This is a genomic window from Roseobacter cerffii, assembly GCF_054226325.1.
On the sequence record NZ_CM135757.1, the window covers coordinates 2527343 to 2975112 of the forward strand.

Below are 447770 nucleotides of genomic sequence, written 5' to 3' on the forward strand. Positions count from 1 at the left end.
TAGCGGACCGCATTGGAGATCAGATTGTCCAGCGCGCGACGCATCGCCAACCCGTTGAGCTGCACCGTGCCTTCGCCGTCCCCCTCGGACGGCATCAAGGTGACATCGCGCCCGGCCCGTCGCGCTTCTTCAACGATGCCAGCCACGAAGGAGTGCGGTTCAATCGCCTCCGGTTCCCCCTCGCCCGCGCCTTTTACGAAGTTCAGGAACGCGTCGAGCATGCTTTGCATGTCGTCCACATCCTGCTCCAGCGCGGTCCGTTCGTCCTCATCGAGCATCGACAGGCTGAGCCGCATCCGCGTAAGCGGTGTGCGCAGATCATGGCTGACGCCCGAGAGCATAAGGGTACGCTGCTCGATCTGCCGCTCAATCCGGTTGCGCATGTCCAGGAACGCATTGCCCGCGGCCCGCACTTCCAAGGCGCCTGCGGGGCTGTAGGGTTCATGGCGACCCCGCCCAAAGGCCTCCGCCGCGCTCGCCAGCCGCTTGATCGGCCGCAGTTGATTGCGCAGGTAGAGGATGGCGATCACGGTGACAAGGCCGCCGAAGAAGATCATGTTCACGAAGAGCTGGTGCGGGTTTGAGGCCGATATCCGGCGCCGATCAAAGCCAATCATGACCGGACCGAACCGGCTCTCGGCATAGACGTTGACCCGCCGGTTCTCCGTCAGATCGACCGACGTTACCCGCTGCACCAGCGCAGGCAACATACCCACGATGACCCGGCCCGAGAAATCCATGAAGCCGCGCTGATCCGTGAGCGGAACATCATCCGCCGCGACCGTCTCTACCGTCACGGCCAGTTGCGACAGCGTCGCCTCAACATGATCACCGATGGCTGCACGCTCTGGCGCATCATCAATCACATCGAGCACCAGTCGCAATTCTCTTGCGACAGTCGTCGTCATCTGCTGCGTTACATCCTCGAAATGGCGGGTCAGAAACAGAACAGTCACCACCAGTTGCAGCACGACGACCGGCAGAAGCAGGATCAAAACCGCCCGCGCATAAAGGCTCCGCGGCATATAATGTTTGAGCCAGACGAATGACATGGGCTAGACCCTAGCGGCGCCCCTGCCCTTTAGAAAGAGCGAATGGCCATGCTGTCATTGGAAGACTTCGACCCGCCCGTGGGCCTCGCCCAACGGCTCGAACCGGGCCTGCGCCGCATCCTCGCGCCGAACCCCTCGCCGATGACCTATCGCGGCACGAATACCTATCTTCTGGGCAAGACCGAGGTCGCGGTCATTGACCCGGGGCCAGCAGACGAAGATCATCTGGCGGCCATTCTGAACGCGCTGGAGCCGGGCCAAACGATCACTCATATCGTTGTCAGCCATGCGCATCTCGACCACTCACCGCTCGCCACCGCGTTGCAAGACGCCTGTGGCGCGCCGATCTACGGGTTTGGCCCCGCCGAGAAGGGCCGTTCAGCGGTCATGCAGCGGTTGGCCGAGGGCGGCATGGTCGGCGGTGGCGAGGGGATTGATCGTGCTTTTGCCCCGGATCATGAGTTGGCCGATGGAGACGTGATCGACGGCGCGGGCTGGCGGCTGCGCGCGTTACACACGCCCGGTCACATCGGCAATCACCTGTGCTTCGGGTGGCAGGACGTCTGTTTCACAGCCGATCACGTGATGGGCTGGGCAAGTTCTCTGGTATCCCCGCCCGATGGCGATCTCACGGATTTCATGATGTCGTGCCGGCGCCTGCAGCGACACGCATGGCGGCGGTTCTATCCGGGGCACGGCGATATCGTGGAGGATCCGCAGGCGCGTCTCGATTGGCTCATCTCGCACCGACTGGCGCGCGAAGCCGCGATCCTCGAGGCCCTGGCCGCAGGACCCTCCGATGCCCACCAGTTGGCGCAACGGATCTATGGGGACACACCGGCCGGTCTGATCGCGGCGGCGACGCGCAACGTTCTGGCGCACCTCATTGATCTGGTTGGGAAAAACCGGATCGCACCCAAGGCGCCATTGCGCGCGGATACGCGGTTTCACCTGTTGTAGCGGGCGGAGTTTCAAAAATTGCAGAATCCCGCAAAACCCTCTGGACGGCTGAAAGTGCCGCTGCTATATCGCCAAAACCGTTCCGGCGTAGCTCAGCGGTAGAGCAGTTGACTGTTAATCAATTGGTCGTAGGTTCGATCCCTACCGCCGGAGCCAAAGAATTCAAGGGCTTAGCATGTCATTGCTAAGCCCTTTTTATATCAGGCGCCCAACAGCTGCCCCACATCAAACAACAGGCCGACCAATCATTCCTGATCAGGCGAATTTCACCTTGTAACTCCGATGATTGCGCGGCTATACCCGTCGGCGGAGACGTGGCCGAGTGGTCGAAGGCGCTCCCCTGCTAAGGGAGTAGGCGGGAAACCGTCTCGAGGGTTCGAATCCCTTCGTCTCCGCCACCTTTTTCTCGATAAACTGGCGAATTATCATTTAAGATCAGCAGCATAGAGGTATCGCCTCTAAACTGGTGGTTGACAATTGCCCACTTTTTTGTCCACATTTTTGCTACATCGTCCGCCGAAAAGGTGTAGCCATGGCACTCAAGAAGATCGGGAAGACCTACCACCTGCGGAGACGGGTTCCGAAGCGGTTCGCGTCCATTGAGCCGCGTGAGTTGGTTTCTCAGAGCCTTCACACCGACTCCGAGCAACTGGCCAAGCTCAAGGCCGAGGCCGCCTGGGCGGAGCTTATCGAGGCCTGGGAGTCGCGCCTTGCCGGGGACACAGATGATGCGGAACGCCGTTTCGAGGCCGCGCGTGAACTGGCTGAGCGTCGGGGTTTTCGCTTCCTGCCCGCCGCCAAAGTCGGGGCACTTCCTGTCGCCGAGCTTCTGGAGCGGGTCGAGGCCGTCCCCGAACACAAAGGCGAACCCAACCCGATGGAAGCGGCGGCACTCTTGGGGGGCGTCTCCGAACCACCGATCACGGTCACTCGTGCGCTCGATCTCTATTGGGGACTGGCCAAGGACAAGACCCTGGGCAAGAGCGAAGACCAGCTTCGCCGATGGAAGAACCCCAGGATCAAGGCCGTGAAGAATTTCGTGGACGTGGTTGGCGACAGGCCACTTCCCCAGATCACGGGCGACGACATGCTGGCCTTCCGGGACTGGTGGATTGATCGCATCGCCGATGAAGACCTGACGCCCAACAGTGCCAACAAGGATTTGATCCACCTGGGCGACGTGCTCAAGACGGTCAATCGGATGAAGCGGCTCGGGCTGGTCTTGCCTCTTTCTGACCTGTCCTTGAAAGAGGGCGAGGCCAAGAAACGCCCGCCGTTCTCGGCGACGTGGATTCGCGATCACCTGTTGAAGCCTGGGGCGCTGGACGGATTGAACGATGAGGCCCGAGCGATCATGTTGGCCATGGTCAACACGGGGTGTAGGCCCTCGGAAATTGCCGCCCTGACACCCGAGACGATCCACTTGACTGACAACGTACCCCACATCTCGATTGAGCCCGTAGGACGGCAACTCAAGAGCCGTCGCGCGCGCCGCCGGATCGTTCTGACGGGCGTGAGCCTTGAAGCTATGCGCGGCTTTCCGAACGGTTTCCCGCGATACCGCGACAAGGCGGGCTTGTCCGGGGCGGTGAACAAGTACCTTCGGGAAAACGGGCTCTTGGAGTCGGACAAGCATTCTCTCTACTCATTGCGGCACGCTTTTGAAGACCGCTTGCTTGCGGCCAAGGTGGATGAACGGGTTCGGCGGGACTTGATGGGCCACCGTCTAACCCGTGAAGAGTATGGTGACGGGGCCACGCTGGACTATCAGCGTGAGATTCTTGCTCCGCTGGCCTTCTGAGCGACTGCCCGAGCTCGCGCCACAATGTCTTCCGCCGCCTCGGCTTCGGCGATCTCGGATTCAAGGCGCTGGAAGATCGGCGCATAGACCGGATCGGCCACCACCAAACGTGCAACCTTGTCCCGCGCCCTATGGAGGCGCAGGAGGTTGGACGTGATGGTGGCCGGGGCGTTCATTGGGTCAGAAGGTGCCGTTCAGGCGAACGCGGACGGCGCTGGACGGATTGCCAGCGGCCATGATCGCCACACCGACCTTGGTGTTGCCGGACGCCGTGGTCGTCACCAAGCCGTCGCTGGAACGCCAGTAGACGGCGGCTCCGACGGCGATATCATCGGTCGCGACCTTGGGCATTTCGAAGACGCCTTCGGTCACCAGCACCAGCGGGTCGCCGATCTCGGCGTCACCAGAGGCAATGCCAAACAAGGTTCCGACCCGCACGCCGTCACCAGAGGTCGCGGCGGCTTCTGCGGTCACGGTGATATTCTCACCAGTTTGCACGTAGTTCTTCATGTCAGGTTCCTTTCGAAGTTCTGAAACGGAGGGTTGTCGGAATGGCCCGTCCCGTCGCCTGGGCGATCTCGCGGTCGAGGGCCACCAATGCAGCGGCCATCTGGGCGTCGGACTTGTATTCAACTTCCTCGCCGTTCTGGTCACGGAAGCGCCGCACGCCCTGGACGCGGGCGTCCAGGAGCGCGTCACGCGCCGCGACAAGCTGGTCGACCGTCAGGGCCATGGCTTACGCCCCCGGCACCTGGTGGGCCGCCCGCCAGTCGAGCCAACCCGCGCCGAAATCGAGGAATGCCCGGAACTTCATTCCAAGCGTGTCCCAGGCTTCCGTGCGCTGGATTTGGACACCCTGGGCGCTGGACAGGTAGGCGTATTGCATTGCCGCCAGGCGGGCGGTGTCGGCGAACACATACCAAGTGTTGGACGGAAGCCGGGGCTCGACCAGGAGCGTGAGCTTGCCGCCGAACGGGTTCACATCATCGCTCTTGTTTGGCTGGATGCTGGCGAGAACCTGTTCGGCCTCGGTCTCCAGGTTGGCGGGCACTAGGACATAGCGCGGGGTCGCGCTGATGATGGTGGCACCGTCCAGACCAGTACGAGTCCGCATCGCCTGCCGTGCCGAGGTCAAGGCGGTGATCGTCGGCATGGCCGATGCACCGACATTTTCCCGGCTGGCGTCGAAGACCGGCGTGCCGTCAGACAGGTTTGGATTGCTGACGATCAGGTCGACCAGGATGTCCGCTTCGGTCTGGGCAGCGGCTTCGCCAAGGGCAGCGGTCGTGTCGCCGAGCATCCCCAGGTCATCGTCAATCAGGAGATTCCGGGACACGGTGACGCCACGGGCGAAGGTCTTGAGGCGCATGGTTTCGCCGTTCTCGGCCCGCGATGTGTGGGTGATCTCGCCATTCTCGGCGATCTCTTCCAGCCGCCCCATTTCGCCTAGGCGGATCGCCGTGGACTCCTTGAAGTTCGGCAACGTGCGCTGACGGCAGAGGGTCTTAAGCGGCGACTCGGCGGCCCGGTAGCTGTCCAATGCGACCTTGCCCATGGCGTTCGACACCAGGAGCGGGAAGTCGGACGTGGTGTGGGCGGCGGCGCGGGTGAACACGTCATCGGCGCTCATGCCACGGGTCGACACACCGGCCCGCTGGAGGCTTTCCGTTGCGATGTCCCGCAGGGACAAGTTCAGGTATTGCCGGGCATCCTCGGGACACTCGCCGCCCGCCATGCGTGTCGCCAGGGCGTCCGATTGACGGCGGGTGATGACCGCAGGGTCATCGTTCTGCGCCGCGTGCGTGCGAATGATCGGGGCCGAGCGGCGGCGCTCCTGCACCGCGTCATAGACCTCGGCCTTGGCACGGGTCAGGTCCGCGCCAGCGTCGATCAGATCGTCGGCGATCTCGGGGCCAAGCCCCGCTTCGCGCACCAGCGTGCGAATGTCGCTCCGCCGGGTTTGCTCCGCCGCTTCCGGCGAAACCGTTTCGATAGTGTCTTCGGGCATGTCGTTTCCTTTCTGCCGGAGTCGTGCCGAGGGATCGGCGGGGTTAGAGGTCAAGGTGACCTCGGTGATGTGCCAACGGGTTGGCGTCTTAACGCGCCCCTCTGGCCCGGATTTCTCGGTCCATCCGGCCACGCGGTATCCAATGGAAACCCCGGTGACAGTTCCGTCCGCGATCCGCTGCACCACGGGTGCGGCATCTTCGGCGGAGGTCATCTCCAGAAGAGCGAGAACCGAGTCCCCTTCCAAAGAGATGGACCGAACCCGTCCCACCTGGTCTCGAACGGACGCGGTTCGATGTGAGTCCAGGACGGGCAAACCGTCGACGGCGGACTGGTCCAGAGTGTCAGCCGTCAGAACTTCGAAGAATGGCCCCCGCGCATCCCGTCGCTGCACGGGTGTGGGGGTTGCGATGACTGCCGAAACCGTTCGAGTCTCGGGGTCGTATGAATTGGGGCGCGTGCTGGCCGCGCGGCTCATATCAAGCGGCATTGTCGTCTCCTGTTGTCGTAAAGGTCAGGCCAAGGGCGCGTTCACGTTCACCGTCCGCTGCGATCTCGGCGTCGAGTCGATCCACGTTCCAGCCAAGAGAGGCGACGGCCTGACGGCGGCTGGTGAGCCCCATGGCCAGGAGTTCACGCACGGCCTGAGCATCCTTGGCGGGGTCGACCTGCATAGGGCGCGGGGCCAGCCATTCGACACGCAAGGCGGGTGCCAGGTCGGCAAGCTCCAGGCGTCCGGCCAGATATTCGTCGGTGACGACGCGGCGGAATACCGGGTCCAGGAATTGCGGGACCAGGGTGTGATAGACGAACTGTTCGACCTTGGCCCGGAACGGCAGGAGGCCCGCGCGAAGGCTCGAATAGTTCGCCCCGGTCAGATCGCCATCAACCAGGTGTTGGGGCACGCCCAGGCCAGCGGCAATCTGGCCGAGGGTGAGCTTGGCGAAGGAAATCCCGTCCTTGGCTTGCTCGGGGGTGTTGAACTTTACGTCTAGGCCGCCGGGAAGAACCCGCATGGTGCCGGGCTCCAGGCTGATGTCGCCGAGCGCGTCGGCATCGGAGAACCCGTCGCCCGCGCCGCCCAGGTTGTTCACGTCGGTGACAAACCCGGTGTGCATCGCGGCCACCTTGGCACCGACCAGGAGCGCGTCTTGAAGCTGGTCAAATTCATTGACCGTCAGGAGGATGCTCGCCAGTTGCGACACGCCCCGGACCTGCCCAGGCCCGAGCGGGCGGAAGATGTGCAAAACGGTTTCGGCAGGAACCCGGATCGCCTCGGGCGCGGTCGGGAATAGATCGGTCGGGCGTGCGGGCCGGATATGGTAGGCCACGCGCTCGCCCAGGGCGTTGAACTCGATACCAGCGACGATGTAGCCGCCGCCCGAAAGCTCGGTCGTCATCGACTCGTCAACAAACTCGGCGGGAAGCTGGCGCAGCACGGCCCGCCCGGCGCGGTCTTCGATGAGGAAGAACGCTTCACCGTCGACTATCTCGGCTTGCACCGCAGCCGCCATGAGGCCCCGCAGATCGGTGCGACCCTCGGCGTCAATCCGCGCTGCCGCGTCTAGGAAGGCGGAGTCGATCTCGGCTCGGATCGTCAGATCAGGGTGCGCCGAAGTTGCTTCGATTCCGGCCCCCACAGCCTCGGCCACAATCGCGTTCACCCCGTTCCGAATATAGCCGTTGTTCGCATAGGCGTGCCGGGCTCGGGCTCGGATGGTCGGACCCGCCGCCAACGTCTCGGGGCCGTGACTGGCATAGTTGGCACGCGCACCGAACCGTCGCCCGCTTTGGGCGTCGAAGGACCGCATTTGAGCGGGCGGTTCGGCAGTCCGCCGAAACCATTTCGGGAGGAACGCGAACGCCATCTTAGCCTTCCCGCAGCAGGTCTAAGACAGGCTTCACAAGATCGGTGACAGGCCAGACTAGAAACTGTGTCGACCCTTCGGCGTAGTCCTGGGTCCTCACTTCCGGGCCGCCGATCACAGCCGTTACGTGCGACCATGGCTTGGTTACAAGATCAATTCTCGCAAAGACCGGACGATCAGACTTTATGTCCGGCAAGAATGCCCTGAGCTTTTTGCCGAGTTCTGCATTCAGATGCTCGATAGTGTTCCAGTTTGTGCCGTTCAGACTTGCTGTAATGCTCACGACAGCCGCTACAACATCGGCCTCTGCGAACGTCATTGTCTTTCCTTGTGAACGGGGCTGGCTACTCGAAATCAATCCTTTGTCTCGAAGCATTCGAGCGCGGTCATAGATGCGCTGGCGCTCGTCGTCAGTGTCTCGATCTCCGCGCGTTTTCCATACTGCGTCGGCGACTTGGCGAAGGGTGACTTCCATGTGTGCCTCCTGTGTTGCTCACAAGGGCGTACAACCTGCGAAGTGGATTCGCAAGTTAATTCTTGCGAAGATACTTCGCAGGTGTTAGTTGGTACGAGCGACCTGATCGTCGCTTTTCCTCAGTCTCGGGGCGGGGTTGTAGTCATGGCTCCGCCCCAACCTTTTTGGAGGTGCCAGTGAAAGAAGATTTTGGACTGTCGAAGATGGATCGTCTCAAAGCAGAGGCGGAAACGATCTTCTGCAATGCGTATCCAAGAGGCTACCCGCTTGGCAAAATCAGGCGACTGATAATCAGAAGGTTCGAAAAGGCTGGTGTGCTACCACCCTCTGACGTGCTTGCCTACGCAGTTCCTGGACTCAGCGACAGGATGGTTTCGGATTGGGATTCAAGCCTTGATACCACGGCCCCTTGGGTAAAAACGCTACAAACCTAGCTGGATCGGTCTTTCCACGCCGTCGAGCAGCACCATTTTTATGTCTCGACACCTTTTAGATGAGCGAGTTTTCGCCTATATGTAGTGGCATGAATGCGCATCAAAGGAATTTATAGTGTCTCGCTGGTCTGAAGTTTTTGAGAAACACCCGATCCATCAGCTTTTGAACCAGGCGGCAGAGTACCTTGAAACTGAAGTTGAGGATACGGACGCGGCTTTCGAAGACGAGCGGCGAAGACTGGTAAGTGTCGTTGAGAATCTGCGGACGATCATTGCCGGTTTGAATCCTGAGTTTTACCCGCAGCAATGGCTGGACCAAATCCATCAGCATCTGGCTCACCAGCATTTCAACAACCAACTTCAAGCGTATTCTTCATCGCCGCAGATGAACCACTTGACGGTCGCCAATGACCACATAACCCAATACGCTCCGCAAATATTCAACCTTGCATCAATGTCTCGGCAAATGGAGGCTCAAGACGCGATCACAAAGGCACAGAAAGCCTTTGGTTCGTTTACCGAATCCATGGAGACAACCGCGAATGAGACAGATGAGCGGTTCAACAACCACGAAGCCGAATTACAGCGGATAAGCGAAAAGGCTGAGTCTTTAGAGGCCGAGCTAGCCACCTTGGACACATCTGTGGCCGAGAAGCTCTCTGAATGGCAGAGCGAATTTACGGACAAACAGACAACTCGGGCTGAAGAATATTCAGAAAACCAAATTGCGCGAGAGACCAAGTTCGAAGAATTGCTGACCGAATGGAACGCGAAGATCGACAATCAACAAGCGGACATTGAAAAGACGCAAAAGGACAAATTGCAAGCGACGCTAGATCACTTTCAAGAAACGGGCCGCGCAGTCCTGGCAGACGTGTCGCAAAAGCATGAAGAGGTCAAAGAGATTCACAAACTTGTTGGTCGCGATAGTGTTGCAGGTGGTTATCAAACGAGTGCTGGTGACGAGAAAAAACAAGCTAACTTTTGGCGTTTTGTATCTCTTGCGTGCATTGCGGGAACAGCAATTTGGTTGCTCATCAAGTACAACAGCGGCTTTACGCCTGGGCCAGATGGTGGTGTGAATTGGCCGGATGTCATTACTGCGTCGTCCCTTACGGCGATTTTGATCTATGCCGCAAGCTACACGTCCCGCCAATCTCGAATGCATCGTGACAATGAGAAGCTGCTACGATCCTACGCGCTTGAGACAAAAGCGTTAGACCCTTTTATTGCAAGTTTAGAAAAGAAAGAGCAGCAAGCAATCAAGGCCGAATTGGTCAGAAGAATGTTTGGTCAGCAAAACGCGGTGGCCGAGCGGAAAAACGTCAAGTTGGACGATACAACTGTAAAGACGCTAGTGGACAGTGTAACGGATACCGTTTCAGAGGCAGCCAATAAACTGGTGAATAAGGGTTAGTTGCTGAGCCAGGCCGAGTGGAAAACTGTTCGGCGGGACTTCGGTCCGTTTACTCGGGACAGATCATCCGCACGTCGATCCAGATCAACGCCGACAAGCTGGCGGGCTGCAAAGGCATAGACCAAGGTGTCGAGGGCTTCATTCCGCCGTCCGCTGATGATTTCCCATCGCCGCACCGGGTGCCCCCGGCTGAATTTCGTCACCAGCCGCTCGGCCCGTATCTGGTCGAAGTAATCGCCGCGTAGCGTCTCGGAAAACAGGATCGTTTCACCATGGGCAAGGCGCTGGTGAAGCTGTTGCTTGATACCGTCGATACCGACCAGCCCGAGCCGGAGCTTGCGGCTTGTGGAGAACGCCAAGGACGGGCGAGAGAACCCGGCCACACCCTTGCCCGCCAGCACGCGCCGGGCCGCCCGAGGACGGCAGAACGCATAGACATGATCGGCCCAATTCCCGGAGTCGATGACTGCCGCGTCGACCGTCAGGAGCCCCCCGGGTGGGTGATGGAATTGACGGCGCAAGAGGTCGTCTACCTCGGCCCAGGTTTCGTTTTCGGTTGGTGCGCCCCAGACGGTCTCATGGCCGAGCACGCGCATATCGCCGTCCCGTGTCCAGGCGACGAAAGTCGCTTCGATGCGATCCGCCTGCACGTCGCCCCCCACGGTGACCACCAGGCTGTCAGAGGGCACGGAGTCGAGTGAGAACGGGCGCTGGAGCGCGCCAAGGTCGGTGGCGTCCAGGTCGTCGCCCTCACCGCGCCACGGCTCGCCCAGGACGGTATTCAACCACGGTTTGAGAGTCGTCGGGCTCCGCTTGGCCTGCACAAACTCGGCGGCCAGGCGCGGCCATGAGGCGTTCGGCAGGGTCGAGGTCAAGGACGTGAGCTTGTATCCCCGGTGCCCCTCCACCTGGGGCGCGGTGGCCGTCCAGCGGCCCTCTGCGACCATGGGCGGCTTCTGGTGATCCTCCACCACAGACCCGCACGACGGGCACACCCAATGCGCCGTCTCGGGCTTGTCGGCGTCCCACCGGATGTCCGCCCAGACAATCTCATGGAAATCGCCGCACCCCGGACATGGCACTTCGAAGACCCGCTTGTCGGATTGCTCATACGCCCGCAGAATCCGGCTGGTCTCGGCGTCGACAGGAGTCGAGGCCAACACGATCCGCCGATTGCCGAAGGTCATCGTGCGGCGGATCGCCAGTTCGACGGGATCGCCCTCCACCCCGGCGCTGAGTTCGTAGGCGTCGATTTCGTCGGCGAAGAGCACCCGTGCCGTTCGGGCGCGAAGGTTTCGGGGCGCGCGGGCCGAGACGATGGATAGCGACCCGCCTGCGAAATGCCGGTGCAGGAGCACGTCGCGGCCCGACGCATCCGTCGTCAAGGCGGCCCGGAGCGACGGCGACTCGTTGAAGGTCGGTTCCACCACGCTCACCATAAGGTGCCGCGCGTCCGCCTCTGCCGGAACGGTGCAGAGAACTGGCGACGGGTCGTTATGGACGAAATGCCCGAGCGCGCCGACCATGAGTTGGGTCGCGCCGACGCGGGCCGATTTCAGGATGGTGACGCGCTCGACCGTATCGTCGCCGATGGAGTCGGCGATCTCGATTTGCGGCTTCCACAGGCGCATCCGCCCAGGCTGCGCGGCCAGGCTGGAGGGCAGGAAGATGCTGGACTCGATCCACTCGGAAAGACGCAGCTTCGCGGGCGGGCGGAACGCTTCCAGCGCCTCGCAGCGCAGATCGGCGAAACGGGGGTCAACGGTCATCGGCGATCATCTCCATGGCGTCTCGGATTTCGGCGTCGAGGGCTTGTGTCGCCTTGCGGTCGAGCCCCAGGCGCGCGGTCACGCGGCTCGGGATCGCCAGGACGGCGGCGCGCAGGTCGACCACTACGGCCCGCCATTCATGCGCGACCTGCCGGGCGTCCAGGAGTTCGCCCCGTGTCTTCGCGTTGGCGATCTCGACTTTCTCGGCGTTGGCCTTGGCGAGTCGGAGCTTCTGTTCGGCCAGGTCCGGGTTGCTGGTCAGGCGGCCTTTCTGCCCGGCCCGCAGATGCTCGACATAAGCGAGGATCGCGGCTTGCAGGTCGAACCGTCCGTCATGTCTCGGGATCACGCCTTCGCGGGCCAGGGCGTGGATGCGCGCGGGCGAAAGGTTCAGCCATTGGGATAGATCGGCGGCGCTCACGGTTTCGGAGTTCTCCGGCGCTGGCCAATCGAAGCCCAGGAGGTCTTCATCGTCTGCCATGGGCTGGCCCCTTTCTGGAGTTTCTGGAAATTCCAGAGTTGAATTGTCGATTCCAAAAATTCTGGAGTGAGCGAAATGTCGGGGCTCCGCGCCCCCCGCAACACGCCAACTCCAGGAAGGACCCGAGCCCGCCATCCCCGGCTCCAGCGGTTCTAGGGATTTCCAGAAACTCCAGAGATGCAGAGCGGGGCAGCGGCGAGACCAGACGGCGAGACCACCCTAAAGGGTGTGGTCTCGGTCGGTCTCGGCCTCCGCAGCCATGCCGTGGTGAGACAATCGCGACCAGTCTCGCCTTGGTCTCGGTCGGTCTCGGTCTCATTGCTCCGCCCCTTCATCTTCAAGGTCTTCGAAATCGTCGTCAGAAATTGCCCCAGAGACGACTAGGCCCACTTGATCGGTGCCCACTTCCAGCACGCGCTTCTGCGCTAAGGACTTGAGCGCCCTGTTGAACGTGTCCTTCCGGTAGGCCACCTTCTCCGCAGATGAGACCGCCGCATCCGAAAGACACATCTCGCGAAGGGCCGATCTCTCGACATGCTCCGCACCGCTGGCCAGTTCTGCGAAGTTGGCCATGACCGCGTTTTCGGTCGGTGAGAGTCGAACCATTCGGGTCAGGGCGTCGGACGAAATCTCTTCGGCGAATGCCGACGTGATCGGGTCGCCGTCATCGTCATGGCCGAACTGGTGGACGCCAATGGTGAACGCGATGTCGAGGTCAATCGAACCGTTTCGGTTCTTGGTCAGGTGCCCCCGCACAATCCCGTTCTGGTCCTTGGCTTTGAGATGCAACGCCATGTCCAGCGCCCCGTTGAAGAGGCTATGACCGCGCGGCGTGTTCCCCTCAGCTTTGGTGCCGTGATGGACCAGAATGACCGCCGCGCCCCACTTGGTGAGCGCCCGAGCGACGGCCACAACGCGCCCCATGCCCTCGGCGCTGTTTTCGTCCATCCCAGGGAAGGCCATGGCCAGCGTGTCGATGACGATCAGACTCGGGCGCTGGTCCTTCACGGCCCGGCGCAGCGCCTTGAGGTCGGGCGAGTCTTTGCGGAAGAGGTCGGACACGCCACCAACCAGCTTGAAGCCGTCCGCCTCGCCATGCTCGGCCAGGAGCGCGCGGACGCGCCCCCGCATCCCGGCTTCATCCTCGGCGGCCACGTAGAACACGGGCGCAGCCTTGGTCCGCATCCCGAAGGTCTCGCGCCCCTGGGCGACGGCATAGGCGATGTTCGGGGCGATCAGGCTCTTGCCCGCCCCAGGATCGCCGAAGATGCACCCGATTTGGCCGGGGCCGATCAGCCCCTTGACCACATACCCGCGCCGCGCCTCATCCTCACATTCGCCGGGTGACATGAAGGTGAGCCCGCCGGTCTTGGTCTTGGCCGAGGGCTCAGGGATCGGCTGGCCGAGAATGAAGGCCGCCCATTGGTCCGGGTCTTTGAAATCCTCTTCGGTGCGCAGGTCTTCGAAATCGTCGTCGGTGACAGGCGGGTCCGGGGGATACCTTGGACTCAAGCGTCCGCTCTTTCGCCCGCTCTTGATCGTCGCCACGCAGGCTTCCTTACCGTCTTCCCGCAGGAGGCCGTTCGCGGCGCACGCCGCCAGGAGCCGATAGCCGATCTCCTGAGCGCCCAGGAGCCCCACGGCTTCGATACCGCCCAGGCGATGCGCCGCGCGGTTCAGGTCATGGTTGCGCCCGCCAGGCTCGGCGGCGGCCAGTTCGGCACAAACGTCGTCAAGCTCCTGACGCGCCCAGGCGAGGTCATTGTCGGTCGCATCGGGTGCCTGGGGGCTCGGGGCAAGCTCGGGCTCACGGCGCACCTGCCGAAGCGTCTCCGGCCATCCCGGCAGGCCGAGCAAGTCGTCGGCCAGGTGCGTGTCGAGGGCTTGGAAGATACCCGAGCCGTTGACCGCGCCGAGGGCGTGGACGTAGCCGCCATCGCCCCGCACGTCGAGGCCGGGGGCGATCTCCGACGCCGAGTTCCTGAGCCCCTTCGGGTGCTGGAAATAGATGTGCTCGCCCCCGCTCGGGGTCTGCACCCGCACATGGCTGAGGGCGTCCGGGTCGAGGCCGATCTTGCGAAGCTCGGCATAGCCGTCCTTCCCGTTCTTGCGGTCGATGTCCAAGACGCTCACGCCGCTCTTGGAGCCCGTCGGCATCGCGGGCATGGCGTCCGGCCACTTGCTCCACCAGCGCCGCACCTGGGCGTGATCGTCGGTTGCGGCGGTCTTCCATTTCACCAGGGGCCTGCGCTCCTGAGACACCGGAAAAACGGGGTATCCGGCCTCGGCCAGCTTGAGCGCGGCGGCCATGTTCGGGTTGTTTTTCGGGGGTTTAAGGGCTACAATTTCGGCCATATCGGCAATCCTTTCGGTTCATCGGTGTTCTGGGGGAGCGTCGTGTTTGCTGTCGCACGAAACACAGCTTGCCGCCGTTCCGATTGCACTCGGAGCGGCGGCTTTCATTTCAGGGATTCGAACTGTTATGATTCGACTGGACGCAGGAATCCTTGTCCACATTGTTGTCCACAATTTTGACAACGCAGATTCATAAGTGTCTGATATTGATATATTATTTAGATCGTCGTGAGCGCAGGAGCGGACTTCGTCTCCGCCATCTTCCATTTTGGCTAAAACCCTGAAAAAACCTAAATAGTTCAGATGCTTGCGGCGTTCGAACGCCCTCTTTTTTTGAGAGAAGATCAAACCGTATAAATGACGAGACACAAGACTACACGTTTGGTGATGATGCCGCCCAAGTCCTTGTTTTTCCAAAGCTCGTGGGTATTGACCAAGAACTTACAAGCGAGTTCGAACGACTCCTCAAAAAATGGGTACTTTTGACTGCTGCTTTGTTCGACCAGGTCCTGAGTGAGCAGCCTCTGTCGCTCCAGCTCGCCGATCTTGTCCTCAAGCGGTCAGTCTGCGCGTTGATCCTTCATCAAGCTTGCCTCGATCATGTCTATGATCTGAGGTTTAAGTCGTTCTGTCCGATCGGCTGCTCGATTGCGATGAACCGAAAGCGACAAGCATGAATTTCCGGGACTGTGCTTTATCAGTCTCGGATGTAAGTCACGCGACAGGTCGGCGCCGTTCCATCGTCGCAGCTGTGCTCGAACCTCATCTTTCAAAACCTCGTTCGTCCTTCTAGGCTCACGGAAGGCTTTGGGGGATAGCAATGGCGGACACAACGGACTTTGAAAAGATGGAGCGCGAGGGTTGGGGCAATCCTAACATCGCGAAAGGCTATGCGGATGGCTTCGCGATTGCCACTCATCTTGTGGCCAAGGGACTGGCAGATGCGGTATCTGCGGGAAGGGGCATGAACGTTCTCGATCTGTGTACAGGGCACGGCGTCGTTGCAGCGGAACTCGTGAAACGTGGATCAACCGTGACCGGGCTCGATTTTTCCGATGCAATGATCGCGCTTGCCCGAGCAGCTGTCCCTCAGGCTCAGTTTGTGCGTGGCGATGCGACGGCGATGTCCTTCGCGGACGAGGCCTTCGATGCTGTGACCATCGGTTTCGGCGTGCCGCATTTTCCAGACCCGGCCCTTGGTTTGATCGAAGTCGCACGCGTGCTGAGGCCCGGTGGACGGCTGGCATTTTCAATCTGGCACGGCAAGGGGTCTGACGGCGCGTTCGGATGGTTGTTTGATACCGTCGGGCGATTGGGTGACCCAACAGTTAGCTTACCAGACGGGCCGGACGCGCATCTTCTCGCCGATAATAAGATCGCGAAGGAAGTTACGGAAGCTGCGGGCTTTGTGGATGTAGAGGTCTTGGAGGTAAAATCTCAGCTCGAAGTTCAAAGGCCAGACGAGCTATTTGATGCATTTGACCGAGGCGCAGTCCGCGCCGCCTCCTTGCTCGGCGGGCAACCGACAGCTGCTCGGGACGCCATCCGAGCCGATCTCGCAGCGCGGACACGCACCGAAGGCCGGCAAGGTACAACTGGCTATCGTGTGGCTGCTCCATCCGTTATTGTTTCCGCTACTCGTGCTCAGGAATAATGACGATGATGTTGTGCCCCGGACATCGAAGGAACGCGGTGTCGAATGGTGAGAGGAGAGTTCGGCGGTTTCGATTGTCACTCATGTTCTGAAGCTGAATCACTGACCACTTCATTGACTGACATGATCCAATCGGGCCCAGTCATATCGCACTCTAAGGATGCGACCGCCCGCGCGAGGCACCCAGCTCAAATTCCGCCCAGGGCATTGGCGCAAGACAGATACGAAGGCAGATACAAAAGACACTGATCACATGATCTTCTCTGCTGGATTGCTGAAGGCGCCCAAGCTTGCGCTCGCCTTCTTCGATCCGGCCTTGCTCAACAACACGACAAAACCCTGCCGATAGCAGCTTTGTGAAGCTTTGCATCTTGCCAGTTTGAGGTCAAAGGACACTATGATGGTCGACTAAAAAAAGAGATGCGACACTGGTGACAATCAGACAGAAACTCTCCCGCCGCAGCGTTTTGGGCGGGCTCATGCTAAGCTCCGCGCTGACACCCAGTGTGCTGATCGGACAGACTGCAGCACAGGCTCAGACGCCGTTTTCCTTCGACGGGCTGAAACGTGACATGAAGGCGCAGGCTGCCATTCCGGACACGCCGCCCAAACCGCTTGGCAGTTTTCTGGGAGCGCTGAGCTACGACGACTATCGCAACATCTACTTCCGTCCGGAAGCTGCCACCTGGGCCGAGACCAATACTCGTTTTCGTCTGGAGGCCTTCCATCCCGGCTGGTTGTTCCAGGAACCGGTCAGACTCTACGAGATCATTGATGGCAAAGCCCGCCCGCTGACCTTCAGCACTAGAGATTTCGAGTATCGCAATGAAGTCGGTGAGAAGGTCCCCGAGAATGTCTCGCTCCCGGGTGTGGCGGGCCTCAAGATCAACACACCTTTGAACACCGTCGAAACCTATGACGAACTGATTACCTTTCTCGGAGCCAGCTATTTCCGGGCGCTCGGCGCCGGCAACAGTTATGGGCTCTCGGCACGTGGATTGGCATTGAACACATGGCAAAGCGGGCCTGAGGAGTTTCCGCGGTTCACGGCCTTCTGGATTCAGCAGCCAGCCACCGAAGACAGCGCAATTGAAGTCTATGCCGCGATGGACAGCGCCTCCTTGACAGGCGCGTACCGCTTTGTGATCGCCCCCGGCGCGGATACGGTCATCGATGTCGAGGCCGAACTCTATTTTCGCGAAACCGTCGCGCACTTGGGTCTCGCGCCGCTGACCTCAATGTTCTACTTCGCGGAGCATTCCGAACGGCGCTTCGATGATTTTCGCCCGCAGGTGCACGACAGCGATTTGCTTCGCATGGTGCGGGCCTCGGGCGATGTGCTGGTGCGCCCCCTCAACAATCCGCCGCGCGTCTCGAACTCATTTTTCGCGGATGACGAGATCATCGAGTTCGGTCTGGTTCAGCGGGACCGAGACTACGAAGCCTATCAAGATGCCGGTGCGCAGTATCACAACCGACCTTCAGTGATGGTCGACCGCGTGGGCGACTGGGGTCCGGGCAAGCTCCGTCTCATCGAGATTCCGGCGGATTTGGAGATTGACGACAACATCGTCCTTCTATGGGTCCCCGATGCTGCCCCGCAAGCGGGCGAGACACGCAACTACCGCTACCGCATGCATTGGGGGGCGCTGCCGGCGGATGGCGGCGGCGAGCTGGCGTATGTGCAAAGCACCCGCACTGGTGTTGGAGGGGCATCCGGCGTTCCCGTGGACAATCCCAATCTGCGGAAATTCGTTGTTGATTTCGAGGGCGGCGCTCTGGGTGGCCTTGACCCGGAGGCCAAGGTATTTCCGGTGGTGACCGCCTCTTCGGGTGAGATATCCAATACGGTTCTGCACAAGATCGAGGCCGCAGAAAATCGATGGCGGCTCTTCTTCGACATTGACGGGCAAGAGGCTGATTTGATCGAACTGATGGCGCATGTTGCTGACAATGAGCGCAAACTTTCGGAGATTTGGCTTTTCCAGTGGATGCGGCCGCCGTCAGCGTCTTCGGCGAATTGATCCGCTGATCATTTTTCGAAGAGACGAAACCACGCGATCAATTCGCATGCGCCGCACCATTTGTTTTCCATCTCATTATCCCAAAAAATGACCCCTTTTGGGTGGCGTTGTGCAGGATCTTGCCCCCGACAATCAGGTCGGGCCAATCAGGTCGTGCCGACCAAGTCGCGCAGCCAGATGCCAAGCTGTGCTGCAGAGCGGACGGCCTCGGGATGATCATGGCGGATAACGCTGTTCGGCATCCCTGCATGAGTGGCATCGGCTGGGTCCTGCACGATTGTCTGACCTCCCAAGTCGTGAATGACCTGCGCACCGCGCATCCCGTCTTTCAGCATCCCTGACAGGACAACCGCGATCCCGTGTTCTCCATATTCCGCCGCGAGTGTCATGAACATGGCATCTATGGATGGCCGAAATCCGGATTCTTGAACCACTTCCGAGAGCTGGATACGGCCGTTTCGAAACAACGCGTGCCGTGCGCCGGGCACGACGTAGATCCATCCCGGCTCAAGCAGATCACCATCTGTAATCTTCTTGATCTTAAGGGAACTATATCCGCTCAGGATTTCTGTTAGCTGTGAAGATGGTTCGCTGTGCACTCCGATCACGATCGGCGCCGCAAAGCCCTTTGGCAACTCGGCGATGAGTTCTCGGATGGCAGTGAGACCCCCGGCTGAAGCACCGATCGCGACGACGTATCTCTCTCGATCCTGATGCCTGTCCTGCACTTTCACTTCTCTCATTGGGTCACCGTCGATCACGCACGGCTTGCCGCAATGGCAGATGTGCTCGCAGGCACAGTACCTTGGCGGTTGCTCTTAGTCTGCATCAGATGCGCAAGACATCTGAGATTGTTTTATCGTCGTGAGTCTCCGTCTGCTCGGCGTCCCCTTTCAAACTACAATGCCAAGGCAGGAGCCGGGAAGCGTTTTGCTGTGGTTGCCAAGGAAGTCAGAAGTCTTGCAAGTCGCGTTGGCGGTGCTGCAACACAAATAGATGAGTTGATCAGCGAAGGTCAAAACGCTCTTCAGAGAATGAAGGATGACCGTTAAATCATTGATAGACTGACGGCACGTCGGTTGCTGCCTACGCTCTACCGCAGATAAATGGCGCAGGCGATGTGTCCCTTATTGCACCAACAGTTGGACGCCTCCTTGGCGGCATGTGTCGTGCGTCCAAAGCGACGTGGTCTCCGATTAGCAGCGATCTTCGGTTAAAACCTTCAATGCTCTGACGGGCCGCACCACCCTGGCTGGTGAGGGCAACTGGTTTGTGATACCGTAGATTTCGGCTCAACTTATCAAAGGCTTAACCGCAGGCTCGGCGACGAGAGGTGGGCCTCACCACGTCCAAGTCTACCGATGGTACAGTGATGCAGAAAACCAAAGGCAAGCGACAACACATCATGGAGATCGCCCGCACTGGGATCCTCGATAAGGGGTTCGACGCGACGTCCATCGAAGAGATCGTCGCGGCAGCGGACATCACGAAAAGCGGATTCTACTATCATTTCCCGGACAAGAACGCCCTCGCCCGCGCTTTGCTTGAGGACTACATCACTGACACGGATGACCTTCTGGACCGCCTCTTTGGACGCGCGGCGGACCTCAGCGAAGATCCGTTAGAGCGTGTCCTGATCGGTCTGCAATTGTTCGCGGAAGCTTACGACTCAATGGAACACGGCCACCCCGGATGTCTGATCGCGGCTGCTGCCTACCAGGACCGGCTTTTCGACGCCTCCGTCCGCAACCTGTACCGGGACGCTATGCTCCGCTGGCGGGCCAAGTTTCGCGCCTACCTGGAAGAGGTCGCGAAGGTATACCCACCCAAAGTGCAGGTCGATTTTGACGAGCTTGGGGATCTGCTTTGCACAACCGCACAGGGCGGGATCGTTTTGAGCAGGGCTATCGACAATTGGAAGATAGCGCCGGCGCAAATCAGACTGTTGCGGACACATCTTCGATTGATGTTCTCTGATGTACCGGGTGCGCGCTGAAAAAGGGGGCATGGAAACTGCGCGGCAAAGAACGCCGTCATAGGTGGCAGCGAACGCTAATAGTGGCTCTTGCAAAGGCCGCACCGTTCGCAGGATGAAAGCTAGTCATCCCCAATATTCGAGCAGGCAGCAAATGGCAGACATGCGGTCTGCAAACAGGGAACGCTTTCCAGCGACGCTGAAGCAAAACAGCGCTTCGCCAACAATGACTAGGACTAGCTCTCAGCCAATCCCATAAGCCCCTCGAGAAGGCGTTTCATCTCACGGTCATTCAGGGGCTTGTTCGCAAAGAGAGCCTCTGGGAATTTATCCATGATTGGAATGTCCTTGCTGTAGGCGGTGAGAAAGGCAAAGGGCACCTTTAGCCGCGTCAACTCCTCCGCAATCGGCTCGCTGGTGGCCCCCGATCCCAGATTGACGTCCAGAATTGCGGCCTTCGGCGTTTCGCCGAGCAATACTTCAAGCGCGCTATCTACACTTTTGCAAGGGCCCAAGGTCTCAAAGCCTTCTCCGGCGACAGACATGCAGATGTCCATTGCCAGAAGTAGCTGGTCTTCGACCACGAGTATCGCTGAACGTTCCTGTTTCATCACACTGTCAATTCAAGACCAGCCGATAGACGGCGCCGCCAGCTTCCCCCCGGTAGGTGGATCTGCCATTCAACTCGTGTGGCCAGATGCTGCACAATAGCATGCTGCCGAAGCCTGTGGCCGGGAGATCCCCAATGTCCGTATTCAGGCCGCCCGTCTCTCGCCATTCAAACTGCTTTGACGCTCCGTTCTCTCGCCCTGAGAGCTCAACCGACCCATCGGGGCTGCCGAGCGCACCATATTTGATCGAGTTGGTCGCAAGTTCATAAATCGCCATCGATGATGTCAGGACATACTGTTCTGGGATTAATATATCGTGCTCCCAGTTTGCTTTGACCTGATGCGTTTCACCGATGACGCTGTCCAAAACGCTTTCGCACACATGCGACAACCAAACGTCCTGCCAATCGTTGGATCGAAGCAGCTCTTGTGCTTGTGACAGCGCATGAACCCGACCTGTGATAGCGTTGGAATAGTCTTCCACAGACGAATGATGCGTCTTTGAGCGTTGGACCACCGAGCCAACGATCGCGAGCGTGTTCTTCAAGCGGTGTTGAAGCTCACGCAGCAGAACGTCATTGCGAAGCTGTGCGGTCTTGCGTGTTGTGATGTCTTCGACGGTTCCGACCAGCCGGATCGCCTCGCCGTTCTCAAAGAGGGTCCGCGCTTTCGCTCTGATCCAGGTCTCTGGCTGATCCGCGCGCTCAACCAGGCGATACTCGATATCCATCTCGCCAGGGCCGTTTGGATCAAGCGCCTTTTCGGTTGCGCGGTTGTGATAGTCGCGGTCCTCTGGATGAACTTTTGAGATGACGTAATCGTAGTCAATCACATCTCCAGGTCTCGCGCCCCAGAGTTCACGAACCCTGTCGTCCCAGAACGCTCTTGCGGTTTTAGGCTCGAACTCAAAGACACCAAAATTGGCTGCTTCCAGTGCGGCAGCATTCCGTCGATGCTGATCGTCTTTGATCTCGAGGTAGTCTGATGTCATGGCTCACCGCTCGGAAAACGACAGTTGGAGTTTAGCATACCGAGTTGGCATAGATATTGACTATTTGCGCTGTCTGTTAACTTTGTGCGCCTGGAATCTGGGAAGCGCGGCCTGGCGCTGGAGGGCTGCGGACTTATGGTCATGTGGGCTGTCACGGTCAGACCAAGGCCAGTCTGGACGGCGTAGCGATCCAAGGATTTCACCACGGCCGCGCTGTGCTGTTTCGATGATGCCCTCAAAGGGCAAGGAATGACTGCGGCCGCGACCAGGCTGTCCAGGCCGACCGCTGCTCCGTGCCACTGACTGTATACTCAGGACCATCATCGCTTTGGCTATGCGCCGAATGATTGGTTCGAAGGGCTACGCCGTCGCATCCCGACCCATCGGCGAACGGCACCAAAGAGCTGTCCACGCCCAGATATCGCGTTGCGCCAAGCTCGGCTGTGAGTTCGAACCCAGCACTGCTGCGTCATGAATGACCGCTACCGCTCGCTCGCTGAATGGGAACGCGGAACAACCGCCTTACGATAGAGATGCCACGTGGCGTGACCCAGAATTGGCAGGACGAAGATCAATCCGATGAATAAAGTGAGCACCCCAAACCCCAGAAGGCCGACAACAATTGCGCCCCACGCCGCAACTGTTCGCGGGTTGCGTTTGGCAACATTCAGAGATGTCACGACAGCGACCGGTAGACCGACACGCCGATCGATCAGCATAGGAAAGGACACACAGCTGATCGCGAGCACAACCGCCGCAAAGACAAAGCCAATAGCACTGCCAATCGTGATCATCAGCCAGCCCGGCACCGTCGTTAGCGCTTCTTGCAGGAAGATGGACGCAGACGCCGGAGCCTCAGGGCCCAGGGTCAGGGCGTAAACGAAATGGGCGAAGATGATCCAAACCAGAAAGATTGTGGCGAGCAGTCCGCTCAACACGAGGATGGGCAGGATTGATGGCGACCCAATCACGCAGAAGCCGTCCCACCAACTGGTCTTGACGCCCAGTTCCCGGCGTCGGCTCATCTCGTAGAGCCCAATGGCAGCCACAGGACCCAAAAGTGCAAAACCTGATATCAGCGGGAAGATCAGATATAGGTTCTGATTGTTCAGGGCGAACCAAACCATAAAAAGACCGATCACGGGGTAGATGAAGACAATGGAAAATACGTCGGTTCGCAGCGCTAGAAAGTCGGCTTTGCCTTCGCTCAACGCCTCTTTGAGATGTGACACGTCGATTTCTCGGAGCTCGACCTGACCGTCATCGGCGCCGCCGAGTTCCTGCACACCTGAACTGACGCCTTGTGCGCCCCCGCCGAATGCCTGGGCCATCCAAGATAGCGGGTTGCCGATTGTCCGAACCATGAGCTTCCTCCTTGGCTTGCGCCCGAACATGGAGATGGATTTCAGTGGTCTTTGACGTGTCCCGTACTGGCATTATAGCACAAAAATCGTGGATTGTCGCGGAGCAGCAAGCTGAGCTGGAGCTCAGGTGCAGTTCACCGGCTTGGCGCGCGTATTGGGCATTGATACCCTAGGCAGATGAAGAATATGGCGCCGCTCCTTGGTTTGATCGAGAAGACCTGCTTTCAGGTTGCCGCTCACGGCCTCTCGCGCCTCCGGCGCCGGGAGATGGCCGCCGAGCTGCGTCGGCTGCAGCAGTTACCAAGAAGTCGCAGCTACCTGGAAGTCGGTGGATTCATGACCGCTCTCTTCATGCTTTCGATCATTGCCGCAGGATTTGGCTGGATCACGTTTGGCGCCTTCCTTCTCATCGCAATTGTCGTTTTCCGGTAGCCTGCGTCAGCCTGCCGCATAGCTGACGCAATGCGTTGCAAATCCAAAGAATTTCAGGCGTATACCAATGTATGCCATTGAATTATAATAATAATTTTAATCCAAATCATGCAACCGAGCGTAAGCCGAATATCAGCAAACATGGAGAACTCGATGGGAACTTTGATGACTGTCCTCGCATTTGGCACCGTTGGTTTCGTTGCGGTGTTTGCATACATGAATGCCCGAGCAACGGAGCGTCTGAAAGACGATCCGGCGCACAAACCGTCCACTCTGTGCTCTAAAAGCGGCCATTGGCAAACCGCCCGCCCATAGCCGCGAGATGGTCACCGATGGTTCCTTCGTTTCCGGACGTGACCGGTCGTGAGGGTGCGGCAAGCGCCCTCACGACCACTTGACCCGGTCGGACAGCTACCGGTGTCGCGACATAAATCGGAAACGCGATAGAAATTAGGTGGGCGAGCGAGACGCTAGGCTGCACGGCCTGCAGGCAAGGCTGCGTATCGTCGCTGAAGACGCCCGACTCGTGGTTGAATAAATTTCGCAGAGAGAGATTGCGAGAGAAGAGACACCTCCCAATGGCATTTCACCAGGTCGGTTCGAGACCAGCTCGATCATCCAGATGACCAGAATTGGCAATGTCAAAAGCCGCAAGTTTCGCGAGAAGTGCGTTCAAGCACAAGTGCAGCGTATCGAGGTCGGCAAAGGGTCGTCCTTACGAAACCGCTAGCTTGGGTCCAAGCGGATGATGCCATGCTCCGGACTCCAAAACTATCGAGTGACCGCAACGCCGAAGAACGCAATCCGCTGCTACGACTTTGGCCCCAACTGCTCTCCAGCCAGTAGCCAGCGGTCAGCTCTACGGACCAATACCGCTGTACCACGTCCCGAGCCCGAAGCTTGACGTCCTTCAACGACGCCAGTCCAATGAAACTCAAAATTGTAAGCGGCTGCGTCCGCCGTTTCGGCTAGCCAGTGAACGTTTTCAATCCGGTACTCTTCACCCTTTATCGTACTGAAGTTGTGTTGATATGCCGCCCTGATCGCGTCTTTCCCCGCATGAAGTGATCCATTTGAAAAGATCACTATCGCGTCGTCACTGATAAGCGGCGCAACGGAGGTCCAATCTTGGGTTCCGAGGGCCGTTTCGTACTCTTTGACGAAGTCTTTCGCAGACATTGAGACTTCCAACACTGGGATGCTGACAAGTAGACGTGGCCATTTAACATCGCGGCAACCAAACTCTACCGCTCAACCGTAGTTCGTGAAAGTCTGCGTTACCAACCCCGGGGCTGCGCGTCGTTCTCGCGGATGCAGCGGTTGGCGGGTGAGGTGACGCTGCGCCGCGTCCGAGCCGGGTGCAATGACCGGCAACTTAGGATGTTGGTCTCTTGCCGTCGGATTTGATCTGTTTCGAATTAGGGCCAATCCGTTTTCAGACCTCTACAACCAGTTTGACGACAGTTTGGCTGACTGGAACTGTTCTAAGGATGCTTCTGGGCGCTCGCGCGCTATCTCCACGATAATCCGAAGATGAGGTATCTAGAGATGGCAAGAAAAACGCGTTCGTTTGCAGTGGTTGGTCTGGGCACGTTCGGAAGCACTGTCGCTCGAGAGCTGGCGCGGTTCGACAATGATGTGATCGGCATCGATATCGATGAGAAGCTGGTATCGGCGCATGCGCAGGACCTCACCCAGGCGCTGATACTGGACGCACGGGAGGATGGGGCACTGCGTGAAGCGGGGCTGGACTCAGTGGATGTCGCGCTCGTTGCTATCGGCGCTGATATCGAAGCGAGCATCTTAACGGCCATCAACCTGAAGACCGTTGGCGTCGAGACGATTTGGGCCAAGGCGATATCAAAGAACCATCATCGGATCCTGGCCCGGCTCGGTGTCGACAGAGTCATTCACCCGGAGAAGGAGATAGGGCAACACATCGCGCAAGTTTTGCACAACCCTCTGGTTCGGGACTACGTGAGTCTCGGCAACGGCCAACATGTCGTCAACTTCCGGGTGCCGGAGAGCCTCCAGGGCAAGGCGCTGACCGAACTGCCGCATGGCAACAAGTACAACCTACGCTGCATTGGGGTCATGCGCGGCTCGAAGTTCATGGGGCATGACGGCACGGATTGCGATCTGGAGGCAGATGATCTTCTGTTGCTGCTCGGAGCACGGCAGGGTCTTCGGCAATTCGCGGACAGCCTCTGATGGCGGGCCGGTCTCCCGGCTTCTACCTGTCGCTGAACAGGCGGCGGGTGAGTCCACCGGCTGTCCTCGCGGTCATTTATGCGACGTTCATTTTCGTTGGCGCCATCGTGTTGTGGCTACCGGTGAGCAATTCGGGGACGGTCACGTTCAGCGATGCCCTGTTTACCGCGGCCTCTGCCGTCACAGTGACGGGCCTTGTCGTTGTCGATACCGGCTCCGATTTTACCCTGATCGGCCAAGTCGTGATCGCACTGTTGATCCAGGTTGGTGGCCTGGGCCTGATGACTTTTGCGGCGCTCTTGCTGACGATGTTGGGATTGACCATCGGCATGCCGCAGCGCCTGGCACTTCGGGAGGAGTTGGGGCAAACGGGCCTCGGCGAACTCGGCGCCCTCGTCCGCGTGGTCATTCTCGTGGCGTTTTCGGCGCAGGCCATTGGCACGTCTGCCCTCATGTTGGTTTTCGTTCCCGAGTTCGGCTGGGCGGCGGGGTTCTGGCAGTCGCTCTTTCACGCGATATCGGCGTTCAACAACGCCGGTTTTTCCCTGTTTTCAGACAGTTTGAGCCGATATGTCGCCGACCCGATCGTCAACATCACCATCACAGCTCTCTTTATACTCAGTGGCTTGGGCTTCGTGGTGCTGGCTGACATCAACAAGCGGCGCCGATGGTCCAAGCTGAGCTTGCATAGTAAGCTGATGTTGTCTGGCACGGCTTTTCTGATCCTGTTCGCATGGGCACTGTTTGCAATCCTCGAATGGGCAAATCCGGCGACCCTCGGAGGGCTGGACAGCACGGGCGCCCGGCTCTGGGCCAGCTGGTTTCAGGCCGTCACACCGCGCACTGCCGGGTTCAACACGCTCGACTATGCGGAGATGTCCGACAGCACGACGATCATGACGCTTGCCTTGATGCTCGTGGGCGGAGGGCCGTCCTCAACAGCGGGCGGCATCAAGGTGACCACAGTCATTGTTCTTGCGCTTGCGACCCTCGCCTTTTTCAGACGTCAGGAGCGGTTGCATATCTTCGGGCGCAGCCTTGGCATCTCGGAGGTGATGAAGGTTCTTGCACTGACCGCTTTGTCCATCTTTCTGGTGCTGACGGGCCTGTTTCTGGTGTCGCTGACTTTTGAAGGCAGTTTCATCGATCTGGTGTTCGAAGTCTGCTCGGCGTTTGGCACGGTCGGTTTGTCGCGTGGCGCCACTGGGCAGCTGGATGATTTCGGGCGCCTGGTCATTATCGGAATAATGTTTGTCGGGCGATTGGGTCCGCTGACGATGGCATTCCTGCTTGCGACCCAGACGGCGCCAAAGCTTCGCTATCCGGAAGGCAAGGTATTCTTGGGCTGAACTGGAAGGCTGCCCGCGCACTTTCGCCCGTTAAAGGCTTACAAATGCTGTGGTTTTTTGCACCAATCTTGAGGCGTGCCACCGGCAGGCGTGCGTGGCCACCGACATCAGAGGACTGCTTTTGTCTCGCACTAGGGTGAATGCAATGCCGCTTTGAGGCGCGTCAGCCGTCTGCGCCCAAAACGGCGGCAGCGCCCTTCGAGGAGATCGCCAGCCCGCACCGACGTCGAGTTTGGTCACCTCCTCTCGACATCGCGCATGCGGGGAGCATGAACGTGGGTGCGAATGAGGAAGGCCGCTGCGGCGCCGGCGAGGGCACCAAAAAGGTGTGCTTCCCACGAAACACCCGGTTGCCCAGGGAGCACGCCCCAGATGATGGAGCCATAGAGCAAGCCAACCAAAACCGCCGCTACCAGCGTCACCGGTGACCGATCCACAAGGCCGCGTGCAACCAGAAACCCGAACCACCCGAAAATCAGGCCGGATGCGCCGATGTGGATTGCGGGGCTTCCGAGCAGCCAGACAAGTGCGCCGCTCAAGCCGACAATGACCCCGTTCACGGCGAGCAGCGCGCGGGTCGCCGTCGCGGCCAGCAGAGACCCCATAAGAAGCAACGGCGGCGTATTCGACATCAGATGCGGAAAGCTACCATGCAGGATCGGCATGCCGAGAATGCCGTCGAGTCCGGCGATCTCTCGTGGGATAAGACCAAAGGCAATGTTCAGGCGATAGCCCATCACCCAATTGAAAGCTTGTATTACCCAAAGCACGCCAACGAATACCGCAAGAGCGGACAGCCGGATCAACAGAACGCGCATGTACTTTGGACCAATCACCCGCGAGAGGGTAAGCCCGCGTTGGGCACGATCAAGAGATTTCTGGTCAGATGTGTCAGCCGCGACGGCGAAGGGAACAGAGTTCACATCGGTCTGCCCCTGCCTCCTCTGGATGTTAAATGCGCTGCGAACAGCGCAAATGTGAATCATGGTCGGGACATTTCGTGGCATGTCGATGGAACGCTTCGTCTCGCGAGCGTCCATTCTCCAAACCTTCACGGAGCCTCATGCGGCGATACGTCCGAGGTCGGTGATCAGCTGACAAAACTGGATGCCGTGAGCAGAATGATGTCTGCTTTAGACAATCAGGATCAACTCGCCTTTCGGATAACGATGTCCGAACCCACTTTGACATATTTGAACGCAACCGCGAATGGAACGACACTCGCGTAGAGGATCATGGCCAGCCATATCGGACCTTGAGGCTGCCCGGTCGCATCAAGGATCGCTCCCGCTGCGGGGGGCGTGGCAAGCATGATAGCGTAGTAGATCGTGAAAAAGACGCCCATTCCGAAGGCCCGGACCTCTGGTCGCAGGGCGAGGCCGGCCAGCGCCATGATAACACCCGCGGGCGCCATCCCAACCAGTCCGAAGAGTAGGCTCGCCGCAAGCCCTGCGCCCGGGTAACTCAGCAACCAAAGGGCAATCACTGCGCCCGTCATGCACAGCGTCAGAACAAGATTGCGACAACCAAACCGGTCGACAATCTTACCACAAAGCGCACCTGAGACGATCATCAGCCAACTCCCGACACTTATGACTGTCGCTGTGGCAGTTGCTGACTGTCCCAGGTCCTCCAAAACCTTTGGGCCGAACGACAAATACGTCACATAAGCCGCGTTGAAGGCGCCCCAGGCCCCTGCGGCACAGAACACCAAAAGCCATTCTTGCCGGGTCAGATACACCGCGTCGCTTGACTTTACAGAAAGCGGAGTGTTGGGACTACGGTAGAAGAAAAAAACACCAGCCGCTGCGAGAAGACAATAGACCGATGCGACCTGAAACGGCACCCGCCAGCCATGGATGTCGGCCAGCCAAGCATGCCCCACTTGCCCCATCGCGATGCCGAAGGGCCAAGACATGACGAGGATGCTCATAGCGGTCGCGATCTCGCGCCCTTCGAACCAGTCGGCCACCATCTTGGTGAAATAGAGATTGATGATGAGAAACCCGATACCTGCGATCACACGTCCAATGCCGATACTGGTGCTGCCGCCTGCAAGCGCAGAGACAAGCCCGCCGACGGCCAAGGCTAAAAGCCCCAGAAAAGCCATATCGCGATCAGAAATCAATCGCCCGACGTAGCCTGCGGGAAGCGCCAGGATTAGCCCCGGCGCCATGAAAAGCCCTATCAGCAGGCCAATACTCGCGTAGTCCAGCCCAAAGGCGACGATCAGACTGTCGCCCACGGAGGCCAGCGTCTGAAACTTAAAGCCCATCCCGACCCGGGCACAAAACAGCAAGGCCAGGATCCGCCAGCGCATTACGCCCAACCAAGCCCCCGCAGCGCCTGCACATCGTTCCAAATCTTGGTCATATGGACGATCTTGTCGCCGTCGAATTGCATGACATAGGCGTATTCGGACACCACGGCCTTGCCGGTCGGCGCGATCGGCCCGCCCGGTCCTGTCTGGGTGCCATGGAATTCGGCGGTTGCCACAGCGGTGCCACGAGCCTCATCCATCGCAAACGAAGTGAGCGCGTAATGCCCGTCAGGCACTGGGGTCAGCAAGCCCTTCATCCACTCGCAATAGTCTGCGAGCGTCTTGATCTCAGCGAGCGTGTCAGCTTGGCATGCGAAGCTTGCGCCGTCCGTGCACCAGGTTCGGCAGACCTCCCATCCCTTGCCGGTTTCGCAGGCGTCAAAGAAGGTTTGTGCGATTTCGAATTGTGTCACGGCGCTATCCTTTGTGCATGTGCTCGTTCAAGGCTTACGCGATCTGCCTTGCGCCGCATATCGGGCAGATGCGGTAATTTCTGAGATGGCTCTGCAGTACTCGCCTACAGCATCTGCGGGATTGTTCGGTTGTCGGCTTTTGATAACGTCGGAAGTGCACGACGGATGGATCCTTGCAGATGATCGACGAGACCGACCTGAGCCCAAGAGAGCGGCAGATTGCCGAGCGCTACGCCGCTGGATGCAGCTACCAGGAGATCGCGGCCGACTTGCATATCGCGCCATCCACCGTGCGGACGCATCTGGCCACGATCTATCGCAAGCTTGAAGTGTCATCCAAGGTCGAGCTGGCCAGCCGCCTCAATGGTGCCGCCACCCGGCGCAGCGAGGTGGACCACGCCGCCATTATCTCCGAACTCGCGCTAAGCCTAGAAGAGGCGTTGAGCCGCGAAAAAGCGTTGAACGAAGTCTTGCGGATCATTGGCGCGTCTCAGGGAGATCTGCACTTGGTCATGCCAGCGATCCTGCACTACGCTCTGGATCTCTGCGATGCAGAGTTTGGCATACTGTTTGAATACCGAGACAAACAGAGGTTCCGAGCGAGTTTTACGCTCGGTATCCCGGCTGCCTTTCAGGGCTGGCTGGATGACAGTGGCACGTTCGGCGTGAGTCATCAGACCGGGCTTGGCAGGATGATCGCGCAACGCGCCGCGATAAACATCATGGATGTGAAATCAGAGGCGCTCTACCGCACGGACGACCCGTTGCGCTTCGCCACGGCGGACTTAGGTGGCGCCCGATCCTTTGTCGCGATCCCGATGCTGGCCGCGGACCGGCTTGTCGGCGCCTTCACGATCTATCGGCAGTCGGTGCGCCCGTTCTCGGAAGATGCGCTCAGGTCAGCACAGATGTTTGCCGCGCAAAGCGTGATCGCCTTGGAAAACGCTCGTCTCATCGGCAACAGCGAACGCCAATAGTGGCCTTTGCGATGGATGCACCAACCGCGCGACCGACCCTGATCCACGTTCCGATTTCGCGCTTGTTGCGCATGCACGTCATGCCAGCTGCGGATACAGCATCCGGCACGTCAGGCAGAGGGCCAGTTTGGGATCCCCTCGTCTATACCCCGTGAGTACTGCCGTCTTTCTCCCACCAATCAATAAAACTCTCTCCCAGACCGATGTCTCAAGATCAAAGCTCCAGCAGCTTGATCAAGAACGAATAAAAACAAGCGAAGGTGATATAGATCAATGAACTGACGCCAATGAGCGACAAGGCTTTGTGACCAAACAGGTTGGCCGGGGGTGCTCGCAACACCCCCGACCGGCCACAAGAAGACCCCATTGGTGTAAGGACATTTCACATGGCGCCTATCATTCTGCGCGCGCTGCGTTTTCTGATCAACTTCGCCGTTGTGGCCGGCGGATTTGCGCTCTCCTTTTGGTTTCTGTCGAAGATGCCACCGGTGTTCGAATGGCTTGAAAGCTGGTTCTAAACGGGCCCCGCCGCGTCACATGGGTGCGTTGCCCCGCGCGGGTTTCCGCAAAAGTCGATCCACGGCACCTCGGCGGTTGCGGTGTCTTGGCTGCGGTCAACCAAGCGGAACCGTCAAGTGCCTGCTGACATCAGCCAGCCGACCCAACTGGTCCGACACCAGGGGCGAGCGCATAGCTCATGATGTCTGCGTCGCCGCCAAAGTCGACGGTTCGGTGTCGGCGCTTGACCCCGGTGGGTATTGATCCGATACGACGCCAGCAGGCACGACCACCCCAAGGTCCAGTGCTGACTTGAGCGCCTCGCCCAAGACCAGCCAATTCGGTTGAGTTGCACTCACAGGCTCGGGCCGAATTAGAATGGATACCAAAGGACGCCAATTGATGGACGAAATCGCATTTGTTCGTTTGTCGGAAATCGAGCCCGCTGAGATTGCGGCGCATATGTCGGATCCAAGGGTCGCGGAGCACATGCCGCTTCTGACATCCAAGTGGGACGCCAAGGCCGCGGCAGAGTTTATCGCCAAAAAGGAAGCGTGTTGGGCATGCGACGGCCTCGGGCACTGGGCGTTTTTGTTGGGCGACCGATATGTGGGCTGGGGTGGCTTTCAGAAAGAAGAGGATGAATGGGATTTCGGCCTGGTGCTAAAGCCCGAGTATTTTGGCCTTGGAGCGCGCATTTCGAGAAAGGCGATTGGTTTTGCCATGGGCGATGAACGCATTCCCTTCATAACGTTTCTATTGCCGCCATCTCGAAAGCACCTGGGCGCACTCGGACGGCTTGGCGCGCGGCAAGTCGGTGGGATCGAGTACAACGGTGTGAAGTTTCTCAAATTCCGCCTTGAAACTCGATGACCGCGACGTCTGCAAACCTTCAGTTCGCGCCGCCTGACATTTTGCGCTTGCGGCCAACGTCGGCAACTACTGACGTTGAGCGCCCCGCCTAGCGTGCTGCCAGCTCGCTGCGCAGCGCTTTCCGCAGCAGCGGTGCGGTTTCATGTACCCATGGTGGTTCATTGTTTCGAACAATCAGCCAGAACTTTGCGCCTTCCTTCCAAAAAGTGGCGTCGATCAATCCGGCTTCCTTCTTGTCTCTCTTGAAGTGCCAATGAACGGAGTTGGGGTACTTTACGCGCGAATAGCTTCCGATATGCGAAATGTACAATCCCGTCGCCATTGCGGCGCGCTCTACAACTCCCAGCATTTTTTCCTTCGTCATCTCATCGTCAATGCTGATCTCAAGATGATAAGACTTTCGTTGTTTCACCATGCTCTAGCCTTTCACAGAGTTTACGCGCAGCCGATTAGATGCGGGTGGGTTAAGAGTTTTAAATTGAGTGAGGGCGGATGATCATACACGGCACAAAAACGATGGTTAGGGTAGACCAGCTAGACGGCAAGACGTCAGACCTGCTGCGCAATTTTTATGGCCGCGAACTCCGGTACCCCTTCATACCGCCCAGTTGTGAAGCAAGCCACCGTAAGGGAATCGGGTCTGTCCGGGAAGTGGTAGACCGCGTGGACACTGAACGGCCCTCCTTCCGAGTGCCCGATCGCTCGTCCGGCTTCGCCCACGTCGCCGGACATCAGGCCAGCCCCGCTGTTTTTCGCTTCTGCAAAGAGGCGCGCAAGCCGGCGTTGCCCAAGGTCGCTCGCAACGTGGAGAAGATCTGCCGTATAGCCCGCGCCTTGCTCGGCCAGGTCGACCGCGAAGATCTCTGCGTCAGATATTCCGGTTACCAGAAGCGGCGTGTCTCGCCCTTCTGCATCTTTGAAGAGTGCAAGTGTAACCCCTTGGTTCATCGGCAGTATCGTTGGGACAATGGGTTCAGATTCGGCTGAAATCGGATTGATGCGGTCCGGGTCTTCCCCAGTCAAGAGGATAAAAGCCACAAGGACCAAGCCAACCAAAAATCGGTGTGTAGTAAATGGGTTTCATATCGTTTCTCCCAACGTGTCAGAATGGATCGGGTGAGGTTTGTCGCCGTAATTCAGAAGCGAAAGAGGACGCCGGTCGAGATCTCGGTCTGGGAGTCGTCGAAAGAAATCGGGCTGTTTTTCGCATCGCTCAGCAGTTGGGAATGCTCGACACCGAGGAACAGCGCGGTGCGGGGTATGAGCTCGTAAGACGCCTGCAATTCGATCCCTACGCGCTCGAAGCCGGAAACTGCGTCATAAGCGAAAAGGACGAGCTGACTGCTTCCTGAGCGCTAACGCCGTAGAACGCATCGGCGTACGACCCGTCGGACCAAACCACGAAGGGCATCAAGCCAAGCTGCAATCGGTCTCCGAGTTGCCGGCTGAAGGCCGCGCCAACGATCGCACGGGCGCCCTCATGTCCGTCGCTGCTGATCCCCCGATTAAGTTCGATTTCAATCGCAGCAGTGCCGAGCTCAAACTCCAAGCGCGCAGATATCAACGCGCCCGCTTCAACATCCCACAAATCGGTCAAGCGCGCGTCGTCCTCTGCCAGCCTCACATCAAAATCGTAGCCAATGGCAATGCTGACCGACACATCCCGCGGACCGGCATTTCTTATCGCGTAGAAGCCGAGCCCGCGCTCGTTCAGAAAGTAACGATCACGCCATGTCAGGCTGATGATCGGAATGAGATCTGTGGTGGTGTTGTCGGACCCCGCAAACTCCGGACTGGAGCTTACGCCGATCCCAATGACGCCTGACAGGTCCCGCCCGGCTTCATTTGCAAGAATCTGCTGCCCGTAGAGCGCTGCGAAGAGGAGCGCGCTGTGGAACAGCGGCGACGTCTTGTAGTGTCCCGGCATAGGAACGTCTTCTTCTCAATGTTTGATTTACGTGGTGTCTCGTCGATGTGGCTGACACGTCGACAAAGAGCTGGCAGCGAATGGCTTTGAAAAGCGCGTGTTCTTGAAGTGCGGGCAGAAATCTGCAAGCGGTACGTGACCAGTCGCAAACGGTCTTTTTCGACCGCTCGCGAATTCGCCATTCAGTGGATCCGTGCCGCTTGCTACGACGAGCGCGTCAACCAAAGACCGGAAAACACAGATGCGATGAAGGACTTCAGTGAAAAACACACATTGGACGGCGGCCGAGCTCGGCAATCCGGATGACGATGCTTGGGTCCGGCAACATATCCTGGCTGCAGCTTGCCAAGTACTGCATCGCTTTTTCGGCGGCCGGCGGGTTGGTGATCACAAGCCTCGATCCAGTTGTGACGGCGCACTACTCGATTGGGCTAGCCGTTGTGCATTGGTTCAGCCACCTGTTCGTCGCCGCGTGTGTGCTCGCGGGCCTGACCGCAGCGGGCGTTCTTCTGAGCGCCAAGATGCCGCTTCCGGTCATTTTGGCCGTCTGCCTTCTGCCCCTATTCCTGGCGCTGTTCTCTCTTTTCACCGACGCCTTGCTGGACGGAGACCCAACGATGGAACTCAAAACTCAGAGCTTTAGACGCCTCTATCTTGCGGAGCTTGTGGCCGTCGCATCACCGTCACTCGGACTGTCGGCTCTCGTCGCGATATTTGCGTATCGTGCGGCGGATATCACGCAAAGATACCGAACACTCTTGAGGTCGCGGCATCTCCCGGAACCCACGCTTCACAGCGTGTGACCAGCCGCGCCGCTGCGGTTGGGAGATGATCTCATTCATGCGGAGGCGCAGGACCATTATGTGACCGTTACAACAGTTGCAGGGCAAGCGACGCTCAAACTCTCATTTTCCGATTGCATGCATGAAGGCATTCAAGAGTTTTCACGGCACGCAGTGCCACCGCTCGCACTGGGTTCGGTTCAAAACATGTCCAAACGATTAAACCTACAGGCAGCGCTTACGTCTGCGCGCTTGAAGACGGCACGGCGATCCCTGTCAGCAGACGTCGCTTTTGGGATTTGAAAAGAAGCCTCTAGAGCCGCCTCAGCAGAGATAGGATCTTATCTCAGTGAATGGCCGCTAACCCTGGGATCAGCGCAACTTCGTTGCAAAGGCGGCGCCCCATCCTAGCATCTTCAGCTTCTCTCGGCAGCTTGATCAATGGGCGTTGGCTCAAACTACTACAGCCGGAAAGGAAAAAACGATCACCTGAGAGGTGATCAAATCAAGACATCTGATCGCAATGTTGATTTGGATCGCAGGGATGAAAGAGGTGCCTCTTGGACTGAGGCAAGCAGATCGCGCCGTTTCATATCCATGACTGAAGGATAACAACGGCAGCGATGGTCCCGACCTGCCTTCTCGGCACTACACTGTCCCTTCAGGGAGGATGGTTTGGTATAGAACTTATGGACCAAAAAGCCTCATAGAAGCCCCGAATACTTTAACTCATTTGACCGCTGTGAATGATTTCTAATCCTTTGATAAAGAGAGTAAAAAGCGCCACGTTGGGTTTTTCTTTTGAATCCCTTCGTCTACACCATCCTCAACCGGTGTCCTTTTCGGCCAGTTTTCACGACGCAAGCCATCTGCGCCCAGCACACACTGACAGAATGAGGTGACATATCGGTAAGATCACCAAAACGTCCTAAAAATGCCTGAATTCTCGTTGATTTACCATCCTATGGCGCGGTGGGCGAGCGAGGAGGATTGGAATGACGGAACGTGGAGCGGTCGCACAAGTAACCGTGAACCCGCCTCGAGCTGATGCCAGACGGCTTGTTTCGCTCATAGTCCCGGTCTTCAACGAACAAGAGGCGATCGTTGCCTTTCTTGACCGCATCAGACTTGTTTTCAATGACCTGGAGACCGACTACGACCATGAAGTCGTCTTCGTAAATGACGGATCACGCGATGCGACCGAGTTCGTCATCCGCAGCCGTATGCTGGACAACCCGCATCTGCACCTCATCAACCTGTCACGCAACTTTGGTAAGGAAGCCGCCCTGTCCGCAGGGCTCGACCATGCGCGCGGAGATGTGTGCATTCCCATCGACGTCGATCTGCAGGATCCGCCCGAACTCATTCCCGAAATGCTCGATTTGTGGGCCCGTGGCGCCAAGATCGTGAATGCGCGTCGCACCGACCGCGCCAGCGACACTTGGGCCAAGCGCAAGACGGCGCAGGTGTTCTATCGGGTGTTCAATGTGCTGGCTGAGCAGAGCATTCCGCAGGATGTCGGGGATTTTCGCGTGCTCGACCGTCAGGTGGTCGATGTGTTGCGCGGAATGAACGAGCGCGTCCGCTTCAACAAGGCGCTGTTCAGCTGGGTCGGCTTTGAAACGAAGGAAGTCACCTTCGAACGGCCCGAGCGCTGTTCGGGTGGCAGTGCCTGGAGCTATTGGCGGCTGTGGAACTTCGCTCTTGATGGCATTTTCACCTCCTCGACGGTTCCACTGCGCATCTGGAGCTATACCGGCGGCGCGTTGGCCTTGCTGTCCTTCGTGTACGCAGCCGTGATCTTCTTTCGCACGCTTGTGGTCGGCATCGAGGTGCCCGGTTATGCCTCGACCTTGATCCTGATCCTGCTGTTTGGCGGCCTCAACCTCTTCGCGATCGGGATCGTTGGCGAATACATTTCGCGCATTTACTCGGAAGTGCGTGAACGGCCGCTCTACGTCCTGCGGTCGGTGCATTCAGCGGGAGGCCAGGGCTGATGGACCGCGCAGTTTTTGACAGGATGGCCGCACAGGAAGAGGTGCATTGGTGGTTTGCAGCACGCCGGACAATCATCCGCACAGTGATTGACCGGATGATCGACTTGCCGGACGCTCCGCGCATCCTCGAAGCGGGATGTGGCACCGGTGGCAATCTTGGTATGCTGGCAGACTTCGGCACCGTCCGCGCGTTCGAGCTGGACGAGGCGGCGCGCTCCACCGCCATCGCGAAAAGCGGTGTTGCGGTGGCTGCGGGCGCCCTTCCCGGCCCGATCCCTTTCGAGGCAGAAGCATTTGACCTTATCGGTCTCTTCGATGTTCTGGAACACATCGAAGATGATGAGGCGGCTCTATCGGCACTCGCAGGCAAGCTGTCGCCCGGGGGTCATCTCCTGATAACCGTGCCGGCGTTTCCCTGGCTTTGGTCCGCTCATGACACACGCCATCATCACTTCCGCCGCTATACCAAGCGCAGCCTTGGGGACGTGGCCGCAAAGGCTGGTCTGAAGCTGCGTGAGAGCTTCTACTTCAATTCGACCTTGTTCCCCGTGGCCATCGCCACGCGCGCCCTCAAGAGTGCTGTCAAAAGTGACGCCGCGGATGATACGCTGCCGCGCCCATTCGTGAACGGAGCCCTGCGGGCTGTTTTCGCGGCCGAGCGGCATCTCGTCGGTCGGCTCGCCGTTCCTTTCGGGCTCTCGCTCTGCGCCGTCCTGTCCGCTGACGAGAGATGACGCTCGTCACCCAACTCGCGCGGTTTGCAAGCGTCGGGCTGATTGCGACACTTCTGCATATCGGCGTTGCCATGATCTGTGCGACACTGCTGGCGTTCGCGCCGCATACCGCGAACGGCGCCGGGTTCTGCGCAGCGGTTGCGTTTTCCTATGTCGGGCATGGTCGCTTCGCATTCGAAGCGGACCTGCAGCACAGCTTCCATGCGCCGCGTTTTCTCACCACGGCACTGATCGGCTTTGCGCTGTCGAGCGGGATCACGGAAGTGACCGTGATCTGGCTGGGCTTGCCCTTCGCCGTGGGCATGGCCGTGGTCGCAGTGGCCGTGCCCGCGACGACATATCTCTTGTGCCGCCTCTGGGTCTTCAGACCTGGTTAAGACGGCGGACCGTAGAGCGCAAGGGTCTCACTGCTGATCGTTCGCGGCAAGGCGGGGCACTCCGGCGGCACGTCCTCTGGCCCCAGCGCACGCAGATAATACTCAGCCCCGGCGATCTCCAAGGTCTCGCGCATCATGTCACAGGTCGCGCGCGCGCGTTGATCAGCGTCCCAAAGGCTCACGGCTTGCCAGCCTGTTGCAGAGCGATGTTCGGGCGCGGGGCTGGCGACCATATCGATGCGCTGTCGTGTCAGGGCCGCTTGGTCCGGTTGGGCCACGGAAAACAGTTTGAAATCTACATAGACGCTGCGCTGCGCATAATGCCTGAACGAGAACAGGGCGACCGGGATCACGAAGAGCGCGTCACTCGGGGTCTCTGCCCTGATCCGCTCAAGAACGTCCCGCGTGGCCGCCGGGATTGGCGGAGCTGCGGGCCGGGGCGGGAACACCAGCACCATCGCCAGAACCGCAAGCGCGGCGCGCGCGCCCTGCCCCCAGGCAAACCGGTCCAGCGCGAAGAACACAGCCCCCAACGCGAGCAAAACCAGGCCTTCCACCGTTCCGTTCACAAGAAGAATTGCGGCGAGCACCAGCCCAACGGACAGAGCGGACGAGCTGTCCCCGACCCTCCAAGCTCCCGCAAGGGCGAGCAGCGGACCCAAGACGAACAGCAAAGATGAGGAGCGGTTGGCATCTAGGATGAAAAACGGTGCCCACTCCGCAATGCCCCCCTTGTAGACGACCAACGTCACCAGATGCAGGAGGGTGAAGGCCCCAATGGTCCCGGCGGCAAGGAGCGCGAGCTTTGGGTCGGACCGGCGCAGCAGCATCGCACCGATCCAGCCCGCTGCCAGGTACAGCGTCGTAACCCCGATCGACGACCATGCGGGATCGTAGTGATGCGGCGCGCGAAACCGGTAGGCGTCGGTGATGAGATCAAGCTCGGACCCGCCGCTCGCGGCCGATGGCAACTGCCCGAGAACCAGAACCGCCGCAGGAACGGCAACAAGGCCGGAGACCAGCGCCATACGCAGGGTGTCGCGCGGGGTTACCAGCAAGACGCCCAAGCCCACGATCACCGCGCCGTGCAGTGCGGTCATGGGTTGGGCATAGGCCGCCAGGCCGAGCAGAATGCCAGCAATGACATATCGTTGCGCCAGTGCGCCCGCGACCGCCCCGAGGATCAAGGTAAGGGCGACATTGTGATGATGGAAAAACGGCGAGATCAGCCCGCCGTAGTCGCCGCGCCCCAGGCCATCCAACTGCACGACAACGCCGACGGCGAGAACCAGCGGCAAGGCAAAGCTCGGCACACCGAGGAGCGAAAGCACACAAAGCAGGGCTGCTGAGACAGCAATCGCCAGCAGCCAGATCGTGACCCGGAAGACGGGTTCCACCCCTTGCCCGTTCTGCCCCAATGCAAACAGCCAGTCATAGACGCGCGCGTGATTTGCAAAGAGCCGCAATTGCTCATCGCGTGGGAAGAGGTCCGGGTTGGCCCGGAACTCTGCCAGCGGTGCATAGGCAAAATCATCCCCCTGCGGAAAGGGTGAATAGCCGACGAGGCCTTGGGCGATCAGGCCCAGCGACACGGCGACAAGACATGCAGAGACGAAGGTTTTCAGCGACGGCATGTCCCCTTCTGACGCCGCGCTTGCGACTTGCCAAGCCTGCGGTCTTGCAAGCGTCCGGCAGTTGAGGCCTTGCCGCCACAGAACGCCCACGGCAACGGGGGCATGTCGCGCCTAATCTGCCTGCGCATGATACGTCCGACTGGATCGCAGGCCAAAGGTCACGCCCAGAAGAACCGCCGCAAGGCTCACCGCAAATCCAACCCACTCACTCCAATGATACGGGAGCATCAAGGTCACGGCCCGCCCTTGAAAACCGCCCTCCGGCGCCATCAAGTCAATTGTGCCGAAGGTGCCGTTAGGGCTCAGCGCCACGGGCTGCCCTCCATCCATCTCCGCCTGCCAGAACGCCCAATACTGGACAGGCACGGAGATGCGCTCGACCTCCTGATGCGGACGAACCGTGACCTGCCGGTGCGACACATGCACTTCAGCCACGGGAGCGATGGCCTCGGAGAGCTCAACCGCCGCCGCCCGCGTGAAATCAAAAATCGCGCGCCGATCACGCAGGCCCTCGTCATCGAAGCCTCTGCCTGCACGGATCGCGGCGACCAGCTCGGGGCTGAGGTACTCTGGCGCGCCAGCCTGGGGCCGGTCGGTGTCGTATGGCGTGATGATCCAGACACGCGACGCCTCGCCGACTTTCAACACGGGCACGATCGCAAGCAGAGCGCAGAGGAGCAAAACGGCCCGCCAGCGCTGCGAGACCGCGGATTTGAACAAAACAGCGACCGCAATTGCAGCCGAGAAATCGACAAAGACCATCAACCGCCAGGGAAACTGCACTCTTTCGATAATCCAGGTCGTCCAGACAAACGCTGAGGCTTCCAGGTTCAGAACCGTCACGAACAGTGCCGGAACAACGATCCAGATCAGGAGGCCGCCCCGGGCGCGGAAGACCGAGGCAAGGAGCACCGGCAGCACAGCCAGAAAGGACCACAAGATCGTGCGGGCAAACTCCGGGTCGGGCTGATCGAAATCCCATCCGTACAACCAGCGTTCCGCAAGATAGTGATCGGTGTAGAGAAGATCGCTCGCCACATGCTCCAACAGAACCAGTGCGGGCAACCAGTAGAAACAGCTTAACAGCGCCCCGAGCCCACCCCAGCCAATCACAGCCATGACGGGACGCAACACCGCCTTGGCGTTTCGCGCGTTGTGCCAGGCCATCACAGCAGCCACAACCAAGACGACATGGGCCGTCAGCAGGGCCGTCGGCAAGTGGCACAGGATGACCCCCGCGACACCTGCGGCAAACACCCAGGCATGGCGCTGGCCGAGGCGGATGGCATCAAGGCCAAACGCGATCAGAGGGATAAAGGCATAGGCCGCGAATTCTCCGATCGCCTGCCGCACGAACCAGTCGAGCAGGAGGTGGTAGGGCAGAACGGCATAGGCCACCGCACCCGCCAATGCACAGGCAGGCTCGCAGTAGCGACGGGCGAAGATGTAGAAGGTCACACCGCTTAGCACCCAGAACAGCGCGACACCCAGAACGATTTCGGTGCCAACGCTGCAGTTTGGGCACATCGGCGCGATGGACGCGGCTGTGACCCAGAACGGAATGGGGGCATAGAAGAAGAAGTCATATCCGCCCAGACCGGACCAGAGCCCAGGCAGGTGCCGGGGCAACAGCGTGTCGTTGCCAAAAACGGCTAGGTACTGGGTCGTCCACGGGTGGTTGAATCCTGAGCTGTGACCAACCGAAAACCCGGCTCCGACGAACAGGACAACCGCGCTGAGAACAAAGAGAAAAACCGAAAGTCTTTTCAGCAAAACATAACCGATCCGCATGGGCTGGGTGCACATCCCTGTTTTGCGGTATCGCCTCGCGCATCCGCGGGTCAAGGGCCTTGGGCCGCCAGGCGCGCGTTGGCGGGGCAGTGTGCTCGAGAGGACAACCGGTTTCGGCAGTTTGGCAAGAAAACTTGGACAGCGAACTGCGTACGTTCGCGTGCTCCGATCGTCACAGCGAAGCCGCCGTCCTTGCCCAAGTGGATGCGCCAGATCTATCGCGTCATGGTTTGACGCAGGTCAACGTCCGCGTCCCGTTCGTCGCCTATCCTGCATAAAACCTTGAATAGGAGCCACATATGCGATTTTTGCTCGCCGCCACACTCTGCCTTGCACACCCGCTGGCCGCACAGGATGCGGCTGAGGGAGAGCGGCTGTTTCGCCTGCATTGCGCGGCATGTCACGGGGCCGAAGCCGAAGGGAACGGGCCCATGGCGCCCGTGCTGCTCATCCAGCCCTCGGACCTGACCACGCTCACAGACCGTTACGACAATGCCTTTCCCACCTACCGGGTGGTCAAACGGATCGACGGGCGCGACCCCTTGGTCAGCCATGGCAGCGATATGCCCGTCTATGGTTGGTTCTTCGAAGGCACCGGCGTGGCGGTTGCAACCGAAAGTGGCCAACCTGTTATGACCAGCCAACCGGTCGCGGATTTGGTGGCATGGCTGAAGACCATTCAGGACTGACCCGCGCTATGACGTCTCGCGCGGGTCCAGAATGCGCGCGATGACACCGCTCTTGGTCACCTGTCCCACCAATGCACCCTCGTCCTCGACGCCGATCGGACCATCGGCGTCGAGCAGTTTGCGCATCACGGTTTCGACGTCCGTGTCGGCCTGCACCCGCTCTGCCGGGGCCTGCGACGCAGGTTCCATCACGTCGCTTGCCGACAGCACGCCAAGCGGGTTCATATGGGCGACGAAATCCGCGACGTAGTCATTGATCGGGTTGGAGAAAATCTCCTGCGGCGTGCCGCATTGCACGATGCGACCGCCCTCCATGATGGCGATCCTGTCGCCGAGCTTGAAGGCCTCGTCGAGGTCATGGCTCACGAAGATGATCGTGCGTTTGAGATCGCGCTGCAGGTCGATCAATTCGTCCTGCAGTCGAGTGCGGATCAGCGGGTCGAGCGCTGAGAAGGGCTCGTCCATCAGCAGGATCGGCGCCTCGGTCACAAAGGCGCGGGCAAGGCCCACGCGTTGCTGCATGCCACCGGAAAGCTCGCCCACCTTGCGGTCCGCCCAGTCCGACAGCCCCACCAGCTCAAGCTGCCGGTCCGCACGGGCCATGCGCTCTTTCTTTGAGACATCCGCCAGTTCGAGCCCCAAGGCCACGTTCTCGCGCACCGTCCGCCAAGGCAGCAGTCCAAACTGCTGAAACACCATCGAGACACACTCGCGGCGCACACGCCGGAGGTCGGTCGGCGCGCTGTGGGTCACATCACAGGACCAGTCGCCGTCATGCACCCGCACGGCGCCCCGCACCACCGGGTTCAACCCGTTCACAGCGCGCAGAAGCGTGGATTTGCCCGAGCCCGAGAGCCCCATCAGCACCAGGATTTCCCCGGCGGCCACATCCAGCGAGCAATTGTGTACGCCAAGCACCTGCTCGGTCGCCTGTTGCACCTCGGCGCGAGACTTGCCCGCGTCCATCTCGGGCAGCGCCTTCTCGGGCGACTCCCCGAACACAATCGACACGTTGTCGAACTCGACGGCATTGCTCATTTGCGATCCACCCGCAGCATTCGGTCAAGCATGATGGCAACAACCACGATAATGAACCCGCTCTCAAACCCAAGCGCGGTGTTGACCTGATTGAGCGCACGCACAACCGGAACGCCCAAGCCGTCCGCACCCACGAGCGCGGCGATCACCACCATCGACAGCGACAACATGATCGTCTGGTTCAGACCGGCCATGATCTGCGGCAGCGCGAAGGGCAGCTCCACCTTCCAGAGCTTCTGCATCGGCGTCGCCCCAAAGGCATCCGCCGCTTCCAGCAGCGGCTTGGGCGTCGTGCTGATGCCCAGATGGGTCAGGCGAATGGGCGCGGGCACCACAAAGATCACCGTGGCGATCAGCCCCGGCACCATACCGATGCCAAAAAAGACAATCGCGGGAATGAGATAGACGAATGTCGGCAGCGTCTGCATCAGGTCCAGCACCGGGCGCATCGCCTGGTAGAGCCGTGGCCGGTGCGCCGCCGCGATCCCGATCGGCACACCGATGGCCATGCAGACCACGCAAGCCGAGAGCACCAGCGTGATGCTCTCGGTCATCTCTTCCCAGTAGTCCTGGTTGAGAATGAAGAGAAAGCCGAGCAGAACAAAAAGGCAAACCTTCCAGCTCCGCTGCAAGATCCATGTGATCGCCACAAAGGCCGCGATGATCACAAAAGGATGCGGTGTCTGCAGCACCCAGAGGATCGCATCAATCATCCATTCCATCAGAACCGCAAGCCCGTCGAAGAACCACTCGCCATTGGTCTGAAGCCAGTCAAAGAACGCCGCTGCACTTTGGCCAACAGGTATTTTCGTTTCAGTCAGCCAGTCCAGCAAGACGCGCGCCCTCCGCTCCGGAATGAAAAACCCCCGCGACCTGTGTGGTGCGGGGGATCAGATGTCAGAGGCCAAGCGCCGCGTTGACTGCGGCGACGCTATCGCCCCCGTCGAGCGTCGTCACACCGTCGAGCCAGGCCACGAAGGCATCCGGGTTGGCTGTCAGCCAGGCGGTCGCCGCGTCGGACGGCTCGGTGCCGTCGTTCAGGATCGCGCCCATGATCTCGTTTTCCATGGCCAGCGTGAACTTCAGGTTGGTCAGCAGCTTGCCAACATTCGGGCATTCGTCGACATAGCCCGCGCGCGTGTTGGTATAGACCGTCGCACCGCCCAGATCGGGACCAAAGAAGTCGTCCCCGCCGGTCAGATACCCCATATCGAAGTTCGCATTCATCGGGTGCGGCTCCCAGCCGAGGAAGACGATGGGTTCGTCCTTCTTCGACAGACGCTCCACCTGCGCCAGCATGCCTTGTTCGGAGCTTTCCTTGACTTCGAACTCGCTCAAGCCGAAGGCGTCTGCATCGATCATCGATTGGATCAGGCGATTGCCATCGTTGCCGGGCTCAATGCCATAGATCTGATTGTCGAGCGCATCTGCATGTGCCGCGATGTCGGAAAAGTCTTTGATTCCAAGCTCAAGCGCGGCTTTGTTCACAGCCAGCGTGTACTTCGCACCCTCAAGGTTTTCGCGCACGGTGTCCACGGTGCCCGCCTCGCGATACGACGCGATATCGCCTTCCATGGTGGGCATCCAGTTGCCGAGAAACACATCGACATCACCCTGCGCCATCGAGGTGTAGGTCACCGGAACCGACAGGACCTTGATATCCGTTTCATAACCGAGCGCGTCCAGGATGACGGTGGTTGCCGCTGTCGTCGCGGTGATATCGGTCCAGCCCACGTCGGAGAAGGTCACCTGCGAACAGTCCGCCGCAGCCACTCCGGCCATCGAGATAAACGCCAGCGCGCTGGCAGTTGTTCTGAATTTCATGTCGCGTCTCCCATCTGATTTTTGCTTATACATGCGCAGGTTGGATGAGAGCGTCAAGGCGAAAGGATCGCCGGCGGCTCGCGTGCGAACCGCTGCGCGCGCCTGCCCGGATGCGACTATGCCTCGTCCGGCGCCTCGCGGAAGACACCGATGATCTTGCTGACCTTGCCAGCCCGATCCTTCCGCGCCAGCCCGAAGGTTTCGACCGCAACCGTCTCGCCCTGCTTATTGATCAAGCGGTATCTGGAGTGGAAGTCGCCCCCCTTCTCCGCCACCTTCTTGATCTCGGCTGTCACCTTGTCACGATCGTCGGGATGATAGTACGCAATCGCCTTTTCTAGGCTTGGCGCCGCTTTGGAAGCGTCCTCGCCGTGAATGCGATAGACCTCGGATGACCAGTAGAGATCATCGTTTTCCAGATCGAGCGACCAGTGCCCCACCTTGGCCAGGTTTTGCAGCAACTCAAGCTGCGCCAGCGAGTCCTCGGCCGCATCCCGCGCTTCAACCACCTCGGTGATATCCGTACCGACCGAGTAGATCGTGGGCGTACCGACCGATGGGTCGTCAAACACGAAGTTCTCCGTGCTCATCCAATAGGTCTTGCCATCCTCATCGGAGACCACCGCGCTGACGTCTCTGATCCGGCCCGATTTGCTCGTCATCAGCTTGTCGTCCCGCTTCCGTGCTGCTTCGGCTGTCTTCTTGTTGACGAACTTCGCGTAATTCTGCCCTTCGGCTTTCTGCCGCGTGGTGCCGAGTGCGCTGGCCGAGCGTTCGCTGATCCGCAGGATCGTGCCATCCGCAGATTTGTTCAGCATGAAGATCTCGGCATTGTCGAGGATCAGGTCCAGCTCCTGCGCCATGCCCGGGAACTCGGAGACCACCATGGTCGAGCCCTTCATCTGACCGCGCATGTCAAAGAAGGGCGAGCAGGTCAGCTTGTAACGCGCCCCATTGGAGTTGAACTCGCGGGAAATCGCTTCGCCCAGCTTGAGCGTCTCGTTGCAGATCGGCGCCAGCGACGGGCAATTCTCTGGCAGCACACATTGGCTGATATGCGGGTTCGAGACGGGCCGCGACAGGCCGAACATCTCTGCCGCCGCATTGGTGGCCTGCGAGATCTGCAGCGCCGTATCGAGCACCATGATGGCCAGCGGCGCGGTCTCCAGCACCGACATCAACTCCCCCGTGCGCCCGCTCAGCTCCGCCGCAGTGACCTGCAGCTCTTCGTTGACGGTGATCAGTTCTTCGTTGGTGGATTGCAGCTCTTCGTTCGAGGTCTCCAGCTCTTCGTTCGTGGCCTGCAATTCCTCGTTGGTGGATTGCAACTCCTCGTTCAGGGACTGCAATTCCTCGTTGGAAGTTTCCAGCTCTTCGATGGTTTGCTGCAACGCCTCTCGCGTGGTCGCAACCTCGTCTTCCAGCAACCGGATACGGTCGCTCTCAAAGCCCTCACCGTCGAGTTTGGGATTGGTGGATTTCCCTTTCGAGCGGTCGACCTGCACTTCGCTGAAGACCACCAGCGCCGCGCGCTCGTTGATATCCCGCGCGATGATCGGATAGACATCGAGCCGGATTTCCGCATCATCGTCCTCGGCAAGCAGATGCCGCACGCCCGACCGATGCTCGCCATTCTTCAGCGCCAGCGTCACGAGGCTGCGCGCCTCTTCGCGGAACGGACGGCGCAGCAGGTCGATGTGCATCTTGAGATTGCTCGACTCGTTCATTTCGATAAACGGGCTGACATTCCCGTAGACCCGCACGATGGAGTACTCCTCGGTCACCAGAACCGAGTTTTTCCCCAATGCCAGTGCCAGCGCTTCGAACATTTGCCGGTCGGTCGAATAGCCCGGCGCGGGCGTCTTGGCCGCCGCTGGCATGATCTTGCGCGATTGCGGCAGCGTGCGCGTGTTTGAGAATGGCGTGTGCTCGGACCGGCGGATCGACCTGCGGCGGTAGATATGCGCCGACTGGCTGTCCTGGATGAAAAGCTCATCCGAGCCCGCAACCGTCTCGGCTGTACCGAGGAACATCAGCGAGGTTTCCGTCAGCGCATAGTGGAAGCGCGACATCACCTTGTGTTGCAGCGTGTTTCCAAAATAGATCAGGAGGTTACGGCAGCACAGCAGATCGACCTTCTGGAACGGCGGGTCCTGGCAGACGTTGTGATCGGAAAACAGGATCGCCGAGCGCAGGGAGTCGATGACCCGGATACCATCGTTCTGTTGCAGGAAGTACTGATCCGCGAGGTCCTTCGGAATATCGTTCAGCGCCGCCATCCCGTAGATGCCCTTGCGCGCGACCTCCAAGGCCTCCTTGTCGATGTCGGTGGCAAAGATCTGGACGTGATCCTTCAGCTGGACCTTCGCGCCGCCCAACGCCTCGCAGAGCAGGATGGCGATCGAATAGGCTTCCTCGCCCGTGGCACACCCGGCAATCCAGACCCGGAAGGGCGCGTTGGTCTTTTTCTTCAGCAGGCCCGGCAACAGCTCCTTGAGCGCTTCGAACTCGCTCTTGTCCCGGAAGAACCGCGTGACCGAGATCAGCAGGTCCTTGAAGAGCGCGTCCACCGCATTGGGATTGACCCGGCAGAATTGCGTGTATTCCTCATGGCTCTCGATCCCGAGCGCAATCATGCGCCGTTCGATCCGGCGGTTGATCGTCGTCTGCTTGTATTCGCGGAAATCCACGCGGGTGCGCGCCAGCAGGATCTGCAGAAGATCCGACGCGGGGCTCTTTTCGGAGGCCTCCTGGCGGAAGGCGTCAAAATCCCGCGGGCTGGTGAGAATTTTTTGCAGATGCGTGCCAATCTCGAAGGGGCGCAGCACCAAGTCGACACAGCCCGTCTGCATGGCCGCCATCGGCATCCCGTCGTATTTCGCACTTTCGGTGTCCTGCGCGATGGTGATGCCGCCGGCCTCGCGGATCGCTTGCACGCCGTAAGCACCATCCGTCCCGGTGCCCGACAAGATGATGGCCATGGATTTCTCGCCATGCCCATCGGCGAGGCTCAGCAGGAACCGGTCAACCGAGGGTTTGGGTGAGGCGACCTCGTGGCTCGGGTCGACGAGATTCAGCTTGCCGTCCTCATAGACCACATCGGTCTTCGGCGGGGTGACGTAAATGACATTGGGTTCGGGCACCGAGCCGTGGATCACGTCCCGCACCACCAGGCTCGTTTGCCGTGCCACGAGTTCGGTCATCAGGCTTTTGTGGTGCGGCGACATGTGCTGCACCACGACATAGGCCACCTGCAAATCCGTTGGCAGCGTCGCGACGAGTTCGCGGATCGCTTCCAGCCCCCCGGCTGAGGACCCGATGCCAATGATTGTCAGTTCGTCCGTATCTGCACCGTCCAAGTCCGCACTCCCCACCACGCGTCGAGGGCCCCCATCGGCATTGCGCCGTGCGGCAAAACAGTGCGCTTCGGCAACCCTTAGTTGCAATGTATTAAGTATGATGTGATAGATTCAACCGAAAGATTTCTTTGCGCCGAATATTTCTCTATCCGTGACGCAACAGGCACCGTACGGTGCATTTACCCTTAGCTACGCCTTTTGCTGCACGCTGCACATATTAATTGCAATTTGTGGATAGATGACATGACAGATCCAGCAAAAATCGTTCCGTTGCCATCGGATTTGTCCGACCGCGTCTTGACGTTCAATCTCGTGGTGCAAGAAGACCAGAGCATCGTTATTCGGTCCTCCGAAATGCTCGGTCAGGGCTTCCGCAACCGTATCTCGTTCCAGGGATCCGGCGACATCGACAAGGTGCTGGCGCCGAAGCTCGCGCATGCCCTGCACAAGTGCATCGCGACCATCCCCGACGGCACACAAGTGCTGTCATTGCCGGATTTTCTTGTGGAGTTACCGGGCATTGTGCTGTCCGGCGCGCATATCCTCATCATGGAAGTGAAGGACGGCGTGCGCAACACGATCTTCCGGTTCAAGGAGTTCATGGGCGCGCTCAACAACGCCTTTCAGTCGAACATCGGCCTGCAGGAGCCTTATGCCAATCACGCCGAGCGGCTGGCCACCAACGTGCTTGCGGACATCTGCCTGCCGCTGCTGAACATGTGTCACGATCTGGAGTATGCGCAGATCGACGCAAAGGACCGCCTGCCCCACGGCTTCTCCGAACGCGCACGCGAGTTCGAATTCCAGACGGAACTGCTCAAGCGGTTCATCTTCAATGCGGGCATCGGTCATGCGCAAGCAACGCAAATGCACCTCAGTCGCGGTCCGGAGATGGACCGACTCAGCCTGCCCGAGGCCTAGCGCGCGTCCGGCTCCCGCTCCAACCTGGGGTAGTGGCCGGATGCCAGACGCGCTTTGCTCCCCGCAAAACCCTTAAGTTTCAGTAGAAATGCCACGTTGTGGCCATGCCGATGCCCCCTGCCCGGCAGGAAGCTCTGACAGCCTCTGATCATCACGCGGCGCTTGCCGCATCCCGCGACAAGGACCGATCAGATGAGCAAAGACGCACCCAAACCGACGCCCAAGACCCCGGATCAGGGTCAGAAGGAAACCGCACCACCGCCTCCGCCAATCACGGATTACGCCAGTCTGTGATGCGATTTGCGGGGTGACAAGGAGAGGCAAGAGCCCCTAGTCTCGGGCCATGTCGTCACCCGTGTCGTCCATTCGAAATCTCGGCCCAGCCTATGAGAGCGCCTGCGCCCGGGCGGGTATCACCTCTGCCGAGGATCTGCGGCAACTCGGGGCCGATGCGGCCTATGGGAAAATGCTGCAAACAGGCCTGAAGCCGCATTTCATCGGCTACTACGTGCTTGTGATGGCCCTGCAGAACCGCCCGTGGAACGACTGCAAGGGCGACGAGAAGAAGGCGCTGCGCAAGCGCTTTGACGCGATCAAGGCCAGCTCTTTCGATGCAGACCGCGATGCCTTCGAGCAGATGATGGATCAGATCGGGGTGCGGCCCGCATCCTGAACGAAAAAAGGGCCCTCCGAATGGAAGGCCCTTGATGTTTATGTATGAGGTCCGGACCTCAGCCAACCAATTCCATACCAGAGAAGAAATAGGCGATCTCGACCGCCGCAGTTTCCGGCGCGTCCGAGCCGTGCACGGAATTCTCGCCCACGCTCTCTGCGAACTCGGCGCGAATCGTGCCCGGGGCGGCATCGGCCGGGTTGGTGGCGCCCATCACTTCGCGGTTCTTGGCAATGGCACCTTCCCCTTCCAGCACCTGCACGACCACCGGGGCGGAGGCCATGAAGTCGCACAGCTCGTCATAGAACGGCCGCTCCGCATGCACCGCATAGAACACACCGGCCTGCGCCTTGGTCATGTGAATGCGCTTCTGCGCGACAATCCGCAGGCCTGCCTCTTCAAACTTGGCGTTGATCTTGCCGGTCAGGTTGCGCCGCGTGGCATCGGGTTTGATGATCGAGAATGTCCGCTCAAGGGCCATAGGAGTCTCCACTTGTCATTTCGCGCCGGGCCCCTGCCCGTCCGCCTTAAATTTCGCGGCCCACCTAACACGCACAATCGGCCATGAAAAGCGGCGATTGACGCACGCCGCGCGATGCGGCACACCCCGCCCATGCTACGGATTTCCAACATCAGCTATTCGGTCGAAGGGCGCCCCCTGTTCGAGGAGACGAGCGCCGTGATCCCCGATGGTCACAAGGTGGGCCTCGTGGGCCGCAATGGCGCTGGCAAGACCACGCTGTTCAAGATCATCCGGGGCGAGTTGGCGCTCGATGGTGGTGATTTCTCGCTGCCCAGCCGCGCCAAGATCGGCGGTGTGGCGCAAGAGGTCCCCTCCTCGTCCACGTCGCTGCTCGACACCGTGCTCGAAGCCGATACCGAACGTGCCGCCCTGCTGGCCGAGGCCGAGACGGCGACAGATGCCACCCGGATCGCCGAGGTGCAAACCCGGCTCGCGGATATCGACGCCTGGTCCGCCGAGGCGCGTGCGGCAAGCATTCTCAAGGGCCTCGGCTTCGATGACGCCGAGCAGCATATGCCCTGCTCGGATTTCTCGGGCGGCTGGCGGATGCGTGTGGCGCTTGCGGCGGTGCTGTTCGCCCAGCCAGACCTCCTGCTGCTCGACGAGCCGACGAACTATCTCGACCTCGAAGGCGCGCTCTGGCTCGAGGCTTATCTGGCCAAGTATCCGCATACGGTCATCATCATCAGCCACGACCGCGGGCTGCTCAACCGGGCCGTCGGCGCGATCCTGCATCTCGAAGACCGCAAGCTCACGCTCTACCAGGGCCCCTATGATCAATTCGCCCGCCAACGCGCCGAACAGCGCGCCGTCCAGGCCGCCATGGCCAAGAAACAGCAGGCCCGGCGCGACCACATGCAGGCCTTTGTCGAACGCTTCAAGGCCAAGGCGTCCAAGGCCAAGCAGGCGCAATCGCGCCTGAAGATGATCGAGAAGATGGACATGATCGCCAGCCCCGAACAGGCGGCAAAGCGCGTCTTCACCTTCCCGGAACCCGAAGAGCTCTCGCCCCCGATCATCTCCATCGAAGGCGGTGCCGTAGGCTATACGGATACCCCCGTGCTCAGCCGGCTGAACCTGCGCATCGACCAGGACGACCGCATCGCCCTGCTGGGCAAGAACGGCCAGGGCAAATCGACCCTGTCCAAACTGCTCTCCGGTCGTCTTGACCTCATGGGCGGCAAATCGGTGCAGTCCAACAAGCTGCGCATCGGCTTTTTCGCCCAGCACCAGGTGGAAGAGCTGCATGTGGACGAAACCCCGCTGCAGCACATGATCTCGGCGCGCCCCGGTGTTCTGCACTCCAAACTGCGGGCGCAGCTGGCGGGCTTTGGCCTCGGCGCGGACCAGGCGGAAACCGAAGTGGGCCGCCTCTCCGGTGGGCAAAAGGCGCGGCTATCGCTGCTGCTCGCCACGCTGGATGCGCCCCACCTGCTAATTCTCGACGAACCGACGAACCACCTCGACATTGAGAGCCGTGAGGCGCTGGTGGAAGCGCTCACCGCCTATTCCGGCGCGGTGATCCTCGTGAGCCACGACATGCACCTGCTCTCCATGGTGGCCGACCGGCTCTGGCTCGTGTCAAACGGCACCGTGAAGCCTTATGAGGACGATCTCGAAGCCTATCGCAAGATGCTGCTCACGGTCGACAAACCGAGCGGCAAGTCTGTCAAGAAACCCGCCGAGGCCAAACCAAAACGCGCCAGCCGTGACGAAATCCTTGCCCTCAGGTCCGAAACCCGCAAGTCCGAAGCCCGGGTCGAGAAGCTCAACGAGATGCGCGACAAGCTGGCCAAGAAACTCGCCGACCCTGCGCTCTATGAAGATGCCAAATCCGGCGAGCTCGAGGTCTGGAACCGCAAATACGCCGAGGTGATGGAGGCGCTGGAACGGGCCGAGACGCTTTGGATGAGCGCCCTGGAAAAGCTCGAAAAGGCGCAGGCCGCGTGACATTTGCGTCGACGGGCTTCAAACCCGCCTGCCACCCCTGATCATGGACACCGCCTTTTTCATAACCGCCTTCGTGACGATGTTCGTGGTGATCGACCCCATTGGCCTCGCCCCGCTCTTCGTCGCCCTGACCCAAGGCATGACCGATGCCGCCCGCCGCCGCATCGCCTGGCGCGCGACGCTGATCGGCATCCTGATCCTGCTCGCCTTCGCCGCCTTCGGCGAGGCGCTTCTCGCCTTCATCGGCATCTCCATGCCCGCCTTCCGCGTCGCTGGCGGCATCCTTTTGTTCCTCACAGCGCTCGACATGCTCTTTGAACGCCGCACCAAGCGCCGCGAGGACAAGCAGGAGGAAGAGCGCGAAGACCCCTCTGTCTTCCCGCTGGCCATTCCGCTGATCGCCGGTCCCGGGGCCATCGCCTCGGTGATCCTGCTGATGGGTCAACGCCCGGGGATCGAGGGCGCGCTGCACGTGCTGGGCGCCACCGGCATCGTCATGCTGATCGTGATGGCCTTCTTCCTCGCCAGCGGGCTGATCGAGCGTGCGCTCGGCAAGACCGGCGTCACGGTTGTCACGCGGCTGCTCGGCATGCTGCTCGCCGCGCTCTCGGTCCAATTCGTGCTCGACGGGCTCAGCGCCTTTGGCTTTGGCCCCGGCATGGGGTGATTTCTGCGCCAGCCCGCATATATCTGTAAGACGCAGACGAAAGGCATGGCACATGGACAGTTTCGACACCGGCAGACTGATCTACCTGATCGTTCTGGGCCTGATGGTCTGCACCTGGTTCTTTGCCCAGAACCGCCTCTCCACCAACAAGGTGCTGCAACAGGGGGCCGTCTGGGGGTTGATCTTCCTCGGCGTGATCGCCGCCTACGGGCTCTGGGATGACATCAGCCAGACCGTCCGCCCGCAACAGGCCGTCTTCGCCGATCAGGGCAAGGTTGTCGTGCCGCGCAGCCCGGATGGGCACTACTACATCTCGGCCGAGGTCAACGGCGCGCCCACGCAATTCGTTCTGGATACCGGCGCCACGATGCTGGTCCTGACCCGCGAGGATGCGATGGCCGCCGGGCTCGACCCAGACACGCTCAGCTTCACGGGTCGCGCCATGACAGCGAACGGCGAGGTCCGCACCGCGCCCGTGCGCCTCGACACGCTGACCCTAGGCCCCGCGACCGATACCGATATTCCCGCCGTGGTGAATAGTGGAGAGATGTCGCAAAGCCTGATGGGCATGACCTACCTGCAGCGCTGGGGCAGGATCGAGATCGCAGGCGGTGAACTAACGCTCACCCGCTGATCGCCGGCAGGTTCGGTGGGCTTTAGGCCACCGCCCCGCTCTCCGCCTTCTTCTCCCAGCGGCCGCTCTCTTCCGACCAATACTGCGCAGCAACGCCAGCCTCGGTCAGCGTCTTCCACTGCCCCCGCGCCACCTGCAACGCCTCCGGATCGTTGCCATCAAACAGCACGCAGACCCGCTCCATCTGTTCCACATCATCCGCCACCACCTCGGCGCCATCGACGGTCATCAGGCAGGCGGCGCCATTTGGCGCTTCCTGCGCCGTCGTCAAAAGGATCGGCTGCAGCGCATCGTGATCACCTCCGGCCAGCCCGTGCGGAAGGAAGCCCTCTTCCGGCCCCAGCCAGAGTTTTTCATCCAGCCAGCCCATACGCCCGAGGTCCGCGCCGCGCACCACCACCCGCATCCCCGCGCCCTGCGCCTTGCCCAACAGCATCGACAGGGTCTGCTCGAGCGGGCGACGGGTCAGGTGATAAAAGAGCGCAGCCCCCACCGCGTCAGCCCTTCTCCATCATGTCCGCGACCAACCGGTCGAGCGCGCGCACGCCCCAGCCTGTCGCGCCCTTCGGCGCCAGCTTGGTCGCCGATTTCAACGAGGCCACGCCCGCAATATCCAGGTGAATCCAAGGCGTGTCCTCTTTCACGAAGCGCTGCAGGAATTGCGCCGCGGTGATCGACCCCGCAGGCCGCCCGCCAATGTTCTTCATATCTGCGATGGGCGATTTCAGCATATCGTCATAGGCCTGCCCCAGCGGCATCCGCCAGGCGCCCTCGGCCTCCGCCTCCGCCGCTTTCAGGAAGGCATTGCACAGCGCATCGTCGTTCGAAAACACGCCCGCATTCTCATGCCCAAGCCCGATGATGATCGCCCCGGTCAGTGTCGCCAGATCGATCATGCCCGCAGGCTCGAACCGCTCCTGCGCGTACCACATCACATCACAGAGCACCAAGCGGCCCTCCGCATCGGTGTTCAGGATCTCGACCGTGTCGCCCTTCATCGATTTGACCACATCGCCGGGCCGGATCGCCGTCCCCGAGGGCATGTTTTCGACGAGCCCAACCAGCCCCACCACATTGGCCTTCGCCTTGCGCAGCGCCAGCCCGCGCATCACGCCTGCCACGGTGCCGGCACCCCCCATGTCCATGGTCATGTCTTCCATGCCCGCCGCCGGCTTCAGGCTGATCCCGCCGGTGTCAAAGACCACGCCCTTGCCGATCAGGGCCAGCGGGGCGGCACCCTCCTCACCACCGTTCCATTGCATCACCACGACCTTGGATGGGCTGGCCGAGCCCTGGCCCACCGCCAGCAGCGTGCGCATGCCCAGCTCTTCCAGCTGGTCCTCGTCCAGCACCTCTACCTTCAGGCCAAGGTCCGCCATCGCCTCCAGCCGGTTGGCGAACTCCGTCGTGGTCAGCACGTTGGCGGGCTCGTTCACCAGATCGCGGGTCATGAAGGCGCCATCGGCGACGGCCAACAAAGGCTCTGCTGCCGCCTCGACCCCGGCAGGATCATTCGCCATCACCGCGATAACGCCCTCCGCGGCCTCGCCGGAGGTCTTGTGATCGCGGAACTGATAGTCGCGCAGCACCGCGCCTTGCACCACGTAGGCCGCCCGCTTGGCCGAGCCGACCGCCAGCAGCAAATCCGCCTTGCCGCGCTTCTGCCCGAGCAGCGCGCCCGCATGCCGCGCGGCGACCTCCGACGCGCCCCGGCTCAGACAGATCACATCGACCGCCTCCGCCGCCATCCCCGCGGGATAGGCCAGCGTCAGGCTGTCGCCTTCCTTGAACCCCGCCTCGACACGCGCCTCCAAGGCGCGTTTCAGCGCCCCCTTGCTCAGCCGGTTCACCCGCCGCCCCGCCACATCGAGCCGACCGGAGGCATCGACGATCAACCCGACCCGCCCTGCGTGATCGGCCAGAAGGTCTATGTCGGTTTCGCGGAAGCTGACGGCGGTGAGCGTGGTCATGAGATGGCCTTTCTGATTGGGGTGCCCTCACGACCTAGCGCGCTCATCCGCCAAAGACCAGATAGCAGTTTTCCAGCCTCGCTCTTTGGTCTATCGTCGCTCACAACAGAGCAGACGAAAACAAGGGGGACACGGGTGAGCAAGATCGACAGATATATGCTGTCGCAATTGCTGATCCTGTTTGGATTTTTCTCACTCGTGCTTGTGGCCGTCTTCTGGATCAACCAGGCTGTGGTGCTGTTTGACAGGCTGATCGGCGATGGTCAGTCGGCACTCGTGTTTCTGGAGTTCACGGCGCTTGGCCTGCCCAAGCTGGTCACCACAATCCTGCCGATTGCCGCCTTCGCCGCCACCGTCTACGTGACCAACCGGATGAACAACGAAAGCGAGCTCACCGTGCTGCAGGCGACAGGCTCGGGCCCCTACCGCCTGGCGCGGCCGGTGCTCGTCTTCGGGATGATCGTCTTCCTGATGGCCTCGGCGCTGCATCACATCCTGCTGCCCATGGCGCTGCAGCAGTTGAGCGAGCGCGAGACGGAGATCTCGCAGAACGCCACCTCACGCCTGCTGACCGAAGGCACGTTCCTGCATCCGTCGAAATCGGTCACCTTCTATGCCCGCGAAATCTCCGAGGACGGGGTGCTGCGTGACGTGTTCCTATCAGATCGGCGCAAGCCTGAGGAAGGTGTGATCTACACCGCCGCCGAGGCCTATCTGCTGCGCAATCAGAACATCACGACCCTGATCATGCTCGACGGCATGGCGCAGCGGCTCAGCACCGAGACCAATCGCCTCTCGACCGCCAAGTTTCGCGACTTCTCTTTCGATATCAGTGCCCTGGTCCGCAATGACACCTCGCAGGCCCTGCGCGCGCGCAACATGACCACGCCGATGCTGATGACCCCATGGGAGCCACTTGCGAGGGAAACCCGGCAGCGCGTCGGTGACATCGCCGAGGAGTTCCACGCCCGCTTTGCCGAGCCGCTGTTCTGTGTCGTGGCCGCGATGATCGGCTTCACCACGCTGCTTGTGGGTGGCTATTCGCGCTTCGGGGTCTGGCGCGAGGTCTTCGTGGCCTTTGGTCTCTTGCTGATGATCGACGGGATCGGCTCGACACTGCAAAACCCCGTCCGTGACGAGGCGCGGCTCTGGCCATTGCTCTACCTGCCAACGGTCTGCGGGGCACTCCTGTCGCTGGGCATGATCTGGTATGTTGCGCGCCCGCGATGGCTGCGCCGCAAACCCTCCGCTGCGCGTGACGAGGCGGTGACATGATCCTGCATCTCTACTTCGCCCGCCGCTTCGCGATGAGCTTCCTGATCCTGACGCTTGTGCTGTTCTCGCTGGTCGCCCTGGTTGATCTGGTCGATCAGGCCAGCGACTTTGGTGATCTGGGCGTGAGCTTCGGGCGCATCGTCGGGCTCACGCTGCTGAAGGCGCCGGAGACAGTGAACGAGATCCTGCCGCTGATCATGATCCTCGCGACGATTGTGCTCTTTGTCGGGCTCGCGCGGTCCTCCGAGCTGGTCGCGACCCGGGCGGCGGGGCGCTCGGCCCTGCGGGCTCTGATCGCCCCTGTGGTGGTTGCGCTGATCATCGGGGGTCTGGCCGTGACGATGCTCAACCCGATCGTCGCGGGGACCTCGCAACGCTACAGCGAGCTTTCGGAAAGCTACCGCACCGGCGGGGCATCGACCCTCTCGATCTCCGGCGAGGGGCTCTGGCTCCGGCAAGGCGGCGAGGACGGGCAGACCGTGATCCGGGCCTGGCGGTCGAACTCCGATGCCTCCGTGCTCTATGACGTGACCTTCCTCTCCTACGCGCCGGGCGGCGGCCCCGTCCGCCGGATCGCCGCGCAAAGCGCCGCTCTTGAGAATGGCGGCTGGTCGCTCACCGGCGTCAAGCTCTGGCCGCTCCAGGTCGGCACCAACTCGGAGGCCAATTCCGAAACGCACGACGAATACTTCATTCCCACCACGCTCACCCTCGAACGCATCCGCGAAAGCTTTGGCCGCCCCAGCTCCATCTCCATCTGGGCGCTGCCCGAGTTCATAGCACAGCTCGATCAGGCGGGCTTTTCCTCGCGCCAGCACCGCGTCTGGTTCCAGTCCGAGCTCGCCCGCCCGCTGTTTCTGATGTCCATGGTTCTTGTTGCGAGCGCCTTTACCATGCGGCATACCCGGTTCGGGGGCACCGGCATCGCGGTGCTGGCGGCGGTACTTCTGGGGTTCGGTTTGTATTTCATTCGCAGCTTTGCGCAGATCCTGGGCGAAAACGGCCAGATCCCCATCTATCTCGCGGCCTGGGCGCCGCCCGTTGCGGCGGTGCTGCTGGCCTTGGGCCTGCTGTTGCATGCTGAGGATGGCTAGTCCGGTGGTCCGTGTCCTGCTCGCCTTCCTGCTGGCTCTCGCCCCGACGCTTCTCACAGCGCAGGAGGATCCGTCGCAGCCAGCGGTGCTGATCGCTGACGAGCTTTTCATCGTGAATGACCGCGAACTTGTGGCCCGCGGCAATGTCGAGGCCTTCCAGGGCACCACCCGCGTCACGGCGTCCGAAATCCGCTATGATCGCGGCACCGGACAGTTGCTCATCACCGGCCCGATCACGATGGAAGATGGCGCGGGCATCACCGTGCTTGCCTCCGCCGCCGAGCTCGACGGGACCCTGCGCACAGGCCTGCTGCGCGGCGCACGGATGGTGCTGAACCAACAGCTGCAACTGGCCGCGGTGCAGATCCAGCGGGTCAACGAACGCTACAGCCAGCTCTACAAGACCGCCGTGACCTCTTGCCAGGTCTGCGAAGACGGCAGCCCGCCACTCTGGCAGATCCGCGCCAAACGGGTCGTGCACGACAAACAAGAGCGGCAACTCTACTTCGACGGCGCGCAATTCCTGATCCGCAACGTGCCCGTCTTCTACTTGCCGCAGCTTCGGTTGCCGGACCCCACGGTGGAGCGCGCCACCGGCTTTCTGTTCCCAAGCCTCGAGCAGAACACGGAATTCGGCATCGGGATCAAGGTCCCCTACTTCATCAACATCGCCCCGGACCGCGACCTGACCCTGACGCCCTATATCGCCACCGGCACGCGCACGTTGGAGTTCCGGTACCGCCAGGCCTTCCGCAAGGGCCGCATCGAGTTCAACGGCGCGATCTCGCGCGATGATGAGCGCCCGTCCGAGACGCGCGGCTACCTCTTCGCCGACGGGCAGTTCGATCTGCGCAACGATTTCAAACTGGACTTCGACATCGAGGTCACGACCGACGACTCCTATCTCACGCAATACGACTTCTCCGGCAAGGACCGGCTCGACAGCGCGATCACCATCAGCCGGGCGCGGCGTGACGAGTATATCTCCGGCGGTCTGATCGCCTTCAAATCGCTGCGCGACGAGGATGTGAACTCGGAACTGCCCACGCTGGTGGCCGATGGCATCTATGAGGCCCGGTACTTCCCGCATCAGATCGGGGGCGAGCTGCGGTTCGCGCTGAACGCCCACAGCCACTATCGCTATTCCGATGACGACATCGTCGGCCGCGATGTGTCCCGCGCCAGCGCCGAGGCGGACTGGCTGCGCAGCTGGACCCTCCCGGCGGGGCTCCGGGCGGATGTGACCCTCGGGCTGACCACCGACCTCTTCAACGTCACGCAAGACAGCTCCGTGCCCCAGACGCAGTCCCAGATCAGCCCCCGGGGTGCCATTGCCCTGCGTTATCCGATGGCGCGCAGCGATGGCGATGGCGTCACGCAATTTCTCGAACCGATTTTCCAGGTGGGCTGGGTCGGCGGCGACCAGATCGACGTGCCCAACGAGGAAAGCACGCGGGTCGAGTTTGACGGCGGCAACCTGACATCCCTCTCGCGCTTCCCCGAGCCCGACCGGCGCGAGCGCGGGCGCACCATTGCGCTCGGCGTCAACTGGGCCCGGTTCGATCCCGATGGCTTCGACACCTCGCTGACCTTCGGCCAGGTGCTGCGGCAGGACGCCGATGAGGCCTTCACCGAGACATCCGGGCTGACCGGCACGTCCTCCGATTATCTGGTCGCAGGCCAGATCAAATCCCAAGGTGGCCTGATCCTGACTGCCCGAACGCTCTTCGATGAGGATTTCGACTTTTCCAAGGCCGAGATCCGCGGCGATTTTTCCGGCCAGCGCACGACGCTGGGCGGCAGCTATCTGTGGCTACAAAGTGACCCCGGCGAAGACCGCGACGAGAGCATCGCCGAGATCGCGCTCGACGGCTCCTATCGGGTCGACAAGTATTGGACGGCAAATGCCGACTGGCGCTATGATATCTCGATCAGCCGGGCCTCGACCGCAGGTGTCGGGTTCACCTACGAGAATGAATGCGTCTCGGTGGGCTTCTCCATCGACCGGCGCTATGCCACCTCCTCAAGCCTTGAACCCTCAACCAGTTTGGGCTTAACCATCGGTCTACGGGGCTTTTCGGCACGAAAAGGAACAGAGACCTACACAAGAACATGCGGGTAGATCAAACCATGACGGCAGTGAGCAGACTGAGCACCATTATCGCCCTCGCAACGGGCATCGCGCTGGCAACGCCCCTCGCGGCGCAGGGGCTTTTCGACCCGGCGGTTTATGTCAACGACGATGTGGTCACCGAATACGAGATCGAACAGCGCGCGGCCTTCCTGCGGCTGCTGAATTCGCCGGGCAGTGGCCGTGACGACGTGATCGACACGCTGATCAACGAGCGCCTTCAGGCCCAGGCCGTCGAGGCGGCGGGCTTCGAGCTTACGCCCGAGGCGCTGGACGCGGGCATGGAAGAATTCGCCGCGCGCGCCAACCTGACCTCGGAACAGTTCATCCAAGCCCTGGGTGACGGTGGCGTAGCCGAGGAAACCTTTCAGGACTTCGTCGAGGTCGGCGTCGCCTGGCGCGATCTGATCGGCGCCCGCTTTGGCGCCCGCGTCCAGATCAGCGAGACCGAGATCGACCGCGCGCTTGGCGCCACCGGCGGCACCACTGGCATCCGCGTGCTGGTCTCCGAGATCATCATCCCCGCGCCGCCCGAGCAGAAGGAGCAGGTGGACGAGATCGCGCTCGAAATCGCCGGCAGCCAGTCCACCGACGAGTTCTCCAACTACGCGCGCGAGTTTTCCGCCACCGCCTCGCGCGAGGCGGGCGGGCGCCTGCCGTGGCAGGATCTGAACAACCTGCCCCCGGTTCTGCGGCCCATCCTGCTGTCCCTCGCCCCCGGCGAAGTGACCGACCCGCTGCCCATTCCCAATGCCGTCGCACTCTTCCAGCTGCGCGACATCCAGGAAACCGGCGCACCGTCGCAGAGCTTTGCCGCTATCGAATACGCGGCCTACTACATCCCAGGCGGGCGGTCGCCTGCCGGTCTGGCCGCCGCCGCAAAGGTGCGCGCGCAGGTGGACGTCTGTGACGATCTCTACGGCATCGCCCAAGGCCAGCCCGAGGAGGTGCTGGAGCGCGGCAGCAAACCCCCGGGAGAGATCCCGCAAGACATCGCATTGGAGCTCAGCAAGCTTGACCCCGGCGAGGTGTCCACCGCCCTGACCCGCGCCAATGGCGAGACGCTTGTCTTCCTGATGCTCTGTGGCCGCACCTCCGAGGTGAACGAGGATGTGGCGCGCGAAGACGTGGCCCGGTCGCTGCGCTCGGCCCGGCTCAACGCCTATGCCGACAGCCTGCTCGACCAGCTGCGCGCGGACGCCCGTATCGTCACCCCATGACCACCGCCACCGCACCTGTGGTGATCAGTTGCGGAGAGCCAGCGGGAATAGGGCCAGAGATCGCCGCACGTGCCTGGGCGGCGCTGCGCGGGACCGTCCCTCTGGCATGGATGGGCGACGCCCGGCATCTGCCTGCCGAGACACCGCACCGGGTCATCGAGACACCGGCGATGGCGGCGGAGGTGAGCCCCGACGCCCTGCCCGTCCTGCAGCATGACTTCCCGGCCCCCGCCACGCCCGGCCAGCCCGACCCCGCCAATGCGCAAGGTGTGATCGACGTGATCGCCGCCTGCGTCGCGCTGGTCGACGCGGGCAAGACCAGCGCGCTCTGCACCGCCCCCATCCACAAGCAGGCGCTGATCGAAGGCGCGGGCTTTGTCTATCCGGGCCACACCGAATACCTCGCGTCCCTTGCCGGGGGCGCCTCCCGCGCTGTGATGATGCTGGCTTCGGATCAGCTGCGCGTGGTGCCCGCGACGATCCACATCGCGCTGGAAGACGTGCCCCGGGCCCTGACGCCCGCGCTTCTGCGCGAGACCATCGAAATCACCCACGCCGACCTGCGCGGCCGCTTTGGCGTGGCCGCGCCCCGGCTGGCGATTGCCGGGCTGAACCCGCACGCGGGCGAAGGCGGCACCATGGGGCGGCAGGAGCTCGACTGGATCAATGCGCTGCTCGACGAGATGCGCGATGGGGGCTTCGACCTGCGCGGCCCCCTGCCGGCCGACACGATGTTTCACGCCGCCGCGCGCGACCGCTATGACGCGGCCATTGCCATGTATCACGACCAGGCGCTGATCCCGATCAAGACGCTGGATTTCGACCGCGGTGTGAACGTGACCCTCGGCCTGCCTTTCATCCGCACCTCACCGGATCATGGCACAGCCTTCGACATCGCAGGCACGGGTACGGCGAACCCCACAAGCATGATCGAGGCGATCAAACTGGCTGCGCGGATGGCGGGCCGGTGACACCTCCGACGCGCATATTCGGGGAGCACTGAAGATGAGCGCCATCGACAGCCTGCCGCCCCTGCGCGAGGTCATCCGCACCCATGATCTGCAAGCGCGCAAATCCATGGGGCAGAACTTCCTGCTCGATCTGAACCTCACCGCCAAGATTGCACGCCAGGCAGGCGACCTGACCGGCTGCGACGTACTGGAAATCGGCCCCGGCCCTGGCGGGCTGACGCGCGGGCTGCTGGTAGAAGGCGCCCGCCACGTACTCGCCATCGAGAAAGACAGCCGGTGCGGGCCCGCACTGGCCGAGATAGCCGCCGCCTATCCGGGGCGCCTCACGGTGCTGGAAGGCGACGCGCTCCAGATCGACCCGCTGCAGCATCTCACACCCCCCATCCGGGTCGCCGCGAACCTGCCCTACAACGTCGGCACCGAGCTGCTGGTGCGCTGGCTCACGCCCAAAGACTGGCCGCCCTTCTGGCAAAGCCTCACGCTGATGTTCCAGCGCGAGGTGGCCGAGCGGATCGTCGCACAGCCGGGTAGCAAGGCCTACGGCCGCCTCGCGATCCTCGCGCAATGGCGCGCCGAGGCCCGGATTGTGCTGCAGTTGCCGCCCGAGGCCTTCACCCCGCCGCCCAAGGTCTCCAGCAGCGTCGTGCACCTCACTGCCCTGCCCGAACCGCGGTTTCCAGCCGATGCGGATGTGCTGAGCCGCGTCGTCGCCGCCGCCTTTAACCAGCGCCGCAAGATGCTGCGCGCCGCTTTGAAAGGCGTAGCCCCAGACATTGAGGACCGGCTCATCGCCGCCGGGCTCAAACCCACCGACCGGGCCGAGCAGATCTCATTGGAAGGGTTTTGTGCGCTGGCCCGTACCGTCGCGCAGACATGAAAAACCCCGCCGCAGCGGGGTCATCGACACTCTATTCCGCCGCCTTCGGCGCATCGTCTCCGCTGGGCGGGTCTGCCTCGGCGCTCTTCTCAGGCTTGGGCCGGGGCTTGCGGCGCGGCGCGCGCTTGGGTTTGGGCTGGCTTTCCGGCGTCTCCACCAGCGTGCTCTCGTCGTCGCTGGCGGCCACATCCGGCTGCGGCTGCGAGCCCTGATCGACGGGGGCCTGACTGGCCTCGCGCTCCTGACGCTCGGCGCGCTCACGGTCCCGCTCGGCCTGGCGTTCGCGGTTCTGCCGCTCCTGCTCTTCCCGGCGCGCCTCGATCTCGCGCTGTGCCTCGGACAGCAGCCGCGTGTAATGCTCCGCGTGCTGCTGGAAGTTCTCCGCGGCCACGCGGTCATTGCTCAGCTGCGCATCGCGCGCCAGCTGGTTGTATTTCTCGATGATCTGCTGCGGCGTCCCCCGCACCTTGCCCTCGGGGCCCGAGCTGTCAAACACACGGTTGACGACGTTCCCGCCCTGATTGCCTTGTGACCGGTTACGGTTGCCCTTCGAGCGGGACCGGGATCTCGATGATTTCATGAAGCTCGCTCAGCCTTCGTGCTGTGGATCGTATGCAGGATACGCGTTTTGACGGTATGGTATCCGGGGTATCACTATGTTGGGCTTAACGCCGCGCGGGACCACCTAGCCGAGGCATCCACCGCTGCAACATCTTTGAATAAGCATGCGGCCCGCGTTGCCGCAAGGGGTAACAGCGACTTTTACACAGATTTGTCGATTTTTCCTGCGTTTTCAGACCATATCACCCGGGTTTTGCGGCAGAAACCACACGGTCCCGCCCCCCAAGATCGGGGAGAATCGCCACCTCGCCCCAGCCCTGTGCGCGGAAGATCGCGGTGACCGCAGGTCCTTGCTGCCAGCCGATCTCAACCAGGACGCGACCCTGCGCGCTGAGATACCCCTGTGATTGTGCCGCGATGACCCGATAGGCGGACAAGCCGTCCTGCTCATCGGTCAGCGCAAGCCGCGGTTCGTGGTCGCGCAATTCCGGCTGGACATCGCGCATTTCCTCCGCCGCGAGATACGGCGGGTTGGCCACGATCAGGTCATAGCGCCCCTCGACAGCCTCGAACCAATCCGATTGCAGGATGCGGGTGCGGTCGGCCACCTCGTGGCGCGCGGCGTTCGCACTGGCGTGCAGGCAGGCCGCCTCCGAGACATCGACGCCAATGCCCTGGGCCAGCGGCCGTTCGGCCAGCAAGGTGACAAGGATGCACCCCGACCCCGTGCCCAGGTCCAAGACGCGCTCAAAGGGTTCGGACAGCGCCGCCTCGATCAGCGCTTCGGTTTCCGGGCGCGGGTCGAGCACATCGCGGCTGATCTCGAAGGACCGGCCGTAGAACTCGCGCGCGCCAATGAGCTGCGAAACCGGCACGCGGACGGCGCGCAAGGCCACCAGATTGTCGTAGCGCTCGGCAATGTCCGGGGCGATGTCTTCGGGGGCGATCAGCGTGACACGCGCCGCATCGACCTTGGCCGCATGGGCCAGCAGCACCCGCGCATCCCGCGCGGGGTCCGGCACACCGGCGGCGCGCAGCCGCGCCATCGCCGCCACCATGGCCTCAGCCGCCGTCATGTGCCCATCTCCGCCATCAGCCGCGCCTGAGCATCGGCAGTCAGCGCATCGACAATCTCGTCCAAGTCCCCCTGCATCACCGCATCAAGCCGATAGAGCGTCAGGTTGATCCGGTGATCCGTCATGCGGCCTTGCGGAAAGTTGTAGGTCCGGATGCGCTCGGACCGGTCGCCCGAGCCCACCTGCGCCGCCCGGTCCGCCGAGCGTTCGCCATCAACGCGCGCACGCTCCATGTCATAAAGCCGTGCGCGCAACACCTGCATCGCGATCTCGCGGTTGCGGTGCTGCGATTTCTCCGAACTCGTCACCACGAGGCCCGTCGGCAAATGGGTGATCCGCACCGCGGAATCGGTCGTGTTCACATGCTGCCCGCCCGCACCGGACGAGCGCATCGTATCGATCCGCAGGTCATTGGCATCAATCTGAATGTCCACATCCTCGGCCTCCGGCAGCACCGCCACCGTCGCCGCCGAGGTATGGATGCGCCCGCCGCTCTCGGTGCTGGGCACCCGCTGCACGCGGTGCACACCGCTTTCGAACTTCAGCCGCGCAAAGACGTCCTGGCCCTTCACATGAGCCACCATCTCCTTCACACCGCCCAGCTCTGTCTCCTGCAGCTCGATGATGTCAAACGCCCAGCCCTTGCCTTCCGCATAGCGCTGGTACATGCGCATGAGATCCCCGGCGAAAAGTGCGGCCTCGTCGCCGCCCGTCCCGGGCCGAATCTCCAGCATCGCGGGCTTGGCATCGGCCTTGTCGCGCGGCAGCAGCGCCAGTTGCAGCGCCGCCTCCGCCTCGGGCAAAGCCTGCCGCAGCCGGGGCAATTCCTCCTCGGCCAGCGCCGCCATATCCGGGTCACCCAGCATCTCCTGCGCCTCATCCAGATCGCTCAGCAAGCGCTGGTACGCGGTGATCTGCTCCACCACAGGCCGCAGGTCGGAATACTCCTTGGCCAGCGCCGCAATATCGGCTGCCGCGTCCCCGGTCGCCATCGCCGCCTCGAGAAACTCGAAACGTGCTGTAATTTGTTGCAATTGCTCTACCGGGATCATCCTGCGTCTGTCCGACATTGAAAGGCTTTGGTCAAGGCCCACAGCCATGCTAAGGTTTCGCGATGAAACGATTAAGCCTGCTTCTGATCTGGGCTGCGCTGCCCGGGATTGCCGACGTCACCAGCCCCAGTGGCAAGACGGTGGATTGCTACTGCACCGACAAATCCGGCGACCGGATCGAGCTGGGGCAAACCATCTGCCTCCAGGTCGACGGTCGCATGTTCATGGCACAATGCCAGATGTCGCTCAACGTGCCGATGTGGCGCGAGGTGAGCCAGGGCTGCCTGTCCTCATCCCTGGACAGCGGCGATCACCCGCTCCAGTCGTTTGCGGTTGACGCCCAGATCTGACGCCCCGAACCGCAGCCGCGCAAACATCCTGATCTGACCGTCGCGCAGCTCGACCGTGGTCAGATCCGGAAAGCCGAACACCGCCGAGCGCGTCACATAGGTGATCCGCCCCTCACCCACCGATCCGGCCAAAAGCTCGGTCCGCGGCAGGCCGCGCATCACCTCGTCCAGGGCCTGCAAGGCCCCCTCTTCGGCCGGGATCACCCGCACCGCACCGCCTGCCAGATCCTGATCCGTCGCCTGCTCCACCGGCTGATGCCAGCGCGCCGGATCGACAGGCGCCAGCCGCACATAGGCCATCGCCACCACGATGACCCCGATCAGACCCCAAAGCACCATCCGCTTCACCCTTCCGAAAATACTCCCGCCGGAGGCACCCACCCTCTCACCGCGTCTTGACGCCAGGCAGAACGCACAACAGCTCAAACAGGATATTCGCCCCCACCAGCGCCGTGTTGCCGGTGGTGTCATAGGGGGGCGACACCTCGACCAGATCGCAGCCCACGATATTCAGCCCCTTCAGCGCGCGAATGAGCTCCATCGCCTGCGGCGTGGTCAGCCCACCAATCTCCGGCGTGCCGGTGCCGGGCGCAAAGGCCGGATCCAGACTGTCGATATCGAAACTCACATAGGTGGCCTGATCAGGCCCGATATCCCGCCGCACCTCACCGCCCAAGGTCGACAAGCTCCGGTGCCACAGCTCCTGCGCCGGGAACTGCTGGAACCCCCAACCCTGTGCCTCGCTGAAATCCTCCGCCGTGTACCCGGTGCCCCGCAAACCAATCTGATAGGTCTTTTCGGGCAGGATCAGCCCCTCTTCATAGGCGCGCCGGAACACCGTGCCATGGGTCTCCTTCTCGCCAAACATCTCGTCATTCACATCCGAATGCGCGTCCACATGCACCAGCGCCACGGGCCCGAACCGTTTGTGCATCGCCCGCAGGATCGGCAGCGTGATCGAATGATCGCCGCCAATCGCCATCGGCATCGCATCATAGTTCAGGATCGCCTCATAGCTCTCCTGAATGATCCGCAGACTGTCGGCCAGCGAAAAGGTGTTGATCGCCAGATCCCCGATATCCGCCACCTGCAGGCTGTCGAAGGGGGCGGCCCCCGTGCCCATGTGATACGGCCGGATCATCGCGCTCTGGCTGCGCACCTCCTTCGGTCCAAACCGCGTGCCCGACCGCCACGAGGTGCCGATGTCCATCGGAATGCCCAGCATCGCCACATCCAACCCCTTGAGATCGTTCACAAAAGGAAGCCGCATGAAGCTGCCCGGCCCGGAAAACCGCGCCAGGTCATTGCCGCTGATCGGTTGGTTCTTCTGTCTGCTCATTGCCTTAACTTTCTTCGCGTATCCGCCAGCCCAGCAGGCTGAGGATCTCTGTCGCCACATGCGCCCCCGCGATGGCCGTGGCCCCCGTGGTATCAAACGGGGGCGAGACCTCGACCACATCGCCGCCGCGGATGTTGATCCCCGCCAGCCCCCGCAGCATCGCCGCCGCCTGTGCGCTCGTCAGCCCGCCCCAGACCGGCGTGCCCGTGCCCGGCGCATAAGCCGGATCAAGCGCATCAATGTCGAAACTCAGATAAGCAGGCCGATCGCCAAGGATGGCCTTCACCCGCTCGACCACCGCCGCCGGTCCGATCTCATGCACTGCCGCGGCGTCAACGATATTGACCCCAAGCGTCTCCGCATTGGTGGTGCGTATCCCCACCTGCACGCTGGTCGCCGGATCCACGATCCCCGATTTGACTGCCTTGTAGAACATCGTGCCGTGATCCACCCGGGCCATGTCATCGTCCGCCCAGGTGTCCGTATGCGCATCGAACTGCACGAGACTCATCGGGCCGTATTTCTCCGCGTAGGCCTTCAGGATCGGAAAGCTGATGTAATGATCCCCCCCGAGCACCACGCTCGCCGCCCCCGCCTCCAGAATGCCGCGAATATGCGCGGTCAGCGCGTCCGGGAAGGCCGGGATATTGGCATAGTCAAAGGCCAGATCACCGTAATCGACGATCACCCGCTCGGACAAAACATCGAAAGGCCAGCCATAAGGCGGGTCTGGCGCCTGCAGGGTCGAGGCCTCGCGGATCGCCCGCGGCCCCAGCCGCGTGCCGGGCCGGTTTGTCACAGCCTGGTCGAAGGGCACGCCGGTCACCGCAATATCGACACCCGTCAAGTCCTTGGTATAGCGCCGCCGCAGAAACGAGACCGCGCCACCAAAGGTCAGCTCAAAGCTCGGCCCCCGCGGGTCCTCACGCGTGAAGGCGTGATCCATCTGCGTCTTGGCATCTTCCAGCGCCATGGCTCAGGCGCTCACCGGCTGCGCCCGCTCGACCAGCCGCGCAAAGAAGGACGCGCCAATCGGGGCGATCTCGTCGTTGAAATTGTACTTGGGGTGATGCACGCCCGCCGTATCGCCCTGCCCCAGCATCAGATAGGCGCCAGGCCGCGCCTCCAGCATATAGGAGAAATCCTCGGCGCCCATGACCGGGTCAACATCCGGGTTCACCCCCGCTTCGCCTGCCACCTCATCGGCCACCTCTGCCGCAAAACTCGCCTGCTCGGCGTGGTTCACCGTCGGCGGATAGCCGAACTCGATCTCCAGCTCCGCCGCCACACCAAAGCTTGCGCCATGGCCATCCACGATCTCCTGCATCCGCTTGACCACCAGCGCTTGCACCTCCTTGCTGAAGGTCCGGATGGTCCCGTTGAGGTACGCCGTCTCCGGGATCACGTTGTCGGTGGTGCCGGTGTGGATCTGCGTGACCGAAATCACCAGTTGGTCGAGCGGATGGCGATTGCGGCTCACGATGGTCTGCAGCGCCTGCACCAGCGAACAGGCCGCCACCACAGGGTCCACCGTGTCATGCGGCCGGGCTGCGTGCCCGCCCGTACCGGTGATGCGAATGTGAAACGTATCCGCCGCTGCCATGATCGGCCCGCTGCGCGTGTTGAAACTGCCGAAATCCCGCCCGGGCGCGTTGTGGATCGCATAGACCTCGCCGATATCGAAGCGTTCCATGATGCCCTCCTGCACCATGACCTCGCCACCGCCGCCAAACTCTTCGGCCGGCTGGAAGATCAGCGCCACGCGCCCCGCAAAGTTCCGCGTCTCCGTCAGGTACTTCGCGGCCCCCAGCAGCATCGCCGTATGCCCGTCGTGCCCGCAGGCGTGCATCTTGCCCTCATGGGTCGAGGCATACTCGACGCCGGTCTCCTCGGTGATCGGCAGCCCGTCCATATCCGCGCGCAACCCAATGGTCGGCCCCTCGCCGCGCCCCTCGATGATCGCGACTATGCCCGTCTTGGCGATCCCTTCATGCAGCGCATCCACCCCGAACTCGCGCAGCCGCTCGGCCACGAACTGGGCCGTCTTATGGCACTCCAGCCCCAGCTCCGGGATCGTGTGCAGATGCTGGCGCCACGCGGCCATATCGGCACTCATGTCGGCAATCCGGTTTACCACGGGCATGGGGTGGACTCCTTGGGTGATTGTTTGTCAGGTGCATGTGACACGACAGAGAGGCGGGCTGCAATGGGGGACGATCTGATCCATGACCGGGAGGCGGGGATTGAGCGCTTGCTGCACATCATGCGGCGCCTGCGCGACCCTGACACGGGCTGCCCCTGGGACGTCGAACAGACCTTTGAGACCATCGCCCCCTACACCATCGAGGAAGCCTATGAGGTCGCCGACGCGATCCAGCGCGCCGACTGGCCCGAGCTCGAGGGCGAGCTGGGCGATCTGCTCCTCCAGACCGTCTATCACACCGCGATGGGCGAAGAAGCCGGGCATTTCACCTTCCAGTCGGTAGTGCAGGCGATCTCCGACAAGATGGTCGCGCGCCACCCGCATGTCTTCGGAAATGAATCCCGCGAGAAATCCGCCGATCAGCAGACCGCCGACTGGGAAGCCATCAAAGCCAAGGAACGTGCAGGCAAGGCCCAGAAAGGCGCGCTCGACGGCGTCGCCATCGGCCTGCCCGCGCTCCTACGCGCGCTCAAGCTGCAAAAGCGCGCCGCCCGCGTGGGCTTTGATTGGCCCTCCACAACCCAAGTGCTCGACAAGCTGCGCGAAGAGGCCGCCGAGCTGGTCGAAGCGCAGGACACCCTAAGCCCCGACGCCATCGAGGATGAATTCGGCGACCTGCTCTTCGTCATGGCCAATCTCGGGCGGCACCTCGGTGTCGACCCCGAAGCCGCCTTGCGGCGCACCAACGCCAAGTTCACACGCAGATTTGAAGAGGTCGAAGCGCGGCTCGCCACAGCTGGCAAAACCCCGTCCGACAGCACGCTTGAGGAGATGGACGCGCTCTGGGACGCCGTCAAAGCCGAAGAACACGCCAGACGCAGAGGCTGAGCGCCCCCGCGCTCACCTAATCTGACCATCTGGACAAATTCCGCCCGGATTGCGAGGGTCGCGCCGGTACGATTCTGGAGCCTCCATGTCCCCCCGCAAAATCATCATCGACACCGACCCCGGTCAGGACGACGCGGTTGCCATTCTGCTGGCCCTCGCCAGCCCGGCTGACATCGAGGTTCTGGGCATCACCTGCGTCGCAGGCAATGTGCCGCTCGCGCTCACGTCGAAAAACGCCCGCATCGTCTGCGAGCTTGCGGGCCATCCGGAGGTGAAGGTCTACGCCGGCTGCGACCGTCCCTTGGGCCGCGAGCTCGTGACGGCCGAGCACGTGCATGGCGAAACCGGCCTCAACGGCCCTTTGCTGCCCGACCCCACGATGCCGCTGCAGGATCAACACGCGGTCGACTATCTCATCGAGACGCTAACCCCTGCCGCCCCGAACTCCATCACCCTCTGCCCGCTCGGCCCGCTCACCAATATCGCCACCGCCTTGCAGCGCGCGCCCGAGATCGCCGAAGCCGTGCAGGAGATCGTGCTCATGGGCGGCGCTTACTTCGAGGTGGGCAACATCACGCCCACCGCAGAGTTCAACATCTACGTCGACCCGCAAGCCGCTGATATCGTGTTTAAATCCGGAATTCCGATTGTGGTGATGCCGCTCGATGTGACGCATAAAGCGCTGGTCACGGCCCCGCGCAACGAGGCTTTCCGCAAAATCGGCAACGCCGCGGGCACCGCCGTGGCCCAGATGACCGATTTCTTCGAACGCTTCGACAAGGAGAAATACGGCTCCGAAGGCGCCCCGCTGCACGACCCCTGCGTCACCGCCTACCTGATCAATCCGGACCTCTTCCAAGGCCGCCACATCAACGTCGAGATCGAAACCCAGTCCGAGCTCACCCTGGGCATGACCGTCGCCGACTGGTGGGGTGTGACCGACCGCGCGCCCAATGCGCTCTTCATCCAGGACATCGACGCCGACGGCTTCTTCGCGCTTCTGACCGAGCGGCTGGCCCGGTTATGAGCGCCGCGCTCACCCTGGCACAGCCGGAGCACGCCGACCGGCTGGATGCGCTTGTCGCAGCCTTCCACACCGAACACGGCATCACGCTATCAGAAGACGCCCGCCGCGCCGGGCTCATGCCGTTGCTCGAAGGCTCACCGCATGGTGCCGCCTATCTCATCGGCCCACCCCGCGCGCCCATCGGCTATGTGGTCATCACCTTCGGCTGGTCGGTGGAGTTCGGTGGCCTCGACGGCTTCATTGACGAAATCTACATCCGCCCCGGCGTGCGCGGGCGCGGCATCGCTTCGGAAACCCTACAAAGCCTGCCCCGCGCGCTGGCAGGCGCGGGCCTCAAGGCATTGCATCTGGAAGTGGACCGCACCTCCGAAACGACCCAGAAGCTCTACGCCCGCGCGGGCTTCACCGCGCGGCCCGACTACATGCTCATGACCCGCCGGTTCTAGAACGCGTCGCGCTCACTCTGACGGGGAACAAGTTGCGGTGAGGCCGAACGCAAGACGCAGCGACCGTGACTCCGCATCGGCGCGACGTGCACCCAGCCACTGGCGCGCCGGAGCCCGCGCGCCTATGTAGGATCCATGAGCTTCACCGCCCCCTTCGAGAACACCTACGCCAGCCTGCCGCCCGGCTTCTACACAAGGCTGAACCCCACCCCGGTGAAGGCGCCACAGCTCTTTGCCTATAACGCCGATCTGGCGAAGCTGCTGCGCCTGCCGGAAGCGCCCGAGGCGGATCTCGCCGCCATTTTTTCCGGCCAGACCGTGCCCGACGGCGCCGCCCCGCTCGCCCAGCTCTACGCGGGCCACCAGTTCGGCAGCTTCAATCCCCAGCTTGGGGACGGCCGCGCGATCCTTCTGGGCGAGACCGTGGGCACCGACGGCATCCGCCGCGACATCCAGCTCAAGGGCTCCGGCCCCACGCCCTATTCCCGCATGGGCGACGGGCGCGCCTGGCTCGGGCCCGTCCTGCGCGAATACGTCATCTCCGAGGCCATGCACGCTCTCGGCATCCCCACCACCCGCGCGCTCGCCGCCGTGCTCACCGGCGAGGATGTCTACCGCGAAACCGCCCTGCCCGGTGCGGTCCTCACCCGCGTCGCGCAAAGCCATCTGCGCGTCGGCACCTTCCAGGTTTTCGCCCATCGCGGCCAGAAAGCCGAGCTCAAACAGCTCACGGACTACGCCATCGCCCGTCACTATCCCGATGCCGACGGCCCCATGGGCCTCTTGCGTGCGGTCTGCGCCAAACAGGCCGAACTTGTCGCCGCCTGGATGTCGGTGGGCTTCATCCACGGCGTGATGAACACGGACAATTGCACGATCTCGGGCGAAACCATCGACTATGGCCCCTGCGCCTTCATCGACGACTACCATGCCAACACGGTCTTCAGCTCCATCGACCAGATGGGCCGCTATGCCTATTCGAACCAACCCCGCATCATCGTCTGGAACATGGCGCAATTCGCCACGGCTCTGCTGCAACAGGCCGACGACCCCGCCACACTCGTCGACGAGGCCACCGAGATCGTGCACGCGATGCCCACCCAGATCGAAGCCGCCTGGCTCCGCCGTTTCGGAGCGAAACTGGGCCTCGCAAACCCAGAAAAGGACGACACCGCGCTCATCGAAGACCTGCTGAAACTCATGCAGGATCAGGGCGCCGATTTCACCAACACCTTCGACGCGCTGGCCCGGGGAGACGCCCGCGACCAGTTCACCGACCGCACCGCCTTCGACAACTGGGCCACGCGCTGGCAAACCCGCATCGCGGACGAAGATGACCCACAAAGCACGATGCAGGCCGCCTCCCCCCGGATCATCCCCCGCAACCACCGCATTGAAGAGATGATCCAAGCCGCCGTCGCGGGCGACACCGCCCCCTTCACCCGGCTGATGCAGGCGCTCGCGCACCCTTTCGCAAGCGATGACACTGACCTCATGCGCCCGCCCACGACAGCCCAACGCGTCCCCGCCACCTTCTGCGGCACCTGACGCGCCCGCGCGGCCCTTCACCCGTCCCAGACTACTCAAACCCGATGCAAACCGCGCATCACCAGCCTCGGCGCTCCCTAGCCCGGGCTCCCCGGGTCACCTCGCCGGGGCTCCGCCCGTTCAGGGCTCAAAAGGTCCACTGGACCTTTCGGCGTCTGCGATGCACCGCCCTTCACCCTTCCAGAAATACTCAAAACCCTAACCCGCCACCCTAGGTCGCCGGTTGATCAGGTAAATCCCCGCCGCCACCAGCACCAGCGCCACCCAGACCTTCGCGCTCACGTCCTCGCTCAAGAGCAGCCAACCCAGGATCACCGCGAAGACCGGCGACAGAAAGCTGAACGAGGCCACGGAGGACGCCGGGTAAATCGACATCAGCCAGAACCACGCGAGAAACCCAAGGCTCGCCACGGCAATGATCTGGAACAGCATCCCGGCGATGTGGATCGGCTGCAGATCGCGGATGAGATCGCCAAAGCCAAGCGACGCGAGCAGCAACAGCGGCGCCGAGACCAGCACCTGGAACATCAGCTGCTGCGCAGGCGGCACAGCACTGAGCGGCGTGACCTTCACACAGAGCGCAATGCCCGCCCAGCACATCGCCGAGGTCAGCGCCAGCAGATCGCCGGTCAGGCTCGCGGTCGTGTCACTGCGGTCCAGCAGCGCCAGCGCCACACCCCCCATCGCCAGCACCAGGCCGATCCCCCGCACGCCCGTCAACCGGTCCGAGGGGATGAGAAAGTGACTCGCGATCGCCAGCCACACCGGCATCGAATAGAAAACCACCGAGGCCCGGCTCACGGTCGTGAAATCCAGCGCGGTAAAGAGGCAGGTAAACTCCAGCGCAAAGAGACAGCCCGACAGCACGCCAGCAGGCATCGCCGCGCGCGGCACCTGCAGGCTGATCGCCCGCAGCCGCATCCAGAGCAGCAATACGATCACCGCCCCGGCGGAGCGCAGTCCGGCGGCAAAGACCGGGTTGAACCCGCCATTGGTGACCTTGATCACCACCTGATTGAACGCCAGATGCAGCGCAAATGCGATCAGCGCCGCCGCCCCAAGGGCATCCATGTGAGACTTCCGCTCCATGGCGCCACAAAGGGCGTCGGGCCGGAGAATGTCAATTCCCCGGCCCGCACACTCAGACACTTACATCGTGACGCTATTCAGGCGACGTGTTGACCGCCCCCCGACGGTTTCGCCGCGCCACCCTGAGCACCACCCGGTTTGCCGCCGCGCCGCCGCCGACGGCGGTTGCCCCCAGGCTTGGCCCCTTGCGACTGTGCTCCGGCGGGCTTGCCGCCGCCCTGGCCGCGTCCGCGCCCCCGACCACGCCCGCGGCCCTTCGGCTTGGCGTCCGACGGCAGATCCATCGCCTCCCAGGGACGGCCCGAGCCCACGGGAATTGCAATCCCCATGGTCTTCTGGATCGCCTTCAACTCGCCCATCTCATCCGGGGCGCAAAAGGCAATGGCCGCGCCATCCTTGCCCGCCCGCGCAGTCCGCCCGATCCGGTGCACGTAGTTGTCCGGTACATTCGGCAGATCGTAGTTATAGACATGCTTCACATCCGGAATATCGAGGCCCCGCGCCGCCACATCCGTGGCCACCAGCACCTTGATCTCACCGGACTTGAAGGCGGCAATCGCCCGATCCCGCTGGCCTTGCGATTTGTTGCCGTGAATGGACCCGGCGGCGTATCCCGCCTTCACCAGCGTCTTCATCAACTTCTCAGACCCGTGCTTCGTCCGCCCAAAGACCAGCGCGCGCTCATCGCGATGCTTGTCCAGCATCTCGATGAGCAGCCCCGCCTTCTCGGATTTGGCGATGAAATGCACCTCCTGCGTGACCTTATCAGCGGCCTTGCCCGGCGGTGAAACCTCCACCCGGATCGGCCGGTTCAAATAGCTCTGCGCCAGCTCGTTCATCTGCTTCGGCATCGTCGCCGAGAACAGCATCGTCTGCCGCTCGCTCGGCAGCACCGCCGCAATCTTGCGCAGATCATGGATGAACCCCATGTCCAGCATCTGATCCGCCTCGTCGAGCACCAGAAACACCGTCTCGTCGAGCCGCACCGCGCGCCGGTCCATCAGGTCGAGCAGGCGCCCCGGTGTCGCCACCAACAGGTCCACCCCGCGCTCCAGCCGCTTGATCTGATTGTTGATGGACTGCCCGCCCACCACCATCGCCACGCGCACATTCGTCTTCTCGGCAAAGCCGCGCAGGTTCACGCTGATCTGTGTGGCCAGCTCCCGCGTCGGCGCCAGCACCAGCCCGCGCACGGACCGGGGCGCAGGCCGCCCCTGCAGCTCCAGCATCTGCGCCACCAGCGGCACACCAAAGGCCGCCGTCTTGCCGGTGCCGGTCTGCGCCAGCCCCATCACATCCCGCCCGTTCAGCGCATGCGGGATCGCCTGCGTCTGAATCGGGGTCGGGTCCGTCAGACCCATCTCCTTGAGCCGCGCCACCAGCTTCGGCGGCAGGCCCATCATATCAAAATCGCTCATTCATCTCTTTCTGGCGCACCGCGCGCGGCACGCAATATCTCTGTGGCAGCCAGCCCCTCGGGCCCTGCCGCGTGGCACGCCAACCGGATCGCAGGCCCCGCCTCATGCAGGCGCCCGTCCGTGGCGTTTGCACCCACGCGTGATTTTGGGAACATCAGCGGGCCGTTCGAATGGAGCGCATCTGGCGGGATATCCCCGCAGCGCTCAGGCCTGCTCACGCGGCAGACGGCTTCGCTGGGATGCACATGAGGGCTGGCGCGCCCTAAGTCAACCGCAAAGCACGAAAAAGGTCACTGGAAGCACGGCGAAATTGCCGCTACACCTGTCGCCCAATCGACCGAAGGACCGAGATGAGCACCACCATCATTGAGCGCTGCGAGGCCAAGGGCCTGCGCATGACCGGCCAGCGCCGCGTGATCGCCCGAGCGCTCGAAGAAAGCGCCGATCACCCCGATGTGGAAGAGCTCTACGCCCGCGCCGCGGCCATCGACGCCGGCATCTCGCTCGCCACCGTCTATCGCACCGTAAAGCTCTTCGAGGAGGCCGGGATCCTCGACAAGCTCGAATTCGGCGACGGCCGCGCGCGCTATGAAGACGCCGAGCGCGACCACCACGACCACCTGATCGACATCACCTCGGGCGAGGTCATCGAATTCGTCGACGCCGAGATCGAGGAGTTGCAAGACCGCATCGCCCGCAAACTCGGCTACGAGCTCCGCGGTCACCGACTCGAGCTCTACGGCGTGCCGCTGAAAAAGCGGTGAGGGCAGGCGCCCTCTTTGTCACGCCGATGTGCTACAAGATCCTAGGCTACGAAGCGGAACGTAACGTCCGCTTTGCGCAGAAAGCGGACTTTGCAAAATTCAGCAAACTCATGCAGGGACGGCCCATTGCCGCCATTCGTCGGACGAAGGGTGATGCTGAGTCATAGCCTGTTAAACCAGATACTAGCTGCGGATGCTAGCTCGCGTCGAATGCAACTCCGCTGATCGCTCAATATCGTGGTGCCGCCAATAACAAAGCGAAGCTGGGCGAACTGCACATCGGTTCGATCAACACTAAATCGAGACACATAGCGTGATTGCAGCTCACACCCTGCTATGGACTATTCCATTTCCACCCATCTGCTTGTACCACTCTCTCTACCGACGCATGTCCGACCCAGGACTTCTTCATGCTCGGTAAATCGAGGGATCGAAATGACCGAGGCGAATAGTTACAATGGACGACGGATCAATTCGAATGCCTTTTTCGAACCTATCTACGATCCAGAGCTCGCAAAAAACCTGTCGCCTGAAGACTTTGGGGTAGGAAGCTGGGATTTCTCTCAGCAGAAGGGCCCCTGCAAGTTCGTTTTTAAGGGTGACGACCTAAAAAAGGATTATGAAAAGATTGATGGAATTATTTTCTTAGAATGCGATATTTTGGGAGTTCAAGGAAAAGCGATTACATTCAAGAAGTGCATTTTTACGAAGTGTGACTTTCGAGGCGAGTTTAGAAATGTGAAATTTTCAAATTGTACTTTCGATACTTCTTCCCTTTCGCTTGTCAAATTCCATAACTGTCAGTTCAGGGACTGTACATTTGTCAATATAGGTGCGTCGGGAAATGAAACTCAGTTCGTTCTGTCAGATATAACAAACCCAGGCGATTTCCTCAAAGCAGTGTCAACAAATCTGCTTCATCTCCCTTCGGGAAAGACAAAAGAGTACCAGTTACTTCGATTGGAGCAAACCAAGGCAACACTTGCTCGTGTAGTTTTGAGCAATCAGTCAACTGAAGGGTCCGACTTGTCTTATTATGACGCAGTCAAAGCCTCTACTCTTTACGGAACTCGTTCCCGCGGAGTTGCTGCAAAGTTGAAACTACCTCGATTTGACGATCAGGAAGCGCGAGAGAAGCGTAAAAAGCCTGTTGAGTTGTTGGCGTGCGCAGCTTCGCTATGCACTCAGGTAAGCACATCATGTGAGTATTGGATCCTCCAAACAGCGGGTTTAGCAAACGCTTGGGGCAGAAGTATTTTTCGAGTGATTTCAATTGGTATTTTCCTAGTATTTCTTGCTGGTTGGTTGCGCAGCTATTTTCTTTGTCATACTTTTATGGATAGCATTGTTGATGCTTCTGAAGTGTTTCTACTATTTGGCTACACGAAACACAGCATGCCGCAAGACGTGCTGCGTAAAGATTTGCTGAATCTGGGCACCGCCTTTCTGGGCCTGTGTTGGTTCGCAGTCGCTGCCGCAACCATCGTAAACCGAGTAACAAAGGTTCGTGGGTGAAATGAGCGCATGTGTCCTTTTGTTTGGCAGTATGGCTCGTGGAGACAGCAGTGAGACGTCAGATGTGGACTTGCTGGTCTCGGAGGACACGGGGAGCATAAGAAGCGAGCGCACTGGGCGTGTCGAAGTTCAATACACCCCAAAGAAATATCTGATGGAAATGTCAGCGCAAGGCGATCTTTTTGCTATTCACCTTGCCTATGAAGCAAAAGTCGTTGCAGACCCTGATGGCTTCTTCGATAGTTTCAAAGAGTCTTTGAGGATAAAATCCTCCTACATTGAGGAGCGCGAAGCTGCATCTGCTCTGGCTGCCTACCTGCTAAAGCGCAAGCTATCGAGACCTCAAATTCCAATAAGAAATAAAAGAATTGCTTGGTGTGTGCGAACAATACTGATTTCACTACTCTTAGAGGAAGGAGAGATTGTATTTTCACCAATACGGCTACAAGAGCTATATCATGACAAGCGAATTAATATTCTGCTCGACGCAAGAAGAACGAAAATTAGAACTTCTGGCTATAAAACAGCCTTGCGATGGTTTCTTGAGGAGTATGGTGAAGCTGACTTCGCGCGAAAAGGACTGAGAGAACTTCGCAAAGATTTCAAACAACAAGATAACAAAGTGGCCAAATCAACGATCCGCTCACTTTCACGATCTATTGCAAACCCGCCGTATCATCCTAGTTTTGCAAAAATGCTGAGAGATTGATGCATTACATTTGAAAGTTACGAAGGATCTGCTCAGACTACACGCTATTTTGACCGAAAGAACCAACTAAACCTCAACTTGGGCCAACAGTATTTTCGCATCTCCAGCTATCGTGAATTCTTCCGGACTACGCCCTCAACAACGTCAGGTATTGCGGCGAAATGATCAAGCCGAGCAAACGGAGCGAATGTCAAAAATCCCGCCGGGGGCGTTAGAGTTGGCACAAAAATCACTGAAATCCAATGTCTGCTTCGGGCTGAACGCACACATTAACCCATCCTTCACAAACCACACCGCACGCTCTGTTACTGCGGCAAGAACCGACGTACGCACCGACGTGATACCGACGCAACACCGACGTGATACCGACATCCGATTTGCCATGATCGCCTGCCGTTAAGGGCCATCCGCGCGCCGAGCCCGAATTCGAGCAATCTCCGTTGCGCGCCCGCTGCGTTAACCTTTGCCGCGCCCCCGCCGATTGACCTCATCACCGCTTTCTGAGAGGAGGCTCTCACGCCCCCTTGAAGGACACCCCATGGACAACTTACGCGGCGCGGCCTTGATGGTGCTGGCCATGCTCGCCTTCGCCATCGAAGACATGCTGATCAAATTCATGGCGGCTGCCCTGCCCGTCGGCCAGATCATCGGGATGATAGGGTTCGGCAGCGCGGTACTGGCGGGCGCGCTGCTCGTCGCCCAAGGCCAGCCGCTCTTCTCGCGCTCCATGCTCACCCCCGCCATCGCCATCCGCTCCCTGGGCGAGCTTGTGGGCACGCTTGGCTTTGTCACCGCCATCGCGCTCATCCCGCTCTCGACGGCCTCCGCGATCCTGCAAGCCACGCCGCTCTTCGTGACCCTGGGGGCGGCGCTTTTCCTCAAAGAAACAGTGGGTTGGCGGCGCTGGATGGCGATCCTCGTGGGCTTCGCCGGGGTTCTGCTGATCATCCGCCCCGGCATGGAGGGCTTCAACTGGCTCTCGCTTTTTGCCCTGCAAGGGGTGGTCGGGCTCGGTCTGCGCGACCTCGCCACGCGACGCGTCCCGCGCGAGACCTCGACCCTGCAGCTCAGCTTCCTCGCCTTCCTTGTCCTGATCCCGGCCGCCGCGATCCTGATGGCCATCAACGGCACCGCCCTGGTGGCGCTCTCACCCGCCAACTGGACCTATCTGGCCCTGTCCCTGGTGATCGGCATCGTGGCCTACTACGGCATCGTCGCCGCCATGCGCATCGGCGAGGTCAGCTTCGTCACCCCCTTCCGCTATTCCCGCATCCTCTTCGCCCTGATCATCGGCACGGTCGTCTTTGCCGAGCGCCCCGATACGTTAACCCTGCTCGGCGCCACAATTGTCGTCGCCTCGGGCCTCTACACCCTGTGGCGCGAGCGGAATGTTGGCGCTAACAAGACCTGAGGGTTTCCATCACGGCCCGCGCCCGTTAAGACGCTGGCAACCATATTTTACAGGAGCCGGACATGAGCACCATCATCGACATTCATGCGCGCGAAATTCTCGACAGCCGGGGCAACCCGACCGTGGAAGTGGACGTGATCCTCGAAGATGGCACCATGGGTCGAGCGGCTGTGCCCTCTGGTGCCTCAACCGGCGCCTACGAGGCCGTTGAGCGGCGCGATGGTGACAAGAGCCGCTACATGGGCAAGGGCGTCCTGGAGGCCTGCGCGGCAGTGAATGGTGAGATTGCCGAGGCGCTGGTGGGCATCGATGCGACCGAGCAGGTCGAGATCGACACCGCGATGATCGAGCTTGACGGGACCGAGAACAAATCCCGCCTTGGCGCCAACGCCATCCTCGGCGTGTCGCTCGCAACCGCGAAGGCCGCCGCCGATTTCTGCACCCAGCCGCTCTATCGCTATGTGGGCGGCACCTCGGCCCGGGTTCTGCCGGTGCCGATGATGAACATCATCAACGGGGGGGAACACGCCGACAACCCCATCGACATCCAGGAATTCATGATCATGCCGGTGGCCGCGGACAATATCCGCGATGCCGTGCGGATGGGAGCCGAGGTCTTCCACACGCTGAAGAAAGAGCTGTCCGCAGCGGGTCTGTCGACGGGCATTGGTGATGAAGGCGGCTTTGCGCCCAACATTAACTCCACCCGTGACGCGCTTGATTTCATTCTGAAATCGATCGAGAAAGCTGGATACAAGCCGGGTGGCGATATCTATCTCGCCATGGATTGCGCCGCGACCGAATACTACAAGGACGGCAAATACGAACTCGCGGGCGAAGGCAAATCCTTGAGTTCGGATGAGAACGTCGCCTACCTCGAAGCGCTGGTCAGCGACTACCCGATCATCTCCATCGAAGACGGCATGTCCGAAGACGACTGGGACGGCTGGAAAGCCCTCACCGACGCTCTGGGCGACAAGGTCCAACTCGTGGGCGACGATCTCTTTGTGACCAACCCATCCCGCCTCTCCATGGGGATCGAGCGGGGCTCGGCCAACTCCATGCTGGTCAAGGTGAACCAGATCGGTAGCCTGACAGAGACGCTGAAAGCGGTCGACATGGCGCATCGCGCGGGCTTCACCAACGTGATGTCGCACCGCTCAGGCGAGACCGAGGATGCGACCATCGCCGACCTCGCTGTGGCCACCAACTGCGGACAGATAAAGACTGGCTCGCTCGCCCGGTCCGATCGGCTTGCCAAGTACAACCAGCTCATCCGGATCGAGGAAGCACTTGGCGAGACCGCAGAGTACGCCGGGCGCGCCATCCTGCGGTGACAGGCACACTGAGCGTCCGCGCGGCCACCAGCGCGGCGGACCTCGACGCAGTGCGCAGCCTCTGCTGGGAATATCGCGACTACCTCGTGAATTTCGACCCAAAGCACCGCCCGATGATGGAAACCTTCTATCCAGAGGACGCGTATGTCGCGCTGATGCAAGACCTGCCTCAGAAGCATGCGCGCCCGCGTGGTGTGATCCTGCTGGCTGAACTCGACGGCAGGCCGGTCGGGTGCGGCATGACCCACCCGCTGAATGACCAGGATGCCGAGATCAAACGGGTCTTTATCCGGGCCGAAGCGCGCGGCACGGGCGCGGGCCGGGCCCTGTCGCAGGCGCTCATCGATCAGGCGCGGGCCGATGGCTATGCCCGGGTCCTGCTGGACACATCTGCCGACTTCAAGGGTGCGCAACGCCTTTACGAACGGCTTGGGTTTCAGGCGCGCGGGCCCTATGCACCCTTGCCGCCGGGAACTGCGGACAAGCTGGTTTTCTACGAACTCACACTGTGAACCGCTGCGGCCGATAGGGCGCCAGCAAGGCAGCCTGCGCGTTGGTGAGCCCCGTCTGCATGACCTCTGCCGCCGCGAGCTCGGCAACAAGCGGTGCAAGTGTCGCCCCGGAATGCATGGTGCTGACATAGAGCCCGTCTGGTCCGCAGGCGCCAATCACAGGCAGGCCGTCTTGCGGCATCGGGCGCGCGGCGAGGGTCACCTCATGCCACCGCAACGACCGATTGAGCAGCGCCGACACCCGCGCCATCGTAGCCTCCGCGCGCTGATCCGGGCGGGTCGTGATCTCTGTGCTCGCATCACTCTGATGGCCCGCGACCGTTGGCGCCAGCAGCACGCCGTCCGGCATTTGCCGCAGCTCCTGCCCAGGACCGACGAGAATATGGTTCAGAAGCGGCTCGATCGGCTCGGAGCGGAGGATCAGTGCGGGCCGGTGCACCATGGGCAGGGGGATATCCAGCGTCTGCAGCAGAGCCTCGGTCGCCACGCCGGCGGCGAGCACCACCTGGTCCGCAGGAAAGGTGCCAAGGGGCGTCTCAACGCCGCTCACCCGGCCCGAATGCGTCAGGAAACCGGTGACCTGCAGGCCAGTGACGCGCCGCGCCCCGCGAGCCGCCGCGGCGCGTAACGCTTCAGATGCCAGCTGACCCAGATCCACCGCACCTTCCTCGTCGAAGAGCAGCGCGCGGTCTGGCGGGGTCACGGCGGGCTCCAGCTCGGCAAACTCCGCCCGGCTGACCTCGCGCACCGCATATCCAAGCCGGCTCAACGCGTCCCGCTGCGCATCGAAGGCAGCGCCCTCTTCTTCCCAGCAGAGGCAGCCGGACCAGAGCGTGGCCTCCGATCCCAGATCGGCCTGCAGCCGGTGATGGGCCGCCTGCGCAGAACGGCGCAGGCGAAAGTGATCCTCGTCGAGATAAAAGCTCGCGTTGATCCATCCGAAGGAGGCACCCGAGGCCGCACTGGCTGGTTGCCGAGCTTCGATAACGGTCACATCGGCTCCAGCCTCGGCGAGGCGATACGCCGTCAGCGCGCCGATGATCCCAGCCCCGATCACAATGACTTCCATGCAATTGATCCTTGGCCCCACTGTTTCGCCAGACTAGCCTGCCGACATGACAGCACAAGAGATCATCGAACGCCTCGGCCTGACGCCGCATCCCGAGGGCGGCCATTATCGCCAGACCTGGGTGGCCGAAAACGCGGGGCGCCCGAGCGGGACCTGCATCTATTTTCTGTTGGCCGCGGGCGAGCGCAGCCATTGGCACCGCGTGGATGCCACCGAAATCTGGCTCTATCACGCAGGCGCCCCGCTTGTGCTGTCGATCAGCGAGACCGACGCGGGGCCTGCGAGCGAGCATCTGCTGAGCCCGGATCTTGCCGAAGGAGCGCCGCAGATCATCGTCCCCCAGGACCACTGGCAGGCGGCGCGCAGCACGGGCGATTACACGCTGGTGAGCTGCACCGTTTCGCCCGGCTTCCAATTCGACGGGTTTACCCTGGCAGACCCGGGGTTCGACATACCGACGCGCTAGAGCTTCGGACCGTACAAGACTGTTTTCGTTGGAATGTTATCGGGCTAGACGGCGATATCCGTCGCCTGTGGCCAACTCACCGTGCCGCCGCCCACGGCGGCGCGCACTCCCGTGGTGCCCGGACAACTGGTGGGCAAACCGCGCGCGACGCGCACTGCCAGATAGGCAAAGGCCTGCGCTTCAAGCATATCACCATCGAGGCCAACCTCTTCGACGGGCATCACCGGGCAATCGAGTGAAACGGCCAGCATTTTCATCAGGACGGGGTTATGACGCCCGCCGCCCGTGACCAGCACGCGCGCGGGCGGTGTGGGGCAATGCTGCATGCCTTCGGCCACGCCAGCGGCGCACATCGCTGTCAGCGTCGCGGTGGCGTCTGCGTCGCTCAACTCGCCCACAAGCCCGATCATCTCTGAAAAATCGTTTCGGTCGAGCGACTTGGGCGGGATGCGGGTGAAATACGGCTCCGCCAGGAACAGCTCGAGCGCGCCCTGCTCAACCGTGCCCTGCCGCGCGATCTTGCCGCCCTCGTCGAAGGGCAAACCCACGCGTTTCTGCAGCAGGTCGTTGACGGGGGCGTTGGCCGGGCCGGTGTCGAATGCAAGAAGCGCACCCGGCGTCTCGGGCCGGTCAAAGGACGGATCCACATACGTCAGATTGCCAACACCGCCGAGATTCAGAAAGGCCAGCGGCGCCTCGGCGCCGATGTGATGCGCGCAGGCAAAGTGGAAGAAGGGTGCCAGCGGCGCGCCTTCGCCGCCCAGTTCCACATCGGCAGAGCGGAAGTCCCAGACCACAGGCAGGTCAAGCGCCTCGGCCAGCCACGCTCCATCGCCCACCTGCAGGGTGCCGCGTGTACGCGGCGCGTGGGCCAGTGTCTGACCATGAAATCCGACGAGATCGATCTCCTCGAAGGCTTCGAGCAGCGCGAGATGCGCCTGCTCGACCACGTCGGTGGCCGCCTCCACCGCCTCGCCGGACCAGTGCCCAAGGGCCCCCCGCAGCACCCTTTGTTCCGCGTCGGTGTAGCGTCGGTATCGCGTCGGTCCGAAGTCTGTGATCCGGTGGCCGTCCGTCACGACGACAGCGGCGTCCACGCCATCAAGTGAGGTGCCGCTCATCGCACCCAGGGCGGTCAGATCGCCCGTTTTCCGAATGGCCCTTTTCAAAGCCTTTTCCTTTGTCTGCTCACCGCCTATAGAGTGTGCGGAATTTCAGCCGAGAGCAAGCACGATGACCTACCACCCGAAGTCCGATTTCGTGACCGTGATGATGGAACGCGGGTTCCTCGCGGATTGCACCGACTATCAGGGGCTGGACGCGGCAATGCTGAGTGGTGGGCAGCCCGGCTATATCGGGTTTGACGCAACGGCGAAGTCGCTGCACGTGGGCTCGCTCATCCAGATCATGATGCTGCGCTGGCTGCAAAAGACCGGCGGCAAGCCCATCACGCTGATGGGCGGTGGCACCACCAAGGTCGGCGATCCGTCGTTTCGCGCCGATGAGCGCCCGTTGCTGAGCGCGGACGCAATTGACGACAACCTCGCCGGGATCAAACGGGTCTTTTCCGCCTACCTGACCTATGGCAACGGGCCGTCGGATGCGATGATGATCAACAACGCCGAATGGCTGGACGATCTGAACTACCTCGACTTCCTGCGTGACATCGGGCGGCATTTCTCGATCAACCGGATGCTGTCCTTCGAGAGCGTGAAGTCGCGGCTCGATCGCGAGCAATCGCTGTCGTTTCTCGAGTTCAACTACATGATCCTGCAGGCCTATGACTTCATGGAGCTGCACCGCCGCTATGGCTGTATCCTGCAGATGGGCGGCTCGGACCAGTGGGGCAATATCGTCAACGGCATCGACCTCACGCGCAGGGTGATTGATGGCGAGGTTTATGGTCTGACGTCTCCGCTCCTGACCACCTCGGATGGCCGCAAGATGGGCAAGTCGCAGGGCGGCGCGGTCTGGCTCAATGGCGATATGCTGTCGCCTTACGAGTTCTGGCAGTTCTGGCGCAATTCGACAGATGCTGATGTTGGCCGCTTCCTCAAGCTTTACACGGAGCTGCCGGTTGAGGAATGCGACCGGCTCGGCGCCCTGGAAGGCTCAGAGATCAACGAGGCCAAGATCCGGCTGGCGAATGAGGTGACGACCCTGCTGCATGGCGCGGAAGCCGCGGTGGCGGCGGAAGCCACAGCGCGCGAGGTCTTCGAGAAAGGTGGCGTGGGGGACGATCTGCCAACGCTCACGCTAAGCGCGGATGATCTGGGCGATGGCATATCCATCGTGCAACTCATCGTGCGCTCGGGTCTCGCGGGCTCCGGCAAGGAAGCCAAGCGTCTGATTGCCGAGAACGGCGCGCGGTTGGATGACGAGCCGCTCACCAACGCCGGTCTGATGATCGACGCAGGCGCGCTCTCAAGCCCGATCAAGCTGAGCGCGGGCAAGAAGCGCCACGCGCTGGTGCAGCTGGCCTAGAACCAGAGCCGGTCGATCAGGGTCAGGATCGCGAAGACGGGGATCGACATCCCCACGGCGATCAGAGTTGCGGCTGTCTTGGTGAGACGCGGAGCGGGGGCAGCAATGCTCTTTGCAGATTTTTTCATGGCCCCATTAACCCCGACTTAGGTTTCGGATGGGTTAACTGTGTCCATGTTTGATGCCGCCCCTGCCGACACCCCTGCCCCCCTCCAGCAGAGCCCGCAGTTTGCACGGGCGCTGGACACCGTGGGCACGCCGCATCTGCAGATGCCCGACGGCACGCTGGTCCTGCGGCGGCGGTTCGGGCCGCTTCCGGTGAGCATGATCATCCGGCCTGCGGTCACGAGTGCCGCGGGCCTCGGTGCACTGGCCCGCGCAGTGCCCATGACAGGCCCGCGCATCCTGTCACCCGACTGCGCCCTGCCCTTGCAGGAGATCGGTGCGCTGCCGCTGATCAGCCCGGCCACCATCGCAACCCTTGATCTGACGCCAGACCGCGATGCGCTCATGACAGGGATGCATCAAAAGTGGCGCAACCGGCTGCGCCACGGACAGGCGCAGAAATTGCGGATCACGCGGCAGAACATGCCGGATGATCCGGGCCACTGGGTGTTGCAGGCCGACCTCGTGCAGCAGGCGGCGCGCGGCTATCGCAGCTGGCCCATCGCGCTGACCTTTGCCTTCGCCCGGGCCAACCCTGGCCAGGCCAAGCTCTTCACCGCTCACTGGGGCAAGGAGCCCGTTGCGGCGATGCTGATCCTGCGCCATGGCACCGCCGCCACCTATCACATCGGGCATACGCGAGCCTCGGGGCGGTTGATGTCCGCCAGCAATGTGTTGCTGTGGTCGGTGATGCTCTGGGCGAAGGCGAAGGGTGTGCAGCGGCTAGAGCTGGGCACCATCGACACCGAAGACGCGCGCGGTCTTGCGCGGTTTAAACTCGGCACCGGTGCCAAGCCGCAGACCCTGGGTGGGACCTGGCTCTGGTGGCCGCCGCTTACATCCCTCGCCAGCCCCATCGCGCGGATCGACCGCCGATTGATGGGTCTCGGCTAGACAGCGCTGCGGACCCGTGGTTATCTGAACAAGCGTTCAGATCAGGGAGGGCGCGATGATCCTGAAAGAGGCAGCCGCCATTGTCACCGGCGGCGCATCCGGGTTGGGTGAAGCCACGGCCCGCCATTTCGCCGCGGAAGGCGCCGCCGTGACCCTGCTGGATCGGGACGCCACGCGGGGCGCGCAGGTCGCCGCCGAGATCGGGGGCCACTTCGCGCAAACAGATGTCACCGACGAAGCCTCGGTTCAGGCCGCAATCGCTCAAGCCAAGACCCACATGGGGCGGATCACCGTGGCGGTGAACTGTGCGGGCATTGCGGATGCGGCCAAGACGGTGGGACGTGAGGGCGCGCATCCGCTGCCGCTGTTCCAGCGCACCGTCGACATCAATCTGGTCGGCAGCTTCAACGTGGCGCGGCTCGCCGCGGAGGCGATGCAGGAGAATGCGCCCGACGCCGATAGCGCGCGCGGAGTGATCATCAACACCGCCTCCATCGCTGCCTTTGACGGGCAGAAGGGACAGACCGCCTATGCCGCCTCGAAAGGTGGGGTCGTGGGGCTTGGCCTGCCGATGGCGCGGGATCTGGCCAGCCTCGGCATCCGGGTGATGACCATCGCGCCGGGCATCTTCATGACACCGATGCTCGCAGGCCTCGGCGAGGAGGTGCAGGCGGGGCTGGCCGCGGACGTGCCCTGCCCGCAACGGCTGGGCGATCCGGCGGAATTCGCACGGCTCGCGGGGTTCATCGTCAGTTGCGGCTATCTGAATGGCGAAGTGATCCGCATCGACGGCGCGCTGCGGATGCGCTAGGCCGAGGCTTTCTCTTCCAGCGTCAGCCATTCCTCCTCGGCTGCACCGAGTTTCTGCTGTCGTTCGACGAGGGCCGCACTGGCCTTTTCGAACTTCACCGGCTGCTCGGTGAAGAGCGCGGGATCGCTCAACAGCTCTTCGAGCTTGCCAATCTCCGCCTCCAACCGTTCGATCTCACCCGGAAGAGCCGCGAGGCGATGCTTCTCGGTAAAGCTGAGCCCGGTTTTGGGCGCTGCTTTCGGCTTCTCCATTGACGGCGCGGATTTGGGCTTCGAGGCACTTGGCGAGACATCATCCTGCTTGCGCTGGCGCAGGTAGTCGCTCCAGCCGCCTGCATAGACGGTCGCCCGCCCGTCACCCTCCATCGCGATGGTCGTCGCGGCCACACGGTCGAGGAAGTCCCGGTCGTGACTGACCAGCAGCACGGTGCCGTCGTAAGTCCCCAGGAGCTCCTGCATGAGGTCGAGCGTCTCGACATCGAGATCGTTCGTCGGCTCGTCGAGCACCAGCAGGTTGCTCGGCCGGGCCATGATCCGCGCCAGCAGCAGCCGCGCCTTCTCGCCGCCAGACAGGGAGCGGACCGGTGCACGGGCCTGTGCCTCGTCAAAAAGGAATTCCTTGAGATAGCCCACCACATGTTTGGGCGCGCCACGCACCATGACCTGATCGGCCTTGCCCGAGACGCGCATCTCGGGATCGCCGGTGAGACTGTCCCAGAGGCTCATATCGGGATCGAGCTGCGCGCGCGCCTGATCGAAGAGCGCCAGTTCCAGGTTGGTGCCGAGTTTGACCGTGCCGGTATCGGGCGCCTCCTGACCGATCAGCATGTTGAGCAAGGTGGTCTTGCCGACGCCATTGGGTCCGACCAGCGCAATCCGGTCGCCGCGCTGCACGGTCAGGGAAAAGGGCCGCAGGATGGTCTTGTCGCCGAAGGATTTGGAGATGCCGTCAGCCTCGATCACCTTGCGGCCGGATTTGGGCCCGGCGTCCAGTGCCATCGCCGCCGTGCCCTGTCGCTTGATCTGGGCGGCGCGTTCCGCGCGCAAATCCTGTAGCGCGCGCACCCGACCCTGGTTGCGCTTGCGCCGGGCGGAAATCCCTTCGACGGCCCATCGCGCCTCGGCCTTGATCTTGCGGTTGAGCTTGTGGCGCTGCATGTCCTCCTCGTCCCAGACCGTGTCGCGCCATTCCTCGAAGGCCTCGAACCCCTTCTCCTGCTGCCGCACCACGCCGCGGTCGACCCAGAGGGTCGCCCGGGTGAGCGCCCGCAGGAAGGCGCGGTCGTGGCTGATGATCACATAGCCTTTGCGGCTTTGCTTCAGCTCGTCCTCGAGCCAGGCAATCGCCTCGATATCCAGATGGTTCGTGGGTTCGTCGAGCAGCATGAGATCCGGGCTGCCCGCCATCAAACGCGCCAGCGCCGCACGCCGCCGCTCGCCACCGCTGGCTGTCTCGACGGGTCGCGCGGGATCGAACTTCAGCCCTTCGCCAGCGCGCTCGACCAGATACATCTCGGAGGGGTCCAGCCCATGCGCGGCGAAGTCGCCCAGGGTCTCGAAGCCAGACAAGTCTGGGTCCTGCTCCATGTAGCCGACGGAGACGCCCGGCCCCGGGATCACCTCGCCTCGGTCCGGCTCGACCAGCCCGGCAATCACCTTCATCAGCGTCGATTTGCCCGACCCGTTGCGCCCCACAAGCGCCACCCGATCCCCGGGCTGGATCACGAGGCTGAGGTCGTCAAACACAGGATCACCGCCGAAGGTCAGCGAGATCTCGTTCAGTTGCAGGAGCGGAACACGGGCCATGCGCGCCAGCTAAGCCGCGTGGCCCCCGAGGTCAACGCAGGAGGTGCCGTCTCGTCGAAAAATCGGTTGTCAGGCCAATGCGCGCAGCAGACGCTTGCGGGCCGCGGGGATCGCACCGATCTCGACCCCTGTAAACACATGCAGCGTGTTCATCTGCCGATCCACCACCGCGTGGTCACTGACCCAGCCGCCCATCATCAGATAGGTGCGCAAAAGCGGCGGCATATGCGCCATCGCCTTTTTCAGATCAGGCTTGCGCCGCAACCGGGCGGCAAAGCGGAACACATCCGGCGCCTTCACCCGCGGCAGCCAACGCTTTGGCGCCAGATGCCGCGCCTTGAGCATGGCAAAGGCGTCGAGATACTCTTTCGTCTCCGTCCCTGCAAAGGACGAGCAGCCGAAGAGCAGCTGAACATCGTGATCATCCACGTAGGCGGTCATCGCGGCCCAGGCGACGCGCAGGATGTCCGGGTTGCGCAAGTCGGGGTCGATGCAGAAGCGCCCCATCTCGACCATACGGCCCTCGAAGGTCTCGAGCGCCGAGAGCTCGTAGTATTGCGCGGCATAGCTGGCCGAGAGCTCGGCCCCGGTGAGTTCCTGCATGCGGAACGTGCAGACCAGCGCGCCGGTCGCGTCGTCCTCGATCAGAATATGGGCGCAACGCTCGTCAAAGGCATCTGCGTCGCGGGAAACCGGCAAGCCGAAGCACCGGGCCCGCAGCCTCTGGGCGTCTTCGATATCCTGTGGAGAGGCCGCGGTGCGCGCGGTGTAGTGGCCCTTGTGCAAAGAGATCATCGCGGCCTCCGGCGCAACCTTCATCCTGGCGCCGCTTCTAGCACGGCTTTTTTGACGGTCGCGTGACACCCTAGTTGTCGATATCCGCGCCTCCGGGCGTGATCCGACCGATGTTGCCCAGAAGCTGGCGCAGGAAGGTGGTGTCGCGCACGCCCGAGCTGGTGACACGGCGGGTCAATGGCACCACCTGGCCGCGCTCGAGCCCGAAGGTTTCGAGGTTGGTCACAACGCCCGCATCGTCAAAGCTGATCGCCAGAACGCGCCGCTCGACCACCTCCGGCTCGAGCATCGCGACGGTGCGGATGCGGCTGCGGACAAAATACATCGCGTCATCGCCGATGACCGACCCCGATGCGGCAGAGCCCAGCGTTTCTTCAACGCTGTCGCGGGTGTCGATGCCAACCACGATCTGGTCGAGGTCTTCAGGCGGCGGAAAATAGCCGTGGTCCCGGTAGATGCCGCCACAGGCGGTCAGGCCAATGCACGCCGCCAGCAGAACCGCTTGACGCATGCTGCGCGGCATCCTTCCCATCACCGCAATTCCGATACCCATTCCACCTGCCCTCTTGCCCTTATGCACCGCGGCTTTTATCTCGCTTACACCATGCACCGCACATGGTTCAAGAAACGAAAGTGCCCGATGGCCCAGCAACCTTCCCCCTCGCCCGACGCGCTGCGCGTCGCGGAATTGAACCAGAACAGCCCGACACCCTTTGCGCTGCGGCCCGATGCAGAGGCGTCGCGCGCGCTGGCAGCAGAGCTGGATTTGCTGGGGCTGCGCAAGCTGTCCTTTAGCGGTGAGGTCGTGGCGCAAGGAGGTGTGGACTGGAAGCTGAGCGGCCAATTGGGCGCCACTGTCGTGCAACCCTGCAGCGTGACGCTCGAGCCCGTGACCACCCGCATCGAAACGCCGGTGCAGCGTCTGTATCTCGCCGACTACGAAGAGGTCACCGCCCCCGAGGTAGAAATGCCCGAGGACGACACCACCGAGGCCCTGGGCCGTTGGATCGAGCCCCACGCGGTGATGGTGGAGGCTTTGGTCCTCGCCCTGCCGCTCTATCCGCGCAGCGACGGGGCGGATTTGGGGGAGCAGGTCTTCACAGAGCCCGGTGTAACACCCATGCGCGATGAAGATGCGAAGCCCTTCGCAGGACTTGCCAATCTGAAGGCGCAGATGACGAAGCCGTCGAAAGACTGAACGCCCGTGCTCCATGCCACCCTCAGCGGGCCGGAGGGCGCCCCGGTTGTCGCCTTCCTGCACGCCGTGGGGATCAGCAGCTGGATGTGGCGAGAGGTCGTCGCGAAACTGCCCGACCATCGCGCTCTGTTGATCGATCTGCCGGGTCATGGCCAAAGCCGCGATGTACCTTGGCGGTCTTTGGAAGAGACTGCCGATGAGGTGGCAGCCACTATCACGGCACAGGCGGACGGTGAGGAGGTTCACCTCGTGGCTTTGTCGCTCGGCTCTTACGTCGGCCTGCACCTTTGCCTGCGCCATCCGGAGCTGTGCCAGTCCGCACTGTTGAGCGGGATGCACCCCGGAGGGATGCCCAGGCGTGGCCTGATGAAGTTGATGTCCGCAATGATAGCGCCCCTAGCACCGCGCCCTTTCTTTGCCCGGCGCACGGCCCGGATGATGGGCGCAGGAACGGATGTGGAGGGCTTCGTCACGGCAGCGGGGCAAACACGCGCCTCGGCGTTCCGACGCGCGACAAATGACGTTGTGGACTTCGAGTGCCCACCTGAGCCCGCGGCGTCGCCAACGCGCCTCGCCTTCGTCGCCGGGGGACGCGAGCACGCGCTGATCCGCGACGGTCTTGCGCGGTTTCAGTCGCGCTTCAAAGGCAGCGTGTCGGCCATCGCGCCGGGCCTCGGGCACGGCTGGGCCGGAGAGGACCCGCAGCTCTTTGCGGACTTCATCACAGCGCATATCGCGGGTCGGTTGCCGAAGCTGGCCAACAGCGGCCAAAATCAGTGAAAAAACCGCTTGCACCGCGCCGCAATCACAGTATTTTGCGCCGCTCACCCAAATAGGGTTGGACAAGTGCGGGGCATGCGCCTAAACGCACGTCACACCCGCTAGATGGGACAGGAATAGAAACCCGGCCCCGCGCCCATCGCGCGCCCGGCCCCGAACGACAAAAGGCCCAAGACAATGGCTGTTCAACAGAACAAAGTCTCCAAATCGCGCCGCAACAATCGTCGCGCGCATGATTCTCTGGTTGCCGCAAACCCGAACGAATGCACCAACTGCGGTGAGCTGAAGCGCCCGCATCACGTCTGTGCCGCCTGTGGCCATTATGACGACAAGGAAGTCGTGGCACTCACAGAAGAGATTGATCTGGAAGACGACGCGGCCTAAACCTGTCCCCTAAACAATAAGGGCAGAAGGTTTGGGGGCAGTCGCACCATGACGGCGCAGACCGATCAGGCATCCGCAAAGGCACGACGCATCACCATTTCCGTAGATGCGATGGGTGGGGACGAAGGCCCCGCCGCCGTGATCGCGGGCTGTGACAGGTCAGCGCGCAAGAACCCCGAAATCCAATTCATCCTGCATGGGCCGGAAGCTGAGCTTTCCGGCCTTGTGGCCCGGAAGCGAGCGCTGAAAGGCCGTGTCGAAATCCGCGACGCCAGCGGTGTCGTGTCGATGGACGACAAACCCAGCCAGATCGTGCGCAACGGCAAAGAGACCTCCATGTGGTCCGCCATCGAAGCCGTGCGCGAGGGCACGGCGACGGTCGCGGTCTCCTGCGGCAACACCGGGGCGCTGATGGCGCTGTCGATGATCCGCCTGCGCAAGCTGCCCGGCGTGAACCGCCCCGCGATTGCCGTGCTTTATCCGTCGTCGAACCCGCAGGGCTTCAACGTGATGCTGGATGTGGGCGCCGATGTGAAGGCCGATGCGGATGACCTGCTGCGCTATGCGTTGATGGGCATGTCCTATGCGCGCAACGGGCTCGACCTGCCCCGCCCGCGCGTCGGCCTGCTGAATGTGGGCACCGAAGAGCACAAGGGCCGGACCGAGTTGAAAGAAGCCTACGAGTTGATTCGCGATCAACGTGATCTTGCAGGCTTCGAATTCGTGGGCTTCGTGGAAGGCGGCGACATTTCGGGCGACATCTGTGATGTGATCGTGACCGATGGGTTTACCGGCAACGTCGCAATCAAGACCGGCGAAGGCACCGCGAGCCTGATCGGCGACCGGCTGCGCGAGGCCTTCAAGTTCTCGCCCCTGTCGCGGCTGGCCTCGGTGCTCGCCTACACATCGCTGCGGCGGCTGAAGAAGAAGATCGATCCGCGCCGCGTGAACGGTGGCGTGTTCCTCGGGCTGAACGGCACGGTGGTAAAATCGCACGGCGCGGCGGATGCCACCGGTGTTTCTGCGGCCATCAAGCTTGCGGCACAGCTCGCCGATATTAAATTCACGGACAAGCTCGCAGCCCGGGTGGCCGGCCTGCCCGCAGAGGAGAGTGCATCATGACCCTGCGGTCCGTTGTCAAAGGTGTGGGCCACTATCTGCCCGAGCGGATCGTGCCGAATTCCGACTTCGAGGCCACGCTCGATACCAATGACGAGTGGATCCGTGCCCGCTCGGGCATCGAGCGCCGGCATTTTGCAGCCGAGGGTGAGACCACCTCCGCAATGGCAACCACCGCAGCGCGCGCGGCCCTGAAAGACGCAGGCCTCACGCCCTCGGACATCGACGCGATTGTCGTGGCCACCTCGACGGCCGATCTGACCTTCCCCTCCGCCGCCACAATGGTCCAGGCGGAACTGGGCATGGAGGGCGGCTTTGCCTTCGACGTGCAGGCGGTTTGCGCAGGCTTCATCTATGCCCTCAGCAACGCCAACGCGATGATCCTTTCTGGCCAGGCCAAACGCGTGATGGTCATCGGCGCCGAAACCTTCAGCCGCATCATGGACTGGACCGACCGTTCCACCTGCGTGCTCTTTGGCGATGGCGCGGGAGCGCTGGTGCTGGAGGCCCAGGAGGGTGCGGGCACGCCGGAGGACCGCGGCATCCTGTCGACCGATCTCAACTCGGACGGGCGGCATAAGGACCTGCTCTATGTCGACGGCGGTGTGTCGACCGGCACCACCGGGTATCTGCGCATGCAGGGCAACCAGGTCTTCCGCCACGCGGTGGAGAAGCTGGCTTCGACCGCGACCAAGGCGATGGAACGTGCGGATGTCACGCCACAGGATGTGGACTGGATCGTGCCGCATCAGGCCAATATCCGCATCATCCAGGGCACCGCCAAGAAGCTGGGCCTGCCGATGGAGAAGGTTGTCGTGACCGTACAGGACCACGGCAACACCTCGGCGGCATCGATTCCCCTCGCCCTGTCCGTGGGCCGCGACCGCGGCCAGATCCAGGACGGCGACCTGATCGTGACCGAAGCCATTGGCGGCGGGCTGGCCTGGGGCGCCGTGGTGCTGCGGTGGTAGCGCGGAAATTTCTGCTCAAACGCCACCTGCCAAGCCATTGATATTGACTCTGAAAATCCCCCTCCCCTATGGTTGCTGAAAACCACAGGGGGACACCAATGGCCGAAAAGACTTTGACTCGTATGGATTTAAGCGAGGCCGTGTTCCGCGAAGTGGGCCTGTCCCGCAATGAGAGCGCGCAGCTGGTTGAATCCGTCCTCGAACACTTGTCCGACGCGCTGGTGCGCGGGGAGCAGGTCAAGATTTCATCGTTTGGCACCTTCTCCGTCCGGGACAAATCAGCCCGCATTGGACGCAACCCGAAGACCGGGGAAGAGGTGCCGATCAACCCGCGCCGGGTGCTGACATTCCGCCCCTCGCACCTCATGAAAGACCGCGTGGCCGACGGGAACAAGTCCTGATCTGATGGCCAAATCCCCAGACGCTTTTCGCACGATCTCGGAGGTCGCCGACTGGTTAGGCGTGCAAGCACATGTGCTGCGCTTCTGGGAGAGTAAATTCAGTCAGGTCAAACCGATCAAACGCGCTGGTGGGCGGCGGTACTATCGCCCTGCTGACATGCTTTTATTGGGCGGTATCAAGAAGTTACTGCATGATGATGGGCTGACTATCAAGGGTGTCCAGAAGCTCTTGCGCGAGCACGGGATCAACCACGTGGCGGATCAGTCGCAGCCGCTGGATGACCTCACCATGGCGGTGATCGAGAGCGACGTGGCCAAGGAGGAAGCCGCCGCAGACGCGCCCGCAGAGCCGCCGGTGCCAGACGATACGCCTGCGCAGGGTGAAGTGGCGGATGCGCCTGCCGAGGCCGAGGCACCGGAGACGCCTCAGGAGATCGAGGCGCCGACACCTGAGGAGGAACCTGTCCCGGAAGTCGAACCGGTTGAGGTGGAGGCCGCGCCGGAAGCGGCGGAGACATCTGAGCCCGAGCTCGATCTTGAGTTGGCAGACCCTGATCCGGCGCCCACCGAGGATAGCCCTGCCCCTGAGATTGATGAGCCTGCATCGGAGGTGACGGAGGACGCATCTGCTGAAGATGCGCCCCCCGCCGATCTCGAAGACACGGGTCCAGAACCGGTTGACGTAGACGCCGCCTCTGAGATCGATGATCAGGCGGCGCCTGAGGACGACCAGATCGCAGAGGATGAGGTTGCTCCCGCGCCAATGCTTCACCCTGACGAAGACGTGCCGGAGCCCACAGAGGCCGCGCCGCCGCAAGTCGCGGGTGCGGCAGAGCCGCCTGTCGATGAAGATGTCGCGGAGATCGTGCAAGACGAGGCGCCCGACCCGGTCGATGCAGCTGCACCCGATGAAGAAGACATGCCCACCGCTGAGGCGTCCGAACCAGAGGACAGCGCGGAGGCCGAACCGACGAGCGCATTGCCAAGCTTCATCCGCCGACCTCTGGTGGAACCCGCCGCGCCAGAGCCCGAAGAGGAAGACACCGCGCAGGACGCGGCAGATGCTTCAGGTGACGCAGCCGAGATGGCCGACCTCAGACCGGCGGAGCCGTCACCGGATGCAAAACCGCGGGTGATCGACATCGGGCCTCTGCCCGACGAAGCGGATATGCCCGCCGCGCCCGCCGCGCTTTCCGCCTTGATCGGGACCAGGTCGCTCGGCGCCGAGCAACAGGACGCGGCCAAGCCTCTCTTGGCGCAGTTGGTGCGTTTGCGGGCCAGCATGGCCAACCCGCGCAAAGACGCTCCCAAAGACTGACAGATGCCAATTCGCTCTTGCCTCGGCCTCCAGATCGGGTATGAAGCCCCTCATGTCGGGCTATGGCGCAGCCTGGTAGCGCGTCCGTCTGGGGGACGGAAGGTCGCAGGTTCGAGTCCTGCTAGCCCGACCATCCGACATATGACAAGTGCCCGTGCCCCGGCGCGGGCCTTTGCATTTCAGGGAGCCATCTGATGAGCGGCGTGCTGCCCAATCAACTGATCAGCCAGATGATCGCGGACAGCCAGATCGCCGCCACGCGTGAGATCAGCGCCGCACAGATCCAACCCGCCAGTTTGGATCTACGTTTGGGAACAACAGCTTACCGGGTGCGCGCGTCCTTCCTCGCCGGTCAGGGGGAGCGTGTGCTCGACCGGCTCGAAGAGTTCGAGATGCACCGGGTGGACCTCACCGATGGCGCTGTCTTGGAGAAGGGCTGTGTCTATGTGGTGCCCTTGATGGAGTCACTTGCCCTGCCCGACAGCGTGCAGGCGGTGGCGAATGCCAAGAGCTCCACCGGTCGGCTCGATCTGCTCACGCGGACGATCACCGACGGCGGCACCGAGTTCGACCGCGTCGCGCCCGGCTATTGCGGGCCGCTTTATGCGGAGATCTGCCCGCGGTCGTTTTCCGTGCTGGTGCGTCCGGGGATGCGGCTGAACCAGATCCGGTTCGGGGATGGCGAGGCCGTGCTGGATGATGCCGCCCTGCGCGCCCTGCACGCAGAGACCCCGCTGGTTGATGGCGAGGCCGTGATCGACGACGGGTTGGGCTTCTCTGTCGATCTGCGCCTGCCCGACACGACGCTGGTCGGCTACCGCGCCAAGCCGCATACCGGCGTGATCGATCTGGATCTCATCGACCACTACGACCCGCGCGCCTATTGGGAAGAGGTGCACAGCGACAACGGGCAGATCATCCTGGACCCCGGCGCCTTCTACATTCTCGTCAGCCGCGAGGCGGTCACTATCCCGCCTGAGTATGCCGCCGAAATGGCGCCGTTTCTGGCGATGGTCGGCGAGTTTCGCGTGCACTACGCCGGGTTTTTCGACCCAGGCTTTGGCCATGACGCTGCAGGCGGCGCGGGCTCACGCGGTGTGCTGGAAGTGCGCTGCCACGAGGCACCTTTCGTGCTAGAGCATGGGCAGGTCGTCGGCCGTCTGATCTACGAGCGCATGGCCGAGGTGCCGACGCAGCTCTATGGTGCTGGTATCGCGTCAAACTACCAGGGTCAGGGCCTGAAGCTGTCGAAACACTTCCGGGCGGCGTAGGCGCGCTTACATCCGGGTCGTGCGGCGCATCATCTTGGCCGCCTGTTTGATCTGTTGTTTGCTCTGCGGCGACTGCTCCGGTGTCTCGGCGCCACCTTTGGCCTTGTTCATCGACGCGGCCTTCTTGAAGCCCGCATCAATCCCCTTGTTGACCAGCCGCCGGGTGATCTGGCGCAGGATCATGCTGATTAATCTGTCCATCTCGCTGCCTCTTCGCGCGTTGCCTAATGCTCAATATAGCGCAGATTGCGGCTTTTTTCAGGAGGATCGCACTTTAGTCCTCGAAAAGCTCGCTTTGCCCTTCGGTGCTTTCCTCTTCCGGCTCCTCCTCGGGGCCTGGCAATCCGGCGCCCGGCGGGGGGCGGTTTTCCAGCAGACCCGCCGCGCGCAGCTCCTTCAGACCCGGCAAATCGCGCGCGTTTTCCAGCCCAAAATGATCGAGGAACCCTTGCGTGACCACGAAGGTCACAGGCCGCCCCGGCGTCATCTTGCGACGCCCAAAGCGGATCCATTCCATTTCCAGCAGTTGATCAACGGTCCCGCGGCTGACCGACACGCCCCGGATTTCCTCGATTTCGGCGCGGGTGACCGGTTGGTGATAAGCGATGATCGCCAAGGTCTCGATCGCCGCGCGGCTGAGTTTGCGCGTCTCGACTGTCTCGCGCTGCATCAGGAACCCAAGGTCCGGCGCTGTGCGCATCGCCCAAGCATCGCCGATCTTGCAGAGGTTGACCCCACGCCCCTCGTAGCGTTTGCGCAAATGCACAAGGGCTTCCGCCGGGTCGGAGCCATGCGGCATCCGCGCGGCAAGCTCGCGCAGGGTGATCGGCTCGGCGGTGGCAAAGAGGATGGCCTCGACCATACGCTCCTGTTCGCCCATGGGCGGGGCCTCGAACAGGCTCTCCTCCGGTTCGGGCGCTTGGTCGTCACTCACGAAGGCGTGTCCTTTTTTCGCAGCTGGATCGGCGCGAAGGTCTCTGATTGCCGGATCTCCAGATGGCCCTCTTTAACAAGCTCGAGCGAGGCCGCAAAGGTCGCCGCGGTGGCCGAGCGGCGGCGCACCGGGTCGATCTCCCAGCCTTCGGGCAAATAGCTCGAGATATCCGTCCAATCACCCGCAAAACCGATGAGCCCGCGCATTCGGTCGAGCGCCTGTTCCATGGTGAACACCGCGTCGCGGTCCATGACGAAGGGGCGGAAGTCGTCGCGGGTGCGGATACGGGCATAGCCCTGCATCAGGTCGAGCAGCGTCGCGGTGTATTCGATCTTGCGCGTGCGAGTGACCTCATGGGTCTGACCGCGGGCGAAGAAGTCACGGCCCAGCCGGTCACGTCCCATGAGCCGTGCTGCGGCGTCGCGCATCGCCTGCAGGCGTTCGAGCTGGAAGGCGAGATGCGCGGCCAGTTCCTCGCCGGACGGCCCCTCTTCGGTTGGGTCGGGTGGGAGCAGCAGACGGGATTTGAGGAAAGCCAGCCAGGCGGCCATGACCAGGTAGTCAGCGGCCAGTTCCAGCCGCAGCGCCTTGGCGCGTTCGACAAAGGCGAGGTATTGCTGCGCCAGCGCCAGCACCGAGATCTTGCGCAGATCGACCTTCTGGGTCCGGCTGAGCGTCAGCAAGAGATCAAGCGGGCCTTCGAACCCATCGACATCGACAATCAGCGCCTCGGCGGCCAGCCGCTCGGTCACCGATATCGTGTCTTCCTCAAAGGGTGTTTCAGCCATGCCTCACAACGATCTCACGCCCCGCTTACCAGCGTCTCAAGCTGCGCGCGCGCGGCGTCAATGTCAATATCGTCGGGCGGTTTGCGGAAGCTCAACGCCCGCTCTGCGCGGACCTGCGCAGCCTCGCTCATCTCGCCTGCGGCCTCGGCCACGCGTCTACGCTCATCCAGCGGTGCGTTGCAGTGCAAGACCACGTCGCACCCCGCTGCGAGCGCGCCGGTGGTGATCTCTTCGATGGTGCCGCTGAGCGCTTTCATGCTGGCGTCGTCGGTCATGATCAGATTGTCGAAGCCGATATCCTCGCGAATGACCTGCATGACCTTCGGCGAGAGGGTCGCGGGCCGCGTGTCATAGGCGTCATAGACCAGATGGGCCGTCATCCCCATGGGCAGGTCCGCCAGCGCTTTGAAGGGAGCAAAGTCCTCGGCCATCAGGGTGGCTGCATCTGCATCGACCTGTGGCAGGTCGAAATGGCTGTCGAGCGTGGCGCGGCCATGCCCCGGGATGTGTTTGAGCACCGGCAGCACGCCTCCTGCGAGGAGCCCGGATGCCGTGGCGCGGCCAAGACGCGCCACCGCATCCGGGCTGGTCCCATAGCAGCGGTTGCGCAGGAAGTCATGCGTTGCAGGCCCCGCCAGATCGACCATCGGCGCGCAATTGCTGTCGATCCCCAAATCCCGGAGTTCTGCCGCGATCAGGCGGTAGCGCAGGTACATCGCCTGCTCAGCCTGATCTCCTGCCGCAGCCACAAAGTCCAGTGGCGGCGTCCATTCGGTCCAGGTCGGACCGCGCAGGCGTTGCACCCGCCCGCCCTCCTGGTCAATGGTGATCGGCGCCTCGCGCCCAACGGCATCCCGCATCTGGTCGCAGAGGCGGCGCACCTGATCCGGCGTGTCGATGTTGCGGGCAAAGAGGATGAAGCCAAAGGGGTTCGCCTCCTTGAAAAACGCAACCTCATCGGCCGTCAGCGCCAGCCCCTCGGCGTCGAGGATGGTGGCGCCAAATCGGCTCACTTCGCGGCCACCGGGATGCAATCCACCCCTTCGGCCTTGAAGGCCGAGCAGAAACGCCGCGCATCGGCGATATCAACAAACCCCATGGCCCGGAGGCGATAGAAGGTCCGCCCACCGGATTCCGCGCGCTGCACGACACGCGACTTATTCTGCATGTACTCGCCGAACCGGCCCTCGAGACGTGCCCATTCGCTGCGCGCCACGTCAGCACTGTCAAAAGCGCCGAGCTGCGCCAACCGCGTGCCGGAGGGGATCCCTGCGGCATCGACCTCGGCTGTAGGTGTTTCAGAGACAAAGGCCGCAGGCTGGAGCCGGGCGGCGGTTTGAGGCCGCAGTTGCGGGCGCTTGACCGTTTTGGCGACCGGCGACGCAACCTCGTCTTCCGTTTGCACAGGCGCGGTCTCGGATGCCGTGGTCTCCTCGTCATCAAGGGCGCCAAGCGGCGTCACCCCGGCGGTGAGCTCTGCTACGACCGCATCAATGGCGCCGGCCTGCAGGTTCTCGGCCACAGTGTTCTCCACCCGGGCAGGAATGCGTTTGGCACCCCCGATGCTCTCCGCTGCGGGCGCCAGCGGTGCGGGTTGCTCCACCGGCGCGACGGTCTCTGCCGTGATCGGCTGGTCTTCTTCGGCCAGATCGGTGTCGCGCGGCGCGAGGATCACCTGATCGACAGGGCCCGCTGCACTGCCGTCAGCAGCAACCGCGTTCACCGAAAGCCCCTGGTGGCGTGCAAGCTGGCCGCCGGGGTCATCGGGTCGCACCCGCATCTCGCCCTCTGCCGCCCGGACGACTGGGATACCGGAAACATCCCGCACCATCAGCTTGTAGCCCCACACACCAATCCCCGCGATCAGCGCAAGGGAGACCACCGCGCCTGCTACATTCGTCATCATGACCAGTGAGTTGGGTGTGGGCTCGTCCGCTTGTCTGGGCGCAGGCTCACGCCCGTACGCCCCCATGCCATGGGAGAATTCGATATCCGCCATCATCGCCTCGCTGCCGACAGGATGCGTGCCCCGCCGGTCTCTCGTTCGATTTGCCTGCTCTGGCGGAGGCCGCGATTTGCTACCGCATTTCCTGCGCCGGTGTGACGCCAAGAATACCAAGACCCGCTGCAATTACAACGCTCGTGGCCCGCGCGAGGGCGATTTTCGCCGCTGTGACTTTTGGGTCATCCTGCACGAAACGCAAGGACGGGACATCGTTGCCCTTGTTCCACAACGCATGAAAGGTGCCGGCGAGCTCGTAGAGGTAGAACGCCACCCGGTGCGGTTCGTTGCTGCGCGCCGCGGTCTCCACCAGCCGCGGCCATTCGGCGAGCTTGGCGGCGAGACCCAACTCGGCCTCGTGATCCAGCAGGCTGAGATCAGCCGCCTGCAAGGTGGCGTCATCGACGGGCGCGCCAGCTTCGGTCGCCTTGCGCAGCACCGAAGCCACCCGCGCATGAGCGTATTGCACGTAGAACACAGGGTTTTCGCGGCTCTGCTCCATCACCTTGTCGAAATCGAAGTCGAGCATCGCGTCGTTCTTGCGGGTGAGCATCACAAAACGGGTCACATCGGGCCCAACCTGGTCGACCACATCGCGCAGGGTCACGAACGTCCCCGCCCGTTTGGACATCTTGAAGGGCTCGCCGTTCTTGAAGAGCTTCACGAGCTGGCAAAGCTTGATATCGAGCGGCACATCGCCGTCGCTGAGCGCCGAAACCGCCGCCTTCATCCGCTTCACATAGCCGCCGTGGTCCGCGCCAAAGACGTCGATCAGCGCGTCATACCCCCGGCTCACCTTGTCGTAGTGATATGCGATATCGGGCGCGAAATAGGTCCAGGACCCGTCGGATTTCTTGACGGGGCGGTCCACATCGTCACCGTGTTCGGTGGATTTGAACAGCGTCTGTTCACGCGGCTCCCAATCCTCGGGCTTCTTGCCTTTCGGTGGCTCGAGAACGCCTTCGTAGATCAGGCCCTTGCCCCGCAGATCGTCGATGGCGGCCTCGATCCGGCCCGTGCCATAAAGCGATTTCTCGGAGTAGAAGACATCCATCTCGACCCCAAGCGCTTTGAGGTCGGCGCGAATGAGGTTCATCATCGCCTCGGTCGCGAACTCCCGCACCTCGGCCAACCAGAATTGCTCGCCCGTGTCGAGATAAGCGTCACCAACCTTCTCCTTGAGCGCTTGCCCGACGGCGATCAGATAGTCGCCGGGATAGGTGCCATCCGGGAAGGCGACATCCTGCCCGTGCGCCTCAAGGTACCGCAGGTACACCGACCGGGCGAGCACATCGACCTGTGCGCCGCCATCATTGATGTAATACTCGCGGGTCACGTCATACCCTGCGAACTCGAGCAGCGCGGCCAGCGCATCGCCGAACACAGCGCCGCGCGTATGGCCCACATGCAGCGGACCGGTGGGGTTGGCCGAGACATATTCGACGTTGATCCGCTTGCCCTGCCCCAGCGTTCCGCGTCCGAAACCGGTGCCATCCGCAAGAATGCCGCCGATGATGTTTTGCCAGACGGCAGGCGCCAGCCGCAGGTTCAGAAAGCCCGGCCCCGCGACATCGGCGCTGACGATCCGGTCATCCGTGATCAACCGCTGCGCCAGAGCCTCGGCGATGTCCCGCGGTTTCTGGCCTGCCGGTTTGGCCAGCACCATCGCTGCGTTGGTCGCCATATCCCCATGCGCTGCATCCCGCGGCGGCTCGACCGTGACGTTGGTGACAGAGAGCCCCTCGGGCAGCTGCCCGCCCGCGACCATGGCCTGCAAACAGTCCAGTACAAGCGCGCGGATATCGGCAAAAAGGTTCATCGGGTCGGGTCCTTCGGCAGAGATTGGCGCGGTGTATCATGCCCAAGCGGCGGGTCAACAGCATGTGCTACGTGGCTTCAGCCCGCGCCGACCAGCCGCTCGTGCTCCTGCAGGGCAAAGCGGTCGGTCATACCCGCGATGTAATCGGACACGATCCGGGCCAGCCCCACCTCGCCGTCGACCTCTTCCACATCCTTGCGCCATTGCTTAGGCAGTTGATCGGGGTGCGCCATGAAGTACGGAAAGAGGTCGTCGACCACCTGCGTGACCTGTGCGCGCATCTCCACGACGCTGGGGGCGCGATACATGCGATCAAAGAGGAAAGCGCGGATCACCTTGAGATCGGCAAAGACCGGATCGGAGAAGCGGATGATGGCCTGGCCAGCGGCGCGGATGTCATCGACCGACTGCGGCTGGATTTGATCAAGACGCGCCTGCGCAAAGCCAATGACATCCTCAACCAGCACACCAAAAAACCGACGCAGCGCCTCGTGCCGCCGCCGATAGTAGTTCAGTCCGGGATAGAGCTCGTCCACCGCGCCAAAGCAGCCGTCCAAGATCGGCAACTCGGCCAGCTCATCGGTCGAGAAGAGTTCTGCCCGCAGCCCGTCGTGCAGATCATGGTGGTTGTAGGCGACATCGTCGGAAATGGCCGCAACCTGCGCCTCTGCACTGGCAAATGTGTGCAGCTCCAGATCCAACTGATCGGTGCAGGCCTGCAGTGCCCAAGGGATCTCGCCCGTCACGGGGCCATTGTGCTTCGCCAGCCCTTCCAGCGTCTCCCACGTCAAGTTTAACCCGTCGAAATCCGCATAGTGCCGCTCCAGATGGGTCACGATACGGATCGCCTGGGCGTTGTGATCGAACCCGCCATAGGGTTCCATCAGTGCTGAGAGTGCATCCTCACCCGTATGACCAAAGGGCGTGTGGCCCAGGTCATGCGCAAGCGCCACCGCCTCGGTCAACTCCGCATTCAGCCCCAAGGCACCCGAGATCGTACGTGCCACCTGCGCCACCTCGATCGAATGCGTGAGCCGGGTGCGGTAGTAATCGCCCTCATGCTCGATGAAGACCTGCGTCTTGTGTTTGAGCCTGCGAAAGGCGCTGGCATGGATGATGCGGTCCCGGTCTCGCTGGAAGCATGACCGGAAGGTGCTTTCCTCCTCCTGCACGCGCCGTCCCCTGGCTTGCGCGGGATCAGAGGCGTAAATCGCCATCATGGCTGGTCCTTGTCGCCTGTCCTGAGAGTTTCTATATTGCAGGCGAGTGCTTAATGAAACCGCTTGCCGGAGCCCGCAAATGCAACTCCCACCCAAAGTCACGCCCCGTGCTTTTGACAGATTGGCCGAGATTGGTGCCGCCACCGATGGTAAGGCCCTGCGCGTGGCGGTCGAGGGCGGCGGCTGCTCGGGGTTTCAGTATGAGATCGCCCTGGACGAACCCCGCGATGATGACCTCGTGCTCGAAGGCGCGGGTCAGAAAGTGGTGGTCGATTCGATCTCTTTGCCGTTTCTCGGAGGGGCGACCATCGATTTCTCCGAAGAGTTGATCGGCGCGCGTTTCATCATCGACAACCCCAATGCGTCCAGTTCTTGCGGTTGCGGAACGTCATTCTCGATGTAAATCAACGTCACGCTGCAGTACTCTGTTTTTAATCAGATATCCGCGCGTGAAAATCCTTCGAAAAACGCACCGAACCGGTCCGAAGACTGCTCGGCACCGCTGAGAATGTCCTCGCCATCGACGCCAATCGCGTCCGACATTGCCTGACGCATTTGGCTCCAGTCGCTGCTGCGCGCCGGTCCCAGATGGAACATGCACTCCGACATCGCGCGCAGCGGACTTTTCCGCGCAGTGTGGCGGGTGATGTGCAGACCTGAGGCCCGCGGCATGCCCGGAAAGCTCGGCCGATCGGCAAAGAGTGCCCACCAGCTGGTCACCAGATATTCATGGTAAGCGTCGGAATGGCCCGCACCCTTGTCACTCAGCGTGAAGCCGCACATTTGACCGGCGATCCAATCTTCCCAGATCCGGCTTGGCCGCTGGCCGGCAAATCGCATGGCCACACAGGTTTCCGCCAGCAAATCGACATCCTGATCGAGATAGGCGAGCAAACCCGCGAACTCGAGACTGACAATTGCGGCCTCATCGACCTGCGGGTCTTTCACCCCGTAATCGGAGAGGTAAAAAATGATATGGGTGAGTTCATAGGCCGCCTTTTTGTTCGGCAGCGCAAAGGTGTCCGAACGGTTGATGAACCTGCGCAACCGGGCGCGAAGTTGGATGTCTTCGATCCTGGCCCCGCGGCGGTTCAGCAGTCGCTGCGCTTCGGCACGCTGCAAATCGGAGAGCTCTGCCTGCTCCAGGCCAGCCTTGGCAACCCAATGGCACAACGCCGTTCCTTTGGTTTTGCCGATACCGAGGTCTTCCAGATCAAGGCAGATCGAGAGCAGAAAGCGATAGTATTGCGGGAAAAACCGCAGGCGCTCCTCGAGCCCGTCATAAATCCGGCGATAGGGCTCCAGCGCATTGTCTGACAGCATCGCACCGCTGCTGGCCAGCACATTCAGAACTTCGGCGTTCTCTTTCAGCCAGAACACATCGTCGGGTTTGCGCCGGTTGCAGGCGAAGTTTCCGATCAACAGCGCCTGGCGGTCGGCCAGAGACGGTCTGCGCGGCAAGCCCAAAGAGACGACGTTAGACATGGGGGTTCTTCCTTTGTCCTAAGGGTCTGCCGCGCATTGCGTCTGGCCCGGACCGCGCGGGGTGAGCGCGGCACCAGGCCAAATCGCGTGAGTTACATGGAGGTCGTGAAAAGACCGGTTGCATCGCCCGAGAACGCGTCGCGGCCAGCCACCATGCTGGTGGTGAACTGGCCCGTCTCGGCACCTGAGAGCGTGTCGGCTTCGGGGGTCATCGAGGTGGTAAACAACCCGGTTGCCTCGCCGCTCATCATGTCGGTTCCCGCCGGTCCCATGCTTGTGGTGAACAGATCTGTCCCCTTCCCGCAGTGCAGGTCTGTGTCACTCTCAAACGTGTCTTCAAAGGCAGGTGTCTTCAGTAAAGCGTTCGTCTTCATCGCATATCCCTTTCAAATGAAGTTTTCGCCCGGCAACGCTTGCCCGTTTAAGGCGAGTTTCCAAGATTTTTTCGCGTTAAGAATGTGTTAACACTTGGTTATCCACACGAAAGTCCCGGCCTAGGCGTCGGCAGACGCTTGAAAGTTGCTGCGGACAAATTGGTTAATTTTTTTTTATCCACAGTGGATAACTCTGGGGATATTAATGCATTAGGCCGCGTATGGATTAACCGTTAACGAGAATCACTCACCCTGTGGTTGCCGAACTTGGCCCGCGGCCCTTGCCCTTGCTCGTGGGCTGGGTGATAGCTGGGCTGTAGCGGCGAGGAGCGCATTGAATGAAAATCGCGACGTTCAACATCAACGGTATCAAGGCGCGTATTGCAGCGCTGCCCGACTGGCTGGATGAGGCACAACCGGATGTGGTGCTGTTGCAGGAGATCAAGTCGGTTGATGAGGCGTTTCCGACCGAGCTCTTTGAAGAGCGCGGCTACAACGTCGAAACGCATGGGCAGAAGAGCTTCAACGGCGTGGCGATCCTGTCAAAATTGCCGCTGGAGGATGTGACCCGCGGCCTGCCGGGCGATGATGCTGACGAGCAGGCGCGCTACATCGAAGCCACCGTCGTCGGAGACCACCATGCCTTGCGGATTTGCGGGCTCTACCTGCCCAACGGCAACCCGGCCCCGGGGCCCAAGTACGACTACAAGCTGGCCTGGATGGAGCGGTTGCAGGCCCGGGCGGAGACCTTACTCGCTGAAGAAACACCATTTTTGATGGCTGGCGACTATAACATCATCCCGCAAGCGGAGGATGCCGCAACTCCGGACAGTTGGCGCGAGGATGCCCTCTTCCGGCTGGAGAGCCGCACGGCCTTTCGCCAGTTGATCAACCTCGGCCTCACGGACGCCTTCCGCGCGCGCACCCAAGGCCCGGGGCACTACAGTTTCTGGGACTACCAGGCCGGTGCATGGAACCGCAACCTGGGCATTCGCATCGACCATCTGCTGCTCTGCCCGCAGGCGGCTGACATGCTGCAGGACTGCGCCATCGACAAGGATGTGCGCGGGCGCGACAAACCCTCGGATCACGTGCCGGTCTGGGTCGATCTCGCGGCATAGCGGACCATCCCCGTCAAGCGCAAAACAGGCCTCCCTGCCGAGCAGCTTGCGAAGCCACAGCCCCGCTCTGATCGGTAAAACCCAACGTCGGTATCACGTCGGTGTAACGTCGGTATTCTGTCGGTGCAGAGGTCGGTTTCTCACGAACCAGGGGCCAGTCGCCCCATATCTTAACAAAAGATGACACAACCGTACGTTGCTTCGAATGGTTAACGGGCCGCCCGCAAGACGGCCCGTTTCTTCAGAGCGCATTAACCACGATTGCGGTGACCGCACCGCCTGCAGCGGCGTGTCCGCCACCGGGCCGGCGGGCATCTGCGCGCCGGGCCGGTGGTGGCCTCAGCCGCACATGAGCGACTTGGGGTCTTTGATGTGGCCGCGATGCTTTTCGACGTAGGCTGCGATGCCCGCCATGCAGGACGGCTGCCCGCCGAAGCCACCCCACGGCTTGAAATGCGGGATGTGCAGATAGGTGGTGGAATCGCGCTTCAGTAGATTGGCAAAGACCGAGGCCACAATCGTGCCGCCGACACCGGTGAGCTTGCCGCCCCCATGCTCCTTTGCCTCCTGCAGCGCATAGAACCACAGCGGCGTCTTGGTGATGCCCTTGGCCTTGAGCGCATCCGGCACATGCACGTGCTTGTCGATACCGAGCCGCGCCGCCGCCTGCTGGCCGCTGGCGAGCTGATAGGTATAGCGGTCGCGGACCATGTTGCGCAGCGCAAGGTTGCGGGACTGCTCGACCGTCATCGTGTGCTCGATCTCGGCCAGCTCGATGGTGCTGTTCACGAAGGGCAGCTCGAAGAGCGGCGAGCCGAGGCCCGGGCCCACGGGCCGCGCCTTTTGCACCGCATTGCCACCGGACATCTCGAAGAAGAGATCCATGTCCATATTGGCATCCGTCGGACGCGGGCCGAAACCCACGGTGGCGAATAGCCCCTTGGCCGCCTGACTGTCCTGCAGCTTGTATTCGTGCTGCGTGGTGGCGTGGCCAAAGCGGTAGCAGGCCCCGGTGAACTCCACTGGCATGACCGGTGCATCCCAGCCGAAGAGATGGTGCTGCAGCGCGTGATCGAGGCAGGCCTGATCGACGAAGGCGGGCAGCAGTTCGTTCCAGACGATCCATTGGTAATGCAGCCGGATGAAGCGCCGCACCTCCTCGAAGTTCGCAAGCTTCGGCGCCACATGATCGTGCCACACATGCTTGGGGATGCCGTCATGGGCGCAGGCCTTGATGTCCTTGGCCTCGTCCCCCTCTTCGACACGCTTGCTCATCAGGATATTGTGCAGCTCGATGAAAATCCCCTGCACCTGCGCGACGATCACGTTCTCATCGTTGCGCGGATCGCCGATCAGCGCCTTGCCCGCGCAGGTCCGCGCAAGGTCCAGCGGGTTGTCATGGCGCCCGAACATCAGCATATGGTCCTGCTCGCCCGCGCCGTAGAGATGCGGCGAGGCCTCGGGGCCCGCGCCATAGACACAGTCGAGGTCAAGGCTCGGCGTGCGCACGTTCGGGATGGTCGAGGGATCAATCCGCGTGCCAAGCGCCGAGGTCGCATCGAGCGTGACGTCGTGATCGACGAACTGGCCGAGGAAGGTCATACCCGCATCGGCATGGCCGTTCTCGTTGTGGGTGGCCCGCATCGTCTCGGAGAGATCGTGCAACGCTTGGATCACCTCGGCATGGGTGATGTTCTGGATCTGCACCGGATTGGGCGGCATGAGGCGCCCCAGCGTTTGGGCGAAGGGTTTCGACGGGCCCCCACCTTGCAGACAGATTTTGTTGAGTTGGTCGAGCCGAGACAGCCCATGATGCCTACCTGACACAATACATCTCCTTGAAATAGATATATAAAATAACTTCAAAAACAAAAAATGCGCCGCGCGAAAAATACGCAACACCTGGGATCGATAGCATAGGCTTATGGATTTTTCAACGCTGGCGGGAAGCGCCGGGGGACGAGCGCCGGCTCAGGCCTCGAGTTCGGCGTCCCAATAGAGGAAATCCATCCAGCTTTCATGCAGGTGGTTGGGCGGGAATTTCCGGCCCATATTGCGCAGCTCTTCCGCGCCGGGCTGGCGCGGCGGTTTGCGCAGGGACAGCCCCGTGCGGTGCAGCGGTTTGGAGCCCTTCTTCAGGTTGCAGGGCGAACAGGCCGCCACCACATTCTGCCAGCTGGTGACCCCGCCGCTGGCGCGCGGCACCACGTGATCGAAGGTCAACTCGCCGCGCGCACCGCAGTACTGGCAGCGGAATTCATCCCTCAGAAATAAATTAAAGCGCGTGAAGGCCACGCGCTTTTGAGGTTTCACATAGTCTTTCAGGACAACGACCGAAGGGATCCTGATCTCGGTACTGGGGCTTCGGACGATGTCGTCATATTCAGCGACGATGTCCACCCTGTCGAGCCAGGCCGCCTTGACCGCCTCCTGCCAGGGCCAGAGCGACAGAGGGTAGTAGCTGAGCGGCCGGTAGTCCGCGTTCAGCACCAAGGCGGGCCTGTGCCTCAAACTCGCGGGATTGCGCGTGAAGTCCGTTCTGAAATCGCCGTCCATGGTCGGGCACACCCCTTGCCGATTTGCCTCTGCCTGTCGCGCCTGCCGCGCCACCAGCGCGCGAGTCTTTTTATGACTATATATCGTGGCCATAAGCTGACAAGCCCCAGTATGACCACAAGATGTCGCAGAACCGTTAAGATGATTCCGTAACGTCTCGATGACAGTTATCCACAAGGCGCCTGGCCCGGTGTGCCGGGCCAGCGCTGTGGTTCAGCCCTGGGGGATCACGTCGGTTGCGCGAAGGTGGTCCATGATCAACTCAAAGATGTGATCGTGTTGTGCCATGCGCTCGTCATGGGCTTTGACGCAGACGATTTCGTCACCCGGCGCCTCGCGTTTGAGCACGTCATAGCCCTCATCGGTGCAGATGCCCATGTAGTCGAAATGGCCCGCGTCCACGACTTCGATATGGGTGACCCGATCGGCGGGGAGCGCGGCGGCAAGCGCACGGGATTCGACGTCCTGGTCCAGCATGTCGCCGCGGCCTGCGCCGAGCACCAGCACGGGCATGTCGATTTCGGCGAGGCTGTCGGGCGCGAAGGTCTGCGCGCCGCCGAGGTCCATGGGGATCACGGTGCGGATGCGCGGATCGGAGCGGTCACTTTGCAGTGCTGCGTGATCGGCGGGGTCGGCGCCCACCTTCCACATGTCGATGACCTCGCAGTCGGTGCGCGTCGGTGCTTTGGCACAGCCCGCAGCGTAATGCGCCACGTCATGGCGCGCGCCCGCCGCCGCCATCACGGTGTAGCCGCCCAGCGAGTGACCCGCGGCGGCGACGCGGGTGGGGTCGATGTGATCGGCAAACCGCGGGTCGGTCAGCGCTTCATCGAGCGCGATGCTGAGGTCGGTGGCGCGCAGCCAGAGTTGGCGCGCGTGGTCGGGGTCGCGGTCAAAGCTGGTGGTGCCCGGGTGGTTGGGCTGGATCACGATGACGCCTTCGGCGGCGAGCCGTTTGGCGAGCCACGCCTGGTTCATGGTGTTGCCGTACATCCCGTGGCTGATCAGCACGACTGGGAAGAGCCCCGGCGCGATCCTGGCGTCGAGATGGCCCGAGACGTCGCGCCAGACGGCGCTGCCGCGCAGCAGATCCTCGGGTCCCTCCGCGTGGGAGGGGTACCAGACGCGGCCTTGCATCTTGCGGTCCATATCGGGGTATGCGGCTTTGAATTCGGCCACGGCGGGCGCAAAGTCCGCGGCCTCACCGGGCAGGGCAAATCCGATGGCGACCATGGCGGAGAGGCAAAGTTGGCGAAGGTTGGTGTTCATGTCTGACCTCGTAGGTTGGGTGTTTGCGATGATCCTGACTTGAGCAAAGAGCCGGTTTCGGGCAATGGCTTGGCTGTCCTGAAACGGCATTCAGGACAGAGGACACGCAATCGAGGACAGCATTCGGCATGATCTCCGTGCCCCTGCCCCTGTTTCTGACCGGTCTGTCGGCGATCTTCGGCGCGCTGGTGCTGACCCGCGCCTGGCTGCCAGGCCCGGCGAAGACCTTCTTTGCCCTGCTCGCGGGCCTGATCATGATCGAGACGCTGCTTGTCGCGCTGCGCTTTGCCTATCAGGTCGAGAGCGTGCTGGGGATCCAACGGCTGCTGCCCTTCTGGATCGGACCGCTGCTCTATCTTGGCTATGCGGCACTGTCCGAGCGCGTCGCCCGATTGCAGCCCACGATCCTGCTGCACCTGGGGGCCGCGACGGTGCTCACAGCGATCGTGGCCGCGCTGCCGCCGATCCGGGTGGCGCTCGATTTCATGATCGGGCTCAGCTATGCGCTCTACGCGCTCTTGCTGCTGCGGCTCTGGCGCGGCGGGCCGGACCGGCTGTCGCAACTGGGCCTTGCGCATCTGGGCTTCATGCGGCGGATGATGCTGGTGGGCGCCGGCCTTCTGGGCCTCACCTTGGTCATGGACACGCTGATCGCGGTGGATTTTGCGCGCAATGAAGGTGCGAACGTGGGGCGGTTGTTGTCGCTGGCGAGCCTGCTGCTCATCGCGATGCTGGCGGGCGCCGCGATCTTCAGCCTGCGCGGGCGCTCCAGCGCCCTGCCCGCAGGCGCGCCGCGCAACGAGGACGCAGAGTTGAGCAGCAAAGCCGAGGCGTTTTTGCGCGACAGCCGTCTCTTCGTCGATCCGCAGCTGTCGCTGACCCGGCTGGCCCGGCGGCTCGGCGTGACCGACCGGGCGTTGTCGGAGGCGATCAACCGCAGCAGCGGCAAGAACGTCTCGCAGTTCATCAATGATTTCCGTGTGGCCGAGGCCGCGCGGCTGCTGCAGGAGACCAGTGATGCGGTGGGCGCGGTGGGCGAGGCTGCGGGATTTCTGACCCGGTCGAACTTCTATACCGAATTCAACCGGGTCATGGGGCAAAGCCCAGGCGCCTATCGCAAAAGCACGACGACTTAGCGCAGGTGCACATCAACCTTTGTGGGGTAAACCCAGATGTCGTCCGGGCGGTCGTCGCGGCCCAGCGGGATGGTCACCGTGATCACCGGGGCGCCGGGTAACGCCCCCCGACCGGAGCGACGTTGGCGCAGCTCTGAAGACACGTTCACAACCGCCAGCTCGGCCTGGCCGCGGAGGTCGCCCTTGCGACAGGTCACGGTGGCCGGCGGCGAGGCACGGCGATAGTCGGGCAGCTCCAGAACATCGAAGCTCTTGAACTGCAATGCAAAGGCCTCGTTTTCGATGCGGCAATCGGCGTCGAAAACACTCTTGTTGTTCAGCCACACACCCACCTGTGCTGCGCGCGCGCCCCGGAACCGTGGCCGGGTCTCGGCGGGTCGGCCCGCATAGACGTCGAGCCCTTTGGCCCCGGCGAGCTTGGGCTGAACCGGGATGGGCGGACCGGACCCGCCCCAAGGGGCTGTGCAGGCCGTGAGGGTTACGGCGAGGGTTGCGATCAGGCTGATGAACCGGATGTGTGAGGGGATGATGGTCATGACAAGGTCTCCTTTTACTGGGGATGGGGTGGCGCAGGCGGGCGCCCAAGCGCATGCAGGTGCTGGACGTGCGAGACGACCAGACCTGCGAAACTGGTGATGTTGTGGGTCAGGCCATGCTGCGCGGCGGTCTCCGAAACAATCGCGCTGAGCGCTGCGTTGTGGCAGTGGGCCACTTGCGGAAAGAGGTGATGCGCGGTGTGCGCGTTTGAGCCGCCCGAGAGCAGCGCGGCGGTCCGGCTTTTCGGGGCCCAGTCAAGGCAGGTGCGCAGCTGATGCTCGGCCCAGTCATGCGGGATCTGGCCTGCGTCGGGCGAGACGAACTCCGCCTCCTCGCTCAGATGCGAGCCTGCGACGATCACGATAAAGAGCATCGAGGCCACGCCGGTATAGAGCAGATATCCAAGCGCCAGCGCCCAGAGCGGGGGCTGCAGCAGAAGCCACGGCAGGCCAAGGGTCAGGGCGGCGTGCACCGCCTTCACCAGCAGGAACTCGGCGGTGGCGCCTCGGTTGGCAAAGAGCTCGGGCGCCATGCGGCGGGCCATCGCACGGTTCGTCCAGTCTTCGATCCACGCCAGATGCGCCATGACGAGCATGTAGAGGATCGGGGCATAGAGCGCCTGCACCCGGTGCCAGATGCGCCATTCGCCATAAGGAGCGAGCCGGATCAGCAGCGAGCCCTCTCCATCGATGTCGGTGCCCTCCACGTTCGGGAACATGTGGTGCAGGCGGATATGCCGCCAGCGCCAAAGCGCGCCCGAGACGCCGAAGAGGCCGAACCCGAGGGTGAGCACCAGCCGGTTGACCCACCCGTGCCGGGAGAGCGAGCCATGCGCGGCATCATGGCAGAGCGTGGCCAGCACAAAGAAGGCAAAGAGCCCGCAGATGGCGGCATGCAGGAAGGCGATGGGGCCGTCTGAGGTCAGCAAGAGTGCCGTCGCGGTGACAAGCGCACCGGTCCAGATGACAGCCATCGCCCATTGCGCAGGCGAGGCATAGCGCCCGCGGGGCTGGCGGCGCAGGTGATCGAGGCCTTTCTGTCGGACCTCGCGGGCGAAGGCACGGGGGGCGGCAAATCGCGGCATGATGGGGTCTCCAGGTTTCGCTGCGTGAACTATGTTCATGAACATTGTTCATATTTGACATTCGCGATTCTGTGAACCATGTTCATGCGATGCAGGAGAAAGACGCTACGTCACGCCGGGATCGCAACCTGGCCGAGATCCGCCGCAAGGGCGGCGAAGTGGCCGAACGGTTGCTGGTGAAGGACGGCTATGAAGCGCTGACAGCGCGCGGGCTGGCGCAGGCGACGGGGTGTTCCGTGGGCGCGCTCTACAATGCCTTTGGGCATATCGACGGAGTGGTGCGCGAGGTGAACATGCGCTCGGCGCTGCGATTGCAGACAGCGCTGCGGGCAAGGCTTGAAGACGCGCCGCCGGAGCTCGAGGCGCAGCTGGTTGCCATGGCGGAGGCTTATTTCGACTTTGCGCTGGCCGAGCCGCAGCGCTGGCGCGCGCTCTTCGAATACCCGGTGCAGACCCCGGATGACGGGCGGCTCTTTGCGGTGCAGGACGAGCTTTTGGCGATGTTACGCGGGGTCGCGGGTGTCGCCGACAGCACAGGCCCCGAGGCGGTGCGGCTGACCCTGCTCTGGGCCTCGGTGCACGGGCTGACGAGTTTGGCGAGCAAGGGCACGATCAGCGGGTTGGAGACGCGTGCGGCGCGGCGTCATCTGGCGGTGCTGGTGCGGGCCGGTCTCGCCGCGGAGATTGCGGGCTGAGCCCCCCGCCCCGGCCTGTCGGGTGGCATGACAGGGTCGCTCTGCGGGATCAGGCGGCGCCGTAGGTTTCTTCGGAGACCTCGGGCACCAGCCGGCCCGGCAAGGTCACCGCGATCACAGCACCGGGGCCGCCCGAGCGGTTCATGGCCTTTACCGAGCCACCGCGCGCGTGGATGAGGCGGCGGACGCCGAGCAGTCCGAACCCGCTGTCCACGCGCAGCTCGCCGGTTTCGAAAAACAGAAGTGCGGGATCGCTGAGGCCGGGACCGTCGTCCGAAATCGTGATCTCGAAGAAGCCATCCTCGAGATCGTTCAGATGGATCTCGAGCGTCAGCTTGTCCGCCACGCTTGCCTCGGCATCAAAGCACCTGAGCGCGTTGTCGATGAGGTTGCGCAGGATGATCTGCGTGGCGGCGCGATCGCCTTCGACCCGGTCCGCGTCGAGCTGGACCACGCAGCGCCCCAGGGGGTCGAGCACCGCGAGAACATCCCAAACGAGCTGGGCAAAGTCGAATTGCACGGTTTCGCGGGCCAGCGAGCAGGCCTGTGCATGAGACAGCACGTCGCTGATCAGCGTGCTGGCCTTCTGCCCAATGTCTTCGAGCAGGTCGATCAGCTCGAGCTTGCCGTCGCCCAGGTCCTGGAACCCGTCCCGCAGCATTTCCGCGATATAGGTCACGTTGCGCATGGGCGCGCGCAGATCGTGGGCGGCCAGTTCGATGTAGTCCTGCATCTCGTTCGTGCGGGTGGCCAGCTCGGCTCTCACCTGATGCGGGACCTGCCCGCCCGACACATCGACGGAGGAACCCACGAGGCGGAGCACGGCGCCGCCCTCATCGCAGACGGGCCGCAAGGTGGTGCGCACCAGCCGTTCGGACCCCAGCACCGGCAGCCGGGTCTCGTAGGCGACCGGGATGCCGGATCGGATCGTTTCGACATGATGGGCGAAGACGGTTTCACCGAGCCGCCCGGCATAGACTTCGGCTGCCGTGCGCCCGAGGATTTCGGTGACCGGGCGACCCAGCACCTTGCAGGCATAGGCATTGAACGCGACATAGCGTGGCATGCCCGCGGGATCCGGTTCGAGAACGAAGACCGGGTGCTCTATAAGGTCCAGCAGGTCTGCGTCGAGCGTCTGCATCTCAGTCTCCCTCCTTCTGTATCGGAGAGGAGATTTAACGAAGGGTTAAGGTGACCGGGACTTCCGCCCCGCCCTAGAGCCCGAGCTTGTCGCGCATGAAGGCCAGCGCCACGGAGAGCCCATCGGGCGCGATGCCATGGCCGGTGCCCTTCATGATATGCGCATAGACGTCCTGCCACCCCGCTTCCTGCAGCGCCTCCGCCGCTTGTGGCAGCGATTGCGGCGGCACCACGTCGTCGGCATCGCCGTGCACCAGCAGCACCGGCGGGCGCACGACCACCTCGTCGGCGAGGGTCTCGGGGCTGAGCAAGCGCCCGGAGAAGGCGACGATGCCCGCGACCGCGTCCTCGCGGCGCGGGGCCACGTGCAGCGCCATCATGGTACCTTGGGAAAAGCCGAAGAGCACGACCTGTTCGGGCAGCACGTCTTCGTCGACCATGAGCGCGTCAAGAAAGGCGTTGAGGTCATCGACCGCCTGCATCATGGAGCGTTCGGATTCCTCTTCGGAGGAGCCGTCGATCCAGGGGATCGGGAACCACTGGAAGCCCATGGGTGACCCGGCGCTGGCCTCGGGCGCATCGGGGGCCACAAAGAGCGTATCCGGCAGGTGCTCGGCCAGCGGGTCGGCGAGGCCCAGCAGGTCGGCGCCGTTTGCACCGTAGCCATGCAGGAAAACGACGATGGAGCGCGTGTCGCCCGAGACCGGCGCGCGGCGGCCAGCGTTGAGTACCCGTGTCATGTGATGCCGTCCCTCTGTTTTATGTGCCTGTAGTAGGTAAAGAAAAGCCGTGCCGCAACCGCGCGCCAGGGCGACCAGTCTTCCGCCATCGCGCGCAGGGCGCGCTCGGTCGGGCGCTCGGGCAGGTCATAGATCGCCCGTGCGGCCTCCTGCAGGGCCAGATCGCCGGGCGCGAAGACATCGGCGCGGCCCAGGGAGAACATCGCGTAGATCTCGGCGGTCCAGACGCCGATGCCGGTGACCGACGTGAGGGTCTTGACCACCTCGGCATCGGGTGCGGCGCGCAAGGCGTCGTAGTCGATCCCGGCGTCGGCGAGCGCATGGGCATAGCGCGCCTTCTGGCGGCTGAGGCCGAGCGCGCGCAACTCCTCCTGGCTGTGGCGCAGGACGGTCTGCGGCGTGATCACGCCCGCTGTCTCGAGGTTGGACCAGAGCGCGCGGGCAGAGGCCACGCTGACCTGCTGGCTCACGATGGCGCTGAGCAATTCGGCAAAGCCATCGGGCTTGCGGCGCAGCGGCAGCGGGCCACAGGCGTCAAGCGCCGTGGCGAGCCGCGGGTCGCGGGCGGCAAGCCAGGCCGCCCCTTCGGCCACATCCGCATCGGTCGCCACAATCCGCCCGACGCTCATGCATTGGCCTCCCAGGCCAGCGCTTCGGTCACCGTTTCGACAACGGCGGATGCAGGCGGCGGCGCGGGGCGTTCGATCATGGCCACGGGGAGCCCGAGGCGCCGGGCAGCCAGCAGCTTGGACATGCTCGCACTGCCGCCAACGTTGCGGCAGATCAGGCGCGATATTCGCAGTTCGCGAAACAGCATCTCCTCGTCCCCCTGCGAGAAAGGCGGTGTGCCCTCGACATAGGTCACGAAGTCGAAGGGCGGCGGGTCCGCCTGCGGCTGGGTCTGGCGCAGGAACAGCACCGTGCCCCGGAAGTGCTTGAACTCCCCCAGGGTCGCGCGCCCCGTGTTGCTGAAGACCCGCGCACCGGGCGGCACGTCTTCAGCCGCGCGCTTGACGGTGCGGTAGCTGTTCCAGGTGTCGAGCCGCGACGCGCGCCAGGGCGGGCGCAGCACCCGCAGATACCGCAGGTCGTGCGCGTTGCAGGTGATCGCCACCATGCGGGACAGATCCGCGTCAAAGGCGTGGCTCGCATCGATCACCGACACCACATTCTGCTCGGCCATCCAGGCGCTCAACGCCATCTGGTGCGGGAAGCCGCCAACCCGCGTGGGCACCGGCAAAGGGTCGAAGGTGCGCTCGGGTTCCGGCAGGCTGGCGATCACCTCGCGCCCCCGCTCCCGCAGCCGGGCCACAATCCCATGCGCCTCGCGTGCGCCTGCCATCACGAGAATTGTGCCACCGCTTACCATGTCGCGACTTTAGGCCACAACGCGGGCGTGGCAAGAGGGCTTGCTCCCGCCGCGCAGGCGGACTACGCAAGGCGCATGTCCACCCCCGACGACAGCCGCGCCAAGCGTAACGTGATGGTGCTCGTGATGGCGCAGGCCTTCCTGGGCAGCCAGATCACGATGATCTTTGTCATCGGCGGGCTGGCCGGCCAGCAAATGGCCGTGAATGCCTGCCTTGCCACCTTGCCGATCTCGATGATCGTCTTTGGCTCGATGACCACCGCGCCTTGGCTCTCGACGCTGATGCAGCGGTTCGGGCGGCGCGCGGGGTTCATCGTCGGTGCGGCGGGCGGTCTCGTCGGGTCGGCGATCTGTGCTTATGCGCTGACGCTGTCGAACTTCTGGATCTTTCTTATCGGCAGCTACCTGACTGGTATCTACATGTCATCGCAGGGGTTTTTCCGCTTTGCCGCCGCCGATACGGCGTCGGACAGCTTCCGGCCCAAGGCGATTTCCTATGTGATGGCGGGCGGGCTCTTGTCGGCCATCATCGGCCCGCAGCTGGTGGGGTACCTCACCAGCACCAATCCCGATGCCACGGTCATGCGGTTCTTCCCGGTCTATATGGCCGCGATGGCGCTGAACGTGCTGGGCATGCTGCTCTTTGCCTTTCTCGACATTCCGAAGCCGCCGAAACCCACAGCCGAGTCCCCGCGCGGGCGGTCGGTGGCCGAATTGCTCAAGACCCCGCGGATCGCTGTGGCCGTGATTTGCGCGATGGTCTCCTACGCGCTGATGAACCTGGTCATGACCTCGACGCCGCTGGCGGTGGTGGGCTGCGGGTTTGCGGTGGCGGATGCGTCGAATGTGGTGACCGGTCATGTGCTGGCTATGTTTGCGCCGTCGTTCTTCACCGGCCATCTGATCGTGCGGTTTGGCGTCGAGCGGATCATGGGGCTTGGGCTTCTCATCCTGGGCGCAGCAGGCGCGGTGGCGCTGTCGGGCGTGGAGCTTGGGCATTTCTTCGTAGCGCTCATCCTCTTGGGTCTGGGTTGGAACTTTGGCTTCATCGGCGCCACCACGATGCTGGCGGGCGCGCATGAACCGCATGAGCGCGGGCGGATGCAGGGCGTGAACGACCTGCTGGTCTTTGGCGGTGTGACTTTGGCTTCGCTGGCTTCAGGCGGGTTGATGAACTGCTCGGGCGGATCGGCGGAAGAGGGCTGGGCGGCGGTGAATATCGCGATGATCCCCTTCCTGGTGCTCGCCGGATGCGCGTTGATCTGGCTGGTGATGCGGCCAAAGCCGCAGACGGCCTGAGCGCTCCCCGTTTTAGATGCGCCTCGTGAGGCGGGCCCGGATGAGCGAGAGGCTGCGCGCGAGCTGTGGCGCGACCAGATCGCCGCGCGCTACCCGTTGCGGTTTCCGTGCAATAGCTGTCAGAACGCGTCGCGCGCGCCAGCCGCTGAGCAGGGCCAGACGGGATGCCGGGCCGAGGGCGCGCTGCGCCTTGAGGTCGGCCAGCGCGCTTTTGGCAAGCTGCGCCAGCGTGTCAGGGCGCCCGTCATACATCGGGCGCTTGCCGCGCGCCTCGAGCTCCGGCAGGGCGCACATCCAGTTTGCGAGGGCGACGGCGCGGGTTGTGGTTCGGACGGCGGTTTCTTCATCGGCGCCAGCACCAAGGGCCTGCGCCGCGGTCCAGAGCAGCGTGCCGGTGGTCGCGTCGAGGTAGCGCCACATCTCAGCCTCATCCTCGAACGGGTCCGAGCCGATATCCCAGCGGCGCGCGTCGACCAGACCATCGAGCGCGCGGGCCTGATCGGGGGTGAGGATGTCGGCGAGCGGTGTGACCACCTCGTGACGGCGGACCGGGCGGCCTTCGGCGATCTCCTCCAGCGCGTCGCGCCACCATTGCAGGCGCATTTCGGCAATCATCGGTTCCTTGGTGACCCAGGGCGCGCGCGAGACCTCGACGTTGAAGGCGTAGAGCGGGAAGAGGATGCGACGGGCGGCGACGGGGCTCGCCATGGTGGCGGCAAAGCGGTCGGCGTCGCCCTGCTGCACGAGCGCCGCGCAGGCGGTCAGATCGGCGTCAAAGCCCATGCGGGCGGACCACGCTGAGGAGGTAGCCAAAGCTCTCCTTGTGCGCGCGCCAGACGTCCGCTTCGGTGCGGGCTTCGGCGAGCACCTGCTGCAGATCCGGCGTGGCGCCCGGGGAGAGGGTCGCGATGCGCTGGTCAATGGGACCGTAGTAGTTCTCCCAGGCGGCGGCGGAGAGTTGCCGGGTGCCGAGGGTGCGGTAGCCGGCGGCGCGCACCTGCGCATCGATACCGGCTGCGTCGGTCATCGCCGGATATTCAACCGCCCAGAGGTCAGCGGCGGCCCGGGGGCGCGCGTCGGTGAACCAGCAAGGTTCGGAGAAGGCGACGGCCCCGCCCGGTGCGAGGGCATCGCGCCAGATTCTCAGCCCCTCGGTGATGCCGAGAAAGTAGAGCGCGCCCGCGCACCAGATGAGGTCAAACGGTCCGGTGATCTGGGCCATGTCGCCGGTGGAAAGGGTCACGCCGGGGTCAGCCCCATGCCGCGCGCGCGCCTGGTCGATGAAATGCGGGTATTTATCGAGCGCCGTCACATGGCCCTGCGGCGCGGCGGCGCGCAGGGCAGCGATGTCCGCGCCAGGACCGCAGGCGGCATCACAGATGCGGGCGGTCTCAGGCGTTCCGGCGAGGTCGGCGGCCCAGGCCACATCGCCGGGTTCGCCCGGCCCCTCACGGGGCAGATCGCGGTGCAGGGTGAAGAACGCGTCCCACTCGGCCTGCGTCATGAGGCATCTTTCGTATCGCGCAGGATCTTCCAACGTATCGCGTCAAGCAGCGCCTCGAAGGAGGCGTCGACTATGTTGGGCGAGACGCCCACGGTCGACCAACGCCGCCCCTGCCCGTCTTCGCTGTCGATAATGACCCGGGTCACGGCCTCGGTGCCGCCCTGGGTGATGCGCACCTTGAAGTCCACGAGGCGCATGTCGTCTATGATCGCCTGATAGGGCCCGAGATCCTTGGCGAGCGCCTTGGCGAGCGCGTTCACCGGGCCACGGTCGGAGCCGCTTTCGTCCATCGATTCGGAGACCGAGAGTTTCTTTTGGCCGTCGATTTTCACCACGACCACCGCCTCCGACAGGCTGATCATCTTGTCATATTTGTTCTTCCGCCGCTCTACCGTCACGCGGTAGCGCTTGACCTCGAAAAACTCTGGCATCTGACCCAGCGTGTCGCGCGCGAGCAGCTCGAAACTGGCCTGCGCGGTGTCGTAGGAATAGCCTTCCGCCTCGCGCGCCTTGATCCGGTCGAGGATCAGGCCAAGGGCGGGGTCGCCTTTCTGGACCGTGATTCCCGCGTCACCAAGGCGTTTGCGCAGGTTGGACTGCCCGGCCTGGTTCGACATCGGGATGATGCGGGCATTACCCACGTCGCCCGGGTCGATGTGTTCGTATGTGGTCGGGTCCTTCAGGATCGCGGAGGCATGCAGCCCCGCCTTATGCGCAAAGGCCGAGGAACCCACGAAAGCCGCCTGCCGGAACGGGACGCGGTTGAGGATTTCGTCGAGCATGCGGCTGGTGCGGGTCAGGCCTTTGAGCGCCTCGCGCGTCACCCCGATCTCGAAACGGCTGGCGTAGGGCTCTTTCAAGAGCAGGATCGGGATGAGGGCGGTGAGGTTGGCGTTGCCGCAGCGCTCGCCAAGGCCATTGAGCGTGCCCTGGATTTGCCGGGCGCCCGCACCGACGGCGGCGAGCGTGCAGGCCACCGCGTTTTCGGTGTCATTGTGGGTGTGGATGCCCAAGCGGTCGCCGGAAATGCCCGCGGCGATGACCTCGGACGTGATGCGGTGGACGTCGGCGGGCAGCGTGCCGCCATTGGTGTCGCACAGCACGACCCAGCGGGCGCCGGCTTCAAGGGCGGCTTTGACAGCCTCGAGCGCATAGTCCGGGTTGGCGCGATAGCCGTCGAAGAAGTGTTCCGCGTCGAAGAGGGCTTCGCGGCCCTGGGACTTCAGATGTGCGATGGAGCGGGCGATGTTCTCGGTGTTCTCAGCCTCGGAGATGCCCAAGGCGGCGCGCACGTGGAAGTCGTGGGTCTTGCCGACAAGGCAGACCGCTTGCGTGCCTGCGTTCAGGACAGCGGCAAGGACGTCATCGTTCTCGGCGGACATGCCCGCGCGTTTGGTCATGCCGAAGGCGGTCATGGTCGCGCGGGTCTTGGGGGCGGTCTCGAAAAACGCGCTGTCGGTGGGGTTGGCGCCCGGCCAGCCGCCTTCGATGTAGTCAACGCCAAGCGCATCGAGCGCTTCGGCGATGGCGCGCTTTTCTTCGGTGGAGAACTGCACCCCTTGCGTCTGCTGACCGTCGCGCAGGGTGGTGTCGTAGAGAGTGAGACGCTCGCGGGTCATGTTGGTCTTCCCGAGCGGCGGCCTGAAGCCCGCCGAATCTGTCGGCTGGCAGGTGCGGTGGGCCTTGGGCCACCGTTGCGTGGGTGGTGATGAGCGGGCGGTCGAAGCAGCGGAAACAGGAGTCCGGGCTGCAAGCCCGGACAGCGCCCGACCCTCCCCACGGGAGGGCGCTTCACGCCCCCCCAGGCTCGGGCGCTGTCCGGGGCTTTGAGCAAGGCGGTCATTTCAGGGCTTCCAATTTCGAGGGGTCGAAGCTTGGGCCGAGCTCCCGTTCGATACCATCCTTGGTAATCATCACATTGACGCCAGCACCGATAAGACCTGCCTTGATATGATCCGCGGTGGCATAGTCCTTCCGGAACCGCGCCTCTGCCATTCGAGCAATAAGATCGTCCAGCAATCCCTGAGTTTGAAATGCTCGCCCGATAGATTGTCGAACAGCAGTTACATGCTCCGGCACAATCCCCAATAACCCAAGTGTTGCCTTCAGTCGCCCTGCGCCGAACCCGTCTTCTACTTGCGCCACATGCGCGTGTAGCATCGACAAGGCTAGGGGCGTGTTCAGATCATCGCCCAGCGCCTCGATAACGTCCGAATGCGGTCGTTGGCCGGACTCTGCACCGTCCAGGGTCTTCGCCCACTTCCGCAGGGTCTTCTCCGCCTCATCGCGCTTCTTCTCCGTCCAGTCCATCGGCTTGCGATAGTGCGTGCTGAGCATCACGAAGCGGATCACCTCGCCTGGCACGCCTTGGTCCAGCAAATCGCGCACGGTGAAAAAATTGCCCAGGGACTTGGACATCTTCTTGCCCTCGACCTGCAGCATCTCGTTGTGCATCCAGACGTTTGCGAAACCGTGGCCCGCGCATGTCGACTGCGCGATCTCGTTCTCGTGGTGGGGGAACTGCAGGTCGATGCCGCCGCCGTGGATGTCGAACTGCGCCCCAAGCAGGTCATGCGCCATGGCGGAGCACTCGATGTGCCAGCCGGGGCGGCCACGACCCCAGGGGCTGTCCCAGCCCGGAAGGTCCTCCGAGGACGGTTTCCAGAGCACAAAGTCCATTGGGTTGCGCTTGTAGGGCGCGACCTCGACGCGCGCGCCGGCGATCATGTCATCGACGGACCGGCCCGAGAGCGCGCCGTACTCCGCGTAGCTGTCGACAGCGAAGAGCACATGGCCCTCGGCCTCATAGGCGTGGCCTTTCGCGATGAGGTCTTCGATCATTGCCACCATCTGGCTGATGTATTGCGTCGCGCGCGGCATCGCGGTGGGCTCCAGCGCGCCGACGGCAGCCATGTCGTCGAGAAACCATTGGGTTGTCTCGGCGGTGATGTCCCCGATGGGGCGGTCGGACTCAGCAGCGCGGGCGTTGATCTTGTCGTCCACATCCGTGAAGTTGCGCACGTAGGTCACATGCCCGGCGCCATAGACATGCCGCAACAGACGAAAGAGCACATCGAAGACGATCACGGGCCGCGCGTTGCCCAAGTGCGCGCGGTCATAGACCGTCGGCCCGCAGACATACATGCGCACATTCTCGGGATCGATCGGGGCAAATGCCTCCTTCGAGCGGGTCTTCGTGTTGTAGAGCGTGAGTGTCGTCATGACAGGCGTCCTTGCGCGGAGGTGACGCGGGCTTAGCAATCTCGGAAAGGGTTGGAAATGACCTAAAACTGCCCGCGAGGTGCGTTCAGCAAATAATACAGCAGATGGCGATGCTTTTGGTCATGCCGCTTCCTAGCCCGAGCGGCGCGGCGCGGTCAAGGCTGATTGACGAATCGTGTGGGCTCTGCGCCCCTGCCCGGCAAGGCAAAGGGAGATAGCGATGCAGCGATCACAGCGGATCATGGGACTGACGGGGGGCGGCTCGGACGGGTGGGACGTGTTTCTCAAGGCGCGCCGGATGATCGCCGAGGGGATCGCCGTGACCGAGCTGACCATCGGCGAACATGATATCCGCACCGCCGCCCCGATCCTGCAGGAGATGCACCGCGCGGCGATGGGGGGCCATACGGGCTATGCCGCGGTCCCCGGCACCGCCTCCTTGCGCGACACGGTGGCGGCGCGGGTACAGGCGCGGACGGGCGTGCCCACGACGCGTGACAACGTGGTGATCACACCGGGCGGTCAAGCGGGGCTGTTCGCGGCACATATGGCGGCCGGTGATCCGGGCGACACCGCGCTCTATATCGACCCCTACTATGCCACCTATCCCGGCACGCTGCGCGGCGCAGGCGCCGTGCCGCAGGCGATCCGGACGCGGGCGGAGGACGCCTTCCAGCCGCGGCCTGAGGCTATTCGCGCCCATGCCGAGGGCGCGGCCTCGCTGCTGATCAACACGCCGAACAACCCCACGGGCGTTGTCTATTCGGAGGCGACGTTGGGGGCGATTGCCGAGATTTGCCGCGAGGAGAACCTCTGGCTGATCTCGGATGAGGTCTATGACACGCAGGTCTGGGAGGGGCAGCACATCAGCCCGCGCGCCCTGCCCGGCATGGCCGAGCGCACGCTGGTCGTCGGCTCGATGTCAAAATCGCATGCGATGACAGGTTCGCGCTGTGGCTGGATCGTGGGGCCGGAGGCGGTGATTGCCGATCTGATCACCCTCGCCACCCACACCACCTATGGCGTGCCCGGCTACATTCAGGACGCGAGCGTGTTTGCATTGAAGCAGGGTGCAGCCTTCGAGGCGGAAATCGCAGCCCCCTTCCGGCGGCGGCGCGAGATCGCGCGCGCGGTGCTGGCGCGGCAGAACACAGTGGGGCTGATCCCGGCGCAGGGCGCGATGTACCTGATGCTCGACGTGCGGGCGACAGGGATGACGGGCGAGGCCTTCGCCTATGACCTGCTGGAGGCGCATCACATCGCGGTCATGCCGGGCGAGAGCTTTGGCGCCTCGGCGGCGGGGCATATCCGCGTGGCGATGACGATCGAGGATGGGGCGTTTGAGCGCGCGCTGGAAACCTTATGCACCCACGCCGACCGGCGCGCCGCATAAGGAAAGGCCCGACACCATAACAGGTGCCGGGCCTCGATCCGGGGGGAGGAGAAGGCAGTTAGAACTGCCAGGATGCCCGGATGGTGAAGGTGTCGGCTTCGGCATCCACGCCAGCCGCGCCACCAATGTCGCTGAAGTCATGCATCAGGTATTCACCCGAAACGATGAACTGTTCTGTCGCCTTGTAGGAAACACCGAGGCCATAGAACTCGCCTGTGTCGCTGCCCACGGAGGTGTCCAGATCAGCCCAGCCTGCGGTTGCATAGAGCAAGGTGCGACCGAAGTCATAGCCGCCGCGCAGTTTCGCGCGCCAGACCGAGTCTGTGGACGCGCCGTTGGACAGGTCGACACTGGCGTCATCGTAGTCAAGCTCGCCACCGACAACCCAGGTGCCGAAGTCATAGTTGTAACCGGCGTGCAGACCGTAGGTGGTGTCATCCCCACCCACACCGGCGAGACCGTTCTCGCCATCCACATCCAGGTTACCGACCTGCGCACCAGCGTAGAAGCCGGTCCAGTTTCCACCGGTGAAGACGGGCGGCGGGGGCGGTGCGGTGGTCACCGGTTCGACCACCGGCTCCTCCAGTGAACCCGCAAGCACGGGCGCCGTCATAAGGGTCGTCGCGGCAATCGCGGCTGCTGCACTCAAAACTTTCTTCATTGTCATGTCCTTATTCTGGGATCCCGGACGGCATTGCGCGCCGTCCTTGCGGGGATAACTGTGAATGAAGTCATTTGGTTCAATGCCCTTGCGATCAATCAAAAGTGAAGTGGCGGAAAGGGGCTCAAACCCCGTCTGCGCGGGCGGTTTTGTCGGCGGGTCTTTGCTGCGTTCCTCGGCCGACCTTGAAAGTGCGGAAAACGACACGGGGTCGCAAACGCGCTTGACCGGTTTGGACAAGAGGCGGCAGGCTGAACCGAGGAGGAGACAACCGCCCATGCAGGACGATCTGAGCAAGATCAAACTGGTCGTACGCACCATCGGTGCCGAGCGCGGGCGTGCGGCGCGGGGCCGTCCGGAGGCGGGATAAGCCCAATCCTTCCCTTTTCTTTTCAGGACGACCCTATGACACAACGCACCCAAACCCGCAGCGGCGGCCGCTCGGCCCGTCGCGCGGCGCGCGCCGCACCGCTGGCCGCGCACCTGCGCCCGATCCGCCCCGGCATGTCGGGCGGGACATACAAGCCGCTGAGCCCTATCGATATGGACAAGATCCATGGTGCCGCCCTCGATGCGCTGGAAGAGATCGGGCTGGCCGATGCGCCGCCCTCCGGCATCGCCTATCTGACCGGCGCGGGCGCGCTCTTGGGCGAGGATGGCCGCATCCGCTTTCCCCGCGCGCTGGTCGAAGACACAATCGCCCGCGCCAATCGCACGGTGACGCTGATGGGGCGCGACCCTGCGCATGATCTGGAGCTCTCGGGTCACCGGGTGCATTACGGCACCGCAGGTGCGGCGGTGCATCTGGTCGAGGTGGATGGCAGCACCTATCGCGAATGCGGGGTGCAGGACCTGCACGATGCCGCGCGGATTGCCGATACGCTCGACAATATCCACTTCGTCCAGCGCCCGATGGTCTGCCGCGACATCACCGACAACCTCGAGATGGATGTGAACTCTATCTACGCCTGCACGTCGGGCACCACCAAGCACATCGGCACATCCTTCACGGAACCGGCCTTCGTGCAGCATGGGCTTGAACTTTTGCACATGATTGCAGGGGGAGAGGACGCCTGGCGCGCGCGGCCCTTTGTGAGCAACACCAATTGCTTCGTCGTGCCGCCCATGAAGTTCGCCACGGAATCCTGCGAGGTCATGGAGGCCTGTATCAAGGGCGGGATGCCGGTGCTGCTGCTCTCGGCGGGCATGGCGGGGGCCACGGCGCCCTCGACCGTCGCCGGGGCCATCGTGCAGGCGGTGGCGGAATGCCTGGCGGGGCTCGTCTATGTGAACGCGGTGCAGCCGGGGCATCCGGCGGTCTTCGGCACCTGGCCCTTTGGCCTCGATCTGCGTACCGGCGCGATGACCGGGGGGTCGGGGGAGCAGGCGCTGCTCACTGCAGGCTGTGCGCAGATGCATAAGTATTACGACCTGCCGGGCGGTGCTGCGGCCGGGATTGCCGATGCCAAGCTGCCCGACATGCAGGCCGGGTGGGAGCAGATGTGCTCGAACGTGATGGCGGGGCTCGCGGGGCTCAACATGGTCTATGAGGCGGCGGGGATGCATGCTTCGCTGCTGGGGTTCTGTCACGAGTCGCTGATCCTTGGCGACGATCTGATCGGCCAGGCCATGCGGTGCGTGCGCGGGATCGAGGTCAATGACGAGACGCTGGCGGTTGATCAGATCCGCGAGGTCTGTCTGGGCGGCTCAGGTCACTACTTGGGCACCGAGCAGACGCTGGGCCGGATGCAGCAGGACCACGTCTATCCCACGTTTGGCGACCGGACCTCGCCGAAGGAGTGGGATGAGCTTGGCAAACCCGACCTGGTGGCCAAGGCAACCGCGCGCAAGCACGAGATTTTGGGACAGCGCGCCGCAGCGCGGTTTGACCCGGGCCTTGATGCGCAAATCCGGGCGCGGTTCAACATCCACCTGCCCGCCTGAAACGGACCTGGTGAAACAGAGGATGCCCGGCTCTTGGGGGAGAAACCGGGCATCCGCGACCTGAGCGCCTGTGACTAAAATATAATCCGGCTCTGCTCAGGCCGGTTGGCTCTTAGGCCGGCATCAGGCCTGCTTCTTGTGCGGCCTGCACTTCGGCTTCATCCAGCGCGCCATCCGCGTTCAGGTCCATCGTGCTGAAGGACTCGGCGGAGATGTCAGGGTATGCTGCCTGAACCTCATCAATTGTCAGAACGCCATCGCCATTTGCATCCGCTGCCAGTTGAGCGAAGGCCGCGGAAGCGGACATCAGGGCAATGGCTGCGACTGTGGTTTTGGTGATCAGTTTCATTCTGGGTACTCCCATTAAGGTTTGAACGTAAGTGTCCAAGGCGCTGCTCTGCGCCTCACTTGGGTAGATGCAGGAAACCGGCCTTCCGTCCGTGCCGCGCCGCGGCATCGCCGGATCGCGCCATTCCCCGCCGATTGGGCCATGGGGCGGTGGCGGCGGCTCGCCGAAAAAGGGCCGAAACGGACCATCGGCAAAAAGCCCCCGTCTGGTGCCCCGGAACAGAGCTGCCATGTTGGGGTTGGTCCCACTCAAAGGAGCCTTGAGATGTACCCGATGCACGAGACCGAGACCCCCTATGATCTGGACGCGCTGCTGCCGCGCCTTGCCGGGCGCGCACGGCGGCTGAGCGACAGCCAGAGTGACGCGGACGATCTGGCGCAGGAGACCGCGCTGAAGCTCTGGGCGGCGCTGCGCAAGGGCGCGGAGGTCGAGGACATCGACCGCTACGCGATGACCATCCTGCGCAACCTCGCCCGGCAGCGCTGGCGATCGGACAAACCGACCGATCCGCTGGAAGAGGAAAGCGCCGCGGTGCCGCCTACCGCACCCGCGCGCATGGCCTGTGCCGATCTGGCCGCCGCGGTCGAAAAACTGCCCGAAGCACAGGCCGATCTGATCCATATGATCGCGGCGGGCGAGACCAGCCCGGCGGTGCTGGCAGAGCGCACCGGCTTGCCTTTGGGCACCGTCATGTCACGGCTGGCGCGGGCGCGCTCGAAACTGCGCGCGGAGATGGGCATTACCCAGAAGGCGCCCGTGTCTGATCTCTTCTGATCAGACAAATACGTCAGCCGCAGCGCCCGGGGGACGCCGCGGCCTGTTTCTTACCTAAAACGAAGCGTTTACGCCGCTTGCTTGCGCTTGCGCCGCAGGACCATCATGCCGCCAAAACCAGCGAGCAGGAGCGGCGCCGACGCGGGCAGCGGCACGGCCGCCGGATTCGACGTGTCGACCTCGGTCAGCTTCGCGCTGACAGAGGCCGTGCCGTCCCAGATCCCGTTGATCGCCAGGAGCACACCGTCCTCGGTCGGTGCCAGCACATTGTTTCCGCCGAACGGGAAGGCGGATGTGCCCCCATCCTCGGTGAACTCAACGCTTGCAATGCCTTCGCCGAAATCAAGACCGACCAGCGCGATGAACATGTTGTTGTCATCAAAATCGCCGAAATCGATGGCGCTTCCGCGCCAAGAGAAATCGATGCTGTCTTCCGAGATATCAACGTCGATGAACCGTTGCGTACCACCTTCGACCTGACCGAAGTTGATGGAGAACTCCACGCCAGCTCCGACAGTGCCGGACCCGCTGGTCGGCTCTACAAAGAACGCGCCGCCTGCCAGAAAGTCGAAATCATCTCCGATCAAAGTTGCCGCTGAACTAATGCTTGGCACAGTGAATGCGAGCCCCAACGCGAGGGCTCCCGTTTTAAAAAAAGTCATCTTAACCCACCTTCCTAAATATGGCGAAATCTTGCTGACAGGCGGGCCAAATGTCAAGTTGCTCGGTCGCAGAAACTCCCTGAAAATAGGCCAGATTCATGATTTTCATAAATATTTTCCAAAACCGATACGCGCGCTCAACTCCGGCGGGAAAATGCCGATTGCAGCCACGGTGCCGGGTTGATCCGGCCGGGTCGCGCGGGGATGCCGGAGCGTTGCGGTCCATCGTGGGCGCAGCGTAGTACTGGTCGGACGGGGCAAGAAAAAACGGAGAGCCGAGGCCCTCCGTTGAGTTTCGCCGTTCAGGCTCAATATGTTAACCGCTCGGTATTTTTCTGCCTGCGGCCTGAACGTCGTCGGGGGCGAGCGCACCCGCCCCGTGTCCGGTGAGACATCTTTCGATGTCTCACCGAGCGGGAGAGAGTGGGTTTTCGAAGAAAACCTGCGGACTCCCGCCCGGCTGGTATCAGAGAGGCCAAGGTCCCACCCTGCCCCGCTCTAATTCAGTGGGAAACCGCGAGGTTTCCTGCGTCACCGGACAGAGCTGAAAACGACTTCGTTTTCTGCGGAGTCCAGGTCCGCTTGTCCCAAGAGCGACCGCATCGCTGCCCGCTCCCGGTGTTCGTCGGGGTGCGGCCTGCCCATAGGGCAGAACCGCGACCCCTACACGTCCCCCAGGGACGCGTTTTCTGCAATCAGACCATCGGCCCGATAAACTGGTGGGCAAGGTTATGCGGTATTACCACCACCCTAATTCCCTGCCCGATTTTGCAGCTTCCATGGTCGCAGCAGTCAAACTAACCGCAGCGGTAGTGGATTTCAGGAACTTCGTAACAAAGCTCTTTTTCGATTGAGAATTGGACGGTCCTAGCTCCGAATTTGGAATGCTTTCCGGTAGGGCCGGTCCAAAACGGGATCTGCTGACGATCACTCGACCAGAACCAGAGTCCTCCATACCGACATCGCAGCCAGAGAAGTCTGAGCAGGTCACAGTCATTTGGCCGCCACCGGTTTTCTTTATACCAATCACCATGCTCAATTTCCTCAGCTACACCCGGACGTGGCGCCGCATGTATTACATTTCATACAAGTACCATTTCGTACTAAAGTGTAGTTGCCGCATTCGCCGCAGGCTTCGCCCTCGTAGCCCTGCATCTTGGCCTTGGTGCGCGCGTCCATCTCGACCGCGCCGGTGCTGACCGCCGTGGTGGCCATGGCAACCGCCACGCTGCCTTCCGCCACCGGGGCGAGCCCGTCGAAGGCAACCGGCTCATCCGCGAAGCCCTGCTGGCCACCCTGCAGCACCACCAGCTCTTGCGGCAGGCGCTTGCGCAGGTACCCGGTGGAGCTGATTTGTTTCAGCACTTCCAAGGACTTGGTGGCTGCTGTCTCGGAAAGCTCGGTGACGTTGCTGACACCTTCCTCCTCGCCCCGACCCAGATCGTCGAAGGTGTGACCTTCGGGAGCGACATGCGCCAGATCGGTGCGGTCAAGGTAGCTGACCGCCAGTTCCCGGAACACATAGTCGAGGATCGAGGTCGCGTTCTTGATGGTCTCGTTGCCCTGCACCATGCCCGCGGGCTCGAATTTGGTGAAGGTGAAGGCGTCGACGAACTCCTCGAGCGGCACGCCGTACTGCAGACCGACCGAGACCGCGATGGCGAAGTTGTTCATCATCGCCCGGAAGCCCGCGCCTTCCTTGTGCATGTCGATGAAGATCTCGCCCAGGTTGCCATCTTCATATTCGCCGGTGCGCAGGTAGACCTTGTGGCCCCCAACGATGGCTTTCTGAGTGTAACCTTTCCGACGTTGTGGCATCTTCTCGCGGTGCGATTTGATGATCTCCTTGACCACGACCTTCTCGACGATCTTCTCGGCGAGCACGGTGGCTTTTTCCTGCGGCGAGCCGCTTTCGAGCACCTCCTGCGCGTCGTCGTCATCCTCGACCAGCGCCGCCGCCAGCGGTTGCGAAAGCTTGGAGCCGTCGCGGTAGAGCGCATTGGCCTTGACCCCGAGGCGGTGCGACAGCTCGTAGGCGGCCTGGCAATCCTCGATGGTGGCGTCATTCGGCATGTTGATCGTCTTGGAGATCGCACCCGAAATGAAGCTCTGCGCCGCGGCCATCATGGTGATATGGCTGTTCACGGAGAGGAAGCGCTTGCCCTTCTTGCCGCAAGGGTTAGCGCAATCGAAGATCGGCAAATGCTCCTCCTTGAGGAAGGGCGCGCCTTCCAGCGTCATGGTCCCGCAGACGTGGTCGTTGGCGGCGTCGATATCCGCTTTCGAGAAGCCCAGGTGTTTGAGCAGATCGAAGGTCGGGTCGTTCAGCTTTTCGGCAGGGATGCCAAGCACTTGGGTGCAGAACTCTTCGCCCAGCGTCCATTGGTTGAAGACGAAGCGGATATCAAAAGCCGAGGCCAGCGCCGCATCCACCTTGGCCAGCTCATTGGCGCCAAAGCCGTGGCCCGCGAGCGAGGTGTGGTTGATGCCCGGCGCGTTACCGATGGTGCCATGACCAACCGCGTAAGAGACGATCTCCTCGATCTGTGCCGAGCCATAGCCGAGCTTTTCGAGGGCGGCCGGCACCGACTGGTTGATGATCTTGAAGTAACCGCCGCCAGCGAGCTTCTTGAACTTCACCAGGGCAAAGTCCGGCTCGATCCCCGTGGTATCGCAATCCATGACCAGGCCGATGGTGCCGGTGGGTGCGATCACAGAGACCTGCGCGTTGCGGTAGCCGTGTTTTTCGCCGAGCTCCAGCGCTTGGTCCCAGGCACCGCGGGCCACTTCGATCAGCCGGTCATCGGGGCAGTTCTTGTAATCGAGCGGCACGGGCGTGACCGAGAGGTCTTCGTAACCGCCCACCTTGCCGTTTGCCGCATTGCGATGGTTGCGGATGACCCGCAGCATGTGCGGCGCGTTCTTGGCATAGCCCGGGAAGGGCCCAAGCTCGCCCGCCATTTCGGCGGAGGTCGCATAGCTCACCCCGGTCATGATGGCGGTCAGTGCCCCGCAGAGGCTGCGGCCCTCGTCGCTGTCATAGGAGTAGCCCATGTTCATCAGCAGACCGCCGATGTTCGCATAGCCCAGACCCAGTGTCCGGAAGTCATAGGAGCGTTGCGCGATCTGTTTCGAGGGGAACTGCGCCATCATGACCGAGATTTCCAGCGTCACGGTCCAGAGACGCGTGGCGTGCATGTAATCCTCGACCTCGAAGACGCCGTCCTTGAGGAAGGTCAGCAGGTTCATTGACGCGAGGTTGCAGGCGGTGTCGTCGAGGAACATGTACTCCGAGCACGGGTTGGAGCCGCGGATCGCGCCGTCTTCAGGGCAGGTGTGCCAGTCGTTCACTGTGTCATGGTACTGGATGCCAGGATCGGCACAGGCCCAGGCGGCGTGGCCGATCTGCTCCCAAAGCGCGCGCGCCTTCACGGTCTTGCTGACCTCGCCGTTGACGCGGTTGATCAACTCCCAATCGGCGTCCTTTTCGACGGCGGTCAGGAAGGCATTGGTCACGCGGATGGAGTTGTTGGAGTTCTGCCCAGAGACGGAGTTATAGGCCTCAGAATCCCAGTCGGTGTCGTATGTCGGGAACTCGATCGAGGTGTGGCCCTGCTTGGCATAGTCCAGCACACGCTTGACGTAAGTCTCTGGGATCGAAACCTTTTTCGCCGCCCGGATCGCCTGCTTCAGCGCATCGTTCTTGGCGGGGTCATAGGCGTCTGCCTCGGCGCCGTCCCAGGATTTGATCGCCTCGAAGAGACCGTTGAGCTTCTGCTCGTGCATCTTGGAGCCGGCGACGATGCTCGCCACTTTCTGCTCTTCGATCACTTTCCAGTTGATGAAGTCTTCGATGTCCGGGTGATCCGCATCGACAATCACCATCTTCGCTGCCCGACGGGTTGTGCCACCGGATTTGATGGCACCCGCTGCGCGATCACCGATTTTCAGGAAGCCCATGAGTCCGGAAGAGCGGCCACCACCCGACAGGCTCTCGCCCTCGCCGCGCAGGCTGGAGAAGTTGGTCCCCGTGCCGGAGCCGTATTTGAAGAGGCGCGCCTCGCGGACCCAGAGATCCATGATGCCGCCGTCATTCACCAGATCGTCCTCGACCGACTGGATGAAACAGGCGTGCGGCTGCGGGTGCTCGTAAGAGCTTTTGGACTTGGTCAGCTTGCTGGTCTTGTAGTCCACATAGTGGTGGCCTTGCGCCGGGCCGTCGATGCCATAGGCCCAGTGCAAACCGGTGTTGAACCATTGCGGGCTGTTGGGAGCTGCGCGCTGCGATGCCAGCATGTGGCGCATCTCGTCAAAGTAAGCGCGCGCATCACCTTCGGACGTGAAGTAGCCACCCTTCCAACCCCAATAGGCCCAGGCGCCTGCGAGACGATCGAAGACCTGCTTCGACGAGGTTTCGCCGCCCATCTCGGCCCCCTCGGCGGGCACGGAGCGCCAAAGAAACTCGGGCACGCCCTTCTCTTTCACCTTGCGGGTCTTGGAGGGCACGCCGGCCTTACGGAAATACTTCTGCGCGATCACATCGCTGGCGACCTGGCTCCACGAACCGGGCACTTCGACCTCGTCGAGCCGGAACACGATGGTGCCGTCCGGATTGCGAATTTCGGAGGAGGTGGTCACGAAATCGAGCTCTGCGTATGCGTCCTGCCCGGCCTTTGTGAATTTCCGTTCGATTTTCATTTTATCGCTGCCTCATATCCAGCATGTTTATCTTCAGATCAGCACTGTCATTGCAGCACCGCTCCAGCCCTTTTGCCGCGGACCAGGGTCACGCTGTCCTTGCGCAGCGCCGCATTGCGTGCCCACGCTGCTTTTGGATCAGATCGAAATATGTCGTCTGTAGCCCCTGTCCCGTCGATCCGCCCTGCGTGTTGACCACTACATGTTGTGGCGTCATCTTCGGCCTCCACAACCTGACGTATCTTGCCCTAGTGGGTCAACGAAATTTTTAGGATTTTTTTGAAGTTTCCCGGCTTGACGCAAAAGCCGTTTTGGTCAGCGCACACAAACGCGTGATTCAACAGATTAACAGCCGGTTAATATCCCCAAACAGGGCCTTTCCGCTGTCTGGCCGAACCTTTACATTTTTCCAAATGGTTTGGCTGGCTTAGCCCGCGCCGCTGATGCATTGGGTGAGTTTATCCACAGATCGCCGCCGTTAACGGTTCAACTCACGCGATAATCGGGACTTGAGGCGCGGTGCGCGCGCAGTACTCACGAAATGTTACATTTTTGTGTCGCTGCCGAATATTTTCGGTTTTCGCCCTCCCCAGATATGGTGAGGCATCCGAGCGAACGCACAGATGACCACCAGATATAGTGTCCGGCTGCATCGCCCCGTTTTGTTGGATTTCGGAGCAGAGAGCGCCCGCGATTCTGGTTTGCAACTGTACGAGGGACGCGGAACACTAGCCTCATGCCGATGGATGCGCCACCTGTGACGCCAGACGACCCCGACCCGTTGCACACCGAGATGCGCAACTGGGACCGTAAGTCAGCCAGCGCCATCACCGCCATTTATCAGGCGCATCATGATACGGACGGTTTTGCTTCAAGACTGATGACAGCCGCCGGTGACGCGGAGATGGAAAGCGCTGCGACGTGGCTGATCAAGCATCATTGCGAGCAGGGTGAGGCCGCCTTCTCCGAAGACCAGCGCGCCCGGCTTTACATCCTGCTGCCCCGTTTCACCTATTGGGAGGCGCAGTTGCATGTCTTGCAGATGGTGGATGACCTGCCGATCCCGGCAGCGGCAGCGGATGACATGGTCGCATACCTCCACGGCGCGGCGATCTCTTCGAAAACACTGATCCGCGCCTGGGCGCTCTATGCTGCGGCCCAGCTTGCGCACCAGCATCCGGCCTATGCGGCGCAGGTGCACGCAATGCTCAAGGCGGCGGCGAAAGGCCAGCCCAAAGGCGCCGTGGCCGTCAGACTGCGCAAGGCACAAGAGCTTCTGGGCCAGCCAACCAACCAATGAGCTTTGGAAGTGGTCGGAGCGAGAGGATTCGAACCTCCGACCCCCTGTACCCAAAACAGGTGCGCTACCAGGCTGCGCCACGCTCCGACGACGCACTCTTTAGACGGGGTCTGCCGCTTTGAAAACCCCTAACAGGGCCATTGCGCCGCATCGGGTGAAAATGTCGGATGGCGCACGAGGGTGCCCACGTCGATGCCCATGGCCTTGGCGAGACCGCCATTGATCTCGAGCACATGGGTCAGCGGGTCGGGCCCGCCGGGGATCGGGGTTTCATCGAGCGGCTGGGCGGAATGATGCACGGTTTTCACCACGCCGGTCTGATCGATGAAGATCAGGTCGAGCGGGATCAGCGTGTTGCGCATCCAGAAGGACAACCGCTGTGGCTGATCATAGACAAAGAGCATGCCCGCCGAGGATGGCAGGTGCTCGCGGTGCATGAGCCCCTGCGCGCGTTCGGCATTGTCATCGGCGATCTCGACCGCGAAGCGGGCCTCGCCCCAATCGCCTTTCAGATAGACCGCATCGTCGCGGCAGGTCTCGGCGACGACCGCCTGGGCCAGGATGACGAGACAGGCCGCAACCCGCAGGATCATGAGGCGGGCGTATCCAGTGCCGCTTCCCAGGCGAAGACTTCGGCCGCCATGTGACCGCGCTTGCCTTCGATCACCCGCAGGGCCAGCGCCTCTCCGGGGGCCAGATCCGACAGGCCGGACCGGCGCAGCACTTCCATGTGCAGAAAGATGTCTTCGCGGCGTCCAAAGACATTGGCAAAGCCAAACCCCTTGCCCTTGTCGAACCATTTCACGCGTGCGGGCTCGAGCGGGGCGGAGGCCACAACCGCGGGATCGAGCGCCGCGATATCCGAGAGACCCACCGACTCACCGGCCTGCGGCGGCATCAGTGCCAGCACCTGTGTCGCCTGGACGCCACGCTCGGTTTTCTGCACCTGCAGCTCGACGCGCGCGCCATCGGCGACCGAGCTCTGGCCGAAGTTCCGCAAGACATTCACATGCAAGAGAATATCGGGACCACCCGCGTCCGAGACCACGAAGCCAAACCCTTTTACCGGATCAAACCACTTAACCAGACCCGTCACCGGGGAAGATATGTCTTCGCTATCGCTCACTCGTCTTCTTTCAGTCGTCGTACGGCCTTCTAGCACAGTCTTGCGCGAATTAACTTTCTTGTTTCAAGTTGAAACAAGAAAGACGGGTCGAATTTTATCGCCTAACGCCGAAATGCGCCCCGCACAAGCATCACGCCGTCGTGATTTTCACGGACATTCTAGCTGAGGTTGAATTGCCACCCGTAAATGCCTGAAATAGAAAGGCACCTCTGATCTATGCACAGATTCCTGTGCTCTGACAAACAGTGAATTTATTGAGACTGCGCTTTTTTCAGATCAGGGGTTCAGGCGTGTGACGGACCAGTCGGCCTCGGGCGAGGCCCGGCGCCAGACGAAGCGATCGTGAAGACGGAACTCCCCGTCGGCCCAGAATTCGATCTCGACCGGCGTGATCCGGAAGCCGCCCCAGAACGGTGGCCGCGGCGGGTTCGGCCCCTTGGTTGCGGTCACCTTGGCAACCTCAGCCATCAGCGCCGCGCGGCTCGACAACGGCTGTGACTGCTTGGAGGCCCAGGCGCCGAGGCGGCTCTTGAGCGAGCGCGTGGCAAAGTAGGCGTCGGCCTGCGGGCCGTCTTCCTTCTCGACGATCCCGCGCACGCGGATCTGGCGGCGCAGGCTTTTCCAGTGCATGACGAAAGCGGCTTTGCCGGCGCTCTCCAGCTCGCCCGCCTTGGCGCTTTCGTAGTTGGTGTAGAAGACAAAGGCGCCCGCCTCGATCTCCTTCAGCAGCACCATGCGCGCGTTAGGAAGACCATCGGCATCGACGGTGCTGAGCGCGATCGCGTTGGGATCGTTGGGCTCACTCGCCTCCGCTTCGTCCAGCCAGCGCTGCGCGATCTGGAACGGGTCGTCGCCTTCAAACTTTCCGCTTCTGCTGTCCATCGTGTCCTCTTTCGGCGTCCGCTGCAGCAAGTGGGCGAATGCGCGGAAAGGTCAAGAGGCATCCTGCCGCATCATGAAGCTGCCTTGATGGTCCCCGCGCAATCGCCTAAAGGTCGGAGACGACCATACGACAACCGAGGGACTTCCATGGGAAACGATCTTCTGGCGGGAAAGCGCGGCCTTATCATGGGGCTCGCGAACGACAAATCCATCGCCTGGGGGATCGCGAAGACCTGTGCGGAGGCGGGCGCGGAGCTGGCGTTTTCCTACCAGGGCGAGGCGCTGAAAAAGCGGGTCGACCCGCTGGCGGCCCAGCTGGGCAGCGACATCGTGCTGCCCTGCGACGTGGGCGATGAGGCCTCGATTGATGCGCTCTTTGAGGCGCTGAAAGAGCGCTGGGGTCGTCTGGATTTCATCGTGCACGCCATTGGGTTTTCGGACAAGAACGAGCTGCGTGGCCGCTATGTGGACACCAGCCGTGCGAACTTCGCGCTGTCGATGGATATCTCGGTCTATTCCTTTACCGCTGTGGTGCAGCGAGCCGAGAAGCTGATGACCGAGGGCGGCTCCTGCCTCACGCTGACATACTATGGCGCTGAAAAGGTGATGCCGCATTATAATGTGATGGGTGTGGCCAAGGCTGCGCTGGAGGCCTCGGTGCAGTATCTGGCGGAAGACCTCGGCAAGGACGGCATTCGCGTGAACGCGATCAGCGCCGGGCCAATCAAGACGCTCGCCGCCAGCGGTATTGGCGACTTCCGCTACATCATGAAGTGGAACGAATACAACTCGCCGCTGCGCCGCAATGTGACCACCGAAGATGTGGGCAAGGCCGCACTGTTCCTGCTCAGCGATCTGGGCTCGGGCACCACCGGCGAGAACCTGCATGTGGACGCGGGCTATCACGTGGTGGGCATGAAGGCGGTGGACGCACCGGATATGGCCAAGGAATGACGCTCGCCGCCCTCGCAGGTCTGGTGGTTTTGCAGCTCATGCTCGCGATGAGCCCCGGCCCGGCAGCGATACTCACCATCCGCACGGCAGCTGGCGAAGGGCTGCGCCCGGCCCTGCTGCTGAACCTCGGGCTCACATGTGGTGTGCTGCTTTGGGCAATGGCCGCGCTGGCCGGGTTGTCGCTGGTCTTCGAACTCATGCCATGGGTGCAGACCGGGCTGCGCATCGTCGGCGGGCTCTTTCTGATCTGGATCGGGATCTCGCTCTGGCGCCATGCGTCCGAGCCCCTGCCAGAGGCACAGGCAGGGGCGCCGCGCAGCGGGTGGCAGGCCTTTTGGCTCGGTCTGTGGTGCAATCTGGCCAACCCCAAGGCGCTCGCCTATTTCGCCGCTGTCTTCACCGGGATCATTCCGCAGGGCATGACGTGGCAGGACGCGGTCCTGATCCTCACGGTGATCTTTGTGGTTGAGACGGGCTGGTACGCATGCCTTGCAACCGTCTTTTCCCGGAGCAGACCGCGCCGGATCTACGCCCAGATCAAGACACGGGCCGAGCGCTGCTTTGGCGCCGTACTTGGCCTTTTCGGAGCACGTATCGCAGCGGGGTAGCTTATGACCATCGACTCTCTCATCGCCTTCAACCTCGTGCTGCTTGCGGCGCTGGCCAGTCCGGGAGCCGCCCTGCTCTACGCCATCAAGACCACCGTCGCCGCGGGCCGCGCGGCGGGCCTCGCAACGGGCGTTGGCCTCGGGTTCATGGCGGCCTGCTGGACGCTGGCGGCCCTGCTCGGTCTGGAAGGGCTCTTTCGCCTCTTTCCCTGGACCTACACCATCCTGAAGGTGGGCGGTGCGCTTTATCTCATCTGGATCGCGATCCAGACCTGGCGCCACGCGCGCGACCCTGTGGGCGAGACCGAACGCCCCACAGGCCGCGCCTTCCTCTCCGGCCTCCTCATCAACGCGGGCAATCCCAAGTCGATGCTCTTTGCAGCGGCGGTGATTGTCGTGGTCTTCCCGCAGGGCCTGGCGGCGCGGGACATCGCGGTGATCGTGGTCAATCACTTCGTGCTGGAGGTTCTGTTCTACGGGCTGATCGCGCTGTTCCTGTCGAGCCCGCCAGCGCGGCGCGGCTACATGAGCGCCAAACCCATACTCGACCGTATTGCTGCCACGCTGCTCGGCGCGTTGGGGATACGGCTGCTGACTGAAAGGTAAGACGATGAACAAAGACCCAAGCCGCCTGCCCCATGAGAAGGGCTTTCACGTCAGCTGGGACCAGATGCACCGCGACAGCCGCGCGCTGGCCTGGCGGCTGGATGGCCAAGGTCCCGATGACGGCGGGTGGCGCGCCGTTGTGGCCATCACCCGGGGCGGCATGGCGCCTGCGATGATCGTCGCCCGCGAGCTGGACATTCGCACCGTCGATACGATCAGCGTCAAGTCGTATCATTCAGGCGGCGGCAAGGCAGACCAACGCCGCGACGCGGAGGTGCTGAAAGCGCCAAACAAGGAGATGATGGGGGATGGCACCGGCATTCTGATCATCGACGACCTGGTCGACAGCGGCAAAACGCTGGAATTGGTGCGCAGCCTTTATCCCAAGGCCCATTTCGCGACAGTCTATGCCAAACCGTCGGGGGAGCCGCAGGTCGACACCTTCATCACCGGTGTCAGCCAGGACACGTGGATTTTCTTCCCCTGGGACATGGCGCTGCAATATGTGGAGCCCTATCGCGGCACCGATTGATCCCCAGCCCCCTAGGGCTGACCCGGCGGTCCCCCCGCCACCCCTCGACAGGACCCAACCGATGAGCATGACGCGCACCGCCGCCACCTTTGCCCCCCCCGTGATGGAGGCCCGCCGCTGGTTGGACGGGGTCACCTTTCCCGCCGACCGCCCGCTGATCAACGTGAGCCAGGCCGCCCCGGTTGACCCGCCCCCCGATGCCCTGCGCCAGGCCATGGCCGATGTGGCGCTCAACCGGGATGACGCGCACCTTTACGGGCCGGTGCTGGGGCTTTCGGAGCTGCGGGACGGGCTCGCGGCAGAGACCATGCGGATCTATGGGGGCGAGGTTACGGGCGATCAGGTCGCGATCACCTCGGGCTGCAACCAGGCCTTCGCCGCGGCCATCGCGACGCTCTGCACGGAAGGCGATGAGGTCATCCTGCCGACGCCCTGGTACTTCAATCACAAGATGTGGCTGGATATGTCCGGCGTGCGCAGCGTGCCGCTGAGGACCGACGACGCGCTGCTGCCTGACCCCGACGCCGCCGAGGCCCTGATCACGCCCCGCACCCGGGCGATTGCGCTGGTCTCGCCGAACAACCCGGCGGGTGTTGAATATCCTGCTGCGCTGATCCGTGCGTTTTTTGAGCTGGCACAGCGGCGTGGCATTGCGCTGATCCTCGATGAGACCTACCGCGACTTTCACGCGCAGGACGGCGCGCCGCACGATCTCTTTCAGGACCCAAGCTGGCCCGAGACCCTGATCCACCTTTATTCTTTCTCCAAAGCCTATCGCCTGACGGGCCACCGGGTGGGTGCGATGGCCACGGGCACTGCGCGGCTGGCCGAGGTGGAGAAGTTCCTCGACACGGTCGCGATTTGCCCCGGCCAGATCGGCCAGCACGCGGCCCTCTGGGGCATGCAGAACCTGCGCCAGTGGCTAGCGGGCGAGCGCGACGAAATCCTCGCGCGTCGGGCTGCGATTGCCGACGGATTTGCCCCGCTCGAGACCCGAGGATGGCGGCTGCTCGGTCTCGGCGCCTATTTCGCCTATATGCAGCATCCTTTCGAGATGGCTTCCGACGATCTGGCCCGCCATCTGGTGCGCGCGCAAAGCATCCTCTGCCTGCCCGGCACCATGTTCTGCCCCGAGGAGGACACCACCGGCGCAGGCCAGTTGCGCATCGCCTTTGCCAATCTCGACCGGGCCGGGATCGGCGTGCTGTTCGACCGGCTTCAGGCGCTGGACAACAGCCTGTGAGGCCCCTTGCCCCTGGGGCTTGCTGCGCATAGACAGAACGGCAAAACGTGAGGCGCGACAGCGCAAGGGAGTGACATGGCCAAAGGCTCTTCAAGCATCTCGAAAACCGCCGTCTGGATTCTGCTCGGCCTGCTGATCCTGGCTTTGGGCGGCTTTGGGGCGACGAACCTGAGCGGCAACATTCGCACCATCGGCACGGTTGGCGATATGCCGGTGTCGGTCGACAATTACGCGCGCCAGCTGCAACAGGAGATCCAAGCCGTACAGCAGCAGACGGGCCAGGTGCTGCCCTTTGCGCAAGCCCAGGCCATCGGGCTCGACCGGGCGGTGTTGCAGCGCCTCGTTTCTCAGCGGGCGCTCGATCACGAGGCGGCCCAAATCGGGCTGTCGATCGGCGATGCCAACCTGCGCGACCGCATTCTGGAAATCTCCGCCTTCCGCGGGGTCGATGGCAGCTTCGACCGCGAAGGCTATCGCTTTGCGCTCGAGCAGAACGGCATTACAGAAGCGCAGTTCGAAACGCAGCTGCGCGAGGAGGTGTCGCGCACCCTCATGCAGGGTGCGATCCTCAGCGGCGTGGTCATGCCCGATGCCTATGCGGAGACGCTGGTGAGCTATGTCGCCGAGCGGCGCAGCTTTACGTGGGCGCGGCTGGCCGAAGCCGATCTGGCCGAGCCCATTGCCACGCCCGATGAGGCCACGCTGCAAGCGCATTATGACGCCAATATCGCCGAGTTTACCCTGCCCGAGACCAAGCAGATCACCTATGCGCTGCTCAGCCCCGACGCGATGATCGATCAGGTTGAGATTTCCGAAGACGATCTGCGCGAGGCCTACACCCTGCGGGATGCCGAATTCAATCAGCCGGAACGACGTCTGGTTGAGCGCCTGGCCTATCTCGATGACGCCAGCGCCACGGCGGCGGCTGCGCGGCTGGCCGAGGGTGAGGATTTTGAAACGCTGGTGACCGAACGCGGCCTCGATCTGGCGGATATCGATTTGGGCGACGTGACCGAGGCCAATCTTGGCGCGGCGGGCGAAGAGGTCTTTGCAGCCTCTGTCGGTGATGTGGTGGGCCCGCTGCCAAGCTCGCTTGGCCCCGCGCTCTTTCGGGTGAACGCGGTTCTGCCCGAACAATTCGTTTCCTTCGAGGAGGCGCAGGCGATCCTGCGCCCGGAGGTTGCCGCCGACCGCGCCCGCCGCCTTGTGGAAGCGCAGGCCGAGAGCCTTGATGATCTATTGGCCGGTGGTGCCACGCTGGAAGAGCTGGCCAATGATACTGATATGGTGCTGTCGCAGATCGACTGGAGCAGCGAGACCGCAGAGGGCACAGCCGCCTACGAGGCGTTCCGGCGCGCCGCCCAGGCTGTGACCACCGAGGACTTCCCTGAGATTGCCCAGCTGGAAGACGGCGGGCTCTTCGCGCTACGCCTTGATGCGACCCTGCCGCCGCGCCCTGCGCCCTTCGAGGACGTGCGCGAGGACGTGCTGGAGCACTGGCGCGCGGCCGAAGTCGAGACGCAGCTGACCGCACAGCTCGAGCCGCAACTGCCGCAGCTGTCCGAGGGCACTGCCTTTGCCGAGCTGGGTATGGATGCCGTGCGAGAGGATGACCTCCTGCGCAGTGATTTCGTTGGCGGCACACCGGCGGGCTTCATGGCCGAGGTCTTCGACATGGAGGTCGGCGACGTTTCGGTGCAGCCGGATGAAGGCGCCATCGTTGTGGTGCGGCTCGACGCCATCGAAGGTCCGCAGGATGATGACGAAACCACAGCGCTGCGCGCGCAACTGAGCGGTCAGGCCAACCAGGCGCTGTCACAGGACATCTTCGAGATCTACGGCGCCGATGTGACGCTGCGGGCCAATCCGCAGATCAACCCGCAGGCGCTGCAGGCCGTGCATGTGAACTTCCCCTGACCATGGCGCTGACCCCCGAGTTCGACCGCTTCGAGGCGGCCTATGCCGAGGGCCGCAACCAGATCGTCTATACACGGCTGGCTGCCGACCTCGACACACCCGTCTCGCTGATGCTCAAGCTCACGGGCGCGCAGAAGGACGCCTTTGTGCTGGAATCCGTCACGGGCGGCGAGGTACGCGGGCGCTATTCGATCATCGGTATGAAGCCCGACCTGATCTGGCGCTGCAATGGCACCACAAGCGAGATCAACCGTTCTGCCCGCTATGATGCCGATGCCTTCACACCGCAGGAGGGCAACCCGCTCGATACGCTGCGCAGCCTGCTGGCCGAGAGCCGGATCGACCTGCCCGATGATCTGCCCCAGGCCGCCGCCGGGCTCTTTGGCTATCTCGGTTATGACATGGTGCGATTGGTCGAGCACCTGCCTGACATCAACCCCGACCCGCTGGGCCTGCCCGATGCGGTGATGCTGCGCCCGTCCGTGGTGGCGGTGCTCGACGGGGTGAAGGGTGAAGTCACCGTGGTCTCCCCTGCCTGGGTCAGCGACGGGCAATCCGCGCGGGCCGCTTACGCGCAGGCGGCGGAGCGGGTGATGGATGCGGTGCGCGATCTGGAGCGCGCGATGCCGATGGCCACGCGCGATCTGGGGGATGCGGAGCCGCCCGGGGACCCGGTCAGCAACTTCACCCACGAGGGTTACAAGCAGGCGGTCGAGACGGCCAAGGAGTATATTCGCAAGGGCGACATCTTCCAGGTGGTGCCCGCGCAGCGGTGGGCGCAGAGTTTCCAGCAGGACCCGTTCGCGCTCTATCGCTCCCTGCGGCGCACCAACCCCTCGCCCTTCATGTTCTATTTCAATTTCGGCGGCTTTCAGGTGGTGGGCGCCAGCCCCGAAATCCTTGTGCGCGTCTTCGGAAATGAGGTCACGATCCGCCCCATCGCGGGCACGCGGCCCCGGGGTGCCACGCCCGAAGAAGACCGCGCGCTCGAGGTTGACCTGCTGGCGGATCAGAAGGAGCTGGCCGAGCATCTGATGCTGCTCGATCTCGGCCGCAATGACGTGGGCCGCGTGGCCAAGATCGGCACCGTGCGCCCGACCGAGGAATTCATCGTCGAGCGCTACTCTCACGTGATGCACATCGTGTCGAACGTGGTGGGCGAGCTGCACGACGACAAGGACGCGCTCGACGCGTTTTTTGCGGGCATGCCAGCAGGCACGGTTTCGGGCGCGCCCAAGGTGCGCGCGATGGAGATCATCGACGAGCTGGAGCCGGAAAAGCGCGGTGTCTATGGCGGCGGTGTGGGGTACTTCAGCGCGGGTGGTGACATGGACATGTGTATCGCCCTGCGCACCGCCGTGGTGCAAGATCAGACGCTCTACATCCAGGCGGGCGGCGGCGTCGTCTACGACAGCGACCCGGAACTGGAGTATCAGGAGACGGTGCACAAATCCAACGCGATCCGGCGCGCGGCAGCGGATGCGGCGCGCTTCTCGGGGCAAGGCAACAGCTGAGAGAATGCCGCGCCAGCCCTTTGATATTGCGGGACAAAGCATCAAGCCGGGCAGCGTCGAAACCGTCCACCTGCCCGTCTCTACCCTGCCCGATCACACACCGGTCACGCTCTCGGTCCAGGTGCATCACGGCAAACGCGAGGGGCCGGTGATGTTTGTCTCGGCCGCGGTGCATGGCGACGAGGTGATCGGCGTGGAGATCGTGCGGCGGCTCCTGCGCGCGCCGCAGCTGAAAACCCTGCGCGGCACGTTGCTCGTGGTGCCCGTGGTCAACAGCTTCGGCTTTCTCAACCGCTCGCGCTATTTGCCGGACCGGCGGGATCTGAACCGCTGCTTCCCCGGGCATCGCTCGGGCTCGCTGGGCGCGCGGCTGGCGCATATCTTTCTCAACGATGTGGTGCTGCGCTGCGATGTGGGGATCGACCTGCACTCCGCCGCGATCCACCGCACCAACCTGCCGCAGATCCGGGTCTCACCAGGTGACCGGGCCACCCGCGATATGGCGATGAGCTTCGGCGCGCCGGTGGTGCTGACCTCGCCGCTGCGCGAAGGCTCGCTGCGCGCCGAGGCGGCGGAGCGTGGCACGCCGGTGCTGCTCTACGAGGCGGGCGAAGGGTTGCGCTTTGACGAGATGGCGGTGCGCGCGGGCGTCGCGGGCATCCTGCGCGTCATGCGCAACCTGTCGATGCTGGCTGCCAAGGGCATCGCCCCCGCCAAGGCCACGCCGCATATCTGCGAAAGCTCCACCTGGCTGCGCGCGCCCGCGGGCGGGCTGTTGCGCACCTTCCGCGCCGAGGGCGAGATGGTGCAGGACGGCGATGTGCTGGCGACCGTGTCCGATCCTTTCGGGGGCACCGAGACCGATCTGCAGGCACCCGCTGCGGGGATCCTCATTGGCCGCGCGATCCTGCCCGTTGTGAACGAGGGCGACGCGATCTTTCACCTTGCCGCCCTCAGCCCGCGTGCGGCGGAAGACACCGTCGAAGACCTTGCCAGCCAGCTCGAACGCGATCCGCTGTTCGACGAAGACGAGATCATCTGACGCGCCGGATTGCCTCGGTTTGTCGATAAATTCGATGAAATTGCTGCATAGAAACATGGGCCGGTGTCGCGGTTTTTCCTTGGCTCTTGACAGTATCGAAACCGCGATCTGACAGGGTTCTCGCGCGTGCAGGGTGCACGGCCCCGCTTCCGCGTCGTGTCGATCGGCCCCTGCGAGAGAGACAACCGCGGGGACCGCATTGTTCGGGATCATCAGGAAACTCAAGCGTCGCGTGATCCGCCTCGTCTGCATTACGCGGCCGCAATCCCTGTGGAAACGCTATGCGCTCGGCCTCGCCATCGTCTGCATGACGATTTCGGCGGCGCACTACTTTTCGATCGTCGCCATCGATGGCGCCGATGCGGAAGCGGACGCAAGCCAGATCAGCACCCGGCAGGTGATGCTGAGCCAGCGCATCCTGTTCCTGATGCGCGAGAGTGAGCGCAGCTCTTCTTCGGAAATCGACGCGCGGTTGGTCTCCGCGATCCGGCTCTTTGAAGTGTCCCACGAGTGGCTGGTGAGCCGCACGGATCTGTCCCCCGACCTGCAGCATCTTTACTTTGACGACGAGGAGTTCCCGCTGGACTACTTCTCGCGCCGTTTCGTCGAGACCGCGCGTTACACCATCGAGGCCACCGGGCAGGTGAAGGCCAACATGCAGAACCAGCTCGTCACGCTGGGGCAGCGGGACCTTCTGATCGCGCTCAGCACCGCCGCGCGGCTGCACGAGGTCCGCGCCGATGCGCAGAACCGCTGGCTGCACCGTCTAGAAACCCTCGCGCTGACCGCCGCCGTCATGGTTCTGATGATGGAGGCGCTGTTCATTTTCCTGCCGGCGCAGGTCTCGGTCACGCGGACGATCAAACGCCTGGAGCGGCGCAGCAAACAGCTCGCGTCCTCCTACGACGCGCTGCGGCAGCGCAACACCGACCTGCTTGCCGCGCGCAACAATCTCGCCCATGCCGCCAACCATGACGCGCTCACGGGGCTGCTGAACCGCCGCGCGCTTTATGACTATCTCTCGGGCCTTGAGGATGGGTCGGGCGCCGAGGTCTCGGTGAGCGTGATGAAGCTCGATCTCGACCGCTTCAAGGCGATCAATGACAGTCTCGGGCATAAGGCGGGTGACGATGTGCTGGTCGAGGTCGCGCGGTTGCTGCTGACACATGCGCGCGCCGATGACCTGGTGGCCCGGATCGGTGGAGATGAATTCGTGATCGTGGTGAAGTCACCAAGATCGGTCGAGGATCTCGAACAGCTCGGCCATCGCCTTGTCGAGGCCATCAGCCAGCCGATGATGATCGAGGAGACGACCTGCGAGATCGGCACGAGCGTGGGCTTCACCATGGCGACCTCGGCCAACGCCACGCCCGACCAATTGCTGATCGAGGCAGACCTCGCGCTCTACAAGGCCAAGCGCAACGGGCGCGGCCAGGTCTTTGCCTATTCGGGCGATCTGCGGGCGGAGTTCGAGAAGCGCCGTGTCCTCTTTGCGCAGATCGACACGGCGCTGACGGAAGATCAGTTCGAGCCGCATTTCCAGCCACAGGTCTGCGCCAACAGCGACACGCTCTACGGCTGCGAAGTGCTCGCACGCTGGCGCCACCCCGAGCGCGGCATCATCCCGCCCGCGACCTTCATCGCGGCGGCGGAAGAGGCCGGTCTGATCCGTCAGATCGACCTGATGATGGTCGAAAAGGGCCTCGACGCGCTCGAGGAGCTGCGCAGCCGCGGCTATGTGATCCCGTCAATTTCCGTGAATGCCTCACCGGCCACGCTGCGCGATCCGAACCTGCCTGACCGATTGCTGCAGGAAGTGCTAGCCCGCGGCATGTCGCCCGGCGATCTAACCGTTGAAATCCTCGAAAACACCCTCATTCAGAGCGAAGACGATCACGCGATCCGAAGTGTGGAGCAGCTGACAAAAGCGGGCTTCTCGGTGGTGCTGGATGATTTCGGCACCGGCTATGCATCGATGTCGAATCTCTCGCGACTGCAGATCGATGGCATCAAGCTCGACCGCTCGCTGGTCGCGCCGATGCCGAATGACCGCGCCGAGAGCATTGTCGCGGCCCTGGTCGCCCTGTCGCGCAGCCTCGACATGCGCATTGTCGCAGAAGGCGTCGAAACGCGCGCGCAGATCGATCGCGTGAAGGCGCTCGGCTGTGACGTCATTCAGGGATTTCTCATCGGTCATCCGATGGATGCGGATGGCTTCGCGCGCTGGTACGATGGTTTTGTCTCTCCAGAAGAACGCCGCGCTTAGGGCTGGGTGGTCAGCGTGGCAGAGACCGGGACAAGTGCCACGCGCTCTGCCCGATCCTGCAGCCCCCAGACAAGCAGCGCCGAGATCGTGTCTTCACGCAAGCGCCCCAGCATCACGACGGTGCCATCGCGCCCGGCGCGAAAGGCCGCCTGATCCAGAAACCGCCGGATCACACTGGGCGACTGGCCCTCGTTGTCGAAATCGCGGAACACCACGGCCGAAGGCACGCCCGAGCGCGCGGCAAGCTTCTGCACCGTGTTCAGCCCCTTGTTCTGGGTCACAAATCCATGGCCTGTATCGGCGAGGATATCTGCCACCTGCAACGCCGCATCCCGCGAGCCTTGCAGCCCCTCGCCGACGCCTTCCAGAACGCCGACCGCTTCCGGCACAGCCTCGAGCGCCACGGAGAGCGAGGTTTCCGCATCCTGCGCGCGCGCGCCCGGCGGCAGATCCACGATGGCGAGCACCTCGAACCCTTCGGCGCGATAGGCCGCCATCCGCTCTGCCGCATCCGGCAACCCGCTGTCGACCGCGAAACTGATCGGGTAGGGAAAGCTGCGCAGCGCGGGCAGGCCAATTGTCCCGCGCGACAGATCCACACCCTGATCCATCAGCACAATCGCCATCATCGGCTTGCCCTCCGGGTTCTCGGCAGGCACGGCGAACAGGTCCACCGGGCGGTCTGAGAGCGGCGCAGCCTCCTCCGGTGCTTCAGCCTCTGGTGTCTCTTGTGGCACAAGGGCGGCGGGCGTCTCGTCACGCAGGCTGGGCAAGCGGTTGATCTGCACATCCGGTGCGAGATTCCCGACCGTTCCCACGGGCGCGCCAACCCCGGCCAGCACGTCCTCGGTGGCAAGCTCCGGCACCTCCGCTGTCTCTTCGGGCAGGGTCTCGGGCAGCGGTTGGGCCACCTCGGGCTCAGGCGCGCGGGCGGTGTCGGCGGGTTCTGTTCCCGGACCACCTTGGGCAATCTGGGGCGCCACGGCATCGTCGGCAGGCGCCGGTGTCTCCACATTCGCCGGGGCCTCGGGCTCTGGCGTGGGGTCAGGCTCGGGCTCCACCACCGGTTCTGTCTCAAAGGCCTGGGTTTCGGTTGGAACATCGGGCAATGGCGGTTGTTCGGGGTCCTGCGAGATCGAGCCTTCCGGCGCTTCGGTCGCAGGCACAGTCGGTGCAGGTTGCGCAAGCGCAGCACTGTCGTCTTCGGGCAGCGGGGCATCGGGCTGTTGCGGGTCTTCCGTCAGCGCCAGCTTTTCCTCGGCCGGTTGCTCGGTCAGCGGGGCCGCCGGTTCGGTCGAGACGGCCACGCCCGGCTCGACAACCGGCGCCTTCAACCCCAGCGCTTGCGGACGCGCGATGGCGGGCGTCTCCTGCGCGCCGCCGGCGACGCCGCTGCTATCGACCCCTGCCCCCGGATCGGTGAGCCCGGACGCCTCGCCGGTCTGCGGTTGGGCTGCGGATTGCAGCGTATCATCGCCCACCGCGGCCAGCGTATCGGGCTGCGGCGCGGGTGCCTTGGGCGCTTCCTGGCCGGTCACCGGGACCCGGTCACCACGCGGCTTGGTGGCATCGGTGACCGCGGGCTGAGGCGCCGTTTCAGTCGCCGGGGCGGAGGCTTTGACATCCGGCGCTTGCGGCGCCTCGGCCACGACAGACAGCACCGCAACGGCGCCAAGGCTCACGGCGCCGCCCCATAGTGCTCCCCTCAGAAATCCTCGTGCCACGCTCTGCTCACCTCTTGTCATCTCACACCGCGCTCCGCTGCTGCGTCGGAGGTTCGGCTGTCGCACCCTGATCGGCCTGCCGTGAGCTTGCGCCCCTTGACGCACGCTCGCAAGCCTGAACATGTAGCCTCACCTATACCGCGCTAGGGGCCTCGGTCTCCAGCCCTGAATTCAAAGTTTTGGACATGCTACTGCTCATCGACAACTACGACAGTTTTACCTACAACCTGCTGCACTATGTCGGCAGCCTCGGTATGGACGTGGTTGTGCACCGCAACGATGCGCTGAACGTGCAGGAAGCGATGGCGCTGAAGCCCGCAGGCATCCTGCTGTCGCCCGGCCCCGGCACGCCCGATCAGGCAGGAATTTGCCTCAGCCTGACCCATGCAGCGGCGGAAACCGGCACACCGCTGATGGGCGTGTGCCTCGGGCACCAGACCATAGGGCAGGTGTTCGGCGGGGCCGTCGTGCAGGCGCAGGACATCGTGCATGGCAAGCTCGGCCAGATTTCGCATGGCCAAAAGGGTGTATTTGCGGGCCTTCCGACGCCCTTCGCAGCCACCCGATACCACTCCCTCGTGGTCGACCGCGACAGCCTGTCAGACGATCTGGAGGTCACCGCCGAGCTTGAGGATGGCACCATCATGGGGCTGCAGCACCGCGAGTTGCCGATCCACGGCGTGCAGTTTCATCCCGAGTCCATCCGGTCTGAACACGGGCACGCGCTGCTGCAGAACTTCCTCGACGAGATGAAGGTCTCGGCATGAGTGACGCGCTGAAGCCGCTGATCGGAGCGGCTGCCGAGGGTCCGCTGAGCAAGGCACAGGCCGAGACCGCCTTCGGCATCCTCTTCGAAGGCGAAGCCACGCCGAGCCAGATTGGCGGGTTGCTCATGGCGCTGCGCACGCGGGGTGAAACGGTCGATGAATATGCCGCCGCCGCCGCCGTCATGCGCGCCAAGTGCAATGCGGTGCGCGCGCCCGAAGGGGCGATGGACATCGTCGGCACCGGCGGCGACGGCAAGGGCACGCTGAACATCTCGACCGCCACCGCCTTTGTGGTGGCGGGCGCGGGCGTGGTGGTGGCCAAGCACGGCAACCGCAACCTCAGCTCGAAATCCGGTGCGGCGGATGCGCTGACCCAGATGGGCCTCAATGTGATGGTCGGGCCCAAGGTGGTCGAACAGGCGCTGGCGGAGGCGGGCATCGGCTTCATGATGGCGCCCATGCATCATCCGGCGATTGCCCATGTGATGCCCACGCGGGCCGAGCTTGGCACCCGCACGATCTTCAATATCCTCGGGCCGCTCACCAACCCCGCAGGGGTCAAACGCCAGCTCACGGGCGCATTTTCGCGTGAACTCATCCGCCCCATGGCCGAGACGCTGGGCGCGCTGGGGTCCGAGAAGGCCTGGCTGGTGCATGGCTCGGACGGAACCGATGAGCTGACGATCACCGGCACCTCCTGGGTCAGCGCGCTTGGCCCCGATGGCAGCGTGACGGACATCGAGGTGCACCCCGAAGACGCGGGCCTGCCCGTGCATCCCTTCGAGGCCATCGTCGGGGGCACGCCAGAAGAGAACGCAGAGGATTTCAAGGCCTTGCTGGATGGCGCGCCCTCAGCCTATCGCGACGCAGTGCTGCTCAACGCCGCAGCGGCGCTTGTGGTCGCCGATGCGGTGACCGATCTGAAAGAGGGCGTCGCCCGGGCGGCAGAGGCCATCGACAGCGGCGCTGCCCGCGCCAAGATCGAGGCGGTTGCCAAAATCACCCAAGCGGCGTGACCTCTCTCGGTGCCTGGGCGCAGCTGCCGTTTTTCGAGACCGACTGGCCTGCCCTGCAAGCCAAGCTCGCCGCCGATCCGCGCGAAATCCTGCCGCCTGCGCATCAGATTTTCCGGGCACTGAAACACGTCCAGCCAGACGAAGCCAAGGTCGTCATCCTCGGACAGGACCCCTACCCCACGCCCGGCCATGCGCATGGCCTCGCGTTCTCCGCAGACGCCGACGTGCGCCCGCTGCCCCGGTCGCTGGCCAACATCTACAAGGAACTGCAGGCCGACATCGGCGCGGCGCCCGTGACCGCCGATCTGGGGTTCTGGGCGGATCAGGGCGTGCTTTTGCTCAACACGGTGCTGACGGTGCCCGCCGGCGACGCCAAGGGCCACGACCGCCTCGGCTGGCAGGTGCTCACGCAACAAGTACTCGACCACCTCGCAGATCAGCCGCGCGCCTATCTTCTTTGGGGCGCCCACGCACAGAAGACCGCTGCTAACGTCGATCCCGCGACCAATCTCAAGATCGAGACGGCGCACCCATCGCCGCTCTCGGCCCGGCGCGGCTTTTTCGGCTCCCGCCCCTTCAGCCGCACCAATGCATGGTTGCAGGCCCGCGGCGCCCGCGCCATAAATTGGGCCAACCCGCCGGAGACCCCATGACCGATACCATTCTCGACAAGATCAAGGCCTACAAGCTGGAAGAGATCGCCGCCGACAAGGCCGCCAAACCGCTGGCCGATGTCGAGGCCGAGGCCCGCGATGCGCCTGCTGTCCGCCCCTTTGCCGAGGCGTTGCATCACGCTAGCATCCAAGGCTACGGGCTGATTGCCGAGATCAAGAAGGCGAGCCCCTCCAAGGGGCTCATACGCGCGGACTTCGACCCCGCCACGCTGGCGCAAGCCTATGCGGAAGGCGGCGCCACCTGCTTGTCGGTTCTGACAGACACGCCCAGCTTCCAGGGCGCCAAGGACTATCTCGGCGAAGCCCGGCGAGCCTGTGATTTGCCGGTGCTGCGCAAGGACTTCATGTATGACACCTATCAGGTGGCCGAAGCGCGCGCGATGGGCGCCGATTGCATCCTGATCATCATGGCCTCGGTCAGTGACGAGCAGGCGCAGGACCTCGAAGAGGCCGCGATGGCATGGGGTATGGACGCGCTGCTCGAAGTGCATGACGCCGAAGAACTGGCGCGCGCCAGCCATCTCAAGAGCCGCCTCATGGGCATCAACAATCGCAACCTCAAAACCTTTGAGACCACGCTCGACACCACCCGCGAGCTGTCGCGCGACGTGCCTGAAGACCGGCTGATCGTCGCGGAATCGGGGCTCAGCACACCGGAGGATCTCGCCGACATGGCCCGTTATGGCGCGCGCATCTTCCTGATCGGCGAAAGCCTGATGCGGCAGGAGGATGTGGAGGGCGCCACGCGCAAGCTGCTCGCCAATCCGATGACCGCCGGGGGCATGTGAGATGTCCGGCAAGCTCACGCATTTCGACGCCAAGGGCGATGCGCATATGGTCGATGTGGGCGCCAAGGCGGTCACCGACCGGATCGCGGTGGCCCGCTGCCAGATCGCGATGCAGCCCGAGACCTTCGAGATCATCTCGAAAGGCCACGCCAAGAAGGGCGATGTGCTCGGTGTCGCGCGGCTTGCCGGGATCATGGCTGCGAAACGCACCTCTGACCTGATCCCGCTCTGTCACCCCTTGCCGATCACCAAGGTGGCGGTGGACTTTGAGGCAGACGCCAAGCTGCCCGGCTATCACATCGAAGCCACCGTGAAGACGACCGGCCAGACGGGCGTCGAGATGGAGGCGCTCACGGCCGCTTCGGTGACCGCGCTCACGGTCTATGACATGACAAAGGCCGTCGACAAATCCATGCAGATCACTGATTTGCGCGTGGTTCTGAAGGACGGCGGCAAGTCCGGCAGGTTCGAGGCGTCATGATCTCGGTCGCCGAGGCGCTGGAGCATCTTTTTGCGCTGGTCACGCCGCTCGAGACGGAAACCGTGCCGCTGCGCGCCGCAGCAGGCCGGGTTCTGGCCCGCGATGTGACCGCCACGCGCACGCAACCGCCCTTTGATGCCTCCTCCATGGATGGCTATGCGCTCCGCCGCACCGAGGTGGAACCCGACGCGATGTTCAAACTCGTGGGCGAAGCGGCGGCAGGTCACGCGTTTACCGGCTCGGTCGGCCCGGGCCAATGCGTGCGCATCTTCACCGGCGCGCCGGTCCCCGACGCGCTCGATTTCGTGGTGATCCAGGAAGACGTCACGCGGCGCGGCGATCTGATCACGCTGAACCGCGACATGGACGGCAAGGACAATATCCGCCCCGCTGGCGGTGATTTCAAAGCGGGCGACGTCATGCGCGCGCCCCGCCGGTTGGGTCCGACCGATATCGCCCTGCTTGCCGCAATGAACATTGCCGAGGTGCCGGTGACCCGCCGCCCCGTTGTGGCCGTCATGGCCACCGGGGATGAGTTGGTGATGCCGGGCGAAACTCCCGGACCCGATCAGATCATTGCCTCGAACACCTTTGGCCTCGCCGCGATGCTCGAAGCCGAGGGCGCCGAGGTCCGCATGATCCCCATCGCGCGCGACACCGAAGCCTCGTTGACAACGGCCTTTGGCCTGGCAGCCGGGGCCGATCTCATCCTGACCATCGGCGGCGCCTCGGTGGGGGATCATGATCTGGTGGCCCCCGTGGCGGCTGAGCTTGGGATGGAGCAATCCTTCTATAAGGTCGCCATGCGCCCCGGCAAACCCCTGATGGCGGGGCGGCTTGGTGCCGCGGCGATGATCGGCCTGCCCGGCAATCCGGTCTCGGCCATGGTCTGTGGCACGATCTTCGTTGTGCCTGTTGTACGCGCGCTGCTGGGCCTGGGCGCGGCACCCGCACAGCCCAAGCAGGCGACGCTCGCGGCGCCCTTGCCGCCCAACGGCCCGCGCGAGCACTATATGCGCGCCGTTCTGGCCGACGATGGCCTGCGCGCCTTCGACAGCCAGGACAGCTCGCTGCTCAGCGTCCTGTCGCGGGCCAACGCGCTGCTGGTCCGCCCGCCGCACGACCCCGCGCAGGAGGTCGGTGCCGAGGTGAACTACCTGCCGCTCTGAAACCGTTGACACAAAACGGGAACATCACTAGAACAAAGGCAAATTCAGGCGTCGGAGGACCAAAAGATGCTCACCAAGAAGCAGTTGGATTTGCTCGAGTTCATTCACAAGCGCATGCAGCGGGACGGCGTGCCGCCCAGTTTCGACGAAATGAAAGAGGCGCTGGACCTGCGGTCGAAATCCGGTATTCACCGCCTGATCACGGCATTGGAAGAGCGCGGCTTCATCCGCCGCCTCGCCCATCGGGCCCGCGCGATTGAGATCGTGAAGCTGCCCGAGAGCCTCGGTGGCGAGCCAACGGGCGGCTTTTCCCCGCGCGTGATCGAAGGCGACAAGCCCGACGCGCCGATGCCCGCCAATGCGCAGCCGATCAGCACTGCCTTCGCAACCGAACTGCCCGTCATGGGCCGGATCGCCGCCGGTGTCCCGATCGAGGCGATCAACCAGAAATCCCACAGTGTCGCGGTGCCGGGGCAGATGCTCTCGGGCTCGGGCGAGCACTATGCCTTGGAGGTCCGCGGCGACTCGATGATCGACGCTGGCATCAATGACGGCGATGTGGTCGTGATCCGCGAGACCAGCGTGGCCGACAATGGCGACATCGTCGTGGCGCTGGTGGAAGACCATGAGGCGACGTTGAAACGCTATATTCGCAAGGGCAGTGCGATTGCGCTGGAAGCGGCCAACCCCGCCTATGAAACGCGGATTTTCAACGAAGACCAGGTCAAGGTGCAGGGCAAGCTGGTCGGGCTGATCCGTACCTACTGACGCTGCGCGCGGCGGTACCACGGCGTCCACAGCCGGTCGCCCGTCCGGTCGCGGGTCGAGACCAGATGCACAGCCCCTTTGCGCTCGTGGATCGCCACCGCCCCCATGCTCTCCAGCCGGTCGGGATCGAGCAGAATGCATTCGGCGACAACCGGCGGCAGCGGCTGGTTCGCCACGATGATCTGCCCCGCACGACAGCCGTCAAAGGAGGACACCGCCTTCTTGCCAGCCAGATGCGTGAGCTGCACACCCCCCGGCAGAACCGCGCTGCGGGTCTCTGGCCACCGCGCCGCCGCGGTGGGCTGATCCGTCGCCTCGCCGTCGTTCTCGAGCCAGTTCCGTGCGATGAACCCCGCCCCGCGCTCCTTGCTGAGCGCGCGGCCTTCGGCGGTCATGACCCCCACAAGCGTGCCGTTCTCCGCGATGAGCCCTACGGGCCGGTCCGCCGTGACCCATAGCCAGAAGGCGGCAAGAACGGGCAAGACCCCGACGAGCCGCGTACGCCCCTGCCAGAGGCAGAGCCACAGAAACCCCAGCGCGATCATGGGCAGCACGGCGATGCCCGGCCCATGCACGAATGATCGCGCGCCATCGAGCCCGGCCACAAAGCTGCCTACCTCGAGGATCCAGCGCAGGCCGACGCCCATAATCCAGAGCCCAATCCAGTCGAGCCCCAGCGGCGCCAGGATCAGCGCAAGCACCGCCGCGGGGATCACCACGGTGCCCATCATCGGCACCGAGGTCAGGTTGGCGATCAGCCCATAATGCGAAATTGCGTTGAAATGGGCGGCGCCAATCGGCGCGGTGGCGAGCCCTGCGATACCCGAGGAGATCAAAACCGCCACAACTGGCTTGGCCCATTTCGGCCCCATGCCGATCCGGTGATCACGCATGTATCCGAAGACGGCGACCAGCGCGGTTGTGGCCGCAAAGGACATCTGGAACCCCGGCCCCAGCAGCGCTTCGGGCCGCAGCAGCAGCACGATGACCGCCGCAATCGCTACGGCGCGCAGCGAGATCGCCCGGCGGTTCAGCATCACGGCCGAGAGCGCCACAGCCACCATGATGAAGGCGCGTTCCGTCGCCACATTGCCGCCCGACAGAGCAAGATAGCCCGCCGCGACGACCAGCGCGCCGCCCGCGGCCAGCTTGCGCCCCGGCACGCGCAGCGCCAGCGGCGGGATCAGCGCGATGATCACGCGCAAGAGCGCAAAGACAAACCCGGTCAGCAGGCCCATATGCAGCCCCGAGATGGCCAGAAGATGCGCCAGATTGCTGGCGCGCAGATCGTCCAGTGCCTCCTGGCTGATCGCCGAGCGCGCGCCCGTGGTCACGGCCACCGCAAAGCCGCCCACATCGCCGGGCAGGATCTCGAGCATCCGCGCGCCGATGGCCATGCGGATCCGGAACACAGCCAGCTCCCACTGATCCTCCGCGGCCGGTGCAATGGCCAGCATCGGGACCCGGGAATAGCCCACACCGCCCAACTGCCCAAACCAGGCGTGGCGCTGGAAGTCGAAGCCTCCAGGTTCAACCGGCCCACCAGGCGGCGAGATATGCGCCGTGGTCATCACCCGCAGCCCCGGCGCGGGTGCCACCCCGAGGCTCTGATCACCATGCAGCGAAATGCGCACCCGCTCGGGCGTCCGATGCGGCGGCACGCGGTCGAGCACCACCTGATCAAGCGTCACGCGCAGCGCGTCCGAGCTGCTGCGATCAAGGTTCACCACGCGGCCCTCGACAGGCCCGTAGTAGCGCCAGCTCATCACCGGGCTCGCCACGTCGTGGGCACGGTGCGCTGCCAGAAGGAAGCCAGAGGCGACAATGACCACACCGATGATCAGCGGGCGAAACGCCTCCCCCAGCCAGCGCACACAGAATAGCAGACCGATGGCGCCCCCCGCCACGGCCCAGAGCTGTGTCATCGACGGTTCGAACCGCAAAAGGAAATAGAGACCGATGCCCACTGCCATGCACACCGGCACCCATTCAAAGAGCGACCCGCGCTGCTCCAACAGAATGGAGCGCATGCGTCTCACCTGGCACCTCCTTGCCCCCGTTCCCCGCACTGGATAGACAGGCCCTCTAGGTCTAGGCCTCTCATGGTTACGGAAAGGTAAACGCACCCATGTCTGCTCCCGTCGTCACCCGTTTTGCCCCCTCGCCCACGGGCTTTCTGCATATCGGCGGGGCACGTACAGCGCTCTTCAACTGGCTCTACGCGCGGGGGCGCGGCGGCAAGTTTCTCCTCCGCATCGAGGACACGGACCGCGCGCGCTCGACGCCGGAGGCAACGGAGGCGATCCTGCATGGCATGGCCTGGCTGGGCCTCGACCATGACGGCGAGATCGTGAGCCAGTTCGAAAACGCCCCGCGGCACGCCGCCGTCGCGCAGCAGCTTTTGGCCGCGGGCAAGGCGTATAAATGCTTTGCTACACAGGAAGAAATCACCGCTTTCCGGGAAGAGGCGCGCGCCGCGGGCCAAAGCACGCTCTACCGCTCGCCCTGGCGCGATGCGGACCCGAGCACCCACCCCGATGCGCCCTACGTGATCCGCATCAAGGCGCCGCAATCGGGCGAAACGGTCATCCGCGACCAGGTGCAGGGCGATGTGACCATCCGCAACGACCAGCTCGATGACATGGTTCTGTTACGTTCCGATGGCACGCCCGTCTACATGCTGGCGGTTGTTGTCGATGACCACGATATGGGCGTGACCCATGTGATCCGGGGGGACGACCACCTCAACAACGCCGCGCGTCAGATGATGATTTACGAGGCGATGGGCTGGGAGGTGCCGGTCTGGGCGCATATCCCGCTGATCCACGGACCCGATGGCAAGAAGCTCAGCAAACGGCACGGGGCGCTTGGCGCGCAGGAATACCAGGTGATGGGCTATCCGGCAGCCGGCATGCGCAACTACCTCGCGCGGCTGGGTTGGAGCCACGGGGATGACGAATTCTTTACCGATGCGCAGGCGCGGGAGTGGTTTGATCTCAGCGGCATCGGCAAGAGCCCGGCGCGGTTCGATCTCAAGAAGCTGGAGAATCTCTCCGGCCGGCATATCGCGCAGTCAAATGATGCCGCGCTGCAGCAGGAAATCACCGAATATCTGGCGGCCGCAGGGAGTCCAGCGCTGACAGAGGCGCAACAAACACGGCTCGCTGCCGCGATGCCTCATGTCAAAGAGCGCGCGAAGACCCTGCCGGAACTTATTGAAAAGGCTCACTTTGCGTTAACCTCCCGCCCGATACAGCCGGATGAGAAGGCGGCGAAAGCGCTCGATTCGGTATCCCGTGGTATACTGGGAGAATTGACGCCGCAGCTGCAAACTGATAGCTGGAGCAGAGAACATCTGGAGGGCCTCCTGAACGGTTTCGCGGAAAGCAAGGAGACCAAGTTCGGGAAACTGGCTGGCCCGCTGCGGGCTGCGCTCGCTGGGCGGGCGGTCACACCTTCGGTATTCGACATGATGCTGGTTCTGGGCCAAGACGAAACCCTCGCCCGATTGACAGATGCAGCTGAGGACGCGGGGTGATCCCACGCGCAAACCATCGGTCTGACGCGCCTTGCGTCAAGCGCCGGACGGCGGGTGCGCCCGCAAGCAAGACAGGAAGGACCTCTGATGGCTGAAAGCACAAAATCCGCAACGCTGAGCATTGACGGGAACGAATACGAGTTGCCGATCTTCTCCCCTACCGCGGGGCCGGACGTGGTCGACATCCGCAAACTCTATGGGCAGGCCGGGGTCTTCACCTATGATCCAGGCTTCACCTCGACCGCGAGCTGCGACAGCACCATCACCTTCATCGATGGCGACAAGGGCGAGCTGCTGCATCGGGGCTATCCCATCGATCAGCTGGCGAGCATGTCGCATTACCTCGAGGTCTGCTACCTGCTGCTTTACGGCGAGCTGCCCTCCGCCGCGCAGCTCGAGAAATTCGAGCTGAACATCACCCATCACACCATGCTGCATGAGCAGATGGTCAACTTCTTCCGCGGGTTCCGGCGGGATGCGCACCCGATGGCGATCATGGTCGGTGTCGTGGGGGCGATGTCGGCCTTCTATCACGACAGCACTGACATCACCGACGAGCGCCAGCGCGAGATCGCGAGCCATCGGCTGATCGCCAAGATGCCCACTATCGCCGCCTGGGCCTATAAATACTCTATCGGCCAGCCCTTCGTGTATCCACGGAATGACCTCGACTATGCGTCGAACTTCCTGCGCATGTGTTTCTCGGTCCCGGCGGAGGAATATGAGGTCAACCCGATCCTCTCCCGCGCGATGGATCGCATTTTCACGCTGCATGCGGACCACGAGCAAAACGCTTCCACCTCGACGGTGCGGCTCGCCTCGTCCTCCGGGGCAAACCCCTTCGCCTGTATTGCCGCGGGCATCGCCTGCCTCTGGGGCCCCGCACATGGCGGCGCCAACCAGGCCTGTCTGGAGATGCTCAAGGAAATCGGCACTGTTGACCGCATCCCCGAGTTCATCGCGCGCGCCAAGGACAAGAACGACAGCTACCGCCTGATGGGCTTCGGCCATCGTGTCTACAAGAACTTCGACCCGCGCGCGACGGTGATGAAACAATCCGCCGACGAGGTGCTCGACCTTCTGGGTGTCGAGGACAACCCGCTGTTGCAGGTCGCGATGGAGCTGGAGAAACAGGCGCTGGAAGATCCGTACTTCGCGGAAAAGAAACTGTTCCCGAATGTGGATTTCTACTCGGGCATCATCCTCGAGGCGATGGGCTTCCCCACCTCGATGTTCACGCCGATCTTCGCGCTCAGCCGCACGGTGGGCTGGATTTCGCAGTGGAAAGAGATGATCGCCGATCCGCAGAACAAGATCGGTCGCCCGCGCCAGCTCTACCTCGGCGATACGGCGCGCGACTATGTGGACATCGAAAACCGCTGAGCCCACGGCAGCGCTGCGCCTTCCGGGGCGCAGCTCCAGGTGCGAATCGCCGCCCCTATGCCGCGCAGGTTATCTGCGCATGACCCTGAAAGGGCTGAGATTTACCGCGGTACTGTCGCCAATCGACCCGGCGAAATGTGTTCGAAATGTGTCATTGTTTCGCGCCCTTGCATAATGCGGCGCATTTCTTGACCGCGTTCCCCACCACACCTTAGCTAAGGACCACGGTGCAGGTCGCCGGGCCGCACTCCGGCCTGGACCTGCATGGTTTTGACCAGATCAGCCGGGGATGGGCACAGATGCGCTGTGCCGACCGCGCCGGATCACCAGACGCAAGGGGCGCGGATGCCACGTCAGATGAGCGGTTCTTTGGACAACGGCGCCACGCTGGCCGCGCGCCTGCCCGTGACCCCGATGGCCTGCACCGGCCCCGAAGGCGCGCTGATCCCCGATGTCTGCGAGGACGAGGACACCATCGCCGTCGTCTATGACCGGGGCGATGCCCCGCCCAAGATCACCGTGACCGATATCTCCAGTGTTGTGCAGACCGTGCATGCGGATGGGGTGGCCGTGGCCATCGTGGCCTGCGCCGACGGCCCGCAGCTCACCGAGAACGACGTGCTGCTGGTCGAGCGCTGCGTCCCTGCGCGCCGTTGAGGCTCAGCGGCCCTCGAACTGCGCGGGCCGCTTCTCGGTGAAGGCCAGCACGCCTTCCTTGAAATCGCGCGACTTGCCACACTGCCCTTGCTGCTTGGCCTCCAGCGTCAGCTGCTCTTCCATCGAATTGTCCCAGCTGCCCCGGATCACCTTCTTGATCGCCCCATAGGCCGCCGTCGGGCCTTGCGCGAGATGTGCCGCCCGCGCCTGCCACTGCGCCTCGAAATCCGCATCCGGCACCGCTTCCCAGATCATGCCCCAGTCATCCGCCTGCCGCGCGGTGATCTTGTCGGCAAAGAGTGCCGCCCCCATCGCCTTGGCCGTGCCCATGGTGCGTGGCAGCACATAGGTGCCCCCCGCATCCGGAATGAGCCCAATGCGCGCAAAGGCCTGCAGGAAATAGGCGCTCTCTGCTGCGATCACCACATCCGCGGCCAGCGCTAGGTTGGCCCCCGCCCCCGCCGCCGGGCCATTCACCGCCGCAATTGTCGGCACCGGGCATTCGACGATGGCATGCAGCATCGGCTGGTACTCATCGCGCAGCGTGCGCTCCAGATCGAGGTTCGCGGCACTGACCCGGTCGCCAAGGTCCTGACCAGAGCAGAACGCCTTGCCCGCCCCGGTGATCACCACAACGCGCGCCGTCTTGCCCGCCTCCGAGACCGCATAGGCGATCTCGGCGCGCATCTGCGTGCTGAGCGCATTCATCTTCTCGGGCCGGTTCAGGGTGATGGTGGCCACGCCGTCATGTAGCGTGAACGTGAGCGTGTGATATTCCATGAGGCGTCCTTTTCCGCGAGGCTGACCCCGTCATATCAAACTGACCGGTTCAGAAAAGGGAAACTCGGCGTCAGTCTTTCAGGATTTCGTTGAGCCGCGCCTGTTCGGCATCTGACAGCGCTGCTTCCTGCGGGGCTGTCGAGCGCGACCGACCGCGCAGATAGCCATAGCCCAGCCCCATGGCCAGCAGAAGCATCGCAGGCCCCGCCGCCCAGAGCAGCCAGGTGGACCCACTGGCACGCGGCGACATCAGCACGAATTCACCATAGCGCGCGACGAAGAAGTCCATCACCGCCTCGTCGCTGGCCCCGCCTGCCACCAGCTCGCGCACGGTGCGGCGGGCATCCTGAGCCCAGTTGGCATTCGAGGAGGCCACGGATTCCGACTGGCACACCACGCAGCGCAAATCGTGATCGAGCGCCCGCGCCCGCGCCTCCAGTTCCGGATCATCCAGCATCTCGGACGGGTCCAGCGCCCAGAGCGGGCTGGCCAGAAACAGCAGGGCAAGCGCCAGCCGTCTCATTCCGCCGGCACCGCCTGGTGCGGCGTCTTGCGCGCCCCGGCTGCCACGCGGAAGCGCCGATCCGACAGGCTCAAAAACCCGCCGAGCGCCATCAGCCCCGAGCCGATCCAGATCCAGTTGGTGAAGGGCTTGATGTAGGTCCGCACGGCCCAACCCCCGTTGGCCTGCCGATCACCGATGACCACATAGACGTCGCGGGCCAGGTCATAGTCGATGGCGGCTTCGGTCGTCGGCATCTGCGCCACCGGATAGACACGTTTTTCGGGCCGCAGCTGCGCGATCTCGCGCCCGTTCTGCGCCAGGGTGATGTAACCCATGGTCGAGATGAAATTCGGGCCTTCCTTGTTCGCCACATCGTCGAGCGTGATGGTATAGCCCCCGACCTCATAGGGCTCGCCGAATTGCGCAACACGGATGTCCTCCTGCTGCCAGGCCATCAGACCGCAGACGCCCATGATCGTGACACCCAGCCCCGCATGCGCGACCATCTTGCCCCAATCCGCGCGTGGCAGGCGCATCAGCCGCCCCAATCGCCCGGACCCGCGGCCTGTGCGCTGCGCAAAATCGACCAGCGTGCCCATGATGACCCAGGCCGCGAGGAAGAGACCAATCGGCCCCAGCAGGCTGCGCCCGGTCTGCATCGCATAGGCCAGCCCGCCAATGGCGACGGCCAGCACGAAGACATAGCGCAGCGGGCGCATCGCCCGGACCAGCCGCGCCCGTTTCCAAGGCATCGCCGAGCCGATGGGCAGGATCAGCCCCAGCACCAGCATGAAGGGGGAGAACGCCATGTTGAAGAAGGGCGGGCCAACGCTGAGACGGCGGTCAAAGAACATCTCGGCGACCAGCGGCCACATGGTGCCCACGAAAACCACAAAGCAGCTCACCGCCAACAGCAGGTTGTTGGCGACCAGCGCGCTTTCGCGGCTCACCAGACCAAAGACGCCCTTGGCCTCCATCGCACTCGCGCGGAGGGCAAAGAGTATGAGCGCGCCGCCCATGAAGAAGCCCATGATCATGAGGATAAAGACCCCGCGTTCGGGATCGTTTGCAAAAGCATGAACCGAGGTCAGCAAGCCGGAGCGCACGATGAACGTTCCGATCAGGGAGAAGCCGAAGGCGAGGATGGCGAGCAGGATCGTCCAGCTTTTCAGCGCCTCGCGCTTCTCCACCACAATGGCCGAGTGCAGCAGCGCTGCGGCCAGCAACCACGGCATGAAAGACGCGTTCTCCACCGGGTCCCAGAACCAGAAACCGCCCCAACCGAGCTCATAGTAGGCCCACCAGGACCCAAGTGCGATGCCGATGGTCAGGAAGACCCAGGCCGCCAGTGTCCACGGGCGCACCCACCGCCCCCAGGCCGCATCCACGCGCCCTTCGATCAGCGCGGCCACGGCGAAACTGAACGCCATGCTCAGCCCCACATACCCGAGATAGAGAAACGGCGGATGGAAGGCGAGGCCCGGGTCCTGCAGCAGCGGGTTCAGATCCTGCCCGTCAAACGGCGGCACCGCGAGGCGCAGAAACGGGTTCGACGTGAACAGAATGAAGGCGAAGAAGGCCACCCCGATGGCCGCCTGCACCGCCAACACCCGCGCCCGCAGCGTCGGCGGCAGGTTGCCCCCAAACCACGCGGCCATGGCCCCGAAGAGCGTCACGATCAGCACCCAGAGCAGCATCGAGCCTTCGTGGTTCCCCCAGGTCCCGCTGATTTTGTAGATCATCGGTTTGGCGGAATGGCTGTTCAGCGTGACCAGCCGCAGGCTGAAATCCGAGATGATGAACGCGTACATCAGCGCCGCGAAAGAGAACGCCGTCAGCAGGAATTGCGCCGAGGCCGCAGGCTCCGCAACGGCCATCCACGCAGGCCAGCGTTTGTGCGCCCCGATCAGCGGAACGACGGTCTGAACAATCGCCACGAGAAAGGCGAGGATGAGCGCGAAATGTCCGAATTCTGTGATCATACACCGCAGTATAAGCGGCGCTTCCGGCGCGTCCAATGACAAACGCGCCAGTCAGCGGTTCACTTTGTCGCGGCTTTCTGCGCCTTCCACTCCTGCAGCGCGCTGTTGTCGTCCGGCACTACCGACAGGGTGGACAATTGCGCGTCGTGGCCAGCGTCTGCGAGACCGGGCGTCGTGGCTCGCAACGCGCCCAATGTCGCGATGTTATCGACCACCTTCGGCGCAAAGGACATGGTGCGCGCCAGCGACTTCTGGAATTGCTGGCTTTTGACCTGGTGCCGCGCGCCGAAGTAGAACGACACGATCACGCCCAGTAGCCACCACAGCGGTTCGGGCACCAGCGCAATGCCTTGCATGCGCGCCGCAAACCAAACCGGATCGATCATCGCGGCGAGAAACAGGCCCAGCGTCCCCAGCGCCAGCGCCGGGCGCGGCAGCCGGTTCACGCCGTCCATCACGCGGTCGAACCAGCCCTGACGGGCGACCTCGAACTCCTGCGCAAACTGCGCCATGGCCCCGAGCCGCAGGTTCTGCGCCCGCTCTGCGCCCTCCTCCGTGTTCTCGCGAAACACTTCAGCTGTTTGAGCGATCACATTGCGATCATTGCCAAAAATGATGTTGAGAATACCTGATATCAGACCCATGCTGCGACCCTCTGCTGAAACTGCTCACGTGACAGGTGAAAGCGCGGCGAGATGAACTCCTCCGCGCGTTTGATCCAGCCGCCCTTGCCGCCCGCGCGGGTGCGCGCGTATTTGCGGCTCGCCTTGCGCCGGTCGGCAATGCGGAAATAATAGTTGCGCCGCGCGATCCCGTAGGCATCTGCCAGGAAGTCCGGCGCCTCGAGATAGGCCGCCTGCGCAGCACCTATGGTCTGAGGCCCCAAGACACCATCGACCACCACACGGTGCCCCATCTCGCGCAGCAGCCGCTGCAGGATCTTCACCGCATTGCCGCCCGCGTTCACATACATGTCGAAAACCGTCGCGTGCAGCACCTGAGGCAACAACGCGATCAGCGGCTTTTCGAAGTAATGTTTCTCAAAGATTTCAATGGCATGCTCCTTTGTCAGAGCCCGCACATCCGAAATCGTCACCGTGCCATCCCGGTCGAGGTCGATCCCCAGCGCGCGCATGGTGTGAATGGTGACCCCGTATTTTGTGGCTCCACCGGGATCGTCCGGGTCGTTCACGAACCCACCCTCCCGGGCCACGATCTCCGTGGCAATCTCTCTGACTGTCTGCATACCTGTCCCCTTTTCCGGCCGTGGCGGCGGAAAAATGGACAAAGAATGGTTAATTCAGCCTGAGGGGAGCGTACGCTGTCAGCTGTCGGTGGGTTTGTAGACGCCCTGCTCTTTCAAAGCATCGACCACCTCAGCAGGCATGTAGGTTTCATCATGTTTCGCAAGGATTTCATGTGCTTCGAAGACGCCGTTAATGTAACGTCCCGTGCCCACCATGCCTTGGTTTTCCTCGAAAAGATCGGGCAGCACGCCGGTATAGGTCACCGGCACAACGGCGCCGCCATCGGTCACACTGAACCGAATGGTCTCGCCCTGCCCGCGTATAATGGAACCTTCCTCCACCAGTCCGCCGATGCGAAACACCTCTGTCGGCTCAGGCGGCTCGGCCAGAATCTGGCTCGGCGCGCGGAAGAAATTGATCCCGTCGCGCATCGCATAGCCGATCAGCGCCGTGGACAGCACCAGAGCCACCGCCGCCACGGCGATGACTTGAATCCGGCGCTGCTTCTTCAGGCTTTTCATGCGGCCTCATGGGAAAAGCGGGGCCAACATCAGCCCCGTCGTCTCCTCAATATTTAACATCAGGTTGGCGTTTTGCAAAGCTTGGCCGCTGCTACCTTTTGTCAGGTTGTCGAGCGCCCCGATCACAATCGCGCGGCCCGGCAGGCGGTCCGCCACTACCCCGATGTGACAGAAGTTAGAGCCCCGCACATGCCGCGTGCTCGGCGCCTCGCCAAGGGGCAGCACCTCGATGAAAGGCTCACCCGCATAGGCCGCAACCAGCGCGGCGTGCACGGCCTCCGCCTCGCCCTTCACATAACCCGTCGCCAGGATGCCGCGGTTGGCCGGGATCAGGTGCGGGGTGAACTGAACCTTCACCTCCCGCCCTGCCAAGGCACTGAATTCCTGATCGAATTCGCCCAGATGCCGATGCGTGCCCCCCACCGCATAAGCGTGATACCCTTCGGAGAGCTCCGCATGCAGCAGGTTTTCCTTGAGGCTCCGCCCCGCGCCCGAGACGGCGCATTTCAGATCGAGAATGATCTCATCAAGGTCAATCACCCCCGCCTCAATCAACGGGCGCAGCATGAATTGCCCCGTCGCCGCATTACAGCCCGTCCCGGCGACCAGCCGCGCCTGCGCAATCTCGGCACGATAGAACTCGGTCAGCCCATAGACCGCCTCTTTCTGCTGCTCCACAGCGGCATGTGGGTTGCCATACCACTGCGCATAGGCCTCCGGATCGCGCAGCCGGAAATCGGCGCTCAGGTCCACGATCTTCAGATCCCCCGGCAGGCGCGCGATCACCTCCTGGCTGGTCTTATGCGGCAAGGCGCAGAAACACAGATCGATGTTTGCAAAGTCGATCTCATCAATTTGCAGAAGCGTCGGCAGCTGCAAATGGCGCAGATGCGGAAACACCTGCGCGATGGTCTGCCCCGCCTTTGAGTTGGCCCCAAGGGCGGTGATGGTCATATCGGGATGGCCGGCGATCAGCCGGATCAGCTCGGCCCCGGTATAGCCGGAGGCGCCGAGAATGGCGATGGAATAGGTCATGGGTCGTTCCGTCTTGGAAAGAAGTTGAATGCTCAGGCAGATTGAAAGGTGATCTGTCGTCGCAAAAACTGGGTGGCGCGGTCGCTCACCCGCCGCGGATCGCCCGTGGTCAGAAACCCGCGCTCACCGGTGCCGCGCATATCCGGGTGCCGCTCGAGATAGTCGGCAAGGCTGTCGGCGACCAGCGCGGCCTGGCTGAACACCCGCACATCCTCGCCCAAGGCCCCCTGAAAGCTCGCCTGCATCAGCGGGTAATGGGTGCACCCGAGGATCGCCGCATCCGGTTCCGGCATCTTGCGCTGCAGCGCCTCCACATGGCTGCGCACCAGCGCTTCGGCCAGGATCATATCGCCATCCTCGATGGCGTCGACAACGCCGCCACAGGCCTGCGCCTCCACATCGACGCCAATCGCCCGAAACGCCAGCTCCCGCTGAAACGCACGGCTCGCGACCGTCGCGGGCGTCGCAAAGAGCGCCACATGCTTCACATCCACCTCGCGTGGTGGCGAGTTGTCGCCCCACTGCCGCTCGGTCAGCGCCTCGATCAGCGGCACAAACACCCCCAGCACCCGCTTGTCCGCCGGCACCCAGCTCTCCTGCATCCGCCGCAGCGCTGCTGCCGAGGCCGTATTGCATGCGAGAATCACCAGATTACAGCCCGCATCAAAGAGCCGCGTCACCGCCGTACAGGTCAGATCAAAGATGTCATCCGCCGTGCGCACCCCGTAAGGCGCATGCGCACTGTCGGCGAGATAGACAAACGGCACCTCCGGCAACCGCTCTTCCGCAGCCTGCAGGACGGTCAAACCGCCCAATCCGCTATCGAAAATGCCTACCGCCACGTCCAGGTGCCTCTTTCGGGCACCTGCTCAGGATCGGTGCCGCTCCTCGAATTCATACCCCAGATCAAACCGCTTCTCGGGGTCCGTTGACAGCTCATACGTTGCTTTTCGGAGGAAATCCATCATCGCTTTGCTGTCTTTCGCCAGCGGGTCGAGCACGTCGCGCCCGATCGGCTGGCCCACGGCGATGCGCACCGGCGTATCGACGCGTTTCTTGAACTCCTTGATCAGCAGCCCCATACGCAGTGTGGAGTGCATGTGGCTCGCGATCTGGAACAGGCGGCTGGTGTGGCCGTCGAAGTAGAGCGGCAGGACGCTCGCCCGCGATTTCGCAATCATCCGCGCGGTGAAGCTGCGCCAGCCGGGATCCATCGGGCGCGAAAACGGCCGCGCCGCCGTGCTCACCGTGCCTCCTGGGAAGATGCCAACCGCGCCACCGTCGCTCAGGTACTGCAGCGCCGTCTTGCGCGTCGCGATGTTCAGCGCCAGCGCCTCCTTGGTCTCGTCAAAGCTGATCGGCAGGATAAAGCGGTTCAGATCCTCTGCCTTGCGGAACACCGAATTCGCCATGATGCGGAAATCGCCCCGCGTCTGACCGAGGATATGCCCCATCATCAGCCCATCCAGGATGCCGTAGGGGTGGTTGGCGATCATGATCAGCGGCCCCTCTTTCGGGACATGCCCCAGCGTGCCATTGACCACATCCAGCGAGAGCCCATAGCGCTCGACCATCACGTCGAAAAACCCGCGACCCGCTGCCACCTCGTCCTCGTAGCCCCGCGCGCGCTTGATCAGCCGCAGACGACCGGTGCTGTTTTCCATCACCCGGATCAGGGCGCGCCCGCCCTTCGACTGGGCTGAATAGGAATAGCTGATATCCCGCGTGATACTGGCGCGTCCCATCCCGGGGGTGTCCTCTTGCCGCTCGGCGCAACTTTAGCTTTGGCGACATAATATGCCCAGAGATTATGTCAGTTGTGTAAAGCTACTCGGCGGCTTGTGCGGTTTCGGTACCACCGGCCCGGATGATCGCCAGCAATTCCTCGCGCCGTTTGGCCGCCTTCGCCTCGTTCCGCTGCTTGACCGGACCGAAGCCCCGGATATCCAGTGGCAGCGCCGCGAGCGCCACAACTGCGGGGCGCGTCCGGTCATCGAGCCGCCCCAGCGCCTCTTTCATATCGCGCTCGTACTGCTTGATCAGCGCCCGCTCCATCCGGCGCTCCGCCGTATAGCCGAAAGGGTCAAGCGGCGTGCCGCGCAGCACCTTCAGCCGGGTGAGGATCCGCAGCGGCCGCTCGAGCCAGGCGCCAAAGGTCCGCTTCACCGGTCGCCCGTCCGGCCCCGTCTTCGACAGCATCGGCGGCGCGAGGTGAAAGCTCATCTTGAAGTCGCCATCGAACTCCTCCGCAGCCTTTTCCCGGCTGCTCAGAAGCAGCCGTGCCACTTCATATTCATCCTTGTAGGACAAGAGTTTATGATATCCTTTTAAAGTGGCTTCGCGTACTTCCTTGTCGGTGATCTGCTCCAGGAATCTGCGGTACCTCTTGGCCAGCCGCCCGCTTTGATAGGCCGTCAGATGCTCCACGCGGAAGGCAATCTGCTCGTCCATCGTCTTCGGCAGCTGGATCACCTTGGGCTGCGTCACCCTCGCGGCGTCCTCCGGGTGCAACACCGCCCACCGCCCGATGTCGAAGGCGCGCAGGTTCCGTTCCACCGCCGCGCCGTTCAGCGTGATCGCCTCGGAAATCGCCTCATGCGACAAAGGCACCAATCCCCGCTGCCAAGCCGCGCCGAAGATCATCATGTTGGAAAAGATGGAATCGCCCAGGGTTGCCTTGGCGAGATCAGAGGCATCGAACAGATCCACCTTGTCTTGCAGCCGCGCCTCCAGCGCCAGCGCCAGCCGTTCGCTTGGCAGCTGAAATTCGGTATCCCGGGTGAAATCACCCGTGATGATCTCGTGACTGTTCACCACGGCGCCGGTGCGTCCGGCGCGCGTCAGCCCGAGCGTTTTGGCCCCGGCTGAGACCACCAGATCGCCGCCGATCAGCGCATCCGCCTCACCGGTTGCCACACGGATCGCACTGATATCGCTGGGGTTTTCAGCCAAACGGCAGTGGATGTGCACCGCACCGCCCTTTTGCGCCAGCCCCGCCATCTCCATCATGCCCGCGCCCTTGCCGTCGATATGCGCCGCCTGCGCCATCACCGCGCCGATGGTCACGACCCCGGTGCCGCCGACCCCGGTGATCACCACATTCCAAGTGCCCTTGATCGTCGGTAATTCCGGGTCCGGCAGGTCCGGCAACGACAGTTCGGTCGTGGCCTCTTTGCGCACCGTGGCACCCTCCAACGTCACAAACGACGGGCAGAAGCCCTTCAAACAGCTGAAATCCTTGTTGCAGGAAGATTGATCAATCGCGCGCTTGCGTCCCAGCTCCGTCTCTTTCGGTACAATCGACACACAGTTCGATTGCACGCCGCAGTCGCCGCAGCCTTCACAGACATCCGTATTGATGAACACCCGCTTGTCTGGATCGGGAAACAGCCCGCGCTTGCGCCGTCGCCGCTTCTCCGCCGCGCAGGTCTGGATATAGACAATCGCCGAGACACCAGACAGTTTTGCAAACTTCTCTTGAACAGTTTGCAAATCCGCCCGCTCATGCAGCTCCGCACCGGAAAACGCCTTCAGATCAACGTCTTCCTTCTCGTCATAGACCACGGCGATATGCGGCACGCCCATCGCCTGCAATTCTTTCACGATCCGCGGCGCATCGAGATCACCCTCGTTCTGCTGCCCGCCGGTCATCGCGACGGCATCATTGTAAAGGATTTTGTAGGTGATGTTCGTCCCGGCGTTTAGCGCCGCCCGGATCGCCTGAACGCCCGAGTGGTTGTATGTCCCATCGCCCAGGTTCTGGAACACGTGATCACGGGTCGAAAACGGCGCCTCGCCGATCCAGTTGGCTCCCTCGCCGCCCATATGGGTGAAGCCGGTGGTCTCGCGGTCCATCCACTGCACCATGTAATGACAGCCGATCCCGGCATAGGCCCGCGCGCCCTCCGGCAGCTTGGTCGAGGAGTTGTGCGGGCAGCCAGAACAGAAGTACGGCAGCCGCGCCGCGATGTCCTCGGCATTGTCATTGAGCCGCGCCTCATCGAGCAGCGCAAGCCCCGCCCGCACCCCATCCGTCTCGCGCCCTTCTTCGATCAGGATGCCGCCCAGCTTCTCTGCAATCATGATCGGGTCGAGCGCACCGCGCGTCGGGAACAGCTCCTCGCCATGCATGGAGCCCGCGCCACCGCCCTTGTGCCAGCCGTAAACACGCCGCCCGCGCCGATCGTCAAAGATCGCCTCTTTGATCTGCACCTCGATCAGCTTGCGCTTTTCTTCCACCACCACGATCAGGTCGAGCCCCTCGGCCCAGTCGTGAAAGCCCTTCATATCCAGCGGGAAGGTCTGCCCCACCTTATAGGTGGTGATCCCCAGCCGCTCCGCCTCGCCCGCATCGATGTTCAGCAGGGTCAGCGCATGTTCGAGGTCCAGCCAGTTCTTACCCGCCGCCACGAACCCGATCTTAGCGCCCGGTTTGCCCCAGATGCGCTTGTCCATCTTGTTCGCATGGGAAAACGCCTCAGCCGCGAAGCGTTTGTGGTCGATCATCCGCGCTTCCTGCGCATGCGGTGTGTCGATCAGGCGGATGTTCAGCCCACCTTCGGGCATCTCGAACTCCGGCACCACAAATCCGGCGCCCTCCAGATCGGCATCAACCACCGAGGTCGCCTCCACCGTGTCCTTCATCGTCTTCAAACCGACCCAAAGCCCGGAAAACCGCGACAAAGCAAAGCCATAGAGCCCGTAGTCTAGGATTTCCTGCACCCCCGCCGGGCTCACAACCGGCATATAGGCATCGACCATTGCCCATTCGGATTGGTGCAGCACGGTCGAACTTTCGCCCGTGTGGTCATCGCCCATGGCCATCAGCACGCCGCCATTGGCCGACGAGCCTGCCATATTCGCGTGCCGCATCACATCGCCGGACCGGTCCACGCCCGGCCCCTTGCCGTACCAGAGCCCAAAGACGCCATCGAACCTGCCTTCACCGCGCAACTCCGCCTGCTGGCTGCCCCAGAGCGCGGTTGCCGCCAAATCTTCGTTCAGCCCCGCCTGAAAGGTGATGTCCTGCTCCCGGAGCTGTTTCTCCGCGCGCTGCATCTGCATGTCCACCGCACCCAGCGGCGAGCCACGATACCCCGTGACCAAGCCCGCAGTGTTCAGCCCCGCCGCCCGGTCCCGCGCCTTCTGCATCAGCATCAGCCGCACCAGCGCCTGCGTGCCGTTCAGCAGCACAGGGCTTTTCTCCAGATCGTACCGGTCGTTCAGCGAAATCTTCTGAGTGCTCATTGGTCGCCTCCCCAGCTTCCTAGATTTGCACAGATTTGGCTCAATAATAGGTCACAACAGCTGACCTGCATAGGGTATTTTTGCCTTTTCGGCGCTATCGGTGCCGCCTTGCCTGTATTTCGAAACAATATGTCGCTAGGGAAGGCGCGAAGGTTGGTACAAGGTGTTTCATGGATTGGGATAAGCTTCGAATATTTCACGCGGTGGCCGATGCCGGCTCGCTCACCCATGCCGGTGACAAACTCAATTTGTCACAATCTGCCGTGAGCCGACAGGTGCGCGGGCTGGAAGAGATGCTGAACACCACACTCTTCCACCGCCACGCACGCGGGCTCATTCTGACCGAACAGGGCGAGCTGCTGTTTGACGCAACCTCTGCCATGTCAAAGCGGCTCGACACCGCCTCCGCCCGCATCCGCGACAGCGAGGAGGAGGTGTTCGGCGAGCTGCGCGTGACCACCACCACCGGTTTCGGCACACTCTGGCTCGCCCCGCGCCTGCCCAAGCTTTACGAGCAATACCCCGACCTCAAGGTCGACCTGATGCTTGAAGAGCGCGTGCTCGACCTGCCCATGCGCGAGGCCGATGTGGCCATCCGCATGAAGGAGCCGAGCCAGGCCGACCTCATCCGAAAGAAGCTGATGATGATCCGCATGTGCCTCTTTGCGACACCGGATTACCTCGCGGAATACGGCACACCCAATGAGATCGAAGAGATCGAGAGCCACCGCCTGATCTGTCAGAACACCAACAGCGATCAGGTCGGCGCGGGCCGCAACCTGGTTCAGCACCTGATGACCTATGACATCCGCTCAACGCTCACGGTGAACAACTACTTCGGCGTACTACAGGGCGTGCTGAACAACCTCGGCATCGGCGTGCTGCCCGACTACGTGACGGAGGACTTTCCCGACCTCGTGCGCGTCATCCCGGATGTCGAGTCGGCCGATGTGCCCGTGTTCCTCGCTTACCCAGAAGAGCTGCGCCACTCTCAGCGGGTTGCTGCCTTCAAGGACTTCGTGCAGGACGAGATCATCGCCTACCGCAAACAACTGAGAGAAAAGCAGAAAATTTGACCAAACGGTCAGCCATGCAAAAACCGCATATCAGACATGCTGAAACAATTCTGAATCAGCCTTGATCGTGTGCAGACTGCCTCTTATTTGAACTCCTGAAGGAGCGGATGCTCTGCATCTGCCTTCATACCTCCCTGTTGGACTTGGCCGAGCTTCGTGCTCGGCCTTTTTTTTCGTAAGCGCGCGGGCGCATCCGGCCTGCATGGCCTTTGCCCTTTTCCCCGCCCCGCCCTTCCTCTAAAGACACCGGCAATATCTGCCACGGGGGGCGTTTTGCGCGATGACTGAACCTGCCATCACACCGGATCTGATCGCAAGCCACGGGCTCAGCCCCGATGAATACCAGCGCATTCTCGAGATTGTGGGCCGCGAGCCGAGTTTCACCGAGCTCGGCATCTTTTCGGCCATGTGGAACGAGCATTGCTCCTACAAATCCTCCAAGAAATGGCTGCGTACCCTGCCGACGGAGGGCCCCCAGGTCATCTGCGGCCCGGGTGAGAACGCGGGCGTGGTCGACATCGGCGACGGCCAGGCCGTGGTCTTCAAGATGGAGAGCCACAACCACCCCAGCTATATCGAGCCCTACCAGGGTGCCGCGACCGGCGTGGGTGGCATCCTGCGCGACGTCTTCACCATGGGCGCGCGCCCGATCGCGGCGATGAACAGCCTGAGCTTTGGCGAACCCACGCACCCCAAAACGCGCCAGCTTGTGAACGGCGTGGTCGAGGGTATTGGCGGCTACGGCAACGCCTTCGGCGTGCCCACCGTGGGCGGCGAGGTGCGCTTTGACCCCGCCTACAATGGCAACTGCCTGGTGAACGCCTTCGCCGCAGGTCTCGCCGACGCCGACAAGATCTTCTATTCCGCTGCCTCCGGGGTCGGCATGCCGGTGGTCTATCTCGGCGCCAAGACAGGCCGCGACGGCGTCGGCGGCGCCACCATGGCCTCCGCCGAATTCGATGACAGCATCGAGGAAAAGCGCCCCACCGTGCAGGTCGGTGACCCCTTCACCGAAAAGCGCCTGATGGAAGCAACGCTGGAGCTGATGGCCACGGGCGCTGTCATTTCGATCCAGGACATGGGCGCCGCGGGCCTCACCTGCTCCGCTGTCGAGATGGGCGACAAGGGCGGCCTCGGCGTCCGCCTTGATCTCGAAAACGTACCGGTCCGCGAAGAGGCCATGACCGCCTATGAGATGATGCTGTCTGAGAGCCAGGAACGCATGCTCATGGTGCTGCGTCCCGAGTTGGAAGCCGAAGCCAAGGCCGTCTTCGACAAATGGGACCTCGACTTCGCCATCGTGGGGGAGACCATCGCCGAAGACCGCTTCCTCATCATGCTGAACGGTGCGGTCAAGGCCGACCTGCCCCTCTCCAAGCTCGCCTCCACCGCCCCCGAATATGACCGTCCGTGGGAGGAAACTCCTCCCGCCACGCCACTCGCCGACGTGCCCCAGGTCGACCCCATCGCGGGCCTGAAATCCCTGCTCGCCAGCCCCAACTACGCCGCCAAGCACTGGGTCTACGAGCAATACGACACGATGGTCATGGCCGACACGGTCCGCACCCCGGGCCTTGGCGCAGGCATCATCCGCGTGCATGGCACCGAGAAGGCGCTCGCCTTCACCTCAGACGTGACCCCACGATACGTGCAGGCCAACCCGGTCGAGGGCGGCAAACAGGCGGTGGCCGAGGCCTACCGCAACCTCACAGCTGTGGGCGCCACACCGCTCGCCACCACCGACAACATGAACTTCGGCAACCCCGAAAAGCCGCGCATCATGGGCCAGTTCGTCGGCGCCATCAAAGGCATCGGCGAGGCCGTCGCCGCGCTCGACATGCCCATCGTCTCGGGCAATGTCTCGCTCTACAACGAAACCGACGGCGCTGCGATCCTACCCACGCCCACGATCGGCGCCGTCGGCCTGATCACCCACACCGACGATGTCATCGGCTCTGACATCCGCGCCGGTCACGTCGCTCTGCTGCTCGGCGAAACCACGGGCCACCTCGGCCAATCCGCCCTGCTCGCCGAGCATCTCGGTCGCCACGACGGCGACGCCCCACCGGTCGATCTCGCACAGGAAAAGGCCCACGGCGACTTCATCCGCACCCACCGCGCGCAGATCGCCGCCTGCACCGACCTCTCAGATGGCGGCCTTGCACTGGCCGCTTTCGAACTGGCCGAGGCCGCAGATCTCGGCATCACCCTCATCACCGATGACACCGCCCAGCTCTTCGGCGAAGATCAGGCCCGCTACCTGATCGTCGCCACGCCAGAGCAGGCCGCAGAGCTCACGACAGCCGCCACCAAGGCGGGCGTCCCTCTCACCCAGGTCGGCAGTTTCGGTGGCGACAGCATCACCTTCGGCGACCAGAGCGCCCCACTCACAGACCTCACCGCCCTCTACCGCCAGAGCTTCGCCAAAGCCGTCGCCTGAACTCTGGTCCGGAGCCGCCCTCGCATGGGGCTGGTCGGACGGGGGCAAGGCGGGGCGGTCAAGTGGAATTGCGGAGGCTCCGCGCAGCGGAAACCGCCATTCCAATTGACCGGCACGACGCGCCCGTCAGGCAAGGACCAAATGCGCGGACGGCTCCGGACCTTCTGGGACGGTGAGCCCGAAGCACCAAACAATAAAAGGAATGCGCGCGCCAGCGCGCTCCGCTTCACAACCCTAGCTCGACAGCGCCCGCATCAACCGCGCCTTCTCACCCACATCATCGGGGCGCGACAGCGACGCCGCCAGATCCTCCAGCGAGGCAATCGAATGCCCAGCGCGAAAGCTGTCCACATGCGGCAACATCGCCGCGATCCCCCGCGCTTTCGGCGCGAATCCCTCCCAGCGCAACAAGGGGTTCAACCAGATCAACCGCCGGGACGACAGATGTAACCGCTCCATCTGCCGCTCCAAAGCCTCCGGGTCATCCCGATCCAACCCATCCGTGATCAACAGCACCACCGCGCCCTGCCCCATCACCCGCCGCGACCAGTCGCGGTTGAAGGCGGTCAGACAATCGCCGATCCGCGTGCCGCCTTCCCAGTCCTGCGCCTCGGCCCCCGCCGCCGCCAGCGCTGCATCCACATCGCGCTGCCGGAGATGCCGGGTGATATTCGTGAGCCGCGTCCCAAAGGTAAAGGCATGCACCTTCGCCCATCCCGCCCCCTTGGCGTTGGCTACCGCGTGGAGAAAGTGCAGAACGACACGGCTGTACTGGCTCATCGAGCCCGAGATATCGCAGAGCACGACGAGGTTCGGCCAGCGCGGGCGCGGCGCACGGCGGGCGATCCGATAAAGCTCTCCACCTTGCCGCATCGCCCCGCGCAACGTGCGGGCCGCATCCACCCGGCGCCCCAGCGGATCGGCTTGCGCCCGCCGCGACAGGATCGGCGGCACCGGCAGGTTCAGCTTCGCGAGCATCCGCTTCGCCGCCGCCATCTCTGTCGTGCTCATCTGTTCAAAATCGAGGCTCCGCAAACGCTCTTCAGACGACATGGTCAGGCTCGCGTCGATCTCGATCTCCGTCTCGCCCGTGTCCTCATCCGACCCATCGCCAAAATCCGGCGCCTCCGCCCCGTCGAGCAGCGCCTCCGCCGCCCGCTTCTCGGCGGACTGCGCGCGCCGGTCCTCCTGCACCCCGCGCACCGCCGGGATCATGTAGGACATCATATGCTCCAGATACCGCGGATCGCGCCAGTAGAGCCGGAAGATCTGCGCAAACACCGTCCGGTGCTCGGGCCGATTCACAAAACATGCGTGCAGGGTCCAGTAGAAATCCCGCTTTTCGGTGAACCCCGCCGCCTCCACCGCCCGGATCGCATCAATCACCCGCCCCGGACCAATGGGCAGCCCCGCCCGCCGCAGTGCCCTCGCAAAATGGGTGATGTTACCTGCCAATTTCGGGTTCTCGGGCAGCTCGAGGGCAGGGTACTCAGGCATGCCCACGCATCCCGCTCACGCTACCTCCAGCGTCGCCTTGACCTGGTCGAGAATGCGTTTGGCCTCGGAACCTTGCAGCTTCTGGATGTCGTCCTGATACTTCAGAATCGCGCCCAGCGTATCGGCGATCACTTCGGGGCTGAGGTTGATTACATCCAGCGCCAGCAGGCACTTCGCCCAATCGATGGTTTCGGCCACGCCCGGCTTCTTGAACAGATCCTCCGTGCGCAGTTGCTGCACGAAGGCCACCACCTCGCGGCTCAACGCCTCCGCCGCCTTTGGCGCACGGGCCGCGAGGATCTCCATCTCGCGGTCGAAATCCGGATAATCCACCCAGTGATAGAGACACCGCCGCTTCAACGCGTCATGCACCTCGCGGGTGCGGTTTGACGTGAGGATCACCACGGGCGGTTCGGGTGCCGCAATCGTGCCCAGTTCCGGGATCGTCACCTGAAAATCGCTCAAGGCCTCCAACAAAAAAGCCTCAAACGGCTCATCCGTCCGGTCGAGCTCATCGATGAGCAGCACCGGCGCACCATTCTCATCCGGCCGCATCGCCTCCAGCAGAGGCCGCTCGATCAGATACTCATCACTGAAGAGTTCCGCCTGCAGCGCCCCGCGCTCGGCCCCGCCCGCCGCCTCGGCTGTGCGGATGGCCACCATCTGCGCCGGGAAATTCCACTCATAAACCGCCGTCGCCGCATCTAGACCTTCATAGCACTGCAACCGGATCAGGCGCCGCCCAAGTCCGGCTGCCAACGCCTTGGCGATCTCCGTCTTGCCGACCCCCGCCTCGCCTTCGAGGAACAAGGGCCGGCCCAGCCGCAGTGCCAGAAACACCACCGTCCCCAGCGCCCGGTCACAAACATAGCCCTCTGCCGCCAGCATCTCCTGCACGGCATCAATCGTCTCAACTCCGGCCATGTGTCCTCCTCTTTGGCTAAGATACCTGCATTCAAACCCCGGCGGGTCAAGCGCTGATGGGGGGCCTTTTGGTCTACGTTGACGGCCTGCGCCACACCTGCCATGGTCACCGACACGCCGCCGCACGAGGACCGGGTCCCCCATGAGTTCCCCGCCTGCCCGCCCCGCCCATGGCTGAGGCCGCCCCCACCATCACCGCCGTTCTGACCGTGCGCAACGAGGCCGCCTTCCTGCTGGAATGGCTGGCGCACCACCGCGCCGCGGGCATCACCGAATTTGTCGTCTGCTCGAATGCGTGCGACGATGGCACCGACGCGATGCTCGACCATCTGGCCGGGATAGGCTGGCTCGCGCATCTGCGCAATGACGGGCCTTACGGCAACCGCGGCATCCAGTTCACCGCGCTGAAGCTGGCCGACAAACACCCGCTTGTGACAGATGCCGACTGGCTCCTGCCGCTCGACATCGACGAGTTCGTCAATGTGAAGACGGGCGACAACACCCTGCCCGCGCTGATCACCGCGCTGCCCGAGGCCACGGCGATCACGCTCACCTGGCGGCTTTTCGGCAATGCCGGGCAGACGCACTATGCGGATACCCCGGTGACCGAGCGCTTCACAAGCTGCGCGCCCGAGGTGATCTTCTGGCCCTGGCGCGCAGTGATGTTCAAGACGCTCCACCGCAACGATGGCACCTACGGAAAGCTCGGCGTGCATCGTCCGAAAGCGCCCAACCGCGACCGGCTAGACAGCGCCCAATGGCGGGATGGCGAGGGCCGTCCCCTCGACGGACCCTTCAAGACACGGCGGGTGTTCTCCGACTACGGCCAGCCCAACTACGGCCTCGTGCAACTCAACCACTACCCCTTGGGCGACATGGAAAGCTTCGTGCTGAAATCCGACCGGGGCCGCGCCGTGCACGCGGATGTGCCGCTCGCGCTCGACTACTGGGTCGAGCGCAATTTCAACACCGATGAAGACACCTCGATCCAGGCGCTCAAACCCCGGCGCGACGCGATCTTGGCGGAGCTGATGGCCGACCCGACGCTCGCCCGGCTGCACACGGATGCCGTGGCCTGGCGCAAGGCCCGGTTCGACAACCTGATGCAGCAGGAGCCGTTTCGCGCCCTTTACGCCCGGCTGCTCATGGCTCCGCCGTCACGGCCCATTTCCCGAGAAGCGGCCCAAGAGCTCACCAGCCACGCCCTGCGGGATCGCGGAAACGTTAACAATTAGGGAAAATTTCCCTCTTTGTTTCCCAAAAATTGCCTCAAATGCCGCTTAGTTTGCAAGGGTAGGTCCTGCGGATTATGACCGCTAGGTGGGGGAGGACGCGCGCCATGCCGGACGCAGCAGTAGAATTCGAACAATCGCTGGGGCGTCTGCCCCGGCAGGAATGGATGTCGGAAGTGACCGATCTGGTCGAAAACCACGGATCCATGACCCGGCTGGGGCGCCGCCACAGCGCCACGTATGTGGAGAGTGGCGCCACGCTTCTGGTGTCCTTCGAAAGCCACCAGGGCATTCAGGCACTCTCACCCCACGGCCACCCGCTGGGCTGGGACATGGTGCGGCGCTTCGGCTGGTCGCATCTGGGCATCATCAGCGACGGCGACACCTGGTTCCGCGACGCCGCCGTTTTTGCGCATTTCGACGCGCTCGTCGATGACGGCTTCTTCGACGCCTTCGATACGGTGCTCTTTTACGGCGCAGGCCCCTGCGGCTATGCGGCGGCGGCCTTCTCGGTGGCGGCACCCGGCGCAAAGGTGCTCGCGATCCAGCCCCAGGCCACGCTCGATCCGCAGGTCACCGCATGGGACAAGCGCTTTGTCGAGATGCGCCGCACCAGCTTCACCGACCGTTACGGCTATGCGCCCGACATGCTCGATGCGGCGGAGGAGGCCTTCATCGTCTTCGATCCCAACCAGATGGAAGACGCGATGCACGCCGCCCTCTTCACCCGCCCCAATGTCACGATGCTGCGCGCGCGCCACATGGGCAGCACTCTGCAGACCGACTTCCTGCAGATGAAAGTGCTGAGCAAGCTGATCTCTGCCGTCGCCCGCGACAGCCTCACAGCCCCCCAGTTTGCCACGCTCATGCGCGCCCGCCGCGACCACATGCCTTACCTGCGCCGCCTGCTCAGCCGGCTCGATTATGACGAGCGCCCCGCGCTTATCGAACGGCTGTGCCGCGCGGTGGTGCAGCGGCACAAGGCGCCGCGCTTTGCCCGCCGGTTGGAGCAGTTCACCAAAGCCGCGGACGGCTGATACTGGCCCTGCCTGACAAGCTGTGCTAGCGCAGGGCCATGAGCCAGACGCTGACCCTCCGCCGCCCCGACGATTGGCACCTGCACCTGCGCGATGGCGCGATGCTGCGCGCCGTGCTGCCTGAAACGACCCGCCATTTCGCCCGCGCGATCATCATGCCAAACCTCGTGCCGCCCGTGGTGACCGCCGCCGATGCTGCCGCCTACCGCGACCGTATTCTCGCCGCCCTGCCGGAGGGCGCGGCGTTCACGCCGCTGATGACGCTTTACCTCACCGAAGACACCGATCCCGAGGATGTGGCCGCCGCGCACGCCAGCGGCCTCGTGCACGCGGTCAAGCTCTACCCGGCCGGCGCCACCACGAATTCTGCCAGCGGTGTCAAAGACTTCGACAAAGTCCGCCCGGTGCTGGAACGTATGGCCGAGATCGGCCTGCCGCTCTGCGTGCACGGGGAAGTCACCGATGCCGATATCGACATCTTCGACCGCGAGGCCGTTTTCATCGACCGCGTGCTCGATCCCATTCGCCGCAAAACGCCGGGCCTGCGCGTGGTCATGGAGCACATCACCACCTCCAACGCGGTTGACTACACCCGCGCGCAGGACGACACCCTCGGCGCCACGATCACCACGCATCACCTGGTGATCAACCGCAACCACATCCTCGCCGGTGGCATCAAACCGCATTACTACTGCCTGCCCGTCGCCAAACGCGAAGAGCATCGCCTCGCCCTGCGCGCCGCCGCCACCTCTGGCGCGCCGCGCTTCTTCCTCGGCACGGACAGCGCCCCGCATACGGATGCGAACAAGCTCCTCCCCTGCGGCTGCGCGGGCTGCTTCACGGCGTCCAACACGATGTCGATCCTCGCCCAGGTCTTCGAAGAGGACGGCGCCCTGCAAGACCTCGAAGCCTTCACCTCCCTGAACGGCCCCGCCTTCTACGGCCTGCCACCCAACGAGGACACCCTCACCCTCACCAAGACCGGCGCCACCTACCCCGACCACATCGCCACCGACGACGGCCCCGTCACCGTCTTCGATCCGGGCTTCGCCCTCGACTGGGCGGTGACCTGAGCTTTACCCTTCGACAAATACTCCCGCCGGAGGCATCCGCCCTCCGCCACAAAGGACCGCACGATGATCCCCAGCAGCTACCCCGACCCCACCGAGATCGCCCGCCTCACCGCGCGCATGCTGCTGGAAATCAAGGCGGTGCATTTCAACGCAGACACGCCCTTCACCCTCGCCTCCGGTCTGCCCAGCCCCACCTACATCGATTGCCGCAAGCTCATCAGCCACCCGCGCATCCGGTCGACACTGATGGATTTCCTCACTGTCACCGTGATGCGCAACGCAGGCTTCGAGGCCTTCGACAACATCGCCGGTGGCGAGACGGCAGGCATCCCCTTCGCCGCCATGGTGGCCGAACGCATGAGCCTGCCCATGACCTACGTGCGCAAGAAGCCCAAAGGCTATGGCAAGGGCGCTCGCATCGAAGGCGACATGTCAGAAGGCCAGCGCGTGCTACTGGTGGAAGACCTCACCACCGACGGCGGCTCCAAGCTCAGCTTCGTCGATGCGATTCGCGACACCGGGGCCACCTGCGGGCACACCGCCGTGATCTTCTACTACGGGATTTTCCCCGAAACCGAAAAGACCCTTGGCGATCATGGGGTTGCCCTGCACAGCCTTTGCACCTGGTGGGACGTGCTGGCTGAGGCCCGTGTCGAAGGCGCTTTCGACGCGGCCACGCTGACAGAGGTGCAAGCCTTCCTCAACGATCCCCGCGCCTGGCAGGCTGCCCGAAAAAGCGACTGAGCCGCCACTGCACCTTGTATTTCGCGTGCAATGCACCACCAGATCGGGTATGTTTCTCAGATAAAAACATATCCACACGTTATACCGTCTTATCCTGATTGCATGTCACAGCAGCGCACAGGTAAGACCGGTGGCGGGACAAGGTGGGCGCAGGCATGAACGAAATCACGGCATTCAATCCAACCGGCGTGGACGTGCAGGCGCCCGAAACGATGCCGCATTCCATCGAGGCTGAACAGCAGCTTCTGGGCGCCATCCTGACCAACAACGACATCTATGATCGCGTTGCGTCTATCATCAATTCGAAACATTTTTATGACCCGGTGCACGCGCGCATCTTCGACATCGCCGCCGCGCGCATTGCGAAGAACAACCTCGCCTCGCCGGTCACGCTCAAGGCCTTCATGGAGGATGACGAGGGGCTGAAGGAGCTCGGCGGCCCCGCCTACCTCGTCCGCCTCGCCGGGGCCGCGATCTCCGCCTTTGCGGTGCGCGACTACGCGCAGATGCTCTATGATCTCTCGGTGCGCCGCGACCTCATTCAACTGGGCCGCGAAATCTCCGACAAGGCCGCCAAGGTCGACGTGGCCTCCGAGCCGAAAGAGCAGATTGTCGAGGCGGAACAGGCGCTATACAATCTGGCGGAGCAAGGCCAGACCGAAGGCGGATTTCAAAGCTTTCTCAAGGCGGTAACGGACGCTGTTAATGTTGCAAACGCCGCCTATCAGCGCGAAGGCGGGCTTGCCGGTGTCTCGACCGGGCTCGTCGATATGGACAAGAAGCTCGGCGGGCTGCACCGCTCTGATCTCTTGATCCTCGCGGGCCGCCCCTCCATGGGCAAGACCTCGCTCGCCACCAACATCGCCTTCAACATAGCCAAATCCTACAAGAAGGGCGTGCGCCACGATGGCACCGAAGGCGCCGTCCAAGGTGGTGTCGTGGGCTTCTTTTCTCTCGAGATGAGTGCCGAGCAGCTCGCCGCGCGGATCCTGTCAGAGGCAGCAGAAGTGCCCAGCGAACAGATCCGTCGCGGCGATATGACCGAAGGCGAATTCCGCCGCTTTGTCGAGGCCGCCAAGGCGCTCGAAGCCTGCCCGCTCTACATCGACGACACGCCGTCGATCCCCATCGCCCAGCTCGCTGCCCGGGCGCGCCGCCTCAAGCGGACCCATGGGCTCGATCTGCTGATCATCGACTATATCCAGCTGGCGCGCGGCACCTCCGATAATCGGGTGCAGGAGATCGGCGAAATTTCCATGGGGTTGAAAGCCATCGCCAAGGAGCTCGACATCCCCGTCATCGGCCTCTCACAGCTCTCCCGCCAGGTTGAGAACCGCGAGGACAAACGCCCGCAACTCAGCGACTTGCGCGAATCCGGCTCTATCGAGCAGGACGCGGACGTGGTGATGTTCGTGTTCCGCGAGGAATATTACAAAGAACGGGAAAAACCCGGCGATCACGACCTCGAAGCCATGGCCAAATGGCAGGAGGAAATGGAGCGCCTGCACGGCCGCGCCGAGGTCATCATCGGCAAGCAGCGCCACGGCCCCATCGGCACGGTCGACCTCAGCTTCGAAGGCCGCTTCACCCGCTTCGGTAACCTCGTGCAGCCCTGGCAGCAAGGCGGCGAGCGCGACTTCTGAGCGCGAAAAAACCCACCGCCAGATGCAGCGGTGGGTTTAGAAATCCTCAAGCCCGTTTAGCTGACCGGCGGCCACCCCAGCGCACGTGACAGGGGCAAGTCTCCCCCGCGAATGACCGAATTCTTCCGCTCTTTCCGCGAGATCAGCGGCATCGGCCAGAAGCTCTTTGACATATGTTTGCCGCCCGCGATCACCGATTTCTTGCGCGGCTTGTCCGACAACAGCGGCATCGGCCAGATCCCGCGCGACATGAACTTGCCGCCCTTCATCACCGAATTGCTCGGCTTGCGCGCCCGCAGCATCGGCCAGCCGAGCCCCGCCGTGACCGGCCCGCCCTCATAACCCGTACGGTCCATCCGCACGGTCAGGAAATGCGGGTGCTCGGTCAGGATGCTCGGCGCTTTCTGTGGCCCATCCGGCTCGAACCGGTCCTCCACCACATCGCCCGCGTCCAGCGGCTCGTGTTTCGCCAGCAGCTCGCGCATCTTCGTCGCCGCCATCAGCGGCTTGTAGGTTGCGCGGACAACAAAGACCGCGTTCCCCTTCTTGATATGCTTCAGGTACGTGTCGAGCGCGCTGTCATCGACGCCCGCAGACTGCATCTTTCCGGTCAGCTCCGCGTCATCGGCACTGCCTTTCGCGATCACCGACATATCGCGGCTGGGCACCCCCATGAACACCGCGCGCTCTTTCACATAGCGGGCCGTGTCTGCATCCTCGAACAAGCGTGTGATAATATTCGTCATGTCACCTCCACCGGACGTCCGTCTGCCTCAGACGGGTTGTTGACAAGACGCCTGCGCGCGCTGCGTCTCAGGATCGGCCAGGCCACCATGATGGCCAGCGCCAGAAACAGGATTTCGATCAGGAACACTGAATTATAGGGCGTCTGCGGCGCATTTCCAGCGGGCGTCAGCCCGACCACCAGGTCGCGCACGATCCCCGCCGCGGCGATGCCCAGCCCTGCCGCCGTCGCCTGCACCGCGCCCCAGGCGCCCAGGGACAGCCCGACGCGGTCGCTTGGGGCAGCGCGGATCGTCGCGGTCAGTGTCGCATGGCCGAAGAGCCCCGCGCCCAGGCCCGTCGCAAAGACACCCAGCAGGAACACCGGCACCCCGGCCCCGAAAGACGACAGGATGATCGCGGCAAAGCCCGGCAGGCCAATCATGGCACCGAGCACCGAATATCTCGCAGGCGCCCCGCCGCGGCCCAGCCCGCGCGCAGCCAGTGCAAAGCCCACCAGTGTCCCCCCGGCCAGCAGCGCCGTCAGCTTCGTGGTGCTCGCCACCGACAGGCCCAGCACTTGGCCACCGTAGGGCTCCATCAGCACATCGGCCATGCCGAACCCGAAGGTCCCCAGCCCGATGACCACCAGAAGCCGCAGCATATCAGGCCGCTGCATCAGCGTGGCCCAGGCATCGCTAAACCGCACGCGCGGTGCGGCTTTCATCGCCTGCGCGCGCCCGCGGTCGCGTGCCTCCTGCTGCCACAGGGCCGCGAGGTTCAGCGCCACGGTCACCACCGCAGCGCCCTGGATCACCTGGATCAGCCGCCCGGGCGAATACTCCTCCAGCAGCGCGCCGAAGACCAGCGCGCTCACCACCATGCCGAACAGCAGCATCACACACATCAGCCCCACGACCTTGGGCTGATCTTCCTCAGCCACCAGATCGGTCGCCAGCGCCAGCCCCACGGTCTGCACCATATGCACGCCCGCGCCCACCAGCAGGAAGGACAGCCCGGCCGAGCTGTAGCCAATCCAGCGCGGCGCATCCACCGCCTCGGCATAGCCGGACAGGACGAGCAGCGCGAAGGGCATGATGGCAAAGCCGCCAAACTGATAAAGCGTGCCTTTCCAGATGTACGGCGCCCGCCGCAGCCCCAGGGCCGAGACATGCACATCCGATTTGAACCCGATGAGCGTGCGCAGCGGCGCGAAGATCAGCGGCAAGGCCAGCATCACCGCAACCAGCGTTGCAGGCACCGCCAGTTCCACGATCATCACACGATTGAGCGTGCCGACGATCAGCACCAGCGCCATGCCCACGGTGACCTGGAACAGCGACAGCCGCAGCAACCGGCGCAGCGGCACCGCTTCGGTCGCCACATCCGCAAACGGCAGATACCGGGGCCCCAGGGCCGCCAGCCTGCGCATCGCAAAGGCACGATAGTCAAACATATCTCAGGTCCACCCCACGCAGCCCACCGGCTGCCCAAAGCTCACGAGGGCAAAAAAGTCGGGCCCGCTGCATGATGCCAGCGGGCCCGAAACGCTATTGCCTGAGGACCGTATGGTCCCCGCTGCTCGAGGCAGCATGCACCTCGGGCGGTTGCAGGATCGCCTTCACCGGCGTGCCGTCCGACAGGATGATGGTCACCTCCTGCGTGCCGTCCGCCGCAGGCGCGGCATAGGACACTTTCGCGGTGTCGCCCTCCTGCAGCATCGTCGCAGAGGCGGTCTCACCGCCCGACCCAAGCTCATTGCCGGACAGGAAGTCCGCAACCCAGGTTGTGTTGCTCAGCACGGCCACATGCACAGCGAACGATCCGATCGCAACTGCGCTGAGGAACAGCGGAACACCCACGGTCGGCTTCACGACCAGCCACATCTTTGCATTGTTCATGACGTCTCTCCCTTATCCGAGCCAGGGGGTCGCCACCGCGACCAGGATATGGGCCAGCAGAGCAATCAGGCCAAACACCCGTGTTCCATCGATAAGATAGCTGTGTACCTCCTCGGCCTCCTCAAGGGTCAGCCCCGTTGGCCAAACCTTGTCGTCACCATCTGCCATGATTGGTCCTCCGTTTTGACATTGCAGAAGCGGATCGGGGTCAGGACGACCCGATCAATCTTCAAAACGCGCACCGTATCCTAAACTGTGTCACAAGACATAGACATTAACAAGTGTAAATTCTGCTTGACAGTCGATCGCCCACTCGACGCCGCAAGCTGCACCTGCCGACCCAATCGCATCGTCGCGCGCGGAGGCGAAGGGGCATGCATCATTTGACAGATCACAAGCGCGCCGCTTACGCTGAGGTCATATTTGATCTCGGGGGAGACTTTTAATGACTGTATTGAAATGCGCGCGCGCAAGCCTTTGCGCCGCGGGGTTTGCCGTATTGGCCGGGCAAGCGATAGCTGCCACCTTCAGCTACACGGGCAATCCCTTTGGGCCACAGGGTGGCCTCGACAACCCCGCCATCCCGGACGCCTATCAAACAACCGACCGGATCACCGGGTCCTTTTCCATTGCTGGCAGCCTGGCGGACAACCTGGCATTCAGCGATATCTCCGGATTGCTCACAAGCTGGTCTTTCAACGATGGCATCCATACGTTGAACCAGTCCAACGCCATTGCCCGCAATTTCTTCATCGCCACCACCGATGGCGCGATCACCGACTGGTCGATCGAGGTCACCAACATCGATTACCCCAGCACACCGCTGTCAGAGGATGAGACGTTCATTCGCCTGATCACCCGGACGCTCACCACAGGCGCCCAATCCAACGAATTCGACCAGGGCTTCGAATTGCTCTGCCCGTCCACCACCTGCATCGATTTCTTCGGCCCGGACGAGCGCCAGTCGGGATCGATCAGGGATCCCGGCACATGGACCGTGGTGGATCCGGGCGATCCCTCCGTGGTGCCCACACCCGCGGCCGGCCTGCTGCTGCTTTCCGGTTTCGGCCTGCTGGGATGGATGCGCCGGACCCGCTCATAAATCACGCATTGCGCGCGGGGCCACAGCAGCCCTGCGCAAGGGCCGGCGTGTCGGGCGCTCATCAGCAATTGTGATTGGACAGCCCCGCTGTTCTCTGGCGCAATGGGCTCATGCGCTACGTGCTTGCTCTTCTGCTGATGCTGCCCACCCTGCTCCGCGCCGAGGAGCTCGAAGTCGATGTCGAGCTCTTCCTCGCCGTCGATGTCTCGCGCTCCATGTCTCCGGCCGAGCTCGAGATTCAACGCCGCGGCTATGCCGAGGCGATCACCAGCCCGCAGGTGCTCGACGCCATCGCGCATGGGCTCTTGGGCCGCATCGCCGTCACCTATGTGGAATGGGCGGGCGAATACTCCCAACGCGTGATCGTCCCCTGGACGCTGCTGGCCACGCCTGACGAGGCGAAGGCCATTGCCCACAAGATCACCGCGCGGTTCGATGCAGGCCTGCGGCGCACCTCGATCTCGGGCGCGCTGCTCTACGCGGCGGACGACTTCAAAGACAACGGTTTTCACGGGCTGCGCCGGGTGATCGACGTCTCGGGCGACGGGCCGAACAACCAGGGTCGCCCGGTGGAGCGCGCCCGCGATGCCGCCCTCGAGGCGGGCTTCATCATCAACGGGCTGCCGCTGATGACCACCGATGCGCTCAGCGAGATTTGGGGCATTCCCGACCTCGACATCTACTACCAGCACTGCGTGATCGGCGGCCCCGGCGCCTTCGTGATCCCGGTGCTCGACTGGGACCAGTTCGCCAATGCGGTCAAACGCAAGCTGGTGCTCGAAATCGCCGGGACCACCCCGCAGATCCAGCGCGTGCAATACACACCGCCCACCGACTATGACTGTCTCATCGGCGAAAAGATGTGGGAGCAGAACCGCGCCTACTTCGACATCCCCTGAGCGGCGCGCAAGCCGCTGCCCAGCGCCCGATTTCCACTTGACCCTCCGCTGATCCCTGTCAAAACGCAAAGATGGCAACCGCGATCCTTTCCATCGACATGTCCGCGCTGGTCGAGAACTGGCGCAGCCTCAGTGCCATGGCACACTCCGAGGCCGCCGCCGTTGTCAAAGCCGATGCCTACGGGCTGGGCCTGCAGCCCGTGGCCTGCGCGCTCTCCCGCGCCGGGGCGCGCAGCTTCTTTGTCGCCATGGCCGAAGAAGGCGCCGCGCTGCGCGAGATCCTCGGCAAAGGCCCGCAGATCAACGTCTTTTCCGGCCACATGCAGGGCGACACCGCGCTCATCCGCGACGCCCAGCTGACGCCGATGCTGAACTCCATCGACCAGATGCTGCTGCATGTGGAGGCGCTGCCCGGCCACCCTTTCGGCATCCAGCTCGACACCGGCATGAACCGCCTCGGCATGGAAGACGCCGAATGGAGCGCCCTGCGCGACGTGGCGCTCAGCCAGAACCCCACCCTGGTCATGTCACATCTCGCCTGCGCGGATGACGCCGATCATGCGATGAACAGCCGCCAGCTGCAGGTCTTCCGCGACATGACGGACGGCATCGACGCGCCGCGCTCGCTGGCCGCCACCGGGGGCCTCCTGCTCGGGCCCGACTATCACTTCGACATGGTCCGCCCCGGCATCGGCCTCTACGGTGGCATGCCCTATGTGGACGCCCGCCCGGTGGTCGAACTGCACATCCCGGTGATCCAGATCCGCGATGTGGCGGTGGGCGAAACCGTGGGCTACGGCAACTCTTGGGTCGCGCGCGGCCCCTCGCGCATCGCCACCATCTCCGCAGGCTATGCCGATGGCCTCCTGCGCGGCATGGGGCCGAACGCACATCTGCACACCGGCTCCTCCGCCGTGCCGGTCGTGGGCCGCATCTCGATGGACATGATCGGCGTCGATGTCACCGGCCTCGCGGAAGAGCCCGAAACGCTCGAGCTCATTGGCGCGCATCAATCCGTCGATACGGTTGCAGGCTTTGCTGACACCATCGGCTATGAAATCCTGACCTCGCTCGGGGCGCGCTACAAGCGGATCTACGTCTGATGAGACCTCTCGCCCTCCTTGGCCGCGCCGTGATGGCCGCACTCGCCGTGATCGGCCGCATCGCGATCTTTGCCGTTGACGCGGTCAGCCACATCCTGCGCCCGCCGTTTTATGGCCGCGAATTCCTCTCGGCCCTGATGAACATCGGTTGGCTCTCGCTGCCCGTCGTCGGCCTCACCGCCGTGTTCACCGGGGGCGCGCTGGCTCTGCAGATCTACGCGGGCGGCTCGCGCTTCAACGCCGAGGCCGTGGTCCCGCAGATCGTCGCCGTCGGCATGGTGCGCGAGTTGGGGCCCGTGCTCGTCGGCCTGATGATCGCCGCCCGCGTCACCTCGTCGATTGCGGCTGAGATCGCGACCATGAAGGTGACCGAGCAGATCGACGCGCTGGTCACCCTCTCCACGCATCCAATGAAATACCTTACCGTGCCGCGCGTGCTCGCCGCCGTGCTGGTGGTGCCGCTGCTCGTGGGCGTCGGTGACATCATCGGCATCTTCGGCGGCTACGCGGTCGCCACCGGCACGCTGGGCTTCAACCCCGCCGCCTACATCCGCAACACGGTGAACTTCCTCGAACCGCTCGACGTGATCTCGTCCCTGACCAAGGGTGCGGTCTTCGGCTTCGCCGCCGCGCTCATGGGTTGCTATCACGGCATGAACTCCGGTCGTGGCGCCATGGGCGTGGGCCGCGCGACCAAGACGGCCGTGGAAGGTGCCGCGATCCTGATCCTCGCCGCCAATTTCGTGCTCACAGGAGTGTTCTTCACCCTATGATCGAGATGACCGACATCCGCAAATCCTTCGGGTCGAACCACGTGTTAAGGGGCCTCAACCTCTCGATCCCGAAGAGCACCTCGATGGTGATCATCGGCGGCTCGGGCACCGGCAAATCCATCGCGCTCAAATGCATCCTCGGGCTCATCGAACAGGACAGCGGCACCATCACCGTCGATGGCAAAGACGCACGCAAAGGCGACCGCGACGCCTTCCTCGCCCGTTTCGGGATGCTCTTCCAGGGCGGCGCGCTCTTTGACAGCCTGCCGGTCTGGCAGAACGTCGCCTTCCGCCTGTTGCGCGGCTCGCTAAAACGCCCGCATGACGAGGCGCGCGAGATCGCCATCGAAAAGCTCCGCCGCGTCGGCCTAAAACCCGACGTGGCTGACCGTTTCCCGGCAGAGCTCTCGGGCGGCATGCAAAAACGCGTGGGCCTCGCCCGCGCCATCGCCGCCGAGCCCGAGATCATCTTCTTCGACGAGCCCACCACCGGGCTCGACCCGATCATGTCGGGCGTGATCAACGAGCTCATCCGCGAGATCGTGGTGGAGATGGGCGCCACCGCCATGACCATCACCCACGACATGACGAGCGTCCGCGCCATCGCCGACAACATCGCCATGCTGCACGAGGGTGTCATCCAATGGACCGGTCCCGTCAGCGAGATGGACCAGAGCGGCAACCCCTACCTGGAACAATTCATCCAAGGCAAGGCCGAGGGCCCCATCGAGGCCGTGCGCTAACCCCACCACCCCTTCGGCCACCCCGGCTATACGAAAGGGTGGCCCTTTATGCCTTTTCACCAAAGCGGCTGATCGGCGCTCTGGATACAAAGTGCCACGCAATGTTGGACAAAAGGTATCCCGGTTATGATTTACAACGCTTTTCTGACGTCATCCGCAGCGGTCGCCTGCGCGCTTGCCTGCTGGGCCACAACGCCCGCCACAGCCGCCCCGCTGCATCCCACGGGGCTGACGGTCACCACGCCCGCGGGCAGCAACGACACCACCGACCCCTACCGCGACGACGTGATGCTGCGCAGCCTCACCTTCGGCGGCATCGACATGATGTCCTCCTCGCAGATCGCCGCAATCTCCCAGTTTACGGTGCTCTCGGGCCGCTCCCGCATCAATGCCGAATGGGGCGATCTCGATGACACCAGCGATGGCGATGGCACCCCCTTCGACAAGGCCGGTCACAGCGGCGCCGATCAGGAGACCACCGATCCCACGATCCAGGACGCCACGCTGCGCAACGCCTTCAACTCGCTCAGCCTCAGCGAGATGAGCGATGGCGAAGGCGGCGGCGATTTCTCCTTCCGGACCCTCTTTTCGCGCAGCATCGTGGACAATCAGGTCGGGGCCGATGACATCCCCGAACTGGTGATCTTCGAACGCGGCATGAATGACGCCTTCGACATCCGCCTCATCCTCGGCGGCAGCTTCGAGGCGCCCGAGACCTCGCAATGGCTCGAGACCAGCAGCCGTCTCTTCGCCGACACCGGCATCATGGTTGACACCAAGGAGATCGGCCGCGCGCAAAGCATCGGCATCGGCGGCTTCGATCTCGACGCATTCGGTCTCGATCTGGGCCAACGTGTCTACGGGATGGAGCTGCGCACCCGGGGTGGGTCCGGCCCGGATCTCAACGGCTTCTTCCTGACCGCGGCAGATGCGTCGAGCTTCGGCGACCCGCTGACACCGGTGCCCCTGCCCGCGGGTCTGTGGCTGCTGGGCTCGGCCCTGGCCGGATGCATTGGGGCCCGCAGCCTCTGCGGGAAGCGGCCTGCAACCGCCTGACAGGCCGCCCAAGGGCCGTCTCAAGGCGCTGCACGACGCCAATTCAGAAACGATCCAGGCCCCGGCTGTCACACCGTTGACAGCCGGGAAACAGTCTTCGCACCCAGGTGGTAGAATTTACTAAGAACTGGTTTCTCCTAAAATTTTCAGCGGTTTTATGGTATGTTATGTGCATCCACCTCGTCGGCCTCGCGCCGCACGGGGGGACTTTGTGTTAACGATGATACGGAAGAGGTGATCCATGCAGCCGATGCAACCGACCCTCCTCGCTCTGCGCACGGTCCTGCAAAGCGCGGCCTTGATGCTGATCTGCCTTGCAACAGCAACCGCCACCGGGCTGAGCGCGCTGGCCGCCCTCGGCCTCGTGCCCTGGCTTGACCTGCCGCTGATGATTGATGGCGCGGCGGTGCCGAACGGCGGGCTCTACCTGCAGCTGGGGCTGACCGCGCTGCTGCTCTGCCTCTGCGTCTTTCTGCCCACGAACCGGCGTGTGATGCGGCTCGAGAGCGCACACCACGATTTCTCCATCCGCATGGAAGATGTCGCCCGCGCCTATGCCGCCGCCCACGCCAGCGACCGCGCCGGGGTGTTTCAGGCGCCGTCGGAATTCGACGCGGTGAAGGAGCGCATGATGCACCTGCGCAGCCACCCTGACCTCGGCGGGCTCGAGCCCGACATCCTCGAAGTCGCCGCCCAGATGAGCCGGATCAGCGAAGACCTGGCACAGGCCTATTCCGACGACCGGATGGAGCGCGCCTATGGCTTTTTGCGCCAGCGCCAGCAGGAAATCGACAGCTTTCAGGAGCGGCTCGACCACGCCAAGGCGCTGCACGAGGACATCCGCCGCTGGGCCAACCGGCTGGAGGGCGATGAGGACATGGCCCGCGCCCAGCTCAACCGCCTGGTGGCCGATCTCGACGAGCTGCTGCCCGAGCTTGATCTCGCGCAGGGCGGCACCTCGGACGGCGATGCGACCTCCGAGCGGATCGTCCGCCTGACAAACCTCGCCGCCGAATAGCATCCACAGGGGACCGTGTCCCGCCCACGCGTCGGCGCGGCAAGATCATCCTGTCACCAGAGACCGCGCCAGACCTCCGGCGCGGTCTCATCCCATTGGCGGGCCCAGCCGCCCGCGTTACGGCGCGGCGGTCCGGCCCCTAGTACTCATCTTCGTCATCATCCTCAAAGAGCACGGTCACCGTCCCGCCCGGCTCGTCATCGTCGTCGTCATCGTCATCGTCATCGTCATAGAAGTCGAACTCGTCTTCGTCTTCATGGTCTGAGTGGTCCTCGTCGTCCTCTTCCTCATCTTCATAATCGTCGCCGCCGCCATCCGATGGCTCATAATTCGGATCGAAGATGATCTTGCCCTGCGCCGGATCATAGATCAGCCCTTCCGAGGTCCCGAAAATCGCCTCGGCGATATTCTCTGTCACCACCTGCGACCAGAAGGGATCATTCTCGATGTCCTCCATGCCATAGAGGTATTCCGCCAGCTCCCAGGCCGCGTCCCAGGCCTTTTCATCGCCTTCGCGCAGCCCCTCCTTGAAGTCCTGCTCCATCTCCGCAGCGGTGGGTATCTCGTCCGGATCCTCGCCATAGGTGTCATCGAACCAGTCGCCCAGCGCCTCGTTCGCCTCTTCCAGCTGTTCGAGCCGTTCGTCGCTCATCGGCGCGGGCGGCTCGTTGGTCTCGGCCTCCTCTGCGGCCTCGGGGGCGTAGCCGGTCGGCTGCACCTCCGCGGGATCATCTGGACTGGCGGTGTCTGGAAAGGTGGTGTCGGCAATTTCGAGCGGCATCAAAACATAGTCTTCAAATTCAAACATCTCGTATCCTCTCTACTGAAAATACGAAAAGGAGCGCGCGCGCGCAGGTATCAGTCAAGCGGCGCGCACGGCGCGGCGCGGGGTCGGATGTTTCTTGCCAGCCTGCGGGCATGTCAGCGGCGGTCTCGCGCCCATCACACCAAAAGAATGCGCAAGCCGGTCTGCGGCGGCCGGGCGGTCAGCTCACCGCCTCGCGGTCTCCCGCTGTCGTAGGGCTCGAGATCACCAGAAAGCGGACGGTCTCGCCGCCCTCGTTGCGCGCCTGATGCGGCACCCCCGGCGGCACCTCCAACGCCTGTTCCGCGCGCAGCTGATGCACCGCGCCATCGTAGGCCATCTCGAGCACACCGGAGAGCACAAAGAACAGCTGCCGCGCGCGGGCGTGCCGGTGCCGCTGCTCCCGCGTGCCCGGCGGCATTTCCTCCAGCTTGACCGACAGGTCCTGCCCCTCGGCCAGCGGCCAGGCGAGACAGCCGTCGCCCCAGGGCACCGCCGCCACGCGCTCGCGATCCACAACCGTCATAATCTCTCCTTACCGCGCCGCACGCCCTCTTTACCCCGGCCCGGCACCGACGTCGCACCGACGCGATACCGACAAAATACCGACGTGATACCGACGTTGCCGAATGAGCAATTTCAACGCGTTAACCCTGATTCGCCTAAAGATGACCGTACGCTGCCGCCGGGCCTGCGCAACACCCCGGAAAAGAGCTTGAGCGCGCCCTCCCGCTGCGCCACAACGGGGCATGGCCAAATCCCCTTCCTTTTCCTGCTCCGCCTGCGGCAATGTCACCACCAAATGGGCCGGGCGCTGCGAGGCCTGTGGCGAGTGGAACACGATCTCCGAAGACGCCGGGATCTCGAAGGGCCCAGCCAAGTCCCTCGGTGCCAAACGCGGGTCCTCCATCGTGCTGACCGACCTCGCCACCGAGGAGGCGCCCCCACCCCGCACCACCTCCGGCATCGCTGAGCTCGACCGCGTGTTGGGCGGCGGTCTCGTGCCAGCCTCAGCCACGCTGGTGGGCGGCGACCCGGGCATCGGCAAATCCACGATCCTGCTTCAGGCCGCCGCCGCCTTCGCGCGCAACGGTTTGAAAACAATCTATGTTTCTGGCGAGGAAGCCTCAGCGCAGGTGCGCATGCGCGCCCAGCGCCTCGGGCTCGCGGATGCGCCGGTAAAGCTCGCCGCCGAGACCAACCTGCGCGATATCCTGACGACGCTGGAGGCGGAAAAACCCCAGCTTGCCATCATCGACTCGATCCAGACCATGTGGGCCGACAATGTGGAAAGCGCCCCCGGCTCCGTCAGCCAGGTGCGCGCCGCCGCTCATGAGCTCACCAGCTTCGCCAAGCGCAAGGGGATCAGCGTGGTGCTCGTGGGCCATGTCACGAAAGAGGGTCAGATCGCGGGCCCACGCGTGGTCGAGCATATGGTCGACACCGTGCTCTACTTCGAAGGCGAGCGCGGGCACCAGTTCCGTATCCTGCGCGCTGTGAAAAACCGTTTCGGCCCGGCTGATGAGATCGGCGTTTTTGAAATGACTGGCAAAGGCTTGGCCGAGGTTCTTAATCCATCTGCCTTGTTTCTGAGCGAGCGCGGTGAACCCTCGCCCGGCTCCGTCGTTTTCGCCGGTGTCGAAGGCACAAGGCCGGTGCTGGTCGAGTTCCAGGCCCTCGTCGCCCCGTCCCCCCATGCCCAGGCCCGCCGCACCGTGGTGGGTTGGGACGGCGGACGCCTTGCGATGATCCTTGCCGTGCTGGAGGCACGCTGCGGCATCCCCTTTGCTGGGCTCGACGTCTACCTCAATGTCGCAGGCGGCATGAAGGTCACCGAGCCCGCCGCCGACCTCGCCGTGGCAGCGGCCCTGCTCTCCGCGCGGGAAGACGCCGCCCTACCCGCCGATACGGTGGTTTTCGGCGAAATCAGCCTCTCCGGGGCCCTGCGCCCCGCGTCACAGACCGAAAACAGGTTGAAAGAAGCGCAAAAACTTGGTTTCACCGCTGCCATCGCTCCACGGGGCGGCAAGACAATCGGCGCAAGCGGCCTGAGCCTGACCACCATGGGCGATCTGACCAGCTTCGTCGGCGAGGTATTCGGCGCAGGCTGAGCGCATAAAAACAAGGGCGTTGAGAGACTATGGAAGGCTTTACCATCATTGACGGCGTGGTTGCGCTCGTCATCATCGTCTCGGCGCTGCTGGCCTACGGGCGCGGGCTTGTGCGCGAGGTCATGGCCATCGTCGGCTGGATCGCCGCCGCCGTTCTGGGCTTTCTCTTCGCCCCGCAGGTCGAACCGCTGGTGCGCGAAATCCCGGTGGTGGGCGAGTTCATCGCCGACAGCTGCGAGCTCTCGGTCATCGGCGCCTTTGCCCTCGTCTTCGCTGTCGCCCTGATCGTCGTCTCGCTCTTCACCCCGCTCTTCGCCTCGGTGGTGCAACGCTCCGCCCTCGGCGGCATCGACCAGGGCTTTGGCTTTGTCTTCGGCGTGGCCCGCGGCGTGTTGCTCGTGGCCATCGCCTTTTTCGTCTATGAAACCATCGTGACCGGAGAGACCTACACCGTGGTCGACGAAAGCCGCTCTGCCGTGGTCTTCAGCCAGGTCTCCGACCGCATCCAGAACTCCGAGCCCGAACAGGCGCTCGGCTGGATCACAGAGCAATACGAGACACTCGTCGGCAGCTGTGGCGCCTGATTTTGCGCCCACGACCCGGGCAGTTCCCGTCACACGTGTTGCAAGCGTGGTGCGCGCGCGACAATTGCGCCGCGCATCATGATAGTTTCGTGACAGCCCGGGCCTGACCGCCTACATACTGGTGCCGACTCGAACCGGATTCGGAGCTGCCCCGTTGTCGAAGATCATGCCCCCCGCACATCCTTTTGACACCTCCTGTCTCGATGACGGTGAGGATGGCGACAAACTCAAGGAAGAATGCGGTGTTTTTGGCGTGATCGGCGTCAGCGATGCGTCGAACTTCGTGGCTCTTGGTCTGCACGCGCTGCAGCATCGCGGCCAGGAAGCGGGCGGCATCGTCAGCCACGATCCGGAGCAAGGCTTCCAGTCCGCCCGACGCTTTGGCTACGTGCGCGATAACTTCACCTCGCAGAAGGTGATGGAAACCCTGCCGGGTCCGCTGGCCATCGGCCACGTGCGCTATTCCACAACCGGGTCGAAAGGCCAGACGGCGATCCGCGACGTGCAGCCTTTCTTTGGTGAGTTTGCCATGGGCGGCGCGGCCATCGCACACAACGGCAACATCACCAACGCCAATGCGCTGCGGCGCGAGTTGATCGAGCGCGGCTCGATCTTCCAGTCCTCCTCGGACAGCGAATGCATCATCCACCTGATGGCCCGCTCGCTGCAGCGCACCATCCCCGAACGCATGGAAGACGCGTTGCGCCGGGTCGAAGGTGCCTTTTCTGTCGTCGCCATGACGCGTACCAAACTGATCGGTGTGCGCGACCCGCTGGGCGTGCGCCCGCTGGTGCTGGGCCGCGTCGGCGACGGCTGGGCGCTCAGCTCCGAGACCTGCGCGCTCGACATCATCGGCGGCGAATTCATCCGCGAGATCGAGCCGGGCGAGATGGTGGTGATCACCAAGGATGGCGTCGACAGCCAGTTCCCCTTCCGCCCGCAAAAACCCCGCTTCTGCATCTTCGAGCATGTCTACTTCAGCCGCCCCGACAGCATCCTTGGCGGCCGCTCAGTCTATGAGACGCGCGAGGCGATTGGCCGCGAACTGGCCAAGGAAGCGCCGGTCGAGGCCGATCTGGTCTGCCCGGTACCCGACAGCGGCACCCCCGCCGCCATCGGCTATTCGCTGGCCTCCGGCATCCCCTACGCGATGGGCATCATCCGCAACCAGTACATGGGCCGCACTTTTATCGAGCCGACCGAGCAGATCCGCAACATGGGTGTGCGGCTGAAGCTCAACGTGAACCGCGCCCTGATCGAAGGCAAACGGGTGATCCTCGTCGATGACAGCGTGGTGCGCGGCACCACCAGCCGCAAGATCAAGGAAATGATCCTCGACGCGGGCGCCAAAGAGGTCCATTTTCGCATCGCCTCCCCGCCCACCGCCTGGCCTTGCTTTTACGGGGTCGATACGCCGCAGCGCGAAAAACTGCTGGCCGCCACAATGTCCGAAGAGGAAATGCGCGATCATCTGCAAGTGGACAGCCTCAAGTTCATTTCACTCGACGGCCTCTACCGCGCCGTGGGCGAGGCCGACGGGCGCAACGCGGTCCAGCCGCAGTATTGCGACGCTTGCTTCTCGGGTGAATACCCGGTGGAGCCCGCCGACCAAATCGAAAGCGGCTTCGAGATGAAGGCGGCGGAGTAACATCTCTTGCCCGGATTTGTCAGCAGCATGGACCAGACTGTGACCATGCCACCGCTGCCCGACCAAATCGCCACCAGCATGTCGCATTGGCCGCAGCCGGCGCAGGCGCGTTTCGCGACCCTGCGCCAGATCGTGCACAGCGTGGCCAACCGCGCAGAGATTGGCGCGCTCACCGAAACACTGAAGTGGGGGCAACCCTCCTGGCTGCCCGCCGGGCCCCGCATTGGCTCAACGCTCCGCTGTGACTGGCATGACACCGAACCGGACCGCCTGAGCCTCTATGTGCACTGCCAGACCACGCTGGCCGAAACGATGCGCAACCTTTACCCCGACGCTTTCACTTACGAGGCCAACCGCGCGCTGCACATGTACCTCCGCCAACCCCTCCCGCACGACGCCCTCGACCACTGCGCCTTTCTGACGCTCACCTATCACCGCAAGACCGCTTGACGCCGCGCCCAATCGCGCCCATCACGCGGCCATGACACAGACAGCCCTGATCACCGGCGCCTCCCGCGGCCTTGGCGCTGCATTGGCCGAAGCCCTCGCCCCCAGCCACCACATCATCGCCGTGGCCAAGACCACCGGCGCACTGGAAGAGCTCGACGACCGGATCAAGGCGAAAGGCGGCAGCGCCACGCTGGCGCCGATGGACATCACCAAGCCAGACGCCATGGCGACGCTCTGCCGGGGCATCTTCGACCGCTGGGGCCATCTCGATCTCTGGCTGCACACGGCGATCCACGCTGCGCTCCTCGCGCCCGCCGATCACATCGACAGCAAGGAGTTCGCGAAATCTGTCGCCGCCAACGTGACCGCCACCGGCACGCTCATCACCTATGTCGCCCCGCTGCTGGGCCAGAACGGGCAAGCCGTATTCTTTGACGATCCCGCCGCGGGTCAGAAATTCTTCGGCAGCTACGGCGCCACAAAGGCCGCCCAAATCGCGCTGGCGAAAAGCTGGCAGGCCGAGACCATCAATACGGGGCCAAAGGTGCATATCGTGACGCCCGCCCCCATGCCCACAGCGACCCGCGGCCGGTTCTATCCCGGCGAGGATCGCGCAGCACTCGCAGACCCCCACGCCGAGGCGGCGACCATTCTCGCACAACTTGCGGCTTCACCCTTCTAAAAGTACTCCCGCCGGAGGCTCCCACCTTGCCGCTTGCGCAACCCTCGCCTATCAAGGCGCAAAGGGACGGTTTCATGCGCATTCTCATCACCAATGACGACGGCATCAACGCACCCGGGCTTGAGATTCTGCAGGCGATTGCAGCCGATATCGCAGGCCCCACAGGCGAGGTCTGGACCGTGGCCCCCGCCTTTGAGCAATCGGGCGTCGGGCATTGCATCAGCTACACCCACCCGATGATGATCAGCGAGTTTGGCCCCCGCCGTTTCGCCACCGAAGGCTCGCCGGCCGATTGCGTGCTGGCTGGCCTGCATGACGTGATGAAAGACGCGCTGCCCGATCTGGTGCTGTCGGGTGTGAACCGGGGCAACAACTCGGCCGAGAACACGCTCTATTCCGGCACCATCGGCGGCGCGATGGAAGCCGCACTTCAAGGGCTGCCGGCCATCGCGCTGTCGCAATACTACGGCCCAGCCAACGCCCGCGCCGACAACCCCTTTGACGCCGCGGCCCAGCATGGGGCGGAGGTCGTGCGCCGCATCCTCGCAAAGACGCCGGAGGAAAACGGCGGCTACCGCCTGTTTTACAACGTGAATTTCCCGCCCGTGCTCGCAGCGGACGTGAAAGGCATTCGCCTCTCCACCCAAGGCATGCGCCCCGGGACGGGCTTTTCAACCGAGCCACACACTTCGCCCTCAGGCCGCCGTTTCCTCTGGATCAGGGGTGGCAACCAGCAGATCGCAACCGCGCCAGGCTCGGACGCCGCCGACAACCTCGAAGGCTACGTCTCGGTCACGCCGATGCGCGCGGATCTCACCGCGCATGACATGATGGACCATCTCGCAGGCATCGCCACATGAATGACGACGCGGAACGCAAGATGCAGTTCCTCTACGCGCTCCGCTCCAAGGGGGTCACGGACGCGCGCGTGCTCTCGGCGATGGAGGTGATTGATCGCGGCCCCTTCATCCGCGGCATCTTCTCGGCCCGCGCCTATGAGGACATGCCGCTGCCCATCGCCTGCGGCCAGACCATCAGCCAACCCTCGGTCGTCGGGCTGATGACCCAGGCGCTGCACATCAGCCCCCGCGACAAGGTGCTCGAGGTCGGGACCGGCTCGGGCTACCAGGCCGCGATCCTCAGCAAGCTCGCCCGCCGGGTCTATACCATCGACCGGCACAGCCGCCTCGTGCGCGAGGCGCGCGAGCTCTTTGACGAGCTGGGCCTCACCAACATCACCGCCATCACCGGCGACGGCAGCTTCGGCTACCCCGACCAGGCGCCCTTCGACCGCATCATCGTGACCGCCGCCGCCGAGGACCCGCCCGGCACGCTGATGGAGCAGTTGAAGGTCGGCGGCATCATGGTTGTCCCGGTCGGCCAGTCCGATGCGGTGCAGCACCTGATCGTCGTGCGCAAGCAGGCCGACGGCGTCGAATACGAGGAATTGCGGCAGGTCCGCTTCGTTCCGCTGCTGGAAGGCTTGGGAAAGGACACATAAGCTGCTATAACTGTCCTATAAAGTGTTGGACCAAACCAATGCATGGCAGTGGCCCGATTGAGGACAAGCAGATGACCCCGATGTTTTCGCGCCCCCGCGCGCGCCTTTCGCTGATGACCGCAACCTCCCTTCTGGTTCTCGCGGGATGTGCTGATCCGCTCGATTTCGACCTGCGCGGCGGGCTCGGCCAGTTCAGCACCGCGAGCGCAGCCACCGGTGTCGTGACCGCCGAGCGCCCCAGCCCCGATGACCGCGGCGTGATCTCTTATCCCAACTACCAGGTGGCCGTGGCCGAGCGGGGCGATACGATCCAAAGCGTTGCCACGCGGCTGGGCGTCAGCGCCCCGGAGCTGGCCCGGTTCAACGGCATCGAAGCGGACGTGCCGCTGCGCCAGGGTGAGGTGATCGCCCTGCCCAAACGGGTCGCCGAGCCCTCCACGGCCACGGCAGGTGCCGCATCCGGTGGCGTCGATATCGGCACGCTTGCGGGCGACGCGATCAACCGCGCGCCCGAGAGCCAGGGCGTGCAGACCGCCGCCCTGCCCCCGGCCACCACCGCCGCAGCGCCTGCCCCGCAGACCAGCGAAGAGCCCACGCGCCACAAGGTCGAGCGTGGCGAGACGGCCTATACCATCGCGCGGCTTTACAATGTGCCGGTCAAATCTCTGGCCGAGTGGAACGGGCTCGGCCCCGACTTCGCGATCCGCGAGGGCCAGTTCCTGCTGATCCCAGTGGCCAAGCAGGCCGCCCCAGCTCCGGCGGAAACCGTGACCCGCCCCGGTGCAGGCTCGCCCACCCCGACACCGCCAAGCGCCGAGAAACCCCTGCCCGAGACCGACCCGGCTCCGACGGTCGAAGCCCCGCCGCCTGTCGATGTGGGCAAGCAGACGCAAACGGCCTCCGACGCGCGCATGGTCTTCCCGGTCAGCGGCTCGATCATCCGCGAATACGCCAAGGGCAAGAACGAGGGCATCAACATCAAGGCCGAGGCGGGCGCGCCTGTGAAGGCCGCCGATGCGGGCACCGTCGCCGCGATCACCAAGAGCGCCGACGGTATCCCGATCATCGTCGTGCGGCATGACCCTGAACTGCTCACCGTCTACGCCAATGTAACAGATGTGGCGGTCGAGAAAGGCACCAAGGTCACGCGCGGCCAGACCATGGCCAAGCTGCGCAGCGGCGACGATGCCTATGTGCATTTTGAGGTGCGCAAGGGCTTCGACAGCGTCGACCCGATGCCCTATCTGCAGTAGCCGCCTGATCAGACCAAACAGCCTAAAACTGTCAAAGCGCTGAAATGACCCAGGAATAGCCCGGCGCCCGCCACAATCCGGCGGGTGCGGCCCTGTTGATGACGCACTGTGCTGGCACCCTTCCGCCGGTTTACGATGATCGGAGGCCGCGATGACCTATCACCGCGCAAGACCCCGCCGCACTGTCAGCGCCTGTTTCGAGTTGGGTGCACCCGGCGCCGCCTGCAAGCGGCTGAACATGACACTGCGCCCGCGCGGCCTCGTTGGTCAGGCGAGCAAGGTCATCCGGCTGATGCAACCGGTGAACCACCCAGCGTCACGCCCTTTCGGCCTGCCAGATCGTTGAAATATTGCCATGCGACGCGGCCTGAGCGTGACCCACGCGTGGCCTGCCACTCAATCGCCTCGGCCCGCAGATCGTCCTCACCGATCTTGACACCATAGGCGTCACAATAGCCCCGGATCATCGCCAGGTACTGGTCCTGATCGCAGGGGTGGAAGCCCAGCCACAGCCCGAACCTGTCAGACAGCGACACTTTCTCCTCCACCGCCTCCGACGGGTTGATCGCACTGCCACGCTCGTTCTCGATCATGTCCCGCGGCATCAGGTGGCGCCGGTTCGAGGTGGCATAGAGCACCACGTTCTCCGGGCGCCCTTCGATCCCGCCGTCGAGCACCGCCTTCAGGCTCTTGTAATGCGCATCGTCGTGACCGAAGGACAAATCATCGCAGAACAGGATGAACCGATAAGGCGCGCCGCGCAGCAGGTTCAGCAACCGCCCGACGGACGGCAAGTCCTCGCGTTGCAGCTCAACGATCCGCAACGCATCGTATTCAGCCTGAACTTCGCCGTGGATCGCCTTGACAAGGCTCGATTTTCCCATGCCTCGCGCACCCCAAAGCAGCGCGTTGTTCGCGGGCAGGCCGCGCGCGAATTGTTCGGTGTTCGCCAGCAGCGTATCGCGCGCACGGTCCACCCCGATCAGCAGCCCAAGGTCGACCCGCGCCACGTCCTGCACCGGTTCCAACCGGTCGGGATCCACATGCCAGACAAAAGCGGGGGCGACCGAGAAATCGGGCGCGTCCAGCGGGGCGGGAGCCATCCGCTCCAGCGCCGCCGCGATGCGGTCCATCGGGTCGTCGATCACTTCGTCTGTTCCTCCGCGAGGTCTTCCGCCTCTTCATCGTCCTCGAACCAAACGCCTTCCTTGCGCAGCCGCGCTTCGCGCTTCTTCTCGACCCGTTTCACCAGGAAGATCGAAACCTCATAGAGCCCATAGACCACGACGAAGAGAATGACCTGTGTGATCACATCGGGCGGCGTGACCAGCGCGGCCAGCACGAGAATGGCGACGACCGCATATTTGCGCACGTTGCCCAGGCCCTCGGAGCTGACCAGCCCGGCTTTGCCCATCAGCGTCAGCAACACAGGCAGCTGAAAGCACATGCCAAAGGCGACAATGAACTTGATGGTGAGGTTCAGATACTCCTGCGCCGAGCCCTGGAAAACCACGCTCAACCCCGGCGAGGTTGCCGGGTCGCCGACCACCGCCTCTCCACCTTCGCCGAACTGCTGGAAGCCGAGGAAGAAGTCATAGGCCAGCGGCGTGACCACATAGAAGGCAAAGGACGCGCCCAGCAGGAACATGACCGGCGACGCAATGAGGAAAGGCAGAAACGCCCCTTTCTCATTCTTGTAGAGCCCAGGCGCCACGAACCGCCACATCTGATGCGCGATCACCGGGAAGGCGAGGATGAAGCCGCCCAGCAGAGAGACCTTGATCGCCACGAAGAAGCCTTCCTGCGGGCTGATGAAGATCAGGTCACAATCCTGCCCGCGCTCGGACAGCACGGTGCAAAGCGGATCGGTGAGGAAGTTGAAAATCGGTGTGGCGACGGTGAAGCAGATGATCATGCCCACCAGAAACGCCAGAACAGAGCGGATGAGCCGCGTGCGCAGCTCGGCCAGATGCTCGATCAGTGGTGCCGCGCTGTCGTCAATGTCGTCGGATGCGCTCATGTCTCACTCTTGGCTGGCGGCTCAGCATCGCGCACAGCTTCCAACTCGGCCGCCTTCGCCTGCGCTTCCTCCGCCTCTTTCATCTTGCGATCCGCAGCGGCCCGTGCAGTGGCCGCCTGGATCTTCTTGGCATTTTCGGCGCGTTCCGCCGCCAACTTGCCGGTCTCGCTGTCCGGATCGAACTTGCCGAGATCGGAGGCGGCGCTCTTCACACCGTCCATCGCCGAATTGATCGGGTTGGTCGCCGCTTTCAGCCCTTTGGCCACGTCCTTCACGCCCGCCTCATCGGCGGCATCGTTCATCGCGCGGCTGAACTCGCGCGCCATGCCCTTGGCCTTGCCCACGAACTGCCCCAGCGAACGGAACAGCACCGGCAAGTCCTTCGGGCCCACAACAATCAGCGCGACGATGCCGATGACCAGCATCTCCGTCCAGCCAATATCGAACATGCGCTAGACCTTGTCTTTTTCGGCCTCGGGGGTGACGTCCTTGGCCTCTTCGGACTTGGCGATCTCGTCCTGGCCTTCACTGATGCCCTTCTTGAAGGAGGTGATGCCCTTGCCCACTTCGCCCATCAGGCTGGAAATCTTGCCGCGCCCAAAGAGCACCAGCACCACAACGGCGATCAGCAAAAGGCCCGGAAGCCCAATATTGTTCAACATGATAAATCTCCCGTAAGGTCTCGCCCCGCAAAGCGGGTCTGTCTGCCTCAGCAATACGCGCGCGAACCGCTCTGCAGAAGCCTGAAAGCCGTCGGACACTGCGGGCAAAGGTCGAAAAGTGTAGAAAATTATCGCTCGCCAATCTCAACTGACAGGTTTATGTCAGTTGGTGACCCCTAAGACGGGCGTGTCAAACCAAACATGAAGGACATGCGTATGACCGCCCCAACCGTTGCCGAAATCGTCACCTTCCGCCTCAAGGAAGGCCGCGACCCGGCAGAGTTCGCCCGCGCCGCCGAGGCAATGACCCCGTTTCTGCGCAGCACCGGCGCCATGATCTCGCGCACGCTCAGCGCAGATGCAGACGGGCTCTGGACCGAGTTCATCACCTGGACATCGGAAGCGGCCGCAAAATCGGCGGCTGAGGCGATGTTCGCCCGCTCCGAAGCCGGGCCTTTCATGGAGATGATCGACCAGAGCGACATGTCGATGCGCCATGCGGCGATCTCGCTCTACCTGCCACCGGAGGATCATGCGCCGCACTGATCGCCTTTTCGACATCATCCAGATCCTGCGCGACGGCAAGCTGCACCGCGCGCAGGACATCGCCGCACGGCTGGAGGTTTCCACCCGCACGATCTATCGCGACATGGACACGCTGGTGGCCTCGGGCGTGCCGGTCGAGGGCGAGCGCGGTGTCGGCTATATGATCACTGAAGCGATCAGCTTGCCGCCCTTGAACCTCACCGTGGCGGAACTGGAGGCGCTGAACCTTGGTATGGCCATCGTCGCCGAAGCCGCCGATCCGGACCTCAAGGCCGCAGCGCTCAGCCTCGCCGACAAGGTCGATGCAGTGCTGCCCACGCAGACCATTGCCGACGCCGACCAGTGGAAATTCGCGGTCTACCCCTTCGCCGATGCGGCGCGCGGGTTTGCACATATGCCCACCCTGCGCGCCGCGATCCGCGCCAAGCAAAAGCTCCGCCTCACCTACACCTCGAAGGACGCGCGCGTGACCACCCGGGTGATCCGCCCGCTGCATATGGAATACTGGGGCCGGATCTGGACGCTCACCTCTTGGTGCGAGCTGCGCGAGGATTTCCGGGTGTTCCGGGTCGATCTGATCCAGACCGCCGAGGCGCTCCCCGAGCTCTTTGTGGACGAGCCCGGAAAGACCTTGGCGGACTACGTGCCCTGACCGAACCGAGGCTTTGCACGCGGCGGTCTGGTTCTGACGCCTAGCAGCCCGCGGCGTTGTTGCCTGCGAGACCACCCGCAACGGCACCACCAGCGGTCAGGATGTCTCTGCCGGACCCGCCGCCCAGTTGATTGCCAAGCGCAGCCCCCGCCAAGGCACCTGCAATGCCGGCGCCGGCACAGCCGACCTGCCTTTGTTCATGCGGCGTCGTCGCGCAGGCTTGCAGAAATGTCATGAGGCCGAGAACGGCTACAATACCCAGTTTGTTCATTAGATTTGTCCTTTTTCAGCTCGGATCGCACCGCCAGAAGCGGTCGACCCTTAACCGAATAACGGATCAGGACCGGCAATATTCCAGCATCACCGCGGAAAATTTACCGCCCGTGTATCTAAGGCTTGAGCCGCCAGCCGGTCTGGGGAGGCAGGAAGGCCTCGACACTGGCCTGTGCGATGACAATCGGATCATCGGTATCGGTGCCGACGTTCAGCCCGCCCTTGACCACCCGCACTTCGGCGCGCCCGCGCGGCAGCGTTTCAACAAGTGCTGCCACATCCACGGCCTCGGGCTCCTGCACACCGACCGTCACCTGTACCCGCATCTGGTCATGTGACAGCCCGACGGCGCCAAAAATCGGCAGCGAGGAGTGCCGGAACGCATCCTCGATCGCGCGTTTTGCCGCCTTGGTGTAGTCCTGCCCGTGCAGGTCATTGCCCATGCCCATCTCGATGATCAACCGCTGCTCAGCCACCTGTCCGCTCCATGTCGAACCCCACGGTCAGCGCCACATTCGCCATGATCGTCGGGTTGCCCTCCCCCTCGGGGCGCGCGATATCGAGCCCGCCGTGATGCACCGTGACCTGCGCATCACCATAGGGAAAGACCTTGAGCACCTCCGCCACATCCACCTGATCCGGCTGCTGCACCCCGATGTCCACCCGGATCTGCATGTCGGTCTTCTCAAAGCCAAAGAGTTCGGCCAGGTTGATCGAATTGTGCCACAGCGCGTCTTTCACGCCCCGCACGGCGGCTTGGGTGTAGTCGCCCCGCCGCAGGGATGTACCCATCCCGAATTCCACCAGCAATCGCGTCATCGCAGACCCTCCTGAAGCGTCAAAAGATAAAGCACTTGTCCCGCCGGATCGTCAGCCACATGACCGTGCCCGGCTTCGGCAGAAACACATTCGGCACCGTCGCGCGCAAGACCGAGCCGTCGTAGTCCATGCCAAACTCCACGAGGCTCTCATTGCCCATGAACCGCGCGCGCTGCACCACGCCGCGCGCCGCCGTGCCATCGGTGGCCGTGGGTTTCGGGCCCCGCCCGGCCCTGTCGAAATCGATGCGCACATGCTGCGGGCGGAAGACGATGTCCACATCCGTCCCATCGGGCACACCGGGTGCGAGGAACTGGCCAAAGGGCGTCTCGGCCAGCGCGCCCTGCACCCGCGCCTTCAGCACATTGGTGTCCGAGAAAAACGCCACGGCCGCCCGGTCCACCGGCCGTGTGTAGACATTGTAGGGCGCGCCGTGCTGCACGATGCGCCCGTCCCGCATCAGGGCAATCTCATCCGCCATGCGCATCGCCTCTTCCGGCTCATGCGTGACCAGCAAGACGGCGGTGTTCTCCTCCTTGAGGATGTTCAGCGTCTCGTCGCGGATGCCATCGCGCAGCCGGTTGTCGAGGCCAGAAAAGGGCTCGTCCATCAGCATGATCTTCGGCTTCGGCGCCAAGGCCCGGGCGAGCGCCACCCGCTGCTGCTCACCGCCCGACAGCTGATGGGGAAAGCCGTCAATGAAGCGCATGAGATCCACCCGGGTCAGCAATTCCTCGACCCGCGCGCGCTTCTCGGCCTTGGTCGCCCCCTTCAGGCCAAAGGCCACGTTGTCGGCCACGCTCAGATGTGGGAAGAGCGCAAAGTCCTGAAACATCAGGCCAATCTCGCGCCGCTCGGGCGGCAGGCGGAAGATCGTGTCGCAGACCAGATGCCCGTCCACATAGATTTCGCCGCTGTCCTGCATCTCGACGCCCGCGATCATCCGCAGCGTGGTGGACTTCCCGCAGCCCGACGGGCCCAGCAGGCAGGTCACCTGCCCCGGCTGGATCGCAAAGCTCACATCATCCACCACCGCGCGCCCGTCAAAGGCGCGCCGCAGGTTCCTGATTTCAAGCCGGGGGGGAGGCGTGGTCACGGGTCGGCCCAAATCCGATCAAATTCATCGGATAAGGAGCTATCAGCCCTTCCGCGCCCCTGCAAGCACTGCCGCCATGCCCACGGCGAGAACGCAGATGCAGATCACCAGCAGCTGTTCATACTTGTGCCCCTCGGGCAGGAGCGCGGCCACGCTCGGCCAGTTCCGCGCGAAATAGGCAAATGCCCCCAGCATCGCAGCCCCGTAGGCCACCAGATACGACCAGATCGGCACAGCTCGCATTCTGATCAGCCCGACCAGCAGCACAGGCGCGAGGAACATCGAAGCCGTCCCGCTGACCGCAACCGCGTCGAAGAGCGTCGCATTGCCCCAGAGCGTCAGCGCCGCACCTGCGACCATCACCGCCACCATGACGCCGCGCCCGCCCGCGAGGCTGCGCGCGGCCAGTCCCAGCTCTTCCACGCCAAGCCGGGCCGAAGACGCCAGCGCTGAATCCAGCGTGCTCAGCGCCGAGACCAGAAGCGACACGATCAGCAGCATGAAGACCCATGGCGGGAACATCCCCGCCCAGGTGCCGATCAACTCGCCTTCATAGGGCGCGCCGATCAGGCTCGCCTGGATGCCGAAGAACCCGAAGGCGATGATGCAGAGAGTGGAAATCCAGAAGGCATGCAGGAAGGAGCGGCGCGTGGTCTCTTCATCGGCGAGAAAGCCGCGGTCCATCATCACCGGGTCATGCGCGGGGTAGGAAAAGACCTGCAATGCCGCGACGGCCAGAAGGATCCAGCCGTTGTACGCGCCCGAGACACCGGGGGCCGTCAGCACCGCGCCGAGCGAAAACCCGGGCGAGAGCACCAGCGCGCCGAAGGCCAACACAAGAGCCACGAGGAACAGCAGCATCTGCACCACATCGGTCCGCAGCGCCGCGCTGAGCCCGCCCCAGGCGGAGTAGGCCAGCCCCAGCACCGAAACGATAAGGATCGCCACCGTGCCGCTGCCTCCGGCGAGCGCATCAAAGATCAGCCCGACCACCAGCAGATTGGCAAAGACCTCGGACAGCAGGCGCAGCCCGATCACGAGGTTATAGGTGCCCTGCCCCACGCGCCCGAAGCGCGCACCCAGCCAGTCCTGCACCGAGCCCGCACCGTTGCGGCGCAGATGCGCGACGATCAACCCGCCGGTCAGGAACGATCCGTAGTAGGCGGCATAGGCCAGCGTGCCCGCAATGCCGTAGTAGTAACCGAGGATGGCCGAATTCATCAGCGAGCGGGCGAAAATCCACGTGGTCACCTGGCTCAGCACCAGCATCCAGAGCCCCGGCGCGCGGCCCTCGGCGCTCTGCCCGCCGAAGAAGCCATCGACCGTGGCACGACGGGGCGCAGCCAACAGGCTCACCGCGACCACCGCCGCAAAAAGAATAATCAGAACCGTGGTTTGCATGGATGTCGCCCTTTTGTCGTCCGCGTGACGCAAGAGCTAACCGAGCGGCGCATGCACCGCCACCGGCCTGTCGGGAATGTGAAGCGGCGCGATCAGGTCAGCGCGAAGATGGCCTCTGCCCGGTCGACGCCGTTGACCTGCACTGTGACCTTATGCGCGCCCGGATAGAGCCGAAACGTGGTCGCATCGCCCTTGAGCTTATGCACTTTGCGCGCGGCGAACGGCTTGGTCGGGGTTGCCCGCCCTTGCTTGAGCTTGAAGACCTTCTCGCCGGTCTTGCCCTCGGGTCGTGCGAAGGTGATGCGGTAGTCCACCAGCACCGGCAGATCAACATCGCTGGCCACACTGCAGCTGAAGGTCAGCGCCTCCCCCATGGCGACCTGCGGTGTTTCGATCTCGAGCTTGACGCTCACCGGCACGCTGGCATCGAACCCCAGCGCCGTCATCGCGCCCGCATGTCCTTGCTTGATCAGTGTGCGCAGGGCGTGGCGCGTCATCCAGTCGAGCTCCTTCGCCGCCTGCGTACCCTTGGACGTCCACTCCGCCAAGCGGCCCAACACCAGATCATCATGTGTCTTGGAGAGGTCATTCAGATGGTTGGAGACCGAGCGGGTGACAAAGCGCGTCGGATCGCCATGCAGCCGGTCGAGCAGCGGCAGCGTCTGATCGGGCGTCAGCACAACCGCCTTGGCCCAAGGCAGCTTGGGCCGGGTGCCCTCGCTGACCAGCCGCCGTACGTGATAGTTCTCGTCTTCGGCCCAGAGCGCCAGCTCGGCCAGTGTGTCCTCCGTCCAGCGGTTCAGGAACGGCCGGATGTAGAACTCCATCGAAAACCGCTGAGTTGCGGCGTAGAGCAGCGCCATGGCCCGCGCGCGGTGCTCCTCCAGCCCGTGCCTCACAGCGAGAATCCCCGGCACCGCATGGATGAACTGGCCGAAGTCATCGTCCCGCAGCGTCGGGTCGAGCCGCGCGGGCATCGCCGCCTCGAGCTGGTCCGCCATCGTCGGAAAGTCGGTGGCCAACTGCGCCTCGGCGCAATCGGCCAGCCACTCCATCCGCGCCATCAACTCGCGCTCGGGGAAGCCCGCCAGCGCCTCTTCTTCGAAGCGCGCGGCATCGAAGCCCGGCACCCCTTGCGCAAACTCCCCCGCCAGCTGGCCCACCGTGCGCGGGTTGAAGAGATCGTCCTTCAGCGAGTATCCGGCGGCCATAGCTCAGATCGTGGCGTTGGTGGCGCCGCCGTCACAGAGGATATTCTGCCCGACGATGAAGCCCGCATGCTGCGAGCAGAGAAACGCGCAGGTGGCGCCGAACTCCTCGCGGGTGCCATAGCGCCCCGCTGGGATCGTCGCGGACCGCCGCGCGCGCGCCTCTTCCATGCTGATCCCTTCCCGTTCGGCCACCGGGCCATCAAGCGCCTGCGCCCGGTCGGTAGCGTGGATGCCCGGCAGCAGGTTGTTGATGATCACGCCCGATCCGGCCACCTGGCGGCTGGTGCCCGCCACATAGCCGGTCAGCCCGGTGCGGGCCGCATTGCTCAATCCCAGCTGCGGGATCGGTGCCTTGACCGACTGCGAGGTGATGTTGACCACCCGACCCCAGCCGCGCTCCATCATGCCCGGCACCAGCGCCTTGATCATCGCAATGGGCGCCAGCATGTTGGCGTCGAGCGCCTTGATGAAGTCCTCGCGGTCCCAATCGTGCCACATGCCCGGCGGCGGACCACCTGCGTTGTTGACCAGGATATCGGCCTCACCCGCCGCACTCAGAACCGCCGCGCGGCCCCCGTCCGTGGTGATATCGGCGGCCACGACCTCGACCGAGACACCATGTGCTGTGCGGATCGCTTCGGCGGTGGTCTCCAGCGCCTCGGCGCCGCGCGCATTGAGGACCAGATCGCAGCCTGCCGCCGCCAGCGCCTCGGCGCAGCCGCGACCGAGACCTTTTGACGAGGCACAGACAACCGCGCGTTTACCTTTAATCCCCAAATCCATGGCATCCTCCTTGAATGATTCACGCATGCGTAGCACCGCCGCCACAGACAAGGCCAGTCAAAGACCCGCAAAGTTGACCCGAGGTCCCCACAAATCTAGGCTGCCCCGTCGAGAACCGCCTATTGAAAGCCCGCCCGCCCATGTCCGAGCCCACCACATACCAGTCGATCACCGCGCTGCGTGCGTCGGATATGGTCGTGGTCTCCGGGGCCAATGACGGGGATCCGCTGAGCTTTGCCAGCGATCTGATCATGGATGATATCTATGAGCTGCAAGGCGATGCGCAGCCACAGCGCCTCGGCCTCATCTGCGATCCGGACGGCGGGTTTCGGGTCGGCGCAGACACTGAGATTGGGCGCCCGGACGCGCAGGTGCATGTGGATTGCCTGCTGACGCTGATGGCGCAGAACACGCCCGTGACCGAGGTTCTGGTCCTCGTGCAGACCGATGCGGAGGGGCATGCGGAGGAGGTCTTTGCCTGGCCCCTGGCCCCGCTCACGCCAAAAACCGAATACCAGCTGGTCGGGATCGACCGCGCGCAGGCGCTGCAGAAGCTGGCGCAAGTGGCCTGTGTGTCCTTCACGCGCGGCACGCATATCACGCTGAGCTCGGGTCGCCAGCGACCGATCGAAGACCTGAAGCCCGGCGATGAGGTGCTGACCCGCGATGACGGGGTGCAGGCGATCCGCTGGATCGGCCAGAGCACCCTGCGGGCGGTCGGGGAATTCGCGCCGATCCGGATTGCCGCGGGGACGTTGAACAACGCGCGTGACCTCATCGTGAGTCCCGATCACCGGCTCTTCATCTATCAACGCACCGACCGGCTTGGCGCCGGGCGGGCGGAGCTTCTGGTGAAAGCCCGGCATCTGGTGAACGGCACGACCGTGACCGTGGATCAGGGCGGGTTTGTGGACTACTTCCAGCTGCTCTTCGACACCCATCAGATCATCTACGCCGAAGGCATCGCCGCGGAATCGATGTTTGTCGATGGGCGCACGGCGGCGCTCCTGCCGCCGACCCTGAACAACGCGGGAGACGGGGCAGAGCGCTATCATCGCGACGACATGAAGGGGCTGGAAGTGCAGGAAGACCTGCTCGATCATCCCGACGCTGCCGAGCTTCTGCGCCGCGCCTCGCTGCGCTGACGGGCGGGTGGCCTGAAAGCCCACCCCACCTGCCTGCTCCACGCGCAGCGCTTGCCGCGAGGGGCGCGCCTCGCTATATGCGCGCTTATGTTGGACAGCCCCAAAAACCGCCCCGATCTGCCGCCCGAGATTGCGCGCCGTCGTACCTTTGCGATCATCAGCCACCCGGACGCGGGCAAGACGACGCTGACCGAGAAATTCCTACTGTTTGGTGGCGCGATCCAGATGGCCGGCCAGGTGCGCGCCAAGGGCGAGGCACGGCGTACGCGCTCGGATTTCATGGCGATGGAGAAGGACCGCGGCATCTCGGTCTCCGCCTCTGCCATGTCCTTTGATTTCAAGGAGTTCCGGTTCAATCTGGTCGACACACCCGGCCACTCGGATTTCTCCGAAGACACCTATCGCACGCTCACTGCCGTGGATGCGGCCGTGATGGTGATCGACGGCGCCAAGGGCGTGGAAAGCCAGACGCAGAAGCTCTTCGAGGTCTGCCGCATGCGCGATCTGCCGATCCTCACCTTCTGCAACAAGATGGACCGCGAAAGCCGCGATGTCTTCGAGATCATCGACGAGATCCAGGAAAACCTGGCCATCGACGTGACCCCGGCAAGCTGGCCCATCGGGGTCGGGCGCGACTTCCTCGGCTGCTATGACATCCTGCGCGACCGGTTGGAGCTGATGGACCGGGCCGACCGGAACCGCGTCGCCGAGAGCATCGAGATCAACGGTCTGGACGATCCGAAACTGGCCGAGCATGTGCCCGAAACCCTGCTCGACAAACTGCGCGAGGAGCTCGAGATGGCGCGTGAGTTGCTGCCACCGCTGGACATGGCCGCGATGCACGAAGGCTCGCTGACCCCCATCTGGTTCGGCTCGGCGATCAACTCCTTCGGAGTGAAGGAACTGATGGAGGGGATCGCCTCTTACGGCCCGCAACCGCAGATCCAGACGGCGGAGCCGCGCCAGATCCTGCCCGAGGAGAAGAAGGTCGCCGGCTTCGTCTTCAAGGTGCAGGCCAATATGGACCCGAAACACCGCGACCGCGTGGCCTTTGTGCGCCTCGCCTCGGGGCATTTCGAGCGCGGCATGAAGCTGACCCATGTGCGCTCGAAAAAACCCATGGCGATCAGCAACCCGGTGATGTTCCTGGCCTCTGACCGCGAGCTCGCCGAGGAGGCCTGGGCCGGCGACATCATTGGCATCCCCAACCACGGCCAGCTGCGCATCGGCGACACGCTGACCGAGGGCGAGGCGATCCGGGTGACCGGCATCCCCTCCTTCGCACCGGAACTGCTGCAGGGCGTGCGCGCGGGCGATCCGCTGAAGGCCAAACACCTGGAAAAGGCGCTGATGCAGTTCGCCGAAGAGGGCGCCGCGAAGGTGTTCAAACCCTCCATCGGGTCGGGCTTCGTCGTCGGAGTGGTTGGGCAGCTGCAATTCGAAGTGCTCGCCAGCCGGATCGAGTTGGAATACGGGCTGCCGGTGCGCTTTGAAGCCTCGCAATTCACCTCCGCCCGTTGGGTCAGCGGTGCAAAACCGGTCGTCGACAGCTTCACGGAGGCCAACAAACAGCACATCGCCCATGACCACGACGGTGACATCGTCTACCTCACGCGGCTGCAATGGGACATCGACCGCGTCGCCCGCGACTACCCCGATGTGACGCTGAGCGCGACAAAGGAAATGATGGTGTGACGCCGAAGCCGCGATAACTGCCCGGAAACCGCGCACCACTATGCCCGCCACACCAGATTTTTCCGTGGATTCACCAATAGATAGTAGAGTGATTTGACGCTGGTCACACATGTTGCTATGCACGCCCGCATGTCGCGGCCTGTCGCCGCCTATTTGGGCCATGCGGGCCGACATGAACGCTGCTGCGGGCCAAGACAGTGTCCGCTAAAACCGGACACATATGACCAAATTCTCTGATCTGAATCTGAATCCAAAAGTTCTGAAAGCCATAGACGAGGCGGGCTATGAAAGCCCCACGCCAATCCAGGCCGGGGCCATTCCCCCGGCGCTCGAAGGCAAGGATGTGCTGGGCATCGCCCAGACCGGCACCGGCAAGACCGCCAGCTTCACGCTGCCGCTGATCACGCAACTCGCTCGCGGGCGCGCGCGGGCGCGCATGCCGCGCAGCCTTGTGCTTTGCCCCACGCGGGAACTGGCCGCCCAAGTGGCCGAGAACTTCGACACCTACGCCAAATACGTCAAGCTGACCAAGGCGCTGCTGATCGGCGGGGTGAGCTTCAAGGAACAGGACCTGCTGATCGACAAGGGCGTCGATGTGCTGATCGCAACGCCAGGTCGCCTGCTCGATCATTTCGAGCGCGGCAAGCTGATCCTGAACGATGTGAAGGTCATGGTCGTGGACGAGGCCGACCGCATGCTCGACATGGGGTTCATCCCCGACATCGAACGCATCTTTGGCCTCACGCCCTTCACCCGGCAGACGCTGTTTTTCTCCGCCACCATGGCCCCCGAGATCGAGCGTATCACCAACACCTTCCTCTCCGCGCCCGAGCGGATCGAGGTCGCGCGCCAGGCCACGACGGGTGAGAACATCGAACAGGGTGTGATCATGTTCAAGGGCAGCCGTCGCGACCGCGAGGCGTCTGAAAAGCGCAAGGTGCTGCGCGCGGTGATCGATGCGGAAGGTGAAAAATGCACCAATGCGATCGTCTTCTGCAACCGGAAGGTCGATGTGGATATCGTCGCGAAATCCCTGAAGAAATACGGCTATGACGCGGCCCCGATCCACGGCGATCTGGACCAGTCGCAACGCACCCGCACGCTGGACGGGTTTCGCGATGGCACGCTGCGCTTCCTCGTGGCCTCGGATGTGGCGGCGCGCGGGCTCGATGTGCCCTCGGTCAGCCACGTCTTCAATTTCGACGTGCCCAGTCATGCGGAAGACTATGTGCACCGCATTGGGCGGACGGGCCGCGCCGGGCGCGACGGCAAGGCGGTGATGATTTGCATCCCGCGCGACGAAAAGAACCTCGCGGACATCGAGAAACTGGTCCAGCGTGAAATCCCGCGGATCGACAACCCGCTGAAGAGCGCGGCGTCTGATCCGGCCCCGGCCCCCGATGCCGAGGGCAAGACCGACGAGAAGCCCAAGCGCAGCCGGTCGCGTGGCCGCAAGAAAGACGAGGCGGAGACGGCAAAGCCGGTGGAGACCGAAGCGCCCTCCGAGGATGCCCCCAAGCGCAGCCGCGGTCGTCGCGGTTCAGGCTCAGGTTCCGGCAAGTCAGGCGACAAACCTGAGCGCGGCGGCAACAAGGTCGTGGGCCTCGGCGATCACACCCCCGAGTTCATCGGCCTGAGCTTCAAGGAACGCAGCGCGGGTTGACACACCCGGCTTCTTTGGCTGTCAAATATCCTCCCCGAAGGGCCGGGTTGCCCCATGAGCCCCGCCAGACAGCCTAGCTCAAGCGGCTCACCACAATCGTGACTTCCGGCTTGCGCCCGATCTCATCGAGCGCGGTCTGCCGCACGATGCGCTTCATGCCGTCATGCAGCTTGTCATCGTCCCGCAGTGTCTTCGCCCCCGCCCGCGCGAGCCATTGGCCCAGATCGGCCTCCAGCACATCCACCAGCGACGCTCGGCTGCTGCCCGTCTCAGGCAGACCCATCAGTTCGCACCACGGCTCGCCCAGCGGTTCGTCCTCGTCATCCAGAATGACCGTGACAACCACATGACCGTTCAGCGCCATGCGGATGCGGTCGCGCACAACACCATCCAGCGCGCCGATCTGCACGGAGCCGTCCAGATAGGTCCGCCCGGTCTCGATGTACTCGGCAATCGTCGGCTGGTTGCCCGAGAGATCCACCATCATCCCGTTGACCGCCAGCACACCGGTCATCCCGTTGCGCTCGGCCAGCCTCGCGTGTTCCCGCAGATGCCGGTGCTCGCCGTGCATCGGAATCACCACCTGCGGCTTCACGATGCTGGTCAGCCGCTCCAGATCGGGCCGGTTCGCATGGCCCGAAACGTGATAGAGCCCGGTGCTGTCATCGACCACATCCACGCCCTGCTCGGAAAAGGCGTTGATGATGCGGATCACCCCCTTCTCGTTGCCGGGAATGGTCTTGGAGGAGAAGAGGAAGAGATCGCCCTCCTTCATCTCCATGCCCTGATACTTGCCGCGCGACAGCTGCGCCGAGGCCGCGCGCCGCTCGCCCTGGGAGCCAGTCACCAGCAACATCAGGTTCTCGCGCGGGATGTCCTTCGCGTCCTCCGGCGGCACCACGCGTGGAAAGTCGGTCAAAACACCTGCCTCCACCGCAGCCTCAACCATGCGTTTCATCGCCCGCCCCATCAGCACGATGGAGCGCCCGGCGCGCTCGCCCGCTTCGGCCAGCGTCTTCACCCGCGCCACGTTCGAGGCAAAGGTCGTCGCGACGACCATGCCTTTCGCCTGCTCGACCAGCTTGGTGATCTCCGGGCCGACACTTGCCTCAGACCGGCCTTCGTGCTGGGAAAACACATTGGTGCTGTCACAGATCAGCGCCTTCACCCCGTCCTTGCTGACCTCGGCCCAGAGGTCCGCATCGAAGGGCTCGCCCACCAGCGGCGTCTCGTCGAGCTTGAAGTCACCGGAGTGGATCACCCGCCCATCGGGGCTGTCGATCACCATGGAAGAGCTTTCCGGGATCGAATGCGAGATCGGCAGGAAGCCCACGGAAAACGGCCCCGCCGCGATCTTTTCGGGCCAGGCCGAGACCACCTGCACAGCGTCCTCGGGATGGCCCTGCTCCTCCATCTTGCGCCGAGCGATATTCGCCGTGAAGGGCCGCGCGTAGATCGGCGCGCGCAGCTGCCCGTAGGTATGCGCCACCGCGCCAATGTGATCTTCATGCGCATGGGTGATGAAGACCGCCTCGATCTGGTCGCGCCGCTCTACCAGCCAGGCGATGTCCGGCAGGATCAGATCGACCCCGGGGCTCGTTTCCATGTCCGGAAAGGCAACGCCGAGATCGACGACAATCAGCCGCTCCTTGCCCGGGCGGCCATAGCCATAGACATAGCAGTTCATGCCAATTTCACCCGCGCCGCCAAGCGCGAGGTAGATCAATCGTTCGTTGCTCATGAGGGTTAAGCGGTGTCCTTGTTATACTTGTGGATCACGGTCAGACCGTGCGTTGTCAGATCATCTTCGAAGGCGTCAAACAGCGCCTCGGATTGCTGGAAAAGCGGGGCCAGCCCCCCCGTTGATATCACGCGCATCTCGCGGTCGCGTTCCGCCTTGATCCGGGCACATATCTCACGCACCAGACCGATGTAACCCCAGAAGACGCCCGATTGCATGCAGGCCACGGTATTTGTGCCTACAACAGCCTGCGGTTTGGAGATATCCACATGCGGCAGGGCCGCCGCCGCCTGGTGCAGTGCCTCGAGGCTCAGGTTCACGCCTGGCGCGATCACCCCGCCCACATAGGCACCATCGCTGGCCACCACGTCAAAGGTCGTGGCCGTGCCGAAGTCCACCACGATCAGATCACCGCCATAGAGATCATGCCCCGCCACGGTATTGACCAGCCGGTCCGGCCCCACCTGCGTGCCCTGATCCACCCGCACATCCACCGGCAGCAGGCAGTCGGGCTTGCCCACCACCAGCGGTCGCGTGTTGAAATAGCGGTCCGCCATGACGCGCAGGTTGAAGACCACGCGCGGTACGGTCGAGGAAATGATCATGTCGGTGATCTGAACATCCAGCGACTGCAGCTTCATCAGTGTGCTCAGCCAGACGTAATACTGATCCGCCGTGCGCTGCCATTCGGTTGAGGTGCGCCAGGACGCGAGGAACTGCTCGCCGTCCCAGATCGCAAAGACCGTGTTCGTGTTGCCGCAATCAATCGCCAGAAGCATGGGCCGCCCCCTTCAGAAAAACACATCCGCCGCGGCAATCGCGCGCATCTCTTTGGGCGTCCGCAGCAAAAGGTTACCATCCGCGTCCACGTCCTCAAAGGTGCCCGCGATCTCCTCGCGGCCCGTCCGTGCAGTGACCGCCTCGCCCAACCGCGCGGCGTGCTGCATCCACGCGGCGCGAATGGGCGCAAAACCATGTGTGGTGAACTGCTGCTCAAGCGGTGCATAGGCCCGGGCAAGTGCGTCGAGAAAGGCCTCGGCGCTAACCGTCAGACCAAGCTCACTGCGCAGCGAAACGGGGCGGATCGCCCCCGGCTCCACCTCCTCGGCACCCGGCGCCGCCACAAGGTTGACCCCCACGCCAATCGCCAGTGGCCCCATCGCACCGCCTTGGCCTGTGCTCTCCAGCAGAATGCCCGCGACCTTGCCGCCGCGCAGCAGGACATCATTGGGCCACTTCAGCGCAAAGGCATCGCCGCGCCCACAGACCTCGACAAACGCGCGGTGCAGCGCCAGCGACATCACAAAGGACCGCAGCGCCGCCACACCCGGAGGCTCGTCCGGACGCAGGATCAGTGTGGCCGCAAAATTACCCTTTGGCATGGCCCAGGCCCGCCCGCGACGCCCCCGCGCAGCGGTTTGCCGGTGCGCCAGAACCCAGAATGGCGCAGGCGTGTCCGCGGCTCGGGTGAGGCCCTCGTCCAGCGTGGACCCGGCCTCCTCCAAAACCACCCGGCCATATCCGTCCGGCCAATGGCTCATGGTGCCGTCAGACGAAGAGTGTCGCCGAAGGGGCGTCCGGTCGCCAAGTGCATCCCGATCAGTTGAGCAGCGTCGCTGCAGCCGCTGCAGCCGCCGATTCCACGCCGAACATATTCGCGATGCCCAGAACCATGATCGCCGCAGACGCCATCAGGAACCCCGACAGAAGCGGCGAGCCCCCTGCGTCGATGCCCTCTTCCGCCTCGTCGCCGAAGTACATGTAGAAGACGATGCGCAGATAGTAATAGGCCCCAATGACCGACGCGATCACACCGGCCACCGCCAACCACGCCAGCCCCGCCTCATAGGCCGCGCGCAGCACATAGAACTTGCCGAAGAAGCCCAACATCGGCGGCACACCCGCGAGCGAGAACAGCAGCACAAGCATCGCCAGCGCCTTGCCCGGCTCACGCTTGGCGTACATGTTCAGCGCCCCGATATCCGTGACAGGCTGGCCATCCTTCTCCATCATCAGGATGAAGGCGAAGGTGCCCACGTTCATGGTCACGTAGATGGCCATATAGATCAGCATCGCCTGCACACCGAGCACCGTACCTGCCGCGAGGCCCATCAGCGCATAACCCATATGGGCAATCGAGGAAAAAGCCATCAGACGCTTGATATTGGTCTGCCCAATCGCCGCGACAGCGCCCAGGAACATCGAGAGCACCGACAGCAACGCCACGATCTGGCTCCAGTCGCTCACCGCATTGCCAAAGGCGTCATGCAGCACGCGCGCAAAGAGCGCCATGGCCGCCACTTTCGGCGCGGTGGCAAAGAACGCGGTGACCGGCGTGGGTGAGCCTTCATAGACGTCCGGCGTCCACATGTGGAAGGGCACGGCCGAGACCTTGAACGCCATCCCCGCCATCAGGAAGACAAGGCCAAAGAGCAGCCCCAGCGAGACCTCGCCCGCCTGTGCGGTTTCAATGATTCCCGAGAAGAGCGTGGTGCCCGCATAGCCGTAAACCAGCGATGCGCCATATAGCAGAAGGCCCGAGGAGAGCGCCCCCAGCACGAAATACTTCAACCCGGCTTCGGTCGATTTCACCGAGTCCCGGCGCAAGGACGCCACTACGTAAAGCGCCAGCGACTGCAGCTCCAACCCCATGTAAAGCGCCATCAGGTCGGCCGCAGAGACCATGACCATCATGCCCACAGCACTCAACGCCACAAGCAGCGGATACTCAAAGCGCAGCAGATCGCGCTGCTTCATGTAAGCCTCGGACATCACCAGAACGGCGGCGGCGGCCAACAGGATCGTGACCTTCGCAAAGCGCGCAAAGCCATCGATCATCAGCATCCCGTTAAAGGCACTCCGCGCGCCCTCGCCCGTCGTTCCAATCCAGGCGGCAAGTGCGACCATCACGCCTGCGGTCATCCAGACCAGCGTCGACGCGAGCCCGTCCTTGGTGGTGTAGACCGCCACCAACAGCATCCCCATCGCGTAAACCGCGAGCAGGATTTCCGGCAGCACAAGGGTCAGATCAGCGGCAGTCATCGCGTGTTCCTTCAGTTCGACGCCAGCTGGTTGGCGGCCTCAGCCGCGGCCAGCGCCGTGTCGTAGTTTGAGACCAGATTTGCCACCGCGGGCCCGGTGATATCCAGCACCAACGCGGGGTAAACACCCAGCAGCAGGGTCATCGACACCAGCGGCGCAAAGATCCAACGCTCGCGCGGGGTCATATCGGTGATCGAGCGCAGGCTCTCCTTGATCAGATCGCCCATAACCACCCGGCGATAGAGCCAGAGCGCGTAAGCGGCGGAGAAGATCACACCCGTGGTCGCCACAGCCGCAACCCAGGTGTTGACCTGGAAAGTCGCCATCAGGGTCAGGAATTCACCCACGAACCCGGAGGTGCCCGGCAAGCCCACATTGGCCATCGTAAACAGCATGAAGATCAGTGCATAGGCCGGCATCCGGTTCACGAGGCCGCCATAGGCGTCGATCTCGCGCGTATGCATCCGATCATAGATCACGCCGACGCAGAGGAAGAGCGCGCCTGAGATGAAGCCGTGGCTGATCATCTGGAAGATCGCACCATCCACGCCCTGCCGGTTCGCCGCAAAGATGCCCATGGTCACAAAGCCCATATGCGCGACTGAGGAATAGGCGATCAGCTTCTTCATATCCTCCTGCACCAGCGCGACCAGCGAGGTGTAGACAATCGCAATGGCCGACATCCACAGCACCAGCGGCGTTAGCACCTCCGCCCCCACCGGGAACATCGGGATCGAAAACCGCAGGAAGCCATAGCCACCCATCTTCAGCAGGATCGCCGCAAGCACGACCGAGCCCGCCGTCGGCGCCTGCACGTGGGCATCCGGCAGCCAGGTGTGCACCGGCCACATCGGCATCTTGACCGCAAAGCTGGCGAAGAACGCGAGGAACAGAAGCGTCTGCAGGCCGCCTACGATGGTCACGCCCGCAATCGAGAAGGTCTCGAAGTCGAACTGATGCCGCAGCAGTTGCTCGATGTCGGTGGTTCCCGCTTCGGCGAACATCCCGACCATCGCCACCAGCATCAGCACCGAGCCGAGGAAGGTGTAGAGGAAGAACTTGAAACTCGCATAGATGCGGTTCGCCCCGCCCCAGATCCCGATGATCAGGAACATCGGGATCAGACCGGCCTCGAAGAAGAGGTAAAACAGCACCAGATCGAGCGCCATGAAGACACCAAGCATCAGCGTCTCCAGCATCAGGAATGCGATCATGTATTCCTTCACGCGCACCGTCACATTCCACGACGCCGCAATCACCAGCGGCATCATGAAGGTGGTCAGCATCACGAAAAGCACCGAGATGCCATCGACACCCATCTTGTATTGCAGACCCAGAAGCCACGGCGCCTCTTCCACAAACTGGAAGCCCGTATCGTTGGGGTCGAACTCCGCCAGGATGAACAGCGAGATGAGGAAGGTCATCGTCGTCGCGGCCATCGCCAGCCACTTGGCGTTGCGGTTGGCCGCCTCATCATCGCCGCGCAGGAAGATCAGCAGGATCAGCGCCGCAACTGCCGGGATAAAGGTCACAATGGAAAGCAGGTTGTCCATCAGTTGGCTCCCCCGGAGAGCGACATCCACGTGACCAGCACCGCGATGCCGATCACCATGGCAAAGGCGTAGGTGAAAATGTATCCGGACTGCGCGCGGCCCGCGAGGCGCGTGAAGAAGGGGATGATGCCCATGGCGACGCCGTTGAGGCTGCCGTCAATCACATCGCCATCGCCGCGCCGCCAGAAGAAGCGGCCAATCCACTTCGCCGGGCCCACAAAGATGACGTCGTAGATCTCGTCAAAGTACCACTTGTTCTTAAGGAACAGGTACAGCGGCCGCTGGTTCTCGGCCAAGCGCTTCGGCAGCTCCGGGTTCACGATGTAGAACCAGAACGCCACGGCAAGCCCCAAAACCATCGAAATGAATGGCGAGAGCTTCACCCATGTGGGCACGTAATGCGCCTCGTGCAGCACCGTATTCTCGGGGGCGATGTAGATGCCCGCACCGCCAGGCGCATCTTCCATCACATAGTGCAGCTCCGACGCCTTCGGGCTGCGCTCCGCCACCGCGGCTTTAATCTCGTCGCTCGGCTCTTCGTAGTGACCGCCGAAGAAGGTGATGACCTCGTTCTGCTTGCCGAAGAAGCTCGAATACCAGATTGCCCCGGCGAAAACCGACCCCAACGCCAGCACGCCCAACGGGATCAGCATCGTCATGGGACTTTCATGCGCATGTTCATAGGTGTGCTTGTCCCCCCGCGGCTCCCCCCAGAAGGTCAGGAACATGAGCCGCCAAGAGTAGAAGGAGGTAAACAGTGCCGCAATCACCAGCGCCCAGAAGGCAAAGCCACCGGGCATCGCCGCATAGGCGCTCTCGATCACCGCATCCTTCGACGCAAAACCGGCAAACCCGATCCACCCGGTGAGCGGGATGCCCACGCCGGTGATCGCCAGCGTGCCGATGAGCATGGCCCAGAAGGTGTAGGGCAGCTTCTTGCGCAGCCCGCCATAGTTCATCATGTCCTGCTCGTGGTGCATCCCGTGGATGACCGAGCCCGCGCCGAGGAACAGCATCGCCTTGAAGAACGCGTGGGTGAAGAGGTGGAACATCGCCACCGAATAGGCACCTACGCCCGCCGCCACGAACATATAGCCGAGCTGCGAGCAAGTCGAATAAGCGATCACGCGTTTGATGTCAGTCTGCACCAGGCCGACCGTGGCGGCAAAGAACGCCGTCGCTGCCCCCAGCATCGTCACGAACATCATCGCTTGCGGCGCGAACTCCATGACCGGCGACATGCGGCAGACGAGGAAAACCCCAGCCGTCACCATGGTCGCCGCGTGGATCAGCGCGGACACCGGTGTCGGCCCCTCCATCGCGTCCGGCAGCCAGGTGTGCAGGATCAGTTGAGCCGACTTGCCCATGGCACCGATAAACAGCAGGAAAGCCACCAGATTGGCCGCGTTCCACTCCCCCCAGAGGAAGGTCAGCTGCGTCTCCGCCAGATCAGGTGCGGCCGCAAACACGTCGTCGAAGTTGATGCTGTCGGTGAGGAAGAAGAGCGCAAAAATCCCCAGCGCGAACCCGAAATCGCCGACACGGTTGACCACAAACGCCTTGATCGCCGCCGCATTGGCACTTGGCTTGCGGTAGTAGAACCCGATCAGCAGGTATGACGCGACGCCCACGCCTTCCCAGCCGAAGAACATCTGCACCAGATTGTCCGAGGTCACCAGCATAAGCATCGCGAAGGTGAAGAAGCTGAGATACGCAAAGAACCGCGGCTTATAGGTCTCGCCCTCGCGCCACTGTGGGTCGTGATCCATATAGCCAAAGGAATAAAGGTGCACGAGGCTGGAGACCGTGGTGATCACGATCAGCATGATCGCCGTAAGCCGGTCGAGCCGGATCGCCCAATCGGTGCTGAGCGTGCCGCTTTCGATAAAGCGTAAAATCTGGATCTGCTCGGTCGTCCCATCGAACGTCAGGAAGACCACCCAGCTCAGGATCGCCGAGACGAACAGCAGCGAGGTGGCGATCCACAGCGCCGCCGTCTCGCCAAAGACACGCCAGCCAAAGCCACAGAGAAGCGCGCCAACCAGCGGGGCAAAGAGGATGATGGTTTCCATGGTCTCAGCCCTTCATCACATTGACGTCTTCCACGGCAATCGTGCCGCGGTTGCGGAAGAAACATACGAGGATGGCGAGGCCGATCGCCGCCTCCGCCGCGGCAACCGTCAGCACAAAGAGCGTGAAGACCTGCCCCACCAGATCGTCCAGGAAGCTGGAGAAGGCAACCAGATTGATGTTCACCGCCAGCAGCATCAGTTCAATACTCATCAGCAGGATGATGATGTTCTTGCGGTTTAGAAACAGCCCGAAGATGCCGATGACAAAGAGCGTCGCCGCCACTGTCAGGTAGTGTTCAAGTCCGATCATGTCGCCCCTCCGGGATGTATCCCGATTCTTCCTTGACGTGCCGCGCCTCAGCCCAGCACAAATTCCGTCTTATCGCCGCGCGTGTCCGGATAGAAGGCCGCGCAGGCACATGTTTCCTCATTGCGGGTCTCGATCCGCACATCGCGGGTGAAGCCCTTCAGCTCATCCGCCATCCGCTCCAGGGTCGCGAAAACCCGCGCGCCGGACTCGTGTTTGGCGATCACCTTCAACGCATCCTCGACGCGATCAAACGGGAAGCGCGCGTTCATATTCTCTTCGGCGGCACGAAAGGTCAGCGCCGCGCCGGGCTTGCAATCCATCACCGTGATGTCGGTGGCCGAGCCTTCCTGAGACCACCAATCGCGCCACATCACCCGGCCCTCACCGAGGTCCCAGTGATCGGCCTCACCGCCATGGCTGATGTGTGTGATGCGGGTGCAGTCTTCGACCGACAGCGCCTGCGCGCCGCCCGCCGCAAACAGGATCAACCCCGTCGCCGCGACCCGAACCGCCTGCCATGTTCCGCCTTGAAGCCCCATCGTCTTGTCCTTGCCGGCCTCAACGCCGGTTGAAATATCCAAATGCCGCGAACACCGCGACCGCAACGGCCACCAGAATGGCAATCTGATCGCCCTCCATTACAAGCCCTGCCCGGGCTTCACATCCTTCAGCTCCATCGCGGTCGCCGGGTCGCGCATCATCTGTGCGACCACGTCCTGCCGTTTCACATCCGAGCGGTGGCGCAGCGTCAGCACGATCGCCCCGATCATCGCCACGAGCAGGATCAGCCCCGCCAGCTGGAACAGAAGGAAGTACTGATCATAGAGGATCATCCCCAGCGCCTCGGTGTTGTGTCGATCCACCGGCGTCACCTGCGCGCGGAAGCCATCCGCCGCCGCGTTGCTCTCCCAGGCGCCAAAGGCCATCACGAATTGCATCAGGATCACCACGCCGATGAGCAGCGCGAGCGGCATGTATTTCGCCATCTCCGCCTTCAGCTCGGCGAAATCCACGTCGAGCATCATCACCACAAAGAGGAACAGCACCGCAACCGCGCCCACATAGACGATGATCAGCAGCATCGCCACGAACTCCGCGCCCAAGAGCACAAAGAGCCCCGCAGAGCTGAGAAACGCGAGGATCAGCCAAAGCACCGAATGCACCGGGTTGCGGCTGATCACGGTGAAGAGCCCGCCTGCGATCACGCTGATCGCAAAGAGATAAAAGGCAAAAACCGTCATTCCTCGTCCTTTCCTTCGTCCAGCACCTGCTGCGCCAGCTCCAGCGCCCGCGTCATCGCCGGCAGGCCCGCAAACATCGACATCTGGCCGATGGTCTCGACGATGTGCTGCTCAGTGGCCCCGGCTTCCAGCGCATGGCGCACCGCTTGCCGGAAGGCAATGTCGTTCTGCGCGCCCTGCATCGTCAGCCCCGCGAGCGTCAGCAGCATCCGCGTACGCGCGTCCAGAGAGCCCTCGTTCAGCGCATTGCCGAACATCATTTCCATCATGTCCTTGGGCATGGTGCCCATCATTTTCTCGAACCCCTTGGGCGTGAAGGCCTCCATCGCCGGGAAGGCCTTAGCCATCTCCTGCGCCTGGGTGAACATCGCCGCAAAAGGGTTCGCGCCTTCGAAGGGGTTCTTCGTATCGCTCATGCGGCCTCCTCCTCGAAGACCTCAAGCGCGGAGTTGAGCGCGTTGATCATGGCCGGGAAGCCGCCGTAAAGCGCCATCTGGTTGATCACCTCGGCCACCTCGCGCTGCGTAGCGCCTGAGCGCAGCGCATTGCGGACATGCACCTTGAGCTGCGGGCCGGTCTGCCCACCAAGCGCCGCCAACGCGGCCACGGTCGCGAGATAGCGCGTCTTATCGTCGAGCCCCTCGCGCGTGTAATAGTGGCCGAAGGCCACCTCCATCATCGACGTCGAAAACCCCGGCAGGATCGCGTCATAGCGCGCCGCCAGCGTTGCCTCGATGCCGGGATTGGTGGCCTCGGCCATCGCCTTGCCGCGTTGATATGCGTCGGACGTGGTCATCGGTAAGGCGCGTCCAGCTCCAGGTTGCGGGCGATCTCGGCCTCCCAGCGCTCGCCGTTGGCCAGCAGCTTGTCCTTATCGTAGTAGAGCTCTTCCCGTGTCTCGGTGGAGAACTCGAAGTTCGGCCCTTCGACAATCGCATCCACCGGACAGGCTTCCTGACAGAAGCCGCAATAGATGCATTTGGTCATGTCGATGTCATAGCGCGTGGTACGGCGCGACCCATCCTCGCGCGGCTCTGCATCGATGGTGATCGCCTGCGCGGGGCAGATCGCCTCGCAAAGCTTGCAGGCGATGCAGCGTTCCTCGCCGTTCGGGTAGCGGCGCAGCGCGTGCTCGCCCCGGAAACGGGGGGACAGCGGCCCCTTCTCATGCGGGTAGTTCACGGTTGCCTTGGGCCCGAAGAAGTACTTGAGCCCCAGTTTCATGCCGACCCAGAAATCCTGCAGCAGGAAATACTTGGCGGCGCGGGTGTAGTCGATCTGTGTCATCGGTTACCTCCAGTGCCCCAGCATCGCGCCTGACCCTGAGGGTGGGCGCAATCGCGCCCGCCCTGTGGGGCGGGGTCGGGCGCGATGCAATGCGCCTTGCGCATTGCGGAACTCTCTATGTCAAACTGTCGGCTCATCCGCCCATACCCCAGCGCGCATAGGCGCCCCAGAACCACTCGAATTTGGCAGCGAAGGCCACGAAGACGACCCAGACGAGGCTGAAAGGCAGGAACACTTTCCAGCCCAGCCGCATCAGCTGGTCATAGCGGTAGCGCGGTGTGATCGCCTTCACCATCGCGAAGATGAAGAAGAAGAACGCCATCTTCGCCACCATCCAGAGCGCGCCATCGGGCAGCCCGGGGATGGGCGACAGCCAGCCGCCGAAGAACAGCAGTGAGGTCAGCGCGCACATCAGGAAGATGGCGATGTATTCCCCCGCCATGAAGAGCAGGAACGGCGTCGAGGAATATTCTACCTGATAGCCCGCCACGAGCTCGGACTCCGCTTCCGGCAAGTCAAACGGCGGACGGTTAGTCTCGGCCAGACAGGAGATGAAGAACAGGAAGACCATCGGGAAATGCGGCAGCCAGTACCAGCTGAAAAACCCGTAGGGCCCGTCCTGCGCCGCTACGATGCCGCCGAAATTCATCGACCCCGTCGAGATGATCACCCCGATGATGATCAGGCCCAGCGACACCTCGTAAGAGATCATCTGCGCGGCAGACCTCAGCGAACCGAGGAACGGATACTTCGAGTTCGAGGCCCAGCCGCCCATGATCACGCCGTAAACCTCCAGCGAGGAGACGGCGAAGACAAAGAGGATGGCCACGTTGATGTCGCTCAGCACCCAGGTCTCGTTGAACGGGATCACCGCCCAGGCAATCAGCGCCAGCACAAAGGACGTCATCGGCGCCAGCATGAAGACGGTCTTATCCGCGCCCGCGGGCACCACGACCTCTTTCACCACGTATTTCAGCGCATCCGCAACGGTCTGCAAGAGCCCGAAGGTGCCCACCACGTTCGGCCCCCGGCGCATCTGCACCGCGGCCCAAATCTTGCGGTCGCCGTAGACCAGGAACAGCAGCGAGACCATGACAAAGCCGACCACCGCCAGCACCTGGGCCAGGATGATCACGGCAATGCCGCCGGGGGTGGTAAAGAAGTCAGCCATAGGTCCTCACACCGTCGGTATTCCAGTTTCCTCACAGGCGGCGACGGTGACATTTGCGTCGATCACCGCGAGCCCGTCAGGCAGGGTCGGCGAGATGGTGTAAACAGCATCTGCTGCCCACACGCCACCCTCTTCCGTCACATTTGTGCGCAAATGTCGTGCAAAACCGTATCCTTGGTCCACGGTATAGCGCGCCGCCGCACATTCGGCGTAGCGCTGCACGTCGGCATTCGACAGCGCCTTGGTCATCGCCACGTTGAACTGCACCAGATCTCCATCCAGCGGCACGGTTTCGATCCCCAGGTAGTCGGGGATGAAATCCTCTGCCGTGGGCACCGGCGGCGCACAGGCGGCCAGCGCCAGCGGAGATATCAGCGCGATCCGCTTCATTCCGCCGCCATCGCCTCCTGACGACGCGCCTTCGCATTGGCGCTGAGCTCCGCCATCAGCTGCGAGGCGCGCGCAATCGGGTTGGTCAGGTAAAAATCGGACACGGCCGAGACAAAGGCGCCCGTGCCAAGCTCGCCGGTCTCCAGCGGCGCCCGGGCGTTCTCCGGCACGTCGTCAATCTTGCCCAGATGCGGCACGTCCTTGACCAGCGCCTGCCGCAGCTGCGCGATGCTGTCAAAGGGCAGCTGTGCGCCCATCTCGGCCGACAGCGCCCGCAGGATCGCCCAGTTTTCCTTGGCCTCTCCGGGCGCGAAGCCCGCGCGCAGCGCCAACTGGGGCCGCCCTTCGGTGTTCACAAAAAGCCCTGGCTCCTCGGTATAGGCCGCGCCCGGCAGGATGATATCCGCGCGATGCGCCCCCCGGTCGCCATGGCTGCCCTGGTAGATCACGACAGGCCCGGCGGGAATGTCGACCTCGTCCGCGCCAAGGTTGTAGATCACCTCCGCCCCCAGAGCCGCCTCCATCCCGCCGTCCGCGACGGCACCAATATCCATCGCGCCCACGCGCGCCGCTGCGCTGTGCAGGACCAGAAGCTTGCTGTTGGTCTTCTCGGCCACGTCCATCGCAGCGGCCAGAACCTCAGCCCCATCATCACCCGTCAAAGCGCCCTGCCCCACGATCACGATCGAGGGCACGTCCTTCACCGCGCCGAACTCATGTTGCTGCAGATCGGCCAGCGCCTTGCGGTCCGTGCCCATGTGCACGTGCTCATAGGTCAGATCCGCTGCCTCGCCGATCAGCGCCACATTGGCGCCGCAGGTCCAGGCCTTGCGGATCCGCGCGTTCAGCACCGGCGCTTCCACCGCCGGGTTGGTTCCGATCAGCATCACATATTGCGCGTCTTCGATATCTTCGATGCAGGCGTCACCGACATAGCCATAGCGGTTGCCCGCAGGCAGCTTGGCCCCATCGGTCCGGCATTCCACGGCACCGCCCTGCCCTTCGATCAGCTGTTTCAGCGCATAAGCCGCCTCGACCGGCGCCAGATCTCCGATCAGCCCGGCGACCGATTTGCCCGCCATCGCCTGCGCCGCCGCCGTCAAAGCCTCGGGCCAGCTCGCCGGGCGCAGCTTGCCGTTCTCTCGAATGTACGGCTTGTCGAGCCGCTGCCGCCGCAACCCGTCCCAGACGAAGCGCGTCTTGTCGGAGATCCACTCCTCATTCACGCCGTCATGGTTGCGCGGCAGAAAGCGCATCACTTCGCGGCCTTTGGTATCCACGCGAATGTTGGACCCCAGCGCATCCATCACGTCCACGCTCTCGGTCTTGGTCAGCTCCCAAGGCCGCGCGGTGAAGGCGTAAGGCTTCGAGACCAGCGCACCAACGGGGCACAAGTCAATGATATTGCCCTGCAAATTGCTGTCCAACGTCTGGCCGAGATAGCTGGTAATCTCCGCATCCTCGCCGCGTCCGGTCTGGCCCATCTGGTGAATGCCCGCCACTTCCGTGGTGAAGCGCACACAGCGGGTGCAGGAGATGCAGCGCGTCATATGCGTCTCGACCAGCGGGCCAAGATCAAGGTCTTCGGTCGCGCGCTTCGGCTCGCGGTAGCGGCTGAAATCGACGCCATAGGCCATCGCCTGGTCCTGCAGGTCGCACTCGCCCCCCTGATCGCAGATCGGGCAATCCAGCGGGTGGTTGATGAGCAAAAACTCCATCACGCCCTCACGGGCCTTCTTCACCATCGGCGAGTTGGTCTTCACCACCGGCGGCTGACCTTCCGGGCCTGGGCGCAAATCCTTTACCTGCATCGCACAAGAGGCCGCAGGCTTCGGCGGCCCACCGACCACTTCGACCAGACACATGCGGCAATTGCCCGCAATCGTCAGCCGTTCGTGATAGCAGAACCGCGGGATCTCGATCCCGGCCTCTTCGCAGGCCTGGATCAGCGTCATCGCGCCGTCCACTTCGATCTCGTTGCCGTCGATGACCACCTTGCGTAAGTCGCTCATATCTCTCGCCTCTTGCTGTCGCACGTCGTCCCGGACACCGCCGGGGCCGCGCGGCCTAGTCCTCTGCCCTCAGCAGCACGCCCACCGTGCTGTTCCGGGCGATTTCCTCTTTGCCAAGCGTGCAATAGCCCGCCTGATCCGTCTTCAAATCCTTCGACGCCATGTATTGCGCGGCGCGGGCGCGCAGCCGGTCCTTTTCGGCATCCGAGTCCACATGGGCGTCAATCTCCGCCTGAGTATAGCCCATGTCTTTCGCCTGTTGGTTCAAATTCTGCAATGCAGAAAGCGCCGGTAGGATGCGCGCCGAAATCTGTGGACAGTTCTTGCGGATCTGATCCGCCAGCCCAATCGCAAAGAGCCCGTCATCGATGGGCTTCACATCCCGCAAAGGCGGCTTTGCCTGCGCCATCTGCGGCACGGCGATCATCGCCGCAAGCATAAGTGTCACAACGGTTTTCTTCATATCCAAGCTCCTGCCGGGTGCGGGCTGCACCCTCTCACACCCGAGATGGGGTGTGCAGGTTCTGCTATGCAATAGCACGGGATATGAAACGTGGCGGATCACTGCGGACAGGCCCCTTCCAGCGTCAGCGTGTCGTTGGTGATCGGCAGCACCTCATCCGCATCATCCGGGCCCACAACCCACTCGATGGCCGAGCTGCCATATTCCGTCACGCAGAAGATCGTCGCCTCATAGCGCGCCGCTTCCCGCGCGCCGAGCAGCGAGGCCGACACCGGGGCTGCGGTCACTTGGAACTTGTGCCGCTCATCAAGGTCACTGATGCCGGTGCGGTAGAACTGCCCATCAAAGGCGATGTCCTCCGCCCCACTGCCACAGGCTGCAAGCAGCCGCCGATCATCAACACTGCGTATACTGGTCTCATCATTCTACTCCGCCGCGACCGGGGCGCATCGGCCCGCCTGCCACTGGCTTGCTTCCTTCAATGCGCCCAGCCAAAGGCATGGTCGCTGTCTCCATGAGCCTTCAGGTGCGCGAGCCGCTCCAGCGCCTCGTCCAAGGTCGGCTGGTGGCTTCCGGCACCCCAATCACGAAATGCATCTCTCCGAGCACTTGAACCATTCCGCGCGCCGTCGTAGAACTGTTTGTGGATCGTGCCCAGACAAAGGTCTCCATCTGCGCAACACTCTCCCAGACGCTCAGGTTCGGCACAAACCGCGGATCGGCCCCCGATCGCGTTCTCGGTATTGCCCATGCCCGGCGCGCCCGAGCCTCCATCATCCACACGAACCCCGGCATGCGCTTGCCCAACCCGTTGATCCGGTCGATGTTGGCATGAACTCCGCCACGCGCGGGTCGTCCACGGGCGCCACCAACCGGCGACGTTCAGCTCCGCAAGATGATATCCCTGCATCGTCTACCCCTGCCTTTCCGTATCGATCAGAAACCGCGCGACCTTGCGCCCGCGTCGATCTCGGCCTTGCCAGGGTGCGAAGGTCTCGGGCGTGTCCTCATCCAGCCGCCAGCGCTGGATATAGGCGGTCTGATCCGCGTCAAGCCGACGCTGGAACTCGGCGTTCTCGTCCAGACCTTGAAGATCGCGTCCATCTGGTTGGGCGTGAGCCGTCGTCCAGTACGCGCTCCTTGAGATCCCGCAGCATGCGCTCTTCCTCCACCTGGCTGAAGGCGATGGTGTCGCAATTGTCCGAGATATACCCCGCCGCTGACAGCGGCACGATCTCGTCATAGATATAGTTCAGCGGACGGCCCGCCGCCCTCGGTGGTGCCGAAGATGTCCGAGGGCGTGCCCTGCGGCGCAACCCCAAGCGGCCCGCAAGCCGTCAGCACCAGCGCGATGCCTGCCACGGTCGCACCGGGCGTATGCGGTACAGGGTCCTCATGCCGCGGTCCCGCACCGCTTCTCTTTCCAAAGCGCGGCGTCCTTGAGATAAGCCCAGCCAAGGCCTCCGCCGTCTCGCCTCGCGCTCCAGCAAACGGAACCGCGCCATGGCTTCGTCAATCGTCGGGCGGTGCCCCACCGGCACCCACCACATCACCAACCGCAGGGTTTCGACCGCGCCGTACCATTCCTCTTTGCGATCATAGAACTGCTTGTGCACCGTATTCCAGACGAAGTGCTCCAGGCTCGCCACATCCTCCCAGACCGACAGCGTCGAGGCCGTGCGCGGGTTCCCCCCGAGCGGCCCCTCCGGATCGGCCTGAGCCGCTTCCATGGCGTCACCGTCCATCATCCACACAAACCCCGGGCTGCGCTGCGCAATCCCGTTCACGAGGTCCAAGCCATTCAGGAAATCCGCCACGCGCGGATCGTCCCAATCGTACTGGAGCGTGCCGATATTGAATTCCGCGAGGTGGGTCATGTCTGTTTCTCAGCATTGTTGAGAAGTTGCCCTATTGGCGTCTTAAGTCGTATCTCTTTCTTCGCGACAGCGCAGACTTCACTTGGATCTCGCCAGTCAAGCTCATTATGCTCGGAATAGATAATGTAAGCGAGGTTCACGGGTCCTCTAATCTCGTCTCGTAAAAGCCTGTTATACTGCACGCGTGAGACCCGGTCGGCGTTAAGCTGCTTTGCCCAATTGCCAACCATCGAACGCTCTGCGTCATAGTCGTAACGAACATTGGGGCATCTGAGGCTGAGATTTCTTGCGATCGTCGAAGTAATAGAGTCGACAAGTATGTACTCGGGCATTGGTATGGCAGGCTCGCTTAGATCACCTAGCCGCAAAGAAACCGATACCGGGTCAGTCTGTTTCAGTAACATTTGGTCAGAGTTACCTACGGCACCAGTGCACCCTAGCAAAGTAGAGAGGATTGATAAGTAGAAGACAACTCGCCACATTAAGCTACTCCGCCGCCACCGCCGACACGCGGCCTGTGCGCTTATGCTTGATGCGGTCCTCGATCTCGTCACGGAAGTGGCGGATCAACCCTTGGATCGGCCAGGCTGCCGCATCGCCCAGCGCGCAGATCGTGTGACCTTCGACCTGTTTCGTCACGTCGAGCAGCATGTCAATCTCTTCGACCTCCGCCTCGCCCGTGACCAGCCGGTCCATCACGCGCATCATCCAGCCGGTGCCCTCGCGGCAGGGCGTGCACTGCCCGCAGCTTTCATGCTTGTAGAACTTCGACAGGCGCCAGATCGCCTTGATGATGTCTGTGGACTGATCCATCACGATCACCGCCGCCGTGCCAAGGCCGGAGCGCTGCTCGCGCAGGTAGTCGAAATCCATGATCGCCTCGCGCATGTCCTTGCCCGGAATGCACGGCACCGAGGAGCCCCCCGGGATCACCGCCTTGAGGTTGTCCCACCCACCGCGAATGCCGCCGCAATGGGTCTCGATCAGCTCTTCAAAGGTGATCGACATGGCCTCTTCCACCACGCAGGGGTTGTTCACATGGCCCGACACCGCGAAGAGCTTGGTCCCTGCGTTGTTCGCCCGGCCAAAACCCGCGAACCACTCCGGCCCGCGCCGCAGGATCGTCGGCACTACGGCAATCGATTCCACGTTGTTCACCGTGGTGGGGCAGCCGTAGAGGCCCGCGCCCGCAGGGAACGGCGGCTTCATCCGCGGCATGCCTTTCTTGCCCTCAAGGCTTTCCAGCAAGGCGGTCTCTTCTCCGCAGATATAGGCCCCTGCCCCATGATGCAGATATAGATCGAAATCCCAGCCGGACCCGGCGGCATTCTTGCCAATCAGCCCCGCGTCATAGGCCTCGTCAATCGCGTTCTGCAGCGCCTCCTTCTCGCGGATGTATTCCCCGCGAATGTAGATGTAGCAGGCATGCGCATTCATCGCGAAAGACGCGATCAGGCACCCCTCGACCAGCGTGTGCGGATCATGCCGCATGATCTCGCGGTCCTTGCAGGTGCCGGGCTCGGATTCGTCCGCATTCACAACCAGATAGGCGGGCCGCCCGTCGCTCTCCTTCGGCATGAAGGACCACTTGAGCCCCGTGGGGAAGCCCGCACCACCGCGCCCGCGCAGACCAGAGGCTTTCATCTGGTCCACGATCCAGTCGCGCCCCTTCTTGATGATGTCCGCCGTGCCATCCCAATGGCCGCGGCTCTGCGCGCCCTTCAGCGTGCGGTCATGCATGCCGTAGATATTGGTAAAGATCCGGTCCTTGTCCTGAAGCATACCGCTTCCCCTCTCACTCGTTGCCGCGCGCGTCTTTCCGCGCGCGCCGTATCTGTAAAGACACCACCAGCGCCCAGAAGAGCCCTGCCAATGCCGCAAAATCGAAAAGAAAGGCATACCGTCCGGGCATGCCCAGCTTCGGCCCCAGCCAAAGCGCGAGCAGCCACAGCACCATGGTGCCCACGATCACAAGGCTCACTAGCCGCCCCTTGGCGGCCAGCGCGCGCTCCTGCGCCTGCCTGTCCTGATCCTGCGCACTCACGATCAGTTCTGCCTTTCCGTTCGTCCGTTTCGTCCCGGCGGCCTATCCGCCGCTGGCCAGTGTCTTGGCCTGACCGACCCAGTCGTCCCGCTCGATCCGGCCCTTGAACCGCAACCGCTCATCGACCCAGGCGATGTCTTCCTTGGTCAGCGCCGCCACCTGGTCAAAGTGCCAGATGCCGAGGCTATTCAATGTCTCTTCCAGTTTGGGCCCGACACCGCTGATCTTCTTGAGATCATCCGCACCGCCCTCGCGCGGTGTATCGGTGAAGCCGCCGGGCCGGTCGCCGTCAGAGGACGCAACCGGCGCCACTTTCTTCGCAACCTTCTTGATGCCCTTGGCGACCTTCTTGGTCTCGGGTTCGGGCTCTTTCTCGTACTTCCAGTCGCCCTTGCGCGCGGCCAGGTCCTCCTGACCGGGCAGCCGTTTCGACGGCTGCACCTTCGCCGCCTCAGCGCTCGCCGCAGGGGCCGTCGCGGTCGGGGCCGGGGCCGCAGCAGGGGCCGCCGCCGGTTGCGGAGCGGGGGTCGCCTCGGCGCGTATCTCACCCGGTCCGGGCAAGGGCCGCGTCATGATCCAGCTGATGATCGCGCCAAAGACCAGGAACACCACAAAGCCCACAAACGCGCCCTGCATAAAGCCCCAGCCGCCGAGCACCATCAGCAGCACCGCCGCCAAAATGCCGCCCGCCAATGCCACCAGCCAGCTCCCCAGAGCCATCCCGATCATACCTTGATTGTTGTCCATCCCGGTCCCTCTTTTCCTGTTGGTCGTCCGTCCGATCTCACTCTAACCAGCTTTTGCGTTTTTGGAAATTCAGGAGGTTTTGTCCTCGGCCAGCGCCTTCGCCTGCGCCACCCAGTTGTCCCGGCTCACACGACCCTTGAAGCCTTCGAGGTTCTCATCGACCCAGGCCACTTCGGTCTCGGTCCAGGCCGCGACCTGGTCGAAATGGAAAAAGCCCAGCCCGTGCAGCAGTGTCTCGAGCTTCGGCCCCACCCCCTTGATCTTCTTCAGATCGTCGGGGCCACCGTCCCGCGCTGCCTCAAGCGTTGCGGGCTTTTCACCGACGGGCGCATCACCCGTCGCAGGGTCGGCTTTCGACGGGGGTTTGGCCTTCGAGGCCGCGCGCGCTTCCTGCTCGGTGATCCCGGTCTCATCGGCGGGCACACCTTCCGCGGGCCGCACCGAGCGTGCAGGCTGCTTGGCCACATTGGCGGCCTTGCCCTGCCACGGCATGATCAGCGGCACCTCGGTGCCATCGATCCGCTTGACCGTGTCGCCGATGTCGACGGCCAGTTGCACCGACGCGTTGTACTGCGTCTTGCCGCTGTCGTACTCCGTCAGCGAGGTCAGACCTTTCAGCGGTTCTGCCGCATAGCGCCCGTTCTGCGGGCCCGGCACCGGCACCTTGCCCGCGGCCAGCTCGTCAATGATCTCGCCCATGCGGTCGGCGGTCAAATCCTCGTAGTAATCCTTGCCGATCTGCGCCATCGGCGCGTTCGAGCAGGACCCGAGGCATTCCACTTCCTCCCAGGAGAAATTCCCGTCCGCCGACAGCGCATGCGGCTCGGGTGCGATCTTCTCCTTGCAGACGGCGACAAGATCCTCGGCCCCGCAGATCATGCAGGAGGTTGTCCCACAAACCTGAATATGTGCAATGGCACCAACGGGTTGCAGCTGAAACATAAAGTAGAAGGTCGCCACTTCCAGCGCCCGGATATAGCTCAGCCCCAGCATATCCGCAACGGTCTCGATCGCCGGTTTCGACAGCCACCCTTCCTGCTCCTGTGCGCGCCACAACAGCGGAATGATGGCGCTGGCCTGCCGCCCCTCGGGGTATTTCGTGATCTGGCCTTCCGCCCACGCGAGGTTGTCCGGCGTGAAAACAAAAGCATCGGGTTGGTCGGGATGAAGGCGTCTCAGCATCTAATTCTCAAGCTCATCTATTGGCACGCAGACCGCGCGGGCATCCTGAACGCCACTCCTGCCTTCCGCGGCAAACCGGGCGAAATCCTCGTCGGAAATGGTGATCTGGCACAGCGACGACACGAAGCTTTCCTCGATCAGGATCACACCGTCGCGCACATTCACATAACCTTCCGAGGCGTCGATATAGTCGGTGAAGCTGCGCTGATCCGACGACACGAATGCGGCGTTGAATACCTCGTAAGGAATACAGGTCACCTCGTGTCCACTCACGGCACCATTGTCGGCGAAGGCCTCAAACACCCGATCCCCGACGTCAATCTTGCAGAAACTGCCGCCGGTGGAGGTTTCGATCATCACAACCCCTTCGCGGATCGTCTCATAGCCGACAGAGTCGCCGATCAGCTCTGACATCGACGCCACCGCGGCAGACGCACCGCACAGACAGAGCGCGGCGCCTGTCAGGGCCATCTTCATCGGTCGATTTCTCCAAACACCACGTCCATGGTCCCGATGATCGCCGCCACATCGGCCAGCTGGTGCCCGCGCGACATGTGATCCATCGCCTGCAGATGCAGGAACCCGGGCGCGCGCAGTTTCGCACGATAGGGTTTGTTGGTGCCATCGGCGACCAGATACACACCGAACTCGCCCTTCGGCGCCTCGACCGCGCAATAGACTTCGCCCTCGGGCACGTGGAAGCCTTCGGTGTAGAGCTTGAAGTGATGGATCAGGCTCTCCATCGACTGTTTCATATCCTTGCGGCTGGGCGGGGTGATCTTGCCGCGCGCAAGGATATCGCCCTGCCCCTCGGGTGCGCGCAGTTTCTCGATGGCCTGCAGGATGATCGACACCGACTGGCGCATCTCTTCCATGCGCACCAGATAGCGGTCATAGCAGTCGCCGTTCTTGCCCACGGGGATCTGGAAGTCGAACTCGTCGTAACACTCATAGGGCTGCGCGCGGCGCAGATCCCAGGCAAGGCCGGAGCCGCGCACCATGACACCGGAGAAGCCGTATTCGAGGATATCCTCCTCGGTCACGATGCCAATGTCGGCGTTGCGCTGCTTAAAGATGCGGTTTTCGGTCAACAGCCCGTCGATATCCGCCATGACCTTCGGGAATTCCTTGGCCCAGGTCTCGATATCGTTGATGAGCTCGGGCGTGAGGTCCTGATGCACGCCGCCGGGCCGGAAGTATGCCGCGTGCAGCCGCGCGCCGCAGGCCCGCTCATAGAAGATCATCAGCTTTTCGCGCTCTTCAAAGCCCCAGAGCGGCGGGGTCAGCGCGCCCACATCCATCGCCTGCGTGGTGATGTTCAGCAGGTGGTTCAGCACCCGCCCGATCTCGCAGAAGAGCACGCGAATGAGGCTGGCGCGGCGTGGTACTTCGACACCGGTCAGCTTCTCGATGGCCAGACACCAGGCGTGCTCCTGATTCATCGGCGCCACATAGTCGAGCCGGTCGAAATACGGCAGGTTCTGCAGGTAGGTCCGGCTCTCCATCAGCTTCTCGGTGCCGCGATGCAGCAGCCCGATGTGCGGGTCACAGCGCTCCACGATCTCGCCGTCAAGCTCCAGCACCAGCCGGAGCACGCCGTGGGCTGCGGGGTGTTGCGGCCCGAAGTTGATGTTGAAGTTGCGGATCTTCTGCTCGCCCGTGAGGGCGTCTTCAAAGCCTTTGCTTCCGTCCATCATTTTGCGATCCTCTCGAAATCTGGCCTGTCGAACAGCTTCGCTGTTCGACCCGCGCCCTGCGTGGCGATGCGGGCGGTCCGCCCGCATCGCCACGCAGGGCGCGCTGGCACCAAGTTGCATTCGGTGGGATCAGACATCACCGTGTCTCCAGCTCTTGCAGCTTGATGCTCATCCACCACAGCAGGGCGAGCACGCCAAGCGGGATCACGCAGGCCAAGGCCCAGTATTTATTGATCCCGAAATGCGGCAGCAGTTTCAGCATCGGGATGATCGTCAGGACGATAAACGCCAGCCACAGAATACCTTCCATCACTTGGCCTCCTGCTTTTCATCCCCCGGCAGGATGTATTCCGCGCCCTCCCAGGGGCTCATGAAGTCGAACTGCCGGTACTCCTGCACGAGGCTCACCGGCTCATAGACCACGCGCTTCTGCGCCTCGTCGTAACGCACCTCGGTATAGCCCGTGGTCGGGAAATCCTTGCGCAGCGGATAACCGCGGAAGCCGTAATCTGTGAGGATGCGCCGCAAATCCGGATGGCCGGAGAACAGGATGCCGAACATGTCAAACACCTCACGCTCGAACCAGTTGGCCGAAGGGTGCACCGAGATGATCGAGGGCACCATCGCCTCCTCGCGGATGCTCACCCGCAGACGGATACGCTGGTTCTGGTACATCGACAGCAGGTGATAGACCACGTCGAAGCGCTTGGCGCGCCCGGTGTAGTCGACCGCCGTGATATCCACGAGCGTCGAGAACTGGCAGGTCGCGTCACTCTTCAGAAACTCCACCAGCCCGGTGATGTTCGAAGGGGTCACGTCAAGGTTCAACTCACCATGGGTCACATCCCAGGCCAGCACGCAATCGGTGCGTTTCGCCTCGATGTAGCCGCCCAATTCGGTCAATGCGTCAGACATGGGGCCTCCTCAGCGGATGATCGTGCCGGTGCGGCGGATCTTGCGTTGCAGCTGCATGATGCCGTAGAGCAGCGCCTCCGCCGTCGGCGGGCAGCCGGGCACATAGACGTCGACCGGCACGATGCGGTCACAGCCACGCACCACCGAATAGGAATAATGGTAATACCCGCCGCCATTGGCGCAGGAGCCCATGGAGATCACATAGCGCGGCTCGGGCATCTGATCATAGACCTTGCGCAGCGCAGGCGCCATCTTGTTGGTCAACGTGCCCGCCACGATCATCAGGTCCGACTGGCGCGGGCTCGCACGCGGCGCGGTGCCAAATCGTTCCAGGTCATAGCGCGGCATCGAAGTATGCATCATCTCGACCGCACAGCAGGCGAGACCGAAGGTCATCCAGTGCAAGGACCCGGTGCGCGCCCAGTTGATGATGTCCTCGGTCGAGGTCAGCAGGAAACCCTTGTCCTGCAATTCACGGTTCAGGTCCTGCGTGGCGACGTCGCGGTCCACTCCCGCGACGTTGGCTCCGGCGGCTACTGCCATTCCAGCGCTCCCTTTTTCCATTCGTAGGCAAATCCGATTGTGAGCACCGCGAGGAACACCATCATCGACCAGAAGCCCACCATCGAAATGTCCTGGAACGCCACCGCCCAGGGGAAGAGGAAGGCAATCTCCAAATCGAAGATGATGAAGAGGATCGAGACGAGATAAAACCGCACATCGAACTTCATGCGCGCATCGTCAAAGGCGTTGAACCCGCATTCGTAGGCCGAGACCTTCTCAGGGTCCGGGTTGCGCACCGCCAGAACGACAGCGGCCAGGATCAGAACGAGGCCCAACCCTATGGCCACGGCCAGAAACATGAGGATCGGAAGGTATTCCCGCAACATCTCGTCCAAGGCTTGGCTCCTTTTCGTCTGCACCGGCGTGCGTGGCCCATGCTGCCCCGCGGCGAACGGGGTTTATGCGGGTTTACGCCGCTCACCCCGCAGGGTCAACAGATGCGGCGGCGGAAAACCCTTGATTTGACAGCAATTCGCGCCAAGGCGTTAGCGCTCTCATTGTGCGTATTTCCGCTCAAAAAGCCAGTGGTTCAAGGCAGATGTGATCCGATGTCACACCCGTGCCGTATATCCGGGTCCACGACAGGGCTGCAGGGCCGCGCGTCACTGCAGAGATCATCACAATGATTGAAGAAAAGGACAGACCATGAACAGACGTTCCGCTCTCAAAGCCACGCTCGCCGCGGGCGCCCTTGCCGCGCTCACCGCCTGCGCTCCCGCACAGCAAGGCAGCGACATTGTCGACATCGCTGCTGCCAACGGCAATTTCAACACGCTGGTGGCCGCGGTCCAGGCCGCGGGTCTGGAAGAGACGCTGCGCTCGCCCGGTCCGTTCACCGTCTTCGCACCGACCGATGCCGCCTTTGCCGCCCTGCCCGCGGGTACGGTCGAGAGCCTGCTGCTGCCCGAAAACAAGGACCAGCTGGTCAGCATCCTGACTTACCACGTTCTGCCCGGTGCCGTGCAATCCGGTGACGTGCTGGGCTCCGTCACCAACGTGGCCACGGTGCAGGGCCAGACCGTGCGGGTCGATGGTACAGGCGGCAAATTCGCCGCCGCTGTCCGCGTGAACGATGCCAATGTGACGACCGCCGACATCCTCGCCACCAATGGCGTGATCCACGTGATCGACAAGGTGTTGCTGCCGTAACAGCGCGCGGCTCCAGCCGTTCCAGGGACAGGCTCGGCCGCCCACATGCAGCCGGGCCTGCATTTTTCGCAGAGAGGCGCCGCATCCATGGAAGAGCGCCAGCCCTCTGTTCTCGAAGCACCAAAATGTGACGTCGCTGCTCTGGATCAGCTTTCCGCGGGGCCGATAAACATGTCATAGACATGCGATATCTGACCCTAGCCTCTCTGACCTCGGATGATACCTCTGTGACAGACACCAGCGAAAACGCATATATTGTGGCCATCGGCGGCTCTGCCGGCGGCCTCGAAGCGATCCGCGACCTTCTGAAAAATCTGCCCAGGGAATTCAGCGCCTCAATCGTGGTCGCCTTGCACAGCCCGCCCGAGTCGCAGCTCACCGAACTTCTGCAGCGGCACTGCAGTCAAAGGATCCGGCGGCTGAGGGATGTTGATCGCCTCGATCCAGGAACTGTCCACATCGTCCCAGGCGGTCGCCACGCGGTCTTCAATGGCGACCAAATAGAACTCTCCGACGTCGTGGAGGACTCCGGGTTTCGCCCGTCCATCGACGCCCTGTTCATGACCATGGCCACCAGATACAAGAGCCGCTGCATCGCCGTGGTGCTATCCGGCGCGATGGATGACGGAACGCGAGGGGCGCAGGTGATCTATGATCTCGGCGGCTACACCGTGGTTCAGGACCCGGATGATGCCGCGCACAGCAGCATGCCTCTCAAAGTCATCCACCTCGACCACCCGCAGCGCGTCCTCCCGGCAAAAGACCTCGGCGCTTGGCTCGGACATCTGATCGCATGAGGAAATCCGCCTCCGCGCGCGTGCGCTGCGAGACGGATCCTGACTTGGGGTGACCCGCCCGGACAGTGACACAGCCGCGACCGCGCCGGTCTCTGACCGTCGGGCCCAACCGACCAGGGCACCCGTCGTCATCACGGCGCTGTTTCATCCTCCCGGTTTTTCATACTACTGTCGGCACCACGGACCACGACCAACAGACCTTGAGGACATCTGATGCGTATAAAAAGCGTGCATTTCGACGTGACCGACCTGTGCAATGCCGGTTGCCCGCAATGCGCGCGCACCGATCCCTCCGGATGTCTGCCGAAGTCCTGGCTCAAACAGAAGGCAATGTCGCTCGCCGAGTTTCAGCGGTTCAGCCCGGCGGAGCTGTTGCAAGACATCGACTCCGCCTATTTCTGCGGAAACTTCGGCGATCCCGCAGTGGCACCTGAGATGCTCGATATCCTCGCCTGGTGCTGGGAGGTCAACCCGGACCTACGCCTGCAACTCTTCAGCAATTGCTCGGTGCGGTCGGTGGACTGGTGGCGCGAGCTCGGCGCGCTGACCAAAGACCGCGCGTTCCAGCTGATCGCCGCCATCGACGGCGCAAGCCAGGACACCAACAGGCGCTACCGGGTGCGCACCGATTTCGACCGCATCATGACCAATATCTCTGCCTTCATCGCCGAGGGCGGCAAGGCCGAATGGCGGATGCTGGTCTTTCGCCACAATGAACACGAAGTGAAGATCGCCGAAGAGATGGCGGTCGAGCGCGGCTTTGTGAAGTTTCGCGCCTACCCCTCAAACCGCTTCGGCGGTGCCAGGGAGATGTCCTACAGCCACAAGGATGAACCCTTCACGCTGGAACCGCCGACCGCCAAATTGCCGCCGAAATCGGCCACAACCCACAGCCTCGACGGGCAGAAACCGCAGCAAACCGAGGTGGTCATCGAATGCGAGGCACTGAGAACGTCAGAGGCCTTCGTTGATTTTCTGGGCTACCTCACGCCCTGCTGTCACATCGGGCGCCGACTTTACATGCGCGATCAGGGCGCGTTCAAGGACAAGGACGACTGGATGAGAGATGTCTTCGACACCTTCGATCCAAAGCGGCTGCATGTGGGTCACGCGGGCCTCAGCGCCGCACGCGCCGCCAATGCCGCGTTCATCGATCACCTGCGCCCGCGCTGGCAGGACAAGCAGCCGCTGGTCTGCCGCAACGTCTGTGGCCGCAAACGCCCGGTTCCCGAGCCGCAAGACATCTGATCCGCCGCCGCCCGACCCGCCCGCGCAAACGCCCCCGGCACGCAAGCCTCCCGCCACCTTACGCCACTTGGGCGCCCATGTCCGGATGGGCCCGAGCCGGGCGCCTTAGTCCACCCATCCCGGTTTGCGCTTGTCAAAGAACGCCCCGATCCCCTCGGCAGCCTCCTCGGTCTCCCAACGCGCCGCCAGCGCCGCAATCGTGTGATCGACCAGCGCATCGTCGATCCGCGGCCCCAGGTCCCGGGCGAGCTGTTTGGCCGCGGCCACAGCCCCCGGCGCGCAGGCGAGATAGGGCGCAACCTCCGCCTCCACCGCCTCGGCCAGCACCTCGGCAGGCACCGCACGGGCAATCACGCCCAGGTCCACCGCCTCCGCTGCGCCAAAAATCCGCGCCGACATGAACACCCGCCGCGCCAGCCCCTCGCCCATGCGCGCCAGCACATAAGGCCCAATCGTCGCCGGGATCAGCCCCAGCCGCGTCTCGGTGAAGCCGAACTTCGCGCTCTCAACGGCAAGCGCCACATCGCAAACACAGGCGAGCCCCACCCCGCCACCGAATGCATTGCCCTGGACCACCCCGATCAGAGGCTTGGGCAGCGTGTTGAGCGCCCCCAGCATCGTGGCAAGCTTGCGCGCCTCCGCCGAGCGCCGCGCGGGTGCCATGTCGCGCTGCGCCTGCATCCACGCCAGATCACCACCCGCGCAAAAGCTCTTGCCCGCCCCGGTCAACAGCACAACGCGCACCGCATCATCCGCCCCCAGCCGCTGCGCCGCCTGTGTCAGCTCCTCCAGCATCTGCCCCGACATCGCATTGTGCTTCTCGGGCCGGTTCAGAGTCAGCGTCGCCACCCCGCGCGCATCCATATCAAGCTCCAGCGTCTCAAACATCGCTTTCCTCCAGTCCCGGCACGCGATGCCCCGCGCGCACCCAATCGTCGTAAATCCAGACCATACGGTCGACAAACCAGATCTTCGGCAGCGCCGCGAGGATCATCCCGAAGACCGCCCCTTCCCACCAGAGCACATAGAGCCCCCAGATCATGATCAGCACACCCGGCAGGCTCAAAAGGCCCAGCACCAGTGCGGCCTGCCGGTGATGCCGCGCGATCTCTGGGCGGTGCTGCAGAAAGATACGCTCGCCCAGCACCCCCTTGCTCGCCCAGCTGTCAAAGCGGGCGGGCGGCGGGAAGGCGCGCGGGTTCGCCCAGATCCACAGCAGCGCCAGCGCCACCGGGATCAGCGCCCAGACGCCAATCCAGTCCCGGCTCCAGACCGCGAACACCAGGAACGGCAGACAGGTGAAACGCGTCCAGACCGACCAGGGGTTCGCATGCCGCCGCCAGGCAGCATCATCCATGCGCATCAGACGTTCCGCGCCCCTGAACAGGTCCATGTCTTGCCTCAGCGCCCGCGCATCGCCTGCGCCATCTCCGCCGCCGCGTCGATCACGTCAAGGTCGAGCCCCGTCTCGTATCCCAGCTCCGCGAGATGCCGCGCAACCGCCTCGGTGGCCACATTGCCCGCGGCCCCCGGCGCGTAAGGACAGCCGCCCAAACCGCCCACCGCCGCATCGAAAACCCGCACGCCGAGGGTGAGCGAAGTGTCGATATTCTCCAACGCCCGCCCGTGGGTATCGTGATAATGCCCCGCCAAGCGCCCCACCGGCACCACATCGCGCACCGCCAGCAGCATCCGCGCGATGCTGTCCGGCGTGCCCGCGCCAATGGTGTCGCCGAGGCTGATCTCATAACAGCCCATTGCGAAGAGCTTGTCCGCCACCTCGGCCACCGCCGCGGGCGCCACCGCGCCATCGTAAGGACACTCCACCACGCAGGAGACATAGCCGCGCACCGGCAGATCAATATGCCGCGCCTCCTCGAGGATCGGCGCGAACCGCGCCAGGCTCTCGGCAATGGTCGCATTCACATTGGCCTTGGAAAACCCTTCCGAGGCGGAGGCGAAAACGGCTATCTCATCGGCCCCGGCCGCCTTCGCATCCGCAAACCCACGCGGGTTCGGCGTCAGCGCGGCGTAACGCACGCCTTCCGCGCGCGCGATCCCCGCCAGAACCTCCGCGGACCCCGCCATCTGCGGCACCCATTTCGGCGAGACGAAACTCGCCACCTCAATCCGCCGGAACCCCGCGCCACTCAGACGATCGACCAGCGCCACCTTCTCGGCCACCGAAATGTCCCGCGCCTCGTTCTGCAGCCCGTCGCGGGGCCCCACCTCGAATATCTCACACGGTCCCAAACTCATCAGCGCCCCTCCCCTTCACCCTTCCAAAAATACTCAAATCCGACAGCTGCTCACCGGTCCACCGGCCAGGGCGCATAGAACGCCCGGTCGTAGATCCCATCGTCGTCGGGCAAGGCCGCCCGGAACGCCTCCCGCGCCGTGACCCGATCATACCAGGCAGCGGTGGCCGGAAAATCGTCCAGCGTCACGAAGTGCCGCGCCATATAAACCGCCTGCCCCACCGAGATATCCGCCGCCGAAAACCCGCTCGTCAGCAGGTAGTCGCGGCTCTCAATCGGTGTCGACAGGCGCGCCTCGATCGCACTGTAACACTTGCCCACCCGCGCCGCCTCCAGCTTCATCACGATGGGGCTGCGCATGTGATCCTCATAGAGCGCCACATGCTGCTGGGTCAGCGCCGCCGTGTGCTGGCTCACCGTCTCGGCGAAATGCAGCCAGACGAGCCAGCTCATCCGGTCCGGGCTGCCCGGGCTCCGGCCCAGCCCGTCCGGGCTGAACCGCTCGCAGAGATACTGCGTGATCGCACCGGTTTCGAACATCCGCTCTTCGTCGATCTCCAGCGCCGGCACCCGCCCCGCGGGCGAGAGGCTGAGGAATTCTTCACTCCGCAGCGTGCGATCAAAGGGATAGCTGCGCAGCTGGAACTCGACGCCCAGCTCATGCAACAGCCACAGCGTCCGCATCGACCGCGTCTGCGGGCAGTGGTGCAGGACAATCATGCCTCCGCCTCCAGCCGGATGAGCGCGGCCCCCGCCTCGACCTGATCGCCCGTGGTGGCCAGCACTTCCGCCACCACCCCATCGCGGGCCGCGAGCAGGCTGTGCTCCATCTTCATCGCCTCCAGCACCGCCAGCCGGTCGCCCGCTGCAACACTCTGCCCCGGCGCGGCCTCGATGGCCTTCACCAGCCCCGGCATCGGCGCCTCGATCAGATTGCCGTCACCCGCCGCGCCCGCCGCCTGATCCAGCAGATCGACGATCTCGAACGTGAGCCCATAGTGATCAAAAACCGTGACGATAGCCCTGTCCACCGCCACCGCCGGTTGCGGCACGCCATCCACCTGCCAGCGACCGCCGATACGCTCCGCCACAACCTCCTGATCACCCACATGCCACCGCTGCTGCACCGGCGACAGCACCTCGACGGTCAGATCATGCACCTCACCCTGCGCAACCAGCGACACGGCCCGCCGCAAGGGCTGCCAAAGGGTGAAGCCTGCCATGTCGGTCAGGTCGAACAGCTCCAGCGCCGCCATCCCGGCCACGGCCAGATGGCGTGGCGCGACCTCCTGCACCAAGGTCAGCGCGTCGAGATCCCGCGCGATCAGCCCGGTGTCCACCTCGCCGCGCCCAAAGCCCGCATGCCCGGCCAGCGCCCCCAGAAACGCCAGATTGGTTACCGTGCCGCCCACCTCCGTACCCGCCAGCGCCGCCGACAGCCGGTTCAACGCCACCGCCCGCGTGGGCCCGTGCACAATCACCTTCGCGATCATGGGGTCGTAAAACGGGCTGATCGTATCGCCCGCCCGCACACCGCTGTCCGCGCGCACCCCCTCCGGAAAACGCAGATGGCTCAGCGTGCCCGTCGCGGGCAGGAACCCTGCTGGCACATCCTCCGCGTACAGCCGCGCCTCAAACGCATGGCCCGAAATCGACAGCGCCTCCTGCGGCATCGGCAACCCCTCGCCCGCGGCCACGCGCAGCTGCCATTCGACCAGGTCGATCCCGGTGATCGCTTCCGTCACCGGATGCTCCACCTGCAGCCGCGTGTTCATCTCCATGAAGAAGAACCCATCAGTCGACAGCCCGCCCGAGCCATCGACAATGAACTCCACCGTGCCCGCACCCGCATAGCCAATCGCCTCCGCCGCGCGCACCGCCGCGGCACCCATCGCCGCGCGCATCTCTTCGGTCATGCCCGGCGCGGGCGCCTCTTCGATCACCTTCTGATGCCGCCGCTGCAGCGAACAGTCGCGCTCGAAAAGATGCACGGCGTGCACCCCATCGCCAAAGACCTGCACTTCGATGTGGCGCGGCTGGCTGACGAATTTCTCCACCAGAACATCCGCATTGCCAAAGGCCGTCTGCGCCTCGCCGCGCGCCGAGGCCAAAGCGGCGGCAAAATCCCCCGCATGCTCGACCAAGCGCATCCCCTTGCCGCCGCCACCCGCCACGGCCTTGATCAGCACCGGATAGCCGATTGCCTCCGCCTCGGAGGCCAGCAACGCATCATCCTGATCGGCACCATGATAGCCCGGCACCACCGGCACACCGGCCTCGACCATCAGCGCCTTGGCCGCGTCCTTCAGACCCATCGCCCGGATCGCCGATGCCGAGGGCCCGATGAACGTGAGCCCCGCCGCCTCCACCGCCTCCACGAACTCCGGGTTCTCGCTCAAAAACCCATAGCCGGGATGGATCGCCTGTGCGCCTGTGTCGAGCGCCGCCTGAATGATCACATCGCCGCGCAGATAGCTCTCCGCCGGGGCGGCGCCGCCGATATGCACCGCCAGATCCGCCATCGCCACATGTTTGGCGCCCGCATCCGCGTCCGAATAGACGGCGACGCAAGAGACACCCATGCCCTGCGCCGTCTCCATCACCCGACAGGCGATCTCGCCCCGGTTGGCAATCAGAATCCTGTCAAACATATCTCACCACCATGACCCCGAGGTCCCGTCTTCCAAATGGTGCCGCACGTAGGCTGGCAGCGGCCAGGCGTCATAGTCCACGCCCGTGAGACGTCCCGGCGGCCCACCACGCCACGCGTGGCGATAGAGCTCCATGTGCAGCTTGATCTCGATCTGCGCCAACGCGCTGTCCACCTTGCCCTTGGTTTCCTCGATGCCCGCTTCGAGCTTCTGCGTGTCCGTCTTCTGCCGCGTCCAGCTGGCCGGCAGGATCTGCCCCAGCACCTTGGTCCCCGCCGAGACCGCGACGAGCAGCACAAGGTTCGACAACATGCCGGGCAGCGAGGGCGCGGCGATGTCGCGAAAGAACCCCGGCAGCCCGCCGAACCAGCCGCGCTTCGCCTCAGGCCGCGCCGCCAGTTCCGCCCGCGCCAGATCGAACTCCTGCGCAAAGCTCTCGCGGAACTGCCGCGCAAAGGCGCGCCGATTGAAATCCGAGCGCCCGGCCCAGAGCGCCAGTTTGGGCCGCACGAACCAGCCCTGCCGCGACTGCTCCACGAACTCTTCAAAATCGAAGATGAAGAAGTAATCCTCCGCATCCGGCGAATTGTGAATGAGGTAGACGGGCAGCGCGACCTCGCGCCCCAGCTTGGGCAGGCTCAGCCCGCTGACCGCATCGGTGATCCGGTCGCCCAGCCCCTTGATGCCCTTCATCCGCCCGCTCCGACATCCTCGATCACCTCGAAGCGCTCCCAGATCAGCTTCATGTCCGGGGCGAAGATGCCATGACGCGTGAAGTAGTCCTTGTGATCGGCCTGCCAGCCCTGCAGCGTCTCGTTCTCGCCTTCGGCCAGCGCCATCTCCTCGGTGATCGTGTCCCAGGTGGTCTCGCGCAGCTCCAAGGTTTCGATGACAAACGCGGGCACCCCATCGGCATCCAGAACGATGTCCCGCCGCCCGATCTCCGGAGCCTCCTGTGCGCCCGCCTCGATATCGGCCACCGCCGAACAGGTCGCGCGCTTAGCGCCTGAGCGCACCAATTCCGTTAGCACGGCGATCAGCTCCGGCGTGTCGCCGAAACTGAACACCTCCGCACCTGGATACCGTTTTTTGAGCTCCTCAAGCGTTACCATATCCTTGTCCTTCCGCGCGCTGCGCACCGACGTGATACCGACGTTTTACCGACGCGATACAGACAGGTCACCGACGCGCTTCTCCTCACATCCGGAAAACGCCGAACCGCGTCTCCTCGATGGGCGCATTCAGCGCCGCCGAGAGCGACAGGAAGAGCACATCGCGGCTCTTGCGCGGGTCGATCACCCCGTCATCCCAGAGCCGCGCCGAGGCATAGAGCGGGTGGCTCTGCCGCTCGAACATCTCGATGGTCGGCTGCTTGAACGCCGCCTCCTCCGCGTCGCTCCAACTCTCGCCCGCGCCCTCCATGGCGTCACGTTTCACGGTGGCCAGAACCCCCGCCGCCTGCGGCCCGCCCATGACCGAAATCCGCGAATTCGGCCAGGTCCACATGAAGCGCGGAGAGTAGGCCCGGCCGGCCATTCCGTAGTTCCCCGCTCCGAAGGAGCCGCCCACCAGCATGGTGATCTTGGGCACCGCTGTCGAGGCCACGGCGGTCACCATCTTGGCCCCATGCCGCGCGATCCCTTCGTTCTCATACTTCCGCCCGACCATGAAGCCGGTGATATTTTGAAGGAAAACCAAAGGGATGCGACGCTGCGAGCAAAGCTCGACGAAATGGGCGCCCTTCTGTGCGCTCTCCGAAAAGAGCACGCCGTTGTTCGCGATGATCCCGATGGGGCAGCCTTTCAGATGCGCAAACCCCGTGACCAGCGTCTCGCCAAAGCGTGGCTTGAACTCGTCAAACCGCGAGCCATCGACCAGCCGCGCGATCACCTCGCGAATGTCGTAAGGCGTGCGCAGATCGCTCGGCACGACACCCAGAATTTCCTCCGGGTCATAGGCGGGCTCTTCCGGGCTCTGCCACTCTACGGTCGCCGGTTTCGAGCGGTTCAGCGCGCCCACGGCCCGGCGGGCCAGACTCAACGCATGGGCATCATCCTCGGCCAGATAATCCGCGACCCCGCTCAGCCGCGTGTGCACATCGCCGCCGCCCAGGTCCTCGGCGCTCACCACCTCGCCCGTTGCCGCTTTCACCAAAGGCGGTCCGGCGAGGAAGATAGTCCCTTGATCCCGCACGATAATTGTCACATCCGACATCGCGGGCACGTAGGCCCCACCGGCGGTGCAGGAGCCCATCACCACCGCAATCTGCGGGATGCCCATCGCCGACATCCGCGCCTGATTGTAGAAGATGCGCCCAAAGTGATCGCGGTCCGGGAAGACCTCATCCTGATTGGGCAGGTTCGCCCCACCGCTGTCCACCAGATAGATGCAGGGCAAATGGTTCTCCTGCGCGATCTCCTGCGCGCGCAGGTGCTTTTTCACGGTCATCGGATAATAGGTGCCGCCCTTCACAGTGGCGTCATTGCAGACCACCATGACCTCCTGCCCCTGGATCTGCCCCACACCTGCGATCACCCCCGCACAAGGCGCCGCGCCATCGTAAAGCCCGTGCGCTGCCGTGGCGCCCACTTCCAGAAACGGGCTGCCAGGGTCCAGCAGGTTTGCAACCCGCTCGCGCGGCAGCATCTTGCCCCGGCTCACATGCCGCGCGCGCGACCGCTCACCACCCCCCATGGCCGCCGTCTCCGCCGCCGCCGCGATCTCTGCCAGCGCAGCCAGATGGGCCGCGCGATTGGTCTGAAACACTTCCGAGGAGGGCAGCGCCTGCGATCTCAGTTTCATGCCAACCTCTTCTCTTGACGCAACATGTCACGCGCGCCCATCACGCCTCCGGCGCATCGGTGGCGGGCACCGGCACTGGCACCGACACCAGCCGACCAAAGCGATCGACCGGGTAGTCGTACCGCGCCTCCGTACCCAGACAGCGGACCACGATCCAGACGCCGGTTTGCTGCCCCGGCACCGCCGCGCAATCGGTCAGCCGCGCCGTGGCCCCGCCCTCGGCCAGATACCGTTGCGCATAGGTGTTGATGACATCCGTTTCGGTAATCGTCGCAGCGATCCAACCCCAGCGGAACGCCCAAACCGCCCCCGCGAGGATCAGGATCGCCAGAGGCGCGAACCACACCCATCTCGGCATCAGTTTCGCGCACCACAGCCCTCCGATCCGGTGGGCACGCCCCCCTGCGGCGTTTTCGCGCAGGCACCGGCACAGCGCTGTTGATCTGTATCAATGCGGTAGCAATCCGCGAGGCGCATGAACTGTGCGAACTCGATAACGGAAGGAAAAAACCAATGAGAGTCACAGTCAAAACCCTCCTTCTGAGCAGCGCCCTTGCGGTCTGCGCTCTGCCTGCTTTTGCACAGTCCCAAGGCGATCTGACCTTCGGGATCGGTGTTGGCAGCGTGAACCCAAAATCGGGCAACGGCACCGTTGCGAACGTCGAAGCGGACATTGCCAGCGACGAGGCGATCACCCTGACCCTGGAATACTTCATCCGCGACAACATCGGCATCGAATTGCTCGCAGCGACCCCATTTGAACACGATATCAACCTGCCGGGCGTCGGCACCGCGCGCACCAAACACCTGCCGCCGACCCTCTCGGTGAACTATCACTTCACCAACGCGAGCCCCTGGAAGCCTTATGTGGGCTTGGGCATCAACTACACCACCTTCTTCGAGGAAGAACTCGGAACCAACACACTCGAGCTCGATGATTCCTTTGGCATCTCCGCGCAGGTGGGTGTCGACTACAAGATCAGCGACACCGGATGGTTGCGGGCCAACATCCGCTGGTTCGACATCGACACCGATGCGTCTCTGAACGGCGCGGATATCGGCACCGCCGAGATCGACCCGTTCCTCTTCGGTGTCGCCTACGTGCACAAATTCTAGAACAGGAAAGGTGCTGGCGTGGGTTGATCCGATTTCCCCCATCGGGTCAACCCATCGCCGCCATCAACTCGCGGCCCACGAGCATGCGCCGAATCTCTGAGGTCCCCGCGCCGATCTCCATCAGCTTGGCATCCCGGAAAATCCGCGCCACGGGGCTGTCGTTCAGAAAGCCCGCGCCGCCCATCGCCTGCACTGCCTGATGCGCCTGTTTCATCGCCTCTTCCGAGGCATAAAGACAGCAGGCCGCCGCATCCTGTCGCGTCACATCCCCCCGGTCACAGGCCTTGGCCACCTCATAGACATAGGCGCGGGCGGAGTTCATCGCCGTATACATATCCGCGATCTTGCCCTGCATGAGCTGGAAGCTCCCGATGGGCTGGCCGAACTGCTTGCGTTCACTGAGATACGGCATGATCGCATCGAGGCAGGCCGCCATAATACCGGTGCCGATCCCCGCCAGCACCACGCGCTCATAGTCGAGGCCCGACATCAGGACGCGCACGCCCTTGCCTTCCTCACCCAGCACATTCTCGAAGGGCACCTCGACGTCTTCGAAGATCAGCTCGGCGGTGTTCGACCCGCGCATCCCCAGCTTGTCGAAATGCGGCGAGGTGGAAAACCCGGTCATCTCCTTTTCGATGAGAAAGGCGGTGATCCCCTTTGATCCTGCGTCGGGGTCGGTCTTGGCATAGACCACCAGCGTGTCCGCATCCGGACCGTTGGTGATCCAGTATTTCATGCCGTTGAGCCGGTAGTGATCGTTGCGCTTCTCCGCGCGCAGCTTCATCGAGACCACGTCTGAGCCCGCGCCCGCCTCCGACATCGCCAGGGCGCCCACATGCTCCCCGGAAATCAACCCGGGCAGGTACTTCTCTTTCTGCTCATGGGTCCCGTTCAGCTTGATCTGGTTCACACAGAGGTTCGAATGCGCGCCGTAGGACAGCGAGACCGAGGCGCTCGCCCGCGCGATTTCCTCAATGGCCACCGTATGCGCGAGGTAGGACATGCCCGCGCCGCCGAAGTCTTCCTCGACCGTGATGCCCAGCAGCCCCAGCTCGCCCATCTCGGGCCAAAGCTCTGGCGGGAAAGCGTTTTTCGCATCGATCTCGGCGGCCATAGGGGCCACGCGATCCTGCGCCCAGCGGTGCACGACCTCGCGCAGCGCGTTCACATCCTCGCCCAGATCGAATGCCATGGTGGCCATGAACATCGCGCGGACCTCCCCTCAGATTTATTGAACACGCGTTCATTAATGTCACAGCAGGCGGAACCGGTCAAGCGGGCGGCCTATTCTGCCGCGGTCGAGTGCTCTTGATAGACGGCGCCCACTTCGGCCCGGATGATCCGGGCGATCAGGTCGCAGTCCTCCAGCGAAAATGTCAGCGGCACGCGCATGTCCAGGATGCCCGCCAATACCCGGTCCGAGGCGGGCATGGGCGGGCCTTCGGCATAGCGCCAGCTGTCATATCGGCTGGTGAAACCCACCGGCTCCGCGCCGCCGAACCACTTCAGCTCCACGCCGCGCGCCGCACAGCGCGCGACAACCTGCTGGACATCCGCCGCAGCCCAGTCGAGCAGCAGCACTTGGATGGATGAGCCCACGATGGTCTCTGCCTCGGGGCGTTCAATCACGGTCAGCCCCGGCGTCCCGCGCAGCCCCGCCTCCAGCCGACGGTAGCGCTCGTTCCAGCGCGCGCATTGCGTGGCAAGGTCCGCCACCTGCGGACGCAGGATCGCCGCACGCAGGTTGTCCATGCGGCCCGAGATATTCGGCGTCTCGTAGCGAATGGTCTCGAAGGCCTCTTTCGGCGGCGCCGCCAGATGCCGCTCGTAGAGCATGTAGGAGCCCGACAGCATCACCGCCCGCGCCGCAACCTCAACGTCATCGGTAACCAGAAATCCGCCCTCGCCCGAGTTTACATGCTTATAGGTCTGGCAGGAATAGCAACCAGCGACCCCGTGCCTCCCCGAGGGCACACCGTTCCAAGCCGCCCCCATCGTATGCGCGCAATCCTCGATCACCTTGATGCCTGCGCTGTCACAGATCTCCATCAGGGCATCCATGTCGCAGATATGCCCTCGCATGTGGCTGAGCAGCAGCACCCTGGCCCGGCCCGCCTTGGCGCGCAGGTCGTCGAGATCAATCGTCAGGTCTTCGGTCACGCCGACGAAGACGGGCTTTGCGCCCAAAGCAGCAATCGCCCCAGGCACCGGCGCCAGCGTAAAGGCGTTGGACAGCACAGGATCGCCTGGTTTGACACCAACCGCGCGCAAAGCTGTCGCCATGGCGTAGCCGCCCGACGCAACGGCAAGGCAGTATTTCGCCCCGACCGTTGCCGCGAATTCTTGCTCCAGCAGTGCGGTCTCGCTGATCTCATCCGGCACGGTGTTATAGCGGTGCAACCGCCCGTGGCGCAGTACCGCCAGCGCCGCCTTAATCCCGGCTTCTGGGATCGGCTCCTGCTGGGTGAAACTGCCTTTGAAAATCTCTGTCATCTGGTGCCCTCGCTCAAGAGGACCTTGCAGGGGACGGCGGGTCCGGTCAAGCCAGCAGGCGGTCGACCAGCGCAGGCAATGCGGCATAGTCATCAAGCAAGCCCTCGGGCTCCAGCGCCGCCATATCACCGCCCGCCGGACCAAAGGTCACCAGCACACAAGGCACCGATGCGGCCCGCGCCGTGTTGCGGTCCGTATCGGAGTCCCCAATCAGCACACAGCGCGCGGGATCACCACCTGCCCGCCGCGCCGCCTCGAAGAGCGGTTCGGGGTCGGGCTTGCGCACCGGCAGCGTGTCGGCGCCCACAAGGGCTGCAAACGCGTCGCGTACCCCCAACCGCTGCAGCAAGGTCTCGGCCAGACCCTCCGGCTTGTTGGTACAGATGCCGACGCCATAGCCCGCACCCTTCAACAGCTCGACCGCTTCCATCGCGCGGGGATACATCCGCGTATGCACGTCAATCGCCGCGCCATAGGCTTCCAGCAACACCGGATAGTAGTGATCAATCGTCGCGCGGTCCTCTGCGCGCCCCAGCCGTGCCATGCCCAGCGTCAGCATCGCGCGCCCACCGCGCAACGCTGTCCCTGCGTCCTGAACCGGGTCCAGCACATCGCCTGCACCCATCTCGCGAAAACAGGTATTGGCCGCCGCAATCAAATCCCCGCTGGTATCCGCAAGCGTCCCGTCGAGATCGAAGATCACCGTTTTCATCACTGCTCCCCGGTCTTGGTCTGCGCAAGACATCGCCTAGCCATGTTGCAGGCCGCAACCTTCTTTGATGGGTCTGCGCCTTGCACCGCTGCGCCAGACGGATAAAGAGGAGCGCAGCAGAATACAAAGAGAAACGACATGACAACCGCTCTGGTCATCCTGGCCGCAGGCAAAGGCACACGGATGAACTCGGACCTGCCAAAGGTCCTGCACCCCCTCGCGGGTGCGCCGCTTCTGGTCCATGCGATGCAGGCGGGCGCAAGCCTCGCCCACGAACGCACGGTGATCGTCGCGGGCCATGGGGTCGCGCAGGTCCGCGAGGCCGTGCTCGCCCATGACGAAACGGCGCAGGTCGTCGAGCAGACCGAACAGCTCGGCACGGCCCACGCGGCGGCCCAGGCGCGCGCGGCGCTCGATGGATTCGAGGGCACGGTGATCGTGCTCTTCGGTGACACGCCCTTTGTGCGGCCCGAGACATTGCAGACGATGATCGACGCGCAAAAGACCCACGACGTGGTCATTCTCGGCTTTGAAGCGGCAGATCCCGGGCGCTATGGGCGGCTCGTCATGCAGGGCGACACACTGGAGCGTATTGTCGAGTTCAAGGACGCCAGCGAGGCCGAACGCGCGATCACCTTCTGCAACAGCGGCGTTGTGGCCTGCCGCGCCGACCTGCTCTTCGAGCTGATCGACGCCGTCGACAACGACAATGCGGCAGGTGAGTACTATCTCACTGCCCTGCCCGGCCTCGCACGGGCACGTGGGCTCAGCGCCACAGCGGTCACCTGCGATGAAAGCGAAACGCTGGGCATCAACACACGGGCCGAGCTGGCCGGGGCCGAGGCCGCCTTCCAGGCCCGCGCCCGCGCGCAAGCCTTCGAGGATGGTGTCACCCTGCCCGCCCCCGAGACCGTGCAGTTCGCCTTCGACACTGTGATCGGGCGCGACACCCTTGTAGAGCCCAACGTGGTTTTCGGCCCGGGTGTCACGGTGGAATCCGGCGCCACGATCCGCGCGTTTTCGCATCTGGAAGGCTGCCACGTCGCCCGTGGCGCCATCGTCGGCCCTTATGCCCGGCTGCGCCCCGGCGCGGAGCTGAGCGAGAACACCCGCATCGGCAATTTCGTTGAAGTGAAGAACGCGCAGATTGGCGCAGGCACCAAGGTGAACCACCTCAGCTACATTGGCGATGCAACGCTGGGCGCCAAAACCAACATCGGTGCGGGGACCATCACCTGCAACTATGACGGCGTGCTGAAGCACCATACCGACATCGGCGATGAGGTCTTCATCGGCTCGAACACCATGCTGGTGGCGCCTGTCTCCATCGGCGACCGTGCCATGACGGGCAGCGGCTCGGTCATCACCTCGGACGTGGAGCCCGAGGCGCTCGCCATATCTCGCGCACCGCAGGTCGAAAAACCGGGCATGGCCACCAAATTGTTGACAATTCTAAAGGCCAAGAAGGCCAAACTCCAAAGAGGCAGCTGAAAATGTGTGGAATTGTGGGGGTGCTGGGCAGTCACGAAGCCGCACCGATTCTCGTCGAAGCGCTCAAGCGTCTTGAATATCGCGGCTATGACAGCGCGGGTATTGCAACGGTTGAGGACGGCATTCTCGACCGGCGTCGTGCCGTCGGCAAACTGGTCAACCTCTCGGACCTCCTGGTGCACGAGCCGCTGACGGGCAAATCCGGGATCGGACACACCCGTTGGGCCACCCATGGCGCACCAACAGTCAAGAACGCCCATCCGCATCAGGCAGGGCGCGTGGCCGTCGTGCACAATGGTATCATCGAGAATTTTCGCGAGCTGCGTGCGGAACTCGCCGAGCACGGTGTGACCTTCGTGACGCAGACCGACACCGAAACCGTCGCGCTCTTGACCGAACACTACATGACACAGGGCATGGGCCCCGTGGATGCAGCGAAGAAAGCGCTCGGGCGGCTGCACGGGGCATTTGCGCTGGCGTTCCTTTTCTCGGGCGAGGACGATCTGATCGTCGCCGCCCGCAAAGGCTCGCCGCTGGCCATCGGCCATGGCGAGGGCGAGATGTATGTGGGCTCGGACGCGATTGCGCTCGCGCCGTTGACCGACCGGATCAGCTATCTTGAAGAGGGCGACTGCGCGGTTGTGACCCGAGAAGGCGTCGAAATTCGCGATGCCAACGGCAGTCTCGCCAACCGCCCCGTCAAGACAGTCCAGATCGGCGACACGCTGATCGACAAAGGCGGGCACAAACACTTCATGGCAAAGGAGATCGCCGAACAGCCCACGGTGATCGGCCAGGCGCTCAGCAACTATCTCGATCACGAGGGTAACATTCACCTGCCCGACCCGGGCGTGGATTTCTCCAAGATCGAGCGGCTCACCATGGTGGCCTGCGGCACCGCCTATTTCGCCTGTCTCACCGCGAAATACTGGTTCGAACAGATCGCGCGCCTGCCCGTTGACGTCGATGTCGCCTCCGAGTTCCGATACCGCGAACCGCCCGTTCCCGCGGGCACCAACGCGCTCTTTGTCAGCCAGTCGGGCGAGACTGCCGACACCCTCGCTGCCCTGCGCTATTGCGAGGGCAAGGCCGACCGCATCCTCTCGGTGGTAAACGTGCCCGAAAGCTCCATTGCCCGCGAAAGCGATCTGGTGATGCCGATCCACGCGGGCGTGGAGGTCGGCGTGGCTTCGACCAAGGCCTTCACCTGCCAGCTCACCGTGCTCTTCATCCTCGCGCTGAAAGCCGCGCAGGACCGGGGCGAGATTGACGCCGAGACCCTCGCCGATCACCTCTCGGCCCTGCGCGGCATTCCCAGCGTGATTGCCACAGCACTTGAGGCCAACAAGGAAATGCAGAAGGCCGCCCTCCGCCTCGCCGAAGCGCGCGACGTGCTCTTCCTGGGACGCGGGTTAATGTATCCGCTCGCTCATGAGGGCGCGCTCAAACTCAAGGAAATCAGCTATATCCACGCCGAAGCCTACGCGAGCGGAGAGTTGAAACACGGCCCAATCGCGCTCGTCGACAAATATGTGCCCGTGGTGGTGATGGCGCCGCGCGATGCGCTCTTTGACAAGACCGTCAGCAACATGCAGGAGGTCATGGCGCGCAAGGGCCGGGTGATCCTCGTCTCCGACCGCCAAGGGCTGGACGAGGCTGGCGAGGGCGCCTTCGCCACCATCGAGCTGCCCAGCGTGCCGGATGTGCTGACCCCGATCCTCTATGCGATCCCCGCGCAGCTGCTGGCCTATCACACCGCCGTCGCCAAAGGCACCGACGTGGACCAGCCGCGCAACCTTGCCAAATCCGTCACGGTGGAGTGAACCATGGCCAAGCAATTCGACCAACTCAGCGACGTGCTCACCCGTTTTATCGAAGCGCAGCACATCTTCTTCGTGGGCACCGCCGGGCCCGAGGGGCGCGTGAACGTCTCACCCAAGGGCATGGACAGCTTGCGCGTGCTTGGCCCGAACCGCATTGCCTGGCGCAACCTCACCGGCTCGGGCAATGAGACGGCCGGGCATCTGGCCCAGATCAACCGCATGACACTCATGTGGTGCGGGTTCGAGGCCAAGCCGATGATCCTGCGCACCTATGGGAGCGCCCGCACCCTGCATCCGCGTGATGCGGATTTTGCCGCGCTGAACGCGCTCTTCCCCGCTTCCCCCGGCGCCCGGCAAATCTATGACCTCGACATCGACCTGGTGCAGACGAGCTGCGGTTTTGCCGTGCCCTTCATGGACTACGCAGGCGAGCGCGATGTTCTGAAAGACTGGGCCGAGGGCAAGGGCGCCGAGGGCGTTGCGGAGTACTGGGAAACCCGAAACCAGCAGACCATTGACGGCGCGCCGACTTTCATCACCGACGCCAAGCCCTAGGCTCAGCCCGTCACGTCAACGGTTACCAGATCGGCCAGGCTGACCTCCAGCGCCCGCATCGCCGAGAGGGACAACCGGCTGCCTGCCGTGGGTGGCCCCTCAATCGGGATCAGCGTCACCGCGACCGATTTGCCCGTGCGCGGGTCCCGGACGCGCCCCGACGCCTCGGCCGAGACCAGCGGCGTTTTCAGCCAGAACCCCGGTTCCGCCGGGCTACCGAGCGAGGCCACGGTTTGGCCCAACGCCCGCCCGGAACCACCTGTGCGGGTCGCCGCAACCCGCTCTGCCGCGGAGGATTGATCGAGGCTCTCGACCGTCTGGGCCGCACCCGTCGGCAAGGTCTGGCTCTGCTCCAACGGCGCGCGCGGGGACTCGGGCGCAGCGCTCCCGCCCCCGAGGGCGAGATCAAGCTCGGCGCATGCGGCAAGGCCCAGCAGCCCGCCCGCCAAAGTCACCCGAAAACCGATACGACCGTACATACCCCGTCTAAACCACAGCAGCCATATCGCATCAATGGCGTTAACCTCTTGCTGCGCCTTGCGCAGATCATTACCTATTGAGATATGACCGCGCCTTTGATTGATCCCTTTGCCCGCGCCATCACCTACCTCCGGGTCTCGGTGACGGATCGCTGCGATTTCCGCTGCGTCTACTGCATGTCCGAGAACATGACCTTCCTGCCAAAGAAGGAGCTGCTGACGCTGGAAGAGCTCGACCGGCTCTGTTCCACCTTCGTGGGCCTCGGCGTCGAGAAGCTGCGCATCACCGGGGGCGAGCCGCTGGTGCGCAAGGGGATCCTGACCTTCTTCCAGAGTATGTCGCGCCACCTTGATGCAGGCACGCTCAAAGAGCTAACGCTCACCACCAACGGCAGCCAGCTCGAACGCTTCGCGGATGATCTCTATGCCGCGGGCGTGCGCCGCGTGAATGTCTCGCTCGACACGCTCGACGAGACCAAATTCGCCGAGATCACCCGCTGGGGCCGCCTGCCCCAGGTGCTGCGCGGGATCGACGCCGCCCAAGCCGCAGGCATGCGCGTGAAGCTGAACGCCGTCGCTCTCAAAGGCTTCAACGAGGCCGAACTGCCCAGCATGACCGAATGGTGTGCGGAGCGCGGCATTGATCTGACATGGATCGAGGTCATGCCCATGGGCGACATCGGCAATGAAGACCGGCTGGGCCAATACTGGTCGCTGAAGGACGTGCGCGCGCGCTATGCCGAGCACTACACGGTCACCGACCTCGCAGAACGCACCGGCGGCCCCGCGCGCTACGTGCGGCTGGAAGAGACGGGGCAGAAGATCGGCTTTATCACCCCGCTCAGCCACAATTTCTGCGAAAGCTGCAACCGGGTGCGGATCACCTGCACCGGCGAGATCTACATGTGCCTCGGACAGGAAGACATGGCCGACCTGCGCGCACCGCTGCGCGCCCACCCGGAGGACAACGGCCCGCTCGAAGACGCAATCCGCGCCGCCATCGCGCTCAAACCCAAGGGCCATGACTTCGACTACTCCCGCCAGCGTCTCGACGGCCAGATGCCCCGGCACATGAGCCACACAGGCGGCTGACACACCCCATGCGCGCCCCGCCGCTCTATTACCTCTACGTGGCGGCGACCCTGCTGCTGGCGCCCTTCGCCGCCTGGGCCACGATCCGAAAACTGCGCCAACATGGCGTGCCGGCGTTGCGGGCGCATGAGAAGATGGGGCATGCCAGCCAGCCCCGCATGGGTGGTGGACAGCTGATCTGGTTCCACGCGGCCTCTGTCGGCGAAAGCCTCTCGGTGCTGGCGCTGATCGCCAAGATGGGTGAGCTCTTGCCACGCGCGCAGTTCCTGATCACCTCGGGCACCGCCACCTCGGCCAAGCTGGTGGCCGAGCGGATGCCGCCGCGCACCACGCATCAGTTCGCGCCCCTCGATGCACGCGGCCCGCTGCAGCGGTTTCTGAAACAATGGCGCCCGGATGCGGCGATCTTCGTGGAAAGCGAGCTCTGGCCGCTGATGCTGCGCATGACACGAGAGCGCGGCACGCCCATGGCGCTGGTCAACGCGCGGCTGAGCGCAAAGTCCCGTGCGGCCTGGGCCCGCCATGCGGGGCTCGCTGCCTACATTCTCGATGTCTTTGACCTGATCCTGACGCAGAACGACGAGATGGCACAGGCGATGGTCGCCATGCATGCCCCCGCCGACCGGGTGGCGCGGGGCACCAATCTGAAGTCTCTCTCCGCCCCCCTGCCCACCGATCCCGCCGTCCTCGCCCAGGCCCGCGCCGCGCTCAAGGGGCGGCCCGTCTGGGTCGCGGCCTCGACGCACCCCGGCGAAGAAGAGATCGTGCTCACCGCCCACGCGACCCTGCGCGAGACGCACCCAGATCTTGCGCTGATCCTCGTGCCGCGCCATCCCGACCGCAGCGGCGAGGTGGCAGAGTTGATCACCCGCGCCGGGCTCAGCTTTGCGACCCGCTCCAAAGAGGAGCTGCCGCGGGGCAATGAGGCCGTCTATCTCGCCGACACGTTGGGCGAGCTTGGCAATTGGTATGCGCTGACCGATCTGGTGTTTCTTGGCGGGTCGCTGAAACCCATTGGCGGGCACAACCCCTTCGAGGTGGTACAGGCCGAGGCCGCCGTGCTCTCAGGGCCGCATGTGAGCAGCTTTGCCGAGACCTATGCCGAGATGGAGGCCAAGGGCGCCGCGATCCTGGTGCAGGACGCGCCCGAGCTCGCCGCCGCCGTTGCCGACGTGCTCGACACCGCTGCAACCCGCCACAAGGCGCTCGCGGCAGCGGAAAGCTTCGTGCAGGACCGGTCGAAGGCGCTTGGCGGCATCGCGTCACGGCTGATCCACATCCTGAAGCTCGAGGAGGACATCCGATGACCGGCCCCGCGCTGCGCGACATCGAGGTGATCGCGCCCAACTTCAAGCGGCGGCTGTCGGGTGTGACGGCGACGATCATCCGGCTGGTACCGATCCAGTCGCGCGACATTGCCATCGCTGCGACGGGCCCGGTGCTGCCCGAGCACGTGCCGCAGGTGCCGCTCTCGGCGCTGCCCTGGATGTCGCGGCGTGGGCCAAACGGCTGGCGCGTCTGGCACGCCCGCCGCAATGTCGAGATGATCGGCGGGCTGGCGCTGCGGTATGTGCTCGGCAAGCGGCTGAAGCTGCTCTTCACCTCCGCCTCGCAACGCAAGCAGACCGGGCTTACCCGGTGGCTGATCCGGCGCATGGATGCGGTGGTCGCCACCTCGGACAAGACCGCGAGCTATCTGGAAGGCCCCTCGCAGGTCATTATGCATGGCATTGACATCAAAGGGTTTTCGCCCAGCAACGACCGCAGCGCCTTGCGCAAACGTCTCGGCGTGGCCGATGCCGGGCCGGTGATCGGCTGTTACGGGCGGATCCGGGCGCAAAAAGGCACCGATGTCTACGTACACGCGATGATCGGTCTCCTGAAGGACCACCCCACCGCCACGGCGCTGTTGATGGGCCGTGCCACGGCAGAGCATCGCAGCTTCGAGGAGGGTTTGCGCGCGCAGGTCGCCGAGGCGGGGCTCGCCGGCCGATTGCGCTTCATGCCCGAGGTGCCGCCGGAAGCCATGGCCGATTGGTACCGCATTCTCGATCTCTATGTGGCTCCGCAACGCTGGGAAGGCTTCGGCCTCACCCCGATCGAAGCCATGGCCTGCGGCTGCCCGGTGGTGGCAACACGCGTCGGGGCTTTTGAATCGCTGGTGGTGGAGGGCGAGACGGGAATGCTGGTCGAGGCGGGTGATCCCGAGGCGATCCGGCAGGCCGCCGATCACATCCTGTCGGATCCAGAACGGCTGGCACAGTGGTCGCGGCAGTCACGCCAGCACGTGGAAGACAACTTCTCCATCGAAACCGAAGCCGCCACGCTGGTGGCGCTTTATCGGCGGCTGTTGGACGAAGGTTAGGCCGCTGGCAACCGCTGCTCGACGATCTCGGCCCACCAGCTGCAGCCGGCGGGGATCGCGTCGTCGTTGAAATTGTACTCCGGATGGTGCACCGCCGCACTTGGCCCATTGCCCACCAGAATGTAAGCACCGGGGCGCTCTTCGAGCATGAAGGCAAAGTCTTCGCCGCCCATGACCAACGGCGCCTCTTCACAATCGCCCGACACATCCGCGGCCACCTTCGCGGCAAAGGCCGTTTGCTCCTCATGGTTCGTCATGACCGGGTAGTTGCGCACGTACTCCACCTTGGCCGTGGCGCCAAAGCTCTCGGCCACCCCCTGCGCCAGCTTGGTCAACCGCGTCTCGGCCAGATCGCGCATCTCCGGGGTCAGTGTCCGCACCGTGCCTTTCAGCGTCACACGCTGCGGGATCACGTTGAACGCCTTCGACGAGGTCTCAAACGAGGTCACCGAGACCACGACCTGCTCCACCGGGTCGGCGTTGCGGCTCGCGATGGTCTGCGCGGCGATCACGATGTGGCTCGCCACCACGGTGGTGTCGATGGTCTCATGCGGTTTCGCCGCGTGCCCACCAAGGCCCTCGACCTCGATCTCGAACACATCCGTCGCCGCGAAAAACGCGCCGGGCCGGATCGAAAAGCTGCCGAGCGGCTTGCCCGGCCAATTGTGCATCCCATAGATCTCCTGGATGCCGAAGCGCTCCATCATGCCGTCCTCGCACATCTCGCGCCCCCCGGCGCCACCCTCTTCGGCGGGCTGGAAGATGACCACCGCGGTGCCATCGAAATTGCGCGTCTCGGCAAGGTATTTCGCCGCACCGAGCAGCATCGCGGTATGCCCGTCATGGCCGCAGGCATGCATGGCCCCCGGCGTCTTCGAGGCATATGGCACGCCCGTCTGCTCCAGGATCGGCAGCGCATCCATGTCCGCACGCAGCCCAACGACCTTGCCCGAGCTGTCGGATTTGCCCTTGATCACCCCCACGACACCGGTGCGCCCGATGCCGGTGACCACCTCGTCACACCCGAAGGCCTGCAGCTTTTCGGCCACGAGGGCGGAGGTACGATGCGTGTCAAAGAGCAGTTCGGGATGCTCATGCAAATCCCGTCGCCACGCGGTGATCTCATCGTGCAATTCGGCAAAACGGTTCTTCACGGGCATGGAAAATCTCTCCTTGAGATGGCGTGAGGCCATGGGGATAGCAGGGGGCGCACGGGCACCGACACGCTGCGGTCAGAGACAATGCGACGGGCAGAAGGTTGAACGATTCTGGCCGCTTGGCTTATCTTATCGCGCCGTCCGACAGCTTCAACCCGAAGCTGAATATGCCGCACCGGCCCGCGTCAAAGCGCCGGTCCCAGCCGCATCGGGCTGCCATCCGTAAAGCGGCTGAAGCGAAACCGCGTGAGATCATGGCCCGGCGGATGGCCTTGTGCCAGATCGGCGAGAATGCGGCCCATCGCGGGCCCGATGCCAAAACCGTGGCCGCTCATGCCCGTCCCGAGCGTCAGGCCGGGCAGCGCCGCGACTCGGTCCACCACCGGTACAACATCGGGCATGGTGTCAATCATACCGGCCCAGCTCCGCGCGATCTCGAAACGCGGCAACCCGGGGAACAGGGACGCGAAGGCGCCGGTGAGCTGGCGGACCTTGCGTGCATTGGGCGCCGGGTCCAGCACGCGCTGCGCCTCGAAGGGGCTCATGTCCTCGCCCGACCAGCGGCGTGGCGTGCGCCAGGCATCGGGATAGCCCTTGGGCGCGGCCGGCAGAAACCGGGTGCCAAAGGGCTCTGCCTTCAGCTGCGTGAGGTACTTCGGCACCGCGCGCAGCGCATCCCAGCCGAGGAAAAGCTCATGAAACCCACCCGCCGCCAGCGTATAGCCCCCGTCCTGACGCGGGCGGAAGGCCAGTGTCGCATCCGCCATGCCACCCGGTGCGACCTCGGGCAACGCCGTTGTCGTGGCCACGGTGGCGCGCACCGACAGCTGCGGCAGCGACACGCCATGATTGCGCAAGAACAGCGCCGACCACGCGCCGCCCGCCAGCACCACCTCCGGCGCTGCAACCCGGCCCTGCTCGGTCACCACACCCGCCACCCGCCCGGCGGCGATATCGAGACAGCGCACCGCGCAGTTCTCGATGATCTGCGCGCCGGCGCGCGCGGCAAGCTCGGCCAGCGCGGGCACCGCGACCCAGGGCTCAGCGCGCAGGTCGGACGCGGTGTGCAGAGCGCCCAGATAGGATTTCGACGCAGCGGGCAGCAGCGCGGCGGTCTCAGCGCGGGTCAGCAGCCGCGTGTCCACACCCTGCGCCTGCGCATGCGGCACCCAATCGGCATAGCGCGCCATCTCTGCCTCGGTCTGCGCCAGATAGGTCACACCGCCCTGCACAAGACCGATGTCGCGGTTGGTTTCGGTGGCCAACTGGCGCCAGTGCCGGTTCGCCTCCACCATGATGGGTAACTCGTCCGGGTCGCGGCCCTGTTGCCGGATCCAGCCCCAGTTGCGGCTGGATTGCTCGCCCGCGATGCGGCCTTTCTCCAGGAGCACAACGGACCGACCTGCCCGGGCGAGAAACAGCGCCGTGCTCACCCCGATGACGCCGCCGCCGATCACAACCACATCCGCCGCCTCCGGCACGGCGGCGGCAAAGCGCACCGGCGTGTCGATGGAGATCGGGACCGCGCTCACATGCGGCCCCGGCGCCGGGTGGCCTGAAAGCCCAACCCACCTGTCAGAGGCACGCGGTCGCTCACGTCCCGAGCTGGGTCACCAGGCGGCGCATGAAGTGCTGCCCCGCCTCGAACTCGGCCACAGAGATATACTCGTTGGGCTGATGCGCCTGCGCGATGTGACCAGGGCCGCAGATCACTGCGGAGTAGCCCGCCTGCTGGAACTGCCCGGCCTCGGTGCCATAGCTGACCACATGGGCCGCGTTGTCGCCGGTGATCCCGCGCACCAGCGTCTCGGCCTCGCCGCCCACTTCGGGCTCCAGCGCGGGCACGTCAAAGCGCGGCGTGATCGCTATGCGGGTATCCGGCACAACCGCCTGCATCTCGGCCTCGACCTCGGCGACGCGCGCCCGGTACCGCGCTTCCCAGGCCTGCTTGTCCTCGCCCGGCACCACGCGGAAATCCATCGCGAAATGGCAATCCTTCGCGGTGATGTTATGCGCCGTGCCACCCGAGATCATGCCCACATGCACGGTGGTGAAGGGCGGATCGAAAAGTGCTGCGATATCCGGCGGCTCGTCGGTCTGATTGGCCGCGTTCATGCGGTTCGCCCAATCCACCAGCTTGGCGCCATACATCACCGCATTCACACCGCGATCCATCAGCGAGCTGTGCACTTCGAACCCCTGCACATGCGTGTCGAACCCGCAGCCACCCTTGTGCCCCGAGACCGCACGCATGCCCGAAGGCTCGCCGATAATCGCCGCACTGCCCTTCGGCAAGACCGGCTGCATCGCCTCGATCATCGGGGGCGCGCCGGTACAGCCGACCTCTTCGTCGAAGCTCAGCGCGATCTGCAGGGGGCGTTTGACGCCCGCGTGATGCGCCTCGACCAGCGCCCAGATCGCCAGCGCATCGAAGCCTTTCATGTCGCAGGTGCCGCGTCCGAAATAGCGCCCATCCTTCTCGACCACCTCGAAGGGGTCGGTGTCCCAGGGCTGACCATCGACCGGCACCACATCGGTGTGGCCAGACAGCACGACGGCCCCCTCTTCCCACGGCCCCACATGTGCAAAGAGCGCGGCCTTGGGTTGCGCGGGGTCGGTGTAGCGATGCGCAGTGATGCCGTGCGTGCCGAGATACTCCTCGACCCAATCCACCAGCGGCAGGTTCGTGTCGCGGCTCACGGTCGGAAACGCCACCAACTGGCGCATGATCTCCAGCGGCGTCAGGCGGTCAGTCATAAAGGCGGCGTCCGCCCGCTCCTTCCGCCTCGTCCTGCCCTTCGCGCAGGCGGTTTTCCACCTCGACGATGGCATCGCTGCGATCATATCCGCTGTCGGTCACCAGCACCATATGGCCGGGCTCCACCTCGCGGTAGATCGAGGCCTCGGGCTCGTAGCCCGCGGGGTGGATCGGCGAGGGAATCGGCTTGAAGTTGAGCTCGCTCTCATCCTTGCGCTGGCGCGGATCAGCGATGGGCACCGCCTTCATCAGCGCCTGCGTATAGGGATGCTGCGGGTTCTCGAAGACCCGCGCGCGCGGCCCCATCTCGACGATGCGGCCAAGATACATCACGCCCACGTGGTGGCTCACCCGCTCCACGACCGCCATGTCGTGGCTGATAAAGAGGAAGGAGAGCCCCAATTCAGCCTGCAACTCCATCATCAGGTTCAGCACCTGCGCCTGCACCGACACGTCGAGCGCCGAGACCGCCTCATCCGCGATGATCAGCTTGGGGTTCAACGCGAGCGCCCGGGCAATCGCCACCCGCTGGCGCTGCCCGCCCGACAACTCATGCGGATAACGGCGCATGAAGCTGCGCGGCAACTCGACCCGGTCAAAGAGCATCGCGACACGATCGCCGACCTCCTTGCCCTTCAGGGTGCCATAGTTGTGGATCGGCTCCGCCACCTGATCCGCCAACTGCATCTGCGGGTTCAGCGAGGCGAAGGGATCCTGGAAGATCATCTGCATGTCGAGCCGTGCGCGTCGCAGCTGCGCCTGATCCAGAGCCATGATGTCGGTGCCGTCGAGATTGACCTCGCCCGACAGCGGATCGACCAGCCGCAGGATCGAGCGGCCCGCCGTCGACTTGCCGCAACCGCTCTCGCCCACCAGACTCAGCGTCTGGCCCTTATTCAGCGTGAAAGACAGATCCTCGACCGCATGCACATTCGCCACCGTACGGCGGAAGAAGCCGCCCTTGACCGGAAAGCGCGTGGTCAGGTTCTTGACCGAGAGCAGCACCTCGTCCGTGCCGGGGATCGGCTTGATCTCGGCGCCCGGCTTGCCGAGCAGCTTCATCGGCTCGGGCGCCGCCTTGCCGCGCATCTCGCCGAGCTTCGGCACGGCGGCCAGCAGTGCCTTGGTGTAGGGGTGCTGCGGGCTCTCGAAGATCTGCTCGACCGGGCCTTCCTCGACCTTGTTGCCGCGGAACATGACCACCACCCGGTCGGCCATCTGCGCCACCACGGCCATGTCGTGGGTGATGAACATCACCGCCGTGCCAGTCTCGCGCTTGAGCCGGTCCATCAGCGCCAGGATCTCCGCCTGAATGGTCACGTCCAGCGCTGTGGTCGGTTCATCGGCGATCAGCAGGCGCGGCTTGCAGGCCAGCGCCATGGCGATCACAACGCGCTGCCGCATGCCGCCCGAGAGCTCATGCGGGTATTGATCGAGCCGTCGCTCGGGCTCGGGGATGCGCACCTCGCGCAAGAGCTCCAGCGCGCGCGCGCGCGCCTGCGATTTGCTCATGTCCTTGTGCAGCCGCAGCCCTTCGGTCAATTGCCGCCCGACGGCGAAGACGGGGTTCAGCGCCGTCATCGGCTCCTGAAAGATCATCCCGATCTCATTGCCGCGGATGTGGCGCATCTCCTCGCCGCTGGTTTTAGCCAGGTCGATATCCGCGCCGCCGGGCCGGTCAAACCAGAGCTGCCCGCCTGTGATCTCGCCACCGCCGAACTCCACCAGCCGCATCAGAGAGAGCGACGAAACCGACTTGCCCGATCCGCTTTCGCCCACGACACAGACCGTCTCGCCCGGGTTGATGTCAAAGGACACATCCTCGACGCCCACCACCGGCCCGTCCTTGGTCTGGAACTCAACCCGCAGACCTTTCAGCCGCGCAATCGGCTCCGGGCCGCCGCCCTGGTGTTCCTGATCCAGCATCGCCGCTCCTGATATTTGCGTTTTTTCGACGCTATGCTCAAGGCGATGGCAGTGTCAAACCCGCAGCCCGCTGCTTTCCATCAGGTCACCCATCACAAGGGTTGCTTTTTCCGCAAAAGCTGCTTCGATGGGCATATGCATCTGGGGGGTCAGGTGAAAAACAGCGTTCTTGGATCGAGTTACACGACGGTCTTCATCTCCCCCAAAGACAGCACTCAGGGCGCTTCGTCGGAGAACGTGGCGCTTACCGGCATTGATATGTCCAACATGGAGTAGAACATGAAACTCAGAACCCTATTGATGGGGGCCATCGCAACGACAGCCTGTGCGCCCGCGGTCTTTGCGGATGGCCATGAAGGGGACCGTGGCCGAGATGGTCAGCTCAACATCATCTACTGGCAAGCACCTTCGACCCTGAACCCGTTTCTGTCTGGCGGCACCAAGGAAAACGAAGCAGCCAGCCTTGTTCTGGAATCGCTCGCGCGCTTCAACGAGGCCGGCGAGATGGTCCCCTGGCTGGCAGAGGATATCCCGACGGTCGAAAACGGCGGCGTTGCCGAAGACCTGACCTCGATCACCTGGACGCTGAAGGAAGGCGTGGTCTGGTCCGATGGTTCGGCGCTGACCGCCGACGATCTGATCTTCACCCATGAGTATTGCACGCACCCCGAAAGCGGCTGTGCCGGGGTAAGCTATTTTGACGGTGTCGCCACGGTCGAGGCCGAGGGCGAGCGCGGTGTCAAGATCACCTTCGACGCGCCGAAGCCCTTCCCCTACACCGCCTTTGTGGGAGCGGAATCCCCGATCCTGCAGAAGGCGCAGTTCCAGGATTGCCTTGGCGCCCGCGCGCCGGAGTGCACCGAGGCCAACTTTGGCCCGATCGGCACCGGCCCCTTCGTGGTCAGCGACTTCCGGCCCAATGACGTGATCACCTATGTGGCCAACGAAAACTTCCGCGAAGAGGGCAAACCCGCCTTTGCGACCGTAACCTTCAAGGGCGGTGGTGATGCGGCGGCGGCGGCGCGCTCGGTGCTTGAGACCGGCGAGTTCGACTACGCCTGGAACCTGCAGCTGGCCCCCGATGTGCTGGACCGGATGGAAGCGGTGGGCAAAGGCACGGTCGTGGCCGCCTACGGCACCTCCGTGGAGCGTCTGCACCTCAACCAGACCAACCCCGACCCAGCACTGGGGCCGGACAAGCGCTCGGTCTTCATGAATGGCGAGAATGCGCACCCCTTCCTCACCGACCCGAAAGTGGGTCAGGCCCTCTCAATGGCGATTGACCGCGAGCTGATCGTCGAGGTCGGCTATGGTGCCGGTGGCCAGCCCACCTGCAACGTGCTGCCCGCGCCTGCGCTCTATGCCTCGGACAAGAACGACGGCTGCCTCGTGCAGGACATCGACGGCGCCAACGCTCTGCTGGATGAGGCTGGCTGGGTCGACACCAATGGAAATGGCATTCGCGACAAGGATGGGGTCGAGCTCTCGGTACTCTACCAGACATCCACCAACGCCGTGCGTCAGGACACCCAGGCGCTAATCAAGGACTGGTGGAGCCAGATCGGTGTCGAAACCGAGCTGCGCAACATCGATGCCTCGGTCTTCTTTGGTGGTGACCCGGGCTCGCCCGACACGTTCCAGAAGTTCTATGCCGACATCGAGATGTACACCAACAACTTCGCCGGCGTGGACCCCGAGGCCTATATGGCGAACTGGCTCTGCTCGGACATCCCGACTCCCGCCACCCAGTGGCAGGGCTCGAACATCCAGCGCTTCTGTGATCCCGAGTACGATGCGCTGGTCGAGAAGATGTCGGTGACCGCCGATCTCGAAGAGCGCGGCGCCCTGGCCAAGCAGATGAACGACATGATCATGCAGAGCTACTCGATCATCCCGCTTGTGCACCGCGGCAACCCCTCGGCCCATTCCAACACGCTAGGCGGCGTCAAGATGTCGGACTGGGATTCGGAGCTGTGGAACATCGCGGACTGGTATCGCATCAAGAATTGATGCGATACCGGGGGCGCCGGGCGGGGCGGGCTGAAGCCCGCCCCGCCCGGCGCCCCACCCCACCCCGACCTCAACGATAAGAAGACTGACGCACAAAGGCGTAGCACATGCTGACCTACACCATCCGCCGGCTGGTCCTGTCGATCCCCACCCTGCTGTTCATCAGCATCGTGATCTTCCTACTCCTGCAGCTCGCACCCGGCGACCCGATGGCCCAGGTGCCCCTCACTGTCCCCCCCGAAGTCAAACAACAGATGCGCGAAGCCCTGGGCCTCGGCGCCCCGATCCACGTGCAATACTGGAAGTGGCTGGTGCAGTTCTTCTGGATCGAACCGCAGGTGCTGATCGACAACTGGTTCGGAACTGGCCTCGCCGAGGGCAAGCTGCGCGTGATCTCCTGGCAGACCCGCTCGCCGGTGATGGACATCGTGGCGCAACGCATCCCCCAGACGCTCTGGGTCGTTGGTATGTCCTACATCGTCGGCATCCTGATCGCGCTGCCGATCGGTATCTACTCCGCCTACCGGCAGTACTCGCTCTTCGACCAGGCGGGCACCTTCGTCTCCATGATCGGCTTCTCGATCCCGCCCTTCTTCTCCGGCGTCCTCGTGATCGTGATCTTCTCCGTCAACCTTGGCTGGTTTCCCTCGATCTACGACACCACCCATGTGGTCACCGACTGGGCCAGCTTCAAAGTCCAGCTCAACCAGATGATCCTACCGGTGATGGTCCTGGCGCTCCAAACCACCGCACAGATCAGCCGCTTCATGCGCGCCTCCATGCTCGACAACCTCAACCAGGACTACGTGCGCACCGCCCGCGCCAAGGGTCTGAAAGAGAGCGTCGTCGTCCTCGTGCACGTGCTGCGCAATTCGATGATCCCGATTATCACGGTCATTGCCTTGGGCGTACCCTCGATCTTCGGCGGCGCGATCATCACCGAGACGCTGTTCAAGGTAAACGGCATCGGACAGCTGCTCCTCACCGCCCTCTTCGCAAATGACCTGCCGATGGTCATGACGCTGACCTTCATCTTCGCGATCCTGATCGTGCTCTTCAACCTGATCGCCGACGTGCTTTACGGCGTGCTCGACCCGAGGATCCGCTATGACTGATCAACGCGTGAACGCCGAGGCCGAGATGGAGCTCTACGGCGCGCTCAAGGACAAGGAGCCGCCGAAGGAGCCGCGCAGCCAGTGGAAGGATGTGTGGGACCAGTTCCGCAAGCACAAGGGCGCGCTGATCGGGGGCGGCTTCCTGCTCTTCATCACGCTTGCCGTGCTCATCGGCCCGCTTGTCTGGCAGGTCGATGCCAAACAGCTCGACATCCGCAATAAGGACATGCGCCCGCTCTACACCCTGCTCTGGGACAGCACCGCCAACACCAGCTGGGAGAAACCACTTGGCTCCGATAACCTGGGCCGCGACATCCTCGCGACGCTGATCGCGGGGGGCCGGGCCTCCATGGCGGTCGGTTGGACTGCGATGATCCTCGCGCTCTTCATAGGCACGGCCATCGGCGTCTGTGCAGGCTACTTCAAGCGGCTCGACGGTCCGCTCATGCGCTTCACCGACCTCTTCCTGTCCCTGCCGATCCTGCCTCTGCTGCTCGTCGCCGTAACCCTTTTCCGCCAACCGCTCAGGGCAAACTTCGGCCCCGAAACGGGCATGTTCATCCTGATTGTCGGCGTCATCGGCATCACCTCCTGGATGCAAACAGCCCGTATCGTGCGCGGCGAAATCCTGGCCCTAAAGGAGCGCGAGTTCATCCTCGCCGCCCGCTCCATCGGCACGACACCCGGCAAAATCATACGGCGGCACCTGCTGCCCAACGTAGTCTCACCGATCATGGTATCCGCGACCTTGGGTCTTGCCACCGCGATCATCACCGAAAGCGCGCTCAGCTTTCTCGGCGTGGGCTTCCCGTCCGACTTCCCCACCTGGGGCAAACTGCTCTCTGACGCGGTGCCGCGCATGGAGGAGTTCCCGGAACGCGTCATGCTGCCGGGCATCCTGATCTCCCTCACCGTGCTCTCGGTGAACTATCTAGGTGATGGCCTGAGAGATGCATTGGATCCCCGGATCCGCGGCCGCTAGGCCGCGGATCCGAGTGCGGACAGAGCGTAAATCCGCAGGATTTTTGCGGAGTCCGCACCCCGTTTCAATTATAGGCGCAATTGCCGTCGCCCAGTAAGCGCGACGCGCGGATAGAGCGCACATCCGAAGGGCTTCAGCGGAGGCCGCATCCCGTCTCAAGTCTGGGCGCATAACGGGACGGCGGGCGGGGCGTCTTTCGCGTCAGCGGAAAGAGCGCCGTCCCGCTGTTCCCAAGAGATCAAAATCGTTCGGAACTTTGCTGTCCCCAATCATGCCACCGGGTGCTGGACCGCAGGTTTGCTGTGCAAACTCAGACCGCACCGCCCCGCTGTAGGAACATGATCGATCCCATTCGGGACTGCGCCAAAACCCTGTGGATTTTCACTCTGTCCCGCTGGTCGACTTTTCACAGAGAAGGTCGACCTATTCCACGCTCTTTCTCAACTGCCTGACCAGCCACCACACCAGCACCACAACCGGCACCGTCACCAACGCCGTCAGCATCCCCTTGCTGAGCCCCGTGGTCTGCGTCAGCGGATAAAGCAAATACCCCACCAGCGACACCGCATAATAGCTAATCGCCACCACCGACAGCCCTTCCACTGTGCGCTGCAACCGCAACTGTAGATCCGACCGCTTGTCCATGCTCTCCAGCAGCGTCTGGTTCTGCGCCGAGCGTTCCACATCCACCCGCGTCCGCAAGAGGTTCGACGCGCGGATCGACCGGCTCGACATCGCCTCCAGCCGCGCCTCGGCCGCATGCACCGTCCGCATCGCCGGCGCATAGCGGCGCATCATGAACTCACCGAAATGTTGCCGCCCCAGAAACCGCGCCTCCCGCAAGGCCTCAATCCGCTGGTTCACCAGCGCCTCATAGGCCCCCGTCGCTCCAAACCGAAAGGACGACCGCGCCGACAAGGTCTCCAGCTCCGCTGAAATCGCCAGCAGATCATGCAAGGTCTGCTCCGCCGAGGCGCTCTCCTCACTCATCGCGCCCATCAGTCCGGTCAGCTTGGTGTCGAGCTCATTGAGCTGCGGCTGCAACGACCGCACCCGCGCAAACCCCAGCATCGACATGGTTTTATACGTCTCGATCTCGCAGAGCCGCTGCACGATGCGACCAATCCGCCGCGCGCCCGTGGCCTCATCCGCGAAGACCGCAAAGCGCAGATGCCCATTCAGATCGATCCGAAAATCCCCCGCTACAACCGCGGCATCATCCAGCACGGACGACACGGCGAGGCTCTCCGACACAAACCAGTCCTTCAACCGCGCATTGATCTCCTCCGCGTCCGCAGGCTTCGGCACCACGTTGAGCAGGATCGAGGTCATCCGCTGGCCCGGCGCCTCCGCCAGCCAGTCTGCCGGAAACACCTCGAACTCCGTCGGATCAAATGCCCGCGTCACCCCGTTGTCGGCAAACGCGGTGTAGGTCACGAACTCCGTGTGCTGCTCCCACTTGAGCCAGTACTTCCCGATCTGCCCGTAATAATGCGTGGCCCCCGGCTGCGGATGCGGCGCCCCGTGCCGGTCGAGCAGCGCCACCAGATGCTCCATATCCTGCGCCCGGTCCCGGCTGACTGCATCATTGGGCTGCTTGATCGCCACATAGGCCGCCGAACAGGGCGCCGTCATCGACGGGAACGGACGCGCGTGCAGCTCGTTCGCGAGTTTGTAGCGCAGAGGATGGTCGGTGATGGGTGACATGCCGCAAGCTCCGGGGTTGAGCAGAGGGATAATGCCCGGGGGCGGTAAGTCAAATATTTTTTTAATGTTTATAAGGTGTTAAATGGATGCCTTTGTATACAAGTACAGTTTGCGCACAAAACGTACGCGAGATCAGCCGCTTTGCTGCATCCCTGCCCCCGCGTGGAACCAGACCGCCCACCGGAACGTTACTTTTGGTCAACAGGGCGCGAAAGGGCAGCAGCAATGGCAGAGAAGAATTCCGCGGACCTCACCAAGGGGCCGGTCTGGCGTGCCCTCGTCGCAATGTCGGCCCCGATGAGCTTCGGCATCTTCGCCGTTCTGAGCATCGGCCTGGCCGATGCCTATTTCCTCAGTCAGGTCAGCGGGTCCGCCCTCGCCGCCGTTGGGTTCATCTACCCCGTGACCACCGCAATCACATCGCTCTCCATCGGCCTCAGCGCAGGCGCCAACACTGCGCTCAGCCAGGGCGTGGGGCGCGGAGACGAGGCCGAGAGCACGCGGCGCCTGGCCCTGCATACGATCCTGCTCGGTCTGACGCTGGCCCTCGCCACCGCCCTGCTCCTCTGGATCAGCTTCCCATGGTTTTTCAGCGCCCTGGGGGCTGGGGCGGAGGTCAACGGGCTGATCGCCGATTACATGCCGGTCTGGGCGCTCTCCTTCCCCTTTCTGGTCGTCATGATGGTGATCAACGCGATCTTCCGCGCCCACGGCGACAGCTTTACCGCGCCTGCGATCATGGCGCTGGCTGCCGCCATCAACGTCGCCCTCGACCCGCTTCTGATCTTCGGCCTCTGGGGCTTGCCCGAACTTGGCATCCAGGGCGCCGCCGTGGCCACAGCGGTCGGGCGGTCCACCGCCGCGCTGCTGGCCCTGTGGATCGCCTGGCGGCGCGGTCTTCTGGGCGTCTGCGGCAAACCGTTCGGCGGCTTTCTGGCCTCGGTCAAAGAGGTCCTCGGGGTCGGTCTCCCCGCCGCCTTTTCCAACGCGATCAACCCCGCCGGCATGGCGCTGGTGACCGCCGCCGTCGCAATCGTGGGTGAGACCGCTGTCGCGGGCTTCGGAGCCGCGACGCGGGTTCAAAGCATGGCGCTGGTGCCGCTTCTCGCCATCTCTGCGGGCATCGGTCCGGTGGTCGGCCAGAACTGGGGCGCTGAAAGAACTGACCGGGCCCAATCAGCGCTGCGCTACTCCCTGATCTTCTGCCTCACCTATGGCGCGGGCCTTGCCGCCGTGTTCAGCCTGTTCGCTGAGCAAATCGCAAGCGTCTTCACCTCAGCGGAAGAAGACACTGCCTACGCCGCCCAATACCTGCGCTATGTCGGCGCCTCTCTCTTCGGCTACGGGTTTGTTGTGGTGACGAACGCGGCGATGAACGCGCGGGACAAGCCTCTGTGGTCCATGGGTCTCAGCCTGGGTCGCATCTTCCTGCTTTACCTGCCGCTGGCCTGGGTGGGCGCGCTGACGTTCGGCTATGGGGGCATCCTGACAGCAGCCATCATCGCGAATGTACTCGCGGCTTGGGGATCGGTCGTCGCCGCGAAATCCACTGGCTTGCTTGCCCTTGAAACACCGCTGATCAACGCGCCACGGCGCCTTCTGCCCGGGCAGAAATAGAAACCGCCGCGCGAGTTGCCCCGCGCGGCGGTCCGATAACCCCACGAGATCGTCAGTCGATCATCGGCAAAAGCTTATCGAGCGAGGCCTTCGCATCGCCGTAGAACATCCGCGTGTTGTCCTTGAAGAACAGAGGGTTCTCGATGCCGGAATACCCAGTGCCCTGCCCGCGCTTCGACACGAACACCTGCTTGGCCTTCCAGCACTCCAGCACCGGCATCCCCGCAATGGGTGAGTTCGGATCATCCTGTGCAGCCGGGTTCACGATGTCGTTGGAGCCAATGACAATCGCCACATCCGTGTCCGGGAAGTCCTCGTTGATCTCGTCCATCTCCAGCACGATGTCATAGGGCACCTTCGCCTCGGCCAGCAGCACGTTCATGTGCCCCGGCAGACGCCCCGCCACAGGGTGGATGGCGAACCGCACCTCCTTGCCCGCCGCACGCAGCTTGCGCACCAGCTCGGAAACGGCGCCCTGCGCCTGTGCCACGGCCATGCCGTAGCCCGGGATGATGATCACGCTGTCGGCCTCGTTGAGCGCCGTGGCAACGCCGTCCGCCTCGATGGCCACCTGTTCCCCTTCCACGGCCTGCTGCTCGCCCGCCGGGCCGCCGAAGCCACCCAGGATCACCGAGACAAACGACCGGTTCATCGCCTTACACATGATGTAGCTCAGGATCGCACCGGACGAGCCCACCAGCGCCCCCACAACGATCAAGAGATCATTCCCGAGCGAGAAGCCGATTGCCGCTGCCGCCCAACCAGAATAGCTGTTCAGCATCGAGACAACCACAGGCATATCCGCGCCGCCGATGCCCATGATCAGGTGATACCCGATAAAGAGCGCAAGCAGCGTCAGCAGGACCAGCGTCCAGCTGCCGGACCCACCCAGATACATGATCGCAAAGAGCAGCGACAGGCCCGCGGCGCCCGCGTTCAGCAGGTGCCCGCCCGGCAGTTTCTTGGCCGATGTGTCCACCTTGCCCGCCAGCTTGCCATAGGCAATGACCGACCCGGTGAAGGTCACCGCCCCGATCCAGATGCCCAGCACCAGCTCGACCTTCAGGATGTTGATCTCAACAGAGGTCTTCTTGGCGATGAGCTGCCCAAAGGACGACAGCCCGTCATAGATCTCCTTCGGCAGACCCACCGCGGTATAGCCATCCGGCCCAACGGCCCCCAGCACACCGCCATTCTCGACAAAAAGATCGCCCACGTTGTTGATCATGATATCGGCGTTGAAGCCCACGAAGACCGCCGCGAGACCCACGAGCGAGTGCATGATCGCCACCAGTTCGGGCATCTGCGTCATCTGCACCTTGGTGGCGAGCTGATAGCCCACTGCCGCGCCCAGGGCGATCAGCACAATGGACACCACGCCCAAGCCCTGACCGGGCCCGATCAACGTCGCCACCACCGCAATCGCCATGCCGACGATGCCGTACCAGACCGCGCGTTTCGCACTTTCCTGCCCGCTCAGACCGCCAAGGCTGAGGATGAAGAGAACCGCCGCGACCGCATAGGCCGCAATCGTAAATCCGAATTCCATTGTCCCCTACCCCTTACGATTTCTGGAACATGGCGAGCATGCGCCGTGTCACAAGGAAGCCGCCAAATATGTTGATCGCCGCCATGAAGACCGACAGCGCGGCCAGCAGCGTGATCAGCAATGAGCTCGACCCGATCTGGATGAGCGCGCCCAGAATGATGATCGACGAGATCGCATTCGTGACCGCCATCAGCGGCGTGTGCAGGCTGTGCGCCACGCCCCAGATCACCTGGAACCCGATGAAGACCGAGAGCACGAAGACGATGAAGTGCTGCATGAAGCTCGCCGGGGCCACCAGCCCCACCGCCAGCACCAGCGCACCGCCGATGGCCAGGAGCCCGACCTGCGTCTGCGTCTGCTTCTTGAACGCGGCCACTTCCTGCGCGCGCTTCTCTTCGGCAGTCAGCTCCTTGGGCGCCTCCTTCTTGGGCGCTGCTGCAATCGCGGCCACCTTGGGCGGCGGCGGCGGGAAGGTGACCTCCTTCTCATGCGCAATCGTCGCACCCCGGATCACGTCATCTTCCATGTCATGCACGATCACCCCGTCTTTTTCGGGTGTCAGGTCGGTCATAAGATGGCGGATGTTGGTGGCATAGAGGCTCGAGGCCTGTGTGCCCATGCGGCTCGGGAAATCGGTATAGCCGATGATCGTGACACCATTGTCGGTCACGATCTTCTCATCCGCGACCGTGAGCTTGCAGTTGCCGCCCTTCTCCGCCGCCAGATCCACGATCACCGACCCCGGCTTCATGGATTTCACCATGTCCTCGGTCCAAAGCTCCGGCGCCTCGCGGTTCGGGATCAGCGCGGTGGTGATCACGATGTCCATATCCGGCGCCAGCTCGCGGAACTTCGCCAGCTGCGCCTCGCGGAATTCCGGTGAGGAGACAGAGGCATAGCCGCCCGAGGCCGACCCATCCTGCTGCTCTTCCTCGAAGTCGAGATAGACGAATTCCGCGCCCATCGACTCGACCTGCTCGGCCACTTCCGGCCGCACGTCAAAGGCATAGGTGATCGCGCCGAGGCTCGTGGACGTGCCAATCGCGGCCAGACCGGCCACCCCCGCACCCACGACCAGAACCTTCGCCGGTGGCACCTTGCCGGCAGCGGTGATCTGCCCGGTGAAGAAGCGCCCGAAGTTGTTGCCCGCTTCGATCACCGCGCGGTAGCCCGCGATATTCGCCATGGACGACAGCGCGTCCATCTTCTGCGCGCGGGAAATCCGGGGGATCATCTCCATCGCGATGACCGTCGCGCCCTTCTTGGCCGCGGCCTGCATCTTGGCCTCATCCGCCACCGGGCTGAAGAAGGAAATGAGCGTCTGGTCTGCGCGCAGCCGCTTCATCTCGGCCTCATCCGGCACGCGCACCTTGGCGACCACATCCGCGGCTTTCCACAGTGCCGCCGCCGTCTTGGCGATCTCGACGCCTGCGGCCTTGTAATCGGCATCCGAAAATCCGGCTTTTGCACCTGCACCCGTCTCGATGATGCACTCATGACCCAGCTTCTGCAGCTGCGTGGCACTCTCGGGTGTCATCGCAACGCGTGCTTCGCCCTCAAAAATCTCTTTTGGTGTTCCGATCTTCAACTGAGACTCCCCCGTTCGATGCGTTTTTTGCCCAAGATGGCGCACAGACTCGCCTTGTCCACTACCGTGCAGGCGCCAGAGGTACAATCCCCTCGCCCAAAACGCCACGCAACAAATGCAAAGGAACTACACCCAGCGGCGCACTTTTTGCTCATATCTGGCATAATCTGCCCGGAATTCCCGCCGCATCCGGTTCTCCTCCGGCACGATGAACCGCCGCTCCAGAACCCAGACCAGCACCGGCACCAGCGCAAGCCCCAGCACCGCGTCCCACCACAGGCAAAGCCCCACCAGGATCAGCACATCGGCGAGGTAGATGGGGTTGCGGCTGCGCTTGAAAATCCCCGATTGGATCAGGTTGCTGGGGGTTTCATGGGGAATGATGGTCGTCTGATGCTTGCGGAATTCCATCACCGCGAGCCCCGCCAGGATAACACCTCCACCGATCAAGAGCCCCGCGAGGAACAGCGTGACCGGATGCGCGAGGCTGAGATCGAGGGATAGATACTGCGCCTGCGCCCAGGCAAGGGCGGCAAACCCCGCCAACCAGACGGGCGGCAGATCAACCCATTTCACGGTGCATCACCAATCCGTTTCGGCTGCCACAACTCGATCGGGTTGCCCTCCGGGTCATGCAGCCGCGCGAACCGGCCATTCGTCTGTTCAGTCGGGTCCACCTCCACCGGAATCCCGGCGCCTTCCAGCTGCGCGACCATGGCGTCGAGGTCATCCACGCGGAAGTTCAGCATCCACTGTTGCGACATCTCGCCGAAGTAAGCGGTGTCCTGCTGGAAGGGTGCAAAGACGGTCGGGCCCTCGGCCTGCGTCCAGACCGGCGCGTCATAGCTCCTGGGCATCTCGGTCACGCCAAGGTGCTGTGCATACCAAGCGGCCAGGGTCTCGGGGTCCCTGGCCCGAAAGAAAACGCCTCCGATTCCGCGCACCCGCTGCATCTTTTTGCCCTCCGTACGCGCGCAAGGCTACGCCCTGCTGTCTGTGCCGACAACCCGCCCGCCTTGTGCTGCGGCAAACCACCGCTAAGGTCGGAGGCAGCAGATGGGAGGGCAGGACATGGGGCTCGAGGGCAAACACGCGCTGGTCACAGGCGGCGGCAGCGGTATCGGGCTCGCCATTGCGCGCGCGCTTGCAGATCGGGGCTGCGTCGTGACGATCACCGGGCGGCGGCAGGCAGTTCTGGACGCCGTCGCGGGCGACCGGATCATGGGGCTTGCGATGGACGTGCGGGAGGAGGCGCAGGTGGTCGAGACGATGGCCGCGGCCGTCGCCGCACGTGGCCCGATCCAGATCTGCGTCGCCAACGCAGGCATCGCCGAAGGGCGCGCGCTGCACAAGACCGATCTCACGTTCTGGCGCGACATGATGGCGACCAATCTCGATGGCGCCTTCCTGACGATTCGCGAGGCGCTTGGGTCCATGCGCCAGACGGACTGGGGCCGCGTGATCGCCGTGTCCTCCATCGCCGGTCTGCGGGGGCTGCAGGGCGCCGCCTGCTACACCGCGTCGAAACATGGGATGATCGGCCTCATCCGGGCGCTGAGCGAGGATTACCTCGGCAAGCCGATCACCTTCAACGCGCTCTGCCCGGCTTATGTTGATACCGATATCGTCACGCGAAACACAGCCTCGATCTCCGAGCGCGCCGGGGTCAGCGCGGAGAAGGCCCGGGACATCATGGTCTCGGCCAATCGGCACAACCGGCTGATCGCGCCCGAAGAGGTGGCGGCGGCGGCGCTGTGGCTGGTCTCTGACGGGTCGGAGAGCGTGAACGGCCAGGCCATCGAGATCGCGGGCGGGCAGATGTAGCACGAGGCGGTGGCCTGAAAGCCCACCGCACCTGCCTGTCCTGCGCGTTGTGTTGGCAGGTTGGGTGGGCTTTCAGGCCACCCGCTCCGCGATTCAGCCTTCCTTAACCATGCCGTGGCTAGCCTCATGCCATGGGACATCAGATCCGTTCAAAAACACCCGGCGCCACATTCTTTTTCACCGCGCGCCTCGCCGACCCGCGCAGCACCCTGCTGACCGACCAGGTCGACCTGCTGCGGCGATCCATGCGTGAGACGGTGAATCGCTACCCTTTCACCATCGATGACATCGTCGTCTTGCCGTCGGCGATCCATACTTTGTGGACCCTACCCGAAGAGGACGCCGACTTCAGCACGCGCTGGAGCTTTCTGAAGGCGCGGTTCTTGCGCGCTCTCCCCCCGCCCGCTGACCGCACCGACACGCAACGCGCGCGCAGGGAAAAGGGCATCTGGCAGCGCCGCTTCTGGGAGCACCGGATCCGCTCGGCCCATGACCTCATGCTGCACCGCCGGTTGATCCACACCGCACCGGTCGAAGCCGGACTGGTCGAGCGGCCAACGGATTGGAGCTGGACCTCCCTGCACCGCGATCTGGCCACGGCACAGCTGCAGGCCAACCCTGCAAGACCGCCCAAATTCAGCGAGATGGGACTGAAGACGGTTTCCCCGGAAAAGGTCTAGGCGACCTGCGCGGGCGTCAGCTTGCGCCCGTTCGCCCAGGCCTGCGCCGCACGGCCAAAGGCCGAGAACAGCGGCTGTGACACCGGGTCCTTCGCCGCCTCATACTCCGGATGCCACTGGACCGAGAGCGTGAAACCGGGCGCATCCTTGATGAAGATCGCCTCGGGCGTGCCGTCCGGTGCTACCCCGTCCACGACCACGCGCGGGGCCGCCATCTTGATGCCCTGCCCGTGCAGCGTGTTGGTCACAACCTCCTGCGCGCCCATCAGCCGGTGAAACACCCCGCCTTCGGTGAAGGACACCCTGTGGCGGTTCTCGAACTTCTCCTGCAGCGTCCCATCCGGCGGCATCCGGTGGTTCATCCGCCCCGGCAGGTCGCGGATTTCCGGGTACAGCGAGCCGCCCATGGCCACGTTCACCTCCTGAAACCCGCGGCAGATGCCCAGGAACGGCTGGCCGCGCTCAACACAGGCACGCACCAGCGGCAGCGCAATCGCATCCCGCGCGCGGTCGAAATCGCCATGCGCCTCCGTCGGCTCTTCGCCATATTCCTCGGGGTGCACATTCGGGCGCCCGCCGGTCAGAAGGAAGCCGTCGCAGGTCTCGAGCAGATCGTTGATCGACACATAGTCCGGGTCGGACGGGATGATCATCGGCACGCAATCCGCCACCGCAGAGATTGCGTCGGAATTCATCTTTCCGCCCGCATGCACCGGGTATTCGTCATTGATCAGGTATTGATTGCAGATGATGCCAACAACCGGCCGTGCCATGAAAGTTCCCTTCAGTGTGCTTTCGGGAAACATATCCTCGCACGGGCCGGGTTAACAGTCCATGACCGCGCAAAGACCTGTGCGCAATTGCGAACTGCCTCAGCTTTCAGCAACCAGCCCCACCGCTTCGATGGCGGCGCTGCCCACGGCGGCATCATTGTCGGATGTGTCGCCGGTCACGCCGATGGCGCCGACCACCGCCCCTTTGCGGTCCCGGATGAGAATGCCGCCCGGCACGGGGATCACCTTGCCGCCGTAGGCACCGTTCACACAGCCCATGAAATAGGCCTGGCTTTCCGCACGCGCCATCTGGGCCGAACCGGGGATGCCCAGCATGACCGTGCCGTATGCCTTGCCAAAGGCGATCTCGAACCGCCCCGGTGCGGCCCCATCTTCGCGTTCGAAGGCCTGCACATTGCCGCCCGCATCCAGCACCACCACCGACAGGGGTTTCAGCTCCATCTCGCGACCCTTCTCGAAGGTCTTGCGGATGATCGTCCGGGCGCGTCTCAAACTGATGGTCATGTCGTCTCCTCGCTTGTCGTTGGTGGAATTACGCTCGGGATCACCCCGAGGATGGGGGTAGGCCGCCCCCGGATCACTGTGCTCAGGCGCTGGCCTTCAGCTCCAGTCGCCGCGCGTGCAGGACCGGCTCGGTATAGCCCGACGGCTGCTCGCGACCTTTAAACACAAGATCGCAGGCCGCCTGAAAGGCAATCCCGTCGAACCCAGGCGCCATCGGCTGATAGAGCGGATCGCCTGCGTTCTGCCCGTCCACAACGGCGGCCATCTTCCGCATCACCGCCATCACCTGCTGCGCATCCACCACCCCGTGGTGCAGCCAGTTCGCGATATGCTGCGCCGAAATCCGGCAGGTCGCGCGGTCTTCCATCAGGCCCACGTCACTCATGTCCGGCACCTTGGAACAGCCGACCCCCTGATCAACCCAGCGCACCACATAGCCCAGAATGCCCTGCGCGTTGTTCTCCACCTCGCGAGTCTTCTGGTCGTCGCTCCACTTCTGGTACTCTGCCAGCGGGATGTTCAGCACCGTATCCACATAGGCGCGCCGCCCGCTGGCTTTCAGCTTCTCCTGCACCGCGAAGACATCGACCTTGTGATAATGCAGCGCGTGCAATGTCGCCGCCGTCGGGCTCGGCACCCAAGCGCAATTGGCGCCCGATTTCGGATGTTCGATCTTCTGTTCGATCATCGCCGCCATCAGGTCCGGCATGGCCCACATGCCCTTGCCGATCTGCGCGCGGCCAGACAACCCGCACTCCAGCCCGATATCCACGTTCTGGTTCTCATACGCCCCGATCCAGGCCTTGCGCTTGATGAAATCCTTGCGGCTGAAGGGCCCCGCTTCCATCGAGGTATGGATCTCATCGCCCGTGCGGTCCAGGAACCCGGTATTGATAAAGGCCACACGGGATTTCGCCGCCCGGATGCACTCCTTGAGGTTCACGGAGGTCCGCCGCTCCTCGTCCATGATGCCCAGCTTCACGGTGTATTGCGGCAGACCCAGGATCTCTTCAACACGGGTGAACGTCCGGTCGGCGAACGCCACCTCCGCGGGCCCGTGCATCTTGGGCTTCACCACATAGACCGACCCGGTCAGGGAATTGCCGCCCTCGCGCTGGAGATCATGCATCGCAATCAGCGTGGTGATCATCGCGTCCATGATGCCCTCGAAGACTTCATTGCCCTCGGCATCCAAGATCGCGGGATTTGTCATCAGGTGGCCCACATTGCGCACCAGCATCAGCGCCCGGCCCTTCAGCGTTAGCTTGGTGCCGTCAGGCGCAATCAACTCCCGGTCGGGGTTCAGCGCGCGGGTGATCTCTTCGCCGCCCTTCTCGAAGGTGTCCTCCAGATCGCCCTTCATCAGCCCCAGCCAATTGGAATAGGCGACAACCTTATCCTCGGCATCCACACAGGCCACCGAATCCTCGCAGTCCATGATCGCCGAAACCGCACTCTCCAGCCGCACATCCGCCAGCCCCGCCTGATCGCGGCTGCCGATCGCATGGGTCCGGTCGAACACCAGCTCCACATGCAGCCCGTTGTTGCGCAGCATCACGCTGTCGGGCGCTTTGGGGTGCCCGGTGTAGCCCACGAATTTCTCCGGCTCGACGAGGAATTGGTCATCCACAAGCAACGCACCTTTGTGCACGTAATAGCGCTTAGCGTCCGCATGGCTGGTGCGCGTTACCGGGAAGGCCTCGTCGAGGAACACCCGCGCCCGCGCCACGACCCGTGCGCCGCGGCCCTGATCATAGCCGCCCTTCGGTGGTGCACTGCCCATCGCATCGGTGCCGTAGAACCCATCATAAAGGCTACCCCAACGCGCATTCGCCGCGTTCAGGGCATAGCGCGCATTGGTGATCGGCACGACCAGCTGCGGGCCCGGTACCCGGGCAATCTCGTCATCCACATTGGCCGTATCAATCTCGAAGGCGTCGCCTTCCTCGACCAGATAGCCGATCTTGCGCAGAAACGCGCAATAGGCCTCGTGATCATGCGGCTGGCCTCGCCGCTCCAGATGCCAGGCGTCGATCTGCCCCTGCAAATCCTCGCGCTTGGCCAGCAGATCGCGGTTCTCCTGCGCCGTCTCGGCCACCAGATCGGAGAAGCCCTGCCAGAAGGCCGCCGGATCGACCCCCGTCCCGGGCAGCGCCGCCGTCTCCAGAAAGTCCACCAGCGCGTCGGCCACCTGCAACGCGTTTTTCTGTTGATATCCGGCCATCTCACACGCTCCTCGCTGCTCGCCTCTGGGGCTGGTATGCGAAGGTGTACGAGGAAAGTTTCCGATAGGCAACAAAGTTGGTAATGTTATCTTACCAATCAATCGGTGCCGCCGCGTTGACGCGTGCGACGGCACCGTTCCGAGCAATAGCGCACCTCTGCCCAGACCTTTTCCCATTTCTTGCGCCAGGTGAACGGACGCCCGCAGGTCACGCATGTTTTTTGCGGCAAATCTCCCTTGCGGCGCATGCGCCTTAGCCGTCCGACATCACGGCAGCACCATCCTGCAGCTCGATCTCGCTGACCTGCGGGCCGTTCAGATCGGTGACGTAAGCGACACCCAACCCGATCACCACGCCCAGAGCCAGTGCGGCGCAGATACCGGCAATCGACGGCCAGTGGCGGTGGGTTTGACGTTCGATATTTGTGTCAGGTGCTGACATGATCATTCCTTTCATTTAGGGCGCGCAAGCCGGGTTGCGAGCGCGCGGTTACCTAATTAACGTCGCCACATTCTCCCCGGTTCCACGAATGAGGCAGGTGACCCATGCGCGACGCGGCCCCCCAGACGATTTATCTCAAGGATTACAAACCCTTCGGCTTTGACGTCACCTCCGTGGCGCTGACCTTCGATCTGAATCCGCACGCCACCCGGGTGAAGAGCCGGATCGCCTTCGAGCCGAAACCGGACGCCCCTGCCGAGATCTTCCTGCATGGCGAAAGCCTCACCCTGATCTCCGCCCGCATCGATGGCACCGCCGTGCAACCGGACCTCACCGACGAGGGCCTCACCTGCCCGGTGCCCGACACGCCCTTCGTCTGGGAGGCCGAGGTCGAGATTGACCCCGCCAACAACACCGCGCTCGAAGGGCTCTATATGTCAAACGGCATGTATTGCACCCAATGCGAGGCCGAAGGGTTCCGCAAGATCACCTATTACCCCGACCGACCCGACGTGATGAGCGTCTTCTCGGTCACCATCAACGGCCCGCATCCGGTGCTTTTGTCGAACGGCAACCCGGTGAGCCGATCCGAGGGCCGCGCCGAATGGCACGACCCCTGGCCCAAGCCCGCCTATCTCTTCGCGCTGGTGGCAGGCGAGCTGGTCGCGCATTCCGACAGCTTCACCACCCGCTCGGGCCGCGCCGTAGATCTCAACCTCTACGTCCGCCCCGGCGACGAGGGCAAATGCGCCTTCGGCATGCAGGCGCTGAAGGATTCCATGACATGGGATGAAGACGTCTATGGCCGTGAATACGACCTCGACGTCTTCAACATCGTCGCCGTCGATGACTTCAACATGGGCGCGATGGAGAACAAGGGGCTGAACGTCTTCAACTCCTCCGCTGTGCTCGCCAGCCCGGAAACCGCCACCGACACCAATTTCGAGCGGATCGAGGCGATCATTGCGCATGAATATTTCCACAACTGGACCGGCAACCGCGTCACCTGCCGCGACTGGTTCCAGCTCTGCCTGAAGGAAGGTCTGACGGTCTTCCGTGACAGCCAGTTCACCTCCGACATGCGCTCGGCCTCGGTGAAACGGATCTCCGATGTGATCGACCTGCGCGCTCGCCAGTTCCCCGAGGATCAGGGACCGCTGTCGCATCCCGTCCGCCCCGAAAGCTTCCAGGAAATCAATAATTTCTACACCGCCACGGTCTATGAGAAAGGCGCCGAGGTCATCGGGATGCTGCGCCGTCTCGTGGGCGCCCAAGGCTATGACAAGGCGCTCAGCCTCTATTTCGACCGGCACGACGGGCAGGCCTGCACCATCGAGGACTGGCTGAAGGTCTTCGAGGACGCCACCGCGCGCGATCTCAGCCAGTTCAAGCGCTGGTACAGCCAAGCCGGCACCCCCACCGTTACCGTGAAAGATGCTTGGTACGCAGGCACTTATATCCTGACCTTCACGCAGGAGTTGAAAGCCTCCGCCACCACTCCCGACCCGCAACCGCAGGTCATCCCGATCGTCACCGGCCTGCTCTCTCCGTCCGGCGAGGAAGTGGTTGCAAGCCAGGTGCTGGAGCTCACCGAAGCCTCGCAGTCCTTCACATTCGAAGGGCTGTCCGAACGGCCCATCCCGTCGGTGCTGCGCGGCTTCTCCGCGCCGGTCGTGCTGAAACGCGAGCTGCCCGAGGAGCACACCGCCTTCCTGCTCGCCCATGACACCGACCCCTTCAACCGCTGGGAAGCGGCGCGCGAACTGGCCCGTGCGAGCCTGCTGGCGATGATCCGCGACGGGGCCGCGCCTGACACCAAATATCTCGATGGGCTGCGCGCGGTCTTTGCAGATGACAGTCTCGACCCGGCCTACCGCGCCCTCATGCTGGGGCTGCCCGGGCAATCCGACCTCGCGCGCGAATTGCATGCGCGCGGCGAGACGCCGGACCCCGCCGCGATCTGGGACGCGTCCGAGGCGATGCGCGAGGCTCTCGCCACACAGCTCGCCGACCTGTTGCCGGGCCTCTACGAGACCCACCAGGTCACCGAACCCTACGCGCCCACCGCCGAGCAGTCGGGCCGCCGCAGCCTCGCCAATGCCGCCCTGTCCCTGCTCGCCCGCATCGAAGGCCCCGACCGGGCGCAGGCGCAATATGATGCCGCCGACAATATGACCCAACAGCTGGCCGCGCTCGCGGTGCTGCTGCGCCAGAAGGCGAGCGACGCCGCCCTGCAGGCTTTCGAGCAGCAATGGTCCTCCGACCGGCTGGTCATGGACAAATGGTTCGGGCTGCAGGTCATGCAGGCGGACCCCGCTGAGGTCGCCACCACCGCGCAAAAGCTCACCGCGCATGCGGATTTCAACTGGAAGAACCCCAACCGCTTCCGCTCCGTCCTGGGCGCGATGGCCACGCATCACGCGGGCTTCCATCACGCGAGCGGCGCGGCCTACACCCTGCTCGCCGACTGGCTCATCAAGCTCGATCCGGTGAACCCGCAGACCACCGCGCGCATGTGCTCGGTCTTCCAGACGTGGACGCGCTATGACGACGCCCGCAAGGCGAAGATCGCGACAGAGCTTGACCGCATCCTCGCCTTGCCGGACCTCTCGCGCGACACCACCGAAATGCTCACCCGTATTCGAGGAACCTGACCCATGAAACCCGTTCTGCTCATCACCGGCGGCTCTGCCGGGATCGGTGCCGCCTGCGCGCGCATCGCCGCCAAAGACGGCTTTGACCTCGCGCTGAACTACCGCTCCGACACCGCAGGCGCCGAGGCCGTGGCCGAGGACTGCCGCGCCGCGGGCGCCAAGGTGATCCTCTGCCAGGGCGACGTGGCCGACCCCGCCGCTATCGCCGCAGTTTTCGCCAAAATCGACGCGGAGCTCGGCCGTATCGACGCGCTGATCAACAACGCGGGCGTCGTGGATCAGACCGCGAAGCTCACGGACATGGACCACGCCCGCCTGCGCCGCATGTTCGACATCAATGTGATCGGTGCCATGCTGGTCGCCAAGGAGGCGGTGGTGCGAATGCAGGCGCAGGGCGACGGTGGCGTGATCGTGAACATCTCCTCCGCCGCCGCGCGCCTCGGCTCGGGCAACCAATATGTGGACTACGCCGCCTCCAAGGCGGCAATCGACTGCTTTACCAAAGGCTTGTCCGACGAAGTTGCCGCAGACAATATCCGCGTGATGGCGATCCGCCCCGGGCTCATCGAGACCGAGCTGCACGCCAAAGGCGGCGAACCCGGGCGCGCCGATCGCCTTGCGCATATGGTGCCCATGCAACGCAAGGGCTCCGCTGAAGAGGTCGCGCGGCCCATCGTCTGGCTGCTGAGCGCGGATGCCAGCTATGTCACCGGCTCGACGCTGGATGTGACGGGTGGCCGCTGAGCCCTTCACCTATCATCGGCAGGGCCGCAGCTGGACCACGCTCACCGTGGTGCTGGCGGTCTACGTGTTGCTCATCGTTGCGATTGTCCGCGTCGACGCCGCCCCCTGGCTGATGGGGATTGTCGCGCTGTTCACCCTGCCCGCGCTCTGGGAGATCTACGCCAACCCCGCCGCCGGCCTCGAGATGGACGCGCAGCAGATCACCTGGTTCACCGGCAAGCGCACAGCGACCCTCCACTGGGGTGGGGTCGATCACATGCGCCTCGACACCCGGCTCGATTTCTCGGTGCGCGCCACCGCCGTGCTGAGCTCCGGGCGCAAGATCCGCCTGCCGTACGAAGCCACGCCGCCGCACAAGGCCTTCGAGGCCGCGCTGCAGAGCTTGGGCATCCGCACCGAACGGCATCACTTCTCGCTGATCGGCTGACCGTGGCACCAAATTGGGCCTCTGCCGCACACTGCGCAAGGCGCGCCCGACAAAGCGTTCCCTACCGGTCCTCCCCATGGGTCTGGCGCGGGCGGCTGCGCGGCGGCCGCACCGGCTCCGGGGGGGCCGCGCAATAGGGCTGCGCGCTGACCCAGGCGGCGATGTCGCGCTGTTTCGAGGGCACGCGCATCGGCCCCCAATCCGCCGCCACCCCGCGCCATTTCGTGTCGCGTCCGGCGATCACCCCGTCGCGCGGCACCGTCACCGCCATGATCCGGATTGCACAGCTGAGATTATCGCCACCGTTCTTCAGCGCCTCGCCGCTGCCCGCGCGACACTCATATCCGCGCGCGGTCGCCGGGGCGATTTGCAACAGCCCATACCACTTGCCACCACCGCCCACGGCCCAGGGCTTGTAGGTGCTCTCGTGCTTGGCCAGCGCCGACATGAAGCCGACCCAGAACGCCTCCCGCCCCGCTGTGCCCGCCTGCGCGTAGTAGGGGCACCAGTCCGCAATATCGCCCGGCACCATCTCGACCAGCGGGCGGCCATGGGTCTGCAGCGCCCGCAGGGCGGCAGCGTTCCACAGCGTATGGTTCTCCATGTGGCTCCAGCGCATGCGGGGCAGCGGTTCGCGGGGGTCGGCGGGCTGTGCGGCGAGCGGCGTGGCCATTAGGCCAACCAGCGCCGCGATCAGGGTCTGTCGTAGTGTCATCCCGCCTCTATGCGCCGACTCAGCCCCCTGCGCAAGCGACCGCAGCGCGTCCCGGCGCGCCTTGGCTCAACCCCCACGAGAAACCGCCGCGTCATCGTTACCAAAATATGAACAACTGCGTCGGATTGTCTCCGCCCCACGCTGGAATCAACGAGATATCTTCGTGCGGATGCCATGTTTCAGCCCTAAAGAGGGACCACCATGCCCACCGTACCAAGTTGAAGGCTGTTAATGTTGCTCCTGTCTCGTCACGCCAAACGTGGTTTGGCTCGTCTCCGGCGGTGTGTGCCGGCCCCTGCTCCGGCGTCAGCAGACCGCCCCCCTCATGACAGGACCCAAGCCCCAAATCGCCCCGAAAGCGCGCTGATGATTGACTGCCCCAATCCGACCGAAGAAGAAAACGCCCGCGACGCCCACCAGGCGCGTGGCCAGTTTCTCGCGCGGCAGGAGCGCTGGGGCGAGCTGCTGCAGGAGATCCGCGCCGCCGAGGCCGCGCGCCAGGCCACGCCCGGCGCGATGCCCGTGGCCGATCTCTTGAGCTATGGCGCGCGCGCGGATGTGGTGCTGGCCGCTGAACACGCGCTCTTTGACGGCCGCCCCGCCCGCGGTGCGCCGCTGCTCAGCGGCATCGAAGCGCTTGAGCTGGTGCTGGCTGAGGCCGGGCACGACATGATCCTCAGCACCATCGTCGCCCAGGCGCATATGGATATCGCCTGGGCCTGGCGCGGCACCGGCTGGGACAGCCAGGTGCCCCCGCGGAACCGCGACGCCTTCGCCGCGCATTTCGACCGCGCGCGCGCCCTGCTCGAGCCCTTCGACACGCATGACACGCCGTCACCGGTGCTGGCCGCTGCGAAATGCGCCCTGCACGGCGCGGGCGACAGCAGCACCGACGAGCTCGCGGATGATTACGAGCGGCTGATCGACCTCGATCCGCGCAACCCGGGCCCGATGCGCGCGCTTGGCAACTACCTCAGCCCCCGCTGGTTCGGCAGCCACGCCCAGCTGGAGCTCGAAGCGCGCCGCACTGCCGCCCGCACTCAAGACGTCTGGGGCGCGGGGGCCTACGCCTGGGTGATGTTCGACGCGCTCTCGGGCGACGATGGCGCCTGCGAATACCTCGATCTGGAGTTCTTCATCGAAGGGCTGCAGGACATCCTCACCCGCAAGCCGCATCAGTACACGGTGAACCTGCTCGCCGCCTATTGCGCCAATACCATCGGCAGCAATTTCACCGGCCATGACGCGGCTGATCACGTGCGCGCCCAGATCGCCGCCTGTGCCGACTGGATCGTGCGCACCCATATGACCGAGCTGCATCCGCTGATCTGGGCCCATGCCGCCACCGGGTTCGACAACAACCTGCGGGTGCATTCCGCGCGCGGGTTCGCCGCCGCAGGCCAGGCCGAAGCCATGCGCATCATCGCCGACCTCTTCCGGCGCGAGATCGCACAGGGCAACCGCATCATTTTCACCGCCGACGGCCCCGTGGCCGAGGCGGTCTGACGACCAAGAAGGAAGGAACGCATCATGAGCAACATTCCTGCAGACGCCGCCCATTGGGACAGCGGCGATTGGATCGACTGGCACCGCACGGCCACGCCGCCCGCGCAAGGGGCCGCGCCCTGCTCTGCCCCCTCGTCCGACCCCCGCGCCCGACTGCACACGCTACACACGCGGATGCTGCAATGCGCCCGGGCCTATTTCGAGATGACGGGGCTGCACCTGCCCATCTACGACGGGATCGCCCGGATCGAGGCCGCCCTTGCCTTCGATCTGCCGACCACCGACCCGGTCCTGGGCGAGGGCGATCTCGATGCCGCGCAAATCATCGTCCTGCCGCCGCATGTGGGCCATGAGATCGTGACCGTCGATCTGGCACGGCCCTTCTGCTGCCTCATCGTCGTGCGCATCAAGGAAGACTTCACCAGCGACGCGCGCATGATGCCGCGCAAACGCCTGCCCGACCGCCAGGACGGCACGGTCGAGGTGAGCTGGCGCGACATGCCCAAGGCGCGCTGACGCCCCATGCGGCAGGGCTTGCAGCAGGCCCTGCGCTGCCCTAAACCCCTCGCAGATGCTGACCTGCCTGACGAGGGACCTTCGATGCTCGACCTGACCTATGACACCCCCACGCCCAAAGTGATCGCGGGCGCCAAGCACGACTGGGAACTGGTCATCGGCATGGAGGTGCACGCCCAGGTCACCTCCAAGGCCAAGCTCTTCTCCGCCGCCTCCACGACCTTCGGCGCCGAGCCCAACAACAACGTCTCTTTCGTCGATGCGGCCATGCCCGGCATGTTGCCGACGATCAACGAGTTTTGCGTCGAACAGGCGGTGCGCACCGGGTTGGGGCTCAAGGCCGAGATCAACCTGACCTCCGCCTTCGACCGCAAGAACTATTTCTACCCCGATCTGCCGCAGGGCTATCAGATTTCACAGCTCTACCACCCCATCGTCGGCGAGGGCGAAGTGCTGGTCGAGATGGGGGACGGCACCGCGCGGCTGGTGCGGGTCGAGCGCATTCACCTGGAGCAGGACGCAGGCAAGTCGATCCACGACATGGACCCGAACATGTCCTTCGTGGACCTCAACCGCACCGGCGTGGCGCTGATGGAGATCGTCAGCCGCCCCGACATCCGCGGCCCCGAAGAGGCGGCGGCTTACGTGGTCAAACTGCGCCAGATCCTGCGCTATCTCGGCACCTGTGACGGCAACATGCAGAACGGCAACCTGCGCGCTGACGTGAACGTCTCGATCTGCCGCCCGGGCGACTATGAGAAGTACCAGGCCACGCAGGATTTCGGCCACCTCGGCACCCGCTGCGAGATCAAGAACATGAACTCCATGCGGTTCATCCAGGCCGCCATCGAGGTCGAGGCGCGCCGCCAGATCGCCATTGTCGAAGGCGGCGGCACCGTCGATCAGGAAACCCGCCTCTATGATCCGGACAAGAACGAAACCCGCTCGATGCGCTCCAAGGAAGAGGCGCATGACTACCGCTATTTCCCCGACCCGGACCTCCTGCCGCTGGTGATCGAGCAGGCCTGGGTTGACGAGATCGGCGCGAACCTGCCCGAGCTACCCGACGCCAAGAAGGCGCGGTTCATCGGCGATTTCGGCTTGAGCGATTATGACGCCTCCGTGCTCACCGCCGATCTGGACAGCGCCGGGTACTTCGAAGCGGTGGCCAAGGGCCGCGACGGCAAGATGGCCGCGAACTGGGTGATCAACGAGCTCTTCGGACGGCTGAAGAAGGACGACACCGACATCACCGAAAGCCCGGTTTCGCCTGCGCAATTGGGCGGCGTGATCGACCTCATCGCCTCCGATGCCATCTCCGGCAAGATCGCCAAGGAGCTCTTCGAGATCGTCTACACCGAAGGCGGCGACCCAGCCGAGATCGTCGAGGCGCGCGGCATGAAGCAGGTGACCGATACCGGCGCCATCGAGGCCGCGGTGGACGAGATCATCGCCGCCAACCCCGACCAGGTCGCCAAGGCGCAGGAGAACCCCAAGCTCGCGGGCTGGTTCGTGGGCCAGGTGATGAAGGCGACCGGCGGCAAGGCCAACCCCAAGGCGGTCAATCAGCTCGTTGCGCAGAAGCTGAAAGGTTAACAGCCCGCTGCCCGGGCGCACGCCCCGCACCGACGTAATACCGACGTTATACAGACGCGATACAGACACCCCACCGACGCACATTTGCCGCCCTGTGCGGCACTGGTATAGAGGGGGTCACAAGTTTGGAGACCGGCGTATGCCACAGTACCAGTACCGGGTGATCCCCGCCCCAAATCGCGGCGTGAAGGCCAAGGGGATCAAGTCACCCGAAGACCGTTTTTCGCATGCGCTGGAAGAGCTGATGAACCAGATGGCCGCCGACGGCTGGGAGTATCAGCGCGCTGAAACGCTGCCCTCTGTCGAGCGCTCCGGGCTGACCTCGAGCACCACGAACTGGCGCAACGTGCTGGTCTTCCGCAAGGCGCTCGAAGAAGAAGTGCCCGCGCCCGCCTCCGTCGTCCTGCCCGCCACCGAGGCGCGCAGCGAGCCGCAGATCACCACCCCGCAAACGCCCGACGAGGACGCCTCGCAAAGCGCGGGCGCCAGCCGGATGCTCAGCGACAACGGCGTCGAAGAGCCCAGCGATCTGGCCGGCATGACGGATTCGCTCAAAAAACTGGCAGAGAGCCGAAAATCTGAAAATTCAGAGGGTTAAGCCCCGCTCTCAGGCATCCACATCCAGCGCCAGCGCATGGATTTCCGCGATCAGCTTCGGCCCGAGCGCCGCGTGAATGGCGCGATGCCGCGCGAGGCGATTCATATCCTTGAACTCCGCAGCCCGGATCGCCACGTTAAAGTGACTTTCACCCCCCTCCGGATATCCTGCGTGGCCGCGATGGCTTTCGCTGTCGTCCACCACCTGCAATTCGCGCGGCGAAAACGCCTCTCGCAACCGGTCCTCAATCTGCTGACGTCTAGACATTTTTTTGCCGATGCCTCTTCCTTCTTTCAACGTGCAGTTTAAACTAAGCGGCCTCGACTCGTATAGGTGCCAATATGTCCAAACCTGATCCTTTCGGCTTCGATATGTCCGTGTCTTCCTCCAAGAAGAAAAATCCGCGCGGTCGGCGGGGCATGTCCGGCGCGTCGGAAACCTCGACGCGGATCTGTGATCATGACGGGTGCAACGAGCCGGGCAAGTACCGCGCGCCCAAGGCGCCCGACGTGCTGGACGACTACTATTGGTTCTGCCAGGCGCATGTGCGCGAGTATAATCTGAAGTGGAACTTCTTTGACGGCACCACCGAAGCCGAGATGAATGCGCAGATGTCGAAGGACAAGGTCTGGGAGCGGGCCACCAAACCTCTGGGGGATCCCGAGGCGCGGGCCTGGGCGCGGCTGGGCATCGAGGACCCGCATCAGGTGCTCGGCGCCAATGCGACGCAGAACCCAGGCCGCAACGGGGGCGCGGGCCGCCGCCTGCCGCCGACCGAGCGCCGCGCGCTGGAAATCCTCGAGGCCAAGGACAGCTGGACCAAGCCCGAGGTGCGCAAGGCCTACAAGGCGCTGATCAAGGTGCTGCACCCCGACATGAACGGCGGCGACCGCAGCCAGGAAGAGCAGCTGCAGGAGGTCGTCTGGGCCTGGGATCAGATCAAGGGCAGCCGCAACTTCAAAGACTGATGGCTTACGCTTTTGGGCAACTGGACCGCCCCTTTCCCTTGCGCCTCATCCATATATGTTGCACCAGAGGGGCCGGGCCAAAGGCGGGTCCGATTTTCGTATTTTTGTAAAGGGGTGACACCTCATGGCCGACGGCGCATTGGACATCAACATGAAGCCCACCGAAGAAATCCACGTCCGCGACGTCTTTGGCATTGATACAGATATGGTCGTGAAAGGCTTTGCCGACGGCAGCGACCGTGTGCCCGAGCTCGACATGACCTACAAGTTCGATCCCGACACCACGCTGGCGATCCTGGCGGGCTTTGCACACAACCGCCGCGTCATGATTCAGGGGTACCACGGCACCGGTAAGTCGACGCATATCGAACAGGTCGCCGCGCGCCTGAACTGGCCCGCCGTACGCGTGAATCTCGACAGCCACATCAGCCGGATCGACCTGATCGGCAAGGATGCCATCAAGTTGAAGGACGGCAAGCAAGTCACTGATTTCCAAGAAGGAATATTACCTTGGGCCTTGCGCAACCCGACCGCGATTGTCTTTGACGAATACGACGCGGGCCGCGCGGATGTGATGTTCGTGATCCAGCGCGTGCTGGAGGTGGACGGCAAGCTGACCTTGCTCGATCAGAACCAGGTGATTGAGCCGCATCCCTACTTCCGCATCTTCGCCACCGCCAACACCGTCGGCCTCGGCGACACCACCGGCCTGTACCATGGTACGCAGCAGATCAACCAAGGCCAGATGGACCGCTGGAGCCTCGTCGCCACGCTGAACTACCTCAGCATCGATGCGGAGACCGCGATCGTCTTGTCGAAGAACCCGCATTACAACACCGAGAAGGGCCGCAAGATCGTCAAGCAGATGGTCACCGTCGCCGACCTCACCCGCACCGCCTTCATGAACGGCGATCTGTCAACGGTGATGTCACCCCGGACAGTCATTGCCTGGGCGCAGAACGCTGAAATTTTCCGCAATGTGGGCTATGCCTTCCGCCTCAGCTTCCTCAACAAATGTGACGAGCTCGAGCGCCAGACGGTGGCCGAATTCTACCAGCGCCTGTTCGATGAGGAACTGCCTGAAAGTGCGGCGAGCGTGAGCCTCGGGTGATCGCCATGCAGGGGTGTCTCTCATGCATCTGGGCTTGATCGGAGGCATTGGACCCGCCGCGACAGTGGCCTACTACCAGCGGCTCACCGCGCGGATGCGCGAGATCGGGCAGCCGCTGGACCTCACCATCGTGAACGCCGACGCGGACACGCTGGTGCGCAACAACCGGGCGGACGCACGGCAAGCGCAGGCTGAAATATACGCAAAGCTGATCGACCGTCTCAAAGCGGCCGGTGCGGCCTGCGCGGCCATCACGTCGCTCGGCGGGCACTTCTGCTATGCGGAAACCGAAGCGATTTCGACGCTGCCCCTGATCAGCGCCGTGGCTCCGCTCGACGCCAGCTTCGCCGCGCAAGGCTTTGGCACAGTTGGGCTTTTGGGGACGGATGTAGTGATGCGCACCAAACTCTACGGGCAGCTGACGCAGACGGCTGCGGTCTTCCCGCAGGACAATCGTGAGGCGGTCGGCCAAGCCTATGTCGACATGGCCATCCGCGGGCACTGCAGCGAGGACGACCGCGCGCTCTTCTTCGAAGCGGGCCGCTGCATGGTCGAAGATCAGGGTGCCGAGGCCATCGTGATGGCGGGCACCGACCTCAACCTCGCATTTGACGGGCACGACCCGGGGTATAAAGTGATCGACGCGTTGGACGTGCATGTGGCGCTGCTGGCCGATCTGGCCGCCGGGCGCATCACCGTTGAGTCCGCGATGAAAGGCAGCTGATGAGCAAACCCTCTGACAATCCCGCAGACGCCTTCAAGAAAGCCCTTGGCGAGGCCACGAAGGTCATGGCCAATGACCCCGAGCTCTCGGTGTCTTACTCGGTCGATCCAGCGGGATTGTCGGGCGATTCCATGCGCTTGCCACAAGTCAGTCGCCGCATGACCCGTGACGAGGTGCTCCTCGCACGTGGCACAGCAGATGCGCTGGCGCTCAACCGCCGCTATCACAACGGCCAGACCCACGCGAAATACCAGCCGCAGGGCGACATGGCACGCGACCTCTATGAAGCGATGGAAACCGCCCGCTGCGAGGCCATGGGAGCGCGCGACATGCCGGGCACGGCCGGGAACATCGACGCCAAGATCGCCCATGAGGCCATGCGCAAGGGCTATGATCAGGTGACGCAGGCGGCAGATGCACCGCTGGCCACCGCAGCGGGCTATCTGATCCGCCATCTGGCCACCGGGCGCGAATTGCCCGCGGGCGCGCAGAACGTCATGGAGCTCTGGCGCGGCTTCATCGAGGAGCAATGCGGCGGCACGCTGGACACTCTCGACGAGACGCTCAGCGACCAGACCGCCTTTGCCAAACTCGCGCGGCAGCTGATTTCCGACCTGGGCTATGGCGACCAACTGGGCGACGATCCGGACCAGATCGACGAGGACCAAGAGGACGAAGCGGAAGACGGCTCGGAAGACGACAGCGAACCCGACAGCACCGGCCAGGACGACCAGGATGAGGAAGAGGCCGAGGGGTCGCCCGAGCAGTCTCAGGAGGAGCAGCAGGACGCCAGCCAGGCTCAGGTCTCCATGGACGACATGGCCGACCAGGAGATGGGTGATGAGGCCGAGATGCCCGAGGGCGAGGCGCCGATGGAGCCACCTGCCCCGCCGCCCGCCTCGGATGCCGATCCGAACTACCTCGTCTATATGTCTGATCACGATGAGGAAATCGGCGCCGAAGAGCTGGCCGAGCCGATTGAGCTGGAACGCTTGCGCGCTTACCTCGACCAGCAGTTGGAGCCTCTGAAAGGCGCCGTCAGCCGCCTGGCCAACAAGCTGCAGCGGCGCTTGCAGGCGCAGCAGAACCGGTCGTGGGAGTTCGATCTGGAAGAAGGCATGCTGGATGCCGGGCGTCTCGCGCGGGTCGTGGCCAACCCGACGACGCCGCTGTCCTTCAAGGTCGAGAAAGACACCGATTTCCGCGACACGGTCGTGACGCTGCTGCTGGACAACTCCGGCTCCATGCGCGGGCGCCCGATTTCCATTGCCGCGATCTGCGCCGATGTTCTGGCGCGCACGCTCGAGCGCTGCAATGTGAAGGTGGAGATTCTTGGCTTCACCACGCGGGCCTGGAAGGGCGGGCAAGCGCGCGAGGCGTGGCTCAATGACGGGCGCCCGCAGCAGCCCGGGCGGCTTAACGACCTGCGCCATATCATCTACAAATCCGCCGATGCGCCCTGGCGGCGGACCCGGCCCAATCTGGGGCTGATGATGAAAGAGGGTCTCCTGAAGGAAAACATCGACGGAGAGGCGCTGGAATGGGCGCACCGGCGCATGCTGATGCGCGGCGAGGCCCGGAAGATCCTCATGGTGATCTCGGACGGCGCGCCGGTCGATGACAGCACGCTCTCAGTGAACCCGGCTAACTACCTCGAAAAGCACCTGCGCGATGTGATTGCCATGGTTGAGAAACGCCGGGCGGTGGAACTGCTGGCGATAGGGATCGGGCACGATGTGACGCGCTACTATGACCGGGCGGTCACGATCACCGATGTGGATCAGTTGGCGGGTGCGATGACCGAACAGCTGGCTGCGCTCTTTGACAGTGATCCACGGGCCCGGGCGCGCGTCATGGGCATGAAGCGCGCGAGCTGAGACCGCCTTCGGCGAGAGTATTTTTGGAAGGGTGAAGGAGCGCGCGCATGTTTCAGAGTTTCGACGTGACCGCACGGCCCGAACAGGGGCCTCCACGGCTGAAGGCTCTGCGCGAGGTGATGCTGACCGAGGGGCTCGACGGGTTTCTTGTCCCGCGCGCGGATGCGCATCAGGGTGAGTATGTCGCCCCGCGCGACGAGCGGCTCGCCTGGCTCACCGGCTTCACCGGCTCCGCCGGGTTCTGCGCCGTGCTGACGGACGTGGCCGGGGTGTTTATTGATGGCCGGTATCGCACGCAGGTGAAGGCGCAGGTTGCGGCTATCTACACGCCTGTGCCCTGGCCCGACATCAGCCTGAGCGCGTGGCTGCAGGAGCAGATGCCGGAGGGTGGCGTCGTCGGCTTCGACCCCTGGCTGCACAGCGCCGGACAGATCGGAACGCTGCGCAAGGCGCTCGACGGCAGCGGTATCGAGATGCGCGTGCAGGACAATCTGGTTGATCGTATCTGGGAGGATCAACCCGAAGCACCGCAGGGCCGCGTGAAGGTGCATCCGCTTGAATTTGCGGGTGAAACCCATGATGCAAAGCGCGCGCGGCTGGCCGAAGATTTGCGCGAGAATGGGCATCAGGCAGCACTCATCACCTTGCCGGATTCGCTCTGCTGGCTTCTGAATATCCGCGGCTCGGACATTCCGCGCAACCCGGTGGCGCATGGCTTCGCGCTCCTGCAGGAGAGTGGCGCGGTTGAGCTGTTCATGAGCGCGGAGAAGCTCATCGAGGTTCGCGACCATCTGGGTAATGACGTGACGGTGCGCGCGCCCGATGAGCTGATGGCGGCGTTGGAGGGTGCACGTGGCCAGATCGTCGTTGACCGTGCCACCGTGCCCTTCGTGCTCGCCGATCTGCTGGGCGACCGGGCGGTCTATGCGGGCGATCCCTGCGCGTTGCCCAAGGCGCGGAAAAATCCGGCCGAGATCGAAGGTGCCGCCGGCGCCCACCTGCGAGATGGGGCTGCGGTGGTGGAACTGCTCGCCTGGCTTGACGCGCAACCCGCAGGCAGCCTCCGGGAGACCGAGGTGGTCACAAAACTGGAGACTCTGCGGCGGAACGACAACGCGCTGCAGGATATCAGCTTCGAGACCATCGCAGGCGCAGGCCCCAACGGGGCGATCATGCACTACCGCGTCACCGAAGAGACCGACAGCATGCTGGAAGACGGCGAGCTGATCGTCATCGACAGTGGCGCGCAGTATCTCGATGGCACGACGGACATCACCCGCACCGTTGCGATTGGCGCGCCGCCCGAGGAGGCTTGCGCGGCCTTCACCCGGGTGCTGCAGGGTATGATCGCCATGAGCCGCCTGCGCTGGCCCCAAGGGCTCGCCGGGCGCGACATCGAAGCCATCGGGCGCATGCCGCTCTGGCTCGCCGGGCAGGATTTCGACCATGGGCTGGGCCACGGGGTGGGCGCCTATCTCAGTGTGCATGAGGGGCCGCAGCGGCTTGCCCGAACCAGCCATGTGCCGATCGAGGCGGGCATGATCCTGTCGAACGAACCGGGATATTATCGCGAGGGTGCCTTTGGCATCCGCATCGAGAACCTGATCGTGGCGCAAGAAGCGCCGCACAAGCCGGGCGGCGATGAGCATCGAAACATGCTGAACTGGCGCACCCTGACCTTCGCCCCGATTGATCGGCGGCTGATCGTCACCACGATGCTCACGGACGGCGAGCGCGACTGGCTCAACAGCTATCACGCTGAGGTTGCGGAAAAAATCGGACCCCGCCTATCGCCGGGCGCAAAAACATGGTTGGATGCCGCAACTGCGCCGATCTGATGCCGCGACCTGCGTCATCTTCTTGTTACAGCCGGTGCGGATAGAGACAACCGTCACGAGGGGGAGACGCAGTCATGGCCGATCACATCACCATCCGCAAAGCCGAAGGCACATGGAGCGTCCGCGCCGGGGGGGCCGTTCTGGGCGAAAGCGCCGATGCGCTGGAACTGAAGGAAGGAGATTACCCGCCGGTGATCTACTTCCCCCGTGGTGACATCGCGATGGCCTTCCTCGACCGGACCGAGAAGTCGACCCATTGCCTGCACAAGGGCGATGCAAGCTATTTCTCCGTCGTGACAAAGAGTACAACGCTGACAGATGTGGCCTGGTCCTACGAGACCCCCAAGGACGGCGTCGCACGCATCAAGGATCATCTCGCCTTCTACACCAATGGTGAAGTGACGGTGGAACAGATCTGATCAGGAGTGCTCTTCGGCGGCGGTCGCCGCCAGCGCCCGATTATAGACCTTGAGCGCATCCACGTGGAAGAGCGCGCCCTGCAGTTCAGGCGGCGCGGCATCGCTGCTGAGGGTGACCACGGGGATGAACCGCACACCGGTCTCGAAAATCGGCATTGCGGATTCCAGCGTCGCGTTGCTGTCCACATAGACGCCCTCGCGGATCATCTCCCAGCATTCCTCTTCCGATGCCGCGCGCGCGTGGTCCATCGGTCGCATCACGGGCCCAACCCGGAACATCGCCAGCAGATAGGCCTGCGGCCCGGCAGCGAGGTGGATGCCGCGACGTTCAAGCTGCGTGAGGAAGAAGCTGCGGTCGACCAGCCGCGAGGAGAGCGCGGTGGACGTGGACACGGCGACCATCACCGCAAGGCCGGTCTGCCAGTCGCCCGTGAGCTCAAAGACGATCAGGGTGGTCGAGATAGGTGCCCCCAGCACCGCCGCGGCCACAGCGCCCGTTCCGGCGAGGGCATAGAGCGAGATCGAGCCCGAGACCTCCGGAAAGATGCTCGTCGCGATCAGCCCGAAACTCAACCCGGTGAGCGCGCCCACCATCAGCGAGGGTGAGAATACCCCGCCGCCCATACGGCCCCCCATGGTGATCGCCACGGCAATGGCCTTGAGCACAGCGAAGACCACCGCTTCGTGCAACAGCAACTGCCCGTCCATGGCCAGGAAGGTCGTCTCATAGCCGACGCCGATGATATGTGGGTACCAGATCGCGATCCCGCCCAGCATGGCCCCGGCAATGGCGGGCCGCAGCCAGCGGGGGATGCCGGTTTTCTCCTGCACCTTGTTGCCGAAATCATCGGCCCAGAAGATCCCCTTCATGAAGGCCACGGCGACCAGGCCGCAGACAAGGCCAAGGAGCAGGTAGGCGGGCATCTCCTGGTAAAATTGCACCTCGTTCACGGTGGTGAGGCTGAATTCCGTGACCCCGCCAAACTCCAGCCGGTTGATCACGGTGCCCGCCGCACTGGCGATGACGATGGGGGCGAAGGCATGCACAGCGAAGTGGCGCAGCACCACCTCCAGCGCGAAAAGCGCGCCCGCGATGGGCGCGTTAAAGCTCGCCGATACGGCGGCGGCGACGGCGCAGCCCAGCAGATCGCGCCCGGTGATCCCGTCGGCATGGATGCGGCGGTTGACCCAGGTGGAGATCACCGCGGCAAGGTGCACCACTGGCCCTTCCCGCCCGGTCGAGCCACCGGTACCCAGCGTGATCATCGAGGCCAGCGCCGAGGCGAGGCCCGCGCGCGTCTCGACCCGCCCGTCATGCATCGCGGCGCCGTGGATCACATCCGCCACCGACCGGGCGCGCGCATCCTTGGTGAAGATGTGCAGGATGATGCCCACCACGAGGCCGCCGCAAATCGGGATGATCAGCACTAGGTACCAGGGCAGCGATTCTGCAAAGCTGTGCAGCAGGCGGACGTCTTCGGTGCCATAGAGCGAGGTTTGTAACGCGTTTACGCCCTTGCGGAAGAACAGCGCGGCGAAGCCTGCGGCGATCCCGATCAACAACGCGATAAACCAGAACTGGATCTGGTTCGGCCCACGGTGCCGCAACAGGCGCAGCCCATCCCGGCAGGTGGTCAGCGCTATATCGAGCTGCTGAGATAGAACGGATCGCGGCGGGCTGGACATCTATACGTACTCTGGCTGTACCCTCTCTAGGCCAAGCCGCGCATGGGGAAAAGCCCTTTGGCCGCCCCTACCCGGCGAGCAGTGCACGGGCCGCGCCCCGTGCCTCTTCGGTAATCGTGTCGCCCGACAGCATCCGCGCGATTTCATCGACACGCTCGGGCGTTGGCAAGGGTGTCACGGTCGAGGTGGTCATGCCCTCGGCCACGCGTTTTTCGACCCGCCAGTGATGGGCGCCGAGGGCCGCAACCTGCGGGGAGTGGGTGACGACCAGCACCTGCCCACCCGCAGCAATCGCCGCAAGCCGCCGCCCCACGGCATCGGCGGTTGCCCCACCTACGCCGCGGTCGATTTCGTCGAAAATCATGGTGAGGCCCGACTGGCCCTTGGTCAGACAGACCTTGAGCGCCAGCAGGAACCGGCTGAGCTCGCCGCCCGAGGCGATCTTGTTGAGCGGTCCCGCAGGCGCGCCGGGGTTCGTGGCCACGGTGAAGGCCACCAGATCGGCGCCATCTGGACCGGGGGTGTCGGGCGTGATCTGGGTCTCAAAGACCGCGCGCTCCATCTTGAGCGGTGCGAGCTCGGCGCTGACCTCCGTGTCGAGGGCGCGTGCGGCCTTGGTCCGCGCTTGGGTCAGGGCTGTGGCTGCGGCGTCATAGGCCGCCTGGGCGTCCCGCAGTGTCTTGTGCAAGGCCGCCACATCCGCGTCCCCGGCATCCAGCGCGGCGAGCTTATCCCGCAGCGTTCCGGCGAAATCTGCGAGATCATCGGCCAGCACGTCATGCTTTCGCGCCAGCGCACGGATCGCAAAGAGCCGCTCTTCGGTGTTTTCCAGATCGGTCGGATCGAAGGACAGACCTTCGATCGCCGTGGCAATGCCGGACGTAGCCTCATCAAGCTCGACCAGCGCGCGGGAGAGCGCTGCCATCGGTGCCTCCAGCGCGCCATCGGCTTGCTCGGCTGCGCCATCGAGCCAGCGTAGGGCTTCGCCCAACGCCGCTTCGGCTCCCTGATGGCCAAGGATCTCATGCGCGCGCACCACGTCGCTGCGGATCTTCTCCGCGCTCTGCATCGCACGGCGGCGGGTATCGAGCGTCGCCTCTTCACCGGGTTCCGGCGCAAGCGCGTCCAACTCGGCCACCGCATGGCGCAGGAAGTCCTCTTCCTCCCGGATCGCAGCCACGGCGGCTTCGGCAGCGGCGAGCGCCTTGGCCGCCTGTGCCTTGGCAGTCCATGCCGCACGGCAGGCGGCGCGCGCCTGATCGAGGTCGCCGAATGTGTCGAGGATGGCGCGATGCCCGCGCGGGTTCAGCAGCCCGCGGTCGTCATGCTGACCGTGCAGCTCCACCAGCGTCTCCGAGAGCTGTCGTAGAACCTCGCCGGAGCACCGCCGGTCATTGACCCAGGCGGTCTTGCGCCCATCGGCAGTGTTGATGCGGCGCAGGATCAGCTCGTCTTCCACCGGAAGCCCGGCCTCGTCCAACACAGCACGCGCGGGATGATCCTCTGGCAGGTCGAACCAGGCGGTGACCTCGCCCTGCGCTGCCCCCTGCCGCACGAGATCCGCCCGCCCGCGCCAGCCGAGCACGAAGCCCAAGGAGTCCAGAAGGATGGATTTCCCGGCCCCCGTCTCACCGGTCAGTACGTTCAGCCCCGGCTGAAAGCTCAACTCCAGCCGGTCGATGATCAGCATGTCGGTGATATCAAGCCCGCGCAGCATGTCCGCCACCCGTCATGGCCGTGGGATCAGAGCCATTCGCCCTTCACCGTCTGGCGATAGACCTGCCGCAACCAGCTGTCGCCCGCCGCCTCGAGCGTCAGCCCCTGCCCTGTGAGCAGCGCAAAGCTGTCCTCGTACCAATCGGTCGAGCGGTAGTTGAAGCCGAGGATCGCGCCCGCAGTCTGCGCTTCGTCCGTGAGACCGAGCGACAGATAGGCCTCGACCAGCCGGTGCAGCGCTTCGGGTGTGTGCGTGGTTGTCTGGAAATCCTCCACGACAACCCGGAACCGGTTGATCGCCGCAGTGTAGTGGTTGCGCCGTAGATAGTAGCGCCCGATCTCCATCTCCTTGCCCGCCAGATGGTCGAAGGCGAGATCGAACTTCAGGATGGCGGAGCGCGCATAGTCGCTCTCCGGATAGCGCTCGATCACCTCTCGCAGGGCCTGCAACGCCTGAAAGGTCAGCCCCTGGTCGCGGCCGACTTCGTCGATCTGGTCGTAGTAGCTGAGTGCCAGCAGATACTGCGCATAGGCCGCGTCATCGTCTTCCGGGTAGAAGTCGATGAACCGCTGCGCGGCTGAGCGGCTGTTCGGATAGTCTTGATCGCGATGATAGGAGAACGCCTGCATGATTAACGCGCGTCGAGCCCAATCGGAGTACGGGTAAAGTCGTTCGATTTCCGAGAAGAAGAAGGCTGCGTCATCTGGGCGGCTGCGGTTCAGCTCGAACTCGCCACGCTCGAAAATCTGTTCGGCGGAATAGGTCTCAAGCGGGATTTCTTCGGGGTTGAAGAAGTTGCGCGCGCCGCCGCCGTCTCTGCCACCGCATCCAGCGACCAGCGCCGCCGCCAGCAGTGTCGTGATCACCCGCTTTCGCGACCCAAGCTTACTCATGCTTTGCCACCTTCGTATCAAACCCCAACGCAGCCCGCTGCGCGCACTTGAGAGGTCCTAGCACAGAAAATTCGAAGGCAAAACGCCCATTGCGCGCTTTGTGACCGGTGGTGTCATCTCTGTGCCGAAGGAAAATGGTCGCCGACATGCACACGTGCCGAAGGCCCGTTACGCAACCGCCGGAATCTCATCCCAGACGAGACCGTAGCCTGGCAGGCGGCGTGCTGTGCTCTTGTCGCAGATCACCATGCGCACCGCATCGGGCGTTGCAAAAAGCTTGCGCAGCAGTGTGTTGGTCAGAGAGTGGCCCGCGCGGACACCGGTGTAATGTCCGATCAGTGGTGCGCCCGCCAAGGCGAGATCTCCCAGCGCGTCCAGCATCTTGTGACGCACGGGCTCATCCTGATGGCGCAACCCGCCGGGGCTGAGAACACGGTCGCCATCGAAGACCACCGCGTTTTCGCCGGGCGTGCCGCCCAGAGCGAGACCGTTTGCGCGCATGGCGTCCACATCCGCCTGACGGCAGAAGGTGCGGCTGTCGCAGAGCTCGCGGGCAAAGCTTCCGTTGTTCATGACCAGAGACTTCTTCTGGTGCCCGATCGCCGCATCCGCGAAGTCGATCTCGAAGTCGATCCGCAGCGTATCGGCGGGCGCCAGAGTGGCGGTGGCCTGACCATCCGTCACGGTGACCTCTTTGAGAACTTCGAATGCCCGAACGGGTGCGGGCAGCGTCCGCAGACCGCGCTGCATGATGCCACGCACAAAAGGTGCTGCGGATCCGTCAAGGATCGGGACTTCCGGGCCATCGATTTCCACCAGCGCGTTGTGCACGCCACAGCCCGCGAGGGCGGCCATGATGTGTTCGACTGTCGAGACCTGGAGACCGGCAGGATTTTCGATCTTGGTGCAGAGTGGCGAGCGCAGAACAGCATCCCAGCGTGCCGGGATCAGCCGGTCGCCAACCGCGACATCGGTGCGGGAGAACCAGATCCCATGCTCCGCCATGGCAGGACGGATGGTGACCGTCGCCTTGCGACCTGTATGCAGGCCACAGCCGGAAAAGCTGATGGGTGATTTGATCGTCGTCTGCACAATTGCCCCACAATACCTCTGAGCCTTTCGACCCTCTTGGCACCGTACCTATGGATTGACCCTAGTGGGCTCAACTCAATCTTTGCAACGGACTGAAACACAACTGTTACATTTGAGCACAAACACGCCTGCACGCCATTAAAATGATGATTTTAAATAAAAAATGGGCTGCGAAGATGCAGCCCATTTTCAGTAATTCGTGAAGGGATCAGTTCGCTTGACGGCGCAAAAACGCGGGAATTTCGATGCGTTCCTGGTCCGGATCGACCTGATCCTGCGGCACTTGAGCGGGCTCGGCTGCGCGCTGTTGCACAGGCGGCTGCTGGCGTGGCGCGGATGGTGCGCCCGCCTCGGCATGGCCTGTCATGCGGTTGATCAGCGAGTTGATCCCGAAGCGGGGGCGGTCGCCGTCTGACGCGGCGGGCGCCGCTGCCGGGCGCGGCGTGGGGTGAGGCGCGGCCTTCTGGGCCGCAGCTCGCAGTCGCGCCATCGCCTCAGGCGACGGAGTGCCCGGGGTCGGTGCGCGGGGCGCCACGAAGTCATCCGGCTGGGCCGGCTCGTCCACGCGCGTGGGCTCGAATGCGGCCACCTGCGGCTGGTAGGCCGGCGCCGGGAGGTCGTCCTCCTCCTGGGGTGCACTCGGTGCAAATTCAGGCTCGGCTGGCTCTGTCGCAAAGCCCCGGGCCTCGTCCATGTCGCTGAACAGCGAGGGCTCTTCCGCGGCTTCCGCCACGACGCTCTCCTGCGGCTCCGGCACCTCGGTCATCGCCGCGACAGGCTCTTCTTCTGCCGACACCACAGGCGTCAGCGGCTGCGAGAGCGACCGGCGCGGGACGGGCATTTCCGTGTTCACATCCATGGCGTCGATGCCTGTCGCCACGACGCTGACGCGCATGATGCCGCCCATATCGGTGTCGAGGGTGGACCCCACGATGATATTGGCGTCCGGATCGACCTCTTCGCGGATCCGGTTCGCCGCCTCATCAAGCTCGAAGAGCGTCAGATCGTGGCCGCCGGTGATGTTGATGAGCACGCCTTTCGCGCCACGCAGGCTGATTTCGTCGAGCAGCGGGTTGGCGATGGCCTTCTCGGCAGCCTGGATCGCGCGATCTTCGCCGTCGGACTCGCCGGTGCCCATCATCGCCTTGCCCATCTCGTCCATCACGGCCCGCACATCGGCAAAATCGAGATTGATCAGGCCTGGCCGCACCATCAGGTCGGTCACGCCTTTAACGCCCTGGTGCAGAACGTCATCGGCCATGGAAAATGCTTCGGTGAAGGTGGTTTTTTCGTTGGCCAGACGGAACAGGTTCTGGTTCGGGATGATGATCAGCGTATCAACGACTTTTTGCAGCGCCTCGACACCGTCTTCGGCCTGGCGCATCCGTTTGGCGCCCTCGAACTGGAACGGTTTGGTCACAACGCCCACAGTCAGCACGCCAAGCTCGCGCGCAGCCTGCGCGATGATCGGAGCCGCGCCGGTGCCGGTGCCGCCGCCCATACCGGCGGTGATGAAGCACATGTGCGCGCCGGCCAGATGGTCGACGATCTGCTCGATGCTCTCTTCCGCGGCGGCCGCGCCAACGCTCGGGCGCGCGCCCGCGCCCAAACCTTCAGTGACCTTGACGCCCAGCTGCACGCGGTTGTCCGACTTGGCTTGCTGAAGCGCCTGCGCGTCGGTGTTGGCCACCACGAACTCGACCCCGTCGAGCTCTTTCTCGATCATGTTGTTGACCGCGTTCCCACCAGCGCCCCCCACACCGAACACGGTGATCCGTGGTCTGAGGTCGGTTTGTCCGGGCATCGAAAGAGTAAGGGTCATGAGATATCCGCCTGTGCTGCTGCCCCGCATTCGCGGGCGTTTTTGGGTGCCTATTCCGGCTCAACCCTACCCTCACACCACCCTAGGGTCACGCAAAAAACGCAAAATTGCCACAAAATATGGGTTAAATTCCGCCTTTACGCCCCGATGACAGGGGGTATTGGCAAGATGTCGCGCAATCGCGCGCAACTAACACTAGAAAGCGCACAAGGGAATCGGTCGCAGGCCGAACCTACGCTGCGCGAGTCGCGCTGTTTTCGAATGTGCGGACGACTGCTCGACCGCCTTGGGCCTCTCACGGGCCTTAACTCTTTGGTAACACACTGGCTTTGCTGCGTCACCCTTGATTCTTGTTACCAGTTGTCCCGGAACCAGCGCACCGCGCGCTTGAGGGACCGGCTGGGATAGCGTTCGGCGGGGATGTCGAAATCCCACCATTCGTCCTGTGGATGGGCCGCGAAGAGCGTGAGCCCGACCACGGAGGCAAAGCTTGGGCCAGTGGCGACCTGTGGCAGGCCGTGCACGCGCAGGGGGCGCCCGAGCCGCACCTGCTGGCCCAGGATCTTGCTTGCGAGCCCGTCGAGCCCAGGGATCTGGCTGCCGCCGCCCGTGAGCACGATCTGCTGGCTTGGCAGGTGGTCGAACCCGGCGGCATCGAGCCGCGCGCGCACCTCTTCGAGGATCTCCTCGACGCGCGGGCGCATGATGCCAATGACTTCGGCACGGCTGGCGGTGCGGCGGTCATGCTCGAAGTCGCCGGTATCGCCACCGATCTCAATCATCTCGCGATCGTCCATGCCCGTCGCGTGCACGCCGCCATGCATTGTCTTGATCCGTTCGGCCATGGACATGGGCACCTGGAGCCCCATTGAGATGTCGCCGGTCACGTGATCGCCGCCCATGCGCACCGAATCCGCATAGATCATGTGTTTCTTGATGAAGATCGACACGCCAGTCGCGCCGCCTCCGAGGTCGATACAGGCGGCGCCCAACTCCTGTTCATCTTCCACCAGCGCGGCGATGCCGCTGACATAGGCCGAAGAGGCGATGCCCGCGAGTTCCAGATCACAGCGCTTGATGCAATGGGCGAGGTGCTGGATGGCCGAGCCATCGACCGTGAGCATGTGCATATCGACCGACAGCGCATTGCCAAGCTGGCCGCGCGGGTCGCTGAGACCCGAACGATGATCGAGCGCGAAGTTCACCGGCTGGGCGTGCAGAACCTCGCGGCCTACCCCGTAGTCGGGCACGTCGCAGGCTGCGAGCACGCGGGCCACGTCCTGCTCATCGACCGTGTCACCCTCGAGCGCGATCTGTGCGTCGAGCCCGTAGGAGCGCGGATCAGCTCCCGCGAAACAGGCGATCACATGGTCGACCCGGATACCCGCCATCTTCTGCGCGCCCTGCAGAGCAGTGCGGATCGCGCGTTCGGTCTCCTGCATCGCGCAGATCTCGCCAAAGCGCACGCCGCGTGAGCGGGTGGTGGCAGCGCCGATGACGCGGAATTGCGACTGGCCGGCGAGCGAGCCGATCTCGCCCTCCTCGCCCAGATCGCCCATACCATCGAAGCGCAGCACGAGGCAGGAGATCTTGGAGCTGCCCACGTCCAGAATGGCCACCACGCCGCGTTGCATGGCCGCCTTGCGCATGTTCCGCATCTGGCGCTGGCTCTCGTATAAATCCATAGTCTACTGCCCTGAAATGGTCTTGATTTCCCACCACAGCGTGGCGGCCTGTTCACTCATCTGCACCGTGGGCCGTGCTCCCAACCGCAGATCAACCCGCGCGATGTCACGCGCCAGCATGTCCTGTGCGGCGTCGAGCGCAATCACACGTTCCAGCGCCTCAACCGCGCCCTCTTCGGGCAGAAGGATGCGCTGGCCCCGGTTGAGCACCACGTCCCAGCGCCGCTCGCCCATGCGCACGAGGCCGCGCAGGCGCCCGCCCAGAGGCGCCGCCGCCCGGTAGAGGTCCAGCGCCTCCTCGATTTGGGCTTCAGCGCCCTTGCCCGCAACGACCAGCAGATCGGCCCGATCCATGCGTTTGCCAAGCTTGCCCAGATGCGCGCCGGTGATGTCGATCAGCGTGAGCCCGGCGCCGCTGCGCCAGATCGCCACCGGCGTGCGGGGCGTCACATCGACCTGCAGGATACCGCCGGGGCGAATACGCACGCCCACGGATTTGACCGGCGGCAACCCGGCGATGGTGTCGCGGATGTCCTTGAGGTTGAGATCAAAGGAGCTGACCGGGAAATCGAGTGGGACCACCTCGCGGATGTCCTCCGCCAGAGTGTCGTCACCCCCGTCGATGGCCATCAGCTGGACCATGAACTCGGGGCGCGTCTCGAAGCTGGCGCGCGCTTCGGCCACGGTGTCGTGGATCATCTGGCGGTTGGCCTCCTCGGACAGCCACCAGGTGGCCAAGCCGAAAGTCAGCGCCATGGGCACACCGGCGCGCAGCAGGAGCAGGAAGGCCGGGGTCAGCATCAGCCGCTGCATCCGCCAGGCCCAGCGGGAGGGCGCGGGATCGCAGGGACCGGGGCGGCGACGTCTCAGCGATTGCATGAGGCGTCCTCCACCATCCAGGCGCAGAGCTGGCCGAACGTCATTCCGCAGGCCTGGGCCTGCTCGGGGGTGAGCGAGGTCTCGGTCATCCCGGGCTGTGTGTTGGTCTCGAGCAGGATCAGACCGTCGGCGCCGCGCCCCTCATCCCATCGGAAATCGGTGCGGCTGACACCCCGACAGCCCAGGGCCTCGTGCGCCCGCAGCGCGTAACCCATGCAGAGATCGAAGATATCGCTGGGCACATCGGCGGGCACCACATGGCGCGAACCGCCGGGCTTGTACTTGGCGTCATAGTCGTACCAGCCATCGGTCAGGATGTCGGTCACCGTCAGCGCCCGGTCGCCCATCACGGTGGTCGTCAGCTCGCGCCCCGGTGCATAGGTTTCGACCATCACGTCGGCGGGCATGTCCTCGGAAAGCTGCGGCGGGCCGTTGGCGCCATCGTGCACCAGATAGATGCCGACGGAGGAGCCTTCGTTGTTCGGTTTGACCACATAGGGCGGCTCCATCACGTGGCGGGCGCGCACATCATCGGCGCGTGCCATGACGCTGTGGACCGTCGGCAGGCCAGCGGCGGCAAATGCGTCCTTACTGCGCTGCTTGTCCATGGCGAGCGCGGAGGACAGCACGCCCGAGTGCGAATAGGGTAGGCCCATCCACTCCAGCAGACCCTGCACACAGCCGTCTTCGCCCCAGCGGCCGTGCAGGCAATTCAGGATGGCATCGGGCTTGAGATCGGTCAGGACGGCGCAGAGGTCGGGGCCTGCATCGACCTCGACCACCTCGTATCCTTCTCCCCGCAGGGCGGCAGCGCAGGCTGTCCCGCTCGACAGCGACACTTCGCGCTCCGCCGAAGGGCCGCCCATCAATACCGCCACACGTTGGGGTGTCCTGCTCGACTGACCCACGCTGGTGCCTCTTTGCCGGGCCTTTCGCGCCCTTGGTTTTGCCTCATGTGTCCGGCTTTTTGCGCCGGTTCACCGCCTTAGTTTTCTGCGTTCAGTCTTCGAGGATCGTGGTTAACAGGCCGTTAAGCCACAGGGTCTCGGTCACCTATGCGCATGATTTCCCATTCTAGCGTGATCCCGCTTTGAGCGTAAACCTTTTTTCGTACCGCCTCGCCCAATCCCTCAAGGTCCGCCGCTGTGGCGTCCCCGGTGTTGATCAGAAAGTTTGGGTGCTTCTCGCTCATCTGCGCCCCACCCTGCCGCGCGCCGCGCAGGCCCGCGTCATCGATCACCTTCCAGGCCTTGAGGTCGTGCACATCATCCGCACGGCCCGTCGAGGAAAAGCCTGCGGGGTTGCGGAAGGTCGATCCGGCGCTGCGGTCCTTGGTGGGTTGCGTCGCGTCGCGCTTGGCGAGTTGCTCGTCCATGCGCGCGTGCAGCGCTTCAGGGTCGCCCTGTGGCGCCTCGAAGGTCGCCGCTGTCAGCACGCAGCCCTCGGGCAGCGCGCTGTGGCGATAGGCGAACTGCAGATCCTCCGGCGTGAGCGTGACCACCTCTCCGGCCCGCGTGACTGCCTGCGCCTCGACCAGCACATCCGCCGTGTAGCTGCCATAGCAGCCCGCGTTCATGCGCACCGCGCCGCCGATGCTGCCGGGGATCGTGCGCAAGAAGGTGAGATCGAGGCCTGCATCCGCAGCTTTCTTTGCCACATGCGCATCAAGCGCTGCAGCACCCGCCGTGACGCGCGTGCCAGCGATGTCGATGGCGTTGAAGCCGCGCCCCAACCGGATTACCACCGCGCGCAGCCCGCCATCTCGGACGATCAGGTTGGAGCCCACGCCCATCGGAAACACCGCCACATCTTCGGGCAGAACCGCGAGGAAGGCGCAGAGGTCGTCCAGATCGGCGGGCTGGAACAGCCAGTCCGCCGGCCCGCCGACGCGCAGCCATGTGAGATCGCTCAGGGCGCGGTTGGGCGTCAAGCGGCCACGGACGTCGGGCATGGTGGTCATGCGCGGAAACTAGCGCAGCGTGCGGCGTTTGATCCAGCGCCCGAGGTAGATCACCGGCCAGCGCAGCACCGACATGCCCGCCGCCATCACCAGAATGCCTACCCAGGGCCCGTGCTGCCAGGTCACATAGCCGACAATCGGGATGCCCACGGTGATCAGCATATAGGCGTTGCGCCAGTGGTGGTCCTTGCTGGGCGTCATGGCGAGCACATTGGCTACCACGGCCCAGACGGCGGCCAGGATGAGAGACAGGCTCATTTCGGGATCTCCGGTCTTTGCCCGCGCGCGCGGGCAACAAAATAGCGCAACGGGTTACGATACATGGACACAAACGCAAAAAGCGCGAGGGCGGCGGCCAACCAGTTGAACGCGGCGCCGACCCAGACAATCAGAACAGGCGCCGCGATCAGCAGGGCCACGCCGGGCACATACTGGTGGCGCATGGGCAGCATGGCCCCAAGTGCGGAGGCAAAGACCCAGGCGATGCAGGCCCAGAGGAGCATCACGCGGCCCCTTTGCGCAGACGGTCAGGCAGGCCGTTGGCCCAGGTGCTGATCGTGCCCGCGCCGAGGCAGACGACCATGTCGCCAGGGCTCGCCTGTTCCCGCACGAGACGTTCGAGGTCGTCCTCGCCCACCACGGCACGGGCGTGGCGGTGGCCGTGGCGGATGAGACCTGCGACCAGATCGTCGCGGCTGGCGCCCTCAATGGGGTCTTCGCCCGCGGCATAGACCTCGGCGATACCGACCACATCGGCGTCGTTGAAACAGGCGCAGAAGTCGTCAAAGAGGCTCGACAGCCGGGTGTAGCGGTGCGGCTGGTGCACGGCGATCACGCGGCCCTCTGTGGCCTGCCGCGCGGCTTTCAGCACCGCGGCAATCTCAACCGGGTGGTGGCCATAGTCATCGATGATCGTCACGCCCTCAACGTCTCCGACGCGCGTAAAGCGTCGGTTAACGCCGCCAAACTTGGCTAACGCAGTGCGGATCTGCTCGCCCTTCATGCCCAGATGCCGGGCCACCGCTACGGCTGAGAGCGCGTTGGAAACGTTGTGATCGCCCGGCATCGGCAGCGAACACTCTTCGATCACAATACCTTCAGCCTGTAGGGCCACGTCGAAATGCGCAACGCCGTTCTTATAGGTCAGGTTCACCGCGCGCACATCGGCCTGGGCATTGAACCCGTAGGTGATCACGCGGCGGTCGGTGATCTTGCCGACCAGCGCCTGCACCTCCGGGTGATCGGTACAGCAGACGGCGACGCCGTAGAAGGGGATGTTCGAGACGAAATCGAGAAACCCCTGCCGCAGCGTGTCAAAATCGCCCCAGTGCTCCATATGCTCGGGGTCGATGTTGGTCACGATGGCGATGGTTGCGGGCAGGCGGTTGAAGGTGCCGTCGCTCTCATCGGCTTCGACCACCATCCATTCGCCCTCGCCCGCCCGCGCGTTCGAACCATAGGCGTGGATGATCCCGCCGTTGACCACGGTGGGGTCGAAGTCGCCCGCGTCGAGCAGGGTCGCCACCATCGTGGTCGTCGTCGTCTTGCCGTGCGTGCCTGCGACAGCGATGTTGGATTTGAGGCGCATGAGCTCCGCCAGCATCTCGGCCCGGCGCACGATGGGCAGGCCTTGCGCGCGGGCGGCGTCCAACTCGGCATTGCCCGGCTTGATCGCGGAGGAGATCACGACGACCTCGGCGTTCGAGATATTCTCGGCGCTCTGGCCCTCGAACACATGCGCGCCCAGTTCTTCCAGGCGCCGGGTGATGGGCGTGGATTTCAGATCGGAGCCCTGCACGGTGTAGCCGTGGTTCAGCAGCACCTCGGCAATGCCCGACATGCCGATGCCGCCGATGCCGACGAAGTGGATGGGCCCGACGTCGCCGGGCAGTTTGGTCGCTGCACTCATGTCTCTTGCCCCTTTGCTGTCAGATGCTCGACCATCCCGACCAGCGCCTCGGTCGCATCCGGTTTGCCGCATTTCGCTGCCGAGCGCGCCATCTGCATCGCCGCCTCCGGATTGTCCAGCACTGAAAGGATCTGTTCCGCCACGGCATCCACCTCGAGCCGGCTTTCCGGGATCATGATCGCCCCGCCCGCCTCGACCAGCCCGCGCGCATTGGCGGTCTGGTGATCGCCTGTGGCGGCTGCGAAGGGGATAAGGATCGACGGGCGGCCAATCACGGTGAGGTCCGCTACCGACGAGGCTCCTGCCCGGCTGATCACAAGTTGTGCCTCGGTCATGCGACGCGGTACATCGTGGAAGAAGGACTGCACCTCGGCCTGGATGCCATTGTCGGCATAGAAGGCGGCGACGCGCTCCTGATCCTCTTCGCGGGCCTGATGGCTGACGCGGATGTTCTTGAGCATCGCCATCGGCAGGGCGGCAATCGCGGGCGGGATCACGTCGCTGAGGATACGGGCGCCCTGGCTGCCGCCGATCACGAGCAGCTCCATCGGGTAGTCGCCGGGCGAGATGTACCCCGCCTCGGAGCGTTCAAGGATAGCGCTGCGCACCGGGTTGCCCGTGTGATGGCCGTCGACACCGTCGGGCAGATCGGTGGGCCATGTGCCGCAGGCGATGGCATCCACACGGGAGGCAAAGGCGGTGTTGACGCGGCCCAGAATACCGTTCTGTTCGTGGATCATGCGCGGCAGCTTCATCAGGAAGGCCGCCGAGAGCGCGGGGATCGTCGGGTAGCCGCCAAAGCCCACCACCACGTCAGGTCGGTCGCGCATCATGCCCCAGAGCGCGCCGACGACACCGCCTGCAATCTGGAAGGGAACCAGCAGCTTCGACAGGATGTTGCCGCGCGCGAAGGTGCCGCTGTTGATCTGCGAGATCTCGGTGCTGTGCGGGAAGCCGGACGTATAGCGCGCGCCACGGGCGTCGGTGCTGAGCTTCACCCGCCAGCCGCGATGCAGCATCGCCTCGGCCAACGCTTGGGCCGGGAACATATGCCCGCCGGTGCCGCCAGCCGCGATCATCAGAAGGGGCTGGTCGCTCATCGGGTGCGACCCCGGACCAAAAGATCGCTGATCTCGCCTTGTGGACGTGTGCGGGTGAAGGCCAGCAGCATCCCCACGGCCAGACCGCTGGCGATGACAGACGACCCGCCATAGCTCACAAACGGCAGCGTCATACCCTTGGCAGGCAGCAGGCGCACGGCCACGCCCATGTTGATCATCGCCTGCACGCCCAGCGTACAGGCCAGACCCGTGCCCGCCAGCCGGATGAACGGGTCGCGTTCCCGCACCAGCCGCATGAGCGAACGCACCACCACGGTGGCGTAAAGCGCAATGATCACCAGCACGAGGATGAGCCCGTATTCCTCGGCAGCGACCGCGATGATGAAATCCGTATGCGCGTCGGGCAGTGACCATTTCACCTGCCCCTCGCCGACGCCAACACCAAAGAAGCCGCCCTCCTGAATGGCGTTCGTCGCATAGCCCAATTGCGTGCGCGGATCGATGTCGGGGTTCAGAAAGCCGTCGATCCGGCGGGCGAAGTGTTCCGAGTTGGAGTAAGCAATCGTGCCGCCAAAGACGGCCAGCAGGGCCATGCCCACGAGCAGCACCATGGGCGCTCCGGCGACGAAATACATCACGCCCCAGGAGAACAGCACCAGGCAGGCCTGCCCGAAGTCGGGCTGCAGGATCAGCATCGCCACGATCACGAGGCAGAGCGCGAAGGACCAGGTGCGTCCCGGCGGGCCGTTGAGGTCCATCGAGGCGGCCATCATCCAGGCACCGACGATGACGAAGCCCGGTTTCAGGAACTCCGACGGCTGGATCGCGGCAAAGCCCAACCCGTACCAACGCACAGCACCCTTGCCAAAATCGGTGCCGAAGAACGGCAGAAATGCCAGCGCAACAAAGGCCACCAGGAAGCCCAGCACAGCCAGCCGCCGAACCAGCACTGGCGACATCATCGAGGTGATGATCATCGCAATCAGGGCGATCCCGCCAAAGGCCGCCTGTCGCTGCACATAGTGGAAGGGCTCGAACCCATTCTTGGCCGCCAGCGGGGGGGACGCCGCGAGCCCCAGCAGAAGCCCCACCGCAAAGAGCATAAGGATGCAGGACATCGCCCATTTGTCGATGGTGCGCCACCATTTCGGCAAGATCGGCTCGCCATCGCGAACCGGAACTGCGCCATAGACCATTTCCGTCATGGGGTCTGCCTTAGATCGTTACACTGCCTCAAGCGCCCCGTTGTTCAGGGTCTGCTGGCGGCACCCTAGCGTCATTTTGTCCACAGCGCTAGCCTGAACCCTTGCTATCCTGTGCATTTCGCGCCAGTTGGCGGCGATGCAAGTGGACGTGGCGATCATAGGTGCGGGGGCAGCGGGCATGATGTGTGCCGCCCATACCCCGGGGCGCGTGCTGATCATCGATCACGCGAAGGCGCCGGGCGAGAAGATCCGGATCTCTGGCGGCGGGCGCTGCAACTTCACCAACCTGCACTGCGGCGCGCATGCGTTTCTCTCGGGCAACCCGCATTTCGCCAAATCTGCGCTGGCCCGCTACACCCAATGGGATTTCATCGATCTTGTCGATCGGCACCGCATTGCCTGGCATGAAAAGACCCTTGGGCAGCTCTTCTGCGACACCTCCGCCAAGGAGATCATCGCTATGCTGCGCGGCCTGATGCAGCAGAACGGGGTCGATCTGCGGCTGCAGGCGAGTGCCGCGAATTTTGCCAAGACGCCTGACGGCTTCCGCTTCACGCTGACCGCGGATGGCGGCACGCGCGACGTGCTGGCCAAGACCCTGGTGATGGCCAGCGGCGGCAAATCCATCCCCAAGATGGGCGCCTCGGGTCTCGCCTATGAGGTCGCCGCCCAGTTCGGCCTGGCCGTGACCGAGACACGCCCCGCGCTGGTCCCCTTCACCTTCCCGGAAAGGCGCTTTGCCGAAATCTCCGGCGTGGCCGCTCCGGCACAGGTCACAGCGGGGGCACAGATTTTCGAAGAGGCCCTGCTCTTCACGCATCGGGGGCTGTCGGGCCCGGCGGTCCTCCAGGCCTCCTCCTACTGGCGTGAGGGTGAAGAGATTTCCGTGAACCTGAGCCCGACCATCAATCTGTTCGATGCGCTGAAAACCCAACGCGCCGCCTCGGGCCGCCGTAACCTGACGACTGCCTTGGCCGCGCATCTTCCAGCGCGGCTCGTCGATCACCTCGCGCCCCAGATGCAGCTCTCCGGCAACCTCGCGGATCAATCCGACAGCCGGCTCGGCGAGATCTGCGCGCAGCTTTCGGATTGGCGTCTGAAGCCCGGCGGCACCGAAGGCTACCGCACCGCCGAGGTGACGCTGGGTGGCATCGACACCGATGCGCTCTCGGCAAAAACCATGGAGGCGAAAGCCGTCCCGGGCCTTTTCTTCATCGGCGAAGCGGTGGATGTGACGGGCTGGCTTGGCGGATACAACTTCCAATGGGCGTGGTCTTCGGCCATGGCCGCCGCCCGCGCCCTGAGCGCGTAACCCCTTCACCCTTCGACAAATACTCCCGCCGGAGGCGGGCCAACCGGCCCCGCCGCCGCACCATCATAGATAGCGCGCAACCTCGGCCACGAAATCCTCGCCGCGCTGCTCGAAGTTGTCATACTGGTCAAAGCTCGCCGCGGCGGGCGCCAGAAGCACCACGTCGCCCGGTTCCGCCTCGGCGACGGCCTGCGCCACCGCCTGCGCCATCGTCGTGCAGACCTCGGCCTCGACGGGCAGCTTGAGCGCAAACCCCGCGGCTTCGCGCCCGATCACATAGGCCTTGCGCACCGTGCCCGCCTGCAAAGCGCCGAGCCCGCCTTCCTTCTCGAGCCCACCGCAAATCCAGCGGATGTTCTCGAAGGCCGAAAGCGCCTTTGCGGCCGCATCCACATTGGTGGCCTTGCTGTCGTTCACGAAGCGGACGCCGTCCTTCTCGCCCACCAGCTGGCTGCGATGCGGCAGGCCCGCGAAGCTGTGAAAGGCCGCTTCGATGACCTTGGGCGCGAGACCGAGCGCACGGCAGACCGCATAGGCGCAGCAGGCGTTCTGGTGATTGTGCGCGCCGGGCAGCCCGGGCACGGGGCGCAGGTCGATGGAGCCTGCCTGTTTGCCCTTCCGATACTCGGACAAAAATCCTTTGCGCGCAAAGGCTTGCCACCCCGGACCGGTCAGTTTTTCAGCCACCGAAATGCGGATGACCCGGTCATCGGCGCGGCCTTCGCTGAGCTGACCTGCGAGATAGCGACCCTCGGGTTCATCGACGCCGATGATGGCCCGGTCGGGGCCGCCTTCCGCAAAGAGCCGTCGCTTGGCGGCAAAATACCCGCCCATGCCGCCGTGGCGGTCGAGGTGATCGGGCGAGAGGTTCGTGAAAACGGCGATATCCGGGGTGAGGCTGCGCGCAAGCTCGGTCTGGTAACTGGAGAGCTCCAGCACCACCACCTCGCCATCGATGGGCGGCTCAAGATCGAGCACGCCGCGCCCGATGTTGCCCGCAAGCTGGCAGGGGCGCCCGGCCTCAGAGAGGATGTGATGGATCAGCGCCGAGGTGGTCGATTTGCCGTTCGAACCGGTGACGGCAACGACGCGGGGGGCGACGTCAAATTTGTTCCACGCATCCGTGGCAAAGGATTGAAAAAAAAGGCCAATATCGTTGTCGACTGGCACGCCCGCAGCCATGGCGGCGGCGACCACGGGGTTGGGTTCGGGGTAGAGATGCGGGATGCCTGGGCTGACGATCAGCCGGGCGATATCCTCGAAATCGCGGGGGCTCTTGAAGGGCAGGCAGGTGAAGCCTTCGGCCTCGGCGCGGTCCTTTGCGGCGGGATTGTCATCCCAGCAGATCGGCGTCGCGCCTCCGGCAGCAAGGGCGCGGGCGGCGCTGAGGCCCGAGCGGCCAAGGCCCAGAACAGCGACCTTGTGCGATTGCAAACCTCTGACTGGAATCACGCAGCCTCTCCTTCGATGGTTCCGCGACACTGCCGCCCGGAGCCGCCGGGGGCAAGGTGGTTAACGCGGCGCTCTGGGGCTGCGGGCGGTGTGTGCGGCGACTCGGCAACGCACGCCATGATGAACAGGGGGTTTGGCGCGAAACGGAACGTCGGTATCACGTCGGTATTTTGTCGGTATCGCGTCGGTGCGAAGATCGGTTTCGGGTGCGGTTAAGAGGCCGCGCGCTGGTGCCGTTTAACCTTTTCTGGGCACGACAGGCGATGTCTGCGAGGGCTGCGACTGCACCCTGCGGCGCAGGTCTCGGGCGGACGCGCTCGGTTAGTCGGCCTCAATTGTGCAAGGATCGAAAGGCAGGTCGCCAAGCTCGCGCTGTGTCATCCCCCGCAGCGCCGGGTGAGACAGCGGATCGCGCCGCCACCGCCGCGCGAGATCACCAGACCAGCACGGGGCAGCTCGGTGAAAGGGCCATCGGAACAGGGTGGGACGGGACAGTCGCATCATGGCGATATCATCGCACAAAGAGGGGTCGGCGAGCATCGACTTCCCCAGCGAATGCCTTTAGAAAAACTAAATGCGCCAACTGAACCGTATCCCCCTGTCCTCCCTCCGCGCGGTCGAGGCGATTGGGCGTATCGGCACGCTGGCCGGAGCGGCGGAGGAGCTGGGCGTCACGCAGGGCGCGGTCAGTCAGAGGCTGGCCAAAGCGGAACGCGACCTCGGGCTCCGCCTGTTTCATCGGCGTCCTGCCGGTCTGTCGCCGACCGAGGCCTGTGCGCAGATCCTGCCGCGCCTTACGTTGGGCATGGAGAGCCTGGCGGCAGCGGTCGATCAGATGTCGGCACACAACCGCCAGAGCCTCGTGGTGTCGGTGGCGCCGATCTTTGCAAGCCGCTGGCTGATCTGGCGCATCCGCGATTTTCACGAGCAGGAGCCGTCGATCAGCATCCGGGTGGAGCCGCGGGCCGAGGTGGTTGATTTCCGCAGCTCGGAAGTGGATGTCGGCCTGCGCGTGGGCCTCGCCCCCGGAGAGGGGGTTCGGGCGTCAAAGCTGCTGGATCAGCGGGTGTTCCCGGTCTGCTCGCCGGAGCTGGCCGCACGGATCGAGACGCTGGATGACCTTTTGGCCTGCCCCATCATCCGGGAGAACGAAGACCTGTTTGGCTGGGACATCTGGTTGAAGGACAAGCACGTGACATTGCCCGAGGACGCACCCGGACCGACCTATGCGGATGCCTCCTTGTGCCTGGATGCGGCGCTGACAGACCAGGGCGTGTTCATGGCCTGGGAGACGCTCGCCTGCGACATGCTGGCCATGGGGCGGCTGGTCGCGCCTTTTGCGGACCGCCGCGAGACCGGGCAGGCCTATTGGTTCGTGTCGAATGGGACCACACCGCTGCGGGAGCCGGTTCGCAAGTTCCAGGACTGGCTCGAGCGGGAGCTGGCCCAATCGGTGAGCGAATGGCAGTCGGACAGTCCGGGCTGAGAAGCGCCTGCCCCGCAAAGCAGATGGTGCGATGGCGGGCCAGCCTGTTGGTCGGGCGCAACGTGGTGCGCGCAGACCAGTGACGGCGGCTATCTGACCTTCAGCGTGGCCAGCCCAATCATCGCGAGGATCAAGGAGATGATCCAGAAGCGGATGACGATGGTGCTCTCGGCCCAGCCTTTCTTCTCGTAGTGGTGATGGATCGGGGCCATCAGGAAGACGCGCTTGCCGGTGCGTTTGAAATAGAGCACCTGGATGATCACCGACAGCGCCTCCACCACGAAGAGCCCGCCGACGATGGCGAGCACGATTTCGTGCTTGGTGGAGACCGCGATGGCGCCGAGGGCGCCGCCGAGCGCGAGGGACCCGGTGTCGCCCATGAAGACCGCAGCGGGAGGTGCGTTGTACCACAGGAACCCGAGGCCGCCGCCAAAGAGGCCGGCGCAGAAGATCAGGATTTCGCCGGTGCCGGGCACGTAGTGCACGTCGAGGTATTCGGTGAAGTCGACCCGGCCCACGGCATAGGCGATCACGCCCAGCGTGCCCGCGGCGATCATCACCGGCATGATGGCGAGCCCGTCGAGCCCGTCGGTGAGGTTCACGGAGTTCGCAGCGCCCACGATCACGATCATGCCGAAGGGGATGAAGAACATGCCGAGGTTGATTAGCACGTCCTTGAACACCGGCAGTGCAAGGCGGCCTGCGAGGGGGTCGTATTCGGCGACGCGGGCGGCGAGGTCGATGTCATTGCTGGCGTGGATCGACATGGCCCAATAGGTCGCGATGCCCGCGATGATGAAGCCCAGAAGCAGCCGCACCTTGCCCGGCACGCCTTTGTGGTTGCCCTTGGAGACCTTGGCGTAATCGTCGGCAAAGCCGATGGCGGCAAAGCTGAGCGTGACGCCGAGCACGATCCAGACGAAGGGGTTGTCGAGCCGGGCCCAGAGGGCGGTGGAGGTGACCAGCGCCCCGACGATGAGCAGACCGCCCATTGTGGGGGTGCCGGCCTTGGCAAAGTGGCTTTCGGGGCCGTCATCGCGGATGGGCTGGCCCTTGCCCTGGCGCTTGCGCAGCACCGCGATCAGCGGGCGCCCGAAGAGGAAGCCGAAGACCAGTGCGGTCAGGAAGGCGCCACCGGCGCGGAAGGTGATGTAGCGGAAGAGGTTGAAGAAATCCCCTCCGTCCGACCAGAGCGTGAGCCAGTAGAGCATGCCTTATCCTTCTTCCACGTCGAGCGGGGCGTGCCCCATTTTGCGGATCGCGTCAACGATCAGGCCGAGTTTCATGCTCAGCGAGCCCTTGGCCAACACCACATCCCCGCTGTCGAGGCGGCGCTTGAGCATTGGCAGCACCTCTTCGGAGGTGGCAAACCAGTCGCCGCGTTGGGCCTCGGGCAGGATGTCGTAGAGCGACCGCATGAGCGGGCCTATGCAATGCACCACGTCAAGGCTTTGCAGGCTGGGCAGCTTGGCGAGATCGGCATGCAGGGCGTGCTCGTCGGGACCGAGTTCCTTCATGTCACCGAGAAATGCGATGCGGCGCCCGCGCGAGACGCGACCGATGTCATTCGTCACGGGCGCGGCGGCGAGCACGTCGAGGGCCGCGGCCATGGAGGTGGGGTTGGCGTTGTAGCTGTCGTCGATGAGGTCCAGCGTCATGCCGGGCTCGATCGCGTCGAGGTGAATGCGCTCGCGCTGGCCGCGGCCCTTGTAGGGCTGCCAGCGCCCAAGCGCGGTCACGGCGAGCGCGATGTCGGCCCCGAGCGCCGAAACCACAGCGAGCGCACCGAGCGCGTTCATCGCGAAATGCCGACCCGGCGAGGTGATCTTGTAGAGCAATGGTTCGGTGCCGATCTGCGCCTGCACGACCGTGGTGTCGCCTTGCAGATCGGCACGGATCATTTTGAAATCAGTGCCTTCCGCGCCGAAGTTGATGTCCTTCAGCTGACAGCTCTGCGCCTTGTCGGTGAGAATCTCGGCGGTGTCGATGTCGGCGTTGCGGATGGCGGTGCCGCCGGGCAAGACGCCCTCGTAGATCGAGGCTTTCTCGACGGCGATCCCGGTGATGTCGTCGAAGGCTTCGAGATGTGCTGCGGCGACGGTGGTCACCAGCGCCACATGCGGTTGGGCCATCTTCGCAAGCGGTGCGATCTCGCCCGGGTGGTTCATGCCGATCTCGATCACGGCGTAGTCTGTGCCCTTCGGCATCCGCGCGAGGGTCAGCGGCACGCCCCAGTGGTTGTTGTAGCTGGCGACGGAGGCATGGGTGCGGCCCTGCACGCGCAGCATCTCGAGCAGCATCTCCTTGGTGGAGGTCTTGCCGACAGAACCCGTGACGGCGGCCACCTTGCCCTGCATCCGGGCCCGAGCGGCGCGGCCCAGGGCTTCGAGCCCCGCGAGCACATCCTCGACAATCAGCAGCGGCGCGTCTTCGGCGACGCCCTTCGGGCGGTGGGTCACGAGCGCAGCAGCGGCGCCCTTCTCCAGCGCCTGGGCGACGAACTCATGGCCATCGCGCTGGTCTTTCAGAGCGACGAAGAGATCGCCGGGCTCCAGCGTGCGGGTGTCGATGGAAACGCCTGTGCAGGTCCACTCCGCCGTGGCCTCGCCGCCCGTCGCTGCGGCGACCTCGGAGGCGGTCCAGAGGGTCATGCCATGCGCCCATCGAGCGCGGCCACGGCGACGCTGGCCTGTTCGGCATCGTCAAAGGGCAGCACGTCGGTGCCGACAGTCTGGCCGGTCTCGTGCCCCTTGCCGGCGATCAGCAGCGCGTCGCCCGGGCCGAGGGCATCGACGCCACGCAAGATGGCCTCGGCGCGGTCGCCGACCTCCTGCGCCTCGGGTGCGCCCAAAAGCACGGAGGCGCGGATTTCGCTTGGGTCCTCGGTGCGCGGGTTGTCGTCGGTCACGATCACCAGATCGGCGTTTTCCGCCGCCGCCTGCCCCATCAGCGGGCGCTTGGTCGCGTCGCGGTCGCCCCCTGCCCCGACAATCGCGATGAGGCGGCCCACCACATGCGGGCGCAGGGCCTTCAGCGCGGTGGAGATCGCGTCGGGGGTGTGGGCGTAGTCGACAAAGACCGTGGCACCGTTGTCGCGTTTGGCCACAAGCTGCATACGGCCTCGTACGGTTTCGAGGTCTTCGAAGGTGTCAAAGACGACGTTCGGCTTCTCGCCACAGGCGATCACGAGACCGGCGGCCAGCAACACGTTTTCGGCCTGGAAATCGCCGATCAGATTCAGCCGCCGCACGTAGGATTTGCTGAGATGGAAGAACTGAACCGTCTGGCCCGTGGCGTCGACCTGAATGCGGCCGAGGTGAAAATCACCGATGTCGCGGCCCACCGAGACCACCGGGCAGCCGCGCGCATTGGCGATGGCGGCCATGTCCACGCCGCGATCGGCCTCGATGTTGATCACCGCCTTGGCGTCTTCGGGCAGAACGCGTGCGAAAAGCCCGGCCTTGGCATCGAAGTAATCCTCGAAACTCTTGTGATAATCGAGGTGGTCCTGAGTGAGATTGGTGAAGCCCGCCGCCTTAAGCGTGACCCCGTCGAGGCGGCGCTGGTCGAGCCCGTGGCTTGACGCCTCCATTGCGCAATGGGTCACCCCCGCCTCCGCCGCTTCGGCCAGAGCGCGGTGCAGGGTGATGGGCTCGGGCGTGGTGTGCGCGAGCGGCGCGGTCCAGGCGCCTTCGACGCCGGTGGTGCCGAGATTGATGGCGGCATGGCCGAGGCACTGCCAGATCTGGCGCACGAAGGTGCTGACCGAGGTTTTGCCGTTGGTACCGGTGACAGCGACCATGACCGGCGGCTGACGCTCGAAGAAGAGCGAGGCGGCGCGGGCCAGCGCTTCGCGCGGCGCGGTGGTGACGATCAGGGCGGCGTCGCTCTCGGCCAGCTCCTCGGCCGCGATCTCGGCGCCTTCGGCGTCGGTCAGGATGGCGGCGGCGCCCATGCGCAGGGCAAAGCGGATGAACTCGCCGCCGTGCATCTTGGCGCCGGGCATGGCGGCGAAGAGAAACCCCTCCTGGACTTCCCGGCTGTCGACCGCGAGGCCGGTGACCTGCGGGTTGCGCCCGGCTTGTGCGGTGAGGCCGAGGGAGGAGAGGGTTTTGGGGGCATCGCTCATGGGCGCGCCTTCGGGCGGGGTGACGACCCTTGCGAGAACGCCTCGGAAACCCGCAAATATGTCCCGCCCGGCGGGCACCGCCGGGCAGCGCCCGTCCGCATCCCGTCAAACCGAAGGTTTGCCTGCGGCAAAACCCGGGTGCTTTCAGCGCGACGCCCGCGGACGGACGCTGCCCTCACCGCGATGCACGCCCCTTGCGGGTTTTCGGGACACCGCGCTAGACGGCATCCCCCCACTCTCCCCGCGGGAAGGAGACACCGCCCCGCTGTACCCGCAGGGCAAACCAGATCAGCGGTTCGAGGCATATCGTCAGGCTCGTGTTCTAGTTGTTCGCCAGCTTTATATCGGTCAATTCCACAGGTTCAACGGTCGGGCGCAGGCCGAGCAGCGGGGCCACGCGCTTGATCATCTCGGCGGCCACGGGCACGGCTGTCCAACCGGCGGTGCGGCGCGGTTCCTTGCCGATGGTGTCGACCGGCTCATCGAGCGTGACGATCAGCACGTATTTCGGATCATGCGCGGGGAAGATCGAGGCGAAGGTGGCGATGACCTTGTCCTCGTAATACCCGCCGCCGCGCCGCCGGGGCTTGTCCGCCGTGCCGGTCTTGCCGCCCACCGCATAGCCTGCCACATCGCCGAAGCTGGCGGTGCCATCGGTCACGACCCGGCGCAGCATCTTGCGCGCCGCCCGCGAGGCCTGTTCGGAAAAGACCCGTGGGCCCAGTTGCGGGCCGTCCTGCTTCAGGATCGTGGGCTGGACCTTGTAGCCGCCGTTGGCAATCGCGGCGTAGCCGGCGGCGAGATGCATCGGCGAGGTCGAGAGCCCGTGGCCATAGGAGATGGTCATCGTACTGATTTCAGACCAGTTTTTCGGGGTCAGGGGCTTGCCTGTCGCCGCCTCGACAATCTCGAAGCCGGTGGTGTCGAGCATGCCCAGCTCCTTCAGGAAGGCACGCTGGCGCGCGGCGCCGATCTGCTGGGCGATGCGCGCGGTGCCGATGTTAGAGCTCTTCTCGATCACCTTGGAGACCGTCATCTCATTGCCGTAAAAGCGGAAATCGCGGATGCGGTGCTTGCCCCAGCGCAGCGGGCCCTTGGTGTCGATCACCGTACTGGGGTTCACGAGGCCGAGGTCCATCGCCTGGGCGACGGTGAAGATCTTGAAGGTGGAGCCGAGCTCATAGACCCCCTGCACCGAGCGGTTGAAGAGCGGGCTGTCGGACGGGTCGCCCTTGACCGCGGGGCGCGGGCGGTCGTTGGGGTCGAAGTTCGGCAGAGAGACGACGCTGACCACCTCGCCCGTCCGCACGTCCATGAGGATGGAAGTGGCACCTTTGGCGTTCATCAGCATCATGCCGCCCGCCAGCACGCGCTCGGCGGCGGCCTGCACGGTGAGGTCGAGCGAGAGCTCAAGCGGCTGGTTGCCGTTGGCCGGGTCGCGCAGACGCGCGTCGAAGTATTTCTCGATCCCGGCGACGCCGATCACCTCGGCGGCATGCACACCCTCGCGGCCATAGCTCGCCCCGCCCAGCACGTGGGAAGCGAGCCTGCCGTTGGGGTAGAGCCGCATGTCGCGGGAGCCGAAGAGCAGGCCGGGGTCGCCGATTTCATGCACGGCCTGCATCTGTTCTGGGCTGATCTTGCGCTTGATCCAGATGAATTTGCGGGTGCCGGTGAAGTCCTTGAGGAGGTCTTTTTCGTCGAGATCAGGGAAGATCTGCGCCAGCCCGCGGGCGGCGGCAGCCGGGTCGACCATCTGCGGCGGCTGGGCGTAGAGCGAATGGGTTTCGAAATTGGTGGCCAAGAGGCGCCCGTGCCGGTCGACGATATCGGCGCGGCTGGCGAGGATCACCGCACCGGGAGCCTCGGCGCGCGGCTCCATCGGCTCAGCCGTGGCGAGCAGCCCCATGCGCAGGCCGATCACGCTGAAAGCGACGACAAAGACGAGGCCCAGCACCAGCAGGCGCCCCTCGGCGCGCTGGCGGGCCTGATCGCGCATCTGCTCGTGGCGGATGCGGATGTTTTCGCGCTCGATCACATCGGGGTTTTCGCCCTTGGCGCGGGCCTCGAGGATGCGCGCCAGCGGGCGCAGGGGCGTGCGGATCATGGGCGGGTCTCGTCCTCGATGTTGGCCACGTCGATGGGGTTGGTGATCGGCAGGATCGGGTCGGGCGGATAGGCCACCTGGCGCACCAGGCCGAACTGTTCGGAGCGCATTTCCAAGAGCTCCAGCCGGTTGAAGTTGATCTCGGCCAGATCGCGCAGGCGGTCGGGGCGGTTGAGATAGGCCCATTCGGCGCGCAACACCGCCAGCCGCTCATGCGCTTCGCGAATCTCCTGGCGCAGATCGCGCGTCTCGGCGAGGGCTGCCTGGGTGGCGTAATTCTCGCGGTAGGCCCAGAAGGCCAGTCCGATCACGGCGAGGGTAGTGAGGATATAGAGAACGGTGCGCATGATCAGACCTCTTTTACAATCGGCATACCAAGGGTTTTCGCGTCCACGGCGGCGGCGGGCGCGTCCGTGCGGGTGGCCACGCGCAGCTTGGCGGAGCGCGCGCGGGGGTTTGCGGCCACCTCGGCGGCATCGGCGGCGATGGCTTTGCGGGATTCCAGTGTGAAGGCGGGTGGGGCGACCTCGGCCTGCGGCGCGTAGCGGTTGGCATTGCCGCCCCCGCCTGAGCGCGCGGTGAGGAAGCGCTTGACCATGCGGTCCTCGACCGAGTGGAAGGTCACCACGGCGAGTTGCCCCTCGGGGACCAGCGCGCGTTCGGCGGCCATAAGTCCTTGGAACAGCTCACCATATTCGTCATTCACCGCGATGCGGAGCGCCTGAAAACTGCGGGTCGCGGGATGCGACTGGCCGGGCTTGGCGCGGGGCAGGCAGCCTTCGATGATCTCGGCCAGGTGCAAGGTGGTGGTGATCGGGCGGGCGCGGATGATGGCGCGGGCGATGCGGCGGCTGGCGCGTTCTTCGCCGTATTGGAAGAGGATGTTGGCCAGCGTCTCCTCGGAAGCCTCGTTCACGATGTCCGCCGCGGAGGGCCCCTGCTGGCTCATGCGCATGTCGAGCGGGCCATCGCGCAGGAAGGAAAACCCGCGCTCGGGCTGATCAAGCTGCATCGAGGAGACGCCGAGGTCGAGCACGACACCATCGAGCGCGTCGGCATAGTCATCCATCTGCGAGAAGACGCCCTGTTGCTGCACGAGCCGGTCGCCGTAATCGCCCGCCCAGTCCGCGGCCATCTCGAAGGCGAGCGGATCCCGGTCAACCGCGATGACGGTGTCGGCGCCTGCGTCAAGCAGCCCGCGCGTGTAGCCGCCCGCGCCGAAGGTGCCATCGAGCCAGGTGCCGCGCACGGGTGCGACCGCCTTGAGGATGGCGGACAGCAGAACGGGGATATGGGGGGCTGAGGTGTCGGAGGGGGCGGCAGCGGCCATGGCTCACTCCCCTTTCTTGGAATCCAGGAATTCCAGCGGATCGAAGTCGTCGGGCAGATCGTCGAGCCAGGCCTCGGTCTTGGCGGCTTCCTCGGCCTCGTAGGTCTCGGGCTTCCAGATCTGGAAGGTGTCACCGGCAGCAATGAAAAACGCCTCGCCGTCGAGGCCGATCTTGCTGCGCAGCTTCGCGGGCAGGACCAGGCGACCGGTCTCGTCAATGGAGGTGGGGAAGGATTGGCCGTGGAAGAGACGCTGGAGCATCTTGCGCTCCATCGCGCCGCGCGGCAGCGCGTCGATCTTGGCGTCGACCTCGTCAATCGCCTCCATCGTGTAGCACTCGAGATAATTGCGGCGGTGATCGCCGTAGACGATGACCAGTTCGGGCGGGGTGCCCGAGGACCAGTTCGGATCGGCGGCCTCGATCACACGGCGAAACGAAGCCGGGATGGACACCCGCCCTTTCGTGTCGACCTTGTGCTGGCTCTCGCCTCTGAACCTGCGGCTCACTGCCTCATCCCAATCCCGTGCACCACTTTAAGATTGGCGCGTATCCCCCTGTCTTAAAATGGAAACGGCGGGTTGATCTGCTGCCACTGATCAACCCGCCGCCCTCGTCCCGCGCTTGCGGGTAAGTCCAGCTGCGCGCGCCACCTGGGGGGATGTCTGCTCGCTCGCGCGCCGGATCTCTTTGGTCGGATGAAAGCGAGGTGCCTGTATGAAACCTGCTAGAGTTTTGTTTGCGTGGGGTCGTTTGGTGCCCCTTGGCTCGTTCTCATCTGATGTAAAAAGGTATAGCGTGGGAATACGTGGTACGGCAAGATTTTTTTGGTTACCAAATCGCTAAATCTTGTTTTTCACGTTAACGAAAAACAAGATATTGATAACCTCAGGTCGAATTTTCCCCAGAAATAGTATGAAGCATGCCTATGGACGCTATATATGGGGCTCGCCAGATGGGCACATTTTTTCCCATCTATTCCCAGATACCGTACATTTACTGCCATGCACTTCAATATGTTTCTTTTTTGTTCTCACCAATTTGGCAGATTTCGTGAGATCGCTGTGATTCGACAGTCCGTATCGGGGGCGTTTCACCTCTGTTCGGGCAAATCGCAGGGCTGTCCCATAATCTCCCATGACACTTAACCCTTCTCGCCACAACGCCTTGTGGTTGGCCAGTCGCAGCCCTAGTGTCCGGTCGCAGTAACGTGAGTAAAGAGTGTGAAGACAGATATTGCGATCCTGCATCGATCCTTTGGATTGATTTTTGCCGACCCCCTGCAGACCCTGAAAGTGACAGCCCCCGGCGCGGCGCTGGTGGCGGCCTCGACTGTGGTCGGCGGTCCGGAAATGCTGGGCCTGCCAAGCTCGGACCCGGCGCAGACACCATTGTCGACGCTTCTGGTGGTCCTGATGCTCGGGCTGATGGGTATGCTGCTGATCGCGGTTTGCTGGCATAGATACGCGCTGCTGGAGGGCGCGGCGCGCGCGGCGGTCATGCGGCCCGGCACCGGCGTTCTGATTGCCTATTTCATTCGGCTGCTGGTCGTGGGGCTGGTCTTGTTCGCCGCCGCCCTGCCCGGCGGCATCGTGATCGGCCTTGTTTCCGCAGTTTTCAGCGCCGGATCTCTTTCTGCCAGCTTTGGCATAGGCGTGGTCCTGGGCCTTGCCGTGGGCGTGATCCTGTCCTGGATCGCCCTGCGGATCAGCCTCACCCTGCCCGCCGCCGCGCTCGGGCGCAGCCTGAAAACCTCGGAAAGCTGGCGGGCCACCGCGCCCCTCTCGGGCGGGATTTTCCGCGTCGCGGTGATCCTGGCGGTCATGCAGGCGGTGCTGGCCGGGATCGCGACCGGGCTCGTCGGCATATCTTTGGGGCTGGCGATCTTCGGTCAGATCCTCCTCACCTACTTTCAGATCCTCGTGTCAATCAGTGTGCTGAGCACACTCTACGGCCATCTGATCGAAGGGCGCGACCTGACCTAGGCCATGCCGCCCTTGATCAGCCCTTCGGCGATCCGGGCATAGGCGTCCGCCATGGCACCGCCTTGCGCAGCGATGGGCGTGCCGCCGTCGCCTGCGAGCCGGGTCTCAAGATCGATGGGCAGCGCACCGAGCAGCGGCACGCCGAGCTTTTGCGCCTCGGCCGCGACACCGCCCTGCCCGAAAATCTGATGCTCCGCGCCGCAATCGGGGCAGACGAACATCGACATATTCTCGATGAGCCCCAGCACGGGCGTTTTCAGCGTGTCGAACATATCGAGCGCCTTGCGCGCATCGATCAGGGCGACATCCTGCGGGGTTGAGACGACGATGGCGCCGGTGAGTTCGGATTTGGTGCAAAGCGTGAGCTGCACGTCGCCGGTGCCGGGCGGCAGATCGACGAGCAGCACGTCGAGCTCGCCCCACTCCACCTGCCCCAGCATCTGCTGCAGCGCACCCATGAGCATCGGGCCGCGCCAGACCACTGCCTTGCCCTCTTCCAGCATGAAGCCGATGGACATGAGCGTGACCCCATGGGCGTGTAGCGGGATGATCGTCTTGCCGTCGGGCGACGCGGGGCGCTTGTTGACCCCCATCATGCGCGGCTGAGAGGGACCGTATATATCTGCGTCAAGCAGGCCAACCTTGCGACCTGCCTTGGCCAGCGCCACGGCGAGGTTTGACGAGACGGTGGATTTGCCCACCCCACCCTTGCCGGAGCCGATGGCGAGGATGCGTTTGACACCCGTGGGCTTGGTCGGCCCCGCCTGCGGTTTGGGGTGGCCGCCGATCTTGAGGCTGGGCGGTTCGGGCTTCTTTTCGGCCGGGCCATGGGCGGTGAGCGCCACATGGGCGGCCTCCACCCCTGGCAGCTCCTTGACCACCTGTTCAGCGGCGTCGCGCAGCGGGCCCATCTGGCGCGCGACCTCGGGGCTGGGCGCTTCGATGACGAAGCGCACGGTGCCGCCGTCAATGGTGAGAGCTCGAATCAAGTCATGCGCAACCACGCTTTTCCCGTCCGGGAGGGCGACGCGGGCGAGCGCGGCCTCAACATCGGCTTTCGTCACAGACATGCTCAAATTCTCCTCAAATGCGCCGCTTTGGTAAGCGCCTGTTTCCGCTAACAGTATTTAGGGTCTCCAACTGCTTAACCCTATAGCAACACGCATAAATTTACGCTAGGGCGCCCATGCATTTGCTGCATGGCAGCATTGTAAAGGCCGCTATTGTGCAGTCGCAGCATTTGCCTACATAAAGGTCACAAGCAACAAGACGAAAGACGACGAGGCGCAGACAATGGCCTACTACACACAAACACATTCCGCACGCCACAGCCTGATTGAACGGGCCCTGGCTGCAACCGCACAGATGTTCGACGCAGCCGCGCAACGTTATGCCCAGCACCGCGTCTACCGCGAAACCTACAGCGAACTGGCCGCCCTTGGCGACCGCGAATTGAACGACCTTGGCCTGAGCCGGTCGATGATCCGCGGGCTGGCGCTGGAAGCAGCGGAGAAATTCGCAGGCAAGTAAACCTGCGTCCGGAACAGGCGCTCGCTCCTCCTCCCTAGAGCGTCTGTGACTTGTGCGGCGGCATTCATCCTCCTCCCGGATGCCGTCGCCACAACATTCAAGCGCAGCTTGCTGCGCACCTGGCCCGGGGCCCCAGTGCCTCCCGTCAGGGACACGAGATCAGGCGTGCCTTTCCTCCTCCCTAGGGCGTCTGTGACCAGGCAGCGGCATTCATCCTCCTCCCGGATGCCGCTGTCCCTAACATCAAGACCAGCCTGGCTGGTTGTGACACGTTGCTGCGGTCTTCCTCCTCCCTGACCAAGGCAACGGACTCAGAAGGCGGTACCCTCCTCCCGGGTACCGCCTTTTTCGTGGCGCTCCCCCCCAGCTTGACAGGACAGCCAACGGACACCACCATCGCGTGTGTTTCCTTGGGGGAGGTTACGGATGCAAAAGCTGCGACAGAAGGTGGCGCACGCCCCTGCTGCGGCGTCGACGGCCACAGCACCTTCGCGCGAGGGCGCGCCGGAGCTTGCGCGGCTCGCAGCCCTCGCCGAGCAGGCGCCCGCAACCCTGCAGCTGGCGCGGCTCAACCGGCTGGCCGCTGGCGGCGCCCCGATCCAGCGGGTCATTTCAGACGCGGAATGGGGCCAGTTGGAACGGGGCACTTCAAAAAAGGTTCAGGCCGAGATCACCCTCACCAACCCCGCAAACGCCAGCACCAGCACCAAGACGATCCGCTATATGCCCGCAAGCCCAACCGCCGTACCCCCCAAACCCGCGCGCATGCAGATCAAGACCGACAACGGCAAATGGGCCACCCTTCAGGATGGTCACATCGTCTCGATGAAGGCGAACGGCGTCTGGGACGGCAGCTTCACCAATGTAAAAGCAGGCGATGATACCCCCGAGGCCGAGATCATCAACAACGATCTGACCGCGCCCGCGACCAATATCACCGGGGCCGAGACCGGCACATTGGAGATGGACGTGCAATCAAACAAGGGCAATGACCGGCTGGCCATGGTGCACCGGTCGCTGTCGCTTTACAGGCGCGGAGGTCAGAACAAGCAGGGCCGCGAGCATCTGACGCTGGAGAACGAGCATATGCTCGCCATGCTGGCGCAGCAGCGCGACAAAACCTCGGTCTACCATGCGCAGGAGACGCAGTATGGTGCGCTGACAGCAACGCCGAAGGTCTATGACAAGGCGGATGTAAACACCCAGCTTGGCGGTCAGTTCGGTGTCCGCGAAATCGACAACCTGAACTTCTATCTCACGCAAGGACACGGCGGGGCCGAAGCGCCGATGCAAACGCCGAAACCCGTGAGCGCCTCCCTGCCCGACTATGACGCCGGCAAACACGACAGCCCGGCGCGCCCGCCCGACAATGAGCGGCTGAGCCTGCACGATTATCTCACTTTCCTCTCCCGGGCGCTGACGTCGACCACCGGCAAATCCGCTGATGAGACCACGCCGTCGGTCTATGGGGTGAAATACGAAAAGCTGCTGCAGAACATGCAGGCACAGATGGGGATCGACCCCCAGAAGGCCTTCCTCGACAGCTCGGATGTGGGCCACCGCAAGAAGTTCATCCAGGCGGTGATCGTGATGCGGGCCAAGGGCCTGGTCAAAGCGCTGGAGAACGAAGCGACCTGGAGCGAGCAGTACCAGAAGTATCACGAGCGCCCCCCGGTCCTGCGCAAGAAGAATGAGAGCGATGTCTGGGTCGAGATCCCCAGCGGCGGGATTGGCTACAATGAGCTGGACAGCGACTACGCCAACACGTTCTACGAACCAATCCGCAATGCGGTTCTGGCCTATACCGGCGCCTGACCTGCGGCGATGCCGCAGCCCTGCGGGCCTGATGCGCCCGCCGGTGTCGCGGTGATCTGGCCCGGTTTGCCCCTGCAGGTCTGAAGACCGCACCTCTGGTATGGCGCCATCGCGGCGGACCCGGTCGGCCTGTCGCCGCTCAAGACTGGGGCCGCGCATCGGCGTGCTTCAGCGCAAACTCTGTCAACTTGTCGCGATCCCGATGACTTGGCCCCGGTTTGCGTTAAGAATCAGGCCATTCGGGTTGGGTCGGCGCGGGCGAACACGGCTGCGCGCGGGCATGGTGGAGCTGGCATGGCGGTTTTCCTCAGGCTGACAAACGGGAATATCAACGATCCGTCGTTCTGGGCGGGGCTTGATATCACGATCGACAGCACCATCGACGCGCGCGGCATCAACGACCGGTTCCAGATCACCCTAAATGCCAATTCCATCACCTTCACCGACACCGATAGCGGCGCGGTCACCACCTATACTGACAGCGATATCAATTCGGGGTCGTTCAGCGAGTTTGTGGAGTTTCGCGGCAATGACGCGGACAATGACGTCAGCGGATCGGTCGGGCTGAATGCCGCCGGGTATCGCGGCGGGCGCGGAGACGACACCTTCACCGACGACGGCAGCCTGGGCGGCACCATGCGCGGCGGGCGCGGCGACGACGTGCTGCAGGGTGGAACCGGCAACAACAACATCGACGGCGAGCGGGGCGACGACATCCTGCGCGGCGGCTCGGGCAGCAACAACATCCTGCGCGGCGGCGCGGGAGACGACACGCTCTTTGCCGAAGAGGGCGGCGGCAACCTGGAGGGCGGCAGCGGTGACGATGTGATCATCGCCGGGCTGAACACCGGCTTTGTGCAGGGTGGCAGCGGGGATGACAGCCTGACCGTGCCGCAGGGCTCGACGGTGAACCCCTTTTCGGACACGGGCGGCAATGTGGTGCTGCCCAATGGGCGCAGCTTCACCTATCTCAACATCAACACGGTCACGGTGGCCTGTTTCACCGCCGGAACGCGGTTGCTCACACCGGGCGGCGATGTGCCGGTCGAGGCGCTGGCGGTGGGTGATCTGGTGGAGACGCTGGATCATGGGGCGCGGCCCATCCGCTGGATCGGCACACGCACGGTGCCGGGGCGCGGCGCGCTGGCGCCTGTGACCTTTCGGCCTGGCAGCATTGGCAACCGCGGGCGGTTGCAGGTTTCGCCCCAGCACCGCATCCTGCTCAGCGGCTGGCGGTGCGAGCTGATGTTCCAGTCGGAGGAGGTGCTTTGCGCCGCCAAGCACCTCTGCGATGGCGATCAGGTGTTCTGCGCGCCCTGCGACAGCGTCACCTATTATCATGTGATGTTCGACGCCCATGAGGTGGTTTTTGCCGAAGGCGCGCTGCTGGAGAGCTTCTATGCGGGCGATCACATCTTGGAGGCCGATCGCGAGACCCACGAGGAAATCAGGGCGCTCTTCCCGGAGTTGGGTGAGATGGCCCTGCCCCGCGCGGCCCGGCCCATCGTGAAAGGGTTCGAGGCCCGCACGCTGTTACCGCTGAGTTGAGGTGGGGTGGCCGCGACCCGCGGCATGAGCCCCACGCGCTCACGTAGTAAGATGAGGACGGCGCAGTCGAATTCTGCGATGGTGTCTAGCAAATCAGGACCAAGGCATTACCCACTGCGCCTGGCCGGCATCGCTGGCCCGCCCCCGACCCTCCCCACGGGAGGGGGCTGGCCTCTATTCTTAAACGGAAGCGCTTCAGACTTTCCGATGTTGCTTTAAGAACAAGAGTTCAGCCGTCTCGCTCAACTTACAAGCCCGGCAGCGCCCGGTCAGGCTGCCCTTATCGCACCCGCGCACTTCAAAACGGAATATCGTCACACCCCGTGACAAACTTCGCGACCACCTTCTTGATACCCGCCTTCTCGAAAGCGATCTCGAGCTTGTCGCCCTCGATGCCCTGAATGGCGCCATAGCCGAACTTCTGGTGGAACACGCGCTCGCCCACAGTGAAGCTGGAGACGGCGTTCATGTCGATCACGGTATTCTTGCTCTCGCGCGGCTGGCTCACCGGGCGCTGCTGGCTGCGCGCTTGCAATCGCCGCCATCCGGGTGAGTTGTAGACATTTGCCTCAGCGGCCCGCTCCGCCAGATCGGAACGCAGCGGCTGCATCCCCGCCGCCCCGTATCCGCCGCCGTAGAGGCCAGGTGGCGTCAACACCTCCACATGCTGCTGCGGCAGCTCATCAATAAACCGCGAGGGCATTGAGGACTGCCACTGCCCGAACACCCGCCGGTTCGCGGCAAAGGAGATTGTGCAGACCTCTTCGGCCCGGGTGATACCCACATAGGCGAGCCGCCGCTCCTCTTCCAGGCCCTTGATCCCGCTCTCATCCATCGAGCGTTGCGAGGGGAAAAGCCCATCTTCCCACCCCGGCAGAAAGACCATGGGAAACTCCAGCCCTTTGGCCGCGTGAAGCGTCATGATCGAGACTTTCTCGCCTCCATCATCGCTCTCATTGTCCATGATCAGGCTGACGTGTTCAAGGAATCCCTGAAGGTTTTCAAAGCCTTCCAACGCCTTGACCAGCTCCTTGAGGTTTTCCAGCCGGCCCGGCGCCTCGGGCGTCTTGTCGTTCTGCCAATGCGCGGTATAGCCCGATTCATCGAGGATGATCTCGGCCAGTTCCATATGGTTGAGGTCCGCGTCGCCGAGCATCCGCCCCCAACGGTCGATCCCGTCGATGAGCTTGTCAAGCTCATTGCCGCCCTTGCCGCCGATGCTCTTGGTCTGCACACAGAGCCGCGCGCCTTCCACGAGGCTCACCCCGTTCGAGCGCGCCATGCGCTGGATCGTCTGCTGCGCCTTGTCACCGAGGCCCCGTTTCGGCGTGTTCACGATCCGCTCGAACGCCAGATCATCATCCGGGCTCACGACGATACGGAAATAGGCCATCGCATCGCGGATCTCCATCCGCTCGTAAAACCGCGGCCCGCCGATCACGCGATACGGCAGACCGATGTTTAGGAAGCGGTCCTCGAAAGCCCGCATCTGATGGGACGCCCGCACGAGTATGGCCATCTGGTCCAAACCATAAGGGTTCAACCCACGTGTGCCCTTTTGTGCTGCCAAAACTTCTTCGCTGATCCAGCGCGCTTCCTCTTCGCCGTCCCAATGGCCGATGAGCCGCACCTTCTCGCCTTCGGTGAGATCGGTGAACAGCGTCTTTCCAAGCCGCCCCTCGTTGCCCGCGATCACGCCGGAGGCAGCCGCCAAAATATGCGGCGTCGAGCGATAGTTCTGCTCCAGCCGCACCACATGCGCACCCGGAAAATCCTTTTCAAACCGCAGGATATTGCCCACCTCGGCCCCGCGCCAGCCATAGATCGACTGGTCGTCGTCGCCCACACAGCAGATGTTCTTGTGCCCACCCGCAAGCAGCCGCAGCCACAGATACTGCGCCACATTCGTGTCCTGATACTCGTCCACGAGGATGTAGCGGAACCAACGCTGGTATTGCTCCAGCACATCCCCGTTCGTCTGAAAGATCGTGACCATATGCAGCAGCAGATCGCCGAAATCGGTCGCATTCAGCTCGGTCAGTCGCGTCTGATACTGCGCATAAATCTCCACGCCGCGATGATTATAGGCGCCCGCATCCGCGCCCGGCACCTTCTCGGGCGTCAGCGCCCGGTTTTTCCAACCATCAATAATGCTGGCCAACTGCCGCGCGGGCCAGCGCTTGTCATCAATGTTCTCCGCCGCGACCAGCTGCTTGAGCAGGCGCAGCTGATCATCCGTATCGAGAATGGTGAAATTCGACTTCAGCCCCACCAGCTCCGCATGCCGGCGCAACAGCTTCACGCAGATCGCATGGAAGGTGCCCAGCCAGGGCATCCCCTCGGCGGGCTGCCCCAGCATCTGGCCCACCCGGTTCTTCATCTCGCGCGCGGCCTTGTTGGTGAAGGTCACCGCCAGGATCTCATTGGGCTGCGCCGTGCCCGTCATCAGCAGATGCGCAATCCGCGCGGTCAGCGCCCGGGTCTTGCCCGTGCCCGCACCGGCGAGCATTAGAACCGGCCCGTCGAGCTGCTCCACCGCTTCGCGCTGCGCCGGGTTCAACCCATCCAAGTAAGGCTGCGGCCGCGCCGCCATCGCCCGGGCGGACAGCGAGGCGCCCTCGAAGGCATCCATCTCATCAAAACTGCTCATGATGCCACCCTACAATCCCCCCGGCTCAAGATAAAGACACGTTCTCATATTGTTCCGCGCACCTTGGCTCTTCACCCTTCCAAAAATACTCAAAATCCTCCCGCGGGCCACAATAGACACCGGCACGCATTTGGGTCACCAAGGCCCCATGGACCTGCACAGCCGTTATCCCGCCCTCAGCGACCTGCGTAACAAGGCGCGCCGCCGCCTGCCGCGCTTTGTCTGGGAGTATCTCGACAGCGCCACCGGCGAGGAGCGCACGAAGGCGCGCAACCGCGCGGGGCTCGACCGGATCGGCTTTCTGCCAAGCATCCTGCACGGCGAGTTCGAGCCTGACCTGAGCGTGACGCTCTTCGGCAAGACCCTGCCGCGGCCTTACGGGATCGCGCCCGTCGGCATGTCGGGGCTGATGTGGCCCGACGCGGAAGGCCTCCTCGCGCGCGCCGCGGCGACGGCTCACATCCCTTACACGCTCTCCACCGTCGCCACGCAGTCGCCCGAAGATCTCGCGCCGCATCTGGGCCAGGAGGCCTGGTTCCAGATGTACCCGCCGCGCGATGAGACCATCCGCAGCGACATGCTGGCGCGTGCCAAATCAGCCGGATTTTCAACGCTGGTGTTGACCGTCGATGTGCCCGTGGCCTCGCGGCGCGAACGACAGACGCGCTCCGGGCTCTCACTGCCGCCCCGGCTGACGCCACGCCTCATCGCGCAGGTGGCGGCGCGCCCGGCCTGGGCGCTTGGCATGGCGCGGTGCGGGCTTCCGAAGATGCGCACGCTGGAGAAATACGCCGGTGAGGTGGACACCGCGCTCTCCTCCACCGCCCATGTGGGCTATCTGCTGCGCACCTCGCCCGATTGGGACTATGTGCGCTGGCTGCGCGACGCCTGGGAGGGGCCCTTCGTGGTCAAGGGCGTGCTGCGCGCCGAGGACGCGCCGAAGCTGGCGCAGATCGGTGTCGATGCGCTCTGGGTCTCGAACCACGCAGGCCGCCAGTTCGACGGCGCGCCTGCGGCCATCGACGCCCTGCCGGAGATCCGCGCGGCGACCGACCTGCCGCTGATCTTCGATTCCGGCATCGAAGGCGGGCTCGACATCCTGCGCGCGCTGGCCTCCGGGGCGGATTTCGTAATGCTGGGGCGCTGCTTCCATTACGCGCTCGCCGCGCTCGGCGCAGCTGGGCCCGCGCATCTGATCGATATTCTCGACAAGGACCTCATCGCGAATATGGGACAGCTCGGCGCGCGGACGCTCACCGACCTCCCTGACCCCATCGTGCTGCCTGTCGGGTAAGCAAAGGTCGCTTTACATTTCGGCGCCAAAATGCTGCGTTGCGGCAGAAATCGCGGCCACGTACCCAATAGTACGCGTTTACGGGACGGTTAATACTTCCTAAAGAGACGCATCCGCCGAAGTGAGAGGAGGCCCTTCATGCCCGAATTCCGCAAAATCCTGATCGCAAACCGGGGTGAGATCGCCATCCGCATCATGCGGGCTGCCAATGAAATGGGCAAGAAAACGGTCGCGGTCTATGCGGAAGAGGACAAGCTGGGGCTGCACCGCTTCAAGGCGGATGAGGCCTACCGCATTGGCGAAGGGCTGGGACCGGTGGCGGCCTATCTCTCGATTGACGAGATGATCCGCGTGGCCAAGGCGTCGGGCGCCGATGCGATCCATCCGGGCTATGGGCTGCTCTCCGAGAACCCCGATTTCGTGGACGCCTGCGAGCAAAACGGCATCACCTTCATTGGCCCCAAGGCCGAGACGATGCGCGCGCTAGGGGACAAGGCCAGCGCACGGCGCGTGGCGATGGAGGCGGGCGTGCCCGTGATCCCTGCCACCGAAGTGTTGGGCGACGACATGAAAGCGATCAAGGCGGAGGCCAAGGAGATCGGCTATCCGCTGATGCTCAAGGCCTCCTGGGGCGGGGGCGGGCGCGGGATGCGGCCTATTCAGAAAGAAGCGGAGCTGGAGGAAAAGGTGCTGGAAGGCCGCCGCGAGGCCGAGGCCGCCTTCGGCAACGGCGAGGGGTATCTGGAGAAGATGATCCTCAAGGCGCGCCACGTCGAAGTGCAGATCCTCGGCGATAAGCATGGCGGGATGTATCACCTCTATGAGCGCGACTGCTCGGTGCAGCGGCGCAACCAGAAGGTGGTGGAGCGCGCGCCTGCCCCCTACCTGACCGAGGCGCAGCGCGCGGAGATCTGTGAGCTGGGCTACAAGATCTGCAAGCACGTGAATTACGAATGCGCGGGCACTGTCGAGTTCCTCATGGATATGGCGACGGAGAAGTTCTACTTCATCGAGGTCAACCCGCGCGTACAGGTGGAGCATACGGTCACCGAAGAGGTCACCGGCATCGACATCGTGCAGGCGCAGATCCTCATCGCCGAGGGCAAGAGCATCGCCGAGGCGACCGGCAAGCCGACACAAGAGGACGTGCGGCTGAACGGGCACGCGCTGCAGACCCGGATCACCACGGAAGACCCGCAGAACAACTTCATCCCCGACTATGGCCGCATCACCGCCTTCCGCGAGGCGACCGGCATGGGCATCCGGCTCGACGGTGGTACGGCCTATTCCGGCGGTGTGATCACGCGCTACTACGACAGCCTGCTCGTTAAGGTCACGGCCAAGGCGCAGACGCCCGAGGCGGCGATTGCGCGGATGGATAGAGCCTTGCGGGAATTCCGAATTCGCGGGGTCTCGACGAATATTGCCTTTGTCGAGAACCTGCTGAAGCACCCGACTTTCCTCGACAACACCTATCACACCAAGTTCATCGACGAGACGCCGGAGCTCTTCCAGTTCTCGCGGCGTCGCGACCGGGGCACCAAGGTGCTGACCTATATCGCGGATGTCACGGTGAACGGGCACCCCGAGACGAAGGACCACCCGCGCCCCGGCGCGCAGGTGCGCGACCCACGGCCTCCGGCTTTGAAGGCGGAGCCGATGATGGGCACGCGCAACCTGCTGGAGCAGAAGGGCCCGCAGGCCGTCGCCGACTGGATGGGGCAGCAGCGGCAACTGCTGATCACTGACACGACCATGCGCGACGGGCATCAGAGCTTGCTCGCGACGCGGATGCGCTCGATCGACATGATCCGGGTCGCGCCTGCCTATGCGGCGAACCTGCCGCAGCTTTTCAGCGTCGAATGCTGGGGAGGTGCGACCTTCGATGTCGCTTACCGCTTTTTGCAGGAGTGCCCCTGGCAGCGCCTGCGTGATCTGCGCGCAGCCATGCCCAACGTGATGACGCAGATGCTGCTGCGCGCATCTAACGGCGTCGGCTATACGAATTATCCGGACAATGTGGTCGAGGAATTCGTCCGCGTCGCGGCCAAGACGGGCGTGGATGTCTTCCGTGTGTTCGACAGCCTGAACTGGGTTGAGAACATGCGCGTGGCGATGGACGCGGTGATCGAGAACGGGAAGGTCTGCGAGGCGGCGATCTGTTATACCGGCGATATCAACGACCCGGACCGTGCGAAGTATAATCTGCAGTACTACGTGGACATGGGCAAAGAGCTGCGCGATGCGGGCGCCCATGTGTTGGGGCTGAAGGATATGGCGGGGCTGTTGAAACCCGCCGCCGCGCGCCAATTGGTGCGCGCGCTGAAATCCGAGGTCGGCCTGCCTATTCACTTCCACACCCATGACACCGCCGGTGTGGCTTGTGCCACGATTCTTGCCGCGAGCGAGGCCGGTGTTGATGCGGTCGATTGTGCCATGGACGCGCTCTCGGGCAACACGTCTCAGGCGACCCTCGGCTCGGTGGTCGCAGCACTCAAGCACACCGACCGGGACACCGGGCTCGACACCAAGGCGATCCGCGAAATCTCGGACTATTGGGAAGAAGTGCGCAGCCATTACAAGGCCTTCGAGACGGGCATGCAGGCCCCCTCCTCCGAGGTCTATCTGCACGAGATGCCGGGCGGTCAGTTCACCAACCTCAAGGCCCAGGCGGCGTCGCTGGGCCTCGAAGAGCGCTGGCACGAGGTGGCCCAGACCTATGCGGATGTGAACCAGATGTTTGGTGATATCGTGAAGGTCACGCCGTCGTCGAAGGTGGTGGGTGACATGGCGCTGATGATGGTCTCCCAGGGCCTCACGCGCGCCGATGTGGAGGACCCGGGCACGGATGTGGCCTTCCCCGACAGCGTCATCGACATGATGCGCGGCAACCTTGGCCAGCCTCCCGGCGGGTTCCCGGACGGCATTCTCACCAAGGTGTTAAAGGACGAAAAACCCAACACTGAACGGCCCGGTAAGCACCTTCCCCCTGCCGATCTGGAGGCGCTGCGCAAGGAGGCCTCGGAGGCGATGGAGGGCAAGGAGGTCGATGACGAGGATCTCAGCGGCTACCTGATGTATCCCAAGGTCTTCCTCGACTATATGGGCCGGCACCGCATCTATGGCCCGGTGCGCAGCCTGCCCACCAAGACGTTTTTCTACGGTATGGAGCCGGGCGAGGAGATCAGCGCCGAGATCGACCCCGGCAAGACGCTGGAGATCCGGCTGCAGGCGGTGGGCGAGACCACCGAGGACGGCGAGGTGCGGGTGTTCTTCGAGCTGAACGGTCAACCGCGGGTGATCCGCGTGCCGAACCGGCTGGTCAAATCCAGCACCGCACAGCGGCCCAAGGCGGAAGCCGGCAACGCCAATCACATCGGGGCGCCGATGCCAGGTGTCGTGGCCTCGGTGGCCGCGCAGGCGGGCAAGCCGGTCAAGGAAGGCGATCTGCTGCTGACCATCGAAGCGATGAAGATGGAAACGGGCATTCACGCCGATCGCGACGCGACGGTGAAGGCGGTGCATGTGAGCCCCGGAGGGCAGATCGATGCCAAGGACTTGCTCGTTGAACTGGAGTGACGCCCCCAAGGCCCGGCGCGTGGCACCGCCTGCCCGGCTGAGATCAGCCGGTTGACTGTCAACTTTCGTTGACACACGCATGGCGTGTCCGTTACGCTCGGATCAAGACTCACCGAAGACACGAAGGACGGAAAAAGCCAAGCCCAGGGGGGAGCCATGCCCGAGCCCGGAGGACCGCCAGAGCCTGAGGCTCGGGCGCACTACACGCGAGTGCAATCAGATGTTTTGAAGCTCAAGGCCAGGCTGCCCAACGAGGCCGTGAGCGACATCGTCCGGGAGGTTCTGGACCGCGTCGCCGCCGAGCGCCAAACCAACCGGGACCCGGTGAACCAACCCAGCCGCCGCAAGGTCGAAGCGCTGTGCTATGCGCTGATCTCGGACGAGGCAGACGAAGGCGCGGCCTTTGTCCGCGAGGTGCGCGAGGCGGGCGCAGCGCTGGATGCCATTTACCTTAACTACCTGTCAGAAGCCGCTGTTATACTTGGGGAATGGTGGGATCAGGATCATGTGACCTTCCACGAGGTGACCATCGCGAGCAGCCGTATCTATGCGATCCTGCGCGAATACAGCTATCTGTTTGTGCCGCGTCATCCGGTCGAGGTGAAATCAGCGATCTTTGCGACGGTGCCGGGCGAAATACACACGCTGGGCGTTCATATGGCCGCTGATCTTTTCGGCGAGGAAGGCTGGAACATCGACGTGAAAACCGGCCGCAGCCATGAGGAGTTGATGGCGGAGATCATTGAGAGCCCGATCCGCATTCTGGGCCTGTCGGCGGGCGGTCTGCATTCCGCGGCGGCCCTCGCCCGGCTGGTCATGGCGCTGCGCGTCAGCCGCCCGGACCTGCGTATTTTTCTGAGCGGCCAGATCACCCATGTGGCCCACGACCTGGTGGGCATGATGTGCCTTGATGGTGCGACGACGAGCATTGACGAGGCGCGGGTGATCCTGAAGCAGCTGTGGTCCGGTCTGAATGATGCGCCCCGCCCCGCCTGACGGTGCGTGACGACGGTATAAATTTGCCGCAGAGTGCAATTTCTCTCTTGCAGGGCGCGGCGGCAATGAGTATTCCACGGCTCACCCAAGGAAGCGGGCGTAGCTCAGGGGTAGAGCATAACCTTGCCAAGGTTAGGGTCGGGCGTTCGAATCGCCTCGCCCGCTCCAACATACTCCGGTCTTTGAACCGGACGACATATGGGCCACCTTCGGGTGGCCTTTTGTTTTGCTGCGACGCCGGGTGGCGACGATCCGTTGGACTGACGGGTCATGCGGCGCAGACGCGGTCGGGCTTTGCGCTTTGCGGTCTTTCGAAATCACGCTATGAGAAGGCGGCAGGCCAACCAAAAAATGCATAAAGCACAATGACCAACTTAATTCTGCGGGACCCGAATGTTGTTCTGGTGCACATGCCACGGACCGGCGGGAGCTCTGTCAGAAAGGCGTTGGGCGTGCCGGTCGAGCGGACGTTTTTTGGCCATATCCCCGAGGCTTACGCAGACTGGGAGCGGGTCTCAATCATGCGGGACCCGAAGGCGCGCTTCCTCTCTGCACTGCGACTGTTCAAATATGGCGATGACGCGGAGGGCGACGAAGCGCCGCGCTGGCCTGACCTCACGATCTCGCAGGCGCTCGATGTGCTGGAGGACCCTTGGATCGGGTTTGACCGTAGCCAGCGCAATCTGAGCTGGGACCTCAAGCATCATCTCATTCCGCAGACGCACCCGTTTCACTGCCTGCGTGGTGTGACCCGGCTGCTGCGATCCGAGCGGCTGGAGGAGGATTTTGCACAGATGTGCGCCACGCTTGGGCTGACTGGAACACTGCCGCATCTGCACCGGTCCCGCGAGCCGGAAGGATCAGAGGATATCTGGACGGACACCGACGAGAACCGGTTCCGGGCGCTCTTTGCCGAAGACTACAGGGTGCTGGGATATGAGCCGGATCACCCTACCGAGGTCACGTCCGCGCTGCCGCGGCGCGCCTCTAATCCGGTCTATAGCTTGTGGCCAGCCTATTTCTCGGATAATTCCTTCGAGATCAGCGAGGCCGAGCACGCGCTGCCCGCGCCGGACATCCCGCTGGAGCCCTTTGTCGACACGGTGATCCCCGGGCAGCCCGCGGAAACCTGGGCTGCACGCGACGGCGATCTGAACGTGCATTTCCACAATCTGCAACCGGAGTTCGGCGGCGCCTCGCGGCTGTCGCATCTGCTGGCCTGTGTCATCGTGGTGATCCGGCGCGACGCGGCCTGCGCGCCCGCTCACCGTCTGTTCTGGCGGATCATGGACGAGCAGTTCGATGCCCTGCGCGCCGAATTGTCGCTGCGGTGGTTGATCTCCATCGCCGATACGATTGCGGACTTCGGTCGCGACGACCTTGAACGCACGACCGCTCTCGCTGCGGCGACGGTCGCCAACACCTGTAGATTGTATGAAAGCGAATTGGCCGTATTCTATCCGAAACGGCCGTGGCCGCCCAACGCCCGGGTCTCGTTCAAGAAGGAGCTTTTCGATGGTCTGCGCACCTTCCGGCCCGAACAGGGGGACATGATCGAAACCATGTTCGCCCGCACCTCCAAAATGGCCTATCTGTCGCCTGTCGCGGGAAAGGTGCAGATGGAGGTGATGGAACGGCTGCGCAAAGGGCCCACGGCCTTCGGGCGGTTTCGGCGGATTCTGGGGACTGCGCCCGCCCCATTGCTGGACGAGGACGTCAAGAACCGCATGATGCGCATGATGCGCCGGAAACTGTGATGGGCGCGTTGGGGTAAATGACCGAAATCTACGATCACAGGCTGGTGCTGGGACCACATTCGCCGCTCTCCCTGCCGCTTGAGAAGCTGCTTGGCAGCAACGCGGACCGGCTAAAGGAGGTGCGCGCGGAATTCCCCAAGGTGCGCCTGCACCGCGACACCCTCACCAGTTCGCTGAGCCTGCCGGTCGAGGAACTTGCCGACCCCCTTACCCACCAAGCCTATGTGACCCGGGTGACGACCGACCCCAAAACCAGCTGTCTCATCTACACTTACGGTGCCTTTTTCGGTGGGCGCGAGACGGCCTTGGCGGCAGGTCATCTCTACCCGCGACTGGAGGGCAAGATTGCACCTTTCCGTCAGATGACGACGGGTCATCAGGTGACGATCTTTGTGTGCATTCAGGATTTTGCGCAGTTCGCCGAGGCCGAGTTGATCCGCAGCCCCCATTTCAAGCATCTGACCGAAACCTATCCGGACGGCATGGATTTCTCGTGGGTGCATTTCATCTACCGGATGCGCGAGGCCTGGCCCGAGGCCTTTATCGTGGTCATCCCCGCAGACACGCTGGCCGCCAATTGGGCGGGTGTGGCGGCGTTGATCACCGGGCACCCGTCGACCTACAATTTCAAAAACATTGTCCGCTTTCCGGTGTCGAGCCTGGCTGAGGATGGCCGCGCCCCCTACCTCAAATCCTTTCGCTCGGAGCCGCCCACATCGCTCAGCGAATGGGTCAGCAGAACCACCGCGTTCTTTGACGAATACGGCGCAGATGTGCCGATCATCCGCAAGGTGATCGCAAGCCCCTGGAGCGAGGCACAGGCGGCGCATTCACGGGAACGGTTTGCCACCGACCTCGAGGCGCTGAAATCCATCGACAACGTTCTTGTGGCGCAGGAGCTCGATTGGGACACGTTGTGACCGTCCCGAGAAAGCCAGATATCATCTGCATCGGCGCGCAGAAGGCGGGCACCTCCTGGCTGCACGAGATGTTGTCGTCGCGCCGCGATATCTGGGTGCCGCCGTTCAAGGAGCTGCACTTCTTCGATCACAAGTTCATCGAGGAGTGCCGCCGGTGGACGGCATGGCACGTCAAAAGCGGCCTGAAAACAGCGCGCGAACGGCATCTGGAGCTGCAATCTGTCCCGAACGACGCCTATCTCGCGTATCTCGACCGCCTGCTGAAAGGTCCGATCCTGAATGCGATCTGGTATGAGTACGTGTTCTCTCGCGCTGCCGATCATCAACGCGGCGTCGATGTGACACCGGAGTACTCCTGCCTTCCGGAGAGCGGCATCACATACTTCAACCGCTTTCTGCCCGATGCAAAGCTGATCTATATCATTCGGCACCCGGCCGAGCGGTTGCGGTCGCAAATCCGCATGATGATACAGCGCCGCAGAACCACGCCGACAACCGACAGCGATTGGGCCGAGCTTCTGGAGATGTCGGCGCTCCGGACCCGCGGCGACTATCTCAACAACGTGCCGCGCTGGGACGCGCAGGTGCCGGAAGAGCGTCTGCTCTATCTGCCCTTCGGTGCGATCAAATCCGACCCGCGCGCGGTGCTGCGCCGGATCGAAGAGCATTGCGGCCTGCCCGCTGCGCGTTATCCATCGCCCGACCGTAAGGTGCATCAGACCGATCCCGTGACCCTGCCGGAGGCCGTGGAGGACTGGATCGATGCGCAGGCACGTCCGCAGAACCGCTTCCTCGAAGAGCGTTTTGGGGCGAAGTTTTTCCAAGCGACGCGCTAGGCGCGTCTGCCGTCCTCCGGAGCGACGCGCAGCTGTCTCGCGAGCCTGACACTGCGACGAGATCACGCAGCCTTGAGTTGACAGAGCCGCCGCAAACCGGTTTGGCTTCGCAAATTGTTTTAAGACTTTTCCTGGCCTGTTTTTCCCAGGCCTCACCAGACGCGTATCGGGGGCCCCGCCATGCACGACCAGCTTTTTCGCACATCGCCTTTTGTCATTGGACGGTGGCGCGTTGATCCAAGCGCGCGGTCGCTGACCGACGGCTGCAAGGAAACGCGGCTGTCGCCCCGGGCCTTTTCGGTTCTGGTGGAGCTGTGCGTGGCCGACGGGCGTACGGTGACCCGCGACGCGCTGATGGATGCGGTCTGGCCGAATGTGACGGTCACGGATGAGAGCCTCAGCCAGGCGGTGGCCGAGTTGCGGCGCGGTTTTCGCGGCACCGGCGTCTCAGAGCCCGTGATCGGGACGGTTGCCAAGGCGGGCTATCGGCTGCTGGTCCCGGCCGAACCGGTGGACCCGATGTCGCTGGCGGCCAAGCCCACTGCCCCCGCGATATCGCTTGAGGCCTATACCCGTGTGCTCGACTCACGCACCGCGCTGGCGCGGGGAGACAGGGACGCGGTCACACAGGCCGTGATGCTGAGCCGGGAGGCCGTGGCCCTCTCGCCCGAGGCCGCGATGGCGCAGGCGCAACATGCCATCGCCCTTGCACATCTGGGGCTCTATGGCGGTGGCACGCAGGCAACGCTGATGGAAGCCGCGCAACATGGGCATATCGCCGTGTCCCAGGCCATGCACTGCGCGCTCTCGCACAGCGCCTATGGGTTCAGCCTCGCCGCTCTCGCCAAGACCACGCAGGCCAGCACCGCCTTTGGACGGTGTGTCGAGCTTGGTGATCGCGATGGTGAAGCGCATTATCTCGCCGCCCGCGCCGCCTTTGCCGACCGGCGGCACCGCGCGGCGGCCACCCTTGCCATGCGGGCCGCAGAGCTGACAGCCGATCCGACCCGGGCGCTGTTTCTTGCCGCGCGGGCGGCGAAGACCTTCGATGGATCGCTGTCCTACCGGATTGCGACGGTGTGCAAGCGCGGGCTCGAAGCGCAGCTCGACCTCGACCCGACCGATCCACGCGCGCGGCAGACGCTCGCCCCTGTGCTGGCGCTTCTGGGCAAACCCGACGCCGCGTTCGACGTGCTGTGCGGAGACGGCGCGGGCGAGACCGTGTGCTTCATCCACGACTGCTTTGCGTTTGCCGAGATCGGGGAGCACGACCGTGCCATGGATGCGCTTGTCGCGGCGGTCGAGGGCGGCTATCGCGACCATGCCTGGCTGGCGCAGGACCCGATGCTGAACAGCCTGCGGCGCGACCGCAGGTTCGCTCAGATCACCGAATGCCTGCTCGCCGCCTGAGCCCGCAGCACGCGCTCAGTTGATCGGGAACTGCAGCAGGCACTGATTGGCAAATCGGGTGAAGTCATCGAGCGTTTCGAGCACGTCGCGCCGGTCACGCACCACGCGCAGAGCCGCCTTTTTCTGGCGCCACGTGCCGCTGACGTGCTGGGCCAGGATACCGACGGTGATGTCGAGCATCACGTCCTTTTCCAGGCTCGAAATCCCGCCCGATGATTCCAGAGCGACGGCGGTAAACGCTAGTGTGTTGGCGCAGCGCAGCGCGGCCGCTTCTTCACCGGAATAGGTCTTCTGCCCGGCCCAGAGCGGCCCGGCGCACAGAAGCAGCGCAAGCGCGCAGAGACTGCGGCGCACCGTCAAAAGACCTTGAACGTCATCGTCGTCAGCGACCGCTCAATCCCTTTGATATCCAACAGGTTTTCGTTGATGTACTTGCCCACGTCCGCCTCGGCGGGGATGTAGAGTTTCATCAGCAGATCATAGTCCCCACTGGTCGAGTAGAGCTCGGAGTGGATTTCGCGCAGGGCAATCTCCTCGGCCACGCTGTACGTCGTGCCCGGCGTACAGCGGATCTGGATAAAGACACATGTGGCCATGAACGCTCCTTGTCGGGGCGATGCGCCCTGTGTCCAAGCTGGCATATTGGGCACGGCAGCCGCAATCCCGAATGTCGCATCTTGGCGCGCAGAGATGGGCTGTTATAAGGGCGCGCACCTTCTTTGGGCCGGAGACCCCATGCGCAGCCACACGATCACCCGCACAACCGCCGAAACCGAGATCACCGTGACCCTCGATCTCGATGGGACCGGCGCTTACGACAACCAGACCGGCGTGGGTTTTTTCGACCATATGCTGGACCAGTTGGCGCGCCATTCGCTGATCGACATGACGGTGCGGGCGGCGGGCGATCTGCACATCGACGACCACCACACCGTGGAAGACACCGGCATTGCGATTGGTCAGGCGCTGGCCACGGCCCTGGGCGACAAGCGGGGCATTCGGCGCTATGGCGCCTGCCTTTTGCCAATGGATGATGCGCTCGTGCGCTGTGCGCTGGATTTGTCGGCGCGGCCCTTCCTGATCTGGAATGTCGATCTGCCAACACCGAAGATCGGGAGTTTCGACAGCGAGTTGGTGCGCGAGTTCTTCCAGGCGCTGAGCACCCATGGTGGCATCACGCTGCATGTGGACATGCTGCACGGGCTCAACAGCCACCACATCGCCGAAGCGGCGTTCAAATCGGTGGCACGCGCCCTGCGCGAGGCGGTCGAGGTCGACCCGCGCAAGGCGGATGCGATCCCCTCGACCAAGGGTGCGCTTTGACGTGCTGACGGCCATCATCGACTACGAGAGCGGTAATCTGCACTCGGCGCAGAAGGCGTTCGAGCGCATGGCGGCCGAAACAGGCGGCGGCGAGATCGTAATCACCGGCGACGCCGATGTGGTGGCACGTGCCGACCGGATCGTGCTGCCCGGCGACGGTGCCTTTCCCGCCTGCATGGCGGAGTTGAAGGGGCATTCGGGGCTTTATGACGCGATGGTCGAGGCGGTCGAAGTCAAGGGGCGGCCCTTCATGGGCATCTGCGTCGGGATGCAGCTGATGGCGACATGGGGGCGCGAGTACACCGACACGCGCGGGCTCGATTGGGTGGCGGGTGAGGTGCGCAAGATCGAACCGAATGATCCCGCGCTGAAGGTGCCGCATATGGGCTGGAACGACCTCGTGCTTGATGGGGCGCACCCGGTGTTCGAGGGTGTGCAGACGGGCGAGCATGCCTATTTCGTGCACAGCTACCACATGCAGGTGGCCGACAGCGCGCAGCGGCTGGCGCATGTGGATTACGGCGGCGATGTCACCGCGGTGATCGGCACCGGCACGATGATCGGGCTGCAGTTTCACCCGGAGAAAAGCCAGGCGACCGGGCTGCGGATGATTGCGAATTTTCTGGGCTGGCGACCCTGAGGCTTTGCGCTCCGCCTGCGCCTGCCTCGCCTAACCTGTGACTTTGTAAGCTAGTCCTGCCCCTGTCGCGCCACTACAAGCGGACGCGCGCCAAAGGACACCGTGTTGCCGTCGTCATCGAGGATCGACCAGCGGGCGGCAAAGAGATAGTAGCTGCGCGTCTCCCAGCCGGTCTGATCCCGCTTGAACCGCGGGCGCCACGCCCCTTCGATCAGCACCGGCAGGCGCATGTGGTCGATGTCGGGCGTCGGCAGACCCTTCTCCGCCGCCTCCCGGATGGCCTTGGCTCGGACCATCTGCAGGCGCGCCTCGAGCGGGCCGACTTCCTTGACCCGCCGCCCGGCAAAGGCCACTTCGATCTCGATGGTGCGGTTGACAAAGCCGCGCACCACAAGGTCGTTGCGCCCGTTGTAGGTCGATTGCGGCACCAGCTCGACCTGAAGCTGGCCGACCTTGTTCTTGAAGAGCCCGGAGTCTTCATACTCGGGCGTCACTTCGGAAGCTGGTCTGCGACGTTGCGGCATCTGATGGCTCAGTAACAATTCACCCGGAACACCCCCGCCCGCCCGGCAGGGCGTACAGAGCACCATCATCAAGATAGGCCGAAAGCCGTTAAGGAAGCGTTGCGCCCCGCGTTAAACTGGGACCGCAGAGCCACCCCGTCACTGAACGCGCGCCCAGGTCTGCTTCGAGCAGATCAGCCCGCCTGCGACGCAGCCCGACAGCCGCATGCTGTCGCCGTTGAGGTCGATCTTGCCGAGGTAGATCTTGTTGTTCGAGGGACGCCAGACCTTGCCGCGGTACTTGCCCGCGCCCTCGGGGGCCATGTCAATGACAAGCGTCTTGCCGATGTTCTGCGAGGCATACTCACCTTCCGCATTGAATGTGCGGTCAATGGTGCCGCAAAAGTTAGCCCCACAGGGCGCGATATTGACCAGCGCATAGGCGCCGTCATCTGGCTCGGTCCGCCATGTGCCCTCGATCGGATCGGCCTGCGCGAGCCCGGCGGCGAGCATCAGCGCTGCGGCAAGTGTCATCGGTTTTTTCATCTGGTCCTCCCTGATTGGCTCGCAGAGTTGGCGCGGCCTGCGAAGCGGCGCAAGCATGACCCTGCGTCGCGTTGCAAATCCGCCGCAAACCGTGCAAGAGACGCACCGAACGCCCGGGCGCATCATCAAAAGGCAGGCTGCGTATGATCCTCTATCCCGCCATCGACCTCAAAGACGGGCAGGCCGTGCGCCTGTTGCACGGTGATATGGACCGCGCCACCGTCTTCAACGACGACCCTGCCGCACAGGCGCGCAGCTTCGTGGAGGCGGGCTGTGAGTGGTTGCATCTGGTGGACCTCAACGGCGCTTTCGAAGGCGCGCCCGTCAACGCCGAGCCCGTGCGCGCCATCTTGCGCGAGTGTACGGTGCCGGTTCAGCTGGGCGGTGGGATCCGCGATATGGCCACCATCGAGATGTGGCTGGAGAAGGGGCTGAGCCGGGTGATCCTCGGCACCGTAGCGGTGGAAAACCCCGACCTCGTGCGCGAGGCGGCGCGGACCTTCCCGACCCATGTGGCCGTTGGCATCGACGCGCGCAACGGGTTTGTGGCCACAAAGGGCTGGGCGGAGGAGACCGATGTGCAGGTCACTGACCTCGCAAAGTCCTTCGAGGACGCGGGCGTGGCCGCGATCATCTACACCGACATCCTGCGCGATGGTGCGATGGGCGGGCCCAATATCGCGGCAACGGCGGCGCTCGCGCAGGCGGTCTCGATCCCGGTGATTGCCTCGGGCGGTGTCTCCTCGCTCGATGACCTCATTGCCCTGCGCGATTGTGGCGCAGATTTGAACGGCGCAATCTCGGGCCGCGCGCTCTATGATGGCGCCATCGACCTCGCCGAGGCACTCGCAGCACTGAAAGGGTAAGGGATGGCCCCTGCCGTGATCAAAACCGACCTGCCGCACGACAGCCGTTTGCACAGCTATGTGGCGCCAGGGGATTTCCTCGACTGTTACCAGGTATCAAGCACCCTGCCCGCGCTGACGGCGGCGCAGATCATCGTGGAATTTCCGGGCTGGGCCAAGGCGCTGGTCGCCTTGCGCAGCGTACTGGTGGCGCCCTTTGGCTTGCTGAACGAAGGTACGGGCGACGCGGAAAAGCTCGGGCCTTTCCCGATCGAGCAAACAAGCGACACCGAGGTGATCGCGGGCTTCAACGACAAGCACCTCGAATTCCGCGTGAGCGTGCACAGCGCGCAGGGGCGCGTGTCGCTCGCCACCTGGGTGCATGCGCATAACATTGGCGGGCGCGCCTATCTCGCCGCGATCATGCCGTTCCACATCGCCATTGCCCGCAATGCCCTGGCCCGCATCGCCCGCGCGGGCCCTCTGGCCGGAGCCGCCTGAGCATGCTGAAGACCCGGATCATCCCCTGCCTTGATGTGGCCGAGGGCCGCGTGGTGAAAGGCGTGAACTTCGTCGACCTGCGCGATGCGGGCGACCCGGTCGATGCGGCCATCGCCTATGATGCGGCCGGCGCTGATGAGCTCTGCTTTCTCGACATCACCGCAACCCACGAGAACCGCGCCACCATGTTCGACGTGGTCACCCGCACCGCCGAGCACTGCTATATCCCGCTGACCGTGGGCGGCGGCGTGCGCACCACGGCGGATGTACGGGCACTCCTATTGGCCGGGGCCGACAAGGTGTCCTTCAACTCTGCCGCCGTCGCCAAGCCGGATGTGGTGGCAGAGGCCGCGGATCAGTTTGGCAGCCAGTGCATCGTTGTCGCCATCGATGCCAAGACCGTCAGCCCGGGCAAATGGGAGATCTTCACCCACGGCGGGCGCAAACCCACCGGCATTGATGCCGTTGAGTTCGCGCGGACGGTCACCGCGAAGGGGGCTGGGGAAATCCTGCTGACCTCCATGGACCGCGACGGCACGCGCGCAGGCTTCAACCTGCCGCTCACACGCGCCATTTCCGAGGCCGTCTCGGTGCCCGTTATTGCTTCCGGCGGTGTCGGGACGCTGGATCACCTGGTCGAAGGCGTGACCGAAGGCGGCGCCTCCGCTGTGCTCGCCGCCTCGATCTTCCACTTCGGCGACTACACCATCGCCGAGGCAAAACGGCACATGGCCGCAGCAGGCATCCCGATGAGGCTGACATGACCCTGCACGATCTCTTCATCACCATCGAAGCGCGCAAGACGGCTGATCCCGAGATCAGCTGGACCGCCCAGCTGCTCGCGAAAGGCCCCGAGAAATGCGCCGAGAAGTTCGGTGAAGAGGCCATCGAGGCCATCATCGAAGCGATCAAGGGCGACAAGGCGCGGCTCACGTCCGAGGCCGCCGATGTGCTTTATCATCTGCTGGTGATGCTCGCGGCCTCTGACGTGCGCCTTGACGATGTGCTGGCGGAACTGCAGCGCCGCCAGGGCCAATCGGGTCTGTCGGAAAAAGCGGCGCGCGACAGCTAGGGTCGGCGGGCGGGCGCCTTTGGCCACATGGCCAAACAGAGCCGCCCGACACCCTCAGAGTTTGCTGGAAATCACGCCTGTCGCGAAGCCGCCCATGCGCAGCTCACCATAGAGCCGCTGATACTCGATCTTGGGGCACCGGTTCTGCACCACGGTCACCCCGCGCGCCTCCGCCTTGGCGGCGGCCTCGGCGTGCGAAACACCGATCTGCATCCAGATCGTCTGCAAATCCGCAAACCGCTCCAGCGCTTCATCGACAATCTGCGGCACAGCCTCCGACCGTCGGAAGATGTCGACCATGTCCACGGCGCCCTCGATGTCCGACAGCGTGGCACGCACCTCGCGCCCGAACAGCATCTGTCCGGCATGACCCGGGTTCACCGGCACCACCTCAAAGCCCTTAAGATCGAGATAGCGTGCCACATAGTAGCTCGGGCGCACCGGGTTCATCGACACACCCACCACCGCAATGCGCCGCGTGCGGGTCAGAATCGAGCGAAGCAGGTCATCGGAATAGGTCACCCTCCCCTCCTAGCGGAGCCCAGGGCCGAAAAAAAGGCGCCCGATGCTAAAAAGCAAAGGGCGCGAAGAGGTACGGAACGAGGGACAGTCATGAAATCAAAAGGCGTTCCGAGCCTTTCGACATGACACTTAAGTAAGCACGCACGCGTGCTAATCCAGACTGTCTCGCAAATCTGTGAACGAAACCTTAATTTCTGTGGCCAAAAGCCGCCGATCTTTAGTCAAAGATGTCTTCGATGACATCAAAGGCTTCTTCCATCAGATGCCGCATCAGCCCCTTGCGCTTCTTGTAGGTCTTGCGGCGCTTCTTCGGCTTCCTGTGCTTTCGATAGGGCTCATCGGCATAGGTCTTCCGCACCGCCGAGGGGCGCACCAGCTCGGTCTTGCCCGGATGTTCCTGCGGCAGGCGCTTGAGCTCATGCAGAGGCGCGCCGCAGCTTGAACAGGCCAGCTCATGCCGATTGCGCCCCAGAACCAGCGCTGCACGGGTGCCGCAGTAACAGCAGGTTGCGATCTTCGTCGTATGAGCCATTCCTGTCCCCTCACCCGCCGCGCGTCAGGCCGGGGGTTTAGATGCATATAAGGCGATTGCGGCGGCATTCGAGACGTTGAGCGAGCCAAATCCGCCTCCCGCGTCGATCCGCACCAGCGCATCCACCGTCTCCTTGGTCTTGGCGCGCAGGCCCGGACCCTCGGCGCCCAGCACCAGCGCCACGGGCCGATCGCGCTTGCCTTCGAGTGCGGCCTCGATGGTCTCGCTCGCCGCGCCATCGAGCCCAAGGACAAGGTACCCCATGCGCTGCAGCTCCGCGATGGCATCGGCAAGGTTGCGCACCCGCACATAGGGCTGCCGCTCCAGCGCCCCGCTCGCGGTCTTGGCCAGCGCCCCGGTCTCGGGTGCGGAATGATGCCGCGTGCCGATCACCGCCGATGCCCCCAACACCTCCGCCGAGCGCAGGATCGCGCCCACATTGTGCGGATCTGTCACCCGGTCTAGCATCACCACGCGCGGCGCGGCAGGCCCGATGCACACCTGCTCCAAAGACCCCCAGTCGAGCGGCTTGACCTCCAGCGCTGCGCCCTGATGCACCGATCCGGGATCTAGCGGTGCGGAGAACTTGCGCGGATCGACAACCTCGGGTGTCATCCCGCTTTCGGCGATGGCCTCGGCCAGCTTGCCCTGCGCATTCAGCGTCACGATCAGCCGCAGCCTCCTGCGCGCCGGGTTGAGCAGCGCATCGCGGACCGCGTGCAGCCCAAAGAGCCACACCGTCTCCTGACCTCGCGCCTTCTTGTCCTGCTCTTTCTGGACAACCCACTTGGGTTTTTTCATCATGGCGGCCCCATGGTTTGCGGCGTCGAAAAAGCATGTGATTTCGCCTTGACGCCTCTCAGCACCGCTTGTAATCACGCCTTCACCGCGGGTGCAACTGACCTCGCGGCGTGGGCGACAGGCCGCAAGGTGTGGCAGGGGACTGTAACTCCCTCGCGGAGACGCACGCCTGGTTCGATTCCAGGGTCGCCCACCATCTCACTCCCTCAAGTTGTAACGTGGCTACAAGCTCAAGCCGACGCGCCTGCGGGCACCGATCGATCCCCCGGATCGATCCTGCGCTCAACGGCAGTGGCAGCGGCCACCTGCGGTTCCCTCGCGGAGACGCACGCCTGGTTCGAATTGAGGTCCGCTCTCACCGTTTTTCTTCAACAGGTCGTACGGCGGAGCCAAAGGACATCAGACGCCAGCGAGCACCTCGATCTCGACCAGGAGCTCCGGACTCGCGAGGGCGGCCACGACCAGTGTTGTGACTGCAGGCGGTGTCTCGCTGTGCCAGCGGCTCTGGCGGATCGTTGACAGCTGCGGCAGGTCTTCGGCTCGTGTCAGGTAATAGGTCACGCGCAGGATGTCGGACAGAGTCATGTCGCTGGCAGCCAGCAGGGCCTCCACATGATCCATCGCCTGATGGCACTGGGCTGCAAAGTCTGATGGTGTCGGCCCGTCCAGCGGGATACCGATCTGCCCTGACAGCGCGATCAACCGGCTGGGCGCGTCAAGTTGGGTGCCGTGGGTGTAGATGCCCGCAAACGGCGGCCGGACGGGGCGCACGGTATCAGGGGTCAGTCTGGTGAGCATGGGGAGTGTCCTTGTTGCTGAGGTGGCGCCCGGACCCTAGCGATGCACGGCACCACCGAACCAATCAAAACCGCCCGTGCCGACAGAAGCAGGGCTTATGGACAGACGCCCCGTTTGCCCTGTTCGCAAGCGCACCAGGGCGCGCGGCCATAAGTCCAGCCGATCCGTAAACTCACGGTGTTCAAAGCGCTTTTGCCACAGGTCACTTGACCCTATAGTTGCACAACACAGCAGACAGACAGGCGCAGATGGCCGAGACGGCTGAGACATCCCACGGCAGATTCAACGTTGTGATCGTCGCTCAAAAGGGGCGGCTGACCTATGAGGCGCTGCTCTTTGCGGCGTCGCTGCGCCATATGACCCCGGATTTCAAAGGCCGCCTGCTGATCGCCGAGCCGCAGCCGGGCCCACTCTGGCCCGGGGACCCGCGCATCTCGGACCGCGCCGCGCTGGAGCTGTTGCAGGCCCTTGAGGCCGAGGTTGTCCCCTTCGAGGCCCGGCATTTCGGCGCCGCCTATCCGCATGGCAACAAGATCGAGATGCTGCGCGCGCTGCCGGAAAACGAGCCTTTCGTCTTTTTCGACACCGACACGCTGATCACCGGCGACCTGATGAGCGTGCCCTTTGATTTCGACCGCCCGTCCGCCTCGTTGCGCCGCGAGGGCACCTGGCCGAAACCCGAGCTTTACGGCCCGGGCTATGCGGCGCTTTGGACGTCGCTCTATGACAAGTTCGGGCTGGACTTCGACAGCTCGCTCGATCTGAGCGAGCCGGATGAGTATTGGAAGCGCTATCTCTATTTCAATGCGGGCTATTTCTTCTATCGCTGTCCCCGGGAGTTTGGGGCTCTCTTCGAGGATTACGCGGTTGCCATCCGCGACGATCCTCCGCAGGCGCTTTGTGCACAGGAGCTTTATCCGTGGCTCGACCAGATCGCGCTGCCGCTGGTGATCCACGCGCTTGGCGGCGGGCGCGACACGCTGCCGCCCGGGTTGCTAGACGGCTCGGTGAGCTGCCACTACCGGCATTTTCCGCTGCTCTACGCCCGGGAGGGCGATCACGTGATCAAGGTGCTCGAAGAGATCACAGCGCCGAACAAGCTGAAAAAGGTGCTGAAAGCGCATGAGCCGATCAAGCGCATGGTCTACCAGGGCCGCGGCGCAAAAGTGCGCGCGCTCTTTGATCAGGACCACCTGCCGCGGCGCGAACAGGCGATCAGAAACCGCATCAAATCCAACGGCTTCTGGATGCGCTGAGGCGCCCTGCCCTTGTATGCCTGACGGGCTTGGCCTAACGATACCGGCAAAACACGTCCTCAGGAGGAACCCCAATGACAGATGGCCCCGATTATGGCTTCGACACGCTGCAGATCCACGCAGGCGCGCGGCCCGACCCGGCCACCGGTGCCCGGCAGACGCCGATTTACCAGACGACCGCCTATGTCTTCCGGGATGCGGATCATGCCGCCGCGCTGTTTAATCTGCAGGAAGTGGGCTTCATCTATTCGCGGCTGACCAACCCGACGGTCGCGGTGCTGCAGGAGCGGATCGCGACGCTTGAGGGCGGCGTGGGGGCGGCCTGCTGCTCCTCGGGTCACGCGGCACAGATCATGGCGCTCTTTCCGCTGATGAGCCCAGGCAAGAACATTGTGGCGTCCACTAGGCTCTATGGCGGCACGGTCACGCAGTTCAGCCATACGATCAAGCGCTTCGGTTGGGAGTGCACCTTCGTTGATTTCGACGACCTTGATGCGGTCAAGGCAGCGATCAATGACGATACGCGGGCGGTTTTCTGTGAAGCCATTGCCAACCCAGGCGGCTACATTACGGACCTCGATGCGATCTCGAAAATCTCGGATGCCGCGGGCATTCCGCTGATCGTCGATAACACCTCGGCCACGCCCTATCTCTGCCGTCCTATCGAGCATGGCGCGACGCTGGTGGTGCATTCGACCACGAAGTACCTCACGGGCAATGGCACCGTGACAGGCGGTTGCGTTGTGGATTCGGGCAAATTCGACTGGTCGGCGAATGACAAGTTCCCGTCATTGAGCGAGCCCGAGCCCGCCTATCACGGGCTGAAGTTCCACGAGACGTTTGGGCCGCTGGCCTTCACCTTCCACTCCATCGCCATCGGGCTGCGAGACCTCGGGCTCACCATGAACCCGCAGGCGGCGCATTACACGCTGATGGGCACCGAGACGCTCAGCCTGCGCATGGAGAAGCACGTGGAGAACGCGGAAGCCGTGGCGGGCTGGCTCGAGAAGGACCCGCGGGTCGAGTATGTGACCTATGCGGGGCTGAAATCCTCGCCTTATTTCGACCGGGTGAAGAAGATCTGTCCGCGCGGCGCGGGCGGGCTTTTCACCTTTGCGATCAAGGGCGGCTACGACTCATGCGTGAAATTCGTGAACGCGTTGGAGATTTTCAGCCATGTGGCCAACCTCGGCGATACGCGCAGCCTTGTGATCCACTCCGCCTCGACGACCCACCGGCAGTTGACGGCCGAGCAGCAGGAAGCGGCGGGCGCCGGGCCGGGTGTCGTCCGGATTTCCATCGGCACGGAAAACGCGCAGGATTTGATCGCGGACCTCGATCAGGCGCTATCCAAAGCGACAAGCTGACCTGGTCAGGCCGCTATGCAAAAGGGCGCCACCGGGGCGCCCTTTTTCGTTTGGTCTGGGGCCAGGGTCACTCGGCAATCGCAAAGACGATGTTCACCTCCGCAGCCACCGAGACCTCGCCCTGCGCAATCGGCACATCCGCGGCCATCCGGGCTGTCGCCATCTCCATCATCTGCGGCCGGGGCGCGCCTCCCTGCTCGCTGATGCTCTGGATCGGGCCCAGGGTCACGCCGGCCGCCTCGGCAAGCTGTTGGGCGCGATCCAACGCATCGGCCACGGCTGCAGCGCGTGCCGCATCCTGGGCGGGTTTGGGCTCCTGCAGGCCGAAGGACAGCCCGTTGAAGGAGTTCGCACCATCGGTGATCACGAGGTCAAGCACACGCCCAAGCGCATCGAGATCGCGCACGCGCACCATCAGCATGTTGCTGGCCACGAAGCCGGTGATCCGGCGGTCATTCGAGTTGTAATCTGACCAGACCGGCTGCAGCGAGAGCTGGTCTGTCTGCATGTCGCGCGCATCGATGCCGGCCTCTTCCAAGCGACCGAGGACGGCAGCGACCCCTTCGGTCGTGGCGGCCATGGCATCCGCGGCCTGCTTGGCCTGGTGCGTGACGCCGAGGCGCAGCATCGCCATGTCAGGCACCGTCTCGACCGAACCGATCCCTGTGACGGTGATCACCCGGTCCTCCTCCGCCACGGCGACCCCGGCCACGAGGATCACCGCCAGCAGTGCGTTCAAAACATATCTCATCGTTATTCTCCTGATTGCAGCGGCATCTGATACAGGCGGTTCCTGCGGAGCAAGCGGTTAACGCCCCGTTTACTTTTCCTCGGCAAAGACCTGCTGTATGCTTCACCCGCGTCGGAACCATCTGTGCAAGCTCTATCATGACTGGTAAACCCACGACATGAAACCAAACTTCGCGCTGTCTCTTTCGTTCGAGAGCATTCGCCTGTTGCATCGCGTCACCGGCGGCTGGCGCGTGGTCGGCGAAGTTTCGCCGGAGGCGGACGATCTGACAGCCGAACTCGCGGCGCTGCGCAAGACCGGCACGGCCCTGGCACCGAATGGGCTGCGCTGCAAATTGGTGATCCCGAACGAACAGATCCGCTATCTGACGCTCGACACAGCGGGGCTCAGCCTGTCGGAGGCCCGCGATGCCGCGCGCGAGGCTTTGAGCGACGCGACGCCCTATCCGGTGGAAGACCTGGCCTTCGACGTGGTGCAGGTGGGCGGGACCACGCAGGTCGCCGCGGTGGCGCTTGAGACGTTGCAGGAGGCGGAGGAATTCGCCACCGAACATCGCTTTCATCCCGTTAGTTTCGTGGCCATTCCCGGTGATAACCCCTTCGCGGGCGAGCCCTATTTCGGACCGGCCCAGGGCACACGCGCCCTGCTTCAGCCCGGACAGACGGTCGAGCCGGACGCCGAGGCAATCGCTCTTGTGGGCGCCGTCGAAGAGACCGACGGCCCCGTGGCCGAGGTTGCAGAGAGCGCACCCGTGGTCGAGGCGCCCGACCCGGTGGACACGCCCGCGCCCGCCTTCAAGTCGGCCCGTGGTGCCCCCGAAGTCGAAGCGCAAAGCACGCTGGATGAAGCGCTGGCGAGCCTGCGCGCGGATAGCGTGCCGCCAGCGGGCGTGACCGATCCGACGTTGCCGCCGCGTGACGTGGACGTGGTGACCCCGTCTTTTGCCAGCCGCCGCACATCCGACACGCCGGTGCCGCCGATCTATGAGCCGGCGGTCGAACAGCCCCAGCCTCTGCAGGGGTTTGCGGAGCCGGCCGAACCCTTTGTGCCGAAGCCGCCCAGCAAACCGAGATCGGTGCGCGCGCCAGTCCCTGCGGCGGGCCCTGTGACACCAAAGGTGCGCAATGAGGCCGAGCGCATGACCGTGTTCGGCGCGCGCAACAGCGCGCCGGAAGCAGCGGGCGCCAAGCGCTTGCCGCTCGGCATGACCGCGGCCCTTGTCGTGGTATTGGCCGGGCTCGGCACCTGGTCCTTTGGCAGCCTGCAGGACACGGTTGCGGGCTGGACCGGACGCAGCGCGCCCGAAGGCCCTGAAATCACGGCGATCGAAGTGGCGCCGCCTGTGCAGTCGCCAGAGGACACCGGAAGTTCCGAGCAGGATCTCGCATCGCTGCAACCCGGTCTCAGCGATGAAGATGCCGCGGTGCTCGACGCGCTGCGCACGCCGCTGGTCACCGACGCGCCGGACAGCCTCAGCACCGAAGAACTGCGTGCCTCATACGCGGTGACGGGCATCTGGCCGCAAGCGCCCGACGTGCCTACGCCCGGCCCGCAGGTCGATATCGAAGATCTCTATGTCACCAGCATTGACCCCATTGAGCCCGCCTTTGACGCCGTGGCCCTGCCCGATGTCGCGTCATTCGACCGCGATGTGCTTTTTGACGCGCCAGGCTCGCCCGCTGCGGCAGGAACGACCTTTGCGCTCGATGATCGCGGGCTCGTCGTGGCCAGCGCGGATGGCACGCTGAACCCTGATGGCGTCAAGATTTTTGCAGGTGCGCCACCGCTGCGCCCCACGGCCTTTCCGAGCCGCGACGCGGAAGACACAGTCGCATTAAGCCCGATCCAGACCGAGTTCGCGGAGTATCGGCCCCGCACGCGCCCCGCGGATCTCATTGAGAACACCGAACGCGCCGTGCTCGATGGGCTGACCCGCGACGAGCTTGCCGAACTGCGCCCACCCGTGCGCCCGACACCACCCGCCGTGGTGGCGAGTGCGGCCAGCGCGAGCCTTGTGCCTCTCGATGACACAGGCTCGGTCAGCATTGAGGCCAGCAACAGCCGTCTTGCCCTCGCAGCCTCGCTGCGGCCGGACGCACGGCCCAGCAACTTCAACCAGATCGTGGCACGTGCCCAGCAAACCGCAGCCTCCGCTGCCGCCGTGGGTGCGGCGAGCATCGCTGCCCCCGCCCCGCGCGCCGTTGCCCCGCAAATCCCGTCGAGCGCATCCGTCGCGCGCGAAGCAACGCTGCGCAACGCGATCAACCTGCGCAAGGTCAACCTGATCGGGGTCTACGGCACACCCTCTGCGCGGCGCGCGTTGGTCCGCCTGTCAAACGGCCGCTACAAGAAAGTCCAGGTTGGAGACCGGATCGACGGTGGCCGCGTCTCCGCCATCGGCGAAGGCGAGCTGCGCTACCAGCGACGCGGACGCAATATCGTTCTCAAGATGCCCAAAGGCTGACAGCGGCGGGAGCCCCGCTTCACCAGCAGGTGGGGTGGGCTTTCAGGCCGCCCCTACTCTGCCGCCAGCTCTCCGCTGTTGATCTGTTCCTGCTCGATGCTCTCGAACAGCGCCTTGAAGTTCCCCTCGCCAAAGCCATCATCGCCCTTGCGCTGAATGAACTCGAAGAAGATCGGTCCGATCACGGTTTTGGAGAAGATCTGCAACAAGATCTTGGTCTCGCCCCCATCGACGACACCTTCGCCATCGATCAGGATGCCGTGTTTCTTCATCCGGTCGAGCGGCTCCTCATGGCCCGCAACCCGGTCGTGGCTCAGCGCGTAGTAGGTGTCGGGCGGGCCCGGCATGAACTTGAGCCCGCGCGCGGCAATCTCATCCGTGCTGTCATAGATGTCCCGCGCGCCCACCGCGATATGCTGGATGCCTTCGCCATTGTATTTCTTGAGGTAAGACACGATCTGCCCCGTCTCGCCCCGGTCTTCGTTGATCGGGATGCGGATGCGCCCGCAGGGCGAGGTCAGCGCGCGGCTCAGCAGCCCGGTATATTTCCCCTCGATGTCGAAGAACCGGATTTCGCGGAAGTTGAACAGATCGCCATAGAAGCGGAACCACTTGTCCATGTTCCCCTTGTGCACATTGTGCGTCAGGTGATCGAGATAGTAGAACCCCACGCCCGCGGGTTTGGACCGTGCAATCCAATCGTACTCCTCATTGTAGGGGCTCGTGTCATAGTACTGATCGATGAAATAGAGCAGCGAACCGCCGATGCCGATGATCGCGGGAACATCGAGCACCTTGTCATCGCCAACATAGGGCTCAGCCCCCTTCGCCACCGCATGGTCAAAGGCTTGGCGAGCATCCACCACACGCCAGCCCATCGATGGGGCACACGGTCCATGCTCGGCGACAAAGCGCGCACCAAAGCTCTTCGGCTCGGCATTCAGCACATAAGTGATATCGCCCTGCTGCCAGAGCTCAATCTGCTTGCTCTTGTGGGTCGCCACATGCGCATACCCCATGCGGGCAAAAAGATCGCGCAGCTCTTGCGGCTCGGGATGCGCGAACTCGACGAATTCAAACCCATCGGTCCCCACGGGATTCTCGGAGGTAATGGTGGATTTCGGGGCGTCATGCGGAAAAGGACCCATTCTGGCCTCCAATGCGGTTTGTGAGTCGGTTCAGTCAGCGGTCTTCTGCCTAAAATATGGCATTCGGACCGTTAATTCTGTGCGAATCCGGTCGCAACGCTGGTCAGTTATGCGCAAATCCCGCAGGATAACCGTGTTCTTCCGAAAAAGGACGCATCATGCTGGACGAGACGGACACCCGCCTGTTGCAAGCGCTGCAACGCGATGCGCATCTGACTGCGCAGCAGCTTGGAGAGTTGCTGCACCTCTCGCCCAGCCAGGCCGGGCGCCGCCGTCAACGGCTGGAGAGCGCAGGCTACATTCGGGCCTATGTGGCGCGCCTCGATCCCGCGCGCCTTGGGCTGCAGGTGCAGGGGTTCGTCCAGGTGCACCTGGGCACCCATGGCCCGGAAAACTCCCAGAGCTTTGCGCGGCTGGTCAACACTCGGCCGGAGATTACCAGCGCATGGACAATGACCGGCGATGCGGACTATCTGTTGCGAGTGTACTGCGCTGATCTACCTGCGCTCAATGCGCTGATCCACGAGATCCTGTTGCCGCATCCGGCGGTGGCGCGCGTGCATAGCCAGATCGTCATGGACCAACTGAAATCCGACGGGCCCTTGCCCACATGACCTCAACGAGGAGACCGCACCGCCATGGATAGCTTCCTGTTCCAGGCTTCGATCTATCTGGCGGCCGCGGTAATCGCGGTGCCCTTCGCCTCGCGTCTTGGGCTGGGTTCGGTGCTGGGATATCTCGCGGCGGGCATCATCATCGGCCCGCTCTTGGGCCTTGTGGGCTCGGAAACCGAAGACTTACAACATTTCGCCGAGTTCGGCGTGGTGATGATGCTGTTCCTGATCGGATTAGAGCTCGAACCGCGCGCGCTCTGGGATATGCGGCACCGGCTGATTGGGCTTGGCGGGCTGCAGATCATTCTCAGCGCGCTGGCTCTGATGGCGATTGCCATGGCCTATCAGCAGCCCTGGGGTGTGGCTTTGGCGATTGGTCTGGCCCTGTCACTCAGCTCAACGGCAATTGTTCTGCAAACCCTGTCTGAGAAGGGTCTGATGCAGACCAGCGGCGGGCGTTCGGTCTTCTCGGTGCTGCTGACGCAGGACATCGCGGTCATCCCGATCCTCGCGTTCCTGCCACTTCTGGCGGCGACCGTGCCTGCCCAAATCGCAGAAGACGGCTCGATCCAGCTGGGTGGCGAGGACGCGCATGACAAGGCACATCACTCGATGTCCCTGGTTGAGGGCCTGCCCGGTTGGGGCGTCACGCTCGTGACCATTGCTGCCATCGCAGCGGTGATCTTCGCTGGCGTCTTCCTGACCCGCCCGCTCTTTCGCTACATCCACTCCGCGCGGCTGCGCGAGATGTATACCGCGCTTGCCCTGCTCATCGTGGTGGGCATCTCCTTTCTGATGACCCTTGTCGGTCTCTCGCCTGCTCTCGGCGCATTTCTGGCGGGCGTGGTTCTGGCAAGCTCGGAGTTCCGGCACGAGTTGGAGACGGACCTTGAGCCCTTCAAGGGGCTGCTGCTCGGCCTCTTCTTCATCACCGTGGGTGCGGGGATCAATTTCACCCTGCTCTTCGACAATGTCTTCAATATCGTCGGAATGGCCCTGCTGGTCATCCTGATCAAGGGCGTGATCCTGTTCTTCCTCGGGCGGGCCTTCAAGCTCAGGGGCAAGGACCACTGGCTCTTCACGCTGGCCCTGGCCCAGGCGGGTGAATTCGGCTTCGTGCTGGTCTCCTTCTCCGTCGTGCAGGGTGTGATCCCGCGCGGCGTGGCCGAGACGCTGCTGCTGGTCATCTCCATCTCGATGCTGATCACACCACTTTTGTTCATCATCTACGACTACCTCTCGAAACGCGCGCCGGAAACGGTCGAGCAGCACGAAGAGGACGAGATCGACATCGAAGGGCCGGTGATCATTGCGGGCATCGGACGGTTTGGTCAGATCGTGAACCGGCTGGTGCAGGCCAATGGGTTCAACACGGTGGTTCTCGACCACGACATGGAGACCATCGCGGTGATGCGGCGCTTTGGCTTCAAGGGGTTCCTCGGCGATCCGACCCGCCCCGACATCCTGCGCGCAGCGGGGCTGCAAGATGCGCGGGTGCTGGTTGTGGCACTCGATGATCCGGAGGCGGCCATCAAACTGGTGACCTATGCGCGGAAACTGCGGCCTGACCTGCACATCGTCGCGCGCGCACGGGACCGGACCCATGTCTACCGTCTCTATCAGGCGGGGGCCGATGACATCGTGCGCGAGCTCTTTGACAGCTCGCTACGAGCCGGGCGTTATGTGCTGGAAAACATCGGCTTGAGCGAGTTTGAAGCGGCGGAGGCAGAGAAGATTTTCTACCACCACGACCGCTATTCGGTGCAGGAGTTGGCGCAGCTTTGGGACCCGGAGGTGCCCGCCAGCCAGAACCCGGCCTATCTGGCGCGTGCGAAGGAGCTGCAGAAGGAGCTGGAGACCGCCATCCTCAGCCGCGATTCCGAGCAGAAGCGCGCCTGATCAGGCGTCGGATACGCCCGCCTCGGCAAAGGTTGCCATACCACTGAGGCAGGCGACCGCGCCTTTCAGCAGGCCCAGCGACAGCGCCGCGCCAGAGCCCTCGCCCAACCGCAGATCCAGCGACATCAGGGGCGTCTTGCCAAGTGCATCGAGCAGGCGACCATGGGCATGTTCGGCGCTCAGGTGGCTTGCTGCGCAATGATCAAGCGCGCCCGGTTGAGTCCTCTCTAATGTCAACGCGGCAGCGGTGCAGATGAAGCCATCCAGCAGCACGGGAATGCGCAGGCTGCGCGCGCGCGCAATGGCGCCCGCCATCGCGGCCAACTCGCGCCCGCCCAGACGGCGCAGCGTCTCCAGCCCGTCCCCCTGTCCGCCGTGCCGTGCCACACCTTCGGTCACCACACGGGTCTTGATCGCAAGCCCCGCATCATCGACGCCCGTGCCGCGCCCGGCCCATTCCGAGGCGTCGCCACCCAGCAGTGCCGCGGCAAGTGCGGCGGCAGAGGTCGTGTTGCCGATCCCCATCTCACCGACCACGAGCACATCGGCCCGGGCGTCGACCGCAGACCAGCCCGTTGATAGCGCGGTGACCAACTCCGCCTCGCTCATGGTCGCCTCTTGCGTGAAATCTGCCGTGGGCCTGTCCAAAGACAAGGCGTGAACATCGAGCTGCGCGCCGAATGTCCTGGCCAATTGATTGATCGCGGCCCCGCCGTGCTGGAAGTTCAGGACCATCTGCGCGGTCACCTCTGGCGGGAAGGCCGAGACACCCTGCGCGGCGACCCCGTGGTTACCGGCAAAAACAATGACCTGCGGGTTTTCGACCGTTGGCCGCGCGGTCCCGCGCCACCCCGCGTACCAGATCGCCAAGTCTTCGAGCCGCCCCAGCGCCCCCGGTGGCTTGGTCAGCTGCCCGTTCCGCTCGGTCGCCGCGGAAACCGCGACATCATCGACGCCCGGCTGCGCGGCCAAGAGCGCCCGGAACCCGGCCATGTCGGAAAAAGCTGCTGTCATGGGTGTCCCTCGGTTGTAACCTTGCGTGCACCTGATTACCCAATGGGCAGGCACCGACAAGTCAGGAACGACCGATCCAGCCATGAAAACCGACAGTTTGCCGTTCTGGGTCACCGACATCCTGCTGGCGGCCACGCTGCTCAGCCGAATGCCGCTGCCCCGCCTGCCCGAGACCGCCTTTGCGCGCGGCGCCCAGGCCTCCTGGGCTTATCCGATTGCAGGCGCTGTATTGGGCGCGGGTGCCGCCTGTGCCGCGGCGCTGTGTCTCGCGCTGGGTCTGCCCGCAGTCTTCGCCGCCGGTGTGCTGCTCATCACGTTGGTGCTGCTCACCGGGGCGATGCATGAAGACGGCCTTGGGGACACCGCAGACGGGTTCTGGGGTGGGTTCGAGCCAGCGCGGCGGCTTGAGATCATGCGTGACAGCCAGACCGGCACCTATGGCATTCTCGCGCTGATCCTGATCACGGGCTTGCGGTGGAGTGCCTATGCAGCTCTTTTGCCCTTGGGCGTTCTACCGGTGATCGCTGCCGCCGCCCTGTCGCGGGCGGCAATGCCCTGCCTGATGGCCGCGCTGCCCCATGCGCGCGACGATGGGCTGTCAAAGAGCGTCGGGCGGCCTGATGCGCCAACGGCGGTCTTGGGGTTGGGGATTGCCCTGGTGATCGCAGGTCTGTGCGTGGGTGGCGCGGCCATCGGCGGCCTGCTCGCGGGCCTTGCGGTCGCAGCTCTGGTGGGAACGCTCGCGCGGGCGAAGATCGGTGGGCAGACAGGCGATGTGTTGGGTGCTGCGCAGCAACTCGGTGAGCTTTGTACGCTGGCGGCCTTCATCCTGCTGCTCACATGAAAAAACCGCGCCGGTGAGGCGCGGTTGTTCTCGCTTTCAGAAACGCTGGGTCAGGCTGCGACGCGGCTTTCCAGCACATCACCCACCTGCTTGGCCGCAGCCAACTCGTCCCCACCGCTCACGGCAGCGACCTCGCGGGTCAGGCGCTCGAGTGCGGCTTCATAAAGTTGCCGCTCCGAATAGCTCTGCTCGCGCTGATCGTCGGTGCGGTGCAAATCGCGCACAACCTCAGCAATCGCGATCAGGTCGCCCGAGTTGATCTTTTGCTCGTATTCCTGCGCCCGGCGCGACCACATGGCCCGCTTGACCTTGGCCTTGCCCTTCAGCGTCTTCATCGCATGGCCGATCACATCCGGGGAACTCAGCGCCCGCATCCCGATCTCCGTCGCCTTGTGCGTTGGCACCCGCAGTGTCATCTTGTCCTTCTCGAACGAGATCACGAAGAGCTCCAGCGAGATCCCCGCAACTTCCTGCTCCTCGATCGAAAGGATTTGGCCCACGCCATGCGCGGGATAGACAACAAACTCGTTCGGACGGAAATCAAGTTTTTTCGATTTGGTCATTCAGCATTCCTTACAACTGGGCACTCTGGTCCTGGCGTTCGACAGTCAAAGTCACACTGAGCGTTGACCTTTCGGCCGCGCGTCCGAGTGTGACTGGTTCGAATTTTCTGTGCCGGCGTCCTCTGCCACGCGCGGCGATGAGCGGTCCCGTTACTACTTTGTGACGAGAATATAACACAAAAAAGCGCTGCAAAAAAGCGAACCCTGCGTCAAATGGCGAAAAACATCGCAAAACAAGCCGGTTAAGGCCCGTATCTCACTGAAAAACGCCTCGAATCGGCCCTTATCCGCCCTCTCCAGGAGCCTCGGAGAAGTATTTTTCGAGCTTTCCAGTCTCACCATCGCGCTCATCAGCATTGGGGAGCGGGTCTTTCTTGGTGATGATCACGGGCCACATCTCGGAGTATTTCCGGTTGAACTCGACCCATTTCTCCATATCCGGCTCGGTATCCGGGCGGATCGCATCTGCCGGGCACTCAGGCTCGCAGACACCGCAATCGATGCATTCGTCGGGGTGAATGACCAGCATGTTCTCGCCCTCATAGAAGCAATCCACCGGACAGACCTCGACACAGTCGGTGTATTTGCAGGCAATACAGCTGTCGTTCACGATATAGGTCATCGGACCCTCTTTATCCCCAATCTCACAAGGTTAGCTAAATGAGCCAACCCGATCATTCAAGGGAGCGGGCCTTAGAAAGATCAAGGATACGACGATCCTTCTTGGTGGGGCGACCTTTTCCTTCAAACGCGGGGTTTTCGGGGGCCGTTTTCCGGGTTTTCGCCTCGGGCGGGGACAGATCGGTATAGAGGGTTTGCGCTTCCGTGGCCGGGCCGCGGCGTGTGCCGATGGCGTTGATGCGGATCACTCTAATGTGATCGCCCTGGGCGAAGGTCAGAACGTCGTCCGGGCCCACCATCTGGCTGCGTTTTTCAGTGCGGGTGCCGTTGACCCGGACATCCCCCGCCGCGACCCGCGTGGCCGCCAGCGAGCGCGTCTTGAAAAACCGCGCATGCCAGAGCCATTTGTCGAGACGGAGTTTTTCAGCCAATCACTTGGTGTCCTTGAGCCCCATGAGTGCCGCGGCGAAGGGGTTGTCCGGATCGATCTTCTTTTCCGACTTCGGAGGACGTGCCGAGAACTTCTGCGCGCCCTTGTCTTTGTCGCCACGAGGGCCACCGCGCTTGCCCTTGCCACCCGGTTTGCCTTTGGCCTTTGGACGCTCGCCGCCCTGTTTCCGGCCCGCACCGCCAGCCGCACGCGGCGGACGCCCCCAGGTGAACGTATAGAAGACCTCGACCTCGGGGCCAGCCTCCTCGGCATCCGGTGCTGTTCCGATTGGGGTCTCATCGGCCGGTGTTTCCGGCACGCCGCCGTCGGTCTCGGCTGCCTCAGGGATGGCGCCTGCCGTTGCAGCGGCGGCTTCCGCCTGATCCATGACTGGTGCATCCTCTGCCGGTACCGGTGCATCCGCCACCACGGCATCAACCGGTTTGACTTTTTCGCGCTCGCCCTTCTCGGCCTTATAGCCCAAACCCTGCATCAGGTCGGCGAACTGCTCCAAGGTCATGCCGGTGATTGAGAGCATATCGGCGGTCGCCTCAAACCCTGCGCGTGAGTTCTCACCGCGCAGCATATCGGCCAGACGTTCGAGCATGTCGATGCGGATCGCCCGCTCTCCCGCCATCCGGTAGCCAGACATCGTGTCGGCACCCTGAGGCGCATTCGCATCTGCCGGAATGGTCACCAGACCAGGCGGCGGCGCTTCGGGGAAATCGCTCAGCCCCTTCGACAGCGACCAGAGCACGAGGCGCAATCGGGTCGGCGCGGGTTTCAGCAAAAGCGGCATGAAGATGGTGAACTGGCCGAAGCGGATGCCGTGCTTACGCAGGGCACCGCGGGCGTCCTGGTCGAGCGCCTTGACCTCATCGGCCACGGCAGACCGCGGCAGGACGCCGAGCGCTTCCACCATCTGGAAGGCAAACCCACGCGCGAGGCCCGTGAGTGTTTCGTCCCGGCTGAGGTTCATCAGCGGCTCGAAAAGTGCTGCAATCTTGCGGTCAATGAAATGCTGCAGGCGCCGTTGCACCTTTTGCGCGACTTCGGGGCCCGCGACATCGTCGACGAACACCTCAACCTGCGGCTTCAGCGCATCCGGCCCGGCGGTCAGCTTGCCGACCGCATCCTTGCCCCAGACGAGGCCACCCTGCTCGGTGAAGTCGATCTCGGTGTCCGGCGCGTTGTAGAACCGGTCGGCGCGCAGATGGAACTGGGGCGCCAGCGCCTGAAGCGCCGCCGACTTGATAGTTTTGGCCTCCGCACCCGTCGCGCCCTTGTCCTGGCTGAAGCGGAACCCTTCCAGCCGCCCTACAAATTCACCTTCGACGGTCACTTCGCCGGTATTCGATACGTCTGCCACCATGGCTTCCTTCTGGCCGAGCCGGCGCAAAAGCACGGATGTGCGCCGGTCTACAAATCTTTGGGTCAGCCGCTCGTGCAGCGCGTCTGACAATCGGTCTTCTACAGAACGCGCTTCCTCTCGCCAATGGGTTTCGTCGCCGGTCCAGCCCTTGCGCTGCGCGACATATGTCCACGTGCGGATAAACGCCAATCTCTTGGATAACGCATCAATGTCGCCATCGGTTCGATCAATTCGGTGAATTTGTTGCGCCAGCCAGTTGTCGGGAATTTGCCCCCGTTCGTGCAGGTGGTTGAAAATCGCCTCCAGCAGGCTCGCATGTTCCGCGTGGCTGATCCCGCGGAAGTCCGGAATGCGGCAGACATCCCAGAGCAGTCGGATCGAAGGCCCATCAGTGCAGCGCGCAGTGATCTCGGCATCCTGGGCCAAGGCCTTCAGCGCGCTCAGATCATCTGCCTCGCGCGCCTTGACCAGCATCTCGTGGTCCGGGCTTGCCTCAAGCGTCGAGATCAAGCGGTCGATGGAGCCGAACTGAAGCGCATGGTTGCGCCAGTTGAGCTTCTTGATCGGTGTGAAACGGTGCGAGGTGATGGCCTCGGCGACGCCCTCGTCCAGCGGCGCGGCATCGCCGGTCACGCCAAAGGTCCCGTTTTTCATGCCGCGACCCGCCCGGCCTGCGATCTGCGCCAACTCGTTCGGCGCCAGCGGCCGCATTCGCCGCCCGTCAAACTTGGCAAGCGCGGAAAAGGCCACATGATCCACGTCGAGGTTCAGGCCCATGCCGATGGCATCGGTGGCCACCAGATAGTCGACCTCACCGTTCTGGTACATGTCGACCTGCGCGTTGCGTGTGCGTGGACTGAGCGCGCCCATGACAACGGCCGCGCCGCCCTTCTGGCGGCGGATGAGTTCGGCAATCGCATAGACATTTTCAACCGAAAACCCGACGATGGCGCTACGCGGCTTCATCCGGCTTATCTTTTTCGCACCTATGTAGGTCAAATCAGACATGCGCTCGCGCTGGATGAACTGCGCCTGCGGCACCAGCGCCCGAATGGGCCCGCGCATGGTATCCGAGCCCAAAAAAAGCGTCTCATGCAGGCCCCGCGCGCGCATCAGACGGTCGGTGAAGACATGACCACGCTCGGGATCGGCACAGAGCTGGATCTCATCCACGGCGAGGAAATCGCAGCCCATGCCCTCGGGCATCGCCTCGACCGTGCAGACCCAGTACTGCGTGCGCGGCGGCACGATCCGCTCCTCGCCCGTGACCAGGGCCACGACGGACGGCCCGCGCGCCGCCACGACCCGGTCGTAGACCTCGCGCGCGAGCAGCCGCAGCGGCAAGCCGATCACACCGGTCCGGTGGCCCAGCATCCGCTCTATGGCATAGGTGGTTTTGCCTGTGTTGGTGGGGCCCAGAACGGCCACAACCCGCTTGTCACCTGTCACGGCGCTGTCCTTCGTGTCCGGTGCTTAGAGCGTGCGGCCGATGCCGCTCCGCTTGAGCTGCTCCATGGCAGATTTGGCGTTCTCATGATGCGGGTTCAAGGCCAGAACCCGGTCGAAGGCCTGCGCCGCGCGGTCGAGATCGCCGAACTCCTGCAACATGACGCCAAGCCCGAAGATGGCGTTGTAGTTGTTGGGGTTCAACGCCAGCGCGCGTTCCAGATCATCGAGCGCAGGGCCGTAGAGACCGGCCTGGTAGAAGGCCGTCGCCCGCGCATGCCAACCTTCGGCGAACTGTGGCGCGTGATCGGTCAGCGCGGTCAGATGATCAATGGCTGTCTCGGTTTCTTCCTCTTTCAACGCGTCCCGCCCGCGTTTCAACAGGAGGTTCATTGAGGGAGAGCCCGAGTTGTCCCAGATCAGCGAAAGCTCCCGGTCGAGCCGGGTGGCTTCGGATTCCGGCGCCTCCTGCAATTGCTGCAAAAGCGCCTCCTCGGATTGCTGTGCCGACACAGGTGCCGCAAAAACCAGCGCTGCGACAAATGCCGTAACGACATGTTTGAGGAAATAGAGTTTCATCGCCATAACATCTCTGAATGTAACAGGCAGCGTGGGCAATTCCAGACCCCTCGCCTGCCGCAAAGCCAAAAGGGCGTAAAGATGAGCGATATTGTGAACGAGGCCGTGGCCGCGTTGAACGAAAAACTGGCAGGCTCCGACTTCGGCGGCACCGCGAAATTCGATATTGCGGGCGAAGGCTGTGTCATGATGGACAGCAGCGGCGCGCGTGCGGGCGATGAGGCCGCGGATGTGACGCTCTCTGCCGATGCAGAGACCTTTAAATCGATCCTGGATGGTGACACCAACCCCACCAGCGCCTTCATGACCGGCAAGCTGAGCGTCGACGGCGATATGGGCATGGCGATGCAACTGGCCTCTGCGCTGGCCTGATGAGCCTCACGTCTGCGCCCTTTCTCAGCGACATCGCCTTCGGAGCCCCCGGCGGTGTCGCGCATTGGGTGCAGACGTCTGATGGGCACCGCATACGCCTTGGGCAGTGGCGTAAGGCTGACGCCAAGGGCACGGTGCTGATCTTCCCGGGGCGCACGGAGTTCATCGAGAAATATGATATCTGCGCGGCGCAGCTGGCGCAGCGCGGCTTTGCCAGCATGGCCATCGACTGGCGCGGTCAGGGGCTTGCCGACCGGCTGCTCGACAACCCGCTGATCGGCCATGTGGCGCGGTTCCCGGACTATCAGAAAGACGTCGATGCGATGGTGCGGGCGGCACGGACGCTCGAGATGCCCCGCCCGTTTTTCCTGCTCGCACACTCCATGGGGGGTGCCATCGGGCTGCGCGCGGCGATGGAGGGGCTGTCGGTTCAAGCGACAGCCTTCACCGGGCCAATGTGGGGCATCAAGCTCGCGCCGCATCTGCGGCCTGTCGCCTGGGTGCTGAGCCACGTGATGCCGCGCGTGGGCCGCGGCGACCGGTTGCCTCCCGGCACCAAGATCGAGCATCACGTGCTGACGGATGGGTTCGAAGGGAACCTGCTGACGCGCGATCCGGAGCAGTTCGAGCTGATGCGGCAACAGCTCGAGACGCATCCGGAGCTCGCCCTGGGTGGCCCGAGTTTCGTCTGGCTGCGCGAAGCCCTGCAGGAGACGCGCCATCTGGCCAGCCGCCCCTCGCCCAATCTGCCCTGCCTCACCTTCGTCGGCACCAACGAGCGTATCGTCGAGGTCTCGGCCATTCAGGCGCGCATGGCCGCTTGGACCCGCGGCTCCCTCGAGTTGGTCGAGGAGGGCGAGCATGAGGTGCTGATGGAAAGCGACGCGGTGGCCGGGCCGCTCTTCGATCAGATTGCCGCGCTCTTTCTCAGCGGCGGTCACGGCTGACATCTGGGCAAATCGGCTGGGGCGGCTAAGTTGGCTGCCATGAGCGGAGCCCTGACCTTCACCGACCGTGGCATCTATTGCGCCGCGGGAGACTTCTACATCGATCCGTGGCGCCCGGTAGAGCGTGCCCTGATCACCCACGGTCACGCGGATCACGCGCGTTATGGCCATGGGCACTACATGGCAACACACGCGGCCCTTCCCGTCATGCGGCACCGGCTTGGCGAGATCAATGCACAGGGCATAGGCTTTGGTGAGACGGTCAAGATCGGCGATGCCAGCGTCTCATTTCATCCCGCCGGTCACGTGCCGGGCTCTGCGCAGATCCGTGTTGAAGTCGGGGGCGAGGTCTGGGTTGCCTCGGGCGACTACAAGGTCGAGGACGACGGGCTGTCAGAAGCCTTCGAGCCGCAGCGGTGTCATCATTTCATCACTGAATCCACATTTGGCCTGCCCGTCTTCCGCTGGCAGCCGCAAACCAGGGTCGCGCAGGAGATCAACGCCTGGTGGGCGGGCTGTGCTGCGGCCGGGAAAACCGCGTTCCTCGGCGCCTATGCTCTGGGGAAAGCGCAACGGTTGCTGACGTTACTCAACCCGGAGATCGGACCGATCCTGACCCACACAGCGGTCGAAAACACCAACGCGGTGTTGCGTGCACAAGGCATCGCACTGCCAGACACAATCGCCGCGACGGCCGAGATCGACCCGAAAGCTCATAGGGGCGTGCTGGTCCTGGCACCGCCCTCGGCGCTCGGCAGCGCCTGGGCGAAGAAGTTCGGCCCACAGGAGACCGGGTTTGCCAGCGGCTGGATGCAGCTGCGCGGTGTGCGCCGCAGGCGCGCAGGCGATCGCGGCTTCGTCATTTCCGATCACGCGGACTGGAACGGGCTCTTGACCAGCATCAAGGAAACAGGCGCCGAACACATCTATGTCACCCACGGCTACACCGACATCTTCGCGCGCTACCTCACGGAAAACGGCTGGTCTGCGGAGGTCGTGCCGACCGAGTTTGAAGGCGAGACGCTAGATGCGGAGGCCACCTCGTGAAGCGCTTCGCCGCCCTCTTCAGCGCGATTGACCAGAGCACGAAGACCACCGTCAAGGTGGCCGCGCTGGCGGATTACTTCGCGGACGCCCCAGATGACGACAGGCTCTGGACCATCGCACTCTTCTCCGGGCGGCGCCCGAAACGGGCGGTCACCACGACACGCCTGCGCGAATGGGCTGCGGAACAGGCTGGCATCCCGCTCTGGCTCTTCGAGGAGAGCTATCCTATCGTCGGCGATCTGGCTGAGACCATCGCGCTGGTCTTGCCGCCGGTGGAGACGACATCGGAGCGCAGCCTGTCTGAATGGATCATGCAGCTGCGCAGCTTGGCTGAGGTCGAGGAAGACAACCGGAAAATCGCTGTGCTTGAGGCCTGGAGCCAGCTCGGCGGGACCGAGCGCTTTGTCTTCAACAAGTTGATCACCGGCGGCTTTCGCATGGGGGTCAGCCAGAAGCTGATGACGCGCGCGCTGTCAAAAGCCACCGGCAAGCCCGAGGCGGAGCTGGCGCATCGCCTCATGGGCAACTGGCATCCGGATGACACCACGTGGGAGAGCCTGATCGAAGCCGATGACGCCTCGGCGGATGCCTCGCGACCCTATCCCTTCTATCTTGCCTATGCGTTGGAAGACGGACCGGAAGCTTTAGGCGTGCCCGAGGAGTGGCGCGCCGAGTGGAAGTGGGACGGCATTCGTGGGCAGCTGATCCTGCGCGATGGGCAGTATTTCGTCTGGTCACGTGGGGAAGAGCTGATGACGGATCGGTTTCCGGAACTGGCGCGTGCCGTCGATTTCTTACCAACGGGTACGGTGCTCGATGGCGAATTGCTGGTCTGGCATCCGCAGACCGAAAGCCCCGCCAGCTTCAATGCGTTGCAGCGTCGGATCGGGCGCAAGACCGTGCCGAAAAAGCTACTGGCTGAAGCACCCGTGGTCCTGCACGCCTACGACCTGCTGGAGTGGCAGGGCGAAGACCTGCGAGACACGCCCTTCGCCGAGCGCCGCGCCCTGCTCGAGAGCGCCTGCGCTGAGCTCCCGCCCGAAGCGCCGGTGCGCCTGTCACCGCAGCTGGACTTCGACAGCTGGGACGAGCTGGCCGAAATCCGCGCCATCGCCCGGGACGAGAACGCCGAAGGTCTCATGCTGAAGCGCGCGCGCAGCCCCTATCTGGTTGGCCGCAAGAAGGGTGATTGGTGGAAGTGGAAGCTCGACCCGCTGACCATCGATGCGGTGATGATCTACGCTCAGGCCGGGCACGGGCGGCGCGCCAACCTCTTCACCGATTTCACCTTCGCGGTCTGGAACGGCAACGATCTGGTGCCCTTCACCAAGGCCTATTCCGGCCTCACAGACGCCGAGTTCCGCGAGATCACCAAATGGGTGCGCAAGAACACGCTGCAGCGCTTTGGCCCGGTGCGCCAGGTGACCCCGCACCATGTGTTCGAGATCGCCTTTGAAGGCATCCAGGCCAGCCCGCGTCACAAGTCTGGCGTTGCCCTGCGGTTTCCGCGTATGTCGCGCTGGCGGCAGGACAAGCCACTGCAAGAGGCGAACACGCTGGACGATTTGAAAGACATGCTGAGGATCTATGGATAAGCCCGACGCGCTCATGCCACCCGCACCCAAAGCGCCAACGCGCCGGGCGCCCGAGGGGGCTTGCGATGCCCATGTGCATCTGGTGGCAGGGCGCGGTGAGTTCCCGCTTTGGGACGGCCGTGTCGAAAACCCCGCGCCCGGGCCCGACCTTGATGGATGGCTGGAGATGTTTCGCGCGCAGTGCGAGACTTTGGGGTTCTCGCGCGGGGTGATCGTGCATTCGATTCTTTATGGCACCGACAACAGCGTGACGGTCGAAGCCGTGCGCCGAATGGGTCCGGGCTTTCGCGGTGTGGGCCTGCTGGCCGATGGCGCCTCTGAGGCCGAGATGGATCAGTTCGTCGACTGGAGCCTGGCGGCGGTTCGGCTCAACTATGTGCATGGCGGGGTGCTGAGCTGGGACGGTGCGAAGGCGATGGCGCCTGCGCTCGCAGAGCGCGGGCTGCACATTCAGATGCTTTGCCATGCCGATCAGCATATGGTGGAGTTGACCGACGACGTGCGCAAGCTGCCGGTTGACGTTGTCTTTGATCACATCGGCTGGCCAAAGGGCGCGCTGGCCCCAGAGAGCGCGGGGGTTCGCGCGCTGTGCACACTCCTCGCCGACGGCAAGGCCTGGGTAAAGCTTTCGGCACTCTACCGGATGTGCGCCGCGCCCTACACCGACGCCGATGCGCTGGTTGCGGCGCTGATCGCTGCCAACCCGGAACGCTGCCTCTGGGGCTCGGACTGGCCGCATTTGATGCTGGCGGACGCGCAGATGCCGCAGGCGGCTGACCTGCTCAACGCTTTTGATCGTGTCGTTCCGGATGCGGGCACCCGCGCACAAATCCTCGTGCGGAACCCGGCGAGGCTCTTCGGCTTCGACGCGTGAGGTCATGCCCAAGACGCCAGCCGCACCTGACGCCTTGGACCTTGCGTTATGAGCAGCTGCCGTCCAGACCGACCATACCGTCACCAACACCTGTGACGCTGACCGTGCAGGTCTGATCGCCCGCTGTGACCTCGATCGACGATCCAGATGCGACGGTCACCGTGTCGATGCCATTCACTGCGAGGCGCGCGGAGGATCCGTCAGCGGCCAGCGCGGACACAAAGACCCGCAACGCCCCATCCGCCAGCGACACGGTGGTGCCCGGGGTGTAGCCCTCTTCCGGCGCCGGGGGAATGTCCGTTGCCACGGCTTCTGAGGTCTGGGCGCCGCAATCGGACCCGACGATGGCCCCTGCCTCCATCACATCCGCCAGCACGACCGCGCAGTCTCCGCTTTCGAGTGAGACAGCCGCTGATCCGCCCATCGAGAGGCTGTGTGACTCGCCATTCACGCTCAACCGCGCGCTCTGCCCCTCTTGATCCACAGCCGAGACAAAGACCCGCACCGCGCCGTCCGCAAAAATCGCGGTCTGACCGACGCCAAGCGCATCAGAGGTCGGCATGTCCAGATCGACAGCTTCCAGAGCCGGTGCGCTGGCAGTCTCGGAGGATCCTGCCCCCTGCTCGGCCAAGGCCGCGATATCGTTCGCCTGCGCCTCAGCGGCCTCGGACAAAGCGGCGATTTGACCGGCCATATCCGATTCCAACGCCGCGAGTTTTTCCTCCACCTGCGCGGCGGTCGCAGCAGCATTTTCGCTCAAACTTGCCTCCAGCTCGGCGATCCGGGTCTCAAGCGCCTCGGTCGCCGCGCTCATCGCTGCCTCTGACGCGTCGCCCGCCTGGCCGACGGCACGTTCGACTTTACCGTCCGCCAATGTCCCACTGATGGCCACGGAGAGCAAAACGCCAAACAGCAAGCCCCCTCCCACGCCAACGGCCATTTGATTTTGCATGCAATTTCCCCCTCTGTCTGAACTCCCTATGTGACCGTGATATTCGACCCGTGTAACGCGCCGAAGTCTAGAATAATCGAACCCGTTTCCGGAGAATTATGTGCCTCTGACCGGTTGCGAAGCGGGCGCGAGGGTTTTACCTCGGCTAAAGAGTTCTAAGTCACAGGTATCAGCGCCGAGACCGCTCCCAGCCGGATCAGGAGACCAGCATGTTCAACCGCCCGCTTTACGATGCCAATGCCAACGGAGGCTCAAACCCGCTCGGTGATCTGCCCGAATGGGACCTGAGCGATCTTTACACCGGGGAAGACGCCACCGAGCTGAAGCGCGATCTGGATTGGCTGGAGCAGGCTTGCGCGAGCTTTGCCACCGACTATGAAGGCAAGCTCGCGGATCTCGACGCGGCGGGCTTTCTCGACTGCGTGCTGCGCAACGAAAAGATCAACCAGATCGCCGGGCGCATCATGTCCTTTGCCGGTCTGCGCTATTACCAGCTGACCACCGATGCGGGCCGGGCCAAGTTCATGGCGGACCTGCAGGAGAAGATTACCAATTTCACCACACCGTTGGTGTTTTTCACACTGGAGATCAACCGCCTGGCCGACGACCATCTCGACACGCTTTATGCGCAGAACTCGGACCTCGCCCGTTACAAGCCCATCTTCGACCGCATCCGGGCGATGAAACCCTATCAGCTGAGCGATGAGCTGGAGAAATTCCTGCATGACCTCGGCGTTGTGGGTGACGCATGGGAGCGGCTTTTCGACGAAACCATCGCGGGGCTGGAATTCGAGGTGGACGGCGAGACGCTGAACATCGAGGGCACGCTCAACCTGCTGACCGACCCCGACCGCGCCAAGCGGGAAGCGGCGGCGCGCGAGTTGGCTGCTGTGTTTGCCGAAAATATCAAGACCTTCGCGCGCGTCCACAATACCCAGGCGAAGGAGAAAGAGATCGTTGACAGGTGGCGCGGGATGGAAACGGCCCAACTCGGCCGCCATCTGAGCAACCAGGTGGAACCGGAAGTGGTCGAGGCGCTGCGCAATGCAGTTGTCGAGGCCTATCCGAAGCTCAGCCACCGGTACTATGAACTCAAGCGCAAGTGGCTGGGCCTCGACAAGATGCAGGTCTGGGACCGCAACGCGCCGCTGCCGATGGAAGACAATCGCATCGTGAACTGGACCGAAGCCGAGCAGGTGGTGATGGAGGCCTACAATGCCTTTGACCCGCGGATGAGGGAGATTGCCGAGCCGTTCTTCCGCAAAGGCTGGATCGACGCTGGCGTGAAACCGGGCAAGGCGCCCGGGGCCTTCGCCCACCCCACGGTGACGAATGTGCACCCTTACGTGATGCTCAACTACCTCGGCAAGCCGCGCGATGTGATGACCTTGGCGCATGAGCTGGGCCACGGCGTGCACCAAGTCTTGGCCGCCGAACAGGGCGAGATGCTGTCGTCAACACCGCTGACATTGGCCGAGACGGCCTCGGTCTTCGGTGAAATGCTCACCTTCCGCAAAATGCTGGACGGCGCTGCGGATGACGCGCAACGCAAGGTGCTGCTCGCGGGTAAGGTCGAGGACATGATCAACACGGTTGTGCGGCAGATCGCGTTTTACGACTTCGAATGCAAGCTGCATGCGGCCCGGCGCGGCGGAGAGTTGACTCCGGATGACATCAATGCGCTGTGGATGTCTGTGCAGGCCGAAAGCCTCGGGCCGGCCTTCGAGTTCATGGAGGGGTATGAAACCTTCTGGGCCTACATCCCGCATTTCGTGCACTCCCCCTTCTACGTCTATGCCTATGCCTTTGGCGACGGGCTGGTGAACGCGCTTTATGCGGTTTACGCGGAAGGCGACCCGGGCTTCGAAGAAAAATACTTCGATATGCTGAAGGCGGGCGGCTCCAAACACCACAAGGAGCTGCTGGCGCCTTTCGGTCTCGATGCCTCCGACCCGGCGTTCTGGGACAAGGGGCTCAGCATGATTTCCGGCTTCATCGACGAGTTGGAGGCGATGGAGGGCTGAGGCCCTCCTGCCATCAAGTCAGCGCCATCTCATCCCTAGCCGAGAGGAAGCCTTTGACGATCTGGTGAATGCCGTCTGACCCGCCGGCCAGAATGAGGGCGGTGAAGAGCACATCCACCGCGACAAAGAACTGAGTCTGATCGAACAAGCCTAGAAATTTGTTCGCCGCTGAAATGCTGGAGATATCGACGAATTCAGACAGAACCGTCGTGCCTGTGAGCGCGACGAGACCGCCCAGCACCGTGGCCGTCGTTGCCGCAAAGGCCGCCTTTTCGGTGCCCAGCTCTTCGCGCTGTGGCATGGCCACCTGATCCGCCTCGATCTTGTCTTTCTTGGAGGCCCTGATCTGGTCGCGCAACCGCTTGATCGTGGCGTTTTTCGCTTCATTGGCGGCGGCCAGCGCCGCTTGGTCGGTCATCGCCGGGACCGGCTGTTGCAGTTCCATATCCAGCGCGGATTGCAAGATCACACACTTCCGCTGAAGCTTGACCACCTCGGCGTCGACGTCCAATTCGCGCTTCATGAACTTGTTGTTCACGATGACCTCGACGGCGCGTTCGATCAGCAAGGCGAAAAACGTCAGGGCCAGCAAATGGGTCACCACCCGCTCTGCAAGACCGTCCTCGAAGGATATGCTGCCAAAGCCGATGGCCGCGGCATAGGCAGCAACCGCGGCCACAATGAATATCGCAAAATAGGGGCCGTATTTCATTTTAATCTCCTAAAACAATGTCTTGATCAAAGAACTTCAATAAAAACTTACGTGACCGCGCGGTAAAAAGAACACGGTCAGCGGAGCCTGCGCCAAAGGGTGGCCTAGGTGCACGCCGGAAAAATTGGCGGCAGGCTCACGCCGAGCACGAAGCGCTCGAGCCAGATGCTACCCTATTCTTGGCGCGCAATCTAGCAAAGCGGCACATGACACCCACAAACGTGGTCCGCCCAAGGTCAGGCACGGGTGGGCTTGGGCGGTCCATGTCGTTGGTCGTTGGGGGCGACGCGTTTCGCGCTAATCCCGGCGCAGTCCAGATTACACGCTGGTCAGCATGCCCTTCTCGCGGGCCAGATCGCGCATCTTTTTCTGCAGCTTTTCAAAGGCGCGCACCTCGATCTGCCGGATGCGCTCACGGCTCACGTCGTACTCGGTGCTCAGATCTTCCAAGGTCACGGTCTGGTCCGACAAGCGCCGCTGAGTGAGAATGTCTTTCTCACGATCGTTCAGCACGCTCATCGCTTCGGCCAGCAGCTCGCGGCGCGCTTCAAGCTCGTTGCGCGCCTCATAATCACCAGCCTGATCCGCATCCTCATCCTCAAGCCAATCCTGCCACTGCATAGCGCCTTCGGTCTCTGATCCAACCGTCGCATTGAGTGACGCGTCACCGCCAGACATGCGGCGGTTCATCGAAATGACCTCTTCTTCAGTCACACCAAGGTCGGTTGCGATCTTGGCAACGTTTTCCGGACGCAGATCACCCTCTTCTAGCGCTCCAATCCGGTTCTTGGCCTTGCGCAGATTGAAGAACAGCTTCTTCTGCCCCGAGGTTGTGCCGAGCTTCACGAGGCTCCAGCTGCGCAGGATGTATTCCTGGATCGAGGCACGGATCCACCACATCGCATAGGTCGCAAGACGGAAGCCCTTCTCCGGGTCAAACCGTTTCACAGCTTGCATGAGGCCCACGTTGGCCTCGGAAATCACTTCAGCCTGTGGCAAGCCATAGCCGCGATAACCCATGGCGATCTTGGCCGCGAGACGCAGGTGCGAGGTCACCATCTTGTGGGCCGCCTCGGTGTCCTGTTCTTCGACCCAGCGCTTGGCGAGCATGTACTCCTCTTCGGGCTCCAGCAGCGGAAACTTGCGGATTTCCTGCATGTAGCGGTTCAACCCGCCTTCTGGCGTCGGGGCCGGTAGATTTGCATAATTTGCCATTAGAGCCTCCCAATGTTTAAGGGCTTAACATAGAATATGGTGTCTGAACCGATCAGTTCAAGTCAGGTCCTGCGAAAATGTTAACGGGAACAGTATCGCGTCTCTGTTAATGAAAGACTGACATGAAGGGCCAGCGTTAACACTTCACGTGACAGTGCGCTCACGCAGGCTTGCTTTATGTGTCAGTCCTCACCGAAGCGCGGCGAGCAAATCGCTGATATCCTGGGGCAACGGCGCCTCGAACCGCAGCTTTTCGCCTGTTACCGGGTGATCGAAGCCCAAAACAGCTGCGTGCAGCGCCTGCCGCGGGAACGATTTGACCGCCTCTATCCCCACGTCACCGAGCGCCTTTGCTGGCAGCTTCCGCTTGCCGCCATAGGTGGGATCGCCGACCAAGCTATGCCCGGCATGAGCGAGATGCACCCGGATTTGGTGGGTGCGCCCAGTTTCCAGCCAGCATTCCATGAGCGCCACCACCGGCGGCTGACCGAACCGCTCAACCGTCCGGGCCCGCGTCACCGCATGGCGCCCGCCCTGAAACAGCACCGCCTGACGCTGGCGGTCGGTCTTGTGCCGCGCAAGCTGCGTGGAAATCTTCAGGATATTGCCGGGCTCGAAACTGGCGCCCTTAATGCCGCGCAGGCGCGGATCATTGCCGTCCGGCACGCCGTAAACGACCGCATTGTAGTAACGCTCTGCCGTATGCGCTTCGAACTGCGCGGCAAGACCATGGTGCGCCGCATCGGACTTGGCGACAACCAGAAGACCGGAGGTGTCCTTGTCGATCCGGTGCACGATCCCGGGCCGCTTCATCCCGCCGACACCCGACAGCTCATCGCCGCAGTGGGCCAGCAGCGCATTGACCAGCGTGCCGGACGGCGTGCCCGGCGCCGGATGAACCACCATGCCCGCAGGCTTGTTCACGACGATGACATCATCGTCCTCATACATGATCTCAAGCGGGATCGGTTCGGGCAGGATATGGCTCTCCTGCGCCTCTTCGATGTCGATGGTCACGTCCGCCCCGGCCGTCACACGTGCCTTGGGGTCGCGCTGCGCCACGCCATCCACCAGAACCGCCCCCGCCGCAATCAGCCGTGCAAGGCGTGTGCGCGACAGCGCCGCCTCCTCTGGCACATCGCGCGCAAGCGCCTTATCAAGACGCGGCGGCGGTGTGTCGTCGATGGTAAAGCGAATTTGGCGAGACGGCATGGACAACCCTGAAACAGACGCGGACGCAGCGCCGCAGGAGCCCGCGAACCTGCGGTTTCTGCGCCGACTGGTGACAGTGCTGACCGCCACGATGATTGGCGGTGTCATACTGATCATTCTGCTGATTGTCATGCGTTTCAACGCACCTGCCCCGGATTTGCCCGATGCGATTGCTTTGCCCGGCGGGGCCAAGGCGATCAGCTTTACCCAAGGCCCGGACTGGTATGCCGTGGCAACCGATGCAGATGAAATCCTGATCTTTGATCGGATTACCGGGCAGCTGCGCCAGACGATTGCCATCGAGTAAGAACTCTCCAATAAATCCAGATAGCTACACAGCTCAGCGCCGCGCGGAGATCACGCCTTGGACCTTGCCCTGAAAGTCATCGAGATCACCGCGCCGGTCTTCCTGTTGGCTGCAATCGGCTATGCTTGGGTGAAACTGGGCTTTGAGTATCGGGTCCAGTTCGTCACGCGCCTGTCAATGACCCTGGCAGTTCCAGCGCTGATCTTCGTGGCGCTGATGGAGACGGAAATCCCCGCGCAGTCTCTCTCCCAGATCAGCGTGGCGGCGATGATCGGTTATGCCTTGGCGGCCTTCGGTGCGTGGTGTTTCGTGCGCCTCACCGGTCTTGATCTGCGCACCTATCTCGCGCCGATCATGATGGGCAACACCGGGAACATCGGGCTGCCCCTCGCGTTCTTTGCCTATGGTGATGAGGGCTTTGGTTACGCGGTGGTTGTCTTCGCAATCTCGTCGATCTTCGCCTTCACCTTCGGCGTCTGGACTGTGGCACGGACCAATTCGCCGCTGACCATGTTCAAGGAACCTATGGTCGCGGCGACGCTGCTGGGCGCGCTGTTTCTCTGGCAGGGCTGGCAGACACCACCTGTGGTCACCAACACCCTGTCGCTGCTGGGCCAGATGGCGATTCCTCTGATGCTGATCACCCTCGGGGTCGCAGTTGCCCGGCTCAGCCCGCAGAATTTTGGCCGGTCCTTGTGGATTGCGCTCGTCAAAATTTCGCTCTGTGTCAGCATCGGGTGGAGCCTGGGCCTATGGTTCGACCTGCCCCATGTGGCTTTTGGCATTCTTGTTCTGCAACTGGCCGCGCCCGCTGCCGTGACCAGCTATCTGATTGCCGAGAAATACGGCGCTGATGCGCAGGCCGTCGCAGGTCTCGTGGTCGTCTCCACGCTGCTGTCTGTGATCACCTTGCCGGTGCTGCTCAGCATCGTGCTGTAACAGCCGAAATCGGCACGCAGCGCGGGTGAAATGTCCGAGTGGGGTGGTACCACCTCCTGGGCTCGAACCAGGGACCTCCTGATCCACAATCAGGCGCTCTAACCAACTGAGCTAAGGCGGCACTGCTGCGGATTTAGCCGCCTGGTTTGGAGATTGCAAGGGGATTAGAACTGATAGGTCCAGCTCTGTTCCACCAGATCCTGACCGAAGGAATGCACCGGTTTGGTGCTCACCAAATCCCACCCGTTGGAGCGATAGAGCGCACAGGCGGCGGCGTGGCTCTCATGGGTCCAAAGCTGCATTCCTTCATATCCGTGATCCTGCGCGAACCCCATGCAGGTGGCCAGCAGCCGCTTGCCAAGGCCCTTGCCGCGGGCTTCGGGCACGAGCAGGAACAGGCGCAGCTTGGCGGTGGTGTCGGACAGCCTAACACAGAAGATCGAGCCCAGGCGCTGCCCGGCTTCCTCCGCAATCCACCCGCGCTCGCAGTCCCTGTCATGCTCCGCGATGAACGCATCGAGGATCTCTGCCACCAACACGCCAAAGCTCGCGTCAAAGCCTTCGGCTTGCGCATAAAGCGTGCCGTGCTGGGTGACCAGCCAATCCCGGTCCTCCGGTGTGAACGTTCGAATGCGCACCTCTGCCATGGGCGCAGCAAATCGCAGGACGGCTTGCGTTTCAAGGCCGCGCAGGCTAGCGATGCATCCACCTCAAACGGGAGAGTACGGATGGGCATCGACACCGAGCGCGAGATCGAAGCGAACCTTCAGATTGGGCCAACGGACAAGGGCATGGTGCGCATTTATGTCGAGTCGGACGGTGTTGAAATCCCTATGGATTTCTCACCTGACGATGCCGATGAGATCGCCGAGGAGATTGCTGCTGCAGCCAACCGGGCCCGCAATATGCGCCAGAAGCGTCGTTAGCCCCACTCCAGCGCCATTTCGGGGTCGCGCAGGCCTTGCAACCGCCGGGCCGCCGTAGTCGCCACTTTCTGAATCAATACCTTGCGGCGGGCTGCGGCCAGCCTGGCCTCCGGCCCCATCCGGATCACCTCGCCGCCGTAGGCATCCGCGATGATGAGCCCGGTCTCGGCAGGGAGAAGCTCCGTCGGGAAGCTCTCATCGACGGCCCAGAAGAAGCGGTCGCACCAGTCCAGGTAGCCGTCCCATTTGTGATCCGATTGAAAGTCAGCCCGGCTGGATTTGCATTCGATCACCCAGATTTCGCCCTTGGGCCCCAGCCCCATGACGTCGACCCGCAAACCACGGGCTGGGACAACTTCCTCGACGCTCACAAAACCGTAGCTCGACAGCAAACGGCCCGCACCGCGGGCCAGAAGCTGTCCGGGCTGGGCGAGATGAAGATCGGTCGCAGTCATAGGCAGACTATGAACAGATCGAGAACATCGTTCAAGAATATTCGACGTCAGCGTTGCGGCGGTCTTGTCCCTCCGGCCCCGGAAGACTAAGTGCTGTCAGGACGGGTGCTGCTCTTCGCGTGACTGGTTACGTTCCAGTGGCCTTAAGCAAATCCGAGGGAGCTGGCTCTGTCCTGGCCCTGGCCAAGTTATCTGGCGCCCACCTGTATATACAGGTCCTCGGGAATAAATACCAAACGGCTGTAGCGGGCCCGTCACACGAACCCGCTCACATCTATCAAATGTAAGAACTTGTGGTCGGCTTAGCGACGCTTATGCAGCGCGCGTTTCTCTTCGACACGAACCGGTATCAGCAGTTCCTCATGCTGAGGCTGCGCAAAGACACTGCGGATCAAACGAAGAATGTACTCAAACATTGCCGGTCTCCTTTGTATCAAAGATGGCATCCGCAGCCAAAATGTCCAGAGGCTTTTCCGCAATAATAGCGCTAACGGGCGGCTTTGCGGTCTCTTGCCGCAACCAATACGGGCACTGCCTGCCGTGGGCCACCGCCCCCATCGTTGTCGCGGTCCTCTCGTGCTGCCACAGCGGTAATAGCCCAGGCGAATTGCACGCCAGAGAAGACGATTCCGTTCAAAACCCAGAAAACGGCGACGGCCATGATGGCGACATCCGAGGTCGAGACGAGGTGCCCGAGGTTCGCGACATTCAGCCACAAAATAAGGGCCACGAAGGCCCCTGCGACAGCAAATCCAGTAAAGGCGCTTTTCATGTACAATCTGGCGACTCGCGGCATGTCTGTCTCCTTTCTCGAAAAGGTAGCGCAGAGGGCGCGCGTTTCAAAAGGCTTCTGGCTGCGACTCGCGGGCCATATGATCGAGCACGGCATTGACAAATTTCGGCTCTTTTCCATCCGGGAAAAAGGCACGCGCCACGTCTACGTATTCGGTGATCACAACTTTGGGAGGGGTCTGCTTGCTTTGCAATTCCGCACCCGCCGCCCGGAAGAGCGCCCGCAGGGTCGGGTCGATGCGGGCGATCGGCCATTTCGCCACCAGCGCGCGGTCGGTCATCTGATCGATGGGCGCCTGATAGTTCACCGCCTGCTCCAGCACCTCACCAAAGAGCTCCATGTCTCCATCCAGCATCTCGTCACCGTCATAGGTGGCCCCGAAGCGGTGATCGAGAAACTCCGCGCGCACCGCCTCGATTGTCTGTGCGGAATGCTCCATCTGAAACAGCGCCTGCACCGCATAGAGACGGGCGGCGGATTTCATTTTCCGGCGCTGGTTGCCGGAGAGGTTGCCATGCAGCGATGTCATGCGGTTTTTGATCCGTCACTTGAACCGGCGATCAGCGTGTCTTGCCCTGCGGGTTTGAAGCCGATGCCTTTGGATTGGGTCGCCCACTTACGGGCCATCGCCACCAGATGCAAGGCCGCAGCAGCCGCCCCGCCGCCCTTGTTTTGGCCATCCACATCCGCGCGCGCCTCAGCCTGCGCGAGGGTCTCGACCGTCAGTATGCCATTGCCGATGCAGAGCCCTTGCAGACCCAGCAGCTGCAGCGCCCGGCTGCTGTCGTTACAGACCGTCTCGTAATGCGTGGTCTCGCCCCGGATCACGCAGCCAAGCGCCACGTAGCCGTCGAAATTGCTGCGCCGGTCGGAAATGCCGATGGCCGTGGGCACTTCCAGCGCGCCCGGCATCTCAATTAGCTCCCACGCGGCCCCGGCCGCTTCGATCTCGGCCTTGGCGCCCGCGACCAGATTGTCCGCGATGTCCTTGTAGTAGGGCGCGACAACGATCAGGATCTTCACCGGTTTGTCGAACTCCGGGCGCGGCAGGACATAATGCTGTTCGTTGGCAGCCATCACTTACTCCGTGGTGATCGGGCGGGTGCCCACGATGGATAGATTATAGGCCTCAAGGCCCAGATACTTGGTCTGTGGGCTGTCGGTCAGCAGGATGAGGTCACGCAGGCCGAGGCTCGACATGATCTGTGCGCCGACGCCCGTGCGCTTGATCGTGCGCGGGCCATCGTCCTCGTCGCCATCCAGGCGCAGCTTGGGATGTGGTTCGCGGAAGAGCAGCACGGCCCCCCGCCCCTCTTCCGCGATAATCTCCATCGCGCGCGGCAGCTCATCCGCCGGACTGGGCCCCAGACCGAGGACATCTTCCAGCGCATTCAGCGCATGGGTGCGGACGAGCACAGGCGCATCGTCACCGAGGTCGCCTTTGCTCAGCATCACATGGTCGGTCCCGGTGATCTCATCAGCGAAGACGCGCATGTGCCACTCGCCCCCATAGGCGGAGGTCACGGTACGCTCATCGCGCAGACGCAACAGGTTGTCGTGCTTCAGCCGGTAGGAGATCAGATCACTGATCGTGCCGATCTTCAGGCCGTGGTCTTCCGCAAAGGTGACCAGGTCGGGCAGCCGCGCCATCTCGCCATCGGGTTTCATGATCTCACAGATCACGCCCGAGGGATGCAGCCCGGCGAGGCGACTGATGTCAACCGCCGCCTCAGTATGTCCCGCCCGTACCAGCACGCCACCCTGCCGTGCGCGCAGCGGGAAGATATGGCCCGGCGTCGCGATATCGGCGGCCCCGGCCTGTTCACTGATCGCCACGGCCACGGTCAGCGCGCGGTCGGCGGCGGAAATTCCGGTTGTGACCCCTTCACGCGCCTCGATCGAGACAGTGAAAGCCGTCTCGTGCCGCGAGGAGTTGTTGACCGCCATCATCGGCAGGCCCAGCGTCTCGACCCGCTCGGCGGTGATCGGCATACAAATCAGCCCACGCCCGTGGGTCGCCATGAAGTTGATGGCCTCGGCATCGGCGAATTGCGCGGGGATCACCAGATCACCCTCGTTCTCGCGGTCCTCGTGATCGACGAGGATGAACATCCGGCCCTGCCGCGCGTCTTCGATGATGTCCTGAATGGGCGCGATCTTTGCGCGCAGATCGGTCTCAATGGGCCCGGGGGTTTCAAAGCTCATGGCGCGCGTGCCTTTCATTCCACATGGGCAGGCTCATATCGCAGCGCCGATGCCTTGACCAGACGTGCCCGCCGCTCAGGACCTGTGCATTTCCGCAAGGCGCGCAACGTAACGGGCCAGCGTGTCGATCTCGAGGTTGACGCGATCTCCGAAAGCCACGTCACCCCAGGTGGTCGCCACCTTCGTATGCGGGATGAAGTTGATCCCGAAGTCTGCGCCTTCGACCTCGTTCACCGTCAAGGAGGTGCCGTTCAGCGCAACGGAGCCCTTTGGGGCGATGAACCGCGCCAAATCGTCCGGCGCGCGCAGCACAACACGCGTGCTGTCGCCTTCCTCGGTCACGGAGATCACCTCGGCAACCCCATCCACGTGGCCGGAGACAATATGACCGCCCAACTCGTCCCCCACCCGCAAAGCGCGTTCTAGGTTTACACGTGTCCCAACGGCCCAGCTGCCCAGGTTCGTCTTGTCAACAGTCTCGGCACTGACCTGCACCTCGTACCAGTCCGGGCCCAGGTCAACGACCGTGAGGCAAACCCCGTCCGATGCGATCGAGGCGCCCAAGTCGATGCTCTGCGTGTCATAGCTGGTCCGCAGCCGCGCGCGCAGATCGCCCTCCTGCGTGAGCTCAAGAACCTCGCCGATGTCGGTGACAATGCCTGTGAACATGGGGCCGCTTTCCTGTGATCCTTTTGGGGAGTTAGCCCCCGCTCCGCGCGCATGCAAGCCCCAGCGCTTGCTGGATGCGGTGCAAAATGCCATAAGCCGGGTGGGGTGACAGCAAAGAGTGAAGCGCAACCGTGACGACCCCCCCACCTGTGGCACAGGCCCTCCCCCCCACTGATCGCGTTTTTCTGTTCCTGCAGGGGCCTCATGGACCGTTCTTTTTCCAGCTTGGACAAAAACTCGCCAAGGCAGGTGCTGCGGTCTGGCGGATCGGCTTCAATACGGGTGACAGCGCCTTCTGGCCGGCCAGGCGCAGCTATATCGCCTTTCGATCCGACCAGGCGGACTGGATCGGCTTTCTGCGTGAAACACTCACCGAGAAGGCGGTCACAGACATCGTGCTCTATGGCGACACGCGCTGGATGCACGCGGAGGCGGTTGCCGAAGCGCGCGCCCGCGGCATTCGCGTGCATGTGTTTGAAGAAGGCTATCTGCGGCCCTATTGGGTCAGCTATGAGCGCGGCGGTTCAAATGGTCATTCGCCCTTGATGGACATGCCGCTGACCACCATGCGGCAACTCCAGGCGGATGCCGCGCTTGACCCGCCGGTCCCACCCGGCCACTGGGGCGACATGCGCCAGCATGTGTTCTACGGGGCCGCCTATCATGGTTTCGTCATGCTGCTGAACCAACGCTACCGCCAGTTCCGGCCGCATCGGGCGTTGAACGTGGCGCAGGAGTTTCGGCTGTATCTGCGCAGGCTTGTTCTGATGCCGTTTCAAGCGCTTGAGCGGCGCCTGGCCACCTATCGCATTCAGAAGGGCGGGTTCCCCTACCACCTTGCGCTGCTACAACTCGAACATGACAGCGCCTTTCAGAACCACGCGCCGTTCGAAACCCAGGCGGAATTCCTGCACCTGGTCATCACGCAATTCGCCGTTGGTGCTCCGGCGCATCATCATCTGGTATTCAAGGCGCATCCGCTGGAAGACGGGCGCGTGCCGCTGCGCCGCGACATCCGGCGCTTTGCCCGCGCAGCCGGGATTGCGGACAGGGTGCACTACCTGCGCGGCGGTAAGCTGGCGGGCATCCTCGACGAAGCCCGGACGGCGGTGACGGTGAATTCGACCTCTGGTCAACAGGCGCTGTGGCGCGGCATCCCGCTGAAGACATTTGGGACCGCCGTCTACAACAAGCCCGAGTTGGTCTCGGACCAGCCACTCTCCGGCTTCTTTGCGAAACCCATGCGCCCAGACCAGGAAGCCTATCGCGACTTTCGGCGGTTTTTGCTGCAAACCAGCCAGTTGCCGGGCAGTTTCTATGCCAGCCGCGGGCGGCGCCAATTGCTGCGCAAGGTGGTCGATCTGATGCTCGCAGACCGCGATCCTTACGCATTTGAGCCCCGAAAGACCGCGGCTGATCCGCAACAGTTCCGCGTGGTGCGATAGCCGCGCCGCGCCCAAGTGCTGGATTTTCAATCGAGAAGTCACTACTCTGCCCGCAACAGTCCGGAAAAAAACCGGCGATTGAGGCAGAATTCGAACAGGTCGAGGAGACCGAGCAGTGACACCTTCCGGTTTTCGATGGGTCCGCCCCATCGCTCTTGTGACGGCTTTGGCCGTCTTAGCGTCGTGCGGCTTGCCACATGTGGGACCGAACAAGCGTCAGATCTACCAGGGCTCGGTGCAGAAGGAAGGCGACGCTTTTGTCGTGGCGGTGAATGATCGGGTGACCCGCGCAATCGCGGTGGTTCCGGCACTTGGCTTCTCCGAAGGCTTCAAGAATGCCGCACCCATCGGATCGGACACGATCCGCCCCGGAGATATCCTGGGCCTCACCATCTGGGAAAACGTCGATGACGGGTTGCTGGCGGGCGAGACCAGCAACGCCACCCTGCTCGAAACCGTGCAGGTCGATGGCGACGGGTTCATCTTTGTCCCCTACGCCGGGCGCATTCGCGCCGCGGGCAATTCGCCTGAAGCGATCCGCCGCATCATCACCTCGAAGCTCGAAGACCAGACGCCGGACCCGCAGGTCGAAGTGCGCCGCGAAGCCGGCGACGGTTCGACCGTATCGCTGACCGGCGCGGTGGGTGGCCAGGGCGTCTATGCCATCGAACGACCCACCCGCACGCTCTCGACGATGCTGGCCCGCGCGGGTGGTGTGACGATCGAGCCGGAGATTGCGCAGATCACGGTCATTCGCGGGCATGAGCGCAGCCGGATCTGGTTCCAGGATCTCTACAACCACCCCGAGCTCGACATCGCCCTGCGTGGCGGTGACCGCATCCTGGTGGAAGAGGACACACGGTCCTTCACGGCGCTTGGCGCCACCGGCGCGCAGGCCCGCGTGCCCTTCCAGTCGCAAAACCTCTCGGCGCTCGAGGCGATTGCGCAAGTCGGCGGCCTTGTCTCGGCCACATCCGATGCTACCGGCGTCTTCGTGTTTCGTAACGAACCCCCCGAGGTGGCCGCCCAAGTGCTCGGGCGTGACGATCTGGTCGGAGCCCAACGCATGATCTACCTGCTCGATCTGACCGAGCCCAATGGCATGTTCGTTGCCCGCGACTTCGTGATCCGCGATGGTGACACGATCTATGTGACCGAAGCGCCGCTGGCTCAGTGGAACAAGGCGGTCTCTGCCGTCTTCGGCTCGCTCGTCAGCCCCGCCGCGTCGATCGACCAGTTGGCGAACTAACCCTCCAGATGGGCGCATCGCGTGACCCAGAGGCCGCCGGACAGGAGACTGCCCGGCGGCTTTTCGTTTACAACGGCGGCTTCCTGACCCAGACGCGCATCCGCCGCATCCTGAGCCTCAGCGGCTACCAGATCAAACTTGGCGCGCCGGGGCCAGACGACCTTGTGGGCGTCTGGGGCATGAGCCCGACGGCACACCGCGGTGAGACTGTCGCGCAGCACGCGGGAAAAGGGTTGGTGCGGGTGGAAGACGCCTGGCTGCGGTCCCTGCATCCGGGCCGCATGAAGGAGCCGCCGCTTGGCCTTCTGATTGATCATGGCGGCGTGCATTACGACCCCTCGACCGTCTCAGATCTGGAGCAGCTTCTGGCCACGCACCCGCTGGATGACACCGCACTGCTCGACACTGCGCGCGGCTTGATCGCACGGATCAAGGAGGCGCATCTGACCAAGTTCAGCGCGGTTGATCCCACACTCGCAGCCCCTGCCCCTGGGTATGTGTTGGTGCTGGACCAGACCCGTGGCGACGCTTCGGTCACCGCCTGCGGCGCCGACAGAAACCGCTTTCTCGAAATGCTCTTTGTTGCGCAGGAAGAACACCCGCGCGCGCCGATCATTATCAAGACGCACCCGGAATCCGTTGCCGGATTCCGAGCGGGCTATTTCGAAGCTCAGGATCTCTCGGAGCGGGTTACCTTTCTGACCGATCCGATCAGCCCCTGGGTGCTCTTTGACGGTGCCATCGGCGTCTACACGGTCTCGTCGCAACTGGGGTTCGAGGCGATCTTCACAGGCCACAAGCCGCGTGTTTTCGGCCAGCCGTTTTATGCAGGCTGGGGCCTGTCCGAGGATGAGTTTCCGGTGCAGCGGCGGCAACGCACGCTCACAAGAGCCCAACTCTTCGCCGGTGCGATGATGCTCTACCCGACCTGGTACGACCCTTATGAAGACCGCCTCTGCGACCTCAACACGGCGGTGGAGGCGATGGCGGCACAGGCCCGCGGCTGGCGCGACGACCGCCAAGGCTGGGTCGCCTCGGGCATGCGGTTATGGAAGCGCAAACCTCTGCAACAGTTCTTTGGCCAGCACATCCCGGTCATCTTTGAAGACGACCCCGGCAAGGCGCGCCAAACGGGCAGGCCATGGATGGTGTGGGCTGGCAAGGCACAGGTGGGTCATGACGATGCGGTACGCGTCGAAGATGGGTTCCTGCGCTCCCGCGGGCTCGGTGCCGATTTGGTACCGCCCCTGTCGTTGGTGCTGGATGATCTGGGCATCTACTACGATCCGACGCGCCCCAGCCGGTTGGAGACCTTGATTGCAAGCCGCGCGCGTTTGCGCCCCGATCAGGAGGCGCGCGCGCAGGCGATCATTCGGCGCTTGGTTGATCGCCGCCTGACCAAGTACAACCTCGAGGGCACCGCCGGTGATCTGCCCTCCGGCCACCGCATTCTCGTCGTCGGGCAGGTCGAAGATGATGCCTCCATCACACAAGGCACTACCACGGTCAGAAGCAATCTCGATCTGCTCCGCGCCGCAAGGGAGGCCAACCCGACCGCGCAGCTGATCTACAAGCCGCACCCGGATGTAGAGGCCGGGCTGCGCAGTGGCGCCTGTGATGTCGGCGGGCTGGCGGACCATGTCGCCAATGGGGCGGACCCGGTCGTACTGCTCGATCAGGTGCAAGAGGTCTGGACCATGACCTCGCTTCTGGGATTCGAGGCCCTATTGCGCGGGCTGCCGGTGACCACGCTCGGCGCGCCGTTTTACGCAGGCTGGGGCCTCACGACCGATCTCGGCGACGTGCCACCGCGCCGGCGCGCCACCCCGTCGCTCGCAGGCTTGGTGCATGCCGCACTCATCGACTACCCACGCTACATCGATCCCAAGACCGGTCTGCCCTGCCCTGTCGAGGTGGTCATCGACCGGCTGGCCACTGGGGTGCTCCACCGCAGATCGGTCGCCAACAGGCTGCTCGCGAAGTTCCAAGGGCTCCTCGCAGGCCATGCGGGGCTGTGGCGGCGCTAGGTCAGCTGATCTGCCGCCGCCAAACATGCAGAACGTCCCCGCCGAGCGGGGTGCTGCGGGCCAGCGTGAACCGCGGCGCAGCACTCAGGTGACCGAGCCCCAGCGCGCCAATGGAGGGCAAGCCCTCGGCGCCAATGGCAACGCCTGCCGTAAAGCCGACCAGCTCATCCACCAGATCGGCCTCGATGAGGCTCGCGGCCAAAGCGCTGCCGCCTTCGCAGAAGACGCGGGTCAGACCATGGCCCGCCAGTTGGCGTAGCACGTCCGCCGGATCGAGCTGCCCGCCCGAGGCTGCGCAGGACAGCAGCGTGGCGCCCAGATCCTCCCAGGTCTGCATCAGCGTCGCGTCAGCGTCTTGCCCATGACAGAGGATCACCGGCACATCTTTCGCGGTGCGGGCAAAGGTGCTCATCAGCGGCAGATCAAGCCGTCGGCTGATCACCACGCGTGCCGGTTGCCAGGACGTGCCAAGCCCACGCACTGTCAGACTTGGGTCGTCCTTGCGGGCGGTGCCACCACCCACCATGACCGCATCATGGCGGGCCCGCAAGCCGTGCACATGCCGCCGTGCCTCCGGCCCAGTGATCCATTGGCTTTCGCCGGTTGCCGTTGCGATCCGGCCATCGAAACTGCTGGCAAGTTTGAGCGTGACGAAAGGTCGGTCCAGCTCGACCCGTGCAAAGAAACCGGCGTTGTCCTGCAGCGCTTCTTCCGCCATCACGCCGACATCGACACCGATGCCAGCGGCGCGCAGCATCTCGAGCCCTTCCCCGCTGACGCGCGGGTCTGGATCTCGGGTTGCGACGACTACGCGCGCGACACCCGCGTCAATCAGGGCCTGCGCACAGGGTGGCGTCTTGCCGTGATGTGCGCAGGGTTCCAGAGTCACATACACGTCCGCGCCCCTGGCCGCGGCCCCCGCCTGCGCAAGCGCTTCGGTTTCGGCATGGGGCCGCCCGCCGGGTTTCGTCCATCCGCGCCCGACGATCCGGCCTTGCCTGACAATCACGCAGCCAACGGCCGGGTTTGGCGCAGTACGTCCAAGCCCACGCCGCCCCAGAGACAGCGCAAGCGCCATGTATCGCGCGTCCGCGCTCACTCTTCTTCGGTTGGAACGTCGGGCCGCAACTCGCTGACGAATTTGTCGAAATCATCCGCCGCCTGGAAATTCTTGTAAACGCTGGCAAAGCGTACATACGCTACCGTATCGATCCGGGCGAGGGCCTCCATCACGATCTCACCGATGGTTTTGGAGGGGATATCCGTCTCGCCCATGCTCTCCAAACGGCGCACGATGCCCGAGATCATCTGGTCGATCCGCTCGGGATCAATCGGACGCTTCTGCATGGAAATCCGGATGGACCTCTCGAGCTTGTCGCGATCGAAATCCTCGCGTTTACCGTTGGATTTGATCACCACGAGGTCACGTAACTGAACCCGCTCGTAGGTGGTAAACCGCCCGCCACAGGCCGGACAGAAGCGCCGCCGTCGGATCGAAACATGATCTTCGGCCGGTCGGCTATCCTTTACCTGGGTGTCAATATTTCCGCAAAACGGGCAGCGCATCGGCCGTCCCCCTTTTTGTTATCCGCCTCATTTGTGGGATCGCCGCCCCACTTATCCACACTTATAGGCGACCGCCTAGGTTTTGGGTAGAGGGGAAATGCGCGCCCAGATATGGTAGGGCGGCGGACGCTCAGTCCGCGTGCAGAAATGACACGGCGACCCGCCGCTGATGCGGCCTGTCCCGATGCTCAAAGAGGTAGACACCTTGCCAGGTGCCCAAAGCCATCCGGCCATTCGTGACCGGGATGGACAGGTGCGTCGGCAGCAAAGCGGCCTTGATATGCGCGGGCATATCGTCGGGACCTTCGTAGGTATGGGTCAGATAGGACATCGACGGATCGGTTGCCGGGGGCACCAGCCTGGCGAAGAAATTGGCGAGATCAGTTTGCACCTCCGGGTCGGCGTTTTCCTGAATGAGCAGGCTCGCCGATGTGTGCTGGATGAAGAGCGTCAAAAGGCCAGAGCCGGTCACATAAGGCGCAAGCTGGTTCGTGATCTCGTAGAGCCCGTGCCCTCGGGTTGAAACTGTGATGCCAGCAGGCTCGTCAAAGCTCACTGAAAGATCCGCTCCCCCTGCTCGTCGATCACCTGCTTGGCTTTGCGGATGCACGCCTTCTGCGCCTCCTCCAAACCCTGCAGCGTGTCGGCGCGTACGAGATTGTGGCTGCGTGTCTCGCCATCCACCTCTTTCTCGATTGTTGCGGCCACGCGGTAGGTGTTGCCCTCGGCGATGGGCGTCGGTGTGATGCGGTATCCTTCGTACTCTTCTGCCGTGCTCTTCTTTTCCGCATCGCCACCGCTGCCGCCGAAAAGCCTCTTTAGAATTGACATCGCCCCGCCCCTCTAACTCAGGCCGCTGTCGTACCCAGGTCAGGCACCTCTAAGTGGCCGCTATATCTGATGATCAAGTGATTGTTGGGCCAAAAAGCACTGATGTCAAAACACAATCGACCAGCTCTGTCGCTGTATTCCGATGACCGGCTTTGCGGTGAGAGCAGGTATGGCAGCCGCACCCCGAAAAGCTTTGTCGCGGGCGTGCCAACGACGAGGCTTCCCGACTGCGCCGTAAGCGAAAGTAAACATGTGACGGGGCCAAAGGCCTCGCTCAGTTGCTGGGTCTCAGGATGAAAACGGATGACGGATCGGGTTTGATGACCATCAAATGAGCGGAGCCACTCTTCACCGTCTGGATGGCGCGAGACAGTGATCCTCAGCGGGACATTGACGCCCGGTGGCGGAAAGCCAGCCAGCGCGATGGCCCAGCGATTGAAGGCACCGTCTCCGTGCACGATGTCCACGCGCCCTTCAAACACGGCACGATCAGTTACAGCGTGAAAACGCTGCAGCGGCCGGGGAAGCGAAGCAATCGACGCCCCGAGCGCGCATGCGAAAGGGCTTGGTTCAGAAACCATCGGCCACAAAACGTCCCCGCAGCTCCGGGCCCGGCAACATACAGACCTCGGTCCGACCAAAGATGCGGTACCGATTGCGGGCGATCAGGTGATAGGCCGGATCTTTGACCACCGCGGGCAAGTATCGCAGGATCGAAAGCGCCCGCCACGGCAAGGCCAGTTGCGCCATGGCCATGCAGAACGCGTCGAGCCGCTGGTGTATGACCCCATCCACAATCACCAAATTCGTTTCAAAGTCATCCGTCGGGAGATCCAAGGCCGTGTAGAGTACCTGCCCCAAAGGCGATTGCGCCGTTGAATAGCGGAAGGTCGCACGCGCATCGTGCCGATACATGAAACTGAAAAATCCGGAGCAGAGCACGCAAACCCCGTCGAAAACGATCAGGTTGTCAGTGCCAATCGCGCTCTGCAGATCCGCAGGCAAATCGCTTACTTTTATTTTCGGAGCGCTGCCCATGTTAAAAGAATAGGCACGCCGGGACGCGAGCGCACCGGCGTCTATTGTCGCGGGTCACCGGACTTACTGATCCAGGAAACTCCGCAGCTTCCGCGACCGGCTTGGGTGCTTGAGCTTGCGCAGCGCCTTCGCCTCGATCTGGCGGATGCGTTCGCGGGTCACGCTGAACTGCTGGCCCACCTCTTCAAGCGTATGATCGGTGTTCATGCCAATCCCGAAGCGCATGCGCAACACACGCTCCTCGCGGGGGGTAAGAGATGCCAAAACGCGCGTCGTGGTCTCTTTGAGGTTTTCCTGAATGGCGCTGTCCAAAGGCAGCACCGCATTCTTGTCCTCAATGAAATCACCCAGCTGCGAATCTTCCTCGTCGCCAATCGGGGTCTCCAGCGAGATCGGCTCCTTGGCGATCTTCATCACCTTGCGGACCTTCTCCAGCGGCATCTGCAGCTTCTCGGCCAGCTCTTCCGGCGTCGGCTCGCGGCCGATCTCGTGCAGCATCTGGCGCCCTGTCCGGACCAGCTTGTTGATCGTCTCGATCATGTGAACCGGAATACGGATCGTGCGCGCCTGATCCGCGATGCTCCGCGTGATCGCCTGACGGATCCACCAGGTCGCATAGGTGGAGAACTTGTAGCCCCGGCGGTACTCAAATTTGTCCACCGCCTTCATCAGGCCGATGTTGCCTTCCTGAATAAGATCAAGGAATTGCAAGCCGCGGTTCGTATACTTCTTGGCAATCGAGATCACCAGGCGCAGGTTCGCCTCGACCATTTCCTTCTTGGCCTGCCGCGCCTCTTTCTCGCCCTTCTGAACCTGCTGCACGATGCGGCGGAATTCGGAGATGTCGAGGCCCACATACTGGCCGACCTGCGCCATATCGGTGCGCAGTTCCTCGACCTTGTCGGTCGAGCGCTCGATGAACATCTGCCAACCGCGGCCGGGCTTCTCGGCCATCCGCTCCATCCAGTTCGGATCGAGCTCATAACCGCGATATTCGTCGATAAACTCGCGCCGGTTGATCCGCGCCTGATCCGCCAGCTTCACCATCGAGCTGTCGATCTGCATGATCCGGCGGTTGATGCCGTAAAGCTGGTCGATCAGCGCTTCGATACGGTTGTTGTGCAGGTGCAGCTCATTCACCAGCAGCACAATCTCAGAGCGCAGCTTCTGATACAGCTCTTCGTCCGCTTCGCTGAAGGTCCCATCTTCGTTCAGCGTGGCTGATATGCGGCTGTCCTGCATTTCGCTCAGCTTCACATAGTCTTCGGCGATGGTGTCGAGCGCTTCGAGCACCTGCGGCTTCAGCGCGGCTTCCATCGCGGCCAGCGACATGTTGGCCTGATCGTCGTCATCGTCGTCATCGTCTTGCGCGATCGGGTTGCCATCGGCATCGAGCTCGGGGCCCTCGTCTTCTTTCTTGGCGGTGCTGCCATCAGCGGCCACGACGGGCTCGTCCACCGCGCCGTCTTCGTCCATCTGGTTGCCGAAGGTGGCCTCCAGATCGATAACATCACGCAGCAGAATGTCCTCGGACAGCAATTCGTCGCGCCAGATCGTGATCGCCTGGAAGGTCAGCGGGCTCTCGCAGAGCCCCGCGATCATCGTGTTGCGCCCCGCCTCGATGCGCTTGGCGATGGCAATCTCGCCCTCGCGCGACAGCAGTTCGACCGACCCCATCTCGCGCAGGTACATGCGCACCGGATCGTCGGTGCGGTCCAGCTTCTCGGAGGTGCCCGAACCGAGCGCGACCTCACGCGTGCCCTCGGTTGTCGTGAGTTCGGTCGAGCCCTTGGCCTCTTCCTCCTCAGCATCCTCGTCTTCGATGATATTGATGCCCATCTCGGACAGCATCGACATCACATCTTCGATCTGCTCCGAGCTCACCTGGTCCGGCGGCAGCACGGTGTTGAGCTGGTCGTAGGTGATGTAGCCCTTCTCCCGTGCCTCGCCGATCATCTTCTTCACGGCGGCCTGGCTCATGTCGAGAGAGTGGCCTGCGTCCTGATCGTCAGGTTTGGAGTCGGTGTTGCTGTCTTTGGCGGCCATTCAGTACTCCTCACGCGTCTGTCGATTCGCTTGCCCGAATCACTTGAGAATCATCTAGCTGTTTTGGGCGATTCGACCACCCATTTACCTTCTTTTTCTGGAGGTTTCCCGTTCAAATGTGGTTAACCGCCCGGTTTGTGGTGCTTTCCCGCACCACGCAACACCCGCAAATCTGCCGAATCGCGTGCCCTGATTCGGCTTTTGGCGCTGGTAAGGACCCGATGCCGTCACGATTTTCGCGGTTTTTCGATTTTGATCTGCCCAAGAAGATCATCCAGTTTTCGCCTTTCGTCACGGCTGAGCACCGCACCGTTGTCGGCAACATCGTATTCCGCCTTGTCCTCCTGACCGCTCCGCCGGGCCTTGTCCGCGGCCTGTGCGGCCTCTGACAGCCGCCATGTCAGCCCTTCGTCGGCAACCCCTTCGAGGTCTTCGACAGCCTCTGAAATCTCGGCATCAAGTCCACGGGCGCTTTGCAGCTTGGCCAGTTCCTCTGCAACGGTCATGCGCGCCTTCTCACTGTCCCCGGGGACACGGATGCACGGCACGATGGCGACATGGCGTTGAGACAGCAGGTTTTCAAGGGGTTCAGGCCCCAGAGTTTCGGAAATCCGCAGCCGCAGGGCCTCCGCATCCAGACCCATGTGGCGCAGGATCAGCGCGCGCAACTCCGCATGGACAGGATCGCTGCATCGCATCTGCTCCAGCCCGGATTCAAAGCGCTCGATCAGTTCGGGACAGGTCAGCAAAACAGCAAGGATAACCGCCTCGCGCAGATGCTCTGTGGTGCTCAGGTCATCGGCGACCGCCAGCACCGAGGCTTTCGTGGACGCCAGCGCAGAGGCCGGTGCGCCCGCCCAGCGGCGCCCATGCCCGCCACCGCGCGCCGCCGGTGCGCGGTTCGAGCGGAAGAGCTGCCAGCGCAAATCCTTGATTTCCTGGCCATAATGACTGCGGATCGACGGGTCTTTGATCAGCATGATCTTGTCCCGCAACGCCTTGTCGAGCGCAGCCTTGCGCTCCGGGCTGTCGAACACCTTCCCTTCGGTCTCGCGCTGCCAGAGCAGTTTGACCATTGGCAACGCATCGTCCAGCAGCTTTTGCAGCGCCGGCGCCCCGTCGGCGCGCAAGAGATCATCCGGGTCCTTGCCCGGCGGCATGATCGCAAAGCGCAGAGATTGCCCCGCCGCCAGCAAGGGCAGCGCCAGATCGATCAGCCGCATCGCCGCGCGCAGCCCTGCAGTGTCGCCATCCAGCGCCACAATCGGCTCGGGCGCGATCCGCCAGAGCATCTGCAACTGGCTCTCCGTGACAGCCGTGCCCAGAGGCGCCACCGCCGCCTCAAAGCCATGGGACGCGAGCGCGATGACGTCCATGTACCCTTCGGCCACGATCAACGGCTGCCCTTTGCCCGCAGCCGTGCGCGCAGGCCCGTGGTTGTAAAGACTGCGGCCCTTATCGAAGAGTGCCGTTTCGGGAGAGTTCAGATATTTGGCGTTGTCATTGGGGTCCATCGCCCGACCACCAAACGCAATCGCACGCCCCCGCGCATCGCGGATCGGAAAGATGATGCGCCCGCGGAAAGTGTCATAGGGTTTGCCGCCCTTGTTCGACGGCTTGGCGAGGCCCGCATCGAGGATCAGCTGATCCTCGACGTTCTTGCCCTTCAGATGGTCCCACAGGCCCTGCCATTGGTCCGGCGCAAAGCCGATCTCCCAGCGCTCGATCACCTCAGCATCGAGGCCCCGACGGTCGAGATAGGCGCGCGCCTCCGCTGCCACCCCAGTGTTGAGCTGCAGGCGGAAGAACTTGACCGCCTGCTCCATCACCTCGGCCAGTTGGCTGCGTTTGTCGGCTTTCTGCTGCGCTTGCGGATCCCGCGCGGGCATCGGCATCCCGGCCTCTCGCGCGAGGATTTCAACCGCTTCCATAAAGCCCACGTTCTCGCTCTCGCGCACGAAGGAAATCGCATCGCCCTTGGCGTGACAGCCAAAGCAATAGTAGAACCCCTTGCGGTCATCGACGTGGAAGCTGGCCGATTTCTCCTGATGAAACGGGCACGGCGCCCACATGTCGCCCTTGGCCTGATTGGATTTGCGCATGTCCCACATGACCTTGCGCCCGACCACCGAGGTCAGGCTCAAACGGGTGCGCAATTCATCGAGAAATCCGGGCGGCAGACTCATCCCGGAAGTATCCTTGCGCCAGCGAACAGAGTCCAGTGGCGCCGCCGCTCAATTCGCCCCAATCGGGGTCACTGCGCGAGGCAGGCCTCTTTCCAGACCGCCGCGAGATCGTTGTCGCGCACATCCTTGCGCGGCATCTCGTAAATCCAGGGTGTGACCAGCGGGATCGCGTTGTTGAACTTCTCGGGCCATGTTGGCTCACCGGCCAGCACCGTCTCTTCGACCTGCCGCTCTTTCACGCGGTCGAGCCGCGCTTGACGCACCGCCGCCACCACATCGGCCTGATAACCGCAGCTCACTTCCTTTTCGCTGTCAGCCAGCACCGGGGCCGCTGTCAGCGCCAAAGCTCCCGCCAGAACATAACGCATCATCTTGGTATCTCCGCCTCACTATCGTTTGGGCACAGTCTAGCCGCGCGCGGCGACGGCTTCCATAGCCTCTTTGAGGTCATGCGCGAGGGTCCGCGCCATCGAGCGAAAGACGAGGATCAGGAAGTTGTCCGGCCCCAGACGCGTGACCGACCCGTTCATGTGCTTGAGCAGCGTGCGCGCGCTGTAGCCTCGCTTGAAACTAACGCTGCGCAGATCAACCGGGACAAGCCGCGCCAGCACATCTTCCGCGGCCTCCCCCGAGACGGTCACCGAAGCCCAAGCGTCGGTCTGATCGGTCAGGGCTGCGTGGTCCGCCACCGACAGATCACACGGCGGACCAGCCAGCACCGCCATATCGCGACCGAACCAGATCGCCCGTGCCCCCTCCTTACCTGTGGCGCGATTGGCCTCCGGGAAGGCCATGCCATGCGCCGATTTCAACGCGTCTGACGTTGCTTTCATCTGGCCAGCAAAGGGCGCGACGGAGGTCAGGGTGCCGAGGTCGACCTCAACAACCTTCACGCTGCCGATCTCCAGCGGCAGCAGATCAGCACAGGCGCTTTTGGCAATCAGCTCACCCACGGGTCCGCCCTCCGTCCGAGTCAACGAAGACCGGATCACAGATTTCCACCTCGGCCTCCAAGCCACGCATGTGATCAACACAGCGGATCACCTCGCCCACACGCTCCGGCCCGCGCTGCAGGAACCCAAGCGCGATGTGATGCCCCAGTGTCGGCGAGAAAGCGACAGACGTCGTATACCCAAGGCTGTTCTCGCGCGTCATGGCAACGTCTTGGTCAAAGAGATGTGCGCCTGCACTCAACTCCGGATCGCCGCTCACCGGCTTCAGCCCGACAAGCCGTTCGCGGTTGGGATCGACGAGCCCCTCGCGCGCGGCCATGGTCTGGCCGATGCAGTCTTTCTTGGCACTCACCATCCGCGCAAACCCGATGTCGAAGGCTGTCGTCCGACCATGGATCTCCGCATGCGTGATATGCCCCTTTTCGATCCGCAGCACGTTCAGCGCTTCCATTCCATAGGCCCCGCCGCCCACGCTCTCCGCGCGCGCAACCAACAGCTTGAAAAGGCTGTCGCCATAGCGCGCCGGGACAGCCACCTCATAAGCATGCTCGCCGGAAAAGGAGATGCGGAACAGCCGACCCGCCACACCGCAGATCGTGGCCGGACCACAGGCCATGAACGGCCAGCTTTCGTTATCAATGGGGTCGTCCAAGAGCCCGTTCAGCACCTCGCGTGACTTCGGACCCGCCACCGCGAACTGCGCCCATTGTTCAGTGACAGAGGTAAAGCGTACATCGAGATGCGGGCACAGCGCCTGATGCACGAATTCGAGATGCCGCATCACCGCGCCCGCAGCCGCTGTTGTGGTGGTCATGACAAAATGCTGATCGCCCAGCCGCGCAGTCGTGCCGTCATCCATTACGAAGCCATCGTCGCGCAGCATCAACCCATAGCGCACGCGGCCCACTTTCAACGTCGAGAAGGTGTTGGTGTAGACGAAGTCCAGAAGCTCCGCCGCCCCCGACCCCTGAATGTCGATCTTGCCGAGGGTTGAAACGTCGCAGATGCCGACAACATTGCGCACATAGCCCACTTCGCGGTCACAGGACTCGCGCCAGTGGCTCTCGCCGTCCTGCGGAAAATAGCTCGGCCGATACCACAGCCCCGCTTCGATCATCGGTGCCCCCCGCGCCACGCTTTCGATGTGCGAGGTCGTGAACCGCTGCGGCGCAAAGCCAATACCCTGTGCCCCCGCGCCAAATGTCGCGAGCGATACGGGCGAGAACGGCGGGCGGAAGGTCGTCGTACCAGTCTCCGGAATACCGCGCCCCGTCGCATCGGCCAGCACAGCAAGGGCACCCACGTTGGAGTTCTTCCCCTGGTCCGTGGCCATGCCCTGCGTGGTATAGCGCTTCATATGCTCGACCGAGCGGAAGTTCTCGGTCGCGGCCTGTTTGACGTCCTTCACCGTGACGTCGTTCTGAAAATCGAGCCACGCCCGCCCTGTGCCCGGCACCGCCCAAAGGGGAGAGAGCCCATAGGCCGCATCCTCCGCATCGGGGACCATCGCGCCGCGCGGCAACTTCAGACCGAGGGCTTTCAACGCTGTCTTCGCCGCCTCGGCGCCCGCCATCAAGCACGCCTTTGTGCTGAAATCCCCGTTGCACGCCCCGACCGCGACCAGCCCTGGAATGCTCTCGGGTGTCGGGACGAAGCTCGCGATGTCGTCGCGCCAGATGGGTCGCCCGTTCATATGGCAGGTCAGATGTACCGTGGGGTTCCACCCGCCCGACATCGCGAGGCAATCCACCTCGATCTCCTTGCTGCCGCTCGCGGTCTTGACCGAAATGCGTTTGAGGCCCAACCGTCCAGCACTCCCGGTCACCAGCGCGCCTGCATAGACAGGATAATCGGCGCCCGCGATCTGCGCGTCCGCCCGACTGTCGATCAGTGCAGCGATCTCAACCCCGGCCTCATGCAGGTCCACCGCCGTGCGATGCGCATCATCATTGTTGCCGAATACCGCAACGCGCTGTCCCGGGCTGACGCCCCAGCGGTTGAGATAGGCGCGCACCGCGCCCGCCGTCATGATCCCCGGCCGGTCGTTGTTCTCGAAGGCCACAGGCCGCTCAATCGCACCCGCCGCCAGGATCGCGTGTTTCGCCACGATCCGCCAGAAGGTCTCGAGCACCGCCCCACCGGTCGGTCGACCTCTGTGCCCATTCACCCGCTCGACGGCGGCGTAGGTCCCATGGTCGTAGGCGCCGACGACCGCTGTGCGGGTCAGCAGCCGCACGTTGTCCATCGCGCTCAGTTCAGCTACGGCCTGCGCGGCCCAGTCGGCCCCTGGCAGTCCATCGACCACAAATGTCTCGGCATTGAGCCGCCCGCCGCACAGGCTGTCCTCCTCCACCAACAGCACGTCGGCGCCTGCGCGCCCCGCCGTCAGAGCGGCCATGAGCCCCGCCGGGCCGGACCCGATCACCAGAAGATCGCAGAAGGCATAGGCTTTCTCGGACGGATCCGGATTATGCGCACCACTCAACGCGCCGAGGCCCGCCGCCCGCCGGATGATCGGCTCATAGAGCCGCTCCCAGAAGCCGCGCGGCCACATGAATGTCTTGTAGTAAAATCCCGCGCCCAGAAACGGCCAGGCCAGATCATTGATGGCCATCACATCCGTGCTCAGGGACGGCCAGGCGTTCTGGGCCCGCGCATCGAGCCCATCGTAGATCTCCTGCACGGTCGCACGCACATTCGGCTCCTGCGCCGCCCCGCGCCCGATGGTCACAAGCGCATTCGGCTCCTCGCTCCCCGCGCTCAGCACGCCCCGCGGGCGGTGATACTTGAACGACCGGCCCATCAGCCGCACGCCCTTGGCCAGCAGAGCCGAGGCCAAGGTGTCACCCGCATAGCCGGTATGGCCGATCCCCTCGAACTGGAACCGCACCGGTTTCGACCGGTCCACCAGCCCCTTGCCATCAACCCTCACGACCGCGCCTCCGCCGTCTCCAGCGCCAGCGACACCTCATGCACCTCGTGGGTGGCAGTGTTACGCTCGACGACCAGCCATGCCCCGCAGCCCGCCTCATGATGCCAAAGCTCACGCCGAACGCCCGGAGGGTTGTCGCGCAGATGCACATAGTCGTCCCAGGCCTCCGCGCCCGCGTCTGGCGCAGGCCGCTCCAGAGCCACCGCATCGCCCTGGTAATAGAACTCCCGGCGATCCCGTTCGCCACAGATCGGACAGGTCAGCCGCATGGGCGCGTCCCCGCCTTCACCCTTCCAGAAATACTCATACGAAAGCGCACGCTCACAGCCTCCTAATGCAGATTGTGCTGAGAGCCTGTGCCCTCTTCATCCAGAATGCCGCGCCCGGTGCGGAAGCGGTCCATCCGGAACGCGCTGGCGGTCTCATGCGGCTGCTGCGTCGCCATCAGATGCGCAAAGGCGAACCCAGAGGCCGGCACCGCCTTGAAACCGCCGTAGCACCAGCCGCAATTGAGGAACAAACCCTCGGTGCCTGTCTGATCGATGATCGGTGATCCGTCGGGCGTCATATCCATGATCCCGCCCCAGCTGCGCAAAAGCTTCGCCTTCCCGATCATCGGCATCAGCGTCATGCCCGCCTCCATGACATGCTCAGCCGTGGGCAAATTACCCCGGCTCGCATAGGAGGCGTAGAAATCCAAATCGCCACCAAAGACCAGCCCACCCTTGTCGGACTGGCTGATATAGAAGTGCCCCATCCCGAAGGTCACCACGTGATCGATGCAAGGTTTCAGGCCTTCGGTCACAAAGGCCTGCAAAACGTGGCTCTCGATCGGCAGACGCATCCCCGCCATCGCCGCCACCTGCCCCGAACGACCCGCGACCACGATCCCGACTTTCTTCGCCCGAATGGCGCCGCGCGTGGTCTGCACCCCGCGCACCACGCCATTTTCGATGTCGATGCCCGTGACCTCACAGTTCTGCAGCAGGTCCACCCCGCGCTGATCCGCACCGCGCGCATAGCCCCAAGCCACCGCATCGTGCCGCGCTGTCCCGCCGCGCGGATGGAAAAGCCCGCCATAGATCGGAAAGCGGGTGTTTTCGAAATCGAGATAGGGCAGATGGTCGCGCACACCCTCCCGGTCGAGCAGAATGGCATCGTCCCCCTGATTGACCATCGCATTGCCACGGCGCACGAACGCATCGCGCTGCCCGTCGGAGTGGAACAGGTTGATCATCCCGCGCTGGGAATGCATCACATTGTAGTTGAGATCCTCCTCCAGCCCCTCCCAGAGCTTTAAGGAGTGGCTGTAGAATTCTGAATTTCCTGGTAAAAAGTAGTTCGCCCGCACAATCGTCGTGTTGCGCCCGATGTTGCCGCTGCCGATATAGCCTTTCTCCAAAACCGCGATGTTCGTCATGCCGTGGTTCTTGGCCAGGTAATACGCCGTCGACAGACCATGCCCACCGCCGCCGATGATCACCGCATCATACTCCGCCTTCGGCTCGGGGTCGCGCCAATGGGGTGTCCAGCTCTTGTTACCGGTAAGGCCTTCCTTGAGAACGCGCAGGCCAGAAAACTTCACGTGGGACACTCCGTTGATTTCACCGCACCCTAACAGCACTGCTTTTGCGCCTCCGCGACAGAATCCGACCTCTCATGTCGCGGAGAGACTGTCGGCTGCTACTCTCGGTAAGCCGCGACGCGCTCCTCTTTGGTCACGATCTGTGGCACAACGACCGGTGCGCCCGCCGCATCAAAGAAGGGCGACCGGCGCGCGGTACCGTTAAGGTAAGCCGCCAGTGATCGCTTCAGCAGCCCGCCGAACATGCGGCCCAGGCCCTTGTCCCGGCGCGGCCCGCCCGGCAGCGCGGCCTTGGTAAAGCCATGGGTGCTCACCGGCCCGAAGGCATCCGTACTCTCAAAGAGCGGCCGCCACATGCCGGCGAGCGGCATGCGGGATGAGCCGACGGTATTCGCCAGCGGCGTGTTGCAGCAGGCGGCATACCAGCGGAACAGCCCCTTCTCCGACAGCCGCTTGCAGGCGATCTGGTCTGCGCCTTGCGTGATCTCGATGCGGGCGGGCAGCACCTGCACAAGGGGGCTGCCGCCACCGGGTTCGAGCGCCTCCATCTGGCCCAGATGCCGCGCGAACGCCCGACAGTCCTTGCAATAGCACAGAAGATGGCATCCCGTTTTCGGCGACACCTCGTGCAGCACGCCCTTCAGCGTGCCGCAATCACAGGAAAATGCGACATCCGTCATAGCCCAACCTCTTTCGCTTTGCAGCACAGAGGGTGGCCGCCCCACCACCGATAGCGCCGCTTTCAGCGCGACGTTACGCCGGGCTCTGGCGGGTCACAAGCCCTTAGCGCGATAGCTTGCCGCCACCCGCTCAATCGCCACCAGATAGGCCGCAGTGCGCAGATCATGCACGTCGTCGCGCGCGTGCCAGACCTCGGCCATCGCCTGGTAGGCAATGCGCATCGTGTCATCGAGCCCCGAGCGTACCAGCTCCAGTTCGTCCGCACCCCGCAGGTATTTCTCCTTGAAGTCCGGGCTCAGCTCCCAATGCAGTTCCTTGTCGCGCGACAGCCGTTCCAGCTCGCTCACGATCAGCTGGTGGCGCGACTCTTCCTGCCGTCGTCCCATGCGGCCAAAGCGGATATGACTGAGGTTCTTGACCCATTCGAAGTAGCTCACGGTCACACCGCCCGCGTTCGCATACATGTCGGGGATCATCACCACACCGCGCTCGCGCAGGATCTGATCGGCCCCCGCCGTCACCGGGCCATTCGCCGCCTCGATGATCAGCGGCGCCTTGATCCGGTCCGCGTTGCGCAGGTTGATCACCCCTTCCAGCGCGGCGGGGATCAGAATGTCGCACTCCTCTTCCAGCACGGCGGCGCCATCCTTCACGTGATGCATGTCGGAATAGCCCGAAATGCCGCCGTGCTTGGCGATCCATTCGCGCACCTTATCCACGTCGATGCCATCCGGGTTGAACAGGGCCCCATCGCGTTCGATGATACCGGTGATGATGCTGCCATCCTCGTCACGCAGGAACTTGGCCGCGTGATAACCCACATTGCCGAGCCCCTGAACGATCACGCGCTTGCCGTCGAGATCACCGCTCATACCAGCCTTCTTCACGCCTTCCTCGTCTCGGAAGAAGGCCCGCAGCGCGTATTGAACCCCGCGCCCCGTGGCCTCGACCCGGCCCGCGATACCGCCTGCATTGGGCGGCTTGCCCGTCACACAGGCGTTGCCGTTGATATCCGTGGTGTGCATGCGCTTATACTGGTCCGCAATCCAGGCCATCTCGCGCTCGCCGGTGCCCATGTCGGGCGCGGGCACGTTCTGTGACGGGTTGATCAGATCACGTTTGATCAGCTCATAGGCGAAGCGCCGCGTGATCTGCTCCAGCTCATGCTCGTCCCAGTCGCGCGGATCGACACAAAGGCCCCCCTTCGAGCCGCCAAAGGGCGCTTCCACCAGTGCGCATTTATAGGTCATCAGCGCCGCCAGCGCCTCGACTTCGTCCTGATCCACATTCGTCGCATAGCGAATGCCGCCCTTGACCGGTTCCATATGCTCGGAATGCACCGACCGGTATCCGGTGAACGTATGGATCTTGCCACGTAGGCGGACACCAAACCGCACCGTATAGGTCGCGTTGCACACCCTGATCTTCTCCTCCAGCCCAGGAGAGAGATCCATTAGGCCGACGGCCCGATTGAACATCTGATCGACGCTGTCTCTGAAGCCCGGTTCCATGCTGTGCTTGTTCAATGTCTTTCTCCTGTTGGCTGTCACTGTTCCGTATCTGGTGACAATCGCACCCTAAGATGGTGAGTCGTTCATTGCCAGTTTTTTGGGCAGAGTGTGAATTTCGTATGAACACAACCTATACGGACAAACGCTTAAATGCAGAAACAGTTTGAGGCTGGCCGCTCCAACCGTTTCCAGATGCACCGTCACGAAAGCGTTATCTTCTTCAAATTTTCTGCTTTTTTCAGCCTGACGCAGGGTTGCGCCCGCTTTTTGCCACAATGACCACGCATAACCGACTGTCAGTTTTCATGGCCACACGGCTGTTTAATGGAATGAGTTGGTAATCGCATGACACGTATTTCGCCGGAGACATCTGAAGAATTCGAGACGCGGCCCGTTTGCCTGTCCGACTTTGCACGGAACGAGGATGGCGTCGTCACCATCTTCTCGGTCTTCATCATGTTGATGATGCTGATGGTGGCCGGGATCGGCGTCGACCTGATGCAGAATGAAATGCGGCGCACCGCGCTCCAGAACACCGTGGACCGCGCCGTTTTGGCCGCCGCCGACCTTGATCAGACCCGCCCGCCGACCGAGGTGGTCGAGGACTACTTCGACAAGACCGGCCTGCGCGAATTCCTGACCGACGTCGATCCGCAAGCCGGCCTGAACTACCGCACGGTGACAGCGGAAGCCTTCATGCGGACCAATACGCAATTCATGTCTCTGCTCGGAGTGCGCACCCTGCCTGTGCCTGCCTTCAGCCAGGCCGTTGAAGACGTGCCAAACGTGGAAATCTCGCTCGTCCTGGACATCTCGGGTTCCATGCGGTTTTCGAACAGAATGAAGAACCTGCGCCCTGCTGCGAAAGACTTCATCGATATCGTTCTGCTCGGCCCTGCCGCGAACACCACGTCGATCAACCTGATCCCCTACGCCGGCCAGACCAACCCGGGCACCTTCATGTTCGAACGCCTCGGTGGCGTGCGCTACAGCGCGCAGGCCATGGATGAGGAAGATGGCGGCGTCAACGAGCTCTTCAACAATACCATGCTCGATGAAGACGAAGACGCGGGCACAGGCAGCGACCCAGACGTGCGCTATGTCTATCCGAACCTGTCGTCCTGTATCGACTTCGACCTCAACACCAGCAACGACTTCCTGGACGACGAACTGCCATCACAGGGTGTCTACCCGCAGACGGCGCACTTCATGAACTGGAAGATCGCGACCGAGATCGTGACAGATGCGGACGGGAACGCCATTCGCTTCGATGAAAATGGCGAGCCTTTGGAAGAGGGTGAAACCGGTGGCACAACCCGCTCCGTAATGGACTGGGGCTGGTGCCCTCAGGACCAGACCTCGATCATCTACGCATCCAACAATGCCGCACAGCTGAAGCAACGCATCGACACGATGCGTATGCATGACGGCACCGGCACGCACTACGCGATGAAATGGGCGCTGGCGCTGCTGAACCCCGATACCCAGCCGGACTTCGCCGAGATGGCCAAGCCGTCCAATGGCCTGGTACCAGCGCAATTTGCTGATCGGCCCCTGCCCTACAACAATACCGAGACGGTGAAATACATCGTTCTCATGACGGACGGGCAGATCACCGAGCAGGTGCGCCCGAAACAAACGATGGACGAAGACAACCCGACCATACATCTGGGCGCCCGCAGCTCGGATCGGGAACAGGTGACGTCGCAGTCGACCAATGTTACGAACTTCAAGAAACAGTGCGATCTGGCAAAGGCCGAAAGTCGCAACGTGGTGATCTATACCATCGCTTTCGAAGCACCCGGCAAACCGGAGGACCAGATGAAGTACTGTGCCTCCAGCGACAGCCACTTCTTCCGCGCCACGGGTAAGGCCGAGATTGCCGCCGCCTTCTCGACCATCGCGCGCCAGATCAATGAGCTGAGGTTGACCCAATGATGAGCCGCATCTCTTCCTGCCTGAAGCGCTTCCGCAAGGATGAAGAAGGGCATATGATCATTGAATTCGCGATCATCGTGCCTGCCATCTTCAGCATGTTCCTCGCCTCAGTCGAGTTTGGCATCTATTCGGTGCGGCAGCTTTTCCTCGATCGTGGTCTCGACCTTGCCGTGCGCGAAATCCGCCTGAACACCGGGATCGATGCCGATGACGACGGCATCGTCGATCTTGACCACAACACCGTGAAGCAGAAAATCTGTGACTACGCCGGTTTTCTGAACGATGGCACCGCTAACAACTGTGACCGGACCCTGCGGCTTGAGATGGAGCCCATCGATCCGTTCGCCTATGTCGGTCTGTCGGATGACGCCGATTGCGTCGATGTGTCAGAGCCGATCAATCCGCCGCGGGGCTTTACGAATGGCGTCGAACACCAGTTGATGGTGATGCGTGCCTGCGTGAAATTTGACCCCGTCTTTCCGATGACCGGTCTGGGCCGCTCCTTCAGCAAGGATGGTGCAGGGAAGGTCAAGATGATCTCCATGTCGGCCTTCGTGCAGGAGCCGATCTGATGCACACGCCCTTGCTCGACAAACTCCGCCGCGGTCTCGGCCGCTTCGGTCGGAAGGAAGATGCGAACATCGCGCTCGAAGCGGTGATCATCGCGCCGATCCTGTTCTGGGCTTACATGGCCACGGTGACGATCTTCGATGCCTATCGCCAACACAGCATCAACCAGAAAGCGGCCTATACCATCGGCGACATGGTCTCCCGCGAAGACCGCGCCCTGACGGGGGCTTACATGTCCGGCGCGCGCAGCCTATTTGACAGCCTGGCACGGTCGTCCGAGCCATCGACCGTTCGTGTGACCTCTGTGTGGTATGATGCCGTCAACAACCGCTATGTCTGCGACTGGTCGCAATCGATCGGCGGTTTGGCTCCGGCAACAGCCTCCGAGGTCGAGCGCTGGGACACTCTCCTGCCGGTGCTGCCCAACTTCGAGCGCATCACAGTGGTGGAGACCTGGGCGCGGTACAACGCCCCCTTCCAGGTCGGGATCGGTGATCACGACATCCACAACTTCATCTTCACCCGCCCGCGGCGCGCACCGGCGATCACCTGGGACGGCAACGCCGCCTGCATCTAGCCCGGCAGGTCGCCCTCCCGCTCGGCCAGCATCACGGCGATGATCTCCGCCATGAACTTGGTCTGACGGCCCGGCGTCATCCCGCCAACACCCACCCTACGTCCAAAGCGCCACCAGAGCCCCGGTCGCCATTTGCGCGCACCGGGGTTTTCCAGTCTCAGCAAGAAGCCGTTTGACGGTTTGAATGCGAAGGCGCCGCGATCAATACCGGTGATGTTCGACACCTGCGCAATCACCGTGCCGCTGCTCTCCCGCAGCTCCGTCCGGGTCAACTCCAGGACATGTGACGTCGACCGTCGCATCGCATCGGCGACCAGCAGCGCGGTCACCCCCAACGCGATCAAAAACATCTGCCAGCCAAAGCTGGGCGGGGTCATGAAGGCTACGTAGATGACCAGCACACCAAGCACCGCCAGAAGGCCGATGCCCAGGACGCGCCGCCCCAATGATGCCTGCACGGTGGCGAGCACTTCGGGTTCAGGTTCAGCTGTCATCGTGCGGCGCCTCTCGGGTTGCGGTGCGGCCTCCTACCGCGCGCCGCGGTCCGCGTCCAGCCGTGAGAGCCCCGGCATCAGCCGCCGCAGGCTGGCGGGGCGATACTCCGGTCGGGCCGCCACCCGCAAGCGTACGCTATCATCAAGCTCGCTGGCACGGCCGGGCCCTGCCCGCCAGTTCAGTAGATTCGGCAGAAGACGGTAGATCCAGCCGTGGTCATCGATCTCGGAGGTCGAGACCGTGGCATCCGGCGCGATCTGCGGAATGGCGATCCCGGGCTTCAGTTGCAGCCCTTGCATCGCCGCCCCGGCCCAGATCCACGCCAAGGTCACCTCGGTCAGCCCGCGCGTCTGGGCCGATCCGCCAACGATGCCGTGATCGCCCACGAACCAGGTCTGCTGATAGGGGCGATCCGGCCCCGTGACGCCCCGGTTCAGGCCCGGCCCTTCCTCGGTCGCGTCAAGATTGTCCCACAGGCTCGGCGCATAGGGTTGGCGCCGCTCATCGAGCGCCACTGCATGCCGCGCCGACTCCACTAGGTGAGAGAGGCGGGTGTCATGAAACGCATAGCGCGCGTTCCACCAGTCCGCCCAGCGGCCAAGCAGGCTTTCCGGCAGACCGAGGGCGCCCACCGTGTCCCAAACCCCAAGGTAGGCGATCCGCACCAGATAACTCTCATCGCCCCGCGCCAGCACATCCGTCTGGCTGGTTGCGAATCTGGGCGACAGCTGCTGTCGCGCGGCGCGGACGTGCGGCGCATCGGGGCTATTGTCCGGCCCACGCCGCCGATAGAGACGGAAGGCCCGGCGCAGATTGGCCGGTGTGGGGTCCGACAGGATGCCGCATTTGCGGATCATCCCCGCAAGCGAGCGCGCCGTGTAGGCGCCGCGCGAAAACCCGAAGATCAGGATCTTGTCGCCAGGCCGGTAACACTCGCAAAGCGCAAGGTACGCCGCCTTGATGTTGCGGTTGAGCCCCCAACCGAAGAGCCCGCCTCCCCATTTGCTCAGCCACCGCCCGACGGTGCTGACCATGCCCGTGCCTGTTCCGACACCTTCAAAGTACAAGACCTTTTGCTCGGCGCTGCGGGCGCAGAGCGACGACAGTCGCAGAACATGCGTCGCATCGCCACTGGCCGCGGAGTTCCAGGTGCCGTCACAGAAAATCGCGATATGTGCCATTTGCCATTCCCCTTCGCTGCCCTAGAGATGACAGAAGGGTTATCGCAGCCGCTTAACGTGGCGTACGCACCGGTAAGGCGGTGTCAGGGGACCTGACGAAAGGATGCTTCAATGTCGCCACGCCTGCTCGCCCTGCTGACCTCAGTGCTGACGCTCAGCTTCGCGGCCTCGCCCTTTTACGTCACAGACTTCGGCGGCTTCGAACCCGATCAGTTTCCCGTGCCGCAGGTGGACCCGCCCGTGCAGCCTGCCGGATATGCCTTTTCGATCTGGGGTCTGATCTACCTCTGGCTGGTTGTCGGCATGGGGTTTGGGCTCTTGCGCCGCGCAGAGGATGCAGGCTGGCAGGCGATGCGCCTCCCGCTCTGCGTCTCGCTGGCGGTAGGAACGATCTGGCTGCCCGTGGCAGTGCGGAGCCCGGTCTGGGCCGCGGTGCTGATCTGGGTCATGCTGATCAGCGCGCTCTTTGCGCTCTACCGCGCTCCGCGCAGTGACAAGGGCTGGGCGGCCTATCCCATCGGGCTCTATGCAGGGTGGTTGAGTGCCGCGAGCTGCGTGTCACTCGGACTGGTGTCCGCTGGCTACGGTTATCTCGATGCTTCAACGGCTGCGTTGATCTTCGTGTTTCTGGCCCTGGTGCTCGCCTCCGCCGTGCAATCGACTTTAGGGCGCACCCCGACCTATGCAGTGGCGGTGATCTGGGCTCTGGTGGCCGTCGTCGTGCAGAACCTCTCGGGCGATCAGATTGTCGCTGCCCTTGCAGGCGGTGGCGCCATCGCCCTGGTCATGCCAGCGATCAAAGCGTGGCGGGCCGAGCGGACGCGCCCATAGCGGTGGCCTGAAAGCCCACCGCACCTGCCTGTCCTGACCGTCGTGCTGGCAGGTTGGGTGGGCTTTCGGGCCACCCTTGGTCGCGTCAATCCTTGCGCCGCCCTTCCGTGTGCTTGCGCAGTTTCGACGGCGCAGCCTTCTTGCGTCCCTTGTAGGGATTGGCCTCATTCTGCCCTCGCATCCACAGCCGGATCGGCGTGCCGGGCATGTCAAAGTCGAGCCGCAGCCCGTTCACGAGATACCGGGTGTAGCTCTCGGGCACCTTGTCGGGATGGCTGCACATCACCACGAAGCCGGGCGGCCGCGTCTTCGCCTGCGTCATGTAGCGCAGCTTGATGCGCTTGCCCTGCGGCGCGGGCGGCGGATGCGCCTCGACCATGCCCGACAGCCAGCGATTGAGCTGCGCCGTGGTCACTCGACGGTTCCAGACCTCATAAGCCCGCATGATCGCTGCGTGCAGCCGGTCAAGTCCCCGGCCCGTCTTGGCCGAGACGGTGATCAGCGGCGCACCCCGCAACTGCGGCAGCAAGCGCTCGAAACTCTCCTTCAGCTCCTTCAGCTTGCCCTGCCGATCCTCCTCGACGTCCCACTTGTTCACAGCAACGACCACCGCACGCCCCTCGCGCTCGGCCAGATCGGCAATACGCAGATCCTGCTGCTCAAAGGGGATCGCCGCATCGAGCAGGACCACCACAACCTCGGCAAACTTCACGGCCCGCAGGCCATCCCCCACCGAGAGCTTTTCAAGCTTCTCCTGCACCTTCGCTTTCTTGCGCATCCCCGCGGTGTCGAAAATCCGCATCGGTACCGTATCGCCCTCGGGCCCGGCCCAGTCCACACGCAACGAAATCGCATCGCGCGTGATCCCCGCCTCTGGCCCCGTCAACAGCCGATCATCGCCGAGGATCTGATTGATAAGCGTCGATTTGCCCGCATTCGGGCGCCCCACAACCGCGACCTGCAATGGTTTGCGGTCGGTCGGCATTGGGATATCGGCCTCCATATCCCCCTCGTCCTCATCGAGCGTGATATCCGTCTCGGGCGCCTCCTCGGCGGCGCGCTCGGCAAACTGATCCGCCAGCGGCATCAACTGCGCATAAAGATCATTCAGACCCTCGCCATGCTCGGCAGAGAGGCGAATGGGCTCGCCCAGGCCCAGCGAATAAGCTTCGAGCACCCCCGCATCCGCCGCCGCGCCTTCGGCCTTGTTGGCGGCCAGAATCACATGCGCCGAGCGTTTGCGCAGGATCTCCGCAAAGACCAGATCAGACGGGGTGATACCGACACGTGCGTCCACCATGAAGAGGCAGATGTCCGCCATATCCACGGCGCGCTCGGTCAGCCGACGCATCCGCCCCTGCAGGCTGTCATCGGTGACCTCTTCGAGCCCCGCGGTGTCCACCACCGTGAACCGCAGGTCGGCCAGACGCGCCGCCCCCTCGCGCAAGTCCCGCGTCACGCCCGGCTGATCATCCACCAGGGCGAGGCGCTTGCCCACCAGACGGTTGAACAGCGTGGATTTGCCAACATTGGGACGCCCCACAATGGCAAGGGTAAAGGACATGATCTCGGCTCCGACGGGCAGGCTAAAGCGGCGCTTTACCTGACTTGTGCGTCAACGAAAAGCGTGCAGTTGCCCGTTGGTCGAAACAACGTAAAGCACACCGCCCGCAACCACCGGCGCAGTGGTGGCTCCGCCCGGGATCTCGGTCGAGGTAACCAGCGCGCCGCTCTCGGGGTTAAACCCGCGCAGCAAGCCGTCATTCGAGGCCACATAGATGCGCCCGCCAGCCAGGATCGGGCCATGATGCGCAAAAATCTCGGCCCGGCGGCGTGGGCGGTCCTTCACGAAGTTCGGCAGCTGCGTGCCCCAAATGCGCGACCCGTCCGAGGCGTCGATCCGCAGCAACTCACCCAGATCGGAGACAACAAAGACGCTGTCACCAGCGGGCAAAACCGGGCCAACGGCCCCTTCACGCGCGGTCCATTCCCGCGCGCCGGAGGCAAAGTTCAAGGCCACGATGCGGCCCGACTGGTTGCCCACATAGACGCGGTCGCCGGAAATCACCGGCTCACCCGTCACATCGCTGACCGCACCCAAGGCGCGCGCGAAGCGCTGCCCGAGCGCCGAGGCGTCCCAGCGCCGCAAGCCACCGCGCCGGAACACGGCCTGCACCTCGCCCGAGCCAAAGGCGAAGATCGCCAGATCGTCGGCCACGGCCGGCGCAGGCCCGCCCAGCACGTTGTTTACGTCAGGCGAGGCGTTGAGCTGCCATTCGACCCGTCCGTCTTCTGCCCGCAAGGCCCAGCCGGTGTCATCGCCCGAGGTGGCATAAACCAGATCACCAAAGGCCGTCGGGCGCCCGGACCCGGTGCCTTCCAGGTTCTGCCGCCAGATCTCATCTCCGCTTGCCGCATCCAGAGCAACCAGCGCCCCATAGCCCAGCGAGACATAGAGCCGCCCGTCCTTGAACGACATCCCGCCGCCGGTGGCCGCGCCCGCATCATCACGCACCGAGGTGATATCGCGCCGCCAGACAGTCTCGCCACTGGTCGAGGTGGCGGTCACCTGGGTCTCCGCATCAAGCGTATAGATCAGCCCACCGGCCACCACCGGGTCCGCCGTGATCCGATGTCGGCGGCTGTCTCCGGCCCCAATATTGGCCGACCAGACCCGTTGCGGATTTGCGCTCAAAGCCGGGTGCGCAGTGCGGAAGGATGGCGAACCAGGGCCTTGCGTCCAGTCGCTGTTGCTCTGCGTCGCTGGCAGGGAGATTGCGCGCGGGCCGTCTTGTGTCTCGGCGGCGATCGGCACGGCCTCCCCGTCCTGCAGGACCGACCGGATGTCTTCGCGTTTGCCAGGCAGGATGATGTCATCCTCGGCACAGGCGGTCAGCAGGATGGTTGCGGCCAACAGCGCAAGGCCCGTGTGCACCCGCACCGAGGTTGTCGGAAACTGAATCATACCCTGCTCGCTTTACCCATACCTTCGACCGCTGCGCTCCCTCTGATGCCGAAACCGGGGGTCAGTTTCCCGTGTTCGGCAGGTTTTCCAGATCGGGTGCGCCTCCCAGCGCCACAATCACCTGTAAGGCACGCTGTTGCAAGTCCGAGGTCACGGCAGCGTCCTGCAGGATGCTCTGGTACTGGTCAATCGCGGCCTGGGTCTCGCCTGCGGCCACATCGATCAGCGCAAGCTGTTCGAGCGCCAGCAAGCGCAGCGGCGCGCCCGGGGCCGCCAGCGCCTCGAACTGCTGACGCCGGGTATCGGCGTCCAGCGTATCGGCCTGCAAGGTGAGCGCCTTGAAGCTCGCGATCTGGCGATATATCGGGGCCACCTCCGGGTTGACGGCAACCGCATTGAGCGCGGTGACGGCGGTCTCCACATCCCCCGCTTCCTGGGCTGAAGACGCCTGCAACATCGCGACCAGCGCCTGTGCCGTGGGATCATCCGCGCTCAAGCCAGACAGCGCTCCGGCACGATCCTGCGGATCGGTCGCGCTCAAGGCCGCCAGCATGCCGTCACCGAGGGCCTGTGCCTCGCTGCGCACCTGCGCCTTGCGGTACTCGGTCCAGGCGGCGCCACCGACGATCAGAACCACCAGCAGGACACCGATCCAGCCGTACCGCCGCAAATAGCCATACAGCCGGTCGCGCCGAACCTCTTCATTGACCTCGTCGATAAAACTGTCTGTGTCGCTCATGGGCACCTGCTGACGTCAAATCTCGCCCCTCATACCGTGGCCGCGCAGGCAAGCCAAGACCCGCCAAAGCCCATGACAGAGGCGACCATTGCCTTAACTCGAAGAAATTACTAATCTGAACTGGTCAGTTTAGCGTAACTGTCGTATGGAACGCGCGCCACGTCCCGGCACATTGTCGCCAGCGTGGCCTCCCAAGGGTCCATTTCGAGGCGGTCGACATGCGTATTTTTTCTGTTTTAGCGGCATTGATCGTCGCGGGTTTGCTGGCTCTTTTCATTCTTGATCGGCCACGGTTGATGGCAATCTTCGGCGGTGACACCAGCGCTGAGGAGACTGAAGAGGCCGCCGAGACGCCTGAAGGTGTCGAAGACGAGGTGACATCGTTGGTCAAGGTCGTCGTACTGCGCTCCACCGCGCGGCAGATCGACACCGCCGTGGCCCTGCGCGGCCAGACCGAGGCTGCGCGCACCGTCGATGTGCGCGCCGAAACCTCCGCGGTCGTGGTCTCCGAGCCGCTGCGCAAAGGCGCGCGCGTGACCGCCGGACAGGAGATGTGCCGCCTTGACGAAGGCACCCGGGGCACCGCGCTTGCCCAGGCCCGCGCCCAGCTCGACGAGGCCCGCGCCCGCGTGCCCGAATCCGAGGCCCGGCTGGCCCAATCTCTGGCACAGCTGGAAGAGGCCAGGATCAACCTCAACGCCTCCTCCAAGCTCAGCGAGGGCGGCTTCGCTTCCACCACTCGCGTCGCCAACACCGAAGCGGCGCTCGCCACCGCCGAAGCGGGTGTCGAAAGCGCCCGCGCGGGCCTGCAAGGCGCGCAATCAGGCATCCAAAGCGCTCAGGCCAGCGTGGCAACGGCCGAAAAAGAAATCGAACGGCTGATCATCCGCGCCCCCTTCGACGGGGTGCTGGAGAGCGACACCGCCGAGCTCGGCTCGCTGTTGCAGGCGGGCTCGCTCTGCGCCACTATCATCCAGCTCGACCCGATCAAACTCGTGGCCTTCGTTCCGGAAACCGAAGTCGGGCGTGTCGAGTTTGGCGCCACGGCCTCCGCCCGGCTGGTCCGGGGCAGCGGCGTGCTGGCGGGAAACACCTCCGCACGCGGCAAAGAGGTGCAGGGCCCCGTGACCTTCCTGTCCAACTCCGCCGATGAGACCACCCGCACTTTCCGCGTGGAGATCGAAGTGCCCAACGGCGATAATCTGATCCGCGACGGCCAGACGGCGGAAATCCTGATCTCTGCCGAAGGCGCCACAGCGCATCTGCTGCCGCAATCCGCGCTGACGCTGAATGACGAGGGCACGCTGGGTGTGCGGACCATCGACGAGGCGGACATCGTTGAATTTCACCCCGTTTCGCTCATGCGCGATACGCCGGAGGGCGTCTGGCTCACCGGTCTGGACGACACCGCGAACGTGATCGTTCTGGGGCAGGAATTCGTCATCGCGGGCGTGAAAGTCGCCCCGACCTATCGGGAGCTCAGCCAATGACCGGCATCGTCGATTGGGCCGCCAGCCGTGCGCGGATGGTGATCGCGTTCATTCTGCTCAGCCTCGTGGTGGGCGGCTATGCCTACTCCGTGCTACCGAAAGAGGGCGAGCCGGACATTGAAATCCCCGCGCTCTTCGTCTCCGTACCCTTCCCCGGCATCTCGGCGGCGGACAGTGAAACGCTGCTGGTCAAACCGATGGAGACCGAGCTGGCCGATCTCGATGGGCTGGACAAGATGTCGGCCACCGCCGCCGAAGGCTACGCCGGGGTGGCGCTGGAGTTCGAGTTTGGCTGGGACAAGACCAAGGTGCTCGCGGATGTGCGCGACGCCATGGGCAAGGCCGAAGCCGATTTCCCCGATGGGGCCGAGCAATACACCATTAACGAGATCAACTTCTCCGAATTCCCGATCATTATCGTGAATCTCACGGGCCCCGTGCCCGAGCGCACAATGATTCGCATTGCCAAGGACTTGCAAGACGATCTTGAAGCGGTGGACGCGGTGCTGGAAGCGGGAATCGCCGGCAGCCGCGACGAGATGATCGAGGTGCTGATCGACCCGCTGCGGCTCGAAGCCTACAACGTGACAGCGGGCGAGCTCATCGACACCGTGCGCAACAACAACCAGCTCATCGCCGCGGGTGAGGTGGACACGGCACAAGGCGCATTCGCCGTGAAGATCCCCTCGTCCTTCGATGAGCCACAGGACATCTACGATTTGCCGGTCAAGACCAATGGCGACCGGGTCGTGACCTTGGGCGATCTGGCCGACATCAACCCGACGTTTGAGGACCGCGAAGGCACCGCCCGCTTCAACGGTGAAAACACCGTCGCGCTGCAGGTGGTCAAACGGAAAGGCTTCAACCTGATCGACACGGCCGATCTGGTGAAAGAGATCGTGAACGAGAAAAAGGCACAGTGGCCCGAAGGTCTGCAGGCCGCCGTCGAAGTCGGCACCTCGAATGACCAGTCGCGCATCGTGAATGGCATGGTGCAACAGCTGCAAGGCTCGGTCTTCACGGCGATTGCGCTGGTGATGATCGTCGTGCTCGCCGCCCTGGGCATCCGGGCTGCCCTCCTGGTGGGCTTTGCGATCCCCACCTCCTTCCTGCTGTGCTTTGCTTTCCTGGCACTCATGGGCATCTCGATCTCGAACATCGTGATGTTCGGGCTGATCCTCGCCGTGGGGATGCTGGTCGATGGCGCCATCGTGGTCGTCGAATACGCCGACAAGCGCCAGCAGGAGGGCGAAGGCCCGATGCGCGCCTATGTCGAGGCGGCCAAGCGCATGTTCTGGCCGATCATCTCCTCCACCGCCACGACGCTTTGCGCCTTCCTGCCGATGCTCTTCTGGCCCGGCGTTCCGGGCGAGTTCATGGGCATGTTGCCCGTCACGCTGATTTTCGTGCTCTCCGCCTCACTGGTCGTCGCACTGATCTACCTGCCCGTGATGGGCGGTGTGACCGGACGGCTGGAGCGCTGGATGGCCGATTACATGACCGCCATCGCCGGTCTGCGCTGGTATCTGCACCTCGCGCTCTTCCCGATCGGGGTCCTGATGGTCAGCGTCGCGGGGCTGATGAGCCCCATCTTCGCGGTCGTCGCCACGCAATTTGGGGCAATGGACAGCCTGCAGATCCTGTCGTCGGTGATCCCGACCCTCTTCTTCGTGTTCCTGCTGCTGCTCGCCGCAACGGCTTGCCTTTTCGTGGCCCTTGGCGGGTTCCTGCTCCTGTTGGTCTCGACCTTCGCGCTGCTCACCCGACTTGGCCGCTTCGGTCGCTGGCTCGTGAGCCGGTTCTTCCGCCCGGAGCCCGACAGGATCAACGCCGGCTATCGCCGCTCGCCTTTCGGACGTGTGATCGAAGGCATCGCGGGCAACCCTGTGATGCCGCTGGTCATGGCGGGCGCGGTCTTCATTTTTGTTGGCAGCATCCTGATGTATTTCACCAACAACAGCCGCGGGGTGGAATTCTTCGTTGAATCGGAGCCGGAGCAAGGCGTCGTCTACGTGCTCGCCCGCGGCAACCTCTCTCTCGAGGAGAAAGACGAGCTCGTACGCCAGGCCGAAGAGATCGTGCTGGCCCATCCGGGCATCAGCAACGCTTTCTCCTTTGCAGGTGCGGGCGGGCTGAACACCGACACCTCAGGCGGCTCGACGCCGAAAGATCTGATCGGGCAAATTCAGTTCGAGACCATCCCATGGGAGGACCGTGCCGGTCGGCTCGACCTCGATGGCAACATCGTGATTGCAGAGCTGACCGAACAGCTCTCCACCCTGCCCGGCATCAAGACCGAAGTGCTCGAAGTGGCCGATGGCCCCGCGTCCGGCAAACCGGTGCACCTGCGCCTCAAGGCCGATGACTTCGAGGTGCTGACCGAGGCGGCAGCCCTCGCCCGCACCGAGTTCGAGCGCACACCGGGTCTCACCCTGATCGAAGACAGCCGCCCATTGCCCGGCATCGACTGGCAGATCGACGTGGATGTCGAGAAAGCCGGGCGTTACGGCGCCGATGTGGCCACGGTCGGTGCGATGGTGCAGCTCGTGACCCGCGGGCTGATGCTCGACACCATGCGCGTGGACAGCTCCGACGAGGAAATCGACATCCGCGTGCGCCTGCCCGAGCAGGACCGCGTGCTCTCGACCCTCGACACGCTGAAAGTGCGCACCGCTGACGGGCTGGTTCCCCTGTCGAACTTCATCACCCGCACGCCGGTGCCGAAACTGGACGAGATCAACCGGATCGAACAGAAACGCTATTTCGATGTGAAGGCCGATGTCGGCGCCGGGTTAATGAAGCTGGTCGAGACCCGCCGGGTCGACGGTGTCGATGTGGACGAAACCCTCGCCGTGCTACGCCCCGCCGGAGCCGCCTCCGATCTCATGTCGCCGGACCAGACCGCCTACAAGATCACCAACCGCATGGCGCCTGCAGAGCGCGACCTGCAGGCGGGGATCGACGCGGGCAGCCTGCGCCTCATCCCGATCAACGCCAACGAACGCATCGGCCTTCTGACGGAGTGGCTCGACACCAATCCGCTGCCCACCGGCGTCAGCTTCGAATGGACCGGCGATCAGGAAGAGCAAGAGGAAAGCCAGGCCTTCCTCTCCTCGGCCTTTGCCGCGGCCTTGGGTCTGATGTTCATCATCCTGCTGGCGCAGTTCAACAGCTTCTACAACGCCATCCTCGTGCTGCTCGCCGTGGTGCTCTCGACCACCGGCGTGCTGATCGGGATGCTGGTGATGGATCAGACCTTCTCAATCATCATGACAGGCACGGGGATCGTCGCGCTTGCAGGCATTGTGGTGAACAACAACATCATCCTGATCGACACCTACCAAGAATACAGCCAGTACATGCCACGGATCGAGGCGATCATCCGCACCGCGCAGGCGCGCATCCGACCCGTGCTGCTGACCACAATCACCACCATGGCAGGCCTTGCACCGATGATGATCGGGCTCAGCCTGAACTTCGCCGACGGCGGCTATACCTTCAACAGCCCCACCGCCCTCTGGTGGAAGCAGCTGGCCACGGCGGTCGTCTTTGGCCTCGGCATCGCAACCGTGCTCACATTGGTGATCACCCCCTCGATGCTCGCCATCCGGGTCTGGGCCACGACTTACGTGCAGTGGATCGCAACGCTGCTGGCGAAGATGTCCATGGGCCGCGCCAGCCGCGCCGCCCGTGACTGGGCGCTCCAGAAAGACGCGCATCGCGTGGTATCGGGCGAAATCCTCTGGGAAGACGCGACACTGGCCTCCACCAGCCCGGATCGTGCCGCTACGCTGAAAGCCGCTGAATAGCGGCTCTCACGCGGGCGTGACAGGACATCGCCGCGATCCGTGCTACTCTTCGGATACCTTATTGTATTCAGGGAAAAACCGATGATCCGAACACTTGCTTTTGCAGGCCTTGCTGGCCTGAGCACCGCCGCCTCCGCCGTCGCCGCCGACCTGATCGAAAAGACCAGCCCGCATTCGGTTGGCGACACCATTGACCGGCTCGAGGCCGCGGTCGAGGCCGCGGGGGCCACCGTCTTTGCCCGCGTCGATCACGCCGCCGGAGCGGCGAATGTCGAAATGGACCTGCGCCCGACCCAGATGCTGATGTTCGGCAACCCCAAGCTGGGCACACCGGCGATGCTCGATGGTCAAACCGCCGGGCTCGACCTGCCGCTGCGCGTGCTGGCCTATGAAGACGAGAGCGGCACGGTACATGTCGCATATCACGATCCGGCCAGCCTCGCGGCCACCCATGGCCTGCCCGCCGATGCAAAATACGTGCAGATGATGACCGGCGCGCTCGACAAGCTGACCACTGCGGCCACGACCGCGGAGTAACGAATACGTGACCCGACCCGGGGTGAATATCTCCCCGGGTTGACGCGTAATCCAGTCGTGACAGGTCTGATATCTGTTGATCGAAGGAGTTTGTTTATGAGTTTGAAATTCATCGCGCCCGTGTCCCTCGTCGTGCTGACGGCCTGCGCCTCGGTCGCCACCGAGACGCGTACCCCAGCGACGCTGGAGGACGGGTTCTTCGCGGGCGAACGTTACGAGGTGCGCACCCGCCTGATCGAAGGGCCCCAGGGCGACTACGAGCAGACCAGCGTCGTCTATCGGGGGCTCAGCCGCACCTGCATTCCCGACAGCCCCGACGATTGCGAGCGCGCGGCCCGGGGGCTGATCGAGGAATATGACGAGTTCATCTTCCGGCGCCGCTACTAGGCCCACGCGCTGCGGGTGTCAGGCGGCCTCGTCCGACTGTTGCCGCGTCCAGAGCTGCGCATAGCGCCCGCCTTGGTCGAGCAGGTCCTCATGCCGGCCCTGCTCGATCACCTCCCCCTGCTCCAGCACGATGATCCGGTCCGCCTCGGCAATGGTCGAAAGCCGGTGCGCGATGGTCAGCACGGTCCGGCCCCGCCCCGCCTGCATCAGCGCCTCCTTGATCTCCTGCTCGGTCTCGGAGTCGAGCGCCGAGGTCGCTTCATCAAGCAACAGGATCGGCGGGTCCTTCAGCAGCGTGCGCGCAATGCCCACGCGCTGCTTTTCCCCGCCTGACAGCTTCAGCCCGCGCTCGCCCACCGTGGTGTCGTAACCATCGGGCAGCTGCGCGATGAAATCGTGGATCTGCGCCGCCTTGGCCGCGGCTTCGATCTCATCCTGTGTGGCCCCGTCGCGGCCATAGCCGATGTTGTACCGGACTGTGTCGTTAAAGAGCACCGTGTCTTGCGGCACCACGCCAATGGCCGCGTGCAGGCTCTCCTGCGTCACCTCGCGCACATCCTGCCCATCAATGCGCAGCGCGCCCGTGTTTACGTCATAGAACCGAAAGAGCAGCCGCCCGATGGTCGATTTCCCCGACCCGGTGGAGCCGACAATCGCCACCATCTCGCCGGGCTCCGCGATCACGCTCACACCCTTGAGGATCATCCGGTCGCTGTCATAGCCAAAGCGCACGTCATCAAGCTCGATCCGCCCGCCGTCCACCACCAGATCGCGCGCACCCGGCGCATCGGTAACCTCCGCGGGTTGCTCCAGCAGGTCGAACATCTCGCCCATATCCACCAGCGCCTGCCGGATCTCGCGATAAACCGTGCCGAGGAAGTTCAGCGGGATGGTGATCTGGATCATGTAAGCGTTGACCATGACAAAGTCGCCTACGGTGAGCGCACCATTCTGCACCCCGATCGCCGCCATCACCATCACACCGACCAGCCCCGCGGTGATCAGCAGCGACTGGCCAAAGTTCAGAAATGCGAGGCTGTAGTTTGTCTTGATCGCCGCGCGTTCGTATTTCTCCATGGCGCTGTCATAGCGCCGCGCCTCGCGCGCCTCGGCCCCGAAATACTTCACGGTCTCGAAATTCAGCAGGCTGTCGATGGCTTTCTGGTTGGCATCGGTGTCCTGGTCGTTCATCTCGCGCCGCAGCTTCACGCGCCATTCGGTCACCGCGAAGGTGAACCAGACATAAAGCGCGATGGTCCCCGCCACCACGACCAGATACCAGATGTCGAACACCACCGCGAGGATGATGCCAACAAGCAGAAGCTCCAGCATCAAAGGCCCGATGGAGAAGAGCAAAAACCGCAACAGGAAGTCGACGCCCTTGACCCCGCGCTCTATGATCCGGCTGAGGCCCCCGGTCTTGCGCGTGATGTGATAGCGCATCGACAGGCGATGAATGTGGTTGAAAGTCTCCAGCGCCAGCATCCGCAGCGCCCGCTGTCCCACGCGCGAGAAGACCACATCGCGCAGTTGCTGAAACCCCACGGTCATCAGCCGCGCCATCCCGTAAGCCACGGTCAACCCGACAGCGCCGAGCGCCAGCATCGGCACGCCTTCCTCGGCCAGCGCGTCCACCGCACCCTTGTAGAAAAACGGCGTCGCGACCGAGATCAGCTTCGACAGCAGCAGGAACGCCATCGCCCCAACGACGCGGCGCCGCACCCACGCGGGGTCCTCGGGCCACAGGTAGGGCGCGACCTTCCGGATGGTGCGCAGACCGGACTGGCGTTCTTCGGCGTCGGTTTTGGGCGTGACCCCCGTGGCATCCGCCTCCGGAGTGGTCGTCGTATCAGCTGGCATGAAGGATCCCGCGTGCGTTCAACGGGTTACCTAAGGCACCCGCCCCCCTTTTGCCAGTCATGCCGCAGATTATTCCCCGCCCGCGCCGCTATTCGACGGGCAGATCGAAGACCTGGCCGGGGTAGATCAGGTCGGGGTCGCGGATGTCACCGCGATTGGCCTCGAACACCTTCACGTAAAGCACGCCCTCGCCATAGCGGTCGCGCGCGATGGCCCAGAGGGTGTCGCCGGTCTGCACCGTTATCGCACGCACCGGACCCTCGCCTTGGTCATCCGCTTCGGCCAGCACCGCAGGCGCCTCGCGCTTGAACGGGGTCTCGATGCGGCTGGTCACGTCGCCCGCCGCGTTCACCTCGTCAACGCGCAACTGGTAGATGCCTGCATCCACTTCCGGCAGGTTGCCGCGCCAGCCCCCCTCGTTGTCGACAGGCAGCGCCGCCGAGAAGCGGTTGTTGAGATAGACCCGCACCTCCGAGGTGCCCAGAACCGCGCGGCCCGACAGCTGCACGTCACCTGCGTCGGAGTAGCCGATGGTATCGATGGCCACGGAGGTCATCGCCTCAGGCGCCGGTGGTTGCAGCACCTCGACCCCCTCGGCAGTGGATTTCAGCACTGTGACAGACTGCTCGGCCTGCGCCTCCTCGGGCGCGGCGGGATCGCTCTGAGCACCTAGCGCGAGATCCCCGGCGGGCTCTGCGGTGCCTGCGGCCTCGTCTTGCGGGACAGATCCCGGATCGGGGCTCTCCGCCGCGGTCTCCGGTGCAAGCGCAGCCACCGTGTCCTGCTCCGCCGGGGCGGCCTTCTCCGCTGGCGCCACAGCGGCGGTCTCATCGCCGCGATCCGGCGCGTCCGTGACTGTCGCCACCTCCGCGACATTGCTTTCAGTGGTCGGCGCAGGCGCCTCCTCCGACGCAGCTGTCTCTGCGTCAGCAGCCTCGGCTGCGCCCGCGTCAGTCTGCACAGCCTCGGCCACCTGTGGCGCAACCGGCGCGAGGATCACATCCTCATTCGAGGCCACTGCATCGCCCGTGCCCTGCGCCTCAAGCGTCAGCACCCGCGCGGCATCGCTGGGCGCAACCACGCCAACGGCCGCAAAGGCGCCGCGCGCATCGGCCACCGCCGTGGCCACCTCTTCGCCATCCACGCGCACCGAGACCTGCGCCCCGGGCTCCGCGCGGCCCGCAATCACCGTCAGCCCATCCCCTTCGAGCCGAACCTCATCCACCGTAGGGGCAATCTGGGGCGCGGCCTCCGGCGTCTCGGCGACGCTCACATCCTCTTCGGACGGCGCCGCCTCGCTCACGGGCTCAGCCGTCTCAGTCTCCGCATCAGTGGCAGCGGGCGCCGCGGTATCCGGCGCGACGACAGCGGCCAACTCCTCCGGGCTCGGGCCCGCATTTCGATTGAGCGTGATATAGACGCCTGCGACCAGCACACCAACGACCACGACCCCAGCCAGCCATAGTCCTGTTCCACCCGTTTTGGTGTCGGCCCCCTCTTCGCGCATGATCTTCTCTTCTTTCAGACGTCTCGCCGTGCCGCACTGCGGGACGGGCGTTGAGCCTACATATCAACTGCTCTATCACCGGTCAAAACCCCGACGATCACTTTTGCTATTCATTTCAAAGGCAAGGACCCATCAATGCGCCTGAAATCCATTTGTGTCTACTGTGGCTCACGCCCAGGCACCGACCCCGCCTACCTTGCCGACGCCGAAGCTCTGGGGGTGGCGCTCGCCGAAGAAGGCTGGCGGCTGGTCTATGGCGCGGGTGATGTGGGGCTGATGGGCGCCGTGGCCCGGGCCGCGCAAACCGCAGGCGGCGAGACTTTCGGCGTGATCCCTGAACACCTCGTGGCCTGGGAGGTCGGCAAGACCGATCTGACCTCCTATGTGGTCACCGAAACCATGCACGAGCGCAAGAAAGTGATGTTCATGAACTGCGATGCGGTGGTCGTGCTGCCGGGCGGTGCGGGCTCACTTGACGAGCTCTTCGAGGTGCTCACATGGCGCCAGCTCGGCCTGCATCAGAAGCCTGTTTTTCTCGTGAATACAAATGACTATTGGGACCCGTTAATGTCACTTCTGCACCATGTGACGGACCGGGGCTTTGCCGATGTCAGCCTGCACGACTTCTACACCGTGGTGCCCGACACGGGCGCCGCGCGCGCGGCCCTGCGCCGCGCCCTGTCCTGACGCAGAGCCACCCCGGAATAGAGCGCCAGAGCCGTCCAGATCAGACCAAAGGCCACCAGATGCCAGCCACCGAACGGTTCGGCAAAGACAAAGACGGCGCAGGCAAACTGCAGCGTGGGGTTGAGATATTGCAGCAACCCCACGGTCGTCATCGCCAGCCGCCGCGCGGCATATGAAAAGAGGATCAGGGGCAGCGCTGTCATCGGCCCCGAGAAGACCAGCAGCAGAAAGATCGTCCAGTCGCCACCCAGAACGGTCCCGCCATTGTGATAGCTTTGCAACAAAATCACGATAGCAATCGGTGACAGGATCAACGCTTCGGTCGTAACCGAGACCACCGGCCCAACCGCGAGTTGCTTTTTCAGCACGCCATAAATGCCAAAGGTGCCCGCCAGTATCAGGGCGATCCAAGGCGCTTGCCCAAGGCCGAAGGTCAGAAGCGCGACCGCCGTGGTCGCAAGTGCCACCGCCAACCACTGCGTCCGCGTCAGGTGCTCGCCAAAGACCAACCGCCCCATCACGACAGCAACCAGCGGAAAGATGTAGTAGCCGAGCGAGCTCTGTGTGACTTGCCCGATCTGGATCGCCCAGATGAAAAGCCACCAGTTGGCGCCGATCATCACCGCGGCCAGCACGACCCGCAAGAAGGCCCGGCCCGTATTCATCGCCTGAAAGACCTCGCTCAACCGGCGCTGAACTGCGAGCGCTGCGCCGAAAAACACGAGAGACCAAATCATCCGATGCGAGAGGACCTCCATGGAGGGCAGATCAGAGAGCAGCTTGTAGTAAAGCGACGAGAGACCCCAGATCGTGCAGGTCGCGATCATCGCGAGAACGCCCTTGGCCGGTTCGCTCAGCATCACAGCTCTCCTTCGATGAAAGATGTGCGCGCAAACACCCCCCACCACAAGCAAAAAGGCCCCGCCGGATGGCGAGGCCCTCTGAATTCTTATGGCGCAGCTCACATACGGGAGGCGACGTTTTCCCAGTTGACCAGATTGTCGAGGAAGTTCGTGAGGTAGTCCGGCCGCTTGTTGCGGAAATCGATGTAGTATGAATGCTCCCAGACATCACAGCCCAGCAGGGCTGTCTGACCGAAACACAAGGGGTTCACCCCGTTCTCGGTCTTGGTCACCTTCAGGCTGCCGTCGCTGTCCTTGACCAGCCACGCCCAGCCCGATCCGAACTGACCCGCACCCGCGGCCTTGAACTCATCCTTGAAGCTGTCGACCGAGCCAAAGCTTTCGGTGATCGCCTTTTCCAGCTCACCCGGCATCGCGCTGTCGCCCGGGCCCATCATCTCCCAGAACTGGTTGTGGTTCCACAGCTGGCTGATGTTGTTGAAGATGCCGTTCTGTGCCACCGCAGCGGCGTCATAGGTGCCCGTGATGATCTCTTCGAGGGATTTGCCCTCCCACTCGGTGCCCTCGATCGCCTTGTTCCCGTTGGTCACATAGGCGTTGTGGTGCAGATCGTGGTGATACTCCAGCGTCTCCTTCGACATACCCTTGGATGCCAGGGCATCATGCGCATACGGAAGATCGGGAAGTGAAAAAGCCATTTTGGGCCCCCTTTGTCATTTGAATTGGGTACACTGCACATGAAGCGCAGCCGCTCCCGAGATCAAGTGTTAACGGGTCCAAAAAGTTCCTTTGATGCGGTTTTCATTGACCACCCCACCTGTCCGACTGCACCGCCTGAACCCAGCCCTCAGCTCTGGCGCATCTTGCAAGTGCCCGTGCCCGAGAACCGGTTGTGATACCCATCGGGCCGCGCATAGACCGAGATCGCCCCGTTCTTCCGGACGGTCGCGTGATAGTCGAAATAGGGTGTGTACTGGTTCGATCCGTTTGTGATCCCCCGCAGGGTCCAGGTCACCACCAGCTTGCGGTCATTGTTGCGCAAGATCTCACCATCGATGGGCACGGAGTGGACCGAGAGGATCAGCGCATCGCTGACACGCGCGCGCCCGCTCCCATCCAGAACGATACCGATCTTTTCCGAGATCCATCCGCCACCGCGCTTGAGCTGCGTCAGATCGCAATCATAAAGCACGCCCTGCGCCGATGAGGCGGTGGCCGCAACTGCAAAAAATACCGTGAAAACTGTTCTGCGAAACATACTAACCCCGATCGTAACCGCACTCCGGCTGGCCTGTTGAACTTCCCCAATGTCCCGGACGCATCTGCTCCAGCCCGTGCATAAAATTAGAGTTCAGAAGGCCTCGGCCTTCATCACAAACACACGTGTCGGGCGGTCGAAAACGGCCCGGACACAGTGTCAAGGATCAGGGCAGACCGCCATCAGGTCAAGCTTAAGCGGCGGGTTTTCAATAACAAAATACTTCAGATCCAGGCTGCGCGGCAACAGTCAGCAGGTCAAAGACGTATTGAGCCTGAGATCGGAAACAGACGATCCGGAAACTCTGGTCATCGCGCATCCAGAAGGCGGCGGGCACCTGCGCCATGCGGGTGCGGCGGAACATGCCGGGGGTGAACTGATCCGGCGCGAGATCGACCGGGCAGAGCTTGGCCAGCACCTCGCGCGTATGCGGCCCGCTCACCGTGAACGACGCCCGCGCGTCCGAGACGTTGACCGCCAGCGCATGGGTCTTGGCCAGCGCCTGGTGCAGGCTGCCGAGCGTGCCTGCGACCTCCGCATAGGGGCAGAGTACGAGCAATTCGTCCGGGCTCATCCAGCACAGCCCCGCCTCGTCGTCGATCTCGGCAGTGCCCGGCCCGGGCACGGCCAATCCGACGGCGGCCTTGGCAGCCTTCTTCACCGCGGCGGATGACAGATCGCCCCGCAGCGTGATCATCCCTTGCAGCGGCGCTTCGGCCACCTGCGCGATCCCGCCCTCGGACACCGCGCCGCCAAGTGCTGTCACCGGTTCAAACATCCGCCTTCTCCCCGTCCTTGTCGTAAAACACCGGGTCCACGATCCGCGCCCTATAGATCGCACCCTCGGTGCCCGGAAACTCCAGCACCTCACCCATGCGGTCGGGCCCGTGCAGCACCAACCCCATCGCGATGCCCTTGCCAAGGTTGGGCGAATGATAGCTCGACGTGACCCGCCCGATCACATTGCGCTGGCCGTTGGCGTTCTCGCCCTCACCCACCGCATAGGCCCCATCGGGCAACGCGGCCCCCGAGAGCGTCTCGAGCCCCACGAGCTTCCAGCGCTCCGGGTCCGTCATATGCGCACGCGCCTGCGCGCGCTTGCCAAGATAATCGTCCTTCTTCTTCGAGATCGCCCAGTCGAGGCCCAGATCCTGGGGGATCACCGTGCCATCGGTCTCATCCCCGATCATGATGAAGCCCTTCTCGGCCCGCAGAATGTGCAGCGCCTCCGTGCCATAGGGCATCACGCCCAGATCGTGGCCCACAACCATCAGCGCATCCCAGAAGGCCTGGCCCTGCCCGGCATCGACCGCAATCTCATAGCTGAGCTCGCCCGAGAACGAGATGCGATAGACCCGCACCTTGAAGCCCCCGAGCGCACCATCGGCCCACTCCATGAACCCAAGAGCCTCTTTCGAGACATCCATGCCGCCGAGCTTCTCCAGTGCGGCGCGCGCGTTCGGGCCGACAACAGCGACCTGCGCATATTGTTCGGTCACATTGGCCACATAGACCTGCCAGTGCCACCACTCGGTCTGCAGCCATTCTTCCATATGCTGGTGAATGCGCTCTGCCCCGCCGGTGGTGGTGTGGCAGAGGAAGGTGTCCTCGTCGATCCGCGCCACCACGCCATCATCGATCAGGAACCCGTTCTCCGAACACATCAGCCCATAGCGGCATTTGCCCGGCTTCAGCGTGCTCATCATGTTGGTGTAGAGCATGTCGAGAAACTTGCCCGCATCCGGTCCCTTCACGATCAGCTTGCCGAGCGTCGAGGCGTCAAGCAGCCCGAGGTTTTCCCGCGTGTTCTTCGTCTCGCGCATCACCGCATCATGGGTGTTCTCGCCATCGCGCACATAGGCATAAGGCCGGCGCCAATGCCCCACCGGCTCCCACTCGGCGCCATGCGCATCGTGCCAGTCGTGCATCGGCGTGCGGCGAACGGGCTGGAACACCTCGCCCCGCGCCTCGCCCGCGATCGACCCCATGGAAATGGGCGTGTAAGGCGGGCGGAAGGTGGTGGTGCCCACCTGCGGGATCGAGCTGTCCAAGGCACCGGCCAGCGTGGCCAGGCCGTTGATATTACTCAACTTTCCCTGATCCGTGGCCATGCCCAGCGTGGTATAGCGCTTGGCGTGTTCGACGCTCTCAAAACCCTCTTGCGCAGCCAGTTGCACGTCGGAGACCTTCACGTCGTTCTGATAGTCCAGCCACGCCTTACTGCGCAACGCCGCCCCCGCACCCTGCGGCATCAGCCAGACGGGCTGCATCGGTGCCTCGTCGGCGGTCTCGCCCACGGGGCATTTTGATCGCTTGGCTTTGAAGCCCAGGGCCTTCGCCGCGTTCTTGCCCGCCTGATCCGCGCTTTCCAGAACCGGGCCCAGCTTCAGCGCGCCAAGCGCGGCCCCCGCCGCACTTACGAAGGGCGCGCCTGTCGCCCCGGTCGGCGCTTTGTCCACATCCGGGCGGAAATGCGCCTGCGCCTCGTCCCAGACCAGCTTTCCGCCGCAGTGCGACCACAGGTGCACCACCGGCGACCAGCCGCCGGACATCGCCACCGCGTCACAGGCGACCTCTTCCAGCACCGCGCCTTCCCCCGCCTGGGAACAGATGCCCACACCGGTCACACGCTTGCCGCCCTGCACCTTGGCGATGCCATGGCCCATCATGACCCGGATGCCCAGCGCCTTGGCCTCGGCCATCGCCGGGCTGTCCTCCGCCAGCACCCGCGCGTCGAGGATCACAGGCACGCGCAGACCCGCGTTTACAAGGGCAAATGCCGTTAGGTAAGCGTCATCATTGTTGGTCACGACCACCGTCCGGTCGCCTGTCGAGACGCCGTAATTCACCAGGTAATCGCGCATGGCGGAGGCCAACATGACGCCCGGGATGTCATTGCCCGCAAAGGACAAAGGCCGTTCGATCGCACCGGTCGCGGTCACGATATGCCCCGCCCGAATGCGCCAGAGCCGGTGCCGTGGCCCAGGGTTTTCGGGCGCGTGATCGCGCAATTGCTCATAGCCGAGCACATAGCCGTGGTCATAGACCCCTGCGCCCATGAGGCGCTTGCGCAGGGTGACATTGGGCATCGCTTCGAGCGCGGAAACAGTTTCGTCCACGAAGTTTTCCACAGGCTTGCCGTCGACGGTGCCGCCATCCACGGGCGCCCGTCCGCCCCAATGCGCCGACTGTTCCACCAACAGCACCTTGGCACCCATGTCGGCAGCGGCTTTTGCCGCCTGCAAGCCTGCAACACCGCCGCCGATCACCATGACATCGCAGAAGAAATGGAAGTGCTCGTAGGTGTCCGCGTCCCGCGCTTTCGGCGCACGTCCCAGCCCGGCAGATTGCCGGATGAAGGGCTCATAGACATGCTTCCACAGGGGCCGCGGATGGATGAACATCTTGTAGTAGAACCCCGCGGGCAGGAACCGGCTGAGCTTGGTGTTGATCGCGCCCACGTCGAACTCGAGGCTCGGCCAGTGGTTCTGGCTTTCCGCGGCGAGCCCCTCGAAGAGTTCCGTCGTGGTGACGCGTTGATTGGGCTCAAACGTGCCCTCTTCCCCGAGATTCACCAGCCCATTGGGTTCTTCGGCGCCCGAGGCGACGATCCCGCGTGGGCGGTGATATTTGAACGAGCGGCCCACCAGCATCTGGTCATTGGCCAACAAGGCCGAGGCCAGCGTGTCGCCTTCAAAACCGCGCAGGCGTTTGCCGTTGAAGGTGAATTGCAGCGGCTTGCCCTTGTTCAGAAGGCGGCCGCCGGTGGCCAGACGTGTGCTCATGATCGAGAGGTCCGCAGGTTGGTCAGTGTCGGGATTTGAGTATTTTCAGAAGGGTGAAGGATCATGCGAGATCTCTCCACGTCCAGCCGGGGCGCTTCTTGGAGATGATCTTGCGCAGCTCCTTCGGCGGCTCGGTGGTCTGCGCCGGATAGGTGCCGAAGACCTCGAGCGTGGTGGTGCAGCGCGCGGCGTGGAACCACTTGCCGCAGCCATAGATATGGCGCCAGCGCTCGAAATGCACGCCGCGCGGGTTCTCCCGCATGAAGAGGTAGTCCTCGAAATCATCGTCCGAACTGCCGGGCCCATGTCGGGTGAGATGCGCCTCGCCGCCGCCGTGGAATTCGGTTTCCTCGGCGGTCACGCCGCAGACAGGACAGGTGAGGATCAGCATGGGCGGGCTCCGGCAGTTGCGGACGCGCACAGCAAAAAGGCGGGCGCCAAGAGACGCCCGCCTGCTGCGGTCAGGGGAGGAAGAGGTGTTGTGTTATTCCACCACGGCAGGGGCTGTAGTGTCAGCCGGCGCTGCGGGTGCCGTTTCGATGGCAGCCGGGTCAGCGGCACCTTCCCCATCCGGTGGAACGGTGCTCGTGCCCAGGACGGCCAGCAGGAAGACGAACGCGCCGATAACCACGAGCGCGATAAAGATGCCCTTGCCGCTGACACCATCTGAGTTGTGGGTCGTATAGTCAGCCATTGGTCAATCTCCTTGTTACGGGAGGCCAGTTTGGCTGTCGGGACCATGGGAACAACATCAGCGGGGCGTGGCCCTGAATTTGGGCGGTGTGAAGCCGGAGCGCCGCAGACGGACTGGCCAAAAGGTGCCGATGGCGGGAATTTGATACAAAAACGCGGAACGCCGCCGGGACGCAATGTCGTCCTGGCGGCGTGCCCCGTGGCGAAAGTGCGGGCGTTATTCGCCCGAAATGGCCTCTGCTGCCCCCTCGATCGCGGTGTCAGGGCCTTCCACCGACAGGCCTGCGTCATCGGCCAGCATGAAATAGGCCAGGATCCCGACGATGACGACGAGCATGCCGACCACGAAGGCCAGGCCTGTGTTGCCACCACTTGAGTTCTGCTGCGTTTGATCGGACATGATATGTCTCCTCTTTGCGTTTCGCTTGCAGAAGAAACACCGGAAAGGAGCGCGCGGTTCCGAAAAACCCGCGCGTGGTAAATATCGCCAAGCGGCGAAAACCGCGCTATCCTTCGGCAACGACGAGGAGAGAGGAGCCTCAGATGAGCAAGGAAATGATGGCCGTCCTGGTCTTCGGTGCCATCGCGGTGGTGGCAATCATCATGCTGGTGCGCGAGCGTCGCGGCATCGCCGAGCGCAAGGCCGCGCGCGGCGGGCGTGAAGTGGATGTGGGCAGCCTGATCGCCTTCGGCAGTGCTGCCGGTCAGGGCGAGAAAACCCACGACTGACGGCCCGTGTCCGATGGTCTTGGCCTGGCCGCCCTTGCGGCGTTGATCACCGCGGTGGCGGTCATTATCTGGCGCGGCACCGCGCACAAACCCGACAGCGGGACAAACCGCGAAGGGATCGGTGGCGGACCCGGCGATGGCGGTGGCGGCGACTGACATCAATGCGCGACCCCCGCGGCGACGCTTTCGTCGATGAAGCGGCCCTCGCGGAAGCGCTCGAGCCCAAAGGCATCCGTCAGCGGCCCGTGCCCCTTCGCCATCAGCTCCGCCATCGCCCAGCCCGAGCCCGGCGTCGCTTTGAACCCGCCAGTGCCCCAACCACAGTTGATAAACACGTTCTCCACTGGCGTTTTCGACAAAATGGGGGAACGGTCGCCCGTCACATCCACGATCCCGCCCCATTGCCGCAGCATCTTCAGACGCGAGATCATCGGGAAGGTCTCGATCAGCGCCCGCACGGTTTCCTCAATGTGATGAAACGCACCGCGCTGAGTGTAGTTGTTGTAGCCGTCCGTGCCGCCGCCGATCACCATCTCGCCCTTGTCGGACTGGCTCATGTAACCGTGCACGGTGTTGGCCATGACGACCACATCCATGCAAGGCTTGATCGGCTCGCTGACCAGCGCCTGCAGCGCCACGCTCTCAATCGGCAGCCGGAAGCCCGCCAGCCCCGCCACATGACCCGAATTGCCCGCCACCACGATGCCGAGCTTGTCGCAATCAATCGCGCCCTTCGTGGTGTCGACACCCACAACCTTGCCGCCCTCTCGGCGGATCGCCGTCACTTCGCACTGCTGGATCACATCCATGCCCATGTCCGAGCACGCCCGCGCATAGCCCCAGGCCACCGCGTCATGCCGCGCGGTGCCGCCGCGCGCCTGCCACAGCCCACCCAGCACCGGATAGCGCGGCCCGTCGATGTTGATGATCGGCACCAGATCCTTCACCCGGCGCGGCCCGATGAATTCGGTCTTCACGCCCTGCAGCGCATTGGCATGGGCGGTCCGTTGATAGCCGCGCACCTCGTGATGCGTCTGCGCCAGCATGATCACCCCGCGGGGGGAGAACATCACGTTGTAATTCAGGTCCTGGCTCATCGTCTCATAGAGCGACCGAGACTTCTCGTAGAGCGCCGCGGACGGATCCTGCAGGTAATTGCTGCGAATGATCGTCGTGTTCCGCCCTGTGTTGCCACCGCCCAACCAGCCTTTCTCAAGGATCGCCACGTTCTTGATCCCGAAACGCTTGCCCAGATGATACGCCGTGGCCAGCCCGTGCCCGCCACCGCCGATGATGATCACGTCATAACGCGGCTTGGGCTCCGCTTTCTTCCACGCCCGCTCCCAGCCGGTGTGATAGCGCGCAGCCTCGCGCGCCACGGCAAAGACGGAATAACGTTTCATGGCCAGATCACCCCAAGACGACAGACACCCGCGCGCAGACGCACCGGCTGTTCCTGTTCTGCTGAACCTGCCAAAAAAGGAGAGACTGCGCGCGCCTCTTTCTAACAAGTTTGCGACACCACAGGCAATTGCAGGAGCTCCCCGCACATCCGTGACCGTTTGCCCCTTTTGCCGGGGCCCATTGATCGCTAAGTGAGAGGTCGAGGAGAGAGAGTGTATGGCGATATTCTGGATGCTCGCGGGCGGGTTGGCGCTGGCCATCGCGATACTGCTGGCGCTCGGGCTGCGCGCGCCGCGCAGCGGGGCGGCGGTGCCGCCGGCCGCGTACGATCTGCGCGTCTACCGCGACCAGTTGAAGGAGATCGACAAGGACCTCGCGCGCGGTGTTGTCAGCCCCGAAGACGCCGACCGCGTGCGCGCCGAAGTCTCCCGCCGCATCCTCGCGGCAGACGCCGCCTTGCAAAAGGACAACGTCGCCGCAGATGCCAGCAAGGGCGCGCCCGGCGTTGTAGGCGGTCTGATCGCGCTGGTCCTCGTGGCAGGCAGCATCGCGATGTATCTGCAGCTCGGCGCGCCGGGCTATGGCGATCTGTCCCTCGCCGACCGGATCTCGTTTGCCGAGGAAGCGCGGGCCGAGCGGCCCAGCCAGGCCGAGGCCGAAGCCAGCCTGCCGCCCGCCCCGACGCCAGAGGGGGCAAGCCCCGACTATGTGGCCCTGGTGGAGCAGCTGCGCGACACCGTGGCGCGCCGTCCCGATGATCTGCAAGGCCACATCCTGCTGGCCCAGAACGAGGCGAACCTCGGCAATTTCCGCGCCGCCGCCGAGGCGCAGCAGGAAGTCATCCGCATCAAGGGTGAAGCGGTCACGGCGCAGGATCACACGGACCTTGCCGATATGCTCGTGGTTGCGGCTGGCGGCTATGTCTCGCCCGAGGCAGAAGCGGCGCTGCAACAGGCGCTGGTGCTCGAACCCAACAATGGCACCGCGCGCTACTACATGGGACTGATGATGGCCCAGACCGGGCGGCCCGACACCGCCTTCCGGACCTGGGACGCGCTCCTGCGCCGCGGGCCGGAAGATGCGCCCTGGATCCCCCCGATCCTGGCCCAGATCGAAGATATGGCGATCCGTGCGGGCGTGAACTACCAGCTGCCCGAGATCGGCAGCGGGCGCGGCCCCTCCGCATCCGACATCGAAGCGGCGGGCGATCTCTCCCCCGTCGAACGCATGGAGATGATCGAAGGCATGGTCACCGGTCTCTCCGAGCGGCTCGCGAGCGAAGGTGGTCCGGTGCAGGACTGGGCCCAGCTCATCACCGCGCTTGGCGTGCTGGGGCGGCAGGACCAGGCGCGCGCGGTCTATGACAACGCGGTCGAGGTCTTTGCCGATGACACCCGCGCACTCGATCTTCTGCTGCGCGCGGGCCAGCGGGCGCAGGTTGCCGAATGATCCACGACGATCTGGCGGGCTTCGCCGCCGCCCTGCCCCCCATGCAAAGCCTCGCGGGGCTCGATCTTGGCACCGTGACCATCGGTGTCGCCGTCTCCGACACGTTTCTCTCCATCGCCACGCCGCTGGAAACCATCAAGCGCAAGAAGTTCGGCCAGGACGCCGCGCGGCTGGCCGATATCCTGAAAGACCGCCACATCGGCGGGCTGGTCCTCGGCCTGCCGCGCAACATGGACGGCACCGAAGGCCCGCGCTGCCAGTCGACCCGCGCCTTTGCCCGCAACCTCGCGCAGACCGCCGGGTTCGACCTGCCCATCACCTTCTGGGACGAGCGCCTCTCGACCGTTGCCGCCGAACGCGCGCTCTTGGAGGCGGATACGTCGCGAAAACGTCGCGCCGAGGTCATTGATCACGTGGCCGCCGGTTATATCTTGCAGGGCGCGCTGGACCGCATCCGCGTCATCCGCAGCGCAGACAAGGGGTAGAGTATGAGTGACGACATCTGGCGCCGCGACGAGGTCGAGAGCCCCTGCATCAAGGTCTGCGTGATCCACCCCGAGGCGCGGCTTTGCACCGGCTGTCTGCGCTCCATCGACGAGATCACCGCCTGGTCGAAGATGACCCCCGAGGCGCGCCGCAGCGTGATGGCCGACCTGCCAACCCGTCAGGGCCAACTCGTCAAGCGCCGCGGCGGTCGCGCGGCCCGTCTCGCGCGCTGATCGCCCGGGGCGCCCACAAACTGCTCTCAGACCAGCAATAAGCTGCTCAAAGCCCCCGGAACGCCCGCCCGTGTTTTTACCGCACCCACCGTCCGGGCTACTATGCCGCCATAGGTCCGCGCGGCCCGAACACGTGGGACATCCTAGCTGAGGCCTGACGAGAATGGCGGGGACGACACAGACGACTGCAAGCGAAGACACAAGCGGTTCAAAACAAGCGCAAATCACCGATCTGCTGAGCTCCGGCGACTGGGACCAGCGGGTCGAAGCCGCGCGCGCGCGCCGTGAACAGGTGCTGGCCGAGAAAAGCCGCGCCAAAACCGCGGGACCTGCCGGTCCCAAGATTCAGCCACTTGCAGCGGTCGAAACCCCACCGCCCGCGCCACCCGACGAGCCGCCAAAACCGCCCGAGGCCCCGGACCCGACCACGCTCGCCAAGGCGCCGGTGCCGCCCTTTGCCCGCACCCCGCCGCCGCTGACCACACCGAAATCGGAAAAGCCGGTGCTGCGGGCGATCCGCCACCAGGCGGTCGACAGCGTCCGGCGTGCGCCCAGCCGCCCCGCGGCCTTTGCCCCCGACAACACGCGCCGCATCTCGGGCCGTACCGCGCTGCTGGCCATCGCCTGCTGTACGGCTCTGGGCTTCGGGCTGTCCTTCGGCTTCGGCACCGCCCTGTCGGTGGGCAGCCGCGCGCCCGAGACGTTGGCCGAGGTGGAGGCGCCACCCGCGATCACACCAGCGCAGCCGTCTGCGGGACCGGTGGCCTCCGAAACCGCCGAGCTTGCTCCGCCCGCCAAGACGCCGGACCCGGCGCCCGCCGCGCCGACACTTGCGCCGACAGAGGCAGAAGCCATCCCCGCCATCCTGCCCAAGATTCACGTCTACGCGCCCGACAGCGTGACCACCGCAGCGCTCGATCAGAGCACCGCGCAGCTGGGCCAGAGCGGGTTTGAAGTGGCCACCGTGCAGCGCCTCAGTCTGACGATTTCCGCGCCCCACGTACGCTATTACGACGCGACCGATGCCGCCGTGGCCCGCACGCTGGCGCAGGATTTGCAGATCGAGGCGCGCGATTTCACCCAAAGCGGCAATGGCGCGCCGGGGCGGGTCGAGGTCTGGCTCGATGGCACCACCAACCGCCGCTCGGCGTGGAACCGGCAGGCCAACCCGGTGGATGAGCTCATCCGCCTCGGCAACCGCTTCATCCGCAGCCTGCAATAGGCACAGCCCTCAGACCGCCTGCAGCTTGCGCGCCTCCTCGCCCGCAAACTCCAGCAGCTGTTTCATGAAAGGCTTGCCCAGATCATCGCTGCGCACCGCCGCATAAAGTCTGCGCGTGATCCCCTCCTTGGTCAAAGGCCGCGTGATGTAATCCGAGGAATACTTCACCTCGCGCACCACCCAATCGGGCAGCACCGACACCCCCCGGTTCGAGGCCACCAGAAGCAGGATCACCGCCGTCAGCTCCACCTGCCGGATCGCGGCGGGCTCCACCTTGGCGGGGATCAGCAACTGGCTGAACACATCCAGCCGCGTGCGCTCCACCGGGTAGGTGATCAGTGTCTGATCCCGAAAATCCGCCGCCTCCACAAAGGCTTTCTGAGCCAGCGGATGCGCGCTCGCGGCGACAAAAACCGGCGCATAATCAAAGAGTTCTATGAATTCGACACCCGGCATGTCTTCCGGGTCGGAGGAGACCACGAGATCCACCTCCTCCTTCAAAAGCGCGGGCATCGCGTCAAAGGCGAGCCCCGGCCGGATATCTACATCCACCTCGCCCCAGTTCTTGCGAAACCGCTCCAGCACCGGGAACAGCCACTCGAAACAGGCGTGGCATTCGATGGCGATATGCATCCGCCCCGCGCTGCCCTCGCGCAAGCCGGTGAATTCCTCCTGCAGCGCCTGCACCTGAGGCAACACCTGCTGCGCCAATTTCAAAAGCCGCAGCCCCGCCGGGGACAGCTTCAAGGGCTTCGAGCGCCGCACAAAGAGCTCCACCCCCGCCTGATCCTCAAGCCCTTTGATTTGATGGCTGAGGGCCGATTGCGTGATGTGCAGCTTCTCCGCGGCCAGCGACAGCCCACCGGCCTCGTGGATCGCCTGGATCGTGCGCAAGTGGCGGAATTCGATATGCATGTCATGCTCATGTTAAAGATGAGAGTTATGAGTTTGTCTCACGAAGCGACCTGTGGCACAAGATGCACAACCTAAAGGATGCCGCCATGCCCACGCCCTCCGTCTCCTTCGAAGTCTTCCCGCCGCGCTCGATCGATGCCTCCTTCAAGCTGTGGGAGACCGCGCAGGCGCTCGCCCCGCTCGAGCCGCGGTTTTTCTCTGTCACCTACGGCGCGGGCGGCAGCACGCGCGACCTCACCCATGACGCGGCCTACACGCTGCGCAAATCCTCCGGTCTGCCGGTGGCGGCGCATCTCACTTGTGTGGGCGCGTCCAGATCCGAAACCCTCGCCATCGCCCAGCGCTTTGCCCAGGCCGGGATCACCGACATCGTCGCCCTGCGCGGCGACGCGCCCGACGGCGAAGAGCGCTTCACCGCGCACCCCGATGGGTTTGCCAATTCGGTCGAGCTGATCGAGGCGCTGGCGCAATCGGGCCAATTCACCCTGCGCGTGGGCGCCTACCCCGAAAAGCACCCCGAAGCGGCCACTCAGGCCGCAAACATCGACTGGCTGAAAGCCAAGATCGACGCAGGCGCCGCCGAGGCGATCACCCAGTTCTTCTTCGAGGCCGAAACCTTCCTGCGCTTCCGCGATGATTGTGCAGCGGCGGGCATCACCGCACCGATCACGCCCGGTATCCTGCCGATCGTCAACTGGACCAACGCCCGCAAATTCGCCCTGCGTTGCGGCGCCACCGTGCCAGCCTGGATCGATCAGGCCTTCGAGACGGCGATCCGTGATGACCGGCACGACCTGCTCGCCACGGCACTCTGCACCGAGCTGTGCTCCGATCTGGTCGATGAGGGCGTCGATAGCTTGCATTTCTACACGCTCAACCGCCCCGAGATGACGCGCGAGATCTGCCACGCGCTTGGCGTGACCCTCGCGACCACCGGCGTGCGCGACGTCGCGTAACACCTTGCCTGTCCTGAAAAACAGCGCTTAGCTGCCGCCACGTCATCCCACGTGCCGGAGCTGCCCAGATGTTCGTCGCCACCTCGCCCGCCGACCTGATGAGCCGGGAAGAGCTTCTATCCATGTCCGGGCTGGAGTTCATGCAGAGCATCCTGACCGGGCACAGCCCCGGCCCGCCCATTGGCGAGACCATGGGCTACAGGCTGCACGACGTATCAGACGGCCGCGCGGTCTTTCGTGGCACGCCTGAATTCAACGTGACAAACCCCATGGGCACCGTGCACGGCGGCTGGTACGGCACCCTGCTCGACAGCGCCATGGCCTGCGCAGTGATGACAAAGGTGCCGCGCGGGTCGGTCTACACAACGCTGGAATTCAAGATCAACATCACCCGCAACATCCCGCTCGGCCTGATGATCGACTGCATCGGCGAGGTTGACCATGCGGGCCGCTCCACCGGCGTGGCGCATGGTGAGATCCGCGGGTTGGAGGACGGCAAGATCTATGCCACAGGTTCCACGACCTGCATCATCATGAAGATGGACGAGGCACCACCGCCCTCAGGCCGATGACGAGGCGGCAGGCTCCTTGAGGAAGGCTCCGAGTGCCTCCTGCAGCGCGTCCCAATCGGTGAACTCCTTCGGGCCGTCGCTCACGTCATAATCGAAATCGCGCAAGACGACGTGGCGCAGGATCTGCGTCTCGAAATATTCGTAGCTGCCCGCCTGCACGGCCCCCGCGACCAACAGGGTGCGATCCGGCGTGAACCGTGTGCGCATCTCCATCTCGGTCACATACTCCTGCGCTTCCTCCTGCCCCTCGTCGAAGGCGGCATTCAAGCTGACCGACAGCATCAGCACCGGACGGGCCTCCAAATCACTGCGATGGGCGCCCACAAAGACCTCGAAGGTCAGCGGATGGCGGCGCTCGTGCACCGGGGCGGCCAGCACGACATGGTCGATCATGCTGAAATCAATCGGCGCGGTCT

The 447770-nt window shown here is 63.5% G+C and carries 437 protein-coding genes, 7 tRNA genes and 1 pseudogene (2 of these 445 running past the window's edge); 196 read left to right on the forward strand and 249 right to left on the reverse strand.

Annotated features, from left to right (window positions below; translation table 11 throughout):
- Positions 1-1052, reverse strand: the 5' portion of a protein-coding gene (locus ACVC7O_RS12250; protein ID WP_458322412.1) for an ATP-binding protein. It extends 274 nt beyond the left edge of the window; the window shows 1052 of its 1326 coding nt (coding positions 1-1052); the start codon lies at positions 1050-1052; the stop codon falls past the left edge of the window.
- Positions 1053-1100: 48 nt separating this feature from the next.
- On the opposite strand from ACVC7O_RS12250, the gene ACVC7O_RS12255 reads away from it, so the two are divergent.
- From ACVC7O_RS12255 to ACVC7O_RS12270, 4 genes are all read left to right on the forward strand, one after another.
- Positions 1101-2012 carry an MBL fold metallo-hydrolase gene (locus ACVC7O_RS12255; RefSeq protein ID WP_458322413.1) on the forward strand — a complete coding sequence of 304 codons (912 nt, stop codon included), beginning with the start codon at positions 1101-1103 and terminating at the stop codon, positions 2010-2012.
- Between the two features lie 81 nt (positions 2013-2093).
- A tRNA-Asn gene (locus ACVC7O_RS12260) sits at positions 2094-2168 on the forward strand.
- 152 nt (positions 2169-2320) lie between these two features.
- A tRNA-Ser gene (locus ACVC7O_RS12265) sits at positions 2321-2410 on the forward strand.
- 134 nt (positions 2411-2544) lie between these two features.
- Positions 2545-3813: a DUF6538 domain-containing protein gene (locus tag ACVC7O_RS12270; RefSeq protein ID WP_458322414.1), complete on the forward strand. Its 1269-nt coding sequence runs from the start codon at positions 2545-2547 to the stop codon at positions 3811-3813.
- A gap of 180 nt (positions 3814-3993) precedes the next feature.
- Here ACVC7O_RS12270 and ACVC7O_RS12275 read toward each other — a convergent pair whose 3' ends face one another.
- From ACVC7O_RS12275 to ACVC7O_RS12295, 5 genes are read right to left on the reverse strand one after another with little or no spacing between them, the layout of a single operon-like run.
- A complete protein-coding gene (locus tag ACVC7O_RS12275; protein WP_458322415.1) occupies positions 3994-4323 on the reverse strand; it encodes a DUF2190 family protein in 330 nt (109 codons plus the stop codon).
- A gap of 1 nt (position 4324) precedes the next feature.
- Positions 4325-4546 carry a phage head-tail joining protein gene (locus tag ACVC7O_RS12280; protein ID WP_458322416.1) on the reverse strand — a complete coding sequence of 74 codons (222 nt, stop codon included), beginning with the start codon at positions 4544-4546 and terminating at the stop codon, positions 4325-4327.
- 3 nt (positions 4547-4549) lie between these two features.
- Positions 4550-6310: a prohead protease/major capsid protein fusion protein gene (locus ACVC7O_RS12285; protein ID WP_458322417.1), complete on the reverse strand. Its 1761-nt coding sequence runs from the start codon at positions 6308-6310 to the stop codon at positions 4550-4552.
- Positions 6300-7688: a phage portal protein gene (locus ACVC7O_RS12290; protein ID WP_458322418.1), complete on the reverse strand. Its 1389-nt coding sequence runs from the start codon at positions 7686-7688 to the stop codon at positions 6300-6302. Before ACVC7O_RS12290 ends, ACVC7O_RS12285 begins: the two co-directional genes overlap by 11 nt.
- A 1-nt stretch (position 7689) precedes the next feature.
- Positions 7690-8163, reverse strand: coding sequence for a hypothetical protein (locus ACVC7O_RS12295; RefSeq protein ID WP_458322419.1), 474 nt, complete (start codon positions 8161-8163; stop codon positions 7690-7692).
- A 549-nt stretch (positions 8164-8712) separates the two neighbouring features.
- Between ACVC7O_RS12295 and ACVC7O_RS12300 the strand changes: the two genes are divergently transcribed.
- Positions 8713-10014: a hypothetical protein gene (locus ACVC7O_RS12300; RefSeq protein WP_458322420.1), complete on the forward strand. Its 1302-nt coding sequence runs from the start codon at positions 8713-8715 to the stop codon at positions 10012-10014.
- On the opposite strand, the gene ACVC7O_RS12305 is transcribed toward ACVC7O_RS12300, so the two are convergent.
- The 3 genes from ACVC7O_RS12305 to ACVC7O_RS12315 all read right to left on the reverse strand — a co-directional run bounded on the left by ACVC7O_RS12305 (position 10011) and on the right by ACVC7O_RS12315 (position 14619).
- A complete protein-coding gene (locus ACVC7O_RS12305) occupies positions 10011-11783 on the reverse strand; it encodes a phage terminase large subunit family protein (RefSeq protein WP_458322421.1) in 1773 nt (590 codons plus the stop codon). The genes ACVC7O_RS12300 and ACVC7O_RS12305 overlap by 4 nt on opposite strands.
- Positions 11773-12264: a hypothetical protein gene (locus ACVC7O_RS12310; protein WP_458322422.1), complete on the reverse strand. Its 492-nt coding sequence runs from the start codon at positions 12262-12264 to the stop codon at positions 11773-11775. Before ACVC7O_RS12310 ends, ACVC7O_RS12305 begins: the two co-directional genes overlap by 11 nt.
- A gap of 315 nt (positions 12265-12579) precedes the next feature.
- Complete coding sequence (locus ACVC7O_RS12315; RefSeq protein WP_458322423.1) at positions 12580-14619, reverse strand: AAA family ATPase; 2040 nt, start codon at positions 14617-14619, stop codon at positions 12580-12582.
- Positions 14620-15439: 820 nt separating this feature from the next.
- On the opposite strand from ACVC7O_RS12315, the gene ACVC7O_RS12320 reads away from it, so the two are divergent.
- Both ACVC7O_RS12320 and ACVC7O_RS12325 read left to right on the forward strand, forming a co-directional pair.
- Positions 15440-16273 carry a class I SAM-dependent methyltransferase gene (locus ACVC7O_RS12320; RefSeq protein WP_458322424.1) on the forward strand — a complete coding sequence of 278 codons (834 nt, stop codon included), beginning with the start codon at positions 15440-15442 and terminating at the stop codon, positions 16271-16273.
- 431 nt (positions 16274-16704) lie between these two features.
- Positions 16705-18297, forward strand: coding sequence for a glucan biosynthesis protein (locus tag ACVC7O_RS12325; RefSeq protein ID WP_458322425.1), 1593 nt, complete (start codon positions 16705-16707; stop codon positions 18295-18297).
- Positions 18298-18443: 146 nt separating this feature from the next.
- Here the strand turns inward: ACVC7O_RS12325 and ACVC7O_RS12330 are convergent, their stop codons facing one another.
- Positions 18444-19040, reverse strand: a complete 597-nt coding sequence (locus tag ACVC7O_RS12330; protein ID WP_458322426.1) for a chemotaxis protein CheB — start codon at positions 19038-19040, stop codon at positions 18444-18446.
- A 629-nt stretch (positions 19041-19669) separates the two neighbouring features.
- Here ACVC7O_RS12330 and ACVC7O_RS12335 point away from each other — a divergent pair.
- Positions 19670-20293 (forward strand): TetR/AcrR family transcriptional regulator, encoded by a 624-nt coding sequence (locus ACVC7O_RS12335; RefSeq protein ID WP_458322427.1) that lies wholly within the window; start codon positions 19670-19672, stop codon positions 20291-20293.
- Between the two features lie 215 nt (positions 20294-20508).
- Here the strand turns inward: ACVC7O_RS12335 and ACVC7O_RS12340 are convergent, their stop codons facing one another.
- From ACVC7O_RS12340 to ACVC7O_RS12350, 3 genes are all read right to left on the reverse strand, one after another.
- A complete protein-coding gene (locus ACVC7O_RS12340) occupies positions 20509-20883 on the reverse strand; it encodes a hypothetical protein (RefSeq protein ID WP_458322428.1) in 375 nt (124 codons plus the stop codon).
- A 7-nt stretch (positions 20884-20890) separates the two neighbouring features.
- Complete coding sequence (locus ACVC7O_RS12345; RefSeq protein ID WP_458322429.1) at positions 20891-21874, reverse strand: sensor histidine kinase; 984 nt, start codon at positions 21872-21874, stop codon at positions 20891-20893.
- 482 nt (positions 21875-22356) lie between these two features.
- Positions 22357-23238, reverse strand: a complete 882-nt coding sequence (locus tag ACVC7O_RS12350; protein WP_458322430.1) for a DUF2189 domain-containing protein — start codon at positions 23236-23238, stop codon at positions 22357-22359.
- A 186-nt stretch (positions 23239-23424) separates the two neighbouring features.
- Between ACVC7O_RS12350 and ACVC7O_RS12355 the strand changes: the two genes are divergently transcribed.
- Positions 23425-23670, forward strand: a complete 246-nt coding sequence (locus ACVC7O_RS12355) for a hypothetical protein (protein ID WP_458322431.1) — start codon at positions 23425-23427, stop codon at positions 23668-23670.
- Positions 23671-24480: 810 nt separating this feature from the next.
- Here the strand turns inward: ACVC7O_RS12355 and ACVC7O_RS12360 are convergent.
- Complete coding sequence (locus ACVC7O_RS12360) at positions 24481-24849, reverse strand: YybH family protein (RefSeq protein WP_458322432.1); 369 nt, start codon at positions 24847-24849, stop codon at positions 24481-24483.
- Between the two features lie 369 nt (positions 24850-25218).
- Between ACVC7O_RS12360 and ACVC7O_RS12365 the strand changes: the two genes are divergently transcribed.
- On the forward strand, positions 25219-25881 hold the full coding sequence (locus ACVC7O_RS12365) for a potassium channel family protein (RefSeq protein WP_458322433.1): 663 nt from the start codon (positions 25219-25221) through the stop codon (positions 25879-25881).
- On the forward strand, positions 25881-27230 hold the full coding sequence (locus ACVC7O_RS12370) for a TrkH family potassium uptake protein (protein ID WP_458322434.1): 1350 nt from the start codon (positions 25881-25883) through the stop codon (positions 27228-27230). Before ACVC7O_RS12365 ends, ACVC7O_RS12370 begins: the two co-directional genes overlap by 1 nt.
- A 236-nt stretch (positions 27231-27466) precedes the next feature.
- Here ACVC7O_RS12370 and ACVC7O_RS12375 read toward each other — a convergent pair whose 3' ends face one another.
- The 3 genes from ACVC7O_RS12375 to ACVC7O_RS12385 form a co-directional block, all read right to left on the reverse strand.
- Complete coding sequence (locus ACVC7O_RS12375; RefSeq protein WP_458322435.1) at positions 27467-28270, reverse strand: rhomboid family intramembrane serine protease; 804 nt, start codon at positions 28268-28270, stop codon at positions 27467-27469.
- A gap of 107 nt (positions 28271-28377) precedes the next feature.
- Positions 28378-29550 (reverse strand): MFS transporter, encoded by a 1173-nt coding sequence (locus ACVC7O_RS12380; protein WP_458322436.1) that lies wholly within the window; start codon positions 29548-29550, stop codon positions 28378-28380.
- A complete protein-coding gene (locus tag ACVC7O_RS12385) occupies positions 29550-29963 on the reverse strand; it encodes an ester cyclase (RefSeq protein WP_458322437.1) in 414 nt (137 codons plus the stop codon). The genes ACVC7O_RS12380 and ACVC7O_RS12385 overlap by 1 nt, the downstream gene beginning before the upstream one ends.
- Positions 29964-30142: 179 nt before the next feature.
- Between ACVC7O_RS12385 and ACVC7O_RS12390 the strand changes: the two genes are divergently transcribed.
- The 3 genes from ACVC7O_RS12390 (at position 30143) to ACVC7O_RS12400 (ending at position 32311) form a co-directional block, all read left to right on the forward strand.
- On the forward strand, positions 30143-30940 hold the full coding sequence (locus tag ACVC7O_RS12390; RefSeq protein WP_458322438.1) for a LuxR C-terminal-related transcriptional regulator: 798 nt from the start codon (positions 30143-30145) through the stop codon (positions 30938-30940).
- 386 nt (positions 30941-31326) lie between these two features.
- Positions 31327-31458 carry a hypothetical protein gene (locus ACVC7O_RS12395; protein WP_458322439.1) on the forward strand — a complete coding sequence of 44 codons (132 nt, stop codon included), beginning with the start codon at positions 31327-31329 and terminating at the stop codon, positions 31456-31458.
- A 382-nt stretch (positions 31459-31840) separates the two neighbouring features.
- Positions 31841-32311 carry a GNAT family N-acetyltransferase gene (locus tag ACVC7O_RS12400; protein WP_458326085.1) on the forward strand — a complete coding sequence of 157 codons (471 nt, stop codon included), beginning with the start codon at positions 31841-31843 and terminating at the stop codon, positions 32309-32311.
- An 88-nt stretch (positions 32312-32399) separates the two neighbouring features.
- On the opposite strand, the gene ACVC7O_RS12405 is transcribed toward ACVC7O_RS12400, so the two are convergent.
- The 3 genes and pseudogenes from ACVC7O_RS12405 to ACVC7O_RS12415 all read right to left on the reverse strand — a co-directional run bounded on the left by ACVC7O_RS12405 (position 32400) and on the right by ACVC7O_RS12415 (position 34238).
- The gene (locus ACVC7O_RS12405; RefSeq protein ID WP_458322440.1) at positions 32400-32726 is read right to left on the reverse strand and encodes a hypothetical protein; all 327 of its coding nucleotides are present in this window, start codon (positions 32724-32726) and stop codon (positions 32400-32402) included.
- A gap of 134 nt (positions 32727-32860) precedes the next feature.
- Complete coding sequence (locus tag ACVC7O_RS12410) at positions 32861-33349, reverse strand: hypothetical protein (protein ID WP_458322441.1); 489 nt, start codon at positions 33347-33349, stop codon at positions 32861-32863.
- A gap of 98 nt (positions 33350-33447) precedes the next feature.
- A pseudogene (locus ACVC7O_RS12415) lies at positions 33448-34238 on the reverse strand (MipA/OmpV family protein).
- 302 nt (positions 34239-34540) lie between these two features.
- Here ACVC7O_RS12415 and ACVC7O_RS12420 point away from each other — a divergent pair.
- The 4 genes from ACVC7O_RS12420 (at position 34541) to ACVC7O_RS12435 (ending at position 38128) form a co-directional block, all read left to right on the forward strand.
- The gene (locus tag ACVC7O_RS12420; protein WP_458322442.1) at positions 34541-35041 is read left to right on the forward strand and encodes a hypothetical protein; all 501 of its coding nucleotides are present in this window, start codon (positions 34541-34543) and stop codon (positions 35039-35041) included.
- Positions 35042-36015: 974 nt separating this feature from the next.
- The gene (locus ACVC7O_RS12425; protein ID WP_458322443.1) at positions 36016-37017 is read left to right on the forward strand and encodes a glycosyltransferase family 2 protein; all 1002 of its coding nucleotides are present in this window, start codon (positions 36016-36018) and stop codon (positions 37015-37017) included.
- The gene (locus tag ACVC7O_RS12430) at positions 37017-37751 is read left to right on the forward strand and encodes a class I SAM-dependent methyltransferase (RefSeq protein WP_458322444.1); all 735 of its coding nucleotides are present in this window, start codon (positions 37017-37019) and stop codon (positions 37749-37751) included. The genes ACVC7O_RS12425 and ACVC7O_RS12430 overlap by 1 nt, the downstream gene beginning before the upstream one ends.
- Entirely contained in the window at positions 37748-38128 is a 381-nt protein-coding gene (locus ACVC7O_RS12435; RefSeq protein WP_458322445.1) for a GtrA family protein, read from the forward strand. Before ACVC7O_RS12430 ends, ACVC7O_RS12435 begins: the two co-directional genes overlap by 4 nt.
- Here the strand turns inward: ACVC7O_RS12435 and ACVC7O_RS12440 are convergent.
- Together ACVC7O_RS12440 and ACVC7O_RS12445 are read right to left on the reverse strand one after the other, a co-directional pair.
- Positions 38125-39762: a DUF6798 domain-containing protein gene (locus ACVC7O_RS12440; protein WP_458322446.1), complete on the reverse strand. Its 1638-nt coding sequence runs from the start codon at positions 39760-39762 to the stop codon at positions 38125-38127. The genes ACVC7O_RS12435 and ACVC7O_RS12440 overlap by 4 nt on opposite strands.
- A gap of 111 nt (positions 39763-39873) precedes the next feature.
- A complete protein-coding gene (locus tag ACVC7O_RS12445; RefSeq protein WP_458322447.1) occupies positions 39874-41553 on the reverse strand; it encodes a hypothetical protein in 1680 nt (559 codons plus the stop codon).
- A 299-nt stretch (positions 41554-41852) separates the two neighbouring features.
- Between ACVC7O_RS12445 and ACVC7O_RS12450 the strand changes: the two genes are divergently transcribed.
- Positions 41853-42242, forward strand: coding sequence for a c-type cytochrome (locus tag ACVC7O_RS12450; RefSeq protein ID WP_458322448.1), 390 nt, complete (start codon positions 41853-41855; stop codon positions 42240-42242).
- Between the two features lie 6 nt (positions 42243-42248).
- On the opposite strand, the gene choV is transcribed toward ACVC7O_RS12450, so the two are convergent.
- The 4 genes from choV to ACVC7O_RS12470 form a co-directional block, all read right to left on the reverse strand.
- Complete coding sequence (choV, locus tag ACVC7O_RS12455; protein ID WP_458322449.1) at positions 42249-43280, reverse strand: choline ABC transporter ATP-binding protein; 1032 nt, start codon at positions 43278-43280, stop codon at positions 42249-42251.
- A complete protein-coding gene (gene choW / locus ACVC7O_RS12460; RefSeq protein ID WP_458326086.1) occupies positions 43277-44110 on the reverse strand; it encodes a choline ABC transporter permease subunit in 834 nt (277 codons plus the stop codon). The genes choV and choW overlap by 4 nt, the downstream gene beginning before the upstream one ends.
- Before the next feature lie 67 nt (positions 44111-44177).
- Positions 44178-45104 carry a choline ABC transporter substrate-binding protein gene (locus tag ACVC7O_RS12465; RefSeq protein ID WP_458322450.1) on the reverse strand — a complete coding sequence of 309 codons (927 nt, stop codon included), beginning with the start codon at positions 45102-45104 and terminating at the stop codon, positions 44178-44180.
- A gap of 116 nt (positions 45105-45220) precedes the next feature.
- Complete coding sequence (locus ACVC7O_RS12470; protein WP_458322451.1) at positions 45221-48463, reverse strand: chemotaxis protein CheB; 3243 nt, start codon at positions 48461-48463, stop codon at positions 45221-45223.
- 243 nt (positions 48464-48706) lie between these two features.
- On the opposite strand from ACVC7O_RS12470, the gene ACVC7O_RS12475 reads away from it, so the two are divergent.
- Together ACVC7O_RS12475 and ACVC7O_RS12480 are read left to right on the forward strand one after the other, a co-directional pair.
- Positions 48707-49384 (forward strand): hypothetical protein, encoded by a 678-nt coding sequence (locus ACVC7O_RS12475; protein ID WP_458322452.1) that lies wholly within the window; start codon positions 48707-48709, stop codon positions 49382-49384.
- Between the two features lie 343 nt (positions 49385-49727).
- Positions 49728-50057 (forward strand): TfoX/Sxy family protein, encoded by a 330-nt coding sequence (locus ACVC7O_RS12480; RefSeq protein WP_458322453.1) that lies wholly within the window; start codon positions 49728-49730, stop codon positions 50055-50057.
- 58 nt (positions 50058-50115) lie between these two features.
- Here ACVC7O_RS12480 and ndk read toward each other — a convergent pair whose 3' ends face one another.
- Positions 50116-50538, reverse strand: coding sequence for a nucleoside-diphosphate kinase (gene ndk, locus ACVC7O_RS12485; protein ID WP_458322454.1), 423 nt, complete (start codon positions 50536-50538; stop codon positions 50116-50118).
- Positions 50539-50670: 132 nt separating this feature from the next.
- Here ndk and ACVC7O_RS12490 point away from each other — a divergent pair, with 132 nt between their 5' ends.
- From ACVC7O_RS12490 to ACVC7O_RS12500, 3 genes are read left to right on the forward strand one after another with little or no spacing between them, the layout of a single operon-like run.
- Complete coding sequence (locus tag ACVC7O_RS12490) at positions 50671-52530, forward strand: ABC-F family ATP-binding cassette domain-containing protein (protein ID WP_458326087.1); 1860 nt, start codon at positions 50671-50673, stop codon at positions 52528-52530.
- A gap of 43 nt (positions 52531-52573) precedes the next feature.
- Entirely contained in the window at positions 52574-53197 is a 624-nt protein-coding gene (locus tag ACVC7O_RS12495) for a MarC family protein (RefSeq protein ID WP_458322455.1), read from the forward strand.
- A 52-nt stretch (positions 53198-53249) separates the two neighbouring features.
- Positions 53250-53831, forward strand: coding sequence for a retropepsin-like aspartic protease family protein (locus ACVC7O_RS12500; protein WP_458322456.1), 582 nt, complete (start codon positions 53250-53252; stop codon positions 53829-53831).
- A 22-nt stretch (positions 53832-53853) separates the two neighbouring features.
- Here the strand turns inward: ACVC7O_RS12500 and ACVC7O_RS12505 are convergent, their stop codons facing one another.
- Both ACVC7O_RS12505 and ACVC7O_RS12510 read right to left on the reverse strand, forming a co-directional pair.
- Positions 53854-54324: a DNA polymerase III subunit chi gene (locus tag ACVC7O_RS12505; protein WP_458322457.1), complete on the reverse strand. Its 471-nt coding sequence runs from the start codon at positions 54322-54324 to the stop codon at positions 53854-53856.
- Positions 54325-54328: 4 nt separating this feature from the next.
- Positions 54329-55801 carry a leucyl aminopeptidase gene (locus ACVC7O_RS12510; protein WP_458322458.1) on the reverse strand — a complete coding sequence of 491 codons (1473 nt, stop codon included), beginning with the start codon at positions 55799-55801 and terminating at the stop codon, positions 54329-54331.
- Positions 55802-55936: 135 nt separating this feature from the next.
- Here ACVC7O_RS12510 and lptF point away from each other — a divergent pair, with 135 nt between their 5' ends.
- Genes lptF through rsmA form a run of 6 tightly spaced genes read left to right on the forward strand, consistent with a single transcriptional unit; the run spans position 55937 to position 63369 of the window.
- The gene (gene lptF / locus ACVC7O_RS12515) at positions 55937-57076 is read left to right on the forward strand and encodes an LPS export ABC transporter permease LptF (RefSeq protein WP_458322459.1); all 1140 of its coding nucleotides are present in this window, start codon (positions 55937-55939) and stop codon (positions 57074-57076) included.
- The gene (gene lptG / locus ACVC7O_RS12520; RefSeq protein ID WP_458322460.1) at positions 57073-58170 is read left to right on the forward strand and encodes an LPS export ABC transporter permease LptG; all 1098 of its coding nucleotides are present in this window, start codon (positions 57073-57075) and stop codon (positions 58168-58170) included. Before lptF ends, lptG begins: the two co-directional genes overlap by 4 nt.
- The gene (locus ACVC7O_RS12525; RefSeq protein ID WP_458322461.1) at positions 58163-60292 is read left to right on the forward strand and encodes an LPS-assembly protein LptD; all 2130 of its coding nucleotides are present in this window, start codon (positions 58163-58165) and stop codon (positions 60290-60292) included. The genes lptG and ACVC7O_RS12525 overlap by 8 nt, the downstream gene beginning before the upstream one ends.
- Before the next feature lie 8 nt (positions 60293-60300).
- Positions 60301-61521 (forward strand): peptidylprolyl isomerase, encoded by a 1221-nt coding sequence (locus ACVC7O_RS12530; protein ID WP_458322462.1) that lies wholly within the window; start codon positions 60301-60303, stop codon positions 61519-61521.
- Positions 61518-62492: a 4-hydroxythreonine-4-phosphate dehydrogenase PdxA gene (gene pdxA, locus ACVC7O_RS12535; protein WP_458322463.1), complete on the forward strand. Its 975-nt coding sequence runs from the start codon at positions 61518-61520 to the stop codon at positions 62490-62492. The genes ACVC7O_RS12530 and pdxA overlap by 4 nt, the downstream gene beginning before the upstream one ends.
- Positions 62493-62526: 34 nt before the next feature.
- On the forward strand, positions 62527-63369 hold the full coding sequence (rsmA, locus tag ACVC7O_RS12540; RefSeq protein WP_458322464.1) for a 16S rRNA (adenine(1518)-N(6)/adenine(1519)-N(6))-dimethyltransferase RsmA: 843 nt from the start codon (positions 62527-62529) through the stop codon (positions 63367-63369).
- 31 nt (positions 63370-63400) lie between these two features.
- On the opposite strand, the gene ACVC7O_RS12545 is transcribed toward rsmA, so the two are convergent.
- From ACVC7O_RS12545 to prfA, 3 genes are all read right to left on the reverse strand, one after another.
- Positions 63401-63949, reverse strand: a complete 549-nt coding sequence (locus ACVC7O_RS12545; protein ID WP_458322465.1) for a DUF4167 domain-containing protein — start codon at positions 63947-63949, stop codon at positions 63401-63403.
- 223 nt (positions 63950-64172) lie between these two features.
- Positions 64173-65006: a peptide chain release factor N(5)-glutamine methyltransferase gene (prmC, locus tag ACVC7O_RS12550; protein ID WP_458322466.1), complete on the reverse strand. Its 834-nt coding sequence runs from the start codon at positions 65004-65006 to the stop codon at positions 64173-64175.
- On the reverse strand, positions 65003-66058 hold the full coding sequence (gene prfA, locus ACVC7O_RS12555; protein WP_458322467.1) for a peptide chain release factor 1: 1056 nt from the start codon (positions 66056-66058) through the stop codon (positions 65003-65005). The genes prmC and prfA overlap by 4 nt, the downstream gene beginning before the upstream one ends.
- A gap of 62 nt (positions 66059-66120) precedes the next feature.
- Here prfA and ACVC7O_RS12560 point away from each other — a divergent pair, with 62 nt between their 5' ends.
- Positions 66121-66408: a hypothetical protein gene (locus ACVC7O_RS12560; protein WP_458322468.1), complete on the forward strand. Its 288-nt coding sequence runs from the start codon at positions 66121-66123 to the stop codon at positions 66406-66408.
- Here the strand turns inward: ACVC7O_RS12560 and ACVC7O_RS12565 are convergent.
- Genes ACVC7O_RS12565 through ACVC7O_RS12580 form a run of 4 tightly spaced genes read right to left on the reverse strand, consistent with a single transcriptional unit; the run spans position 66349 to position 69890 of the window.
- Positions 66349-66747 (reverse strand): DUF1499 domain-containing protein, encoded by a 399-nt coding sequence (locus ACVC7O_RS12565; protein ID WP_458322469.1) that lies wholly within the window; start codon positions 66745-66747, stop codon positions 66349-66351. The two genes, ACVC7O_RS12560 and ACVC7O_RS12565, sit on opposite strands and share 60 nt — an antisense overlap.
- A 46-nt stretch (positions 66748-66793) precedes the next feature.
- Positions 66794-67747, reverse strand: a complete 954-nt coding sequence (speB, locus tag ACVC7O_RS12570; RefSeq protein WP_458322470.1) for an agmatinase — start codon at positions 67745-67747, stop codon at positions 66794-66796.
- A 4-nt stretch (positions 67748-67751) separates the two neighbouring features.
- Complete coding sequence (speB, locus tag ACVC7O_RS12575; RefSeq protein ID WP_458322471.1) at positions 67752-68720, reverse strand: agmatinase; 969 nt, start codon at positions 68718-68720, stop codon at positions 67752-67754.
- 3 nt (positions 68721-68723) lie between these two features.
- On the reverse strand, positions 68724-69890 hold the full coding sequence (locus ACVC7O_RS12580) for a M20 aminoacylase family protein (protein WP_458322472.1): 1167 nt from the start codon (positions 69888-69890) through the stop codon (positions 68724-68726).
- A 63-nt stretch (positions 69891-69953) separates the two neighbouring features.
- Between ACVC7O_RS12580 and mazG the strand changes: the two genes are divergently transcribed.
- The 4 genes from mazG to ACVC7O_RS12600 all read left to right on the forward strand — a co-directional run bounded on the left by mazG (position 69954) and on the right by ACVC7O_RS12600 (position 73799).
- Entirely contained in the window at positions 69954-70778 is an 825-nt protein-coding gene (gene mazG / locus ACVC7O_RS12585; RefSeq protein ID WP_458322473.1) for a nucleoside triphosphate pyrophosphohydrolase, read from the forward strand.
- 85 nt (positions 70779-70863) lie between these two features.
- A complete protein-coding gene (locus tag ACVC7O_RS12590; protein WP_458322474.1) occupies positions 70864-71805 on the forward strand; it encodes a nucleoside hydrolase in 942 nt (313 codons plus the stop codon).
- Entirely contained in the window at positions 71802-72251 is a 450-nt protein-coding gene (locus ACVC7O_RS12595) for a GNAT family N-acetyltransferase (protein ID WP_458322475.1), read from the forward strand. The genes ACVC7O_RS12590 and ACVC7O_RS12595 overlap by 4 nt, the downstream gene beginning before the upstream one ends.
- Positions 72252-72386: 135 nt before the next feature.
- Positions 72387-73799, forward strand: a complete 1413-nt coding sequence (locus ACVC7O_RS12600; RefSeq protein WP_458322476.1) for a protein adenylyltransferase SelO — start codon at positions 72387-72389, stop codon at positions 73797-73799.
- Between the two features lie 198 nt (positions 73800-73997).
- Here the strand turns inward: ACVC7O_RS12600 and ACVC7O_RS12605 are convergent, their stop codons facing one another.
- Both ACVC7O_RS12605 and ACVC7O_RS12610 read right to left on the reverse strand, forming a co-directional pair.
- Positions 73998-74888, reverse strand: a complete 891-nt coding sequence (locus ACVC7O_RS12605) for a DMT family transporter (RefSeq protein WP_458322477.1) — start codon at positions 74886-74888, stop codon at positions 73998-74000.
- Between the two features lie 77 nt (positions 74889-74965).
- Positions 74966-76306, reverse strand: coding sequence for a DEAD/DEAH box helicase (locus tag ACVC7O_RS12610; protein WP_458322478.1), 1341 nt, complete (start codon positions 76304-76306; stop codon positions 74966-74968).
- A 350-nt stretch (positions 76307-76656) separates the two neighbouring features.
- On the opposite strand from ACVC7O_RS12610, the gene ACVC7O_RS12615 reads away from it, so the two are divergent.
- The 6 genes from ACVC7O_RS12615 to ACVC7O_RS12640 all read left to right on the forward strand — a co-directional run bounded on the left by ACVC7O_RS12615 (position 76657) and on the right by ACVC7O_RS12640 (position 82554).
- A complete protein-coding gene (locus ACVC7O_RS12615; protein ID WP_458322479.1) occupies positions 76657-77070 on the forward strand; it encodes a Fur family transcriptional regulator in 414 nt (137 codons plus the stop codon).
- Between the two features lie 435 nt (positions 77071-77505).
- Positions 77506-78585, forward strand: a complete 1080-nt coding sequence (halA, locus tag ACVC7O_RS12620) for an anti-phage Hailong system effector protein HalA (protein ID WP_458322480.1) — start codon at positions 77506-77508, stop codon at positions 78583-78585.
- 64 nt (positions 78586-78649) lie between these two features.
- Positions 78650-79294, forward strand: a complete 645-nt coding sequence (locus ACVC7O_RS12625; protein WP_458326138.1) for a hypothetical protein — start codon at positions 78650-78652, stop codon at positions 79292-79294.
- Between the two features lie 538 nt (positions 79295-79832).
- Positions 79833-80705: a DMT family transporter gene (locus ACVC7O_RS12630; RefSeq protein ID WP_458322481.1), complete on the forward strand. Its 873-nt coding sequence runs from the start codon at positions 79833-79835 to the stop codon at positions 80703-80705.
- A 62-nt stretch (positions 80706-80767) separates the two neighbouring features.
- Positions 80768-82042, forward strand: coding sequence for a phosphopyruvate hydratase (gene eno / locus ACVC7O_RS12635; RefSeq protein WP_458322482.1), 1275 nt, complete (start codon positions 80768-80770; stop codon positions 82040-82042).
- Complete coding sequence (locus ACVC7O_RS12640; protein WP_458322483.1) at positions 82039-82554, forward strand: GNAT family N-acetyltransferase; 516 nt, start codon at positions 82039-82041, stop codon at positions 82552-82554. The genes eno and ACVC7O_RS12640 overlap by 4 nt, the downstream gene beginning before the upstream one ends.
- Here the strand turns inward: ACVC7O_RS12640 and ACVC7O_RS12645 are convergent.
- A complete protein-coding gene (locus ACVC7O_RS12645; protein WP_458322484.1) occupies positions 82544-83623 on the reverse strand; it encodes an NAD(P)/FAD-dependent oxidoreductase in 1080 nt (359 codons plus the stop codon). The genes ACVC7O_RS12640 and ACVC7O_RS12645 overlap by 11 nt on opposite strands.
- A 46-nt stretch (positions 83624-83669) precedes the next feature.
- Here ACVC7O_RS12645 and ACVC7O_RS12650 point away from each other — a divergent pair, with 46 nt between their 5' ends.
- Positions 83670-84089 carry a cupin domain-containing protein gene (locus ACVC7O_RS12650; RefSeq protein ID WP_458322485.1) on the forward strand — a complete coding sequence of 140 codons (420 nt, stop codon included), beginning with the start codon at positions 83670-83672 and terminating at the stop codon, positions 84087-84089.
- 44 nt (positions 84090-84133) lie between these two features.
- Here the strand turns inward: ACVC7O_RS12650 and ACVC7O_RS12655 are convergent, their stop codons facing one another.
- Positions 84134-85258: an anhydro-N-acetylmuramic acid kinase gene (locus ACVC7O_RS12655; protein WP_458322486.1), complete on the reverse strand. Its 1125-nt coding sequence runs from the start codon at positions 85256-85258 to the stop codon at positions 84134-84136.
- 64 nt (positions 85259-85322) lie between these two features.
- Here ACVC7O_RS12655 and tyrS point away from each other — a divergent pair, with 64 nt between their 5' ends.
- On the forward strand, positions 85323-86573 hold the full coding sequence (gene tyrS, locus ACVC7O_RS12660) for a tyrosine--tRNA ligase (RefSeq protein ID WP_458322487.1): 1251 nt from the start codon (positions 85323-85325) through the stop codon (positions 86571-86573).
- On the opposite strand, the gene ACVC7O_RS12665 is transcribed toward tyrS, so the two are convergent.
- The gene (locus ACVC7O_RS12665; RefSeq protein ID WP_458322488.1) at positions 86570-86701 is read right to left on the reverse strand and encodes a hypothetical protein; all 132 of its coding nucleotides are present in this window, start codon (positions 86699-86701) and stop codon (positions 86570-86572) included. The genes tyrS and ACVC7O_RS12665 overlap by 4 nt on opposite strands.
- Before the next feature lie 46 nt (positions 86702-86747).
- Here ACVC7O_RS12665 and ACVC7O_RS12670 point away from each other — a divergent pair, with 46 nt between their 5' ends.
- Together ACVC7O_RS12670 and ACVC7O_RS12675 are read left to right on the forward strand one after the other, a co-directional pair.
- Positions 86748-87632: a GNAT family N-acetyltransferase gene (locus tag ACVC7O_RS12670; protein WP_458322489.1), complete on the forward strand. Its 885-nt coding sequence runs from the start codon at positions 86748-86750 to the stop codon at positions 87630-87632.
- A gap of 55 nt (positions 87633-87687) precedes the next feature.
- A complete protein-coding gene (locus ACVC7O_RS12675) occupies positions 87688-88443 on the forward strand; it encodes an SDR family NAD(P)-dependent oxidoreductase (RefSeq protein WP_458322490.1) in 756 nt (251 codons plus the stop codon).
- Here the strand turns inward: ACVC7O_RS12675 and ACVC7O_RS12680 are convergent.
- The 3 genes from ACVC7O_RS12680 to ACVC7O_RS12690 form a co-directional block, all read right to left on the reverse strand.
- Positions 88440-90248 (reverse strand): ABC-F family ATP-binding cassette domain-containing protein, encoded by a 1809-nt coding sequence (locus ACVC7O_RS12680; protein WP_458322491.1) that lies wholly within the window; start codon positions 90246-90248, stop codon positions 88440-88442. The genes ACVC7O_RS12675 and ACVC7O_RS12680 overlap by 4 nt on opposite strands.
- 69 nt (positions 90249-90317) lie before the next feature.
- Positions 90318-91067, reverse strand: a complete 750-nt coding sequence (locus tag ACVC7O_RS12685) for a GNAT family N-acetyltransferase (RefSeq protein ID WP_458322492.1) — start codon at positions 91065-91067, stop codon at positions 90318-90320.
- A 46-nt stretch (positions 91068-91113) separates the two neighbouring features.
- Entirely contained in the window at positions 91114-91575 is a 462-nt protein-coding gene (locus tag ACVC7O_RS12690) for an outer membrane protein assembly factor BamE (RefSeq protein WP_458326088.1), read from the reverse strand.
- A gap of 108 nt (positions 91576-91683) precedes the next feature.
- Here ACVC7O_RS12690 and ACVC7O_RS12695 point away from each other — a divergent pair, with 108 nt between their 5' ends.
- The 9 genes from ACVC7O_RS12695 (at position 91684) to ACVC7O_RS12735 (ending at position 98485) form a co-directional block, all read left to right on the forward strand.
- Complete coding sequence (locus ACVC7O_RS12695; RefSeq protein ID WP_458322493.1) at positions 91684-92241, forward strand: YceD family protein; 558 nt, start codon at positions 91684-91686, stop codon at positions 92239-92241.
- A gap of 6 nt (positions 92242-92247) precedes the next feature.
- Positions 92248-93021, forward strand: coding sequence for an alpha/beta fold hydrolase (locus ACVC7O_RS12700; RefSeq protein ID WP_458322494.1), 774 nt, complete (start codon positions 92248-92250; stop codon positions 93019-93021).
- 177 nt (positions 93022-93198) lie between these two features.
- Positions 93199-93405: a 50S ribosomal protein L32 gene (gene rpmF / locus ACVC7O_RS12705; protein ID WP_195820411.1), complete on the forward strand. Its 207-nt coding sequence runs from the start codon at positions 93199-93201 to the stop codon at positions 93403-93405.
- Between the two features lie 48 nt (positions 93406-93453).
- Positions 93454-94527, forward strand: coding sequence for a phosphate acyltransferase PlsX (gene plsX / locus ACVC7O_RS12710; protein WP_458322495.1), 1074 nt, complete (start codon positions 93454-93456; stop codon positions 94525-94527).
- Positions 94524-95495 carry a beta-ketoacyl-ACP synthase III gene (locus tag ACVC7O_RS12715; RefSeq protein ID WP_458322496.1) on the forward strand — a complete coding sequence of 324 codons (972 nt, stop codon included), beginning with the start codon at positions 94524-94526 and terminating at the stop codon, positions 95493-95495. The genes plsX and ACVC7O_RS12715 overlap by 4 nt, the downstream gene beginning before the upstream one ends.
- 98 nt (positions 95496-95593) lie before the next feature.
- Positions 95594-95896, forward strand: coding sequence for an integration host factor subunit alpha (ihfA, locus tag ACVC7O_RS12720; RefSeq protein WP_159979738.1), 303 nt, complete (start codon positions 95594-95596; stop codon positions 95894-95896).
- A gap of 4 nt (positions 95897-95900) precedes the next feature.
- Positions 95901-97214: a MerR family transcriptional regulator gene (locus tag ACVC7O_RS12725; RefSeq protein ID WP_458322497.1), complete on the forward strand. Its 1314-nt coding sequence runs from the start codon at positions 95901-95903 to the stop codon at positions 97212-97214.
- A 56-nt stretch (positions 97215-97270) separates the two neighbouring features.
- Positions 97271-97347 (forward strand) — tRNA-Pro (locus tag ACVC7O_RS12730).
- 61 nt (positions 97348-97408) lie between these two features.
- Positions 97409-98485: a 2'-deoxycytidine 5'-triphosphate deaminase gene (locus tag ACVC7O_RS12735; RefSeq protein ID WP_458322498.1), complete on the forward strand. Its 1077-nt coding sequence runs from the start codon at positions 97409-97411 to the stop codon at positions 98483-98485.
- A 6-nt stretch (positions 98486-98491) separates the two neighbouring features.
- Here the strand turns inward: ACVC7O_RS12735 and ACVC7O_RS12740 are convergent, their stop codons facing one another.
- The 7 genes from ACVC7O_RS12740 to ACVC7O_RS12770 form a co-directional block, all read right to left on the reverse strand.
- Positions 98492-98686 (reverse strand): hypothetical protein, encoded by a 195-nt coding sequence (locus ACVC7O_RS12740; RefSeq protein WP_458322499.1) that lies wholly within the window; start codon positions 98684-98686, stop codon positions 98492-98494.
- 73 nt (positions 98687-98759) lie between these two features.
- Entirely contained in the window at positions 98760-99365 is a 606-nt protein-coding gene (scpB, locus tag ACVC7O_RS12745) for an SMC-Scp complex subunit ScpB (RefSeq protein ID WP_458326089.1), read from the reverse strand.
- Between the two features lie 50 nt (positions 99366-99415).
- Complete coding sequence (locus ACVC7O_RS12750; RefSeq protein ID WP_458322500.1) at positions 99416-100207, reverse strand: segregation and condensation protein A; 792 nt, start codon at positions 100205-100207, stop codon at positions 99416-99418.
- A gap of 14 nt (positions 100208-100221) precedes the next feature.
- Positions 100222-101220 carry a beta-N-acetylhexosaminidase gene (nagZ, locus tag ACVC7O_RS12755; protein ID WP_458322501.1) on the reverse strand — a complete coding sequence of 333 codons (999 nt, stop codon included), beginning with the start codon at positions 101218-101220 and terminating at the stop codon, positions 100222-100224.
- Positions 101217-102206, reverse strand: coding sequence for an SPOR domain-containing protein (locus tag ACVC7O_RS12760; protein WP_458322502.1), 990 nt, complete (start codon positions 102204-102206; stop codon positions 101217-101219). Before ACVC7O_RS12760 ends, nagZ begins: the two co-directional genes overlap by 4 nt.
- Positions 102207-102285: 79 nt before the next feature.
- Positions 102286-104028 carry an arginine--tRNA ligase gene (gene argS / locus ACVC7O_RS12765; protein WP_458322503.1) on the reverse strand — a complete coding sequence of 581 codons (1743 nt, stop codon included), beginning with the start codon at positions 104026-104028 and terminating at the stop codon, positions 102286-102288.
- A 77-nt stretch (positions 104029-104105) separates the two neighbouring features.
- The gene (locus ACVC7O_RS12770; RefSeq protein ID WP_458322504.1) at positions 104106-105248 is read right to left on the reverse strand and encodes a deoxyguanosinetriphosphate triphosphohydrolase; all 1143 of its coding nucleotides are present in this window, start codon (positions 105246-105248) and stop codon (positions 104106-104108) included.
- 79 nt (positions 105249-105327) lie between these two features.
- On the opposite strand from ACVC7O_RS12770, the gene ACVC7O_RS12775 reads away from it, so the two are divergent.
- Positions 105328-105651, forward strand: a complete 324-nt coding sequence (locus ACVC7O_RS12775; RefSeq protein ID WP_458322505.1) for a HesB/IscA family protein — start codon at positions 105328-105330, stop codon at positions 105649-105651.
- Between the two features lie 32 nt (positions 105652-105683).
- On the opposite strand, the gene ACVC7O_RS12780 is transcribed toward ACVC7O_RS12775, so the two are convergent.
- Entirely contained in the window at positions 105684-106733 is a 1050-nt protein-coding gene (locus ACVC7O_RS12780) for a DUF6902 family protein (protein WP_458322506.1), read from the reverse strand.
- A 92-nt stretch (positions 106734-106825) separates the two neighbouring features.
- On the reverse strand, positions 106826-107107 hold the full coding sequence (locus ACVC7O_RS12785) for a hypothetical protein (protein WP_458322507.1): 282 nt from the start codon (positions 107105-107107) through the stop codon (positions 106826-106828).
- Between the two features lie 338 nt (positions 107108-107445).
- Between ACVC7O_RS12785 and xth the strand changes: the two genes are divergently transcribed.
- Entirely contained in the window at positions 107446-108228 is a 783-nt protein-coding gene (gene xth / locus ACVC7O_RS12790; RefSeq protein WP_458322508.1) for an exodeoxyribonuclease III, read from the forward strand.
- Positions 108229-108567: 339 nt separating this feature from the next.
- On the opposite strand, the gene ACVC7O_RS12795 is transcribed toward xth, so the two are convergent.
- From ACVC7O_RS12795 to ACVC7O_RS12805, 3 genes are all read right to left on the reverse strand, one after another.
- The gene (locus tag ACVC7O_RS12795) at positions 108568-110055 is read right to left on the reverse strand and encodes a peroxidase family protein (protein WP_458322509.1); all 1488 of its coding nucleotides are present in this window, start codon (positions 110053-110055) and stop codon (positions 108568-108570) included.
- A 144-nt stretch (positions 110056-110199) separates the two neighbouring features.
- On the reverse strand, positions 110200-110784 hold the full coding sequence (locus ACVC7O_RS12800) for an HNH endonuclease (protein WP_458322510.1): 585 nt from the start codon (positions 110782-110784) through the stop codon (positions 110200-110202).
- Between the two features lie 213 nt (positions 110785-110997).
- On the reverse strand, positions 110998-112053 hold the full coding sequence (locus tag ACVC7O_RS12805) for an alpha/beta hydrolase family protein (RefSeq protein ID WP_458322511.1): 1056 nt from the start codon (positions 112051-112053) through the stop codon (positions 110998-111000).
- A gap of 128 nt (positions 112054-112181) precedes the next feature.
- Between ACVC7O_RS12805 and ACVC7O_RS12810 the strand changes: the two genes are divergently transcribed.
- Positions 112182-113189 carry a helix-turn-helix domain-containing protein gene (locus tag ACVC7O_RS12810; RefSeq protein ID WP_458322512.1) on the forward strand — a complete coding sequence of 336 codons (1008 nt, stop codon included), beginning with the start codon at positions 112182-112184 and terminating at the stop codon, positions 113187-113189.
- On the opposite strand, the gene ACVC7O_RS12815 is transcribed toward ACVC7O_RS12810, so the two are convergent.
- Together ACVC7O_RS12815 and ACVC7O_RS12820 are read right to left on the reverse strand one after the other, a co-directional pair.
- Positions 113186-113725 carry a hypothetical protein gene (locus ACVC7O_RS12815; RefSeq protein ID WP_458322513.1) on the reverse strand — a complete coding sequence of 180 codons (540 nt, stop codon included), beginning with the start codon at positions 113723-113725 and terminating at the stop codon, positions 113186-113188. The two genes, ACVC7O_RS12810 and ACVC7O_RS12815, sit on opposite strands and share 4 nt — an antisense overlap.
- Before the next feature lie 14 nt (positions 113726-113739).
- Positions 113740-114810 (reverse strand): fatty acid desaturase, encoded by a 1071-nt coding sequence (locus ACVC7O_RS12820; protein WP_458322514.1) that lies wholly within the window; start codon positions 114808-114810, stop codon positions 113740-113742.
- Between the two features lie 89 nt (positions 114811-114899).
- Between ACVC7O_RS12820 and ACVC7O_RS12825 the strand changes: the two genes are divergently transcribed.
- Entirely contained in the window at positions 114900-115505 is a 606-nt protein-coding gene (locus ACVC7O_RS12825) for a TetR/AcrR family transcriptional regulator (protein ID WP_458322515.1), read from the forward strand.
- Between the two features lie 49 nt (positions 115506-115554).
- Here the strand turns inward: ACVC7O_RS12825 and ACVC7O_RS12830 are convergent, their stop codons facing one another.
- The 4 genes from ACVC7O_RS12830 to ACVC7O_RS12845 form a co-directional block, all read right to left on the reverse strand.
- Positions 115555-116646: an ATP-binding protein gene (locus ACVC7O_RS12830; RefSeq protein WP_458322516.1), complete on the reverse strand. Its 1092-nt coding sequence runs from the start codon at positions 116644-116646 to the stop codon at positions 115555-115557.
- A 73-nt stretch (positions 116647-116719) separates the two neighbouring features.
- Positions 116720-117385: an alpha/beta hydrolase gene (locus ACVC7O_RS12835; RefSeq protein WP_458322517.1), complete on the reverse strand. Its 666-nt coding sequence runs from the start codon at positions 117383-117385 to the stop codon at positions 116720-116722.
- Positions 117382-118014 (reverse strand): DNA-3-methyladenine glycosylase family protein, encoded by a 633-nt coding sequence (locus tag ACVC7O_RS12840; RefSeq protein ID WP_458322518.1) that lies wholly within the window; start codon positions 118012-118014, stop codon positions 117382-117384. The genes ACVC7O_RS12835 and ACVC7O_RS12840 overlap by 4 nt, the downstream gene beginning before the upstream one ends.
- Positions 118011-118754 (reverse strand): precorrin-6A/cobalt-precorrin-6A reductase, encoded by a 744-nt coding sequence (locus ACVC7O_RS12845; RefSeq protein ID WP_458322519.1) that lies wholly within the window; start codon positions 118752-118754, stop codon positions 118011-118013. Before ACVC7O_RS12845 ends, ACVC7O_RS12840 begins: the two co-directional genes overlap by 4 nt.
- A gap of 75 nt (positions 118755-118829) precedes the next feature.
- Here ACVC7O_RS12845 and ACVC7O_RS12850 point away from each other — a divergent pair, with 75 nt between their 5' ends.
- Positions 118830-120053, forward strand: a complete 1224-nt coding sequence (locus ACVC7O_RS12850) for an MFS transporter (protein WP_458322520.1) — start codon at positions 118830-118832, stop codon at positions 120051-120053.
- Between the two features lie 12 nt (positions 120054-120065).
- Here the strand turns inward: ACVC7O_RS12850 and ACVC7O_RS12855 are convergent, their stop codons facing one another.
- The 4 genes from ACVC7O_RS12855 to cysS form a co-directional block, all read right to left on the reverse strand.
- The gene (locus ACVC7O_RS12855; protein ID WP_458322521.1) at positions 120066-120866 is read right to left on the reverse strand and encodes a squalene/phytoene synthase family protein; all 801 of its coding nucleotides are present in this window, start codon (positions 120864-120866) and stop codon (positions 120066-120068) included.
- Positions 120826-121557, reverse strand: coding sequence for a class I SAM-dependent methyltransferase (locus tag ACVC7O_RS12860; protein WP_458322522.1), 732 nt, complete (start codon positions 121555-121557; stop codon positions 120826-120828). The genes ACVC7O_RS12855 and ACVC7O_RS12860 overlap by 41 nt, the downstream gene beginning before the upstream one ends.
- Positions 121554-123176, reverse strand: coding sequence for a citramalate synthase (cimA, locus tag ACVC7O_RS12865; RefSeq protein WP_458322523.1), 1623 nt, complete (start codon positions 123174-123176; stop codon positions 121554-121556). Before cimA ends, ACVC7O_RS12860 begins: the two co-directional genes overlap by 4 nt.
- 220 nt (positions 123177-123396) lie before the next feature.
- Positions 123397-124779, reverse strand: coding sequence for a cysteine--tRNA ligase (cysS, locus tag ACVC7O_RS12870; protein ID WP_458322524.1), 1383 nt, complete (start codon positions 124777-124779; stop codon positions 123397-123399).
- A 220-nt stretch (positions 124780-124999) separates the two neighbouring features.
- Here cysS and ACVC7O_RS12875 point away from each other — a divergent pair, with 220 nt between their 5' ends.
- On the forward strand, positions 125000-126172 hold the full coding sequence (locus ACVC7O_RS12875; protein ID WP_458322525.1) for a pyridoxal phosphate-dependent aminotransferase: 1173 nt from the start codon (positions 125000-125002) through the stop codon (positions 126170-126172).
- 58 nt (positions 126173-126230) lie between these two features.
- On the opposite strand, the gene ACVC7O_RS12880 is transcribed toward ACVC7O_RS12875, so the two are convergent.
- A complete protein-coding gene (locus ACVC7O_RS12880) occupies positions 126231-126833 on the reverse strand; it encodes an outer membrane protein (protein ID WP_458322526.1) in 603 nt (200 codons plus the stop codon).
- A gap of 405 nt (positions 126834-127238) precedes the next feature.
- Between ACVC7O_RS12880 and ACVC7O_RS12885 the strand changes: the two genes are divergently transcribed.
- Complete coding sequence (locus ACVC7O_RS12885; RefSeq protein ID WP_458322527.1) at positions 127239-128777, forward strand: trimethylamine methyltransferase family protein; 1539 nt, start codon at positions 127239-127241, stop codon at positions 128775-128777.
- A 112-nt stretch (positions 128778-128889) separates the two neighbouring features.
- On the opposite strand, the gene ACVC7O_RS12890 is transcribed toward ACVC7O_RS12885, so the two are convergent.
- Positions 128890-129126 (reverse strand): hypothetical protein, encoded by a 237-nt coding sequence (locus ACVC7O_RS12890; protein ID WP_458322528.1) that lies wholly within the window; start codon positions 129124-129126, stop codon positions 128890-128892.
- A 264-nt stretch (positions 129127-129390) separates the two neighbouring features.
- Between ACVC7O_RS12890 and ACVC7O_RS12895 the strand changes: the two genes are divergently transcribed.
- Positions 129391-129900 carry an RNA polymerase sigma factor gene (locus tag ACVC7O_RS12895; RefSeq protein ID WP_458322529.1) on the forward strand — a complete coding sequence of 170 codons (510 nt, stop codon included), beginning with the start codon at positions 129391-129393 and terminating at the stop codon, positions 129898-129900.
- Between the two features lie 68 nt (positions 129901-129968).
- On the opposite strand, the gene ACVC7O_RS12900 is transcribed toward ACVC7O_RS12895, so the two are convergent.
- The gene (locus ACVC7O_RS12900; protein ID WP_458322530.1) at positions 129969-130562 is read right to left on the reverse strand and encodes a VPLPA-CTERM sorting domain-containing protein; all 594 of its coding nucleotides are present in this window, start codon (positions 130560-130562) and stop codon (positions 129969-129971) included.
- Positions 130563-131606: 1044 nt separating this feature from the next.
- Positions 131607-135260: a vitamin B12-dependent ribonucleotide reductase gene (locus ACVC7O_RS12905; RefSeq protein ID WP_458322531.1), complete on the reverse strand. Its 3654-nt coding sequence runs from the start codon at positions 135258-135260 to the stop codon at positions 131607-131609.
- 736 nt (positions 135261-135996) lie between these two features.
- On the opposite strand from ACVC7O_RS12905, the gene ACVC7O_RS12910 reads away from it, so the two are divergent.
- Positions 135997-136560 carry a hypothetical protein gene (locus ACVC7O_RS12910; RefSeq protein ID WP_458322532.1) on the forward strand — a complete coding sequence of 188 codons (564 nt, stop codon included), beginning with the start codon at positions 135997-135999 and terminating at the stop codon, positions 136558-136560.
- Between the two features lie 10 nt (positions 136561-136570).
- On the opposite strand, the gene ACVC7O_RS12915 is transcribed toward ACVC7O_RS12910, so the two are convergent.
- The 4 genes from ACVC7O_RS12915 to pdxH form a co-directional block, all read right to left on the reverse strand.
- Positions 136571-136647 (reverse strand) — tRNA-Pro (locus ACVC7O_RS12915).
- Positions 136648-136688: 41 nt separating this feature from the next.
- Positions 136689-137153 (reverse strand): DUF192 domain-containing protein, encoded by a 465-nt coding sequence (locus ACVC7O_RS12920; protein WP_458322533.1) that lies wholly within the window; start codon positions 137151-137153, stop codon positions 136689-136691.
- The gene (locus ACVC7O_RS12925) at positions 137150-137686 is read right to left on the reverse strand and encodes a cold-shock protein (RefSeq protein ID WP_458322534.1); all 537 of its coding nucleotides are present in this window, start codon (positions 137684-137686) and stop codon (positions 137150-137152) included. The genes ACVC7O_RS12920 and ACVC7O_RS12925 overlap by 4 nt, the downstream gene beginning before the upstream one ends.
- A 276-nt stretch (positions 137687-137962) precedes the next feature.
- Complete coding sequence (pdxH, locus tag ACVC7O_RS12930) at positions 137963-138568, reverse strand: pyridoxamine 5'-phosphate oxidase (RefSeq protein ID WP_458322535.1); 606 nt, start codon at positions 138566-138568, stop codon at positions 137963-137965.
- 147 nt (positions 138569-138715) lie between these two features.
- Between pdxH and fabI the strand changes: the two genes are divergently transcribed.
- The 9 genes from fabI (at position 138716) to ACVC7O_RS12975 (ending at position 149250) form a co-directional block, all read left to right on the forward strand.
- A complete protein-coding gene (gene fabI / locus ACVC7O_RS12935; RefSeq protein ID WP_458322536.1) occupies positions 138716-139522 on the forward strand; it encodes an enoyl-ACP reductase FabI in 807 nt (268 codons plus the stop codon).
- Positions 139519-140130, forward strand: a complete 612-nt coding sequence (locus tag ACVC7O_RS12940; protein ID WP_458322537.1) for a LysE family translocator — start codon at positions 139519-139521, stop codon at positions 140128-140130. The genes fabI and ACVC7O_RS12940 overlap by 4 nt, the downstream gene beginning before the upstream one ends.
- Before the next feature lie 3 nt (positions 140131-140133).
- Positions 140134-140736 carry a LysE family translocator gene (locus tag ACVC7O_RS12945; protein ID WP_458322538.1) on the forward strand — a complete coding sequence of 201 codons (603 nt, stop codon included), beginning with the start codon at positions 140134-140136 and terminating at the stop codon, positions 140734-140736.
- 4 nt (positions 140737-140740) lie between these two features.
- Positions 140741-141268, forward strand: a complete 528-nt coding sequence (gene gpt / locus ACVC7O_RS12950) for a xanthine phosphoribosyltransferase (protein WP_299671081.1) — start codon at positions 140741-140743, stop codon at positions 141266-141268.
- Between the two features lie 61 nt (positions 141269-141329).
- Positions 141330-142511: an aminotransferase gene (locus tag ACVC7O_RS12955; protein ID WP_458322539.1), complete on the forward strand. Its 1182-nt coding sequence runs from the start codon at positions 141330-141332 to the stop codon at positions 142509-142511.
- Between the two features lie 75 nt (positions 142512-142586).
- Positions 142587-144428: a peptidyl-prolyl cis-trans isomerase gene (locus ACVC7O_RS12960; RefSeq protein WP_458322540.1), complete on the forward strand. Its 1842-nt coding sequence runs from the start codon at positions 142587-142589 to the stop codon at positions 144426-144428.
- Positions 144429-144430: 2 nt separating this feature from the next.
- The gene (gene trpE / locus ACVC7O_RS12965; RefSeq protein WP_458322541.1) at positions 144431-145942 is read left to right on the forward strand and encodes an anthranilate synthase component I; all 1512 of its coding nucleotides are present in this window, start codon (positions 144431-144433) and stop codon (positions 145940-145942) included.
- A gap of 4 nt (positions 145943-145946) precedes the next feature.
- A complete protein-coding gene (locus tag ACVC7O_RS12970; protein WP_458322542.1) occupies positions 145947-146984 on the forward strand; it encodes a succinylglutamate desuccinylase/aspartoacylase family protein in 1038 nt (345 codons plus the stop codon).
- A 199-nt stretch (positions 146985-147183) separates the two neighbouring features.
- Positions 147184-149250, forward strand: a complete 2067-nt coding sequence (locus tag ACVC7O_RS12975; RefSeq protein ID WP_458322543.1) for a putative bifunctional diguanylate cyclase/phosphodiesterase — start codon at positions 147184-147186, stop codon at positions 149248-149250.
- On the opposite strand, the gene ACVC7O_RS12980 is transcribed toward ACVC7O_RS12975, so the two are convergent.
- Positions 149247-150932, reverse strand: a complete 1686-nt coding sequence (locus ACVC7O_RS12980; protein WP_458322544.1) for a divergent polysaccharide deacetylase family protein — start codon at positions 150930-150932, stop codon at positions 149247-149249. The two genes, ACVC7O_RS12975 and ACVC7O_RS12980, sit on opposite strands and share 4 nt — an antisense overlap.
- A 227-nt stretch (positions 150933-151159) precedes the next feature.
- Between ACVC7O_RS12980 and ACVC7O_RS12985 the strand changes: the two genes are divergently transcribed.
- The 7 genes from ACVC7O_RS12985 to lexA all read left to right on the forward strand — a co-directional run bounded on the left by ACVC7O_RS12985 (position 151160) and on the right by lexA (position 156637).
- Positions 151160-151741 carry an anthranilate synthase component II gene (locus tag ACVC7O_RS12985; RefSeq protein WP_458322545.1) on the forward strand — a complete coding sequence of 194 codons (582 nt, stop codon included), beginning with the start codon at positions 151160-151162 and terminating at the stop codon, positions 151739-151741.
- Positions 151738-152757, forward strand: a complete 1020-nt coding sequence (trpD, locus tag ACVC7O_RS12990; RefSeq protein ID WP_458322546.1) for an anthranilate phosphoribosyltransferase — start codon at positions 151738-151740, stop codon at positions 152755-152757. The genes ACVC7O_RS12985 and trpD overlap by 4 nt, the downstream gene beginning before the upstream one ends.
- Positions 152754-153410 (forward strand): uracil-DNA glycosylase, encoded by a 657-nt coding sequence (locus tag ACVC7O_RS12995; protein ID WP_458322547.1) that lies wholly within the window; start codon positions 152754-152756, stop codon positions 153408-153410. The genes trpD and ACVC7O_RS12995 overlap by 4 nt, the downstream gene beginning before the upstream one ends.
- Positions 153407-154219: an indole-3-glycerol phosphate synthase TrpC gene (trpC, locus tag ACVC7O_RS13000; protein ID WP_458322548.1), complete on the forward strand. Its 813-nt coding sequence runs from the start codon at positions 153407-153409 to the stop codon at positions 154217-154219. Before ACVC7O_RS12995 ends, trpC begins: the two co-directional genes overlap by 4 nt.
- 1 nt (position 154220) lies before the next feature.
- On the forward strand, positions 154221-154700 hold the full coding sequence (gene moaC, locus ACVC7O_RS13005; RefSeq protein WP_458322549.1) for a cyclic pyranopterin monophosphate synthase MoaC: 480 nt from the start codon (positions 154221-154223) through the stop codon (positions 154698-154700).
- Positions 154697-155869 carry a molybdopterin molybdotransferase MoeA gene (locus ACVC7O_RS13010; RefSeq protein WP_458322550.1) on the forward strand — a complete coding sequence of 391 codons (1173 nt, stop codon included), beginning with the start codon at positions 154697-154699 and terminating at the stop codon, positions 155867-155869. Before moaC ends, ACVC7O_RS13010 begins: the two co-directional genes overlap by 4 nt.
- Positions 155870-155935: 66 nt before the next feature.
- Positions 155936-156637 (forward strand): transcriptional repressor LexA, encoded by a 702-nt coding sequence (lexA, locus tag ACVC7O_RS13015; RefSeq protein WP_458322551.1) that lies wholly within the window; start codon positions 155936-155938, stop codon positions 156635-156637.
- On the opposite strand, the gene ACVC7O_RS13020 is transcribed toward lexA, so the two are convergent.
- Complete coding sequence (locus ACVC7O_RS13020; protein WP_458326090.1) at positions 156631-158667, reverse strand: ComEC/Rec2 family competence protein; 2037 nt, start codon at positions 158665-158667, stop codon at positions 156631-156633. The two genes, lexA and ACVC7O_RS13020, sit on opposite strands and share 7 nt — an antisense overlap.
- Before the next feature lie 98 nt (positions 158668-158765).
- On the opposite strand from ACVC7O_RS13020, the gene gltX reads away from it, so the two are divergent.
- The 3 genes from gltX (at position 158766) to ACVC7O_RS13035 (ending at position 162215) form a co-directional block, all read left to right on the forward strand.
- Positions 158766-160175: a glutamate--tRNA ligase gene (gene gltX / locus ACVC7O_RS13025; RefSeq protein WP_458322552.1), complete on the forward strand. Its 1410-nt coding sequence runs from the start codon at positions 158766-158768 to the stop codon at positions 160173-160175.
- A gap of 87 nt (positions 160176-160262) precedes the next feature.
- Positions 160263-161558, forward strand: coding sequence for a citrate synthase (gene gltA, locus ACVC7O_RS13030; RefSeq protein ID WP_458322553.1), 1296 nt, complete (start codon positions 160263-160265; stop codon positions 161556-161558).
- Positions 161559-161915: 357 nt separating this feature from the next.
- The gene (locus tag ACVC7O_RS13035; RefSeq protein WP_458322554.1) at positions 161916-162215 is read left to right on the forward strand and encodes a hypothetical protein; all 300 of its coding nucleotides are present in this window, start codon (positions 161916-161918) and stop codon (positions 162213-162215) included.
- A 3-nt stretch (positions 162216-162218) separates the two neighbouring features.
- Here the strand turns inward: ACVC7O_RS13035 and ACVC7O_RS13040 are convergent, their stop codons facing one another.
- From ACVC7O_RS13040 to ACVC7O_RS13085, 10 genes are all read right to left on the reverse strand, one after another.
- On the reverse strand, positions 162219-162995 hold the full coding sequence (locus tag ACVC7O_RS13040; RefSeq protein WP_458322555.1) for an enoyl-CoA hydratase-related protein: 777 nt from the start codon (positions 162993-162995) through the stop codon (positions 162219-162221).
- 70 nt (positions 162996-163065) lie between these two features.
- Complete coding sequence (locus tag ACVC7O_RS13045) at positions 163066-163518, reverse strand: cytochrome c-type biogenesis protein (protein ID WP_458322556.1); 453 nt, start codon at positions 163516-163518, stop codon at positions 163066-163068.
- The gene (locus ACVC7O_RS13050) at positions 163515-165482 is read right to left on the reverse strand and encodes a heme lyase CcmF/NrfE family subunit (protein ID WP_458322557.1); all 1968 of its coding nucleotides are present in this window, start codon (positions 165480-165482) and stop codon (positions 163515-163517) included. The genes ACVC7O_RS13045 and ACVC7O_RS13050 overlap by 4 nt, the downstream gene beginning before the upstream one ends.
- Positions 165483-165541: 59 nt before the next feature.
- A complete protein-coding gene (locus ACVC7O_RS13055; protein ID WP_458322558.1) occupies positions 165542-166126 on the reverse strand; it encodes a holin family protein in 585 nt (194 codons plus the stop codon).
- Entirely contained in the window at positions 166117-166728 is a 612-nt protein-coding gene (locus ACVC7O_RS13060; RefSeq protein ID WP_458322559.1) for a holin-associated N-acetylmuramidase, read from the reverse strand. Before ACVC7O_RS13060 ends, ACVC7O_RS13055 begins: the two co-directional genes overlap by 10 nt.
- Before the next feature lie 78 nt (positions 166729-166806).
- The gene (ccmE, locus tag ACVC7O_RS13065) at positions 166807-167250 is read right to left on the reverse strand and encodes a cytochrome c maturation protein CcmE (RefSeq protein WP_458322560.1); all 444 of its coding nucleotides are present in this window, start codon (positions 167248-167250) and stop codon (positions 166807-166809) included.
- A gap of 6 nt (positions 167251-167256) precedes the next feature.
- On the reverse strand, positions 167257-168285 hold the full coding sequence (gene argC, locus ACVC7O_RS13070) for an N-acetyl-gamma-glutamyl-phosphate reductase (RefSeq protein ID WP_458322561.1): 1029 nt from the start codon (positions 168283-168285) through the stop codon (positions 167257-167259).
- 32 nt (positions 168286-168317) lie between these two features.
- Positions 168318-169127, reverse strand: coding sequence for a glutamate racemase (locus ACVC7O_RS13075; protein WP_458322562.1), 810 nt, complete (start codon positions 169125-169127; stop codon positions 168318-168320).
- A 27-nt stretch (positions 169128-169154) separates the two neighbouring features.
- Positions 169155-170030: a lysophospholipid acyltransferase family protein gene (locus ACVC7O_RS13080; RefSeq protein WP_458322563.1), complete on the reverse strand. Its 876-nt coding sequence runs from the start codon at positions 170028-170030 to the stop codon at positions 169155-169157.
- 82 nt (positions 170031-170112) lie between these two features.
- Entirely contained in the window at positions 170113-173532 is a 3420-nt protein-coding gene (locus tag ACVC7O_RS13085; protein WP_458322564.1) for an indolepyruvate ferredoxin oxidoreductase family protein, read from the reverse strand.
- Positions 173533-173702: 170 nt separating this feature from the next.
- Between ACVC7O_RS13085 and ACVC7O_RS13090 the strand changes: the two genes are divergently transcribed.
- Together ACVC7O_RS13090 and purL are read left to right on the forward strand one after the other, a co-directional pair.
- Positions 173703-174608: a LysR family transcriptional regulator gene (locus ACVC7O_RS13090; protein WP_458322565.1), complete on the forward strand. Its 906-nt coding sequence runs from the start codon at positions 173703-173705 to the stop codon at positions 174606-174608.
- Positions 174609-174888: 280 nt separating this feature from the next.
- Complete coding sequence (purL, locus tag ACVC7O_RS13095; RefSeq protein WP_458322566.1) at positions 174889-177048, forward strand: phosphoribosylformylglycinamidine synthase subunit PurL; 2160 nt, start codon at positions 174889-174891, stop codon at positions 177046-177048.
- 234 nt (positions 177049-177282) lie between these two features.
- Here the strand turns inward: purL and ACVC7O_RS13100 are convergent, their stop codons facing one another.
- Together ACVC7O_RS13100 and ACVC7O_RS13105 are read right to left on the reverse strand one after the other, a co-directional pair.
- Positions 177283-178545, reverse strand: a complete 1263-nt coding sequence (locus ACVC7O_RS13100; protein WP_458322567.1) for a vWA domain-containing protein — start codon at positions 178543-178545, stop codon at positions 177283-177285.
- Positions 178546-178560: 15 nt separating this feature from the next.
- On the reverse strand, positions 178561-179469 hold the full coding sequence (locus ACVC7O_RS13105) for an AAA family ATPase (protein ID WP_458322568.1): 909 nt from the start codon (positions 179467-179469) through the stop codon (positions 178561-178563).
- Between the two features lie 170 nt (positions 179470-179639).
- Here ACVC7O_RS13105 and ACVC7O_RS13110 point away from each other — a divergent pair, with 170 nt between their 5' ends.
- The 5 genes from ACVC7O_RS13110 (at position 179640) to ACVC7O_RS13130 (ending at position 185198) form a co-directional block, all read left to right on the forward strand.
- Positions 179640-180704 (forward strand): glycosyltransferase family 2 protein, encoded by a 1065-nt coding sequence (locus tag ACVC7O_RS13110; RefSeq protein WP_458322569.1) that lies wholly within the window; start codon positions 179640-179642, stop codon positions 180702-180704.
- A 104-nt stretch (positions 180705-180808) separates the two neighbouring features.
- Positions 180809-181738, forward strand: coding sequence for a phosphoadenosine phosphosulfate reductase (locus tag ACVC7O_RS13115; protein WP_458322570.1), 930 nt, complete (start codon positions 180809-180811; stop codon positions 181736-181738).
- A gap of 38 nt (positions 181739-181776) precedes the next feature.
- Positions 181777-182811, forward strand: coding sequence for a dihydroorotase (pyrC, locus tag ACVC7O_RS13120; protein ID WP_458322571.1), 1035 nt, complete (start codon positions 181777-181779; stop codon positions 182809-182811).
- Between the two features lie 63 nt (positions 182812-182874).
- Positions 182875-183555 (forward strand): orotate phosphoribosyltransferase, encoded by a 681-nt coding sequence (locus ACVC7O_RS13125; RefSeq protein ID WP_458322572.1) that lies wholly within the window; start codon positions 182875-182877, stop codon positions 183553-183555.
- A 155-nt stretch (positions 183556-183710) separates the two neighbouring features.
- Complete coding sequence (locus ACVC7O_RS13130) at positions 183711-185198, forward strand: replicative DNA helicase (protein WP_458322573.1); 1488 nt, start codon at positions 183711-183713, stop codon at positions 185196-185198.
- Positions 185199-185254: 56 nt separating this feature from the next.
- Here ACVC7O_RS13130 and ACVC7O_RS13135 read toward each other — a convergent pair whose 3' ends face one another.
- From ACVC7O_RS13135 to pufB, 4 genes are all read right to left on the reverse strand, one after another.
- Positions 185255-185944 carry a hypothetical protein gene (locus ACVC7O_RS13135; protein WP_458322574.1) on the reverse strand — a complete coding sequence of 230 codons (690 nt, stop codon included), beginning with the start codon at positions 185942-185944 and terminating at the stop codon, positions 185255-185257.
- Positions 185941-187377 (reverse strand): PucC family protein, encoded by a 1437-nt coding sequence (locus ACVC7O_RS13140; protein ID WP_458322575.1) that lies wholly within the window; start codon positions 187375-187377, stop codon positions 185941-185943. Before ACVC7O_RS13140 ends, ACVC7O_RS13135 begins: the two co-directional genes overlap by 4 nt.
- A 94-nt stretch (positions 187378-187471) precedes the next feature.
- Positions 187472-187822, reverse strand: a complete 351-nt coding sequence (locus tag ACVC7O_RS13145) for a light-harvesting protein (protein ID WP_458322576.1) — start codon at positions 187820-187822, stop codon at positions 187472-187474.
- Positions 187823-187834: 12 nt separating this feature from the next.
- The gene (pufB, locus tag ACVC7O_RS13150; RefSeq protein WP_458322577.1) at positions 187835-187990 is read right to left on the reverse strand and encodes a light-harvesting antenna LH1, beta subunit; all 156 of its coding nucleotides are present in this window, start codon (positions 187988-187990) and stop codon (positions 187835-187837) included.
- A gap of 277 nt (positions 187991-188267) precedes the next feature.
- On the opposite strand from pufB, the gene ACVC7O_RS13155 reads away from it, so the two are divergent.
- The 7 genes from ACVC7O_RS13155 (at position 188268) to ACVC7O_RS13185 (ending at position 194516) form a co-directional block, all read left to right on the forward strand.
- Entirely contained in the window at positions 188268-188924 is a 657-nt protein-coding gene (locus ACVC7O_RS13155) for a hypothetical protein (protein ID WP_458322578.1), read from the forward strand.
- A gap of 110 nt (positions 188925-189034) precedes the next feature.
- The gene (locus tag ACVC7O_RS13160; RefSeq protein WP_458322579.1) at positions 189035-189823 is read left to right on the forward strand and encodes a DUF1194 domain-containing protein; all 789 of its coding nucleotides are present in this window, start codon (positions 189035-189037) and stop codon (positions 189821-189823) included.
- Positions 189824-189894: 71 nt separating this feature from the next.
- Positions 189895-190926: an alanine racemase gene (alr, locus tag ACVC7O_RS13165; protein WP_458322580.1), complete on the forward strand. Its 1032-nt coding sequence runs from the start codon at positions 189895-189897 to the stop codon at positions 190924-190926.
- The gene (locus ACVC7O_RS13170; RefSeq protein WP_458322581.1) at positions 190926-191699 is read left to right on the forward strand and encodes an MlaE family ABC transporter permease; all 774 of its coding nucleotides are present in this window, start codon (positions 190926-190928) and stop codon (positions 191697-191699) included. Before alr ends, ACVC7O_RS13170 begins: the two co-directional genes overlap by 1 nt.
- On the forward strand, positions 191696-192442 hold the full coding sequence (locus ACVC7O_RS13175; RefSeq protein WP_458322582.1) for an ABC transporter ATP-binding protein: 747 nt from the start codon (positions 191696-191698) through the stop codon (positions 192440-192442). The genes ACVC7O_RS13170 and ACVC7O_RS13175 overlap by 4 nt, the downstream gene beginning before the upstream one ends.
- A 126-nt stretch (positions 192443-192568) precedes the next feature.
- A complete protein-coding gene (locus tag ACVC7O_RS13180; protein WP_458322583.1) occupies positions 192569-193498 on the forward strand; it encodes an exosortase-dependent surface protein XDP2 in 930 nt (309 codons plus the stop codon).
- Between the two features lie 241 nt (positions 193499-193739).
- Positions 193740-194516, forward strand: coding sequence for a DNA repair protein (locus tag ACVC7O_RS13185; RefSeq protein ID WP_458322584.1), 777 nt, complete (start codon positions 193740-193742; stop codon positions 194514-194516).
- Between the two features lie 139 nt (positions 194517-194655).
- Here ACVC7O_RS13185 and ACVC7O_RS13190 read toward each other — a convergent pair whose 3' ends face one another.
- On the reverse strand, positions 194656-195324 hold the full coding sequence (locus ACVC7O_RS13190) for a hypothetical protein (protein ID WP_458322585.1): 669 nt from the start codon (positions 195322-195324) through the stop codon (positions 194656-194658).
- 178 nt (positions 195325-195502) lie between these two features.
- Positions 195503-195847: a cupin domain-containing protein gene (locus ACVC7O_RS13195; protein ID WP_458322586.1), complete on the reverse strand. Its 345-nt coding sequence runs from the start codon at positions 195845-195847 to the stop codon at positions 195503-195505.
- 223 nt (positions 195848-196070) lie between these two features.
- On the opposite strand from ACVC7O_RS13195, the gene radA reads away from it, so the two are divergent.
- The 8 genes from radA to ACVC7O_RS13235 all read left to right on the forward strand — a co-directional run bounded on the left by radA (position 196071) and on the right by ACVC7O_RS13235 (position 203550).
- Positions 196071-197432, forward strand: a complete 1362-nt coding sequence (radA, locus tag ACVC7O_RS13200; protein WP_458322587.1) for a DNA repair protein RadA — start codon at positions 196071-196073, stop codon at positions 197430-197432.
- A gap of 29 nt (positions 197433-197461) precedes the next feature.
- Positions 197462-198016 carry a CvpA family protein gene (locus ACVC7O_RS13205; RefSeq protein ID WP_458322588.1) on the forward strand — a complete coding sequence of 185 codons (555 nt, stop codon included), beginning with the start codon at positions 197462-197464 and terminating at the stop codon, positions 198014-198016.
- Between the two features lie 166 nt (positions 198017-198182).
- Complete coding sequence (gene purF / locus ACVC7O_RS13210) at positions 198183-199664, forward strand: amidophosphoribosyltransferase (RefSeq protein ID WP_458326091.1); 1482 nt, start codon at positions 198183-198185, stop codon at positions 199662-199664.
- 45 nt (positions 199665-199709) lie between these two features.
- Positions 199710-200114, forward strand: a complete 405-nt coding sequence (locus tag ACVC7O_RS13215) for a DUF1801 domain-containing protein (RefSeq protein WP_458326092.1) — start codon at positions 199710-199712, stop codon at positions 200112-200114.
- A 31-nt stretch (positions 200115-200145) separates the two neighbouring features.
- Positions 200146-200796, forward strand: coding sequence for an SDR family NAD(P)-dependent oxidoreductase (locus ACVC7O_RS13220; RefSeq protein ID WP_458322589.1), 651 nt, complete (start codon positions 200146-200148; stop codon positions 200794-200796).
- A 74-nt stretch (positions 200797-200870) separates the two neighbouring features.
- Entirely contained in the window at positions 200871-201656 is a 786-nt protein-coding gene (gene surE, locus ACVC7O_RS13225) for a 5'/3'-nucleotidase SurE (protein ID WP_458322590.1), read from the forward strand.
- On the forward strand, positions 201653-202297 hold the full coding sequence (locus tag ACVC7O_RS13230; RefSeq protein ID WP_458322591.1) for a protein-L-isoaspartate(D-aspartate) O-methyltransferase: 645 nt from the start codon (positions 201653-201655) through the stop codon (positions 202295-202297). Before surE ends, ACVC7O_RS13230 begins: the two co-directional genes overlap by 4 nt.
- A 71-nt stretch (positions 202298-202368) precedes the next feature.
- Positions 202369-203550 carry a LysM peptidoglycan-binding domain-containing protein gene (locus tag ACVC7O_RS13235; RefSeq protein WP_458322592.1) on the forward strand — a complete coding sequence of 394 codons (1182 nt, stop codon included), beginning with the start codon at positions 202369-202371 and terminating at the stop codon, positions 203548-203550.
- 281 nt (positions 203551-203831) lie between these two features.
- On the opposite strand, the gene ACVC7O_RS13240 is transcribed toward ACVC7O_RS13235, so the two are convergent.
- From ACVC7O_RS13240 to tatA, 4 genes are read right to left on the reverse strand one after another with little or no spacing between them, the layout of a single operon-like run.
- Positions 203832-204698 carry an ATP-binding protein gene (locus ACVC7O_RS13240; RefSeq protein ID WP_458322593.1) on the reverse strand — a complete coding sequence of 289 codons (867 nt, stop codon included), beginning with the start codon at positions 204696-204698 and terminating at the stop codon, positions 203832-203834.
- Positions 204695-205570 (reverse strand): twin-arginine translocase subunit TatC, encoded by an 876-nt coding sequence (gene tatC / locus ACVC7O_RS13245; protein ID WP_458322594.1) that lies wholly within the window; start codon positions 205568-205570, stop codon positions 204695-204697. Before tatC ends, ACVC7O_RS13240 begins: the two co-directional genes overlap by 4 nt.
- The gene (tatB, locus tag ACVC7O_RS13250; RefSeq protein ID WP_299670966.1) at positions 205567-206019 is read right to left on the reverse strand and encodes a Sec-independent protein translocase protein TatB; all 453 of its coding nucleotides are present in this window, start codon (positions 206017-206019) and stop codon (positions 205567-205569) included. Before tatB ends, tatC begins: the two co-directional genes overlap by 4 nt.
- A 3-nt stretch (positions 206020-206022) precedes the next feature.
- Positions 206023-206232: a twin-arginine translocase TatA/TatE family subunit gene (gene tatA / locus ACVC7O_RS13255; protein WP_263844751.1), complete on the reverse strand. Its 210-nt coding sequence runs from the start codon at positions 206230-206232 to the stop codon at positions 206023-206025.
- A gap of 216 nt (positions 206233-206448) precedes the next feature.
- Here tatA and ACVC7O_RS13260 point away from each other — a divergent pair, with 216 nt between their 5' ends.
- Together ACVC7O_RS13260 and ACVC7O_RS13265 are read left to right on the forward strand one after the other, a co-directional pair.
- Entirely contained in the window at positions 206449-206778 is a 330-nt protein-coding gene (locus tag ACVC7O_RS13260; RefSeq protein WP_458322595.1) for a hypothetical protein, read from the forward strand.
- The gene (locus ACVC7O_RS13265) at positions 206765-207430 is read left to right on the forward strand and encodes a helix-turn-helix transcriptional regulator (RefSeq protein ID WP_458322596.1); all 666 of its coding nucleotides are present in this window, start codon (positions 206765-206767) and stop codon (positions 207428-207430) included. The genes ACVC7O_RS13260 and ACVC7O_RS13265 overlap by 14 nt, the downstream gene beginning before the upstream one ends.
- 40 nt (positions 207431-207470) lie before the next feature.
- On the opposite strand, the gene ACVC7O_RS13270 is transcribed toward ACVC7O_RS13265, so the two are convergent.
- From ACVC7O_RS13270 to ACVC7O_RS13300, 7 genes are all read right to left on the reverse strand, one after another.
- Complete coding sequence (locus ACVC7O_RS13270) at positions 207471-207701, reverse strand: glycine zipper 2TM domain-containing protein (RefSeq protein WP_458322597.1); 231 nt, start codon at positions 207699-207701, stop codon at positions 207471-207473.
- 118 nt (positions 207702-207819) lie between these two features.
- Entirely contained in the window at positions 207820-208179 is a 360-nt protein-coding gene (locus ACVC7O_RS13275; RefSeq protein ID WP_458322598.1) for a Lin0512 family protein, read from the reverse strand.
- Positions 208172-208522 carry a Lin0512 family protein gene (locus ACVC7O_RS13280; RefSeq protein WP_458322599.1) on the reverse strand — a complete coding sequence of 117 codons (351 nt, stop codon included), beginning with the start codon at positions 208520-208522 and terminating at the stop codon, positions 208172-208174. Before ACVC7O_RS13280 ends, ACVC7O_RS13275 begins: the two co-directional genes overlap by 8 nt.
- Before the next feature lie 19 nt (positions 208523-208541).
- Positions 208542-209618, reverse strand: a complete 1077-nt coding sequence (locus tag ACVC7O_RS13285; protein ID WP_458322600.1) for an ABC transporter ATP-binding protein — start codon at positions 209616-209618, stop codon at positions 208542-208544.
- A 42-nt stretch (positions 209619-209660) separates the two neighbouring features.
- The gene (locus ACVC7O_RS13290) at positions 209661-211019 is read right to left on the reverse strand and encodes a sodium:proline symporter (protein ID WP_458322601.1); all 1359 of its coding nucleotides are present in this window, start codon (positions 211017-211019) and stop codon (positions 209661-209663) included.
- Positions 211020-211111: 92 nt separating this feature from the next.
- Positions 211112-212230 carry a DNA alkylation repair protein gene (locus ACVC7O_RS13295; RefSeq protein ID WP_458322602.1) on the reverse strand — a complete coding sequence of 373 codons (1119 nt, stop codon included), beginning with the start codon at positions 212228-212230 and terminating at the stop codon, positions 211112-211114.
- 3 nt (positions 212231-212233) lie between these two features.
- Positions 212234-213013, reverse strand: a complete 780-nt coding sequence (locus tag ACVC7O_RS13300) for an SDR family oxidoreductase (protein WP_458322603.1) — start codon at positions 213011-213013, stop codon at positions 212234-212236.
- Positions 213014-213153: 140 nt separating this feature from the next.
- Here ACVC7O_RS13300 and ACVC7O_RS13305 point away from each other — a divergent pair, with 140 nt between their 5' ends.
- The 3 genes from ACVC7O_RS13305 (at position 213154) to ACVC7O_RS13315 (ending at position 217516) form a co-directional block, all read left to right on the forward strand.
- A complete protein-coding gene (locus ACVC7O_RS13305; protein WP_458322604.1) occupies positions 213154-214158 on the forward strand; it encodes a Hint domain-containing protein in 1005 nt (334 codons plus the stop codon).
- An 87-nt stretch (positions 214159-214245) separates the two neighbouring features.
- Complete coding sequence (locus ACVC7O_RS13310) at positions 214246-215853, forward strand: peptide chain release factor 3 (RefSeq protein WP_458322605.1); 1608 nt, start codon at positions 214246-214248, stop codon at positions 215851-215853.
- 220 nt (positions 215854-216073) lie between these two features.
- On the forward strand, positions 216074-217516 hold the full coding sequence (locus tag ACVC7O_RS13315) for a DEAD/DEAH box helicase (protein ID WP_458322606.1): 1443 nt from the start codon (positions 216074-216076) through the stop codon (positions 217514-217516).
- Positions 217517-217589: 73 nt separating this feature from the next.
- Here ACVC7O_RS13315 and ACVC7O_RS13320 read toward each other — a convergent pair whose 3' ends face one another.
- The 30 genes from ACVC7O_RS13320 to ACVC7O_RS13465 form a co-directional block, all read right to left on the reverse strand.
- On the reverse strand, positions 217590-219257 hold the full coding sequence (locus ACVC7O_RS13320; protein WP_458322607.1) for a ribonuclease J: 1668 nt from the start codon (positions 219255-219257) through the stop codon (positions 217590-217592).
- 5 nt (positions 219258-219262) lie between these two features.
- On the reverse strand, positions 219263-220036 hold the full coding sequence (locus tag ACVC7O_RS13325) for a type III pantothenate kinase (protein WP_458322608.1): 774 nt from the start codon (positions 220034-220036) through the stop codon (positions 219263-219265).
- A gap of 12 nt (positions 220037-220048) precedes the next feature.
- Positions 220049-220798, reverse strand: coding sequence for a biotin--[acetyl-CoA-carboxylase] ligase (locus ACVC7O_RS13330; protein ID WP_458322609.1), 750 nt, complete (start codon positions 220796-220798; stop codon positions 220049-220051).
- A gap of 58 nt (positions 220799-220856) precedes the next feature.
- Positions 220857-222299 carry an NADH-quinone oxidoreductase subunit NuoN gene (gene nuoN / locus ACVC7O_RS13335; protein WP_458322610.1) on the reverse strand — a complete coding sequence of 481 codons (1443 nt, stop codon included), beginning with the start codon at positions 222297-222299 and terminating at the stop codon, positions 220857-220859.
- Positions 222300-222310: 11 nt separating this feature from the next.
- A complete protein-coding gene (locus ACVC7O_RS13340; RefSeq protein WP_458322611.1) occupies positions 222311-223852 on the reverse strand; it encodes an NADH-quinone oxidoreductase subunit M in 1542 nt (513 codons plus the stop codon).
- Entirely contained in the window at positions 223852-225924 is a 2073-nt protein-coding gene (nuoL, locus tag ACVC7O_RS13345) for an NADH-quinone oxidoreductase subunit L (RefSeq protein ID WP_458322612.1), read from the reverse strand. Before nuoL ends, ACVC7O_RS13340 begins: the two co-directional genes overlap by 1 nt.
- A gap of 4 nt (positions 225925-225928) precedes the next feature.
- Positions 225929-226234 (reverse strand): NADH-quinone oxidoreductase subunit NuoK, encoded by a 306-nt coding sequence (gene nuoK / locus ACVC7O_RS13350; RefSeq protein ID WP_011569388.1) that lies wholly within the window; start codon positions 226232-226234, stop codon positions 225929-225931.
- A gap of 47 nt (positions 226235-226281) precedes the next feature.
- Positions 226282-226773, reverse strand: coding sequence for a hypothetical protein (locus ACVC7O_RS13355; protein ID WP_458322613.1), 492 nt, complete (start codon positions 226771-226773; stop codon positions 226282-226284).
- Positions 226774-226872: 99 nt separating this feature from the next.
- Positions 226873-227475, reverse strand: coding sequence for an NADH-quinone oxidoreductase subunit J (locus ACVC7O_RS13360; protein ID WP_458322614.1), 603 nt, complete (start codon positions 227473-227475; stop codon positions 226873-226875).
- A complete protein-coding gene (locus tag ACVC7O_RS13365) occupies positions 227472-227891 on the reverse strand; it encodes a carboxymuconolactone decarboxylase family protein (RefSeq protein ID WP_458322615.1) in 420 nt (139 codons plus the stop codon). Before ACVC7O_RS13365 ends, ACVC7O_RS13360 begins: the two co-directional genes overlap by 4 nt.
- A complete protein-coding gene (locus tag ACVC7O_RS13370) occupies positions 227888-228271 on the reverse strand; it encodes a carboxymuconolactone decarboxylase family protein (RefSeq protein ID WP_458322616.1) in 384 nt (127 codons plus the stop codon). The genes ACVC7O_RS13365 and ACVC7O_RS13370 overlap by 4 nt, the downstream gene beginning before the upstream one ends.
- Entirely contained in the window at positions 228268-228762 is a 495-nt protein-coding gene (gene nuoI, locus ACVC7O_RS13375; RefSeq protein WP_458322617.1) for an NADH-quinone oxidoreductase subunit NuoI, read from the reverse strand. The genes ACVC7O_RS13370 and nuoI overlap by 4 nt, the downstream gene beginning before the upstream one ends.
- Before the next feature lie 133 nt (positions 228763-228895).
- Entirely contained in the window at positions 228896-229933 is a 1038-nt protein-coding gene (gene nuoH / locus ACVC7O_RS13380) for an NADH-quinone oxidoreductase subunit NuoH (protein ID WP_159974446.1), read from the reverse strand.
- Between the two features lie 6 nt (positions 229934-229939).
- Complete coding sequence (locus tag ACVC7O_RS13385; RefSeq protein WP_458322618.1) at positions 229940-230323, reverse strand: hypothetical protein; 384 nt, start codon at positions 230321-230323, stop codon at positions 229940-229942.
- The gene (gene nuoG / locus ACVC7O_RS13390) at positions 230320-232335 is read right to left on the reverse strand and encodes an NADH-quinone oxidoreductase subunit NuoG (RefSeq protein WP_458322619.1); all 2016 of its coding nucleotides are present in this window, start codon (positions 232333-232335) and stop codon (positions 230320-230322) included. Before nuoG ends, ACVC7O_RS13385 begins: the two co-directional genes overlap by 4 nt.
- A 55-nt stretch (positions 232336-232390) precedes the next feature.
- The gene (locus tag ACVC7O_RS13395) at positions 232391-232798 is read right to left on the reverse strand and encodes a DUF5333 domain-containing protein (RefSeq protein WP_458322620.1); all 408 of its coding nucleotides are present in this window, start codon (positions 232796-232798) and stop codon (positions 232391-232393) included.
- A 98-nt stretch (positions 232799-232896) separates the two neighbouring features.
- Positions 232897-233085 (reverse strand): hypothetical protein, encoded by a 189-nt coding sequence (locus tag ACVC7O_RS13400; RefSeq protein WP_458322621.1) that lies wholly within the window; start codon positions 233083-233085, stop codon positions 232897-232899.
- 191 nt (positions 233086-233276) lie between these two features.
- Positions 233277-233354, reverse strand: a complete 78-nt coding sequence (locus ACVC7O_RS13405) for a DUF3291 domain-containing protein (protein WP_458326093.1) — start codon at positions 233352-233354, stop codon at positions 233277-233279.
- Entirely contained in the window at positions 233321-233593 is a 273-nt protein-coding gene (locus ACVC7O_RS13410; RefSeq protein WP_458322622.1) for a DUF3291 domain-containing protein, read from the reverse strand. The genes ACVC7O_RS13405 and ACVC7O_RS13410 overlap by 34 nt, the downstream gene beginning before the upstream one ends.
- A gap of 542 nt (positions 233594-234135) precedes the next feature.
- Positions 234136-234675 (reverse strand): DUF3291 domain-containing protein, encoded by a 540-nt coding sequence (locus ACVC7O_RS13415; RefSeq protein WP_458322623.1) that lies wholly within the window; start codon positions 234673-234675, stop codon positions 234136-234138.
- A 486-nt stretch (positions 234676-235161) separates the two neighbouring features.
- Positions 235162-236457 carry an NADH-quinone oxidoreductase subunit NuoF gene (gene nuoF / locus ACVC7O_RS13420; protein ID WP_458322624.1) on the reverse strand — a complete coding sequence of 432 codons (1296 nt, stop codon included), beginning with the start codon at positions 236455-236457 and terminating at the stop codon, positions 235162-235164.
- A 13-nt stretch (positions 236458-236470) separates the two neighbouring features.
- Positions 236471-236719: a DUF5337 domain-containing protein gene (locus ACVC7O_RS13425; RefSeq protein ID WP_458322625.1), complete on the reverse strand. Its 249-nt coding sequence runs from the start codon at positions 236717-236719 to the stop codon at positions 236471-236473.
- A 42-nt stretch (positions 236720-236761) separates the two neighbouring features.
- Positions 236762-237466 carry a hypothetical protein gene (locus ACVC7O_RS13430; RefSeq protein WP_458322626.1) on the reverse strand — a complete coding sequence of 235 codons (705 nt, stop codon included), beginning with the start codon at positions 237464-237466 and terminating at the stop codon, positions 236762-236764.
- Positions 237467-237535: 69 nt separating this feature from the next.
- Complete coding sequence (locus ACVC7O_RS13435; protein ID WP_458322627.1) at positions 237536-238648, reverse strand: NADH-quinone oxidoreductase subunit E; 1113 nt, start codon at positions 238646-238648, stop codon at positions 237536-237538.
- Positions 238649-239125 (reverse strand): hypothetical protein, encoded by a 477-nt coding sequence (locus ACVC7O_RS13440; protein WP_458322628.1) that lies wholly within the window; start codon positions 239123-239125, stop codon positions 238649-238651. It lies immediately after the preceding gene.
- On the reverse strand, positions 239122-240342 hold the full coding sequence (locus ACVC7O_RS13445; RefSeq protein ID WP_458326094.1) for an NADH-quinone oxidoreductase subunit D: 1221 nt from the start codon (positions 240340-240342) through the stop codon (positions 239122-239124). Before ACVC7O_RS13445 ends, ACVC7O_RS13440 begins: the two co-directional genes overlap by 4 nt.
- A gap of 139 nt (positions 240343-240481) precedes the next feature.
- The gene (locus tag ACVC7O_RS13450; protein WP_458322629.1) at positions 240482-240655 is read right to left on the reverse strand and encodes a hypothetical protein; all 174 of its coding nucleotides are present in this window, start codon (positions 240653-240655) and stop codon (positions 240482-240484) included.
- Positions 240655-241260, reverse strand: coding sequence for an NADH-quinone oxidoreductase subunit C (locus ACVC7O_RS13455; RefSeq protein WP_458322630.1), 606 nt, complete (start codon positions 241258-241260; stop codon positions 240655-240657). The genes ACVC7O_RS13450 and ACVC7O_RS13455 overlap by 1 nt, the downstream gene beginning before the upstream one ends.
- Positions 241261-241269: 9 nt before the next feature.
- On the reverse strand, positions 241270-241803 hold the full coding sequence (locus ACVC7O_RS13460; RefSeq protein ID WP_263844791.1) for a NuoB/complex I 20 kDa subunit family protein: 534 nt from the start codon (positions 241801-241803) through the stop codon (positions 241270-241272).
- A complete protein-coding gene (locus ACVC7O_RS13465) occupies positions 241794-242159 on the reverse strand; it encodes an NADH-quinone oxidoreductase subunit A (RefSeq protein ID WP_263844792.1) in 366 nt (121 codons plus the stop codon). The genes ACVC7O_RS13460 and ACVC7O_RS13465 overlap by 10 nt, the downstream gene beginning before the upstream one ends.
- Before the next feature lie 310 nt (positions 242160-242469).
- On the opposite strand from ACVC7O_RS13465, the gene ACVC7O_RS13470 reads away from it, so the two are divergent.
- The 3 genes from ACVC7O_RS13470 to ACVC7O_RS13480 all read left to right on the forward strand — a co-directional run bounded on the left by ACVC7O_RS13470 (position 242470) and on the right by ACVC7O_RS13480 (position 245018).
- Entirely contained in the window at positions 242470-242973 is a 504-nt protein-coding gene (locus ACVC7O_RS13470) for a fasciclin domain-containing protein (protein ID WP_458322631.1), read from the forward strand.
- Positions 242974-243200: 227 nt separating this feature from the next.
- The gene (locus ACVC7O_RS13475) at positions 243201-243770 is read left to right on the forward strand and encodes a chemotaxis protein CheB (protein ID WP_458322632.1); all 570 of its coding nucleotides are present in this window, start codon (positions 243201-243203) and stop codon (positions 243768-243770) included.
- A gap of 213 nt (positions 243771-243983) precedes the next feature.
- The gene (locus tag ACVC7O_RS13480) at positions 243984-245018 is read left to right on the forward strand and encodes a hypothetical protein (protein WP_458322633.1); all 1035 of its coding nucleotides are present in this window, start codon (positions 243984-243986) and stop codon (positions 245016-245018) included.
- A 105-nt stretch (positions 245019-245123) separates the two neighbouring features.
- Here ACVC7O_RS13480 and ACVC7O_RS13485 read toward each other — a convergent pair whose 3' ends face one another.
- The 9 genes from ACVC7O_RS13485 to ACVC7O_RS13525 all read right to left on the reverse strand — a co-directional run bounded on the left by ACVC7O_RS13485 (position 245124) and on the right by ACVC7O_RS13525 (position 253087).
- Positions 245124-245906 carry a crotonase/enoyl-CoA hydratase family protein gene (locus ACVC7O_RS13485; protein WP_458322634.1) on the reverse strand — a complete coding sequence of 261 codons (783 nt, stop codon included), beginning with the start codon at positions 245904-245906 and terminating at the stop codon, positions 245124-245126.
- Complete coding sequence (locus ACVC7O_RS13490) at positions 245899-246411, reverse strand: DUF6653 family protein (protein ID WP_458322635.1); 513 nt, start codon at positions 246409-246411, stop codon at positions 245899-245901. The genes ACVC7O_RS13485 and ACVC7O_RS13490 overlap by 8 nt, the downstream gene beginning before the upstream one ends.
- 8 nt (positions 246412-246419) lie before the next feature.
- Entirely contained in the window at positions 246420-247277 is an 858-nt protein-coding gene (locus ACVC7O_RS13495; protein WP_458322636.1) for a hydroxymethylglutaryl-CoA lyase, read from the reverse strand.
- Positions 247278-247327: 50 nt separating this feature from the next.
- Complete coding sequence (locus ACVC7O_RS13500; protein ID WP_458322637.1) at positions 247328-247996, reverse strand: glutathione S-transferase family protein; 669 nt, start codon at positions 247994-247996, stop codon at positions 247328-247330.
- The gene (locus ACVC7O_RS13505) at positions 247993-249927 is read right to left on the reverse strand and encodes an acetyl/propionyl/methylcrotonyl-CoA carboxylase subunit alpha (RefSeq protein WP_458322638.1); all 1935 of its coding nucleotides are present in this window, start codon (positions 249925-249927) and stop codon (positions 247993-247995) included. The genes ACVC7O_RS13500 and ACVC7O_RS13505 overlap by 4 nt, the downstream gene beginning before the upstream one ends.
- Positions 249928-249930: 3 nt before the next feature.
- A complete protein-coding gene (locus tag ACVC7O_RS13510; protein ID WP_458322639.1) occupies positions 249931-250620 on the reverse strand; it encodes a hypothetical protein in 690 nt (229 codons plus the stop codon).
- A complete protein-coding gene (locus ACVC7O_RS13515) occupies positions 250617-251039 on the reverse strand; it encodes an ASCH domain-containing protein (protein ID WP_458322640.1) in 423 nt (140 codons plus the stop codon). The genes ACVC7O_RS13510 and ACVC7O_RS13515 overlap by 4 nt, the downstream gene beginning before the upstream one ends.
- Before the next feature lie 85 nt (positions 251040-251124).
- Positions 251125-252729 (reverse strand): carboxyl transferase domain-containing protein, encoded by a 1605-nt coding sequence (locus tag ACVC7O_RS13520; RefSeq protein WP_458322641.1) that lies wholly within the window; start codon positions 252727-252729, stop codon positions 251125-251127.
- A 40-nt stretch (positions 252730-252769) separates the two neighbouring features.
- Entirely contained in the window at positions 252770-253087 is a 318-nt protein-coding gene (locus ACVC7O_RS13525; protein ID WP_458322642.1) for a hypothetical protein, read from the reverse strand.
- A 155-nt stretch (positions 253088-253242) separates the two neighbouring features.
- Between ACVC7O_RS13525 and ACVC7O_RS13530 the strand changes: the two genes are divergently transcribed.
- Entirely contained in the window at positions 253243-253845 is a 603-nt protein-coding gene (locus ACVC7O_RS13530; RefSeq protein WP_458322643.1) for an OmpW/AlkL family protein, read from the forward strand.
- Positions 253846-253891: 46 nt separating this feature from the next.
- Here the strand turns inward: ACVC7O_RS13530 and ACVC7O_RS13535 are convergent, their stop codons facing one another.
- The 3 genes from ACVC7O_RS13535 to ACVC7O_RS13545 all read right to left on the reverse strand — a co-directional run bounded on the left by ACVC7O_RS13535 (position 253892) and on the right by ACVC7O_RS13545 (position 257053).
- Positions 253892-255055: an isovaleryl-CoA dehydrogenase gene (locus ACVC7O_RS13535; protein ID WP_458322644.1), complete on the reverse strand. Its 1164-nt coding sequence runs from the start codon at positions 255053-255055 to the stop codon at positions 253892-253894.
- Between the two features lie 77 nt (positions 255056-255132).
- Positions 255133-256341: a DegT/DnrJ/EryC1/StrS family aminotransferase gene (locus tag ACVC7O_RS13540; RefSeq protein ID WP_458322645.1), complete on the reverse strand. Its 1209-nt coding sequence runs from the start codon at positions 256339-256341 to the stop codon at positions 255133-255135.
- Between the two features lie 46 nt (positions 256342-256387).
- A complete protein-coding gene (locus tag ACVC7O_RS13545) occupies positions 256388-257053 on the reverse strand; it encodes an HAD-IA family hydrolase (protein ID WP_458322646.1) in 666 nt (221 codons plus the stop codon).
- 138 nt (positions 257054-257191) lie between these two features.
- On the opposite strand from ACVC7O_RS13545, the gene glmU reads away from it, so the two are divergent.
- From glmU to ACVC7O_RS13560, 3 genes are read left to right on the forward strand one after another with little or no spacing between them, the layout of a single operon-like run.
- Positions 257192-258544: a bifunctional UDP-N-acetylglucosamine diphosphorylase/glucosamine-1-phosphate N-acetyltransferase GlmU gene (glmU, locus tag ACVC7O_RS13550; RefSeq protein ID WP_458322647.1), complete on the forward strand. Its 1353-nt coding sequence runs from the start codon at positions 257192-257194 to the stop codon at positions 258542-258544.
- A gap of 2 nt (positions 258545-258546) precedes the next feature.
- On the forward strand, positions 258547-260367 hold the full coding sequence (glmS, locus tag ACVC7O_RS13555; RefSeq protein WP_458322648.1) for a glutamine--fructose-6-phosphate transaminase (isomerizing): 1821 nt from the start codon (positions 258547-258549) through the stop codon (positions 260365-260367).
- Between the two features lie 3 nt (positions 260368-260370).
- Positions 260371-260922, forward strand: a complete 552-nt coding sequence (locus ACVC7O_RS13560) for a pyridoxamine 5'-phosphate oxidase family protein (RefSeq protein WP_458322649.1) — start codon at positions 260371-260373, stop codon at positions 260920-260922.
- 2 nt (positions 260923-260924) lie between these two features.
- Here ACVC7O_RS13560 and ACVC7O_RS13565 read toward each other — a convergent pair whose 3' ends face one another.
- Entirely contained in the window at positions 260925-261401 is a 477-nt protein-coding gene (locus ACVC7O_RS13565; RefSeq protein WP_458322650.1) for a hypothetical protein, read from the reverse strand.
- A gap of 84 nt (positions 261402-261485) precedes the next feature.
- On the opposite strand from ACVC7O_RS13565, the gene moaA reads away from it, so the two are divergent.
- Genes moaA through ACVC7O_RS13580 form a run of 3 tightly spaced genes read left to right on the forward strand, consistent with a single transcriptional unit; the run spans position 261486 to position 264858 of the window.
- Complete coding sequence (gene moaA, locus ACVC7O_RS13570) at positions 261486-262493, forward strand: GTP 3',8-cyclase MoaA (protein ID WP_458322651.1); 1008 nt, start codon at positions 261486-261488, stop codon at positions 262491-262493.
- Between the two features lie 8 nt (positions 262494-262501).
- Entirely contained in the window at positions 262502-263800 is a 1299-nt protein-coding gene (locus ACVC7O_RS13575) for a 3-deoxy-D-manno-octulosonic acid transferase (RefSeq protein ID WP_458322652.1), read from the forward strand.
- Positions 263797-264858 carry a glycosyltransferase family 4 protein gene (locus ACVC7O_RS13580; RefSeq protein WP_458322653.1) on the forward strand — a complete coding sequence of 354 codons (1062 nt, stop codon included), beginning with the start codon at positions 263797-263799 and terminating at the stop codon, positions 264856-264858. Before ACVC7O_RS13575 ends, ACVC7O_RS13580 begins: the two co-directional genes overlap by 4 nt.
- On the opposite strand, the gene ACVC7O_RS13585 is transcribed toward ACVC7O_RS13580, so the two are convergent.
- The 4 genes from ACVC7O_RS13585 to ACVC7O_RS13600 form a co-directional block, all read right to left on the reverse strand.
- Entirely contained in the window at positions 264855-266018 is a 1164-nt protein-coding gene (locus tag ACVC7O_RS13585; RefSeq protein ID WP_458322654.1) for a M20 aminoacylase family protein, read from the reverse strand. The genes ACVC7O_RS13580 and ACVC7O_RS13585 overlap by 4 nt on opposite strands.
- 182 nt (positions 266019-266200) lie before the next feature.
- The gene (locus ACVC7O_RS13590; protein ID WP_458322655.1) at positions 266201-267547 is read right to left on the reverse strand and encodes an NAD(P)/FAD-dependent oxidoreductase; all 1347 of its coding nucleotides are present in this window, start codon (positions 267545-267547) and stop codon (positions 266201-266203) included.
- Between the two features lie 61 nt (positions 267548-267608).
- Entirely contained in the window at positions 267609-268772 is a 1164-nt protein-coding gene (argE, locus tag ACVC7O_RS13595; RefSeq protein ID WP_458322656.1) for an acetylornithine deacetylase, read from the reverse strand.
- Positions 268765-270699, reverse strand: a complete 1935-nt coding sequence (locus tag ACVC7O_RS13600) for an ABC transporter ATP-binding protein (RefSeq protein ID WP_458322657.1) — start codon at positions 270697-270699, stop codon at positions 268765-268767. Before ACVC7O_RS13600 ends, argE begins: the two co-directional genes overlap by 8 nt.
- Before the next feature lie 51 nt (positions 270700-270750).
- Here ACVC7O_RS13600 and ACVC7O_RS13605 point away from each other — a divergent pair, with 51 nt between their 5' ends.
- The 4 genes from ACVC7O_RS13605 to ACVC7O_RS13620 all read left to right on the forward strand — a co-directional run bounded on the left by ACVC7O_RS13605 (position 270751) and on the right by ACVC7O_RS13620 (position 274806).
- On the forward strand, positions 270751-270975 hold the full coding sequence (locus tag ACVC7O_RS13605; RefSeq protein WP_458322658.1) for a hypothetical protein: 225 nt from the start codon (positions 270751-270753) through the stop codon (positions 270973-270975).
- Positions 270976-270978: 3 nt separating this feature from the next.
- Positions 270979-272709, forward strand: coding sequence for a peptide ABC transporter substrate-binding protein (locus tag ACVC7O_RS13610; protein WP_458322659.1), 1731 nt, complete (start codon positions 270979-270981; stop codon positions 272707-272709).
- Between the two features lie 107 nt (positions 272710-272816).
- Complete coding sequence (locus tag ACVC7O_RS13615) at positions 272817-273824, forward strand: ABC transporter permease (RefSeq protein WP_458322660.1); 1008 nt, start codon at positions 272817-272819, stop codon at positions 273822-273824.
- On the forward strand, positions 273817-274806 hold the full coding sequence (locus ACVC7O_RS13620; RefSeq protein ID WP_458322661.1) for an ABC transporter permease: 990 nt from the start codon (positions 273817-273819) through the stop codon (positions 274804-274806). Before ACVC7O_RS13615 ends, ACVC7O_RS13620 begins: the two co-directional genes overlap by 8 nt.
- A gap of 423 nt (positions 274807-275229) precedes the next feature.
- Here the strand turns inward: ACVC7O_RS13620 and ACVC7O_RS13625 are convergent, their stop codons facing one another.
- Positions 275230-276513 (reverse strand): DUF3422 family protein, encoded by a 1284-nt coding sequence (locus ACVC7O_RS13625; RefSeq protein WP_458322662.1) that lies wholly within the window; start codon positions 276511-276513, stop codon positions 275230-275232.
- A 225-nt stretch (positions 276514-276738) separates the two neighbouring features.
- Here ACVC7O_RS13625 and ACVC7O_RS13630 point away from each other — a divergent pair, with 225 nt between their 5' ends.
- Positions 276739-278130 carry an MATE family efflux transporter gene (locus ACVC7O_RS13630; protein WP_458322663.1) on the forward strand — a complete coding sequence of 464 codons (1392 nt, stop codon included), beginning with the start codon at positions 276739-276741 and terminating at the stop codon, positions 278128-278130.
- A 52-nt stretch (positions 278131-278182) separates the two neighbouring features.
- Here the strand turns inward: ACVC7O_RS13630 and ACVC7O_RS13635 are convergent, their stop codons facing one another.
- The 4 genes from ACVC7O_RS13635 to ACVC7O_RS13650 form a co-directional block, all read right to left on the reverse strand.
- Positions 278183-279679, reverse strand: coding sequence for an NAD(P)(+) transhydrogenase (Re/Si-specific) subunit beta (locus ACVC7O_RS13635; protein WP_458322664.1), 1497 nt, complete (start codon positions 279677-279679; stop codon positions 278183-278185).
- A gap of 13 nt (positions 279680-279692) precedes the next feature.
- The gene (locus ACVC7O_RS13640) at positions 279693-281267 is read right to left on the reverse strand and encodes a Re/Si-specific NAD(P)(+) transhydrogenase subunit alpha (protein WP_458322665.1); all 1575 of its coding nucleotides are present in this window, start codon (positions 281265-281267) and stop codon (positions 279693-279695) included.
- Positions 281268-281393: 126 nt separating this feature from the next.
- Positions 281394-281843: a methyltransferase family protein gene (locus tag ACVC7O_RS13645; RefSeq protein WP_458322666.1), complete on the reverse strand. Its 450-nt coding sequence runs from the start codon at positions 281841-281843 to the stop codon at positions 281394-281396.
- Positions 281840-282220 (reverse strand): VOC family protein, encoded by a 381-nt coding sequence (locus ACVC7O_RS13650; protein ID WP_458322667.1) that lies wholly within the window; start codon positions 282218-282220, stop codon positions 281840-281842. The genes ACVC7O_RS13645 and ACVC7O_RS13650 overlap by 4 nt, the downstream gene beginning before the upstream one ends.
- Before the next feature lie 118 nt (positions 282221-282338).
- Here ACVC7O_RS13650 and ACVC7O_RS13655 point away from each other — a divergent pair, with 118 nt between their 5' ends.
- Positions 282339-283091, forward strand: coding sequence for an SDR family NAD(P)-dependent oxidoreductase (locus tag ACVC7O_RS13655; protein ID WP_458326095.1), 753 nt, complete (start codon positions 282339-282341; stop codon positions 283089-283091).
- A gap of 131 nt (positions 283092-283222) precedes the next feature.
- Positions 283223-283771, forward strand: a complete 549-nt coding sequence (locus ACVC7O_RS13660) for an REP-associated tyrosine transposase (RefSeq protein WP_458322668.1) — start codon at positions 283223-283225, stop codon at positions 283769-283771.
- On the opposite strand, the gene ACVC7O_RS13665 is transcribed toward ACVC7O_RS13660, so the two are convergent.
- From ACVC7O_RS13665 to ACVC7O_RS13685, 5 genes are all read right to left on the reverse strand, one after another.
- The gene (locus tag ACVC7O_RS13665) at positions 283768-284544 is read right to left on the reverse strand and encodes a gamma-glutamyl-gamma-aminobutyrate hydrolase family protein (RefSeq protein WP_458322669.1); all 777 of its coding nucleotides are present in this window, start codon (positions 284542-284544) and stop codon (positions 283768-283770) included. The two genes, ACVC7O_RS13660 and ACVC7O_RS13665, sit on opposite strands and share 4 nt — an antisense overlap.
- Positions 284545-284643: 99 nt before the next feature.
- A complete protein-coding gene (locus tag ACVC7O_RS13670) occupies positions 284644-285069 on the reverse strand; it encodes a GlcG/HbpS family heme-binding protein (protein WP_299670801.1) in 426 nt (141 codons plus the stop codon).
- 82 nt (positions 285070-285151) lie between these two features.
- Complete coding sequence (locus tag ACVC7O_RS13675; protein WP_458322670.1) at positions 285152-287293, reverse strand: malate synthase G; 2142 nt, start codon at positions 287291-287293, stop codon at positions 285152-285154.
- Between the two features lie 98 nt (positions 287294-287391).
- Entirely contained in the window at positions 287392-287541 is a 150-nt protein-coding gene (locus ACVC7O_RS13680) for a DUF2256 domain-containing protein (protein WP_458322671.1), read from the reverse strand.
- 5 nt (positions 287542-287546) lie between these two features.
- Positions 287547-287735: a hypothetical protein gene (locus tag ACVC7O_RS13685; RefSeq protein WP_458322672.1), complete on the reverse strand. Its 189-nt coding sequence runs from the start codon at positions 287733-287735 to the stop codon at positions 287547-287549.
- 104 nt (positions 287736-287839) lie between these two features.
- Here ACVC7O_RS13685 and pepN point away from each other — a divergent pair, with 104 nt between their 5' ends.
- From pepN to ACVC7O_RS13700, 3 genes are read left to right on the forward strand one after another with little or no spacing between them, the layout of a single operon-like run.
- The gene (gene pepN / locus ACVC7O_RS13690) at positions 287840-290389 is read left to right on the forward strand and encodes an aminopeptidase N (RefSeq protein ID WP_458322673.1); all 2550 of its coding nucleotides are present in this window, start codon (positions 287840-287842) and stop codon (positions 290387-290389) included.
- 3 nt (positions 290390-290392) lie between these two features.
- On the forward strand, positions 290393-291133 hold the full coding sequence (locus ACVC7O_RS13695; RefSeq protein WP_458322674.1) for an SDR family oxidoreductase: 741 nt from the start codon (positions 290393-290395) through the stop codon (positions 291131-291133).
- A complete protein-coding gene (locus ACVC7O_RS13700) occupies positions 291123-291560 on the forward strand; it encodes a hypothetical protein (protein ID WP_458322675.1) in 438 nt (145 codons plus the stop codon). The genes ACVC7O_RS13695 and ACVC7O_RS13700 overlap by 11 nt, the downstream gene beginning before the upstream one ends.
- 61 nt (positions 291561-291621) lie before the next feature.
- Here the strand turns inward: ACVC7O_RS13700 and ACVC7O_RS13705 are convergent, their stop codons facing one another.
- Positions 291622-292275: a transglycosylase SLT domain-containing protein gene (locus tag ACVC7O_RS13705; protein ID WP_458322676.1), complete on the reverse strand. Its 654-nt coding sequence runs from the start codon at positions 292273-292275 to the stop codon at positions 291622-291624.
- A 366-nt stretch (positions 292276-292641) separates the two neighbouring features.
- On the opposite strand from ACVC7O_RS13705, the gene ACVC7O_RS13710 reads away from it, so the two are divergent.
- The 4 genes from ACVC7O_RS13710 to ACVC7O_RS13725 all read left to right on the forward strand — a co-directional run bounded on the left by ACVC7O_RS13710 (position 292642) and on the right by ACVC7O_RS13725 (position 296491).
- Positions 292642-293781 (forward strand): hypothetical protein, encoded by a 1140-nt coding sequence (locus tag ACVC7O_RS13710; protein WP_458322677.1) that lies wholly within the window; start codon positions 292642-292644, stop codon positions 293779-293781.
- Positions 293782-293805: 24 nt separating this feature from the next.
- Positions 293806-294297: a hypothetical protein gene (locus ACVC7O_RS13715; RefSeq protein WP_458322678.1), complete on the forward strand. Its 492-nt coding sequence runs from the start codon at positions 293806-293808 to the stop codon at positions 294295-294297.
- Between the two features lie 84 nt (positions 294298-294381).
- Positions 294382-295893, forward strand: coding sequence for an Asp-tRNA(Asn)/Glu-tRNA(Gln) amidotransferase subunit GatB (gene gatB / locus ACVC7O_RS13720; RefSeq protein WP_458322679.1), 1512 nt, complete (start codon positions 294382-294384; stop codon positions 295891-295893).
- 139 nt (positions 295894-296032) lie between these two features.
- Positions 296033-296491: a DUF4177 domain-containing protein gene (locus tag ACVC7O_RS13725; RefSeq protein ID WP_458322680.1), complete on the forward strand. Its 459-nt coding sequence runs from the start codon at positions 296033-296035 to the stop codon at positions 296489-296491.
- Between the two features lie 9 nt (positions 296492-296500).
- Here ACVC7O_RS13725 and ACVC7O_RS13730 read toward each other — a convergent pair whose 3' ends face one another.
- Complete coding sequence (locus tag ACVC7O_RS13730) at positions 296501-296758, reverse strand: BolA family protein (protein WP_458322681.1); 258 nt, start codon at positions 296756-296758, stop codon at positions 296501-296503.
- A 74-nt stretch (positions 296759-296832) separates the two neighbouring features.
- On the opposite strand from ACVC7O_RS13730, the gene ACVC7O_RS13735 reads away from it, so the two are divergent.
- From ACVC7O_RS13735 to ACVC7O_RS13760, 6 genes are all read left to right on the forward strand, one after another.
- Positions 296833-297459, forward strand: coding sequence for a DnaJ domain-containing protein (locus tag ACVC7O_RS13735; protein ID WP_458322682.1), 627 nt, complete (start codon positions 296833-296835; stop codon positions 297457-297459).
- A 124-nt stretch (positions 297460-297583) separates the two neighbouring features.
- Positions 297584-298570, forward strand: a complete 987-nt coding sequence (cobS, locus tag ACVC7O_RS13740; protein ID WP_458322683.1) for a cobaltochelatase subunit CobS — start codon at positions 297584-297586, stop codon at positions 298568-298570.
- A 22-nt stretch (positions 298571-298592) separates the two neighbouring features.
- Positions 298593-299294, forward strand: a complete 702-nt coding sequence (locus ACVC7O_RS13745; protein ID WP_458322684.1) for an aspartate/glutamate racemase family protein — start codon at positions 298593-298595, stop codon at positions 299292-299294.
- Positions 299294-301171 carry a cobaltochelatase subunit CobT gene (cobT, locus tag ACVC7O_RS13750; RefSeq protein WP_458322685.1) on the forward strand — a complete coding sequence of 626 codons (1878 nt, stop codon included), beginning with the start codon at positions 299294-299296 and terminating at the stop codon, positions 301169-301171. The genes ACVC7O_RS13745 and cobT (ACVC7O_RS13750) overlap by 1 nt, the downstream gene beginning before the upstream one ends.
- A 47-nt stretch (positions 301172-301218) precedes the next feature.
- On the forward strand, positions 301219-303009 hold the full coding sequence (locus tag ACVC7O_RS13755; RefSeq protein WP_458322686.1) for an aminopeptidase P family protein: 1791 nt from the start codon (positions 301219-301221) through the stop codon (positions 303007-303009).
- A gap of 74 nt (positions 303010-303083) precedes the next feature.
- On the forward strand, positions 303084-303428 hold the full coding sequence (locus ACVC7O_RS13760; RefSeq protein ID WP_458322687.1) for a DUF427 domain-containing protein: 345 nt from the start codon (positions 303084-303086) through the stop codon (positions 303426-303428).
- On the opposite strand, the gene ACVC7O_RS13765 is transcribed toward ACVC7O_RS13760, so the two are convergent.
- From ACVC7O_RS13765 to ftsW, 14 genes are all read right to left on the reverse strand, one after another.
- A complete protein-coding gene (locus ACVC7O_RS13765) occupies positions 303429-305114 on the reverse strand; it encodes a chloride channel protein (protein ID WP_458322688.1) in 1686 nt (561 codons plus the stop codon).
- Between the two features lie 67 nt (positions 305115-305181).
- Positions 305182-306831, reverse strand: a complete 1650-nt coding sequence (gene recN / locus ACVC7O_RS13770; protein WP_458322689.1) for a DNA repair protein RecN — start codon at positions 306829-306831, stop codon at positions 305182-305184.
- 26 nt (positions 306832-306857) lie between these two features.
- Positions 306858-307724, reverse strand: coding sequence for an outer membrane protein assembly factor BamD (locus tag ACVC7O_RS13775; RefSeq protein WP_458322690.1), 867 nt, complete (start codon positions 307722-307724; stop codon positions 306858-306860).
- 168 nt (positions 307725-307892) lie between these two features.
- Complete coding sequence (gene lpxC, locus ACVC7O_RS13780; protein WP_458322691.1) at positions 307893-308816, reverse strand: UDP-3-O-acyl-N-acetylglucosamine deacetylase; 924 nt, start codon at positions 308814-308816, stop codon at positions 307893-307895.
- Between the two features lie 208 nt (positions 308817-309024).
- Positions 309025-310638: a cell division protein FtsZ gene (ftsZ, locus tag ACVC7O_RS13785; protein ID WP_458322692.1), complete on the reverse strand. Its 1614-nt coding sequence runs from the start codon at positions 310636-310638 to the stop codon at positions 309025-309027.
- Positions 310639-310991: 353 nt separating this feature from the next.
- The gene (ftsA, locus tag ACVC7O_RS13790) at positions 310992-312296 is read right to left on the reverse strand and encodes a cell division protein FtsA (RefSeq protein ID WP_458326096.1); all 1305 of its coding nucleotides are present in this window, start codon (positions 312294-312296) and stop codon (positions 310992-310994) included.
- A gap of 30 nt (positions 312297-312326) precedes the next feature.
- The gene (locus ACVC7O_RS13795; protein ID WP_458322693.1) at positions 312327-313202 is read right to left on the reverse strand and encodes a cell division protein FtsQ/DivIB; all 876 of its coding nucleotides are present in this window, start codon (positions 313200-313202) and stop codon (positions 312327-312329) included.
- Entirely contained in the window at positions 313190-314068 is an 879-nt protein-coding gene (locus ACVC7O_RS13800; RefSeq protein ID WP_458322694.1) for a D-alanine--D-alanine ligase, read from the reverse strand. The genes ACVC7O_RS13795 and ACVC7O_RS13800 overlap by 13 nt, the downstream gene beginning before the upstream one ends.
- Before the next feature lie 164 nt (positions 314069-314232).
- On the reverse strand, positions 314233-315162 hold the full coding sequence (gene murB / locus ACVC7O_RS13805) for a UDP-N-acetylmuramate dehydrogenase (RefSeq protein WP_458322695.1): 930 nt from the start codon (positions 315160-315162) through the stop codon (positions 314233-314235).
- A gap of 9 nt (positions 315163-315171) precedes the next feature.
- The gene (locus tag ACVC7O_RS13810) at positions 315172-315420 is read right to left on the reverse strand and encodes a DUF2484 family protein (protein WP_458322696.1); all 249 of its coding nucleotides are present in this window, start codon (positions 315418-315420) and stop codon (positions 315172-315174) included.
- A complete protein-coding gene (locus tag ACVC7O_RS13815; RefSeq protein WP_458322697.1) occupies positions 315417-315665 on the reverse strand; it encodes a DUF2484 family protein in 249 nt (82 codons plus the stop codon). Before ACVC7O_RS13815 ends, ACVC7O_RS13810 begins: the two co-directional genes overlap by 4 nt.
- Complete coding sequence (gene murC / locus ACVC7O_RS13820) at positions 315665-317071, reverse strand: UDP-N-acetylmuramate--L-alanine ligase (protein WP_458322698.1); 1407 nt, start codon at positions 317069-317071, stop codon at positions 315665-315667. The genes ACVC7O_RS13815 and murC overlap by 1 nt, the downstream gene beginning before the upstream one ends.
- Complete coding sequence (locus tag ACVC7O_RS13825) at positions 317068-318171, reverse strand: UDP-N-acetylglucosamine--N-acetylmuramyl-(pentapeptide) pyrophosphoryl-undecaprenol N-acetylglucosamine transferase (protein ID WP_458322699.1); 1104 nt, start codon at positions 318169-318171, stop codon at positions 317068-317070. The genes murC and ACVC7O_RS13825 overlap by 4 nt, the downstream gene beginning before the upstream one ends.
- Positions 318168-319337: a putative lipid II flippase FtsW gene (ftsW, locus tag ACVC7O_RS13830; RefSeq protein ID WP_458322700.1), complete on the reverse strand. Its 1170-nt coding sequence runs from the start codon at positions 319335-319337 to the stop codon at positions 318168-318170. The genes ACVC7O_RS13825 and ftsW overlap by 4 nt, the downstream gene beginning before the upstream one ends.
- Positions 319338-319473: 136 nt before the next feature.
- Between ftsW and ACVC7O_RS13835 the strand changes: the two genes are divergently transcribed.
- On the forward strand, positions 319474-320649 hold the full coding sequence (locus tag ACVC7O_RS13835) for an NAD(P)/FAD-dependent oxidoreductase (protein WP_458322701.1): 1176 nt from the start codon (positions 319474-319476) through the stop codon (positions 320647-320649).
- Between the two features lie 63 nt (positions 320650-320712).
- Here ACVC7O_RS13835 and murD read toward each other — a convergent pair whose 3' ends face one another.
- The gene (gene murD, locus ACVC7O_RS13840; RefSeq protein WP_458322702.1) at positions 320713-322101 is read right to left on the reverse strand and encodes a UDP-N-acetylmuramoyl-L-alanine--D-glutamate ligase; all 1389 of its coding nucleotides are present in this window, start codon (positions 322099-322101) and stop codon (positions 320713-320715) included.
- A 574-nt stretch (positions 322102-322675) separates the two neighbouring features.
- Between murD and ACVC7O_RS13845 the strand changes: the two genes are divergently transcribed.
- Positions 322676-323587: a LysR substrate-binding domain-containing protein gene (locus ACVC7O_RS13845; RefSeq protein ID WP_458322703.1), complete on the forward strand. Its 912-nt coding sequence runs from the start codon at positions 322676-322678 to the stop codon at positions 323585-323587.
- Between the two features lie 89 nt (positions 323588-323676).
- Here ACVC7O_RS13845 and mraY read toward each other — a convergent pair whose 3' ends face one another.
- The 7 genes from mraY to mraZ all read right to left on the reverse strand — a co-directional run bounded on the left by mraY (position 323677) and on the right by mraZ (position 331660).
- Positions 323677-324798, reverse strand: coding sequence for a phospho-N-acetylmuramoyl-pentapeptide-transferase (mraY, locus tag ACVC7O_RS13850; protein WP_458322704.1), 1122 nt, complete (start codon positions 324796-324798; stop codon positions 323677-323679).
- 3 nt (positions 324799-324801) lie between these two features.
- Positions 324802-326238, reverse strand: coding sequence for a UDP-N-acetylmuramoyl-tripeptide--D-alanyl-D-alanine ligase (locus tag ACVC7O_RS13855; RefSeq protein ID WP_458322705.1), 1437 nt, complete (start codon positions 326236-326238; stop codon positions 324802-324804).
- Positions 326235-327716, reverse strand: a complete 1482-nt coding sequence (locus tag ACVC7O_RS13860; RefSeq protein ID WP_458322706.1) for a UDP-N-acetylmuramoyl-L-alanyl-D-glutamate--2,6-diaminopimelate ligase — start codon at positions 327714-327716, stop codon at positions 326235-326237. Before ACVC7O_RS13860 ends, ACVC7O_RS13855 begins: the two co-directional genes overlap by 4 nt.
- A 322-nt stretch (positions 327717-328038) precedes the next feature.
- The gene (locus tag ACVC7O_RS13865; RefSeq protein ID WP_458322707.1) at positions 328039-329823 is read right to left on the reverse strand and encodes a peptidoglycan D,D-transpeptidase FtsI family protein; all 1785 of its coding nucleotides are present in this window, start codon (positions 329821-329823) and stop codon (positions 328039-328041) included.
- Positions 329820-330170, reverse strand: coding sequence for a cell division protein FtsL (gene ftsL, locus ACVC7O_RS13870; protein ID WP_458322708.1), 351 nt, complete (start codon positions 330168-330170; stop codon positions 329820-329822). Before ftsL ends, ACVC7O_RS13865 begins: the two co-directional genes overlap by 4 nt.
- A gap of 2 nt (positions 330171-330172) precedes the next feature.
- Positions 330173-331153, reverse strand: coding sequence for a 16S rRNA (cytosine(1402)-N(4))-methyltransferase RsmH (gene rsmH / locus ACVC7O_RS13875; RefSeq protein WP_458322709.1), 981 nt, complete (start codon positions 331151-331153; stop codon positions 330173-330175).
- 3 nt (positions 331154-331156) lie between these two features.
- Positions 331157-331660 (reverse strand): division/cell wall cluster transcriptional repressor MraZ, encoded by a 504-nt coding sequence (mraZ, locus tag ACVC7O_RS13880; RefSeq protein WP_458322710.1) that lies wholly within the window; start codon positions 331658-331660, stop codon positions 331157-331159.
- A 714-nt stretch (positions 331661-332374) separates the two neighbouring features.
- Here mraZ and ACVC7O_RS13885 point away from each other — a divergent pair.
- Positions 332375-333136: a hypothetical protein gene (locus ACVC7O_RS13885; RefSeq protein WP_458322711.1), complete on the forward strand. Its 762-nt coding sequence runs from the start codon at positions 332375-332377 to the stop codon at positions 333134-333136.
- On the opposite strand, the gene ACVC7O_RS13890 is transcribed toward ACVC7O_RS13885, so the two are convergent.
- Positions 333133-334206: an Mrp/NBP35 family ATP-binding protein gene (locus tag ACVC7O_RS13890; protein ID WP_458322712.1), complete on the reverse strand. Its 1074-nt coding sequence runs from the start codon at positions 334204-334206 to the stop codon at positions 333133-333135. The genes ACVC7O_RS13885 and ACVC7O_RS13890 overlap by 4 nt on opposite strands.
- Positions 334207-334429: 223 nt before the next feature.
- Here ACVC7O_RS13890 and ACVC7O_RS13895 point away from each other — a divergent pair, with 223 nt between their 5' ends.
- The 3 genes from ACVC7O_RS13895 (at position 334430) to ACVC7O_RS13905 (ending at position 338029) form a co-directional block, all read left to right on the forward strand.
- The gene (locus ACVC7O_RS13895) at positions 334430-334666 is read left to right on the forward strand and encodes a DUF1127 domain-containing protein (protein WP_458322713.1); all 237 of its coding nucleotides are present in this window, start codon (positions 334430-334432) and stop codon (positions 334664-334666) included.
- Between the two features lie 426 nt (positions 334667-335092).
- Complete coding sequence (locus ACVC7O_RS13900) at positions 335093-336481, forward strand: hypothetical protein (protein WP_458322714.1); 1389 nt, start codon at positions 335093-335095, stop codon at positions 336479-336481.
- A gap of 294 nt (positions 336482-336775) precedes the next feature.
- Positions 336776-338029 (forward strand): Hint domain-containing protein, encoded by a 1254-nt coding sequence (locus tag ACVC7O_RS13905; RefSeq protein WP_458322715.1) that lies wholly within the window; start codon positions 336776-336778, stop codon positions 338027-338029.
- A gap of 298 nt (positions 338030-338327) precedes the next feature.
- On the opposite strand, the gene ACVC7O_RS13910 is transcribed toward ACVC7O_RS13905, so the two are convergent.
- Positions 338328-340679 carry an ATP-dependent helicase gene (locus tag ACVC7O_RS13910; RefSeq protein ID WP_458322716.1) on the reverse strand — a complete coding sequence of 784 codons (2352 nt, stop codon included), beginning with the start codon at positions 340677-340679 and terminating at the stop codon, positions 338328-338330.
- A gap of 148 nt (positions 340680-340827) precedes the next feature.
- Here ACVC7O_RS13910 and ACVC7O_RS13915 point away from each other — a divergent pair, with 148 nt between their 5' ends.
- The 8 genes from ACVC7O_RS13915 to ACVC7O_RS13950 all read left to right on the forward strand — a co-directional run bounded on the left by ACVC7O_RS13915 (position 340828) and on the right by ACVC7O_RS13950 (position 351471).
- Positions 340828-341973 (forward strand): alpha-hydroxy acid oxidase, encoded by a 1146-nt coding sequence (locus tag ACVC7O_RS13915; protein ID WP_458322717.1) that lies wholly within the window; start codon positions 340828-340830, stop codon positions 341971-341973.
- A gap of 138 nt (positions 341974-342111) precedes the next feature.
- Positions 342112-345552 (forward strand): pyruvate carboxylase, encoded by a 3441-nt coding sequence (locus tag ACVC7O_RS13920; RefSeq protein WP_458322718.1) that lies wholly within the window; start codon positions 342112-342114, stop codon positions 345550-345552.
- A 156-nt stretch (positions 345553-345708) separates the two neighbouring features.
- Complete coding sequence (locus tag ACVC7O_RS13925; protein ID WP_458322719.1) at positions 345709-346548, forward strand: cobalamin B12-binding domain-containing protein; 840 nt, start codon at positions 345709-345711, stop codon at positions 346546-346548.
- A gap of 93 nt (positions 346549-346641) precedes the next feature.
- Positions 346642-346716: transfer RNA gene (locus ACVC7O_RS13930), tRNA-Gly, on the forward strand.
- 197 nt (positions 346717-346913) lie between these two features.
- Positions 346914-348305 (forward strand): hypothetical protein, encoded by a 1392-nt coding sequence (locus ACVC7O_RS13935; protein ID WP_458322720.1) that lies wholly within the window; start codon positions 346914-346916, stop codon positions 348303-348305.
- 17 nt (positions 348306-348322) lie between these two features.
- Complete coding sequence (locus ACVC7O_RS13940) at positions 348323-349225, forward strand: hypothetical protein (RefSeq protein WP_458322721.1); 903 nt, start codon at positions 348323-348325, stop codon at positions 349223-349225.
- On the forward strand, positions 349222-350061 hold the full coding sequence (locus ACVC7O_RS13945; protein WP_458322722.1) for a sulfotransferase family protein: 840 nt from the start codon (positions 349222-349224) through the stop codon (positions 350059-350061). Before ACVC7O_RS13940 ends, ACVC7O_RS13945 begins: the two co-directional genes overlap by 4 nt.
- A 180-nt stretch (positions 350062-350241) precedes the next feature.
- The gene (locus ACVC7O_RS13950; RefSeq protein ID WP_458322723.1) at positions 350242-351471 is read left to right on the forward strand and encodes a winged helix-turn-helix domain-containing protein; all 1230 of its coding nucleotides are present in this window, start codon (positions 350242-350244) and stop codon (positions 351469-351471) included.
- A gap of 15 nt (positions 351472-351486) precedes the next feature.
- Here the strand turns inward: ACVC7O_RS13950 and ACVC7O_RS13955 are convergent, their stop codons facing one another.
- On the reverse strand, positions 351487-351825 hold the full coding sequence (locus tag ACVC7O_RS13955; RefSeq protein ID WP_458322724.1) for a hypothetical protein: 339 nt from the start codon (positions 351823-351825) through the stop codon (positions 351487-351489).
- A 2-nt stretch (positions 351826-351827) separates the two neighbouring features.
- Positions 351828-352067 (reverse strand): Lrp/AsnC ligand binding domain-containing protein, encoded by a 240-nt coding sequence (locus tag ACVC7O_RS13960; protein ID WP_458322725.1) that lies wholly within the window; start codon positions 352065-352067, stop codon positions 351828-351830.
- A gap of 139 nt (positions 352068-352206) precedes the next feature.
- On the opposite strand from ACVC7O_RS13960, the gene hisB reads away from it, so the two are divergent.
- A complete protein-coding gene (gene hisB, locus ACVC7O_RS13965) occupies positions 352207-352794 on the forward strand; it encodes an imidazoleglycerol-phosphate dehydratase HisB (RefSeq protein ID WP_458322726.1) in 588 nt (195 codons plus the stop codon).
- 1 nt (position 352795) lies between these two features.
- Positions 352796-353434, forward strand: a complete 639-nt coding sequence (gene hisH, locus ACVC7O_RS13970; protein WP_458322727.1) for an imidazole glycerol phosphate synthase subunit HisH — start codon at positions 352796-352798, stop codon at positions 353432-353434.
- Between the two features lie 50 nt (positions 353435-353484).
- Here the strand turns inward: hisH and ACVC7O_RS13975 are convergent, their stop codons facing one another.
- The gene (locus tag ACVC7O_RS13975; protein WP_458322728.1) at positions 353485-353958 is read right to left on the reverse strand and encodes a hypothetical protein; all 474 of its coding nucleotides are present in this window, start codon (positions 353956-353958) and stop codon (positions 353485-353487) included.
- A gap of 138 nt (positions 353959-354096) precedes the next feature.
- Complete coding sequence (locus ACVC7O_RS13980; RefSeq protein WP_458322729.1) at positions 354097-354483, reverse strand: DUF2147 domain-containing protein; 387 nt, start codon at positions 354481-354483, stop codon at positions 354097-354099.
- 143 nt (positions 354484-354626) lie between these two features.
- On the opposite strand from ACVC7O_RS13980, the gene hisA reads away from it, so the two are divergent.
- From hisA to ACVC7O_RS14000, 4 genes are read left to right on the forward strand one after another with little or no spacing between them, the layout of a single operon-like run.
- Complete coding sequence (hisA, locus tag ACVC7O_RS13985; RefSeq protein ID WP_458322730.1) at positions 354627-355349, forward strand: 1-(5-phosphoribosyl)-5-[(5-phosphoribosylamino)methylideneamino]imidazole-4-carboxamide isomerase; 723 nt, start codon at positions 354627-354629, stop codon at positions 355347-355349.
- 3 nt (positions 355350-355352) lie between these two features.
- On the forward strand, positions 355353-355829 hold the full coding sequence (locus ACVC7O_RS13990; RefSeq protein WP_458322731.1) for a DUF2867 domain-containing protein: 477 nt from the start codon (positions 355353-355355) through the stop codon (positions 355827-355829).
- Between the two features lie 2 nt (positions 355830-355831).
- On the forward strand, positions 355832-356593 hold the full coding sequence (hisF, locus tag ACVC7O_RS13995; protein ID WP_458322732.1) for an imidazole glycerol phosphate synthase subunit HisF: 762 nt from the start codon (positions 355832-355834) through the stop codon (positions 356591-356593).
- On the forward strand, positions 356590-356901 hold the full coding sequence (locus ACVC7O_RS14000) for a phosphoribosyl-ATP diphosphatase (protein WP_458322733.1): 312 nt from the start codon (positions 356590-356592) through the stop codon (positions 356899-356901). Before hisF ends, ACVC7O_RS14000 begins: the two co-directional genes overlap by 4 nt.
- Before the next feature lie 54 nt (positions 356902-356955).
- Here the strand turns inward: ACVC7O_RS14000 and ACVC7O_RS14005 are convergent, their stop codons facing one another.
- The 3 genes from ACVC7O_RS14005 to rlmB all read right to left on the reverse strand — a co-directional run bounded on the left by ACVC7O_RS14005 (position 356956) and on the right by rlmB (position 358756).
- Positions 356956-357423 carry a CoA-binding protein gene (locus ACVC7O_RS14005; RefSeq protein ID WP_458322734.1) on the reverse strand — a complete coding sequence of 156 codons (468 nt, stop codon included), beginning with the start codon at positions 357421-357423 and terminating at the stop codon, positions 356956-356958.
- Positions 357424-357640: 217 nt separating this feature from the next.
- Positions 357641-357955 carry a hypothetical protein gene (locus ACVC7O_RS14010; protein ID WP_458322735.1) on the reverse strand — a complete coding sequence of 105 codons (315 nt, stop codon included), beginning with the start codon at positions 357953-357955 and terminating at the stop codon, positions 357641-357643.
- A gap of 24 nt (positions 357956-357979) precedes the next feature.
- Positions 357980-358756 (reverse strand): 23S rRNA (guanosine(2251)-2'-O)-methyltransferase RlmB, encoded by a 777-nt coding sequence (gene rlmB, locus ACVC7O_RS14015; RefSeq protein WP_458326097.1) that lies wholly within the window; start codon positions 358754-358756, stop codon positions 357980-357982.
- Positions 358757-358868: 112 nt separating this feature from the next.
- Here rlmB and ACVC7O_RS14020 point away from each other — a divergent pair.
- Positions 358869-358952, forward strand: a tRNA-Tyr gene (locus ACVC7O_RS14020).
- Between the two features lie 203 nt (positions 358953-359155).
- On the opposite strand, the gene ACVC7O_RS14025 is transcribed toward ACVC7O_RS14020, so the two are convergent.
- Entirely contained in the window at positions 359156-359554 is a 399-nt protein-coding gene (locus tag ACVC7O_RS14025; protein WP_458322736.1) for a RidA family protein, read from the reverse strand.
- Between the two features lie 248 nt (positions 359555-359802).
- Between ACVC7O_RS14025 and ACVC7O_RS14030 the strand changes: the two genes are divergently transcribed.
- Both ACVC7O_RS14030 and ACVC7O_RS14035 read left to right on the forward strand, forming a co-directional pair.
- Positions 359803-360810, forward strand: coding sequence for a hypothetical protein (locus ACVC7O_RS14030; RefSeq protein ID WP_458322737.1), 1008 nt, complete (start codon positions 359803-359805; stop codon positions 360808-360810).
- Positions 360811-360884: 74 nt separating this feature from the next.
- Entirely contained in the window at positions 360885-362177 is a 1293-nt protein-coding gene (locus ACVC7O_RS14035; protein WP_458322738.1) for an O-acetylhomoserine aminocarboxypropyltransferase/cysteine synthase family protein, read from the forward strand.
- A 67-nt stretch (positions 362178-362244) separates the two neighbouring features.
- Here ACVC7O_RS14035 and ACVC7O_RS14040 read toward each other — a convergent pair whose 3' ends face one another.
- Positions 362245-362928, reverse strand: a complete 684-nt coding sequence (locus ACVC7O_RS14040; protein ID WP_458322739.1) for an SIMPL domain-containing protein — start codon at positions 362926-362928, stop codon at positions 362245-362247.
- A gap of 157 nt (positions 362929-363085) precedes the next feature.
- Between ACVC7O_RS14040 and ACVC7O_RS14045 the strand changes: the two genes are divergently transcribed.
- A complete protein-coding gene (locus ACVC7O_RS14045; RefSeq protein WP_458322740.1) occupies positions 363086-365392 on the forward strand; it encodes a hypothetical protein in 2307 nt (768 codons plus the stop codon).
- A gap of 53 nt (positions 365393-365445) precedes the next feature.
- Here the strand turns inward: ACVC7O_RS14045 and hppD are convergent, their stop codons facing one another.
- The gene (hppD, locus tag ACVC7O_RS14050) at positions 365446-366540 is read right to left on the reverse strand and encodes a 4-hydroxyphenylpyruvate dioxygenase (protein WP_458322741.1); all 1095 of its coding nucleotides are present in this window, start codon (positions 366538-366540) and stop codon (positions 365446-365448) included.
- Between the two features lie 158 nt (positions 366541-366698).
- Here hppD and ACVC7O_RS14055 point away from each other — a divergent pair, with 158 nt between their 5' ends.
- On the forward strand, positions 366699-367154 hold the full coding sequence (locus ACVC7O_RS14055) for an Lrp/AsnC family transcriptional regulator (protein WP_458322742.1): 456 nt from the start codon (positions 366699-366701) through the stop codon (positions 367152-367154).
- A gap of 24 nt (positions 367155-367178) precedes the next feature.
- On the forward strand, positions 367179-369053 hold the full coding sequence (locus tag ACVC7O_RS14060) for a monovalent cation:proton antiporter-2 (CPA2) family protein (RefSeq protein WP_458322743.1): 1875 nt from the start codon (positions 367179-367181) through the stop codon (positions 369051-369053).
- Here the strand turns inward: ACVC7O_RS14060 and cobT (ACVC7O_RS14065) are convergent, their stop codons facing one another.
- Positions 369054-370067 (reverse strand): nicotinate-nucleotide--dimethylbenzimidazole phosphoribosyltransferase, encoded by a 1014-nt coding sequence (gene cobT / locus ACVC7O_RS14065; RefSeq protein WP_458322744.1) that lies wholly within the window; start codon positions 370065-370067, stop codon positions 369054-369056.
- 82 nt (positions 370068-370149) lie between these two features.
- Between cobT (ACVC7O_RS14065) and ACVC7O_RS14070 the strand changes: the two genes are divergently transcribed.
- A complete protein-coding gene (locus ACVC7O_RS14070; RefSeq protein WP_458322745.1) occupies positions 370150-370911 on the forward strand; it encodes an adenosylcobinamide-GDP ribazoletransferase in 762 nt (253 codons plus the stop codon).
- Positions 370912-370961: 50 nt separating this feature from the next.
- Here the strand turns inward: ACVC7O_RS14070 and ACVC7O_RS14075 are convergent, their stop codons facing one another.
- The 5 genes from ACVC7O_RS14075 to ACVC7O_RS14095 all read right to left on the reverse strand — a co-directional run bounded on the left by ACVC7O_RS14075 (position 370962) and on the right by ACVC7O_RS14095 (position 375928).
- Positions 370962-371474: a CarD family transcriptional regulator gene (locus ACVC7O_RS14075; protein WP_458322746.1), complete on the reverse strand. Its 513-nt coding sequence runs from the start codon at positions 371472-371474 to the stop codon at positions 370962-370964.
- Positions 371475-371757: 283 nt separating this feature from the next.
- Complete coding sequence (gene fdxA / locus ACVC7O_RS14080) at positions 371758-372096, reverse strand: ferredoxin FdxA (RefSeq protein WP_299678920.1); 339 nt, start codon at positions 372094-372096, stop codon at positions 371758-371760.
- Positions 372097-372148: 52 nt separating this feature from the next.
- Positions 372149-372526 (reverse strand): RNA-binding S4 domain-containing protein, encoded by a 378-nt coding sequence (locus tag ACVC7O_RS14085; protein ID WP_458322747.1) that lies wholly within the window; start codon positions 372524-372526, stop codon positions 372149-372151.
- On the reverse strand, positions 372527-375346 hold the full coding sequence (locus ACVC7O_RS14090) for a helicase-related protein (RefSeq protein ID WP_458322748.1): 2820 nt from the start codon (positions 375344-375346) through the stop codon (positions 372527-372529).
- 24 nt (positions 375347-375370) lie between these two features.
- A complete protein-coding gene (locus ACVC7O_RS14095; protein WP_458322749.1) occupies positions 375371-375928 on the reverse strand; it encodes a tetratricopeptide repeat protein in 558 nt (185 codons plus the stop codon).
- 75 nt (positions 375929-376003) lie between these two features.
- On the opposite strand from ACVC7O_RS14095, the gene ACVC7O_RS14100 reads away from it, so the two are divergent.
- Genes ACVC7O_RS14100 through ACVC7O_RS14120 form a run of 5 tightly spaced genes read left to right on the forward strand, consistent with a single transcriptional unit; the run spans position 376004 to position 380757 of the window.
- Positions 376004-376294, forward strand: coding sequence for an SCP2 sterol-binding domain-containing protein (locus ACVC7O_RS14100; RefSeq protein ID WP_458322750.1), 291 nt, complete (start codon positions 376004-376006; stop codon positions 376292-376294).
- Positions 376294-377241, forward strand: coding sequence for an alpha/beta fold hydrolase (locus tag ACVC7O_RS14105; protein WP_458322751.1), 948 nt, complete (start codon positions 376294-376296; stop codon positions 377239-377241). Before ACVC7O_RS14100 ends, ACVC7O_RS14105 begins: the two co-directional genes overlap by 1 nt.
- Before the next feature lie 39 nt (positions 377242-377280).
- Entirely contained in the window at positions 377281-378288 is a 1008-nt protein-coding gene (locus ACVC7O_RS14110; protein WP_458322752.1) for a ligase-associated DNA damage response exonuclease, read from the forward strand.
- A complete protein-coding gene (locus tag ACVC7O_RS14115) occupies positions 378285-379883 on the forward strand; it encodes an ATP-dependent DNA ligase (RefSeq protein ID WP_458322753.1) in 1599 nt (532 codons plus the stop codon). Before ACVC7O_RS14110 ends, ACVC7O_RS14115 begins: the two co-directional genes overlap by 4 nt.
- Entirely contained in the window at positions 379876-380757 is an 882-nt protein-coding gene (locus ACVC7O_RS14120) for an amidohydrolase family protein (RefSeq protein WP_458322754.1), read from the forward strand. Before ACVC7O_RS14115 ends, ACVC7O_RS14120 begins: the two co-directional genes overlap by 8 nt.
- 46 nt (positions 380758-380803) lie before the next feature.
- Here ACVC7O_RS14120 and ACVC7O_RS14125 read toward each other — a convergent pair whose 3' ends face one another.
- Positions 380804-381709, reverse strand: a complete 906-nt coding sequence (locus ACVC7O_RS14125; RefSeq protein WP_458322755.1) for a hypothetical protein — start codon at positions 381707-381709, stop codon at positions 380804-380806.
- A gap of 209 nt (positions 381710-381918) precedes the next feature.
- Here ACVC7O_RS14125 and ACVC7O_RS14130 point away from each other — a divergent pair, with 209 nt between their 5' ends.
- Positions 381919-383733: a M3 family oligoendopeptidase gene (locus tag ACVC7O_RS14130; RefSeq protein ID WP_458322756.1), complete on the forward strand. Its 1815-nt coding sequence runs from the start codon at positions 381919-381921 to the stop codon at positions 383731-383733.
- Between the two features lie 13 nt (positions 383734-383746).
- Here the strand turns inward: ACVC7O_RS14130 and ACVC7O_RS14135 are convergent, their stop codons facing one another.
- From ACVC7O_RS14135 to ACVC7O_RS14145, 3 genes are all read right to left on the reverse strand, one after another.
- Positions 383747-384445, reverse strand: coding sequence for a hypothetical protein (locus tag ACVC7O_RS14135; RefSeq protein ID WP_458322757.1), 699 nt, complete (start codon positions 384443-384445; stop codon positions 383747-383749).
- A gap of 318 nt (positions 384446-384763) precedes the next feature.
- Positions 384764-385660 (reverse strand): RNA polymerase sigma factor RpoH, encoded by an 897-nt coding sequence (gene rpoH / locus ACVC7O_RS14140; protein WP_458322758.1) that lies wholly within the window; start codon positions 385658-385660, stop codon positions 384764-384766.
- A gap of 189 nt (positions 385661-385849) precedes the next feature.
- Positions 385850-386872 (reverse strand): RluA family pseudouridine synthase, encoded by a 1023-nt coding sequence (locus ACVC7O_RS14145; protein ID WP_458322759.1) that lies wholly within the window; start codon positions 386870-386872, stop codon positions 385850-385852.
- Here ACVC7O_RS14145 and ACVC7O_RS14150 point away from each other — a divergent pair.
- Positions 386871-387179 (forward strand): DUF6476 family protein, encoded by a 309-nt coding sequence (locus ACVC7O_RS14150; RefSeq protein WP_458322760.1) that lies wholly within the window; start codon positions 386871-386873, stop codon positions 387177-387179. The genes ACVC7O_RS14145 and ACVC7O_RS14150 overlap by 2 nt on opposite strands.
- Positions 387180-387236: 57 nt before the next feature.
- Positions 387237-388118, forward strand: coding sequence for an AEC family transporter (locus ACVC7O_RS14155; protein ID WP_458322761.1), 882 nt, complete (start codon positions 387237-387239; stop codon positions 388116-388118).
- A gap of 44 nt (positions 388119-388162) precedes the next feature.
- On the opposite strand, the gene ACVC7O_RS14160 is transcribed toward ACVC7O_RS14155, so the two are convergent.
- Both ACVC7O_RS14160 and ACVC7O_RS14165 read right to left on the reverse strand, forming a co-directional pair.
- Positions 388163-388239: transfer RNA gene (locus tag ACVC7O_RS14160), tRNA-His, on the reverse strand.
- Between the two features lie 43 nt (positions 388240-388282).
- Positions 388283-388765 carry an N-acetyltransferase family protein gene (locus ACVC7O_RS14165; protein ID WP_458322762.1) on the reverse strand — a complete coding sequence of 161 codons (483 nt, stop codon included), beginning with the start codon at positions 388763-388765 and terminating at the stop codon, positions 388283-388285.
- An 81-nt stretch (positions 388766-388846) separates the two neighbouring features.
- Here ACVC7O_RS14165 and ACVC7O_RS14170 point away from each other — a divergent pair, with 81 nt between their 5' ends.
- On the forward strand, positions 388847-389044 hold the full coding sequence (locus ACVC7O_RS14170) for a DUF6324 family protein (protein WP_458322763.1): 198 nt from the start codon (positions 388847-388849) through the stop codon (positions 389042-389044).
- Here ACVC7O_RS14170 and ACVC7O_RS14175 read toward each other — a convergent pair.
- From ACVC7O_RS14175 to ACVC7O_RS14200, 6 genes are all read right to left on the reverse strand, one after another.
- Positions 389041-389499, reverse strand: a complete 459-nt coding sequence (locus ACVC7O_RS14175) for an MmcB family DNA repair protein (RefSeq protein ID WP_458322764.1) — start codon at positions 389497-389499, stop codon at positions 389041-389043. The two genes, ACVC7O_RS14170 and ACVC7O_RS14175, sit on opposite strands and share 4 nt — an antisense overlap.
- A 487-nt stretch (positions 389500-389986) precedes the next feature.
- Positions 389987-390295, reverse strand: coding sequence for a hypothetical protein (locus tag ACVC7O_RS14180; protein ID WP_458322765.1), 309 nt, complete (start codon positions 390293-390295; stop codon positions 389987-389989).
- A 43-nt stretch (positions 390296-390338) separates the two neighbouring features.
- On the reverse strand, positions 390339-390821 hold the full coding sequence (gene nusB, locus ACVC7O_RS14185) for a transcription antitermination factor NusB (RefSeq protein WP_458322766.1): 483 nt from the start codon (positions 390819-390821) through the stop codon (positions 390339-390341).
- Complete coding sequence (locus ACVC7O_RS14190; protein ID WP_458322767.1) at positions 390818-391369, reverse strand: 6,7-dimethyl-8-ribityllumazine synthase; 552 nt, start codon at positions 391367-391369, stop codon at positions 390818-390820. The genes nusB and ACVC7O_RS14190 overlap by 4 nt, the downstream gene beginning before the upstream one ends.
- A gap of 3 nt (positions 391370-391372) precedes the next feature.
- On the reverse strand, positions 391373-392497 hold the full coding sequence (gene ribB / locus ACVC7O_RS14195; RefSeq protein WP_458322768.1) for a 3,4-dihydroxy-2-butanone-4-phosphate synthase: 1125 nt from the start codon (positions 392495-392497) through the stop codon (positions 391373-391375).
- A 75-nt stretch (positions 392498-392572) separates the two neighbouring features.
- Positions 392573-393166, reverse strand: coding sequence for a riboflavin synthase (locus ACVC7O_RS14200; protein WP_458322769.1), 594 nt, complete (start codon positions 393164-393166; stop codon positions 392573-392575).
- 131 nt (positions 393167-393297) lie between these two features.
- Between ACVC7O_RS14200 and ACVC7O_RS14205 the strand changes: the two genes are divergently transcribed.
- The 3 genes from ACVC7O_RS14205 to ACVC7O_RS14215 all read left to right on the forward strand — a co-directional run bounded on the left by ACVC7O_RS14205 (position 393298) and on the right by ACVC7O_RS14215 (position 397887).
- Complete coding sequence (locus ACVC7O_RS14205; RefSeq protein ID WP_458322770.1) at positions 393298-394611, forward strand: capsule biosynthesis protein; 1314 nt, start codon at positions 393298-393300, stop codon at positions 394609-394611.
- A 115-nt stretch (positions 394612-394726) separates the two neighbouring features.
- Positions 394727-395860, forward strand: a complete 1134-nt coding sequence (locus ACVC7O_RS14210) for a polysaccharide biosynthesis/export family protein (RefSeq protein WP_458322771.1) — start codon at positions 394727-394729, stop codon at positions 395858-395860.
- Positions 395861-395868: 8 nt separating this feature from the next.
- Positions 395869-397887, forward strand: coding sequence for a capsular polysaccharide biosynthesis protein (locus ACVC7O_RS14215; RefSeq protein WP_458322772.1), 2019 nt, complete (start codon positions 395869-395871; stop codon positions 397885-397887).
- Between the two features lies 1 nt (position 397888).
- Here ACVC7O_RS14215 and ribD read toward each other — a convergent pair whose 3' ends face one another.
- From ribD to ACVC7O_RS14290, 15 genes are all read right to left on the reverse strand, one after another.
- Entirely contained in the window at positions 397889-398965 is a 1077-nt protein-coding gene (gene ribD, locus ACVC7O_RS14220) for a bifunctional diaminohydroxyphosphoribosylaminopyrimidine deaminase/5-amino-6-(5-phosphoribosylamino)uracil reductase RibD (RefSeq protein ID WP_458326098.1), read from the reverse strand.
- Positions 398966-398982: 17 nt separating this feature from the next.
- Entirely contained in the window at positions 398983-399453 is a 471-nt protein-coding gene (gene nrdR / locus ACVC7O_RS14225; protein ID WP_458322773.1) for a transcriptional regulator NrdR, read from the reverse strand.
- Positions 399454-399583: 130 nt separating this feature from the next.
- Positions 399584-400009: a secondary thiamine-phosphate synthase enzyme YjbQ gene (locus tag ACVC7O_RS14230; protein ID WP_458322774.1), complete on the reverse strand. Its 426-nt coding sequence runs from the start codon at positions 400007-400009 to the stop codon at positions 399584-399586.
- Positions 400006-400284 carry an HlyU family transcriptional regulator gene (locus ACVC7O_RS14235; RefSeq protein WP_458322775.1) on the reverse strand — a complete coding sequence of 93 codons (279 nt, stop codon included), beginning with the start codon at positions 400282-400284 and terminating at the stop codon, positions 400006-400008. Before ACVC7O_RS14235 ends, ACVC7O_RS14230 begins: the two co-directional genes overlap by 4 nt.
- A gap of 17 nt (positions 400285-400301) precedes the next feature.
- Positions 400302-400766, reverse strand: coding sequence for a DUF4166 domain-containing protein (locus ACVC7O_RS14240; protein WP_458322776.1), 465 nt, complete (start codon positions 400764-400766; stop codon positions 400302-400304).
- An 88-nt stretch (positions 400767-400854) separates the two neighbouring features.
- Positions 400855-401289 carry a thiol-disulfide oxidoreductase DCC family protein gene (locus tag ACVC7O_RS14245; RefSeq protein WP_458322777.1) on the reverse strand — a complete coding sequence of 145 codons (435 nt, stop codon included), beginning with the start codon at positions 401287-401289 and terminating at the stop codon, positions 400855-400857.
- 96 nt (positions 401290-401385) lie between these two features.
- Complete coding sequence (gene rpoD / locus ACVC7O_RS14250) at positions 401386-403368, reverse strand: RNA polymerase sigma factor RpoD (RefSeq protein WP_458322778.1); 1983 nt, start codon at positions 403366-403368, stop codon at positions 401386-401388.
- A gap of 227 nt (positions 403369-403595) precedes the next feature.
- Positions 403596-405554 carry a DNA primase gene (gene dnaG, locus ACVC7O_RS14255; protein ID WP_458322779.1) on the reverse strand — a complete coding sequence of 653 codons (1959 nt, stop codon included), beginning with the start codon at positions 405552-405554 and terminating at the stop codon, positions 403596-403598.
- A gap of 68 nt (positions 405555-405622) precedes the next feature.
- Positions 405623-405925 (reverse strand): hypothetical protein, encoded by a 303-nt coding sequence (locus ACVC7O_RS14260; protein ID WP_458322780.1) that lies wholly within the window; start codon positions 405923-405925, stop codon positions 405623-405625.
- 36 nt (positions 405926-405961) lie between these two features.
- Positions 405962-406507, reverse strand: a complete 546-nt coding sequence (locus tag ACVC7O_RS14265) for a sarcosine oxidase subunit gamma (RefSeq protein ID WP_458322781.1) — start codon at positions 406505-406507, stop codon at positions 405962-405964.
- A complete protein-coding gene (locus ACVC7O_RS14270; protein ID WP_458322782.1) occupies positions 406500-409439 on the reverse strand; it encodes a sarcosine oxidase subunit alpha family protein in 2940 nt (979 codons plus the stop codon). The genes ACVC7O_RS14265 and ACVC7O_RS14270 overlap by 8 nt, the downstream gene beginning before the upstream one ends.
- On the reverse strand, positions 409436-409708 hold the full coding sequence (locus tag ACVC7O_RS14275; protein WP_458322783.1) for a sarcosine oxidase subunit delta: 273 nt from the start codon (positions 409706-409708) through the stop codon (positions 409436-409438). Before ACVC7O_RS14275 ends, ACVC7O_RS14270 begins: the two co-directional genes overlap by 4 nt.
- A gap of 62 nt (positions 409709-409770) precedes the next feature.
- Positions 409771-411024, reverse strand: a complete 1254-nt coding sequence (locus ACVC7O_RS14280; protein WP_458322784.1) for a sarcosine oxidase subunit beta family protein — start codon at positions 411022-411024, stop codon at positions 409771-409773.
- A gap of 98 nt (positions 411025-411122) precedes the next feature.
- Positions 411123-411704: a DUF6151 family protein gene (locus ACVC7O_RS14285; RefSeq protein ID WP_458322785.1), complete on the reverse strand. Its 582-nt coding sequence runs from the start codon at positions 411702-411704 to the stop codon at positions 411123-411125.
- A gap of 93 nt (positions 411705-411797) precedes the next feature.
- Positions 411798-413216: a Glu/Leu/Phe/Val family dehydrogenase gene (locus ACVC7O_RS14290; protein WP_458326099.1), complete on the reverse strand. Its 1419-nt coding sequence runs from the start codon at positions 413214-413216 to the stop codon at positions 411798-411800.
- A 150-nt stretch (positions 413217-413366) separates the two neighbouring features.
- Here ACVC7O_RS14290 and ACVC7O_RS14295 point away from each other — a divergent pair, with 150 nt between their 5' ends.
- From ACVC7O_RS14295 to ACVC7O_RS14310, 4 genes are all read left to right on the forward strand, one after another.
- Positions 413367-413495, forward strand: a complete 129-nt coding sequence (locus tag ACVC7O_RS14295) for a hypothetical protein (protein WP_458322786.1) — start codon at positions 413367-413369, stop codon at positions 413493-413495.
- Between the two features lie 66 nt (positions 413496-413561).
- Positions 413562-415154 carry a pilus assembly protein TadG-related protein gene (locus ACVC7O_RS14300; RefSeq protein ID WP_458322787.1) on the forward strand — a complete coding sequence of 531 codons (1593 nt, stop codon included), beginning with the start codon at positions 413562-413564 and terminating at the stop codon, positions 415152-415154.
- Positions 415154-415726: a TadE/TadG family type IV pilus assembly protein gene (locus ACVC7O_RS14305; protein ID WP_458322788.1), complete on the forward strand. Its 573-nt coding sequence runs from the start codon at positions 415154-415156 to the stop codon at positions 415724-415726. The genes ACVC7O_RS14300 and ACVC7O_RS14305 overlap by 1 nt, the downstream gene beginning before the upstream one ends.
- Positions 415726-416301, forward strand: coding sequence for a TadE/TadG family type IV pilus assembly protein (locus ACVC7O_RS14310; protein WP_458322789.1), 576 nt, complete (start codon positions 415726-415728; stop codon positions 416299-416301). Before ACVC7O_RS14305 ends, ACVC7O_RS14310 begins: the two co-directional genes overlap by 1 nt.
- Here the strand turns inward: ACVC7O_RS14310 and ACVC7O_RS14315 are convergent.
- Together ACVC7O_RS14315 and ACVC7O_RS14320 are read right to left on the reverse strand one after the other, a co-directional pair.
- Positions 416298-416795 carry a hypothetical protein gene (locus ACVC7O_RS14315; protein WP_458322790.1) on the reverse strand — a complete coding sequence of 166 codons (498 nt, stop codon included), beginning with the start codon at positions 416793-416795 and terminating at the stop codon, positions 416298-416300. The genes ACVC7O_RS14310 and ACVC7O_RS14315 overlap by 4 nt on opposite strands.
- A gap of 33 nt (positions 416796-416828) precedes the next feature.
- Positions 416829-417977, reverse strand: a complete 1149-nt coding sequence (locus ACVC7O_RS14320) for a DUF2235 domain-containing protein (protein WP_458322791.1) — start codon at positions 417975-417977, stop codon at positions 416829-416831.
- Between the two features lie 111 nt (positions 417978-418088).
- Between ACVC7O_RS14320 and ACVC7O_RS14325 the strand changes: the two genes are divergently transcribed.
- Complete coding sequence (locus ACVC7O_RS14325; protein WP_458322792.1) at positions 418089-418808, forward strand: hypothetical protein; 720 nt, start codon at positions 418089-418091, stop codon at positions 418806-418808.
- An 85-nt stretch (positions 418809-418893) separates the two neighbouring features.
- Here ACVC7O_RS14325 and der read toward each other — a convergent pair whose 3' ends face one another.
- The 3 genes from der to ACVC7O_RS14340 form a co-directional block, all read right to left on the reverse strand.
- Positions 418894-420372, reverse strand: a complete 1479-nt coding sequence (gene der / locus ACVC7O_RS14330; protein ID WP_458322793.1) for a ribosome biogenesis GTPase Der — start codon at positions 420370-420372, stop codon at positions 418894-418896.
- 51 nt (positions 420373-420423) lie between these two features.
- Positions 420424-421773 carry an outer membrane protein assembly factor BamB family protein gene (locus tag ACVC7O_RS14335; protein WP_458322794.1) on the reverse strand — a complete coding sequence of 450 codons (1350 nt, stop codon included), beginning with the start codon at positions 421771-421773 and terminating at the stop codon, positions 420424-420426.
- Between the two features lie 61 nt (positions 421774-421834).
- On the reverse strand, positions 421835-422512 hold the full coding sequence (locus ACVC7O_RS14340) for a hypothetical protein (RefSeq protein WP_458322795.1): 678 nt from the start codon (positions 422510-422512) through the stop codon (positions 421835-421837).
- A gap of 218 nt (positions 422513-422730) precedes the next feature.
- Between ACVC7O_RS14340 and ACVC7O_RS14345 the strand changes: the two genes are divergently transcribed.
- The 4 genes from ACVC7O_RS14345 to ACVC7O_RS14360 all read left to right on the forward strand — a co-directional run bounded on the left by ACVC7O_RS14345 (position 422731) and on the right by ACVC7O_RS14360 (position 428735).
- The gene (locus tag ACVC7O_RS14345) at positions 422731-424002 is read left to right on the forward strand and encodes an efflux RND transporter periplasmic adaptor subunit (RefSeq protein WP_458322796.1); all 1272 of its coding nucleotides are present in this window, start codon (positions 422731-422733) and stop codon (positions 424000-424002) included.
- Complete coding sequence (locus ACVC7O_RS14350) at positions 423999-427811, forward strand: efflux RND transporter permease subunit (protein ID WP_458322797.1); 3813 nt, start codon at positions 423999-424001, stop codon at positions 427809-427811. Before ACVC7O_RS14345 ends, ACVC7O_RS14350 begins: the two co-directional genes overlap by 4 nt.
- An 81-nt stretch (positions 427812-427892) precedes the next feature.
- Positions 427893-428348 (forward strand): DUF302 domain-containing protein, encoded by a 456-nt coding sequence (locus ACVC7O_RS14355; RefSeq protein ID WP_458322798.1) that lies wholly within the window; start codon positions 427893-427895, stop codon positions 428346-428348.
- A 96-nt stretch (positions 428349-428444) separates the two neighbouring features.
- The gene (locus ACVC7O_RS14360; protein WP_458322799.1) at positions 428445-428735 is read left to right on the forward strand and encodes a hypothetical protein; all 291 of its coding nucleotides are present in this window, start codon (positions 428445-428447) and stop codon (positions 428733-428735) included.
- Positions 428736-428753: 18 nt separating this feature from the next.
- Here ACVC7O_RS14360 and ACVC7O_RS14365 read toward each other — a convergent pair whose 3' ends face one another.
- Positions 428754-430595, reverse strand: coding sequence for an ABCB family ABC transporter ATP-binding protein/permease (locus tag ACVC7O_RS14365; RefSeq protein ID WP_458322800.1), 1842 nt, complete (start codon positions 430593-430595; stop codon positions 428754-428756).
- Between the two features lie 88 nt (positions 430596-430683).
- Positions 430684-432102 carry a LysM peptidoglycan-binding domain-containing protein gene (locus tag ACVC7O_RS14370; protein ID WP_458322801.1) on the reverse strand — a complete coding sequence of 473 codons (1419 nt, stop codon included), beginning with the start codon at positions 432100-432102 and terminating at the stop codon, positions 430684-430686.
- Positions 432103-432237: 135 nt separating this feature from the next.
- Here ACVC7O_RS14370 and ACVC7O_RS14375 point away from each other — a divergent pair, with 135 nt between their 5' ends.
- Complete coding sequence (locus ACVC7O_RS14375; RefSeq protein ID WP_458322802.1) at positions 432238-432789, forward strand: LOG family protein; 552 nt, start codon at positions 432238-432240, stop codon at positions 432787-432789.
- Here the strand turns inward: ACVC7O_RS14375 and rarD are convergent.
- The 8 genes from rarD to ACVC7O_RS14415 form a co-directional block, all read right to left on the reverse strand.
- Entirely contained in the window at positions 432729-433649 is a 921-nt protein-coding gene (rarD, locus tag ACVC7O_RS14380; RefSeq protein ID WP_458322803.1) for an EamA family transporter RarD, read from the reverse strand. The genes ACVC7O_RS14375 and rarD overlap by 61 nt on opposite strands.
- Before the next feature lie 101 nt (positions 433650-433750).
- Positions 433751-434350, reverse strand: a complete 600-nt coding sequence (locus ACVC7O_RS14385) for a superoxide dismutase (protein WP_458322804.1) — start codon at positions 434348-434350, stop codon at positions 433751-433753.
- 149 nt (positions 434351-434499) lie between these two features.
- Positions 434500-434910: a hypothetical protein gene (locus tag ACVC7O_RS14390; protein WP_458322805.1), complete on the reverse strand. Its 411-nt coding sequence runs from the start codon at positions 434908-434910 to the stop codon at positions 434500-434502.
- A 208-nt stretch (positions 434911-435118) separates the two neighbouring features.
- On the reverse strand, positions 435119-435688 hold the full coding sequence (locus ACVC7O_RS14395; protein ID WP_458322806.1) for a sarcosine oxidase subunit gamma: 570 nt from the start codon (positions 435686-435688) through the stop codon (positions 435119-435121).
- Positions 435681-438695 carry a sarcosine oxidase subunit alpha family protein gene (locus tag ACVC7O_RS14400; RefSeq protein WP_458322807.1) on the reverse strand — a complete coding sequence of 1005 codons (3015 nt, stop codon included), beginning with the start codon at positions 438693-438695 and terminating at the stop codon, positions 435681-435683. The genes ACVC7O_RS14395 and ACVC7O_RS14400 overlap by 8 nt, the downstream gene beginning before the upstream one ends.
- 61 nt (positions 438696-438756) lie before the next feature.
- The gene (locus ACVC7O_RS14405; RefSeq protein ID WP_458322808.1) at positions 438757-439086 is read right to left on the reverse strand and encodes a sarcosine oxidase subunit delta; all 330 of its coding nucleotides are present in this window, start codon (positions 439084-439086) and stop codon (positions 438757-438759) included.
- 93 nt (positions 439087-439179) lie between these two features.
- The gene (locus ACVC7O_RS14410; RefSeq protein WP_458322809.1) at positions 439180-439389 is read right to left on the reverse strand and encodes a hypothetical protein; all 210 of its coding nucleotides are present in this window, start codon (positions 439387-439389) and stop codon (positions 439180-439182) included.
- A gap of 216 nt (positions 439390-439605) precedes the next feature.
- A complete protein-coding gene (locus ACVC7O_RS14415) occupies positions 439606-439788 on the reverse strand; it encodes a hypothetical protein (protein WP_458322810.1) in 183 nt (60 codons plus the stop codon).
- Between the two features lie 143 nt (positions 439789-439931).
- Between ACVC7O_RS14415 and ACVC7O_RS14420 the strand changes: the two genes are divergently transcribed.
- Together ACVC7O_RS14420 and ACVC7O_RS14425 are read left to right on the forward strand one after the other, a co-directional pair.
- On the forward strand, positions 439932-440117 hold the full coding sequence (locus ACVC7O_RS14420) for a hypothetical protein (RefSeq protein WP_458322811.1): 186 nt from the start codon (positions 439932-439934) through the stop codon (positions 440115-440117).
- Between the two features lie 6 nt (positions 440118-440123).
- Positions 440124-440273, forward strand: coding sequence for a hypothetical protein (locus ACVC7O_RS14425; protein ID WP_458322812.1), 150 nt, complete (start codon positions 440124-440126; stop codon positions 440271-440273).
- Positions 440274-440275: 2 nt separating this feature from the next.
- Here the strand turns inward: ACVC7O_RS14425 and ACVC7O_RS14430 are convergent, their stop codons facing one another.
- The gene (locus ACVC7O_RS14430) at positions 440276-441520 is read right to left on the reverse strand and encodes a sarcosine oxidase subunit beta family protein (RefSeq protein ID WP_458322813.1); all 1245 of its coding nucleotides are present in this window, start codon (positions 441518-441520) and stop codon (positions 440276-440278) included.
- Positions 441521-441737: 217 nt separating this feature from the next.
- Between ACVC7O_RS14430 and ccmI the strand changes: the two genes are divergently transcribed.
- The 4 genes from ccmI to ACVC7O_RS14450 all read left to right on the forward strand — a co-directional run bounded on the left by ccmI (position 441738) and on the right by ACVC7O_RS14450 (position 444911).
- Complete coding sequence (gene ccmI / locus ACVC7O_RS14435; protein WP_458322814.1) at positions 441738-442970, forward strand: c-type cytochrome biogenesis protein CcmI; 1233 nt, start codon at positions 441738-441740, stop codon at positions 442968-442970.
- Positions 442967-443455 carry a Holliday junction resolvase RuvX gene (gene ruvX / locus ACVC7O_RS14440; protein WP_458322815.1) on the forward strand — a complete coding sequence of 163 codons (489 nt, stop codon included), beginning with the start codon at positions 442967-442969 and terminating at the stop codon, positions 443453-443455. The genes ccmI and ruvX overlap by 4 nt, the downstream gene beginning before the upstream one ends.
- A 3-nt stretch (positions 443456-443458) precedes the next feature.
- Positions 443459-443689 (forward strand): DUF1289 domain-containing protein, encoded by a 231-nt coding sequence (locus ACVC7O_RS14445; protein ID WP_458322816.1) that lies wholly within the window; start codon positions 443459-443461, stop codon positions 443687-443689.
- Positions 443690-443852: 163 nt separating this feature from the next.
- The gene (locus ACVC7O_RS14450; RefSeq protein ID WP_458322817.1) at positions 443853-444911 is read left to right on the forward strand and encodes a hypothetical protein; all 1059 of its coding nucleotides are present in this window, start codon (positions 443853-443855) and stop codon (positions 444909-444911) included.
- A 9-nt stretch (positions 444912-444920) separates the two neighbouring features.
- Here the strand turns inward: ACVC7O_RS14450 and ACVC7O_RS14455 are convergent, their stop codons facing one another.
- Positions 444921-445826 carry a LysR family transcriptional regulator gene (locus ACVC7O_RS14455; protein ID WP_458322818.1) on the reverse strand — a complete coding sequence of 302 codons (906 nt, stop codon included), beginning with the start codon at positions 445824-445826 and terminating at the stop codon, positions 444921-444923.
- A gap of 86 nt (positions 445827-445912) precedes the next feature.
- On the opposite strand from ACVC7O_RS14455, the gene metF reads away from it, so the two are divergent.
- On the forward strand, positions 445913-446782 hold the full coding sequence (gene metF, locus ACVC7O_RS14460) for a methylenetetrahydrofolate reductase [NAD(P)H] (RefSeq protein ID WP_458322819.1): 870 nt from the start codon (positions 445913-445915) through the stop codon (positions 446780-446782).
- A 68-nt stretch (positions 446783-446850) separates the two neighbouring features.
- Positions 446851-447354 carry a PaaI family thioesterase gene (locus ACVC7O_RS14465; RefSeq protein WP_458322820.1) on the forward strand — a complete coding sequence of 168 codons (504 nt, stop codon included), beginning with the start codon at positions 446851-446853 and terminating at the stop codon, positions 447352-447354.
- Here the strand turns inward: ACVC7O_RS14465 and ACVC7O_RS14470 are convergent.
- On the reverse strand, positions 447343-447770 hold the 3' portion of the coding sequence (locus ACVC7O_RS14470) for a flavodoxin domain-containing protein (RefSeq protein ID WP_458322821.1). It continues 118 nt past the right edge of the window; 428 of the gene's 546 nt are visible here — the last part of the coding sequence; its start codon lies beyond the right edge, outside the window; the stop codon is at positions 447343-447345. The two genes, ACVC7O_RS14465 and ACVC7O_RS14470, sit on opposite strands and share 12 nt — an antisense overlap.

What these genes read in the sequence shown, in the direction of transcription:
- ACVC7O_RS13940 (WP_458322721.1), top strand. Translation starts at nt 348,323, where the DNA reads ATGACCGAAATCTACGATCACAGGCTGGTGCTGGGACCACATTCGCCG.
- ACVC7O_RS14395 (WP_458322806.1), bottom strand. Translation starts at nt 435,688, where the DNA reads ATGTTTGAACCGGTGACAGCACTTGGCGGCGCGGTGTCCGAGGGCGGG.
- ACVC7O_RS12395 (WP_458322439.1), top strand. Translation starts at nt 31,327, where the DNA reads ATGGCGCCTATCATTCTGCGCGCGCTGCGTTTTCTGATCAACTTCGCC.
- ACVC7O_RS13800 (WP_458322694.1), bottom strand. Translation starts at nt 314,068, where the DNA reads ATGGGCGGCCCTTCGGCGGAGCGCGAAGTGTCGCTGTCGAGCGGGACA.
- ACVC7O_RS13300 (WP_458322603.1), bottom strand. Translation starts at nt 213,013, where the DNA reads ATGGATTTGGGGATTAAAGGTAAACGCGCGGTTGTCTGTGCCTCGTCA.
- ACVC7O_RS13125 (WP_458322572.1), top strand. Translation starts at nt 182,875, where the DNA reads ATGATCCCCAGCAGCTACCCCGACCCCACCGAGATCGCCCGCCTCACC.
- ACVC7O_RS13975 (WP_458322728.1), bottom strand. Translation starts at nt 353,958, where the DNA reads ATGCCGCAACGTCGCAGACCAGCTTCCGAAGTGACGCCCGAGTATGAA.
- ACVC7O_RS14350 (WP_458322797.1), top strand. Translation starts at nt 423,999, where the DNA reads ATGACCGGCATCGTCGATTGGGCCGCCAGCCGTGCGCGGATGGTGATC.
- ACVC7O_RS14400 (WP_458322807.1), bottom strand. Translation starts at nt 438,695, where the DNA reads ATGAGCACACGTCTGGCCACCGGCGGCCGCCTTCTGAACAAGGGCAAG.
- argS (WP_458322503.1), bottom strand. Translation starts at nt 104,028, where the DNA reads ATGAACCTTTTTGCCGATATCCGCGCGCTTGTACTGGACTGTTTGCAG.
- nuoL (WP_458322612.1), bottom strand. Translation starts at nt 225,924, where the DNA reads ATGGAAACCATCATCCTCTTTGCCCCGCTGGTTGGCGCGCTTCTCTGT.
- ACVC7O_RS12840 (WP_458322518.1), bottom strand. Translation starts at nt 118,014, where the DNA reads ATGAGCGTCGGGCGGATTGTGGCGACCGATGCGGATGTGGCCGAAGGG.
- ACVC7O_RS12280 (WP_458322416.1), bottom strand. Translation starts at nt 4,546, where the DNA reads ATGGCCCTGACGGTCGACCAGCTTGTCGCGGCGCGTGACGCGCTCCTG.
- ACVC7O_RS13460 (WP_263844791.1), bottom strand. Translation starts at nt 241,803, where the DNA reads ATGGCAGTAGCCGCCGGAGCCAACGTCGCGGGAGTGGACCGCGACGTC.
- hisA (WP_458322730.1), top strand. Translation starts at nt 354,627, where the DNA reads ATGATCCTCTATCCCGCCATCGACCTCAAAGACGGGCAGGCCGTGCGC.
- ACVC7O_RS13110 (WP_458322569.1), top strand. Translation starts at nt 179,640, where the DNA reads ATGGCTGAGGCCGCCCCCACCATCACCGCCGTTCTGACCGTGCGCAAC.
- ACVC7O_RS13280 (WP_458322599.1), bottom strand. Translation starts at nt 208,522, where the DNA reads ATGACGCGATTGCTGGTGGAATTCGGGATGGGTACATCCCTGCGGCGG.
- ACVC7O_RS14035 (WP_458322738.1), top strand. Translation starts at nt 360,885, where the DNA reads ATGACAGATGGCCCCGATTATGGCTTCGACACGCTGCAGATCCACGCA.
- ACVC7O_RS13670 (WP_299670801.1), bottom strand. Translation starts at nt 285,069, where the DNA reads ATGACCATCAGTTTGAGACGCGCCCGGACGATCATCCGCAAGACCTTC.
- ACVC7O_RS13600 (WP_458322657.1), bottom strand. Translation starts at nt 270,699, where the DNA reads ATGCTGGATCAGGAACACCAGGGCGGCGGCCCGGAGCCGATTGCGCGG.
- cobS (WP_458322683.1), top strand. Translation starts at nt 297,584, where the DNA reads ATGGCCGACGGCGCATTGGACATCAACATGAAGCCCACCGAAGAAATC.
- ACVC7O_RS13525 (WP_458322642.1), bottom strand. Translation starts at nt 253,087, where the DNA reads ATGCCGAGATGGGTGTGGTTCGCGCCTCTGGCGATCCTGATCCTCGCG.
- ACVC7O_RS13430 (WP_458322626.1), bottom strand. Translation starts at nt 237,466, where the DNA reads ATGGACAACAATCAAGGTATGATCGGGATGGCTCTGGGGAGCTGGCTG.
- moaA (WP_458322651.1), top strand. Translation starts at nt 261,486, where the DNA reads ATGACCGCGCCTTTGATTGATCCCTTTGCCCGCGCCATCACCTACCTC.
- ACVC7O_RS14125 (WP_458322755.1), bottom strand. Translation starts at nt 381,709, where the DNA reads ATGCAAAATCAAATGGCCGTTGGCGTGGGAGGGGGCTTGCTGTTTGGC.
- ACVC7O_RS13190 (WP_458322585.1), bottom strand. Translation starts at nt 195,324, where the DNA reads ATGTTTGAATTTGAAGACTATGTTTTGATGCCGCTCGAAATTGCCGAC.
- tyrS (WP_458322487.1), top strand. Translation starts at nt 85,323, where the DNA reads ATGACCTACCACCCGAAGTCCGATTTCGTGACCGTGATGATGGAACGC.
- ACVC7O_RS13765 (WP_458322688.1), bottom strand. Translation starts at nt 305,114, where the DNA reads ATGTCCAGCCCGCCGCGATCCGTTCTATCTCAGCAGCTCGATATAGCG.
- fdxA (WP_299678920.1), bottom strand. Translation starts at nt 372,096, where the DNA reads ATGACCTATATCGTGAACGACAGCTGTATTGCCTGCAAATACACCGAC.
- speB (WP_458322471.1), bottom strand. Translation starts at nt 68,720, where the DNA reads ATGGCGCTGGAAGATGCCAAGACGCAGATGGATCACGCCTTCACGCGT.
- ACVC7O_RS14135 (WP_458322757.1), bottom strand. Translation starts at nt 384,445, where the DNA reads ATGAAATACGGCCCCTATTTTGCGATATTCATTGTGGCCGCGGTTGCT.
- ACVC7O_RS13845 (WP_458322703.1), top strand. Translation starts at nt 322,676, where the DNA reads ATGCGCCAACTGAACCGTATCCCCCTGTCCTCCCTCCGCGCGGTCGAG.
- der (WP_458322793.1), bottom strand. Translation starts at nt 420,372, where the DNA reads ATGTCCTTTACCCTTGCCATTGTGGGGCGTCCCAATGTTGGCAAATCC.
- ACVC7O_RS14170 (WP_458322763.1), top strand. Translation starts at nt 388,847, where the DNA reads ATGGGCATCGACACCGAGCGCGAGATCGAAGCGAACCTTCAGATTGGG.
- ACVC7O_RS12440 (WP_458322446.1), bottom strand. Translation starts at nt 39,762, where the DNA reads ATGCCGTCGCTGAAAACCTTCGTCTCTGCATGTCTTGTCGCCGTGTCG.
- ACVC7O_RS12880 (WP_458322526.1), bottom strand. Translation starts at nt 126,833, where the DNA reads ATGAAGAAAGTTTTGAGTGCAGCAGCCGCGATTGCCGCGACGACCCTT.
- ACVC7O_RS14310 (WP_458322789.1), top strand. Translation starts at nt 415,726, where the DNA reads ATGCACACGCCCTTGCTCGACAAACTCCGCCGCGGTCTCGGCCGCTTC.
- ACVC7O_RS12835 (WP_458322517.1), bottom strand. Translation starts at nt 117,385, where the DNA reads ATGACACGGGTACTCAACGCTGGCCGCCGCGCGCCGGTCTCGGGCGAC.
- ACVC7O_RS13755 (WP_458322686.1), top strand. Translation starts at nt 301,219, where the DNA reads ATGTTTCAGAGTTTCGACGTGACCGCACGGCCCGAACAGGGGCCTCCA.
- ACVC7O_RS13445 (WP_458326094.1), bottom strand. Translation starts at nt 240,342, where the DNA reads ATGGACGGAAGCAAAGGCTTTGAAGACGCCCTCACGGGCGAGCAGAAG.
- ACVC7O_RS12360 (WP_458322432.1), bottom strand. Translation starts at nt 24,849, where the DNA reads ATGTCTGCGAAAGACTTCGTCAAAGAGTACGAAACGGCCCTCGGAACC.
- nuoN (WP_458322610.1), bottom strand. Translation starts at nt 222,299, where the DNA reads ATGACTGCCGCTGATCTGACCCTTGTGCTGCCGGAAATCCTGCTCGCG.
- ACVC7O_RS13685 (WP_458322672.1), bottom strand. Translation starts at nt 287,735, where the DNA reads ATGTCAGCACCTGACACAAATATCGAACGTCAAACCCACCGCCACTGG.
- ACVC7O_RS13915 (WP_458322717.1), top strand. Translation starts at nt 340,828, where the DNA reads ATGGACCTGCACAGCCGTTATCCCGCCCTCAGCGACCTGCGTAACAAG.
- ACVC7O_RS12830 (WP_458322516.1), bottom strand. Translation starts at nt 116,646, where the DNA reads ATGCAGACGCTCGACGCAGACCTGCTGGACCTTATAGAGCACCCGGTC.
- ACVC7O_RS12850 (WP_458322520.1), top strand. Translation starts at nt 118,830, where the DNA reads ATGTCCACCCCCGACGACAGCCGCGCCAAGCGTAACGTGATGGTGCTC.
- ACVC7O_RS12665 (WP_458322488.1), bottom strand. Translation starts at nt 86,701, where the DNA reads ATGAAAAAATCTGCAAAGAGCATTGCTGCCCCCGCTCCGCGTCTCACC.
- alr (WP_458322580.1), top strand. Translation starts at nt 189,895, where the DNA reads ATGGCAACCGCGATCCTTTCCATCGACATGTCCGCGCTGGTCGAGAAC.
- ACVC7O_RS13055 (WP_458322558.1), bottom strand. Translation starts at nt 166,126, where the DNA reads ATGGGTCTGATATCAGGTATTCTCAACATCATTTTTGGCAATGATCGC.
- ACVC7O_RS13020 (WP_458326090.1), bottom strand. Translation starts at nt 158,667, where the DNA reads ATGCGCTCCATTCTGTTGGAGCAGCGCGGGTCGCTCTTTGAATGGGTG.
- ACVC7O_RS13415 (WP_458322623.1), bottom strand. Translation starts at nt 234,675, where the DNA reads ATGACCCACCTCGCGGAATTCAATATCGGCACGCTCCAGTACGATTGG.
- ACVC7O_RS13585 (WP_458322654.1), bottom strand. Translation starts at nt 266,018, where the DNA reads ATGCCCGTGAAGAACCGTTTTGCCGAATTGCACGATGAGATCACCGCG.
- ACVC7O_RS12465 (WP_458322450.1), bottom strand. Translation starts at nt 45,104, where the DNA reads ATGAAATTCAGAACAACTGCCAGCGCGCTGGCGTTTATCTCGATGGCC.
- ACVC7O_RS12510 (WP_458322458.1), bottom strand. Translation starts at nt 55,801, where the DNA reads ATGACCACGCTCACCGCCGTCAGCTTCCGCGAAACCGACATAGACCTT.
- ACVC7O_RS13090 (WP_458322565.1), top strand. Translation starts at nt 173,703, where the DNA reads ATGGATTGGGATAAGCTTCGAATATTTCACGCGGTGGCCGATGCCGGC.
- ACVC7O_RS13580 (WP_458322653.1), top strand. Translation starts at nt 263,797, where the DNA reads ATGACCGGCCCCGCGCTGCGCGACATCGAGGTGATCGCGCCCAACTTC.
- ACVC7O_RS14305 (WP_458322788.1), top strand. Translation starts at nt 415,154, where the DNA reads ATGAGCCGCATCTCTTCCTGCCTGAAGCGCTTCCGCAAGGATGAAGAA.
- ACVC7O_RS13560 (WP_458322649.1), top strand. Translation starts at nt 260,371, where the DNA reads ATGGCCAAGCAATTCGACCAACTCAGCGACGTGCTCACCCGTTTTATC.
- ACVC7O_RS13810 (WP_458322696.1), bottom strand. Translation starts at nt 315,420, where the DNA reads ATGAGCCTGTCTCTCATCCTGGCCGCCGTCTGGGCCGTGGTAGCCAAT.
- ACVC7O_RS13115 (WP_458322570.1), top strand. Translation starts at nt 180,809, where the DNA reads ATGCCGGACGCAGCAGTAGAATTCGAACAATCGCTGGGGCGTCTGCCC.
- ACVC7O_RS14030 (WP_458322737.1), top strand. Translation starts at nt 359,803, where the DNA reads ATGGCCGAGACGGCTGAGACATCCCACGGCAGATTCAACGTTGTGATC.
- ACVC7O_RS13935 (WP_458322720.1), top strand. Translation starts at nt 346,914, where the DNA reads ATGACCAACTTAATTCTGCGGGACCCGAATGTTGTTCTGGTGCACATG.
- choV (WP_458322449.1), bottom strand. Translation starts at nt 43,280, where the DNA reads ATGAGCAATGCCGTCGAGTTCGACAACGTGTCGATTGTGTTCGGGGAG.
- pufB (WP_458322577.1), bottom strand. Translation starts at nt 187,990, where the DNA reads ATGGCAGATGGTGACGACAAGGTTTGGCCAACGGGGCTGACCCTTGAG.
- ACVC7O_RS13735 (WP_458322682.1), top strand. Translation starts at nt 296,833, where the DNA reads ATGTCCAAACCTGATCCTTTCGGCTTCGATATGTCCGTGTCTTCCTCC.
- ACVC7O_RS12785 (WP_458322507.1), bottom strand. Translation starts at nt 107,107, where the DNA reads ATGAAGACGAACGCTTTACTGAAGACACCTGCCTTTGAAGACACGTTT.
- ccmI (WP_458322814.1), top strand. Translation starts at nt 441,738, where the DNA reads ATGGCGATATTCTGGATGCTCGCGGGCGGGTTGGCGCTGGCCATCGCG.
- ACVC7O_RS12885 (WP_458322527.1), top strand. Translation starts at nt 127,239, where the DNA reads ATGACACAACGCACCCAAACCCGCAGCGGCGGCCGCTCGGCCCGTCGC.
- ACVC7O_RS13105 (WP_458322568.1), bottom strand. Translation starts at nt 179,469, where the DNA reads ATGGCCGGAGTTGAGACGATTGATGCCGTGCAGGAGATGCTGGCGGCA.
- ACVC7O_RS13680 (WP_458322671.1), bottom strand. Translation starts at nt 287,541, where the DNA reads ATGCGCCGCAAGGGAGATTTGCCGCAAAAAACATGCGTGACCTGCGGG.
- ACVC7O_RS12345 (WP_458322429.1), bottom strand. Translation starts at nt 21,874, where the DNA reads ATGACATCAGACTACCTCGAGATCAAAGACGATCAGCATCGACGGAAT.
- ACVC7O_RS14055 (WP_458322742.1), top strand. Translation starts at nt 366,699, where the DNA reads ATGCTGGACGAGACGGACACCCGCCTGTTGCAAGCGCTGCAACGCGAT.
- xth (WP_458322508.1), top strand. Translation starts at nt 107,446, where the DNA reads ATGAAAATCGCGACGTTCAACATCAACGGTATCAAGGCGCGTATTGCA.
- ACVC7O_RS13895 (WP_458322713.1), top strand. Translation starts at nt 334,430, where the DNA reads ATGGCCTACTACACACAAACACATTCCGCACGCCACAGCCTGATTGAA.
- ACVC7O_RS12610 (WP_458322478.1), bottom strand. Translation starts at nt 76,306, where the DNA reads ATGAGCGATTTTGATATGATGGGCCTGCCGCCGAAGCTGGTGGCGCGG.
- ACVC7O_RS13355 (WP_458322613.1), bottom strand. Translation starts at nt 226,773, where the DNA reads ATGGGGCTTCAAGGCGGAACATGGCAGGCGGTTCGGGTCGCGGCGACG.
- ACVC7O_RS12920 (WP_458322533.1), bottom strand. Translation starts at nt 137,153, where the DNA reads ATGATCCTGCGGGTTGCGGCCTGTCTCGTCATCCTGGCCCAGGCGGTC.
- nrdR (WP_458322773.1), bottom strand. Translation starts at nt 399,453, where the DNA reads ATGCGCTGCCCGTTTTGCGGAAATATTGACACCCAGGTAAAGGATAGC.
- ACVC7O_RS14075 (WP_458322746.1), bottom strand. Translation starts at nt 371,474, where the DNA reads ATGACCAAATCGAAAAAACTTGATTTCCGTCCGAACGAGTTTGTTGTC.
- cimA (WP_458322523.1), bottom strand. Translation starts at nt 123,176, where the DNA reads ATGACCCGCGAGCGTCTCACTCTCTACGACACCACCCTGCGCGACGGT.
- ACVC7O_RS14260 (WP_458322780.1), bottom strand. Translation starts at nt 405,925, where the DNA reads ATGATGCGTTATGTTCTGGCGGGAGCTTTGGCGCTGACAGCGGCCCCG.
- speB (WP_458322470.1), bottom strand. Translation starts at nt 67,747, where the DNA reads ATGAGCAGACAGAAGAACCAACCGATCAGCGGCAATGACCTGGCGCGG.
- ACVC7O_RS14355 (WP_458322798.1), top strand. Translation starts at nt 427,893, where the DNA reads ATGATCCGAACACTTGCTTTTGCAGGCCTTGCTGGCCTGAGCACCGCC.
- ACVC7O_RS12820 (WP_458322514.1), bottom strand. Translation starts at nt 114,810, where the DNA reads ATGCCGCGATTTGCCGCCCCCCGTGCCTTCGCCCGCGAGGTCCGACAG.
- cobT (WP_458322744.1), bottom strand. Translation starts at nt 370,067, where the DNA reads ATGACAGCAGCTTTTTCCGACATGGCCGGGTTCCGGGCGCTCTTGGCC.
- ACVC7O_RS14025 (WP_458322736.1), bottom strand. Translation starts at nt 359,554, where the DNA reads ATGCTCACCAGACTGACCCCTGATACCGTGCGCCCCGTCCGGCCGCCG.
- ACVC7O_RS13795 (WP_458322693.1), bottom strand. Translation starts at nt 313,202, where the DNA reads ATGCAATCGCTGAGACGTCGCCGCCCCGGTCCCTGCGATCCCGCGCCC.
- ACVC7O_RS13865 (WP_458322707.1), bottom strand. Translation starts at nt 329,823, where the DNA reads ATGATCCGCACGCCCCTGCGCCCGCTGGCGCGCATCCTCGAGGCCCGC.
- plsX (WP_458322495.1), top strand. Translation starts at nt 93,454, where the DNA reads ATGACGGCGCAGACCGATCAGGCATCCGCAAAGGCACGACGCATCACC.
- ftsL (WP_458322708.1), bottom strand. Translation starts at nt 330,170, where the DNA reads ATGCGCACCGTTCTCTATATCCTCACTACCCTCGCCGTGATCGGACTG.
- ACVC7O_RS14465 (WP_458322820.1), top strand. Translation starts at nt 446,851, where the DNA reads ATGTTCGTCGCCACCTCGCCCGCCGACCTGATGAGCCGGGAAGAGCTT.
- ftsW (WP_458322700.1), bottom strand. Translation starts at nt 319,337, where the DNA reads ATGACGGAAATGGTCTATGGCGCAGTTCCGGTTCGCGATGGCGAGCCG.
- ACVC7O_RS12545 (WP_458322465.1), bottom strand. Translation starts at nt 63,949, where the DNA reads ATGAAATCATCGAGATCCCGGTCCCGCTCGAAGGGCAACCGTAACCGG.
- ACVC7O_RS13270 (WP_458322597.1), bottom strand. Translation starts at nt 207,701, where the DNA reads ATGAACAAACTGGGTATTGTAGCCGTTCTCGGCCTCATGACATTTCTG.
- ACVC7O_RS12365 (WP_458322433.1), top strand. Translation starts at nt 25,219, where the DNA reads ATGGCAAGAAAAACGCGTTCGTTTGCAGTGGTTGGTCTGGGCACGTTC.
- ACVC7O_RS13395 (WP_458322620.1), bottom strand. Translation starts at nt 232,798, where the DNA reads ATGAAGAAAACCGTTGTGACACTTATGCTTGCGGCGATGATCGCCGTG.
- ACVC7O_RS13205 (WP_458322588.1), top strand. Translation starts at nt 197,462, where the DNA reads ATGGAAGGCTTTACCATCATTGACGGCGTGGTTGCGCTCGTCATCATC.
- ACVC7O_RS13455 (WP_458322630.1), bottom strand. Translation starts at nt 241,260, where the DNA reads ATGTCTGACGCATTGACCGAATTGGGCGGCTACATCGAGGCGAAACGC.
- ACVC7O_RS13860 (WP_458322706.1), bottom strand. Translation starts at nt 327,716, where the DNA reads ATGAGCGATGCCCCCAAAACCCTCTCCTCCCTCGGCCTCACCGCACAA.
- ACVC7O_RS14405 (WP_458322808.1), bottom strand. Translation starts at nt 439,086, where the DNA reads ATGCTGATCCTCACCTGTCCTGTCTGCGGCGTGACCGCCGAGGAAACC.
- ACVC7O_RS14100 (WP_458322750.1), top strand. Translation starts at nt 376,004, where the DNA reads ATGAGCGATATTGTGAACGAGGCCGTGGCCGCGTTGAACGAAAAACTG.
- ACVC7O_RS13630 (WP_458322663.1), top strand. Translation starts at nt 276,739, where the DNA reads ATGGCAGAGAAGAATTCCGCGGACCTCACCAAGGGGCCGGTCTGGCGT.
- recN (WP_458322689.1), bottom strand. Translation starts at nt 306,831, where the DNA reads ATGCTGCGCGGGCTTGATATCACCGACATGCTGATCATCGACCGGCTG.
- ACVC7O_RS12330 (WP_458322426.1), bottom strand. Translation starts at nt 19,040, where the DNA reads ATGAGAGAAGTGAAAGTGCAGGACAGGCATCAGGATCGAGAGAGATAC.
- ACVC7O_RS14275 (WP_458322783.1), bottom strand. Translation starts at nt 409,708, where the DNA reads ATGCGGCTGACCTGTCCGATCTGTGGCGAACGGGATCGCCGGGAGTTC.
- ACVC7O_RS13155 (WP_458322578.1), top strand. Translation starts at nt 188,268, where the DNA reads ATGACTGTATTGAAATGCGCGCGCGCAAGCCTTTGCGCCGCGGGGTTT.
- ACVC7O_RS14060 (WP_458322743.1), top strand. Translation starts at nt 367,179, where the DNA reads ATGGATAGCTTCCTGTTCCAGGCTTCGATCTATCTGGCGGCCGCGGTA.
- ACVC7O_RS14375 (WP_458322802.1), top strand. Translation starts at nt 432,238, where the DNA reads ATGCGCCTGAAATCCATTTGTGTCTACTGTGGCTCACGCCCAGGCACC.
- ACVC7O_RS13085 (WP_458322564.1), bottom strand. Translation starts at nt 173,532, where the DNA reads ATGAGCACTCAGAAGATTTCGCTGAACGACCGGTACGATCTGGAGAAA.
- ACVC7O_RS12495 (WP_458322455.1), top strand. Translation starts at nt 52,574, where the DNA reads ATGGACACCGCCTTTTTCATAACCGCCTTCGTGACGATGTTCGTGGTG.
- ACVC7O_RS13305 (WP_458322604.1), top strand. Translation starts at nt 213,154, where the DNA reads ATGTCCGAGCCCACCACATACCAGTCGATCACCGCGCTGCGTGCGTCG.
- glmU (WP_458322647.1), top strand. Translation starts at nt 257,192, where the DNA reads ATGACAACCGCTCTGGTCATCCTGGCCGCAGGCAAAGGCACACGGATG.
- ACVC7O_RS13515 (WP_458322640.1), bottom strand. Translation starts at nt 251,039, where the DNA reads ATGGTAACGCTTGAGGAGCTCAAAAAACGGTATCCAGGTGCGGAGGTG.
- ACVC7O_RS12780 (WP_458322506.1), bottom strand. Translation starts at nt 106,733, where the DNA reads ATGTCTAACGTCGTCTCTTTGGGCTTGCCGCGCAGACCGTCTCTGGCC.
- ACVC7O_RS12350 (WP_458322430.1), bottom strand. Translation starts at nt 23,238, where the DNA reads ATGGTTCGGACAATCGGCAACCCGCTATCTTGGATGGCCCAGGCATTC.
- ribB (WP_458322768.1), bottom strand. Translation starts at nt 392,497, where the DNA reads ATGAGCTTTGAAACCCCCGGGCCCATTGAGACCGATCTGCGCGCAAAG.
- ACVC7O_RS12560 (WP_458322468.1), top strand. Translation starts at nt 66,121, where the DNA reads ATGAAACGATTAAGCCTGCTTCTGATCTGGGCTGCGCTGCCCGGGATT.
- ACVC7O_RS13905 (WP_458322715.1), top strand. Translation starts at nt 336,776, where the DNA reads ATGGCGGTTTTCCTCAGGCTGACAAACGGGAATATCAACGATCCGTCG.
- hisB (WP_458322726.1), top strand. Translation starts at nt 352,207, where the DNA reads ATGCGCAGCCACACGATCACCCGCACAACCGCCGAAACCGAGATCACC.
- ACVC7O_RS12525 (WP_458322461.1), top strand. Translation starts at nt 58,163, where the DNA reads ATGGCTAGTCCGGTGGTCCGTGTCCTGCTCGCCTTCCTGCTGGCTCTC.
- ACVC7O_RS13950 (WP_458322723.1), top strand. Translation starts at nt 350,242, where the DNA reads ATGCACGACCAGCTTTTTCGCACATCGCCTTTTGTCATTGGACGGTGG.
- purF (WP_458326091.1), top strand. Translation starts at nt 198,183, where the DNA reads ATGCCCCCCGCACATCCTTTTGACACCTCCTGTCTCGATGACGGTGAG.
- ACVC7O_RS12590 (WP_458322474.1), top strand. Translation starts at nt 70,864, where the DNA reads ATGTCCCCCCGCAAAATCATCATCGACACCGACCCCGGTCAGGACGAC.
- ACVC7O_RS14415 (WP_458322810.1), bottom strand. Translation starts at nt 439,788, where the DNA reads ATGTCCGATCAAACGCAGCAGAACTCAAGTGGTGGCAACACAGGCCTG.
- lexA (WP_458322551.1), top strand. Translation starts at nt 155,936, where the DNA reads ATGCTCACCAAGAAGCAGTTGGATTTGCTCGAGTTCATTCACAAGCGC.
- ACVC7O_RS13510 (WP_458322639.1), bottom strand. Translation starts at nt 250,620, where the DNA reads ATGAAGGGCATCAAGGGGCTGGGCGACCGGATCACCGATGCGGTCAGC.
- ACVC7O_RS12685 (WP_458322492.1), bottom strand. Translation starts at nt 91,067, where the DNA reads ATGAAGGTTGCGCCGGAGGCCGCGATGATCTCTTTGCACAAGGGCCAC.
- ACVC7O_RS12600 (WP_458322476.1), top strand. Translation starts at nt 72,387, where the DNA reads ATGAGCTTCACCGCCCCCTTCGAGAACACCTACGCCAGCCTGCCGCCC.
- ACVC7O_RS14340 (WP_458322795.1), bottom strand. Translation starts at nt 422,512, where the DNA reads ATGAGCGACACAGACAGTTTTATCGACGAGGTCAATGAAGAGGTTCGG.
- metF (WP_458322819.1), top strand. Translation starts at nt 445,913, where the DNA reads ATGCCCACGCCCTCCGTCTCCTTCGAAGTCTTCCCGCCGCGCTCGATC.
- ACVC7O_RS13080 (WP_458322563.1), bottom strand. Translation starts at nt 170,030, where the DNA reads ATGGGACGCGCCAGTATCACGCGGGATATCAGCTATTCCTATTCAGCC.
- ACVC7O_RS12275 (WP_458322415.1), bottom strand. Translation starts at nt 4,323, where the DNA reads ATGAAGAACTACGTGCAAACTGGTGAGAATATCACCGTGACCGCAGAA.
- ACVC7O_RS13775 (WP_458322690.1), bottom strand. Translation starts at nt 307,724, where the DNA reads ATGAGTAAGCTTGGGTCGCGAAAGCGGGTGATCACGACACTGCTGGCG.
- rpoD (WP_458322778.1), bottom strand. Translation starts at nt 403,368, where the DNA reads ATGGCCGCCAAAGACAGCAACACCGACTCCAAACCTGACGATCAGGAC.
- eno (WP_458322482.1), top strand. Translation starts at nt 80,768, where the DNA reads ATGAGCACCATCATCGACATTCATGCGCGCGAAATTCTCGACAGCCGG.
- ACVC7O_RS14315 (WP_458322790.1), bottom strand. Translation starts at nt 416,795, where the DNA reads ATGACAGCTGAACCTGAACCCGAAGTGCTCGCCACCGTGCAGGCATCA.
- ACVC7O_RS13660 (WP_458322668.1), top strand. Translation starts at nt 283,223, where the DNA reads ATGGGACATCAGATCCGTTCAAAAACACCCGGCGCCACATTCTTTTTC.
- ACVC7O_RS13100 (WP_458322567.1), bottom strand. Translation starts at nt 178,545, where the DNA reads ATGCCTGAGTACCCTGCCCTCGAGCTGCCCGAGAACCCGAAATTGGCA.
- ACVC7O_RS13535 (WP_458322644.1), bottom strand. Translation starts at nt 255,055, where the DNA reads ATGTTCATGGCCACCATGGCATTCGATCTGGGCGAGGATGTGAACGCG.
- ACVC7O_RS14365 (WP_458322800.1), bottom strand. Translation starts at nt 430,595, where the DNA reads ATGCCAGCTGATACGACGACCACTCCGGAGGCGGATGCCACGGGGGTC.
- ACVC7O_RS12595 (WP_458322475.1), top strand. Translation starts at nt 71,802, where the DNA reads ATGAGCGCCGCGCTCACCCTGGCACAGCCGGAGCACGCCGACCGGCTG.
- ACVC7O_RS12695 (WP_458322493.1), top strand. Translation starts at nt 91,684, where the DNA reads ATGGCCCAGCAACCTTCCCCCTCGCCCGACGCGCTGCGCGTCGCGGAA.
- ACVC7O_RS13410 (WP_458322622.1), bottom strand. Translation starts at nt 233,593, where the DNA reads ATGCCGGGGTTCGTGTGGATGATGGAGGCTCGGGCGCGCCGGGCATGG.
- ACVC7O_RS12800 (WP_458322510.1), bottom strand. Translation starts at nt 110,784, where the DNA reads ATGGACGGCGATTTCAGAACGGACTTCACGCGCAATCCCGCGAGTTTG.
- ACVC7O_RS13450 (WP_458322629.1), bottom strand. Translation starts at nt 240,655, where the DNA reads ATGGAAGGTATTCTGTGGCTGGCGTTTATCGTCCTGACGATCATCCCG.
- ACVC7O_RS12565 (WP_458322469.1), bottom strand. Translation starts at nt 66,747, where the DNA reads ATGGTGCTTTGGGGTCTGATCGGGGTCATCGTGGTGGCGATGGCCTAT.
- trpD (WP_458322546.1), top strand. Translation starts at nt 151,738, where the DNA reads ATGAGTGACGCGCTGAAGCCGCTGATCGGAGCGGCTGCCGAGGGTCCG.
- nuoF (WP_458322624.1), bottom strand. Translation starts at nt 236,457, where the DNA reads ATGCTTCAGGACAAGGACCGGATCTTTACCAATATCTACGGCATGCAT.
- ACVC7O_RS13325 (WP_458322608.1), bottom strand. Translation starts at nt 220,036, where the DNA reads ATGCTTCTGGCGATTGATTGCGGCAACACGAACACGGTCTTTGCGATC.
- ACVC7O_RS12490 (WP_458326087.1), top strand. Translation starts at nt 50,671, where the DNA reads ATGCTACGGATTTCCAACATCAGCTATTCGGTCGAAGGGCGCCCCCTG.
- ACVC7O_RS13265 (WP_458322596.1), top strand. Translation starts at nt 206,765, where the DNA reads ATGCGCCGCACTGATCGCCTTTTCGACATCATCCAGATCCTGCGCGAC.
- ACVC7O_RS12270 (WP_458322414.1), top strand. Translation starts at nt 2,545, where the DNA reads ATGGCACTCAAGAAGATCGGGAAGACCTACCACCTGCGGAGACGGGTT.
- argC (WP_458322561.1), bottom strand. Translation starts at nt 168,285, where the DNA reads ATGACCTATTCCATCGCCATTCTCGGCGCCTCCGGCTATACCGGGGCC.
- ACVC7O_RS12810 (WP_458322512.1), top strand. Translation starts at nt 112,182, where the DNA reads ATGATCTCCGTGCCCCTGCCCCTGTTTCTGACCGGTCTGTCGGCGATC.
- ACVC7O_RS13235 (WP_458322592.1), top strand. Translation starts at nt 202,369, where the DNA reads ATGACCCCGATGTTTTCGCGCCCCCGCGCGCGCCTTTCGCTGATGACC.
- pyrC (WP_458322571.1), top strand. Translation starts at nt 181,777, where the DNA reads ATGAGCCAGACGCTGACCCTCCGCCGCCCCGACGATTGGCACCTGCAC.
- halA (WP_458322480.1), top strand. Translation starts at nt 77,506, where the DNA reads ATGACCGAGGCGAATAGTTACAATGGACGACGGATCAATTCGAATGCC.
- ACVC7O_RS12315 (WP_458322423.1), bottom strand. Translation starts at nt 14,619, where the DNA reads ATGGCCGAAATTGTAGCCCTTAAACCCCCGAAAAACAACCCGAACATG.
- ACVC7O_RS13615 (WP_458322660.1), top strand. Translation starts at nt 272,817, where the DNA reads ATGCTGACCTACACCATCCGCCGGCTGGTCCTGTCGATCCCCACCCTG.
- ACVC7O_RS12530 (WP_458322462.1), top strand. Translation starts at nt 60,301, where the DNA reads ATGACGGCAGTGAGCAGACTGAGCACCATTATCGCCCTCGCAACGGGC.
- ACVC7O_RS13440 (WP_458322628.1), bottom strand. Translation starts at nt 239,125, where the DNA reads ATGAAGATGGCCCTGACAGGCGCCGCGCTCTGTCTGTGCGGTGCGTCT.
- ACVC7O_RS14070 (WP_458322745.1), top strand. Translation starts at nt 370,150, where the DNA reads ATGAAAACCGACAGTTTGCCGTTCTGGGTCACCGACATCCTGCTGGCG.
- ACVC7O_RS13485 (WP_458322634.1), bottom strand. Translation starts at nt 245,906, where the DNA reads ATGTTTGAGACGCTGGAGCTTGATATGGATGCGCGCGGGGTGGCGACG.
- ACVC7O_RS13910 (WP_458322716.1), bottom strand. Translation starts at nt 340,679, where the DNA reads ATGAGCAGTTTTGATGAGATGGATGCCTTCGAGGGCGCCTCGCTGTCC.
- ftsZ (WP_458322692.1), bottom strand. Translation starts at nt 310,638, where the DNA reads ATGACCCTTACTCTTTCGATGCCCGGACAAACCGACCTCAGACCACGG.
- ACVC7O_RS13960 (WP_458322725.1), bottom strand. Translation starts at nt 352,067, where the DNA reads ATGGCCACATGTGTCTTTATCCAGATCCGCTGTACGCCGGGCACGACG.
- ACVC7O_RS14445 (WP_458322816.1), top strand. Translation starts at nt 443,459, where the DNA reads ATGAGTGACGACATCTGGCGCCGCGACGAGGTCGAGAGCCCCTGCATC.
- mraY (WP_458322704.1), bottom strand. Translation starts at nt 324,798, where the DNA reads ATGCTCTACTGGCTCACGCTCTGGTCGGACGGAGGGGATTTCTTCAAC.
- ACVC7O_RS13730 (WP_458322681.1), bottom strand. Translation starts at nt 296,758, where the DNA reads ATGTCTAGACGTCAGCAGATTGAGGACCGGTTGCGAGAGGCGTTTTCG.
- ACVC7O_RS12630 (WP_458322481.1), top strand. Translation starts at nt 79,833, where the DNA reads ATGGACAACTTACGCGGCGCGGCCTTGATGGTGCTGGCCATGCTCGCC.
- ACVC7O_RS13385 (WP_458322618.1), bottom strand. Translation starts at nt 230,323, where the DNA reads ATGAAGCGGATCGCGCTGATATCTCCGCTGGCGCTGGCCGCCTGTGCG.
- ACVC7O_RS14145 (WP_458322759.1), bottom strand. Translation starts at nt 386,872, where the DNA reads ATGCCGTCTCGCCAAATTCGCTTTACCATCGACGACACACCGCCGCCG.
- ACVC7O_RS14410 (WP_458322809.1), bottom strand. Translation starts at nt 439,389, where the DNA reads ATGGCTGACTATACGACCCACAACTCAGATGGTGTCAGCGGCAAGGGC.
- nuoH (WP_159974446.1), bottom strand. Translation starts at nt 229,933, where the DNA reads ATGGCTGACTTCTTTACCACCCCCGGCGGCATTGCCGTGATCATCCTG.
- ACVC7O_RS12875 (WP_458322525.1), top strand. Translation starts at nt 125,000, where the DNA reads ATGCAGCGATCACAGCGGATCATGGGACTGACGGGGGGCGGCTCGGAC.
- pdxA (WP_458322463.1), top strand. Translation starts at nt 61,518, where the DNA reads ATGACCACCGCCACCGCACCTGTGGTGATCAGTTGCGGAGAGCCAGCG.
- ACVC7O_RS13620 (WP_458322661.1), top strand. Translation starts at nt 273,817, where the DNA reads ATGACTGATCAACGCGTGAACGCCGAGGCCGAGATGGAGCTCTACGGC.
- ACVC7O_RS14235 (WP_458322775.1), bottom strand. Translation starts at nt 400,284, where the DNA reads ATGTCAATTCTAAAGAGGCTTTTCGGCGGCAGCGGTGGCGATGCGGAA.
- ACVC7O_RS13035 (WP_458322554.1), top strand. Translation starts at nt 161,916, where the DNA reads ATGAGCGGTTCTTTGGACAACGGCGCCACGCTGGCCGCGCGCCTGCCC.
- rsmA (WP_458322464.1), top strand. Translation starts at nt 62,527, where the DNA reads ATGAGCGCCATCGACAGCCTGCCGCCCCTGCGCGAGGTCATCCGCACC.
- ribD (WP_458326098.1), bottom strand. Translation starts at nt 398,965, where the DNA reads ATGGCGCTTGCGCTGTCTCTGGGGCGGCGTGGGCTTGGACGTACTGCG.
- ACVC7O_RS13195 (WP_458322586.1), bottom strand. Translation starts at nt 195,847, where the DNA reads ATGACGGTTGTGGATCGCGAGCGCGTGGCGGCGGTGCCCTGGGGCGAC.
- ACVC7O_RS13490 (WP_458322635.1), bottom strand. Translation starts at nt 246,411, where the DNA reads ATGGACCTGTTCAGGGGCGCGGAACGTCTGATGCGCATGGATGATGCT.
- ACVC7O_RS12305 (WP_458322421.1), bottom strand. Translation starts at nt 11,783, where the DNA reads ATGACCGTTGACCCCCGTTTCGCCGATCTGCGCTGCGAGGCGCTGGAA.
- ACVC7O_RS12295 (WP_458322419.1), bottom strand. Translation starts at nt 8,163, where the DNA reads ATGGAAGTCACCCTTCGCCAAGTCGCCGACGCAGTATGGAAAACGCGC.
- argE (WP_458322656.1), bottom strand. Translation starts at nt 268,772, where the DNA reads ATGACTGACCGCCTGACGCCGCTGGAGATCATGCGCCAGTTGGTGGCG.
- ACVC7O_RS14420 (WP_458322811.1), top strand. Translation starts at nt 439,932, where the DNA reads ATGAGCAAGGAAATGATGGCCGTCCTGGTCTTCGGTGCCATCGCGGTG.
- ACVC7O_RS14430 (WP_458322813.1), bottom strand. Translation starts at nt 441,520, where the DNA reads ATGAAACGTTATTCCGTCTTTGCCGTGGCGCGCGAGGCTGCGCGCTAT.
- ACVC7O_RS13610 (WP_458322659.1), top strand. Translation starts at nt 270,979, where the DNA reads ATGAAACTCAGAACCCTATTGATGGGGGCCATCGCAACGACAGCCTGT.
- ACVC7O_RS14455 (WP_458322818.1), bottom strand. Translation starts at nt 445,826, where the DNA reads ATGCATATCGAATTCCGCCACTTGCGCACGATCCAGGCGATCCACGAG.
- ACVC7O_RS13480 (WP_458322633.1), top strand. Translation starts at nt 243,984, where the DNA reads ATGCGTATAAAAAGCGTGCATTTCGACGTGACCGACCTGTGCAATGCC.
- ACVC7O_RS13545 (WP_458322646.1), bottom strand. Translation starts at nt 257,053, where the DNA reads ATGAAAACGGTGATCTTCGATCTCGACGGGACGCTTGCGGATACCAGC.
- ACVC7O_RS12715 (WP_458322496.1), top strand. Translation starts at nt 94,524, where the DNA reads ATGACCCTGCGGTCCGTTGTCAAAGGTGTGGGCCACTATCTGCCCGAG.
- ACVC7O_RS14345 (WP_458322796.1), top strand. Translation starts at nt 422,731, where the DNA reads ATGCGTATTTTTTCTGTTTTAGCGGCATTGATCGTCGCGGGTTTGCTG.
- ACVC7O_RS13500 (WP_458322637.1), bottom strand. Translation starts at nt 247,996, where the DNA reads ATGATTGTCCTGCACCACTGCCCGCAGACGCGGTCGATGCGGACGCTG.
- ACVC7O_RS12970 (WP_458322542.1), top strand. Translation starts at nt 145,947, where the DNA reads ATGCCGCGCCAGCCCTTTGATATTGCGGGACAAAGCATCAAGCCGGGC.
- ACVC7O_RS13135 (WP_458322574.1), bottom strand. Translation starts at nt 185,944, where the DNA reads ATGACGAATATTATCACACGCTTGTTCGAGGATGCAGACACGGCCCGC.
- ACVC7O_RS13495 (WP_458322636.1), bottom strand. Translation starts at nt 247,277, where the DNA reads ATGAGTTTGGGACCGTGTGAGATATTCGAGGTGGGGCCCCGCGACGGG.
- scpB (WP_458326089.1), bottom strand. Translation starts at nt 99,365, where the DNA reads ATGGGCGAACAGGAGCGTATGGTCGAGGCCATCCTCTTTGCCACCGCC.
- rarD (WP_458322803.1), bottom strand. Translation starts at nt 433,649, where the DNA reads ATGCTGAGCGAACCGGCCAAGGGCGTTCTCGCGATGATCGCGACCTGC.
- ACVC7O_RS14180 (WP_458322765.1), bottom strand. Translation starts at nt 390,295, where the DNA reads ATGCCGCGAGTCGCCAGATTGTACATGAAAAGCGCCTTTACTGGATTT.
- ACVC7O_RS13140 (WP_458322575.1), bottom strand. Translation starts at nt 187,377, where the DNA reads ATGTTTGACTATCGTGCCTTTGCGATGCGCAGGCTGGCGGCCCTGGGG.
- ACVC7O_RS12900 (WP_458322530.1), bottom strand. Translation starts at nt 130,562, where the DNA reads ATGACTTTTTTTAAAACGGGAGCCCTCGCGTTGGGGCTCGCATTCACT.
- ACVC7O_RS12425 (WP_458322443.1), top strand. Translation starts at nt 36,016, where the DNA reads ATGACGGAACGTGGAGCGGTCGCACAAGTAACCGTGAACCCGCCTCGA.
- ACVC7O_RS12285 (WP_458322417.1), bottom strand. Translation starts at nt 6,310, where the DNA reads ATGCCGCTTGATATGAGCCGCGCGGCCAGCACGCGCCCCAATTCATAC.
- ACVC7O_RS13230 (WP_458322591.1), top strand. Translation starts at nt 201,653, where the DNA reads ATGAATGACGACGCGGAACGCAAGATGCAGTTCCTCTACGCGCTCCGC.
- ACVC7O_RS14010 (WP_458322735.1), bottom strand. Translation starts at nt 357,955, where the DNA reads ATGGCTCATACGACGAAGATCGCAACCTGCTGTTACTGCGGCACCCGT.
- ACVC7O_RS12370 (WP_458322434.1), top strand. Translation starts at nt 25,881, where the DNA reads ATGGCGGGCCGGTCTCCCGGCTTCTACCTGTCGCTGAACAGGCGGCGG.
- ACVC7O_RS14200 (WP_458322769.1), bottom strand. Translation starts at nt 393,166, where the DNA reads ATGTTCACAGGCATTGTCACCGACATCGGCGAGGTTCTTGAGCTCACG.
- ACVC7O_RS13825 (WP_458322699.1), bottom strand. Translation starts at nt 318,171, where the DNA reads ATGAGCGACCAGCCCCTTCTGATGATCGCGGCTGGCGGCACCGGCGGG.
- ACVC7O_RS12895 (WP_458322529.1), top strand. Translation starts at nt 129,391, where the DNA reads ATGTACCCGATGCACGAGACCGAGACCCCCTATGATCTGGACGCGCTG.
- nuoG (WP_458322619.1), bottom strand. Translation starts at nt 232,335, where the DNA reads ATGAGCGACTTACGCAAGGTGGTCATCGACGGCAACGAGATCGAAGTG.
- ACVC7O_RS14370 (WP_458322801.1), bottom strand. Translation starts at nt 432,102, where the DNA reads ATGCGCGAAGAGGGGGCCGACACCAAAACGGGTGGAACAGGACTATGG.
- ACVC7O_RS13920 (WP_458322718.1), top strand. Translation starts at nt 342,112, where the DNA reads ATGCCCGAATTCCGCAAAATCCTGATCGCAAACCGGGGTGAGATCGCC.
- ACVC7O_RS14040 (WP_458322739.1), bottom strand. Translation starts at nt 362,928, where the DNA reads ATGAGATATGTTTTGAACGCACTGCTGGCGGTGATCCTCGTGGCCGGG.
- mazG (WP_458322473.1), top strand. Translation starts at nt 69,954, where the DNA reads ATGGGGGACGATCTGATCCATGACCGGGAGGCGGGGATTGAGCGCTTG.
- ACVC7O_RS13360 (WP_458322614.1), bottom strand. Translation starts at nt 227,475, where the DNA reads ATGACGGTTTTTGCCTTTTATCTCTTTGCGATCAGCGTGATCGCAGGC.
- ACVC7O_RS12650 (WP_458322485.1), top strand. Translation starts at nt 83,670, where the DNA reads ATGACAGCACAAGAGATCATCGAACGCCTCGGCCTGACGCCGCATCCC.
- cysS (WP_458322524.1), bottom strand. Translation starts at nt 124,779, where the DNA reads ATGACGACACTCACGCTCTACAACACGAAGACCCGCTCGAAGGAGGCA.
- ACVC7O_RS13130 (WP_458322573.1), top strand. Translation starts at nt 183,711, where the DNA reads ATGAACGAAATCACGGCATTCAATCCAACCGGCGTGGACGTGCAGGCG.
- trpE (WP_458322541.1), top strand. Translation starts at nt 144,431, where the DNA reads ATGGCGCTGACCCCCGAGTTCGACCGCTTCGAGGCGGCCTATGCCGAG.
- ACVC7O_RS13290 (WP_458322601.1), bottom strand. Translation starts at nt 211,019, where the DNA reads ATGCAAACCACGGTTCTGATTATTCTTTTTGCGGCGGTGGTCGCGGTG.
- tatC (WP_458322594.1), bottom strand. Translation starts at nt 205,570, where the DNA reads ATGAGCGCATCCGACGACATTGACGACAGCGCGGCACCACTGATCGAG.
- ACVC7O_RS12905 (WP_458322531.1), bottom strand. Translation starts at nt 135,260, where the DNA reads ATGAAAATCGAACGGAAATTCACAAAGGCCGGGCAGGACGCATACGCA.
- moaC (WP_458322549.1), top strand. Translation starts at nt 154,221, where the DNA reads ATGTCCGGCAAGCTCACGCATTTCGACGCCAAGGGCGATGCGCATATG.
- ACVC7O_RS13835 (WP_458322701.1), top strand. Translation starts at nt 319,474, where the DNA reads ATGCAAGTGGACGTGGCGATCATAGGTGCGGGGGCAGCGGGCATGATG.
- nuoI (WP_458322617.1), bottom strand. Translation starts at nt 228,762, where the DNA reads ATGACACAGATCGACTACACCCGCGCCGCCAAGTATTTCCTGCTGCAG.
- ACVC7O_RS13625 (WP_458322662.1), bottom strand. Translation starts at nt 276,513, where the DNA reads ATGTCACCCATCACCGACCATCCTCTGCGCTACAAACTCGCGAACGAG.
- ACVC7O_RS12405 (WP_458322440.1), bottom strand. Translation starts at nt 32,726, where the DNA reads ATGGTGAAACAACGAAAGTCTTATCATCTTGAGATCAGCATTGACGAT.
- ACVC7O_RS14325 (WP_458322792.1), top strand. Translation starts at nt 418,089, where the DNA reads ATGTCGCCACGCCTGCTCGCCCTGCTGACCTCAGTGCTGACGCTCAGC.
- murC (WP_458322698.1), bottom strand. Translation starts at nt 317,071, where the DNA reads ATGAGTGCAGCGACCAAACTGCCCGGCGACGTCGGGCCCATCCACTTC.
- ACVC7O_RS12255 (WP_458322413.1), top strand. Translation starts at nt 1,101, where the DNA reads ATGCTGTCATTGGAAGACTTCGACCCGCCCGTGGGCCTCGCCCAACGG.
- ACVC7O_RS12860 (WP_458322522.1), bottom strand. Translation starts at nt 121,557, where the DNA reads ATGACGCAGGCCGAGTGGGACGCGTTCTTCACCCTGCACCGCGATCTG.
- ACVC7O_RS12480 (WP_458322453.1), top strand. Translation starts at nt 49,728, where the DNA reads ATGTCGTCACCCGTGTCGTCCATTCGAAATCTCGGCCCAGCCTATGAG.
- ACVC7O_RS13890 (WP_458322712.1), bottom strand. Translation starts at nt 334,206, where the DNA reads ATGTCTGTGACGAAAGCCGATGTTGAGGCCGCGCTCGCCCGCGTCGCC.
- ACVC7O_RS12355 (WP_458322431.1), top strand. Translation starts at nt 23,425, where the DNA reads ATGGCGCCGCTCCTTGGTTTGATCGAGAAGACCTGCTTTCAGGTTGCC.
- ihfA (WP_159979738.1), top strand. Translation starts at nt 95,594, where the DNA reads ATGGCCGAAAAGACTTTGACTCGTATGGATTTAAGCGAGGCCGTGTTC.
- ftsA (WP_458326096.1), bottom strand. Translation starts at nt 312,296, where the DNA reads ATGCGGAACATGCGCAAGGCGGCCATGCAACGCGGCGTGGTGGCCATT.
- tatA (WP_263844751.1), bottom strand. Translation starts at nt 206,232, where the DNA reads ATGTTGAACAATATTGGGCTTCCGGGCCTTTTGCTGATCGCCGTTGTG.
- ACVC7O_RS14190 (WP_458322767.1), bottom strand. Translation starts at nt 391,369, where the DNA reads ATGGCTGCCAACGAACAGCATTATGTCCTGCCGCGCCCGGAGTTCGAC.
- ACVC7O_RS12735 (WP_458322498.1), top strand. Translation starts at nt 97,409, where the DNA reads ATGAGCGGCGTGCTGCCCAATCAACTGATCAGCCAGATGATCGCGGAC.
- ACVC7O_RS14095 (WP_458322749.1), bottom strand. Translation starts at nt 375,928, where the DNA reads ATGGCGATGAAACTCTATTTCCTCAAACATGTCGTTACGGCATTTGTC.
- ACVC7O_RS14290 (WP_458326099.1), bottom strand. Translation starts at nt 413,216, where the DNA reads ATGGAACCGGGCTTCAGAGACAGCGTCGATCAGATGTTCAATCGGGCC.
- ACVC7O_RS12580 (WP_458322472.1), bottom strand. Translation starts at nt 69,890, where the DNA reads ATGCCCGTGGTAAACCGGATTGCCGACATGAGTGCCGATATGGCCGCG.
- ACVC7O_RS13530 (WP_458322643.1), top strand. Translation starts at nt 253,243, where the DNA reads ATGAGAGTCACAGTCAAAACCCTCCTTCTGAGCAGCGCCCTTGCGGTC.
- ACVC7O_RS14320 (WP_458322791.1), bottom strand. Translation starts at nt 417,977, where the DNA reads ATGGCACATATCGCGATTTTCTGTGACGGCACCTGGAACTCCGCGGCC.
- ACVC7O_RS12615 (WP_458322479.1), top strand. Translation starts at nt 76,657, where the DNA reads ATGAGCACCACCATCATTGAGCGCTGCGAGGCCAAGGGCCTGCGCATG.
- ACVC7O_RS14335 (WP_458322794.1), bottom strand. Translation starts at nt 421,773, where the DNA reads ATGATTCAGTTTCCGACAACCTCGGTGCGGGTGCACACGGGCCTTGCG.
- ACVC7O_RS12940 (WP_458322537.1), top strand. Translation starts at nt 139,519, where the DNA reads ATGACGCTCGCCGCCCTCGCAGGTCTGGTGGTTTTGCAGCTCATGCTC.
- ACVC7O_RS12725 (WP_458322497.1), top strand. Translation starts at nt 95,901, where the DNA reads ATGGCCAAATCCCCAGACGCTTTTCGCACGATCTCGGAGGTCGCCGAC.
- ACVC7O_RS14105 (WP_458322751.1), top strand. Translation starts at nt 376,294, where the DNA reads ATGAGCCTCACGTCTGCGCCCTTTCTCAGCGACATCGCCTTCGGAGCC.
- ACVC7O_RS12955 (WP_458322539.1), top strand. Translation starts at nt 141,330, where the DNA reads ATGAGCATGACGCGCACCGCCGCCACCTTTGCCCCCCCCGTGATGGAG.
- ACVC7O_RS13980 (WP_458322729.1), bottom strand. Translation starts at nt 354,483, where the DNA reads ATGAAAAAACCGATGACACTTGCCGCAGCGCTGATGCTCGCCGCCGGG.
- rpoH (WP_458322758.1), bottom strand. Translation starts at nt 385,660, where the DNA reads ATGGCAAATTATGCAAATCTACCGGCCCCGACGCCAGAAGGCGGGTTG.
- lptG (WP_458322460.1), top strand. Translation starts at nt 57,073, where the DNA reads ATGATCCTGCATCTCTACTTCGCCCGCCGCTTCGCGATGAGCTTCCTG.
- prmC (WP_458322466.1), bottom strand. Translation starts at nt 65,006, where the DNA reads ATGACGGCGGCTGAGGCCATGGTGGCGGCGATGGCGCGGCTGCGCGCC.
- ACVC7O_RS14000 (WP_458322733.1), top strand. Translation starts at nt 356,590, where the DNA reads ATGACCCTGCACGATCTCTTCATCACCATCGAAGCGCGCAAGACGGCT.
- ACVC7O_RS12380 (WP_458322436.1), bottom strand. Translation starts at nt 29,550, where the DNA reads ATGCGCTGGCGGATCCTGGCCTTGCTGTTTTGTGCCCGGGTCGGGATG.
- nusB (WP_458322766.1), bottom strand. Translation starts at nt 390,821, where the DNA reads ATGACATCGCTGCATGGCAACCTCTCCGGCAACCAGCGCCGGAAAATG.
- ACVC7O_RS14300 (WP_458322787.1), top strand. Translation starts at nt 413,562, where the DNA reads ATGACACGTATTTCGCCGGAGACATCTGAAGAATTCGAGACGCGGCCC.
- ACVC7O_RS12770 (WP_458322504.1), bottom strand. Translation starts at nt 105,248, where the DNA reads ATGATGGCGATTTACGCCTCTGATCCCGCGCAAGCCAGGGGACGGCGC.
- ACVC7O_RS13470 (WP_458322631.1), top strand. Translation starts at nt 242,470, where the DNA reads ATGAACAGACGTTCCGCTCTCAAAGCCACGCTCGCCGCGGGCGCCCTT.
- ACVC7O_RS13310 (WP_458322605.1), top strand. Translation starts at nt 214,246, where the DNA reads ATGTTGGACAGCCCCAAAAACCGCCCCGATCTGCCGCCCGAGATTGCG.
- radA (WP_458322587.1), top strand. Translation starts at nt 196,071, where the DNA reads ATGGCCAAATCCCCTTCCTTTTCCTGCTCCGCCTGCGGCAATGTCACC.
- ACVC7O_RS13060 (WP_458322559.1), bottom strand. Translation starts at nt 166,728, where the DNA reads ATGCAGACAGTCAGAGAGATTGCCACGGAGATCGTGGCCCGGGAGGGT.
- ACVC7O_RS13215 (WP_458326092.1), top strand. Translation starts at nt 199,710, where the DNA reads ATGCCACCGCTGCCCGACCAAATCGCCACCAGCATGTCGCATTGGCCG.
- ACVC7O_RS14110 (WP_458322752.1), top strand. Translation starts at nt 377,281, where the DNA reads ATGAGCGGAGCCCTGACCTTCACCGACCGTGGCATCTATTGCGCCGCG.
- ACVC7O_RS13320 (WP_458322607.1), bottom strand. Translation starts at nt 219,257, where the DNA reads ATGAGCAACGAACGATTGATCTACCTCGCGCTTGGCGGCGCGGGTGAA.
- ACVC7O_RS13715 (WP_458322678.1), top strand. Translation starts at nt 293,806, where the DNA reads ATGAGCAACATTCCTGCAGACGCCGCCCATTGGGACAGCGGCGATTGG.
- ACVC7O_RS13365 (WP_458322615.1), bottom strand. Translation starts at nt 227,891, where the DNA reads ATGAGCGATACGAAGAACCCCTTCGAAGGCGCGAACCCTTTTGCGGCG.
- ACVC7O_RS12690 (WP_458326088.1), bottom strand. Translation starts at nt 91,575, where the DNA reads ATGGGAAGGATGCCGCGCAGCATGCGTCAAGCGGTTCTGCTGGCGGCG.
- nuoK (WP_011569388.1), bottom strand. Translation starts at nt 226,234, where the DNA reads ATGATCGGACTTGAACACTACCTGACAGTGGCGGCGACGCTCTTTGTC.
- purL (WP_458322566.1), top strand. Translation starts at nt 174,889, where the DNA reads ATGACTGAACCTGCCATCACACCGGATCTGATCGCAAGCCACGGGCTC.
- pdxH (WP_458322535.1), bottom strand. Translation starts at nt 138,568, where the DNA reads ATGGACAGCAGAAGCGGAAAGTTTGAAGGCGACGACCCGTTCCAGATC.
- ACVC7O_RS12760 (WP_458322502.1), bottom strand. Translation starts at nt 102,206, where the DNA reads ATGGCGGATATCGAATTCTCCCATGGCATGGGGGCGTACGGGCGTGAG.
- ACVC7O_RS13160 (WP_458322579.1), top strand. Translation starts at nt 189,035, where the DNA reads ATGCGCTACGTGCTTGCTCTTCTGCTGATGCTGCCCACCCTGCTCCGC.
- ACVC7O_RS14285 (WP_458322785.1), bottom strand. Translation starts at nt 411,704, where the DNA reads ATGACGGATGTCGCATTTTCCTGTGATTGCGGCACGCTGAAGGGCGTG.
- ACVC7O_RS13990 (WP_458322731.1), top strand. Translation starts at nt 355,353, where the DNA reads ATGGCCCCTGCCGTGATCAAAACCGACCTGCCGCACGACAGCCGTTTG.
- ACVC7O_RS13045 (WP_458322556.1), bottom strand. Translation starts at nt 163,518, where the DNA reads ATGAGACGGCTGGCGCTTGCCCTGCTGTTTCTGGCCAGCCCGCTCTGG.
- surE (WP_458322590.1), top strand. Translation starts at nt 200,871, where the DNA reads ATGCGCATTCTCATCACCAATGACGACGGCATCAACGCACCCGGGCTT.
- ACVC7O_RS12290 (WP_458322418.1), bottom strand. Translation starts at nt 7,688, where the DNA reads ATGGCGTTCGCGTTCCTCCCGAAATGGTTTCGGCGGACTGCCGAACCG.
- ACVC7O_RS13315 (WP_458322606.1), top strand. Translation starts at nt 216,074, where the DNA reads ATGACCAAATTCTCTGATCTGAATCTGAATCCAAAAGTTCTGAAAGCC.
- hppD (WP_458322741.1), bottom strand. Translation starts at nt 366,540, where the DNA reads ATGGGTCCTTTTCCGCATGACGCCCCGAAATCCACCATTACCTCCGAG.
- ACVC7O_RS13695 (WP_458322674.1), top strand. Translation starts at nt 290,393, where the DNA reads ATGAAACCCGTTCTGCTCATCACCGGCGGCTCTGCCGGGATCGGTGCC.
- ACVC7O_RS12680 (WP_458322491.1), bottom strand. Translation starts at nt 90,248, where the DNA reads ATGGCCCGTGTTCCGCTCCTGCAACTGAACGAGATCTCGCTGACCTTC.
- ACVC7O_RS13925 (WP_458322719.1), top strand. Translation starts at nt 345,709, where the DNA reads ATGCCCGAGCCCGGAGGACCGCCAGAGCCTGAGGCTCGGGCGCACTAC.
- fabI (WP_458322536.1), top strand. Translation starts at nt 138,716, where the DNA reads ATGGGAAACGATCTTCTGGCGGGAAAGCGCGGCCTTATCATGGGGCTC.
- ACVC7O_RS12805 (WP_458322511.1), bottom strand. Translation starts at nt 112,053, where the DNA reads ATGAACACCAACCTTCGCCAACTTTGCCTCTCCGCCATGGTCGCCATC.
- ACVC7O_RS13710 (WP_458322677.1), top strand. Translation starts at nt 292,642, where the DNA reads ATGATTGACTGCCCCAATCCGACCGAAGAAGAAAACGCCCGCGACGCC.
- rsmH (WP_458322709.1), bottom strand. Translation starts at nt 331,153, where the DNA reads ATGGCCGCTGCCGCCCCCTCCGACACCTCAGCCCCCCATATCCCCGTT.
- ACVC7O_RS13725 (WP_458322680.1), top strand. Translation starts at nt 296,033, where the DNA reads ATGCCACAGTACCAGTACCGGGTGATCCCCGCCCCAAATCGCGGCGTG.
- ACVC7O_RS12845 (WP_458322519.1), bottom strand. Translation starts at nt 118,754, where the DNA reads ATGGTAAGCGGTGGCACAATTCTCGTGATGGCAGGCGCACGCGAGGCG.
- ACVC7O_RS14045 (WP_458322740.1), top strand. Translation starts at nt 363,086, where the DNA reads ATGAAACCAAACTTCGCGCTGTCTCTTTCGTTCGAGAGCATTCGCCTG.
- ruvX (WP_458322815.1), top strand. Translation starts at nt 442,967, where the DNA reads ATGATCCACGACGATCTGGCGGGCTTCGCCGCCGCCCTGCCCCCCATG.
- prfA (WP_458322467.1), bottom strand. Translation starts at nt 66,058, where the DNA reads ATGATCCCGGTAGAGCAATTGCAACAAATTACAGCACGTTTCGAGTTT.
- ACVC7O_RS14175 (WP_458322764.1), bottom strand. Translation starts at nt 389,499, where the DNA reads ATGACTGCGACCGATCTTCATCTCGCCCAGCCCGGACAGCTTCTGGCC.
- ACVC7O_RS13565 (WP_458322650.1), bottom strand. Translation starts at nt 261,401, where the DNA reads ATGTACGGTCGTATCGGTTTTCGGGTGACTTTGGCGGGCGGGCTGCTG.
- ACVC7O_RS13220 (WP_458322589.1), top strand. Translation starts at nt 200,146, where the DNA reads ATGACACAGACAGCCCTGATCACCGGCGCCTCCCGCGGCCTTGGCGCT.
- murB (WP_458322695.1), bottom strand. Translation starts at nt 315,162, where the DNA reads ATGACCACCATGCCCGACGTCCGTGGCCGCTTGACGCCCAACCGCGCC.
- ACVC7O_RS12450 (WP_458322448.1), top strand. Translation starts at nt 41,853, where the DNA reads ATGCGATTTTTGCTCGCCGCCACACTCTGCCTTGCACACCCGCTGGCC.
- ACVC7O_RS14450 (WP_458322817.1), top strand. Translation starts at nt 443,853, where the DNA reads ATGGCGGGGACGACACAGACGACTGCAAGCGAAGACACAAGCGGTTCA.
- ACVC7O_RS12475 (WP_458322452.1), top strand. Translation starts at nt 48,707, where the DNA reads ATGACAGATCCAGCAAAAATCGTTCCGTTGCCATCGGATTTGTCCGAC.
- ACVC7O_RS13760 (WP_458322687.1), top strand. Translation starts at nt 303,084, where the DNA reads ATGGCCGATCACATCACCATCCGCAAAGCCGAAGGCACATGGAGCGTC.
- ACVC7O_RS13855 (WP_458322705.1), bottom strand. Translation starts at nt 326,238, where the DNA reads ATGACCCTCTGGACCGCCTCCGAGGTCGCCGCAGCGACGGGCGGCGAG.
- ACVC7O_RS12815 (WP_458322513.1), bottom strand. Translation starts at nt 113,725, where the DNA reads ATGACCATCATCCCCTCACACATCCGGTTCATCAGCCTGATCGCAACC.
- cobT (WP_458322685.1), top strand. Translation starts at nt 299,294, where the DNA reads ATGAGCAAACCCTCTGACAATCCCGCAGACGCCTTCAAGAAAGCCCTT.
- ACVC7O_RS12945 (WP_458322538.1), top strand. Translation starts at nt 140,134, where the DNA reads ATGACCATCGACTCTCTCATCGCCTTCAACCTCGTGCTGCTTGCGGCG.
- hisF (WP_458322732.1), top strand. Translation starts at nt 355,832, where the DNA reads ATGCTGAAGACCCGGATCATCCCCTGCCTTGATGTGGCCGAGGGCCGC.
- ACVC7O_RS13330 (WP_458322609.1), bottom strand. Translation starts at nt 220,798, where the DNA reads ATGAGCCATTGGCCGGACGGATATGGCCGGGTGGTTTTGGAGGAGGCC.
- ccmE (WP_458322560.1), bottom strand. Translation starts at nt 167,250, where the DNA reads ATGAAAAGCCTGAAGAAGCAGCGCCGGATTCAAGTCATCGCCGTGGCG.
- ACVC7O_RS13900 (WP_458322714.1), top strand. Translation starts at nt 335,093, where the DNA reads ATGCAAAAGCTGCGACAGAAGGTGGCGCACGCCCCTGCTGCGGCGTCG.
- ACVC7O_RS12825 (WP_458322515.1), top strand. Translation starts at nt 114,900, where the DNA reads ATGCAGGAGAAAGACGCTACGTCACGCCGGGATCGCAACCTGGCCGAG.
- ACVC7O_RS13705 (WP_458322676.1), bottom strand. Translation starts at nt 292,275, where the DNA reads ATGACACTACGACAGACCCTGATCGCGGCGCTGGTTGGCCTAATGGCC.
- ACVC7O_RS12910 (WP_458322532.1), top strand. Translation starts at nt 135,997, where the DNA reads ATGCCGATGGATGCGCCACCTGTGACGCCAGACGACCCCGACCCGTTG.
- gpt (WP_299671081.1), top strand. Translation starts at nt 140,741, where the DNA reads ATGAACAAAGACCCAAGCCGCCTGCCCCATGAGAAGGGCTTTCACGTC.
- ACVC7O_RS12420 (WP_458322442.1), top strand. Translation starts at nt 34,541, where the DNA reads ATGACGATGCTTGGGTCCGGCAACATATCCTGGCTGCAGCTTGCCAAG.
- ACVC7O_RS12435 (WP_458322445.1), top strand. Translation starts at nt 37,748, where the DNA reads ATGACGCTCGTCACCCAACTCGCGCGGTTTGCAAGCGTCGGGCTGATT.
- rlmB (WP_458326097.1), bottom strand. Translation starts at nt 358,756, where the DNA reads ATGAAAAAACCCAAGTGGGTTGTCCAGAAAGAGCAGGACAAGAAGGCG.
- ACVC7O_RS13655 (WP_458326095.1), top strand. Translation starts at nt 282,339, where the DNA reads ATGGGGCTCGAGGGCAAACACGCGCTGGTCACAGGCGGCGGCAGCGGT.
- ACVC7O_RS12320 (WP_458322424.1), top strand. Translation starts at nt 15,440, where the DNA reads ATGGCGGACACAACGGACTTTGAAAAGATGGAGCGCGAGGGTTGGGGC.
- ACVC7O_RS12740 (WP_458322499.1), bottom strand. Translation starts at nt 98,686, where the DNA reads ATGGACAGATTAATCAGCATGATCCTGCGCCAGATCACCCGGCGGCTG.
- ACVC7O_RS12985 (WP_458322545.1), top strand. Translation starts at nt 151,160, where the DNA reads ATGCTACTGCTCATCGACAACTACGACAGTTTTACCTACAACCTGCTG.
- pepN (WP_458322673.1), top strand. Translation starts at nt 287,840, where the DNA reads ATGCGCGACGCGGCCCCCCAGACGATTTATCTCAAGGATTACAAACCC.
- ACVC7O_RS14360 (WP_458322799.1), top strand. Translation starts at nt 428,445, where the DNA reads ATGAGTTTGAAATTCATCGCGCCCGTGTCCCTCGTCGTGCTGACGGCC.
- ACVC7O_RS13575 (WP_458322652.1), top strand. Translation starts at nt 262,502, where the DNA reads ATGCGCGCCCCGCCGCTCTATTACCTCTACGTGGCGGCGACCCTGCTG.
- glmS (WP_458322648.1), top strand. Translation starts at nt 258,547, where the DNA reads ATGTGTGGAATTGTGGGGGTGCTGGGCAGTCACGAAGCCGCACCGATT.
- ACVC7O_RS12430 (WP_458322444.1), top strand. Translation starts at nt 37,017, where the DNA reads ATGGACCGCGCAGTTTTTGACAGGATGGCCGCACAGGAAGAGGTGCAT.
- ACVC7O_RS13505 (WP_458322638.1), bottom strand. Translation starts at nt 249,927, where the DNA reads ATGTTTGACAGGATTCTGATTGCCAACCGGGGCGAGATCGCCTGTCGG.
- ACVC7O_RS12500 (WP_458322456.1), top strand. Translation starts at nt 53,250, where the DNA reads ATGGACAGTTTCGACACCGGCAGACTGATCTACCTGATCGTTCTGGGC.
- ACVC7O_RS13745 (WP_458322684.1), top strand. Translation starts at nt 298,593, where the DNA reads ATGCATCTGGGCTTGATCGGAGGCATTGGACCCGCCGCGACAGTGGCC.
- tatB (WP_299670966.1), bottom strand. Translation starts at nt 206,019, where the DNA reads ATGTTCGATATTGGCTGGACGGAGATGCTGGTCATCGGCATCGTCGCG.
- ACVC7O_RS12400 (WP_458326085.1), top strand. Translation starts at nt 31,841, where the DNA reads ATGGACGAAATCGCATTTGTTCGTTTGTCGGAAATCGAGCCCGCTGAG.
- ACVC7O_RS13185 (WP_458322584.1), top strand. Translation starts at nt 193,740, where the DNA reads ATGCAGCCGATGCAACCGACCCTCCTCGCTCTGCGCACGGTCCTGCAA.
- ACVC7O_RS13815 (WP_458322697.1), bottom strand. Translation starts at nt 315,665, where the DNA reads ATGCTCCTCTGGGCCTGCATCGCCTGGGTCTTTGCCTCCGCACTTGGG.
- ACVC7O_RS13675 (WP_458322670.1), bottom strand. Translation starts at nt 287,293, where the DNA reads ATGGCCGGATATCAACAGAAAAACGCGTTGCAGGTGGCCGACGCGCTG.
- ACVC7O_RS12750 (WP_458322500.1), bottom strand. Translation starts at nt 100,207, where the DNA reads ATGGCTGAAACACCCTTTGAGGAAGACACGATATCGGTGACCGAGCGG.
- ACVC7O_RS13175 (WP_458322582.1), top strand. Translation starts at nt 191,696, where the DNA reads ATGATCGAGATGACCGACATCCGCAAATCCTTCGGGTCGAACCACGTG.
- ACVC7O_RS13260 (WP_458322595.1), top strand. Translation starts at nt 206,449, where the DNA reads ATGACCGCCCCAACCGTTGCCGAAATCGTCACCTTCCGCCTCAAGGAA.
- ACVC7O_RS14150 (WP_458322760.1), top strand. Translation starts at nt 386,871, where the DNA reads ATGGACAACCCTGAAACAGACGCGGACGCAGCGCCGCAGGAGCCCGCG.
- ACVC7O_RS13170 (WP_458322581.1), top strand. Translation starts at nt 190,926, where the DNA reads ATGAGACCTCTCGCCCTCCTTGGCCGCGCCGTGATGGCCGCACTCGCC.
- ACVC7O_RS13295 (WP_458322602.1), bottom strand. Translation starts at nt 212,230, where the DNA reads ATGGCCGCCGGATACTCGCTGAAGGACGATCTCTTCAACCCGCGCACG.
- ACVC7O_RS13145 (WP_458322576.1), bottom strand. Translation starts at nt 187,822, where the DNA reads ATGAACAATGCAAAGATGTGGCTGGTCGTGAAGCCGACCGTGGGTGTT.
- ACVC7O_RS12645 (WP_458322484.1), bottom strand. Translation starts at nt 83,623, where the DNA reads ATGGAAGTCATTGTGATCGGGGCTGGGATCATCGGCGCGCTGACGGCG.
- ACVC7O_RS13010 (WP_458322550.1), top strand. Translation starts at nt 154,697, where the DNA reads ATGATCTCGGTCGCCGAGGCGCTGGAGCATCTTTTTGCGCTGGTCACG.
- ACVC7O_RS13435 (WP_458322627.1), bottom strand. Translation starts at nt 238,648, where the DNA reads ATGCTGAGACGCCTTCATCCCGACCAACCCGATGCTTTTGTTTTCACG.
- ACVC7O_RS13635 (WP_458322664.1), bottom strand. Translation starts at nt 279,679, where the DNA reads ATGGAATTCGGATTTACGATTGCGGCCTATGCGGTCGCGGCGGTTCTC.
- ACVC7O_RS13180 (WP_458322583.1), top strand. Translation starts at nt 192,569, where the DNA reads ATGATTTACAACGCTTTTCTGACGTCATCCGCAGCGGTCGCCTGCGCG.
- ACVC7O_RS13665 (WP_458322669.1), bottom strand. Translation starts at nt 284,544, where the DNA reads ATGGCACGGCCGGTTGTTGGCATCATCTGCAATCAATACCTGATCAAT.
- ndk (WP_458322454.1), bottom strand. Translation starts at nt 50,538, where the DNA reads ATGGCCCTTGAGCGGACATTCTCGATCATCAAACCCGATGCCACGCGG.
- ACVC7O_RS12605 (WP_458322477.1), bottom strand. Translation starts at nt 74,888, where the DNA reads ATGGAGCGGAAGTCTCACATGGATGCCCTTGGGGCGGCGGCGCTGATC.
- ACVC7O_RS14215 (WP_458322772.1), top strand. Translation starts at nt 395,869, where the DNA reads ATGGGCGCATCGCGTGACCCAGAGGCCGCCGGACAGGAGACTGCCCGG.
- ACVC7O_RS14295 (WP_458322786.1), top strand. Translation starts at nt 413,367, where the DNA reads ATGCAGAAACAGTTTGAGGCTGGCCGCTCCAACCGTTTCCAGATGCAC.
- gltA (WP_458322553.1), top strand. Translation starts at nt 160,263, where the DNA reads ATGGCTGAAAGCACAAAATCCGCAACGCTGAGCATTGACGGGAACGAA.
- ACVC7O_RS14130 (WP_458322756.1), top strand. Translation starts at nt 381,919, where the DNA reads ATGTTCAACCGCCCGCTTTACGATGCCAATGCCAACGGAGGCTCAAAC.
- ACVC7O_RS12375 (WP_458322435.1), bottom strand. Translation starts at nt 28,270, where the DNA reads ATGGACGCTCGCGAGACGAAGCGTTCCATCGACATGCCACGAAATGTC.
- ACVC7O_RS13040 (WP_458322555.1), bottom strand. Translation starts at nt 162,995, where the DNA reads ATGGAATATCACACGCTCACGTTCACGCTACATGACGGCGTGGCCACC.
- ACVC7O_RS13340 (WP_458322611.1), bottom strand. Translation starts at nt 223,852, where the DNA reads ATGGACAACCTGCTTTCCATTGTGACCTTTATCCCGGCAGTTGCGGCG.
- ACVC7O_RS14390 (WP_458322805.1), bottom strand. Translation starts at nt 434,910, where the DNA reads ATGTTTCGCAGAACAGTTTTCACGGTATTTTTTGCAGTTGCGGCCACC.
- ACVC7O_RS13650 (WP_458322667.1), bottom strand. Translation starts at nt 282,220, where the DNA reads ATGCAGCGGGTGCGCGGAATCGGAGGCGTTTTCTTTCGGGCCAGGGAC.
- gatB (WP_458322679.1), top strand. Translation starts at nt 294,382, where the DNA reads ATGCTCGACCTGACCTATGACACCCCCACGCCCAAAGTGATCGCGGGC.
- ACVC7O_RS13050 (WP_458322557.1), bottom strand. Translation starts at nt 165,482, where the DNA reads ATGATCACAGAATTCGGACATTTCGCGCTCATCCTCGCCTTTCTCGTG.
- ACVC7O_RS13540 (WP_458322645.1), bottom strand. Translation starts at nt 256,341, where the DNA reads ATGACAGAGATTTTCAAAGGCAGTTTCACCCAGCAGGAGCCGATCCCA.
- ACVC7O_RS12960 (WP_458322540.1), top strand. Translation starts at nt 142,587, where the DNA reads ATGGCCAAAGGCTCTTCAAGCATCTCGAAAACCGCCGTCTGGATTCTG.
- ACVC7O_RS13370 (WP_458322616.1), bottom strand. Translation starts at nt 228,271, where the DNA reads ATGACCACGTCCGACGCATATCAACGCGGCAAGGCGATGGCCGAGGCC.
- rpmF (WP_195820411.1), top strand. Translation starts at nt 93,199, where the DNA reads ATGGCTGTTCAACAGAACAAAGTCTCCAAATCGCGCCGCAACAATCGT.
- ACVC7O_RS12445 (WP_458322447.1), bottom strand. Translation starts at nt 41,553, where the DNA reads ATGCGGATCGGTTATGTTTTGCTGAAAAGACTTTCGGTTTTTCTCTTT.
- ACVC7O_RS12670 (WP_458322489.1), top strand. Translation starts at nt 86,748, where the DNA reads ATGTTTGATGCCGCCCCTGCCGACACCCCTGCCCCCCTCCAGCAGAGC.
- ACVC7O_RS12335 (WP_458322427.1), top strand. Translation starts at nt 19,670, where the DNA reads ATGCAGAAAACCAAAGGCAAGCGACAACACATCATGGAGATCGCCCGC.
- ACVC7O_RS12675 (WP_458322490.1), top strand. Translation starts at nt 87,688, where the DNA reads ATGATCCTGAAAGAGGCAGCCGCCATTGTCACCGGCGGCGCATCCGGG.
- ACVC7O_RS14120 (WP_458322754.1), top strand. Translation starts at nt 379,876, where the DNA reads ATGGATAAGCCCGACGCGCTCATGCCACCCGCACCCAAAGCGCCAACG.
- ACVC7O_RS12310 (WP_458322422.1), bottom strand. Translation starts at nt 12,264, where the DNA reads ATGGCAGACGATGAAGACCTCCTGGGCTTCGATTGGCCAGCGCCGGAG.
- gltX (WP_458322552.1), top strand. Translation starts at nt 158,766, where the DNA reads ATGTCTGCTCCCGTCGTCACCCGTTTTGCCCCCTCGCCCACGGGCTTT.
- dnaG (WP_458322779.1), bottom strand. Translation starts at nt 405,554, where the DNA reads ATGAGTCTGCCGCCCGGATTTCTCGATGAATTGCGCACCCGTTTGAGC.
- ACVC7O_RS14165 (WP_458322762.1), bottom strand. Translation starts at nt 388,765, where the DNA reads ATGGCAGAGGTGCGCATTCGAACGTTCACACCGGAGGACCGGGATTGG.
- ACVC7O_RS12340 (WP_458322428.1), bottom strand. Translation starts at nt 20,883, where the DNA reads ATGAAACAGGAACGTTCAGCGATACTCGTGGTCGAAGACCAGCTACTT.
- trpC (WP_458322548.1), top strand. Translation starts at nt 153,407, where the DNA reads ATGACCGATACCATTCTCGACAAGATCAAGGCCTACAAGCTGGAAGAG.
- ACVC7O_RS12390 (WP_458322438.1), top strand. Translation starts at nt 30,143, where the DNA reads ATGATCGACGAGACCGACCTGAGCCCAAGAGAGCGGCAGATTGCCGAG.
- ACVC7O_RS12890 (WP_458322528.1), bottom strand. Translation starts at nt 129,126, where the DNA reads ATGAAACTGATCACCAAAACCACAGTCGCAGCCATTGCCCTGATGTCC.
- ACVC7O_RS14385 (WP_458322804.1), bottom strand. Translation starts at nt 434,350, where the DNA reads ATGGCTTTTTCACTTCCCGATCTTCCGTATGCGCATGATGCCCTGGCA.
- ACVC7O_RS13520 (WP_458322641.1), bottom strand. Translation starts at nt 252,729, where the DNA reads ATGAAACTGAGATCGCAGGCGCTGCCCTCCTCGGAAGTGTTTCAGACC.
- ACVC7O_RS12775 (WP_458322505.1), top strand. Translation starts at nt 105,328, where the DNA reads ATGCAACTCCCACCCAAAGTCACGCCCCGTGCTTTTGACAGATTGGCC.